At 65.2% G+C, this 337,136-nt stretch carries 307 protein-coding genes, 1 tRNA gene and 1 rRNA gene; 146 read left to right on the top strand and 163 right to left on the bottom strand.

What is annotated here, in order from left to right:
• Positions 1–87, top strand: a 5S ribosomal RNA gene (rrf, locus tag R2676_RS26245); the annotation flags it as partial.
• Between the two features lie 258 nt (positions 88–345).
• On the opposite strand, the gene R2676_RS03685 is transcribed toward rrf, so the two are convergent.
• Positions 346–1,536, bottom strand: coding sequence for a M20 aminoacylase family protein (locus R2676_RS03685; protein ID WP_206272235.1), 1,191 nt, complete (start codon positions 1,534–1,536; stop codon positions 346–348).
• Positions 1,537–1,798: 262 nt separating this feature from the next.
• Between R2676_RS03685 and argE the strand changes: the two genes are divergently transcribed.
• Positions 1,799–3,001 (top strand): acetylornithine deacetylase, encoded by a 1,203-nt coding sequence (gene argE / locus R2676_RS03680; RefSeq protein WP_206272234.1) that lies wholly within the window; start codon positions 1,799–1,801, stop codon positions 2,999–3,001.
• A 48-nt stretch (positions 3,002–3,049) separates the two neighbouring features.
• On the opposite strand, the gene R2676_RS03675 is transcribed toward argE, so the two are convergent.
• The 4 genes from R2676_RS03675 to ptsP all read right to left on the bottom strand — a co-directional run bounded on the left by R2676_RS03675 (position 3,050) and on the right by ptsP (position 9,623).
• On the bottom strand, positions 3,050–4,207 hold the full coding sequence (locus R2676_RS03675; protein WP_206272233.1) for an ABC transporter substrate-binding protein: 1,158 nt from the start codon (positions 4,205–4,207) through the stop codon (positions 3,050–3,052).
• A 147-nt stretch (positions 4,208–4,354) separates the two neighbouring features.
• Positions 4,355–6,070, bottom strand: coding sequence for a PTS fructose transporter subunit IIC (locus R2676_RS03670; RefSeq protein ID WP_206272232.1), 1,716 nt, complete (start codon positions 6,068–6,070; stop codon positions 4,355–4,357).
• Between the two features lie 50 nt (positions 6,071–6,120).
• Positions 6,121–7,077, bottom strand: coding sequence for a 1-phosphofructokinase (gene pfkB, locus R2676_RS03665; protein ID WP_206272231.1), 957 nt, complete (start codon positions 7,075–7,077; stop codon positions 6,121–6,123).
• Positions 7,074–9,623: a phosphoenolpyruvate--protein phosphotransferase gene (ptsP, locus tag R2676_RS03660; protein WP_206272230.1), complete on the bottom strand. Its 2,550-nt coding sequence runs from the start codon at positions 9,621–9,623 to the stop codon at positions 7,074–7,076. Before ptsP ends, pfkB begins: the two co-directional genes overlap by 4 nt.
• 216 nt (positions 9,624–9,839) lie before the next feature.
• Here ptsP and R2676_RS03655 point away from each other — a divergent pair, with 216 nt between their 5' ends.
• The 4 genes from R2676_RS03655 to R2676_RS03640 all read left to right on the top strand — a co-directional run bounded on the left by R2676_RS03655 (position 9,840) and on the right by R2676_RS03640 (position 15,983).
• Entirely contained in the window at positions 9,840–10,835 is a 996-nt protein-coding gene (locus R2676_RS03655; RefSeq protein WP_206272229.1) for a LacI family DNA-binding transcriptional regulator, read from the top strand.
• Positions 10,836–10,917: 82 nt separating this feature from the next.
• The gene (locus R2676_RS03650; RefSeq protein WP_206272228.1) at positions 10,918–13,014 is read left to right on the top strand and encodes a molybdopterin-containing oxidoreductase family protein; all 2,097 of its coding nucleotides are present in this window, start codon (positions 10,918–10,920) and stop codon (positions 13,012–13,014) included.
• Positions 13,015–13,024: 10 nt separating this feature from the next.
• Positions 13,025–14,122: an aminopeptidase gene (locus tag R2676_RS03645; RefSeq protein WP_206272227.1), complete on the top strand. Its 1,098-nt coding sequence runs from the start codon at positions 13,025–13,027 to the stop codon at positions 14,120–14,122.
• Between the two features lie 151 nt (positions 14,123–14,273).
• Positions 14,274–15,983 (top strand): long-chain fatty acid--CoA ligase, encoded by a 1,710-nt coding sequence (locus tag R2676_RS03640; RefSeq protein ID WP_027680297.1) that lies wholly within the window; start codon positions 14,274–14,276, stop codon positions 15,981–15,983.
• 56 nt (positions 15,984–16,039) lie between these two features.
• Here the strand turns inward: R2676_RS03640 and trhA are convergent, their stop codons facing one another.
• Positions 16,040–16,657 carry a PAQR family membrane homeostasis protein TrhA gene (gene trhA, locus R2676_RS03635; RefSeq protein ID WP_027680298.1) on the bottom strand — a complete coding sequence of 206 codons (618 nt, stop codon included), beginning with the start codon at positions 16,655–16,657 and terminating at the stop codon, positions 16,040–16,042.
• Between the two features lie 43 nt (positions 16,658–16,700).
• Here trhA and arfB point away from each other — a divergent pair, with 43 nt between their 5' ends.
• Complete coding sequence (gene arfB, locus R2676_RS03630) at positions 16,701–17,135, top strand: alternative ribosome rescue aminoacyl-tRNA hydrolase ArfB (protein WP_206272225.1); 435 nt, start codon at positions 16,701–16,703, stop codon at positions 17,133–17,135.
• Between the two features lie 21 nt (positions 17,136–17,156).
• Here the strand turns inward: arfB and R2676_RS03625 are convergent, their stop codons facing one another.
• Together R2676_RS03625 and R2676_RS03620 are read right to left on the bottom strand one after the other, a co-directional pair.
• Complete coding sequence (locus R2676_RS03625; protein WP_206272224.1) at positions 17,157–18,473, bottom strand: MFS transporter; 1,317 nt, start codon at positions 18,471–18,473, stop codon at positions 17,157–17,159.
• Between the two features lie 188 nt (positions 18,474–18,661).
• Positions 18,662–19,840 carry a porin gene (locus tag R2676_RS03620; RefSeq protein WP_206272223.1) on the bottom strand — a complete coding sequence of 393 codons (1,179 nt, stop codon included), beginning with the start codon at positions 19,838–19,840 and terminating at the stop codon, positions 18,662–18,664.
• Between the two features lie 380 nt (positions 19,841–20,220).
• On the opposite strand from R2676_RS03620, the gene coq7 reads away from it, so the two are divergent.
• The 18 genes from coq7 (at position 20,221) to lpxC (ending at position 40,980) form a co-directional block, all read left to right on the top strand.
• Positions 20,221–20,874 carry a 2-polyprenyl-3-methyl-6-methoxy-1,4-benzoquinone monooxygenase gene (gene coq7 / locus R2676_RS03615; protein WP_027680303.1) on the top strand — a complete coding sequence of 218 codons (654 nt, stop codon included), beginning with the start codon at positions 20,221–20,223 and terminating at the stop codon, positions 20,872–20,874.
• A gap of 379 nt (positions 20,875–21,253) precedes the next feature.
• On the top strand, positions 21,254–21,682 hold the full coding sequence (gene mraZ, locus R2676_RS03610) for a division/cell wall cluster transcriptional repressor MraZ (protein WP_004633088.1): 429 nt from the start codon (positions 21,254–21,256) through the stop codon (positions 21,680–21,682).
• 9 nt (positions 21,683–21,691) lie between these two features.
• The gene (gene rsmH, locus R2676_RS03605; protein ID WP_206272222.1) at positions 21,692–22,651 is read left to right on the top strand and encodes a 16S rRNA (cytosine(1402)-N(4))-methyltransferase RsmH; all 960 of its coding nucleotides are present in this window, start codon (positions 21,692–21,694) and stop codon (positions 22,649–22,651) included.
• Between the two features lie 28 nt (positions 22,652–22,679).
• Positions 22,680–23,024: a cell division protein FtsL gene (ftsL, locus tag R2676_RS03600; protein WP_027680305.1), complete on the top strand. Its 345-nt coding sequence runs from the start codon at positions 22,680–22,682 to the stop codon at positions 23,022–23,024.
• Positions 23,021–24,808, top strand: coding sequence for a peptidoglycan D,D-transpeptidase FtsI family protein (locus R2676_RS03595; RefSeq protein ID WP_027680306.1), 1,788 nt, complete (start codon positions 23,021–23,023; stop codon positions 24,806–24,808). Before ftsL ends, R2676_RS03595 begins: the two co-directional genes overlap by 4 nt.
• Entirely contained in the window at positions 24,805–26,349 is a 1,545-nt protein-coding gene (locus R2676_RS03590) for a UDP-N-acetylmuramoyl-L-alanyl-D-glutamate--2,6-diaminopimelate ligase (protein ID WP_206272221.1), read from the top strand. Before R2676_RS03595 ends, R2676_RS03590 begins: the two co-directional genes overlap by 4 nt.
• A complete protein-coding gene (locus tag R2676_RS03585; RefSeq protein ID WP_206272220.1) occupies positions 26,346–27,782 on the top strand; it encodes a UDP-N-acetylmuramoyl-tripeptide--D-alanyl-D-alanine ligase in 1,437 nt (478 codons plus the stop codon). Before R2676_RS03590 ends, R2676_RS03585 begins: the two co-directional genes overlap by 4 nt.
• Before the next feature lie 15 nt (positions 27,783–27,797).
• Positions 27,798–28,967 carry a phospho-N-acetylmuramoyl-pentapeptide-transferase gene (gene mraY, locus R2676_RS03580; protein ID WP_009241610.1) on the top strand — a complete coding sequence of 390 codons (1,170 nt, stop codon included), beginning with the start codon at positions 27,798–27,800 and terminating at the stop codon, positions 28,965–28,967.
• A 149-nt stretch (positions 28,968–29,116) separates the two neighbouring features.
• Positions 29,117–30,616 carry a UDP-N-acetylmuramoyl-L-alanine--D-glutamate ligase gene (gene murD, locus R2676_RS03575; RefSeq protein ID WP_206272237.1) on the top strand — a complete coding sequence of 500 codons (1,500 nt, stop codon included), beginning with the start codon at positions 29,117–29,119 and terminating at the stop codon, positions 30,614–30,616.
• On the top strand, positions 30,613–31,854 hold the full coding sequence (gene ftsW, locus R2676_RS03570) for a putative lipid II flippase FtsW (RefSeq protein WP_206272219.1): 1,242 nt from the start codon (positions 30,613–30,615) through the stop codon (positions 31,852–31,854). The genes murD and ftsW overlap by 4 nt, the downstream gene beginning before the upstream one ends.
• Positions 31,851–32,951, top strand: a complete 1,101-nt coding sequence (gene murG, locus R2676_RS03565; RefSeq protein ID WP_206272218.1) for an undecaprenyldiphospho-muramoylpentapeptide beta-N-acetylglucosaminyltransferase — start codon at positions 31,851–31,853, stop codon at positions 32,949–32,951. Before ftsW ends, murG begins: the two co-directional genes overlap by 4 nt.
• A 13-nt stretch (positions 32,952–32,964) precedes the next feature.
• Positions 32,965–34,416 carry a UDP-N-acetylmuramate--L-alanine ligase gene (gene murC, locus R2676_RS03560; protein ID WP_206272217.1) on the top strand — a complete coding sequence of 484 codons (1,452 nt, stop codon included), beginning with the start codon at positions 32,965–32,967 and terminating at the stop codon, positions 34,414–34,416.
• Positions 34,413–35,408 carry a D-alanine--D-alanine ligase gene (locus tag R2676_RS03555; RefSeq protein ID WP_206272216.1) on the top strand — a complete coding sequence of 332 codons (996 nt, stop codon included), beginning with the start codon at positions 34,413–34,415 and terminating at the stop codon, positions 35,406–35,408. Before murC ends, R2676_RS03555 begins: the two co-directional genes overlap by 4 nt.
• 37 nt (positions 35,409–35,445) lie before the next feature.
• Positions 35,446–36,357, top strand: coding sequence for a cell division protein FtsQ/DivIB (locus tag R2676_RS03550; RefSeq protein WP_206272215.1), 912 nt, complete (start codon positions 35,446–35,448; stop codon positions 36,355–36,357).
• Positions 36,354–37,586, top strand: a complete 1,233-nt coding sequence (gene ftsA / locus R2676_RS03545; RefSeq protein ID WP_004633059.1) for a cell division protein FtsA — start codon at positions 36,354–36,356, stop codon at positions 37,584–37,586. The genes R2676_RS03550 and ftsA overlap by 4 nt, the downstream gene beginning before the upstream one ends.
• 140 nt (positions 37,587–37,726) lie before the next feature.
• The gene (ftsZ, locus tag R2676_RS03540; protein ID WP_012763009.1) at positions 37,727–38,926 is read left to right on the top strand and encodes a cell division protein FtsZ; all 1,200 of its coding nucleotides are present in this window, start codon (positions 37,727–37,729) and stop codon (positions 38,924–38,926) included.
• Positions 38,927–39,317: 391 nt separating this feature from the next.
• The gene (locus tag R2676_RS03535) at positions 39,318–39,818 is read left to right on the top strand and encodes a peroxiredoxin (RefSeq protein ID WP_206272214.1); all 501 of its coding nucleotides are present in this window, start codon (positions 39,318–39,320) and stop codon (positions 39,816–39,818) included.
• 244 nt (positions 39,819–40,062) lie between these two features.
• Positions 40,063–40,980 carry a UDP-3-O-acyl-N-acetylglucosamine deacetylase gene (gene lpxC, locus R2676_RS03530; protein ID WP_027680317.1) on the top strand — a complete coding sequence of 306 codons (918 nt, stop codon included), beginning with the start codon at positions 40,063–40,065 and terminating at the stop codon, positions 40,978–40,980.
• A 49-nt stretch (positions 40,981–41,029) separates the two neighbouring features.
• Here lpxC and R2676_RS03525 read toward each other — a convergent pair whose 3' ends face one another.
• A complete protein-coding gene (locus R2676_RS03525) occupies positions 41,030–41,551 on the bottom strand; it encodes a DciA family protein (protein WP_027680318.1) in 522 nt (173 codons plus the stop codon).
• Between the two features lie 69 nt (positions 41,552–41,620).
• On the opposite strand from R2676_RS03525, the gene R2676_RS03520 reads away from it, so the two are divergent.
• The 5 genes from R2676_RS03520 (at position 41,621) to R2676_RS03500 (ending at position 48,282) form a co-directional block, all read left to right on the top strand.
• Entirely contained in the window at positions 41,621–42,583 is a 963-nt protein-coding gene (locus R2676_RS03520; protein ID WP_206272213.1) for a M23 family metallopeptidase, read from the top strand.
• Between the two features lie 251 nt (positions 42,584–42,834).
• A complete protein-coding gene (secA, locus tag R2676_RS03515; RefSeq protein ID WP_206272212.1) occupies positions 42,835–45,639 on the top strand; it encodes a preprotein translocase subunit SecA in 2,805 nt (934 codons plus the stop codon).
• A 73-nt stretch (positions 45,640–45,712) separates the two neighbouring features.
• Positions 45,713–46,942, top strand: coding sequence for a bifunctional glutamate N-acetyltransferase/amino-acid acetyltransferase ArgJ (argJ, locus tag R2676_RS03510; RefSeq protein ID WP_206272211.1), 1,230 nt, complete (start codon positions 45,713–45,715; stop codon positions 46,940–46,942).
• 16 nt (positions 46,943–46,958) lie between these two features.
• Positions 46,959–47,843 (top strand): ATP-binding protein, encoded by an 885-nt coding sequence (locus R2676_RS03505; RefSeq protein WP_027680322.1) that lies wholly within the window; start codon positions 46,959–46,961, stop codon positions 47,841–47,843.
• Positions 47,833–48,282, top strand: a complete 450-nt coding sequence (locus tag R2676_RS03500; RefSeq protein ID WP_206272210.1) for an NUDIX domain-containing protein — start codon at positions 47,833–47,835, stop codon at positions 48,280–48,282. Before R2676_RS03505 ends, R2676_RS03500 begins: the two co-directional genes overlap by 11 nt.
• Here R2676_RS03500 and R2676_RS03495 read toward each other — a convergent pair.
• The 10 genes from R2676_RS03495 to ispB form a co-directional block, all read right to left on the bottom strand.
• On the bottom strand, positions 48,275–48,478 hold the full coding sequence (locus R2676_RS03495) for a DNA gyrase inhibitor YacG (RefSeq protein WP_027680324.1): 204 nt from the start codon (positions 48,476–48,478) through the stop codon (positions 48,275–48,277). The genes R2676_RS03500 and R2676_RS03495 overlap by 8 nt on opposite strands.
• 8 nt (positions 48,479–48,486) lie before the next feature.
• A complete protein-coding gene (zapD, locus tag R2676_RS03490; RefSeq protein ID WP_004633038.1) occupies positions 48,487–49,245 on the bottom strand; it encodes a cell division protein ZapD in 759 nt (252 codons plus the stop codon).
• A 155-nt stretch (positions 49,246–49,400) separates the two neighbouring features.
• Positions 49,401–51,095, bottom strand: coding sequence for a group II intron reverse transcriptase/maturase (ltrA, locus tag R2676_RS03485; RefSeq protein ID WP_316887219.1), 1,695 nt, complete (start codon positions 51,093–51,095; stop codon positions 49,401–49,403).
• 1,064 nt (positions 51,096–52,159) lie between these two features.
• The gene (gene coaE, locus R2676_RS03480) at positions 52,160–52,774 is read right to left on the bottom strand and encodes a dephospho-CoA kinase (RefSeq protein ID WP_206272236.1); all 615 of its coding nucleotides are present in this window, start codon (positions 52,772–52,774) and stop codon (positions 52,160–52,162) included.
• Positions 52,775–52,787: 13 nt separating this feature from the next.
• Entirely contained in the window at positions 52,788–53,669 is an 882-nt protein-coding gene (locus R2676_RS03475) for a prepilin peptidase (RefSeq protein WP_206272209.1), read from the bottom strand.
• Positions 53,669–54,934 (bottom strand): type II secretion system F family protein, encoded by a 1,266-nt coding sequence (locus tag R2676_RS03470; RefSeq protein WP_206272208.1) that lies wholly within the window; start codon positions 54,932–54,934, stop codon positions 53,669–53,671. The genes R2676_RS03475 and R2676_RS03470 overlap by 1 nt, the downstream gene beginning before the upstream one ends.
• A 44-nt stretch (positions 54,935–54,978) precedes the next feature.
• The gene (gene pilB / locus R2676_RS03465) at positions 54,979–56,706 is read right to left on the bottom strand and encodes a type IV-A pilus assembly ATPase PilB (protein WP_206272207.1); all 1,728 of its coding nucleotides are present in this window, start codon (positions 56,704–56,706) and stop codon (positions 54,979–54,981) included.
• 259 nt (positions 56,707–56,965) lie between these two features.
• The gene (locus R2676_RS03460) at positions 56,966–58,240 is read right to left on the bottom strand and encodes an HlyC/CorC family transporter (RefSeq protein WP_206272206.1); all 1,275 of its coding nucleotides are present in this window, start codon (positions 58,238–58,240) and stop codon (positions 56,966–56,968) included.
• Positions 58,241–58,410: 170 nt separating this feature from the next.
• Positions 58,411–58,487, bottom strand: a tRNA-Pro gene (locus tag R2676_RS03455).
• A gap of 26 nt (positions 58,488–58,513) precedes the next feature.
• Positions 58,514–59,443: an octaprenyl diphosphate synthase gene (ispB, locus tag R2676_RS03450; protein ID WP_050775659.1), complete on the bottom strand. Its 930-nt coding sequence runs from the start codon at positions 59,441–59,443 to the stop codon at positions 58,514–58,516.
• Positions 59,444–59,775: 332 nt separating this feature from the next.
• On the opposite strand from ispB, the gene rplU reads away from it, so the two are divergent.
• The 4 genes from rplU to proB all read left to right on the top strand — a co-directional run bounded on the left by rplU (position 59,776) and on the right by proB (position 62,834).
• Positions 59,776–60,087 carry a 50S ribosomal protein L21 gene (gene rplU / locus R2676_RS03445; RefSeq protein WP_004633023.1) on the top strand — a complete coding sequence of 104 codons (312 nt, stop codon included), beginning with the start codon at positions 59,776–59,778 and terminating at the stop codon, positions 60,085–60,087.
• Between the two features lie 37 nt (positions 60,088–60,124).
• Positions 60,125–60,385, top strand: coding sequence for a 50S ribosomal protein L27 (gene rpmA / locus R2676_RS03440; protein WP_009241587.1), 261 nt, complete (start codon positions 60,125–60,127; stop codon positions 60,383–60,385).
• A gap of 196 nt (positions 60,386–60,581) precedes the next feature.
• On the top strand, positions 60,582–61,676 hold the full coding sequence (obgE, locus tag R2676_RS03435) for a GTPase ObgE (RefSeq protein ID WP_027680331.1): 1,095 nt from the start codon (positions 60,582–60,584) through the stop codon (positions 61,674–61,676).
• A 33-nt stretch (positions 61,677–61,709) separates the two neighbouring features.
• A complete protein-coding gene (gene proB, locus R2676_RS03430; RefSeq protein ID WP_206272205.1) occupies positions 61,710–62,834 on the top strand; it encodes a glutamate 5-kinase in 1,125 nt (374 codons plus the stop codon).
• Positions 62,835–62,928: 94 nt separating this feature from the next.
• Here the strand turns inward: proB and R2676_RS03425 are convergent, their stop codons facing one another.
• Together R2676_RS03425 and R2676_RS03420 are read right to left on the bottom strand one after the other, a co-directional pair.
• Positions 62,929–63,561 carry a CNP1-like family protein gene (locus R2676_RS03425; protein ID WP_206272204.1) on the bottom strand — a complete coding sequence of 211 codons (633 nt, stop codon included), beginning with the start codon at positions 63,559–63,561 and terminating at the stop codon, positions 62,929–62,931.
• Between the two features lie 5 nt (positions 63,562–63,566).
• Entirely contained in the window at positions 63,567–64,274 is a 708-nt protein-coding gene (locus tag R2676_RS03420) for an RNA pyrophosphohydrolase (RefSeq protein ID WP_206272203.1), read from the bottom strand.
• Positions 64,275–64,494: 220 nt separating this feature from the next.
• On the opposite strand from R2676_RS03420, the gene R2676_RS03415 reads away from it, so the two are divergent.
• From R2676_RS03415 to R2676_RS03400, 4 genes are all read left to right on the top strand, one after another.
• Positions 64,495–66,219 carry a proline--tRNA ligase gene (locus R2676_RS03415; protein WP_206272202.1) on the top strand — a complete coding sequence of 575 codons (1,725 nt, stop codon included), beginning with the start codon at positions 64,495–64,497 and terminating at the stop codon, positions 66,217–66,219.
• 22 nt (positions 66,220–66,241) lie between these two features.
• Positions 66,242–67,003 (top strand): lytic transglycosylase domain-containing protein, encoded by a 762-nt coding sequence (locus R2676_RS03410; RefSeq protein ID WP_206272201.1) that lies wholly within the window; start codon positions 66,242–66,244, stop codon positions 67,001–67,003.
• 66 nt (positions 67,004–67,069) lie between these two features.
• Positions 67,070–67,936, top strand: coding sequence for a 2OG-Fe(II) oxygenase (locus R2676_RS03405; protein WP_102066860.1), 867 nt, complete (start codon positions 67,070–67,072; stop codon positions 67,934–67,936).
• A gap of 12 nt (positions 67,937–67,948) precedes the next feature.
• The gene (locus R2676_RS03400; RefSeq protein ID WP_012436452.1) at positions 67,949–68,542 is read left to right on the top strand and encodes a MarC family protein; all 594 of its coding nucleotides are present in this window, start codon (positions 67,949–67,951) and stop codon (positions 68,540–68,542) included.
• A 65-nt stretch (positions 68,543–68,607) separates the two neighbouring features.
• Here R2676_RS03400 and R2676_RS03395 read toward each other — a convergent pair whose 3' ends face one another.
• Together R2676_RS03395 and ffh are read right to left on the bottom strand one after the other, a co-directional pair.
• Positions 68,608–69,156, bottom strand: coding sequence for a hypoxanthine-guanine phosphoribosyltransferase (locus R2676_RS03395; RefSeq protein ID WP_012762948.1), 549 nt, complete (start codon positions 69,154–69,156; stop codon positions 68,608–68,610).
• Positions 69,157–69,224: 68 nt separating this feature from the next.
• A complete protein-coding gene (gene ffh, locus R2676_RS03390) occupies positions 69,225–70,640 on the bottom strand; it encodes a signal recognition particle protein (RefSeq protein WP_027680338.1) in 1,416 nt (471 codons plus the stop codon).
• A gap of 174 nt (positions 70,641–70,814) precedes the next feature.
• Here ffh and R2676_RS03385 point away from each other — a divergent pair, with 174 nt between their 5' ends.
• Genes R2676_RS03385 through ampD form a run of 5 tightly spaced genes read left to right on the top strand, consistent with a single transcriptional unit; the run spans position 70,815 to position 76,319 of the window.
• Entirely contained in the window at positions 70,815–71,726 is a 912-nt protein-coding gene (locus R2676_RS03385) for a cytochrome C assembly family protein (RefSeq protein ID WP_206272200.1), read from the top strand.
• 45 nt (positions 71,727–71,771) lie between these two features.
• The gene (locus tag R2676_RS03380) at positions 71,772–72,038 is read left to right on the top strand and encodes a PP0621 family protein (protein ID WP_027680340.1); all 267 of its coding nucleotides are present in this window, start codon (positions 71,772–71,774) and stop codon (positions 72,036–72,038) included.
• Positions 72,035–74,065, top strand: coding sequence for an ATP-binding protein (locus R2676_RS03375; protein ID WP_206272199.1), 2,031 nt, complete (start codon positions 72,035–72,037; stop codon positions 74,063–74,065). Before R2676_RS03380 ends, R2676_RS03375 begins: the two co-directional genes overlap by 4 nt.
• Before the next feature lie 39 nt (positions 74,066–74,104).
• Complete coding sequence (locus R2676_RS03370; protein ID WP_206272198.1) at positions 74,105–75,730, top strand: sigma-54-dependent transcriptional regulator; 1,626 nt, start codon at positions 74,105–74,107, stop codon at positions 75,728–75,730.
• Positions 75,723–76,319 carry a 1,6-anhydro-N-acetylmuramyl-L-alanine amidase AmpD gene (gene ampD, locus R2676_RS03365; protein WP_206272197.1) on the top strand — a complete coding sequence of 199 codons (597 nt, stop codon included), beginning with the start codon at positions 75,723–75,725 and terminating at the stop codon, positions 76,317–76,319. The genes R2676_RS03370 and ampD overlap by 8 nt, the downstream gene beginning before the upstream one ends.
• 566 nt (positions 76,320–76,885) lie before the next feature.
• On the opposite strand, the gene R2676_RS03360 is transcribed toward ampD, so the two are convergent.
• The 3 genes from R2676_RS03360 to R2676_RS03350 are packed head-to-tail and all read right to left on the bottom strand — an operon-like array spanning position 76,886 to position 81,343.
• Positions 76,886–79,045, bottom strand: coding sequence for a phosphocholine-specific phospholipase C (locus R2676_RS03360; protein ID WP_206272196.1), 2,160 nt, complete (start codon positions 79,043–79,045; stop codon positions 76,886–76,888).
• Between the two features lie 36 nt (positions 79,046–79,081).
• Positions 79,082–79,282 (bottom strand): hypothetical protein, encoded by a 201-nt coding sequence (locus R2676_RS03355; RefSeq protein WP_012436446.1) that lies wholly within the window; start codon positions 79,280–79,282, stop codon positions 79,082–79,084.
• 30 nt (positions 79,283–79,312) lie between these two features.
• Positions 79,313–81,343 (bottom strand): alkaline phosphatase family protein, encoded by a 2,031-nt coding sequence (locus tag R2676_RS03350; protein WP_316887217.1) that lies wholly within the window; start codon positions 81,341–81,343, stop codon positions 79,313–79,315.
• Positions 81,344–81,993: 650 nt separating this feature from the next.
• Here R2676_RS03350 and R2676_RS03345 point away from each other — a divergent pair.
• The 3 genes from R2676_RS03345 to R2676_RS03335 all read left to right on the top strand — a co-directional run bounded on the left by R2676_RS03345 (position 81,994) and on the right by R2676_RS03335 (position 87,549).
• A complete protein-coding gene (locus R2676_RS03345) occupies positions 81,994–84,978 on the top strand; it encodes a ribonucleoside-diphosphate reductase subunit alpha (protein ID WP_206272194.1) in 2,985 nt (994 codons plus the stop codon).
• 116 nt (positions 84,979–85,094) lie between these two features.
• Positions 85,095–86,303: a ribonucleotide-diphosphate reductase subunit beta gene (locus tag R2676_RS03340; RefSeq protein ID WP_102066852.1), complete on the top strand. Its 1,209-nt coding sequence runs from the start codon at positions 85,095–85,097 to the stop codon at positions 86,301–86,303.
• Between the two features lie 163 nt (positions 86,304–86,466).
• Entirely contained in the window at positions 86,467–87,549 is a 1,083-nt protein-coding gene (locus tag R2676_RS03335) for a M14 family metallopeptidase (RefSeq protein WP_206272192.1), read from the top strand.
• Here R2676_RS03335 and R2676_RS03330 read toward each other — a convergent pair.
• The 6 genes from R2676_RS03330 to R2676_RS03305 form a co-directional block, all read right to left on the bottom strand.
• Positions 87,546–88,442 (bottom strand): EamA family transporter, encoded by an 897-nt coding sequence (locus R2676_RS03330; RefSeq protein WP_206272191.1) that lies wholly within the window; start codon positions 88,440–88,442, stop codon positions 87,546–87,548. The two genes, R2676_RS03335 and R2676_RS03330, sit on opposite strands and share 4 nt — an antisense overlap.
• Before the next feature lie 108 nt (positions 88,443–88,550).
• Complete coding sequence (locus R2676_RS03325; protein WP_206272190.1) at positions 88,551–89,891, bottom strand: peroxidase; 1,341 nt, start codon at positions 89,889–89,891, stop codon at positions 88,551–88,553.
• A gap of 325 nt (positions 89,892–90,216) precedes the next feature.
• Positions 90,217–90,672: a DUF2147 domain-containing protein gene (locus R2676_RS03320; RefSeq protein ID WP_206272189.1), complete on the bottom strand. Its 456-nt coding sequence runs from the start codon at positions 90,670–90,672 to the stop codon at positions 90,217–90,219.
• Positions 90,673–90,738: 66 nt separating this feature from the next.
• The gene (locus tag R2676_RS03315) at positions 90,739–91,899 is read right to left on the bottom strand and encodes a collagen-like triple helix repeat-containing protein (RefSeq protein WP_316856591.1); all 1,161 of its coding nucleotides are present in this window, start codon (positions 91,897–91,899) and stop codon (positions 90,739–90,741) included.
• 132 nt (positions 91,900–92,031) lie between these two features.
• Positions 92,032–92,832 carry a collagen-like triple helix repeat-containing protein gene (locus R2676_RS03310; RefSeq protein WP_206274318.1) on the bottom strand — a complete coding sequence of 267 codons (801 nt, stop codon included), beginning with the start codon at positions 92,830–92,832 and terminating at the stop codon, positions 92,032–92,034.
• A gap of 493 nt (positions 92,833–93,325) precedes the next feature.
• Entirely contained in the window at positions 93,326–93,556 is a 231-nt protein-coding gene (locus R2676_RS03305) for a hypothetical protein (RefSeq protein WP_206274317.1), read from the bottom strand.
• A 1,013-nt stretch (positions 93,557–94,569) separates the two neighbouring features.
• Between R2676_RS03305 and R2676_RS03300 the strand changes: the two genes are divergently transcribed.
• Complete coding sequence (locus R2676_RS03300) at positions 94,570–95,145, top strand: histone H1-like DNA-binding protein (protein ID WP_004632965.1); 576 nt, start codon at positions 94,570–94,572, stop codon at positions 95,143–95,145.
• A gap of 250 nt (positions 95,146–95,395) precedes the next feature.
• Here R2676_RS03300 and R2676_RS03295 read toward each other — a convergent pair whose 3' ends face one another.
• From R2676_RS03295 to R2676_RS03250, 10 genes are all read right to left on the bottom strand, one after another.
• Positions 95,396–95,863: an outer membrane lipoprotein gene (locus R2676_RS03295; RefSeq protein WP_009241557.1), complete on the bottom strand. Its 468-nt coding sequence runs from the start codon at positions 95,861–95,863 to the stop codon at positions 95,396–95,398.
• A 9-nt stretch (positions 95,864–95,872) separates the two neighbouring features.
• On the bottom strand, positions 95,873–96,808 hold the full coding sequence (locus tag R2676_RS03290; RefSeq protein ID WP_147214585.1) for a carbohydrate kinase family protein: 936 nt from the start codon (positions 96,806–96,808) through the stop codon (positions 95,873–95,875).
• Between the two features lie 92 nt (positions 96,809–96,900).
• Positions 96,901–97,401, bottom strand: coding sequence for a thiol peroxidase (gene tpx, locus R2676_RS03285; protein ID WP_027680357.1), 501 nt, complete (start codon positions 97,399–97,401; stop codon positions 96,901–96,903).
• 121 nt (positions 97,402–97,522) lie between these two features.
• A complete protein-coding gene (locus tag R2676_RS03280; protein ID WP_206274316.1) occupies positions 97,523–98,965 on the bottom strand; it encodes a DUF3426 domain-containing protein in 1,443 nt (480 codons plus the stop codon).
• Between the two features lie 96 nt (positions 98,966–99,061).
• Positions 99,062–99,958: a 50S ribosomal protein L11 methyltransferase gene (prmA, locus tag R2676_RS03275; RefSeq protein ID WP_206274315.1), complete on the bottom strand. Its 897-nt coding sequence runs from the start codon at positions 99,956–99,958 to the stop codon at positions 99,062–99,064.
• A complete protein-coding gene (accC, locus tag R2676_RS03270; RefSeq protein WP_102066841.1) occupies positions 99,955–101,322 on the bottom strand; it encodes an acetyl-CoA carboxylase biotin carboxylase subunit in 1,368 nt (455 codons plus the stop codon). The genes prmA and accC overlap by 4 nt, the downstream gene beginning before the upstream one ends.
• Before the next feature lie 132 nt (positions 101,323–101,454).
• Positions 101,455–101,922: an acetyl-CoA carboxylase biotin carboxyl carrier protein gene (accB, locus tag R2676_RS03265; RefSeq protein WP_027680361.1), complete on the bottom strand. Its 468-nt coding sequence runs from the start codon at positions 101,920–101,922 to the stop codon at positions 101,455–101,457.
• Positions 101,923–102,063: 141 nt separating this feature from the next.
• Positions 102,064–102,531 carry a type II 3-dehydroquinate dehydratase gene (gene aroQ, locus R2676_RS03260; RefSeq protein WP_206274314.1) on the bottom strand — a complete coding sequence of 156 codons (468 nt, stop codon included), beginning with the start codon at positions 102,529–102,531 and terminating at the stop codon, positions 102,064–102,066.
• Between the two features lie 182 nt (positions 102,532–102,713).
• The gene (locus R2676_RS03255; protein WP_027680363.1) at positions 102,714–103,238 is read right to left on the bottom strand and encodes a TlpA family protein disulfide reductase; all 525 of its coding nucleotides are present in this window, start codon (positions 103,236–103,238) and stop codon (positions 102,714–102,716) included.
• Positions 103,239–103,303: 65 nt separating this feature from the next.
• Positions 103,304–103,978 (bottom strand): UDP-N-acetylmuramate--alanine ligase, encoded by a 675-nt coding sequence (locus tag R2676_RS03250; RefSeq protein ID WP_206274313.1) that lies wholly within the window; start codon positions 103,976–103,978, stop codon positions 103,304–103,306.
• A 78-nt stretch (positions 103,979–104,056) separates the two neighbouring features.
• Here R2676_RS03250 and mpl point away from each other — a divergent pair, with 78 nt between their 5' ends.
• The 7 genes from mpl (at position 104,057) to mtgA (ending at position 111,518) form a co-directional block, all read left to right on the top strand.
• Complete coding sequence (mpl, locus tag R2676_RS03245; RefSeq protein WP_206274312.1) at positions 104,057–105,442, top strand: UDP-N-acetylmuramate:L-alanyl-gamma-D-glutamyl-meso-diaminopimelate ligase; 1,386 nt, start codon at positions 104,057–104,059, stop codon at positions 105,440–105,442.
• Between the two features lie 6 nt (positions 105,443–105,448).
• A complete protein-coding gene (locus R2676_RS03240; protein ID WP_206274311.1) occupies positions 105,449–106,072 on the top strand; it encodes a YqiA/YcfP family alpha/beta fold hydrolase in 624 nt (207 codons plus the stop codon).
• Positions 106,069–106,647 carry a chorismate--pyruvate lyase family protein gene (locus R2676_RS03235; protein ID WP_206274310.1) on the top strand — a complete coding sequence of 193 codons (579 nt, stop codon included), beginning with the start codon at positions 106,069–106,071 and terminating at the stop codon, positions 106,645–106,647. Before R2676_RS03240 ends, R2676_RS03235 begins: the two co-directional genes overlap by 4 nt.
• 154 nt (positions 106,648–106,801) lie before the next feature.
• Positions 106,802–108,898 carry a ribonuclease catalytic domain-containing protein gene (locus R2676_RS03230; RefSeq protein ID WP_206274309.1) on the top strand — a complete coding sequence of 699 codons (2,097 nt, stop codon included), beginning with the start codon at positions 106,802–106,804 and terminating at the stop codon, positions 108,896–108,898.
• Between the two features lie 52 nt (positions 108,899–108,950).
• Positions 108,951–109,865: an energy transducer TonB family protein gene (locus tag R2676_RS03225; RefSeq protein WP_102066833.1), complete on the top strand. Its 915-nt coding sequence runs from the start codon at positions 108,951–108,953 to the stop codon at positions 109,863–109,865.
• Between the two features lie 12 nt (positions 109,866–109,877).
• Positions 109,878–110,795: a shikimate dehydrogenase gene (gene aroE / locus R2676_RS03220; protein WP_206274308.1), complete on the top strand. Its 918-nt coding sequence runs from the start codon at positions 109,878–109,880 to the stop codon at positions 110,793–110,795.
• An 18-nt stretch (positions 110,796–110,813) separates the two neighbouring features.
• On the top strand, positions 110,814–111,518 hold the full coding sequence (gene mtgA / locus R2676_RS03215) for a monofunctional biosynthetic peptidoglycan transglycosylase (protein ID WP_206274307.1): 705 nt from the start codon (positions 110,814–110,816) through the stop codon (positions 111,516–111,518).
• 12 nt (positions 111,519–111,530) lie between these two features.
• Here the strand turns inward: mtgA and corA are convergent, their stop codons facing one another.
• Positions 111,531–112,493, bottom strand: a complete 963-nt coding sequence (corA, locus tag R2676_RS03210; protein ID WP_024972131.1) for a magnesium/cobalt transporter CorA — start codon at positions 112,491–112,493, stop codon at positions 111,531–111,533.
• A 209-nt stretch (positions 112,494–112,702) separates the two neighbouring features.
• Between corA and pyrF the strand changes: the two genes are divergently transcribed.
• Together pyrF and R2676_RS03200 are read left to right on the top strand one after the other, a co-directional pair.
• Positions 112,703–113,518 carry an orotidine-5'-phosphate decarboxylase gene (gene pyrF / locus R2676_RS03205; RefSeq protein WP_206274306.1) on the top strand — a complete coding sequence of 272 codons (816 nt, stop codon included), beginning with the start codon at positions 112,703–112,705 and terminating at the stop codon, positions 113,516–113,518.
• 40 nt (positions 113,519–113,558) lie between these two features.
• The gene (locus R2676_RS03200; protein ID WP_206274305.1) at positions 113,559–113,777 is read left to right on the top strand and encodes a metal transporter; all 219 of its coding nucleotides are present in this window, start codon (positions 113,559–113,561) and stop codon (positions 113,775–113,777) included.
• Between the two features lies 1 nt (position 113,778).
• Here the strand turns inward: R2676_RS03200 and R2676_RS03195 are convergent, their stop codons facing one another.
• The 3 genes from R2676_RS03195 to thiL are packed head-to-tail and all read right to left on the bottom strand — an operon-like array spanning position 113,779 to position 115,972.
• On the bottom strand, positions 113,779–114,279 hold the full coding sequence (locus R2676_RS03195) for a CinA family protein (protein WP_027680373.1): 501 nt from the start codon (positions 114,277–114,279) through the stop codon (positions 113,779–113,781).
• Between the two features lie 32 nt (positions 114,280–114,311).
• The gene (locus tag R2676_RS03190) at positions 114,312–114,890 is read right to left on the bottom strand and encodes a phosphatidylglycerophosphatase A family protein (protein ID WP_206274304.1); all 579 of its coding nucleotides are present in this window, start codon (positions 114,888–114,890) and stop codon (positions 114,312–114,314) included.
• Positions 114,887–115,972 (bottom strand): thiamine-phosphate kinase, encoded by a 1,086-nt coding sequence (gene thiL / locus R2676_RS03185; RefSeq protein ID WP_316856596.1) that lies wholly within the window; start codon positions 115,970–115,972, stop codon positions 114,887–114,889. The genes R2676_RS03190 and thiL overlap by 4 nt, the downstream gene beginning before the upstream one ends.
• Before the next feature lie 161 nt (positions 115,973–116,133).
• On the opposite strand from thiL, the gene R2676_RS03180 reads away from it, so the two are divergent.
• From R2676_RS03180 to R2676_RS03170, 3 genes are all read left to right on the top strand, one after another.
• The gene (locus R2676_RS03180; protein ID WP_027680376.1) at positions 116,134–118,479 is read left to right on the top strand and encodes an NADP-dependent malic enzyme; all 2,346 of its coding nucleotides are present in this window, start codon (positions 116,134–116,136) and stop codon (positions 118,477–118,479) included.
• Positions 118,480–118,949: 470 nt separating this feature from the next.
• On the top strand, positions 118,950–119,381 hold the full coding sequence (locus R2676_RS03175) for a ribonuclease (protein WP_206274303.1): 432 nt from the start codon (positions 118,950–118,952) through the stop codon (positions 119,379–119,381).
• Positions 119,378–120,001 carry a barstar family protein gene (locus R2676_RS03170; protein WP_009241534.1) on the top strand — a complete coding sequence of 208 codons (624 nt, stop codon included), beginning with the start codon at positions 119,378–119,380 and terminating at the stop codon, positions 119,999–120,001. The genes R2676_RS03175 and R2676_RS03170 overlap by 4 nt, the downstream gene beginning before the upstream one ends.
• Before the next feature lie 95 nt (positions 120,002–120,096).
• On the opposite strand, the gene araH (R2676_RS03165) is transcribed toward R2676_RS03170, so the two are convergent.
• From araH (R2676_RS03165) to R2676_RS03135, 7 genes are all read right to left on the bottom strand, one after another.
• A complete protein-coding gene (gene araH / locus R2676_RS03165; RefSeq protein ID WP_206274302.1) occupies positions 120,097–121,107 on the bottom strand; it encodes an L-arabinose ABC transporter permease AraH in 1,011 nt (336 codons plus the stop codon).
• Positions 121,108–121,140: 33 nt separating this feature from the next.
• Positions 121,141–122,670, bottom strand: a complete 1,530-nt coding sequence (araG, locus tag R2676_RS03160; protein ID WP_316856597.1) for an L-arabinose ABC transporter ATP-binding protein AraG — start codon at positions 122,668–122,670, stop codon at positions 121,141–121,143.
• Between the two features lie 151 nt (positions 122,671–122,821).
• Entirely contained in the window at positions 122,822–123,826 is a 1,005-nt protein-coding gene (locus R2676_RS03155; protein ID WP_206274300.1) for an arabinose ABC transporter substrate-binding protein, read from the bottom strand.
• 53 nt (positions 123,827–123,879) lie between these two features.
• Complete coding sequence (locus R2676_RS03150; RefSeq protein ID WP_206274299.1) at positions 123,880–124,818, bottom strand: Gfo/Idh/MocA family protein; 939 nt, start codon at positions 124,816–124,818, stop codon at positions 123,880–123,882.
• Between the two features lie 2 nt (positions 124,819–124,820).
• The gene (locus R2676_RS03145) at positions 124,821–125,750 is read right to left on the bottom strand and encodes a dihydrodipicolinate synthase family protein (protein WP_206274298.1); all 930 of its coding nucleotides are present in this window, start codon (positions 125,748–125,750) and stop codon (positions 124,821–124,823) included.
• Positions 125,751–125,775: 25 nt separating this feature from the next.
• Positions 125,776–127,101 carry an MFS transporter gene (locus tag R2676_RS03140; protein ID WP_206274297.1) on the bottom strand — a complete coding sequence of 442 codons (1,326 nt, stop codon included), beginning with the start codon at positions 127,099–127,101 and terminating at the stop codon, positions 125,776–125,778.
• A 15-nt stretch (positions 127,102–127,116) separates the two neighbouring features.
• Positions 127,117–128,853 (bottom strand): IlvD/Edd family dehydratase, encoded by a 1,737-nt coding sequence (locus R2676_RS03135; RefSeq protein WP_206274331.1) that lies wholly within the window; start codon positions 128,851–128,853, stop codon positions 127,117–127,119.
• 199 nt (positions 128,854–129,052) lie between these two features.
• On the opposite strand from R2676_RS03135, the gene R2676_RS03130 reads away from it, so the two are divergent.
• Positions 129,053–129,997, top strand: coding sequence for a LysR family transcriptional regulator (locus tag R2676_RS03130; RefSeq protein ID WP_206274296.1), 945 nt, complete (start codon positions 129,053–129,055; stop codon positions 129,995–129,997).
• A gap of 56 nt (positions 129,998–130,053) precedes the next feature.
• Here the strand turns inward: R2676_RS03130 and R2676_RS03125 are convergent, their stop codons facing one another.
• The 4 genes from R2676_RS03125 to gcvA all read right to left on the bottom strand — a co-directional run bounded on the left by R2676_RS03125 (position 130,054) and on the right by gcvA (position 132,958).
• Positions 130,054–130,653 carry a YidB family protein gene (locus tag R2676_RS03125; protein ID WP_206274295.1) on the bottom strand — a complete coding sequence of 200 codons (600 nt, stop codon included), beginning with the start codon at positions 130,651–130,653 and terminating at the stop codon, positions 130,054–130,056.
• A gap of 82 nt (positions 130,654–130,735) precedes the next feature.
• The gene (locus tag R2676_RS03120) at positions 130,736–131,485 is read right to left on the bottom strand and encodes a 16S rRNA (uracil(1498)-N(3))-methyltransferase (RefSeq protein WP_206274294.1); all 750 of its coding nucleotides are present in this window, start codon (positions 131,483–131,485) and stop codon (positions 130,736–130,738) included.
• Positions 131,486–131,534: 49 nt separating this feature from the next.
• Positions 131,535–131,954: a VOC family protein gene (locus R2676_RS03115; protein WP_092972427.1), complete on the bottom strand. Its 420-nt coding sequence runs from the start codon at positions 131,952–131,954 to the stop codon at positions 131,535–131,537.
• Positions 131,955–132,031: 77 nt separating this feature from the next.
• Positions 132,032–132,958 (bottom strand): transcriptional regulator GcvA, encoded by a 927-nt coding sequence (gcvA, locus tag R2676_RS03110; protein WP_027680389.1) that lies wholly within the window; start codon positions 132,956–132,958, stop codon positions 132,032–132,034.
• A gap of 175 nt (positions 132,959–133,133) precedes the next feature.
• Here gcvA and R2676_RS03105 point away from each other — a divergent pair, with 175 nt between their 5' ends.
• From R2676_RS03105 to R2676_RS03045, 13 genes are all read left to right on the top strand, one after another.
• Complete coding sequence (locus R2676_RS03105) at positions 133,134–134,210, top strand: porin (RefSeq protein WP_206274293.1); 1,077 nt, start codon at positions 133,134–133,136, stop codon at positions 134,208–134,210.
• Positions 134,211–134,380: 170 nt separating this feature from the next.
• Entirely contained in the window at positions 134,381–135,394 is a 1,014-nt protein-coding gene (locus R2676_RS03100; protein WP_027680539.1) for a 2-dehydro-3-deoxygalactonokinase, read from the top strand.
• Between the two features lie 75 nt (positions 135,395–135,469).
• A complete protein-coding gene (locus tag R2676_RS03095) occupies positions 135,470–136,474 on the top strand; it encodes an arabinose ABC transporter substrate-binding protein (protein WP_024972145.1) in 1,005 nt (334 codons plus the stop codon).
• A 33-nt stretch (positions 136,475–136,507) separates the two neighbouring features.
• Positions 136,508–138,043 (top strand): L-arabinose ABC transporter ATP-binding protein AraG, encoded by a 1,536-nt coding sequence (gene araG / locus R2676_RS03090; protein ID WP_206274292.1) that lies wholly within the window; start codon positions 136,508–136,510, stop codon positions 138,041–138,043.
• 77 nt (positions 138,044–138,120) lie between these two features.
• Positions 138,121–139,068: an L-arabinose ABC transporter permease AraH gene (gene araH, locus R2676_RS03085; RefSeq protein ID WP_249262918.1), complete on the top strand. Its 948-nt coding sequence runs from the start codon at positions 138,121–138,123 to the stop codon at positions 139,066–139,068.
• Between the two features lie 10 nt (positions 139,069–139,078).
• A complete protein-coding gene (locus tag R2676_RS03080; RefSeq protein ID WP_316856602.1) occupies positions 139,079–139,993 on the top strand; it encodes an SMP-30/gluconolactonase/LRE family protein in 915 nt (304 codons plus the stop codon).
• Positions 139,974–140,858 (top strand): aldose 1-epimerase, encoded by an 885-nt coding sequence (locus R2676_RS03075; RefSeq protein WP_206274290.1) that lies wholly within the window; start codon positions 139,974–139,976, stop codon positions 140,856–140,858. Before R2676_RS03080 ends, R2676_RS03075 begins: the two co-directional genes overlap by 20 nt.
• Positions 140,855–141,661, top strand: coding sequence for an SDR family oxidoreductase (locus R2676_RS03070; protein ID WP_206274289.1), 807 nt, complete (start codon positions 140,855–140,857; stop codon positions 141,659–141,661). Before R2676_RS03075 ends, R2676_RS03070 begins: the two co-directional genes overlap by 4 nt.
• Complete coding sequence (locus R2676_RS03065) at positions 141,658–142,284, top strand: 2-dehydro-3-deoxy-6-phosphogalactonate aldolase (protein WP_027680545.1); 627 nt, start codon at positions 141,658–141,660, stop codon at positions 142,282–142,284. Before R2676_RS03070 ends, R2676_RS03065 begins: the two co-directional genes overlap by 4 nt.
• 20 nt (positions 142,285–142,304) lie before the next feature.
• A complete protein-coding gene (dgoD, locus tag R2676_RS03060; protein WP_206274288.1) occupies positions 142,305–143,453 on the top strand; it encodes a galactonate dehydratase in 1,149 nt (382 codons plus the stop codon).
• A gap of 115 nt (positions 143,454–143,568) precedes the next feature.
• Positions 143,569–145,584: a transketolase gene (gene tkt / locus R2676_RS03055; protein WP_206274287.1), complete on the top strand. Its 2,016-nt coding sequence runs from the start codon at positions 143,569–143,571 to the stop codon at positions 145,582–145,584.
• 85 nt (positions 145,585–145,669) lie between these two features.
• A complete protein-coding gene (gap, locus tag R2676_RS03050) occupies positions 145,670–146,668 on the top strand; it encodes a type I glyceraldehyde-3-phosphate dehydrogenase (RefSeq protein ID WP_009241512.1) in 999 nt (332 codons plus the stop codon).
• A 314-nt stretch (positions 146,669–146,982) separates the two neighbouring features.
• Entirely contained in the window at positions 146,983–148,026 is a 1,044-nt protein-coding gene (locus tag R2676_RS03045) for a LysR family transcriptional regulator (protein ID WP_024972152.1), read from the top strand.
• Between the two features lie 72 nt (positions 148,027–148,098).
• Here R2676_RS03045 and fur read toward each other — a convergent pair whose 3' ends face one another.
• Positions 148,099–148,530: a ferric iron uptake transcriptional regulator gene (fur, locus tag R2676_RS03040; RefSeq protein WP_004632868.1), complete on the bottom strand. Its 432-nt coding sequence runs from the start codon at positions 148,528–148,530 to the stop codon at positions 148,099–148,101.
• Positions 148,531–148,682: 152 nt separating this feature from the next.
• On the opposite strand from fur, the gene R2676_RS03035 reads away from it, so the two are divergent.
• The 8 genes from R2676_RS03035 (at position 148,683) to R2676_RS03000 (ending at position 158,008) form a co-directional block, all read left to right on the top strand.
• Positions 148,683–149,339: an outer membrane protein assembly factor BamE gene (locus tag R2676_RS03035; RefSeq protein ID WP_027680548.1), complete on the top strand. Its 657-nt coding sequence runs from the start codon at positions 148,683–148,685 to the stop codon at positions 149,337–149,339.
• Between the two features lie 122 nt (positions 149,340–149,461).
• Positions 149,462–150,253, top strand: a complete 792-nt coding sequence (gene dapB / locus R2676_RS03030; protein ID WP_027680549.1) for a 4-hydroxy-tetrahydrodipicolinate reductase — start codon at positions 149,462–149,464, stop codon at positions 150,251–150,253.
• A gap of 175 nt (positions 150,254–150,428) precedes the next feature.
• On the top strand, positions 150,429–153,062 hold the full coding sequence (gene leuS, locus R2676_RS03025; RefSeq protein ID WP_206274286.1) for a leucine--tRNA ligase: 2,634 nt from the start codon (positions 150,429–150,431) through the stop codon (positions 153,060–153,062).
• A 30-nt stretch (positions 153,063–153,092) separates the two neighbouring features.
• A complete protein-coding gene (locus R2676_RS03020; RefSeq protein WP_037027129.1) occupies positions 153,093–153,617 on the top strand; it encodes an LPS-assembly lipoprotein LptE in 525 nt (174 codons plus the stop codon).
• 25 nt (positions 153,618–153,642) lie between these two features.
• Entirely contained in the window at positions 153,643–154,719 is a 1,077-nt protein-coding gene (gene holA, locus R2676_RS03015) for a DNA polymerase III subunit delta (protein ID WP_009241503.1), read from the top strand.
• A 73-nt stretch (positions 154,720–154,792) separates the two neighbouring features.
• The gene (locus R2676_RS03010; RefSeq protein WP_027680552.1) at positions 154,793–156,073 is read left to right on the top strand and encodes a glutamate-5-semialdehyde dehydrogenase; all 1,281 of its coding nucleotides are present in this window, start codon (positions 154,793–154,795) and stop codon (positions 156,071–156,073) included.
• 85 nt (positions 156,074–156,158) lie between these two features.
• Positions 156,159–156,581, top strand: a complete 423-nt coding sequence (locus tag R2676_RS03005) for a CopD family protein (protein WP_027680553.1) — start codon at positions 156,159–156,161, stop codon at positions 156,579–156,581.
• 17 nt (positions 156,582–156,598) lie between these two features.
• Complete coding sequence (locus tag R2676_RS03000; RefSeq protein WP_206274285.1) at positions 156,599–158,008, top strand: THUMP domain-containing class I SAM-dependent RNA methyltransferase; 1,410 nt, start codon at positions 156,599–156,601, stop codon at positions 158,006–158,008.
• 33 nt (positions 158,009–158,041) lie between these two features.
• Here R2676_RS03000 and R2676_RS02995 read toward each other — a convergent pair whose 3' ends face one another.
• From R2676_RS02995 to R2676_RS02955, 9 genes are all read right to left on the bottom strand, one after another.
• Entirely contained in the window at positions 158,042–159,049 is a 1,008-nt protein-coding gene (locus tag R2676_RS02995) for a response regulator (protein WP_206274284.1), read from the bottom strand.
• 82 nt (positions 159,050–159,131) lie between these two features.
• Positions 159,132–160,238: a two-component system hybrid sensor histidine kinase/response regulator PhcR gene (gene phcR / locus R2676_RS02990; RefSeq protein ID WP_206274283.1), complete on the bottom strand. Its 1,107-nt coding sequence runs from the start codon at positions 160,236–160,238 to the stop codon at positions 159,132–159,134.
• 7 nt (positions 160,239–160,245) lie between these two features.
• The gene (locus tag R2676_RS02985) at positions 160,246–161,574 is read right to left on the bottom strand and encodes a sensor histidine kinase (protein ID WP_316856606.1); all 1,329 of its coding nucleotides are present in this window, start codon (positions 161,572–161,574) and stop codon (positions 160,246–160,248) included.
• A gap of 19 nt (positions 161,575–161,593) precedes the next feature.
• A complete protein-coding gene (phcB, locus tag R2676_RS02980; protein ID WP_027680558.1) occupies positions 161,594–163,006 on the bottom strand; it encodes a class I SAM-dependent methyltransferase PhcB in 1,413 nt (470 codons plus the stop codon).
• Positions 163,007–163,658: 652 nt separating this feature from the next.
• Positions 163,659–164,696, bottom strand: a complete 1,038-nt coding sequence (locus tag R2676_RS02975) for a response regulator (protein ID WP_092972452.1) — start codon at positions 164,694–164,696, stop codon at positions 163,659–163,661.
• 163 nt (positions 164,697–164,859) lie between these two features.
• The gene (locus tag R2676_RS02970; protein WP_147215962.1) at positions 164,860–166,320 is read right to left on the bottom strand and encodes an NAD(P)(+) transhydrogenase (Re/Si-specific) subunit beta; all 1,461 of its coding nucleotides are present in this window, start codon (positions 166,318–166,320) and stop codon (positions 164,860–164,862) included.
• Positions 166,317–166,646, bottom strand: coding sequence for an NAD(P) transhydrogenase subunit alpha part 2 (locus R2676_RS02965; protein WP_027680561.1), 330 nt, complete (start codon positions 166,644–166,646; stop codon positions 166,317–166,319). The genes R2676_RS02970 and R2676_RS02965 overlap by 4 nt, the downstream gene beginning before the upstream one ends.
• 68 nt (positions 166,647–166,714) lie before the next feature.
• On the bottom strand, positions 166,715–167,077 hold the full coding sequence (gene panD, locus R2676_RS02960; RefSeq protein WP_009241493.1) for an aspartate 1-decarboxylase: 363 nt from the start codon (positions 167,075–167,077) through the stop codon (positions 166,715–166,717).
• 82 nt (positions 167,078–167,159) lie between these two features.
• Entirely contained in the window at positions 167,160–168,299 is a 1,140-nt protein-coding gene (locus R2676_RS02955) for a Re/Si-specific NAD(P)(+) transhydrogenase subunit alpha (protein WP_206274281.1), read from the bottom strand.
• A 287-nt stretch (positions 168,300–168,586) separates the two neighbouring features.
• Here R2676_RS02955 and R2676_RS02950 point away from each other — a divergent pair, with 287 nt between their 5' ends.
• From R2676_RS02950 to R2676_RS02940, 3 genes are all read left to right on the top strand, one after another.
• Entirely contained in the window at positions 168,587–169,081 is a 495-nt protein-coding gene (locus R2676_RS02950; protein ID WP_206274280.1) for an NUDIX hydrolase, read from the top strand.
• Positions 169,078–170,190, top strand: coding sequence for a tRNA 2-thiouridine(34) synthase MnmA (gene mnmA / locus R2676_RS02945; protein ID WP_206274279.1), 1,113 nt, complete (start codon positions 169,078–169,080; stop codon positions 170,188–170,190). Before R2676_RS02950 ends, mnmA begins: the two co-directional genes overlap by 4 nt.
• A gap of 91 nt (positions 170,191–170,281) precedes the next feature.
• Entirely contained in the window at positions 170,282–171,880 is a 1,599-nt protein-coding gene (locus R2676_RS02940) for an FMN-binding glutamate synthase family protein (protein ID WP_206274278.1), read from the top strand.
• 20 nt (positions 171,881–171,900) lie between these two features.
• Here R2676_RS02940 and R2676_RS02935 read toward each other — a convergent pair whose 3' ends face one another.
• On the bottom strand, positions 171,901–172,509 hold the full coding sequence (locus R2676_RS02935; protein WP_206274277.1) for a glutathione S-transferase: 609 nt from the start codon (positions 172,507–172,509) through the stop codon (positions 171,901–171,903).
• 239 nt (positions 172,510–172,748) lie between these two features.
• Between R2676_RS02935 and purB the strand changes: the two genes are divergently transcribed.
• From purB to R2676_RS02915, 4 genes are all read left to right on the top strand, one after another.
• Positions 172,749–174,122: an adenylosuccinate lyase gene (gene purB / locus R2676_RS02930; RefSeq protein WP_027680567.1), complete on the top strand. Its 1,374-nt coding sequence runs from the start codon at positions 172,749–172,751 to the stop codon at positions 174,120–174,122.
• 263 nt (positions 174,123–174,385) lie between these two features.
• Complete coding sequence (locus R2676_RS02925) at positions 174,386–174,967, top strand: cytochrome b (RefSeq protein WP_206274276.1); 582 nt, start codon at positions 174,386–174,388, stop codon at positions 174,965–174,967.
• A 99-nt stretch (positions 174,968–175,066) separates the two neighbouring features.
• Positions 175,067–175,639 (top strand): YceI family protein, encoded by a 573-nt coding sequence (locus R2676_RS02920; protein WP_206274330.1) that lies wholly within the window; start codon positions 175,067–175,069, stop codon positions 175,637–175,639.
• A 63-nt stretch (positions 175,640–175,702) separates the two neighbouring features.
• Positions 175,703–176,299, top strand: coding sequence for a YceI family protein (locus R2676_RS02915; protein ID WP_206274275.1), 597 nt, complete (start codon positions 175,703–175,705; stop codon positions 176,297–176,299).
• Positions 176,300–176,398: 99 nt separating this feature from the next.
• Here the strand turns inward: R2676_RS02915 and secF are convergent, their stop codons facing one another.
• The 5 genes from secF to queA form a co-directional block, all read right to left on the bottom strand.
• Positions 176,399–177,370 carry a protein translocase subunit SecF gene (gene secF / locus R2676_RS02910; protein WP_206274274.1) on the bottom strand — a complete coding sequence of 324 codons (972 nt, stop codon included), beginning with the start codon at positions 177,368–177,370 and terminating at the stop codon, positions 176,399–176,401.
• 77 nt (positions 177,371–177,447) lie between these two features.
• On the bottom strand, positions 177,448–179,337 hold the full coding sequence (gene secD / locus R2676_RS02905; RefSeq protein ID WP_206274273.1) for a protein translocase subunit SecD: 1,890 nt from the start codon (positions 179,335–179,337) through the stop codon (positions 177,448–177,450).
• A 110-nt stretch (positions 179,338–179,447) separates the two neighbouring features.
• Complete coding sequence (yajC, locus tag R2676_RS02900; protein WP_004632835.1) at positions 179,448–179,780, bottom strand: preprotein translocase subunit YajC; 333 nt, start codon at positions 179,778–179,780, stop codon at positions 179,448–179,450.
• Between the two features lie 105 nt (positions 179,781–179,885).
• Positions 179,886–181,037 (bottom strand): tRNA guanosine(34) transglycosylase Tgt, encoded by a 1,152-nt coding sequence (gene tgt / locus R2676_RS02895; protein ID WP_206274272.1) that lies wholly within the window; start codon positions 181,035–181,037, stop codon positions 179,886–179,888.
• A 2-nt stretch (positions 181,038–181,039) separates the two neighbouring features.
• A complete protein-coding gene (gene queA / locus R2676_RS02890) occupies positions 181,040–182,101 on the bottom strand; it encodes a tRNA preQ1(34) S-adenosylmethionine ribosyltransferase-isomerase QueA (RefSeq protein WP_206274271.1) in 1,062 nt (353 codons plus the stop codon).
• 131 nt (positions 182,102–182,232) lie between these two features.
• Between queA and recG the strand changes: the two genes are divergently transcribed.
• Positions 182,233–184,380 carry an ATP-dependent DNA helicase RecG gene (gene recG, locus R2676_RS02885; RefSeq protein ID WP_206274270.1) on the top strand — a complete coding sequence of 716 codons (2,148 nt, stop codon included), beginning with the start codon at positions 182,233–182,235 and terminating at the stop codon, positions 184,378–184,380.
• Positions 184,381–184,397: 17 nt separating this feature from the next.
• Here the strand turns inward: recG and R2676_RS02880 are convergent, their stop codons facing one another.
• Both R2676_RS02880 and R2676_RS02875 read right to left on the bottom strand, forming a co-directional pair.
• On the bottom strand, positions 184,398–185,417 hold the full coding sequence (locus tag R2676_RS02880) for a diguanylate cyclase domain-containing protein (protein WP_206274269.1): 1,020 nt from the start codon (positions 185,415–185,417) through the stop codon (positions 184,398–184,400).
• Between the two features lie 191 nt (positions 185,418–185,608).
• The gene (locus R2676_RS02875) at positions 185,609–186,775 is read right to left on the bottom strand and encodes a metallophosphoesterase (protein ID WP_206274268.1); all 1,167 of its coding nucleotides are present in this window, start codon (positions 186,773–186,775) and stop codon (positions 185,609–185,611) included.
• A gap of 151 nt (positions 186,776–186,926) precedes the next feature.
• Here R2676_RS02875 and R2676_RS02870 point away from each other — a divergent pair, with 151 nt between their 5' ends.
• The 5 genes from R2676_RS02870 (at position 186,927) to ubiA (ending at position 192,342) form a co-directional block, all read left to right on the top strand.
• Positions 186,927–187,874, top strand: a complete 948-nt coding sequence (locus R2676_RS02870; protein WP_027680578.1) for a LysR substrate-binding domain-containing protein — start codon at positions 186,927–186,929, stop codon at positions 187,872–187,874.
• 315 nt (positions 187,875–188,189) lie between these two features.
• Positions 188,190–188,432 (top strand): hypothetical protein, encoded by a 243-nt coding sequence (locus R2676_RS02865; RefSeq protein WP_027680579.1) that lies wholly within the window; start codon positions 188,190–188,192, stop codon positions 188,430–188,432.
• A 173-nt stretch (positions 188,433–188,605) separates the two neighbouring features.
• Positions 188,606–189,106: a Dps family protein gene (locus R2676_RS02860; RefSeq protein WP_027680580.1), complete on the top strand. Its 501-nt coding sequence runs from the start codon at positions 188,606–188,608 to the stop codon at positions 189,104–189,106.
• Between the two features lie 127 nt (positions 189,107–189,233).
• Positions 189,234–191,399 carry a catalase/peroxidase HPI gene (gene katG, locus R2676_RS02855; protein ID WP_206274267.1) on the top strand — a complete coding sequence of 722 codons (2,166 nt, stop codon included), beginning with the start codon at positions 189,234–189,236 and terminating at the stop codon, positions 191,397–191,399.
• Positions 191,400–191,466: 67 nt separating this feature from the next.
• Positions 191,467–192,342 carry a 4-hydroxybenzoate octaprenyltransferase gene (ubiA, locus tag R2676_RS02850; RefSeq protein ID WP_206274266.1) on the top strand — a complete coding sequence of 292 codons (876 nt, stop codon included), beginning with the start codon at positions 191,467–191,469 and terminating at the stop codon, positions 192,340–192,342.
• Positions 192,343–192,409: 67 nt separating this feature from the next.
• On the opposite strand, the gene proC is transcribed toward ubiA, so the two are convergent.
• Together proC and R2676_RS02840 are read right to left on the bottom strand one after the other, a co-directional pair.
• Positions 192,410–193,234 carry a pyrroline-5-carboxylate reductase gene (gene proC / locus R2676_RS02845; RefSeq protein ID WP_206274265.1) on the bottom strand — a complete coding sequence of 275 codons (825 nt, stop codon included), beginning with the start codon at positions 193,232–193,234 and terminating at the stop codon, positions 192,410–192,412.
• Positions 193,235–193,264: 30 nt separating this feature from the next.
• Positions 193,265–193,981: a YggS family pyridoxal phosphate-dependent enzyme gene (locus R2676_RS02840; RefSeq protein ID WP_206274264.1), complete on the bottom strand. Its 717-nt coding sequence runs from the start codon at positions 193,979–193,981 to the stop codon at positions 193,265–193,267.
• Between the two features lie 122 nt (positions 193,982–194,103).
• Between R2676_RS02840 and R2676_RS02835 the strand changes: the two genes are divergently transcribed.
• From R2676_RS02835 to R2676_RS02825, 3 genes are all read left to right on the top strand, one after another.
• The gene (locus R2676_RS02835) at positions 194,104–195,147 is read left to right on the top strand and encodes a type IV pilus twitching motility protein PilT (protein ID WP_206274263.1); all 1,044 of its coding nucleotides are present in this window, start codon (positions 194,104–194,106) and stop codon (positions 195,145–195,147) included.
• Positions 195,148–195,213: 66 nt separating this feature from the next.
• Positions 195,214–196,353 (top strand): PilT/PilU family type 4a pilus ATPase, encoded by a 1,140-nt coding sequence (locus tag R2676_RS02830; RefSeq protein ID WP_206274262.1) that lies wholly within the window; start codon positions 195,214–195,216, stop codon positions 196,351–196,353.
• A 95-nt stretch (positions 196,354–196,448) separates the two neighbouring features.
• Positions 196,449–196,946: a glutathione peroxidase gene (locus R2676_RS02825; RefSeq protein WP_027680591.1), complete on the top strand. Its 498-nt coding sequence runs from the start codon at positions 196,449–196,451 to the stop codon at positions 196,944–196,946.
• Between the two features lie 24 nt (positions 196,947–196,970).
• Here R2676_RS02825 and R2676_RS02820 read toward each other — a convergent pair whose 3' ends face one another.
• From R2676_RS02820 to R2676_RS02770, 11 genes are all read right to left on the bottom strand, one after another.
• Positions 196,971–197,669 (bottom strand): helix-turn-helix transcriptional regulator, encoded by a 699-nt coding sequence (locus R2676_RS02820; protein ID WP_027680592.1) that lies wholly within the window; start codon positions 197,667–197,669, stop codon positions 196,971–196,973.
• A gap of 52 nt (positions 197,670–197,721) precedes the next feature.
• Positions 197,722–198,201 carry a cupin domain-containing protein gene (locus tag R2676_RS02815; protein ID WP_027680593.1) on the bottom strand — a complete coding sequence of 160 codons (480 nt, stop codon included), beginning with the start codon at positions 198,199–198,201 and terminating at the stop codon, positions 197,722–197,724.
• Positions 198,202–198,268: 67 nt separating this feature from the next.
• On the bottom strand, positions 198,269–198,664 hold the full coding sequence (locus R2676_RS02810) for a VOC family protein (RefSeq protein WP_027680594.1): 396 nt from the start codon (positions 198,662–198,664) through the stop codon (positions 198,269–198,271).
• A gap of 171 nt (positions 198,665–198,835) precedes the next feature.
• The gene (locus R2676_RS02805) at positions 198,836–199,567 is read right to left on the bottom strand and encodes an LrgB family protein (RefSeq protein ID WP_147214276.1); all 732 of its coding nucleotides are present in this window, start codon (positions 199,565–199,567) and stop codon (positions 198,836–198,838) included.
• On the bottom strand, positions 199,564–199,941 hold the full coding sequence (locus tag R2676_RS02800) for a CidA/LrgA family protein (RefSeq protein WP_027680596.1): 378 nt from the start codon (positions 199,939–199,941) through the stop codon (positions 199,564–199,566). Before R2676_RS02800 ends, R2676_RS02805 begins: the two co-directional genes overlap by 4 nt.
• Positions 199,942–199,994: 53 nt before the next feature.
• A complete protein-coding gene (gene glcF / locus R2676_RS02795; RefSeq protein WP_206274261.1) occupies positions 199,995–201,239 on the bottom strand; it encodes a glycolate oxidase subunit GlcF in 1,245 nt (414 codons plus the stop codon).
• Positions 201,240–201,265: 26 nt separating this feature from the next.
• A complete protein-coding gene (glcE, locus tag R2676_RS02790; RefSeq protein ID WP_206274260.1) occupies positions 201,266–202,399 on the bottom strand; it encodes a glycolate oxidase subunit GlcE in 1,134 nt (377 codons plus the stop codon).
• Between the two features lie 22 nt (positions 202,400–202,421).
• On the bottom strand, positions 202,422–203,366 hold the full coding sequence (locus R2676_RS02785) for an ion transporter (RefSeq protein ID WP_206274259.1): 945 nt from the start codon (positions 203,364–203,366) through the stop codon (positions 202,422–202,424).
• A 17-nt stretch (positions 203,367–203,383) separates the two neighbouring features.
• Positions 203,384–204,883 carry an FAD-linked oxidase C-terminal domain-containing protein gene (locus R2676_RS02780; RefSeq protein ID WP_206274258.1) on the bottom strand — a complete coding sequence of 500 codons (1,500 nt, stop codon included), beginning with the start codon at positions 204,881–204,883 and terminating at the stop codon, positions 203,384–203,386.
• Between the two features lie 498 nt (positions 204,884–205,381).
• Positions 205,382–206,272 (bottom strand): LysR substrate-binding domain-containing protein, encoded by an 891-nt coding sequence (locus R2676_RS02775; RefSeq protein WP_045787641.1) that lies wholly within the window; start codon positions 206,270–206,272, stop codon positions 205,382–205,384.
• Positions 206,272–207,690 carry an FAD-binding oxidoreductase gene (locus tag R2676_RS02770; protein WP_206274257.1) on the bottom strand — a complete coding sequence of 473 codons (1,419 nt, stop codon included), beginning with the start codon at positions 207,688–207,690 and terminating at the stop codon, positions 206,272–206,274. The genes R2676_RS02775 and R2676_RS02770 overlap by 1 nt, the downstream gene beginning before the upstream one ends.
• 121 nt (positions 207,691–207,811) lie before the next feature.
• On the opposite strand from R2676_RS02770, the gene R2676_RS02765 reads away from it, so the two are divergent.
• Complete coding sequence (locus tag R2676_RS02765) at positions 207,812–208,369, top strand: cob(I)yrinic acid a,c-diamide adenosyltransferase (RefSeq protein ID WP_062737928.1); 558 nt, start codon at positions 207,812–207,814, stop codon at positions 208,367–208,369.
• 84 nt (positions 208,370–208,453) lie between these two features.
• Here R2676_RS02765 and R2676_RS02760 read toward each other — a convergent pair whose 3' ends face one another.
• The 5 genes from R2676_RS02760 to R2676_RS02740 form a co-directional block, all read right to left on the bottom strand.
• The gene (locus R2676_RS02760) at positions 208,454–209,356 is read right to left on the bottom strand and encodes a mechanosensitive ion channel family protein (RefSeq protein WP_102066753.1); all 903 of its coding nucleotides are present in this window, start codon (positions 209,354–209,356) and stop codon (positions 208,454–208,456) included.
• Positions 209,357–209,526: 170 nt separating this feature from the next.
• Positions 209,527–210,606 carry a 3-deoxy-7-phosphoheptulonate synthase AroG gene (gene aroG, locus R2676_RS02755; RefSeq protein ID WP_004631640.1) on the bottom strand — a complete coding sequence of 360 codons (1,080 nt, stop codon included), beginning with the start codon at positions 210,604–210,606 and terminating at the stop codon, positions 209,527–209,529.
• A 391-nt stretch (positions 210,607–210,997) separates the two neighbouring features.
• Entirely contained in the window at positions 210,998–212,461 is a 1,464-nt protein-coding gene (gene tldD, locus R2676_RS02750; protein WP_024974813.1) for a metalloprotease TldD, read from the bottom strand.
• A 30-nt stretch (positions 212,462–212,491) separates the two neighbouring features.
• Positions 212,492–213,361, bottom strand: a complete 870-nt coding sequence (locus tag R2676_RS02745; protein WP_206274256.1) for a carbon-nitrogen hydrolase family protein — start codon at positions 213,359–213,361, stop codon at positions 212,492–212,494.
• A gap of 5 nt (positions 213,362–213,366) precedes the next feature.
• Positions 213,367–217,656, bottom strand: coding sequence for a YhdP family protein (locus R2676_RS02740; RefSeq protein WP_206274255.1), 4,290 nt, complete (start codon positions 217,654–217,656; stop codon positions 213,367–213,369).
• Between the two features lie 176 nt (positions 217,657–217,832).
• Between R2676_RS02740 and glnE the strand changes: the two genes are divergently transcribed.
• On the top strand, positions 217,833–220,676 hold the full coding sequence (gene glnE, locus R2676_RS02735) for a bifunctional [glutamate--ammonia ligase]-adenylyl-L-tyrosine phosphorylase/[glutamate--ammonia-ligase] adenylyltransferase (RefSeq protein WP_206274254.1): 2,844 nt from the start codon (positions 217,833–217,835) through the stop codon (positions 220,674–220,676).
• Positions 220,673–221,293, top strand: coding sequence for a rhombosortase (rrtA, locus tag R2676_RS02730; protein WP_206274253.1), 621 nt, complete (start codon positions 220,673–220,675; stop codon positions 221,291–221,293). Before glnE ends, rrtA begins: the two co-directional genes overlap by 4 nt.
• A gap of 100 nt (positions 221,294–221,393) precedes the next feature.
• Here rrtA and R2676_RS02725 read toward each other — a convergent pair whose 3' ends face one another.
• The 5 genes from R2676_RS02725 to R2676_RS02705 all read right to left on the bottom strand — a co-directional run bounded on the left by R2676_RS02725 (position 221,394) and on the right by R2676_RS02705 (position 228,900).
• Positions 221,394–223,436 (bottom strand): S8 family serine peptidase, encoded by a 2,043-nt coding sequence (locus R2676_RS02725; RefSeq protein ID WP_316856625.1) that lies wholly within the window; start codon positions 223,434–223,436, stop codon positions 221,394–221,396.
• Between the two features lie 223 nt (positions 223,437–223,659).
• The gene (mprA, locus tag R2676_RS02720) at positions 223,660–225,300 is read right to left on the bottom strand and encodes an MprA protease, GlyGly-CTERM protein-sorting domain-containing form (protein WP_206274251.1); all 1,641 of its coding nucleotides are present in this window, start codon (positions 225,298–225,300) and stop codon (positions 223,660–223,662) included.
• A gap of 259 nt (positions 225,301–225,559) precedes the next feature.
• A complete protein-coding gene (locus tag R2676_RS02715) occupies positions 225,560–226,006 on the bottom strand; it encodes a hypothetical protein (protein ID WP_206274329.1) in 447 nt (148 codons plus the stop codon).
• Between the two features lie 102 nt (positions 226,007–226,108).
• The gene (gene recN, locus R2676_RS02710) at positions 226,109–227,815 is read right to left on the bottom strand and encodes a DNA repair protein RecN (protein WP_206274250.1); all 1,707 of its coding nucleotides are present in this window, start codon (positions 227,813–227,815) and stop codon (positions 226,109–226,111) included.
• Positions 227,816–227,961: 146 nt separating this feature from the next.
• Positions 227,962–228,900, bottom strand: a complete 939-nt coding sequence (locus tag R2676_RS02705) for an NAD kinase (protein ID WP_206274249.1) — start codon at positions 228,898–228,900, stop codon at positions 227,962–227,964.
• A 111-nt stretch (positions 228,901–229,011) separates the two neighbouring features.
• Between R2676_RS02705 and hrcA the strand changes: the two genes are divergently transcribed.
• The 4 genes from hrcA (at position 229,012) to R2676_RS02685 (ending at position 232,914) form a co-directional block, all read left to right on the top strand.
• A complete protein-coding gene (gene hrcA / locus R2676_RS02700) occupies positions 229,012–230,070 on the top strand; it encodes a heat-inducible transcriptional repressor HrcA (RefSeq protein WP_027680615.1) in 1,059 nt (352 codons plus the stop codon).
• A gap of 125 nt (positions 230,071–230,195) precedes the next feature.
• Positions 230,196–231,260 carry a taurine ABC transporter substrate-binding protein gene (gene tauA, locus R2676_RS02695; protein ID WP_206274248.1) on the top strand — a complete coding sequence of 355 codons (1,065 nt, stop codon included), beginning with the start codon at positions 230,196–230,198 and terminating at the stop codon, positions 231,258–231,260.
• A complete protein-coding gene (locus R2676_RS02690; RefSeq protein WP_027680617.1) occupies positions 231,257–232,048 on the top strand; it encodes a taurine ABC transporter ATP-binding protein in 792 nt (263 codons plus the stop codon). The genes tauA and R2676_RS02690 overlap by 4 nt, the downstream gene beginning before the upstream one ends.
• A complete protein-coding gene (locus R2676_RS02685; RefSeq protein WP_206274247.1) occupies positions 232,045–232,914 on the top strand; it encodes an ABC transporter permease subunit in 870 nt (289 codons plus the stop codon). The genes R2676_RS02690 and R2676_RS02685 overlap by 4 nt, the downstream gene beginning before the upstream one ends.
• Before the next feature lie 7 nt (positions 232,915–232,921).
• Here R2676_RS02685 and hutC read toward each other — a convergent pair whose 3' ends face one another.
• Positions 232,922–233,635, bottom strand: coding sequence for a histidine utilization repressor (gene hutC / locus R2676_RS02680; protein WP_027680619.1), 714 nt, complete (start codon positions 233,633–233,635; stop codon positions 232,922–232,924).
• 154 nt (positions 233,636–233,789) lie between these two features.
• Between hutC and hutU the strand changes: the two genes are divergently transcribed.
• From hutU to R2676_RS02650, 6 genes are read left to right on the top strand one after another with little or no spacing between them, the layout of a single operon-like run.
• Positions 233,790–235,508, top strand: coding sequence for a urocanate hydratase (gene hutU, locus R2676_RS02675; protein WP_206274246.1), 1,719 nt, complete (start codon positions 233,790–233,792; stop codon positions 235,506–235,508).
• Positions 235,509–235,533: 25 nt separating this feature from the next.
• Positions 235,534–237,090 carry a histidine ammonia-lyase gene (hutH, locus tag R2676_RS02670; protein WP_206274245.1) on the top strand — a complete coding sequence of 519 codons (1,557 nt, stop codon included), beginning with the start codon at positions 235,534–235,536 and terminating at the stop codon, positions 237,088–237,090.
• Between the two features lie 2 nt (positions 237,091–237,092).
• A complete protein-coding gene (gene hutG / locus R2676_RS02665) occupies positions 237,093–238,070 on the top strand; it encodes a formimidoylglutamase (RefSeq protein ID WP_206274244.1) in 978 nt (325 codons plus the stop codon).
• Complete coding sequence (gene hutI / locus R2676_RS02660; protein ID WP_206274243.1) at positions 238,063–239,298, top strand: imidazolonepropionase; 1,236 nt, start codon at positions 238,063–238,065, stop codon at positions 239,296–239,298. The genes hutG (R2676_RS02665) and hutI overlap by 8 nt, the downstream gene beginning before the upstream one ends.
• 56 nt (positions 239,299–239,354) lie before the next feature.
• Positions 239,355–240,470, top strand: a complete 1,116-nt coding sequence (hemH, locus tag R2676_RS02655; protein ID WP_027680623.1) for a ferrochelatase — start codon at positions 239,355–239,357, stop codon at positions 240,468–240,470.
• Positions 240,467–240,865 (top strand): RNA-binding S4 domain-containing protein, encoded by a 399-nt coding sequence (locus tag R2676_RS02650; protein ID WP_027680624.1) that lies wholly within the window; start codon positions 240,467–240,469, stop codon positions 240,863–240,865. Before hemH ends, R2676_RS02650 begins: the two co-directional genes overlap by 4 nt.
• Positions 240,866–240,886: 21 nt before the next feature.
• On the opposite strand, the gene R2676_RS02645 is transcribed toward R2676_RS02650, so the two are convergent.
• Complete coding sequence (locus tag R2676_RS02645) at positions 240,887–241,084, bottom strand: hypothetical protein (protein WP_206274242.1); 198 nt, start codon at positions 241,082–241,084, stop codon at positions 240,887–240,889.
• Between the two features lie 262 nt (positions 241,085–241,346).
• On the opposite strand from R2676_RS02645, the gene grpE reads away from it, so the two are divergent.
• From grpE to rnk, 3 genes are all read left to right on the top strand, one after another.
• A complete protein-coding gene (gene grpE, locus R2676_RS02640; RefSeq protein WP_206274241.1) occupies positions 241,347–241,994 on the top strand; it encodes a nucleotide exchange factor GrpE in 648 nt (215 codons plus the stop codon).
• 13 nt (positions 241,995–242,007) lie between these two features.
• A complete protein-coding gene (locus R2676_RS02635; RefSeq protein WP_206274240.1) occupies positions 242,008–242,433 on the top strand; it encodes a thioredoxin family protein in 426 nt (141 codons plus the stop codon).
• 329 nt (positions 242,434–242,762) lie between these two features.
• The gene (gene rnk / locus R2676_RS02630; protein WP_206274239.1) at positions 242,763–243,170 is read left to right on the top strand and encodes a nucleoside diphosphate kinase regulator; all 408 of its coding nucleotides are present in this window, start codon (positions 242,763–242,765) and stop codon (positions 243,168–243,170) included.
• A gap of 12 nt (positions 243,171–243,182) precedes the next feature.
• Here rnk and R2676_RS02625 read toward each other — a convergent pair whose 3' ends face one another.
• Positions 243,183–244,478, bottom strand: coding sequence for a phospholipase A (locus tag R2676_RS02625; protein ID WP_206274238.1), 1,296 nt, complete (start codon positions 244,476–244,478; stop codon positions 243,183–243,185).
• 264 nt (positions 244,479–244,742) lie between these two features.
• On the opposite strand from R2676_RS02625, the gene dnaK reads away from it, so the two are divergent.
• From dnaK to R2676_RS02610, 3 genes are all read left to right on the top strand, one after another.
• Positions 244,743–246,695, top strand: coding sequence for a molecular chaperone DnaK (dnaK, locus tag R2676_RS02620; RefSeq protein WP_206274237.1), 1,953 nt, complete (start codon positions 244,743–244,745; stop codon positions 246,693–246,695).
• 134 nt (positions 246,696–246,829) lie between these two features.
• Positions 246,830–247,978, top strand: coding sequence for a molecular chaperone DnaJ (dnaJ, locus tag R2676_RS02615; RefSeq protein WP_009241427.1), 1,149 nt, complete (start codon positions 246,830–246,832; stop codon positions 247,976–247,978).
• Positions 247,979–248,128: 150 nt separating this feature from the next.
• Positions 248,129–250,027: a bifunctional chorismate-binding protein/class IV aminotransferase gene (locus tag R2676_RS02610; protein ID WP_206274236.1), complete on the top strand. Its 1,899-nt coding sequence runs from the start codon at positions 248,129–248,131 to the stop codon at positions 250,025–250,027.
• Here the strand turns inward: R2676_RS02610 and R2676_RS02605 are convergent.
• The 9 genes from R2676_RS02605 to R2676_RS02565 are packed head-to-tail and all read right to left on the bottom strand — an operon-like array spanning position 249,971 to position 257,580.
• Positions 249,971–250,669: an ABC transporter ATP-binding protein gene (locus tag R2676_RS02605; RefSeq protein ID WP_206274235.1), complete on the bottom strand. Its 699-nt coding sequence runs from the start codon at positions 250,667–250,669 to the stop codon at positions 249,971–249,973. The genes R2676_RS02610 and R2676_RS02605 overlap by 57 nt on opposite strands.
• Positions 250,666–251,373, bottom strand: coding sequence for an ABC transporter permease (locus tag R2676_RS02600; protein ID WP_206274234.1), 708 nt, complete (start codon positions 251,371–251,373; stop codon positions 250,666–250,668). Before R2676_RS02600 ends, R2676_RS02605 begins: the two co-directional genes overlap by 4 nt.
• Positions 251,374–251,384: 11 nt before the next feature.
• A complete protein-coding gene (gene panB, locus R2676_RS02595; protein WP_206274233.1) occupies positions 251,385–252,203 on the bottom strand; it encodes a 3-methyl-2-oxobutanoate hydroxymethyltransferase in 819 nt (272 codons plus the stop codon).
• 60 nt (positions 252,204–252,263) lie between these two features.
• The gene (locus R2676_RS02590; RefSeq protein WP_027680634.1) at positions 252,264–252,908 is read right to left on the bottom strand and encodes a deoxynucleoside kinase; all 645 of its coding nucleotides are present in this window, start codon (positions 252,906–252,908) and stop codon (positions 252,264–252,266) included.
• 29 nt (positions 252,909–252,937) lie between these two features.
• Positions 252,938–253,453 carry a 2-amino-4-hydroxy-6-hydroxymethyldihydropteridine diphosphokinase gene (gene folK / locus R2676_RS02585; protein ID WP_206274232.1) on the bottom strand — a complete coding sequence of 172 codons (516 nt, stop codon included), beginning with the start codon at positions 253,451–253,453 and terminating at the stop codon, positions 252,938–252,940.
• Positions 253,450–255,012, bottom strand: coding sequence for a polynucleotide adenylyltransferase PcnB (gene pcnB, locus R2676_RS02580; protein WP_206274231.1), 1,563 nt, complete (start codon positions 255,010–255,012; stop codon positions 253,450–253,452). Before pcnB ends, folK begins: the two co-directional genes overlap by 4 nt.
• 11 nt (positions 255,013–255,023) lie before the next feature.
• Entirely contained in the window at positions 255,024–255,698 is a 675-nt protein-coding gene (locus R2676_RS02575) for a histidinol-phosphatase (RefSeq protein ID WP_027680636.1), read from the bottom strand.
• A 51-nt stretch (positions 255,699–255,749) separates the two neighbouring features.
• Positions 255,750–256,451: a DnaA regulatory inactivator Hda gene (gene hda / locus R2676_RS02570; RefSeq protein WP_004631704.1), complete on the bottom strand. Its 702-nt coding sequence runs from the start codon at positions 256,449–256,451 to the stop codon at positions 255,750–255,752.
• A gap of 58 nt (positions 256,452–256,509) precedes the next feature.
• Complete coding sequence (locus R2676_RS02565; RefSeq protein WP_027680637.1) at positions 256,510–257,580, bottom strand: AI-2E family transporter; 1,071 nt, start codon at positions 257,578–257,580, stop codon at positions 256,510–256,512.
• Between the two features lie 163 nt (positions 257,581–257,743).
• Here R2676_RS02565 and purM point away from each other — a divergent pair, with 163 nt between their 5' ends.
• Complete coding sequence (purM, locus tag R2676_RS02560; RefSeq protein ID WP_206274230.1) at positions 257,744–258,799, top strand: phosphoribosylformylglycinamidine cyclo-ligase; 1,056 nt, start codon at positions 257,744–257,746, stop codon at positions 258,797–258,799.
• Between the two features lie 72 nt (positions 258,800–258,871).
• Here the strand turns inward: purM and R2676_RS02555 are convergent, their stop codons facing one another.
• The 9 genes from R2676_RS02555 to mutL all read right to left on the bottom strand — a co-directional run bounded on the left by R2676_RS02555 (position 258,872) and on the right by mutL (position 266,405).
• Positions 258,872–259,321, bottom strand: coding sequence for a hypothetical protein (locus R2676_RS02555; RefSeq protein ID WP_206274229.1), 450 nt, complete (start codon positions 259,319–259,321; stop codon positions 258,872–258,874).
• A gap of 38 nt (positions 259,322–259,359) precedes the next feature.
• Entirely contained in the window at positions 259,360–259,641 is a 282-nt protein-coding gene (locus tag R2676_RS02550) for an Ada metal-binding domain-containing protein (RefSeq protein ID WP_206274228.1), read from the bottom strand.
• On the bottom strand, positions 259,638–260,723 hold the full coding sequence (gene ada, locus R2676_RS02545) for a bifunctional DNA-binding transcriptional regulator/O6-methylguanine-DNA methyltransferase Ada (protein WP_206274227.1): 1,086 nt from the start codon (positions 260,721–260,723) through the stop codon (positions 259,638–259,640). The genes R2676_RS02550 and ada overlap by 4 nt, the downstream gene beginning before the upstream one ends.
• A 113-nt stretch (positions 260,724–260,836) precedes the next feature.
• Positions 260,837–261,487: a DNA-3-methyladenine glycosylase family protein gene (locus R2676_RS02540; protein WP_206274226.1), complete on the bottom strand. Its 651-nt coding sequence runs from the start codon at positions 261,485–261,487 to the stop codon at positions 260,837–260,839.
• Positions 261,488–261,502: 15 nt separating this feature from the next.
• Complete coding sequence (gene alkB, locus R2676_RS02535) at positions 261,503–262,159, bottom strand: DNA oxidative demethylase AlkB (protein ID WP_206274225.1); 657 nt, start codon at positions 262,157–262,159, stop codon at positions 261,503–261,505.
• A gap of 10 nt (positions 262,160–262,169) precedes the next feature.
• Positions 262,170–262,910 carry a 2OG-Fe(II) oxygenase gene (locus tag R2676_RS02530; protein ID WP_206274224.1) on the bottom strand — a complete coding sequence of 247 codons (741 nt, stop codon included), beginning with the start codon at positions 262,908–262,910 and terminating at the stop codon, positions 262,170–262,172.
• Between the two features lie 79 nt (positions 262,911–262,989).
• Entirely contained in the window at positions 262,990–263,517 is a 528-nt protein-coding gene (locus R2676_RS02525) for a GNAT family N-acetyltransferase (RefSeq protein ID WP_206274223.1), read from the bottom strand.
• On the bottom strand, positions 263,514–264,491 hold the full coding sequence (gene miaA / locus R2676_RS02520) for a tRNA (adenosine(37)-N6)-dimethylallyltransferase MiaA (RefSeq protein ID WP_206274222.1): 978 nt from the start codon (positions 264,489–264,491) through the stop codon (positions 263,514–263,516). Before miaA ends, R2676_RS02525 begins: the two co-directional genes overlap by 4 nt.
• Positions 264,492–264,497: 6 nt before the next feature.
• Positions 264,498–266,405, bottom strand: coding sequence for a DNA mismatch repair endonuclease MutL (mutL, locus tag R2676_RS02515; protein ID WP_206274221.1), 1,908 nt, complete (start codon positions 266,403–266,405; stop codon positions 264,498–264,500).
• A gap of 125 nt (positions 266,406–266,530) precedes the next feature.
• Here mutL and R2676_RS02510 point away from each other — a divergent pair, with 125 nt between their 5' ends.
• Positions 266,531–267,175, top strand: coding sequence for a VTT domain-containing protein (locus tag R2676_RS02510; protein WP_037027145.1), 645 nt, complete (start codon positions 266,531–266,533; stop codon positions 267,173–267,175).
• Between the two features lie 3 nt (positions 267,176–267,178).
• Here R2676_RS02510 and R2676_RS02505 read toward each other — a convergent pair whose 3' ends face one another.
• Together R2676_RS02505 and murJ are read right to left on the bottom strand one after the other, a co-directional pair.
• Entirely contained in the window at positions 267,179–268,024 is an 846-nt protein-coding gene (locus R2676_RS02505) for a SirB1 family protein (RefSeq protein ID WP_027680649.1), read from the bottom strand.
• Positions 268,024–269,577 carry a murein biosynthesis integral membrane protein MurJ gene (murJ, locus tag R2676_RS02500; protein ID WP_206274220.1) on the bottom strand — a complete coding sequence of 518 codons (1,554 nt, stop codon included), beginning with the start codon at positions 269,575–269,577 and terminating at the stop codon, positions 268,024–268,026. Before murJ ends, R2676_RS02505 begins: the two co-directional genes overlap by 1 nt.
• 315 nt (positions 269,578–269,892) lie before the next feature.
• Between murJ and rpsT the strand changes: the two genes are divergently transcribed.
• A complete protein-coding gene (gene rpsT, locus R2676_RS02495) occupies positions 269,893–270,159 on the top strand; it encodes a 30S ribosomal protein S20 (protein WP_004631753.1) in 267 nt (88 codons plus the stop codon).
• A 145-nt stretch (positions 270,160–270,304) separates the two neighbouring features.
• On the opposite strand, the gene R2676_RS02490 is transcribed toward rpsT, so the two are convergent.
• The gene (locus R2676_RS02490) at positions 270,305–270,628 is read right to left on the bottom strand and encodes a DUF3579 domain-containing protein (RefSeq protein ID WP_027680651.1); all 324 of its coding nucleotides are present in this window, start codon (positions 270,626–270,628) and stop codon (positions 270,305–270,307) included.
• Between the two features lie 365 nt (positions 270,629–270,993).
• On the opposite strand from R2676_RS02490, the gene argF reads away from it, so the two are divergent.
• Complete coding sequence (argF, locus tag R2676_RS02485) at positions 270,994–271,920, top strand: ornithine carbamoyltransferase (RefSeq protein WP_206274219.1); 927 nt, start codon at positions 270,994–270,996, stop codon at positions 271,918–271,920.
• An 86-nt stretch (positions 271,921–272,006) separates the two neighbouring features.
• Here argF and argG read toward each other — a convergent pair whose 3' ends face one another.
• The 3 genes from argG to murB all read right to left on the bottom strand — a co-directional run bounded on the left by argG (position 272,007) and on the right by murB (position 274,987).
• Complete coding sequence (gene argG, locus R2676_RS02480) at positions 272,007–273,344, bottom strand: argininosuccinate synthase (protein WP_206274218.1); 1,338 nt, start codon at positions 273,342–273,344, stop codon at positions 272,007–272,009.
• 148 nt (positions 273,345–273,492) lie between these two features.
• On the bottom strand, positions 273,493–273,810 hold the full coding sequence (gene ppnP / locus R2676_RS02475; protein WP_027680653.1) for a pyrimidine/purine nucleoside phosphorylase: 318 nt from the start codon (positions 273,808–273,810) through the stop codon (positions 273,493–273,495).
• A 148-nt stretch (positions 273,811–273,958) separates the two neighbouring features.
• On the bottom strand, positions 273,959–274,987 hold the full coding sequence (gene murB, locus R2676_RS02470; protein ID WP_206274217.1) for a UDP-N-acetylmuramate dehydrogenase: 1,029 nt from the start codon (positions 274,985–274,987) through the stop codon (positions 273,959–273,961).
• A 105-nt stretch (positions 274,988–275,092) separates the two neighbouring features.
• On the opposite strand from murB, the gene R2676_RS02465 reads away from it, so the two are divergent.
• Positions 275,093–275,578 (top strand): YajQ family cyclic di-GMP-binding protein, encoded by a 486-nt coding sequence (locus R2676_RS02465; RefSeq protein ID WP_045202696.1) that lies wholly within the window; start codon positions 275,093–275,095, stop codon positions 275,576–275,578.
• A gap of 66 nt (positions 275,579–275,644) precedes the next feature.
• On the opposite strand, the gene R2676_RS02460 is transcribed toward R2676_RS02465, so the two are convergent.
• Entirely contained in the window at positions 275,645–278,029 is a 2,385-nt protein-coding gene (locus R2676_RS02460; RefSeq protein ID WP_206274216.1) for an acylase, read from the bottom strand.
• Positions 278,030–278,285: 256 nt separating this feature from the next.
• Between R2676_RS02460 and R2676_RS02455 the strand changes: the two genes are divergently transcribed.
• The gene (locus R2676_RS02455; RefSeq protein WP_316887212.1) at positions 278,286–279,206 is read left to right on the top strand and encodes a GlxA family transcriptional regulator; all 921 of its coding nucleotides are present in this window, start codon (positions 278,286–278,288) and stop codon (positions 279,204–279,206) included.
• Here the strand turns inward: R2676_RS02455 and plsY are convergent.
• From plsY to queG, 7 genes are all read right to left on the bottom strand, one after another.
• Positions 279,203–279,826 carry a glycerol-3-phosphate 1-O-acyltransferase PlsY gene (gene plsY, locus R2676_RS02450; protein ID WP_045787584.1) on the bottom strand — a complete coding sequence of 208 codons (624 nt, stop codon included), beginning with the start codon at positions 279,824–279,826 and terminating at the stop codon, positions 279,203–279,205. The genes R2676_RS02455 and plsY overlap by 4 nt on opposite strands.
• A gap of 70 nt (positions 279,827–279,896) precedes the next feature.
• On the bottom strand, positions 279,897–280,388 hold the full coding sequence (gene ybaK, locus R2676_RS02445) for a Cys-tRNA(Pro) deacylase (RefSeq protein ID WP_206274214.1): 492 nt from the start codon (positions 280,386–280,388) through the stop codon (positions 279,897–279,899).
• 20 nt (positions 280,389–280,408) lie between these two features.
• Complete coding sequence (gene xerD / locus R2676_RS02440; protein WP_206274213.1) at positions 280,409–281,344, bottom strand: site-specific tyrosine recombinase XerD; 936 nt, start codon at positions 281,342–281,344, stop codon at positions 280,409–280,411.
• The gene (locus R2676_RS02435) at positions 281,341–281,817 is read right to left on the bottom strand and encodes a methylated-DNA--[protein]-cysteine S-methyltransferase (RefSeq protein ID WP_206274212.1); all 477 of its coding nucleotides are present in this window, start codon (positions 281,815–281,817) and stop codon (positions 281,341–281,343) included. The genes xerD and R2676_RS02435 overlap by 4 nt, the downstream gene beginning before the upstream one ends.
• A gap of 62 nt (positions 281,818–281,879) precedes the next feature.
• Entirely contained in the window at positions 281,880–282,857 is a 978-nt protein-coding gene (locus R2676_RS02430) for a tripartite tricarboxylate transporter substrate binding protein BugE (protein ID WP_206274211.1), read from the bottom strand.
• 123 nt (positions 282,858–282,980) lie between these two features.
• Positions 282,981–283,631, bottom strand: coding sequence for a chalcone isomerase family protein (locus R2676_RS02425; protein ID WP_206274210.1), 651 nt, complete (start codon positions 283,629–283,631; stop codon positions 282,981–282,983).
• Positions 283,632–283,892: 261 nt separating this feature from the next.
• Positions 283,893–285,044, bottom strand: a complete 1,152-nt coding sequence (gene queG, locus R2676_RS02420; RefSeq protein ID WP_206274209.1) for a tRNA epoxyqueuosine(34) reductase QueG — start codon at positions 285,042–285,044, stop codon at positions 283,893–283,895.
• Positions 285,045–285,060: 16 nt separating this feature from the next.
• Between queG and tsaE the strand changes: the two genes are divergently transcribed.
• The 3 genes from tsaE to R2676_RS02405 are packed head-to-tail and all read left to right on the top strand — an operon-like array spanning position 285,061 to position 287,705.
• Positions 285,061–285,639: a tRNA (adenosine(37)-N6)-threonylcarbamoyltransferase complex ATPase subunit type 1 TsaE gene (tsaE, locus tag R2676_RS02415; RefSeq protein ID WP_206274327.1), complete on the top strand. Its 579-nt coding sequence runs from the start codon at positions 285,061–285,063 to the stop codon at positions 285,637–285,639.
• Positions 285,633–287,156, top strand: a complete 1,524-nt coding sequence (locus tag R2676_RS02410) for an N-acetylmuramoyl-L-alanine amidase (protein ID WP_206274208.1) — start codon at positions 285,633–285,635, stop codon at positions 287,154–287,156. Before tsaE ends, R2676_RS02410 begins: the two co-directional genes overlap by 7 nt.
• A gap of 3 nt (positions 287,157–287,159) precedes the next feature.
• Positions 287,160–287,705 (top strand): GNAT family N-acetyltransferase, encoded by a 546-nt coding sequence (locus R2676_RS02405; protein ID WP_206274207.1) that lies wholly within the window; start codon positions 287,160–287,162, stop codon positions 287,703–287,705.
• Here R2676_RS02405 and R2676_RS02400 read toward each other — a convergent pair whose 3' ends face one another.
• A complete protein-coding gene (locus tag R2676_RS02400; protein ID WP_206274206.1) occupies positions 287,706–288,737 on the bottom strand; it encodes a bile acid:sodium symporter family protein in 1,032 nt (343 codons plus the stop codon).
• A 119-nt stretch (positions 288,738–288,856) separates the two neighbouring features.
• On the opposite strand from R2676_RS02400, the gene R2676_RS02395 reads away from it, so the two are divergent.
• Positions 288,857–289,750, top strand: a complete 894-nt coding sequence (locus R2676_RS02395) for a LysR family transcriptional regulator (RefSeq protein WP_206274205.1) — start codon at positions 288,857–288,859, stop codon at positions 289,748–289,750.
• Positions 289,751–289,764: 14 nt separating this feature from the next.
• Here R2676_RS02395 and R2676_RS02390 read toward each other — a convergent pair whose 3' ends face one another.
• The 7 genes from R2676_RS02390 to R2676_RS02360 all read right to left on the bottom strand — a co-directional run bounded on the left by R2676_RS02390 (position 289,765) and on the right by R2676_RS02360 (position 294,928).
• On the bottom strand, positions 289,765–290,523 hold the full coding sequence (locus R2676_RS02390; RefSeq protein WP_206274204.1) for a 3-hydroxyacyl-CoA dehydrogenase: 759 nt from the start codon (positions 290,521–290,523) through the stop codon (positions 289,765–289,767).
• A 157-nt stretch (positions 290,524–290,680) separates the two neighbouring features.
• On the bottom strand, positions 290,681–291,349 hold the full coding sequence (gene adk / locus R2676_RS02385; RefSeq protein ID WP_206274203.1) for an adenylate kinase: 669 nt from the start codon (positions 291,347–291,349) through the stop codon (positions 290,681–290,683).
• Between the two features lie 345 nt (positions 291,350–291,694).
• Positions 291,695–292,501 carry a 3-deoxy-manno-octulosonate cytidylyltransferase gene (gene kdsB, locus R2676_RS02380; protein WP_206274202.1) on the bottom strand — a complete coding sequence of 269 codons (807 nt, stop codon included), beginning with the start codon at positions 292,499–292,501 and terminating at the stop codon, positions 291,695–291,697.
• Positions 292,502–292,517: 16 nt separating this feature from the next.
• Positions 292,518–292,706, bottom strand: coding sequence for a Trm112 family protein (locus tag R2676_RS02375; protein ID WP_004631803.1), 189 nt, complete (start codon positions 292,704–292,706; stop codon positions 292,518–292,520).
• Positions 292,707–292,773: 67 nt separating this feature from the next.
• Complete coding sequence (gene lpxK, locus R2676_RS02370; protein ID WP_147213377.1) at positions 292,774–293,823, bottom strand: tetraacyldisaccharide 4'-kinase; 1,050 nt, start codon at positions 293,821–293,823, stop codon at positions 292,774–292,776.
• A gap of 27 nt (positions 293,824–293,850) precedes the next feature.
• The gene (locus R2676_RS02365; protein WP_004631807.1) at positions 293,851–294,279 is read right to left on the bottom strand and encodes an ExbD/TolR family protein; all 429 of its coding nucleotides are present in this window, start codon (positions 294,277–294,279) and stop codon (positions 293,851–293,853) included.
• Between the two features lie 28 nt (positions 294,280–294,307).
• Positions 294,308–294,928 carry a MotA/TolQ/ExbB proton channel family protein gene (locus tag R2676_RS02360; protein ID WP_004631809.1) on the bottom strand — a complete coding sequence of 207 codons (621 nt, stop codon included), beginning with the start codon at positions 294,926–294,928 and terminating at the stop codon, positions 294,308–294,310.
• Positions 294,929–295,998: 1,070 nt separating this feature from the next.
• Here R2676_RS02360 and xseA point away from each other — a divergent pair.
• Positions 295,999–297,408 (top strand): exodeoxyribonuclease VII large subunit, encoded by a 1,410-nt coding sequence (xseA, locus tag R2676_RS02355; RefSeq protein ID WP_206274201.1) that lies wholly within the window; start codon positions 295,999–296,001, stop codon positions 297,406–297,408.
• A gap of 147 nt (positions 297,409–297,555) precedes the next feature.
• Positions 297,556–298,134 carry a superoxide dismutase [Fe] gene (sodB, locus tag R2676_RS02350; RefSeq protein ID WP_009241368.1) on the top strand — a complete coding sequence of 193 codons (579 nt, stop codon included), beginning with the start codon at positions 297,556–297,558 and terminating at the stop codon, positions 298,132–298,134.
• Positions 298,135–298,186: 52 nt separating this feature from the next.
• Here sodB and R2676_RS02345 read toward each other — a convergent pair whose 3' ends face one another.
• From R2676_RS02345 to R2676_RS02335, 3 genes are all read right to left on the bottom strand, one after another.
• The gene (locus tag R2676_RS02345; protein ID WP_009241367.1) at positions 298,187–298,906 is read right to left on the bottom strand and encodes a site-2 protease family protein; all 720 of its coding nucleotides are present in this window, start codon (positions 298,904–298,906) and stop codon (positions 298,187–298,189) included.
• A gap of 3 nt (positions 298,907–298,909) precedes the next feature.
• A complete protein-coding gene (locus R2676_RS02340; RefSeq protein WP_206274200.1) occupies positions 298,910–299,839 on the bottom strand; it encodes a DUF2167 domain-containing protein in 930 nt (309 codons plus the stop codon).
• 145 nt (positions 299,840–299,984) lie between these two features.
• Positions 299,985–300,530, bottom strand: coding sequence for an ester cyclase (locus R2676_RS02335; protein ID WP_206274199.1), 546 nt, complete (start codon positions 300,528–300,530; stop codon positions 299,985–299,987).
• 254 nt (positions 300,531–300,784) lie between these two features.
• Between R2676_RS02335 and R2676_RS02330 the strand changes: the two genes are divergently transcribed.
• The 7 genes from R2676_RS02330 (at position 300,785) to R2676_RS02300 (ending at position 306,025) form a co-directional block, all read left to right on the top strand.
• The gene (locus tag R2676_RS02330; protein WP_206274198.1) at positions 300,785–301,306 is read left to right on the top strand and encodes a hypothetical protein; all 522 of its coding nucleotides are present in this window, start codon (positions 300,785–300,787) and stop codon (positions 301,304–301,306) included.
• Between the two features lie 109 nt (positions 301,307–301,415).
• Positions 301,416–302,186, top strand: coding sequence for an IclR family transcriptional regulator (locus R2676_RS02325; RefSeq protein WP_206274197.1), 771 nt, complete (start codon positions 301,416–301,418; stop codon positions 302,184–302,186).
• A 59-nt stretch (positions 302,187–302,245) separates the two neighbouring features.
• Positions 302,246–303,010: a glutamine ABC transporter substrate-binding protein gene (locus tag R2676_RS02320; protein WP_102066692.1), complete on the top strand. Its 765-nt coding sequence runs from the start codon at positions 302,246–302,248 to the stop codon at positions 303,008–303,010.
• Between the two features lie 18 nt (positions 303,011–303,028).
• Positions 303,029–303,697 carry an amino acid ABC transporter permease gene (locus tag R2676_RS02315; RefSeq protein ID WP_147213372.1) on the top strand — a complete coding sequence of 223 codons (669 nt, stop codon included), beginning with the start codon at positions 303,029–303,031 and terminating at the stop codon, positions 303,695–303,697.
• Complete coding sequence (locus R2676_RS02310; RefSeq protein WP_316856637.1) at positions 303,694–304,494, top strand: amino acid ABC transporter ATP-binding protein; 801 nt, start codon at positions 303,694–303,696, stop codon at positions 304,492–304,494. Before R2676_RS02315 ends, R2676_RS02310 begins: the two co-directional genes overlap by 4 nt.
• On the top strand, positions 304,491–305,450 hold the full coding sequence (gene hutG / locus R2676_RS02305; RefSeq protein WP_206274196.1) for a formimidoylglutamase: 960 nt from the start codon (positions 304,491–304,493) through the stop codon (positions 305,448–305,450). Before R2676_RS02310 ends, hutG (R2676_RS02305) begins: the two co-directional genes overlap by 4 nt.
• On the top strand, positions 305,447–306,025 hold the full coding sequence (locus R2676_RS02300) for a HutD/Ves family protein (protein WP_206274195.1): 579 nt from the start codon (positions 305,447–305,449) through the stop codon (positions 306,023–306,025). Before hutG (R2676_RS02305) ends, R2676_RS02300 begins: the two co-directional genes overlap by 4 nt.
• A gap of 98 nt (positions 306,026–306,123) precedes the next feature.
• On the opposite strand, the gene R2676_RS02295 is transcribed toward R2676_RS02300, so the two are convergent.
• Positions 306,124–306,408 (bottom strand): HU family DNA-binding protein, encoded by a 285-nt coding sequence (locus tag R2676_RS02295; RefSeq protein WP_003272088.1) that lies wholly within the window; start codon positions 306,406–306,408, stop codon positions 306,124–306,126.
• A gap of 311 nt (positions 306,409–306,719) precedes the next feature.
• Here R2676_RS02295 and R2676_RS02290 point away from each other — a divergent pair, with 311 nt between their 5' ends.
• Positions 306,720–307,472 carry an oxidoreductase gene (locus R2676_RS02290; protein WP_206274194.1) on the top strand — a complete coding sequence of 251 codons (753 nt, stop codon included), beginning with the start codon at positions 306,720–306,722 and terminating at the stop codon, positions 307,470–307,472.
• Between the two features lie 49 nt (positions 307,473–307,521).
• Here the strand turns inward: R2676_RS02290 and R2676_RS02285 are convergent, their stop codons facing one another.
• Positions 307,522–308,853: an MFS transporter gene (locus R2676_RS02285; RefSeq protein ID WP_206274193.1), complete on the bottom strand. Its 1,332-nt coding sequence runs from the start codon at positions 308,851–308,853 to the stop codon at positions 307,522–307,524.
• A 179-nt stretch (positions 308,854–309,032) separates the two neighbouring features.
• Between R2676_RS02285 and R2676_RS02280 the strand changes: the two genes are divergently transcribed.
• Positions 309,033–309,386: a hypothetical protein gene (locus R2676_RS02280; RefSeq protein ID WP_206274192.1), complete on the top strand. Its 354-nt coding sequence runs from the start codon at positions 309,033–309,035 to the stop codon at positions 309,384–309,386.
• A 153-nt stretch (positions 309,387–309,539) separates the two neighbouring features.
• Positions 309,540–310,940, top strand: coding sequence for a GntP family permease (locus tag R2676_RS02275; RefSeq protein ID WP_102066685.1), 1,401 nt, complete (start codon positions 309,540–309,542; stop codon positions 310,938–310,940).
• 66 nt (positions 310,941–311,006) lie between these two features.
• Here the strand turns inward: R2676_RS02275 and R2676_RS02270 are convergent, their stop codons facing one another.
• The 5 genes from R2676_RS02270 to R2676_RS02250 form a co-directional block, all read right to left on the bottom strand.
• A complete protein-coding gene (locus R2676_RS02270; RefSeq protein WP_206274191.1) occupies positions 311,007–311,456 on the bottom strand; it encodes a hypothetical protein in 450 nt (149 codons plus the stop codon).
• A gap of 167 nt (positions 311,457–311,623) precedes the next feature.
• Complete coding sequence (locus tag R2676_RS02265) at positions 311,624–312,391, bottom strand: sulfite exporter TauE/SafE family protein (protein ID WP_027680688.1); 768 nt, start codon at positions 312,389–312,391, stop codon at positions 311,624–311,626.
• 70 nt (positions 312,392–312,461) lie between these two features.
• Positions 312,462–314,018 (bottom strand): ABC transporter permease/substrate-binding protein, encoded by a 1,557-nt coding sequence (locus tag R2676_RS02260; RefSeq protein ID WP_206274190.1) that lies wholly within the window; start codon positions 314,016–314,018, stop codon positions 312,462–312,464.
• A complete protein-coding gene (locus tag R2676_RS02255; protein WP_206274325.1) occupies positions 314,000–315,208 on the bottom strand; it encodes an HD-GYP domain-containing protein in 1,209 nt (402 codons plus the stop codon). Before R2676_RS02255 ends, R2676_RS02260 begins: the two co-directional genes overlap by 19 nt.
• A 272-nt stretch (positions 315,209–315,480) precedes the next feature.
• The gene (locus tag R2676_RS02250) at positions 315,481–315,753 is read right to left on the bottom strand and encodes a hypothetical protein (RefSeq protein WP_065859763.1); all 273 of its coding nucleotides are present in this window, start codon (positions 315,751–315,753) and stop codon (positions 315,481–315,483) included.
• 407 nt (positions 315,754–316,160) lie between these two features.
• On the opposite strand from R2676_RS02250, the gene R2676_RS02245 reads away from it, so the two are divergent.
• Together R2676_RS02245 and tet are read left to right on the top strand one after the other, a co-directional pair.
• Positions 316,161–316,967: a hypothetical protein gene (locus R2676_RS02245; protein WP_206274189.1), complete on the top strand. Its 807-nt coding sequence runs from the start codon at positions 316,161–316,163 to the stop codon at positions 316,965–316,967.
• Between the two features lie 130 nt (positions 316,968–317,097).
• Positions 317,098–318,279, top strand: coding sequence for a Tet(A)/Tet(B)/Tet(C) family tetracycline efflux MFS transporter (gene tet, locus R2676_RS02240; RefSeq protein WP_206274188.1), 1,182 nt, complete (start codon positions 317,098–317,100; stop codon positions 318,277–318,279).
• 6 nt (positions 318,280–318,285) lie between these two features.
• On the opposite strand, the gene R2676_RS02235 is transcribed toward tet, so the two are convergent.
• Together R2676_RS02235 and R2676_RS02230 are read right to left on the bottom strand one after the other, a co-directional pair.
• Positions 318,286–319,101, bottom strand: a complete 816-nt coding sequence (locus tag R2676_RS02235) for a transporter substrate-binding domain-containing protein (RefSeq protein ID WP_206274187.1) — start codon at positions 319,099–319,101, stop codon at positions 318,286–318,288.
• Positions 319,102–319,173: 72 nt separating this feature from the next.
• Positions 319,174–320,586: a M20 family metallopeptidase gene (locus R2676_RS02230; protein ID WP_206274186.1), complete on the bottom strand. Its 1,413-nt coding sequence runs from the start codon at positions 320,584–320,586 to the stop codon at positions 319,174–319,176.
• Positions 320,587–320,817: 231 nt separating this feature from the next.
• On the opposite strand from R2676_RS02230, the gene R2676_RS02225 reads away from it, so the two are divergent.
• On the top strand, positions 320,818–321,093 hold the full coding sequence (locus R2676_RS02225) for a hypothetical protein (RefSeq protein ID WP_027680695.1): 276 nt from the start codon (positions 320,818–320,820) through the stop codon (positions 321,091–321,093).
• Positions 321,094–321,123: 30 nt separating this feature from the next.
• Here the strand turns inward: R2676_RS02225 and R2676_RS02220 are convergent, their stop codons facing one another.
• The 4 genes from R2676_RS02220 to R2676_RS02205 all read right to left on the bottom strand — a co-directional run bounded on the left by R2676_RS02220 (position 321,124) and on the right by R2676_RS02205 (position 325,960).
• Positions 321,124–322,434, bottom strand: a complete 1,311-nt coding sequence (locus R2676_RS02220) for a HipA N-terminal domain-containing protein (protein WP_206274185.1) — start codon at positions 322,432–322,434, stop codon at positions 321,124–321,126.
• Positions 322,435–322,931: 497 nt separating this feature from the next.
• Positions 322,932–323,864 carry a DMT family transporter gene (locus R2676_RS02215; RefSeq protein ID WP_206274184.1) on the bottom strand — a complete coding sequence of 311 codons (933 nt, stop codon included), beginning with the start codon at positions 323,862–323,864 and terminating at the stop codon, positions 322,932–322,934.
• 58 nt (positions 323,865–323,922) lie between these two features.
• Entirely contained in the window at positions 323,923–324,471 is a 549-nt protein-coding gene (locus R2676_RS02210; RefSeq protein WP_206274324.1) for a methylated-DNA--[protein]-cysteine S-methyltransferase, read from the bottom strand.
• Positions 324,472–324,484: 13 nt separating this feature from the next.
• Positions 324,485–325,960: a DNA-3-methyladenine glycosylase 2 family protein gene (locus tag R2676_RS02205; protein ID WP_206274183.1), complete on the bottom strand. Its 1,476-nt coding sequence runs from the start codon at positions 325,958–325,960 to the stop codon at positions 324,485–324,487.
• A 138-nt stretch (positions 325,961–326,098) separates the two neighbouring features.
• Here R2676_RS02205 and R2676_RS02200 point away from each other — a divergent pair, with 138 nt between their 5' ends.
• Positions 326,099–326,845, top strand: a complete 747-nt coding sequence (locus R2676_RS02200; protein WP_012762724.1) for an SDR family oxidoreductase — start codon at positions 326,099–326,101, stop codon at positions 326,843–326,845.
• 7 nt (positions 326,846–326,852) lie between these two features.
• Here the strand turns inward: R2676_RS02200 and ypfJ are convergent, their stop codons facing one another.
• On the bottom strand, positions 326,853–327,737 hold the full coding sequence (ypfJ, locus tag R2676_RS02195) for a KPN_02809 family neutral zinc metallopeptidase (protein ID WP_206274182.1): 885 nt from the start codon (positions 327,735–327,737) through the stop codon (positions 326,853–326,855).
• 316 nt (positions 327,738–328,053) lie between these two features.
• Here ypfJ and R2676_RS02190 point away from each other — a divergent pair, with 316 nt between their 5' ends.
• Positions 328,054–328,647: a hypothetical protein gene (locus R2676_RS02190; RefSeq protein ID WP_206274181.1), complete on the top strand. Its 594-nt coding sequence runs from the start codon at positions 328,054–328,056 to the stop codon at positions 328,645–328,647.
• Between the two features lie 16 nt (positions 328,648–328,663).
• On the opposite strand, the gene dapA is transcribed toward R2676_RS02190, so the two are convergent.
• From dapA to R2676_RS02170, 4 genes are all read right to left on the bottom strand, one after another.
• Positions 328,664–329,548 carry a 4-hydroxy-tetrahydrodipicolinate synthase gene (gene dapA, locus R2676_RS02185; RefSeq protein ID WP_206274180.1) on the bottom strand — a complete coding sequence of 295 codons (885 nt, stop codon included), beginning with the start codon at positions 329,546–329,548 and terminating at the stop codon, positions 328,664–328,666.
• An 8-nt stretch (positions 329,549–329,556) separates the two neighbouring features.
• Positions 329,557–329,904 carry a hypothetical protein gene (locus R2676_RS02180; RefSeq protein WP_206274179.1) on the bottom strand — a complete coding sequence of 116 codons (348 nt, stop codon included), beginning with the start codon at positions 329,902–329,904 and terminating at the stop codon, positions 329,557–329,559.
• Positions 329,905–330,031: 127 nt separating this feature from the next.
• A complete protein-coding gene (locus tag R2676_RS02175) occupies positions 330,032–331,348 on the bottom strand; it encodes an MFS transporter (protein WP_206274178.1) in 1,317 nt (438 codons plus the stop codon).
• A 102-nt stretch (positions 331,349–331,450) separates the two neighbouring features.
• Positions 331,451–333,079, bottom strand: a complete 1,629-nt coding sequence (locus tag R2676_RS02170) for a gamma-glutamyltransferase family protein (RefSeq protein ID WP_206274323.1) — start codon at positions 333,077–333,079, stop codon at positions 331,451–331,453.
• 124 nt (positions 333,080–333,203) lie between these two features.
• Here R2676_RS02170 and R2676_RS02165 point away from each other — a divergent pair, with 124 nt between their 5' ends.
• Together R2676_RS02165 and R2676_RS02160 are read left to right on the top strand one after the other, a co-directional pair.
• Positions 333,204–334,088: a LysR family transcriptional regulator gene (locus tag R2676_RS02165; protein ID WP_206274177.1), complete on the top strand. Its 885-nt coding sequence runs from the start codon at positions 333,204–333,206 to the stop codon at positions 334,086–334,088.
• A gap of 34 nt (positions 334,089–334,122) precedes the next feature.
• The gene (locus tag R2676_RS02160; RefSeq protein WP_206274176.1) at positions 334,123–334,533 is read left to right on the top strand and encodes a DoxX family protein; all 411 of its coding nucleotides are present in this window, start codon (positions 334,123–334,125) and stop codon (positions 334,531–334,533) included.
• A 9-nt stretch (positions 334,534–334,542) separates the two neighbouring features.
• Here R2676_RS02160 and R2676_RS02155 read toward each other — a convergent pair whose 3' ends face one another.
• Entirely contained in the window at positions 334,543–336,099 is a 1,557-nt protein-coding gene (locus R2676_RS02155; RefSeq protein WP_206274175.1) for an MFS transporter, read from the bottom strand.
• A 73-nt stretch (positions 336,100–336,172) separates the two neighbouring features.
• Here R2676_RS02155 and R2676_RS02150 point away from each other — a divergent pair, with 73 nt between their 5' ends.
• On the top strand, positions 336,173–337,081 hold the full coding sequence (locus tag R2676_RS02150) for a LysR family transcriptional regulator (protein ID WP_206274322.1): 909 nt from the start codon (positions 336,173–336,175) through the stop codon (positions 337,079–337,081).
• Positions 337,082–337,136 lie beyond the last annotated feature (55 nt).

The raw sequence follows: 337,136 nt of genomic DNA, 5'->3' as shown, positions 1-337,136 counted from the left end.
ACCCCTTCCCATCCCGAACAGGACCGTGAAACGACTCCGCGCCGATGATAGTGCGGATTCCCGTGTGAAAGTAGGTCATCGCCAGGCTCTCCATCTAAACACCCCAGCTCTACACAAGAGCTGGGGTGTTTGCCTTTGGGCGATCGAATCGCCAGCTGGGGGCGCCGAGATCCAGCTCCCTCTGGCACATCCCAGTCCGGTGAATCAGACCGGCTCATTGCGGCGACCTGGGGCGCAGTGTTGAGCCAATAACGCCAGCGGCCGCGTCATTGCGGCCCGAATGCACATCAAACAAAAAAAGCCTCCGAATGGAGGCTTTTTGCGCTTATGCGAGTAGCTGAATGACTAGCTACGTGCCAGGAATTTCTCAACAAGACGAACCCAATACGTAGCGCCCAGCGGCAGCAACTCGTCGTTGAAGTCGTAGCTGGGATTGTGCAGCATGCACGGGCCGAGCCCATGCCCTTGCTCGCGGTGGTCACCATCGCCGTTGCCGATGAAGGCGAAGCAACCAGGCTTCTCGATCAGCATGAACGAGAAATCTTCCGCGCCCATGGTCGGATCGATATTGGCATCAACGTTATCCGCGCCGACGAGTTCGCGCATGACGGCCGCGGCGAATTGCGTTTCGGTTTCCGTGTTGACTGTCGGCGGGTAGTTCCGGTGGAAGACGAAGTCGACCGTGCAATCGTATGCGGAGGCGATGCCCTTGGAGACTTCTTCCATGCGGCGCTCGATGAGGTCGAGCACTTCAGTGGAGAACGTGCGCACCGTGCCGCCGATCCAGGCTTCATTCGGGATGATGTTGGTCGCATCGCCGGCATGGAACTGCGTGACCGAAAGGACCGCCGTGTCGATTGGCCGCTTGTTGCGCGTGATGATCCCTTGCAACGCCGAGACCACCTGAGCGCCGACAAACACCGGATCGTTGCCGTTATGCGGCAGCGCGGCGTGCGCGCCCTTTCCCTTGATCGTGATGCGGAACTCGTTGCTCGACGCCATCAATGCGCCGGCACGCGTACCGAAGGCGCCGACCGGCACCCCCGGCCAGTTATGCAGGCCAAAGACGGCGTCGCACGGAAAACGATCGAACAGGCCATCCTTGATCATCTCGCGCGCGCCGCCGCCGCCTTCTTCGGCAGGCTGGAAGATGAGGTTCACGGTGCCGCTGAAATTGCGATGTTTAGCCAAGTAATGCGCCGCACCAAGCAGCATTGCAGTGTGGCCATCGTGACCGCACGCGTGCATCTTGCCGTCGTGCTTGGAGCGATGCTCGAACTGGTTAGCCTCCGCAAGCGGCAGGGCGTCCATATCGGCGCGCAGGCCGATGCTCTTGCCTTCACCGTTGCGGATGACGCCGACCAGGCCGGTCTTGCCCAGGCCCCGATGCACCTCGATGCCCCATTCGGCGAGTTTGGCAGCGACCAGATCTGAGGTGCGCTGCTCTTCGAAGCAGAGTTCGGGATGCGCGTGAATGTCGCGTCGCAGCGCCTGGATCTCGGGCTGCGCGGCTTGGATTTCTGGGATCAGCTTCATGAGGATGCTCGTGTTCTGGCTGAAAATTCGGAGTCACGTTCGATGATACGCCGAAGGGCGATTCTCGACCCGCTATCAGCCGATTGCTTGATCCGTCCATGCAGTTGCGTATGGATTGCCCGCACAACGGTTTGTGCGCCCACGCGTACAGACGAAGCGGAGCGGCCGAAACGCCTACACTGGAGGTTCGCCAATTGACCGCGCGGCCGATGTCAGCTTCCCGCCGCGGTCTGCCCGCTTTGTGAACGACTCCGAGTCCATCATGTCCGCCCACGTTATCGCTGCTGCATCGCAGCCCTCCGACGAAGTTCTGCAATTGATCCGCACGCTGGTGGCGTTCGATACCGTGAGCCGCAATTCGAACCTAGGATTGATCGAGTGGGTGCGCGATCGCCTGCGCGCGCAGGGCGCGGAATGCCGGCTGACGTATGACGCCACGGGCGGTAAGGCGAACCTGTTTGCGACGTTGTCGCCGGGCCGCAAGCCGGGGCTCGTGCTGTCGGGCCATACCGATGTGGTGCCCGTCGATGGCCAGCTGTGGGATACGAACCCGTTCGACGCGCAAATCCGCGACGGCCGCCTGTACGGGCGTGGCACGGCCGACATGAAGAGCTTCATTGCCGTGGCCCTCGCAAATGTGCCGGCGTTCATGGCGGCGGAGGGCGACGCCAGTTTTCATCTCTCGCTGTCGTATGACGAAGAGATCGGCTGCGTGGGCGTGCGCAGCCTGCTGCGTGACCTCGAGGCCAGCGGCATTCAGCCGGCCGGTTGCATCGTCGGTGAACCCACGTCGATGCGCGCCATCATTGCGCACAAGGGCAAGCGCGAATACCGATGCTGCGTGCGAGGCAAGGAAGCGCATTCCGCGTTGACGCCGCAGGGTGTGAATGCGATCGAGTTTGCTGCGCTGCTGATCCCGCATATCCGCTCGCTGGCCGCGCGTCTGGCGGCGGAAGAAGCGCGCGACGCCGCCTTTGTCGTGCCGCATACGACGCTGAATACGGGCACGATCAAAGGCGGTATTGCCACCAACGTGGTGCCCCGCGATTGCGAATTCACCTTCGATTTCCGCTATCTGCCGGGCACCGATCCGGATTGGCTTTTCGGCGAGGTGGAGCGCTATGCCCAGCAGACGCTGCTGCCGCAGATGCGCGAGATTTCCGCTGACGCTGACATCAGCTTCGCCATGAAGGCCAATACGCCCGGCTTGTCGATTGCCCCCTCGCACGAGTTGGTTGCGCTGGCACAAGCGCTGGCCGATAGCCGGGGCGCGGTCGGCAAGGTCGACTATGGGACGGAGGCGGGCCTGTTCTCGCGTGCGGGCATCCCGACGGTGGTGTGCGGCCCGGGCAATATCGAGCAGGCGCATAAGCCGAACGAGTACATCGAACTCGCGCAGATCGCGCAATGCGAGGCGTTCATGCGGCGCCTCGCCCAACGGCAGCCACAAATGCAGCCGGCCTGAACGAAAAAACCGGGCACATGGCCCGGTTTCTTTCTATGCGACGCCCGTTCAGCGGATGACCTGGCCGTTCGAGTTGATGATCGTCATCTCAACGAATTTCGAGCCGACATGGTTGGATGGCGAGAAGTTCACGTTGAAGCCCCCCACGTCGTAATTGCCCATCGACTCGAGCGCCCCGATGAACTTCTCGCGCGTCAAGTCCCGGCCGGCACGCTTGAGACCTTCGACGAAGACGCGCGCGGCGACGTAGCCTTCGATGCTTCCGTAGTCGAAATCGGTAATGCCGTCGGACTTCAGCAGCTTCTGGTAGTCGCGCACCAGCGGCGACGCACCGCTATACGGATACGGCATCACCTGCGAGATGATCACGCCGCCGCCGGCCTTGCCCAGCGTATTGGCTAGCGCCTTGGTCCCGACGAACGACACGTTGTAGAACTGGCCCGCGTACCCCTGTTCCTGAGCGCCTTTCACCAGCGCCGCCACGGTCTGGTAAGCGCTGATGACGACGATGGCATCCGGTTTCTGCGCAAGCACGGTGCCGATGGCGCCCTTCACGTCGGTGGTGTTGCGCACCACGCTCGCCTTTGCGGCCAGCGACACGCCCTGGTTGGCGGGAAGCTTCAGCGCGTGCTCCACGCCGTCAAGCCCGGCCTTGCCGTACGCGTCGTCGTTGTAGATCACGGCAATGCGCCTGAGGCCGGTCGTGCGGATCTGCTGCACGATGGCGGCGGTTTCGTCGTTGTAGCCGGCGCGCACGTGAAATACGTTGCGCGCGAACGGTTCGCGCAGAGCTGTTGCGCCCGAATACGGTGCAAAAAACGGCACGCCCGCGGGGTTGGCGATCTTCAGCGCCGCGAGGCTCGTCGGTGTGCCGACGTAGCCGAACAGCGCAAAGACTTTGGTGTCGTCGATCAGCGTCTTGGTGTTGCGGGCCGTCGCATCGGGCTCGTAGAAATCGTCGAGCACCTTCAGCTCGATCTTGCGACCGTTGACGCCGCCTGCTGCATTGACGGCGTTGAAGTAAAGCTGGGCGCCGCGGCTCATCTGCTGGCCGAGCTGTGCCGCCGGGCCGCTCATCGGCGCCGATTGGCCGACGATGATTGCGTCGTTCGTTACGCCTGTTTCGGCGTGCGCGCCGCCCGACGCCATGCCGACGATGCCCGCTGCGAACATGGCCAGCAGCGCGGTGATTCTGCGAGATTGCATTGCTCTCCCCCGAGAGTTGATTTGCCCGGCATCATAGCTAAACGGGCAGGGGAGGCAAACAGAATCGGGCGGGTTGCGTCGCTTTTGAGCCTTTTTGAGACAGAGAAGGCGCGCGATGTGCTCGCTTTCCTTCACGCGGGCGCCGTTTCAGGCGCCTTCGGCCACCCGCCGCTTCATCACCGCCAGCAGCACGGCCGTGACGACGGTGCCGGCAACCAGCGCCGCCACGTAGCCGCCCAGGTGCGTGACCGCGTTCGGGATCGGCAGCACGAACGCCCCGCCGTGCGGCACGCGCAGTTCCACCCCAAACAGCATCGACAGCGCGCCTGCGCAGGCTGAACCCGCCACGAGCGCGGGAATCACGCGGAACGGGTCGCGCGCGGCATACGGGATCGCCCCCTCGCTGATGAAGGCGAGGCCGAGCACGGCGGTGGCGCGCGCCGCCTGGCGTTCGTCTGGCGTGAACCGCGACGGGAACAGCCACGCCGCCAGCGCGATGCCCAGCGGCGGCGTCATGCCCGCGGCCATCGTGGCTGCCATGGGCGTATAGACCTGCGCGCCGATCAGCCCTGTGCTGAAGGCATACGCCGCCTTGTTGATGGGGCCGCCCATGTCGAAGGCCATCATGCCGCCCAGCAGAGCGCCCAGCGGGACCGCGTTGGCGCCCTGCATGCCGCGCAGCCAGGCGGTCAGGGACGCCAGCAGCGCGGCAACCGGCGCGCCGACCACATACAGCATCACCAGGCCCGTCAGCAGGCAGCCGAGCACGGGCAGGATCAGCACCGGTTTCAGCCCTTCCAGGTTGCGCGGCAGCTTCAGCCAACGGTTGAGCGCCTCGGTGCCATAGCCAGCGACGAACCCGGCGACGATGCCGCCAAGAAACCCGGCGCCCAGGCTCGCGGCCAGCATGCCTCCGACCATCCCCGGTGCGATGCCGGGCCGGCTGGCGATCGAATACGCGATGTATCCGGCGAGCACGGGCACCATCAACGCAAACGCGGACTTGGCACCGATCTGGAACAGCGCGCCGCCAAGCGTGTGGCTGGCCGAGGCGTCCGTCACGTAGATGCCGCCGAGGGCAAACGCCAGCGCAATCAGGATGCCCCCCGCCACCACGAACGGCAGCATGAACGACACGCCGGTCATCAGGTGCTTGTACGGGCCGGTGCGCTGCTGTTCGCCTGTGGCGGCCGCGGTGCGCGCCGACTGCATCGTGCCGGAGGCTTCCACGGCGGCCTCGTCGAAGGCGCGGCGGATCAGCGCCTGCCCGTCATGGATGGCGGCTTTGGTGCCGGCGCGGAAGACGCGCTTGCCGGCAAAGCGCGACAGGTCCACCTGCGTATCCGCGGCGATCAGCACGAGATCCGCACTCGCGATGGCATCGGCCGACAGCGTGTTCTGTGCGCCTACGGAGCCCTGCGTCTCCACGTGGATCGTGTGGCCGAGCGCGCCGGCGGCCTGCGTGAGCGCCTCGGCGGCCATGAAGGTGTGCGCGATGCCGGTCGGGCACGACGTGATGGCGACAATGCGCCGAGCTTGCACAGCCGATTCCGGCGCGGGTGAGGCGTTCTGCATCACGCGGGCCAGCACCGCCCGCGCGTCGGCCAACACCTCGTCGAGCGTGACTTCAAGCGTGCGCGGATTGGCGTGACGAGCGGCGGCATCGGGCGACAGGCCGGCCCAGACGACGGCTTCGGCGGTGGCCAGCGCCGCGGTGTCAACGACGGAGGTGATGTCCGGGCCGCGCACGTCAACGTCGAGCTTGTAACCGGATTCGCGCGCCGCGTGGCGCAGGGCCGCGCCGGCGAGCATCGCGCGGGTGGTGCGGCCGTCCGCACCGAGAATTGCCAGCAGGTTTGCCATGATCGGCTCCTTGAATGCGTTGAGCGTGTGGCGATGCGATGGTCGGGGCGTCAGGCCACGCGCTGCATCTGGACGGCGGCGGCGCGTTCGCGCACTTCGCCAGGGGCGGGGAGGTGCGGCCCCAGGCGCTGCAGCTTGCATGCGGCAAAGGCCACCGAAAGGCGCACGGTCTCTTCCATGCCGGCACCGGCATGCCAGCCGGCCAGCACGCCGGCCACCATGGCGTCACCCGCGCCGACGGTACTGGCGGCGCGCACCGGCGGCAGGCTCGCTTGCCACGTGCCGTCTGCCGTGACGAACAGCGCGCCGTCCTCGCCGAGCGACACGATGACCTGCGCCACGCCCCGCGCGTGGATGGCGCGTGCCACGTCCGCCGTTTCAGCCAACGTCGGCAGCGATGTACCCGCCCACAGTTCCAGCTCATGCCGATTGGGCTTGATGGCCGTCGGCAGCGCGTCGCGTGGTGCGGCCAGGACCTGTGCGAGCGGGGCGCCACTCGTGTCGACCAAGGTCGGTACGCCGCGGCGGTTAAGCCGTGCCAGCAATGTCACATAGGCATCCGGCGGCAAGCCTCCGGCCAGGCTGCCGCACAGCGCCGCGCCCGCAATGTCGGAGAGCCCGTCAATGCGTTCGCACAGCGCGTCGAAGTCGGCGGGCGTGGCGTCAATGCCGGGCAGATTGATGTCGGTAGTTTGCCCGTCTGCCTGGTCGCTGATCTTGATGTTGGTGCGATTGGTGCCGGGCACGCGGCAGAAGCCGTCGACCACGCCCTTGCGCGCAAACAGCGCCTCGAACAGTTCGGCATTGGCGTCGCCGAGAAGGCCCGTGGCGATCACCGGCACCTGCCAGTCGGCGAGGCAGGCTGCGACGTTGACGCCCTTGCCGCCGGCCTGCTGCGTGACGCTGCGGCCGATGTTGACGCGGCCGCGTTCGAGGCGCTCCAGCCCGACGGTCATGTCGATGGCCGGGTTGAGCGTGACGGTGACGATGCGCGACGGGCGGCTCATGCGGCCTTCTCCTCGCCACCGGCCTGCATCGGGAAGGCGATTTCCAGGGCGCGCACTTCCTGGGCGGAAGCGCAGGCCAGCGCGCGTTCTGCGAGCTGCGACAGCGCGCGGAGGTGCGCCTCGCGCAGCCGCGCCTTGACCGGCGCAATATCGCGCGGGCTCATCGACAACTCGTGCACGCCAAGCCCTGTCAGCAGCAGCGCGCCGAACGGGTCTCCGGCCAGCCCGCCGCATACGCCGACCCAGCGCCCGTGGCGCGCGGCGCCTTGCACCGTCTGCTGAATCAGACGCAGCACGCTCGGGTGCAGGCTGTCGGCCTCGGCGGCGAGATCGGGGTGCTGGCGATCGATCGCGAGCGTGTATTGCGTGAGGTCGTTGGTTCCGATGGAGAAGAAGTCGACGTGTTCCGCCAGCCGATCGGCCAGCAGTGCGGCGGCTGGCACCTCCACCATGATGCCCAGCGGCACCGTCGGCGCGTCGACTTCTGCGCGGATGCGTTCGCAGGCGGCGCGCAGGGCGGTCACCTCCTCCAACGAGGTGATCATCGGGAACATGATCGACAGCGCCGCGGTATCGCCGGTAGTGCCGGCATCGCGGGCCGCCCGATAGAGTGCGCGCAGTTGCGGCTCCATGAGGTCGGGCCGGCGCAGCAGCAGGCGCGCACCGCGCACGCCGAGGAACGGGTTCTCTTCCGTCGGCAGGTTCAGATGCGGGACCTGCTTGTCGCCGCCGATGTCCAGCGTGCGCACGATCAGAGGACGGCCGCCAAGGGCTTTGAGCATGTCGGCGTAGACCGCGTATTGCGTGTCTTCGTCGGGGGCGTGGTCGCGTTCGAGGAACAGGAATTCGGTGCGCATCAGGCCGACGCCTTCCGCACCGAGCGCGAGGGCTTCGACCGCTTGTGCCGGCAGGTTGACGTTGGCGGCGATCTCCACCGTGTGGCCGTCACGCGTGCGTGCGGGCAGGCCTCGCTCCGCCTCCTCACGCTGCGTGCGCGCGGCGTCTTCCTGCAGCCATGCGCGGGCGCTCGCGATGCTGGCGTCATCGGGATCGAGCACCAGACGGCCGCCCGTGCCGTCGATAATGGCCTGCGTGCCCGTCGCCACATCGAGCACGGCCGGACCGGCGGCCACGACGGCCGGTATGCCCAGCGTGCGCGTCAGGATGGCCGTGTGCGAGGTCGGACCGCCTTGCGCCGTGACGATGCCGATGATGCGTCGTGTGTCGAGCACCGCCGTATCCGAAGGCGACAGGTCCGCCGCCACCAGGATGCAGGGCGTGTCGGGCAATGTCTGCGCTGCACTGCGCAGCGACGGATCGATATGGCCCAGCACGCGTCGTCCTACGTCGCGCAGGTCGGCCGCGCGCGCGGCCAGCAGCGGATTACCCAGCGCGCCCAGCCGCTCGGCCAGGCGCTCGACGGCCTGATGCCAGGACCACGCCACGCCGTGGCCTTCGACCATCGCCTGGCACGTCAGCGTCATGAGATCGGTGTCGCCCAGCAGTTCGGCCTGCGCCTTGAAGATGCCCGCTTCGGCTTCGCCCAGACGGGTGGCCGTGTCACGTGCCAGGGCTTCCAGCTCGGCGCGCGTGCTGGCCAGCGCCTGGTCCAGCAGATCGCCGCCGGTGGTCAGTGCGACGGGGTGATCGGGCACGGTCGACGCGCCGTGCTGCAACACGTGGATGGGGCCGATCGCCAAACCAGGGCTCGCCGCAATGCCGCCGATCGCGGGCAACGCCGCGTCGGCTTGCCAGCCGTGCGCGGTCTGGCGGGTGCGGGCTGCCTGTGTATCGCGCGCCGCCTGGGCACGTTCCTGCGCCGTCAGGCCTCGGATGGTCTGCAGTAGCGCGTCGAGCGCGGCCCCGGCGTCGGGGCCTTCCGCAGAGAGGCTGAGTTTGGCGCCGGCCGCCAGCCCCAATTGCAGCAACGCCACGAGATTCTTTGCATCGGCGGTTTCGTCGCCATGGCGGACTTGCACCCGCGCGGCAAAGCGACGCGCGGTTTCGACCCACTGCGCGGCCGGACGGGCGTGCAGGCCGCTCGGGTATTCCAGCGTCAAGGTGCGCTGCTCGGCGAGGTCGGTGCCTGGTGTGCTGGCGGCGGGCGCGGGTGCGTCGGTGGAGAGTGCGGCAACAAGCTCTTCAGCATTCTGCGTGGTGAAGAGCTGCCGCAGGCGCGCATCGTCATTCAGCAGCCGCGTCAGCCGGCGCAGCAGCGTGATGTGCTCGTCCGACTGCGCGGCGATGGCAAATACCAAGTGCGTCGTCTGGCCCGGGTGCCACTCCAGCCCGTCAGGAAACTGCAGCACCGCAATGCCGGTCTGGCGGATCAGGTGACGGTCCTCGCCCATGCCGTGCGGAATGGCGACGCCGTGGCCGAGAAACGTGTTGGCCACCGTTTCGCGGCGCAACAGGCTGTCGATATAGGCGGGGTCGATGCAGCCGGCGTCGGCCAGCAATTGGCCGGCGGCGCGGATGGCGCTTTCCTTGTCGGTGGCGCGTTGCTGCAGACGGATGCGGTCGGCGCAGATCAGGGCGGAAGCCATGCGGCGGGGTCTCCTGCGGCTGCCGTGCTCCAAGGCCCGGCATGCGTGTCGTCGATGATCGCGAATTGAAATCGATTACAGTTGGAGTGTCAATGTGCGTCGCGACACAAAGTGACGTCTATCCCAGTATTTACGGGGTTTTCCCTAGGTGCTTCGAGCATTGGTGGTGGTGCGCTCCTTCGCTATGATGACGCTTTCTGTGGAAACGATTTCAGCATGACGGTTCGAATCAAGGACGTGGCGGCGGCAGCGGGGGTGTCGGTGGCAACCGTGTCGCGCGCGCTCGCCGGCGGCCCCGTGAGCGCGGAACTGCGCCGGCGCGTCGATGCGGCGGTGGCGGCGTCGGGGTATCGGCCGAACCTGTCGGCGCGGCGGCTGCGCTCGCAGCAGGCGCAGACCGTCGGGCTGATCGTCTCCGACATCCGCAATCCGTTCTTCACCAGCGTCAGCCGGGCCGTGGAAGACGCGGCCTACGCGGCTGGCCTGCGCGTCATCCTCTGCAATTCCGACGAAGACCCCGAGAAGGAAGCGATGTACCTGCGCCTGATGGAAGAGGAGCGCGTGACTGGCGTGATCCTTTCGCCGACGCGCGGCATTGCCGAGGCGCAGCAACCCGTGGACCTTGGCTACCCGGTCGTGCTGATCGACCGCGCCGGCCCGACATGCGGCGCCGATGCCGTCGTGCTCGACAACCAGCAGGCGGCGCAAGCGCTGGCCGAGCACCTCGCCGCGCAGGGTTACCGGCGTATCGGCGGCCTGTTCGGGCGGACGAGCAGCACAGGCGCTGAGCGTCAGGCCGGATTCGCAACGGCGCTGGCACGCCACGGCATCACCGCCGAGGCACGCTTCATCCTGCCGACGGCCGAGGCCGCGGAGGCCGAGACGCTGGTGTGGCTGTCCGGCGCCGAACGTGATCGCCCTGACGCGCTGGTCGCGAGTAACGCGCAATCGCTGCTAGGCGTGCTGCGGGCGTTGCGGCGGCTGTCGCTCGATGTGCCGCGCGACATCGCCGTGGCGGGCTTTGATAACGAGCCCTGGACCGAACTCGCCGGCCCGGGCATCACTGTGATCGAACAGCCGGTCTACGACATCGGCCGCATGGCAATGGCGATGCTGCAGGAGCGCCTCGCGCAACGCACCTTGCCGACGCGCCGCGTGCTGTTGACGGGGCGGCTCGTCACGCGCGGCTCCACGCCGCTGCGAAGCAGTTAGCAGGCGATTACAATTTCCGGATACTCGCGGCGGTGCGACAACGCCGACATGCACCCGCCGCCACCCACTCCGGAGCCCCCTGATGTCCACCCAAGTCATCCGTGCTGCCTGCCCGCACGACTGTCCCGACACCTGCGCCTTGCTCGTCACTGTCGAGGACGGCCGCGCCACCCGCGTGCAGGGCGATCCGGACCACCCGACGACGGCCGGTGTGCTGTGCACCAAGGTCAATCGGTATGCCGAGCGCACGTACCACCCAAACCGCCTGTTGACGCCGATGAAGCGTGTGGGCGCCAAGGGCGAGGGCAAGTTCGAACCGATTTCGTGGGACGAGGCCATCGACACCATCGCCACGCGCCTGGGCGACATTGCTGCGCGCAACCCGGAGGCCATCCTTCCGTACAGCTACGCCGGCACGATGGGCCTGGTGCAGGGCGAAAGCATGGCCGCGCGCTTCTTCCACAAGCTGGGCGCGTCGCTGCTGGATCGCACGATCTGCGCATCGGCCGGCGCGACGGCGCTGCGCTACACCTATGGCGCGAGCCTCGGCATGGATATCGAGCACGTGCAGGACGCCAAGCTGATCCTGATCTGGGGCGCCAATCCGATCGCGTCGAACCTGCATTTCTGGACGCGCGCGCAGGAGGCCAAACGGCGCGGCGCCACGCTCGTCGCCATCGATCCGTATCGCTCGCTGACGGCCGAGAAGTGCCATCGCCATCTGGCGGTGCGCCCCGGTACCGATGCGGCGCTGGCGCTGGCGATGATCCACGTGTTGATCCGCGATGATCTGCTCGACCACGATTACGTCGCCAATCACACGCTCGGTTTCGAGGCGCTGCGTGAGCGCGCGCAGCAATACACGCCGGAATACGCGGCGACGCTGTGTGGGGTGGACGCGGCGGATATCGAGTGGCTCGCCAAGCTGTACGGCGCGACCGTCGTGCGCGACAAGCAGCCCGCGGCCATTCGCCTGAACTACGGCATGCAGCGCGCGCATGGCGGCGGGCAGGGCGTGCGCGCAGTCGCGTGCCTGCCGTCGCTGGTGGGCGCGTGGCGCGATGCAGCGGGCGGGCTGCAGCTGTCGACGTCGGGTTTCTTCCCCATCGATAATGCGAAGCTGCAGCGTCCTGACCTGCTGCCGAGCTGGCCCGCGCTGCCGCGCACGATCAACATGAGCACCATCGGCGATGCGCTGCTGCATGCGGGCGACGCATCGTTCGGCCCCAAGGTCGAGGCGGTGGTCGTCTACAACAGCAACCCCGTGGCGGTGGCGCCGGATTCGCGCAAGGTCGCCGCCGGCTTTGCGCGCGAAGACCTCTTCACCGTGGTGCTGGAACACTTCCAGACCGACACCGCTGACTACGCTGACATCCTCCTGCCAGCCACCACGCAGCTCGAACACGTCGATGTGCACAAGGCGTACGGCCACACCTACGTGCTGGCCAACAACGCTGCCATCGCGCCCATGGGGCAGTCGCTGCCGAACACGGAAATCTTCCGCCGCATCGCCAAGCGCATGGGCTTTAACGACGCCTGCTTTGCCGACTCGGACGACGACATCGCGAGCCAGGCCGTGCGCCGTGACGACCCGGCCGCCGCGCACATCGACTGGGCCACGCTCAAGCGCGAGGGCTGGCAAAAGCTGGCGCACCCGGCCGCGCCGCTCGCACGCGGCGGCTATCGCACGCCGTCGGGCCGGTGCGAGTTCTATTCCGAGCAGATGGCCAAGGACGGGCTCGATCCGCTGCCCGGCTATGTGCCGCCGCATGAGTCGGCGATCAGCACGCCTGAGCTGGCCAAGCGTTATCCGCTATCGATGATCTCGCCGCCGGCGCGCAACTTCCTGAATTCGACCTTCGTCAACGTCGACAGCCTGCGCAACACCGAAGGCGAGCCGCATCTCGACATCCATCCCGACGATGCCAATGCGCGCGGCGTCATCGATGGCGAACTCGTTCGTATCTTCAACGATCGCGGCACCATGCAGGCGCGCGCCCGCGTGACCGACCGTGCGCGGCGCGGCGTGGTCGTCGGCCTGTCGATCTGGTGGAAGAAACTCGCACCCGACGGCACCAACGCCAACGAGCTGACCAGCCAGCGCCTGACCGACATGGGGCGCGCGCCCACCTTCTACGATTGCCTGGTCGAGGTCGCGCCGTTGGCACAGGCCGCCTGACGGAACCATCATGCGTGCCGCACGCGCGCTGTACCTTGCGCTGTCGCTTGCCGGTTCGGCGTTGCTGGCCGGCTGCGACACCGTCGGTTATTACTACCAGTCGGTCAGCGGACATCTCTCGCTGATGGCGCAGCGCGAGTCGATCGATCAGGCCATCGACAACGCGCGGCAAGCCCACAACGACAAGCTCGCCAAACGCCTGGAGGATGCGCGCAGCATCCGCATCTATGCCTCGCGTGAGCTGGGCCTGCCCGACAACGGCAGCTATCGCGTCTACGCCAATCTCAAGCGTCCGTTCGCGGTGTGGAACGTGTTTGCGGCGCCGGAGCTGTCGGTCAAGCTCAAGGAGTGGTGCTTCCTCGTCGTGGGCTGCGTGACGTATCGCGGGTACTACGACCGCAACGCCGCCATGGCCTACGCCGACACCCTGCGCGCCCAAGGCCTGGACGTGGATGTGGCCGGCATTCCTGCGTATTCCACACTGGGTTATTTCGACGACCCGCTGCTCAACACCTTCGTCGGCCTGCCGGAAGGCGAACTGGCGCGCCTGATTTTTCATGAGTTGGCGCATCAGGTCGTCTACGCCAAGGGCGATACCGCGTTCAACGAATCGTTTGCCACCGCCGTGGAAACCATCGGCGTCGAACGCTGGCTGGCGGATGCCGCCACGCCGGAAATTCGCGCGGAATACGCCACGTACGACGCCCGCCGCGTACAATTTCGCGCCCTGCTGCTGGAGTACCGCAACCGGCTTGAGACGCTGTATGCCAGCCCCGTGTCGGACGACGAGAAGCGCGCCGGAAAACGCGCCATCTTCGCGAGCCTGCAGGCCGATTACGCCAAGCTCAAAGCAAGCTGGGGCGGTTATACCGGTTACGACCGCTGGTTCGCGCAGCCGCTGTCCAACGCGCATCTGGGCGCCGTCGCGAGCTACCTGGAATGGGTGCCGGCGTTCACGGCGCTGTACCACCGTGATGGCGGCGACTGGGCGCGCTTCTATGCCGACGTCAAAGCCATGTCGCGTGAGTCCAAACCGCAGCGCGAGGCCGCCCTGCGATTGCTCGCGCCGCCCGCGATGGCGACGTCGGCGGGCATCACGCAAAAGTGATGCCAACAGCGGTTTCTGCACCAGTTTCAAGCGGGGCCGGCCGGCTGAGGGAACCGTCTAAGTTATTGTTTTGACACAGACATCCGCGTAGGATGCCGAAAAAAACGAACGACCATTCGAAAAAAATCGACAATCGCCAGGAGACACGCCCATGGATAAGCCGTGGCTGAAGCAGTATCCCGCCGGGGTGCCGGCCGAGATCGATGCGTCGCAGTATCGATCGCTGGCCCATCTGCTTGAGGATTCTTTCCAGAAGAACCGCAACCGCCGTGCATTTGAATGCATGGGCAAGGTGCTGACCTACGGCGAGCTGGATACGCTCTCGCGCCAACTGGCGGCCTGGCTGCAATCGCGCGGTCTCGCACCTGGCGCACGCGTCGCGCTGATGATGCCGAACGTGCTGCAGTACCCGGTGGCGCTGGCCGCCGTGCTGCGCGCCGGCTATGTGGTGGTCAACGTCAATCCGCTCTACACCCCACGCGAACTGGAACACCAGCTCAAGGACAGCGGCGCCGAAGCGATCATCATCCTGGAGAACTTCGCGACGACGCTGCAGCAGGTGCTGCCCAATACGCCGGTCAAGCACATCGTGGTGGCCAGCATGGGCGACATGCTCGGCGGCCTCAAGGGCATGTTGGTCAATTTCGTCGTGCGCAGCGTCAAGAAGATGGTGCCGGCGTGGGAATTGCCCAACTGCATCCGCTTCAACACCGCGCTGGAAGAGGGCGCCAAGCAGACGCTCAAGCCGACCTCCGTCGGCCCCGACGACGTGGCCTTCCTGCAATACACGGGCGGCACGACCGGCGTGTCGAAGGGTGCGACGCTGCTGCATCGGAACATCGTCGCCAACGTGCTGCAGTCGGAAGCGTGGATGAACCCCGCGCTCACCAAGCCCGGTCGCGATGGCCGCATGCTGGCCGCCGACGAAGAGATCGTCACCATCACCGCGCTGCCGCTGTATCACATCTTCGCGCTGACGGTGTGCTGCCTGCTGTCGATGCGCAAGGGCGGGCTGGCCGTGCTGATCCCGAACCCGCGTGACATCCCGGGCTTCATCAAGGTGCTCAAGCAGTACCGCTTCCACATGTTCCCGGCCGTGAACACGCTGTACAACGCGCTGCTGAACCATCCTGAATTCAAGGATGTCGACTGCTCGAACCTGCGCGTGGCCAACGGCGGCGGCATGGCGGTGCAGGAGGCGGTGGCCAAGAAGTGGCTCGAGGTGACGGGGTGCCCGATCATCGAAGGCTATGGCCTGTCGGAGACCTCGCCGTCGGCCATCTGCAACCCCACGGATACCGACAAGTTTTCGGGCACCGTGGGTTTGCCGATTCCTGGCACGGAAATCGCCATTCGCGACGACGAAGGCCGCGACTTGCCGATCGGCCAAGCGGGCGAAATCTGCATCCGCGGCCCGCAGGTCATGGCCGGTTACTGGAAGCGCCCCGACGAGACCGCCAAGGTCATGTACGCCGACGGCTTCTTCAAGACCGGCGACGTGGGCGTGATGGACGAGCGCGGCTACACCAAGATCGTCGATCGCAAGAAGGACATGATTCTGGTGTCGGGCTTCAACGTGTACCCGAACGAGATCGAAGGCGTGGTGGCGATGTGCCCGGGCGTGCTGGAAGTGGCCGCCGTGGGCGTGCCCGACGTGCATTCGGGCGAGGTGGTGAAGCTGTTCGTGGTGCGTCGCGATCCGTCACTCACGGAACAGAAGCTGCAGGAATTCTGCAAGGACCAGCTCACCGGCTACAAACGCCCGAAATTCATCGAGTTCCGCAACGAGCTGCCGAAGACCAACGTCGGCAAGATCCTGCGTCGCGAACTGCGCGACGAGGCGATGAAGAAGCGTGCCTGAGTCTGCGTAGCTGCGATAAAAAAGCCGCGAGGAATCGCGGCTTTTTTCATGGCGTGTCAGCCGACGTACAGCAGGATGCTGACAAACTGGCACGCGCTGCCGGCCAGCACGAACAGGTGCCAGATGCCGTGGAAGTGCCGCACCTTCTCGTCAAAGAGGAAGAAGCCGATGCCGGCCGTGTAAAGCGCGCCACCCGCCACCAGCCACCACAGGCCCGGCGCAGGCAGGGCGGCTGCCAGCGGCCCCATGGCAATCAGCACCAGCCAGCCCATCACCACGTAGATCAGCAGCGAGAACAAGCGCGTGCGGCGGCCGATCCAGAGTTCCTGCGCAATGCCGATGGCCGCCAGCGCCCAGTTGATGCCGAACAGCGCCCACCCCCAAGGGCCGCGCAACGTCACCAGCGCAAACGGCGTGTAGCTGCCGGCGATCAACAGATAGATGGCACAGTAGTCGAGCCGCTGGAAGATGCTTTTGGCCGGCCCGCGCAGGCTGTGATACAGCGTGGAGATGGTGTAGAGCAGGACGAGCGTCGTGCCGTAGACCACGGAGCTGACGACCTTCCACGCGTCGTGGTGCAGGGCGGACGACGTTACCAGAACGGCCATGCCCGCGGCGGCAAGGATGGCCCCGGCCAGGTGGCTGAAGCCGTTGAAACGTTCTCCCCGATACATACGCGGATCTCCAGAAAAAACGGGTTCTCCCTACAATGCCCCAATGCCCGGCACCGATCTCAAAATCACCCCCCAATTGTCTATTCCGGAGTCCGAACTGGTCGAGCGCTTTGTGCGCGCAAGCGGCGCGGGTGGGCAAAACATCAACAAGGTATCAACGGCGGTGGAGTTGCGCTTTGACATCGCGCACTCGCCGTCGTTGCCGGAGGCATTGCGGGCTCGCCTGCTGGGAAAGCGCGACCGCCGCTTGACCGACCAGGGCGTGATTGTGATTGATGCACAACGGTTTCGCACGCAGGACCGCAACCGCCAGGATGCGCGTGAACGTCTGGTCGCGTTCATCGCGACGGGGCTTTCGGTGCCGAAGTCGCGGATCGCCACCAAGCCTACGCGCGCTTCCAAGACGCGCCGTCTGGAAGGTAAGCGCGCGCGTGGCGACGTCAAGCGTGGTCGCTCGGGCCGCCACTCGTGGGATTAAGCGCGTCGCTATGCGGGGTACTTACATCAGCCGGGTATCACGCGTTTCGCGCATGCAGAGCACGCCGATCAGACTGACCACCGCAGCCGCCGACACATACATGCCGACCCAGCTCAGGCCGCCTTGTTCAGCCAGCTTCTGCGCGATGTACGGCGCAATCGACGCGCCCAGAATGCCGCCCAGGTTGTACGACACGCCGGCGCCCGTGTAGCGCACGTTGGTCGGGAACAACTCGGGCAGCAGCGCGCCCATCGGCGCGAAGGTCACGCCCATCAGGAACAGCTCGATGATGAGGAACAGCGCCACCAGCGGCGTCTGCCCACTCCCCAGCAGCGGTGCCATCGTGAAGCCCGACAAGATGGCTGCGACGATGCCGACGATCAGCACCGGCTTGCGGCCAAAGCGATCCGACGCCCACGCCGACAGCGGCGTCGCCAGTCCCATGAACACCACGGCCAGGCACAGCAGGCCCAGGAAGCTCGGGCGCGAGAAGTGCAGCGTACCCACGCCGTACGACAGCGAAAACACCGTCGAGATATAGAAGAGCGTGTAGCAGACGACCATGGCCAGCGCGCCCAGGAGCGTCGGCCACCAGTGGCGCGCCAGCAGTTCGGCGACGGGCACCTTCACGCGTTCGTGCCGATCGATGGCCGCCTGGAAGGCCGGCGTCTCGGCGATCTTCAATCGCACATACAGGCCCAGCGCCACGAGCACGGCGCTCACCAGGAAAGGCACGCGCCAGCCCCAGCTGCGGAACTGCTCGTCCGATAGCGCGATCGCCAGGCCAAAGAACAGCCCGTTCGATGCCAGGAAGCCCACCGACGGTCCCAACTGCGGAAACATGCCAAACCAGCCGCGCTTGCCCGGCGGCGCGTTCTCGGTGGCCAGCAGCGCCGCGCCGCCCCATTCACCGCCCAGGCCGATGCCCTGGCCGAAGCGCAGGATGCACAGCAGGATCGGTGCGAGCGTGCCGATGCTGTCGTAGCCCGGCACCAGCCCGATCAGCGTGGTCGAAATGCCCATCACCAGCAACGATGCCACCAGCGTCGACTTGCGCCCGATGCGATCGCCGAAGTGGCCGAACAGGAACGAGCCGATCGGCCGTGCGATGAACGCGATCCCGAACGTGATGAACGCGGATAGCGCCTGCGCCGTGGCGGACCCGTGCGGAAAAAACACGGGGCCGATCACCAGCGCCGCGGCGGTCGCATAGACATAGAAATCGTAGAACTCGATGGCCGTGCCGATGAAGCTCGCAAAGACGATGCGCGAGCGGCTGGCGTCGGTGGCTGCGTCCGAGGCGGAGGACGCCAGGGTCGGGGAAGTCGAAGAGGACATGCAGGTCTCCGGGTGAGGTTCGCGTTGTTGTCGTTATGAACTGCGCCGCGCGATGTTGTGCTGCGGGCTTGCCGTCCAGCGGCGGGCGCGATCGCAGGAGCATAGCGCGCGGCCATGCAAAAAGGCACCCGAAGGTGCCTTCCTGCGCCCGCCAAGGAGAGGGGCGGCGGGCAAAACCAAAGCGTGTGTCAGAACTTGTGGCGCAAGCCGATCGCCACACCGACCTGGTTATCCGAGTTCGGCGTGATGAAGTACGTCTGCGATGCAGCCGGCAGGTAGCCCACCGAGGTTTGCGCGCCCGTTGCCGGGTTCGTCACATAGCCGATCGAATCCCAGTTCAGCGACGCATTGCGCGCATACGCGGCGCTCAGGTATACGTCGGTGCGCTTGGAGAAGTTGTAGTCGGCGATGAACTGCCACTGCTGCGGGTTGCGCGGGTTGACCGTGGCGCCGCCGATGGTCGCTTCCTTGATGTTGTCGTAGTAGTACGCCAGCGTCAGGCCCAGGGCAGGCGTCACCTGGTAGTTCACGCCCGCCCAGTAATAGTCGTCGCGGTGCGGCAGCAGGGCCAGCGTGGCGCCAGACGAAGCCGTATCGGTCTTGCCGTAGCGATAGCCGCCCATGAGCTTGACGGGGCCCACCGTATAGCTCGCAGCAATGGCGGCGCGCTTGTCCTTGGCGTACTCGTTGCCGGGGCCGCCCAGGGCTTCGGCTGCCGTCAGCACCTTCACTTCGTCATAGGCGATACCCAGCCCGAACGGGCCAGCAAAGTAGTTTGCGCCCACGCCGTATGCCGAGTTGGCGGTCTGGCTGCCGGCGCGCTCGCCGAACGCCCAGTGGCCTTCCACGGTCAGCGGGCCGAATGCGCCCGTGTACTTGATGACGTTGTCTTCGCGGAAGTTCGGACCTAGCTGGCCGACCACCGGCTCATACTGCGTGGCGTAACCGGTCGGCGAGAAGTTCGCCATCATGTCGAAGATCGTGGTGTATTGCCGGCCCAGCGTGATCTTGCCCCAGTTGCCCTGCAAGCCGACAAACGCCTGGCGGCCGAACAGGCGCCCGCCCTGCTGCAGCGTGCCGGTGTCCATGCCGTAGCCCGACTCCAGCACGAACAGGCCCTTGAGACCGCCGCCGATGTCTTCAACGCCGCGCAAGCCCCAGCGATTGGAAGACAGCCCGCCGGCCTGCATCGCCAGGCGCGAACCGCTGCTGCCCGGGAGGACCACCCCCGCCGCCGTCACGGCTTGCGCGTGGTTGACATACTCAACGTTGGCGTCGACCACGCCATACAGCGTCACACTCGACTGAGCCTGCGCAACACCTGCAAATGTGCCCAGCACTGCCAATGCCAGCAGCGATTTCTTCATCGGTCGGTCTCCAGATCTTTATTTATTGGGTTCGGTGGCAGGCAGACCCTCCGTTTTCGTCTTCCCGCCCCATGACTTTCAAACGAAGTCGCTGACTAATGTAGCAACGGGTTGCAGGCGTCGGTCGAAATTTGCGAACGAATGTTCGTAAACGCGCGTTTGCTGTCTGATCCCGGCAACAGGCTGTTTCCGAATTCGAAATAGATCCTGGATATCCGCCGCCGATTCCTTGCGGTTTTAGATGCGATCCGCGCGCCCGCAGGGTTATCCCGTACAGTAGTGTTTGGTCCGCTGGTTTCTGACTGCGCGCAAAGTCCTTCGCCATGTCGGCCTTACAATGGCGATTGCGCCGCACGCCATTGCCGACGGCGCCTGTACTTATGCTCGACCGCTTCCTCTCCGAATTCGACCGCGCCTTGCGCGCTGTGGCGGGCGTCACCCGCGCCAGCCGACCGAACCCCGCCGATGCCGTCATCGCCTCCGCCGCCTCCGCGGATACGGCCGACGCTGCGGCCAAGCTTGCCGAGGCTGACCGCCGCCATGCCGCCGGCCTGATGCGCGTGAACCATGTCGGCGAGGTCTGCGCCCAGGCCCTGTATCAGGGGCAAGCCCTGTTTGCACGGGATCCGGCCATTCGCGCCCAGCTCGACGAAGCCGCTCGCGAAGAAGAAGACCACCTCGCTTGGTGCGCCCAGCGTTTGCAGGAGTTGAACGACCGCCCGAGCCTCCTGAACCCCCTCTGGTATGCCGGCGCCTTCGCGATCGGCGCGGTGGCCGGGCGCCTCGGCGACAAGATCAGCCTCGGTTTCGTTGCAGAGACCGAGCGCCAAGTGGAGCATCACCTTGACGGCCATCTCGACAAGTTGCCCGAGCAGGACTCCCGCTCGCGTGCCATCGTCGCCCAGATGCGCGACGATGAAATCCGCCACGGCGATAACGCGCGCCAAGCGGGCGGCATCGAGCTGCCTGCGCCCATCCGCCAAGCCATGCGCGCTGCGTCGCGCGTCATGACGGCCACCGCCTACCGCATCTGACGCGCGTCGCGGCCCACAGCCCGACGACAAACCGCACGCTCCTCCATTCGCCCGAGCGTTACCGGCAGCGATCCGCGCCCCCTGCCGAGGGTGCTGTCGTCTGCCGTTCTCTCACGTGGTTTCTACATAAACCACGCTATCTCCTTCATTTGATTGGGAAAAGTCGCGCACCCTTCTTGGGCGGGTGCGCTAAGTCATTGTTCTGATTGCAAATTTTCCGTCTCGCAGGCCTGTGCAAGCCTTGACCGCCTAAAGTCGTTCCTCTAAAGTGGGAAACAGTGTCAGAAAGTGTAGTTTTGTGGTTTAAAGAGGCCGTTTGCGGGCCAGTTGACGACAAGGTGAGTGGCGAGCAAGTCGCCGCGCGGAGAGAGAAACCAACGTGTTCCAGGGTGCGTCAGCGCTGACGCTGGATGCCAAAGGGCGGATGTCCATTCCGTCGCGGCACCGCGAAGCGCTCCAGCTGCAGGCCGAGGGCCGGGTGACTGTGACCAAGCACCCGGACGGTTGCCTCATGCTGTTTCCGCGCCCGGAGTGGGAACGCTTCCGCGAGCGCATCGCCGCCCTGCCGATGGAAGCCCACTGGTGGAAACGGATCTTCCTGGGCAGCGCCGCCGATGTCGAACTCGATACCGCCGGCCGCGTCCTCATCACCCCGGAACTGCGCGCGGCCGCCTCCCTTGAACGTGATGTGATGCTGCTCGGCATGGGCAGCCACTTCGAAGTCTGGGACGCCGCCACGTACACCGCGAAGGAGCAGGCCGCCATGGCGCAAGGCATGCCCGACGCCCTCAAGAATTTCTCCTTTTGATGACGCGCGATGACAACCCAAGCCAGTACGGGACTGCGCCATCAAACGGTGCTCTTAGACGAAGCGGTCGATGCGCTCATCTGGCGCGACGACGGCATCTATATCGATGGAACCTTCGGGAGGGGCGGGCACAGCCGGCGCATCCTGGAACGGCTGGGGCCCGGCGGCAGACTTGTCGCCTTCGACAAGGACCCGGCAGCAATCACCGAAGCGGGCACCGTAGAGGATGCCCGCTTCGCTATTGAGCATGACAGCTTCGCGCAGATGGCCCAGTGCCTTGACGCGCGCGGCGTGGACCGGGTGGCTGGCGTGCTGCTCGATCTCGGCATCAGTTCGCCGCAGATCGACGAAGGCGCACGCGGCTTCTCGTTCCGGATGGATGGCCCGCTCGACATGCGGATGGACACCACGCGCGGCATCACCGCAGCCCAATGGCTGGCCGAGGCTGATGAGCGCGACATTGCGAGGGTGATACGGGACTATGGGGAAGAACGGTTTGCTGTACAGATTGCAAAGGCGATTGTTGCTCGCCGGGGCCAATCCGGGGATCGAGGTCCTCTCGATCGCACATCCGAGCTTGCCGCGCTCGTGGCGCAAGCCGTCAAAACACGCGAGAAGGGCCAAGACCCTGCGACCCGCACCTTTCAAGCTTTACGGATTCACGTCAATCAAGAGCTTGCGGACCTCGAAACCGGTCTGAAGGCCGCCTTTGAACGCCTGGAACAGGGGGGACGTCTCGTCGTGATCAGCTTCCATTCGCTGGAAGACCGCATCGTCAAGCGCTTCATGCAGGCTCTGGCGCGCCCGGAGCAATCCGCCGCGCGGGAGCTGCGTCGGGCGCCGCTGCGTGCGCATGAGCTGCCGGCGCCGCAGTTGCGCCTGCTTGGCCGCGTGAAGCCGTCGGAGGCCGAGGTGTCGGCCAACCCGCGTGCGCGCTCGGCCATCATGCGCGTGGCCGAGCGTTGCTGACAGCTGCTGACTCGCGGAGACCCACGCCATGAACCGCCTGAACATGTTCCTGCTGACCGCGCTGGTGCTGTGTGCGCTGTCGCTGGTCAACGCACAGCATCAGGCGCGGCAACTGTTTGTCGCGCTGGATCGTGCGCAGGCGGAAGAGAAGCAACTCAACACCGACTGGTCGCGTCTGCAATATGAGCAGAGCGCGCTGGGCAAGAGCGCTCGCATTGCCGACATCGCGAGCAGGCAATTGAAGATGTCGCCCGCACAGGCGGGTCGCACGCAGTATCTGCAGGGGTTTGCCGATTTGCCGGCCGCAGGGACGTCCTCGATGGCGTCCTCGGTGGAGGGCAGCGCGCCCACGGCTTCCGGAGTCCAGCCATGAGCGGCGCACGCAAGTCCAACGGCACCACGGCGCGCGCGCGCCTGGGCCAGTTTTCCGCCAGCCCCGTGCTGGGCCTGCGCCTGCCGATGTGGCGCTCCAAGCTGGTCGTGTTCCTGATGTTCGCGGCCTTCCTGGCGTTGATCGGTCGCGCGCTGTGGATTCAGGGCCCCGGCAACCGTTTCTATGAGGCCGAGGGCAAGAAGCGCTTCCAGCGCACGCTGGAATTGCCCGCCACGCGCGGCAAGATTCTCGATCGCAATGGTCTGGTGCTGGCGACGAGCCTGCCGGTGAAGGCCATCTGGGCGGTGCCCGAAGACGTGCCCAACAACGTGCCTGGCGAGGACATGAAGAAGCTCGCCAAGCTGCTCGGCATGAACAACAAGGAGTTGTCGGGCAAGCTCGGCGAAGACAAGGGCTTCGTCTACCTCAAGCGTCAGGTGCTGCCCGAGGTGGCCGATCAGATTGCCTCGCTGAAGATCGAAGGCATCTATCAGACGCGTGAATACAAGCGCTTCTATCCGGAAGGCGAGGCGATGGCGCACATCGTCGGCTTCACCAATGTTGAGGACAAGGGCCAGGAAGGTATGGAGCTGGCACGCGAGTCCGACCTCGCGGGTGCCGCTGGCCAGCGCCAGGTGATCAAGGACCGGCTGGGCCGCGTGGTGGAAGACGTGGGCGTGCTCAAGGCCCCGCGTGACGGGCATGACCAGACGCTGTCGATCGACGCCAAGATCCAGTACCTGACCTTCAACGAACTGAAAGCCGCCATCGAGCGTACCCACGCCAAGGCCGCCAGCGCGATCGTGCTGGATGCCCAGACCGGCGAGGTGCTGGCGCTCGCCAACTACCCGACCTACAACCCGAACGACCGCAGCCGCCTGTCAGGCGAGCAGCTGCGCAACCGCGTGCTGACCGACACCTTCGAGCCGGGCTCGATGATGAAGCCGATCACCATCAGCCTGGCGCTGCAGCTCAAGCGCGTGACGCCCAACACGCTGGTGCAGACCAACGGCAAATACAGCTTTGAAGGCGCGACCATCTCCGATACCGGCAACTACGGCACGCTGACGGTCGCCCAGGTCATCCAGCACTCGAGCAACATCGGCACGACCAAGATTGCGATGACGCTCAAGCCGCAGGAAATGTGGGACATGTTCACGAGCGTCGGCCTGGGGCAGGCGCCCAAGATCGGCTTCCCGGGCGCGGTGGCGGGGCGGCTGCGGCCGGCCAACAAATGGCGCCGCATTGAGCAGGCGACGATGTCGTACGGATATGGCCTGTCGGTCTCGCTGTTCCAGATCGCTCATGCCTACACGATCTTCGCGCACGACGGCGAGCTGATCCCGATCACGATGTACCGCACCAATGGGCAGCCGCCGCAGGGCGAGCGCGTGATCTCTCCGGAAGTGGCGCGGCAGGTTCGCCAGATGCTTGAGACGGTGACGGCGCCCGGCGGCACCGCGCCCCAGGCGCAGGTGATGGGCTATCGCGTGGGCGGCAAGACCGGCACGGCGTGGAAGCACACCGGGCGCGGCTATGACCGCTCCAAGTATCGCGCCTCGTTTATTGGTCTGGCGCCGATGTCGAACCCGCGCATCATCGTCGCGGTGAGCGTGGATGAGCCCACGGTAGGTAACCGCTACGGCGGCGGTGCGGCCGGCCCCGTGTTTTCGCAGATCGTGGGCGGCACCTTGCGCGCGTTGAACGTGCCGCCGGATTCGCCGGTCCGTCAGCTCGTGATGACGCCGGACGTGCCGGAAGAGCCGGTAGGGGGGCTGCAATGACAGCCAAGCCGACCTCCGATCGTCCGACCATCGCAGCGCGCCTGGCGCCCGTGGTGGACTGGCTGCGCGTTCAAGCGCCGGCGGGTGCCAACCTCGCGAGCGACACCCGCAAGCTCAAGACCGGCGACGTGTTCGTCGCCTACGTGCTCGGCAATGTGCGCCAGCATGGCGACGGCCGTCCGCATATTCCGCAGGCTATCGAGGCCGGGGCTTCCGCCGTGCTGGCCGAAGCCCATGGCTACGCAATGCCTGCCGACGCCCCCGTGCGCATTCTGCCGGTGGACGGCCTGGCGGAACTGGCCGGGCCGCTGGCCGCGCAGTGGTACGGCGTGCCGGGCCCGGAAGCGCTGCGTGTGATCGGCGTGACCGGCACCAACGGCAAGACTTCGTGTTCGCAATGGATTGCGCAGGCGCTGACCAAACACGGCGAGCGTTGCGCAGTGGTGGGTACGCTCGGCACGGGGTTTGTCGATGCGCTGGCCGCGACCGGCTTCACCACGCCGGACGCCATCCAGCTCCAGCGCAGCCTCGCCGATCTGCACCGCGCGGGCGCCCGCGCCATCGCCATGGAAGTGTCGTCACATGGTTTGGAGCAAGGCCGCGTGGATGGCACTTGCTTCGACATCGCGGTGTTCACCAACCTGACGCAGGATCACCTCGACTACCACGGCACGATGGCCGAGTACGAACTCGCCAAGGCGCGTCTGTTCAGCTGGCCGGGCCTGCGCGCGGCGGTGATCAATCGCGACGATGCGGCCGGTGTGCGCTTGCTGCAGAACGCCCGTGCCGAAGTCGAAACCATCGAATACGGCATCGACGGCGAAGCGGCTGCGCAGCACGGCGCCAGACAATGGCTGCGCGCCAGCAACGTGCGCGCGCATCGCACCGGTACGACGTTCGACGTGGACGGCAGCTTCGGTCACGCGACCGTGCATGCCCCGACCGTCGGCCTGTTCAACGTATCGAACCTGCTGGGTGTGCTGGGCGCACTGCTGGCGGCTGGCGTGCCGTGGCAGGACGCCATTGCGCGCCTGGAAAAGCTGCAGCCGGTGAGCGGCCGGATGGAGCGTTTCGGCGGTGAAGACGGCCCCCTCGTGGTGGTCGATTACGCCCATACGCCCGACGCGCTGGAGCAAACGCTGCGCGCGCTTGCGCCGATTACCGAAGCGCGGGGCGGCAAGCTCTGGGCCGTGTTCGGCTGCGGCGGTGACCGCGACCCCGGCAAGCGTCCGCAGATGGGCGCCATCGCCGAGCGTCTGGCGCCGCACGTGGTGCTGACCTCCGACAACCCGCGCAGCGAAGATCCGCAGCACATCCTCGACGAGATCGCCGACGGCATGGACAACCCGCGCGCCGCCACCCAGATCGAAGACCGCGCGGCCGCCATCCTGCACGCCGTGCGCCACGCCGATGCGCATGACGTGATCGTCGTGGCCGGCAAGGGACATGAATCGACGCAGGAGATTGCCGGTCGCAAGCGGCCGTTCTCCGATCAGGAACATGTGCGCCTGGCGCTCGCCGCCCGCGGGGTGAATGCATGAGCGCCGCGACCGTCATGATGCACGCCACCGACGCCGCTGCCTGGATGGCCGGCGCCTATCTCGCCGGCCCCGATGCAGCGATCCTGCGCGTGACGACCGACAGCCGCGCTGTGCAGCCCGGCGACCTGTTCGTCGCGCTGATCGGCGAGCGCTTCGATGCGCACGACTTCCTGCCCGAAGTGGTGGCGCGTGGCGCTGCTGCCGTGCTGGTGTCGCGCGCACCGGCCGCCACGCTCGATGTCACCAATGTGGCCGTACTGACCGTCGCCGACACGCGCATCGGGCTCGGCCAGCTCGCCGCCGGCTGGCGCCGCCAGTTCCCGATTCCCGTCGTCGCCGTGACGGGCAGCAACGGCAAGACCACGGTCAAGGAGATGATCTCCGCGATCTTCGCGCAGGCCGTCGGTGAAGACGCCCGCCTGGCGACTGCCGGCAATTTCAACAACGACATCGGCCTGCCGCTCACGCTGTTCCGCCTGAACGCGCAACACAAGCTGGCCGTGCTCGAACTCGGCATGAACCATCCGGGCGAGACGGCCGTATTGGCCGCCATTGCGCAGCCGACCGTCGCGATGATCAACAACGCCCAGCGCGAGCACCAGGAATTCATGGTCAGCGTGGAAGCGGTGGCTGAAGAACACGCCGCTGTGCTGGCCGCGTTGCCGGCCGATGGCGTAGCGGTGTATCCGCGCGATGCGGCCAACGGGGGCGAATACGCGCCGGTGTGGCAAGCCGCGGCCGGTTCGCGCCGCGTGCTCGACTTCGGCATCGAGGCCGGGGCTGTGACGGGCACGGTGGTGGACACCGCCGCCGGGCAACGCATCGATGTGCAGGCGCCGGGCCAGCGCTTCGTCATCACCTTGCCGCTGCTCGGCTTGCACAACGCGCGCAATGCGCTGGCTGCCACGGCATGCGCGCTGGCGGCCGGTGTGGCTCCCGAGGTCATTGCACAAGCGCTCGGCAACTTCGCGCCCGTCAAGGGGCGGCTGCAGCGCAAGCAGGGCGTACACGGCGGCCTCGTCATCGACGACACGTACAACGCGAACCCCGATTCGATGCGCGCGGCGATCGACGCGCTCGTCACGCTGCCGGCGCCGCGCTGCCTGGTGCTGGGCGACATGGGCGAAGTGGGCTCGCAGGGGCCAGCATTCCACGAAGAGATCGGCGCGTATGCGCGCGCGCACGGCATCGACGCGGTGCTCGCGACCGGCGAGCTTGCGCGTCACACAGTCGATGCATTCGGCGCGGGTGCACAGCATTTTGCGTCGGCGGAAGACTTGATCGAACACGGCTTGGGCGCCATTGCGCCGGCCACGACGGTATTGGTGAAGGGCTCGCGCTTCATGCGGATGGAACGCATTGTGGAAGCGCTGGTCTTGAAAGACCCGGTAGCGGATTTGCCGACCGGTTCCAACACACAACAGCAGCATTAAGGGAAGCAAGAACCCATGTTATTGGCATTGGCGCAATGGTTGCAGAACGACTACGGCTTCCTGCGCGTCTTCAACTATCTGACGTTCCGCGCCGTGATGGCATCGCTCACGGCGCTCGTGATCGGCCTCGGGTTCGGGCCGTGGGTGATCCGTCGCCTGACGGAACTGAAAGTCGGCCAGGCCGTGCGTAGCTATGGTCCGCAGACGCACCTGGTCAAGGCCGGCACGCCCACCATGGGCGGCGTGCTGGTGCTCATCGGCATTGCCGTGTCGACGCTGCTGTGGGCGGACTGGGGCAACCGCTTCATCTGGATTGTGCTGCTCGTCACGCTGGGCTATGGCGCTGTTGGCTGGGTGGATGACTACCGCAAGGTCGTGCACCGTGATCCGAAAGGCATGTCCTCGCGTGAGAAGTTCTTCTGGCAGACCGTGATCGGTCTGTTTGCAGCGGCGTATCTGGCGTTCTCGGTGTCCGAGACGAGCAACATGCGCGTGCTCGAGCTGTTCATGGAGTGGGTGCGCAGCGGCCTGTCGCTGAACCTGCCGGCCAAGTCGCACCTGATCGTGCCGTTCTTCAAAGAGATCAGCTATCCGCTCGGCGTGTTCGGCTTCATCATCCTGACGTACCTCGTGATCGTCGGTTCCAGCAATGCGGTGAACCTGACCGACGGCCTCGATGGCCTCGTCATCATGCCCGTCGTGCTGGTGGGCAGCGCGCTGGGCGTGTTCGCCTACGTGATGGGTAGCGCGGTCTACAGCAAGTACCTGCTGTTCCCGCACATTCCGGGCGCGGGCGAGTTGTTGATCTTCTGCTCGGCGATGGCAGGTGCGGGCCTCGCCTTCCTGTGGTTCAACGCGCATCCGGCACAGGTGTTCATGGGTGACGTCGGCGCGCTGGCGCTGGGCGGGGCGCTGGGCACCATCGCCGTGATCGTGCGTCAGGAAATCGTGCTCTTCATCATGGGCGGCATCTTCGTGGCGGAGACCGTCTCGGTGATGCTGCAGGTGACGTGGTTCAAGTTCACCAAGAAGCGTTATGGCGAGGGCCGGCGCCTGTTCCGCATGGCGCCGCTGCACCATCATTTCGAGTTGTCCGGCTGGAAGGAAACGCAAGTGGTCGTGCGCTTCTGGGTCATCACCATGATGCTGGTGCTGATCGGCCTGTCGACCCTGAAGCTGCGGTGAGCACGGACATGACGGACATGACCAACGACCCCATCACGCCGGACGACGACATGGCCTCCACGCCGCCGGACGCCGCCGTGGACGCCGTTGTCGCCACGCTCGATTCGGCCGAGCCGATGCCCGCCGCTGAAACCGCACAAGCGCCGCGCATGTTCGGCGAGTTCGACGCGCCGGTGGTATTGGTGCTCGGCCTTGGCGAATCCGGCCTCGCCATGGCGCGCTGGTGCGCCCGTCATGGCGCGCGTGTGCGCGTGGCCGACACGCGCGAGGCACCGGCCAACCTGCCGGCGCTGCGCGCCCATGTGCCGGACGCCGAATTCGTGAGCGGCCCGTTTGCCGTGTCGCTGCTGGACGGTGTGACGTTGGTGGCGATCAGCCCGGGCCTGTCGCCGCTGGATGCCAACGTTGCAGCGCTGCTGAGTGCCGCCAAGGCGCAGAGCGTGCCCGTGTGGGGCGAAATCGAACTGTTTGCCCGCGCGTTGGCGGGTCTCAAGGCCGCGCAAGGCTACGCGCCGCGCGTGTTGGCCATCACCGGGACGAACGGCAAGACGACCACCACGGCGCTTACGGGCGCCCTCGTGGAGCGCGCCGGCAAGACCGTCGGCGTGGCAGGCAACATCAGCCCATCTGCACTCGACAAGCTGAGCGAATGCGTTGATGCCGACACGCTGCCCGACGTGTGGGTGCTCGAGCTTTCCAGCTTCCAGCTCGAAACCACGCACACGCTGGACGCCGACGCGGCCACCGTCCTCAACATCACGCAGGATCACCTTGACTGGCACGGCACGCTGGAGGCCTATGCCGCTGCGAAGGGCCGCATCTTCGGCGCCAACACCGTGCGCGTGCTGAATCGTCAGGACGCGGGCGTGATGGCATTCGCAAGCAAGAACGGCGGCGATATCACGTTCGGCATCGATGAGCCGGGCACGCCTGATGCGCTCGGCCTGCTGCGCGATGGCGGCATGCCGTGGATCGTCCTGGCCGAAGCCGACGAGGAAGATCTGCCCAAGCCCACGCGCCGCAAGAAGGGCGACAACGCGCCCGCCGCGCCGGTGCCGGTGCGCCTCAAGCGCCTGATGCCCGCCGACGCGTTGCGCATCCGCGGCTTGCACAACGCCACCAACGCGATGGCCGCGCTGGCGCTGTGCCGCGCGATCGGCCTACCCGTGAGCGCGCTGCTGCACGGCCTGCGCGACTACGCCGGCGAGCCGCACCGCGTCGAACTGATCGCCGCATTTGACGACATCGAATTCTTCGACGACAGCAAGGGCACCAACGTCGGCGCGACGGTGGCAGCGCTGTCGGGCTTGTCCAAGCACGTCGTGCTGATCGCGGGCGGCGATGGCAAGGGTCAGGACTTCTCGCCGCTGGCCGAGCCGGTCGCGCAGTACGCCCGGGCCGTGATCCTCATCGGCCGCGATGCACCGCTGATTCGTGAGGCGCTGGCCAACACCGGTGTCGCGCTGATCGATGCGCCGACGCTGGAAGCGGCCGTGCAGGAAGCCGCTGCGCATGCGCAGCCGGGCGACGCCGTGCTGTTGTCGCCGGCGTGCGCAAGCTTCGACATGTTCCGCAACTACGAACACCGCGCCCAGGTCTTCCACGAGGCCGTGGTCGCATTGGCGGCAGACCGAGGAGTCCTCCTATGAGCGACACCCAGATCAAGCGCAGCGGCTTCATCGGCGCGACCATCGGCAATGCGTGGGGTGGCCTGCGCGACGCCGTTTCAGGGGTCAAGCCCACGCGCTCCAAGATGATGGAGTACGACCAGCCGATGATGTGGGTGGCGATCGTGCTGCTCGGCCTCGGGCTGGTGATGGTGTATTCGGCGTCGATCGCGTTGCCGGATTCGCCCAAGTACGCCAACTACAGCAACGGGCATTTCCTGATTCGCCACATCTTCTCGCTGGTGATCGGGCTGATCGGTGCGATCGTCGCTTTCCAGATTCCGGTCAAGTTCTGGGACAAATACGCACCGAAGCTCTTCATCATTGCGCTGGTCCTGCTGGTGATCGTGCTCGTGCCGCACGTGGGCAAGGGCGTGAATGGCGCGCGCCGCTGGCTGCCGCTGGGCGTCATGAACTTCCAGCCTTCCGAGCTGATGAAGCTGGCGGTGGTGCTGTACGCCGCCAACTACACCGTGCGCAAGCAGGACTGGATGCAAAGCGTGCGCAAGGGCTTCCTGCCGATGGGCGTGGCCGTGGCGTTTGTCGGCTCGCTCCTGCTGTTGGAGCCGGACATGGGTGCGTTCCTGGTGATCGCGGCTGTGGCCATGGGCATCCTGTTCCTGGGCGGCGTGAACGGCAAGCTGTTCGGCGGCCTCGTGCTGACTGCAGTTTCCACTTTCTCGCTGCTGATCGTGGCGTCGCCCTGGCGGCGTGAGCGGATCTTCGCCTACCTGAACCCGTGGCAAGAGGAATACGCGCAGGGCAAGGCATATCAACTCACGCACTCGCTCATCGCTTTCGGCCGTGGCGAGTGGACCGGCGTTGGCCTGGGCGGCAGCATCGAAAAGCTGCACTACCTGCCTGAAGCGCATACCGACTTCATCCTCGCCGTCATTGGAGAGGAGCTGGGCTTTGTCGGCGTGCTGATCGTGATCCTGCTGTTCTACTGGATGGTGCGCCGCGCCTTCGAGATCGGCCGCACCGCGCTGCAACTCGACCGTACGTTCGCCGGCCTCGTTGCCAAGGGGCTGGGGATCTGGATCGGCTGGCAGGCCTTCATCAACATGGGTGTGAACCTGGGCCTGCTGCCGACCAAGGGCCTGACGCTGCCGCTGGTCAGCTACGGCGGCTCCGGCATCCTGATGAACTGCGTCGCGATCGCGGTGCTGCTGCGTATCGACTATGAAAACCGCGTGCTGATGCGTGGGGGCAAGGTATGACGGTGGGCAATTCGGCCGGCCTGGCGCCGCGCACGCTCCTCGTCATGGCCGGCGGTACGGGCGGCCACATCTTCCCCGCGCTGTCGGTGGCCAAGCTGTTGGCCGCGCGTGGCTGGAAGGTGGTGTGGCTCGGCAACGCGAACGGCATGGAAGGCCAACTCGTGCCAAAGCACGGCTTTCCGCTGGAGTCGGTGCAGTTCGGCGGTCTGCGCGGCAAGGGCCTCGTCACCAAGTTCCTGCTGCCGCTCAATCTGCTGCGTGCCTTCTGGCAGAGCCTCGGCGTGGTGCGCCGCGTCCGTCCGAACGTGGTGCTGGGCATGGGCGGCTATATCACCTTCCCGGGCGGCATGATGAGCGTGCTGCTTGGCCGCCCGCTGGTGCTGCACGAACAGAATTCGATTGCGGGCCTCGCCAACCGCGTGCTCGCGCGCGTGGCCGATCGTGTGCTGTGCGCGTTTCCGAATGCCCTGGCCGGTGCTGAGTGGGTCGGCAATCCGATCCGCGCCGATTTGGCCCTGCTGGCTTCGCCGCAAGCGCGCTACGCCGAGCGAACCGGCCCGCTGCGCGTGCTGGTCGTGGGCGGCAGCCTCGGCGCGGCGGCGCTCAACGACGTGGTGCCCAAGGCGCTGGCGTTGCTGCCGGCCGATACGCGTCCCATCGTCATCCATCAGGCGGGCGCCAAGCAGATCGACACGCTGCGCGCTAACTATGCTGCTGCCGGCATCGACGATGCCCACGCGCAGCCTGTGCCCTTTATCGACGACATGGCGGCTGCGTATGCGCACGCCGATCTCGTGATCTGTCGCGCGGGCGCCATGACCGTCTCAGAAGTGGCCGCGGCGGGTGTCGCGGCGTTGTTCGTGCCGTTCCCGCATGCCGTGGACGATCACCAGACCACCAATGCGCGCTTCCTCTCCGAACGCGGTGCGGCGCTGTTGGTGCCGCAGCAGGAACTGGGTCCGGCATCGCTGGCAGATACACTCGCGTCCCTGACGCGTGCGCAATTGGCCGATATGGCGGCTAAAGCACGTGAGCAGGCACGGCCCGAAGCGGCCGAGCGTGTCGCCGACGTGTGTGTAGCGGTGGCACGGGCATAGGGAACGAATCGATATGAAGCACATCGTCAAGAACATCCATTTTGTAGGTATCGGCGGCGCGGGCATGAGCGGCATCGCGGAGGTGCTGCTGAATCTGGGCTACCGCGTGACGGGCTCGGATCTGGGCAGCAGCGCGACCACGCAGCGTCTGGCAACGCTGGGCGCGACGATCATGCAGGGCCACGCGCCGGAACATGTGATCGGCGCCAATGCCGTGGTTGTCTCCACCGCTGTGCGCGGTGATAACCCGGAAGTGCTGGCCGCGCGCGCCAAGCGCATCCCCATCGTGCCGCGTGCGGTGATGCTGGCCGAGCTGATGCGCCTGAAGCAGGGCATCGCCATCGCCGGCACGCACGGCAAGACGACGACCACCAGCCTCGTCGCCTCCGTGCTGGCCGAAGGCGGGCTGGACCCGACGTTCGTCATCGGTGGCCGTCTCAACTCCGCGGGCGCCAACGCGCGCCTCGGCACGGGCGACTTCATCGTCGCCGAGGCTGACGAATCCGATGCGTCGTTCCTCAACCTGTTCCCCGTGATCGAAGTCATCACCAATATCGATGCCGATCACATGGAGACCTACGGGCACGATTTCTCGCGCTTGAAGCAGGCGTTCATCGAGTTCACGCAGCGTCTGCCGTTCTACGGCATTGCCGTGCTGTGCGTGGACGATCCGAACGTGCGCGAAATCCTGCCGTTCGTCTCCAAGCCCGTCGTGCGCTACGGTTTTGCCGAAGACGCGCAGGTGCGTGCCGTCAATGCGCGTGCCCTCGATGGCCGCATGGAATTCACCGTGATCCGCCAGCTCAACGGCCATGCCGAGCCGCCGCTGTCGATCACGCTCAACCTGCCGGGCCTGCACAACGTGCAGAACGCGCTGGCCGCCATCGCCATCGCCACCGAACTGGAAGTTCCGGACGAGGCGATCGTCAAGGCGCTGGCCGAGTTCAACGGCGTAGGCCGCCGCTTCCAGCGCTACGGCGAAGTGCCGACCGCAGACGGCAAGGGCCGCTTCACGCTCATCGACGATTACGGCCATCACCCCGTCGAGATGGCCGCCACGCTGGCCGCTGCGCGCGGTGCATTCCCTGATCGCCGCCTCGTGCTGTCGTTTCAGCCGCACCGCTTCACGCGCACGCGCGATTGCTTTGAAGATTTCATCAAGGTGCTGGGCACCGTGGATGCGTTGCTGCTGGCCGAGGTGTACGCCGCCGGCGAGCCGCCCATCGTCGCCGCCGATGGCCGCGCGCTGACGCGTGCGCTGCGCGTGGCCAACAAGATCGAGCCGGTATTCGTGGAACAGATTGAAGACATGCCGCAAGCGATTCTCGATGCAGCGCAGGACGGCGACGTGGTCATCACCATGGGCGCAGGGTCGATCGGGCAGGTGCCCGGTCAAGTGGTTGCGTTGCAGGCGCAGGCACGCAGCGCCAACGTCGTGGATCTGAACGGAGGCGCAGCAGCATGACGACCGGTCCGTTTGTTCCAAATCCGACGATCGATCCGAAGTCCCTCGGCAAGGTCGGCGTGCTCATGGGTGGCCGGTCCGCCGAGCGCGAAATCTCGCTGATGTCCGGCAACGGCGTGCTGGCCGCGCTGCGTGCGCGCGGCGTCGATGCGCATCCGTTCGATCCGGGCCTGCAGGCCGTGGCTGATCTCGCCAAGCAAGGGTTCGACCGCGTGGTGATCTCGCTGCACGGCCGCTTTGGCGAAGACGGCACGATCCAGGGCCTGCTCGAGCAATTCGGTATTCCCTACACGGGCAGCGGCGTACTCGCGTCTGCGCTGGCGATGGACAAGGAAGCCACCAAGCGCCAATGGCAGACGCACGGCCTGCCCACGCCCGATTTCGTGATGTTGCACGCCGGCGCCGACTGGCAGGCCGTGGCCGACCGCCTGGGCCTGCCGCTGATCGTCAAGCCTGCGCGCGAAGGTTCGTCGATCGGTCTGACCAAGGTCACGAGCGTCGCCGAGCTGCCCACCGCCTACGAAAAGGCCGCACGCCTGGACCGCGATGTGATGGCCGAGCAGTTCATCGAAGGCGACGAGCTGACCTGCCCGATCATCGGCGAAGGCGAAAGCGCAACCGCGCTGCCGCTCATCCGCATCGTCGCGCCGCAGGCCAACTACGACTACCAGAACAAGTACTTCACCGACGACACGCGCTACGAATGCCCGGCACCGATTCCCGCCGATGTGGCCGCACGCGTGCAGGCGCTGGTGGTGCAGGCATATCGCGGGCTGGGCTGCCGTGGCTGGGGCCGCGCCGACATCATGCTGCGCAAGTCCGACAACGCGCCGTTCCTGCTGGAGATGAACACGTCGCCGGGCATGACCGGCCATTCGCTGGTGCCGATGGGCGCGCGCGCCGCCGGCATCAGTTATGAAGATTTCGTGCTGCAACTGGCGGCCAGTGCATCGCTGGAGCTGCACGCGAGCACCGACTGGAAACCCGAATAATCGACGCAACGTCAGCGAAACCGGACAACACAACGTTATGTGGCACAACACCCGTCTCCTCAACGCCGTCGCGAGTGCGCTGTATGCGCTGCTCGCGCTTGGCGCGTTGGGCGTTGGGGCGGTTTGGCTGATGCAGCGACCGATGTTTCAGCTGCAGCAGGTGCGCGTGATGCCGATGGCCGGCAGCGAGTTGCGCCACGTGAATGTGCCGAGTCTGCGCGCCAATGCGTTGCCCAAGCTGCGTGGCAATTTCTTCTCCCTGAATCTGGACGATGCGCGTGCCGCGTTCGAATCGGTGCCGTGGGTGCGGCGTGCAAGCGTGCGCCGCGTGTGGCCGAACGGGCTGCTGGTGGAAGTGCAGGAACACGAGGCGCTCGGCACCTGGGGCGGCAATGAGTCCGGCAAGCTGGTCAACACGTATGGCGAAGTGTTCGTCGCCAACCTGGCCGAAGCCGAGGACGACACGGACCTAGTGGCACTGGCCGGCCCCGAAGGTACCGAACAGGACGTGGTCGACAAGCTGGAAACCATGACCGAGTGGTTCAAGCCGATGAACGTCGAGCCGCTGAGCGTCACGCTGACCGACCGCTACGCATGGCGCGCGCGGTTGTCCAACGGCACGGTCATCGAGCTGGGCCGCGAACTGAATGACGATGACCGCGCCGCGCTGGCCGCGCGTGCCCGCCGCTTTGTGCGCGCGTGGCCCGACGTGACCAAGCGCTGGGGCGGTCAGATTGAATACGCCGATCTGCGGTATCCCAACGGATTCGCAGTTCGTGCGGCGGGTGTGCGCTTCCTGACCGATGCGCAGGCTGCGGTGCTGGCCAAGGGGGGCAAGCTGCCCGGCACCGCGAATGGCACCAGCGGTGCTGCAAAGCCGAAAGCCACGCTGGGGGGTAAGCCGGCGGCCAACAACAAAGCAACGCGAAGCACAGAGAAAACGCGATGAGCAAGGAATACAAGGATCTTCTGGTCGGGCTGGATATCGGCACCTCCAAGGTGGTGGCGGTGGTGGCCGAGCTGCGTCCTGACGGCGCCTACGAGGTCATCGGCATGGGCCAGACCGAATCGAAGGGGCTCAAGAAGGGCGTGGTCGTCAACATCGAGGCGACCGTCCAGTCGATCCAGAAGGCGCTCGAAGAAGCGGAGCTGATGGCCGACTGCAAGATCGGCGAGGTCTTCACGGGCATCGCCGGCAGCCATATCCGCAGCTTCAACTCGAGCGGCATGGTGGCGATCAAGGACAAGGAAGTCACCTCCACCGATGTGGCCCGCGTGATCGAGACCGCCAAGGCCGTCAACATCCCGACCGACCAGCAGATCCTGCACATCCTCACGCAGGAATTCATCATCGACGGCCAGGAAGACGTGCGTGAGCCGATCGGCATGAGCGGCATCCGGCTCGAGGTGAAGGTGCACATCGTGACCGGCGCGGTGAGCGCGGCACAGAACATCGTGAAGTGCGTGCGCCGTTGCGGGCTAGAAGTGCACGACCTGATTCTGCAGCCGCTCGCCTCGAGCCTGGCGGTCCTGACCGAAGACGAAAAGGAACTCGGCGTCGTGCTGGTCGACATCGGCAGCGGCACGACCGACATCGCGATCTTCAGCGAAGGCGCGATCCGCCACACGGCCGTGATCCCCATCGCCGGCGACCAGATCACCAACGACATCGCCATGGCCCTGCGCACGCCAACGCCGGACGCCGAGGACATCAAGATCCAGTACGGCATCGCCAAGCAGGTATTGGCCGATCCGGACGAGATGATCGATGTGCCGGGCGTCGGCGACCGCGGCCCGCGCACGTTGAGCCGCCAGGCGCTGGCTGCCGTGATCGAGCCGCGCGTGGAAGAGCTGTTCTCGCTCGTGCATCAGGTGGTGCGCGAATCCGGTTACGAGGAACTGCTCTCCAGCGGCGTGGTCCTGACTGGCGGTACGGCAATGATGCCCGGCATGGTCGAGCTGGGCGAAGACATGTTCTTGAAGCCGGTGCGCGTGGGCGTGCCGGAGTACCGCGGCAATCTGCACGAGGTGGTGAAGAGCCCGCGCTACGCGACGGTGATGGGCCTGTTGCAGGAAGGTCGCGTGCAGCGTGTGCGCGGGCGCAAGGTCGTGGTGCAGTCCGGTTCGGCCAAGCAGATCTGGACGCGTATGAAGGAATGGTTCATCGGCAACTTCTGAGCACGTCAGTGCCGGCTGTTGGCGATGTGCTCCCTGGGGGGAGCAAGTTGAGTTTCTTGTTTTGATGTTTTTTGTTCAGGAACCAGGAGTTGCGGCGGGGAGGCTGCATCGTCTGGGACTGATCACTTCTGGAGGCAATGATGGACTTCGACATGATTGAAACGGAAATGCAGGACGGCACCATCATCAAGGTGGTCGGCGTCGGCGGCGCGGGCGGGAATGCCGTGCAGCACATGATCAACCGCGGCGTGCAAGGCGTGGAATTCATCTGCATGAATACCGATGCGCAGGCGCTCAAGCGCTCGACCGCATCGCGCGTGCTGCAGCTCGGCAGCACCGGCCTGGGCGCTGGGGCCAAGCCGGAAGTGGGCAAGCACTGCGCAGAGGAAGCCCGTGAGCAGATCGCCGACGCACTGCGCGGCGCGCACATGGTCTTCATCACCGCCGGCATGGGCGGCGGCACGGGCACGGGCGCAGCGCCGGTGGTCGCACAGGTCGCCAAGGAAATGGGCATCCTGACCGTGGGCGTGGTCTCCAAGCCGTTCGACTTCGAAGGCGCACGCCGCTCGAAGGTCGGCGAGCATGGCGCGAACGACCTCGAAGGCAACGTCGATTCGCTGATCGTCGTGCTCAACGAAAAGCTCTTCGAAGTCATGGGCGACGACGCCGAGATGGACAAGTGCTTCCAGTGCGCCGACGACGTGCTGCACAACGCGGTTGCCGGCATTGCGGAAATCATCAACGTCGACGGTCTGGTGAACGTCGACTTTGAAGACGTGAAGACCGTGATGGGCGAACAGGGCAAGGCGATGATGGGCACGGCCACCGTGTCCGGCGTCGACCGTGCGCGTCTGGCGGCGGAGCAAGCCGTTGCGAGCCCGCTGCTGGAAGGCGTGGACCTGTCGGGCGCGCGTGGCGTGCTGGTCAACATCACGGCCAGCCGTTCGCTCAAGCTGTCCGAGACCAAGGAAGTGATGAACACCATCCGCAGCTATGCCGCGGAAGATGCCACCGTCATCTTCGGTACGGTCTACGATGACGCCATGGGCGACGCACTGCGCGTGACCGTGGTTGCCACGGGCCTGGGCCGCGCTGCTCGCAACAAGCAACAACAGCCGCAGACGATGACGCTGCTGAAGACCGGCACCGACAACCAGCCGGTGGCGTTCGGCGGTGGCGCGGGTCACTCGGTGGCAGCTGCACCGGACTACAGCAACTTCGACACCCCGGCCGTGTGGCGCAGCTCGCGCGAGTCGGCATCGGCTCACGTGGCCGCACTGCAAGAGAAGGGCGTCGACACGTACGACATTCCGGCATTCCTGCGCAAGCAGGCGGACTGATCGGGCCCGCATTGGTTCGATAGCGCTCGCGCACGTCCGACTGCCTGCGGCTCCGCACGCCGCGTGCGATTCACGGCTCCCCTCCCGTGAGCGCCGTTGCGTGATGGCCGGCCGCTCGTCAGTCGACAGCGCTCGACGAACCGGACACAGTCGTTGCCGCCGGGCAGGTTGGCCTCTGGCCGCCTCCCCGGAAGGGTTCACCCCGCCCGGCGGGTGTGTCCGTTCGTTGTGCCGCGCGCGCTGCGCTCTGAGCCAAGCGGCCTGATGATGTTGTCTCCCAAGACCGCCCGCGTGATTCGTTCACGCGGGCGGTCTCGTTTTACGAACCGGCTGCGCGGTCGCTCGGCAGGTTCTATGATCGCGATATCCACGCAACCGCTTCCTGACGATCATGATCCAGCCTGGTCAACCGCTTCCCGACGCGACGCTCTACGAGTTCTTTGAAGTGGAAAAGGACGGCTGCGCGCTCGGCCCCAACGCTTTCTCCGTGCGGCATCTGGCCGACGGCAAGACGATCGTCATCTTCGGGCTGCCCGGTGCGTTCACGCCAACGTGCTCCGCGCGGCATGTGCCGGGCTACCTCGCCAACTTCGACGCACTGCGCGCCAAGGGCGTCGACGAGATCTGGTGTGTGTCCGTCAACGACGCCTTCGTGATGGGCGCCTGGGCTCGCACGCAGGGCACCGACGACAAGATCCGCATGCTCGGCGACGGCAGTGCAGAGTTCACCAGCAAACTCGGACTCGACCAGGATCTGTCGAAGCGAGGCATGGGCGTACGTTCGCAGCGCTATGCGATGGTCGTGAAGGACGGTGTGGTAACAGCGCTACAGATTGAGGCGCCCGGGCAGTTCGCCGTCAGCAGTGCCGAATCGATCCTCGCGATACTCTGACGCCACGTCGTGCCCTCCCCTGAATGGCGGAGTAGCGCCGTCATCCCGCCCGGCTTCAAGGCTGAGGCGACGGTGGCGCCGAATCTGCGTGCATGAATGTTGAGTCGATTCTGTGCACCCCTAACATCCCGATACAAAAGTCGTTTTGAAGGCAGGGATGTGAAAATGGTATGCTTAGGGTTATCACCTATGCAGACCGCATAGATAAAAACAATCGTACAAATTTCGTGAGTTGAGGGCGGCCATGTTGAAACAACGCACCATCAAGTCCCTCGTCAAGACTGTCGGCATCGGGTTGCACTCGGGCCGCAAGGTGACATTGACGTTGCGTCCGGCAGCCGCAGGCACCGGCATCGTGTTCACGCGCGTTGACCTCGACCCGGCCGTTGAGATTCCCGCCACCGCTAGCGCCATCGGCGATACCCGCTTGGCGTCCGTGCTGCAAAAGGACGGTGCCCGCGTGTCCACCGTCGAACATTTGATGTCCGCTTGCGCCGGCCTTGGCATCGACAATCTGTATGTCGACGTCGACGCCGAAGAAATTCCCATCATGGACGGCAGCGCGGCCTCGTTCGTGTTTCTGCTGCAGTCGGCGGGTATCGAAGAGCAGGGCGCGGCCAAGCGGTTCATCCGCGTGACGAAGCCGGTGGAAATCCGCGAGGGCGACAAGCTTGCCCGTCTCGACCCTTACTTCGGCTTCAAGCTGTCGTTCACGATCGAATTCCGCCACCCGGCCGTCGACAAGACCGGCCAGACGTTCGAGATCGACTTTGCCGACACGAGCTACACGCGCGAAATCGCCCGCGCCCGTACGTTCGGTTTCGCACACGAAGTCGAGATGCTGCGCGAGGTCGGCCTGGCGCGCGGCGGCAGCCTCGACAACGCCATCGTGCTCGATGAGCACCGCATGCTGAACAACGACGAACTGCGCTACGGCGATGAGTTCGTACGCCACAAGATCCTCGACGCGATTGGCGACCTGTATGTGGTGGGCCATCCGCTGATCGCTGCATACACCGCGCACAAGTCCGGTCATGGCCTGAACAACGCGCTGCTGCGCGCGTTGCTGGCCGACGAAACGGCTTACGAGATCGTGACGTTCGACAAGGTGGAAGAAGCGCCGCGCGCGTTCCTGCCGCAGTTGCAACCGGCATTCTCGTGATCGGCTGAGCGGTTCGTTGGTATGGAAAAAGCGCCCTCCGGGGCGCTTTTTATTTGGGCTTGGCGGCCGGTGCAACGTGCCGCGCAATCATTTCGGCCAACGCCTGCCGAAGCGGCGAATCGGGCAGTTCATTGGCCAGGGCCGCCAGGCTGTTAACTCCAACTGCGGTCATCTTGGCGCGTTTAGGCGGCTTTTCGGTCTCTTGTGGCCATAAACTGTCGTTGCCGCCCTGCGGTTGTACCCGTACACGAATTGCGGTAATCTGCGATCCCCGGCGCTGCAGACGCTCCAGCAAGGTGGGTACCACCTGCCGTAAGCGCGCCGCAGCCGCACTATGTGCGGCGAGCAACACCAGAGTCGCTTCGCGGCTGTCGCGCGCATCGTTCTTGATGCCACCGACCGCCACCCCGCCGCCCAAACCGGGCGGCAGCAGCGACAACACCTCCGCTTCCAACGTCGCCAATTGCCTGGCCGCCTGCATCAGCGGGCCGACCGAACCGGCACCCGAGAGCCAGTCCTGGACGGGTTTAGCCACAGGCGTCTTGAGAGCGGGATGAACAAAGATTCGCATGCCGGCATTGTAGGGCGCTTCATCGCGCTTTCGTGCTGGTGGGCAGCTTTTTTGTCCGGAAAACGAGCGATGCAGATCATCCTGATTCACCCGCGCAAAGCCGGCGCGACGCATCTGTCGCGACGCGGCGTCTTCGTGACGATCGGCGCGGCGCTGCTGGCCGTGGCGGCGTTGTCCGTCGGCGGTACGTGGCTGGCGGCCAAGCAGGGCCTGCTGCCGGGAGCAGCCGCGCCCGAAGTTGCCGGCGCGGACCCGCGTGTCACCCGCGAAAACCTCAACCTGATGGCCGCGCGCATCGGCGAAATGCAGGCGCAGATCGCGCGCCTGGACGCGTTGGGCGCCCGGGTGTCGGGTTTGGCCGGTGTGCCGCCGCGCGAGTTCGATTTCAAGTCGCAGCCGAGCCGGGGCGGGCCTGCGGGCGCGTTCTCGCGGCCGATGTCGATGCCGGAAATCCAATCCGAGCTGAGTCGCCTGACGCGCTCGGCTGATCAGCGCAACGATTACCTCAGCGTGCTCGAGAGCACCCTGATGGACCGCCAGATCCACGCGAAGATGATGCCGACCGTGCGCCCGGTGGCGACGGGTTACGACTCCTCCGGTTTTGGCACGCGGATCGATCCGTTCACGGGCCGCCGCACGCAGCATGACGGCGTCGACTTTGTGGGCCCGGTTGGCACGCCGATCGTAGCGGCTGCCGGCGGCGTGGTCGTCGCCAGCGAGTTTCACCACGAATACGGCAACATGATCGACATCGATCACGGCAATGGCCTGAAGACGCGCTATGCCCACGCGTCCAAGGTTTTCGTGAAGGTCGGTGACATCGTCAAGGCGGGCGAGCGCATCGCGCTGATCGGCCGGACGGGCCGCGCCACCGGCCCGCACCTGCACTTCGAGGTGCACGTCAACGACGTCCCGCAGAATCCTGTGGCCTTCCTGGAGAACGCCGGCCAGCCCAAGATGGCTGCCAACAAGGCGCCGGCGAAGGTCGCGGCGGCCGATATCGGCAAGAGCATGGCTGCTGCGGGCCATTGAACCCGCCCGGGTTGCAATCAGGGGCGCCCGTCCCCAATTCAGCGTGAGTGTGCGCCTGCGCGGACGACGTTCCGCGCGGCCCAGAAGTGCGGCGTTCCTGCCACATCCGGCGGGCCTGCTGCCATCAAGCGGGTGTTTTGCACATGCTAAACTCCCGCCTTTGCGCCAACCCTTTACGGGCCGTTGTGCTGCCTGTGTTTCGCGGTCTCTCTCGACGCGCTCTCCGGGTGGCTCGCCGGCCCTAGCCATCGATGATCACGGGCCTTCTCAAGAAGATTTTCGGCAGCCGTAATGAACGGCTGATCAAACAGTACCGCCGCAAGGTGGCGCAGATCAATGCGCTCGAGCCCAAGTTCGAAGCGCTCTCCGATGCCGAGCTGCAGGCCAAGACCGAAGAATTCCGCCAACGCTTTGCCAAGGGCGAGACGCTCGACGCGCTGCTGCCCGAAGCGTTCGCCGTGTGCCGCGAGGCCAGCAAGCGTGTGATGAAGATGCGGCACTTCGACGTGCAGCTGATCGGCGGCATGGTGCTGCACGACGGCAAGATCGCCGAAATGCGCACGGGTGAAGGCAAGACGCTGACTGCGACGCTCGCTGTGTACCTGAACGCCATCTCTGGCCAGGGCGTGCACGTCGTGACGGTCAACGATTACCTGGCGCAGCGCGACGCCGAGTGGATGGGTCGACTCTACAACTGGCTGGGCCTGTCGGTGGGGGTCAACCTGACCACCATGGATCACGACCAGAAGCAGGCCGCCTACGCGTCGGACATCACCTACGGCACCAACAATGAGTTCGGCTTCGATTACCTGCGCGACAACATGGTGTACGACGCCGGCCAGCGCGTGCAACGTCCGCTGAACTACGCGATTGTCGATGAGGTGGACTCGATCCTGATCGACGAGGCGCGTACTCCGCTGATCATCTCCGGCCAGGCCGAAGACCACACCGACCTGTACCGCCGCATGAACGGCATCCCGGCGCAGCTCACGCGCCAGATCGGCGAAGAGAAGTCGGATGGCACGGGCGTCGAGAAGCCCGGCGACTACTACGTCGACGAAAAATCGCATCAGGTCTACCTGACCGAAGCCGGTCACGAGAAGGCCGAGCAGATCCTGCTGCAAGCCGGTTTGATCGGCGAGGGCGAGTCGCTCTACGCGCCGCAGAACATCACGCTGATGCATCACCTGTACGCCGCCCTGCGCGCGCACAGCCTGTTCTTCCGCGATCAGCATTACGTGGTGCAGAACGGTGAAGTGGTGATCGTCGATGAGTTCACGGGCCGCCTGATGTCGGGCCGCCGTTGGTCCGACGGTCTGCACCAGGCCGTGGAAGCCAAGGAAGGCGTGCAGATCCAGCAGGAAAACCAGACGCTGGCGACCATCACGTTCCAGAACTACTTCCGCATGTACAACAAGCTGTCGGGCATGACCGGTACGGCGGACACGGAAGCGTATGAATTCCAGGAGATCTACGGCCTGGAAACCGTGGTGATCCCGACGAACCGCACGCCGCAGCGCAAGGACTTGCAGGATCAGATCTACAAGACCTCGAAGGAACGCTACGACGCCGTCATTCGCGACATTCGCGATTGCTACGAGCGTGGCCAGCCGGTGCTGGTGGGCACGACGTCCATCGAAAATTCCGAGCTGCTGTCGAACCTGCTGAACCAGGTCAAGTTGCCGCACCAAGTGCTCAACGCGAAGCAGCACGAGCGCGAAGCCGCCATCATCGCGGAAGCGGGCCGCCCCAAGGCGATCACCATTGCGACGAACATGGCCGGCCGCGGTACCGACATCGTGCTGGGCGGCAACGTGGAGAAGCAAGCGGGCTTCGTGATGGCCGACGCGTCGCTCTCCGACGAAGAAAAGGCCGCGCGCGTGAAGCAGTTGCAGGACGAATGGCAATCGCTGCACGAGCAGGTGAAGGCGGCGGGCGGTCTGCACATCATCGGCACCGAGCGCCACGAGTCGCGCCGCATCGACAACCAGCTTCGTGGCCGTGCAGGCCGTCAGGGCGACCCGGGTTCGTCGCGCTTCTATCTGTCGCTGGACGATCAACTGCTGCGCATTTTCGCGGGCGATCGCGTGCGCGCGATCATGGATCGCCTGAAGATGCCCGAAGGCGAGCCGATCGAAGCCGGCATCGTCACGCGCTCGATCGAGTCGGCGCAGCGCAAGGTCGAAGGCCGCAACTTCGACATCCGCAAGCAGCTGCTGCAATACGACGACGTCTCCAACGACCAGCGCAAGGAACTCTACAAGCTGCGTAACGAGATTCTCGAAGCGCAGGATGTGGGCGACTTGGTCAAGAACCTGCGTGAATCCGTGTTCACGGAGCTGTTCCGCACGTACGTGCCGGCCGAGACGATGGAAGAGCAGTGGGATGTCGCCGGGCTGGAGAAGACGCTGCGCGAGGACTGGGGCGTCGATCAGCCGCTGGTGAAGACGCTGGAAGCTGCGCAGTCGATCGAAGACGAAGAGCTGCTGAAGATGGTGCTGGATGCCGCCGAAGCGGTGTACGAAGGCAAGGTGGCGCAGGTTGGCCGTGAGTCCTTCGCCGGCTTCGAGCGTTCGGTGATGCTGCAAAGCCTCGACACGCACTGGCGCGAGCACCTTGCTGCGCTCGATATGCTGCGCCAGGGCATCCACCTGCGCGGCTATGCGCAGAAGGATCCGAAGCAGGAATACAAGCGCGAGTCGTTCGAGCTGTTCGGCCGCCTGCTCGACACCATCCGCAACGAAGTCACGCGTATTGTCTTCACGGTGCGCATCCAGTCGCAGGAAGAGCTGGAGCAGGCTTCCGAGCAGATCGAAGAAGATCTTTCCGCGCTGAGCAACGTGCAGTACAAGCACGACGAGTTCAGTGAACTGGCCGAAGTGGCTGCAGGCGATGCTGAAATTCACGGCGCGACGCCGGCCATGGCCGCACCGCGTTCGGCGGCATCGGCCGCTGCTGCCGCGCTGGCCGGCGAAGTGCCGAAGGTTGGCCGCAACGACCCCTGCCCATGCGGTTCGGGCAAGAAGTACAAGCAGTGCCACGGCAAACTCGTCTGACGCTGCTTCGCTCCGTTTTCTGTTGATTCACGATGCCCGCACTGCGGGCATCCTCATTTGAAAGGTGTGCTCCATGGCTGTGAATCTCGTCGCGCCCGCCGCTGACTCCCTGTTGCCGATCGACGGCGTGGACCTCGGCTGGGCCGAGGCCGGTGTGCGCAAGGCCAATCGCAAGGACGTACTGCTGGTTCGTATCGCCGAGGGCTCGACGGTGGCCGGTGTGTTCACGCAGAACCGTTTCTGCGCGGCGCCCGTGCAGGTGTGCCGCGAGCATCTGGCGAGCGGGAAGGGCGCGCGCGCGATCGTCGTCAACACGGGCAATGCGAACGCCGGCACCGGCGCGCCTGGCCTTGCGCATGCGCGCCAGACCTGTGATGCCGTTGCCAAGCTGCTGGGCGTGTCGCCGGAGCAGGTGCTGCCGTTCTCCACGGGCGTGATCCTGGAGCCGCTGCCGGTCGACCGCATCATTGCCGGACTGCCTGCTGCTGAGGCGAGCGCCAAGCCGGACAACTGGCTGGCCGCCGCCGAGGCCATCATGACCACCGACACCGTACCCAAGGCAGCGTCGGCCACCTGCACGCTGTCGGGCAAGACGGTGCGCATGTCGGGCATCAGCAAGGGCGCAGGCATGATCCGTCCGAACATGGCGACGATGCTCGGCTTCATCGCCACCGATGCCAATGTGGATGAAGCTGTGCTTCAGGGGCTGGTCCGCCACGCGGCCGATCATTCGTTCAACAGCGTGACGGTGGATGGCGATACCTCCACCAACGACTCGTTCGTCGTCATCGCGACGGGCCGGGCCGGTACGCCGCGCATCGATTCCGAATCGCACCCCGACTACGCTGCGCTGCGCGATGCGCTGACGGGCCTCGCACAAGAGCTGGCGCAGAAGATCGTGCGCGACGGCGAGGGCGCGACCAAGTTCATTGCCATCCAGGTCGAGGGCGGCCGCAACGTTGAGGAGTGCCGCCTGATCGCTTATGCGGTCGCGCACTCGCCGTTGGTCAAGACCGCGTTCTACGCATCGGATCCCAACCTGGGGCGCATCCTGGCGGCCGTCGGCTACGCCGGCGTGACGGATCTCGATGTGAGCGGCGTCAACCTGTGGCTTGACGACGTCTGGGTCGCGCGTGACGGTGGCCGCAACCCCGAATACCGCGAAGAAGACGGCCAGCGCGTGATGAAGCAGGCGGAGATCACCGTGCGCATCGCGCTCGGCCGCGGCAATGCCACCGCCACCGTGTGGACGTGCGATTTCTCGCACGACTACGTGTCGATCAACGCGGATTACCGTTCGTAATCCGGAGTCCACCGCTATGTCGTCCGACCTTTCCGCACGGCTCGACCGCTTTCTCGGGCGGCTCGAGCAATGGCTGCCGCCCGAACTGACCGAAGCTGACTGGAACGAGGCCGTTGCCTTCCGCTGGCGCAAGCGCCAGAGCCTGTTCGGCAACATCGGTTATCTCGCACCGATCCGGCAGCTGCCGCCGATCCACCTGAGCGATTTGCACAACATCGAGCGCCAGAAAGACGCCATCGTCGCCAACACGCGCCAGTTCGTGCGCAAGTTGCCGGCCAACAACGTGCTGCTGACGGGCGCGCGGGGCACCGGCAAGTCGTCGCTCATCAAGGCGTGCCTGAACGAGTTCGTGAAGGAAGGCCTGCGTCTGGTCGAAGTCGACAAGGACGATCTGGCCGACCTGGGTGATATCGTCGAGCAGCTCTCGACCCGCCCGGAGCGCTTCGCGATCTTCTGTGATGACCTGTCGTTCGAAGAAGGTGAATCGGGTTACAAGGCGCTGAAGTCTGCGCTGGACGGCTCGGTCGCCGCGCAATCAGACAACGTGCTGATCTACGCAACGTCCAACCGGCGCCATCTGCTGCCGGAATACATGAAGGACAACGAGACCTATCAGCACACCTCGGACGGCGAAATCCATCCGGGCGAAGTGGTGGAAGAGAAGATCTCGCTGTCGGAGCGCTTCGGGCTGTGGTTGTCGTTCTACCCGCCCAAGCAGGACGAATACCTGACCATCGTCGGCCACTGGCTCAAGCATTTCGGTTGCAGCGACGAGGATATCGCCGCTGCACGTGGCGACGCGCTGGTTTGGGCGCTGGAACGCGGTTCGCGTTCGGGGCGCGTGGCATGGCAATTCGCCCGCGACTGGGGCGGCAAGCATGGGCGCCAGCATGTCGACTGACAACCTGACGCAAGTGCCCCCGACGCACACGCCGGACGGCCGCAAGATCACCGAAGTGGCCGTTGGCGTGCTCGTGCAGCCTGACGGCCGGTTCTTGCTGGCCCAGCGTCCGGAAGGCAAGCCTTATGCGGGCTACTGGGAATTTCCCGGTGGCAAGCTGGAAGCCGGTGAATCCGTGGAAGCCGCGCTGACGCGTGAGCTGAAGGAAGAGCTGGACGTTACGCTGCGCACCTGCGTGCCCTGGCGCACCATCGAGCACGACTACCCGCACGCCTACGTGCGCCTGCATTTTTGCAAGGTGACGGCATGGGATGGGACATTGCGCGCGCTGGAAGGCCAGGATTTCGCCTGGCAGACACTGCCGATCAGCGTCGATCCGGTGCTGCCGGCAACGTTGCCCGTCTTCGAATGGATGCGCGAGGAAGCGGCGGCTAGTTGAGCCTGCCGCTTGTATCGTTGCCGGGAGCTTCGGGCAGGTCGTCTTCTTCGACGACGGGGATGGTGTACTGCTCGGCCGCCCAGGCGCCCAGGTCAATCTGCTTGCAGCGCTCGGAGCAGAACGGGCGGTAGCGGCTCTCAGGCACCCAAGGCACGGGCTTGCCGCAGCTGGGGCATTTGACGGTCTTCACATTCATGGCGCGGCTCAGAAATTACAGAGCTTCAGCTGGAACGGGATATCCGCGTCGACCGGCTTGGGTCGCAGGTCGCCATCCTGCTGGGTAAAGCGCACCCAGAGCATGTATTTGTTGGCGCTGATCTCGGGAATGAACCCCAGCGCCGACTCATCCAGGCGCACCTGCATCAGCTGGTACACGCGGCCCGACAGCATCTGCTGATAGCTCCCAGCGTTAGCAATCACCTTGCCACTCTGACCCGATTCGCGCAGCAGCCGCAGCACGATCATCGTGGCGTCGCGCAGCGGCACCAGCGGTTGGGCCCACTTGATGATGTCGGCGCGGCGGCGCTCGGCCGGATGATGCTGCCATGCAAAATACGCCGGCAGATCGAATTCACACGTACCACCGGGGATGATGGCGCGGCTGCGGATGCTCGTCAGCCACTCGTTGTCGGCGATGAGCTGGCCGGCCTTGCCATGTGTGGCAGTGAGATTGCCCGAGGCGGTTTCCAGTTCGCTGATGACGGCGTCGAGCGCGTCCTGGTCGATCTGCGGATTGGCGCGCAGCGCGGTGAGCGTCTGGCGCTGGCGATCGAGTTCTTTCAGCAGATCGGATTTGAGATCTGCACGCCCGGCCACGTCCACCACTTCGAACAGCGTGGTCAGGGCCACGTGGTGTTGCAGCGGGTGCTCCTGCACGAGAAAGAAATCCAGCCGCTCGAACAGGTCTTCGAGGCGCAGCAGCGTCCGAATGCGTTCGTTGAAGGGATATTCGTACAGGATCAAAACTTGGTGCCCGGTTTGCTGGCCTGCTGGCGTATGAGGCCCGAAGCCCATTTGGCTTCGGGAGGGTAGGGACAGGTCATCACTGACCCATCCCCCCCTAAGAACCGTACGTGCGAGTTTCCCCGCATACGGCTCAAGCCGTTACAAAGCCCCGATTATAGGGCCGGTTTCACAACATTGATACCGCTGGCATGCACTTGGGCATGGCAGTTCGGGTGCAACAGCACGCGATTTCCTAGGACGTCTGAGCCACCGTGTACACGGTACTCGATATGGTGGTCGTGCCACCCCGTTTCCTTGGTCATCTTGCACCGACACAACGCACACAAGCCCCGCTGGTCGACGTAGAGCCTGACCCACTGCTTCCGGTGTGACATGCTTTGCAGCAGTCGCTCCTGACGCAAGGTCTCGCCATACATCTCCTGCGCTGGGTCGAAGGGGTTGTAATCTCCCTTGATCTTCTTGTGGCGTTCAATGGGTGTCCTCGCGAGCGAGTACAACTCCATCCACCGCTTGCTGTCGCTGTTCGCGACCATGGTTCCGAATACCCAACCTCGTCCGACCGTCGGGGGGAAGTACTTTTTCCGTACCCATTCTGCGGATTTGTTTGGGTGGCGGCGCTTGGCCCACTGCCACAGAGCCCAGAAAATATCGTGCTCCAGGCGGTTGAACGTCGCCTTGGCTACCACGGGGCTGTGATACCGCGCCCAGCCTCGTAGTATCGGGTTCAACAGTCGGATCAGGTCCTCCTGCCTTACCTGCTTATGGGCACTGATTTCTTCCTTCACCTTGCGGTAGAACGTTCGCACGTTCTTTTTGCTTGGTTTGATAAGCAGTTTTCCCGAGTACTTCCGGAAATTCCACCCGAGGAAGTCGAAGCCTTCCGCAATGTTGACGATCCGCGTTTTCTCCGTGGATAGGGACAACCCTCGTACAGCAAGGAATTGTTCCACCCACGGTTTGATCTCGTTTTCCAATAGCTCCGGCGTACTGCCGGTGATCACGAAATCGTCCGCGTACCGCACGACATTCACTTTCAGCTTCTTGGTTCGCACCACCCCCAGCGTCGCCTTTAGATGCGCAAGCAGTTGGTTTTCCAAACCGTTCAATGCCACGTTCGCCAATGTCGGGGAAATGATGCCCCCTTGCGGCGTTCCAGCCTCGGTCGCCTGAAACTGGCCTTGAAATACCACGCCAGCTTTCAGCCACTTCCGCAAGATTGCTTTGTCCATAGGGACATTGCGCTCCAGCCAGTCATGGCTGATATGGTCAAAACAGCCTTTGATATCCGCCTCCAGCACCCATTGGGACGAAGCCTTTTTGGACAAGGAGACGAACAGCTGTGACATGGCATCCGCTGTGGAGCGATTGATCCGGAACCCATATGAGTTCGGATCGCTCGTCCCTTCGGACACCGGTTCCAGCGCCAGCAGGTATAGGGCCTGCATGGCTCGGTCCAACATGGTCGGAATGCCTAGTGGGCGTTCCTTCCCGTTGGCCTTAGGGATATAGACCCGCCGCAACGGCAGGGGCCGATACCCTCGGCGTTTCAACCGCCCGATGGCTTTCCACCGGACTTCAGGCGAGTCCCACAGTTCGCGATCGACGCCTGCCGTTCGCTTGCCTTGGTTCTCTGTCACTCGTCGTACTGCCAGCGCTTTCGCGCTAAACGAGCGGGTCAAGGACCGTTGCAGGGCTTTCACCCGGCGCCAATCCTCTTCCTGTGTTGCCTTCGCAATTCGTATCTGCATTGCCCGGACGTTTCGCTCGACTCGACGCCATTGAATGGTCGTCCAGCTTTGCGGTGCGCCGGAAAGCGCAGATTGATCTTCGCAGATCCATTCTTCCATGCTGCTCTCCTATGTTGAGGACCTTCCCCGACAGCAAGAGACAACATGCCCCCTGAGGGACGAGTTGCCCCTCAAGGGAAGAGATTTCAATTCACGAGTTTCTGTCAGCCGTCTTGCGACGAAAGACCAGTTGGAAGTCTGCCCGCTTTCGCGTGGGGTGATGTTCCAACCCCTATCCGGACCATTACAGCCCGGCATTCGCTTTCTCCAACCTCCCATACCCGCACAGCCAACAGCGTTCCTTGCGGTTCGCCTGCCCGAGCCAACAGCGCTCGGGCAGCCATACGGGCTTACCACGTTCCCTGCGCGTTACACGACTGGGTTAGAGCCTACCTCTTCACCGGCGGTTCGTTGACGACGTACCCCGAGCAGATACCGGGATAGCCAACCGCACACCATTTTGGTTAATGCCTAACAGCAGCTTTGGCACCTTAATGCTGACGGCGTTTATCAGTAGTTCACATACGTTGCTCATGCCAGCCAGCCTAGCTCCTCGACCCCGTTGCTGCTCGGGATCTCTGCCATCCCGCCTCACGGCGCGATGACACCCTTGCGGGGGCTACATTGTCAGGAGAGCTTCATACCCCACCGTTACCAGTGACGCATGTCTCCCTAGGCTACTGTCAGTCGTATGACAGGTTCGCTGTGGGCGCACGCCCGGGAGGGCGCGGCCGATTGAACAATAACGCGCAGAGCTTTGAGCTCCGGGTTTTGCTCAGTTGCAATGCGTTTCGGCGCCGGGAGGCGCTGAAACTTGCAAACATTCCTCTCCGCAGTCAGCGGAGGTGAAGCCGCTGACTGGGCGGGACCTGATGGTAACCAGGCCATTGCAGTGCGATGGCGAGTGGGAGTACCCCACCAACCGTCGCTTCATTACATGTCTTATTGCCTCGCTGCCGTCCAACATCCAGAACTGAGGCATCATCCTGGACCGGCGAACAGGTTGTTTTAAGAGGGCCTGTCCCTCTTCACGGAGCGCGCCGTGTCGCACATCTGCCCGCATTCTATGCGAGACCCTCGCTCATCACAATGCAAAGGGATGTGACCGCAACTTTCAGTGCGTTTCAGTTCGACCGGTAGGCTGGGTCCAGACGGTCGATCTGCGGCAGCAAGTCCGCCAGCGTGCCGCTGTTGTCGATCACGTCGTCGGCAGCGGCGAGGCGCGCTTCGCGTGAAGCCTGACGGGCGATGATGGCTTCCACTTGGGCGCGCGGCAGGCCGCTCCGAGCCATCACCCGGGCAATCTGTGTCTCGACGGGGCAGTCGACCACCAGAATGCGATCGACCAGCGAGCGCCAGCTGTGATGCCCGGCCAAGGATTCCACCAACAGGGGGACGACGTAGACGAGGTACGGATGCGCGCCCGATGCCTGCGCGGCGGCTCCGCGCGACAGCGCAATCTCGCGGATGAGCGGATGCGTGATCTGCTCCAGCCGCGATTTGGCCGTGGCGTCCGAGAAGGCGAGGGCGCGCATGGCATCGCGGTCCATGGCGCCGTCTGCGCGCAGGATGCCGGCGCCGAATGTTTCGACCAGCTTCGGGATGGCGGCGCCGCCCGGCGCGGTGATTTCATGGGCGATGGCGTCGGTGTCCACAATGGCAGCACCGCGCTCCGCAAGGCGATCCGCCACGTAGCTCTTGCCGCTGCCGATGCCGCCGGTCAGGCCGATCACGCGCATGCTGATCGTGCCCTTATGGCGCAAGCAGGGGGCCGAGGCCTGCCAGCATGAGCAACTGCGGGCCGGCCAGCAGTGCGATCACGCCGGCCCCGGCAATGAACGGTCCGAACGAGAATGGCGATTCGCTCGTCGCGCCGCGCGCAATGCGCACCAGCCCAAACACCAGTCCGACGACCGACGACAGCAGCACCAGCAGCGGCAGCGCTTGCCAACCGAACCACGCGCCCAGTGCGGCCATCAGCTTGAAGTCGCCGTAGCCCATGCCTTCACGGCCGCGCAGCAGCTTGTAGGCCCAGTAGATCGACCACAGGAACAGGTAGCCGGCCATCGCGCCAATCACCGCGTCCTGCAGATGCGCGAACATGCCGAACAGATTCACGCCCAGGCCGAGCCAGAGCAGCGGCTGGGTGATGGCGTCGGGCAACAGCTGTGTGTCTGCGTCGATCATCGTGCCCGCGATCAGGAACCACAGCAGCACCGCCGACGCCACCGCCACCCACGTCGGGCCGAAGTGCCACAGGCAGGCCGCGGTCAGCAGGCCGGTGACCAGCTCCACTGCGGGATAGCGCCACGAGATGGGTGTCTTGCAGGCACTGCAGCGGCCGCGCAGCGCCAGCCAGCTCAATACGGGAATATTCTCGAACGCCTTGATCTGATGACCGCACGACGGGCACGCCGACCGCGGCACGACCAGGTTGTATGCGTCGGGGTGAGGCAGCGGCTCTTCGCGCAACTCGGCGATGTAGTTGGCTTCTTCCCGCTCGATCATGCGCGGCAGGCGGTGAATCACCACGTTGAGAAAACTGCCGACCAGCAAGCCGACGAGCGCGCCGGTCGCAATCACAAACCACGCCGGCAATTGCGCCAGCGTGGGGATGACAAACAGCTCCGGCATCAGACCACCTGACCCAGCTTAAAGATCGGCAGGTACATTGCCACCACCATGCCGCCGATCAGCACGCCCAGAATCACGATGATGATTGGCTCGATCAGCGCCGAGATGTTGGCCACCGCATCGTCCACCTCGCGCTCGTAGAACTCCGCAACCTTGAGCAACATGCTGTCGAGCGCACCGGATTCCTCACCGATCTGCGTCATCTGCAGGACCATGTTGTCGAACACGTGCGTGGCCTGCATGGCGTTGGTCAGGCTCGTACCAATGCGCACGGCCTGTTGAATTTCGATCGTTGCGTCGTGATAGACCCAGTTGCCGGCTGCGCCTGCCACCGACTCCATCGACTCGACGAGCGGCGTACCGGCGGCGAACATGGTGGCCAGGGTACGTGTCCAGCGCGCGATGGTGGCTTTGCGGATGATGCTGCCGAAGATCGGCATGCGCAGAATCCAGCGGTGCGTGGAGCGTTGCACGTTTTCCGAGCGCTTGAACGCCCGCGTGAACAACACGATGCCGATGATGGGGACAAAAACGATGAAGTACCACCATTGGACGAAGAAGTCGGAGATGCTCATCACCACCAGCGTCGGGGCCGGCAGCGTGGCTCCGAAGCTCGAAAACACGCCCTTGAACGCCGGCACCACGAAAATCATCAGCACCACCGTCACCAGGAAGGCTACCGTCAGCACCGAGATCGGGTAGATCATCGCCGACTTGATCTGCGCCTTCAGCGCGATCGACTTTTCCATGTACAGCGAAAGCCGCTCGAGCAGGGCATCCAGAATACCGCCCTGTTCACCGGCGTCGATCAGGTTGCAGTACAGCGTGTCGAAGTACTTGGGATGACGGCGGAAGGCTTGCGCCATGCTGCTGCCCGACTCGATATCGACACGGATTTCCGTCAGCAGTTGCGTGAAGTTCGGGTTGGCATGGCCCTTCGCGATGATGTCGACCGACTGCAGCAGTGGCACGCCGGCCTTCAGCATGGTCGAGAGCTGGCGCGTGAAGTACGCCACGTCCTTCGGCGTGATCTTCTTGCCGCGGGCCGCCCGGCGGCGCTTGGATTTGGTGATTGACAGGCCTTGCTTGCGGAGGATGGCATTCACCTCGGTGATGCTCTCGGCGCGCATCTCGCCCTTGAAGATCTTGCCCTTCCGATCTTTGCCTTCCCACTCGAAGATGTATTGCGTGGGCGCCTTGGTCTTGGCGGTCTTTCGTGCCGGCGCGGCGGCCGCGCGGTTTGCGGCAGGTGCTCGTGTGGCCATGGTTGGTTCCTACCCCCCGGTATGGGAACGATTGATCGAGAAGGTTATTGGTTCGTGGTGGCCAGCACTTCCTCTAGGGAAGTCAGCCCCTGCTTCACTTTTCGCAAGCCCGATTCGCGCAGCGACAGCACCCCTTCCTTGCGCGCCTGCTCGGCGATCTGCAGCGCCGTGCCGTGCGTGAGAATGATTTCCTGGATCGCCTCGGTAATCGGCATGACCTGGTAGATGCCGACCCGGCCCTTGTAACCGCTGCCGTTGCAGACCTCGCAACCGACCGGGTGATACGGCTGCCACGAGCCGTCGAGGTCGGCTTCGGTGAAACCTGCGTCGAGCAGCGTTTCCTTGGGCAGCGGACCGGGCTTCTTGCATTCCCTGCACAGCCGTCGCGCCAAGCGCTGCGCCGTGATCAGCAGCACCGACGACGCGATGTTGAACGGCGCCACGCCCATGTTCATCAGGCGGGTCAAGGTGGTCGGCGCGTCGTTCGTGTGCAGCGTCGAAAACACCAAGTGACCGGTCTGCGCAGCCTTGATCGAGATATCGGCCGTTTCCAGATCCCGGATTTCGCCCACCATGATGATGTCCGGATCCTGCCGCAGGAACGACTTCAGCGCCGCTGCAAAGGTCAGCCCCGCCTTGTCGTTCACGTTGACCTGGTTGATGCCCGGCAACTGGATTTCCGCCGGGTCTTCGGCTGTGGAGATATTGATGTCGCCCTGGTTCAGCCGGTTCAGGAACGTGTACAGCGACACCGTTTTGCCTGAGCCCGTCGGGCCGGTCACCAGCACCATCCCGTACGGACGCTTGATCACGTCCAGCAGCAGCTGCTTTTGCTCGGGCTCGTAGCCGAGCTGGTCGATATCGAGCCGCTCGGTGGACGACTCCAGAATCCGGATCACGATCTTCTCGCCGAACAGCGTCGGCAGCGTCGACACCCGGAAGTCGATGGCGCGTTCGATCGTCTCTTTGTTGTCCTTGTCCTTGCGGTCTTTCGGGACAGTGATGAGCAGCTTCATGCGGCCGTCTTGCGGCACGCGCTTTTCCGAGATGTCCAGGCGCGAAAGCACCTTGATGCGGGTGGCGATCTTGTCGCGGATATCCAGCGGCGGCTGCGCGACCTGCGCGAGGATGCCGTCGATGCGGAAACGCACGCGGTAAAACGTTTCAAACGGCTCGAAATGCAAGTCCGACGCGCCGCGCAGCAGGGCTTCGGTAAAGAGCTTCTGCAGGAACCGCACCACGGGCGCATCGTCGATGCCGTCGGGCGTGGTGCGACGCGTGGCGGCTGCGGCGCCCGGGTCGTACTCGATCTGCGTGGCTTCCTGCTTGGGGAAGAGCGACTTGATCTCGGCCGGTGCCTCGTTGGCGAGGCTCAGCTGGCGCACGAGCTTGTCATGCTCGACGACGACCGTTTCGATGGCCACGTTCATCTTCTGACGCAGCTCTTCGATCGGCTTCGGGTCGCTCGGGTCCGACGTGGCGAGGATGAGGCGGTTTTCGCGCCGGCCCAGCGGCAACAGGCGCAGCTGGGCGAAGTGCTTGTTGGCAGACAGCACGGCCGGCACGGTGTCGAGCTTGTATTGCGCAAGGTCGAGCAGCGGCATCTGGTACTTGCCGGCCACGAACACGGCGAGGTCGTGCGCACTCATGATCCCGCTGCCCACCAGTTCGTCGATCAACTGCGTGCGTTTTTCACGCGCGCTCTGTTCGAGCTGAGTGAGTAACGTCGGCGCGATCCGCCGGCTCTGCGCTAGAGCGAGTCCGAGTGTCATGAGTCCAGTCCGTCAGGCTGAAGCTGACCATTTCAGCGCGCGCCGGGCCCCACTGCCTCCAACGCTCGCTCGCCCCCCAAGGCGATTGTTCTATGTTCTGCAGCCGGTACCCCACCCATTCGTGGGGGGTGGTGCCCGGAACCGGGGCAGTTTGCCGACCGCCCCTGCATTTGTAAAGCGCACATCAAAGCGCAGCTTGCATTTGTGCCACATCGGCAGAAAAGCGCTCCAACTGAAGCGTCCCGACCTGAGTGTGGCGTCAACTACGCTTGGGTTGCGGCGGCTGATGCAGCCGTACCGTGCGGATCGACTGGCTGTCCATCTGGACGATATCCATCACGCAGTTCGCAATCTTCACGCTGACCGTCGCCTCCGGAATCTCTTCCAGCACTTCCAGCAGCAACCCGTTGAGCGTCTTCGGACCGTCCGTCGGCAAACTCAGCCCCAGTCGGCGGTTCAGGTCTCGCAACGACATTCCCGCATCCGCAAGATAGGTGCCTTCCTTGTCCCAGGCCAGCTTGCCGGCGTTGGGCAGCGTGGTGGTGAACTCGCCGATCATCTCTTCAATGATGTCTTCGAGCGTGACCAGCCCCAGCATGTCGCCGTACTCGTTGACGATCAGGGCGATGCGGCGGCGGTTCTCCTGAAAATACTGTAGTTGGCGGAAAACGGGCGTGCCGCTCGGGACGAAGTACGGCTCGGCCAGCAGGTGGCGGAAATCGTCGTGCGTAAGTTCGGTGTGCCCCAGCAGCGACAGCGCCTTGCGCACGTGCAGGATGCCGATCACCTGATCGCTGTCCTGCTCAAACACGGGCAGCTTGTTGTGATAGCAGGTTTCGAGCTGCTGGATGACCTCTTCAATCGGGCGCGACAGGTCGAGCGACTCCACCCGCGCGCGCGGCGTCATCACGTCGTCCACGGTGATGGCGTCCAGATCGAACAGGTTGAGCAGGATGCTGCGGTGCTTGTGCGGGATGAAGTTGCCCGATTCCAAGACCAGCGTGCGCAGTTCCTCGGTCGACATGCGTTGTTCCGGCGCCTTGCGCGTATTGATGCGCACCAGCCGCAGCACCCCCATGGCAAACGCGTTGACCACCGCGACCAGCGGCGTCGAAACCTGCATCAGCGGCTTGATGATGAAACTGGCGGGAAACGCAACGCGTTCGGGGTAGGTCGCGCCCACGATCTTCGGGGCGATCTCGGCGAACACGATGATCAGAAACGCGACGATGGCCGTGGCAATCGACAGCGTCGTTCCGTTGTTGCCGAAGTAGTGGATTGCCAAGGTGGTGATCAGCACCGGCACGGCGGTGTTGATCAGGTTGTTGCCGATCAGGATGAGCGAGAGCAGCTTGTCAGTCTGACCGAGCAACTGCTGCGTATTGCGCGCGCCCGATACGTTGGACTTGGCAAGATGCCGCAGGCGATGGCGATTGAGGGCCATCATCGCGGTTTCGGAAATCGAGAAGAAGGCGGAGCAGCACAACAGCAGCACGACGGCGCCGATTTGTGCCCAGAGCGGCCAAGAGTCCAAGGCAGGAGAAGAGAGGCGGCGAAGTGCCCACTATAACAGAGGGGTTTGACGCGCCGATGCGGGCAGCCGTTGCGCATGCCGCTAACGCAGGCTCCCTCAGATGGTCGTTCAGAAACAAAAAAGCCCAGCAATTTGCTGGGCTTGATGTCCTTGATCGACAAGGGAATTTCTGGTCGGGGTGAGAGGATTCGAACCTCCGGCCTCTACGTCCCGAACGTAGCGCTCTACCAGGCTAAGCTACACCCCGATGCTTCTTCGCAGATCTCGTGCGTGTCAGGACTGACGTTGCAGCGAGAAAGCACACAAGTCTATCAGCGTCTGACGGAAAAGGGAAGGGGGTAATGCGTTTGCTGCTGCTTCGGCGGCAGCGGCTTCGCGCTCGGCGGCCTGGCGCGTGTACTCCAGCGCGCCGGAAGCCTGGATGGCCGCGAAGATGGCGTCGAAATGTTCCGTGCCGCCTTGCTCGATGGCCTGGCGCACCAGCGCGCGCTGTTCTTCCGTGCCATTCGATAGCAGATGGATGAGCGGCAGCGTCGGCTTACCTTCGCGCAGGTCGTCGCCAGCGTTCTTGCCCATCTGGTCGGCGGTGGACGTGTAGTCGAGCAGGTCGTCGACAATCTGGAACGCGGTGCCGATGCGGCGGCCGTATTCAGCCGCGGCTTCTTCGGTCGCGGCGTCGGCGCCCGAGAGCACTGCGCCGATCTGGGCGGCGGCTTCGAACAGCTTGGCGGTCTTGTAGCGGATGACCTGCAGGTAGCGCTCTTCCGTCACGTCCGGATCGTGCATGTTCAGCAACTGCAGAACTTCGCCCTCGGAGATGATGTTGGTCGCGTCGGCCAGGATCTGCATGATGCGCATGCTGTTGGCCTGCACCATCATCTGGAAGGCGCGCGAATACAGGAAGTCGCCCACCAGCACGCTCGCTGCGTTGCCAAATACCGCGTTGGCGGTCTTGCGGCCGCGGCGCAGGTCGGATTCGTCGACCACGTCGTCGTGCAGGAGCGTGGCGGTGTGGATGAACTCGACCACGGCAGCCAGTTCGTGCTGATGCTCGCCCTTGTAACCGAGCGCATTCGCCACCAGCAACAGAATCACAGGGCGCAGTCGCTTGCCGCCGGCGCTGATGATGTACTCGCCGATCTGGTTGATCAGCACCACCTCCGAGCCCAGGCGGCGGCGGATCACGGCATCGACGGCGCGCATGTCTTCAGCGACAGGGGCGAGCAGGACGGAGGCGGAGGTTTGGGTCAAGGCGAATTCCGGCAGAAACGTGTGGCTGATAGTCGACTTGCGCGCAATCGTTGCTGCGCAAAAACCGCGAGATTATAGAGCAAGCAGGGGGTTTGCCCGGGGCGCGGCGCCCCACGCTTGCTGTGGCGGCCCGTTGCGCGGGCGCCGCACCCCATCAGGCGATTAGTCTTTGATTTGCTTGGGTTTTTCTTGTATAATTGCGAGTTCTCTGTGCCCGTTGTCCGCGCAAGTGGGCTGCGAGTGGCACAAGAGTCACGTTTTAGTTCTTTTATCGAGGTCCGACAATGTACGCGGTCGTAAAAACCGGCGGTAAGCAATACAAGGTTGCTGCTGGCGAAAAACTGAAAGTAGAACAGATACCGGCGGACGTTGGCGCAGAAATCACGCTTGACCAGGTGCTCGCAGTGGGCGCCGGCGACCAACTCAAGGTTGGTGCGCCGCTGGTGAGCGGGGCTGCCGTCAAAGCCACCGTCATCTCCCACGGTCGTCACGACAAAGTGCACATCTTCAAGATGCGCCGTCGTAAGCACTATCAAAAGCGCCAAGGGCATCGTCAAAATTACACCGAGTTGCGTATCGACTCGATCGTGGCCTAAGGCTGCGTCGTCTACGTAACCGGATAGGAGTTCAGTCATGGCACAGAAAAAAGGCGGCGGTTCCACACGGAACGGCCGCGATTCCGAGTCGAAGCGCCTGGGCGTGAAGGTGTACGGCGGCCAAGCCATCAACGCTGGCGGCATCATCGTTCGCCAACGCGGCACCCGCACGCACGCTGGTGTGAACGTGGGCATGGGCAAGGACCACACCCTCTTCGCGCTGGTCGATGGCCACGTGAAGTTCGCCACCCGCGGCGAAGGCAAGAAGCAGTTCGTCGACGTTGTTCCGGCGGCCTGATTCAGCCTTGTAGTAGAAAGGCCCCGCACCCGTGCGGGGCTTTTTCGTTTCTGGCTGCTAACAAAACGCGACCCTGATCCTGGGCGGTACGCTGCGTCTTGGCGCGTGTTTCCAGGCGCGTTTTGTTAGCAATGGCGCGAGTGGCGCCGATTTCTTTTTTACCTGCCGTGCGCACGCCGCACGGGCGGAGACCTCCATGAAGTTCATCGACGAAGCCCGGATTGAAGTGATCGCTGGTGACGGCGGCAACGGCAGCGCCTCGATGCGCCGCGAGAAATTCGTCCCGTTCGGCGGGCCGGACGGCGGCGACGGTGGGCGGGGCGGCAGCGTCTGGGCCGTGGCTGACCGCAACATCAACACCCTGATTGACTACCGCTTTGCCAAGAAGCATCTCGCGCGCAACGGCGAAAACGGCCGTGGTGCCGACTGCTACGGCGCTGCAGGCGACGACATCACGCTGCGCATGCCTGTGGGCACGGCCATTTACGATGCCGACACGGAAGAGTTGATCGCCGATCTGACCGTCGACGGCCAGCGCCTGTGCCTGGCGCAGGGCGGCGAAGGCGGCTGGGGCAACATCCATTTCAAGTCGAGCACCAACCGTGCGCCGCGCCAGAAGACCGACGGCAAGGCCGGTGAGCGCCGCAACCTGCGCCTGGAGTTGAAGGTGCTGGCCGACGTGGGTCTGCTCGGCATGCCGAATGCCGGCAAGTCGACGCTGATCACCGCCATTTCCAACGCACGCCCGAAGATTGCGGACTACCCGTTCACGACGCTGCACCCGAATCTGGGTGTGGTCCGTACAGGCCCGTCGAAGTCGTTCGTGGTGGCCGACATTCCTGGCCTGATCGAGGGCGCAGCGGAAGGCGCCGGTCTGGGGCATCAGTTCTTGCGGCACCTGCAACGCACGCGCGTGCTGCTGCATGTGGTCGATCTTGCCCCGTTCGACGAGAGCGTCGACCCGGTGGCCGAAGCCAAGGCGATTGTCGGCGAGCTGAAGAAATACGACGCTGAACTCTTCGACAAGCCGCGCTGGCTCGTGCTCAACAAGCTCGACATGGTGCCCGAGGACGAACGCGAAGCGCGCGTAAAGGACTTCGTGAAGCGCTTCAAGTGGAAGGGCCCGGTGCACCGCATTTCTGCGTTGACGCACGATGGCACGCAAGCGCTTGTCCACGCGATCCAGGAATACCTCGACGAGCTGCGCGCCGAAGAAGATGCCGCGGCCGCCGCGCCCGACCAGCGTCTGGACCCGAGCCTGCACAACGTCGACCACGACGATCAAGCGTAAACACAACAAACATCCTTCGGAGACACGCCCACCATGGCCCTGCATTCGCTGATTGCCGATGCGCGCCGCCTTGTCGTCAAGGTCGGTTCCAGCCTGGTTACCAACGACGGCCGTGGCCTCGACCAGGCTGCCATTGCCCGCTGGGCTGCGCAGATCGCGGCGTTACGGGCGGCAGGCAAGGAAGTCGTGTTGGTCAGCTCCGGTGCCATCGCCGAGGGCATGCAGCGCTTGGGCTGGGCCAAGCGCCCGAAGGAAATCCACGAGCTGCAAGCCGCCGCCGCTGTCGGGCAGATGGGGCTCGCGCAGGTGTACGAATCCGAGTTCGCGCGGCACAGCATTCGCACGGCGCAGGTGCTGCTCACGCATGGTGACCTGGCCGATCGCGAGCGCTATCTCAATGCACGTTCCACGCTGCTCACGCTGCTGAGCCTCGGTGTCGTGCCGATCATCAACGAGAACGACACGGTCGTCACCGATGAAATCAAGTTCGGCGACAACGACACGCTGGGCGCGCTCGTCACCAACCTGATCGAAGGGGATGCGCTCATCATCCTGACAGACCAGCGCGGCTTGTATACGGCCGACCCGCGCAAGGAGCCTGGCGCCCGGTTTGTCGACGAAGCGCAAGCCGGCACGCCCGACCTTGAACAGATGGCCGGCGGGGCCGGTTCGAGCATCGGCAAGGGCGGCATGCTGACGAAGATTCTTGCGGCCAAGCGTGCGGCCAAGTCGGGCGCGCACACTATCATCGCGTCCGGTCGCGAGCCTGATGTGCTTGCACGGCTGGCGAGCGGCGAGGCCATTGGCACGCAACTCCGCGCCCCGACGGGGCGGATGGCGGCGCGCAAGCAGTGGATGATCGACCACCTGCAGCTGCGCGGTCGCGTGGTGCTGGATGCCGGTGCGGTGGAGAAGCTCACGGCCGGCGGCAAGTCGTTGCTGCCGATCGGCGTGACGGAAGTGCAGGGCGAATTCGCGCGCGGCGAGGTGATTTCTTGCGTGGACGCGGCGGGCCGTGAAGTGGCGCGCGGGCTGACGAACTATTCGTCGGCCGAGGCGCGGCTGATCGCGCGCAAGGCATCGTCTGAGATCGAGGCGGTGCTGGGCTACGTCAGCGCTGCGGAGTTGGTGCACCGGGATAACCTGGTGCTCCTCTGATCCCGCCGTTCAGCGAGCATGCAAAACAAAAGGCCAACCTCGCGAGGTTGGCCTTTGTGCTTGGGGGCGCATAGCGCACGCCGGTGCGTACCGCTCAGGGCCCGTAATATCTCGCCCCCTGGCCGCCGAGACGGCGCACCAGCGTCGACGCTTTCCCGTCGCCGGCAACGGACCGCACGTCGCAGAAGTACGAGCGCATCAGCGCCGACGCATAGTCCGTCGGCCCGCCATTGCCAACGCGCTGCCAATCCGTCGCGGGCTTGTAGGCGTTCATGCTTGCCGATTCGGCATTCGCCGTTTCGTTCATGTCGACCGCGCGGTTGCCGACCCACTGGTTGGAGTCGTTGCGCAATGTCGCGTAGATGCGTCGTTCCGCCGTGTCGCAGCGCAGGCCTTCGTAGTTCACGTTGCGCGCGCCGGTCTTGCTGGTGATCAGCACGGTGTAGCGCACCACGTTGTCCTTGCCGATCGACACCGATTTCGGATCGATCGCAAAGCGCAGTGGCGAGTCATCGCGGCCGCCCACATCGAACGGCACGGCATCACGGTCGACCGGCGGCGCCGGGAACGTGACAGCGTCTTCCTTGAAGGGCTTGTCGTTGAACGGGTCCATCAACAGCCGGTCTTCGAGGTCGCCGGTGCGGTTATGGCCACATGCCGTCAGCGCCAGCGCAGCCGCCAGCGCGAGCGGCACGAGAGCGCGGTGCGCTCCACGTGTCGTCGTCATCAGATTCACGAATTGTCCTTGGAAGCCGTGTCGTCAGGGTTGGGAGAGGAGTGGGCCGGCGCGGATACGCTCACCGTCTCGACGATGACCGTCGTGGTGGTGGTGACGGTCAGGGCCGGCTGGGCGTGCTGCTCGTTCCGGCCACCATGGCCGGAACGCTCACGGCTATCGCGCCCATCACGTCCGTCGCGCTCGCGGTGCTGGCCGCCGCGCCCATAGGGCGAGAGCGGCGCGCGGGTCTGACGCTGCACGAAGCGCGAAAGCTCCGACAGCGCCAGCTGATACACCTCGCGCTTGAACTCAATGACGGCCTCGAGCGGCACCCAGTATTGGCTCCACCGCCACGCATCGAACTCCGGATGCTCGGTGGCGCGCAGCTGGATGTCGCAGTCGCGACCGACCATGCGCAGCAGGAACCAGATCTGTTTCTGGCCCCGATAGTGGCCGCGTATTTCGCGGCGGATGAACTTGTCCGGCACCTCATACCGCAGCCAGTCGCGCGTGCGACCGACGATCCGGACGTGTTCTGGCAACAGGCCGACTTCTTCGTGCAGTTCGCGGAACATCGCTTGTTCGGGCGTTTCGCCGTACTTGATGCCGCCTTGTGGAAACTGCCAGGAGTGCTCGCCAATGCGCTTGCCCCAGAACACCTCGTTTCTTGCGTTGATGAGGATGATGCCGACGTTCGGGCGGAAGCCTTCACGATCGAGCATGACTGCACCTCGAATACTTTAGAATTACGCCGATTATAGAGCGGCCCGTCGCTCGGCTGTCACAGAAGCCGAAATGTTGCCGCTCACTCGCGCCTCCTGGGGGAGGGGTGCTCATTGCGCGAATGTGCGCCTGGCGCCTCGTCTCATCTCCTGATTCCGGTGGCTTTTGCCCTTGTTTTCGCGGCTTTGGTTGGCCGCGTCATCCCTTATTGTCAGTCGCATGAAAGCGTCCCAATTCTTCATTTCCACGCTCAAGGAAGCGCCCGCTGACGCGGAGATCGTCTCGCACAAATTGATGATGCGTGCCGGCATGATCAAGAAGCTCGGCGCGGGCCTCTATACGTATATGCCCGTGGGTCTGCGCGTGATCCGCAAGGTCGAGCAGATCGTGCGCGAGGAAATGAACGCCGCCGGCGCCGTGGAAGTGCTGATGCCGGTCGTGCAGCCGGGCGAGCTGTGGCAGGAGACCGGCCGCTGGGACAAGATGGGCGACGAACTGCTGCGCTTCAAGGACCGCCACGAGCGCGACTTCGTCATGCAGCCGACGTCGGAGGAGGTGGTGACCGACATCGCCCGCACCGAAATCCGCTCGTACAAGCAGCTGCCGGTCAATTTCTACCAGATCCAAACAAAGTTCCGTGACGAGCGCCGTCCGCGTTTCGGCATCATGCGCGGCCGCGAATTCACGATGAAGGATGCGTACTCCTTCGACCGCGACGCCGAAGGCTTGAAGGTGTCGTATCAAAAGATGTACGACGCCTACACGCGCATCTTCCAGCGCTTCGGCCTGGAATTCCGTGCCGTGGCGGCCGATAACGGCGCCATCGGCGGGTCGGGCTCGCACGAATTCCACGTGATTGCCGACACGGGCGAAGACGCCATCATCTATTGCCCGGATTCGGACTACGCCGCCAACATCGAGGCCGCGGAAGCCGTCGCTCCGGCCGCACCGCGTGGTGCCGCCGCCGAGGCGCTCACCAAGACGCATACGCCTGGTCGCTCCAAGTGCGAGGCGGTTGCCGAGCAACTGGGGATTCCGCTGCAGCGCACGATCAAGTCCATCGTGCTGGCCACCGAAGTCGAGGGCGGCGAGCCCCAGATCTGGCTGCTGCTGCTGCGCGGTGACCATGAACTCAACGAGGTCAAGGCATCGAAGGTGCCCGGCCTGGCCGACTTCCGCTTTGCCACCGAAGGCGAAATCCTGCGCGCATTCGGCACGCGCCCTGGCTATCTCGGCCCGATCGGCACCAAGGTGCCCGTGAAGGTGGTGGCCGATCGCACGGCGGCTGCCATGAGCGATTTCGTGGTCGGCGCCAACGAAGAGGATTACCACTTCACGGGCGTGAACTGGGGCCGTGACCTGCCCGAGCCCGAAGTCTACGACCTGCGCAACGTGGTGGCCGGCGACCCCTCGCCGGACGGCAAGGGCACGCTGGCGATCTGCCGCGGCATCGAAGTCGGTCACGTCTTCATGCTGGGCACGCGCTACTCCGAGGCGATGAACGCGACGTTCCTCGATGAAAACGGCAAGACGCAGCCGATGGTGATGGGCTGCTACGGCATCGGCATCACACGCATCCTGGGTGCGGCCATCGAGCAGAACTACGATGCGCGCGGGATCATCTGGCCGGCGTCGATCGCGCCGTTCCAGGTGGTGATCTGCCCCGTGGGCTACGACCGCTCCGACGCCGTGCGAGAAGAAGCCGACCGCCTGCACGCCGAACTCGTTGCCGCCGGCATCGACGTGATGCTGGACGACCGCGGCGAGCGCCCCGGCGCGATGTTTGCCGACTGGGAACTGATCGGCGTGCCGTTCCGGGTGGTGGTGGGTGACCGCGGCCTGAAGGAAGGCAAGCTGGAATTCCAGGGCCGCCGCGACGAAGCCGCGACCGCCGTGGCACCGGCCGACGTGCTGGCCACGCTGAAGGCGCGTCTCGCGCAATAACGCAACAACAGGACCGACCTGCATGCGCCGCTTGTTCTCTGCCCGCCGGATCGCCACTGCGCTGTGCGCGTGGACGTTGCTCGCAGGCACGCAGGCGGCGTGGGCAGGCGCCCAGAAAGAGGAATATCTGGCGGACTCCGTGCGCAGCGCATTGTCTGCTGCGGTGGCCGATAGCCGCCCGCTGCGTCCGGTATTCGCCAATAACGACGAGCAACTCGGCTACCTGCGCTGGCTGGCCGAGATGTCGGTGCGCATGTCGGGCAAGATTCCGCAGGCGTCGGTACGCGTCGAACTGATCGAGACGGCGTATTACGAGGCCAAGCGCGCTGGCCTGGACCCGGCGCTGGTGCTCGGGCTTATCCAGGTGGAAAGCGGCTTTCGCAAATACGCCATCAGCAGCGCCGGTGCGATGGGCCTGATGCAGGTCATGCCGTTCTGGACGCGCAGCATCGGCGACAACGACTCCCGCAAGCTCTTCCATCTGCAGAGCAACCTGCGCTACGGCTGCACGATCCTGCGTCATTACCTCGACATGGAAGGCGGCAATCTTTATCTGGCGCTGGGCCGCTACAACGGTAGCCGTGGCCAGCCGCAGTATCCGAATGCCGTGCTTGCTGCGTGGAAGCGCTGGCAATATCAGGAGTCGAGTGCGATGACGGTGTCGGCGCCGGTGCCTGCCGAGCCTTCCGAGCCCGCACCGCGTGCCAAAGCGTTGCCGGAAGTGCCGGCGCGCAATCCGTTCTCGCCGCTGCGTATTGCTGGCGGTCCGGCGGGCGGTTCGTGATCTTCAGTCGGCGGGCGGTCGGCCTACAATAGGGCCATCTCTCGCTCGCCTGCATCTCCATCCCGCATGTCCACCACCCAACCGTACGCGACCATGTCTGACGCGCTGCGCGACTGGCTGCAGCGTCACGTGACCGAAGGTTTCGAGGCCGAATCCCTGGTGGCTTCGATGGTGCAATCCGGCTATGACCGCGCCTTCGCGCGCCGTGTCGTCGATGAGGCGCTGACTGCTCGCGCACCCGCCCCCGTGGTGGCGCCCGCGCCGACGCCGGCTGCCGATCAGGCGGTCGAAAACAGCAATGCCGTGCATACCGCCGATGGCGACATTCCGATCCTGTTCGCAATCGAGACGCCGCGCATCGTGCTGTTCCAGCACTTTCTGTCGGACCAGGAGTGTGACGAGCTGATCGCGATCGGGCGCAATCGCCTCAAGCGTTCACCCGTCGTGAACCCGGATACGGGCGAGGAAAACCTGATCTCGGCCCGGACAAGCCAGGGCGGGATGTTCCAGGTCGGCGAGCATCCGCTGATCGCCAAGATCGAAGCGCGCATCGCGCAGGCCGTGGGCGTGCCAGTTGAGCACGGCGAGGGCTTCCAGGTGCTGAACTACCAGCCCGGTGGCGAATATCAGCCGCACTTCGATTTCTTCAACCCGGGGCGCAGCGGCGAGGCGCGCCAGCTTGAAGTCGGCGGTCAGCGCGTGGCGACCATGGTCATCTACCTCAACAGCGTGCAGGCGGGCGGCGCGACGGGCTTTCCGAAGCTCGGGCTGGAGGTGGCGCCGGTCAAGGGCAACGCCGTCTTCTTCGTCTACAAGCGGCCCGACGGCACGCTGGATGAAGACACGCTGCACGCCGGCCTGCCGGTCGAGCGCGGCGAGAAGTGGATCGCCACCAAATGGCTGCGTGAACGTCCCTATCGTCGCGGCGCCTGATCGACGTCGGCGATGGAATACACGTTTCTCTCGGCGACCGTCCTGCTGGTGCTGATCACCGATCCGCTCGGCAACATTCCGATCTTCATCTCGGCGCTGCGGCCGGTCGCCCCCGAGCGCCGCAACCGCGTCGTGCTGCGCGAGGTCGGCATTGCGTTCGTGCTGCTGCTCGTCTTCATGTTCTTCGGCGAGAGCTTTCTGCGCATGATGAGCCTGACCGACATGTCGCTGCAGATTGCAGGCGGCATCGTGCTCTTCCTAATCGCGCTGCGGATGATCTTTCCGCGTGAAGGCGCTGCCGAGTCGCAGCCCACGGGCGAGCCCTTCATCGTGCCGCTGGCGATTCCGGCCATCGCGGGGCCGTCGGCGATGGCCACGGTGATGCTGCTGGTGTCGCAGGCGCCCGGGCGCATGTGGACCTGGGTCGGCTCGCTATGCGCGACGATGGCCGTGTGCGCGGTGGTGTTGCTGAGCGCCACGCATATCCAGCGCCTCGTGGGGGAGCGCACGGTGATGGCGTTCGAGCGGCTGATGGGGCTGATCCTGGTGGCGATCTCGGTGGAGATGCTCCTGAAGGGCATCCGTACCTTCGCGCATCAACTCTGAACCATGCGCGGGCAACAAAAAAGGGCGACTGAGGTGTCGCCCTTTTTGCTTGCTGCGGTGCTGCGTCAGGTGTTCTTGAGCGCGCGGATGGTCGGCAGGTTGCGCCAGTAGCCCTTGGCGTCCATGCCGCAGCCGAACACGTAGCGGTCAGGCACGTTGAAGCCGCAGAAGTCGGGGTACAGCGGCTTGGACTTGCTGAGCGTCTTCTCGCACAGCACGGCGGAGTAGAACTCGGCGGCGCCCATGTCGATGATGCGCGAGCGGATGGCGGCCATCGTCTCGCCTTCGTCGAGGATGTCGTCGAGCACCAGCACCGTGCGGCCCTTGACCGACTCGCGCGGCGCCACGCGCCATTGCATCTCGCCGCCCACCGTCGTGTTGTTGTAGCGCGAGAGGTGGATGTAGTCGAACTCCAGCGGGAAGGCCAGCTTGGGCAGCAGCATGCCGGTAAAGACGGCCGCGCCGCCCATGACGGACAGCACCATCGGGAACGTGTCGCCGATCTTCTCGGTGATCTCTTCGGCCATGCGGTCCAGCGAGCCGCGCACGGCGTCTTCGCTGACGATTTCTTCGGAGTTGGCCCAGAGTTCGCGGGCCTGTTCTGCGCTCAGCATCGTGTCAGTTCGGTGAAACGGTTCGGTGTGTCGATCAAAAGTGCGATTCAGGAAGGAGGGTAGCCCGCTCAGCGGCCGCCGAACAGCCCCTTCATGCCGCCTTTCATGCCGCCCATGGCGCGCATCATCTTCATCATGCCGCCGCCTTTGAGCTTTTTCATCATGCCTTGCATCTGCTCGAATTGGTTGAGCAGACGGTTGACTTCCTGCACCTGGACGCCCGCGCCCGCAGCAATGCGGCGCTTGCGGCTCGCCTTGATGAGTTCAGGCTTGGCGCGCTCGGCAGCCGTCATGCTGTTGATGATGCCTTCCATGCGGCGGACCTGCTTTTCGGCCTGGTCCATGTTGGCACCTTGCGCCTGCTGCGCGAGCTGAGCCGGCAGCTTGTCCATCAGGCTGCCCAGACCGCCCATCTTTTTCATCTGGCCGATCTGCGCCTTGAAATCTTCGAGGTCAAAGCCGCCGGTCTTCTTGATCTTGGCGGCAAGCTTCTGCGCCTCTTCCATGTCGACACCGCGCTGGGCTTCTTCCACCAGCGCAAGGATGTCGCCCATGCCCAGAATCCGCTGGGCCATGCGGTCGGGGTAGAACGGCTCCAGCCCGTCCAGCTTTTCGGCCACACCGACGAACTTGATCGGCTTGCCCGTGATGTGACGCACCGACAGCGCCGCGCCACCGCGCGCATCGCCGTCGAGCTTGGTCAGCACCACGCCGGTCAGCGGCAGGGTGTCGTTGAACGCCTTGGCGGTGTTGACGGCATCCTGGCCGAGCATCGCGTCGACCACGAACAGCGTTTCGGCCGGCTTCAGCCGGGCGTGCAGCGCGGCGATCTCCTGCATCATCGCCTCGTCGATACCGAGGCGACCCGCCGTATCGACGATCAGCACGTCGTGATAATGCTTCTTGGCCCAGTCCAGCGCTGCGGCGGCAATGTCCACCGGCTTCTGGTCGGGCTGCGAGGGGAAGAAGTCTGCGCCGACCTGCTCGGAAACGGTCTTCAGCTGCGCGATGGCGGCGGGGCGATACACGTCGCACGACACCGTCAGCACTTTCTTCTTCTTGTTCTCTTTGAGCCACTTGGCGAGCTTGCCCACCGTGGTGGTCTTGCCGGCGCCCTGCAGGCCGGCCATCAGGATGATCGCTGGCGGCGTGACGTTGAGGTTCAGCTCGGCCGCGCGGCCGCCCATGATGTTGCTGCCGACGCCTTCCAGCGCTTCCTGGCCGCCGATAATGGCCGTCAGCTCGCGCTGCACGATGCCGACCAGCGCCTGGCCTGGCGAAAGGCTGGTGATGACGTCTTCGCCGAGCGCCTTTTCCTTGACGCGGGCAATGAACTCGCGCACGACCGGCAGCGCCACGTCGGCTTCGAGCAGCGCCATGCGAACTTCGCGCAGCATCTCGGCGGTGTTGGCTTCGGTCAGGCGCGCTTCGCCGCGCATGGTCTTGACCACGCGCGCGAGCCGTTGGGTCAGGTTATCCAGCATGACAGTGACAGGAATCCGGAATTGGGGACGGGATGAAGAGACGGCCGGCGCGCGTTTGGCTCGCACTGGCTGGGAATGTGCTTAATGCGCGCATGTTGCGTTGCCGCCCGACGAGGCTTTCGGCGGGGGGCGGGCCCCAGCCAAAACCGGGGTGCGCTGCGGTAAACTGTGCAAATGGCAATTGTACTGTATGCGCTGACGGCGCTTCTCTACGGCATCCTCGCTTCGGTAGCGTGGGCGCGACGCGGTGGGTTGGGTACCCAGGCCGCAGCGGGAGCCATGGCGGCGGGTGGTCGGTTGCCGGGCTCGACGGTGCTCGTGCCGCCGCCGCCGGGCGCCGCCGATACCGTCCCGAGCTGGTGGCGTTGGGGCTTGCTGGCCGCCTTGGTCGCGCACGGGCTGTTGCTGCACGAGACGATTTTCCCGGCCAGCGCCATGGTGTTCGGCTTTGCCTATGCGCTGTCGGCCATGCTCTGGCTTGGTGTCGGCATTTTCTGGATCGAAAGCCTGTTCTTTTCGCTGGCGGGCCTCGGGCTGCTGGTGATGCCCGTGGCGCTGGTCGGCAGCCTGTTGCCCTTGGCCTTTCCGGGCACGCAGATTCTCGGCTATGCGGCCAGTGCGCTGTTCAAGCTGCACTTCGCCATAGCCAACGTCGCCTACGGCCTCTTCACGCTGGCGGCATTCCACGCCATCCTCATGCTGGCCGCCGAGCGCCGCCTGCACACCATCAACCGCCCCGCCCAGGCAAGCTGGTTCAGCCGCTGGTTGGATCTGCTGCCACCGCTGCTGACGCTCGAAAAACTCCTGTTCCGCCTGATCGGCGCGGGGTTTGTGCTGTTGACGCTGACGATCGCGTCGGGCGTTCTGTTCTCCGAACAGCTGTTCCACAGCGCCTTCCATTTCGATCACAAGAACATCTTCGCCGTGCTGTCATGGGCCATGTTCGGCGGCATCCTTGTCGGTCGGCGTTTCCGCGGCTGGCGTGGCCGCGTGGCGCTGCGCTGGGTGATGGCCGCCTTTGCGGTTCTGCTGCTGGCGTACGTCGGCAGCCGGTTCGTGCTCGAAGTCATCCTGCATCGCGCCTAGCGCAATCCTGGCGCCTGCGCCGTTACTTGTTCCTGCCTGTTCTCCATGTCCCGTCCTGTCCTGCTGATCCTGATGCTGCTCGCCGGCTGGTGGTGGCTGAGCCGCCTGGGGACGCGTTCGTCCCGCGCTTCGGGGCAGGAGCAGGGCGCCCCGCGTGAACAGCGCACGGCCAAGCGCACGCCTGAGCCTCAGGCCTCCCAACCCATCGAGCAATGCGCCGTATGCGGCGTGCACGCGCCGCGCACCGGCATGATCGCGCTGGCGGGCGGCCGCTATCGCTGCCCCGAGCATGCTGACCGGGGCAACGCATGACGCCCGAAGCGTCGGGTGCCGCGCGGGCAACGCCGTCCGGCGCGCGCAGCCTGCTCTCGCGCCTGAACGCCTGGCGTGCCTTGCGATCGGTCTGGCTGGAGCCCGATCCGCCTGAATTCCAGTGGCGCCTGCTGCGCTATTTCGCCTTCAGCCGCGCCGCCGTGGCCCTGGTGCTGTTGCTGTTCGTGATGGTGCCGCGCGAGCACAACGAGGCAGCTGGCCTGCCCAATGGCGACACGCTGCTCAGCCTGACGCTGCCCTATCTGGCGATGGCCTTGCTGATCCTGGCCGCGGCCGGCTGGTGGCGCACGCGCTTCCAATTCCGGGTGCGGCTGGATGTCGTGCTCGATCTGCTGTTCCTCGGGCTGGCGTATGCCACGCTCTCGCGCCTGTCGGCCAGCGTGGCGATGGTGCTGTTGATGCCGGTGCTGGCTGCCGGCGCGCTCACCAGCCTGCTGTTTGCGCTGTTCACGGCGGCCGTGGCGTCCATCGTCGTGCTGGCCGAACCGTTCCTGCAGATGCTGAACGACGGCGTGATTGCGCCGGGCCTGGCATCCGCCGGGCTGTACGGCCTGGTCTACATGATGGCCGCTTCGATGATGTACGGCCTGTCGCATCGCCAGATCGCGCAGGAACGATTGACGATGGCCCGCGAGCGCGAGCTGCGCCTGCAACAGCTCGTCAACCGCCTGATGGTCTACGACATGCAGGACGGCGTGATGCTGGTGCGTGCCGATGGCCGCGTCGTTGCCGCCAACCCGGCCGCAGCCATGTTGCTGGGCGTGCCGCAGAGCGCCTTTGTCGGCAGTGGCGCGATGTTGTTCGACCTGAAGGACGTGCCGCACCTGCGCCCGTTGCTCGAAACGCTGCGCCAGTGGCTTCGCCGCAAGAGCCGTCCCGCCGACGGCACCGGCGACGACGATGCCCCGCGCATCCTGGACCTGCTGCCCATCGCTGCGGGCGGCCGCGCCATGTTGAGCGCCCGCCTGCGCCTGCGCTTCATCCTGCCGAGCCTGGCCAACTTGCGCAGCGTCTACATGGACAGCCTCGTCAGCTCGATCGGCCTGGGCCTGCCGGGCGAGGGTGGCGAGATGCGTGCGCGCATTCCATCGGCCGACGCGATCACGCAGGGCTGGTCGGCGGATGACGAAGCGTTCTTGCGCCACGAGTTGCACGACACCGTGCTGGTCCACGTGGAAAGCTGGGAGCGTGTGGCGGAGCAGGCGCAGCAGGAAAAGCTGGCGTCGATGGGGCGGCTGGTGGCGAGCGTCGCGCATCAGATCCGCAATCCGCTGGCGGCGATCAGCCAGGCCGCCGAACTGTTGGACGATCCGGGCGACGGCCAGGAAGGCGGCGCACACATGCGGCCGGAAAGCGGCGGCGTGGAGACACGCCTGCTGCGCATCATCCGCGACAACGTGCGGCGGCTCGACCAGGTGGTTGCCGACGTGCTGATGCTCTCGCGCCGCCCGCGCGGCGAACGCGTGCGCGTGCAACTGGCGCAGGTGCTGCCGGAGGTCGTTGACCGCTGGCGTGCCGAGGCCCTGCGCCGCGCCGGCGAAGCCACCGAGATCAACCCGAACCTCGTGCGCGTGGCGGTCGACCTGGACAAGCCCGTGCTGTTCGATCCGGCGCAGCTGCAGCAGGTGGTGGGCAACATGCTCGACAACGCGCTGCGTTATTGCCGCCGCGTTCCCGGCTCGATCCAACTCGCGGCCTACGCGCTGGACGACACCCACGCTGAACTCGTGATCTGGAACGACGGGCCCGAAGTGCCCACCGAACAGCAACGCAGCCTGTTCGAGCCGTTCTTCACGAATGACGCACAAGGCACTGGCCTGGGCCTCTACATGGCGCGCGAGTTGTGTAGCGCCAACGATGCGCAGATCCGCTACGGTGCCATCGCGCTGGAGTCCTTGCTCGATCGCACCGGAGCGTTGACCATGGAGGCGCGCGACACGTTGCCGCGCCGCGCCTTCGTCATCACCCTGATGTTTGACCAACCTGCCGGGCCGATCGCGGAATGATCCGCCGGCCGCGCATTTCCGCCGATCTTCTGCTGATCCATGCCCAAAGCCGCCATCGTTCGCGAACCCATTCTCGTCGTCGATGACGAAGCCGACCTGCGCGAGCTGCTGGAAATTTCCCTGCGCCGCATGGGGCACGACGTCGTGCTCGCCAGCGGGCTGGCCGAGGCGCGCGAGGCGCTTTCCCGCCAGCGCTTTGCGCTGGTGCTGACCGACATGCGCCTGGGCGATGGCCTGGGCATTGAACTCGTGCGCCAGCTTTCTGCCACGGCCGACCGCACGCCGGTGGCCGTCATCACCGCCTATGGCAGCGCCGAAAACGCGGTGGAAGCGCTCAAGGCCGGCGCATTCGACTACATCGCCAAGCCGCTTTCGCTCGACCAGTTGCGCAGCCTCGTGCTGAATGCGCTGGGCCGTCAGCAGCGCGACCCCGATCCGGGCAACGCCGATCTGGCCGAGCGCACCAACGATCTGCTGCCGGGCCATTCCGCCGCGATGCAGGAAGTGCGCCGCTCGCTGATGCGCCTGGCGCGCAGCATGGCGCCGGTGGTGATCAGCGGCGAATCCGGCAGCGGCAAGGAGCGTGCGGCGCGCGCCATCCATGCGTTGTCGTCGCGTGCATCGCGGCCGTTCGTGGCGGTCAACTGCGGCGCGATTCCCGAGAACCTGATGGAAGCCGAGTTTTTCGGCTACGTGAAGGGCGCCTTTACCGGCGCCGACAGCGATCGCCAAGGCTTCTTCCAGGCCGCCAACGGCGGCACGCTCATGCTCGATGAAGTGGCCGACCTGCCGCTCACGATGCAGGTGAAACTGTTGCGCGCGTTGCAGGAGCGCCGCGTGCGCAAGATCGGCGAAAGCCGCGAAGATCCCGTCGACGTGCGCGTCGTGTGCGCGAGCCACCAGAACCTGGCGCGGCTCGTGGCTGCCGGCCGTTTCCGCGAAGACTTGTTCTACCGCCTGAACGTGCTGGAACTGCGCATGCCCACGCTGCGCGAGCGCGCCGAAGACGTGCCCGTGCTGGCCGGCGTGCTGCTCGAGCAGCTCGCGAGCCGCTACGGCGATCCGCGCCCCAAGCGCCTGACGCGACCGGCATTGCAGCAACTGTGCGCGTATCCGTTCCCGGGCAACGTGCGCGAACTGGAGAACCTGCTGGAGCGTGCGTACGCATTTGCCGAAGGCGAGTCGATCGACGTGGATGACCTTGGCGCTCTCGGCGCCGAGATCGAGCGCTCGCCGCTGTTCCACCGCACGCGCGAGGCGCAGGCTGCCGCGGCAGGCAATCACCCGCTGGCCCCGTCGCCGATGGCCGGCTGGCCTGATGCCGTCTATATGCCCGCGCCCGTGCCAAGCCCGATGGGGATGCCGCAACCGCTGGCACCGCCCGAGCCGGCACCGGTTGCGCGGCCGGCCGAGCCCGCCCTGCCGAGCGTTGCGCTGCCGATCGATCTGCCGGCTTACCTGGAGTCGGTCGAGCGCAACGTGATCCTTGCCGCGCTGGACCAGACCGGCTTCAACCGCACGGCCGCCGCCAAGCTGCTTGGGCTGTCATTCCGCCAGTTGCGCTATCGCATGCAGCAGCTTGGCATTCGCGATCCGCGTGACGTTGAAGCGTCGCCGGGCAGCGTCGGCGAACCGGCCGGAAATGGGCTGAACGGCGATGCCTGACCGGTTGCACATCGGCGCGGACGGATGGGTGGATGGCGCGCGCCGCCATCCCTCGCCGAATATCGACGCACGACCCGACGGCATGCCGATCGACCTGATCGTGCTGCACAACATCAGCCTGCCGCCTGCGCAATCCGCGGCGGACTTCGGCACCGACCACGTGCTCGACTTCTTCACCAACACGCTCGACTGCGACGCGCATCCGTACTTCGATCAGCTGCGCGGCGTGCGCGTGTCGGCGCATTTCTTCATCCGTCGCACGGGCGAATGCGTGCAATTTGCATCCTGCGACGCGCGCGCCTGGCATGCCGGTGCGTCGGACTTTTTCGGGCGCACGCGCTGCAACGATTTCTCGGTCGGCATCGAAATCGAGGGCACCGACGATCTGCCCTTCACGCCCGAGCAGTACGCCACCACGGCGTCGCTTGTGCGGGCGATCTGCGCGGCGTATCCGATTGCGGCGATCGCCGGTCATTCGGACATTGCACCGGGCCGCAAGACGGACCCAGGACCGCATTTCGACTGGGCGCACCTGCGCGCGCTCGGTGGATTCAATGCGGCGTTGTTCCCCTATCAGCACGCGCTCTGACGCGACAACCCTCTGACGCTTCACCGTCTGTGGCTCACGTGCGACGGTAAAACCGTGGCGTGTCACTCTCCAGGACTCGGGCGCGAGGGTGAAACGGTGGAACGTCAATGTCCAGGCATCGCACGCGAGCCTAAAACCGTGGAGCGCCACAGTCCGAGGGCCGCGCACGAGGGTAAAACTGTCGATGTCTCGACTGTTTGAGGCTCACGCACGACGGTAAAACCGTGGAGCGTCACGGTCCGAGGCTCACGCGCGAGTGTGAAACCGTCGAGCGCGACCGTCCGAGGGTCATTTCGTCGATCCATCCGTGAACGATTCCAGGGTCGGAGGCTCGCGCACGGCAGTTGAACCACCGAACACGGCGGTCTGAGCCCCACGCATGCGGGTAAAAGCCTCGAACGTCAGGATGTGAGGCTCAAGCGTCGGGGTGAAACCGTGGCGTTCGCCCCTTCGACGCCGGCACGCCGTAAGTCACTCCCTGCAGGCGCCGAAACGGAAGCGGGCAGCCCGCTTTCGAAGGCTGCCCGCATCTTTCCCTGCTGATCTTTCTACTTCAGAGCCCTACCTCACGTGCCCATCGCCGGGTCGGACACGCCGTTCTTGCCCGTTTCCATGCGGCCGGCAAAGCGCCGCGTGAAGCCGCCTTGCGGCACCGTCACCGTGAAGTCGTACCAGTTGCCCTGGCGCGCGATCGGCCAATGTTGGTCGAGCTGCTTGCCGGCCGGGATGTCGAACGTCCACGGGCCGTCGTTGCGGTACGCGTTCGGCTTGACGGTGAAAGTGCAGCCGGCGGTGCCGGTGTTCATCATCGTCACGTAGACCTCGGCGTTGGCCAGGTCGTAGCACACGCGGATTTCCGGCGCGCTCGAACCCGCTGCCGACACGGCGCTCACATCGCCCGAGAACGCGCGGTGGAAGCCGTTCGGGCCGAGCACCCACAGGTCGTATTTGCCCTTGTCGGCGGTGAACACGTCCCACGTGTCGTCGAGCATCTTGCCGGGCTCGACCGCATAGCGGCGCGGCACGCGGTCCAGATGCAGGCGGTCGTACACGTGGAAGACGGCGGCCGCCGTGCCGGTGTTGCTGAAGATCAGGCGCAGCGCGCGGTTGGTGGCGTCTTCGCGCGCGCTGACGTGCAGCTCGTACGGCAAGGCGCGCGAGGGGCGGGTGCCGGTGGCCTGCGTCGGCATCTGCTGCGCCGTGACGGAGGGCAGCGGCACCTGCGGCTTCAGCCCTTGCGCGGTGCGGATCGAGTCGGCGGTTGCCTTGTCGCGGCTGGGCAGCGTCGGCAGCGTTTCGGTGTTCGGGTTGACGAAGTTGAAGGCGCTGGTTAGGTCGCCCAGCACCGCGCGGCGGTACGCGCTGATGTTCGGCTCCTTGACGTTGAAGCGCAGTTCCAGGAAGCGCAGCACCGAGGTGTGATCGAACGCCTGCGAGTTCACCCAGCCGCCGCGGCTCCACGGCGAAACGATGTACATCGGCACGCGCGGGCCGGGGCCGTAGGGGTGTTGGTCCGTGTGGTATTCGCCGGCCGTGCTCACCGTCGATTTGCCGGCCAGCACGCCGTTGTCATAGGCCGGGGCTGCGGGCGGCGGCACGTGGTCGAAGAAGCCGTCGTTCTCATCGAAGTTGATGAACAGCACGGTCTTGCTCCACACGGCCGGGTTGGCGGTCAGCGCGTTGAGCACTTCCTGCGTGTACCACGCGCCCTGCACGGGGCTCGACGGGCCGGGGTGTTCGGAATACGTAGCCGGCGCGACGATCCACGACACCTGCGGCAGCTGGCCGGCGGCAATGTCGTCCTTCAAGGCCTGCAGGAAGCCGCCGTCGGGCATGGTGTTGCCGACACCCTTGATGAGCGGGCTGACGGTTTCGTCGGCCGGCGTGTACGGCGGGAACGGGCTGCCGTCGGCCAGGTTGCCGCGCGCGGCGTTGGCATCGCGGTAGGCCTTGAAGCCGGCGAGCGGATTGTCGGTGAAGTTGTCCGGCATGTTCTGGTAGACCTTCCACGACACGCCGGCCGCCTGCAGCCGCTCGGGGTAGGTCGTCCAGTTGTAGGTGACGCTGGCGTCGAGGTGATCGCCGCTGTTGTCGATGACGGGGCCGCCCGCCGCGCCGGTCGGATCGTTCGTGCCCGTCCAGTGAAACAGCCGATTGGTGTTGGTGCCGCCGTGGAACGAGCAGTGGTACGCATCGCACAGCGTGAAGGCGTTGGCCAGCGCGAACTGGAAGTCCAGCTCGGCCTGCTTGTAATAGCCCATCGACTGCGTCTGCTTGTACGTCGGCCACTTGCTCATGCGGCCCAGGTCCCACGCGTTCTGCGCATCGGGGTAGCTGTGCGGCGTGCCGGACACGCGCTGCGCGTTGCCGGCGCTGCTGTCGAGGTAATACGGCAGCACCGTGCGGCTCGGCCCGCTGCTTGGCACGTAGGTCTGCTGCCAGACGTTCAGGCCGCCCGCCAGCGGGATGGGGAAGCGGTCGCCAAAGCCGCGCACACCTTGCAGCGTGCCGAAGTAGTTGTCGAACGAGCGGTTCTCCTGCATCAGGATCACCACGTGTTCAACGTCGCGCATCGTGCCGGTGGCGTTGTTGGCGGGAATCGCCAGCGCGCGGCGGATCGATGGCGGGAAGGCGGCGAGCGCAGCGGCGGAAATCGCCCCCGTGCTGGCCATCTTGAGGAAGTTGCGGCGGCTGCCGTTGTTGGCGTGGTTCGTGTCGGAAGTCATGTCGGTCTCAAACGCAAGTCGATGGGAAGCCGCGCGTTACGGAGCGCAGTGCAGGGTCGGCTTGTTGGCCGGTGGCTGGCCGGGTTGATCGGGCTGGGCGGTGCCGGGGCCGGTACCGGTGCCGGGCGTGCCGTCGTTCGAATCGCCGCCGCAGGCCGACAGCGACAGGGTGGCGGCGCACAGCAGCACGGCGGCCAGCCGGTGCGGCCGCGCGAGAGGGTGGATGAAGGGCTTCATGAGCGGTCTCGTTCGGGTTGGGGGAGGGGATCAGGGGTTCAGCGACGACAGCGGCTGGTGCGAACCGTTGATCGTCTTGAGTTCGTCCAGCGTCAGCCGGCGCGTCCACATGGCGAGGTCGTCGTAGGCCATCACGCCCTTGAGCGAGCCCGGGTTGTTGGGCACGTAGTTGTGCGTGGCGTCGTCGTTCAGGCCCCAGACCTTGGTGGCCAGACCGTTGAGCTTCGTGACGTCGGTATTGGCGATGGCCTTGTCTTCCACCTTCTGCACGCCGAGCACCGGATCGAGGATGTAGGCGCTGAAGCGCTTGGCCTGCGTGTCCACCGACAGGGCGAGATACGCCCACTGGTTGGCGCTGAACTTCATGCCCTGGATGTCGTCGCGCTTGCCGCCGCTGCCCAGGTTGAAGCGCACCTCGCAGCCGCCGAACAGGCCGAACGCGATGCCCGCATTCGCGCCGGACGTGTAGTTCTTGTTGGAGAGGATCGGCTCGCCGGTGCCGTTGCCCTGCGTGCAATCCGACTTGAACCAGAAGCCGATGGTGAATTGCGGGCTCTGTGCGATGTCGGGGCCGTTCTGCGTGAGCTTGTAGGCGTCGATGCGCGAATCGACCGACAGGGCCGTGCCGCCAAACGGGTCGGTCGCAGCTGCGCCGCCGTCGGTGCCTGCCACCCACGGGCCGATCGTCGAACTGGCTTTGCGGTCGGTGGGCGGCAGCGGGTCGAAGCTGTAATACGCCGCCAGGCCGTTGGTGAGCGAGGTGGCCAGCGGCGTTGGCGCAACGTAGGCGATCTGCGCGAGCATCGACACCGGCACGTTGTTGCGCACCAGCGTGTAGTTGATGCGGTAAATGCCGCTGGCGGCAGCGATGTTGCTGTCGGTGTACTGCGTGGCCGTGGTGGGCAGCGTGGCGACCGGCTTGCCGTCGCGCAGCACGGTGATCGGGCCGCTGGCCGGGGTCGGGTTCTGCCAGTTCAGCACCAGCGAGGCGTTGTACGCGCCGACCGTGCTCTGGACGTTGCGCACGCCGACGGCACTGGCCGTGAGCGCTGCACCGTCGAGCTGATGCGCCGTAGGCGGCACGGCGGCGTTCAGTTGCGCCAGGACGGTCGGCACGATGTCGGCCTCGCTCGGCAGCGCGGCCAGCGTGGCTTCCGACGTGGGCGCCGCCATGCCGGTCTTGCCGAGCACGGCGTTGACCGGTTTGTTCAGGGCGATGAAGGCGGTGCGGTTTTCCAGCGTCGGCGCCGACGTGGTGGCACCCGTGGCGTCCAGGCCGTGGCTGGTGGTGACGACAACGAGCCAGTCTTCGTTCGGGTTGGCGGTGCGGCGCTGGGCGATGGCGGCCTGCAGCGTGCCGAGCGCCTGGTCGACGTTGGCCAGCGCAGCGGTGTACGCATCGCTCTGCAGGCCCGAGGCCAGCGCGGCGGCGGCCGGCGCGGTGTATTGCGCGAAGACGACGTCGTAGCCGGACTGCACGAGCTTCACGCTGTTCTGCGTCACGCAGGTGTCCACCTGGGCACAGTCGACCAGCGTGTCGAGATTGCCGGCTTGCTGATCCGCCTTGAGCAGGGCCGGCAGCGCGGCCGAGCTGACGGCGGCGCCCAGACGTTGCGTGGTGCCGGCTGCCTTGGCGGCGCTGCGCGCGTAGCTGAACACGCTTGGGGCAGCCAGGGTGGTGACCGTGTCGTCGGTCACACCATGGCGGTTTTGCCAGGCGCCGGTCAGCACGGTGGCCCAGCTGGGTGTGTCCAGCTGCGGCTGGGCGGTGGTGGTGCCGAGCGTGCCGCCGGTCGATGCCGGCATCACCGCCAGCGCGCCCAGGTTCGGCAGGCTGCGCTGCAAGAGCGCGCTCTGTACCTGCGCATAGGTGGCGCCGTCCACGCCGACCATCAGCACCTTCTTGCTGGCGCTGGCGGAGGGCGCGTCCGTGCTGCCCTGGTTGGCGATGGGGCTGCTGTCGCCCCCGCCGCATGCGGTCAATGTGGTCGCCAGCGTCGCTGCCACGGTCGTGCTCAGCGCAGCCGTCAGCAGGCGCCGGGCGGGGTGATTCCAAGCCATGTCGATTTCCTCGGTCGTTGTGCGCGGCGCTCGGTGTCTCGCCGCTGTGATTGCGCTCCCTGCAATGCGACCGAAGCGTAGGGTGGGGGCCTGTCGCTCAAGTGACAGCCGCGGCAAGAATGCTGATGCGGCTATTCGGATTTCTTGAGCGAGGGAATGTCGGGGGATGCCCCGGGGCGCGGCACGCGTGCACCGGTGCAGTGCGCCGCACACATACCCCTACCGTAGATGAGGTGACGTCTATTGAACTTGCGACGTCGATAGAAAGAATTATTCTGAAGAGACGGCCATTGCGACGCCGCACGCCAGTCCCGCCGACCCTTTGTGCAGACTGGCGTCGCGGGTTTGCGGCACTGCATTGGCGGGTGAAAAATAGCCCTCCGCCCCCACCTGTCAAGTCTAGGCAAATTCGATTGGGCCACTATACTTAGCGTCAATCCCGGAGTTGAACACTAGATGTAGTGGTCGCTTTCCGGGATTCTTATTTCAGCGCCACGCGGGGGCGGGCGTACGGCAGGTCGAGCCGGCGCTTGGGGGCTGAGGAAAGGCAGGGGTCTTTTCCGTCTCATTTCTCCGCGTAGCGCAAGGATTCGCCCAGGGTGTTTCACCATCGGCGAGCCAATAAAACGAACGGTTCAACAGGAGTCCACATGCAGACGGCCCAATCCGAAATCCACTCCGGCACCGCCAATCCTTCGCAATTTGCGCAAAGCGCTGGCGGCACGGCCGTGGCCCCCGGCACCGCTTCCGGCGTCAATCTTGCCGACTACAAGATCATTCGCCGCAACGGCGCCGTGGTGAGCTTCGAGCCTTCGAAGATCGCCGTGGCCATGACCAAGGCTTTCCTCGCCGTGAATGGTGGGCAGGGTGCTGCTTCCGCGCGTGTGCGCGAGCTGGTCGACCAACAAACGCAGAACGTCGTGCGCGCACTGCTGCGCAGCCGCCCGAACGGCGGCACGTTCCATATCGAAGACGTGCAGGACCAGGTCGAACTGGCCCTGATGCGTTCGGGCGAGCACGACGTGGCCCGCGCCTACGTGCTGTACCGCGAGCGCCGCGCCCAGGAGCGCGCACAAGCCGGCGAAACCCAGCAGCAACCGGCCTTCATCGGCCTGAACGTGACCGACGGCGGCATCACCCGCCCGCTGGACATGGCGGCACTGCGCAACGTGATCGTCTCGGCCTGCGAAGGTCTGGGCGAAGCGGTGGACTCGGAGCCGATCCTCAAGGAAACGGTCAAGAACCTGTATGAAGGCGTGCCGATGACGCAGGTGTACGACTCGGCCATCCTGGCCTCCCGTACCCTGATCGAAAAGGACCCGGCGTACAGCCAGGTCACGGCGCGCATCCTGCTGCACACGATCCGTCGCGAAATCCTCGGCGAAGAAGTCACGCAAGCGGAAATGAGCACGCGCTACGTCGACTACTTCCCGCAGTTCATCAAGCGCGGCATCAACGCCGAGCTGCTCGACGACAAGCTGGCCCAGTTCGACCTGGCCCGCCTGGGCGCGGCGCTGGATGCCTCGCGCGACTTCCAGTTCAACTACCTCGGCCTGCAGACGCTGTACGACCGCTACTTCCTGCACATCAACGAAACCCGCATCGAGATGCCGCAGGCGTTCTTCATGCGTGTGGCGATGGGCCTGGCGCTGAACGAAATCGACCGCGAAGCCCGCGCCATCGAGTTCTACCAGCTGCTGTCGTCGTTCGACTTCATGTCGAGCACGCCGACGCTGTTCAACTCGGGCACGCGTCGCTCGCAGCTGTCGTCGTGCTACCTGACCACCGTGTCGGATGACCTGGACGGCATTTACGAAGCGCTGAAGGAAAACGCGCTGCTCTCCAAGTTTGCCGGCGGCCTGGGCAACGACTGGACCAACGTGCGCGCACTCGGCTCGCACATCAAGGGTACGAACGGCAAGTCGCAAGGCGTGGTGCCGTTCCTGAAGGTGGTCAACGACACGGCCGTGGCCGTGAACCAGGGCGGCAAGCGCAAGGGCGCCGTCTGCGCGTACCTGGAAACGTGGCACCTGGACATCGAAGAATTCCTGGAGCTGCGCAAGAACACCGGCGACGACCGCCGCCGCACGCACGACATGAACACGGCCAACTGGATTCCGGACCTGTTCATGAAGCGCGTGATGGAAGGTGGCGAGTGGACGCTGTTCTCGCCGTCCACCTGCCCGGACCTGCACGACAAGGTCGGCAAGGCGTTCGAGCAGGCCTACCTGGCCTACGAAGACAAGGTCGCGCGCGGCGAGATCAAGCTCTTCAAGAAGATGCCGGCGCTGCAACTCTGGCGCAAGATGCTGGGCATGCTGTTCGAAACCGGCCACCCGTGGATCACGTTCAAGGATCCGTGCAACATCCGCAGCCCGCAGCAGCACGTGGGCGTGGTGCACAGCTCCAACCTGTGCACGGAAATCACGCTGAACACCAACGACAGCGAAATCGCCGTGTGCAACCTGGGTTCGGTCAACCTGGTCGCTCACCTGGTCAAGCAGGCCGACGGCAGCGTGGTGCTCGATCACGAGAAGCTGAAGAAGACCGTGCGCACCGCCATGCGCATGCTCGACAACGTGATCGACATCAACTACTACGCGGTCAAGAAGGCACGGGACTCGAACCTGCGCCACCGTCCGGTCGGTATGGGCATCATGGGCTTCCAGGACGCGCTGCACGTGCTGCGCGTGCCGTATGCCAGCGAGGCAGCGGTGCAGTTTGCCGACACGTCGATGGAAGCCGTGTGCTACTACGCCTACTGGGCGTCGACCGAGCTGGCAGAAGAGCGTGGCCGCTACAGCAGCTACAAGGGCTCGCTGTGGGATCGCGGCATCCTGCCGCAAGACTCGCTCAAGCTGCTGGCCGAAGAGCGCGGCGGCTACCTCGAAGCCGACATGTCGTCGACGATGGACTGGGACAGCCTGCGCGGCCGCATCAAGCAGTACGGCATGCGCAACTCGAACTGCGTGGCGATCGCCCCGACGGCGACGATCTCCAACATCATCGGCGTGTCTGCTTGCATCGAGCCGACGTACCAGAACCTGTACGTCAAGTCGAACCTGTCGGGCGAGTTCACGGTGGTCAACGACTACCTGGTGCGCGACCTGAAGGCACGCGGCCTGTGGGACGAAGTGATGGTCGCCGACCTGAAGTACTTCGACGGCTCGCTGGCCCGCATCGACCGCATCCCGCAAGACCTGCGCGACCTGTACGCAACGGCCTTCGAAGTGGAACCGCAATGGCTGGTGGAAGCTGCATCGCGCCGCCAGAAGTGGATCGACCAGGCGCAATCGCTGAACATCTACATGGCCGGCGCGTCGGGCAAGAAGCTGGACGACACGTACAAGCTGGCGTGGCTGCGTGGCCTGAAGACCACGTATTACCTGCGCACGATCGGCGCCACGCACGTCGAGAAGTCGACCGTGTCGCGCGGCACGCTCAATGCGGTGTCGTCGGGTAGCGATGTAGGCGGTGTATCGGCTGCGGGTGCGTCCGGCGTGACATCGGCCGCGCCGACGAGCGCGCTAGATGCCGCTGCCGCCACCGCCCAGGCGATGCCGGAAGCCGAAGGCGCCGTGTGCACGATGCGTCCGGGCGACCCCGGTTTCGAGGAATGCGAAGCCTGCCAATAAGTCAAAACAGTGTCTGAGGTTGCTCCCGCGCAAGCGGGGGCGCCGGGATCTGCACGACACTGGACTCGCGCTCCGAAAGAGCGGGAGCGACGCGCAAAGAATTAGGAGAAACACATATGCTGAGCTGGGACGACGACGTCAAACCTGCCGCACAACCCTCGGCTGCGCCGCAGCCGGTGTACCAACCGCAGCCGCAGCTGCAAACGGCCACCGCCGATCAGGGCGGCGTGCTGCCCCCGTCGGCCACGCAGGCCGCCGGCACGGGCATCCTCGGCAACAATCCGAACGCCGCTGCCGCACAGAGCAACCGCCGTGTGAACGCTGCCGACAAGCGCGTCATCAATGGCGCGACCGACGTCAACCAGTTGGTGCCGTTCAAGTACAAGTGGGCCTGGGAAAAGTACCTGGCCGGCTGCGCGAACCACTGGATGCCGCAGGAAATCAACATGTCCCGCGACATCGCCCTGTGGAAAGACCCGAACGGTCTGACCGAAGACGAGCGCCGCATCATCAAGCGCAACCTGGGCTTTTTCGTGACGGCCGACTCGCTGGCCGCCAACAACATCGTGCTGGGAACGTACCGCCAGATCACCGCGCCGGAATGCCGCCAGTACCTGCTGCGCCAGGCGTTTGAAGAGGCGATCCACACGCACGCGTACCAGTACATCGTTGAATCGCTGGGCCTGAACGAGGCCGAGATCTTCAACGCGTACCACGAGGTGCAGTCGATCCGCGACAAGGACGAGTTCCTGATCCCGTTCATCGACACGCTGACCGATCCGTCGTTCAAGACCGGCACGCCCGAGAACGACCAGAAGCTGCTGAAGTCGCTCATCGTCTTCGCCTGCATCATGGAAGGCCTGTTCTTCTACGTCGGCTTCACGCAGATCCTGGCGATGGGCCGTCAGAACAAGATGACCGGCGCTGCCGAGCAGTACCAGTACATCCTGCGCGACGAGTCGCTGCACTGCAATTTCGGTATCGACCTCATCAACCAGATCAAGCTGGAGAACCCGCACCTCTGGACGGCCGAGTTCAAGGCCGAGATCACGGAGCTGTTCAAGAAGGCCGTCGACCTGGAATACCGCTACGCAGAAGACACCATGCCGCGCGGTGTGCTGGGCCTGAACGCACCGATGTTCAAGGGCTACCTGCGCTTCATCTGCAACCGCCGCTGCCAGCAGATCGGCCTGGACGCGCTGTTCCCGAACGAAGAAAACCCGTTCCCGTGGATGAGCGAAATGATCGACCTGAAGAAGGAGCGCAACTTCTTCGAGACGCGCGTGATCGAGTACCAGACCGGCGGCGCGCTGTCCTGGGAGTGATCTGAGCTAGCCGCTCGACACTCGTTCGACCCGGCATCAACGTAGACAGGCGACGCACCACGCGTCGCCTGTTTGCATTTGGGGCGATCGATTCACGTGCGTGCGATTGCGCCGCGCCTGTCAGACATGGCAGGCTGCGGCAATCACTGCACCGGATCCCGCCATGACGGTCGAAGCCTTCTTCTCGCAGACCTACGATGAAGCTCGCGGCAAGTTCCTCGCTGCTGCGCAGGCCCGGGGGCTCCGCATCGAGCGCCATCTGCATCCGGATGCGGTCGGGCCATCCGGCGAGCAGCTTTCCATCGACACTGCGCTGCTTGCGCCCGCGCAGGCTGAAGCGCTGCTGATCGTCACATCCGGCGTCCATGGCGTGGAGGGGTTCTGTGGCTCCGGTTGCCAGACCGGCTTGCTGCAAGACGATGAACTCTTCGCGCGGCTGGCATCTGCCAAGGTCGCGCTGCTGCTGGTGCACGCGGTCAATCCGTATGGGTTTGCGCACTTGCGGCGCGTGAATGAAGACAACGTTGATCTGAACCGCAACAGCGTCGACTTTGCGGAGGCCGCTTCCGCCAATCCGGCCTACCTGGAAGTCGATCCGCTCCTGCTGCCGCACACATGGCCGCCCAGCCAGGCCGACCAGGCAGCGTTGCAGCACTACATGGTCACCCGCGGCGAGAAAGCCCTGCAAGACGCCGCAACGAGCGGCCAATACCGCGTGCCGGACGGCATGTTCTACGGCGGCCGCGCGCCGTGCTGGAGCACGCTGCAGATGCGCGGGATCGTGTCGCGGCATGCGGCAGCCATGTCGCAGCTGGTGTGGATCGATCTGCATACCGGGCTCGGCCACTACGGCCACGGCGAGAAGATCTTCAACAGCCCTGATCCCGCCGAACTTGAACGCGCCATGCGCACGTGGGGCGCCGATGTCCGGCCGATTGCCGCCGCCGGTTCGGTCTCTTCGGTGGTCAAGGGCGATCTCGTGGGCATCGCCTACGAACTGCTGCCCGGCATCGAAAAGACCTGCGTCACGCTGGAGTTCGGCACGCTCGCGCCGCTGGCAGTGCTGCAGGCGCTGCGGGCGGACCACTGGCTGCATCGCCATCCGGAGCAGGGCGCCGCGCAGCGGGCCGGCATCCGCCAAGCGCTACGTGATGCCTTCTATTGCGACGTGCCGGAATGGAAGGGGATGGTCTACGCGCAGACGCGCATGGCTGTATTGCAAGCCGTGGCGCGGTGTTCCGGCTAGCCTTGGACGGGCTTGGGAGCCCGCACCGTCAGCGCGCATCCGGCCGACGCAGCGATGATGGCCAGGATCGCCACCCACTGGCGCCCGGTGAGTTGCTCCTGCAGCACGATCGCCCCTGCCAGGGCGCCGATGGCGGGCTCCAGGCTCAGCAGCACGGAAAACGTCTTGCCCGGCAGATGCTTGAGCGCCACCATCTCGAGCGAATACGGAATCGCGCTTGAGAGCAGCCCGATCCCGAGTCCCGCCAGAATGAGCGAGGGTGCGAGCAACGCCGACCCCGCCTGCGCCACGCCAAACGGAATCGCAAACAGCGCACCGACCACCATGCCGATCGACGTCGCCTGGCCCGCATGCAGGCCACCGAGGTTCTTGCCCGTCAGGATGTAGAGCGCCCAGCACACGCCGGCGGCCAGCGCATAAATAGCGCCCAGGTGGTCGACCTGTCCGACCGACTTGTCGGCCACCGTCAGCATCAGCAGGCCAGCCACCGCTAGCCCGATCCACACGAAATCCAGCGCCCGGCGCGACAGCAGCACGGCCAGCACCAGCGGCCCCGTGAACTCGATGGCGATTGCAATGCCGATCGGCAGCCGCTGCAGCGACAGGTAGAACAGCAGGTTCATGCTCGCCAGCGTGACGCCGTACAGCGCGATGCTGCCCGCATCTGCGCGGCTCAGGTGCAGGCGCCATGGCCGCCAGAACGCCAGCAGGATCACCGCGCCGATCGTCACCCGATACGTGACCGTGCCCGCGGCGCCCAGCACCGGAAACAGCGTCTTGGCAAACGAGTTGCCGAGGCACACGGAGGCCATCGAGCCCATCAGCGCGAGGATGGGCATCCAGGGGGAGGTCGTCGTCGTGGAAGTGGCGGAGGCGGAAGCAGCGGAAGACATGAGCGACAGCGGAGGCGCAGCAGAGAACGCCACAGCATAGCCGCGCACCGCCGAGAAATCGTTGCGTTCTCGGCGGCGTGGGCGTCGCTTTTTATCGAATTGGCAGGCTTACAGGGCGGCTGCGCTGGGGCGGATCACGTCGATCAGCAGCACGCGCTGGCCTTCGCGTTCGCCATCGGGGCGCGGGGTCACGCCACGCTGCGGGCGCGGTGCAGCGAGCGGTGCCGGATCTTCGGCGCTCATGCCGAAGACGGCCAGCTTGGACGCCGCAATACGCTGCAGCGTGCCGCGCACGCCGGGCACGTCGAGGTCTTCGGGGTCGAAGCCGGTGGTGGCCGTCCAGTCGTCGCGGGCGATGTCCTGCAGGCCGTTGGCCATCTCGAACTGCAACGACGCGCCAAAGCCTTTCTGCAGCGAGTGCGAGCCGAGCAGGTATTCCGCCGTCAGGAAGCCGCGCAGCCGCGTCCAGAACGCCAGCGAACTGATGTTGCCGCTCTTGAGCGCGTGGCTCGGGGCGACTTCCCAGCTGTGGTCGAGCAGCTTGTTGATGAGGCGGCCCCACGTCGGGACGTCGGTGCCGGCGGAACAGTCTTCGCCGGGGCCTTCCGGCCGTGCGAGCTGACGCAGCAGGCCGGTGAACGAACCAGAGGTGGGAGCGCCAGCCGCTTGCGGGCCGGAAGGCCAGCGCCATTGCAGCGGCGAAGCCGGGCGTGCGCCCGGCCATTGCGCATGCTGTTGCAGGCCCGTGCAGGGCGTCAGGTAGCGCCATTGGCGCTGGTCGCGGCCGACGCGGCGCAGCGGGTCCAACTCGGCCGACAAATCGAACTTGCCCAGGAAGGTGGCGTTGCGCGACTTGATCGGCGAGCGCGCATAGACGTTGAAATCGGGCCAGCCTTCGTACAGGTTGATCTGCGGCAGGGCGTGGTGTTTGTCGAGCGCATCGTCGGGCTGGTCGATGCGGCGGCTGGTGAGAAACAGCGCGCGGCAATCGAGCGTCGGCACCGCGCCGCGCACGCGCATCAGGACGAGCAGATCGCCGAATTCCGCTGGGCGCGATTCTGCGCGCGCGGGATACGCATGCGGTTGCTCTTCAGGCCAGAAAGTGGTGAGGCGCAGGGCCGATCCCGGGAACGCACCGCGCAGTCCTTGCCGGAGCAAGCGTAGGCCGTCGGGGTGGCGCAGGATGCGCAGGACGGACAGGTCGTCGCGCAACGTGGCGTCGGGGTGGGGCGCGCGGCCGCCGTGCTCTGCGGCCAGCGCAAAACGCCACAGCGCGGTATCGCTGGCCAGATCGTGTGCAGCGACATCGCGCACCGCAGTGGAGCGGCCGCCGGACATCGGCTCATGGGCGCCGCCGGCGGGGTCTCCTGCTCCGGCATAGACGCTGGTGGTCGACCCGGCAATCGCGCCAAAAAGGCCCCTCAATGGCGGCCGGTTGCGCTCGGGCATGGCTATTCCAACTTGGTTTTATCGGTTCTCTGGCGCGCAGCATAGCACCATGCGACACGTCAGAGAACGGCACGGCGCCCCTCCCCTCGTTGGGGAATCAGGCGTGCAATCTCGGCGGTCAGGGCCGCGCGGGTTCGCGACGCCACACCGGTGTAACGGCGATGGAGAGGGCTTCTTTAATGGCGATGCCGTGCGCGCGCTGTGCAGATTTCCGTAAAAAAGAAGGCGCCGGCTTGCACCGGCGCCTGAAGAGACGGCGCCCGCCCAGAGGGAGGGCACCGCCGCGCGTTGGGATGTCTTGCTAGCTTTCGCTATCGGCGGGCGATCACTGCTCGCGAATCCAGGTCTGCGTACGGCCCAGCAGGCTGATGCCCAGGAAGCCGCGCACGTTCAGTTTCTGACCGTCTTCCGACAGCGACATCTTCGCGCTGTAGACCTTGCCGTTTTCCGGATCCAGGATCTGACCGCCATCCCAGTTGTTGTTGCCGTTCGCCTTCAGGCCCGTCAGGATCGTCAGGCCTTTGATCGGCTGGTCCTTGCGGTCGTCCGTGCACTTGGTGCAGGTCTTGTTCTCGTCGCCAGGCACCAGGATCTTGGTGACCTTGCCCGTGAACGTGCCGCCGTTGTCGACGATCGTCACTTCGCCTTTTTGTTTGCCCGTGTTGTCGTCGATGGTCTTCCAGGTACCGGCGGGGGTGGCTTGCGCGAAGGTGCTGCCAGCTGCCAGTGCGAGGGCCAGTGCGCCAGCCAGGCGCGCGAGAGTGTGGGGGGTATGTTGCATCGTGGAGTCTCCTTGTTGTCAGGCAAAAAAATTGGTGAGGGCTGATCGGTGATGCCAGCGCAGGGATCAATGCGCGCTCAACGCACCGGTCAGGGGTGACAGCGGATTGCTGCCGGAGCCGCCGGCGGCGTTCGTGACGCCACCCAGCGCATTAGTGATCGGGGCGAGCGGGTTGCCGCTGCCGGCGGCGCCGGTCAGTGCGCTCGTGACCGGCGCCAGCGGATTGCTGCCGCCACCCGACAGCGCACCCGTCACCGGGGCGAGCGGATTGCTGCCACCGCCGAGGCCGCCGCCCAGCGCGCCGGTGATCGGCGCCAGCGGATTCGTCGAGCCGCCGCCGCTGCCGCCGTTGACCAGGCCGCCGGCACTCGCCACCGTGCCGCCAACAGCGCCGACCACACCGCCCACGTCACGCGTGAGCGGGTTGCCGCCGGCTGCGCCGACTTGCGCGCCGGCACTCTGCAGGCCGCCGCCCACTGTATTCAGCGCACCGGCCAGCGGGCCGCCGAGCATCGTCGCGCTGCCGACCGTCTGCGTGCCGTTCACGAGCTGCGACGACAGCGGCACGATCGCGTTGCTGGTCTGCTGCGTGATCTGCTGCACCGGGCCGCTCGACGTGCCAATCGTGACGAGCCCGCCAGCACCCTGCATCACCTGGCCCAGCGCGGACACACCGCTGCCCACCGGCGACGTCACCGGATTCAGCGGCGCCAGCGGGCTGCCGGCGGCACCCAGATCCGAGACGGTCTGCCCCGCGTTGCCGACCGTCACCCCGGCGGAGCGGATCACGTCACCCGAGCTTTGCACCGTGGTGCCGACCGGGTCCGGTGTCGAGCCGATCTTGCCGAGCCCATTGCTGATGCCGCCGCCCAATGTCTGCACCGTGTTGCCGGCCGAGGTGACGGTCGCACCCAGATCCTTCTGCGCCGCCGTGCCGCCGATGACGGGCACCGACGCCGTGCCGATGGTCGTGCCGAGATCGCTGACCGTCTTGCCGGTCTGCGTGACGACGTTGCCACCGCCGCCGGCGACGTTGCCGACCGGTACCGCGCCGGGATCGTTGTTGGCGGACGACGACGGTGTCGTATCGCCGTTCGGGTTGCCTCCCGAAGCGCAACCGGCCAGCGTCAGCACGGCCACTGCAGCTGCCGCCAGCAGCGTGCGCGATGCTGAAACCATCGACAGCGAATCGGAGGAAGAAGCGTGGAGCGGGTTCTGAATCTTCATGGTGAGTCTCCTTGTAAGCGCGGCCCGTACCGCGTGTCACCGCCGGGTCAGAAGAACGCGCATCTGGCGTCCAGCGGGTTGCATCCGCCTGCGTTTGCCGTCGAATGCAAAGAAAGTTCTACCGAGCGGTGGCTAGTGATGCGCGCCGGATGTCACACCCGACAGCACACCGCCAACCAAACCGCCCACCGTTGTACTGACGCCGCTCAATCCGCCCAGCGGACCTGCCGCGGCGCCGCCGCTGCCGACTGCGCCAACCGAGCCGAGCGCGCCAGCACCAGGCAACCCCGCCGTCAACGAACTGACGGCCGTCGTGACCGGCGCCAGCGCACCACCGAGCGCACCGTTCAACGCACCTGCCGGAGCACTGCCCGTTGCCGATGGCGTCGCCGGTGCGACCACCGTCGATAGCCCACTGGTGAGCGATCCGAGCGCGCCCACCGTGTTGCCCAGCGTCGACACCAGCGCATCGCCCTTGCCGGCCGTCGTGATCGTGCGTCCCTCGCTGCCGAGCGCACCACCCAGCGTCGCCAGCACGTTGCTCACCGGAGCGCCCAATCCTGTTGCGGCCCCCACGGCTTGCGTGGTGGAAGTCAACGCGCTGGTGAGCGGCACGATGGCGGTGATGGTGGTGGTCGTCAGTTGTTCGACAGGGCCGGTCAGCGTCGCGATGGGCGTGTTGCCGGTCGAGCCGGTGCCACCCGTTGCATTGCTGCCGTTGCTGCTGCCGTTCGACCACGTGGGCGAACTCGATGCCGCGATCGCCGGCTTGGATTGCGAATCGCTGCCGCCGCCAAGCGAGGCGCCCATGTCGCCGCTGCCCGAATTCGCGCAACCGGCCAACATGGCGAGCGATGCCGTCGCCAGCATGCACTGCATGAACAGTCCGCACTTCGGCGGATTCGATTTCGACAAGAACGCTCGATCGCGCATCTTGTGCCTCCACTACTCAGAACAGAACGCTTGTTGGCCCCCTTCTGTCTTGCGCTCTTTGCTCGTCGGGTTTGTCGTCGTCAGCCATGTGGGGTTGGCGACGACCTCCCTGTCTTGTCACGGGCCACGCGCAGGCCCGTGCCACACCGCGCGATCGATGCCGTGCTGATGTGGTGAGCGGATCGTGAAGTGAAACCGAATGGCATGACAATCAGCGCCAACCTGACACCCGGATTTGCGGTCGCAGCAATTTGGGAGATCGATCCCGAATAAAACGTCGCTGCAAGCCATTCTTCGGACGGCAGGGGCGCAGCAAAAATGGCCCGTGGATTGCCGTAGAACAATCCTTCTATCGTCGTAAAACAGCGTCGTTTCAAACGCGATTGCGTGAAGTTTTCAGCGGTTGCTGAGCAGGGTTTTCCCGCGATCGACGCTCGGATGAGCACGTGCGGGTCGCGCTATCGACGTCGTGCGCGCATGCAGTTCGGCATCGTCACGATCCGATGTCAGCGTCGCATGCATCGGCATCCATCCCGCGTGCGCGGATCGATGTCGCGCTCATGCACGCGTCGATGCTTCGGCCCATCGCGGCGACCTCGCGCATCGGATGCGCGGCACGCGATTTGCGGGTGCTGCACGCATGCAGTCGGTCTTCGCAATCGCATCGACATCGCGCGGTGGCGATCGAAGGTGAGCGCGATGTGTCAGCAGCGTCGATCGACATCCTTCGCACGTCGATATGCACGCGTCGATCGCACTGATCGCCCGCGTATCGACGTGTTCAGTGCGAAAAATTCGCGCGCGTTGTCGCATCTACGCATCGTTTTTTTCGACGCGCATCGCGCAGCTCGCGCGTCGTCGCGCACGACGATGCCGAATACGCACGAGCCGCGCGCACGAGTTCGTGATGCACACGCGCACAACGTCGCGTGTTGCTGTAAACCGGCATGAACACTGGGTTTGCGGGACGCGTGTGTCAACACGGAGCAACGTCGCAACGTGATGTCACGACGCAAGAAAATGCGCATTCGCGACAGCGATCTGCGCGCATGCGCGATGCGAATCGCAGCGACGCACAGACGCAGCGCAATCCTTCACCAAAACTCGCCGCGCTTTTTGCATAAATCTCTTAACATCACCGCGCAAACGAATTATGATTCGCCTTGACAAGACGTTGACTTCGATGCAAGGGACCTTCGCGCGATCAACGACGATGAAGTTCCAAGCGGCAAGTGAAAGGTAGTCGAGGAGCGTAACCACTTTGATGCACGCCACGCCGACAGGGCTGTTTGAACTCGGTGCCGTCTCTGCGATCCCCCCGTCGGGATGGGCGTACTACCCCCAAAAGAAAACGCGCGCTCTCCAGTTTTTCGCTGTCCGCAAAGTCACGCTGCAAGCGGCTTTGCGGTCTACGCAGCGATTCGCGCAAGATCAGATTTCGACCGGTGTGGCCACGATGCCCCGGTCCTCTCAATTGATGAAGACTCGCCGGATGCATTCTGTCCGGCCGACTGCGGCTGCGCTCGTGCGCGCAACCGGGGCGTGCAACTTGCTGCGTGTGTGCACCGCGCAAGTCGCAGATCTTCCTACCGAATTCATTAGCGTGCGACTGCCGTTTGGTGGCGCGCCGATGAATCGCTCGCTCGGTTGGTCTGGCGGTGCCAATGCATCGTGGGATCGGGCCGGTCGGGTTGCTCAATCTCGATAGTTCGATACCCAATCTTGAAGGAGTTTCCCATGGCAACTGCTGCTAAGAAGAAACCGGCCGCCAAGGCCCCGGCCAAGAAGGCCGCTGCAAAGAAGGCTCCGGCCGCCAAGAAGGCTGCTGCAAAGAAGGCTGCTCCGGCCGCTAAGAAGGCCCCGGCCAAGAAGGTTGCAGCTAAGAAGGTCGCTGCCAAGAAGGCTCCGGCCAAGAAAGCTGCAGTGAAGAAGGTTGCAGCCAAGAAGGCTCCGGCCAAGAAAGCTGCAGTGAAGAAGGTTGCAGCGAAGAAGGCCCCGGCCAAGAAAGCTGCAGTGAAGAAGGTTGCAGCCAAGAAGGCTCCGGCCAAGAAAGCCGCAGTGAAGAAGGTTGCGGCCAAGAAGGCCCCGGCTGCCAAGAAGGCTGCTGCCAAGCCTGCTGCGAAGAAGGCTGCTGCGAAGAAGGCCCCGGCTGCCAAGAAGGCTGCCGCCAAGCCTGCTGCGAAGAAGGCTCCGGCCAAGAAGGCCGTCGCCAAGCCCGCTGCTGCTCCGGCCGCTGCACCTGCTGCACCCGCTGCCAAGACCGCGCTGAACCCGGCTGCGGCATGGCCGTTCCCGACCGGCAACCGTCCGTAAGTCATTCTGACGACGGTGATCCTCCGGGACCACAGCGGCGCGCAAGTCGCGCCCACCTGATCGGATACTGCGTATCCGGTCCGCAAGGCCTTGGTGTCTTGCACCGCCCGCCGATCGGCTCACGCCCCGGCGGGCTTTTTCTTGCTCGCGCGTGCGCATACGTTTCTCGCGAGCATAAAAAAACCGCACCGGCGCGATGCCTATGCGGTATTTCCGATGAACCCTCGGCCTATCAGCCGAGTGCGCTCGATCAGTGCGTGACGCGCGTCACGCCGCCCGATGACAGCAGGCGCACGCGCTCGCCAGGGCGGAACGCCTCGTCCGCGTCTTGCGTGATGGCGCGGTACTCGCCGTTGTCGAGCTTGACGGTGATTTCGAGGCCAGGCCGCTTGTTCATCTGACCTTCGAGCGCGCTGCCTGCAACGCCGCCGAGAATCGCACCGAGCACACCCGCCGCCACCGAGCCGTTGCCGCGCCCGATGGCTGCAGCCGAACCGATGCCGCCGATCGCGCCGCCGGCAATGGTGCCAACGCCGGTCTGCTCACGATCGATCACGACATTGCGCACGGAATCTACCGTACCGAAGCGCACGGTCTGCTCGCGCTGCGCCTGCCCCGAGGTGTAGGCGCTGTTGGAGTTGGTGCCCATGGCGCAGCCTTGCAGGCCAAGGGCGGCGACCAGCAGAGTCGCGGCGCCGATGCGATAGATGGGTTTCATGTTCGTTCCTTATTGATACCGATACCCGAAAGCGGATTCAAAGCGTCGCGCAATCTCGTCGACGGGCAGGCCGTGATTCTGCGGGCCTTGGCAAGCGATCTTGAGTGAGCCCATCAGGCTGGCGAGGCGGCCGGTGGTATCCCAGTCCAGGCCATTCTCGATGCCGTAGAGCAGGCCGCCGCGGAAGGCGTCGCCGCATCCGGTCGGGTCGACCACACGTTCGGCCGGCACGACCGGAATAGTGTACTGCTTGCCGCCGGCGTAAATCTCCGCCCCTTCTTCCCCGCGCGTGACGATGTAAGCTTCGACGCGCTGCGCAAGTTCTGCCGCACTGTAGCCCGTGCGTGACAGCATGACCTGCGCTTCGTAGTCATTGACCACCACGTAGCTGGCGAGTTCAACGAAGTGGCGCAGGTCGGCGCCGTCAAACAGCGGCATTGCCTGGCCCAAATCGAAGATGAAAGGCACGCCCGATTCGGCAAATTGGGTGGCGTGGTGGAGCATGCCTTCGCGGCTGTCGGGGCCCACCAGGCCGAGCCTTGCCGGCAGTGCATTCTTGACCGAATTGATGCTCGAATGGCTCATCGCGCCTGGGTGGAAGGCGGTGATCTGGTTGTTGTCGCGGTCGGTCGTGATCATCGCCTGCGCGGTGAACGTGTCCGGAACCTCCGTGATATGCGCCGTCGAGATGCCGAGCTTTTTCAGGTAGTCCAGATACGGGCCCGCATCCTGGCCGACCGTGCCCATGATGATGGGCTCGCCGCCGAGCATCTTCAGCGTGTAGGCGATGTTGCCTGCGCAGCCACCGAACTCGCGGCGCATGGTCGGCACCAGAAACGAGACGTTCAGGATGTGGATTTTGTCGGGCAGGATGTGTTCGCGGAAGTGTCCGTCGAACGTCATGATGGTGTCGTAGGCAACCGAGCCGCAGATCACGCTGGCCATATTCAAGCACTCCAGATATGACGCGGCCGCCCAGTGGACGGCCGTGTGATGAACGAGAGACCGAAAGCCGGTCTCGATGCAGTCAGTTCAGCTTACTTCAGCGCAGCCAGGGCGGCGTCGTAGTTCGGCTCGTCCTTGATCTCGGGCACGAGTTGCGAGTACAGGACGGTGTCGTTGGCGTCGAGCACGACCACGGCGCGGGCGGTCACGCCAGCCAGCGGGCCCGACGTGATGTCGACGCCGTAGGCTTGCTTGAAACCCTTGTCGCGGAAGGTCGACAGCGGCTTCACGTTTGCGATGCCTTCGGTGGTGCAGAAGCGGCCGGCTGCGAACGGCAGGTCGGCGGAGATGGACAGCACGACCGTGTTATCCAGCTTGGCGGCGGCTTCGTTGAACTTGCGCGTGGAGGTGGCGCACACCGGGGTGTCCAGGCTCGGCACGATGTTCAGAACCTTGCGCTTGCCGGCAAAGTCAGCGAGCGAGACGTCCTTCAGGTCTGCGCCGACCAGCGTGAATGCCGGAGCCTTCGAGCCTGCGGTCGGGAATTGGCCGCCGACTTCGATCGGGTTGCCGCCAAGGGTCACGTTTGCCATGGTGTTACTCCTTCCTTTGATGCGTGTTGGGGAAAAGCCGCTAACAAGATCCTCGTGGGCATCTGCGTCGGCATGCCGGGCCGGCAGAATCTTGTTAGCGGCTCTAAGCCAGGATGAAAACTCAGGGGTAAAAAATCAGGACCCGGTAGTTGGCCGTCGGGCGCTGGGACTGGAATCGTACCCGAATCGGTAGTTCAGCGCGGGCGGGCAGCCCTGACTTGCTGTATGCACTGTCGCTCGGGTTGAGGTAGTCGCTGGGCAGCAGGGCGCGGCGCGAGAGCAGCTGGTCCTGCAGATCGGTCGTGACCAGTTCGATGGCCGGCAGGGCGATGGGGCCGCCGGCGCGGTTGCGCAGCGTCGCCGTCAGCACGTACTGGTCGGCCGCGTCGCCTTCCTGCCGCTGCAGTTGCGACGATTCGATCTGCAGCGCATCGAGGTCACGCGGTGGCGCAATCGTGCAATGCAACGGCTGGCACAGGGCTTCCAACATCGGGCGTGTGGACGGCGCCCGTCGGGCGATCTCGGCCCGTGCCAGGAAGAGCAGTTGCAGCACGGCCGCCACCGCCAGCAGGCCGATCGCAACGCGCGCCAGTGCGCGGCGTCCCGTCGTTTTGCGTGTTTGCTCGCGGGCTTGCGCGGCGCGCAAGAAGTCCAGCGTCGCGGCAGAGACACCGTGGTTCGGCCCCCGCACCTTGCGCGGACGCGGCGCGCCGGTCAGCGTGCGCTGCGGCGTCGGGCCCGCCGGCTCGGCTTGCGTGCGGCGTGCGAGGCCATGACGGCGCGGCACCGGCGCAAAAAGCGTATGCGGATCGGTTTCGTGACGCATCCAGACCGAATCGTGCTTCTCCGCCTCAAGCTTTGCAGGGGCCGAGACCGCTGCAGCCGCGACCGTCGCCACTGCCGGAGCCGGCGCGGGCGTGATGGCCGGTTCCACCGGCAAGTCAGCTGACGGCTGCTTGGGTACGGCTGCCGCGAACGCGTCTTCCTCGTCGTCGAGGTCGCGAATGGGCGGCAGGCCGTGGAATGGATCGGCGGGCGGCGCTGGCGGTTCCGGCGGTCGTGTTTCCTGCGTCGGTTCAGCGGCTGGCTCTAACTCGGGCTCGATGGGTACTTCGTCGGGGAGTGGACGCGTGTCGGGTGCGGTGGATGGCACGTCAGGCACCGGTGTTGCGCCTTCAACTTCCCCCAGATGGACTTCCGCGACGCCTTCTTCAGGAACGTCTTCTTCCCAGATCAGCGTCATGCCGAAGCCGTGATCGTCCTCTGCGGCAGATGGCACTGCGGGCGCTTCGGGTTCAGGAGCGGCTGACGGGGCGAGTGGCGCAACGCGGGCGGCGGGTTCCGGCGATTGCGGAGGCTGCGGTGCCTCGGCCGCCGGCGCCGCAGGCGTGGCTACGGCGCCCAGTTCGATCAGATGATCGCGGCCATCGAAGACGTGATTGCAGCGCCCGCAACGGACGAGCCCGCCGCGCAGCCGCAGTTGATCGGCGACAACGCGGAATGCGGTTTGACAGTTGGGACAGCGGGCGGCCAAACGTGGCGCAGCTTGTGGCGCAGTTGCCATGCGGGACGAGAAGAAAAAAGCCGACCGCGCGAGTATTGCAGACAGCGGCGCCAGCGTCGACCTTTGCAGGTGGCGCTGGCGCGCAATACCGTGGAATTACGCGGGCTTCACACCATGCAGGCAGACCCAGCCGTCACGTGCGCGCCACACCTTGAGCGGAATGGCGGAGGCATACGCGGCCGCCACTTCTTCGGCTTGGCGCTCGAGCACGCCAGACAGGATCAACCGGCCGCCCGGGCGCACGCGTGCACATAGCATGGCTGACATCAGCTTGAGCGGGTTCGACAGGATGTTGGCGACGACCAGATCGAACGTGCCTTCCGGTGCGTCGTCGGGCAGGGCAAACGTGGCTTCGACGTGGTTGCGCTCGGCGTTGTAGCGCGAGGCTTCGACGGCGTTCGGATCGATGTCGACACCGACGGTTTCTCCGGCGCCGAGCTTCTTGGCGACGATGGCCAGAATGCCGGAGCCGCAACCGTAGTCGAGCGTGCGTTCGCCGGGTTGCACGTGCTGTTCCAGCCATTCCATGCACAGGCGCGTGGTCGGGTGGCTGCCGGTGCCGAACGCGAGGCCGGGGTCCAGTTCCAGCACCACGGCGTCGGGTTCCGGCGCGTCGTGCCAGGACGGCACGACCCAGATGTGCTCACCAATATGGATCGGCTCGAACTGCGATTGCGTCACGCGCACCCAGTCCTGCTCTTCGACTTCGCGCACGGTGTACGCAGGCAGCGGCGAGAGGTTGATCTCGTTGGCTGCGGCTGCCACCAGCAACGCCGGATCGGCATCGTCGGCGAGCAGCGCAACCACGCGCGAGCGGTTCCACGCCAGGCGTGTCGGTTCGTGGCCGGGCTCGCCAAAGAGCGGTTGCTCTTCAGGCGTGTCGGCATCGGCGTCTTCCACCGAGACCGACAGCGCGCCGAGATCAAACAGGGCTTCGGACAACGCTTCAGCGTCGTCACGCGCCACTTCGAGCACGCATTCGCGGTACGTCACTTGCCGCCACCCTTGGCCACTTCCTGTTGCGCCAGACGGTGCTCCAGGTAGTGGATGTCGGTGCCGCCCTCAACGAAGTTGGCGTCGAGCATCAGGTCGCGGTGCAGCGGCACGTTGGTCTGGATGCCTTCCACCACCATTTCCGACAGGGCGATGCGCATGCGGGCGATGGCCTGCTCGCGCGTGGCGCCGTACGTGATGACCTTGCCGATCATCGAGTCGTAATTGGGCGGCACGAAGTAGCCGTTGTAGGCGTGCGAATCCACGCGGACGCCCGGGCCACCCGGCACGTGCCACGACGTGATGCGGCCCGGCGACGGCGTGAACTTGAACGGATCTTCCGCGTTGATGCGGCACTCGATGGCGTGGCCCTTGAGCGTGATGTCCTTCTGGCGGAAGCGCAGCTTTTCGCCGGCCGCCACGCGAATCTGCTCCTGCACGATGTCGACGCCCGTGATCATTTCCGTGACCGGGTGTTCGACCTGCACGCGCGTGTTCATTTCGATGAAGTAGAACTCGCCGTTCTCATACAGGAACTCGAACGTGCCGGCGCCGCGGTAGCCGATCTTCTTGCAGGCCTCGGCGCAGCGGTCGCCAATGCGTTCGATCAGGCGGCGCGGAATGTGCGGTGCCGGCGCTTCCTCGATCACCTTCTGGTGGCGGCGCTGCATGGAGCAATCGCGCTCGCCCAGCCAGATGGCGTTGCGGTGCTGGTCGGCCAGAACCTGGATTTCCACGTGGCGCGGATGCTCCAGGAACTTCTCCATATAGACTTCCGGATTGCCGAAGGCGCGGCCGGCTTCTTCGCGGGTCATGTTGACGGCGTTGATCAGCGCGGCCTCGGTGTGCACCACGCGCATGCCACGGCCACCGCCGCCGCCAGCTGCCTTGATGATCACCGGATAGCCGACTTTCTTGGCCGTTGCCAGGATTTCCTTCGGATCTTCCGAGAGAGCGCCTTCCGAGCCCGGCACGCACGGCACGCCGGACTTGATCATCGCCTGCTTGGCCGAGACCTTGTCGCCCATCAGGCGGATCGATTCGGGCGTCGGGCCGATGAAGGTGAAGCCGGATTGCTCCACACGCTCGGCAAAGTCGGCGTTTTCCGAAAGGAAGCCGTAGCCGGGGTGGATGGCCTGTGCGTCGGTCACCTCGGCGGCCGAGATGATGGCCGGCATGTTGAGGTACGACAGCGGCGACGGTGCCGGGCCGATACAAACGGCTTCGTCGGCCAGCTTGACGTATTTGGCTTCCTTGTCCGCCTCGGAATAGACCACCACGGTCTTGATGCCGAGTTCGCGGCAGGCGCGCTGGATGCGAAGAGCGATCTCGCCGCGATTCGCGATCAGGATCTTGTCGAACATCGTGTTCTCGCTACAAAAAGGAGAGGCGAGGGCGCTGTGGCCGGGCTGCGCTCAGTGGCAGCCCTTGTGCGCCGGCTCGCGCTCGGATGCGGCACGCTGCGCGCCGCACGATGAGGGTCGGATGCCGGGAGATCAGCCGATCACGAACAGCGGTTGGCCGTATTCCACAGCCTGGCCGTTTTCGATCAGGATTTCCTTGATGACGCCGGCCTTGTCCGCTTCGATCTCGTTGAGCAGCTTCATCGCTTCGATGATGCAGATCGTCTGGCCTTCCTTGACGGTGTCGCCCACCTTGACGAACTCTGCTGCGCCCGGCGACGGGGAGCGGTAGAACGTACCGACCATCGGCGACGTCACGATGTGGCCAGCCGGCAGGGCAGGCGAGGCTGCCTCGGCGCCGACGGCGGCGGGCGCTGCTGCTGCGGGCGCGCTGACAGCCGGTGCGGCCTGCATCTGCATCGGCGCATATTGCATCGGGGCCACCACTTGCGGTGCCGACTTGACGATGCGGACCTTGCCTTCGCCCTCGGTCACTTCGAGTTCCGAAATGCCCGATTCGGCCACCAGGTCGATCAGCGTTTTCAGCTTGCGCAAATCCATGAGCGTTCTCCTGCAGCGTCGGCGGTCTGGGCGGTCGATGCGCGCGAATGGCTCTTCAGCCGCGCATCGGTCAAAGGCGCTCCAGGCGCTGGCGTCGTTGCGTTGGTTAAGTGGTTGAAATAAAAGGAAGAAGACGGCTGATCAGCCGCCGTGTTGATCGATTGCGAAGTCCAGCGCGGCCAGATAGCCGCGCCAGCCCAGCCCGCAAATCACGCCCACGGCCTGGTCCGCCAAGTACGAATGGTGGCGGAACGGCTCGCGGCGATGCACGTTGGACAGATGGACTTCGATATACGGGATCACCACGCCGGCCAGCGCATCGCGCAGCGCCACACTCGTGTGGGTATAGGCGGCCGGATTGATGATGATGAATTCAACGCCTTCGCTCTTGGCGGCATGGATGCGATCCACCAGCGCCCCTTCGTGGTTCGACTGGAAGTGCGCCAGCGTCACGCCGCGCGCTGCGGCGCGCTCGACCAAGGCTGCATTGATGTCGGCGAGGGTCGTTGCACCATAGACTTCCGGCTCGCGCGTCCCCAGCAAATTGAGGTTCGGGCCGTGCAGCACGAGCACGTTGCGAAGCGCTTTGGCGATGGGTTTATCAGCCACGGTTTGACCGGTTGAGCGAAGTTGGGCGCAATTTACAGCAACTTAGAATGCTTTGTCTAGTTTTTGCTGAAAAACTCTCAACAAATCGGTGTTTTCACCGATCTTGGGCGTCCAGTCTGTGCTTTTGCCGAAGAAGAAGGGGAGTTGCGTGCACATGAACGTCATATGACGTTTTTCCATATTCACGTGCGCTGCAGGGCTGCTCGCAGTTCATCTGCGTGCACCCGGCCCATCTTCCGGAAAGTGATTTCGCCTTGTGAGTTAAGAATCACAGTAAACGGCAGGCCGCCGACGTCGTTGCCGAACTGCCGGCCCAGTTCCGTCCCGCCAAAGCCTGCCACGGCGACCGGGTATGTGACGTGGACCTTGCCCAGAAACGTCTGGATATTGGCGGCCGAGTCAATGCCGATGCCGACGAACTTTGCCTTGGACTTCTGTTCCTGCGCCAGCGCAGACAGTTCAGGCATCTCCTCCACGCAAGGACCGCACCACGGCGCCCAGAAATTGATCACCACCGGCTGGCCGCGAAACGCTGCCAGATCCAACGGCGCCCCATTGGCGTCGGGCAGCTTGCTGTCGTAAAACGCAGCCACGGCGCTGCTTGCGGGGGTTTTTGGCTCGGTGGCGCGATGTCCGAAATAGACGCCCGCCGCCGCGGCAATCAGGCCGGCGATCAACAGGGCAATCAAAGTGGTGCGGCGCGACATGGTTGGCGAGGGTCTCTATATATAGACAGAGGCGAAGCGTGGCGGATTGTACTCCTGTCGGCCGATCATCCCTGCGACAGGAGGGCACGCACGGCGGCGGCGTCGCCCCGCTGCGTCTTGCCGGTGGCGTCGGCGCGCCGCGCACCGCGCACATCGTTCATGTCATACAGGGCGATATGGACGCCGACCGGCGTGCCGGTTTCAGCGCGCAGTTCGCGCGCAAGTTCGCGGGATTCGGGCCCGGCGGGCCATTGGCCCCGCCACAGGAAGCTGAGCGTCTCCACCTCGTCGCGGCCGGCGAAGTGGGCGCTTTCCGTGGTGTCGAACTCCACGCCGGCGTTGAGCAGGAAGATCGCCACATCCTTGGGGCTGTCGCAGAAGACCTGCAGGTGGATGTCGGAGTGCTCGCTCGCGGTGCCATTGAAGACGGCGCCCGCCAGATATGGATTGTGGACGGCCAGCCCTTCCATCAACAGCAGCGCAATGCGGCGCAGCAACGCCAGCACGCGCGGCTGGGATTCGGCCTGGAACAGCGCCTGATATTCGCGGACTTCCGTTTCGACCTGTTCGTTGTCCGGCAGCCATTCCCCCGGCGCGCGGGATTCCGTGCCAAGCACCTGGCGCGCGGCCTTGCGTTTGGCGGTGGCGTAATCGGCACCGTCTTCCGCGATCATGCGGGCGGCGGTGACGGCAATTTCTTCCCGCACGCGGGCGGGATCGAGGGTGGGGCGTTTTGACATGGCTCTATTTTACTGAAGCGCGCGGGCCGGCCTGAAGCCGCAGGTACAATGCGGCGCTACGAAGTTGAGACGGCACCCATGCATATCCACATCCTTGGAATCTGCGGCACCTTCATGGGCGGTATTGCCCTGATCGCACGCCAGGCGGGTCACCGCGTCACCGGTTGCGACGCCAACGTCTACCCGCCGATGAGCACCCAGCTCGAAGCGCAGGGCATCGAACTGATTGAAGGCTTCGACCCGGAACAACTCTCCATCGGCGCCGATCTCTACGTGATCGGCAACGTGATCTCCCGTGGCAATCCGCTGATGGAAGCGATCCTGGATCGCAATCTGCCCTACATTTCCGGCCCCCAATGGCTGGGCGACAACGTATTGCGCCAGAAATGGGTGCTTGCCGTCGCCGGCACGCACGGCAAGACGACAACCACGTCGATGCTCGCCTGGATTCTGGAGGACGCCGGCTACAACCCGGGCTTCCTGGTGGGTGGCGTGCCGCGCAATTTCGGGCTGTCGGCGCGGCTGACCGAATCCGACTTCTTCGTCATCGAGGCCGACGAGTACGACACCGCCTTCTTCGACAAGCGCAGCAAGTTCGTCCATTACCGTCCCCGCACGGCTATATTGAACAACCTGGAATTCGATCACGCCGACATCTTCCCAGATCTCGCTGCGATCGAAACCCAATTTCACCATTTGGTGCGTACCGTCCCCGGCCAAGGGCGGTTGCTCGTCAATGGTCGCGAAGACAGCCTCACCCGCGTACTTGAGCGCGGATGCTGGTCGGAGGTCGAGCGATTCGGCGCAGAAGACGGCGAGGGCTGGAAAATAGCCCATCTTGGCGAGGACGACAGCTTCGACGTTGTTTTCAACGGGCAAGCGCAGGGTCGCGTCCGCTGGGCGCTGCAGGGCGACCACAACCGTATGAACGCCGTCGCCGCCATTGCCGCTGCACGCCACGTTGGTGTGCCACCCGCCCAAGCCATTGAAAGCCTGGCCCGTTTCGAAAATGTGAAACGCCGGATGGAAGTGCGCGGCACGGTCAACGGCGTCACCGTCTACGACGATTTTGCGCACCACCCCACGGCCATTCGGACCACGATCAAGGGGCTGCGCCGCCGCGTCGGTCAAGGCCGCATTCTGGCTGTGCTGGAGCCGCGTTCCAACACCATGAAGCTCGGTGTGATGAAGCAAGCGCTTCCCGAGAGTCTGTCCGGCGCGGACCAAGTCTTCGCTTACGGCGCCGCCAATGGCCGCGATGCCATCGGCTGGGACTTGGCGGGCGCGTTGGCGCCTTTGGGCGCGCGTGCGAACACGTTCTCTGACTTGGCCGCTTTGGTCGGCGCTGTCACCGCTATGGCTCGGCCCGGCGACCATGTGCTTGTCATGAGCAACGGCGGCTTCGGGGGCGTTCACCAGAAGCTGCTCGACGCGTTGGCAGAGCAGGTCAACGCGGCAAACTGATCCGATATGTCGGCATCCATCGTTTATCTGCACGGATTCCGTTCGTCGCCGCGCTCGTTCAAAGCCCAGTTGCTGGGCAAGCGGATGGCGTCCGTGGGGCTGGCGGATCAGTACGTGTGCCCGGCATTGCCCGTCTCGCCGCGCGAGGCAATGGCCGAAACCGAGGCGCTGATTGCCGGGTTGAGCGAGCGCAACGGCACGCGACCGGTGCTCATTGGCTCCTCGTTGGGCGGTTTTTATGCGACCTGGCTGGCAGAGCGCCACGGGCTCCGCGCGGCCATGCTCAATCCAGCCACCCGTCCGGAGCGGGATCTCGCCAAGTATGTCGGGGAGCAGCCGCTGTGGCATGGCGGCGGCACGATCCGCGTCGAGCCGCACCATCTGGACGAGCTGCGCTCGCTCGCCGTGCCCGCTATCACGCAACCCGAGCGTTATTACCTGCTCGCGGCGACGGGTGACGACGTGTTGGACTACCGCGAAATGCTCGCTCATTTCCCGGGAGCCGCCACACGCGTCATCGACGGCAGTGACCACGGCATCAGCGATTTTGCGCAGTACATGGACGAAGTGCTCGTCTTTTGCGGTATTCCCGCGGATTTGCTCGCCGCACATCCGTTCGACGCCGCATGACCGATTCGCCGTCGTATCCGCGCAGCCTGTGGCGCAGCGCGCTGCCCCCGGCTGTCGTTTATGACCGGCATTGGGCGCGTTGGGCGCTCGGCCCAGATTCGCTGACGGCACGTCTTCGTGCGGCATCGTCGCGCTTTCGCGTCCAATTGCTCGGCCAGCAGCGCGCGATACCGTTGCGCGACGAGTGGCGTTGCCTCGGCATGTCGCGGGCCGCCGAGACGCTCGTCCGCGAAGTTTTGCTGATTTGCGACGAGATTCCGGTGGTGTATGCCCACACCATCGTCCACCCGCGCAGCGTGGCGCTCGACTGGCCGTTCCTCAAAGCGCTGGGGACGCAGCCGCTGGGGCATTCTTTGTTTGCCGATCCGCGTGTGCAGCGCGGGGACTTCGAATTCGCCTTGCTGGACGCGCGCCACCCGCTGGTGCGCCGCGCGCACGACGCGCTGGGCGATGCGCCTGTCTCCGGCACGTCACGGCTGCCGGCCCGCCGGTCGGTGTTCCGGCGCGGTGCAAGCGCGATGCTGGTGACGGAGGTTTTCCTGCCCGCGCTGGCGGGTTTCCATCCGCCGCGCTAAGCGTATTTTCGCGGGCCGGGCGGCGGGCCAGTGCGGTATCATCGCCCCCAACTTTTGATCGCCGCGCGTGACGTTGTAACGTCGGGCGGCGCGGCCATTCCACCTCATTCAAAGTGACACTCGCTCGTGCGAGTGCCGCAATCCATACAAATCCATGCAGTTGCTGTTTGAAGAAGGCGGCGAGATCCGCGCGGGCACCGTCTTGTCCCAACAGGGCGAGGCCTATCAGGTCGAGTTGCCGAGCGCCAAGCGCACCAAGGTCAAGTCGCGCGATGTGTTGCTGCAATTCGCGCGGCCGTCCGCCGGCGAGTTGTCGCAGGCCGCCCAGGCGCTGTCGGCAGAGATCGACCTGGACTTCCTCTGGGAATGCGCTTCGGCCGAAGAATTCGGCTTTACCGATCTGGCCGGTGAATATTTTGGCGCCGGCGCCAATGCCACGCAGCAGGCCGCGCTGGCCATCGCGCTGCATGGCTCGCCGATCTACTTCCGCCGCAAGGGCCGCGGCCGCTATCAGCGCGCGCCCGAAGACCAGCTGAAGGCCGCGCTTGCAGGTTTGGAGCGCAAGAAGCAGCAAGCCGCCCTGCAGGCCGAATACGAAGCCGAGCTGAAGGCGATGCGCCTGCCCGAGGCCTTCCGCGGCAAGACGCTGCAGCTGCTGTTCAAGCCGGACAAGAACAGCCTCGAATACAAGGCGCTCGATGCGGCTTGCACCGCGCTGGGCCTGTCGCCGATGCGCCTGATGGTGGCGGTCGGCGGCATCGCCAACGCCCGCGCGCTGCACGAGGCCCGCTTCCTCTCGGAATGTTTCCCGAAGGGCACCGGCTTCCCGGACGTGACCGTGCCGGAACCGGCGATGGAGCTGCCGGCCGCCGACGTGCGCGCTTTCTCGATCGACGACGTGACCACCACGGAAATCGACGACGCCATCTCGGTCACACCCATTGATGACGCCACCGTGCGCATCGGCATCCATATTGCCGCGCCGGGCTTCGGCATCCAGCGCGGCGAACCGCTGGACGTGATTGCGCGTCAGCGTTTGTCCACCGTGTATTTCCCCGGCGACAAGATCACGATGCTGCCGGAGTCGGTAGTGGATCGTTACACGCTGCAGGAAGGGCGCGCATGCCCGGCGCTGTCGCTGTATGTGACGGTCGACCGCGCCACGTGGGCGGTCACCGCCAGCGAAACGCGCTGCGAATCCGTGACCGTGGCGGCCAACCTGCGCCACAACCTGCTCGACGATGTGATCACCGCCGACGCGCTCGCCGATGGCTCGGGCGACTATCCGTTCAAGGCCGAGTTGGCGGTGCTGTGGCCCTTTGTGTGCGCGTTGTATGACGGCCGCCAGCAGGCCCGCATCGCCAGCGGCCTGAAGCCGGAGGGCGCGCAGAAGGGCGATTACTCGTTCTACATCGACCCGATTCCCGAGGCGGAAGGCGGTGGTGAGCGCGTGCGGATCGAACAGCGCAAGCGCGGCTCGCCGCTGGACAAGATCGTGGCCGAGCTGATGATCCTGGCCAACAGCACGTGGGGCCGCATGCTGGCCGACGCCGGTGTGCCGGGCATCTACCGCACGCAGAAGGCGTGGGGCATGCATCGCACGCGCATGCAGACGTATCCGGCGCCGCATGAGGGTCTGGGGGTGGCGCAGTACGCGTGGAGCACCTCGCCGCTGCGCCGCTATGTCGATCTGGTCAATCAATGGCAGATCGCAGCGGTGGCACAGCACGGCGTGACGGCCAAGCTGATCGCACCGTTCAAGCCAAAAGATGCCGACCTGCTGGCCGCCGTGGCCGACTTCGAAGCCACTTACGCCGCCTACGCCGACCACCAGTCGACCATGGAGCGCTACTGGTGCCTGCGCTGGCTCAAGCAGGAAAACCGCACGCGCATGCAGGCCGTGGTGCTCAAGGAAGGCGCCGTGCGCTTCGCCGACATTCCGCTGGTGACGAAGGTGCCCGAGCTGGCGCAAACGGCGCGCGGCACGCATGTCGTGCTCGATATCCTAGAGACCGACGAGATCAGCCTGGAAGTGTCGTGCCGCGTGGTCGAGATCCTCGCTCCGGCTGCGGACGCGCAAGCTGAAGCGGAGGCCATCGAAGAAGAACTGGCCGAGGCAGAGACCGAAGCCGATGTGCCCGCTGAACCACAACCGGCCGCGGATGGGGAAGAGGCGCGCGCCGAAGCCGACGCTGCTGTGGCGCCGCCGCCGCAGGACGGCGGGACCGGTGGAACGCCTACCGCTGCCTAACTACAATCGCAGTCTGACCTTCACTCTTCGCGCATCGACCAGGAATCGCCCCATGGCCGCCCTCGCAAACCGTCCGGACTGGTCCGGCAGCAGCACGCTTACCAAGGCTCTGGTGGTGTCGTTGGCCGTGCATGTCTTGCTGCTGTTCGTGCGCGTGGTGGCCCCCGAGGCCTTCGATATCAAGCGCGAAGATCCGGGCCTCGATGTGGTGCTCGTCAATGCCAAGTCGTCGACGGCGCCATCGAAGGCGACGGCCGTGGCGCAGGTCAACCTGAACGGCGGCGGCGAATACGACCAGCAGCGCGCCACCACGCCGCTGCCCGCCGACACCAATGAGCAGACCGGCGACGCCATCAAGCTCACGCAGCGCCGCGTCGAATATCTCGAGCAGGAGCAGCGCCGCCTGCTCACGCAATCCACCGAGCGTGCGCCGCTGGTCAACGATCGTCAGGTCAAGCCGGGCGAGCGCCCGCAGCCGTCGCCCACCAACGGCACCGACGACCGCACCACGCAAGACGAAATCGCCCGCCTGCAAGCCGAGATCGACCGCAACCTCGAGAACTACGCCAAGCGCCCGCGCCGCAATGTGCTGACGGCCGCCAGCGCGCGTCAGGTCGATTACGCCCGCTACTACGATGCCGTGCGCCGCAAGATCGAAGCCCGCGGCACCGCAAACTTCCCCAGCCAGAACGGCCGCCCGCTGTATGGCGAGTTGATCGTCGTGATCAGCATCAACCGCGATGGCCAGCTCGGCTACAACCAGGACGGCTACAAGATCGAAGGCATCGAGATCGCCAAAAGCTCGGGCAATCCCGCGCTGGATCGCCAGGCCGTGGCCATCGTGCGTTCGTCTTCACCGTTTGGCGGCTTCCCGGCCGAGATGCGCAAGCGCGTCGACATCCAGGATGTGGTCGCCACGTTCAAGTTCACCCGCGCAGGTCTGGAAACCCACCTGCAGACCCGCTGATTTCGTCGCCCCATGCCGTCGTCGTTTCAAGAGGCCATCCTCGCAGCTGCGAGCGCGCCGCCCACAGATCGCTATGGCGTGATCGGCAACCCGATCGCGCACAGCAAGTCGCCCACCATTCATGCCGCGTTTGCGCAGCAGACAGGGCAGCTTATCCGCTACGACCGCATCTACGCCGAGCTGATCGCGTTTGACGAAACCGTGATGACGTTCGTGCGCGAAGGCGGACGCGGGCTCAACGTGACCGTGCCGTTCAAGCTCGATGCGTATGCCATGTCGACGTCGTTGTCGTTGCGGGCGGAATCGGCCGGTGCGGTCAACACGCTCAAGTTCGACGGCGAAGAGATCTTCGGCGACAACACCGACGGCGTTGGCCTGATGCGCGACATCACCCACAACATCGGCAACGCGCTCGCAGGCGAACGCGTGCTGCTGCTGGGCGCCGGCGGTGCTGCGCGCGGCGTGCTGCTGCCGTTGCTGGAGCACAAGCCGGCGCGCGTGTTCCTCGCCAACCGCACGGCGGATCGCGCCAACAAGCTCGTCGATCGCTTCGAGGTCTCGGCCAAACTGCACGAGGTCGAACTCGTGGGCGGCGGCTATGAAGAGCTTGCCGCGGACGATGTTTTCGACGTCATCATCAACGCCACGGCGAGCAGCCTGCAGGCCGAAGTGCCGCCAATCCCGACCACCGTGTTCGGCCCCAACGCGCTGGCCTACGACATGATGTACGGCCAGCGGCCGACGGTATTCATGGAGTTTGCCCGGCGCAACGGCGCCCGCGCGTGGGACGGCCTGGGCATGCTGGTGGAGCAGGCGGCGGAATCGTTCTTCGTCTGGCGCGACGTGCGCCCGGACACCGCTCCGGTGCTGCTGGCCATGCGCGAGGCGCTGCAGGGCGAAGCCGCAGTCGCGGCACGCGCAGCCCGCTGAACCGGAGCGCGCCCCGCGATGATGCGTTGGTTCGGCTACGTGATCGGCTGCTTCGTTGCGGGCGTGGTCGCGCTCAACCTGTACTTCTTCGCTGCCATCGCCAGCTGGCAAGTGTTCGATCCGTCGTCTACGAGTTTCATGCGCGCCGAGCGCATGCGCCTGTGCGGCGCCAATGTCTTCACCTGCAAGATCGACCGCCGCTGGGTCAATTACGACCAGATCTCGCGCAACCTCAAACGCGCGGTCATCGCCAGCGAAGACGCCGACTTCGTCTCGCACAGCGGCTGGGAAGTCGACGCTATGCTCGACGCGTGGGAGAAGAACAAGCGGCGCGGCCACGTGGTCGCGGGCGGTTCGACCATCACGCAGCAATTGGCCAAGAACCTGTTCCTCTCGGGCGAACGCCACTACCTGCGCAAGGGCGAAGAACTGGTCATCACTTGGATGCTCGAGTTCTGGCTCGACAAGGAGCGCATTCTCGAGATCTATCTGAACTCGGTGGAGTGGGGCGAGGGCGTGTTCGGCGCGGAAGCGGCGGCGCAGCATTACTTCAAACGCCCGGCCTCGCAACTCACGGTCGGTCAGGCAGCGCGACTGGCGGCGGCGCTACCCGCACCGAAGTGCTTCGACAAGAAGAGCTATTGCGCCAACGTGCACGTCAACTTCACGCGCAAGGCCACCGTGATTGCCAACCGCATGGGCTCGGCCACGCTGCCGGATTGACCTCGCGCAGGGCTACTTCAGCCAGCCCTTGCGGCGGAAGTACACCAGCGGAATCGCCGCCGACACGACCATCATCACGATCGCGTACGGGTAGCCCTCGGCCCAGTCCAGCTCCGGCATCACCTTGAAGTTCATGCCGTAGATCGAGGCGATCAGCGTGGGCGGCATCAGCGCCACCGACACCACCGAGAACAGCTTGATGATCTTGTTCTGGTTGATGTTGATGAAACCGACGGTGGCATCCATCAGGAAGTTGACCTTGTCCGACAGAAACGCCGTGTGGTTCTCGATGGAGTCGATGTCGCGCAGCACCTGGCGCGCTTCGTCCTGCTGATCGGCCGAGAGCAACTGGCTGCGCAGCAGGAACGACACGGCGCGGCGCGTATCCATCACGTTGCGGCGGATCCGGCCGTTCAAGTCTTCCACGCGCGCGATGATCTCCAGCACGTCTGCGGCGGCGGCATCGGTCACCTCGTCGGCCAGCACGCGCTTGCTGGCATCTTCGAGGCGTTCGTAGACTTCTTCGATGGAGTCCGCCGAGTATTCCGCGTCGGTGGCGTACAGATCCATCAGCACATCCTTGGCGTTGCGCACCGAGCCCGGGCGCAGCCGCGCACGCATGCGCACCAGCCGGAACGCGGGGAGGTCTTCGTCGTGGATGGAGAAAAGCACATCCTTGGTCAGCACGAAGGCCACGCGTACGTTGCGCGAGGTGGTTTCTTCGTCGAGCAGGAAATCGGTGCGGATGTGGATGTGGCCGTCTTCGCCTTCGAAGTAGCGGGCGGAGGCTTCCAGATCCCCCAATTGCTCGAGTTCGGGAAGGACCACGCCGTAGGCTTCCTTGATCCACGCCAGTTCTTCGTCGTCGGGGTCGATCACGTCGATCCAGATCGGCTTGTGCTGCAGCAGTTCGCTGCGTTCTTCGACCTGTTCCTGCGCGAGACGACCTTTTTGCACGACGAACAGGTTGATCATTGGTGTTTCCTTGAAGCAGGCGTTGAACGGGCGGCGAAAAATCGCGCCGAGTGTAGCCTAAAGAGGCGGCGGGTTCAGCCACAAGCGATGGCTTGGTGCGCACGCGTGGGGTCGGCGCCACGTCCGGAAGATGCCGCAACCGGGCCGCCCGACGGGTAAAATGCAGACAAGTCATGCGGCCATCCGGTCGCCCTCACATTCCCGACACCATGCGATTTACCGAACAACTCGCTGCCGCCTGGCAACGCAACAATTCCCTGCTGTGCGTTGGCCTCGATCCTGACCCGGCACGCCTGCCGGCATCGCTGACCGGCACGGGCGGAGCAATCTTCTCGTTCTGCCGCGCCATTGTGGACGCCACCGCCGATCTGGTCTGCGCCTTCAAGCCGCAGATCGCCTACTTCGCCTCGCAGCGCGCCGAAGACCAGCTCGAGCAGCTCATCAGCTACATCCACGAAGCCTATCCGGGCATCCCCGTCATTCTCGATGCCAAGCGCGGCGACATCGGCTCGACCGCCGAGCACTACGCCAAGGAAGCTTTCGAGCGCTACCAGGCCGATGGCATCACCGTCAGCCCGTACATGGGTTTCGACTCGATGCAGCCGTATCTGGCGCATGCCGACAAGGGCGTGATTGTGCTGTGCCGCACCTCCAACGCCGGCGGCAGCGATGTGCAGTTTCTGGAAACCGACGGCCGGCCGGTCTACCAAGTCGTGGCAGAACGTGCGCGCGACGTGTGGAACACGAGCGGCCAGATGGGCCTGGTGGTGGGCGCGACGTTCCCGGAAGAGATTGCCAAGGTGCGCGAGATTGTCGGCGACATGCCGCTGCTGATTCCGGGCGTTGGCGCCCAGGGTGGCGACGTTGAAGCCACGGTCCGCGCAGGCCGAACGGCCGACGGCACGGGCATGATGATCAACTCGTCGCGGGCCATTCTCTACGCCAGCACCGACAGCGATTTCGCCGATGCGGCCCGCCGCGTGGCCGAGGCCACACGCAACCAGATCAACCAGTTCCGCAACTGATCGGCTCGGTCGGTCCGGTTGCGGCGAGAGCGAGGACGCCATGACCACGCATCCGCACCGCCCCGTCGCCAGCACGCATCGGGAAGAGACCGGCAAGGATCCGGACCGCAAGCTCGAGAAAGAGCGCGACGACACCCACCAGCACGAGACGACGCGCCGCGATCATGACCGCGACCGTCGCCACGAGCACGACCACGAGCACCAGCCGGAACACGATCACGGAGATCGTCGCCGGCCGGATCATCCCAGCGAAATCTAAGTCAAGACTCTGCTGAGTCGAGGAAGTCGAGCAGGCCGCGCAGTGCGTGCTCGGCAGCCTGCAGGCGGACCTGTTTGCGGTCGCCTTTGAAGTGGCGCGTTTCCACGCGGGTTTGCAGGCGGTTGCTCCACCCAAAGCAGACCATGCCGACGGGCTTGTCGGGCGTGCCGCCGGTCGGGCCCGCCACGCCGGTAATCGCCACCGCCACCTGCGCGCGGCTGTTGAGCACCGCGCCCTCGGCCATGGCGTGCGCCACCGGTTCGCTGACGGCGCCATGTTCGCGGATCAGCGCTGCCGGCACGCCCAACATCTGCGATTTGGCTTCGTTGGAATAGACGACGAAGCCGCGTTCAAACCAGGCGGACGACCCCGATACATCGGTGATGGCGGCGGACACCAGCCCGCCTGTGCACGATTCAGCGGACGCCATCATCAGGCTGCGCTTGTGCAGCGTGTCAGCGACGAGTTCGGCCAGTTGGGCCAGGGCGCGGGATTCAGCCATTGCGATACCTTTGAAGCTTCGGTCGTCAAACGTCAAAACGAGCGCCACAGCGCGAACACCAGCAGCGTGTAGAACGCCGCCAGAATGTCATCGACCATCACGCCGTAGCCGCCGCGCACGCCAAAGCCCTTGAGCGTGCGGTCGTAATAGCGGATGGGTGCCGGCTTGACCATGTCGAAGAAGCGGAACCACAGGAAGGCGGCGAACTGCCCGCCCAACGTGGTGGGCGTGACAAACGCCAGCACGATCCAGAACGCCACCATTTCGTCCCACACCATGGCGCCGTGGTCTGCCACGCCCAAGTCGCGCGCGGTGCGGGCGCATGCCCAGATACCGATCACGAAACCAACCGCCGCGATCAGCAACCAAATCGGCCCTGAAATCCAGGGAGCCAGCACCACATAGATCAGCCACGCGTAGAGCGTGCCGACCGTGCCCGGCAGGATAGGCGACAGGCCCGAGCCGAAGCCCAACGCGAGGATGCGTGCCGGATGCGCGAACATGAACCGCGCGGTCGGGCGCCGCACCTGCGCGGTCTGGCCCGCCTCGAGGACGACGGTTTCAGCTTGGCCCGGCGGGTTGGAAGGCGGGAAGGGAGTGGAAGACATCATGAGGCGGAAGAGAAATGATCGAAGCTGCCATGCGTGAAGGTGACCGGCGCGCCGTGTGCGTCGACGAGCCGCAAGCCGGTTTCGGCGTCGATGCGGCCAACACGCGTCACAGCAACCCCGGCGCGCTGCCCTGCGGCGATAACGGCGTCGCGGGCGTCGGCAGGTGCGGTGAAGCAAAGTTCGTAGTCGTCGCCGCCGGCCAGCGTGCATTGCAGCTGGAGCGCCGGCGACTGTGCGGCCAGCGTCGCCGAGCGCGGGACATCGTCCACCACGATCGTCGCTCCAACGCGGGATTGCGCGAGGATGTGGCCAAGATCGCCCAATAAGCCGTCGGATACATCAAGTGCTGCGCGGGCGATGCCGCGCAATGCTAGGCCGAGCGCGACGCGCGGCGAGGGCATGTCCATGCGCGGCTGCACCTGAGCGAGCGCCTGGGGCGTCAGCGGCCACTCGCCGCGCAAGGCGCCCAGCGCGAGTCGTGCGTCGCCCACGGAGCCCGAGAGCCAGATGTCATCTCGCGGGCGGGCCGCGTCGCGGCGTAGTGCCGCAGTGGCGGGGACGTCCCCGAAGACGGTCAGGCTGAGTGTGAGCGGCCCCCGTGTGGTGTCGCCGCCGATCAGTTCGCAGTGAAATGCATCGGCCAAGGCGAGCAAGCCCTCGGAAAACGGTTTGAGCCACGCCGCATCGGCCTGGGGCAGCGCCACGGCGAGCGTAAAGGCGCGGGGCTCGGCGCCCATCGCCGCCAGGTCAGAGAGGTTGACAGCGAGCGCCTTGTGTCCAAGTGCACGCGGCTCCGCATGTGGAAAGAAGTGACGGCCGGCGACCAGCATGTCGGTGGAGATAGCCAATTCGTGCCCCGGGCGCGGTGAAAGCAGGGCGCAGTCGTCGCCCACGCCCAACGTCGCTTTCGGGGTCGGTCGCGTGAAATAGCGGCGGATCAGCCCAAATTCGGACAGATTTTCCGCCGGATCGGGGGAGTTTGAGGGGTGGGCGGGCTTGGACACGGCAGCGGCGATGGAAGAATATGGGGCAAGCCCGATGGTGCCGTGACAGGACGGTGGAATATTGTAGCGAATGCGCATAGCACTCCCACCCAAAATCCCGTTGTGAGATCGCTTTTCACTATATAAAATGACGGGCCCAAGGAGGCGGACCGTATTCCCGTGGCGCTCGTGAGGGTATCCCGGTGGCCCGCTAGATGCGACGGCCGGCGCGCGCGCTGGCCACCCGATACGAGAGACCCATGACCACGGTGGATACCCAGCCTCAGCAGCCCGCCCGCACGGATGAAGAACTCAAGGCGCAGCAGCGCGCCGCCTTGCGCAAGGCCGCGCTGGAGTACCACGAGTTTCCCACCCCGGGCAAAATTTCGGTCACGCCGACCAAGCCGCTGTCGAACCAGCGCGACTTGGCCCTGGCGTATTCGCCCGGCGTTGCCGCCGCCTGCGAAGAGATCGTCGAAGACGTCGCCAACTCGTTCCGCTACACCGCCCGCGGCAACCTCGTCGGCGTGGTGACCAATGGCACGGCCGTGCTCGGCCTGGGCGATATCGGCCCGGAAGCCTCGAAGCCGGTCATGGAAGGCAAGGCAGGGCTCTTCAAGAAATTTGCCGGTATCGATGTGTTTGACATCGAGATCAACGAAAAAGACCCCCAGAAGCTGGTCGATATCATCGCCTCGCTGGAGCCGACCTTCGGCGGCATCAACCTGGAAGACATCAAGGCGCCGGAATGCTTCTTCGTCGAGCGGGAACTGCGCAAGCGCATGAAGATCCCCGTCTTCCACGATGACCAGCACGGTACCGCCATCGTCGTGGGCGCAGGCATCACGAACGCACTGAAGGTCGTCGGCAAGGACATCAAGAAGGTCAAGCTGGTGGCTTCGGGCGCGGGCGCTGCGGCGCTGGCCTGCCTCGACCTGCTGGTCGATCTGGGCCTGCCGCGCGAAAACATCTGGGTGACGGACCTGGCGGGCGTTGTCTACGAAGGCCGTACCGAACTGATGGATCCGGACAAGGCGCACTTCGCACAGAAAACCGATCTGCGTACGCTGGCTGAAGTCATCGACGGCGCCGACATTTTCCTCGGCCTGTCCGCTGCTGGCGTGCTCAAGCAGGACATGGTCAAGCGCATGGCCGACAAGCCGATCATCTTCGCGCTGGCCAACCCGAACCCGGAAATCCTGCCGGAGCTGGCCAAGGAAGTGCGCCCCGACGTCATCATGGGCACCGGCCGTACGGATTACCCGAACCAGGTCAACAACGTCCTGTGCTTCCCGTTCATCTTCCGCGGCGCGCTGGACGTGGGCGCGACCACCATCACGCGTGAGATGGAAGTTGCCGCCGTGCACGCCGTGGCTGAACTGGCGCGCCAGGAGCAAAGCGACATCGTGGCTTCCGCCTACGGCATTCAAGACCTGTCGTTCGGCCCGGAATACCTGATCCCGAAGCCCTTCGACCCGCGCCTGATCGTCAAGATCGCGCCGGCCGTGGCGCAAGCGGCCATGCTCTCGGGCGTGGCGCAGCGTCCGATCGAAGACATGGACGCCTACCGCCAGCATCTGCAGCAGTTCGTCTACCACTCCGGCACGCTGATGAAGCCGATCTTCTCGGCCGCCCGCAAGGTGCCGATGGAGAACAAGCGCATCGTTTTTGCCGAGGGCGAAGAAGAGCGCGTCCTGCGTGCCGTGCAGATTGTCGTGGACGAAAAGCTCGCCAGCCCGATCCTGATCGGCCGCCCGAGCGTGATCGCCCACCGCATCGAGCGTTTCGGCCTGCGCCTGCGTGAAGGCGTGGACTTCACGGTGGTCAACCCCGAGCACGACGAGCGCTTCCGCGATTACTGGGAGACGTATTACAAGCTGATGGCGCGCAAGGGCGTGACGCCGCAGTACGCCAAGCTGGAAATGCGTCGCCGCAACACGCTGATCGGCGCGCTCATGATCCACAAGGGCGAAGCGGACGGCATGATCTGCGGCACCATCAGCAATACGGCTGCGCATCTGCGCTACATCGACCAGATCCTGGGCGGCACGAACTGTGTGTACGCGGCCATGAACGGTCTGGTTCTGCCGGGTCGCCAAGTCTTCCTCACGGATACGCACGTCAACGTCGACCCGACCGCCGAGCAGTTGGCCGAGATCACCATCATGGCCGCCGAGGAGCTGTGCCGCTTCGGCATCAAGCCGAAGGTTGCGCTGATGTCGCATTCGAACTTCGGCTCTTCGGAGGCGCCTTCGGCCGTCAAGATGCGCGAAACGCTGGCCATCCTGCGCGAACGTGCGCCGAATCTGGAGGTTGACGGTGAAATGCACGGCGACGCGGCGCTCGACGAGAAGCTGCGCGCATCGCTGGTGCCGGACTCGACCCTGAAGGGCGAGGCGAACCTGTTGGTCATGCCCAACATCGACGCCGCGAACATCGCTTACAACCTCCTGAAAGCGGCTGCCGGCAACAACATCGCCATCGGCCCGATCCTGCTGGGCGCCAAGAAGCCGGTGCACATCCTGACGCCATCGGCCACGGTGCGACGCATCCTCAACATGACGGCGCTGACCGTTGTGGATGCCGCCGCACAAGCGCAACGCTGATCGCCACTGCACCACGAAAGGGAGCGCACGATGCTGCGCTCCCTTTTTTTGTTCACTAAGTTTGCGTGCGCTTACATTTAAGCAAACTTAATGGCTGCATGGAAAAACCCTTCAGACTTTTACCGTCGGTTGATTGTTGTCATCGATGAGCGTACCCTTACGGGCTGAAGGGGTGCTTCTGAGCACATGAGGTCTGGACCGGGCCGACGGCGTCGAAAAATGCGGTTTTCCGTGACGCGTCTGACGGGTTCGCCTGATTCAGTGCGCGCAATGGGTTGGTTTTTGCAGGCGGAAGGATTCCCCAAGTCTTCGGCAGTCGCCCGACTTGTCATTCCCTGCCAAGCCTCTCAGGCATTGAGCCGCTTCGCTTTCAGCTGCAAACGGCTGTCCGGATCGTTATTGGACGGCCACCTGCGCTTGTGACCTGCGCCGGGCTCCGGTCGGCGCGATTCTCCCGTTAGGGCCTGCTGATGACAAAGCGACTTGGAGCGTGGATCGGCCGCTCCGTATCTCAGGCGATGGCACGTGGCGCGCTGGCGGCGACGCTTGTGGTGTCAGTGGCTGGCTTGCCGGCGAATGCGGTCGCCCGGGACACCTCCGGCATGAATGCCGCGGTGGGAACCATTCGCGCGGCAGACTTGCCCAACGAGGCGCAGCGCACGCTGGCACTGATCGAGCAGGGCGGCCCGTTCCCCTATGCAAAAGATGGCACCACGTTCGGCAACTATGAACGACGTTTGCCTGCGCAGCGGCGTGGCTATTACCACGAGTACACCGTGAAGACGCGGGGCGCTCGTAACCGCGGTGCCCGGCGCATCATTTGCGGCGGCGATCAGCAAGCAGCCAACGACTGCTACTACACGGAAGATCACTACAACAGTTTTCAACGGATACAGCGATGACGACCAACATGTTTGGGCTGGACGACTCGCTCACCGCACGCGATGAGCGCGTGGCCCGCGAGGCGTGGCACAAGGCGCAAAATCTGTACGACGGTGTGGTCGGGATGCAAGCCCTGGGCGCACGCGTCGGGGGGGCGGCCAAGTTGCCTCAAAGCGCACCGCAGAACATCATGACGCAGGACAACACCCAGACGGACGACGACGGAGGCCGCGAAGACGCCATGAACCTCTTCAAGACGGTGCGTCCGAATATCGTGCAGTCGATCCGCGCGTTTCGCGTGGCGGATCTGGCCGAATCGGCGGCCAGCCTCGGCCAGCATTTCCTGTACGCCAACTGCGCGGCCGCGACCACCAAGAGCGAAGTGCTCGACGTGATTGCGCGTGAGTTCCTGTTCCCGAAGCATTTCGGCAAGAACTTCGATGCCCTGGCCGACTGCCTGACCGACATGATCTACAAGGCCGGCCCGCAACCCGGTTTTGTCATCGTGCTGGAGGGCCTGCCGTGCCAGCCGAAGTTCGACAAGGAAGCGCGTGAAGTGCTGCTGGACGTGTTCCGCGACGCGGCCGAATTCTGGGCCGAGCGCAAAGTTCAGTTCCGCGTGTTCTATTCGTTCGCTTGAAGGTGCTCCGGCGCCGATCATCGATCTTCGGCATTGAAATGGAAAAGCCCGCACATGCGGGCTTTTTTGTTGCCGTGTGAAAGGCGGCTGGCGTGTCAGCTTGCCCGCTTGTTGCGGCGAATCCGGTCAAACCACACCGCCAGCAGAAGAATGCCGCCGCGGATCAGGTACTGATAGAACGTCGGCACGTTCATCAGGCTCATTGCGTTCTGCACCGAGCCCATGATGAGAACGCCGACCAGCACACCGGACACGGTCGCCACCCCGCCCGTGAGCGACACCCCGCCCAGCACGCAGGCCGAGATCACGCCCAGCTCAAGCCCGACCGACGTTTTGGGATCGCCCAGGCTCATGCGCGAGGCCAGCATCACGCCGGCAAAGCCCGTCACCAGGCCCTGCAGGACGAACACGGCGATCTTGATGCGCGTGACGGGCAGGCCGGCAAGCAGTGCGGCTTCTTCGTTGCCGCCGACGGCGAGCACGTTCTTGCCGAACACCGTCTTCTTGAGCAGGAAGCCGAACAGGGCGAAACCAACGATGTTGCTCCAGATCGGGTAGGAAATGCCGAGGAAGGATCCGCCGCCCAGGTCGAAGAAGCTCTCTTCGGAAATCATCACCGCGTCGCCGTTGGAGGTGATGAAGGCGAGGCCGCGCACGACTTCCATCATGGCCAGCGTGACGATCAGCGAGTTGATCTGGTAGCGCGCCACCAGCACGCCGTTGACGAGCCCGACCAGGCCGCCCGCCAGCACGCCGGCTCCGACGCCAAGCACCACGCTATGGGTTGCGGTGATGAGCGTCGATGCCACCACGCCCGCGAACGCGACGATGGAGGCGACGGACAAGTCCACTTCGCCGAGTGCGAGGACGAACATCATCGTGACCGAGATGGAGCCGATCAAGGTGACGGAGAGCAGCAGGCCCTGGATGTTGCGGCTGCTGACGAAGCCCGGCACTGCGAAGGCCAGCGCGGTGAACAGCAGGAGGAACACCACGACGATGCCGGAACGGTTGACCAGTTCCCACGTGAGCGCGGCGCGGCTCGGTATGCCCGGGGCAGCCAACGGCGCGCCGCCCGGCACGGATTCGGTGGATGGCGTTTGCATAGGGTCGGTTTCCATGAAGGCGTGAAGCGCGCGCTAGCGCGGCAGCGCAAGTTTGATGAGGGTGTCGGGCGAGGCGTGTTCTCTGGGCAGATCGCCGACGATGCGGCCTTGCTTCATCACGAGCACGCGGTCGGCCACGCCGATGACTTCGGCCAGGTCGCTCGACACGACGATGACGGTGCGGCCCGCCTCGGCCAGGCCGTAGAGCAGGCTGTAGATTTCGCTGCGGGCACCGACGTCGATGCCGCGCGTGGGCTCGTCCATCAGGAAGACGTCGATGTCTTCGGCCAGCCAGCGCGAGAGAATCACCTTCTGCTGATTGCCGCCCGACAGCTTGCCGATGGGTGTTTCACCGTTGCGCGTCTTGATGGCGAGCTTGTCGATGAACGACTGGGTGGTCCGCGCTTCCTGCCGGTTGTTCAGCACGCTGAAGCGGCTGAAGTGGCGCCGGCAACTGATGTTCAGGTTGTCCGAGACCGAAGCGATGGCGACGATGCCTTCCTGCTTGCGGTCTTCCGGGCAGAGCGCGACACCCGCGCGGACCGCATCGCGTGGCGTGTTGAACTGGACGCGCTTGCCGTTCAGGCGAATCTCGCCTGCTGTGCGTTTGACCGCGCCATAGAGCAGCTTCATCAGCTCCGAGCGCCCTGCGCCCACCAGCCCGAAGAAGCCGACGATTTCGCCTGCATGCGCCCGGAACGATGCGGGTTCGCTCAAGCCGGGCCCCATCAGGCCGCGCACGTCGACCTTCACGCCGCCGAGCCGGCGCGGCTTGTAGCCGTACACGTCCTGGATCGAGCGGCCGACCATGCAGCGGATGAGCCGTTCGCGATCGAGGTTCGCGCCGGCGTTGAACGTGTCGATGTGCCGGCCGTCGCGGAACACGGTCACGCGATCGCACAGTTCGTACACCTCTTCCATGCGGTGCGTGACGTAGATGACCGCGCGGCCCTCGGCCTTGAGCGCGCGAATGATGCGGAACAACTGCGTCGTCTCGCGCGAGGAGAGCGAACTCGTGGGTTCATCGAAGGCGATCACGCGCGCGTCGCGCATCAGCGCCTTGCCGATTTCGATCATCTGGCGCTGGCCGATCGACAGATGCTTGACGGCCTGGGCCGGATCGAGCTTTTCGCCCAGCCGTTCAAGCTCGCGCAGCGCGCGGGCGATCAGCGTCTTCTCGTCGAGCACGCCAAAGCGGTTGGGCAGCGCGCCGAGCATCAGGTTTTCTGCCACCGTCAGTTCAGGCACCAGGTGCAGTTCCTGATAGATGATCGCAATGCCCGCCGCAATGGCCGCGCGCGTGTTCGTGAAATGCTGCGGCACGCCGTCGAGCGACAGCGTGCCGTCCTCCGGTTGGTTGACGCCCGACAGCACCTTGAGCAGCGTCGACTTGCCCGCGCCGTTCTCGCCCATCAGGCCGTGCACCTCGCCGCGGCGGATGTCGAGCGAGACGTGGTCGAGCGCCAGCACGCCAGGAAAGCGCACGGTGATGCCGTCGAGCTTCAGATAGGCGCCAGCGGAAGCGTCGGGCGGGCCGCTCGCATCAAGTGATTGGACTGTCATCGATTGCCTTTTTTCCCTGGCCTTGGCGTTGAAGCGGTTCACGATCCGTAGCGAGCGGCCCGAGGTTGGCCTGAGAAGCGCAGTCGTACATGGGTACGGCGAGCATCGCAAGGTCAAGTTCGGGCCGCGCAGTAGGATCGTGAGCCGGTTCTCAAATGCCCAGTTCCTTGCGCACTTCCTGCCAATTGCTGCGCACCATCAGCTTGCCGGTGGTCTGCGTATCGGCCGGGGGCTGCTTGCCGGTCTTGATCCAATTGACGAGGTTTGCAGCACTCTCCTTGCCGTGGCTGGTGGAGCTGACGGCAATCGTGCCGAAGAAGCCCGTCTGCTCCTTCTTCTGGAATTCGGCGAACGCCTCGCCGGCACCGTTGATGCCGACGCCGATCACGTCGGCTGCCGGAATGTGCAGTTGCTCGGTGGCGCGCACGCCGCCCAGCACGCTCTCTTCATTGAGCGCAAAGATGACCCACTTCTTGATGTTGGCATGCTGCGCCAGCACCGGCGATGCCGCATTGAAGCCGCCTGCGTCGTCGGTCGTCTTTTGCGGCGCGTCGAAGATGTTCTCCTTCTTGAAGCCGCCGCCCAGCAGCGTCTGCGTGGCGCCGTCGGTGCGCAGCTTGGCAGTCGGCAACTCGTAGTTGGTGATGCGCAGCGCGCCCACTTCCTCGGGCTTCCAGCCGCGGCGCTTCATCTCGTCGGAGATGGCCTGGCCGACCTGGTTGCCGATCTTGAAGGCCGACATGCCGAGGTGCGGCACGTTGGCCAGCGGCTTGCCGGACGAGTCGACGAGCTGATCGTCGACCGTGACGAACTTCATGTTGTAGTGCTTGGCGCGTGCCGAGATGGCCGGGCCCAGGCGCACGTCGGGTGCGCAGATGACAAAGCCCTTGGCACCTTGCGCGCCCAGGTTGTCGATGGCGGATAGCACTTTTTCGCCATCGGGCGTGCCGATGTTCACCACCGAAAAGCCGTTCTTCTGACCAAGTTCGGTGGCGGCTTTCTGCTCGTTGATGAACCACGCCTGCTCCGGCATCTTGACCAGGAAGCCGATCTTGAGCGGCTCGTCGGCGTGGGCGGGCAGGCTGGCGGCCAGCGGCGCCAGGCACAGGGTGGCTGCCAGGGCGGACAGGGTCAGCCGGCGAAGTTTGCGTTGCATGGTTGTCTCCTCGTTGGAATGGCTCTGATGGCACTACGTAAGTCGGGCGCGTTTCATGGCACGAACGGTTCAATCAGATGGCGCCGGCCGAGCAGCATGGCGTCGGCGACGTGCTGCAGCGGGCGGACATCCACATCGCTTTCACCACGGGCGATCAGCTCGAGAAAGCGCGCGTAGAGACTCGGGTATTCGCGTTCGGGGCCGACGTCGATTTCTGCGCCGTCGATGGTCAACTGCTTGCCGCCCTGGGCGAGCCGCAGGGTGCCGTCGCGCGTGGTCACGTCGATCTGCCAGAGTTCGCCCGCGTCATGGCGCCAGTCGAATTCCGCCGCGATGGCCGTGCCGCGTTCATCGGTGAAGGCGAGGTGGGCGGCAATCGGCGTCTGCTGATTGGCGGGCACCCACAGGTCGGCGGACGTCAGAAAGAACGCATGCGGCAGCACGCGGGTCAGGATCGACAGCGCGTTGATGCCCGGGTCGAATACGCCCAGGCCGCCGGGTTCCCAGATCCATGCCTGGTTCGGGTGCCAGCGGCGCACGTCTTCTTTCCATTGCACGTTGACGGAGACAATCGCCCGGCTTGCAAGCCACTCCCGAGCGGCCTCGACACCGGGCGCGTGGCGCGAGTGCCAGGAGGCAAACAACGTGCAGCGGTTTTGCCGCGCCAGATCAGCGAGGAGCGTCACTTCCGACACGCTTGCGCCGGGAGGCTTCTCCAGCATGACGTGCTTGCCTGCGGCGAGCGCCGCACGGGCCTGGGCAAACCGCACCTGCGGCGGCGTGCACAGCGACACTGCCTGCAGTGGGCGTTCGTCTGCCAGCATGGCCTCGAGCGTCGTGTAATGCGGCAGGCCCTCAACGCGCGAATGCGGGCTCGCGCAGGCCGCAAGCGTAAAGCCCGGCTGCGCAGCAAGCGCAGGCAGATGCTGGTCACGCGCGATCTTGCCAACGCCGACGATCCCGATCGAAACCGGATGGAGTTCACCGTGCATGGCTATCGCCCCCACCGCAAGACGAGCGGGTCAAGCCGCCGGGCAATGTCGATCAGGCCCCGGCGCGTATCGGGATGCATGGCCGGCAACGGATGCCGCGATGCCTCGCAGGCAATCACGCCGCCTTCCTTCATCAACGCCTTGGCGGCCAGGATGCCGGCCTGCCGATTCTCGTGATTGATGAGCGGCAGCCAGCGTTGATACAAATCGAACGCCAGATCGTGCTGCCCTTGGGCGTGCGCCTCGATGATCGGCCGGATGCCGTCGGGATACGCGCCGCCAGTCATGCTGCCCGTGGCGCCGGCATCGAGATCGGCCAGCAGCGTGATGGCTTCTTCGCCGTCCCAGGGGCCTTCGATGGCGTCGCCGCCGAGGCGGATCAGTTCGCGCAGCTTGGCCGCCGCCCCGGGCGTTTCGATCTTGAAGTAGGCCACTTGCTCGATCTCGCGGGCCATGCGCGCGAGGAACGCCGCGGACAGCACCGTGCCGCTGGCCGGCGCATCCTGAATCATGATCGGAATACCCACCGCATCGGACACGCGCGCAAAGAATTCGTAGATCTGCGTTTCGGGCACGCGGAAGGTGGCGCCGTGGTAGGGCGGCATCACCATCAGCATGGCGGCGCCCATGTCCTGCGCGCGGCGGCTGCGTTGTGCGCAGACGTGTGTGCTGTAGTGCGACGTGGTGACGATCACCGGTACGCGGCCTGCCACGTGTTCCAGCGCGGTGCGGGTGAGCACTTCGCGTTCGTCGTCCGACAGCGAGAACTGCTCGGAGAAATTCGCCAGGATGCACAGGCCATCGGAGCCGGCGTCGATCATGAAATCGATGGCCCGCTTCTGGCTGGCCAGGTCGAGTTCGCCAGTTTCCGTGAACGTGGTGGGCACCACCGGAAAGATGCCTCGGTAGCGCGGCTTGCTGTTGCGGGTCATGAAGTCGTGACGTCGGGAACGGGTGTCAGGAGAGGTGCTGGCGTGCGCCCAGCACGGCGCGAACGATGAACGTCATCACCACGGCAAATGCCAGCGCGGCGGCAAGGAAGTACAGGCCGGCAGACAGGCTGCCAGTGGCGTTCTTGATGATGCCCATGCCATAGGGACCGAGGTAACCGCCCAGGTTGGACAGCGAGTTGATGGTGGCGATGCCAACGGCGGCGCTCGTGCCGGTCAGGAAGTGTCCCGGCAGCGTCCACAGCACGGCCTGGATTGCATAGGCGCAAAACGCGAACACGCAGAGGCAGGCCAGTTGCAGCGCGGGCGCTTGAACCCACGCGCTGGCCGCCATGCCGAGCGCGGCCAGCGCCGACAGAATGGCGATGTGCCAGTAGCGCTCGCCCGTGCGATCCGAATGACGCGGCACCAGGTACAAGCCCAGCACGGCAAACAGATAGGGCACCGCCGACAGCAGACCGGTGGCGACATCGCTCACGCCGAACTGCTTGATGATCGTCGGCAGCCACAGCGAGAGGCCGTAGATGCTCAGCGGAAACGGCAGAAACAGCAGCGCCAGCATCAGCACGCGCACATCCTTGAGCGCGTTGAGCGGGCTGCCGTGCGACTTCAGCGCATAGGCGGCCTGATCTGCGGCCAGTTCACGTTCGATCCACGCGCGGTCTGCAGCGGGCAGCCAGCGCGCATGCGCGGGGGATTCCGGCAGGATACGCAGCGTCGGCAAGCACAACAGCGTGGCCGGCAGGCCGCTGACCACGAACAGCGTTTGCCAGCTCGACATGCCAAAGAGCCCCGGCACCGACAGCAGCCACCCCGCCATCGGCCCGGTGATGATGAGCGCGATGGGCTGGGCCAGCACCAGCAAGCCGACGATGCGCGCACGATGGCGCATCGGAAACCACTTGGTCAGGAAATACAGAATGCCGGGGTACAGGCCCGCCTCGGCCGCACCGAGCAGGAAGCGCAGCACATAGAAACTGACCGGGCCGCTGACCAGCGCCATGGCCATGGTGATGACGCCCCACGTGAACAGAATGCGCGCGAACCAGCGGCGTGCGCCAAAGCGTTCGAGTGCCAGGTTGCTCGGCACCTCGCATAGGAAATAGCCGATGAAGAACAGGCCCGCCCCAAGCCCGTAGGCAGCATCGCCGATGCCCACTGCCGCGTTCATGTGCAGCTTGGCGAAGCCGACTACGGAGCGATCGATATACGCCACCACGTAGATCAGCGCCAGAAACGGCATCAGCTTGCGCGCGAGCAGGCGGATGATGCGCTGCTCCTCCGATGCATCGGCCGAAGCCGGAACGGCGCCTGCGGTTTGAGAGATGTCCATCGGTCTTTCCCCCGCTCAGTGCGAGTGGCGCGGCACGGCGGCGCCACGGCAGCCGACCAGGAAATCGAGGTCGCAGCCCTCGTCGGCCTGGAGCACGTGATTGACGTACAGGCGCTGGTAGCCGCCGCCTTCACCATGGGAGCGCGGCGCCTGATAAGCCGCCATGCGGCGTGCAAGTTCGGCGTCGTCGATGTCCAGGTGCAGCGTGCCGGCCTCGCAGTCGAGTTCGATCCAGTCGCCGTCCTGCACCGCGGCCAGCGGCCCGCCAGCGGCAGCTTCGGGCGCCACGTGCAGCACGACGGTTCCGTAGGCGGTGCCGCTCATGCGCGCGTCGGAAATGCGGACCATGTCCTTCACACCCTGGCGCAGCAGCTTGGGCGGCAGGCCCATGTTGCCGACCTCGGCCATGCCCGGATAGCCCTTCGGCCCGCAGTTCTTCATCACCAGCACGGAGCTGGCGTCCACCTCCAAGGTCTCGTCGACGATGCGTTCCTTGTAGTGTTCAAGGTTCTCGAACACGACCGCGCGGCCGCGATGCCTTAGCAATTCCGGACTGGCCGCCGACGGCTTAAGCACCGCACCGCGCGGCGCGAGATTGCCGCGCAGCACGCGAATGCCGCCATCGTCGATCAGCGGATTCGTGAGCGGCCGGATGACTTCGTCGTCGGTGATGGGCGCGTTTTTGACGTTCTCCCACAGCGTCTTGCCGTTGACCGTCAACGCATCGGGGTGCGGCAGAAGCTTGGCCTCGCCAAGGCGGCGCAGCACGGCGGGCAGGCCGCCGGCGTAATAGAACTCCTCCATCAGGAAGCGCCCCGAGGGCATCAGGTCGACGATGGTCGGGGTGTCCCGGCCGATGCGCGACCAGTCTTCCAGCTCAAGCGGCACGCCGATGCGCCCCGCAATCGCCTTGAGGTGGATCACCGCGTTGGTCGAGCCGCCAATGGCCGCGTTGACGCGGATGGCGTTCTCGAATGCAGCGCGCGTGAGGATCTTGGACAGCGTCAGCCCTTGCAGCGCCATCTCGACGATGCGGATGCCTGACATGTGCGCAAGCACGTAGCGCCGCGCATCCACCGCGGGAATGGCTGCGTTGTGCGGCAGCGATGTGCCGAGCGCTTCGGCCATGCACGCCATGGTGGACGCCGTGCCCATCGTGTTGCACGTGCCGGCCGAGCGCGACATCCCCGCCTCGGCGGACAGGAAGTGATGCAGGTCGATCTCGCCGGCCTTGAGCGATTCGTGCAGCTGCCACACCGCCGTGCCCGAGCCGATGTTCTTGCCGTCGAGCTTGCCGTTGAGCATCGGCCCGCCCGTCACGACGATGGCCGGCACGTCGCAGCTTGCCGCGCCCATCAGCAGGGCGGGTGTGGTCTTGTCGCAGCCGGTGAGCAGCACCACCGCGTCGATCGGGTTGCCGCGAATCGCCTCTTCCACATCCATGGCTGCGAGGTTGCGCGTGAGCATGGCGGTGGGGCGCAGGTTCGATTCGCCGTTGGAGAACACCGGAAACTCCACCGGAAAGCCGCCCGCCTCGTAAATGCCGCGCTTGACGTGTTCGGCCAGCTTGCGGAAATGCGCGTTGCACGGCGTCAGTTCCGACCAGGTATTGCAGATGCCGATGATCGGGCGGCCGTCGAATTCGTGGTCGGGGATGCCCTGGTTCTTCATCCAGCTTCGATACATGAAGCCGTTCTTATCGGCAGTGCCGAACCATTGGGCCGAGCGCAACTTGGGTTTCGATTCCGACATGGGTGCGTGTGTCACGGACGGCTTGTCGAGGCGCGCGCGTCGACCGGCAGCGCGGCACTTGCGGGGCGCGCGGCACGTCCGTTGTCTCCGGTGTGGTTGTGGTTTTTTGATCGGACCGAGTGTACGGAGCGCCCTGATATCCTTCCAATGAAATATTGGCCGTGACCGATATCCGATTTGATATCTCGAGGAAGACCCGATGTCGAACAGCCCCTGGTATGTCCGTGCGCGCCTGAAGACGCGACAACTGCTGCTGCTGATCGCCCTGGCCGAGGAGGGCAACATCCACCGCGCGGCCGCTGCGCTCAACATGACGCAGCCCGCCGCCTCCAAGCTGCTGCGCGAACTGGAGGCCATGCTGGATGTGCAGCTGTTCGAACGCATGCCGCGCGGCATGCGGCCCACGCGCTATGGCGATGCGCTGATCCGGCACGCGCGCGCCGTCGTCGGCAGCCTGGACCAGGCGCAGGAGGAGGTGCTCGGCCTCAAGGCCGGCCACCTGGGGCACGTGGCGGTGGGCACCATCACCTCGCCGGGCGTGCGGCTGTTGCCGCCGGTGGTGGCGCAGATCACGCGCGAGCATCCGGGGCTGCGGGTGTCGCTTGAAATCGAAAGCAGCAACGTGCTGCTCGAACGCCTTGCGCAGGACAAGCTCGACCTGGTGGTCGGCAGGCTGTTTGCCGAGCATGACAAACTGCACCTGCGCTACGAGCCGCTGGCCGACGAACCGGTGGTTGCGGTGGCGCGGCCGGGGCATCCGCTGCTGGCAGAACCGTCGCTGACCTTGGCCGATGTGCAGCCCGCCACCTGGGTGGTGCCGCCCATCGGCAGCGTGCTGCGTCACCGGTTCGATCTGATGTTCCAGCGGGAGAGCCTGACAGCGCCGTCCAGCGTAGTCGAAACCTCTGCGCTGCTTTTCCTGACGCGCATCCTGGAGCAGAGCGACATGCTGGCCGTGATCGGCACCGATGTCGCGCAGTACTACGCGTCGTACCGCATGCTGGCGATTCTTCCGCTGGCCATGCCGTGCCAGATGGACGATTTCGGCATCATCACGCGCACGGACCGTTTGTTGTCGCCGGCGGCGCTGCATGTGGTGCAGGCGCTGCGCGACGCGGGTCGAACAGCCTACGGCGCGGCTTGATGGCCCTCGAAAAAAAAGCCCGCAATTGCGGGCTTTTCTCTGTGCAGCGATGGCGTTCAGGCTGCCGGTACAACGCCCTGCGGCGTGAGGTGATTGACCGCTTCGGGCAGGCCTTCGGCAAGCTGGTTGGCGAGATCGCCTTCGTTGATGCCGAAGTTGGCCGCCAGTTTCGACACCTCCTCCAGCGCGCCCGTGCCGCTCAGTGCCTGCGTGATCTGCTCGCCCGACACCGGCAGGTTCTGACCATTGCCGATCCACGATTTGACCTGTTCGCCCAGACCGGCTTGTTCCAGGATTTGCTGCAGCGGCCCAAGGCCACTGACCGCCGCCTGATCCGCATTGCCGCTGCCGCCGCCCAGCAAACCGCCGAGCAGACCGCCAAGACCGCCGGCTCCGCCTGCACCGCCGAGCAGGCTGCCCAGCGCGCCTGCACCGCCTGCCGCACCAAGCAAGCCACCCAGCGAGCCGAACAGGCCGCCGCCCTGATCTTCCTGCCCCTGCGGCGCGGCTGCATCGCCCGCGCCCTGCGACTTGTGCTTCATTGCCAGGTAGGCCAGCACGCCCACGGCCAGCAGCACCTTCTTGTTGCCCAGCAAGGACGATTGCGCGCCACTGGCGTCATTGCCGCCGCCGAGAATCGAATCGAGTAGACCCATGATGAAGCTCCTTTGGTCAATGGCGGGCACGGGGGATGAGGCCCGCCGGGGGATCAAACGGTCAGTGTTTCGTCGTCAGAACTTAGAACTCGCCGAGCACGGCGTGCAGCGCGGAGACGGCAACAAGCGCCGCCGATTCCGTTCTCAGAATACGTCGCCCAAGTGTCAGTGGTAAGAAACCGGCAGCCTCGGCAAGCGCTTCTTCGTCGGGGGAGAGGCCACCCTCGGGGCCGATCAGCAGGACGATGCCGTTGCCTTCGATGTGCGTGCGCGACTGCACCGCCCACTGCGTGAGCGACTGCGTGCCGCGCGGTGACAGCAACACGCGCGGCGCGTCGGTCGACTTGGCGGTGGCAAGCCATTCGCGCAGCGGGGCGACCGGCGCCACCACCGGCACGCGGGCGCGGCCGCATTGCTCGCAGGCGGCCTGCACCAGTGCTTGCCAGTGCTGCACGCGCTTGGCGGCACGCTCGCCGGAGAGTCGCACCACGCCGCGTTCGGTCTGCAGCGGCGCGACGGCATTGACGCCCAGTTCGACGGCCTTCTCGATCAGCCAATCCATCTTGTCGCCACCGGCAATGCCTTGCGCGAGCGTGATGGCGTAGCGCGCTTCGGTGTCGGGCTGCGTGGCGTCTGCAAGGCTGGCAGTGGCATCGCGCTTGTTGATGGCGTCGAGCCGCGCACGGAATTCGTGGCCGGAGCCATCGAACAGGCAGACGTCATCGCCGGCGGCCAGGCGCAGCACGTGGATGTGGCGCGTAACGGCCTCGGGCAGCGTGACGGTAGTGTTGGGGGCGAGCGGCGTGTCGACGAAAAAACGGGGAAGCCCCATTACAGCAATCCTTGTGGTGAATCGGTCAGGCGAGCAGACGATGGCGCGATCAGGCCGCGGCGGGCCGGCAGGCGAGGCCCCAGCGGTAGCCATCGGGGTCGCGCACGGCGGCGTAGCGTTCGCCCCAGAAAGCATCGTGCGGCGCCATGATGGACGCGGCGCCCTGGTCGAGCGCGTGCTGGTACACGGTGTCGACGTCGTCGCAATACAGATGGAAACTCTGCGGGCATTCAAAGCCGGCGCCCGCGGGGGCTTTGGCGGTGGAGCCGAAGGCGCCTTCGGGCGCAAACATCAGCATGAGCTGGCCCTGGTACGTCATCTCGACGTGGATCGGGCGGCCATGGTCGTGCACCTCATCCTGCACACCGAAACCGAACGCGTTGCGATAGAAGGCGATGGCGGCCGAGGCGTCGCGCACGGTCAGGTACGGGACGAGCCACGGCGTGTTGGCGGGGCGGGGGAAGCTCATGGCGGGCTCCTTCTTCGGCGCGATGCAACCAGGGACGAGTAGTGTAGAGCGCCGGCCGCACCACAATCAAAAAGAAATCAAAACACCTCGCCTGCCGCCGACTGGTTGCGCGGTCGCCCGCCGCTGCGCGCCACTTCATCGACGAGCCATTGGCGGAACAGTGCAAAGCCCGCGTGCTCGGCCGCCTGGTGCGGGTGGATCAGGTAGTACGACAGGCGCAGCGAGGCCTCAGTCGCCAGCGGCCGCATCAGGCGCCCGGCGGCGATGTCGTATTCGACGAGGATGCCCTGGCCGAGCGCCACGCCTTGGCCGTCAATGGCGGCCTGCAGGGCCATCAGCGCCTCGGAAAACGCGGGCCCGCGCGTGGCGTCGATGTGCGCGACGCCGACTTCGTCGAGCCATTGCCGCCACGTCGGATGGTGCGCGAGATGGCGTCCGCCGCGCTCGTGCAGCAGCGTTTGTGTGGCCAGGTCCTGCGGCATCCGGATCGCGGCCTGCAGCGTGGCGTTGCATACCGGAAAGAAGTCGGTGGAGGTGAACCACTCGACGCGCAGGTTGGGTGCGTTGACTTGCCGGTCGTCGATGCACAGATCGAACTGGCCGTGGTCCTGCACGTCAGCGGTCGACACCTCGACGCGCACGTGCGGGTGCTGGTTGAAGAAGCGGTACAGCCGCGGCACCAGCCACTTGGCGCCGAAGGTTGGCGGCACGGCCACGCGCAGGGGCGCATCGGCGGTGTCCATCAACAGGTCGGTGGCTTGTTCGAGCGCACGCAGCGCGTCGCGCACGCGGGGCAGGTAGTTCTCGCCGGCGTCTGTGAGCGTGAGCTGGTTGTTGCGGCGCGCGAAGAGCTTTTTCCCCAGATGATCTTCGAGCTGCTTGATCTGGTGGCTGACGGCGGCATTGGTGACGCAAAGCTCGTCTGCGGCCCGGCTGAAACTCAGGTGGCGGCCCGCGACTTCAAAGACGCGCAATGCATTAAGGGGAGGGAGGCGCCGTGGCATGCGTTCTCGTTAAGAAAAATTTAACGTCTCGCGAAGAATTTGTAGTTTGCCACGTTAAGGCGGCCCCGACTACAAATGCGCCTGGGGACGGTGACGATGCCTGGTGTGTGCCTCCAGCGATCTCAAACCACGCGACGCACCGGACCCCGCCTACAAAAACATTTCAGGAGACGTCATGAATCGAACCACCGCTGTTCGCGGGATGTCGGCGTGCGCGCTTGGGCTCACCTTCGCGCTCGCCGGCTGGACCGCTCCCGCCCTCGCACAAACCAACGTCACGCTGTACGGCCGCGTTGCCAGCGGCATCGACTACCAGAACAACGTCGCCCCCACCGCGACCTCGCCGGGCGGCAGCCTCTGGCGCGCCGCGGACAACCAGTGGGGGACCAGCATGTTCGGGTTCATGGGCAAGGAGGATCTCGGCGGTGGCCTGCAGGCAGTGTTCCGGCTTGAATCCGGCTTCGGTGCAGCCCAGGGCAAAACCAATGGCGATGCGCTCTTCAACCGCCGTTCGTACGTCGGCCTGTCCAGCCCGACCTGGGGCACGTTGACGGCCGGCAAGAACCTCTTCATCAGCAACGACGTCTGGTTCCTCGACCCGACCGGACAGCAGTTCATCGGCTCGGCCACGCTCGTGCGCGGGCGCAACTGGCCGGGCGCGAACAACATCGTCGAATATCAAAGCCCGACCTGGGGCGGCTTCCAGATCGGCTTGCAGACGGGCCTGGGCGAACAACCGGGTTCGTTCACGAACAGCCGCCGCGATGGCGTGTCCGCCGTCTACACGGCCGGCCCGCTGGAAGTGCGCGCGATCTACGACGTGATCCGCGACGGCAACGGCAAGTTCAGCGACATCTTCAACTTCTCGAAGGAAGCGACGATCGGCGGCACGTACACCATCGGCAAGGCGAAGCTGTTTGCGGCGTATGAAAACCTGTCGGCGCCGGATGCCGCAGCGGGCGCGCCGACCAAGGCGAACCACTACTGGCTGGGCATCAACTACGAAGTCACGCCGGCGCTGACGCTGATCGGCGCGGCCTACCGCGTCAATGTGAACCACGGCGGCGGCAACGCCAACCTGTTCATGGCCGGCGCGAACTACAACCTGTCCAAGCGCACGATGCTGTACGCGAGCGTGGGCACGGTGCAGAACAGCTCCACCGCCAACTTCTCGGTGGAAGCGACCAACAACAACCCGGCCCCGGGCAAGAACCAGCTGGGTGCCTATACGGGTATCGTTCACTCGTTCTAAAAACCGCTCATGATCGTGGTGCGCACCCCCAAGATTGACCCCGCGATGCTGCCGTTTCCGGACGACGTCCTCATGAGCGGCGGCAGCTCTCAAGTCAACCTGGGGCCGCCCGCGGCGCATGGATGGTTTAACCCGGGCCGTGTCCCAAGTCACACCAAGCAATGCCACGCATGAACATCCTCACCATCGATACCGGTACCACCAACACACGCGTTACGGTCTGGCGCGACGACGTTGCGCTTTGCCAGGCTGCGCGCCAGGTTGGCGTGCGCGACACCGCCATCACCGGCAACCGGACGACGCTGCAGCGCGGCGTGCAAGACACGATTGAAGCTGCGCTGCAGAAGGCCGGGTTCGGCATGAGCCAGGTCGACTTGGTGCTGGCGTCCGGCATGATCACCTCCAACGTCGGCCTGCACGAAGTCCCGCACCTGATGGCGCCGGCCGGCCTGCGCGACCTGGCGGCCGGGATGGTGCAGGCGAGCATCCCCGAGGTGTGCGCCCAGCCGATCTGGTTTGTGCCGGGCGTGCGCAATCCGGTGGACAACCTCGGCCTGCACAACATCGAGTCGATGGACATGATGCGCGGCGAAGAGGTCGAGACCATGGGTTTGGTTTCGCGTCTGGGCATCACGGAGCCGGCGGTGATCGTGCTGCCCGGGTCGCACTCGAAGTTTGTGCACCTGGACGCCGACCAGCGCATCACCGGCTGTGTGACGACGCTGGCCGGCGAGCTGCTCCACGTGATCACGCACAACACCATCCTGGCCGACGCGCTCGACTCCGACTTTGCCACCGAGGTCGATCCGGAAATGTTGCTCTCCGGCGCGCGCAGCGCCAGCAGCATCGGGCTGGGGCGTGCCTGCTTCATGGTGCGCACGCTGGGCCAGTTCACGATCTACGAGCGCAATGCGCGGGCCAACTTCCTGCTGGGCGCGGTGTTGGGCGCGGATCTGCTCACGCTCAAGAACAGCAGCGCGATCCGCATGAATCCGGGCACGCAGTTCGTCATCACGGGCAAGCCGCTGCTGCGCGAAGCGCTGGCCGTGCTGGTATCGGACGACGATTTCTTCTCGGGCAAGGTCACCGTCACCAGCAGTGAACAGCAGGAACACCTGGCCGGCAGCGGCGCGATCGCCATCGCACGCGAGCGCGGCCTGGTCAAAACCTTGAAGGTGGCGTAAGGCCGGCGCGTACGCCATCCCTCTTTCATCCAACGCAGAACAGATGCCGCAATGACGGCATCGCAAGGAGACAACATGCAACAACAACGACGCGGGACATTCAAGGCCATTGCGGCCGCCACGCTGTTCGCCATGGCCGGCGGCCTCTCGGTGTTTGCCCATGCAGCCGATGACGTGAAGATCGGCTTCCTGGTCAAGCAGCCCGAAGAGCCGTGGTTCCAGGACGAATGGAAGTTCGCAGACCAGGCGGCCAAGGAGAAAGGCTTCAAGCTGGTGAAGATCGGCGTGCCCAGCGGCGGCGAAGTGCTGACCGCCATCGACAACCTGGGCGCGCAGCACGCGCAGGGTTTCGTGATCTGCGTGCCCGACGTGAAGCTCGGACCGGCGGTCGTCGCCAAGGCCAAGCAGAACAACCTCAAGCTGATGACGGTGGATGACCGGTTGGTCGACGGCGCAGGCAAGCCGATCGAAGCCGTGCCGCACATGGGCATCTCGGCCACGAAGATCGGCGAACAGGTGGGCGATGCCATCGCGCAGGAGATGAAGAAGCGCGGCTGGAACCTGTCGGAAGTCGGTGCTATCCGCATCGCCTATGACCAGCTGCCGACCGCCAAGGAACGCACCGACGGCGCCGTCGCCGCGCTCACCAAGGCGGGCTTCCCGGCCGCCAACGTACTGACCAGCCCGCAGGCCAAGACGGATACCGAAGCTGCGTTCAACGCCGCCAACATCACCCTGACCAAGAACCCCAAGTTCAAGCACTGGATTGCCTTCGGCTTGAATGACGAAGCCGTGCTGGGCGCCGTGCGTGCGGCGGAAGGCCACGGCGTGAAGCCGGCCGACATCATCGGGGTGGGCATCGGCGGCAGCCAGTCGGCGCTCAACGAGTTCGCCAAGCCCGAGAAGACCGGCTTCTTCGGCACCGTGCTGATCAGCCCGAAGCGTCACGGCTACGAGACCTCGGTGAACATGTACGAGTGGATCAAGAACAACAAGGCGCCGGACCCGCTCATCCTGACCAGCGGCCGCCTGATGACGCGCGACAACGAAAAGGCCGTCCGCCAAGAGATGGGTCTGTGATCTTGCGGATGACGTTGTTGAAGGAGACTTGCCATGTCGGCGTTTCTTGAGTTTCGTGGCATCAGCAAGGTGTTTCCGGGTGTGCGGGCGCTGTCCGATGTGTCGTTCGGCATCGAATGCGGTCGCGTGCACGGCTTGCTGGGCGAGAACGGCGCGGGCAAGTCGACGCTGCTGAAGATCCTGGGCGGCGACTATCAGCCCGATGGCGGGCAGATCGTCGTCGAGGGAACGCCGACCGCGTTCCCGACCACGCGCGCGGCGCTGGATGCCGGCATTGCGGTCATCCATCAGGAGCTGCAGACGGTGCCCGAGCTGACGGTGATGGACAACCTGCTGCTCGGCCACCTGCCGGCCAGCGGCGGGTTTATCCGTCAGCGCGAGGCGATGGCGTGGACGCGCGAGCAGCTCGGCCGCATCGGCGTCGACCTGGACCCGCGCGCCAAGCTGAAGCACCTGTCGATCGGCCAGCGCCAGATGGTCGAGATCTGCAAGGCGATCCTGCGCGATGCGCGCGTGATTGCGCTGGACGAGCCGACGAGTTCGCTGTCGATCCGCGAGACCGACATCCTGTTCCGCCTCGTGAAAGACCTGCGCGCGCAGGGCCGCGCGCTGATCTACATCTCGCACCGGCTCGATGAGATTTTCGAACTGTGCGATGGCTGCACGATCTTCCGCGACGGCCGCAAGGTGGCGGATTTCCCGTCGATGGCCAACGTCACGCGCGACGAGCTGGTGGCGCAGATGGTCGGCCGCCAGATCGACGACATCTTCGATTACCGCGCGCGGCCGCTGGGCGAGGTGCGCTTGCAGGTGGATGGCCTGATGGGCCCGAAGCTGGCTGAGCCGGCAAGCCTGTCCGTACGCCGCGGCGAGATTGTCGGCCTCTTCGGGCTGGTGGGCGCAGGGCGCTCGGAACTGGCGCGATTGATCTACGGGGCCGATCGCAAGACGGCGGGCAGCATCACGCTCGATGGCGCGCCGATCCGCATCCGGGATGTGGCCGATGCCATTCGCCAAGGCATCGTGCTGTGCCCGGAAGACCGCAAGGAAGAGGGCATCATCGGCTGCCGCTCGGTGTCGGAGAACATCAACATCAGCTGCCGGCGCAACCAGCGCCGCTTCGGCCTGTTCGTCAACGACCGGCAGGAAGCGAAGACGGCCGATCACTACATCAACCGGCTGCGCATCAAGACGCCTAACCGCGAGCAGCCGATCCGCCTGCTGTCGGGCGGCAATCAGCAGAAGGCGATTCTGGCGCGCTGGCTGGCCGAAGACGACATGCGCGTGCTGATCATCGACGAGCCCACGCGCGGTATCGACGTTGGTGCCAAGAACGAGATCTACCAGGTGCTGTACGAGCTGGCCGAACGCGGCGTGGCCGTGCTGATGATTTCCAGCGAGCTGCCGGAAATCCTCGGTGTGGCCGACCGCGTGCTCGTGATGAGCGAAGGCCGCATCGCCGGCGAATTGCCGCGCGAACAGGCCAACGAGCAAGCCGTGCTCAAGCTCGCGCTGCGGCCAGAGTCCGCGCCGTTGCCGTCCGCACCTTTGCCGCCGCTGGCGGCATGAGAACCCCGGAGTCCAAGATGTCCCAGTCTCAACCCCTGCAACATTCCGATGCGCTCGCCGCATCGGCACGCTCTGCCATGAACAAGACGCGCCTGCTTCGCCTGCTGGACGATTTCAGCCTGCCGCTGATCTTCGCCATTCTGTTTGCCGCGCTGTCGTTCTCCGTCGAGTATTTCTTCTCGTGGCAGAACATGGTCGGCCTTGCGTTGTCCGTCTCGCAGATCGGCATGGTCGCCTGCACGATGATGTTCTGTCTGGCATCGCGTGATTTCGATCTGTCGATCGGCTCCACGGTGGCGTTTGCCGGCGTGCTGTGCGCCATGATCATCAACGCCACCGGCAGCATTGCACTCGGCATTGGCGCGAGCCTGGTGGCGGGGGCGATCATCGGCGGCATCAATGGTTTCGTGATCGCCAAGCTGAAGATCAATGCGCTGATCACAACGCTGGCCACGATGGAAATCGTGCGCGGCCTCGCTTTCATCGCCTCGCATGGGCAGGCGGTGGGCGTGTCCGACATGGATTTCTTCGACCTCGGAAACACGATCTTTTTTGGTGTGCCGACGCCGGTGTGGGTCGCGGCGCTGTGCTTTGTCGTGTTTGGCGTGCTGCTCAACAAGACGATCTACGGCCGCAATACGCTGGCGATTGGCGGCAACCCGGAAGCCGCGCGGCTGGCCGGCGTGAACGTCAACATGACGCGCATCGTGATCTTCCTGATCCAGGGCGTGATTGCCGCGCTGGCGGGCGTGATCCTGGCCGCGCGCATCACCAGCGGCCAGCCGAATGCGGCGCAAGGCTTTGAGCTGAACGTGATTTCGGCTTGCGTGCTGGGCGGCGTGTCGCTGCTCGGCGGTCGCGCGACCATCAGCGGGGTGCTGGTCGGCGTGCTGATCATGGGCACCGTGCAGAACGCGATGAACCTGCTGAACATCGACGCGTTTTACCAGTACCTCGTGCGCGGCGCGATTCTGCTGGCGGCGGTGCTGGTCGACCAGTTGAAGAACCGCGGCGGCCGTGAGTGAGGCCGTGCAGATGACATCCGCAACCACGCTGTCCGATCTGCGCTGCACGCTGGGCGAAGGCATCGTTTGGGACGACGCCCTGCGCGTGCTCTGGTGGACCGACATCCAGGAATCGCTGCTGTGGCAGCACGATCCGGCGACGGGGCAGGAGCGCCAATGGCCGCTGCCGCAACGCGTCGGCTCTTTCGTGCTGACGGACGAGCCAAGCGTGCTGATCCTCGGCCTCGCCAAGAACATTGCCCGCTTCGACACGCGCACCGGCTCGCTCACGCTGCTGGCTGACGTCGAATCCGACAACCCGACCACGCGCGTCAATGACGGTCGCGCAGACCGCTCCGGCAACTACGTCTTCGGCACGCTGCACGAGGGCGGCCCCGAAGCCACCGGCAGCTTCTATCGCTTCACGCCGATGGGCACGTTGCAACGCCTGGCGCTGCCGCACATTGCCATCGCCAACAGCATCGCCTTCAGCCCCGACGGCGAGACCAGGTATTGGTGCGATACCAACAGCCGGCGCATCCACGCGTGCGACTACGACGGGCAGACCGGCGCAGTCGCCAATATTCGCGCCTTCGCCGATCTGCGTGACCGGGATGCCGATGGCGCCCACAAGGGCTCGCCGGATGGCTCCACCGTCGACGCAGACGGCTGCCTGTGGAATGCCGAGTGGGGCGGCAACCGACTGACGCGCTACGCACCGGACGGCCGCGTGCTGGCGCGCGTGTCCGTGCCGGCATCGCAGCCCACCTGCCCGGCATTTGGCGGCGAGGCGCTCGACACGCTGTATCTGACGACGGCGCGCGACGGCTTGTCGGCGCGCCGCCTGGCAGAAGACGTGCATGCCGGCGCGACGTTGCAGCTTGCCGTGCCGGACGTACGCGGATTGCCGGAGGGCCGGTTCGGCCATGCCTACGTTGCAGCTTGAAAACGGCACGCTACGCGCCGAGGTATTGCCCGAAGCCGGTGGCGGCTTGCTGCGTTTCGATCTGCTGCGTGACGGCGATGTCGCGCCGATCTTCCGGCCGGGGACAGCAGAAGCCGCGCTGCACGATCCGAGAGCGCTCGCCTGTTTTCCGCTCGTGCCGTGGTCCAACCGCATCGGCGGTGGGCGCTTCCAGTTCGAGGGGCGGACCATCGACGTGCCGGGCACGCGTGACGACGAAGCGTATCCGCTGCACGGCCACGGCTGGCTGATGCCGTGGGAGGTGGTCTCACAAACGGACACGTCAGTCGAACTCGCCGCAACGGTCGACCACGGCCGCCCCTTTTGCTACCTGACGACGCAGCGCTACACGCTCGCGGGCAACACGCTGGAAATCTCGCTGACGGTACGCAACGAAGGCGCGCCGCTGCCGTTCGGGCTGGGCGTGCATCCGTTCTTTCCGCGCACGCCCGATGTTCGGTTGCTCGCCAGCGCAACGGCCATGTGGCAATCCGCATCGGACCATCTGCCGACGGTTCTGCAGGCGCCACATGCAGATGCAGACTTTCGCAAGCTCCGGAAGCTCGAAGCCAACGCCGCCATCAATCACAGCTTTGAAGGCTGGGATGGCCACGCCGAGATCGTCTGGCCCAGCCGCCGCCTGTCCGTGCAGATCACGGCCGACACGGCGCGCTATGTGCTGTACACCCCAGCCGGGTACGACTTCTTCTGCTTCGAGCCGGTCGACCACGCCATCAACGCGCACAACTTACCTGGCCTGCCGCAAGACCACGGGCTGACGGTTCTCGGCACGGGTCAGAGCCTGCAGCGCAGCTATCAATTCACCGTGAACCGAACTGACGCATGACTGTTTCTCCGATGTCTTTTCCGCCGCGTCTTGCCGGCAAGGTCGCCTTGGTGACAGGCGCCACGCAAGGCATTGGCGGCGCGATTGCCAAGCTGTTCGCGCAGCACGGCGCGCGCGTGATCGTCAACGCGCTGGTGCGTGACGCGCGCGCCGAAGCCTTTGCCGCCGAAATTGGCAACAGCGTTGGCAACGACAACATCCTCCTCGTGCAAGCCGACGTGCGCGAGCGCGCCCAGATCGACGCAATGGTCGCTGCCGGCGTCGAGCGCTTTGGCGGCATCGATGTGCTGGTCAACAACGCCGGCATCAACGTGTTTTCCGATCCGCTCGCGTTGAGCGAGGACGACTGGGCGCGCTGCCTTTCCGTCGATCTGGAAGGCGCGTGGCATTGCGCGCGTGCCGTGCTGCCGCACATGCTGGCGCGCGGGGCAGGCAGCATCGTCAACATCGCGTCGGTGCACGGGCACAAGATCATTCCCGGCGCGTTTCCGTATCCGGTGGCCAAGCACGGGCTGATCGGGCTCACGCGTGCGCTGGGTATCGAATATGCAGCGCGCGGTATCCGCGTCAATTCGATTTCGCCGGGACTGATCCTCACGCCGATTGCCGAGGCCGGCTTTACCGCGGCTCCCGATCCGGAAGCCGAACGCCGCCGCCAGGCCGAACTGCTGCCGTGCAAGCGCATCGGCGAGCCCGAAGAAGTGGCCTACACCGCGCTGTTCCTCGCCTCCGACGAGGCGCGCTTCATCAACGCGACCGACATCCTCATCGATGGCGGCCGCTCGCAGCTCTATCACGAATGACCTGGACAACCCACCTTCCGCTGATCGCCATCCTGCGCGGCATCCGGCCTGACGAGGTGCTTGCGCACACGCAGGCGCTGGTCGATGCCGGTTTCGACGCCATCGAAATTCCGCTGAACTCGCCCGACTGGGCGCAGAGCGTGCAACTCGCCGCGCGTGCCTTTGGCGACCGCGCGCTGATCGGCGCGGGCACCGTGCTGCGCCCCGAAGACGTTGACCTGATGGTCGCGGCCGGCGGCAAACTCGTCGTGACGCCCAATACGAATGCAGACGTGATCCGCGCCGCCGCTGCACGCAAGCTCGTCACCTGCATCGGCTGCATGACCGCCACCGAAGCTTTTGCCGCGCTCGACGCAGGCGCGCAGGCGCTGAAGATCTTCCCGGCCGGCAATCTCGGGACCGGTTATGTCCGGGCGCTCAAGGCCGTGCTGCCCGCTGACGTGCCGGTATTTGCCGTCGGCGGCATCACGCCGGAGAACCTTGCCGATTACCTTGCCGCCGGCTGCATCGGCGCCGGGCTCGGCAGCGACCTGTATCGCCCGGGCCAGCCCGTGGAGCGCACCGCCGAACGCGCGCGCGCCTTTGTCGCGGCCTACCGCGCCGTCCAATCTGTCCGCACCTGAACGCACCTTCGATTCGATCCATGAAAATCACCCGCCTGACCACCTACCGCCTGCCTCCGCGCTGGATGTTCCTGAAAGTCGAGACCGACGAGGGCGTCACCGGCTGGGGCGAACCCGTCATCGAAGGCCGTGCGCGGACGGTGGAGGCGGCGGTGCACGAGCTGTCCGACTACCTCGTCGGCCAGGACCCGAGCCGCATCAACGACCTGTGGCAGACCATGTACCGCGCCGGCTTCTATCGCGGCGGGCCGATCCTGATGAGCGCCATCGCCGGCATCGACCAGGCGCTGTGGGACATCAAGGGCAAGGTGCTGGGCGTGCCGGTGTACGAACTGCTCGGCGGCCTCGTGCGCGACAAGATGCGCACCTACAGCTGGGTCGGCGGCGACCGCCCGGCCGACGTGATTGCCGGCATGAAGGCGCTGCAGGCCGGCGGCTTCGATCACTTCAAACTCAACGGCTGCGAAGAGATGGGCATCATCGACACGTCCCGCGCGGTGGACGCGGCGGTCGCCAAGGTTGCCGAGATTCGCTCGGCGTTTGGCAACACCGTCGAATTCGGGCTGGATTTTCACGGTCGCGTGTCTGCGCCGATGGCCAAGGTGCTGATCAAGGAGCTGGAGCCGTATCGCCCGCTCTTTATCGAAGAGCCCGTGCTGGCCGAGCAGGCCGAAACCTATGCCCGCCTGGCCGCCCACACCCATCTGCCCATCGCTGCCGGCGAGCGCATGTTCTCGCGCTTCGACTTCAAGCGGGTGCTGGAGGCAGGCGGGGTGTCGATCCTGCAGCCGGACCTGTCTCACGCGGGCGGCATTACCGAATGCGTGAAGATCGCCGCCATGGCCGAGGCTTACGATGTGGCGTTGGCGCCGCATTGCCCACTTGGCCCCATCGCGCTGGCGGCCTGCCTGCACGTGGATTTCGTCAGTTGGAACGCCACGTTGCAGGAACAGAGCATGGGCATCCATTACAACCAGGGCGCCGAACTGCTCGATTACGTGCGAAACAAGGCCGATTTTGCGCTGGAGGGCGGCTATATCCGCCCGCCGCGCCTGCCCGGTCTGGGCGTGGACATCGACGAGGCGCTGGTCATCGAACGGAGCAAGGAGGCACCCGACTGGCGCAACCCGGTGTGGCGCCACGCCGACGGTTCCGTCGCCGAGTGGTAAGCCGGGCGGGGGAGGGGACGTCGTAGCACGTTTTACTGACCGCGATCACCCCAGCCGGGTCATTCCCGTCTGGTAAAATCGCGGTTTTCCCGCCTATCTCCTGCCGCAGGTTCGCATGACCGCCCCCGCCCTCCACTCGAATACCACCCAGCCTACCCAGTTGATGGCCAGCGCCATTCGCGTGCTTGCCATGGACGCCGTCCAGCAAGCCAACTCCGGCCACCCCGGCGCGCCGATGGGCATGGCGGATATCGCCGTGGCACTGTGGAGCCGCCACCTGCGTCACAACCCGCTCAACCCGCGCTGGCCCGACCGCGACCGCTTCGTGCTGTCCAACGGGCACGGCTCGATGCTGATCTACGCGCTGCTGCACCTGACCGGCTATGACCTGCCGATGTCGGAACTGAAGAACTTCCGCCAGCTGCACAGCAAGACCGCCGGCCACCCGGAATACGGCATCACCCCGGGCGTGGAAACCACCACCGGCCCGCTGGGCCAGGGCATCACCAACGCCGTCGGCATGGCCCTTGCTGAGCGTCTGCTGGGCCAGGAATTCAATCGCCCGGGCTTTGACATCGTCAATCATCACACCTACGTCTTCCTGGGCGACGGCTGCCTGATGGAAGGCATCAGCCACGAAGCGTGCTCGCTGGCCGGCACGCTGGGCCTGAACAAGCTGATCGCGCTGTGGGACGACAACGGTATCTCGATCGACGGCGACGTCGTTCACTGGTTCAACGACGACACCCCGAAGCGCTTCGAAGCCTACGGCTGGAACGTGATCCGCGCCGTCGACGGCCATAACGTTGCCGCCGTGGAAGCTGCGATTGCCGAAGCCAAGAAGTCGGACAAGCCGACGCTGATCTGCTGCCGCACGCTCATCGGCAAGGGTGCGCCCAACAAGGAAGGCGGTCACGACGTGCACGGCGCCCCGCTGGGCGGCGTGGAAATCGCTGCCGCGCGCGAAGCGCTGGCGTGGCCGCACGCACCGTTTGAAATTCCGCAAGCCGTGTACGACGCTTGGGATGCCAAGGGTCAGGGCCAGGCGCTGGAAGAGGCCTGGAACGCGCTGTTCGACGCGTATTCCGAGCGTTACCCGGCCGAGGCCGCGCAGTTCGAGCGCCGCATGCGCGGCGAACTGCCGGAAGCCTTCGACAAGGCCGTCGCCGAGTTCATCGAGAAGTGCGAGCAAAAGGCTGAGACCATTGCCACGCGCAAGGCCAGCCAGAACACGCTCGAAGCCTACGGTCCGGTGCTGGGCGAGCTGCTGGGCGGCTCGGCCGACCTGACCGGCTCGAACCTGACCAACTGGAGCGGCAGCAAGGCCGTGCGTGTGGATGCCTGGGGCAATCACATCAACTACGGCGTGCGCGAGTTCGGCATGAGCGCCATCATGAACGGCATCGCGCTGCACGGCGGCTACATTCCGTACGGCGGCACGTTCCTGACGTTCTCCGACTACAGCCGCAACGCGCTGCGCATGGCCGCGCTGATGAAGATCCGCTCGATCTTCGTCTTCACGCACGATTCCATCGGCCTGGGCGAAGACGGCCCGACGCACCAGTCGATCGAGCACGTTGCCAGCCTGCGCCTGATTCCGAACATGGATGTCTGGCGCACCGCCGACACCACCGAAACCGCCGTCGCCTGGGCCGCCGCCATCGAGCGCCAGAACGGCCCGAGCTGCCTGATCTTCAGCCGCCAGAACCTGCCGTTCCAGGCGCGCAATCCGGACACGCGCGAAGCCATTGCGCGCGGCGGCTATGTGCTCCGCGATGCCGCCAACGGCAAGCCGGACGTGGTCATCATCGCCACCGGCTCGGAAGTTGGCCTGGCGGTCGGTGCAGCAGACCAGCTCGCCGCCGAGGGCATCCACGCGCGCGTGGTTTCGGTGCCCGCCACGACCGTGTTCGACAAGCAGGACTCGGCCTACAAGGCGAGCGTGCTGCCGGCCGGCGTGCCGCGCATCGCCGTGGAAGCGGGCGTGACCGATTTCTGGTGGAAGTACCAGGTGCAAGCCGTGGTCGGTATCGACACCTTCGGTGAATCCGCCCCGGCGGGCGTGCTGTTCAAGCACTTCGGCTTCACCGTCGAGAACGTGGTGAACACCGCCAAGAGCGTCATTGCTTAACTGAATTTGCGTACGCGGCACCCACGAGGTGCCGCGCTGGTTTTAACGCATCGTCGATTTCTTTTCTGCTATCAGGAGACTGACCATGACCATCAAGATCGGCATCAACGGCTTCGGCCGCATCGGACGCATGGTGTTCCGCGCCGCCGCCGCCAACTTCAAGGACATCGAAGTTGTTGCCATCAACGACCTGCTCGAGCCCGACTACCTGGCGTACATGCTGAAGTACGACTCGGTGCACGGCCGCTTCGACGGTGAAGTGTCGGTCGACGGCAACACGCTCGTCGTCAACGGCAAGAAGATCCGCCTGACCGCCGTGAAGGACCCGTCCGAACTGAAGTGGGGCGAAGTCGGCGCCGACGTGGTGATCGAATCGACCGGCATCTTCCTGACCAAGGAAGGCGCGCAAAAGCACATCGACGCGGGCGCCAAGAAGGTCATCATGTCGGCTCCGTCGAAGGACGACACCCCGATGTTCGTGTACGGCGTGAACCACGAAACGTACAAGGGCGAGGCGATCATCTCCAACGCTTCGTGCACGACCAACTGCCTGGCACCGGTTGCCAAGGTGCTGAACGACAAGTGGGGCATCAAGCGCGGCCTGATGACGACCGTGCACGCTGCCACCGCCACGCAGAAGACCGTTGACGGCCCGTCCAACAAGGACTGGCGCGGCGGCCGCGGCATCCTGGAAAACATCATCCCGTCGTCGACCGGCGCCGCCAAGGCCGTGGGCGTGGTGATTCCGCAGCTGAACAAGAAGCTGACCGGCATGTCGTTCCGCGTGCCGACCTCGGATGTGTCGGTCGTCGACCTGACCGTCGAGCTGGAAAGCGCCGCCACGTACGCTGAAATCTGCGCCGAAATGAAGGCACAGAGCGAAGGCGCGCTGAAGGGCGTGCTCGGCTACACCGAAGACAAGGTCGTCGCTACGGATTTCCGCGGCGATGCGCGCACCTCGATCTTCGACGCCGAAGCCGGCATCGCACTGGATGGCACCTTCATCAAGGTCGTGAGCTGGTACGACAACGAGTGGGGCTACTCGAACAAGTGCCTGGAAATGGCACGTGTGGTGGGCAAGTAATCCACCTTGCTGCAAAGAGAACGCGCCTTCGGGCGCGTTTTTTCATGGGCACGCCGGTCTAAGGCGAGCCCACCTCACTGAAACGCTGCCGGTTGGGCGCAGATCGGCGTTTGTTATGGACTGAAACGAAAACGTTTGCGGATTAGCAAATTTCGAATTCGGGCTACAGGAATTCGCTTTGAAAATTGGGTTGCAGTCCGTACACTGAACAAATACTACATTGTGATGTGGCGGGCTTTTACGTCGCATCCGGCCCATTGCCTCGGCAATGGTTGCCTTTCCAGTTTTCCAACGTGTTCGAGCCAAGGCGTCCCATGGTCAACGTCGATACCAAGCTGCTGGTGATTTTTGTTGAGCTGCTCAGCAAGCGCAACGCCACCTACGTGGCCGAAAAGATGCACATGACCGCACCGGCTGTCTCGCATTCGCTGGGCCGTCTGCGTGAGATCTTTGACGATCCCCTCTTCATTCGCGTGCCGCACGGCTTGACGCCTACGCCCAAGGCGCTTGAGCTGGGCCCGAAGGTGCGCGAGATGCTCGACCTGTGGGCGGCCATCAACGAGGGCGACATCGCCACGTTCGACCCGGCCGAAGCCACCGGCACGTTCAACGTCAGCTTTGCCGGCACGCTGGGCGATGCGCTGTTCGATCGCTTCCTGCTGCGCATCAAGCGCCTGGCGCCGGCATTGCAGGTGCGCCTGACTGAGTCGTCTTCGTGGGAAGCCGACGTGGCCGCCATGCGCGCGAACGAGCTGGATCTGGCGTTCTCGCCGTTCCCCACGCGCCACCCCGAGATCATGGAAGAGGTCGTGACCTCCTTCAACATGTGGGTCTGCGCGCGCAAGGACCACCCGATCCTCGGCGATCGCTGCACGCTCGAGCAATACCTCGACTGCGAGCACATCTTCATCGCGCAGGGCAGCCCCGGCAGCCGTGTCGCGCCGTCGCTCATTCCGCTGGACTACGCCTTGCAGCAGCGCGGCCTGAAACGCAATTCGACCATGACGGTGCATAGCTGGCGCACCCAGGGAGAAGTCGCCGCCCAGACCGACATGATCTTCACGGTCAATTCGCTGATGAAGGATATGGTCTGCAAGATGTACGACCTCAACGCGTTCCCGCTGCCGACCGAGCTGGAAACCGTGCTGGGCCTGAACATGCTCTGGCACCGCAGCCGCAATACGCACCCGATGCTGGTGTGGGCGCGTCAGCTCTTCAAGCAGGTCGTGGCTGAGTACACGGGGCAGGCGTCGGGCGCACCGGCGCATTCGCCCGTGCAGGCCAATGAACATGGCAAGGCCGAGAAGGGCGGCCAGGGCGACGCAGAAAAGGAGGACGAGACGCGGCTGTCCGCCTGACATCCGCCCTCTCGCCGCTCCAATGAAAAACGGCCGCAGACGATGCGGCCGTTTCCTTTTGGCGACGACGCTTCAGCGCTTTGGCCGATGTGGGCAGGCTTCCTTCGTGCAATTGCCATAGAGCGACAGCGCGTGCTCCTGCAGCGCAAAGCCGCGCGCACGTGCAATGCTTTGCTGGCGCTGTTCGATCTCGGCATCGAAAAATTCTTCCACGCGGCCGCAATCGAGGCACACCAGGTGATCGTGGTGCTTGCCCTCGTTGAGTTCGTAGATGGCCTTGCCGGATTCGAAGTTGTTGCGTGACAGCAGTCCCGCCTGTTCGAACTGCGTCAGCACGCGATAGACGGTGGCCAGGCCAATGTCCATGTGCTCGGCGAGCAGGATGCGGTACACGTCTTCGGCGCTCATGTGGCGCTCTTCGCTGGTCTGAAAGATCTCGAGGATCTTCAACCGCGGCACCGTGGCTTTCAGACCGATGTTCTTGAGGTCTGCAGGACTCGGCATGCGCCAGGCTCCCTAGAGTACAATGTTCGGATATTCCAATCATAAGGGTTTTGGCGGCAAAAGTCCTATTGACGGGCCTGCACGATGTGCCTGGGCCGTCGCCGATTCCTCCCGTACCGGTATGTCCGGAACCGTTTGAAGGCCGATCGCTCATGACCTTTTCTTTTGCGCGCAGTCCTGTCCGTTTTGCCCACGTCGCCCGTCGCGGCGGCCTGTTGGTGGGTGCCATGCTCGCCGCGTCGGCGTTGCTGGCCGGATGCGGCACCTATGACAGCACCACGCGCAAGATCGCCAATGCCATCACGCCGTATCGCATCGATATCGTGCAGGGCAACTTCGTGTCGCGCGAACAGGCGGCGCAGCTCAAGGAAGGCATGACGCGCGACCAGGTCCGCTTCGTACTCGGCACGCCGCTGCTGACGGACATGTTCCACGCCAACCGCTGGGACTACATCTTCTCGTTCAAGCGTGGCAACACGTCGGTTGTGCAGGAGCGCAGGCTGACGGTGTGGTTTGATGGCGACCGCCTTGCCAAGTGGGTCGGCGCCGATGAGCTGCCGTCCGAGTCGGAACTGATCTCCGAGATCGACGGCATCAAGCGTCCGAAAAAGGATGCCGCGCAGGCCGCCGCCGCTGCGGGCGCCGCGCCGGCAGCGCGTGCACCGTCGATTCCGTCGGCTGAGGTAACGGACCGCGTGCAGTCGACCGCAGGCTCCAAAAACAACGTTGACGTGACGCTGCCGGAGCGCCGCACTGGCGGCGGTGGTACTGACACCAGCGTTCCGCCGCCGGCCACCCAATCGCAGTGAACCCCGTGAAGCGCGCATAGCCAGCGCGCCGGCATCACGACTTCGAGCGAGCGGCGGACGGGTTCCGCCGCTTGTGCGTTTTACAGACCGTTTTTCTTTTGCAGCTTTTCGCTTCCACCGACATGAAAATCGCGATTGCAGGCGCCTCGGGCCGCATGGGCCAGATGCTGATCGACACCGTACTGCGCACGCCGGGCGTGACGCTGGGCGCTGCGCTGGACCGCCCAGGCAGCGATGCCGTGGGCCAGGACGCCGGCATCAAGCTGGGCAAGACGACCGGCGTGATTGTGACCGACGACGTGCGCGCGGGTCTCTCGCAAGCCGACGTGCTCATCGACTTCACGCGCCCTGACGCAACGCTGAATCACCTGAACGTCGCCCGTGAGCTGGGCACTGCGGTGGTCATCGGTACGACCGGTTTCACGGCTGAGCAGAAAGCCAGCTTCAAGACCTACGGCGAGTCGATCGGCGTGGTCTGGGCGCCCAACATGAGCGTAGGCGTCAACGCGACCTTCAAGCTGATCGAAGTCGCCGCCAAGATCCTGGCGCAGGGTTACGACGTCGAGATCATCGAGGCGCATCACAAGCACAAGATCGACGCCCCGTCGGGCACCGCGCTCAAGATGGGCGAGATCGTGGCCGAGGCGCAGGGCACCAAGCTGGCCGATCGTGCGGTCTATGCGCGCGAAGGCGAGACCGGCCCGCGCGAGCTTGGCACCATCGGCTTTGCCACCGTGCGCGGGGGCGACATTGTCGGCGACCACACCGTGCTGTTTGCTGGCGACGGCGAGCGCATCGAAATCACGCATCGCTCCAACACCCGCCAGTCGTATGCCGAAGGCGCCGTGCGCGCTGCGGTCTACGTGGCCGGCAAGAAGGGTTTGTACGACATGAACGACGTGCTCGGCCTGTAATCAGGCTGGCGGCAGAAGGCGCTGGCAGGCCTGTCCGGCGCCTTTTTCCACTGCTCGCGATCGCCCGGATGGGGCGGGTGGCGACGGTATAATCGGGCCTTTTCCGTTATTCAATCCGGCTGCGCGCGTTGGCTGCGCGGCTGCAATCGCCGGGGCATCCGGGCGACCCATCACCATGCAAGACAAATACTCCCCGTCCGACGTCGAACAGCAAGCGCAGCAACACTGGCAGGCCCTGGATGCCTACCGCGTGACCGAACACGCGCGCGCTGCTGACGGCTCGGACAAGCCCAAGTTCTACGCGTGCTCGATGCTGCCGTATCCGTCGGGCAAGCTGCACATGGGCCACGTGCGCAACTACACGATCAACGACGTGATGACGCGTCAGCTGCGCATGAAGGGATACAACGTGCTGATGCCGATGGGCTGGGACGCCTTCGGCATGCCGGCGGAAAACGCGGCGCTCAACAACGGCGTGGCACCCGCTGCATGGACCTACGACAACATCGCTTACATGAAGAAGCAGATGCAGTCGATGGGCCTGGCGATCGACTGGTCGCGCGAAGTGGCGACCTGCAGCCCCGATTACTACCGCTGGAACCAGTGGCTGTTCCTGAAGATGCTCGAAAAGGGCATCGCCTACCGCAAGACCGGTACCGTGAACTGGGACCCGGTCGACCAGACCGTGCTCGCCAACGAGCAGGTGATCGACGGGCGCGGCTGGCGTTCGGGCGCGGTGGTGGAAAAGCGCGAGATCCCGATGTACTACCTGGGCATCACCAAGTATGCGCAGGAGCTGCTCTCCGACCTTGACTCGCTGGGCTGGCCCGAGCGCGTCAAGCTGATGCAGCAGAACTGGATCGGCAAGAGCGAGGGTGTGCGCTTTGCATTCCCGCACAACATTGCCGGTGACGACGGCAAGCTGATCAACGACGGCAAGCTGTACGTCTTCACCACGCGTGCCGACACGATCATGGGCGTGACGTTCTGCGCCGTGGCCGCCGAGCATCCCATCGCCGCGCATGCCGCGCAGAGCAACCCGGCGCTCGCCGCGTTCATCGAAGAGTGCAAGCACGGCAGCGTCATGGAAGCCGACATGGCCACCATGGAAAAGAAGGGCATGCCGACCGGCCTGACCGTCACGCATCCGCTCACGGGCGAATCCGTGCCGGTGTGGGTCGGCAACTACGTGCTGATGACCTACGGCGACGGCGCCGTGATGGGCGTGCCCGCGCACGACGAGCGCGACTTTGCCTTTGCCAACAAGTACCACCTGCCCATCAAGCAGGTGATCGACGTGAAGGGCCAGCCGTACGACACGACCACCTGGGCCGACTGGTACGGCGACAAGGAACACGGCGTGCTGTTCCACAGCGGCAAGTACGATGGCCTGAACTATCAACAGGCCGTCGACGCCGTGGCTGCCGATCTGGCCGCACAAGGCCTGGGCGAGAAAAAGACCACCTGGCGCCTGCGCGACTGGGGCATTTCGCGCCAGCGCTACTGGGGCACGCCGATCCCGCTGATCCATTGCGAGAGCTGTGGCGTCGTGCCCGTGCCCGAGCAGGACCTGCCGGTGCGCCTGCCCGAAGACCTCGTTCCGGACGGCACGGGCAACCCGCTCGCCAAGGATCCGCGCTTCCTGAATTGCACGTGCCCGTCGTGCGGCAAGCCCGCGCGCCGCGAGACCGACACGATGGATACCTTCATCGATTCGTGCTGGTACTACATGCGCTATACGTGCCCGGACGGCGAGACCATGGTCGATGCCCGCAACGATTACTGGATGCCGATGGACCAGTACATCGGCGGCATCGAGCACGCGATCCTGCACCTGCTGTACGCACGCTTCTGGACCAAGGTCATGCGTGACCTGGGCCTCGTCAAATTCGATGAGCCGTTCACCAACCTGCTCACGCAGGGCATGGTGCTCAACGAGACGTACTACCGGGAAGATGCCGCAGGCAAGAAGCAGTGGATCAACCCGGCCGAGGTCGACGTGCAGACCGACGAACGCGGCCGCCCGGTGGGTGCTACGCTCAAGGCCGACGGCCAGCCGGTGGTGATCGGCGGCGTGGAAAAGATGTCGAAGTCGAAGAACAACGGCATCGACCCGCAAGCGCTGATCGACCAGTACGGTGCCGACACGGCGCGCCTATTCACGATGTTCGCCGCGCCGCCCGAGCAACAGCTCGAGTGGAACGACGCCGGTGTGGAGGGCGCGTCGCGTTTCCTGCGCCGTCTGTGGAACTTTGGCGTGGCGCACGCCGACGCCATTCGCGGCGGTCACGGCAATGGCGTTGTGGCGGGTGCAACGGATGCTGATCGCGCGCTGCGCCGCGAGCTGTACACCGTGCTCAAGCAAGCGAACTACGACTACGAGCGCCTGCAGTACAACACCGTCGTCTCGGCGACGATGAAGATGCTCAACGCGCTGGAAGGCGCCAAGGACGCCGGTGCCGATGCGCGCCGCGAAGGCTTGGGGTTGCTGCTGCGCGTGCTGTACCCGGTCGTGCCGCACATCACGCACGTACTCTGGACGGAGCTTGGCTACGCCGGTGCATATGGCGACCTGCTCGACGCCCCGTGGCCGCAGGTCGACGAAGGCGCGCTGGTGCAGAGCGAGATCGAACTCGTGCTGCAGGTCAACGGTAAGGTGCGCGGCAGCATCGTCGTGCCGGCCGACGCCGATCGCGCCGCCATCGAAGCGATTGCCGCCAAGGATGAAGCGGTCCAGAAATTTGCTGAAGGCAAGCCGCCCAAGAAGATCATCGTGGTGCCGGGCCGTCTGGTGAACGTGGTGGCCTGATCGGCCATCCCACTCAAGGAACGCATGGTTATGTCGTTGTCCCGAGGTTTGTCCCGCCGTCGCTTTGGCCGCTCTGTCCTTGCGCTTGCGATTGCGCTGCCGGCGCTGTCCGCTTGCGGTTTCCACATGCGGGGCAATACCGACTTCGCGTTCAAGCGGCTGTACATCAACTTGCCGCAGAACTCGCAAATGCGCGCGCAGTTGCGCCGGCTGATCGACAACGGCTCCGACACCGTCATCGTGTCGGATAAGAAGGACGCCGATGCGCTGCTCGACGTGCTGGCTGAAGACCGCGTGAAAACCATCTCGTCGCTCACGCCGCAGGGTGTGGTGCGCGAGTACCGCATCACGTATCGCTTCCGCTTCCAGCTGCGCGATGCGCACGACAACCTGCTGATCCCGCCGTCGGAAATCACGCAGTTCCGCGATCTCTCGTACAACGAGACGCAGGTGCTCGCCAAGGACTACGAAGAAGCGGCGCTCTACCGAGACATGCAGGGCGATACGATCAATCAGCTCGTGCGGCGCCTGGGTGCCGTGAAGCTGCCGTCGTAAGCGGCGGATCAGGGCAAGGTTTGCCATGCAATTGCGGCTCGATGCGCTCGAAGGTCATCTGAAGCAGGCCACTGCCAAGGGGCTCGCGCCGCTGTACGTGGTGCATGGCGACGAGCACCTGCTCGCACTTGAGGCGGTCGATGCGCTGCGGCAGGCCGCGCGCGCGCAGGGCTTTACCGAGCGCGAGGTGATGAGCGTCGAGCGGGGTTTCTCGTGGTCGCGCGTGACCGAGGCGCAGCAGTCGATGTCGCTGTTTGGAGATCGCAAGATCGTCGAGCTGCGCATTCCGTCGGGCAAGCCCGGCAAGGATGGTGGCGAAGCACTGCGCGCATTGGCTGCGGGCACGCCGTCCGGGCCGGCCACCGATACCGTCACGCTGATCACGCTGCCGCGTCTGGATTTTGCGACGGCCAAGTCGGCGTGGTTTGCGGCGCTGGAAGGGGCGGGCGTGTCGATCAAGGTCGATTCGGTGGACCGCACCAAGCTGCCCGGCTGGATTGGTGAGCGTCTCGCGCGCCAGCAGCAACGTGTGGAGCCCGGTGAGCCTGGCCGCCGCGCCCTGCAGTTCATTGCCGACCGTGTGGAGGGCAATCTGCTGGCCGCGCATCAGGAAATCCAGAAACTCGGCTTGCTGCATCCGCCCGGTGTGCTGACGTTCGACGATGTGCACGATGCGGTGCTCAACGTGGCGCGCTACGACGTGTTCAAGCTGTCCGAAGCCATGTTGGCCGGCGATGTGCCGCGTCTGGTGCGCATGCTCGAAGGCCTGCGCGGCGAGGGCGAGGCCACGGTCCTGGTGCTCTGGACGTTGACCGAAGAAATTCGCGTATTATCAAAAATCGCCTCGGGCGCGGCCCAAGGCAAGCCGGTGGCGTCCATGCTGCGAGAACTGCGGGTGTGGGGCCCACGCGAGCGGCTGGTGCCGCAGGCAGCGCAGCGGCTGTCACAGCGCGAGCTGGAGGGTGCGCTCTCCATGGCCGCCAAGCTGGATCGGCAGGTCAAGGGCTTGCGCGAGCCGTCGCTGCCCGCCGAGCCATGGGATGGCCTGCTGCAACTGGCGATGCGCATTGCGCGGCCGGGCAGTCTTCCGGTGCCGGCCTGATCCACACCATCGGCCGCAAGCCTCCGAATGTCCTCACACTGAATTTGCCGGCAGCCCGCCGGTCGCGATCATCATGAAGCAGCTCGACGTGAACGAATACATGGCCCTGGTCGGCCGTCAGGCGCGCACCGCCTCGCGTGGCATGGCCCGGGCCGGCACCGCGCAGAAGAACCGCGCGTTGTTGCACATTGCCGCCGCCGTCCGTCGCGATGCCGCCAAGCTCAAAGAGGTCAATGCCCGCGACGTCGAACGCGCTCGCGCCAACGGCCAGGACGCCGCCTTCATCGACCGCCTCACGCTGACCGATCGTGCCATCGAGACCATGGCCGCTGGCCTGGAGCAGATCGCCGCGCTGCCCGACCCGATCGGCGAGATCAGCAACATGAAGTTCCGTCCCACCGGCATCCAGGTCGGCCAGATGCGCGTGCCGCTTGGCGTGATCGGCATCATCTATGAGTCGCGGCCGAACGTGACGGTGGATGCCGCGGCGCTGTGCATCAAGTCGGGTAACGCGACCATTCTGCGCGGCGGCTCCGAAGCGATCGAATCGAACGGCGCGCTGGCGGCGCTCATCGAGGAAGGGCTGGCCGATGCTGGCCTGCCCGCCAACGCCGTGCAGGTGGTGGCCACCACGGATCGCGCGGCGGTCGGCAAGCTCATCACCATGACGGAGTACGTCGATGTGATCGTGCCTCGCGGCGGCAAGAGCCTGATCGCGCGACTGATCGAAGAAGCGCGGGTGCCGATGATCAAGCACCTGGACGGCATCTGCCACGTCTACATCGACGTCGATGCCGACATCGAGAAGGCCGTGCGCGTGTGCGACAACGCCAAGACGCAGCGCTACGCACCGTGCAACACGATGGAAACGCTGCTCGTGTCGCGCGATGTGGCTGCGCGCGCGCTGCCGCCGCTGGCAAAGATCTACCAGGACAAGGGCGTGGAACTGCGCGTGTGCCCGGCCACGCGCGCCACGCTGGAAGCGGCTGGCTTCGGCAATCTGAAAGACGCCGTCGAGGCCGACTGGCACACCGAATATCTCGCCCCGATCCTGTCGATCCGCACCGTCGACGGCCTAGACGACGCCATCGAGCACATCAACACCTACGGCTCGGCGCACACCGATTCGATCATCACCGAGAACTACTCGACCGGCATGCGCTTCCTGCGCGAGGTCGATTCGGCCAGCGTGATGATCAACGCGTCTACGCGCTTTGCCGATGGTTTCGAGTACGGCCTGGGCGCCGAAATTGGCATCTCCAACGACAAGCTGCATGCGCGTGGCCCGGTCGGGCTGGAGGGCCTGACCTCGCTGAAATACGTCGTGTTCGGGCACGGCGAGATCCGCACCTGATATCGCTTGCTGCACATTGAGCGCCGCCATGAGCGGCGCGCTGTTTTTACCGATCGCGCTTCACACCATTCACGGGACGCTTCGCATGCTCTGGGTCAAAGCCTTTCACATCGTCTTCATTGCGTCGTGGTTTGCGGGGCTGTTCTATCTGCCGCGCATCTTCGTCAACCTGGCAATGGAAACCGAGCGCGCGGCCATCACGCGCCTGCTGATCATGGCCCGCAAGCTGTTCCGCTTCACGACGATGCTGGCGATTGTCGCGATCCTGCTGGGGCTGTGGCTGTTCCTGGGATATCGCATCGGGCTGTATCCGCCCAATGGCTGGATGCATGCGAAGCTCGCGCTGGTGCTTGTGACGATCGGTTATCACCATGGCTGCGGCGTGCTGCTGCGCAAGTTCGAGGCGGGCGCCAACAAGCGCTCGCACAAGTTCTACCGTTGGTTCAATGAACTGCCGGTGCTGTTGTTGCTGGCGATCACGATCCTGGTGGTCGTCAAGCCATTCTGATTTTTTCTGGTTTTCCGATGGCAACTGCTTACTTCGCGCCATGCCCCCGAGGGCTGGAACAGGCGCTGGCCGATGAACTGGCCGAAATCGCCATTCGCCCCGAGGTCGATGAGCTGGCGGCGTTCGAGGTGGGCCGCACCGTGCCGGGCGGCGTGCATTTCTTCGGCACGCAGGGTGCGGCGTATGCGGTCAACCTGCACAGCCGCATTGCCAGCCGGGTGCTGATGCGCCTGGCTTCGCGCGGGTATCGCTCGGAAGACGACATCTACGCGCTGGCCGCTGCGCAGCGCTGGGAAGACTATTTCACGCCCGACGAGATGATCCGCGTGGACGTGACTGCGCACAAATCGCCGTTGCAGAGCCTGAAGTTTGTCGGCCTGCGCGTGAAGGACGGGGTGTGTGACCGCTTCCGCCAGCGCATGGGCGCGCGGCCCAGCGTCGATACGGTCTCGCCGGACGTGCGCATCTACGCATACCTGACCGAGACCGACTGCACGATCTATCTCGACACCACCGGCGAGCCGCTCTTCAAGCGCGGCTGGCGGCAGGAAAAGGGCGAGGCGCCGCTGAAGGAGAACCTCGCCGCCGGCATCTTGCGCCTGACGGGCTGGACGGGCGCACACGGCATGCCGTTCTACGATCCGATGTGCGGCAGCGGCACGTTCCTTGTTGAAGCCGCGCAACGTGCGCTGGGTATTGCGCCGGGCGGACAGCGCGCCTTCGCTTGCGAGTGGTTGCAGGACCACGATGCCAAGTGCTTCAAGCGCCTGCGCGAAGCCGCTGCCGATGCGGCGGCCGCATCCATGCGCCGGGCGCCGCCGCTGGTGGCCGGCTCCGACATTTCCACCGACATGCTGGCCTATGCCGCCGCCAACTGGCAGCGTGCCGGTCTGCCGGGCGAGCCCGTGCTCAAGCAGGTCGATGCGCGCTTCGGCAAGCCGCCATTCGAGGCCGCCGGCGTGTTGTTGATGAACCCGCCGTACGGCGAGCGTATCGCCGTGCGCGGTGCACATGGTTCGCGCCGCCGCCGGCCGGAAGGCGAGGGCGACGAGGATGGCACCGTGTTCGAGCGCGCCAGCCGCGCCATGGGTGCCCCGCGCGACGATGGCCGCCGTCCGATGCGCGAACTGCGTCAGCCGGAGCCGCCGCTCCCGATCGACCCCGAGGAAGAGGCCGCCGCCAACGAATTTGCACAGGCCTTTGCGGGCACGCTCAAGCGTGAATTCGCTGGCTGGAAGGCGTTCGTTTTCACGGGCGATCTCTCGATGCCGCGTCGGATGCGGCTGAAGGAATCGCAGCGCACACCGCTCTACAACGGCAACATCGAATGCCGTCTGTTCCGCTTCGACATGGTGAAGGGCGGCATGCGCGATCGGCCCGAGCGACCCGCGAAGGGCGATGCCTCAAACGACAACGCCGACGCGTAAGCATCGGCGTTGTGTGCCAACGGCGGGCTCCGTTCAGGCGGCCTGCTGACCTTGGAAATGCTCCATCCACGCCGCGAGTTGATCCGGCGTGAGCTGCGTCTGGTTGTCGACAAGGCGCAGCTTGATGGTTGCGCCATCGCGCTCGGCCGTGAGCGACCAGCCCTTTCCGTCGAGCCACAGCAGGAACGCCAGCCACTTGGCATGCGCGTCCGACACCTTGTGCGTGGACGCGGCTTCCAGGAATTCCGTCAGGGTCGTGAGATCCACCACCGCGGCAGCATCGCTGCCCGACGGCGAGACCTTGCCGTGCAGCACCTCGGCGAGCACCTCCAACGCCTGGGCTGCCGGCTTGCTGTCAAAGCGCGACGACAAGTCGAGATAGGCCTGCCGCACTGCGTGGCTGAACTCGCCGGTGCGCAGGCTTTCTTCGCCGACCAGCTCGGTGTAGTCCTTCATCGCCCAGTCCGGCTGCGCCAGCGATTGCAGCCCGACGGCGGCGGCCGCACGGAGGTAATCGTTGACGGCGCTGAACGACGACAGCCCGGATACCGACAGGTACAGCGTCTGCAGCGCCCCGATGCGGTGGGTGAGCGTCTGGCTCTGGCGCACGGTCATCTTCTCGCGCAGCAGCGCGTCGCGCTCGCGGCGCAGGTCCGAGAACTCCAGCGCCTGCTTCAGCTCCACCCGCAGCGCCGTGATGTCCCACGGCTTCTTGATGTAGCGGTGAATCTGGCCCTGGTTGACGGCCTCCACCGTGTCTTCGATTTCGGAATAGGCGGTCGTCAGGATGCGCACGAGGTGCGGATAGCGCTCGCGCGCATAGCGCAGCAGCTCGTTGCCGAGTTCGCCGGGCATGCGCTGGTCCGACACGAGCACGCCCAGTGTGGCGGCGTGCTGGTCGAGCATGCGCTTGCCTTCTTCGACCGAAGTGGCGGTGACGACCGGCGCCAGTGACCCGATGGCACGGCCGAAGTAAGTCAGCGCCAATGTCTCATCGTCCACGTACAGGATCTTGGGCTCATTGCCCCCGGGATTGGTCATCCGTCACTCCTCATAGCAAATGCAGCCGATACGGCAAACGCGCGGAACACGTGCGGCTTGGTTCGTAAGTCTTGTGGTCTTGTCATGGGAACGTCAGAGTCACGCGCGTGCCTGCGCTGGGTGCAGAATCAATCGCAATCGCTCCCCCGAACGATTGCATGATCCGCGTACAAAAAATCATGCCCATGCCGCTGCCGCCTTCTTCGGCGCGCGTCGTCACGGGGTCGATGGTCAGCCGCGCGAGAACGTCCGGCGCGATGCCGGGGCCGTTGTCTTCGATGCGGATCATGTGTTGTGCGCCGTCGGCATCCGGCGCACGGCCGGCGACAATTTCGAGCTTTGGAGCCTGTGTTTGCCGCAGCGCCTGCAGGGCGTTGCTCGTCAGCGACGAGAGCACGAGCATCACGCAGTTGGGCAGCGTCAGGATCGGGAAATCCTCTTCCACGCGGTACGACACCCATTCGCGCTGCGCGTTCGTGAACGGATACGTGTCAAACAACGAGCGGATGAGCCCGCCCGCGCTGTTGGGCGTGACGGCCGTGGCAGGCTTGCCGTAGGTGTTGCGCACGGAGTTCAGGAACGTGGCGATCACCGAGAGGCAGTAGCGCGCGTTGTCCTGCACGCGATCGGCAGCGCGGCCGATCTCGGGCAGCGCGCCGGGCGTGGGCTCGGTCTGGTCCACGCGCATGCGGATGCCGCGCGCAAAGTTGGAGATGGCAGCCAGCGGCGTGTTCAGCTCATGCGCAAGAAAGGCCAGCGTTTCGTCGATTGCCATGAGGCGCTGGGTACGCAAGAGGCGATCCTGGCGCAGGGCCAGCGCCTCCTGCAGCGAGCGCCGAACGTCTTCGGGCTGATAGGGCTTCTCGAGGATCTTGAACACGCGCCCGGTGTTGACGGCCTGGATCAGCAGGTCCTTGTCGGCATACGCGGTAACGAGGATGGTGGCAATGTCGCCGTATTCCGCATCGATGAAGCGCAGCAGTTCGGTGCCGTCGCCGCCCGGCATGCGGAAGTCGGTCAACACCACGCTGATGCGCTCGTGCGAATCGCGCAGCACGGCCTTGGCCTCTTCGACGCTGTTGGCCGTGAGCACCTCGTAGCCGACGCCGATCGTGCGTGCAAACCACTTGCAGGCCTGCACTTCGTCGTCGACGTAGAGGATGGTGACCGTGTCCGGCGTGGTGTCCATGATGCGTCTACTCCGAGCGCGGCAGATCGAACGTGAAGCGCGCCCATTCGCCTTCCTTGCTCGTCACCGCCAGGGTGCCGCCGTGGCGCTGGATCACGCTGTAGCTGATCGACAGGCCGAGTCCCAGGCCCTTGCCGACGTCGCGCGTGGTGAAGAACGGCTCGAACACGCGTGTCAGGTTCTTCTCGGAGATGCCGGGGCCGTTGTCGGTCACCACCACATGCAGGCGGTTGTCGATCCACTCGCCGGCAATTTCGATGCGCGGGTTCTCGCGCTGCACCTTTTGCATGGCAAGCGCAGCGTTCGACAGCAGGTTGATCAGTACGCCAATGATGGCCGCCTCGTCACCGCGCACGAGCGTGTCGGCCGGCAGCTTGCGTTCGAGCGCCACGCCGCGCAACTCGTGGCTGGTCAGGCGGATGGCCGAGTCGATGGCCTTCTCGGCCAGGAACGGCGCATCGGCTTCACCTTTCTCGGGGCTGCGGTAGGCGAAGGTCTTCAGGTCCGACACGATGTGCTGCACGCGCTGCATGCCTTCCTTGGCATCGGTCAGGCATTCGAGCAGCATCGGGCTGCTCTTGGCGGTCGGGTCTTCCTGCGCCACGGCAATCGCCATCAGGCAAAAGTTAACCGGGTTGTTGATCTCATGGAGCAGGCCGGCCGACAGCGTGCCGATGGCCGCCATCTTTTCCTGCTGCAGAAGCTGGCCCTTGATGTCGGTGAGGTTCTGATTGGTCTGCGCCAACTGCTCGTTCTTCTGCGCCACTTCTTCTTTGAGCCGGAAGAGTTGGAAGCGCCCGCGCTCATTGAAGTACGTGTACAGCGTGCTCGTCGCAATCGAGAACAGGATGAACAGCGAATGCACGATGAAGATCTCGCGCGACTGGATGCCGCCCGGGTGCAGCGTGCAGGCGATCACCCAGAAGATGTACGTGCAGGTGCCGAACAGCACGGCCTGCAGAAAGCCGATCGGCATGACCATGCCCACCGCATAGATCGCCAGGTTCAGCCCCGAGTAATACGGTGAACTGGCGCCCTCGGTGTCGTAGATCATCCACGAGATCATGATCTGCGGGCAGATCAGCCAGAAGAACGTCAGGCTTTGGACGTGGTCTTCGCCCCAGCGGGTGTACAGCACAAGCAGCGCGCCCAGCATGATGAGCGACGTGATGACCCGCAGCGAAGCGAACAGCCAGAGCCTGTCCACGTACATGCCGTAGTCCAGCCCGACGCCCGCCAGCACCAGCACGATGCCGGTAATGGCGGCCATGCGGCTGAAGACGAGCCGGAACTGCTTCAGCTCGGCTTGGTATCCGCGATGTGTAATGGGCTCCATGGTGTTCCTGGGCAGCGGATTAGGCGGCGGATGCGGCGGGCCCGGCCACGCTGGCCTGGGCGAATACGTTGACGCCGGTCACGTCGGTATAGACACGCACGTCGTGCGAGCCTTCGGGCAGCAGTTCGGCCATCAGCGGTTCATCGCGATAGACGAGATACCACTCCAGCACGTGCTCCATCACAAAGCGCATCGGGTTGTTGCCGTGCACGTTGGTCGCAAGAATGGCGCCGCCCCGGCGCGTGCGCGCAGCAAAGTAGGAGAGCAGGCGCTGGCAGACCTTGTTGGACAGATAGTCGAACAGGCCGGCGCAATACACCGCATCGCAATCGCCGGCTTGCGGGCTGTCCGCCGTGATGCGGCGCTTGAGCAGCTGGTGCACCGATTCGTGCACGAAATCGACGGTGACGGTCTTGCGCGCGCGGTCCATCGCACGGCGCATCTGCTCACGGGTGTAGTCGAGCGTCTCCTCGCTGAAGTCCACCAGCTCGAACGACAGCAGCGACGGCTCTGGATGCTGCTGAATGAAGCGCTGGATTTCCACTGCCGGCCCGCACCCCACGTTCAGCACCTTGAACGTTCGGCCTGCCGCCTTCGCCTGTGCAGCCAGGTCGCTCAGATACTGCACAAGAATGTCGATGCGGTTGCGGTGCGCCTCGGCCACGTCGGTGCGAAGGAAAGCGGCGTTGACGATCTGGAAATAGGTGTTCGGGCCCTCGCGCGGGTCGGAGAGGATCTGGTTGACCATTTCATAATCGCCTGCATAGCCGAGCGGCTTGGTGTACGTGCGATAGATGAACGGCGCGCGCAGCAGCAGCGGATGCAGCGCCGCCTGCGCGAACGTGCGGTGCGCGGGTGCAAGCTCCGCCTCGACCTTGCCGGCTTCCGATTCCAGCCCGTCCATGTAGCCCTTGAGCTTGAGCATGATCGGCTCGGCCAGCTCCTGGAAGACATCCATGCGCAGCTTGTTGTCCTCGCGCGGCAATGTCTTCGACAGATCCACCTGTTCCACCCAGCGCGACACTTCGGCCAGGAACGCGCGCATCTCGTTGACGACGATCTGATAGTCACGATGGATGCGGAAACGCTCCTGCCATTCCTGCACGAACGTTCGCGCTTCTTCGCCCACCGAGGCAGGCGTGTCGGCCACTTCCGACAGCTCGCGCCATTCGTCGATCAGCGTCAGTGAGACAACGGCGGTCAGGCCCGTGTTCACCAGGCTGATCACCACCGCCTTGCCGAGATAGGCCTGCCGCGTCCCCATCTTGATCGCGAGTTCGGACAGCACCTCGCTCACCTGCACGATCGAGTAGGGGTTGTAGATCTCCATCACCAGGGCACGCCGCTGCAGCGTGATGATGGTGCCGCGGACCTGCTGACCCTGTGAGTTGCGGAAGCTGACCGCGGGATCGATTTGGTTGGGTGAGTACACGGTGCGAATTTGCCGGAGACTTCAGGGAAAACGTCTGCCAAGCGGGACGCTCACTCCAACAACCGCGCACCCGGGGTCGCACCGCGAATCCGGGCACCGCGAACACGGCGCGCCCCGCCGACACTGCCGGGCATGCCGCCGCATCAGTCGTGAAAGCGTGCTTGAAGCCGTCCGCTGGCCATGCGCAATACGCGCCAGCCCGGGCGTCTCTCGCCCAAACCCGCTTCGAGAAGATCGGGGAAGACGATCGACTGCAGCCGGTGCCTTCAGTACAACAACAGCACCTTTACTGCCTGCCGATCAACAGCGTGGCAACGGGAATCGTGCAACCGTGAACCATGACCAGACTGGAACGATGCACTCCCCTGACATCCGCAACGCGCGCTGCTTGAACGCGCGGCCCGCTGCTGCATCCCAAATCGTCTCTCAAGGAGAATCCCGCACAGTAATGAACTCGGGGCGCCGTATCGAATGTTGCGTGCCGGCGCCCGTGTTCGCCATGATGCCGCAGCTATGCCACGCATGCATCAGGGCGATTCAACCGGGCCATGCTCTGACGTCATGGCTGCCGAATGACCAATCGATTGTACTTGCCGAATGTGACCCACACAATGCGGAAACCCGCAGTGCAGAGCAAAGCCGAATCACCATCTCAGCGTGATTTGCGGCCGGTGAGCGCGTCCGGATCCTGCTTGTAGTTGGTGAGGAACTGGGTGTAGCTGTAGACCTGTGCCGGCAGCAGGTGGCTGGGCATGTCGAACAGTGCGTAGTAGTACGGCTCGCGCCCCTGACACACCTCTGCGGGCAGGCAATATTGTTCCCACTCCACACAGGCCGGGGTGTACATGCCGTCGCCGGGCCAGAAGAACGGGACGATCTGCTTGTCGTGCAGCCCCTTGAGCAGCGCGTCGGGCGCGTTGTAGGCCTCGGCGTTTTCCAGGTGCGTCAGCATGCTTGCGTTGGTCTCGATGACCATGAGGGTCGCCCGACCATCAGCCGTGAGCAGCAGCACGCCGGCGGGGTGCGGATACAGGTAGTACTCGATGAAGCGGTACCGCGTGGACAGCTCGCGCACGAGCCGTGTGATCGCCGGGTCTGAGAGAAAGCTGAACGAGTGGCGCGACAGCAGATCGCGCAGTGTGCTCGACAGGTTGCTGAAGTAGCGCACCTGCAGCGCTTCGATCTCCGCGCTGAGCCGCTCGGCCATCGCCGGATTGTCTTTCTTGATGTAACGGTCGATCAGGCCGTCGTTGAAACCCTGCACGGCGATGTTCTCGTCGGCCATGCCGGTGAGCAGGATCGTCATGCACGGCAAATCTTTGAGCTTGGCGCAGAATTCCAGCCCGTTCATGCGCGGCATGGAGTAATCCACCACGATGACGGACGGCTGCAGGAAGCGGTTGACCTCGTGGATCTGGCGGTAGACGCGGTCGACGTCGAGCTGGATCGTGCGGCGTTCGGTCGAGAACGTCAGATCGTCGTGGGTGACGCGCACCGGCAGAAAGCCCGGCATGCGCAGCGAATGCCACTGGCGCAGCCACGCCAGCGCCTCTTCCGGGTCATTGAAGGCCAACAGCGCACGCGATGGGTCCATCTGGAACCCGAGGCTTTCCACAAACGATTGGCTGTCGTCGACCACCACCGTCAGGGTCGGGTGGAAATAGACCGGCAGGGCGCTGTCCTGTTGCATACGTCGGGAAGAGTCGGAAGAGGGCTGGGTGCAGCGCACGGCCGGTGTGGCCGGCGCTGCCCGTTTCCACTACGTTACTGTCTGCCGCCGCCGGGAGCAAGCGGAACCCGTCTGACCCTGACGGACCGTTGACGGCCGTCAGTGGGGCTGTCAGTGCGCCGCTTTACTCGACGGATTTCACCATGTCCTCGACGACCTTCTTGGCGTCGCCAAACACCATCATCGTCTTGTCCATGTAGAACAGCTCGTTGTCGAGCCCGGCATAGCCGGCGTTCATCGAGCGCTTGTTCACAATGATCGTCTTGGCCTTGTAGGCCTCCAGGATCGGCATGCCGGCAATGGGCGACTTCGGATCGTTCTTGGCGGCCGGGTTGACCACGTCGTTGGCGCCCAGCACCAGCACCACGTCGGCCTGGCCGAACTCGCCGTTGATGTCTTCCATCTCGAAGACCTGGTCGTAAGGCACTTCGGCTTCGGCCAGCAGCACGTTCATGTGGCCCGGCATGCGGCCTGCGACCGGGTGGATCGCGTATTTGACCGTCACGCCCTTGTCCGACAGCTTTTCGGTCAGCTCCTTCAGGGCGTGCTGCGCGCGCGCCACTGCCAGACCGTAGCCCGGGACGATGATGACGGTTTCGGCGTTGCCCATGAGGAAGGCCGCATCATCGGGCGAACCCGATTTGACCGGGCGCTGCTGCCCGCCGCCACCCGCTGCCGCTCCGGCGGACGCTTCGGAACCAAAGCCGCCCAGGATCACGTTGAAGAACGACCGGTTCATCGCCTTGCACATGATGTAAGACAGAATTGCACCGGATGAACCGACCAGCGAACCGGCGATGATCAGCATCGGGTTGTTGAGCGAAAAGCCGATGCCGGCCGCCGCCCAACCCGAGTACGAGTTCAGCATCGACACCACCACAGGCATGTCTGCGCCGCCGATCGGGATGATGATCAGCACGCCCAGCACAAAGGCGATGGCCGTCATGATGATGAACGGCAGCCAGCTCTGGCTCAGGAAGAACAGGATGCCGAAGCCGAGCATGGCCACCGCCAGCAGCAGGTTCAGCATGTGTTGACCGGCAAACTGCACCGGCGCGCCCTGGAACAGGCGGAACTTGTATTTGCCCGACAGCTTGCCGAAGGCGATCACCGAGCCCGAGAACGTGATGGCGCCGACGAAGGTGCCGATGAACAGCTCCACCCGGTTGCCCAGCGGCAGCACGTTGTCGCCCGCCACGGTGATGCCGAAGGCCGACGGTTCTGCCACCGCAGCAACGGCAATACACACTGCAGCCAGACCGATCAGCGAGTGCATGGCAGCCACCAGCTCCGGCATCTTGGTCATCTCGACCGTGCGCGCCACGTAGGCGCCGATGCCGCCGCCGACCACCAGGCCCGCGAAGATCAGGATGAAACCCGTGGAGGCGCCGCTCTCGGTGCCCGCAAACATCTCGGCCTTGAGCTTGTAGATGAGCGCGACGGTCGTGACGGCGGCGATCGCCATGCCCGTCATGCCGAACGCGTTGCCGCGCCGCGCCGTGGTCGGGTGCGAAAGCCCCTTGAGCGCCTGGATGAAGCAGACCGAAGCCAGCAGATACAGCAGGGTGACGAGGTTCATGCTCATTGCTTGGCTCCCTCGCTCTGACCGCCCTTGGCCTTCGGCTCTTTCTTCTTGAACATCTCGAGCATGCGCTGGGTGACCAGGAAGCCGCCAAACACATTCACCGCCGCCAGTGCCACCGCCACCACGCCCATCGTGCGGCCCAGGCCCGTTTCCGTGAGGCCCGCCGCCAGCATGGCGCCGACGATGATGATGGCCGAGATGGCATTCGTCACGGCCATCAGCGGCGTATGCAGCGCCGGCGTGACCGTCCAGACCACGTGGTAGCCGACGTAGATCGCCAGCACGAAGATGATCAGATTGATCACCGTGTGATTGACCAGCTCCATTTGCTCCTCCTCGCTTCTTGGTCGATGTGCGGAGCGGCCAGACCGTTCAGGCCCGGCCGCCCGGCGCGTCAGGTTTCCTTGATGGCCTTGATCTTGTTGCCCTCGCCCAGCAGCACGACCTTGGGCTTGTAGCTGGCGACTTCTTCTTCGTTCATCGGTGCGTAGGTGCAGATGATCAGCAGATCACCCACGTGCGCCCGGCGCGCTGCGGCACCGTTGAGCGAGATTTCGCCCGAGCCGCGCTTGCCCTTGATGATGTAGGTGGAGAAACGCTCGCCGTTGTTGACGTTGTACAGCTCGATCTTTTCGTATTCGCGCATGTCGGCGGCGTCGAGGAGGTCCTCGTCGATGCCGCACGAACCTTCGTAGTCCAGATCGGCCTGGGTGACCGTCGCGCGGTGCAGCTTGGCGCGAAGCATGTTGCGTTGCATGAAGCTTTCCTTGAAACAGAAATGAAATCGCCACTGGCGACCGCGCCGGGTTGTGACGCCCGGCAGGCCGCCGTCTCCGTTCTTATTTGGCGGCGCTCGTGGCTGCGGGAGCGCGCACCACCTGGCCGGCCTGACTGAGCAGGCAGGCGGCCACGATGTCGTCTTCGCGGTTGATGTTCAGGCTGCCATCCTTGTCGATGATCAGCTTGAGGAAATCGAGCACGTTACGGGCGTAGAGGGCAGAGGCGTCGGCCGCCACCATCGACGCGAGGTTGGTGTAGCCCACCAGCGTGACGCCGTGTTTGACGACCACGCGGTCGGCTTCGGTCAGTGGGCAGTTGCCGCCTTGCGCTGCCGCCAGATCGACGACAACCGAGCCGGGCTTCATGGCCTGCACGGTGGCTTCCGACAACAGCGTCGGCGCGCGGCGGCCGGGGATCAGCGCCGTCGTGATGACGATGTCGGCCTGGGTTGCGCGCGTGTGCACCAGTTCCGCTTGGCGGCGCATCCAGTCGGGCGGCATCGGGCGGGCATAGCCGCCGACGCCCTGGGCGATTTCGCGCTCTTCGTCGGTCAGGAACGGCACGTCCAGGAACTTGGCGCCCAGCGATTCGATTTGCTCTTTCACCGCAGGCCGCACATCGGATGCCTCAATGACGGCACCCAGACGCTTGGCCGTGGCGATGGCCTGCAGGCCGGCCACACCAGCGCCGAGGATGAGCACGCGCGCGGCTTTCACGGTGCCGGCCGCGGTCATCAGCATCGGCATGAAACGCTGGTAATGGTTGGCAGCGACCATCACCGCCTTATAGCCGGCGATGTTGGCCTGGGAGGACAGCACGTCCATGCTTTGCGCGCGCGTGGTGCGCGGCGCGGCTTCCAGCGCAAACGCGGTGACGTTGGCGGCGGCGAGGCGGGCCGTGTTCTCGTCATCGAACGGGTTGAGCATGCCGACCAGCACGGCGCCCGGCTGCATCTGCGCCAGTTCGGACGCTTCCGGCGAGCGCACCTTGAGCACGATCTGCGCGCCCAGCGCCTCGGCGGCGGTGCCGATCTTGGCGCCGGCCGCCACGTAGGCGTCGTCGGGCTGGGCAGCGGCGACACCGGCACCCGATTGCACCGTCACCTGATGGCCAAGCGCCACGTACTTTTTCACCGTTTCCGGGGTCGCGGCAACGCGCGTCTCGTCCGCCCGCGTCTCCTGCGGGATGCCGATGTGCATCGTGTTCTCTCCTCGCTGATTATGGTTAGGATGCGCGCGAAGTGAACGAAGGCGCGCTGGATCAGGATCGACGTGCAGCTTACCCGAACTTTTTGGCGCACGGACGCCCGTCGAGTGCCATGTCGAATATCCGAACCGACATGGAATGCGGGCCGATTCTGCGCAAACGTGTGCTCAATTGCTCACACCTCTGCGCCGGCGCGGCATGCTCCTGTTCCGGTGTCCCATGCAAGCGGGGAGGGCAGCCTCCAGCTACAATAACGCCTTGTTTTTGTTGCCTTTTTGCCATGAACCAAGCTGTCCGCTGGAAACCCAGCGTTACCGTTGCCGCCGTCATTGAACAGGACGGGCGCTTTCTGCTGGTCGAGGAGCACACCGATGTCGGCTTGCGCCTGAACCAGCCCGCCGGCCATCTCGACCCGGACGAAAGCCTGGTCGACGCGGTCGCGCGCGAGGCACTGGAAGAAACCGCGCACAGCTTTGTGCCGACCGCGTTTCTGGGCTGCTACATGGCACAGTTCCAGCCGCCGCAAGGGGATCCGGTCACCTACGTGCGGATGGCCTTTACTGGCGAGTTGGGCCCCCAAGACCCGCGCCGCACGCTGGACGACGGCATCGTTCGCACCGTGTGGATGACGGCGGATGAAATCCGCGCCAGCCGCGAGCGCCATCGCAGCCCGCTGCTGCTCGCCTGCGTGGAGGACTACCTGGCCGGCAAGCGCTATCCGCTTGACGTTATCCACACACACGCGAGCGTGTACGGCCTGGGAGCGCAGTCATGAGCAAGAAGCGGATCGTCGTCGGGATGTCCGGCGGCGTGGACTCGTCCGTCACTGCGTGGCTGCTCAAACAGCAAGGCTATGACGTCGTCGGCCTGTTCATGAAGAACTGGGAAGACGATGACGACAGCGAATACTGCTCGACCCGGCAGGACTGGATCGACGTGGTCTCGGTGGCAGACCTCATCGGCGTCGACGTGGAAGCTGTCAACTTTGCCGCCGAGTACAAAGACCGCGTGTTTGCAGACTTCCTGCGCGAATACTCCGCCGGCCGCACGCCCAATCCTGACGTGCTCTGCAACGCCGAGATCAAGTTCAAGGCCTTCCTCGACCACGCGATGGCGCTTGGCGCCGACACGATTGCGACCGGGCACTACGCCCGCGTGCGCGAGGTCGACGGCCGCTTCGAACTGCTCAAGGCGTTCGATCACACGAAGGATCAGAGCTACTTCCTGCACCGCCTGAATCAGGCGCAGCTCTCGCGCACGCTCTTCCCGCTGGGCGAGATCCCGAAGACGAAGGTGCGGGAAATCGCCGCCGAGATCGGTCTGCCCAACGCCAAGAAGAAGGACTCCACCGGCATCTGCTTTATCGGCGAGCGGCCGTTTCGCGATTTCCTGAATCGCTACCTGCCGACCAAGCCCGGCCCGATCAAGACGCCGGACGGCAAGACCATCGGCGAGCACATCGGCCTGGCGTTCTACACGCTGGGGCAGCGCAAGGGCATCGGCATCGGCGGCAGCCGCGATGGCAACGGCGATGCCTGGTACGTGGCCCGCAAGGACATGGCGGCCAACACGTTGTACGTGGTGCAGGGTCACGACCACCCGTGGCTGCTGGCGCATACCGTGCACGCCGACGATCTGAGCTGGGTTGCCGGCCACGCGCCCACCGAAGGCACGCACCTTGGTGCCAAGACGCGTTACCGCCAGGCGGATGCGCCTTGCACGGTCGCACGCGGGGCCGAGGGCGCACTGACGTTGGCCTTTCCAGAGGCGCAGTGGGCCGTCACGCCGGGCCAATCTGCCGTGCTGTACGACGGTGAAATCTGCCTGGGCGGCGGCATTATTTCGGCAGCCGAGCCTGCAGTCGTTGAAAAGGCAGTCGCTTAAGCGGTTTCTGCAACACTACGTTGTGACGGCTGCGGCTGTTGCGGCACTCGTTTAAGCTTGCGCCCTGATTTGTCTTCACACAGGGTTGGTCATGCTGCCACGTCGTTACTGGGCCTTTGCGGGCGTTGTGCTGTTGTTTGCCGTCACCGCCGGGTTTGCGGTAGCGGGGCGCCTGCATTGGGTGTGCGCGGTCATTCCGGGCATGTTCGTCATCCTGGGCGTGCACGACATCACGCAGACGCGCCACTCGGTGCTGCGCAACTACCCGCTCTGGGGCCATTTCCGCTTCCTGTTCGAGTTCATTCGTCCGGAAATCCGCCAGTATTTCGTTGAAGACGACACCGACGAAAAGCCGTTCTCGCGCGCCCAGCGCAGCATCGTTTATCAGCGTGCCAAAGGTGAGGTCGATAGCCGTCCGTTCGGCACGGAAGTCGACGTGAAGGTGGCCGGTCACGAATGGATCGGCCATTCGCTGGCGCCAACGCGCATTGCCTCGTCGGACTTCCGCGTGATGGTCGGCGAGGGCCGCGCCAAGCCGTATTCGATGTCGGTGTTCAACATCTCGGCGATGAGCTTCGGGGCGCTGTCGGGCAATGCCATTCGCGCGCTCAACCGCGGTGCCAAACTCGGCAACTTCATCCACGACACCGGCGAGGGTTCGATCTCGCCTTACCACCGCGAAGAGGGCGGCGACCTGATCTGGGAAGTCGCCTCCGGCTACTTCGGCTGCCGCGATGCCAACGGCCGCTTTGATCCGGACCGCTTTGCCGAACAGGCGCGCAGCCCGCAGGTGAAGATGATCGAGGTGAAGCTGTCGCAGGGTGCCAAGCCGGGTCACGGTGGCGTCTTGCCTGCGGCCAAGGTGACACCCGAGATTGCCGCCACGCGCGGCATCCAGATCGGCAAGGATTGCATCTCGCCGGCCGCGCATTCGGAGTTCAACTCGCCGCTGGGTTTGCTGCAGTTTGTGGATCGCCTGCGTACGCTGTCGGGCGGCAAGCCGACCGGCTTCAAGCTGTGCATCGGGCATCCGTGGGAGTTCTTCGGCATCGTCAAGGCGATGCTGGAGTCCGGCATCCTCCCGGACTTCATCGTCGTTGACGGCGCGGAAGGCGGCACGGGCGCGGCGCCGCTGGAATTTACCGACCACGTTGGCACGCCGCTGCAGGAAGGGCTGCTGCTGGTGCACAACACGCTGGTCGGGACCAACCTGCGCGACAAGATCAAGATTGGCGCGTCGGGCAAGATCGTCACGGCGTTCGATGTGGCTCGCACGCTGGCAATGGGTGCCGACTGGTGCAACGCTGCGCGTGGCTTCATGTTCGCGCTGGGCTGCATCCAGGCGCAGAAGTGCCACACCGACCGCTGCCCGACCGGCGTGGCAACCCAGGACCCGTCTCGTCAGAAGGCGCTGGTGGTGCCGGACAAGGCCGAGCGCGTGCATCAATATCACGCGCATACCCTGCATGCGCTGCTGGAGCTGACGCAGGCGGCCGGCCTGCAGCATCCGGCGGATTTTCGTGCGCACCACATCGTGCGACGCGTGTCGGGCAACGAGGTGCAGTTGCTCTCGACGCTGCTAAAGTACCTGGAACCCGGCGATCTGCTGGCCGGGCGGTACCGTTATCAACTGTATGAGCGCTACTGGCCGATGGCCCAGGCCGAACGGTTTGATCCGGTGGCCGTGTAACGCTCGGCAGTTGCCCTGGATTACTGCGGCTGGGTTTCCATGAAACTCGGCCGCTTTTCAATGCGCGCGTAGAACGTGGCGAGGTTCGCGTGACGCTCGCGCCAGTCGATCTGCGGCTGGCGGAAATCCAGGTAGGCAAGTGCGCAGCCGACGGCGATGTCGGCCAGCGTCAGGTGGTTGCCGTTGCACCAGGTCTTGTCGGCCAGGCCTTGCGACATGGCTTGCAGGGCCTGATCGATCTTGTGGCTCTGGCGCGCGAGCCACGTTTCGCTGCGCTGCTCCGGTGTGCGCTGCGTATGTTCGATGCGCAGCATGAGTGCTGCGTCGAGCAGGCCGTCTGCCAGCGCTTCCCAGCAGCGCACTTCCACGCGTTCCCGGCTTGATGGCGGAATGAGGCGCGCCACCGGCGACAGCGTGTCGGCGTATTCCGCAATGACGCGCGAGTCGAACAGGGCGCCGCCGTCGTCCATTACCAGGCAGGGCACCTTGCCCAGCGGGTTGAACTGGTGGATCTGCGTACCTGCGCTCCACACGTCTTCCAGCACGAACTGGTAGTCGATTTTCTTTTCAGCCAGGACCACGCGCACCTTGCGGGTGTACGGGCTGGCGTGCGATCCGATCAGTTTCATAGGCATGTCATGTTGGAGGCGGAAGTATAGCCGCGCACTTTCCCGAGTGCGCTGGGCGGCGCCTGAACCCAACTCAACCAAACGGAGGCTTGCTTTAGGCCGGATTGGCCGTGAAAGGCAGGTGCCGGATGGTAAAATCGCGGGCTCGCTGGGGTGCGCGTATGCACCTTGGTTCAACGCGCAACGCCGCGTCCGGGTTGTCCGGATTGAGATTCCCTTCACATTTTTCCCCGCCTGCCATGTCGTCGCTTTCTGCCCTGACCGCTCTGTCTCCCATCGATGGCCGCTACGCTGCCAAGGCCGATCCGCTGCGCGAGTGGCTGTCGGAAGCCGCTTTCATGCGCAACCGCGTGAAGGTGGAGGTGCATTGGCTGATCGCCCTGTCGCAGGCCGGGCTGGCCGAGATCCCGCGTTTCTCGGCCGCCGCCGAGGGCGCACTGCTGGCGCTGGTCGAGAACTTTGCCGAGGCAGACGCCGCCCGCATCAAAGAGATCGAAGCCGTCACCAACCATGACGTGAAGGCCGTCGAATACTGGATGAAGGAGCGCGTGAAGGGTAACGCCGAGCTGGAAGCCGCCAGCGAATTCATTCACTTCGCCTGCACGTCGGAAGACATCAACAACACCTCGCACGGGATGATGCTCAAGGGCGCGCGCGACACGGTCATCGTGCCGACGCTGCGCCGCGTTCAGGCTCGCCTGGTGGAGCTGGCTCATGCCAACGCCGACGTGCCGATGCTCTCGCGCACGCACGGCCAGCCGGCCAGCCCGACCACGCTGGGCAAGGAAATGGCCAACGTGGCCGCCCGCCTGGACCGTGCCATCCGCCGCATCGAAGCGGTTGAACTGCTGGGCAAGATGAACGGCGCGGTGGGTAACTACAACGCGCACCTGTCGGCGTATCCGTCGCTGGACTGGGAGGCCTTCTCGAAGAACGTGATCGAGACGCGCCTGGGCCTGACGTTCAACCCGTACACCATCCAGATCGAGCCGCACGACTACATGGCGGAGCTGTTCGACGCCGTGGCGCGCGCCAACACGATCATCCTGGATCTGGACCGCGACGTCTGGGGCTACATCTCGCAGGGCTACTTCAAGCAGAAGACCAAGGCTGGCGAAATCGGCTCGTCGACCATGCCGCACAAGGTCAACCCGATCGACTTTGAAAATTCTGAAGGCAACGTCGGCCTGGCCAACGCGGTGCTGCGCCATCTGTCGGAAAAGCTCCCGGTCTCGCGCTGGCAGCGTGACCTGACCGATTCGACCGTGCTGCGCAATATCGGCGTGGCGTTCGGCTACAGCCTGCTGGCGTACGACGCCTGCCTGCGCGGCTTGGGCAAGCTGGAAACCAACCCCGCCCGCCTGGCCGAAGACCTGGACAACTGCTGGGAAGTGCTGGCCGAGCCGGTGCAGACCGTGATGCGCCGCTATGGCATCGCCAACCCGTACGAGCAGTTGAAGGAACTGACGCGCGGCAAGGGCATTTCGCGCGAGGCGCTGCGTGAATTCATCGCCACGCTGGCCATTCCCGAAGACGCCCGCAAGCTGCTGCTGGACATGACGCCCGGCAGCTACATCGGCAAGGCGGAAGAACTGGCGCGCCGTATCGCCTGATTGTTGCAAAAATTTGGTGGTACCGTCTTGAAGAACGGCCCGCTCTCGAATTCGAGGCGGGCCGTTTTGTTTGGTGCGCTCCGTAGAACGGGCTCTCGCGCCACGTCTATAAAACTGCCTGGTCAATCAAAAAATTTGAATCGCTTCGTGAACTTCGCGCCGACTTGACGGGTCGGATCGCGCAAATAATGCACAATCGTTTGGCGCCGTGGTCTGACCCACAGGCGCCGCCAACTGAGCGCTTCAAAATACCGAGGGAACCGATGTCTCAAGCTGCCCACTCGAATCCGGCCATGCGCGGCGCCGCTGACCACGGCGTCTATACCAAGCCGGCGATCGCGATGCACTGGATCATCGCGCTGCTGATCTTCGCGGCCTTCGGGCTGGGTCTGTACATGACCGATATCCCGGGCTTTACGCCCACCAAGCTGAAGCTGTTCTCGTATCACAAATGGATCGGCATCACGGTGCTGATCTTTGCGGTGCTGCGCGTGCTGTGGCGCCTGACGCATCCGGCGCCGGCGCCCGTGCCCGGTATGCCGAAGTGGCAACACGCCGCCGCCGAAGCCGCGCACGTCGGCTTGTATCTGTTGATCTTGGCGGTGCCGCTGACCGGCTATCTGCTCAGCGTCGCGGCCGGCGTCAAGGTTGTCTACCTTGGCCTGTGGGAACTGCCGATGCCGTTCGACAAGAGCGACGCGCTGAAAGACATCTTCGGCATGGCGCACGAATGGCTGAACTGGACCATGGCGGCCATCGTCGTGGTGCACATCCTGGCTGCGCTCAAGCACCACGTTGTCGATCGTGACGGCACGCTGCGCCGCATGATGCCTTTCCTCCGCTGATTTCCAAATGCGCCGGCGCACGGTGTGTGCCGGTGCTTCTGCCTTTCCATCCTGACCAAGACTGCCGGCATGATCCGGCCTGACTGAAGGAGTCTGATGATGAAACGTGTTGTGCGCCCCCGCGCCATCGCCCTGGTTGCCGTCGGCGCGCTGTCGATCGCTGCCGTATCGGTATCGGCCATCGCCCAGGTGGATGCCGCCAAGAGCAGCGTCACCGCCACCGGCAAGCAGCTCGGCGTGCCGATGGACATCAAGTTCGGCAAGTTCGATGCCGCCGTCAACTACAACCCGGCCAACGTGGCCGCCTCGACGGCGAAGGTCGACATCGATGTCACCAGCGTCGACGTTGGCAGCAAGGAATACAACGACGAACTGAAGAAGAAGGACTGGTTCGACACCGCCAAGTACCCGAAGGCAACGTTCGTCTCGTCGGCGTTCAAGCCGGGCGCGGGCGGCAAGGTGGACGTGGTCGGCAAGCTGACCATCAAGGGCATCACGCAGGATGTGACTGCACCCGTCACGTTCAAGCAGGAAGGCGCCAATCAGGTCTTTGAAGGCGCATTCCCGGTCAAGCGCAACGCATTCAAGGTGGGTGACGGTGAGTGGAAGGATACTTCGGTCGTCTCGGATGACGTGACGATCAAGTTCCGCGTCGTCATTGCCAAGAAGTAATCGGAAGTCTCACCCCATCGTTTTTCCGGCCCTCGTGTGCCGCTTTTATCCGCAGGAGTTCTCATGAAATTGCGTACCCTCGTTGCCGCACTGTCGGCCGTTGCTGCCACCGCCGCATTTGCCGCCCCCGCTACGTACCAGCTCGACCCGAGCCATACGTACCCGAGCTTTGAAGCCGACCACATGGGCGGTCTGTCGAAGTGGCGCGGCAAGTTCGAAAAGTCCAGCGGCACCGTGACGCTCGATCGCGCCGCCAAGACCGGCAGCATCGACGTGACCGTGCAGACCGACAGCATCGACTTCGGTCACGCCAAGATGAACGAGCACGCCAGGAGCGCCGAGATTTTCGACGTGGCCAAGTACCCGACCGCCACGTTCAAGGGCAACTTCACGAAGTTCAAGGGCGACGTGCCGACCGAAGCCGAAGGCCAACTGACGCTGCACGGCGTCACCAAGCCGGCCAAGCTCGAAATCGACGCGTTCAAGTGCATGCAGCACCCGATGCTCAAGCGTGAAGTCTGCGGCGCTGATGCCGAGATGAAGTTCAAGCGCGACGACTTCGGTGTCGACTACGGCAAGGCCTACGGTTTCAACATGGAAACCAAGCTGAAGATTCAGGTGGAAGGCATCAAGCAAGACGCCAACGTTGCACAGCAGTAAGCCTGGCAACACGCCTCAGCCAAAGAAAAAGCCCCGCAATCGCGGGGCTTTTTTGTTGCCCGAGGAATGCGTCCTCTGGGCATTGGAACGACCGAGCCTTCAGACTTGCGCGCCGAAGTTCGGATCGTCTTCCTTCGGGCCACCGGCCTTTTTGTCGGCCTTGACCAGATCTTCGCGCTTGACGCCCAGCCACATGCACAGCGCAGCGGCCACGAACACCGACGAGTAGATGCCGAACAGAATACCGATCGTCAGGGCCAGGGCAAAGTAGTGCAGCGTCGGGCCGCCGAACACCAGCATCGACACCACCATCATTTCGGTCGAGCCGTGGGTGATGATCGTGCGCGAGATGGTGCTGGTAATCGCGTGGTCGATCACCTCGTGCGTGTTCATCTTGCGGTACTTGCGGAACGCTTCGCGGATCCGGTCGAAAATCACCACGGATTCGTTGACCGAATACCCCAGCACGGCCAGTACCCCCGCCAGCACCGACAGCGAGAACTCCCACTGGAAGAAGGCGAAGAAGCCCAGGATGATCACGACGTCGTGCAGGTTGGCGATCACGCCCGCCACGGCAAACTTCCATTCGAAGCGGATCGACAGGTAGATCACGATGCCGACCACCACGAACAGCAGCGCCAGCAGGCCGTCGGTGGCCAGTTCCTTGCCAACCTGCGGCCCGACGAATTCGACGCGCTGCAGCTTGGCGTCGGGGTTGGCGGCGTTCAGGGCTGTCATCACCTGCTCGCTTTGCACCGCCGAGGCGATGGGCTTGCCGTCCGGGCCGGTCTTGAGCGGCAGGCGGATCATCACGTCGCGCGAGGTGCCGAAATTCTGCACCTGGGCGTCGGCGTAGCCGAGCTTCTCAACGTCGCCGCGGATCTTCGGCAGATCGGCGGCCTGGGTATAAGCGACTTCCATCACCGTACCGCCGGTGAACTCCACCGACAGGTGCAGCCCCTTGTGGAACAGGAAGAAGACGGCGGCGATAAACGTCAGGAACGACAGCGCGTTGAGGATCAACGCGTGCTTCATGAACGGAATGTCGCGGCGGATGCGGAAAAACTCCATGGTCTGCCCTTTGTGGCGACCGCCCCTTCATATCGGGGGCGGTGCCGGTTATGCGAGATTCGTGGTGGGTGGCGTGATTACTTGGCGGGCGATTCCGTGTTCGTATTGCCCGGCTTCCACACCTGCCCGATGGCGACGCTCTGCAGCTTCTTCTTGCGGCCGTACCAGAGGTTCACGAGACCGCGGTTGAAGAACACCGCCGAGAACATGGACGTGCCGATCCCCAGGCAGTGCACGATCGCGAAGCCGCGTACCGGGCCCGAACCGAAGGCGATCAGCGCCAGGCCGGCGATGAGCGTCGTCACGTTCGAATCGAGGATGGTCGCCCAGGCGCGGTCAAAGCCGGCGGCGATGGCCATCTGTGCCGATGCGCCGTTGCGCAGCTCTTCACGCACGCGCTCGTTGATCAGCACGTTCGCGTCAATGGCCATACCGAGCGCCAGTGCGATAGCTGCAATACCCGGCAGCGTGAGCGTGGCTTGCAGCATGGAGAGCAGCGCGATCAGCAGGAACACGTTGACGCCGAGGGCCGCCACCGAGAATGCGCCGAACAGCATGTAGTACAGCACCATGAACACCGAGATGGCGAGGAAGCCGTACAGCGCAGAATCGAAGCCCTTCTTGATGTTGTCGGCACCCAGCGACGGGCCGATGGTGCGTTCTTCGATGATCTCCATCGGCGCGGCCAGCGAGCCTGCACGCAGCAACAGCGCCAGGTCGGAAGCCGCCTCGGTCGAGCCCATGCCGGTGATCTGGAAGCGCGAGCCCAGTTCGGACTGGATGGTCGCCACCGTCAGCACTTCGCCCTTGCCCTTTTCAAAGAGCACGATGCCCATGCGCTTGCCGATGTTGTCACGCGAGACATCGCGCAGCATGCGGCCACCCTGGCCGTCGAGCGTGATGTCGACCGACGAATTGTGGTTTTGGTCGAAACCCGCAGAGGCGCTCGTGATGCGGTCGCCCGTGAAGATCACCTGCTTCTGCAGCAGGACGGGAGCGCTGCGTCCTTGCGTGAACAGCTCGTCGCCCAGCGGTACCGGATCGCCGGCACGCGGCACGAGCGGCGCGTTCGGATCGGCCAGGCGCGCTTCCAGCGTGGCCGTGCGGCCGATGATGTCCTTGGCCTTGGCGGTGTCCTGCACACCGGGCAGTTGCACGACGATGCGGTCCGGGCCCTGTTGCTGGATCACCGGCTCAGCCACGCCGAGTTCGTTCACGCGGTTGTGCAGCGTAACGATGTTCTGCTTCACCGCGTTGTCCTGCACTTCCTTCATCGCGGCAGCGGTGAAGGTGCCGGTGAGCGTGGCGCCGTCGGCGCTCTTGTCCACGGTGTAGGCCAGTTCGCGGGTCGAGTCGGCCAGCAGTCCGCGGGCGCGGTCGGCCTCGTCCGGGTTGCTGAACTTGATCGTGATCGTGTTGTTGTTGCGGTCGATGCCGCTGTGGCGGATGCCCTTGTCACGCAGCTGCGTGCGGATGTCACCAGCCAGCGAGTCGAGCTTCTTCGTCACAGCGCCGTTCATGTCGACCTGCAGCAGGAAGTGCACGCCACCGCGCAAGTCCAGGCCGAGGAACATCGGCTTGGCGAAGAACGGTGCGCCGCTGAGCCACTGCGGGGAGCCCGGCAGCAGGTTCAACGCCACGATGTAGGTCGGGTCGGCTTGATCGGTGTTCAGGCCGCGGGCCAGGACGTCCTTGGCCTTGAGCTGCGTGTCGGTGTCGGCAAAGCGCACGCGCACGCTGGCGGAGGTGCCGTTGTTGTCGAAGAACACGCCGTCGGGCCGAATGCTGGCTGCAGCCAGCAGGCTCTCGACCTGCTTTTGCACGTTCAGATCGACCTTGACGGTGGCCTTGCCAGAAGACACCTGCACGGCAGGCGCTTCACCGAAGAAGTTCGGCAGCGTATAGAGGAACCCAATGGCAAGCGCCACCAGGATCACAATGTATTTCCAGAGCGGATAGCGATTCATCTTGGAATGCAGAGAGGCGACGCCGAGGGGCGCGGGCGCGGATTCTTAGAATAGGCGCTGCCTGGGGTTCCGGCGCCGGCGCAATCGTGCGCGGCGCCTGGATGGGGCGATTACAGCGCCTTGAGCGTGCCCTTGGGGAGCACGGTCGTCACGGCGCTCTTCTGGACAGTGATTTCGGTGTTGGCAGCGATTTCCACGGTGACGTACTGCTCGGCCACCTTGCTGACCTTACCGAGGATGCCGCCGGCGGTGACCACTTCGTCGCCCTTGGCCAGGGCTTCGAGCATCGCCTTGGTTTCCTTCTGGCGCTTCATTTGCGGGCGGATCATGATGAACCACAGCACCACGAACATCAGGATGATGGGCAGGAAGCTCATCAGGCCACCCGCGGCACCACCGGCTGCCGGTGCGGTTTGCGCGTAAGCGTCGGAAATCAGGAACACGTCAGAACTCCGTAATGGTTCGTCAATCGGTCAAAAATCGGACCGGACATTCTACCATTGCGATGCTGCGGCAAATGGGCGCGCCCGGCGCCCTGCGGAGGCGGCTTACAGGGCCCCGCGCGCGCGGTCTGCGGCAAAGCGCGCCTGGAAGGCGGCAAAGCCGTGGGATTCAATGGCGGCGCGCATTTCGGCCATCAATTCCAGGTAGTAATAGAGATTGTGGATGGTGTTCAGGCGGGCGCCCAGGATTTCGCCGACGCGCTGCAGGTGGTGCAGGTAGGCGCGCGAGAAATTGCTGCAGGTGTAGCAGCCGCAGGTTTCGTCCAGCGGGCGCGGATCGTTGCGGTGTACCGCGTTCTTGATCTTGATGTCGCCAAAGCGGGTGAAGAGCCAGCCGTTGCGCGCGTTGCGGGTCGGCATCACGCAGTCAAACATGTCGACGCCGCTGGCGACGCCCGCCAACAGGTCTTCTGGCGTACCGACGCCCATCAGGTAATGCGGCTTGTCGGCCGGCAGACGCGGCGCCACGTGCTGCAGCACGCGCATCATGTCTTCCTTGGGCTCGCCGACCGACAGGCCGCCGATGGCATAGCCGCCGAAACCTTCGCCGCCCGCGTCGGCGTCAATGGCCTGCAAACCGGCCAGCGACTCATCGCGCAGGTGCTCGAACATGCCGCCCTGGACGATGCCGAACAGCGCGTTCGGGTTGTTCTCGCGCGCGAATTCGTTGCGGGAGCGCTGTGCCCAGCGCAGGCTCATGCGCATGGAGGCCGCGGCTTCGGCCTCGGTGGCCGGGCGATCGCCGATCTTGTACGGCGTGCATTCGTCGAACTGCATGACGATGTCGGAATTCAGCCGGCGCTGGATCTGCATCGAGATCTCGGGCGAGAGGAACAGCTTGTCGCCATTGATGGGCGATGCAAAGGTCACGCCTTCTTCGGTGATCTTGCGCAGATCGCCCAAGGAAAAGACCTGAAAACCGCCGGAATCGGTCAGGATGGGCTTATCCCAGCCATTGAAACCGTGCAGGCCTTTGTGCGCGTCCATCACTTCCAGACCCGGGCGCAGCCACAGGTGGAACGTGTTACCAAGGATGATCTGTGCGCCGATGTCCTTCAACTCCGCCGGCGACATCGCCTTGACCGCGCCATAGGTGCCCACCGGCATGAAGATGGGCGTTTCGACCACGCCGTGGTTCAGGGTCATGCGGCCGCGTCGGGCGAGGCCATCGGTGGTGAGCAGTTCGTACTTGAGCATGGTCAGAGCGATTGGGTTTCGCTGGGTTCGGCGGGAGCGCGCGTGAGCAGCATGGCGTCGCCGTAACTGAAGAAGCGGTAGCGCTGGGCGATGGCGTGCTGATACGCCTCACGGATGGCGCTCATGCCGGCAAACGCCGATACCAGCATCAGCAAGGTCGACTTGGGCAGGTGGAAGTTCGTCACCAGCAGGTCGACGGCGCGGAAACGGTAGCCGGGGGTGATGAAGATGTCGGTCTCGCCGCTGCAGGCGTTGAGCGTGCCGTCCGGCTGCGCGGCCGACTCCAGCGCCCGCATCGACGTGGTGCCGACCGCGATGATGCGACCGCCGGCAGCTCGCGTGGCGCGGATGGCTTCAGCGAGTTCAGCCGTAATTTCGTACCACTCGCTGTGCATGCGGTGTTCGGCGATGTTTTCCACACGCACCGGCTGGAACGTGCCCGCACCGACGTGCAGCGTGAGAAAACCGCGCCGGATGCCCATGGCGTCCAGCTTGGCGAACAGCGCATCGTCGAAATGCAGGCCCGCCGTGGGTGCCGCCACGGCGCCCGGGTTGCGCGCATAGACGGTCTGGTAGCGCGTTTCGTCAAAGCTGTCCGGGTCGTGCTCGATGTAGGGCGGCAGCGGCAGGCGGCCGTATTGCTCGATCAAGTCCAGCGCCGGCTGCGGGAAACGCAGCGTGAAGAACGGCTCGGCGCGCGGTCCGACCGTCACGTCAAAGGCGTCGGCCAGGCGCAGCGTGGTGCCCTCGACGGGCGACTTGCTGGAGCGGATCTGCGCCAGCACCGTGTGCTCGTCCAGCAGGCGCTCGACGAGCACTTCCACCTTGCCGCCGCTGGCTTTGTGGCCAAAAAAGCGTGCCTTGATGACGCGCGTGTCGTTAAAGATCAGCAGGTCGCCGGGGCGCAGGTAGTCGACCAGATCGGCAAACTGGCGGTCTTCAAAGTGCACGGCGTCATCCGCGGGGCGTACGGCCAGCAGGCGGCTCGCGGTGCGGTCGGGCAGGGCGGTTTGCGCGATCAGCTCGGGCGGCAGATCGAAATCGAAATCGGACAGCGTCAGCATGAAAAGTGGCGCAGACGTGGATTGCGCCAAGTGATGGTGGCGGGCGCCGGTACAATCGGGCGACTCGCAAAGTTCGCCATTGTAAACGCCCTGTGCCGTCTCGCGCCCGTTCCGCCACTGATGCTGCTCCTATGCCCGACGCTGATACTGCGCCGGCGCCGAAGCCAAAACGCGCGGCCACGGCGGATAAGGCGGCCAAGGCAACGGCCAAAACCGCCCGCCCGGCAGACAAGCTCGCCAAGCTCGGCCTGCACCGCGACGTCGATCTCGTCCTGCATCTGCCGATGCGCTACGAGGATGAAACCACGCTGCTGACCATTGCCGAGGCCACGGCCCGCGCCAACACCGGCTGGGCTGCGCAGGTCGAAGGCACGGTCACGCGCAACGAAGTGGCGTTCTGGCCGCGCCGGCAGCTGGTCGTGCATATCGCCGATGACTCGGGCGAACTGGTCCTGCGTTTTCTCAATTTCTACGGCAGCCAAGTCAAGCAGATGGCCGAAGGCGTGCGCCTGCGCGTGCGCGGCGAAGTGCGCGGCGGCTTCTTCGGCGCTGAGATGGTGCACCCGACCGTGCGCGCGGTGGCGGACGATGAACCGCTGCCCGATCGCCTGACGCCGGTGTATCCGAGCACGGCTGGCGTGGCGCAGGCCTATCTGCGCAAGGCGATCCTGAACGCGCTTACGCGCACGCCGCTGCCGGAAACGCTGCCGAACAGCCTCATCACCGGCCCACTCGCGCCGCTCAAGCTGATGACGCCGGCCGATGCCGTGCGCCTGCTGCATCAACCGACGCCCGATGTCGATGAGCACAGCCTCGTCGAGCGCACGCACCCGGCGTGGCTTCGCATCAAGTTTGATGAACTGCTCTCCCAGCAGCTCTCGCTCAAGCGTGCGCAGGCCGCGCGCCGTATGCGCAACGCGCCCGTCCTGCGCGACAGCGGCAAGGAGGGGCTGCTCGCCCGCTTCATGAACGCGCTGCCGTTCAAGCTGACCGGCGCGCAGGCCCGCGTGTGGGAAGAGATCCGCGCCGACCTCGCGCACCCGTACCCGATGCAGCGGTTGCTGCAGGGCGATGTGGGCAGCGGCAAGACCGTCATTGCTGCGCTGGCCGCCTGCCAGGCCATCGATGCGGGGTGGCAGGCTGCGCTGATGGCGCCGACCGAATTGCTGGCCGAGCAGCACTACCGGAAGCTTTCCGCCTGGCTGGAGCCGCTGGGCGTGGACATCGTCTGGCTGGCCGGCAGCCTCAAGCGCAAGCAGAAAGACGAGGCGGCCGCGCGCGTGTCCGCTGGCACGGCGCAACTCGTGATCGGTACGCACGCGCTGATCCAGGACGCGGTCACGTTCGCGCGGCTCGGCCTGGCGGTGGTGGACGAGCAGCATCGCTTTGGCGTGGCGCAGCGGCTGGCCCTGCGCGGCAAGGCAAGCAACGGCGATGCACCTGCCGCCAACGCCCAGGTGCCGCACCAGCTGATGATGTCCGCCACGCCGATCCCGCGCACGCTCGCGATGACGTACTACGCCGACCTCGACGTTTCCGCCATCGACGAGTTGCCGCCCGGCCGCACCCCAATCGTGACGCGCCTGGTCAACGATGCGCGGCGCGACGAAGTGATTGAACGCATCTACGCCGCCGCACGCGAAGGGCGACAGGTCTACTGGGTGTGCCCGCTGATCGAGGAAAGCGAAGCGCTGCAATTGCAGACCGCCGTTGAAACCTTCGAGACGCTTTCGCAAAGTCTGGAGGGCCTGAAAGTGGGCCTTGTGCACGGACGCCTGCCATCCGCCGAGAAGGCCGCCGTGATGAGCGCCTTCGCCGGCGGCGAGCTGCACGTGCTGGTCGCCACGACGGTCATCGAAGTGGGTGTCGATGTGCCCAATGCCTCGTTGATGGTGATTGAGCACGCCGAGCGCTTTGGCCTTGCGCAGTTGCATCAGTTGCGTGGGCGAGTGGGGCGCGGCACGGCGGAATCGGTGTGCGTGCTGCTGTATCAGGCGCCGCTGTCGCCGACGGCCAAGCAGCGCCTGCAGACCATGCGCGAGACCACCGATGGTTTCGAAATCGCCCGGCGCGATCTGGAGATCCGCGGGCCTGGTGAATTTCTCGGCGCGCGGCAATCAGGCGAAGCGATGCTGCGTTTTGCCGATCTGAACCACGATGCGTGGCTCGTTGAGTTCGCGCAGGGCGCGGCGGACGCGATGCTCGCGCGCTTTCCTGAAGCGGTGGACACGCACCTCAAGCGCTGGCTGGGCGAGCGCGAGCACTACCTGCGGGTTTAAAGGCCACAGCGCAAGCTTCAGTGCGCCGGCTGTACCTGCTTGCGCAAGCGCTTGACGGTGTACATCTCGCGATCGGCCTGATCGAGCAGGGCGGTGATCTCCGTGCCGTCTTCGGGCATGACTGCCATGCCGATGCTGACGCGAAGGTCCAGCGGCTGTCCTTCGAACACGTACGGCTGCTGCACTTCTTCCATCAACCGCTCGCTTTGCGCCTGCGCATCGGCCCGCGCGCCGATGCCGGGCAGGATGACAGCAAACTCATCGCCGCCCACGCGCGCGACCGTGTCGGAGCGCCGCGCCGTGCGGCCCATGCGCTGGGCGGTCTCGCGAATGGCTGCATCGCCGGCGCGGTGGCCATGCCGATCATTGATCAGCTTGAGGTTGTCCATGTCGACGTTGAGCACACCCAGACCGCCACGCGCACGTTGTGCCAGATGGATCGACTGGCGCAGGCGGTCATAGAACAGCGCGCGGTTAGGCAAGTCGGTTAATGCGTCGTGCGTGGCGCGCAGGTACAGCTGATCGCGCTCGGCGTTGGCGGCGTGGAACATGGCCGCGGCAATCAGCTCAGACATCAACGCCAACACGCCGATGTCGCTTTCGCCGAAGGCGTCGACTTCCGGCGCCACCAGCTTGAGCACGCCGACCGTGGTGTCGAGATGACGCAGCGGCGTGACCACCATCGAGCGCAAACCCACGCGGCGGCAGGCTTCGCGGTCGACGCGTGCGTCGGTTTCGGAATCCGTGCACTGCAGGATCTCGCCGGTCTGCACACACAGGCCTGACAGGCTGCCCTTGCGCGCAAGGCGCAGGCCCAGCAGCGTTTCGGTGAGGCCCGAGGTGGCGCGGTAGACCATCTCATCGCCTTCGGCCAATTCGATCACGGCGCCCGTCGCGCATGTCAGATGCTGTGCCCGTTCGGTGACCAGCGCCATGATCGCGCCGAGATCCGTGCCCAGCTTGGCGATCTCCGACTGCGCTCGCACGATTTCGAGCAGCGTGGCGGGGTTTTGCAGAGGTGGGTGAGCGAACGACATGGGGGCGCGGTGCGGGTGTGGCTGTGGTTTCGGGCGATTCTAGCCCGTCAACCGAATGACATAGATCGAAATGTCGCCGGTGTGAGGCGGCGTTACAACTTTCGTATGCACCACAGCGGTGCCGGAGGCGTTCGCAGCGCGCTCGACGTCGAAGCGGTAAGGCTTTCCGGCCGATGCGTCCCTTTGGCGGTTCAGTTCCCCGCTGGCTCCAGGCGCAGTAGCGTGATCTCCGATGGCGCACCGAATCGCTTGGGCGGACCCCAATATCCGGTGCCGCGGCTGGTGTAGATCCACAGGCGTCCCAGCCTGTGCAATCCCGCCGTAAAAGGCTGCTGCAGCGGGACAAAGAGGCTCCACGGCCAGAACTGGCCGCCATGCGTGTGCCCAGAAAGCTGCAGGTCGAAGCCGGCCTCGGCAGCGGCGGGAGCGGTGCGGGGTTGGTGCGCGAGCAGGACGGTCGGCGTCACCCCGGGCGGCGACCCGGCGAGCGCCCGGGCCGGATCGCTGGTGTGCGCCGCGTCGAATTTGCCCGCACTGAAATCAGTCACGCCCGCAATCACCAGCGGCGCGCCGTCGTGTTCGAGCACCGCATGCTCGTTCATCAAGACCCGCATGCCAAGCCGCTCGAACTCCGAGACCCAGGGGCCAACGCCCGAGTAGTACTCGTGATTGCCCGTCACCGCAAAAACGCCGTGTCTTGCCGACATGCCGGCCAGCGGCGCGATGTGTGGACGCAGCACCTCCACCTCGCCGTCCACCAGATCGCCCGTCACGGCAATCACATCGGGTCGCAGTGCATTGAGCCGTTCGACCACGCCGGCCACATAGGCGCGCTTGATGGTGGGGCCGACATGCAGATCGGTGATCTGCGCGATGGTGAAACCGTGCAGCGCCGCCGGCAGGCCCGCAATGGGTACCGTCACCCGCGCCACGCGCGGAATGCGACGCGCATTGATGTAGCCGATCAACGTGACCAGCACGGCGAGGGCGACGACAAGCAGCGCCGAATCATGGCGGTAGGCGTCTGGAAGCACGATCAGCGCGATGTCGCGCAGCACCGTCAGCACCAGCAGCGACGAGAACAGGCCCATCAGCAACGCGCCAAACCACGTCACGCGATCCGCCAGCGAGATGGGCCGGATCACAAAGCGCGCCGCCATCCCCGTGGGGATCATCACCGTCGATACGAGCAGGAAGACGATGCCCGCGGCCCAGCCGGCGCCATTCCAGCCCAGGTCGGGCAGCAGCCGCCATCCGATATAGAGATGCAGCGCCGCGATGAGCGCCACGGCCGTCGTCAGAAAGCGGCGCCTGCCGCGGGGCAGGGATCGGCTGCCGTTAGGTTCGTCATCACGCATGCTGGGGCGGCTCCTTTGGGTCTCGGTGGGCGTGTCCACGGAAGATGGGGCGATTGGCAGCGTTGTCAATGCCGGGCACCCGTTCGAACGGCAAGCAACATCGCACGTCCCTTGGTAAAATCTATCGATATCCTCAAGCCGATTGATCGTCATGACGCTCACCGAACTCAAATACATCGTCGCCGTCGCGCGGGAACGCCACTTTGGGCGTGCTGCCGAGGCCTGCTTCGTCTCGCAACCGACGCTGTCGGTCGCCATCAAGAAGCTGGAAGACGAACTGGCCGTGCAGATCTTCGAGCGCGGTGCGTCGGAAGTGAGCGTCACGCCCGTCGGCGAGCAGATCGTCACCCAGGCGCAGCGCGTGCTCGAGCAGACGATGGCGATCCGCGAGATCGCCAAGCAGGGGATGGACCCGCTGGCCGGGCCGCTGCGGCTCGGCGTGATTTATACGATCGGCCCGTACCTGCTACCTGCGCTGGTCAAGCAGATGATCGACACCGTCCCGCAGATGCCGCTGATGCTGCAGGAAAACTTCACCGTGCGGCTGGTGGAGCTGCTCAAGCAGGGCGAGATCGACTGCGCCATCATGGCCGAGCCGTTTCCCGAAGCCGGCCTGATGACGGTGCCGCTGTATGACGAGCCCTTTGTGGTGGCGGTGCCGCGCGGCCACGAACTGGCGAAGGCGTCGTCGGTGGACCCGGAGGCGCTCAAGCAGCAGACCATGCTGCTGCTCGGCAACGGCCATTGCTTCCGCGACCATGTGCTGGGCGTGTGCCCGGAGCTGTCGCGCTTCTCGCAGAACGCAGACGGCATCCAGAAGACTTTCGAAGGTTCGTCGCTCGAAACGATCCGACATATGGTGGCCAGCGGCGTGGGCATTACCGTGCTGCCGCGTACGTCGGTGCCGAACATGCAGCCCGCCGCCAATGATCTGCTGACCTACGTGCCATTCCAGGAGCCCGTGCCCGACCGCCGCGTTGTGCTGGCCTGGCGCAAGAGCTTCACCCGCATCGCCGCAATCGAGGCGGTGGCCAAGGCGGTCGCGCAATGCGATCTGCCTGGCATCAAGCTGCTGCCGCCCACGCCGCTGATTCATTGATTCACTGATCCGCTGAGTTGTCAGTTGGCCGTCACTGCATGACGGCCATAGCGCACGCCTAATTGATAGATAAAAACAATCAAATATACGCATCAATAGCGTAAAGATAGACTTCGTTCCATGGTGAGTGCATCGCTCACCGCCCGATCCCCGTGGAGCCCGTCATGTCCTTGCCGCTTGCCTCGAACACCGTTGCGACCGTGCTGGAATGGCTTGCTGCCTATGGTGAATCGCACTGACCTGACGGATGCACGAAGTTGCTCGCGCGAGTGGTGCGGGCATCAGGAAGGCGCAGGGTCGCAAGGAGAAGAAAACATGGCAATGGTGCGGATGTTCGTTTCGGAGTGGCAGGGGTTTGCGGGCACAGTGCGCGCCTCGCACGCAGAGGTACCGACGTTGTCCGGCATGCCGGGCAGTGCAGCCGGTGGCCGCGGCCCACGCGCGGCTGAATCCGCCCGCCTGCAACGCAAGTGGGTGCGCAAGCAGATCGGTCTATCCATCGTGGCTGCCGGCGCTATGATCGTGCTCCTGCACGGTATGGTGCAGCTCACGGTCTGATGACCGGCCGATGCTCGGTTGCCAGCCGCTCTGCGTTTCGTCATAGGACGATGCGACGATCGGAACTTGCTGCGCGAGCGGCAACCGAAAGAAGGCTCCAAGCACGCGTGGCCCGACGCTGAATCCAGCGGACGGCATCGCGTTTTTGCACACCACTTCATAGGGGAATCCAGATGGCAAAGAAGAACAGCGGCGCGCCTGCCGCAGCCCAGATCAACATCGGCATTGCTGACAAGGATCGCAAGAAGATCGCAGAAGGCCTGTCGCGCCTGCTGGCCGATACCTACTCGCTCTATCTGAAGACGCATTACTTCCACTGGAACGTCACCGGGCCGATGTTCAACACGCTGCATCTGATGTTCGAGACGCAGTACAACGAACTGTGGAATGCCGTCGACCCGGTGGCTGAGCGCATCCGCGCCCTGGGCTATCCGGCGCCGGGTTCGTATTCGGAGTTCGCCAAGCTGTCGTCGATTCCGGAATCGAAGGGCATTCCCGAGGCGATGGACATGGTGCGTGAACTGGTGGCCGGCCACGAAGCCGTGACGCGCACCGCCCGCAGCCTGTTCCCCGACGTCGACAAGGCCGCCGACGAACCGACCGCCGACCTGCTGACACAACGCATGGACATTCACGAAAAGACCGCGTGGATGCTGCGTTCGCTCCTGGCTTAAGGCTGACCGGACGGCCGTTCGCCACGTTTGCGACAGGCGTTTCGACAGCAGCGAATTGCGCCCCACCCGCGAGCCCGTTGTGTTGCGGGTGGGGCGGCATCAACCCCATGACCTAGACGAGAGAATCATGACGACTGAAGCCAAATGCCCGTTTTCCGGCCATGCTCCCGCTGCTTCGCACACCTTCGGTGGCGGTACGGCCAACAAGGATTGGTGGCCCAATCAGCTGCGTGTTGACCTGCTGAACCAGCATTCCGAGAAGTCCGATCCGCTCGGGTCGAGCTTCAACTACCGCAAGTCGTTCAATGCGATCGACTACGACGCGCTCAAGGCCGATCTGCGCCGCCTGATGACGGACTCGCAAGACTGGTGGCCGGCAGACTTCGGGCACTATGGCCCCCAGTTCATCCGCATGGCGTGGCACGCCGCCGGCACATACCGCACCGGCGATGGCCGTGGTGGCGCAGGGCGCGGCCAGCAACGTTTTGCACCGCTGAACTCCTGGCCGGACAACGTCAACATCGACAAGTCGCGCCGCCTGCTGTGGCCGATCAAGCAGAAATACGGCCAGGCCATCTCGTGGGCCGACCTGCTGATCCTGACCGGCAACGTTGCGCTTGAAACCATGGGCTTCCGCACGTTCGGCTTTGCCGCCGGCCGTGAAGACACGTGGGAACCGGACAACGACGTCTACTGGGGCAACGAGACCAAGTGGCTGGAAGCCACGCGCTATTCGGGCGAACGCAACCTCGCGAACCCGCTCGCCGCCGTACAGATGGGCTTGATCTACGTGAACCCGGAAGGCCCGGAACACGCCCATGGCGATCCGCTGGCCGCTGCCAAGGACATCCGCGAGACCTTCGCCCGCATGGCGATGGACGACGAAGAAACCGTCGCGCTGATCGCCGGTGGTCACACCTTCGGCAAGACTCACGGCGCGGGCCCGGCGAGCCACGTTGGCGCCGATGTCGAAGCCGCGCCGCTGGAAGCGCAAGGCCTGGGCTGGGCCAGCACCTTTGGCACAGGCAAGGGCGCGGATGCGATCACCAGCGGGCTTGAAGTCACCTGGACGCAGACGCCCGCGCAATGGAGCAACTACTTCTTCGAGAACCTGTTCAAGTACGAATGGGTACAGGAAAAGAGCCCCGCCGGCGCCCTGCAATGGGTGGCCAAAGACGCCGAGGCGATCATTCCAGGCCCGACGCCCGACTCGCCCAAGCGCAAGCCCACGATGCTGACGACCGACCTGTCGCTGCGTTTCGATCCGGCATACGAAAAGATTTCGCGCCGCTTCCTGGACAACCCGCAGGCGTTTGCCGAGGCCTTTGCGCGCGCCTGGTTCAAGCTCACGCACCGTGACCTCGGCCCGAAGTCGCGTTACCTCGGCCCCGAAGTGCCGCGTGAAGACCTGATCTGGCAAGACCCGCTGCCGGCCGCTACACACAAGCCGACCGAGGCCGATATCGCCGACCTCAAGGCGAAGATTGCCGCTTCCGGCCTGTCGGCATCCGAACTGGTTGCCGTGGCGTGGGCGTCTGCCTCGACCTTCCGCGGGTCCGACAAGCGCGGCGGTGCCAACGGCGCGCGCATTCGCCTGGCGCCGCAGAACGATTGGGCGGTCAACCAGCCGGTGGCCGGCACGCTGGCCAAGCTGGAGGAAATTCAACGCGCCTCGGGCAAGGCTTCGCTGGCGGATGTGATTGTGCTGGCAGGCAGCGTTGGTATCGAGCTGGCCGCCAAGGCAGCCGGCACGACGATCACCGTGCCGTTCACGCCGGGCCGCGTCGATGCGACGGCCGAGCAGACCGATGCCGCGTCCTTCTCGGTGCTCGAGCCCGTGGCGGACGGTTTCCGGAATTACCAGAAGACGCAGTTTGCGGTGCCGGCCGAAGTGCTGCTCCTGGACAAGGCTCAACTGCTGACGCTGACAGCGCCGGAGCTGACCGTGCTGATCGGTGGCCTGCGCGCCATCAACATCAACGCGGATGGCAGCCAGCACGGCGTCTTTACCAGCACGCCGGGCGCGCTGACGAACGACTTCTTCGTCAACCTGCTCGACATGAACACCGAGTGGAAGCCTGCCGGCGACATCTACGAGGGCTATGACCGCAAGACGGGCGAGCGCAAGTGGACGGGCACGCGCGTCGATCTGGTGTTCGGTTCGAACTCGATCCTGCGTGCGCTGGCCGAGGTGTTCGGCAGCGCCGACGGTAAGGAGCGCTTCATCAGCGAGTTCGTGGCCGCATGGGTCAAGGTGATGAATCTCGACCGCTTCGATCTGGCCGCCGCCTAAGCTGCTTTCGGCGGGACTAAAATGGCGCCTTGCCTCGTGCAGGCGCCATTTTTTTTTGGTGATTTCCATGCAATCGTCCGCTGCCCAACCCAGCCGCCTCGTGCTCTATGCGCGCCTGATGCGGATGGACAAACCGATCGGCACGCTGCTGCTGCTGTGGCCGACGCTGTGGGCGCTATGGATGGCGGCTGATGGTCATCCGCCGCTCTCGCTGGTGGTGATTTTTACCGTCGGCACGTTCCTGATGCGCTCGGCCGGCTGCGCGGTCAACGACTGGGCCGATCGCGACTTTGACAAGCACGTCAAACGCACCAAGGAGCGGCCGATCACCGCGGGACTGATCGCCCCGTGGGAAGCGCTGGCGGTCGCGGCGGTGCTCTCGCTCATCGCCTTCGCGCTGATCCTGCCGCTCAATGCGCTGACGAAGTGGATGTCGGTTGCCGCCATCGTGATTGCCGGCACATATCCGTTCTTCAAGCGGTTCTTCGCGATTCCGCAGGCGTACCTCGGTATTGCGTTCGGGTTTGGGATTCCGATGGCGTACGCGGCGGTGCAGGATCAAGTGCCGATGCTGGCGTGGCTGATGCTCGCCGGCAATGTGTTCTGGGCCGTCGCCTACGACACCGCGTATGCGATGGTGGACCGCGATGACGATTTGCTCATCGGCATCAAAACGTCGGCCATTACGTTCGGACGCTACGACGTGGCGGCGATCATGCTGTGCTACGTCGGCTTCTTCGGGATCATGGCCTGGGCTGGCCATGTGATGGCGCTAGGCGTGGCGTACTGGATTGGATCTGCCGCCGCCGTGGCGTTGTCGCTTTGGTATTACCCGATGCTGCAGACGCGGGATCGGATGAAGTGTTTTTTTGTTTTTCGGCATAACAATTGGCTGGGGGCTTGTTTGTTTGCTGGGGTGGTGGGGGGGTATTTGCTGCGCTAAGGGCTTGGTGGTGCATCCCTTGTTTCGCCCCCGGCAGGGTACGAAACAGGGATGGACCACCAAGGCTTCAATCCCTCCCAAACTCCTCCCCCATCTCCTTCCCCCGAGCCGCCGCAGCATGCATCGCCCGCACAAAAGCAGCCTTGATATCAGCCCCTTCCATTGAAGTCAGCGCTGCATAGGTCGTCCCCCCCTTGGACGTCACACGCTCGCGCAGCACCTCAACCGGCTCGGTCGATTGGCCCGCCAGCGTGGCCGCGCCAATAAACGTCTCGACCGCCAGCGTGCGCCCATCCTCCGCCGACAGCCCCAGCTCCTGCGCCGCCTGCTGCATCGCTTCGATGAAATAGAACACGTACGCGGGGCCGCTGCCCGAGATGGCGGTCACTGCATCAATCTGCGCTTCGGCGGGCACCCAAACGCTCTTGCCGACGGCATTGGCGATGGCGCTGGCGGTCGCGCGGTCGGCGTCGGACAAGCCAGCGTTGGCGGCCAGGCCGGTCATACCCAGACCGGAGAGCGCAGGCGTATTCGGCATCGCCCGCACCACACGTGCATGGCCATTCAGCCAGCGCGACAGATCCTGGATCCGGATGCCCGCCGCCACCGACAGCACCAGGCTGTCGCACAGATGCGGTGCCAGTTGCGCACAGACCTCGCGCATCTGCTGCGGCTTGACTGCCAGCACGATCACGTCGCGGTCGGCCAGGTCGGCGCCCGGAGCGGCGGCTGTGCGGGCGCCCCAGGTCTGCTCAGCGCGGCTGCGGGCGGGTTCAGTCGGGTCTACCACCACGATGTTGCCGCCGTGCGCGCCCTTGGCGATCAGGCCGCCGATGAGGGCCGCCGCCATGTTGCCGCCGCCGATGAAGCCGAGTTTCAGAGTGTCGAGCATGAGAGTGGTGGTGTGAGAGGAAACAGGAATTCAGGCGTTGGCGTAATGCCGCGCGCCGAAGATGGCGCTGCCGACGCGCACGATCGTGGCGCCTTCGGCAATCGCGTCTTCCAGGTCGGCGGACATGCCCATCGAGAGGGTATCGAGCGGGATGCCGGCCTCGCGCAGCCGGCCTGCCAAGGCACGCAGATCAGCAAACGGCTTGCGCTGCGCCACGGGGTCATCGCTGGGCTCGGGCACGGCCATCAGGCCGCGCAACTGCAAGCGGGGCAGGGACGAGACGGCCCGTGCCACGGCAAGCACCTCGTCGAAATCGGGCAGCAGGCCATACTTGCTGGCCTGCCGGCTGATGTTGATCTCGAGACAGACTTGCAGCGGCGGCAGGGTGTCCGGGCGCTGGGCCGACAGGCGCTCGGCGATCTTCAGGCGATCGACGCTGTGCACCCAGTCGAATTGTTCGGCCACGGCGCGCGTCTTGTTGCTCTGCAGGGGGCCGATGAAGTGCCACCGGATCGGGTCGGGGCCCGTGCGCAGGTCGGCTAGCGCGTCGATCTTGGCGATGCCTTCCTGCACGTAGTTTTCGCCGAAGAGGCGTTGCCCGGCGGCATGCGCGGTGCGTACGGCATCGGCGTCGAACGTCTTGGAAACCGCCAGCAATGTGACACCCGCAGCATCGCGCGAAGCCAGTGTGCAGGCCGTTGTGATCCGTTGACGCACGGCTTGCAAGTTGGCGGCGATTACAGACATAATCCGGCGACGTTTGTTACAAATAAACAAGGTTCCGGCACGTCAAAACAACGGCTCGGAGCGCGTCTGGAGGCGCCATTGCGACGCCCGGGCGACATAAAAAAGTCGGGGGTCATTATAAGATGGACATCGCGCAGCTTCTGGCGTTTTCCGCCAAGAACAAGGCGTCGGACTTGCACCTGTCGGCCGGACTGCCGCCGATGATCCGGATCCACGGCGACATGCGCCGGATCAACGTGCCCCCGCTCACGCACCAGGATGTGCACTCGATGGTGTACGACATCATGAGCGACGGCCAGCGCAAGGTCTACGAAGAAAACCTGGAAGTCGACTTCTCGTTTGAGATCCCCGGCCTCTCGCGTTTCCGGGTCAACGCGTTCAACCAGAACCGCGGCGCTTCGGCGGTGTTCCGGACGATTCCGTCGAAGGTGCTTTCCCTGGATGACCTGAAGGCGCCGGCCGTGTTTGCCGATCTGGCGATGAAGCCGCGCGGCCTGGTGCTCGTCACGGGCCCGACCGGCTCGGGCAAGTCGACCACGCTTGCCGCGATGGTCAACCACCGCAACGAAAACGACATGGGCCACATCCTCACGGTGGAGGACCCGATCGAATTCGTGCACGAATCGAAGAAGAGCCTGATCAACCAGCGTGAACTCGGGCCCCATACACACTCGTTCGCCAATGCGCTGAAGTCGGCACTGCGTGAAGACCCGGACGTGGTGCTGGTCGGTGAATTGCGTGATCTTGAAACCATTCGCCTGGCGCTCACCGCAGCAGAAACCGGCCACTTGGTGTTCGGCACGCTGCACACCAGCTCGGCAGCCAAGACCATCGACCGGGTCGTCGACGTGTTTCCGTCGGACGAAAAGGAGATGGTCCGGACCATGCTTTCCGAATCGCTGGAGGCGGTGATCTCGCAGACGCTGCTCAAGACGCGCGACGGGTCGGGCCGGATTGCGGCGCACGAAATCATGATCGCCACGCCGGCCATCCGTCACTTGATCCGCGAGAACAAGATCTCGCAGATGTACTCGATGATGCAGACGAGCAGCGGCATGGGCATGCAGACGCTCGACCAGTGCCTGTCGGAGCTGATCAAGCGCTCGGCGATCAACTACGCAGACGCCCGCGCCATCGCCAAGAACCCGGACGCGTTCGTGAACTGATTCGCGAACTGATACGCTGACCGATACGTCAGCGCGCTTTCCAATTCTTTCCAGGAGGGGCACGCCATGCTGGACCGCGAAGCCGCCACCAAATACATCCACGAACTCTTGCAGTTGATGGTGAACAGCCGTGGCTCGGACTTGTTCATCACGGCAGAATTTCCGCCCGCGATCAAAGTGGACGGCAAGGTCACGCCGATCTCTCAGCAGCCGCTGAATGCCCAGCAGGCCCTCGGTCTGGTCAAGTCGATCATGAACGAGAAGCAGCTGCGCGAGTACGAAGACAGCTCGGAATGCAACTTCGCCATCTCGGCGCCGGGTGCCGGGCGTTTCCGCGTGTCGGCGTTCATGCAGCAGGGCCGCGCCGGCATGGTGCTGCGGACCATCAATACGAAGATCCCGACGCTGGGCGAGTTGGACCTGCCGCCGATCCTGAACGAGATCGTGATGAGCAAGCGCGGCCTCGTGATCGTCGTGGGCGCCACGGGCTCGGGCAAGTCGACCTCGCTGGCGGCGATGGTGGGCTATCGCAATGCGAATTCGTACGGCCACATCATCACCATTGAAGACCCGGTGGAATACGTGCACGCGCACCAGAACTGCGTGGTGACGCAGCGCGAGGTGGGCGTGGATACCGAGTCGTGGCATGTGGCGCTGAAGAACACGCTGCGCCAGGCGCCGGATGTGATTCTGATCGGCGAAATCCGGGATCGCGACACGATGGAATACGCCATCCAGTACGCGGAAACCGGCCACCTGTGCCTCGCCACGCTGCACGCCAACAGCTCGAACCAGGCGATCGACCGCATCATCAACTTTTTCCCGGAAGAGAAGCGTCAGCAGCTGCTGATCGACCTGTCGCTGAACCTTCGCGCGATGATCGCGCAGCGCCTGCTGCCGCGTCAGGGCAAGAAGGGGCGCGTACCGGCCGTCGAGATCATGCTGGCGACCCCGCTCGTGCAAGACCTCATCTTCAAGGGCGAGGTGCACGAGCTGAAGGAAGTCATGAAGAAATCCCGCGAGCAGGGAATGATCTCGTTCGACCAGGCGCTGTTCGAGCTGTACGAACAGAACAAGATCACCTACGAGGATGCGCTGCGCAATGCGGACTCGCTCAACGATCTGCGCTTGCAGATCAAGCTGCACAGCAAGCGGGGCGGCCAGACCGACCTGTCGGCCGGCACCGAGCATCTGAATGTCGTCTGATGTGGCGCAGGCGCTACATCGTTTGAGGTGAATTGCAGCCCGCAAGGCTTGCCCGGTCTCGGCGGTCACCGTTTTCAACCATCAGGAGAGCAGCCATGACTGACGTGTATGCATTCGAGGCCGATTCGCTGACCGGCCAGCGCGTGCCGCTGTCGCAGTACAAGGGCAAGGTCCTGCTGATCGTGAACACGGCCAGCAAGTGCGGATTCACGCCGCAATACGCGGGGCTGGAGGCGGTGTACAAGCGGCTGCACGACAAGGGGCTGGAAGTGCTCGGCTTTCCGTGCAACCAGTTCGGCAAGCAGGAACCGGGCGGCGAAGATGAAATCGGCGCCTTCTGCGAGAAGAACTACGGCGTCTCGTTCCCCATGTTCGGCAAGATCGACGTGAACGGGTCGAGCGCGCATCCGCTCTACAAGTGGCTGACCTCGGAAAAGCCCGGCGTGCTCGGCATCGGAGCCATCAAATGGAACTTCACCAAGTTCCTGCTGCGCCGCGACGGCACGGTCTACAAGCGCTATGCGCCGATGACCAAGCCGGAAGAGATTGCCGGCGATATCGAGCGGCTGCTGGCGGAGCCCGATCCCGCCTGACGTTGGGTTCGTCGGTTACGGTCGTTAATCCGACGAGCCTCGCACCTTGCGCATGAAGTCCGCCAGGGAGCGCTCGGCGGATTCGGCAAAGTGGCGCTCCAGAATGTCCACTTTGACGCAGCGGTCGAGGCGGAAGGTGCGGTAGTCCTGACGGTGTTCGCACCAGGCGGCCACCAGCCAGACTTGCCCCCAGAAGAACAGGCCGAGCGGCTGGATGCAGCGTTCGGTCAACTGGCCCTGCGCGTCGCGGTAGGACAGCCGCGCAACGGCGTGGCGGCCCAGCGCGGCATGCAGCGTATCGAACACCTGCTTGACCTCGCTGCCCATGCCGTAGCCCGGCGCGAAGATGCGTGTGGTCTCGGCTTCGGCGCGGCGTTCGGCGGGCAGGGCGCCCATCAGCTTTTCCAGCGCCGCTTCCACCGAGTCGGCCATGGTGCCGCCGCTCCACGCCTTGATCATCCGCGCGCCGGCCACCAGCGCTTCGACTTCGTCGGCGGTGAACATGAGCGGCGCGAGGTCGTAGCCGGCACGCATGCGGTAGCCGATGCCGGCTTCGCCTTCGATCGGCACGCCCGAGACAGACAGATCGCGGATATCCCGATACACCGTGCGCTCCGATACGCCGAGGCGGTCGGCCAGCATCGCCGCCGTGGTCAAACGGCGGCCTCGCAGGATCTGGGCAATCTGGAACAGGCGGTCGGCGCGGCGGGTCATGCGCGGCATTGTAGTGGGCTTCTTGCCGTGCGCAATCCGCATAGGACGACAGGCCCTGCCCCTACGCGCCGAAGGGCGTCAGCTCGCGCTGCGGGTGGATGTCGACGATGTCGACCTGCTCGCCACGGCGCAGCATGCGCTTGCCCAGTCGTGGGAAATCGGCAATCTCGATGTTGAGATGTTCGCCGCCGCACAGGTAGACGAGATCTTCCTTGCCGCAGTTGCGCAGGTGGTGCGCGACGCCTGTGGGGAAGGCCATGAAATCGCCGCTGCGCACGGTGAAGATGTTGTCGTCGATCTCGGCTTGCGCTTCGCCGGAAAGGATGTAGATCCATTCCTCTTCCCGCTGGTGCGAGTGATAGACGAACGACTCCTTGCCCGGCGGCACGCGCGCGAAGTTCACGCCGGTGCGCTTGAGCCCGAGCAGCCGGCCCATCATCGTGCCGTGAATTTCCGACAGGCTGTTCCAGGGGTGCGAAAACGACTGCGTGCGCGCGGTGACATCGGCGGCACGCATCAGATACGGGGATTGGCTCGGCATGGTGTTCTTCTCTGTCTCATGGTGAAGGCCGGCGCCCGCGCACCGGCCTTGGGGGGCGTTACTGCCGTTACTGCTGCAGCAGGTACGCCTGCGTCTTGGCATCCGGCTCGTGCAGGCCGACGCGGTTGCCTTCGGTGTCGACGATGTGGGCGATGCGGCCCATGTGGTCGGGCAGCGTCATGGGGCCGAACACGCATTGGCCACCGCTGCCGTTCACGCGCTCGAGCACGGCATCCAGGTTGGGCGCGTTCAGGTAGACCACGCTGCCCTTGTCGGACGGTGCAAAGCCCTCGCCCTTCACCAGCGCGCCGTGGATGGTCGTCTCACCCGCCGGAAACACGCCCATGGTCAGGTCGCCCATGTCTTCCTGCTTGAGCTGCGTGTCGAAGACGTTCTCGTAAAACTTCACCGCGCGCGGGAAATCGTTGGCGGGGATTTCAAACCAGTTGATGACGCTTGCCATGGTGTTCGCTCCGGTAGGTGGCTCAGGCGGTTCGGAGTGCCGTTGCCGGTTAAGGTGGAGCGATTCTGGCGGGGGGCTCCTGACAGCGTTCTGTCAGGAGCATTCAGGAGGATTGAGGATCGTATTGCAGGTTGCCCAGGCAGTGAATGCCGGGCGGAGGGGGAAGGCGGCTCAGTGGGGAATCCAGCCCGCCAGCAGCGGCACCAGCACCGCTGTCAGCACGCCGTTCAGGCCCATGCCCAGCGCCGAGAACGCACCGGCTTCCGGATTGACCTGAAATGCGCGCGCGGTGCCAATGCCATGCGCCGCAATGCCGGTGGCAAAGCCCCGCACGCTGTACTCACGCACGCGCAGCAGGTTCAGCAGCCGCGTCGTGGTTGTCGCGCCGACAATGCCGGTAATGAGCACCAGTACTGCCGTGATGGTCGGCGCGCCGCCGATCTTCTCCGAGATGCCCATGGCGATCGGGATCGTCACCGATTTCGGCGCCATCGAGCGCAGCGTTTCCGGCGATGCGCCCAACAGCCACGCGATGCCCACGGCAGACACCACCGCCACGACCGACCCCGCAAGCAGCCCGGCCATGAGCGGCAACGCGTGGCGGCGCAGCTTCGCCCATTGCTGAAACAGCGGCACCGCCAGCGCCACCGTGGCGGGCCCCAGCAGGAAGTGCACGAACTGCGCGCCGTCAAAGTAGGTCTTGTAAGGCGTGCCCGTGAGTGTCAGGAGCGTGCCGAGGATGACGACCGCAATCAGCAGCGGATTGACCATCGGATTGAAGCGGCTGCGCTCATGCAGACGCACGCCGATCAGGTAGGCGATGAGCGTGGCGGTCAGGCCCAGCAGCGGGCTGGCGGCCAGGTAGACCCAGAGTTGATGCAGGTTCGGAGCCATCGCGTTCATGGGGCCAGCTCCTCGTGGGCTTCGCCGTGGTCACCCATGCGGCGCATCAGCGCGCGAGTGACGAGCGCACCCGCGGCAATCGACAGCCACGTCGATACGACAGTCGCCACCACGATCGGCAGCCATTCCTGCCCAATGCGGTTCAGTTGCGTCATGACACCCACGCCGGCCGGCACGAACAGGATGGTCAGGTGCCGGAGCAGTTCACTCACGGTGCCCTGCATGACTTCGAGCACGCGGCCCTTGTCCACCAGCAGGTAGATGACCAGCAGCACCATGCCGATCACCGGGCCGGGCACCGGCAGGTGCATCGAATACGTCAACAGCTCACCCACTGACTGGAACGTCAACAGGATCGCGAAGGTTTGCAGCATGGGGCCTCCGGGCAAAACGAAGCGCCAAGTATAGAACTCGGGGTGCGATCGTTTCAGACCAGCATGCGGTCGACCAGCTCGATCCAGTGTTCGACCGGCGTGTCGGTGCCGCTTTGCAGATGCGTGACGCAGCCGATGTTCGCGGTGACGATGCGCTCGGGCTGCGTCGCTTGCAGCTTGGCGAGCTTGTCGTCGCGCAGCCGGTAGGCGAGCTCCGGTTGCAGCACCGAATACGTCCCCGCCGAGCCGCAGCACAGGTGGCTGTCGGCGCAGAGCTTGACGTCCACACCCAGCGAGCCGAGCAGTGTTTCCACCGCGCCGCGGATCTGCTGGCCATGCTGCAGCGTGCACGGCGGGTGCCACGCCACGCGCGGGCGTTGCGCTTCGGGTTTGGCCTTCTGCAGAAGCTGCTGCGAAAACGCCGGCAGCACCTCGCACAGATCGCGCGTCATGGCGGACACGCGTGCCGCGCGCTCGGCATAGGCCGGGTCGTCGCGCAGCAGGTGGCCGTATTCCTTGACCATCGCGCCGCAGCCGGAGGCCGTCATGACGATGGCCTCGGCGCCCGCCTCGATGTGCGGCCACCACGCGTCGATGTTGGCGCGCATGTTGCCGAGGCCGCCCGCATGGTCGTTCATGTGATAGCGGATCGCTCCGCAGCAGCCCGCACGGTCTGCACTGATGAGCTGCACGCCCAGCTTGTCGAAGACGCGCGCCGTGGCGGCATTGATATTGGGCGACATGGCGGGTTGTACGCAGCCTTCCAGCAGCAGCATCTTGCGTGCGTGCGCCGTGCTTGGCCGCACGCCGGCGTGGGGTTGCTTCGCCGGAACCTTGTTGCGCAGCACCGGCGGCAACATCGGCCGCACCGCCTGTCCGAGCTTGAGCGCGGAGCCGAACAGCGCCGGCCGCGTCAGGCCCTCGCGCAGCGCCCAGCGTATGGCGCGTTCGCCGAGGGGGCGTGATTCGCCTTTCGCGTCGAGCTGGTCGTCTACGATCTTGCGACCGATCTCGACCAGGCGCCCGTAGGTCACGCCGGACGGACACGTCGATTCGCAGTTGCGGCAGGTCAGGCAGCGGTCCAGGTGCAGGCGCGTCGCGGTGCCGGCGGGCTGGCCCTCCAGCACCTGCTTCATCAGGTAGATGCGCCCGCGCGGGCCGTCCAGTTCGTCGCCGAGCAGTTGGTAGGTCGGGCAGGTGGCGGTGCAGAAACCGCAGTGCACGCACTTCTGCACGATGCTTTGGGCTTCTTCGCCGTCGGGGGTGTTGCGCAGGAACGCCGCGAGCGTGATTTGCATGATGGGCTTGCGTTAGAAGTCGGCAGTCAGAACGCTGAATACAGGCGGCCCGGGTTGAAGATGCCGTGCGGATCGAAGCTGTCTTTCAGGCGCTTGTGCACGGCCATCAACGGCGCGGCGACGGGCGTGAAGATGTCGCTGGTGCGGTCGCCGTTGCGGAACAGCGTGGCGTGGCCGCCGGCCTTGCGTGCTGCATCGCGGATGACGTCCGCGGAGGTGTTGGCGGTGTCGATCCACCAGCGCTGGCCGCCGCCCCATTCGACGAGTTGCTCATCGGCCGACGCATGGCCCAGCGCCAGCGGCGGCGTGCCAGGGGGCAGGGCGATGCGCCACAGCGGGAGGCCGCCTTGCACGGCGCGCGCGAAGAACGCATGCGATTGCTCGCGCAGGTCGCGCCAGAACGCCGCCGCTTCTGCGTCGTCAACACGCTCGCCGCCAAGCTTGGCGATGGCTGCGCGCACCGCCGCATCGGCACCGCTCAGGCGCACCCACAGCGCACCGTCGATCCACGCAGACGCCGCAATCGGCAGCGGCTGGCCGCCCCAGCGGTTCAGGGTGTCGATGGCCTCGCCTTGCGCCATGGCAAAGCGCAGCGTTGCATCGCAGAACGGCATCGGCAGCACCTTGAGCGACACCTGCACGATCAGGCCCAGCGTGCCGAGCGCGCCCGCCATCAGGCGCGAGACGTCGTAGCCGGCCACGTTCTTCATGACCTGGCCCCCGAAGTTCAGCACGTCGCCGCGGCCATCCATGACGACGGCGCCGAGCACGAAGTCGCGTAATGCGCCCACCGACTGCCGGCGCGGCCCGGACAGGCCCGATGCAAACGCGCCGCCCACGGTGGCCTGTTGGCCATTCGCAGCAAAGTGCGGCGGCTCGAACGCCAGCATCTGCTTGTGCTCGGCCAGCGCAGCTTCAATCTCGACGAGCGGCGTGCCGCTGCGCGCGGTGACGACGAGTTCGGCGCAGTCGTAGTCGACGATGCCGGACCATTCGCGTGTGTCGAGCACCGTGCCGTTGGACTGCGGGGCGCGGCCGTAGAAATCTTTCGTGCCGCCGCCGCGCAAGGTCAGCGGCGTGTGGCTGTCGGCCGCGTGCGCAATGGCGTCGCGAAAACGTGCGAGCGTTGGCGAAAGGGCGGTGTCTGGCGTGCTTGGCATGGCGAACCTTCGGGTGCGCAGCTCACTGGCTGGGCGCGGTCTCGGTGGGGTGAAGCGGAAGCCTGGTGCCGCAGCGCTTGCAGAATGCGGCGTCGATGTCGTGACGGTCGAACGTGCACGCGGTGCAGGCGCGCGTCGACGGCGAGGGTGGGGTCGGGCTCGGGGTTGAGGACGAACCGTCGCGCATGGTGTTCACCAGTTCCGCGCCGATGATGCCGGTGGGGAACGCGATGATGCTGTAGCCGAGCAGGATGGTCATCGACGTGATGAACTGGCCCAGCGGAGTTTTTGGCACGAGGTCGCCGAAGCCCGTGGTGGTGAGCGTGACCACCGCCCAGTACATGCTGACCGGAATGCTGGTGAAGCCATGCTGCGGCCCCTCCACGACGTACATCACCGTGCCCAGGATGATGGTGATGATGAACACCGTGCCCAGGAACACGAAGATCTTGCGCCGGGCGTTGACCAGCGCGCGCAGCAGGATCTGGGCTTCTTCAAAGTAGATCGTGAGCTTGAGCACACGGAACACGCGCAGCAAACGCAGCAGTCGTACGTCGATCAGATATGCCATTTCAGGCGCAAAGATCGCCAGCCATGTCGGCAGGATCGAGACGAAATCGATGATGCCGTAGAAGCTCAGCACATAACGCCACGGCTTGCGTACCACCAGGATGCGCATGGCGTATTCCGCCGTGAACAGCAGCGTGGCCAGCCATTCGACAACGGTGAAGAGCGTGCCCATGCGTTCGTGCACGCTGGGCAGGCTGTCGAGCATCACCACCAGGACGCTGGCGAGAATGGCGATCAGCAGCGTGACGTCAAACTGCCGGCCTGCGCGCGTTTCGGCTTCGAAGATGATGACGTACCAACGCCCGCGCCAGCCGTCCTCTTCAGGCTTGCCGAGGTACGCCGCCAGCCGCGTGTTATGCGCATGCCATCGGCTGGTACGGGCGGGGTTCTGACTCATGACAACGTTGAGCGGCTTCAGAAGCGCGGCAGGTCGGGATGCGGCAGCAGGCCGTTGCGCACGTGCAGCTTGCCGTATTCGGCGCAGCGCGCGAGCGTGGGGATGGCCTTGTCGGGGTTCAGCAAACGCGCCGGGTCGAACGCCGCCTTCACGCGCAGGAAGGCGTCACGCTCTTCGGTCGAGAACTGCACGCACATCGAACTGAGCTTTTCCACGCCCACACCGTGTTCGCCCGTCACGGTGCCGCCCAATTCCACGCACGTCTCGAGGATGTCGGAGCCGAACAGTTCGGCGCGATGCCATTCGTCCTGGTCTTCGCCGTTGAAGAGGATGAGCGGATGCATGTTGCCGTCGCCGGCGTGGAACACGTTGATGCAGCGCAGGGCGTACTTCTGCTCCATCGCCTGGATGCGTCGCAGCAGCGTGCCGATGTGCTTGCGCGGGATGGTGCCGTCCATGCAGTAGTAGTCCGGCGAGATGCGCCCGGCTGCCGGGAAGGCGTTCTTGCGTCCGCTCCAGAACTTCAGGCGCTCGGCTTCGGTTTGCGAGACCTGGATCCGCGTAGCACCCGAGGCGCGCAGCACTTCGCTCATGCGCGCGATTTCTTCGGCCACTTCTTCGGGCGTGCCGTCGGATTCGCACAGCAGGATGGCGGCGGCGTCCAGGTCGTAGCCGGCGCAGACGAATTCCTCCACGGCGGCGGTGGCCGGCTTGTCCATCATCTCCAGCCCGGCCGGGATGATGCCCGCGGCAATCACGTCGGCCACGGCGTTGCCGCCCGATTCCACATCGTCGAAGCTCGCCATGATCACCTGCGCCAGTTGCGGCTTGGGGATCAGGCGCACGGTCACTTCGGTCACCACGGCCAGCATGCCTTCTGAGCCGATCACCGTGGCCAGCAGGTCGAGGCCGGGGGCGTCGGGCGCTTCGCTGCCGAATTCGACGACCTCGCCGTCCATCATCACGGCGCGCACGCGCAGCACGTTGTGCACGGTCAGGCCGTATTTCAGGCAGTGCACGCCGCCCGAGTTTTCATTCACGTTGCCGCCGATGGTGCAGGCGATCTGCGACGACGGATCGGGCGCGTAGTACAGCCCGTGCGGGTTGGCGGCTTCCGAGATGGCAAGGTTGCGCACGCCAGGCTGGACCACCGCCGTGCGCGTGTAGGGGTCGACTTTCAGGATGCGCTTGAACTTGGCCAGCGAGAGGACCAGCCCGCCCGGGGTGGGCATCGCGCCGCCCGACAAGCTTGTTCCTGCGCCGCGCGGCACCACGGGCACGCCCATGCGGTGGCACACGCGCAGGATTTCGACGACCTGCGCTTCGGTATCCGGCAGCACCACGGCCAGCGGCACCTGCCGGTAGGCGGCGAGGCCATCGCATTCATACGGCGTGGTGTCTTCGCGCTCCCAGAGCAGCGCGTCGTCGGACACGATCTGGGACAGCGCGGCGGTCAGCTCGGCCTGCAGGGCGGTCAGATCGCGGGCGGTGGCGGACGACGACGATGGCGCATTCATGGGGTGTCTCTCATGGTTCTGCCCGCCAGCGGTGGCCGGGGTGGGAGGCACTATAGCCCGGCCGCCGCGCCGCGCGGCGTGTTAAGGACTTTTGCGGCGATGAATTTGGCTCGCCGGGGCGGCCAATGCGGTTCATCGCGGTGCAGCAGGGTTTCGCCGCCCGTTGGTGGAGGTCCGACGTTCACGATCGAGCCTTTGACTACCAGCGGCGGGGTTCAAAACACCGACCTTCACACTAAAAGTTTCGAATCTGAGGTTCGGATACCTCACGCGTGAGGCAAATACAGTCAGCGTTGATGAAAAAAACAGCAACGATGACGTTCGGAACGTCGACTTCGAGGCTCAGAGGGTCGACCCATGACGCTTTTTGCTCCGACGTTGCTGCTTTTTTCATCAACGCTGGGGTTCCGACCGTCAAGGTCGATACTAAAAGTTTCGAATCCGGTGGTTTGAGGCCCGGCGACGCGCCTCCACTGCCCACAGCTGGCGGCCGACGGCTTACCAATCCAGCCCGAGCAACCAGTCCACAAAATGCTGCGCCTCGGGCTTCATCGGTGCCTGCTCGCGCTGCACGATGTAATAAGCATGTGGCGACGTCGATTCGATGTCCAGCAGCCGCACGATCTGCCCCGAGGCCAGCCAGTTGCGCGCCATCGCCTGCCGCACCAGCGCCACGCCCTGGTTGGAGGCGACGGCTTCGAGCATCAGCCCGATGTCGTTGAAGAGCGAACCCGTGGCAGGCTCCGGCGCATCGAGCCCCGCTGCCTCGAACCACGGGCGCCACGGCTCCAGCGGGCTGCGCAGCAGCGTGAGGTTCAGCAGTTGCGATGCCTCGGTGATGGTGCTGCCGCTGATCTGCTCGAAGTAGCCGCGCCCGCATGCGGGAAACACCGGCTCGTTGAGCAGGAGCGTGGTCTTCAGGTCGGGGTAGCGGCCGGTGCCGTAGCGGATCTCGACGTCGGTGTCTTCGGCCTTCACGTCGAGGAACGGGATGGCGAGGTGCAGCTCCACGTCGATGTGCGGATACAGCGCGTTGAACTCCGGAATGCGCGGCACCAGGTGCTGACGCCCGAACGTGGGCGGGATTGCCACACGCAGCCGCGCGCGCTGCTTGCTGAATTCCGGGCGGGCCAGCTCATGCAGGCTCTTGAGCGCGTCCTGCACGCTGCGCAGGTAGCGCGTGCCGGCGGCGGTGAGCCGCAATGCCGTGCCGGTGCGCACGAACAGGTCTTCGCCCCACAGCTCTTCGAGGTTCTTGATGCGGTGCGAGACCGCGCTGGGCGTAACGGACAGCTCCTCGGCCGCGCGCGCGAAGCTCGCATGGCGTGCGCCCGCTTCAAAGGCAATCAGCAGGTGCAGCGGAGGAACGCGCTTGAAGACGGAGGCCATTACAGGTGGAAGATCTTGCCGGGGTTGAGGATGTGCTTCGGGTCCAGCGCCTGCTTGACGCTGCGCATCAGGTCGATCGCATCGTTGCCGTGTTCGGCGATGAGGAAGTCCATCTTGTGCAGGCCCACGCCATGTTCGCCCGTGCAGGTGCCGTCCATGGCAATCGCCCGCGCGACGATGCGCTGGTTGATGCGCTCGGCTTCTTCCAGTTCTTCCGGCTTGTTCGGGTCGATCAGCAGCGCGACGTGGAAGTTGCCGTCGCCCACGTGGCCGACGATGGGGGCGGGCAGTTGCAGCGCGCTGGCGAGCAGGTCCTTTTCCGTTTCCACCACGCACTCGGCCAGGCGCGAGATCGGCACGCACACGTCGGTGGTGACGGCGCGACAGCCCGGCTTGAGTTGCAGGAACGCGAAATACGCGTTGTGTCGGGCGTTCCACAGGCGGCTGCGGTCTTCGGGGCGTGTCGCCCATTCGAAGCCCTGGCCTTGATGTTCAGCGGCGATCTGCTGGACGGTCTCGGCCTGCTCCTGCACGCCATGCTCCGAGCCGTGAAACTCGAAGAACAGCGTCGGCATCTCGGGCAGCGTCAGCTTGTCGTATTGGTTGATCGCCCGGATGGCCAGCGCATCGACAAACTCCACGCGCGCAATCTGCACGCCCATCTGGATGGTGTCGATCACGGCCGACACCGCATCGCCCATGCTCGGGAAGGCGCACACCGCCGCGGACACGGCTTCCGGCTGCGGATACAGCTTCAGCGTGATCTCGGTGATGATGCCGAGCGTCCCCTCGCTGCCGATGAAGAGCCGCGTCAGGTCATACCCCGCCGACGATTTGCGCGCCCGGTTGGCCGTCTTGATGATGCGGCCGTCTGCCGTGACGACCGTCAGGTTCAGCACGTTCTCGCGCATCGTGCCGTAGCGCACGGCGTTCGTGCCGGACGCGCGCGTCGCACACATGCCGCCGACGGACGCATCCGCGCCCGGATCGATCGGGAAGAACAAACCGGTATCGCGAATCTCGGTATTGAGCTGCTTGCGCGTGACGCCCGGTTCGACCGTCACCGTCAGGTCTTCCGGGTGCACCGACAGCACGTGGTTCATCTGCGAGAGATCGAGGCTCACGCCGCCAGCCACCGCCAGCAGATGGCCTTCGAGCGACGAGCCGGCGCCATACGGGATCAGCGGAATCTCGTGCTCGAAGCACAGCTTGGCGACGGCAGCGACTTCCTCGGTGGTCTGCGCGAAGACGACGGCGTCGGGCAGCATCGGGTCGTAGGCGGATTCATCGCGGCCGTGGTGGGCGCGCACGGCTTCGGTGGTGGAGACGCGGTCGCCGAAGCGGGCACGCAGCGCGTCGAGCATGACCGGGGGGATCGGCTTGCGCACCAATCCGGGATGGGGAATCGGGTGGTTCATGGGGGTCTCGCAAGGTTGTGCGGCTCTCGGCGGGCCAATGGACCATTCTAACGCCGGGGTTGCACGCCGCTTGCGATAATGGCGGCTTGCAACGCGCCAATACAGCAACAGGAGACGCACCTTGGGCAACCGCCTATCCAAAATCGCCACCCGCACCGGCGACGACGGCACCACCGGCCTCGGCGACGGCAGCCGCACGGCCAAGGACAGTCTGCGCATCGCCGCCATCGGCGACGTCGACGAGTTGAACTCGCACATCGGCGTGCTGCTGACGGAATCGCTGCCCGACGGCGTGCGCGCGGCGCTCACTGCCATCCAGCACGACCTGTTCGATCTGGGTGGCGAACTCTGCATTCCCGGCTACACGATGGTGACGACCGCGCACGTGCTGCGGCTCGACCAATGGCTGGCCGATTACAACGCCGATCTTCCGCGGCTGGCCGAATTCATCCTGCCCGGCGGCAGCCGCGCGGCGGCACAGGCGCATGTGTGCCGCACCGTCGCGCGCCGCGCGGAGCGCAGCATCGTCGCACTCGGCCGCGCGGAGGCCATTGGCGAGGCGCCGCGTCAATACGTCAACCGCCTGTCGGACCTGCTGTTCGTGCTGGCGCGCGTGCTGAATCGCGCAGACGGCGGCACGGACGTCCTCTGGAAGCGCGACGAGCACAAGCCGGCGTAATCGCGGTCCGCATCAAACAAAACGGCCCGGCGAGGTGACGTTGCCTCGCCGGGCCGTTTGCTTTTGCTTCTGCGGTGCGCTGAATCAGTTCACGCTTGTCGGCGTCGTCGTGCTTTGCGCCACGGCGGCCAGCCCCGCCAATTGCCCCGGCGTGGTGATGGTCAGCGCCTGCGATGGCGTCGGCGCCGGGAAGCCGGCTTCGGCCAGCGCTTCCTTGATGGTGCGGTTGGTGTCGAAATAGACCTGCCAGTAGTTGTCGTTGTGCGTGTACGGGCGCACGGCCAGCACAGGCCCGACCAGGTTGAACTCCAGGATCTCAACATCGACCGCCGGATCGGTCAGCACGTTCGGAATGGCGGCCACCTTTTCCTTGAGCAGCGCGATGGCGGCGCGGTGATCGGCGCTGCCGGCCAGTTGCGCCTTCAGCTCGACGCGGCGGAACGGGTTGGAGGTGTAGTTCTGGATCGTGTCGGCGAAGATCTTGCCGTTGCCGACAATCGTGACCACGTTGTCCGGCGTGTTGATGGTTGTGGCAAACAGGCCGATCTCCTTGATCGTGCCCGTCACGCCACCGGCCGTCACGAAGTCGCCCACCTTGAACGGCCGCAGCACGATCAGGAACGCGCCCGCCGCAAAGTTGGACAGCAGGCCCGACCACGCCATGCCGATCGCCACACCGGCTGCGGCAATCAGCGCCGCGAACGTCGTCGTCTGGATGCCGAAATAGCCGAGGATGCCGATCACCAGCAGCACATTCAGCGTGACGGTGATGATGGAGCCGACATACCGCAGCACGGTCGGATCGACCTTCTGTCGACTCAGTGACCCTTCCACCATGCGCACCGCCAGGTTGATCAGCCAGCGGCCGACCACCCAGAAGACGATGGCGGCGAGGATCTTCATGCCGACGTCGGTGGCGTACTGCGCCACGATTGCCTGGTACTTGCTTGCGGTGTTGACGGCGGTGTCCGCCAGGTTGTCTGCCATGGTTGCCTCCGCGGGATGGGCAGGTGAACCCTCCTACGATATGTCAAAGGCAACGCACTTGTGTGACTTTGATACGTTTCGCTCACATTTGTTATAGATCTGCGCGTTGATGCGCGCGCAAAGAAAAAGGACGCCTGCAGGCGTCCTTCCCACATCACGCGGATGGCGTCTCAGTTGCCGCTGCCCGGCACGAGACGGCGCTTACGCACGGCGTCGGCCAGCGTTTCCAGCACCTTCACCGAATCGTCCCAGCCGATGCAGGCGTCGGTCACGCTCTGGCCGTAGGCCAGGTCGGACACCGGCGTGCCTTGCACGTGGTCCTGGCGCCCGGCGTTGATGTGCGATTCCACCATCACCCCGACGATGCGGTTGTCACCCGCAGCCATCTGGCGCGCGATGTCTTCGCACACCGGAATCTGGTTCTCGTGCTTCTTGCTGCTGTTGGCGTGCGAGGCGTCGATCATCAGGCGCGCGGCGAGGCCCGACTTGGAGATGGCGTCGCAGGCTTCCTGCACGCTGGCGGCGTCATAGTTGGGCGCCTTGCCGCCGCGCAGGATGATGTGGCAATCCTCGTTGCCGGCCGTCGACACGATGGCCGAGTGGCCGCCCTTGGTCACCGACAGGAAGTGGTGCGGCTGCGATGCGGCCTTGATGGCGTCCACGGCGATCTTCACGTTGCCGTCGGTGCCGTTCTTGAAACCGACCGGGCACGACAGGCCGGACGCCAGCTCGCGGTGCACCTGGCTTTCGGTGGTGCGCGCGCCGATGGCGCCCCAGCTCACCAGATCGGCGATGTACTGCGGGCTGATCACGTCGAGGTATTCGGTGCCGGCGGGCAGGCCCAGCTCGTTGATGTTCATCAGCAGCTCGCGTGCGGTGCGCAGGCCGTCGTTGATCTTGAAGCTGCCGTCCATGTGCGGGTCGTTGATCAGACCCTTCCAGCCGACCGTGGTGCGCGGCTTCTCGAAGTACACGCGCATCACGATTTCCAGCTCGTTCTTGAAGCGCTCGCGCTGCTCGACCAGGCGGCGGGCGTAGTCCATCGCTGCCTTGGTGTCGTGGATGGAGCAGGGGCCGATGATGACGATCAGGCGGTCGTCCATGCCGTGCAGGATGCGGTGCATCGCGTTCCGGCTCTGGTAGATCAGGTCGGACACGGTGTCGCTGCACGGGAATTCGCGGATCAGATGCGACGGCGGCGTCAGCTCTTTCAGTTCGCGAATGCGCAAATCGTCGGTGTTCTTCGGCATGGAAAGCTCCGGGGATGTGTCTTGAGTTCTATTGGAAACGTCTACTGTGTTCGGATCATGTTTCGCGTCGGTGCCGGGGTGGGGCAGGTGACAGGGCGAAAAAAAAAACCGCCAGGGTCGCTGGCGGTTTTCGGTATCTGCTGGGTGCTTTTATTTTTGCTGCAAGCGCCCCTCTCCTTCCGCCAGCGGTGCGAGATGCCAAAAGTAAAAGTAAAAAAACTTGGCGAAGGACATGAGAGGAAAACGAGGCAATGCAGGAAAAATTGTGGCGCTCAGTTGGCTTGAACCTACTGCGCCGCACCAATCGAACCGTCTTTATAAACCCTTTTTTTGAGGGCCGCAAGCGCGGATTTTCCGGGCCTGCGGCGTCAAAACGACGGTTTCAGGGCAATCAGGCGGTGCCGCCCACGGTCATGTTCTCCATGCGCAGGGTCGGCTGACCGACACCCACCGGCACGCTCTGACCTTCCTTGCCGCACACGCCGATCCCCGAATCGAGGCGCATGTCGTTGCCGATCATGGTCACGTGCTTGAGCGATTCCGGGCCGCTGCCGACCAGTGTCGCGCCCTTGACCGGGGCGGTGATCTTGCCATCTTCGATCAGGTAGGCCTCGCTGGCCGAGAACACGAACTTGCCGTTGGTGATGTCGACCTGGCCGCCGCCAAAGTTGACCGCATACAGGCCCTTCTTGACGCTGGCGATGATTTCTTGCGGGTCTTTGTCGCCGCCCAGCATGTAGGTGTTGGTCATGCGCGGCATGGGCAGGGCGGCGTAGCTCTCGCGGCGCGCGTTGCCGGTTACGGGCATCTTCATCAGGCGCGCGTTGAGCGTGTCCTGCATGTAGCCGGTCAGGATGCCGTCTTCGATGAGCGTGTTGCACTGCGTGGGGTTGCCCTCGTCGTCGAGGTTCAGCGAGCCCCGGCGGTTGGCCAGCGTGCCGTCGTCCACCACGGTGACGCCCTTGGCCGCCACGCGCTCGCCCATGCGGCCGGAAAACGCCGACGAGCCCTTGCGGTTGAAGTCGCCCTCCAGGCCGTGACCGATGGCCTCGTGCAGCAGCACGCCAGGCCAGCCCGGGCCGAGCACCACCGTCATCGTGCCGGCCGGTGCCGGCTTGGCTTCCAGGTTGACGAGCGCGGAAGAGACCGCCTCGTCCACGTATTCGCGCAACAGTTCGTCGGTGAAGTAGCCGTAGGCATAGCGGCCGCCGCCGCCGGAGCTGCCCATTTCGCGGCGACCGTTCTGCTCGGCAATGACGGTGACGGAGATCCGCACCAGCGGGCGCACATCGGCGGCGATCACGCCGTCGCTGCGCGCAACGAGCATCACGTCGTATTCACCGGCCAGGCCGGCCATCACCTGCACCACGCGCGGGTCTTTGGCGCGGGCGAGCTTTTCGATCCGCTCGAGCAGGGCAACCTTTTCGGAGGCCGTCATCGAATCGAGCGGGTCGTTCGGTGCATACAGCGAGTGGCTGCCCGGGGTGCTGGCCAGGCTGCTGGCGACCTTCACGCGGCCGGCGCCGGCTTTGCCGATCGTGCGCGTGGCACCGGCGGCCTGCATCAGCGCGGGCAGGCTGATGTCGTCGGAATACGCGAACGCCGTGCGGTCGCCCGACACGGCACGCACGCCCACGCCCTGGTCGATGCTGAAGCTGCCGGATTTGACGATGCCTTCTTCCAGGCTCCATGCCTCGTTGCGGGTGTACTGGAAGTAGAGGTCGGCGTAGTTCACGCGGTGCGTGAAGATGTCGGCCAGCGCGCGCTGCAGGTGCGCTTCATCAAGGCCGTACGGATCGAGCAGCACGCGGCGCGCGATGGACAGATTCTGGATGGCGATGTCGCCTGCGTTCATGATCGGTTCTCGTAAAAAAATTCGATTGGCTTACATCACGCGGTGCTTGAGCGCGGGCAGGTCCCGGCGCACTTGGGCGATGCGTGCGGGGTCCATGTCGCCGATGGCGACGCCTTCGCCCTCGGGCACGGAGGCAATGATCTCGCCCCACGGATCGACCAGCATGGAATGGCCCCACGTGCGGCGGCCGTTTTCATGGCGCCCGCCCTGCGCGGCGGCGAGCACATAACACTGGTTCTCGATGGCGCGGGCGCGCAGCAGGATTTCCCAGTGGGCGGCGCCCGTCACATAAGTGAAGGCCGCCGGCATCAGAATCAAGTTCAGGTTGCCCTGTGCCGCCAACGCCCGGTACAGCTCCGGAAAGCGCAGGTCGTAGCACACCGACATGCCCACGCGGCCGCACGGCGCATCGAAGGCAACCGGCGTGGCGCCGGGTTCGATGGTGCGAGCTTCGTCGTAGCGCTCTTCACCGCGCACGAAGTTGAACAGGTGGATCTTGTCGTAGCGTGCGACCCGCAATCCGGCCGGGTTGAATGCGAGCGACGTATTGCGCACGCGCTGTTCGTCTTCGCACCACATCGGCAACGTGCCGCCGACGAGCCACAGCTTGTGGCGGCGCGCGGCATCGGCGAGAAAGCTCTGGATCGGGCCGTCTTCGTCGGCTTCGCGGATGGCGACCTTGTCGGTGTCCTTGCGGCCCATCATGCAGAAGTACTCGGGCAGCAGTGCGAGTTGCGCACCTTGGGCGGCGGCCTCGGCGAGCAGGGCGTCTGCCCGCACCAGGTTGGCGTCCACGTCGATGGCCGTCACGGTCTGGATGGCGGCGACGCGAAAAGGTGCATCGAAAGGCGCATCCATACCGGATGCGACGGGGGCCGGAGCAACGGTGGTCGAGGTCATGGCGCCTATTTTGCCGAGGTTTGCGATTGGCTGCCCGAATTACCGTTGGAGGCCACTTTTTCGATCTTCGGATCGGCCCAACTGCCGGTCACGTGGTATTGCGTGACGAAGGCCTTCGACAACTGATCGCCCAGAACCAGCTGCGCGGCCAGCGTACCCAGCCCGATGGCCGGGTTGATGAACGCCGCCGCCAGCGAGGCCGATGTGGCGTCCACCTTGGGCGTGACCTTGACGCGGAGGTCCTGCGTTTCATCGAGGATGTTGGCCGAGCCCTGCATGGCCACCTGGAACTGCGGGCCCTTTACGGCAAAATCTTCGGTGTGGGCGATGCCGCTGGCGATGGTGCCGGTGGCTGCCACGCTCTCGAACGGCGTGCCGCGCCCGGTGGCGCTGCGCAGATCGGTCGCAAAATGCAGCAGCCCCTGCAGGCTCAGCACCCCGGCCAGCTTGGCCAGGCCCGGATCGACGGGCAGGAACTGGCCGCGCTCCAGGTTCAGCGCCATGCGGCCGTTAAGCGTCGGGTAGTCGATCGACATGGGCGAGCCGCGCCAGACCACGCGGCCTTCCAGCTTGCCCTTGGCACCGTCGATCACCTTGGCGAAGCCCATCTTCTGCAGCAGGTCGCCGGTGTCGCGCAGGTCGAGGTTGAAGTCGAGCAGCGTCCGGCGCTCCGGATCATCGCCGCCGCCGCGCAGGCGTCGCGGGATGCGCCACGTGCCGTGCGCTGTGAGCGTGGCGGCCGGCTGCTCGATCTTCAGCGTTTCCAGCGTCCACACCGGCGCGCCGTCGGTGATCTGGCTGCGCGCCTTGATCTCCAGCTTGCCGAGCGCCTTGCCGCGCAGGTCGAACTTGTCGGCGACGAGGTCGAGCGACGGAATTTCCTGCGAGCTGCTGGCCAGCGATTCGGTGAGCGCCGTCTCTTCCTTGGCGTCGGGGATGCTCATGCGCGACAGCCGCATCGTCAGCTCGCCGAAGGGCACGGCGGCGCTTTCGGCGTGCCAGCGCGCGCTGCCGGCAATTTCGCGCGATTCGATGGTCGATTGCCAGTTGGCACCGTCGCGCGTGGCGTCGATGCGCACGGCGTTGAAGTCGCGGCCCAGGATGCGCAGCGTTTGTGCGCGGGCGTTCAGGCGGCTGGGCAGATATGCGCTGTGGTTGCTGGAGGCGTTGGACGCATTGGCTGCGTTGGCGGCATGTTCGGCGGCAATCTGCGTGGCGCTCTTGTCAGGGGCGGGTGCAGCAAAGGCATGGCGCCAGGCGTCGACGTCCAACTGATCGAGCGCCAGATTTGCCTGCACGCCTTCTTGCGGCTGCGGCACCGGTTGCCGTACGCCGATGCCGCCGCGCAGCACCTCGACGCCGTTGCCTGTGTTGCGTTGCTCGTAGCGCGCGCTGACGATGTTGCCGACCTGCAGAACGATTTCGTCGACAGCGTTGTTGGACGCCAGCGGCTGCATCTCGAAACGCACCGGCAGCGGCTGCCCGGCCGCCTTGTTGAGCGGTGCCGGCAGACGCACCGTCATTGGCGTCAGATCAGACTGCACCTGGATGAGCGGTCGATGCTGTTTGACGCTGATGGTCGCGCTGTACGGTGCGCTGCCCTCCAGCGAGCGGGCGACGGCGGCCACGGGGCTGTTTTCGGGCGTCGTCTCGCGCAACCCTTGCGCGGAAGCGGTGCCCGCCACCTGGATGCGGATCGTGCCGTCGGGCGCGGTGCCGCCCGTGGGACGGATTTCGCCACCGGCAAAGCGTGCGCGCAGGTTGTCGAAACCGATGCCCTTTTGCGTGAAGGTCAGCGCCCCGGTCACATCGGTGAGCGGCGGCGCCTGCGGAACCAGCGTGATGTCATTGCGCAGGAACGTGACGCTGCCCTGGGCGCGCGTCGAATGCATCTCGTGCAGCGGCAGTTCCAGCTTGAGCGCCAGCGTAGCGTTGCCCTGGGCGCGCGCGTCCTTGGTGAAGTGGCCGATCCACTGGCTGATCGGGCTGGCCTCGATGTATTGCAGGAAGTTTTGCGTAGCCCCGTCGCCGCGGCCCTCGATGGTGAGCAGCGGGCTGTGGTCGCCCATGTCGGGCAGGCTGCCGTTCACGTCCTGCAGATTCACGCCCATCACCTTCGCGCGCGCCACCTTGAACGCGAGCGATGCGCGATCGAACGTCACCGTGCCATCGATGTTGGTGAACGCCGGCCAGCCGCCGGGGTGCGTCGGCGCCTGGCCGGGCGGGATGTGCGCGGCTTCGGCCGGCGCCGATTGGTACGTCACGTCCTGGATCGGCACTTCCACGCGGAAGACGCCCTTGTGCGGCGGACGGAACGGAAAGTCGTGCAGATCGCCCGCCAACGCGAAATTCACATTGTTGGCCGTGCCGGCCTGCAGTGCCCCGCCGAGGTAGTCGCGCAGATGCTGCCCAATCGATAGCGGCAGATAGCGCGGCACACGCGGCACGTTCGCGCGCTCGAGCGTGCCCTTCAGGTCGATGGTGCCGAGGTGGCTGGTGTCTGGCGCGTGACGATAGCTGCCCGTGATGCGCGCCGAGAGATCGTCGTTGGAGAACGCAAGGTTGTCGCTCGTGACGACCAGTTCCTGCTTGCGATACGTCCAGCTGAACGTGCCTTGCAGCCGGTCCAGCGGCACGCGGGCGTCGGCAAACGTGCCGGGCAGCAGCAGCGCGGTGTCGTTGGACTCGATGCGCAGCGTCCCCTTGTCGTCGGAGAAGACGGCGTTGCCGGAGAGGTTCTCAACGCCCGGCACGGCTGGCTCGGGATGCTGGCCCGGCGCCACCGCAGGCAACGCGCCAGGGCCGAACGACACCTGGCGCATCGTGGCGCGGCCAGTGAAGTGCACGGGCGCGGGTGTATTGGGCCGCCAGCGGGAGACATCGCGCTGCCAGTTGATGTCCAGATCGTCGATGCGGCCGGACGGTTGTTTTGTGCGCAGGGGTTCCAGCACGCCGCTGGGCAGCGGCAGCGCGGTGGCGATGTTGCGCAGGTCGGCCAAATCCAGTGTCGTGGCCTTGACCTGCAGGCTGCGCAGGGCGTCGCGCGAGTCCACAGCCCACCCCACGGTGACATTGCGCAAGCCGCGCGGCGTGCCCGCCGGGTTGGCCGGCGTCTGGATGCCGGGGCCTGCCAGCGCGGGGACCGACGGCGGCTGGGCGGGCAGGTTCAACGGTTGCCAGAGCAGCGTGTCGACGCGCAAGGTGTGCTCGCCGCGCGCATTGCGCTGATGGGTCGCCAGCGCCTGGAGGCTGCGCAGCTGCAGCGGGTCAAGATCCTTGCGGACCTGCAGATCGAGCTGCTGCCCTGTCAGGCGTGCCTGACTGCGCGTGAATACGCCGTCCGCAAACTCCACCGAACCATCGGACGTGAGCGTGCCGCTTTTGGCCGCGGCCAGCACGGGCACGTAGCGCTGCACGGACGCCAATTGCAGCGTATCGACCTGCCAGGACGCCTGGCCATGCCAGTGGTGCCAGTCGCCGGGGCGGGCGAGCAGGTCGTGGCGGAAATCGGCATGCAGCTTGATGGGGCCGCTGAACAGCGTGGGCGATGTGCCGCTGGCCTCCAGCCGGTGGCGCGTCGGTCCGCTGCGCAGCTGCACGCGCACGTTGCCCAGGGCGACTTCGGGCAGTTTCTGCTGTTCGTCGAGCCAGCGGACCTCGCCTTGCTGAAAGTCGATGTTGCCCTGGGAAAGCAGCTGGTCGAGGAAATTGCTGTCGCCGCCGGCGTCGGGGTTGAGCGGCATGCCGGCGACGGAGAGCGCGCCTTGCGGGTCGCGCCGTACCAGCACGTCGGCCTGGCTGGCGTGCAGCGCGGCAAAGGTGATCTGCACGCGCAGCAGTGAGCGCCAGGACAGCCGTGCCTGCACGTCCTGTACCGCGAAGGTGCGGCGGCCTGCGGTGTCGTGGGCATCGATGCGCTGGGCGCGGAAGGCCGGGTGCCAGCCTTCCCAGTAGGTTTCGAGCGAGCCGATTTCGACTTTGGCGTGCAGTGCGCTGGACGCCTCGCGCTCCATCCACTCGCGCGCCACGCTCGCGCGCGGCCACAGAATGAAGCGCACTGCCAGCATGCCCACGACGGCCAGAATGGCCAGCGCCACCGCCGTTTTCCACAGCACGCGCCACAGCTTTCGCCAGATCGGGGCGCGGAAAAAAGCCCCGATGCCCGCGCCGATGCGGCTGACTAGCCGGACCGACCGCGCCCAGGCCGAGGGCCGGCTCACCCCGCGTGTGGATAGGGTGCTGGCGTGTCCACCATCGGACTTCGGCGATTCTGGGGGCTGGGACGGGCGGGGCATGATGCGGATTATCCGATATTCAGGAGGCGGCGCCACATTTGGAGGCCGGGCGCCGCGCTTGCTGAGCGGCAAGCACGGGCAAGCACACCCGATGCCCGCGAAGCCGGAGACCGCTAGCCGGCTTTGCCTGCATTTCAGCGAGAATGGATGCTTCCGCCAATGCCCGATGGGTTCGCATGATCGATTCCGCCTTGTCCGCCCAGCCATTTCTGAAAGCCCCGGCCCGCCGGCCTGAGACGCCTGCGCCTGCACTGCCCTTTGCGCTGGCGTATTCCCGATACCTCCAGCGCCAGGCGCAAGCGCGCCAAGGTTGGGCCGAGCGCGTGCAGGCCAGCGCCGACCGTCCGGTTGACGCGGCGTGGCTGTCGGCGCGCTTTGCCGAGTTGTTCGACACGAAGGCCGTGGAGGTCGAGGTCGCGCTCAAGCGGGCGTTGCGCCTGCTGCGCAATGAAGTGTTCGGCGTACTGGTCGAGCGCGATTTGTCCGGCGCCGCGACGCTCGATGAGGTCACGGGCACGATGACCGACTTGGCCGAGTTTGCCGTGCGCACAGCCATTTCCGTGATCGGCCAGGAGCTGAGCGCACTGCACGGCAAGCCGATCGGGCAATCCACCGGCGAGGTGCAGGAGCTGGTGGTGGTCGGCATGGGCAAGCTGGGCGGGCGCGAGTTGAACGTCTCGTCAGACATCGACCTGATCTTTCTCTACGACGACGACGGCGACACCCAGGGTGGCCCGCGCCCGCTCTCCAATCATGAATATTTCACGAAGCTTGGCCGGCGGCTGATCAACGCGCTGGCCGATGTGACGGAGGACGGCTACGTCTTCCGCGTCGACATGCGCCTGCGCCCAAACGGCGATGCGGGGCCGCTCGCCTGCAGCCTGGGCATGCTGGAGGAGTACTTCGTCGTGCAGGGCCGGGAGTGGGAGCGCTACGCCTGGATCAAGGGCCGCGTCATCACCGACCCGACCAGCCCGTATGCCGGCCGCGTGATTCAGCAGTTGGAGCGCGTGACGGGGCCGTTCGTGTTCCGGCGCTATCTCGATTACGGCGTGATCTCGGCCATTCGCGCGCTGCATGCGCAGATCCGCAGCGAAGCGGCCAAGCGCAGCAACGGTGCCAATCAGCAGCGCGACGGCGAGGGCCACCTGCAGGCGCGCTCGCCCAACATCAAGCTCGGGCGCGGCGGCATTCGCGAGATCGAATTCGTGGCGCAGGTGTTTCAGCTCATTCGCGGCGGGCAGGACTTCGGCCTGCGTGTGCGGCCCACGCTGGAAGTGCTTCGGGCGGCGTCCGAGCGCGGCCTGATCGACGCCGAAGCCGTGGCGCGCCTGACCGAGGCCTACCGCTTCCTGCGCCAGCTGGAACATCGCCTGCAGTACATCGAAGATGCGCAGACGCACAACCTGCCGGGCTCGCCCGAAGATCAGCTGGGCGTGGCGCGCATGATGGGCTTTGACGACTACGCGGCGCTCGTCACCAAGCTCGAGGCGTATCAGGACGAAGTCGCCCAGCATTTCGAGCAGACCTTCTCCGACAAGCAGGACAGCCAGCCGCCGTGCGCCGCCGTCTGGCACGCCGATCTGCTCGACGACGAGCACACGGAAACCGCGCGCGCACAACTCGCTGAACTTGGCTATGCAAATCCGGAGAGCGTGCTGGAGCGCCTGCGTGCGACGCGCAATTCGCCGCGTTACCGCGCGTTGTCCGAAGTCAGCCGCCAGCGTTTCGACTTGCTGATCAACCGCGCGCTGGACCAGGCTTCGCGGCAGACCGATGCCGATGTCACCATCGCGCGCTTTCTCGATTTCTTTGATGCGATCAGCCGGCGATCCTCGTATCTCTCGCTGCTGAGCGAATACCCGCAGGCCATGGAGCGCGTGGCCCACACGCTGCACGCATCGCGCTGGGCGGCGGACTACCTCACGCGCCATCCGCAACTGCTCGATGAGCTGCTCGACGTGGAGGCGCTGTCAGCCGAGCCCGACTGGCCGGCGTTCAGGGCACGCGTGCGGGAACGCCTGGAGGCTGCGTCCGACCATGTCGAGATGCAGATGGACATCCTGCGCCAGGAGCACCATGCGGAAACCTTCCGCGTGCTGCTGCAGGACCTGCAGGGCATGCTGAGTGTCGAGCACATCAGCGACCGGCTTTCGGACCTGGCCGACGCCATGCTGGACCTCACGCTGGAAACGGTCTGGAAGCAGGTCGCCACGCGCCACCGGGAGGTGCCGCGCTTTGCCGTGGTTGCCTACGGGCGGCTGGGCGGCAAGGAACTCGGCTATGCGTCGGACCTCGACATCATCTTCCTCTACGACGACGATGACGAGCGCGCGCCGGACGTGTACGCGTCATTCGCACGCAAGCTCATTACGTGGCTGACCAGCCATACCGCCGCCGGCACGCTGTTCGACGTTGATACGCGCTTGCGGCCGAACGGTGCGGCAGGTCTGATGGTCACGCACTTCGAGGCCTTCCGCCGCTATCAGATGCGCGAGGGCGACAACGCTGCGTGGGTGTGGGAGCACCAGGCGCTCACGCGGGCACGCTTCTGCGCGGGCGATGCGGAAATCGGCGAGCGCTTTGAGGCACTGCGTACGGCCGTGTTGCGCCAGCAGCGCGAACGCGGCCCGCTGCGCGACGAGATCGTGGCGATGCGCGAGCGCGTGGCGGAAGGCCATGCGAATCCGACTGGGCTGTTTGATCTCAAGCACGACCGCGGCGGCATGGTCGATATCGAATTCACGGTGCAATTCCTGGTGCTTTTGCATAGCGCTGCGCACGCCGAGCTGACCCGCAACAAGGGCAACATCGCACTGCTGCACATGGCCGGCGAGTTGGGCCTGATCGATGCGACGGCGGCCGCGCAAGTGGCCGATGCCTACCGTGATTTCCGCGCGCGCCAGCACAAGTTGCGGCTCGATGGGCACTCGGCCGCGCGCGTTCCGGTTGATACCTGCGCGCACGAGGCCGCCCACGTGCGTGCGCTCTGGACGCAGGTGTTCGGGCCCGAGCAATGACGGCACAGCGGCACACGTTGCACACGTGGAGCGCGTGCGTTGGTGTGGCTGCGCTGGCAGCCGCTTTCTCGTTCGTGCCGTGGCTGTACGCGGTCGGGCTGTATCAACGCGACGCTGTGCGCGCAGGGCAGTGGTGGCGCATCGTGACCGCCATGTGGGTGCATCTGGACACGTGGCATTGGTTGGCCGATGCGATGGCGGCGGCAGGGCTCATCTTGCTGCTCGCGCGCGTGGTGCGGCCGCAGGTCATTGTTGGAGCGTTGGTGGTGTGCGGGGTGCTCGTGCAGGTGGCGCTGCTCAATCAGCCGGCGGTGCAGTGGTACGGCGGGCTGTCCGGTGCGCTCCATGGCCTGGCGGCATGGGGCGGGCTGCGGCTGCTGAAGCCGTCTGTGAGCGATGCCGAGGATCGCTTCTCACGCTGGATTGGCGTGGCGCTGTGCGTGGGCGTGCTGGTGAAGGTGTGGCTGGAGCAATCGTGGCTGTCGCCCATCGCCTTTGACCCGCACTGGGGGTTTGGCGTGGTACGCATTGCGCATGCGTTTGGTGCGGTGAGCGGATTGCTGATTTGGGTGCTGTGGGAGTGGCGCGCGCAAGGGAGCAGGCAGACCCCACACTGATCGGCAGCGAAGTCACGTGCCGATGCATGAAGAAAAACGGACACGCTGGCGGGGCCAGGGTGTCCGTTTTTTGCGTTGAGACGATCGCGAGAGTGCTCGATCAGCCCTTGCGACGGCGGGAGGTCAGCACACCGCTGATGAATAGCAGGGCCGCCAGTCCCAGGGGAAGGGCGCCACCGCCACCGCTCTGGTTCAGCGGGCCGGTGCCGCTGGTGCCGCCGCTGAAGGGCAGCGTGCCCGTGCCAGGCGTGGTCGTCGGCGGCGCCGTTGCGGTGACGGAAGTCGACGCCGAAGCCGTGCCGCCCAGATTGTTCGTCACTGTCACCGTGAAGCTGTAGGTGCCGGCGGCGCTGGGCGTGAAGGTGGCGGTGTAGTTGCCGTTGCTGTCCGGTCCTGCGGTAGTGGGGTTCACACCGGGGCCGGCAGTCTGTGCCCACTGGACGCCACCGCCAGACAGCGTGTTACCAAAACCCGCGCCGATCACGGCCGTCAGCGTGACTGCGTTATTGGCTACAACCGTGCTGGCCGAACTCGACACGGTGACCGTCGGGGTGCCGACCGACAGCGCGATGGCCGCGCCGGCATCCAGCATGCCGGCTCCGCAAGCGCCCGGATTCTGCGCGCAGAACGTACCGGCCGGGAACGCGCGTGCCGATTGCGTCAGGATCGCCTTGATGTCGTCCACGCTCAGCGTTGGCTTGTGGGACAGCAACAGGGCCGCAACCCCAGCCACGTGCGGCGTCGCCATCGAGGTGCCCATCTCGGTGGTGTAGTAGCTGGTGCCCGTGTCCGGGGTGGTCAAGCTGGCGTTGGACAGCGAGACGATCTTGTCGCCGGTGCCTGTGACGACCTGACCCGAGCCGCCGCCCGGTGCGCTGATCGTCGTGCCGGTACCGACGTTGGCGTAGAACGCGTTGTCGCCGTCGATCGTGTGGGCCGTCACGGCAATCACGCCGTTGCAGTTGGCTGGTGAACCAATGAACGGTGCGCCGTCGTTGCCGGTTGCCACCACGATGGTGGCGCCTCGTTTGCGGGCGGCGGTAATGACGGCCTGTTCCGCCGAGGAGCACGCGCCCGCGCCGCCCAGGCTCATGTTGACCACCTGCGCCATCGGCGAATTCACGGTCAAGGCAGTGCCGCCGGCACCGGGGACGCCGCTGGCGCCAGTGACCCAGGCCAGAGCGTCAATGATGTCCGATGTGGTGCCGCCGCATTTGCCCAGCGCGCGAGCCATCTGGATCGTCACGTTGGGCGCAATGCCCGCGACGCCGACCGAGTTGTGCTGCGCGACGATCTGGCCCGTGACGAAGGTGCCGTGCCAACTACTGTCTCTGTGAGTCCCTGCGGTGCCGCAGTAGCTGGGGTAGTTGGTGGTGTCTTGTGCCGACACCCAGTCACCCGGATCAGACGGGTTAGTGTCGCGGCCGGCGGGTGTGTCCAGCGGGTCGTTCTCGACAAAGCCCAACGGCACCGTTTTGTTGGTGGCGGGGTCGGGTGTGCCGTGGTACGCGTCGCTGCTGATGAAGTCGTAACCCGGGCGGATATTCGCGCCCACGAAATCCTCGTGATTGGTCAGCAGGCCCGTGTCGATGACAGCCACATTGACCGAGGGCGCCCCCTTGGTGCTATCCCAAGCGGTGGTGATATTGGCGCCACCTGCAGATGGGGTCGGAGGGCCGTTTGCAACCACGGTGCTCGGCCACAGGCTCCATTGCTGAGTGAACTTCGGATCGTTGGGCACGGCAGCCGGACGCATGATGCGGTCGGGCGACACATACTCGAACTGGCCACTGGCTTCCATCCGCTGCGCAACCGTTTGGGCATCGGCCAGCGACATCCCGTTAGGCAGGGTGACCACGTGGGCACCGCCCGACATGGCGCGCTTGTACATCACCGGCAATTGCGCCGCGACCGACCAACGTTGCACCTCCGCAACGTCAGCGCGCGCAATTGGGGTTCCCGGCGCAACCGATTGCGTCTTCAGGCTGCTGTTTTTCTCTTTAACGATGAGCTGCGTCACCCACTGCAAGTGCGGTGCCGGCGTGGTGGTTTTGCCCACTGCCAGCGCCGGCATTGCGTGATACGACAACAGCCCGAGCGCCACCAGCGCGCGAGCCACACCCCCTGAGACCCCTGTCTTCATGCGAATCGCCTCGATTGTTTTTGTGAGGATTGCGAAATTTGCCGAGGCATTTTCCTAAAGGATTTCCATGTCGCGAATGTTCGTTGGGTTTAAGTAGAAACCCTAGTATCGCGAGCCTGGGCAGCTATGGCCGGGCAACCCCCACTGAAAGGCCACGCACATTGTGTTAAGCCATAAAAAAACCGCCTCGCAGGGAGGCGGTTTCGTGCACCGTATGATGGTCTCAACGCGAAAGCGGACGTCGTTTGCGGCTGGCCAGCCCCAGCGCCAACAGCAACGCAGCCCCGATCAGCGGCACGGCCCCACCACCTCCGCCACCACCACTGCTGGTAGTCCCCCCGGTTGATCCGCCCGACCCCGTGCCGCTGCCCGCGCCTGCCGGCGCCGTGTTCTGCGCATAACTGACAGCACCGGCGGCGTCCAGCAGGCCCGCGCCGCAGACGCCTGTGTTCACAGCGCAAAACGTGCCGCCCGGATGCGGTCGCGCAGTCTGCTTCAGCCCGGCGAGCACCTGCGCGTTCGACAACTGTGGCTGCACGCTCAACATCAGCGCGATGGTGCCGGCTGTTTCCGGCGTCGAAAAACTTGTCCCCGCGACCGACTTGACCGTGGGGTTGCCGACACTCTGCGTACCGTCGTTGGAGTCGGCCTGGATGACCGACGTCGTGCCCGAGCAGCCGGCGGTGGTGGCCTGCGAGTTGCCGCAGCCACCGCCAGGCGCGGACAGTGCCACCTGCGGACCCACGTTCGCGTAGCTGGCGTTCTCGCCGCTGTCGACGTGCGCGGTGACGGCGATCGCGCCCGTGCAATTGGCCGGTGCGTCAACGGTTTGCGCGGCTTCATTGCCGGCGGCGGCCACCACGATGGCGCCGCGTGCGGCCAACTGGTTCACCGCGTCCTGTTCTGCCGCAGAGCACTGCGTGGTGCTGCCCAGGCTCACGTTCACCACACGCGCCGGATTGGCGTTGGCCGACACGCCAGACACGTTGATGCCGCCTGCCCACAGCATGCCGTCCACGGTGTCCGACAGCAGCGCGCCGCACTTGCCCGACACGCGGACCGGCACGATCGGCGTGTTCCAGCCTACCCCTGCGATATAGAGCCCGTTGTTCGTCTGCGCGGCGAGCACGCTGCTGACCTCGGTGCCGTGCCAGCTGCTGTTGCCGACGTCATTGCTGGTGCAGCCCGGAATGTTCTGCCATTGCGTGCTGGTCACGCCGTCGCCAAGGTCATGCGCATCCGTTCCCCGGCCGAAGGAATTACCCGCGCGCGCCGGGTCCGAAATGAAGTTGTAGCCCGGCAGGATCTTGCTCGACAGGTCGGGGTGATCCGTGTAGCCGGTATCGACCACCGCCACCACGATGCTCGTCGAGCCCTGCGTGATGTTCCAAGCCGCAGCCGCGTTGATGCCGCCCGGCACTAGCGACGGCGCGGCCAGATTGTTTTGTGTAGCGAATAGCGGGTCGTTCGGAACGGTGTTGGGCCGCAGGATGCGATCGGGTACCACATAGGCCACGCGGGCGTCCTGCGCGATCTTGTTGACGGTCGCCTGGATGCTGGCGGCATCGGTCAGGCCGGTGTGCAGGAGCTGCGCGTTCGTCGCCAGCGTGCGCTTGACCTGCAGCGTGCTGCCCGCAGCTTGCGCCACCGACAGCAAGCGGTTGTTTGCCTCGCTGGCCGAAAGCGTCTTGCGCGTGCCGCTCGTGTCGTCGCGCCATTTGATGATCAGGTCACCGGTGTACTGCGGTTGCGGCGCGGCTGCTGCGGCCGCTGTGGCGACTTGGCCGCCCACCATCCAGGCAAGACAGGCAAGGCTGGCGCCTGCGCGGCGCCAAGACTTCAACCGGAAGAGGGAGGGGGTCATCAGCGCGGGCTCCGTGGTGTCTCGTTGTGATGAGAAACGTCGTCAGGATGTGATCGTTGACAGACCGTTACACAAAAACAAAGGTAGCACGCGACTCGTCCGCCCGGTGTGGTGACAAATGCCGATGACGTTTACGTGGCGAAAGGCCTGCCAGTGCGCCGCCATCGCAGCAGAATACGGACCCGGCTGCGACGAGGAACCGGAAATCGGGCGCCACGCGGCACCCGATGATTCACAGTGTGGAGCGGTGTTGCGGGGTTCAGCGTTGGATCTTCACGACGCGATCCGGATCGGCCGAAGCAACGCCTGGCGTGTTGCGCAACGCGGTCACCGCGCCGTCCAGCGTGGCCGATGCATCGCCCGAGGTGGCGCGCACCAACCAGAATCCACCAGACATCGGGCGTACCACCGCAAAGGCCAGTCGCGGTGTTGCGCGCGCGCCAGCAGCATCCAACAGACCCTGCACGGTGGTCGATGACGTGGTCGGCGTGTTCAGCCCGATGATGACGTCGCCCACGCTGTGTGCGGCCGACACCGAAGCCGGCGGCTGGGTGTTGGTCGATGCAGGGTCCATGGCAGGCGGCTTGCCGGGATCAATGGCCGGCACGGACTTGCATGCGGCCAGCAGGCACAACCCAAGAGCCACCGCCAGCGCAGGTTTGGCAGACGACAACAGCGATCGGGGGCGGGCGGCCGATTGGATCATGCGGGCCATGAAGTTCTCCTTGGATTCGGTAGACGACGTTTGCGTCGGGTGCGGCCGGAACCTGCGTGCCAACGACGGCAGCCATGGTTCCGGTATAGGCGATCACTGCGCCACGCGGCGGGATTTCCGCGTGGAGGTTTCCGGCGCCGATTGCGCGCGGCCGGCAGCGAGCATTTCGTCCGCATGGCGGCGCGTGGTGTCGGTCAGCGACGCGCCGCCCAGCATGCGGGCGATTTCGTCGACGCGGCCCGTGGCGTCCAGCACCACGAGGTCGGAACGCGTGCTGCCGGCCACCGTTTGCTTGGCGACCTGAATGTGGTGATTGGCCAGCGCGGCTACTTGGGGCAGGTGCGTGACGCACAGCACCTGGCGGCGCATGCCGAGTTCGCGCAGGCGTCGTCCCACGACCTCCGCCACCGCACCGCCGATGCCGGAATCCACTTCGTCGAAGATCAGCGTGGGCGTCGGGCTGGCCTCGCTGGCAATCACCGAGATGGCCAGGCTGATGCGCGCCAGCTCGCCGCCCGAGGCGACCTTCGCCAACGGCCGCGGCGAAACACCCGCATGCCCGGCCACGAGGAATTCGACCTGTTCCAGCCCCGCCGCGCCGCCTTGGTCCAGCGCGTGCAGCGCGATGTCGAAGCGCCCGCCGGCCATCGACAGGCCTTGCATGGCGCCGGTCACGGCATCGGCCAGCTCGCGTGCGGCCTTGGCGCGGTCGCGCGACAGCGATTGCGCCACCGTCATATAGGCAGCGTGGGTTTGCGCTTCCTGAGCCTGCAGTGCGTCAAGGTCGGACTCGGCTTGCAGCGCCGCCAGTTGTGCCTGGCGTTCAGCCAGTTCGGCAGGCAGCGTTTCGGGGGCGACGCGGTATTTGCGCGCCATGGTGTGCAGCGCCTGCATGCGCGCATCGACTTCGGCCAGCCGATCCGGATCCAGCTCCGCGCGGTCGGCATAGCGCGCGAGCGTGTGCACGGCTTCCTGGATCTGCACTTCGGCCGGCTCGAGCGCGGCCAGCACATCGGCAAGCGCGGGGTCGATCTCGGCCAGTTCGCGCAGCGTATGGAGCGTCGCGCCCAGTTGCGTGAGCACCGCGCCTTCGGATTCGGACAAACCGTCCAGCGCCGCGCGGGTGCCTTCGATCAGGCTGGCCGCGTGCGACAGGCGGTGATGCTCGGCCTGTATCTCTTCCCACTCGCCGGGTTGGGGGCCAAGCTTCTGCAATTCGTTGACCTGCCATTCGATGCGCTCGCGTTCGAGCTGGGCTTCGCGCGACTGCTGCTCGGCAGCTTCGCGTGCGCGCACCACGGCGTGCCACTCGCGGTAGCGCTCGCCGACCACGCGCACGGCGCCTTCCAGGCCCGCGTGGGCATCGAGCAGGCTGCGCTGCGCGTCCGTCTTGAGCAGCAATTGATGCGCGTGCTGGCCGTGGATGTCGACCAGATGCTCACCCACTTCGCGCAGTTGCGCCAGCGTGACGGCCGCCCCGTTGATGAAGGCCTTGCTGCGGCCGGCGGCATCGACCGTGCGGCGCAGCAGGATGACCCCTTCGTCGTCGTGCAGTTCATGCGCTTCGAGCCATGCGGCCACGTGCGGATGCACGTCAAACTCGGCGGTGATGTCGGCGCGCGGCGCCCCTTCGCGGACGACGGCCGCATCGGCGCGCTCGCCCAGCGTCAGGGCAAGTGCATCGATCAGGATGGATTTGCCCGCGCCGGTTTCGCCCGTGAATACGGTAAAGCCGTCGGCCAGATCGAGATCCAGCGCGTGAACGATGACGAAATCGCGGATGGTGAGGCTGCGCAGCATGGAAACGGTGAGCGAAAAGTTTTTAGAACCTGCTCATGATTCGTAGCGAGCGGCCCGAGGTTGAAGCGAGAAGCGCAGCCGTACACGCGTACGGCGGGCATTGCAGGTTCAAGATCGGGCCGCGCAGCAGGATCATGGGCAGGTTCTTAGAGCCGGTTGTCTTCGGTCGGGTACTCGTGCCAGTGCAGCTTCTTGCGCAGCGTGGCGTAGTAGTTGTAGCCGATCGGGTGCAGCAGCCGCACCGTACGCTCGGAGCGGCGGACCACGATGCGGTCGCCGGGCAGCAGGGACGTGAGCGACTGCATGTCGAAGTTGACGCTGGCATCACGCCCGCTGGTGACCTGGATGACCACCTCGGCGTCGTGCGGAATGACGATCGGCCGGTTCGACAGCGAGTGCGGCGCGATGGGCACCAGCACCAGACCCGAGAGCGCCGGATGCAGGATCGGGCCGCCCGCAGACAGCGCATACGCCGTCGAGCCGGTCGGCGTGGAAACGATCAAGCCGTCCGAACGCTGGTTGTACATGAAGAAGCCGTCGACCGATACGGCCAGTTCCACCATCCCCGAGGTGCCGGAGCGGTTGACCACCACGTCGTTGAAGGCGAGGGCGGAGAAGATGACCTCGTCGTCGCGCACGACCTGGGCTTGCAGCAGCGTGCGGGTTTCGGCCTCGTAGCGGCCCGCCAACATGTCGGGCAGCACGCTGTGCACGTCGTCGAACGGGATGTCGGTCATGAAGCCGAGCCGCCCGTGGTTGACGCCGATCACGGGGACGCTGGCGCCGGCCAGGTGGCGCCCGATGCCGAGCAGCGTGCCGTCGCCGCCGAGCACGACGGCCACATCGGCGTGGCGCGCCATCTCTTCGGGCGGAAGGGCGGGGTAGTCCTGGACGCCGATGTTGAGCGCCGTTTCGCGCTCGAACACAATGTCATGCCCGCGCCCGGCGATGCAGGATGCCAGCTCCATGAGCGGGCCGGCAATGTTGGCGGCCGAATACCGGCCGACCAGCGCAACGGTCTTGAAAGGCGAGACAGGCGAGGCGGCGGGAGCTTGCGGGGCCACGGCGGACGGGGAAGTCGACATGCGCGCATTACACCATATCGATATGACCATCGCCACGTTAGCGCGAGTTTCGTGAAGAAACGCCGACATCACCCGCAGACGGGCGCCGATTTTGCGTAAAATTGAGGAATCATGGACAAGCGCGCCACCATCCTCCTCAAGACCCTGATCGAACGGTATATCGCCGAGGGCCAGCCCGTGGGCTCACGCACCTTGTCGAAATATTCGGGGCTTGATCTGTCGCCGGCCACCATCCGAAATGTGATGTCGGACCTGGAGGAAATGGGCTTCATTGCCAGCCCGCACACCTCCGCCGGCCGCGTGCCGACGCCGCGCGGCTACCGCCTCTTTGTCGACACGATGCTGACCGCCAGCCCGCTGGACGTGCTGAGCACGCAAGACCGCATGGCCCAGCAGATGGTTGGGGCGATTGCGGAGCAGGTCCGCACGCAGCTGGCCTCGCATGGGTCGGAATCGTCGCAGCGGGTGATTGCGGCGGCCGCGCAAACCTTGTCCAACCTCTCGCAGTTTGCCGGCATCGTGATGACGCCGCGCCGCACGCATGCGTTCCGGCAGATCGAATTCCTGCGGTTGTCGGAGTCGCGCATCCTGCTGATCGTCGTCACGCCCGAAGGCGACGTGCAGAACCGCATCATCCATACCGATACGCCCTACACCCCGTCGCAGCTGGTGGAAGCGGCCAACTACATCAATGCGCATTACGGCGGCCAGACGTTCGACGCGGTGCGCGAAAGCCTGCGGGGCGAACTCTCTGCGCTGCAGGCCGACATGACGGCGTTGATGCAGGCGGCCGTGGAGGCGGGCAGCAGCGCCGTGTCGGAAGAAGAACCGGTCGTCATCTCGGGCGAGCGCAAGCTGCTGGATGTGGAAGACCTGTCTTCGTCCATGGACAAGCTGCGCCGGCTCTTTGCCGTGTTCGAGCAGAAGACCGGCCTGCTGCAACTGCTCGACGTATCGAGCCGCGCCGAGGGCGTGCAGATCTTCATCGGCGGCGAAAGCAGCCTCGTGCCACACGAAGACATGGCGGTCATCACCGCACCGTACGAGGTGGACGGCAAGATCGTCGGCACGCTCGGCGTGATCGGGCCGATGCGCATGGCATATGAGCGCGTGATCCCGATCGTGGACATCACGGCCAAGCTGCTGTCCAGCACGCTCAGCCAATATTGATCTCACGGTTGTTCTGTCTGCGAGCTGCATAAGCTCAGCCGATTTTCTTCGACGACAGCCTACGCTGCCGTCTCTCACAATCGACTCCGGCGCATGTGCGCGATTCTTTTCTGCCGGAGTCTTTCATGGCTGGTTCTTCCTTCTCCCGTTTGCTGGCTGCAGCGATGTCTGCGGCCATTTCGTTCGCCTTGTTTGGCGCCGCTCCTGCACGCGCGGCCGACCGCGAGGTTGTGATCGCTTATCAGGACATGGTGCTGCCCTGGCGCTACGCCCAGGCCACGGGCGAGGTCGAGCGTGCCACCGGCTATAAGGTGACGTACCGCCAGCTCGCCAGCGGCGCCGACGTGGTGCGTGCCATCGCGTCGGGTTCCGTGCAGATCGGCGAAGCGGGCTCCAGCCCGATTGCGGCCGGCGTGTCGCAGGGCGTGGACCTGTCGCTGTTCTGGATTCTCGACAACATCAACGATGCAGAAGCGCTGGTTGCCCGCAACGGCAGCGGCGTGTCGCGCGTGGCTGATCTGAAGGGCAAGACCTTGGGCGTGCCGTATGTCTCGACCTCGCATTTCCATGCGCTGGTGGCGCTGCAGCAAGCCGGGCTCGAGCCGCGCGACGTGAAGGTCGTCAACCTGCGGCCGCAGGAGTTGTCGGCCGCGTGGGACCGGGGCGATGTCGATGCCGCCTTCATCTGGGATCCGGTGCTCGCCAAGGTGAAGAAGAACGGCACCGTGCTGACCACCTCCGGCAAGATCGCCGCCGCCACTGGCAAGTCGACCTTTGATGGCTTCGTGGCGGACCGCAAGTTTGCGCGCGACCATGCCGAGTTCATCGCCAAGTTTGTCGAAGTGCTGGCCAAGGCCGATGCGGCCTATCGCGACAACAAGGCCGCGTGGACGGCGACCTCGCCGCAGGTGGCAGCCGTGGCCAAGACGTCGGGCGCGACGGCGGCGGATGTGCCGGCAAGTCTTGCGCTGTATGCCTTCCCGGATGCGGCGGAGCAGGCTTCCAAGCGCTGGCTGGGCGGCGGCGCGCAGTCGGGCGCGGCGCAATCGCTGCTGGCCACGGCGCAGTTTCTGAAGACGCAGGGCACGATCCAGACGGTGCTGCCGGATTACGGTGCCACCATCGACTCGCGCTTTGTCCAGCGTGCGGCCAACGCGGGCAACAAGGCCGTCGCCACCGCAGCGCGATGAGCCGCATCGATGTGCGCGGCCTGGGCGTCGACTACATCGACGCGCACGGCCGCACCACCCGCGCCCTGGCCGGTGTGGATTTGTCGATCAACGCCGGCGAGTTCGTCGTGGCCCTGGGGGCTTCCGGCTGCGGCAAGACCACGCTGCTGAACTGCCTCGCGGGTTTTGTTGCGCCCACGTCGGGGCAGATTCTCCTGGACGGCCGCGAAATCGATGGGCCGGGCGCCGACCGCGGCGTGGTGTTCCAGCGCTATGGGCTCATGCCGTGGCTGAACGTGCGCGACAACGTGGCGCTTGGTCTCAAGCTGCGCGGTGTCGACCGCAAGACGCGGCATGCGCGTGCGCTGGAGTTGCTCCGGCTGGTCGGCCTTGAAGCGCATGCCGCTTCGCCCGTCTATGCCCTGTCCGGCGGCATGCAGCAACGCGTTGGCATTGCCCGTGCGCTGGCGACGGAGCCCCGCGTGCTGTTGATGGACGAACCGATGGGCGCGCTCGACGCGTTCACGCGCGAGACCATGCAGACGCTGGTGCTCGATGTCTGGCAGCGCACCGGCACGACCGTTTTCTTCATCACGCACGACGTGGAGGAGGCGCTGTTCCTGGCGACGCGCCTGATCGTGATGTCGCCATCGCCGGGGCGCATCGTGCAGACATTCGATCTGCCGTTCTCGCGGCAGGCGCTGGCAGGCGGCGACGCCCGCGCGGTGAAATCATCGCCGGACTTCATTGCCTGGCGCGAGCGTGTACTGGCGCTGATCCACCATGCCCCCGAGGAGCTGCTCGCATGAGCGCGCTCGAAACTCCCGTGCTGCAGCGCGCCTCCGTCGATGCAGCGCCGCCTTCCAGCAGGCCGGCGCGCAGGCTGCGCGGCTATCGTCTGCCGGGTGAGGGCAGCGCATTGGGGCTCAGCGTGTTGTCGGTGACGGCGCTGCTCGTGCTTTGGTGGGCGGCGACCACCTTCCATTGGGTGCCGCCGTTGTTCCTGCCTTCACCGCAGGCCGTCGGGCGCGCATTCATCGATGCGTGGCATGGCGATATTCAAGGCGGCCAGCCGCTGGCGTCGCATCTGGGCTGGAGCGCGTTGCGCGTGTTCGGTGCGTTTGCGCTGGCTGCCGTGACGGCCATACCCATCGGCCTCGCAATGGGCGTTTCCCGCACCGCGCGCGGCTTGCTGGACCCGCCCATCGAGTTCTATCGCCCGCTGCCGCCGCTGGCATACCTGCCGCTCGTGGTCATCTGGCTGGGCATTGATGAGCGCGCGAAGATTGTCGTCATCTATCTTGCCTGCTTCGCACCGATTGCCATGGCCGCGCGTGCCGGCGTGCGCAGCGCCACGCTTGAGCAGATCAACGCCGCGTATGCGCTTGGCGCGAGCTTCACGCAGGTGGTGCGACATGTGATCCTGCCGGCGGCGCTGCCCGAGATCCTGACCGGCTTGCGCATCGCCATCGGCTTCGGCTGGACCACGCTGGTGGCGGCGGAAATGGTGGCGGCCACCGTGGGCGTGGGGCAGATGGTGCTCAATGCGTCGAGCTTTCTGCGCACCGACCTCGTGGTGATGGGCATCGTGCTGATCGGTGCGATTGCATGGGCGTTCGACTTGGCCATGCGCGCCATCGAAGCGCGCGTGGTGCCCTGGAAGGGCCGCAGCTGACCGAGACTCAGAAGCTGCCCGTGAACTGATAACGCCCGCCCGGATGCCACATGGTCGCCACCGAGGCGACCTGACCCTGCGACAACGTTTTTCGCCGCAGCATCAGGCAGGGCTCGCGCACGTCCATGTGCAGCATTTCGGCGATCTCACGGGTGGGCAGGCGCGCCTCGATGCCGTAATCCACGCCCTGCAACGGGGCGGCACGCATCAAGTAGGCGTTGGGCGTGGTCTGCGTGAAATCCTGCTCCATGTATTCCGGCGCCAACGCCGCGTTGACCCAACGGTCTTCCACCTGGATCGGCAGGTCGTTTTCAAAGTGCACGATCAGTGAATGAAAGAGCACGCGGCCGGCGGGCACGCCAAACGAAGCTGCCATCGCTTCATTGGCACGGGCGCGCTCCAGCTTGTGCAGTTCGGCGCGGTGCCGATGGCCGCGCGCAGCAATTTCCTCGGCGATATTGCGGATCGCCACCAGCGTCGCCTGGTATTTCTGCTGCGCGACGAACGTTCCCAGCCCCTGCACGCGCGTGAGGATCTGCTCGGCGGTCAACTCACGCAGCGCGCGATTGACCGTCATGCGCGACACGCCAAAGGTCTGCGCGAGCGTCGTCTCCCCCGGAATCATTTCCCCTTCCTGCCACTCCCCGCTGCGAATGCGCGTGAGGATGTCTTCCTTGATGCGCTGGAAGGCGGGCGTGCTGGCGGACGGGTCGTGTGACATGGGCGTGGCTTGCAGTGCGGTGGTGGCCGCGGATGTGATGTGCGGATGGCGGTCATCATCAGGGTTTGCTCTTAGCTTGTAAAGTTTTCTTGCCTAAGTTGTATATACAACATAAGATGCGCTCCATGACAAAGGAGTTCGCAGGAGACCTCACATGAACGCCCCGACCAACGCTGCCCACCTGACCAACGATCCGCGCTACGACGCTTCGCGTGAAATCCGCGCCCCGCGCGGCACCGAGCTGCACTGCAAGAGCTGGCTGACCGAAGCGGCTTACCGGATGCTGCAGAACAACCTCGACCCGGATGTGGCCGAGAACCCCAAGCACCTCGTCGTGTATGGCGGCATCGGCCGCGCCGCGCGCGACTGGGCCTGCTTCGACAAGATCCTGGAAACGCTGCGCGAGCTGAACGACGACGAATCGCTGCTCGTGCAATCGGGCAAGCCGGTGGGCGTGTTCAAGACCCACCCCGATGCGCCGCGTGTCTTGATCGCCAACTCCAACCTCGTGCCCAAGTGGGCGAACTGGGAACACTTCAACGAGCTGGATCGCAAGGGCCTGTTCATGTATGGCCAGATGACTGCTGGCAGCTGGATCTACATCGGCAGCCAGGGCATCGTGCAGGGCACGTACGAGACGTTTGCCGAAGCCGGCCGCCAACATTACGACGGCAAGCTGGCCGGCAAGTGGATCCTGACCGCCGGCCTGGGCGGCATGGGCGGCGCCCAGCCGCTGGCTGCCACGCTGGCAGGCGCAGTGTCGCTGAACATCGAGTGCCAGCAATCGAGCATCGATTTCCGCCTGCGTACGCGCTACCTCGACAAGCAAGCCAAGGACATCGACGACGCATTCAACCTGATTCGCCACCATTGCGAGCGCGGCGAGGCCGTGTCCATCGGCCTGCTCGGCAATGCGGCGGAAATCCTGCCGGAGCTGGTCAAGCGCGCCCGCGCCGGTGGCCTGAAGCCGGATCTGGTGACCGACCAGACCTCGGCGCATGATCTAGTCAACGGCTATCTGCCGATTGGCTGGACGGTCGAGCAATGGCGTGCTGCGCAACGTGACCCGTCGCAGCACGCCCGCCTGACCGACGAGGCCGCCAAGTCCTGCGCCGTGCACGTGCAGGCAATGCTGGATTTCCAGGCCCTGGGCATCCCGACGGTCGACTACGGCAACAACATTCGCCAGGTCGCGTTCGACCAGGGCGTGAAGAACGCCTTCGATTTCCCGGGCTTCGTGCCGGCCTACATCCGTCCGCTGTTCTGCGAGGGCAAGGGCCCGTTCCGCTGGGTGGCGCTGTCGGGCGATCCGGAAGACATCTACAAGACCGACGCCAAGATCAAGGAACTCTTCCCGCACAACACGCACGTGCATCGCTGGCTCGACATGGCGCGTGATCGCATCGCCTTCCAGGGCCTGCCCGCGCGCATCTGCTGGCTGGGCCTGGGCGAGCGTCACCTGGCCGGTCTGGCTTTCAACGAGATGGTCAAGAATGGCGAGCTGAAGGCGCCGATCGTGATCGGCCGCGACCACCTCGACACGGGTTCGGTCGCCAGCCCCAACCGCGAAACCGAAGCCATGCGAGACGGCACCGACGCCGTGTCGGACTGGCCGCTGCTCAACGCGCTGCTCAACACGGCGGGCGGCGCGACGTGGGTGTCGCTGCACCATGGCGGCGGTGTCGGCATGGGCTATTCGCAGCACTCGGGCGTGGTGATCGTCGCCGACGGCACCGACGCTGCAGCCAAGCGCCTGGGCCGTGTGCTCGTCAACGATTCTGGCTCGGGCGTCATGCGCCATGCCGATGCCGGTTACGAAACCGCCATCGCCTGCGCCAAGCGCAACGGTTTGAACCTGCCGATGATCGGCTAAGTTAAAGACATCCTCTCGCATTGCTATGAACACCATGACCACGCCCCCCATCATCACGTTGCAGCCGGGCGAAATGTCCTTCGCCGACCTGCGCCGCGTCTGGCTCGCCCCGACGCCTGTTGCGCTGTCGGGCGATTGCGCGGCCGCCATCGAAGCGTCTGCGGCCACCGTGCAGGCCATCGTTGCCAAGGGCGACCCGGCCTACGGCATCAACACCGGGTTCGGCCTGCTGGCCAAGACGCAGATCCCCACGCACGAGCTGGAGCGCCTGCAACGCAACCTCATCCTCTCGCACGCCGTCGGCACGGGTGCAGACCTGAGCGACAACGTCGCGCGGCTGGTGCTGCTGATGAAGGCCGCCAGTCTGGCGCGCGGCTATTCGGGCGTGCGCCGTGTCGTGATCGACACGCTGCTGGCACTGCTGAACGCCGGCATCGTGCCGTGCATTCCGTCCAAGGGTTCCGTTGGCGCATCGGGCGATCTGGCGCCGCTCGCGCACATGACGCTCGCCCTGCTGGGCGAGGGCGACGTGCGTGTGAACGGCGTGCGCACGCCGGCGCGTGCCGCATTGGCCGCCGCCGGCATCGAGCCGATTGCGCTGGCCGCCAAGGAAGGCCTGGCACTCATCAATGGCACGCAGGTGTCGACCGCGCTGGCGCTCAACGGTCTGTTCTTGGCCGAGCGACTGCTGCAAGCCGCTACGGTGTCGGGTGCGTTGTCGGTGGATGCTGCCAAGGGCAGCGATGCGCCGTTCGACCCGCGCGTGCACACCGTGCGTGGCCAAGGCGGCCAGATCGCGACCGCGGCCGTGTACCGCAACCTGCTGGCCGGCAGCGCCATCCGCCAATCACACCTCGTGGGCGACAAGCGCGTGCAAGACCCCTACAGCCTGCGTTGCCAGCCGCAAGTCATGGGCGCATGCTTCGACCTGATCCGCCAGGCCGGCGCCACGCTGCTCACCGAAGCCAACGCCGTCACCGACAACCCGCTGGTCTACGCCGACGCCGGTGAAGTGATCTCGGGCGGCAACTTCCACGCCGAACCGGTGGCGTTTGCTGCCGACATGCTTGCGCTGGCGATTGCCGAGATCGGTGCGCTGTCGGAGCGCCGCATCGCGCTGCTGATCGACTCCACGCTGTCGGGCCTGCCGCCGTTCCTGGTCGAGCAGCCGGGCCTGAACTCGGGCTTCATGATCGCGCACGTCACGGCCGCGGCGCTGGCCTCGGAAAACAAGACGTTCGCCCACCCGGCCAGCGTCGACAGCCTGCCGACTTCGGCCAACCAGGAAGACCACGTCAGCATGGCGACCTTCGCGGGCCGCCGTTTGCAGGACATGGCTGAGAACACCGCCACCATCGTCGGCATCGAAGCGCTGGCGGCGGCGCAGGGCATCGACTTCCACAAGCCGCTGGCGACGTCCGACACGCTGCAGAAGGCACATGGCTGCATCCGCGCGCGTGTGGCGTACTACGGTGAAGATCGCCTGTTCGCCCCCGACATCGAAGCCGCCCGCCGCCTCGTGCTCGACGGTGCCCTCGGCGATTCGTGCCGCGCGCACGTCGGCGAACTCGCACTCGTCTGACCATGCTCGCCCAAGCCGAACCGAACGTCTGGCAAGGCCGTGTCGATGCGGAGGAAGGCCCGCTGGGCTTGCGTTGGCACCAGACGGTGCGCCGCATCGATGCATCGACGCCGCTGGCCAACACCGTCGCCCTGGCGGGCTTTGCCTGCGATGCCGGTGTCGCACGCAATCACGGGCGAACCGGTGCGCAGGCGGGCCCAGCCGCCATCCGCAAGATGCTCGCGAACTTGCCCGCGCGTGCCGGCCGTGTGGTCGTCGACGCGGGCGACGTGACATGCCAGGGCGATGCGCTGGAAGACGCGCAGAGCGCATTGTCCAGTGTGCTCCACGATCTGCTCGACCGCGGTGCGTTTCCGATCGCGCTCGGCGGCGGGCATGAGATCGCGTGGGCTTCGTTCGGTGGCTTGGCGCGGCATCTGGCGGCGAAATCCGACCAGCCCCCGCGTATCGGCATTCTCAATCTGGACGCGCATTTCGATTTGCGCGCCGGCGAGCGCGGCAGCTCCGGCACGCCATTCCGCCAGATCGCCGAAGACTGCGCGCGGCGCGGATGGCCGTTCCACTATGCTTGCCTCGGCGTGAGCACTTACGCCAACACTGAAGCGCTGTTCGCGCGTGCGCGCCAGCTCGGCGTGCGCTGGATGCACGACGACGAGATGGACGTCATGCAGCTCGCGCACGTGCTGAAGGTGGTGGAGGTGTTCCTGAGCCAGGTCGACCACGTCTATCTGACGATGTGCCTGGACGTGCTGCCGGCCGCGGTGGCTCCCGGCGTGAGCGCGCCGTCCGCACGCGGCGTGGGGATGGACGTGATCGAACCCATCGTCGATCTTGTGGTCAGCTCGGGCAAGCTGCGGCTGGCGGATGTGGCGGAACTGAACCCGTCGCTCGACATCGACAACCACACGGCGCGTGTCGCCGCCCGTCTCGTGGCGCGCGTGGCAGACGGCATTGGCCTGCAGGGAGCCGCACATGACTGATCCGGCCTACCCGCACTGGGACGCGCTCTGGACCAACGTCCACCTCGCCACGCTCGCCGCCGATGCCGACGGCTACGGCGAAATCCGCGACGGGGCCATCGCCGTCAAGGATGGCCGCATTGCTTGGCTTGGCTACCGCGCCGATCTGCCTGCGAACGCCCGCGCCACACGCGAACACGATGGCGGCGGCGCGTGGCTCACGCCCGGCCTGATCGATTGCCACACACACCTCGTCTACGCCGGCAACCGCAGCAATGAATTCGAAGCGCGCCTGAACGGCGTGCCATACGAAGAGATCGCGCGCGCGGGCGGCGGCATCCTCTCGACCGTTCGCGCCACGCGGGCCGCCAGCGAAGACGCGTTGGCCGACGCCAGTCTGCCGCGCCTGAATGCCCTGCGCGCCGAAGGTGTCACCACCGTCGAAATCAAGTCCGGCTACGGCCTGAACCTGGAAACCGAGCGCCGCATGCTGCGCGTTGCACGGCGCTTCGGCCAGTCATTGCCGGTGCGCGTGCGGACAACATTCCTCGGCGCGCATGCCGTGCCGCCCGAATTCGCCGGCCGTGCGGATGACTACATCGATCATCTCTGCGCCGATGTGCTGCCCGCGCTCGCTGCGGAAGGTCTGGTCGATGCCGTTGACGCTTTCTGCGAAACCATTGGCTTTACGCCCGCACAGACGGCGCGCATGTTCGACGCGGCGCAGCGCCACGGCTTGCCGGTCAAGCTGCACGCCGAGCAGCTCTCGGATCAGGGCGGCGCGGCGCTGGTGGCTCGCTACGGCGGCCTGTCAGCGGATCACCTCGAATGCCTGACCGAGGCCGGCATCGCAGCCATGGCGCAAGCCGGCACGGTGGCCGTGCTGCTGCCCGGCGCGTTCTACTGCCTGCGCGAAACGCGCCTCCCGCCGATGGCCGCGCTGCGCGCCGCCGGTGTGCCCATGGCCGTGTCGACCGACTGCAACCCTGGTACCTCGCCGTTGTCGTCACTGCTGCTGGCGATGAACATGGCGTGCACGCTGTTCCGCCTGACGCCCCTGGAAGCGCTGACCGGCGCCACGCGTCATGCTGCCGCAGCGCTGGGCCTGTCCGGCACGTGTGGCGTGCTGGCTCCGGGCTGCGCGGCCGATTTCGCTCTGTGGCGCATCGACCGGCCCGCCGATCTGGCGTACGCGATGGGGCTGAACCCGTGTGTGGGCGTGGTCAAGGACGGCACCGTGGTGGCGTAAGGAACACGCGATGACGCGGCTCGTATAATCGGCCGGTCTATCGCGAACCCGCGCCCATGCCCTTCTTGCCCGAACCCCTGTTCCAGCACGGCCAGCCCGATCGCACGGCGATCCTGCTCGTCAACCTCGGTACGCCTGACGGCACATCGCCGCGCGAGGTCGGCCGCTACCTGCGTCAGTTCCTGTCCGACCCCCGCGTTGTGGAAATTCCGCGCGCGGTGTGGTGGTTCATCCTCAACGGACTGATCGTGCCGCTGCGTTCGCGCACGTCGGCGCACAAATACGAAAGCATCTGGCTGCGCGAGGCCAACATGACCGGCTCGCCGCTGCTCGTCTACAGCGAGCGCCAGGCGCATGCGCTGCAGCAGCTGCTGAACGCGCAGGGCCACGATGTGGTGGTCGCCTGTGCGATGCGCTATGGCAATCCGTCGATTCCGTCCGTCATGCAGGCGCTGCGCAAGCAGGGCGTCGAGCGCATCCTCGTCTTGCCGATGTACCCGCAGTATTCCGGCACCACCACCGCGACGGCCTTCGACGAGGTCTTCCGTGTGCTGGGCGAGATGCGCAATCAGCCGGAGTTGCGGCTGGTCAAACATTTCCACGATGACCCTGCTTACATCAATGCGCTGCACCAGCAGGTGGGGGCGTATTGGGCGCAGCACGGCGCCCCCGACTTCGCGCATGGCGACAAGCTGGTGCTGTCCTTCCATGGTGTGCCGCGACGGACACTGGAATTGGGCGATCCGTATCACTGCGAGTGCCTGAAGACCGGCCGCTTGCTGGGCGAAGCGCTCGGCCTGCAGCCGGGTCAGTACCTGGTCACGTTCCAGTCACGCTTTGGCCGCGCCGAATGGTTGCAGCCGTACACCGCGCCCACGCTGGAAGAGCTGGGCCGCGTCGGCACCCATCGCGTCGACGTGTTCTGCCCGGGTTTTCCGGCCGATTGCCTGGAAACGCTGGAAGAGATCGCCATGGAAGGGCAGTCGACCTTCCGTGTCGCCGGCGGCAAGGAATTCCATTACATCCCGTGCCTGAACGACAGCGAAGCGTGGATTGCCGGCATTGCCGACATCGCGCTGGCGCATCTGCAGGGCTGGCCGCTCACGCTCACGCATCCGCATGTGCTGGAGGCCAGCCGCACGCGTGCGCAGAGCAAGGGAGCCGCCGCATGAAGGTGAGTACCGACGCGGCCGATCGCGTTCGCATCGACAAATGGCTGTGGGCGGCGCGCTTCTTCAAGACGCGCTCGCAGGCGACGGATGCAGTGGAGCGCGGTCGCGTGCAGATCAACGATCAGGCGGTTCGCCCCGCCAAGGACGTCAAAATCGGCGATCACGTGCGCGTGCACGCGCATGAACAGCAATGGGAAGTGGAGGTGTTGGCGCTGGCGGAAGTGCGCGGCCCAGCCTCGATCGCGCAAACCCTCTATGCCGAGACGGACATCAGCCGCTTAAAACGCGAAGAGAGTGCGGACAAGCGCCGGCTGTATCGGGAACCGGCCACACAAATCGCCGGCCGGCCGACCAAGCGGGACCGGCGGCGTATCGACAAACTCGGCGGAGAATGACGCACTCCGCGCGAGTGTGTGCTAACTTGATACGCTCATCAAGCCGCGCGGCAGCTGCTGCATCTGTGCCGGCTTGATGATGTAGTGCTTGAAGAATGCCTTGCCGCTGCCGTACTCCGTATAACGCGGCGTGACGGCGCCCGACAGGCAGATGAACGTTGTGGCTGCGGTCAGGGTCAACAGCAGGAGCACGGTCAGAACGGGCAATTTGTTGTGCATGGTACGAACCCTCAAAGAAGCTCGCGCCCCCCAATTTTTTCTTGCATCATAGGCGGCCAATTGGGTCGTCGCAATTGCTGTGCCGTTGCAGTCTGATGAAAGTTGTAACCCCATATTTCGTGATGCACGACGCACAGTTGTCGCGCATCCGGCGCCCTTGAAAAGCGCGCCAATTGCCCCATAACGGGGACAAATCGTTTGTAAAAATCCAGCGGATCGATTCCGGGCACATACCGTGCGTCGATCCCGTTTATCCAGCGCTATGAAACACACTTCGGACACCCAATCGAACTCGGACATGTCAGCGGACAGCCAAGCCACCCAGCCGAACGCATCGGCGACGGGCCAAGCGGCCCATGCCTATTCGAGCCAAGCGCAGCGCGCAAGTGCAGACGCCCAGGCTGTTGCCGGTGACGAAGCCGCCGTGGCGGAAGCCGTGGCTGACGTGGACGTCGCTGAACTGCGCCGTCAACTCGAAGCCGCAGAAGAAAAGGCACGCCAGAACTACGAGAACTGGGCCCGCGCCACGGCCGAAGGCGAGAACATCCGCCGCCGTGGTCAGGACGACGTGGCCAAGGCCCACAAATTCGCCATCGAAGGCTTTGCGGAATATCTGCTGCCCGTCGTGGACAGCCTGCAGGCCGCCTTGGCCGACACGTCGGGCGACGTCACCAAGCTGCGTGAGGGCGTTGAACTGACGCTCAAGCAGCTGTACGCCGCATTCGAAAAGGGCCGCGTCACCGAGCTGAACCCGGTGGGGGAAAAGTTCGACCCGCATCGCCATCAAGCCATTTCGATGGTGCCGGCCGATCAAGAGGCCAACACCGTGGTCGCCGTCCTGCAGCGCGGCTACACGCTAGCCGATCGCGTGCTGCGGCCGGCCCTGGTGACGGTGGCAGCGCCCAAGTAAGCTGACGCGCCCCATGATCCAAAGCACAGTCACTTCGCACGACGCCCACGGCGCGATCCCGGTCGACAAGACCGCGTTCGCGGCGTTCGGTATGCGCGAGGTGAACACCGAGACCTTCGACGCGGCCATTGCGGCCGCGGGCGATGCGCTCGTGTGCGTGTTCTTTTGGGGCGTCGATTGCTTCAACTGCGAGATGGCCAAGAAGGCCATGCTCGCGCAGCTGGCCGCCGTGCGTGAACTGGGACTGAGCTGGCTGCATGCCGACGTCTATGCCCACCCGGAGCTGGGCCAGCGCTTTGGCCTGCACGGTATTCCGGTGTTCATGTTCTTCCATCGTGGCAAGAAGCTTGGCCGGGCGACCGGCTGGCACGGCCATGCGCAGTTTGCCGCCGCCGTTGCCAATGCGCGCAACAAGCTGGCCGGCAAGCCGCTTGTCTGAGGCAGCGACCATGATGACGTCGACGCCCATGGCTGCGGCCTTCTTTCTTGCTTCGCCTTCCCGTGCTGTGCGCCCCAAGCGCATGGCGCGCACCTCGCCGCGCGCCGCTCAGGCGATGACCGCGGCCCTTGCCGCCGCCCGGCGGTCGTTCTAGTGCCCCTGCGGCACGTTGCCGCCGGGCTCGCTCTCTTTCACCAGCAGTTTTAGTGTGTATTACCGCCGGCCGGCCTGTGTGCCCGCCGGTTTCCTTGTCGCTGCTTTGCGTTGGCCTGCGGGGCCATCGGCAGCGGCTTTGCTTCGTGTTGAACACAGACTTGTAGGAGATCGTCATGTCCAAAGCAGCCGCCATCTACTTGACCGAGCTAGACCTCACCCGCTTGGAAAACGCTGCCACACGCGCGGGCAGCAATTCGCCGCTGGCCGATCTCGTCGATGACCTGATTGCCCGCGCCAACGTGGTCCCCGGCGACAAGATTCCCGCCGATGTGGTCACCATGAACTCCGTCGTCTGCGTGGTGGACGACGCCGGCGCGGAGGAGGAGTGGACGCTCGTCTACCCCGAGGAGGCCAACGTTGCGTCGGCCAAGCTGTCGGTGCTTTCGCCGATGGGCGCGGCGCTGCTTGGCGCGCGGGCAGGCAAGTCGGTCAAATACTCCGCGCCCAATGGTGCACAGCGTTCGTTGCGCATCGATCGCGTGGCGTTCCAGCCGGAGGCCGCCGGCCAGCATACGCTGTAAGCCGGCTGCGTCCTATCGCGAGAGGCTGTAACCGACGCGCAACTGCGAGCCCAGCTTGTGGTTGTAGTCGAGCAGGCTCTCGCCGTAGCCGGTGAAATACTGGATGAACAGATAGCCGGCCGTGCCAGTGAAGATCCGGCTCATCGGATACGTCAATTGCGCGTCGACGCTGCCATAGGCCTTGCGGGTGCCCTTGCGCAGCGTGGTGGCCAATTCCCAGCCATTGGGCGCGCCGTACGACACGCGGAAATCCCCAAAGCCGCGGTAGTGCGCGATATCGGTGTTGCCCGTGCGCGTGAGGTAGGCGTAGAGCTTCGGCTCGAACTTCCAGTGGTAATCGTTCAGGTCACCAAAGTGGAACGTGGGGCGTACGAAGACGGTGTTGATGGCGCGTGAGGCATCGCCGTCGCGGCCGTTCGATTCGTGCTCGATGCCGCCCGCGAACGACAGCCGGGTGAGCGCGCCACCGTGGATGCCCGTGTCGGGGCGGTAATAGAAGAGGCTGGGCCGGTAATTCGTATCGCGGAACGGCGCCGATTCCTTGCCCAGATCCCACAGCGAGAACTGCGTGTAACCGAAATACAGGTTATCGAGCAGCGCTGCCGATGCCGGATTCTCCGGTTGAAAAATCCGGAACTTGAAGCTCAACTGGAACTTGGCGTTCAGGCCTTCGTGCGCCCCGATGGCGGCGAACATGGGTTCGTGGAACGTCAGGCGCGCGGTTTCTTCGGGCGGGCGAACGGCTTCGCCGTTGCCGGCCACGGCGATGGGAACGGCAGGCGTCGCCGTTGCATTGGCCGCGGGGGCGCTCGGGTTGGCGCCCAGCGCGCCACCGGGCTTAGTCGCTTCCGCGGCGGCGTTGCGGACGGCGCCATTGGGCGCACCTTCCGCAGCGATCTGCGGGGCGTCGGGGCCGCGCACGAGCGTGACCAGGACGGGCGCCGCATCCAGATCGGGAACATCGATCCGGACCGTACCGCGCAGCACCTCGGGCAGCGTGCCCGTATAGGCGACGGTGCGGACCTGCCCCGGGCGCAGGTGCAGGGTTTCCGCCCCGGCGTTATGTCGATTGAGAATCACTTCCACCGCGCCTTGCAGATCGGCGGTGGCCGTTGCACGCAGCCTGGCCGGCACGGCATAGCTGCGCTGGGCGGCATCCCCAGAAATGACGAGGGTCAGGGTGAAAGGCTGGTTGGCATCGATGCGGCGGGAAGGCTGGAGCAGGGCCACAGCGGCATCGGCGGAGGGCACGGCGCATGCGGCAAGGAGCGCAGCGCCAAGAATGGATCGAAGCGGATGCAAAGGCATGGGCGCAAAAGCCGGGTTGGCGTCCGGCGAGTGGCAATGCGCGCAAGGGTAACACCCAGACCTTTTGTGCCCGGTTTGCCGCGGTGGGCGTTCGAAACGGACGTTTTTGCCTGGTAGCGCACGTTTTCGGGTGCTTTCCCAAGAAAAACCGGCCAAAATGCTCAACTTTTCAAAATTCGGCCTTGAAAAGCCGGACGGCACTCCCACATCCGATCCAAGTTTGTATTCAGTGCAGTCCTGACACCAGATTCGAGGAGCAAGAACATGGGCAAAATCATCGGTATCGACCTTGGTACCACCAACAGCTGCGTCTCCATCATGGAGGGCAACACCCCCAAGGTGATCGAGAACGCCGAAGGCGCTCGCACCACCCCGTCGATCATCGCCTACATGGAAGACGGCGAGATCCTGGTCGGTGCCCCGGCCAAGCGCCAGGCGGTGACCAACCCGAAGAACACGCTGTACGCCGTCAAGCGCCTGATCGGCCGCAAGTTTGAAGAGAAGGAAGTCCAGAAGGACATCGGCCTGATGCCGTACACCATCACCAAGGCCGACAATGGCGACGCCTGGGTGGAAGTGCGCGAAAAGAAGATGGCGCCGCCGCAGATTTCGGCAGAAGTCCTGCGCAAGATGAAGAAGACCGCCGAGGACTACCTGGGCGAGGAAGTGACCGAAGCCGTGATCACGGTGCCGGCCTACTTCAACGATTCGCAGCGCCAAGCCACCAAGGATGCCGGCCGCATTGCCGGTCTGGACGTCAAGCGCATCATCAACGAGCCGACCGCGGCTGCGCTGGCATTCGGCCTGGACAAGAACGAGAAGGGCGACCGCAAGATCGCCGTGTATGACCTCGGCGGCGGTACGTTCGACATCTCGATCATCGAGATTGCCGACGTGGACGGCGAGAAGCAGTTCGAAGTGCTGTCGACCAATGGCGATACGTTCCTGGGCGGCGAAGATTTCGACCAGCGCATCATCGATTACATCATCGGCGAGTTCAAGAAGGAGCAGGGCGTCGACCTGTCGAAGGACGTCCTCGCGCTGCAACGCCTGAAGGAAGCCGCTGAAAAGGCCAAGATCGAGCTGTCGAGCACGCAGCAGACCGAAATCAACCTGCCGTACATCACGGCGGATGCCTCGGGCCCGAAGCACTTGAACCTGAAGATCACGCGCGCCAAGTTGGAAGCGCTGGTCGAAGACCTGATCGCCCGTACGATCGATCCGTGCCGCACCGCCATCAAGGATGCTGGCGTGAAGGTGTCGGACATCCACGACGTGATCTTGGTCGGCGGCATGACGCGTATGCCGAAGGTGCAGGAGAAGGTGAAGGAGTTCTTCGGCAAGGAAGCCCGCAAGGACGTGAACCCGGACGAGGCCGTTGCCGTGGGCGCTGCCATCCAGGGTCAGGTGCTGGGCGGTGACCGTACCGACGTGCTGCTGCTGGACGTGACGCCGCTGTCGCTGGGCATCGAAACGCTGGGTGGCGTGATGACCAAGATGATCGGCAAGAACACGACCATCCCGACCAAGTTCTCGCAGACGTTCTCGACCGCGGACGACAATCAGCCGGCCGTGACGATCAAGGTCTACCAGGGCGAGCGCGAGATGGCGTCCGGCAACAAGCTGCTGGGCGAATTCAACCTCGAAGGCATTCCGCCGGCACCGCGCGGCACGCCGCAGATTGAAGTGTCGTTCGACATCGACGCCAACGGCATCCTGCACGTGGGCGCCAAGGACAAGGCGACCGGCAAGGAAAACAAGATCACGATCAAGGCAAGCTCCGGCCTGTCGGAAGCCGAGATCGAGCGCATGGTGAAGGACGCCGAGGCCAACGCCGAGGAAGACAAGAAGCTGCGCGAACTGGTCGACTCCCGTAACCAGGGTGAAGCGCTGGTGCACTCGACCAAGAAGGCACTGGGCGAGTACGGCGACAAGCTGGAAGCTGGCGAGAAGGACAAGATCGAAGCCGCGATCAAGGAACTTGAAGAGACCCTGAAGGGCACCGACAAGGCCGCGATCGACGCCAAGACCGAAGCGCTGGCTACCGCCTCGCAGAAGCTGGGCGAGAAGGTCTATGCCGATATGCAGGCCAAGGGCGAGGCGGGTGGCGCTGAACACCCTGCCGGTGCCCAGGCAGGCGCGCAAGCCGGACAAGGCGCTCCGCACGACGATAACGTCGTCGACGCCGAGTTCAAGGAAGTGAACGACAAGAAGTAAGCCAGATCGTCCGCCAGGCGGACGTTACGGTACGCCGGGCAGTGGTCATCGGGTTGTGCGGGACGCACCTGATGTCACGCTCGGCTTTTTTGCTATTCGACACGCAGTAAAAACAGGCGACGACTGAAGCCACCATGGCAAAACGTGATTACTACGAAGTGCTCGGGGTGGGCAAAAACGCGAGCGACGACGAGATCAAGAAGGCGTATCGCAAGCTCGCGATGAAGTACCACCCGGACCGCAATCCGGACAGCAAGGAAGCAGAAGAGAAATTCAAGGAGGCCAAAGAGGCCTACGAGATGCTCTCCGATGCCGAAAAGAAAGCTGCCTACGACCAGTACGGCCACGCGGGCGTCGACCCGAACATGGCCGGCGGCTTTGGCGCGGGCGGTGCAGGCTTTGGCGGAGGCTTTGCCGAAGCCTTCGGCGACATCTTTGGCGATATCTTTGGCCAAGCCCAGGGCCAGGGCGGGCGCCGCGGTGGCGGCCCGCAGATGTATCGCGGCGCTGACCTGCGCTACAGCATGGAAATCACGCTGGAGCAGGCCGCGCATGGCTACGATACGCAGATCCGCGTGCCGCACTGGGACGAGTGCGACCACTGTCACGGCAAAGGCGCCGAGCCCGGCTCCAGCGTGGAGACGTGCCCGACCTGCCACGGCGCCGGTCAGGTGCGTGTGTCGCAGGGCTTCTTCACGATGCAGCAGACCTGCCCGAAGTGCCACGGCAGCGGCAAGTACATCCCCAAGCCGTGCACCAAGTGCCACGGCCAGGGCAAGCTGAAGAGCCAGAAGACGCTGGAAGTGAAGATTCCGGCCGGTATCGATGAAGGCATGCGCATCCGTTCGTCGGGTAATGGCGAGCCGGGCATCAACGGCGGGCCGCCGGGCGACCTGTATGTGGAAATCCACATCAAGCCGCACCCGGTGTTCGAGCGCGACGGCGACGACCTGCATTGCCAGATGCCGATTTCGTTTGCGACGGCAGCCATTGGCGGCGACATCGAAGTGCCGACGCTGGGCGGCCGCGCGTCGTTCACGGTGCCGGAAGGCACGCAGGCCGGCAAGACGTTCCGCCTGCGTGGCAAGGGCATCAAGGGCGTGCGTTCAGGCTATGCGGGCGATCTCTATGTGCACATCAACATCGAGACGCCGGTCAAGCTGACGGAGCACCAGAAGGAGCTGCTCAAGCAGTTCGACAAGTCCGTGCACGAAGGGGGCTCGCGGCACAGCCCGCAAGAGCAGTCGTGGATGGACAAGGTGAAGAACTTCTTCTCCTCGTAAGAAGCCGCGTAAAGCTACTGCGCGGCCAGTTCTTGGTCCTGCGATACTCGCCGTACTCATGTACGGCTGCGTTTCTCGGACCAACCTCTGGCCGCTCGCTACGCTTTTCGAGGCTTCTTAAACACCATCTTTTCAATCAAGGACATCGTCATGCAGCCGCTCCAAGCGCCAGAAGCCGGCGCGCCGTTCGCGCTGCTGGACGATGCCACCTCGGGCGGCGCGCCGTGCTCGCGCTGGTACACCGGTTATGCGGGCGAGTTCTTCCGGCCGGCGGGCATCCTGGATGGGCTGGACGATGACCTTCGCGCCGCCTGGCGCCAGGGCTTGCATGCCCTGATCGTTGCGCCGTACGAGTTCGGCGAGCCGCTGGTTGGTCTGCCGGCTTCCACTGAAATCTCTTCGTCCTTGCCCGGCCACGATGGCCGCCTGCGCGTGCTGCTGTTCCGCACGATGCAGGTGCTGTCGCCGGCGGAGGTCGATTCGCTGTTCGGAGCTTGGCCTGAAGCGGCCGGGGCGGCCGGTCTGTTCGACTGTGCTGCCAGCGTTGATCACGCCACCTATACCAACGCCATCGCGCGCATCCACGACTGGATTGCGGCGGGCGACACCTACGAAGTCAACTACACGTACCGCCTGCGCATGACGGCGTTCGGCGCGCCGGCGGCGTTGTATCGGCGCCTGCGTGCGCGCCAGCCGGTGCCGTACGGCGCCTTCATCGGGCTGCCCGAGGGCGGCGCGATTCTGTCGTGCTCGCCGGAGCTGTTCTTCTCGCATCACGCCGGCCAGCTTGTTGCGCGGCCGATGAAGGGCACCGCGCCAGCCTCCGGCGACGCTGAAGTCGACGAAACCCGCGCCATCGCATTGGCCGCAGACGAAAAGAACCGCGCCGAGAACCTGATGATCGTCGACCTGTTGCGCAACGATCTGGGCCGTCTCGCGCGCGCGGGGTCTGTGCGCGTGCCGGCGTTGTTCGACGTGACGCCGTTTGGCAGCGTGCTGCAGATGACGTCGACCGTGGAGGCCGAGATTCCGCCTGCCACTGGCCTGGCCGATTGCCTGCGTGCGCTGTTCCCGTGCGGCTCCATCACGGGCGCGCCCAAGCGGCGGACGATGGAAATCATCAAGGCGCTGGAGCCTGAGCCGCGCGGCCTCTACACCGGCGCGATCGGCTGGATCGATGCGCCTGCCGATGATCGCGCGATGGGTGACGCATGTTTCTCCGTGGCGATCCGCACGCTGGTGCTGAGTGCACCCGGCACCGATGGCCTGCGCCGCGGCGAACTCGGCATCGGCTCCGGCATCGTGCACGACAGCGTCGCCGATGAGGAATACGCGGAGTGCCAACTGAAAGCGCGCTTCGTGACGGCGCTTGACCCGGGGTTATCGCTGTTTGAGACGATGCGCGCGACGCGCGACGGCGTGGCGCTGCTGGATTGGCATCTGGCGCGGTTGGAGCGTTCAGCGGCAGCCTTTGGTTTCCCGTTCGACCGGACTGCGCTGATGCATGAGGTGGCACGTGCCTGCGCAACGCTGGACGGTGATGGCGCCTATCGCATGCGCCTATTGCTCACACCGGACGGTGGAGCCAACGTATCGGCCGTGCCGCTGTCGCCTCTGCATGCGAACTGGGATGCGCCGGTCCGTCTGCTCGTCGCACCGCAATCGCGCGAGATCACGCACAGTCTGCCGACGCACAAGACCACGTTGCGCGAAGGCTACGACGCTGCGTGGCAGGCCGCCGAGCGCGAAGGTGCGTTCGATGCCGTGTTCTTCAACGCTGATGGCACCTTGGCCGAAGGCGGGCGCAGCACGTTGCTGGTCAAGCTCGATGGTGCGTGGTGGACGCCGCCGCTGTCAGCGGGGGTCTTGCCTGGGGTGATGCGCGCCGTGCTGCTGAAAGATGCTTCGCCGTGGCTGGGTGGGCCGCTGCAAGAGCGTTTGCTCACCCGCGCCGATGTTGCCCGCGCCGAAGCCGTCGCCGTATGCAATGCCCTACGCGGCGTGGTGCCCGCGCATTTCGAGCCGGCCCTGACCGTCGACCTGCTCTAGTTTCCAGCGGGCCACGCCGGGCAGGTTGATGAGTTCGCGGTCGTGGCAGACCATCAGCAGTGTGCGGCCCTCCGCTGCCAGCTCGCCGACCAGCGCAATGACTTGCTCGCGCGCAGCGCCGTCCAGATTCGACGTCGGTTCGTCGAGCAGCAGCACATCCGTGTGCAGGGCGCGCGCCCGCGCCAAGGCAAGACGTTGCGTTTCGCCGCCGGACAGCCGTTCGGGCGGCACATCCACCACGTGCTGCAGCCCCGCCCAGCGCAGCGCATCGTCGACGCGCGCAGCCAACGCCGCATGCGCCACGCGGTGTGGGCCCGTGGTCAGCCCATAAGCGAGATTCGCGCGTACCGACGTGCGAAACAGATACGGATGCTGGTGCACGTACGTCAGCCGCGCGCGCAGCTCGGCCGGGTAGGGCGACAGCGCCTGCCGCCCCTGGCCCATGTCGACGGTCGCACCATGGGCGGGTGCGAGCCCGGCCAGCATGCGCAGCAGCGTTGTCTTGCCGACACCGTTTGCGCCGGTGATGACAATCGCGTGCCCCGCGGACAGCGCCAGGCGCGGAATCTCGAACAGAACGCGCGCGCCGTGCTGGCAGCGCAAGCCTTCAAACACCATCGTGGGCTGCGACGAGGCGCTCATGCCGGCTCCCTGCGATAGTTGCCAGCCCCTTGCAACCACGCCAGCCCAAGGTTGACGAGCAGCGCCAGCACGATCAGCACGATGCCCAGCGCGATGCCCTGTGCGAACTCGCCCTTGCTGGTTTCCAGCGCAATCGCCGTGGTCATGGTGCGTGTGACGCCTTCGATGTTGCCGCCGACCATCAGCGCCGAGCCCACTTCGGCGATGACGCGCCCGAAGCCGGCCACCACCGCCGCCATGAGGCCGAAGCGCAATTCACGAAACACCGTCAGCAGCAGCCGGACGCGCCCGGCGCCCAGCACGCGTGCGGTTTCGGCGAGACGCGGATCCGCGCGCTCCAGTGTCGTCAGCGCAAATGCGACGATCACCGGCAGGCCAAGCACCGCTTGCCCAAGGATCATCCCGCCTTGCGTGAACAGCAGCCCGAAGCCGCCCAGCGGCCCCTGGCGCGATAGCAGCAGATACAGCAACAGCCCGATCAGCACGGTCGGAAATGACAGCGACGCCTGCGCCAAGACCACGAGCGCCCGGCGCCCCGCAAACCGGTGCATGGCGATGAGATAGGCGATGAGCAGACCGGGAGGCGCCGCCAGCAGCAGCCCCGCGATCGCCACCTTCAACGACACCCAGACGATCCGCCACAACGCCGCATCGCCGCCGGCAAGCAGGGCGAAGGCGTCGACGGTGGCCGACCAGATTTCCATGCGGGGGCCGCTCAGGCGAAGGTGTGTTCCGGGCCGGGGAACGTGCCATCCTTGACGGCGGCCACATAGGCCGCGACGGCGCCGTCGATGGTGGCTTGCCCGTCCATGAAGTTGCGCACGAACCTCGGGCGATGGCCGGGGAACACGCCCAGCATGTCGTGCATGACGAGCACCTGGCCCGAGCATTCCAACCCCGCGCCGATGCCGATGGTCGGAACGGCCAGCAGACGCGTCACCTCGCCGGCCAGCGCGGCAGGAATCGCTTCCATCACGACGAGTTGCGCGCCGGCGTCCTGCACGGCCAGCGCGTCGGCTTTCAGTTGCGCAGCCGCTTCATCGCCGCGGCCCTGCACCTTGAAGCCGCCGAACGCATGCACCGATTGCGGCGTCAGGCCGATGTGCGCACACACCGGAATGCTGCGTTCAACGAGAAACTTGATCGTCGGCGCGAGCCACACGCCGCCTTCGAGCTTGACCATCTGCGCGCCGGCCTGCATCACGCGCACGGCGCTGTGGAAAGCCTGTTCGGGCGTGCCATAGGTGCCGAACGGCAGGTCGGATACGAGCAGCGCTTTCTCGATGCCGCGCGATACGCATTCGGTGTGATAGACGATGTGATCGAGCGTGACCGGCAGCGTGGTCTTCTGGCCCTGCATCACGTTGCCGAGCGAATCGCCGACGAGCAGCACGTCGGTGCCGTTGCGATCCATCAGGGCGGCGAAACTGGAGTCGTAGGCGGTCAGCATGGCGATGCGCTCGCCGGCGGCACGCATGGCCTGCAGCGAAGTCACCGTGACGGCCTTGCGGTTCGATTCCTGGAGATAGCTCATGGACTGAGACTCATTGGGGCATCGCGAGCGCCCACGCAGACCATGCGGTGCGTCGACTGACTAGCGCGTTGCCAGCTTGATGAATTCCTTGGGTCCGCGCATCGCGTCGATGCGGGCGAGCAAGGTGCGGAAATCGTCGTCGTTGCCTGCGGGGTCGAAGGCAGCGGTGTCGACGATCATCGTCGGTGCGGCATCGTAATACAGAAACAGCTCGCCGTACGCGGCGCAGATGCGTTCGAGATACTCCGCATCGATGCCTGTTTCGTAAGGAACGGCGCGACGGGTGATGCGCGGCAGCAGGTCTTCGGCGCGCGCCTGCAGACAGATGACGAGGTCGATGCGCTGTTGCGGCAGGGCCAGCGCATTGGCCATCGCGTCGTACAACGCGAGTTCATCGGCGGGCAGCGTGAGCTGGGCGAACAGCCGGTCGCGCGGCAGGAAGCTGTCGGCGACGATGCGCTCGCCGGCGAGCGTCGCCTTGTGCCACGCCTTCAGACGCTCGGCACGTTGCAGCAGGAAGCGCAGCTGCACCGGCAGCGCATAGCGCGCGGGGTCTTCGTAAAAGCGGGCGATGAAGGTGTTTTCGGCGGGCGTCTCGAATGACGTCGACGCGCGCAGATGATCGGCCAGACGCTGGGCCAGCGCGGTCTTGCCCACGCCAATGGGCCCTTCGACAACGATACGGCGCAGGTGGTCCAGGGCCATCGGCAGGTGTTTGTGCGTGGTGCGGATGATCAGGCGGCGGGCTGCTTGGCGCGCATGCACTGACACATCGTGGTCTTTTCGATGCGCTGGTCGGCCACGCCGGGCAGCAGAGCAGCCACGGCGCCAATGCCCGGAATCACGAGGTCGGGCGCCAGTTCGTGCAGGGGCAGCAGGGTGAAGGCGCGCTGGCCCACGCGGGGGTGCGGCACCGTCAGCTCGGGTGAGGTGAGGACGTGGTCCCCGTAGAGCAGCAAGTCCAGATCGAGCGTGCGCGGCGCGTTGTGGAAAGGGCGCTCGCGGCCGAACTGGTCTTCGATGTGGTGACAGATGCGGAGCAGCTGGTCGGCGGTGAAATGCGTATCGATGCGCACCACGGCGTTGATGTAATCGTCGCCGCTGGATTCAATGGGTGCGCTGCGATACAGGCTCGATTTGCCGGTGACGGTGATGCCGACCTGCTGTGCGAGGCAGACCACGGCGTCTTTCACTGCCTGGCGCGCGTCGCCCAGGTTGGCGCCGATGCCGATGTACGCCACTGTCTTCACGTTTCCTCCGAACTTCCCGGATTGACGTCACCGACTGTATCCGATTTTGCCGGACCACGTCGGCGGCGACGGCGCTTGCCCGGGCTGGCCGGACCGGCATTTGCCGAGGGGCTCGGAGCGTGCTTCGCTTGTGCCATGAGGGCTTCGCGGGCTTCGCCGTCACCGTTCTGGAAGTCGGTCCACCAGTCGGCGAGTTCCTGCGGCAATTCGCCCGAGGCGCAGCGCAGGACAAGGAAGTCATATCCGGCGCGGAAGCGCGGCGATTCCAGCAAGCGATACGGCATGCGGCCCGAGCGCTTCTCGAAGCGCGGCTGCATGCTCCAGATTTCCTTCATGTCGGAGGTGAAGCGGCGCTGGATGGCGAGCTGCTCGGTCTGGCGGTCGAGCACTTCGTCCATGGCCGTATGCAGCGCGGGGATCAGCGGCTCGCCGGCGGCGCGGCGGCGGTTCCAGTGCTCGACCACGTGATGCCACAGCAGCGAGGCAAACAGGAAGCCGGGCGAGACCGGCTTGCCGGCCTTCACGCGATCGTCGGTGTTGTCGAGCGCGAGTTGCACGAAACGCTGGCCCATCGGCTGCTCCAGCGCGACGTCCAGCAGCGGCAGCAGGCCGCGGTGCAGGCCCGCCTTGCGCAGTTCCTGCAGCGATGCCCAGGCGTGGCCCGACATCAGCAGCTTCAACATCTCGTCGAACAGGCGGGCGGCCGGCACGTTGTGGATCAGCGGGCCCAGCTCCGCGATCGGCGCGCGCGTGTCCAGGTCGATGTCGAAGCCGGTCTTGGCCGCGAAGCGCACCACGCGCAGCATGCGCACCGGGTCTTCGCGGTAGCGGGTGTGCGGATCGCCGATCATGCGCAGCGTGCGGGCGCGCATGTCTTCCATGCCGTGATGGTAGTCATGCACGGTTTCGTCGGCGGGGTTGTAGTACATCGCGTTGACGGTGAAGTCGCGGCGGGTGGCGTCTTCGGCCTGGGTGCCCCAGACGTTGTCGCGCAGCACGCGGCCGCTGGCGTCGACGGCGTGCGTGTGGTGGTCCAGCTCGGTGCGCTTCACGCGCTTGCCGGCGGGCACCTGCTCGGCGTCCACTGCGTCGACGAGCGCGCGGAAGGTCGAGACTTCGATGATTTCCTGATCGCGTCCGCCGTAGAACGTGACGTGCACGATCTGGAAGCGGCGTCCGATGATGCGCGAGCGGCGGAACAGGGCCTGGACCTGATCGGGCGTGGCGTTGGTCGCCACATCAAAGTCCTTCGGCTTGATGCCGAGCAGCAAGTCGCGCACGGCGCCGCCCACGATGAAGGCGGCATAACCGGCGTCCTGCAGCGTGGACGTGACCTTGACCGCGTTGCGCGAGAGCAGCTTCGGGTCGATACCGTGCTCGTCCACGCTCCACACGCGCGCCTGGCGCGGCACGCCACCGGCGGACTTGGTGCGCGCCTTGGCCGTTTTGGCTGCCTTGGGCGTGCGGGTTTTCCTGGCGGCGGGCGCGCCCGGTTCAGCGGGAGCGGTGGGCTCTGCGGAGGTTTTGCCCAGCAGGCGATTGATGAGTTTCTTGATCACGCCGCGCCTGCTTAGAAGAGATCCATGATGCGCCAGTTGCGCGCGGCTGCGAGGTTGCGCAGCGTGTCGTCCGGATTGGTGGCGACGGGGTCGGTCACTTCCTCCAGCAGCGGCACGTCGTTGGCCGAATCGCTGTAGAAGGTGCTGCGCTCGAAATCGCTCCAGCCGCGGCCCATGTTGGCCAGCCACTCATGCACGCGGGCGACCTTGCCTTCGCGGAAGCTCGGTGTGCCCGCCACGTCGCCCGTGAAGGCGCTGTCCGGGTTGCCGTCGGCGGTGGCGGGTTCGGTGGCGATGAGGTGGTCGATGCCGAACGCTTCGGCAATCGGGCGCGTGACGAAGCTGTTGGTGGCGGTGACCACGCAGCACAGGTCGCCGGCATCCAGGTGCTTGTAGACCAGTGCCTGCGCCTGCGGCGTGATCTTCGGACGGATCACGTCGTGCATGAACTCGGCGTGCCACTGGGCGAGCGTGTCGCGCGGGTGGGCGGCGAGCGGTGCCAAAGCAAAGCGCAGAAAGGCATGGATATCCAGCGTGCCGGCTTTGTAGTCGGCATAGAACTGATCGTTCTTGCGCTGGTATTCGGCTTCATCTACCACGCCGCGGCGGATGAGGAAGCGTCCCCACTCGTGGTCGCTGTCGGTGGGGATGAGGGTGTGATCGAGGTCGAAGAGGGCCAGATTCATGGGGCGCGATTTTACCCGAACGTTATATAACCGGCCGCGCCAGCCCTGGTTTCACTTCATCAGCGCGAGCATGTCGCGCACGAGCGGCAGGGTGACGGCGCGCTTGCGGGCGAGCGAATAGGTGTCGAGGGCGTCCAGCAAAGCCATCAGGCTCGGCATGTCGCGGTAGGAGTGCGTCACAAGCCACTGCGGCACATCGGCCGAAAGCTGCATGCCGCGTTCGCGCGCGGCCTGACGCAGCGCTTCCACCTTGTCGGCGTCGGACAGCGGGCGCAGCCAGTAGACGAGGCCCCAGCCGAGGCGGGTGCGCAGGTCTTCACGCAGCGGCATCGCCATCGGCGCGGCCGCCCCGGAGATGGCGATGGCGGCATGCGGATGCGCGCGCACTTCATTGACGAGGTTGAACACGGCGATCTGCGCCCATTCGTCCAGGCGCTCGGCGTCGTCGATGGTCCAGACGGTGATGGTCGGGTCGAATTCGAAGGCTTCGGGCGGGGCGTCGGGCTCCAGCGTGCGGACTTCGTAGCCGCCGGCTTCGGTCTGGGCGCAGATGGCCTGTAGCAGGTGGCTGCGGCCGCTGCCTTCCTCGCCCCAGAGGTAGACCAGGCGGTCGGTGGCGGTGCCGTCCACCACTTGCGGAATCAGGGCGCGCAGGCGCAGCACCGCCTCTTCGTTGCCGGTGGCGACGAAGTTGTCGAAGGTCGGGGCGGGTGTCGCACCGAGTTCGAGCGGGAGCTGTTCGGGTGTGGCCATGAAACTTGGAGTGGAGTCGCCGTACTTTTCAGTTGCCTTCAGTCGCCTTCAGTGGCTTTCAATCCTGGTAGAGCCGGCTGCCCAGGTATAGCTTCCGGATCTGCCGCAAACCGACCAGCAGCACAGCACTCATCGGTAGGGCGAGGAGGATACCGAAAAAACCGAACAATTGGCCAAAAGCCAGCAAGGCGAGGATGACCGCCAGCGGATGCAGCCCGATGCGTTCGCCTACCAGGCGGGGCGTCAGGTAGAAGCCTTCCAGGAATTGGCCGATGCCGTACACCACGGCCACCGCCAGCAGGCCGTAGAGGTTGCCGAACTGCAACAGTGCGGCCAGGATGGCCAGCGTGAGCCCCACGCCAAAGCCGATATACGGAATGAACACGGCCAGCCCCGTAAAAATGCCCACCGGCAGCGCCACGTCAAATCCCGCCAGCGCCAGCCCCGCCGAGTAATACACCGCCAGCACCAGCATCACGATGATCTGCCCGCGCAGGTATTGGGACAGCAGGCCGTCGGTTTCGGCCGCCAGTTCACGTGTCTTTGCCAGCCAGCGGCGCGGGACGGCGGTCTCGATCCGGCGCATGAGCATGTTCCAGTCCATCAGCAGGTAGAACATCACAATGGGCACGAGAAAGAAGATGCCCAGCACCTGGATGGCTGCCGAGCCTGACACGCGCAGATAAGTCAGCACCCGGGCCACCACGTCGTCCGGGCTGGCGGCAAGCTGTTCCGTGAGCAGGGCGCGCAGGCCGGGAAAATCGAAGCTGACATGCAGACCCAATTCGTCCAGCTTGGGCGACAGAAACGCATTGAGCTTGGCAAGCATCCCCGGCAATTGATCGCGGATGGCCGGAATCTCCCGCTGCAGCACTGCCAGGATCAGCAGCATCAGCGCCACGCCCACCACCGTCAGCACCAGGATCATCAGGAACACGCCCAGCACGCGCGGTACGCGATGACGCTGCAGCCATTCCACGCCCGGGTGCAGGATGTACGACAGGATGAATGCGAAGACGAAGGGCGTGAGCGTCGGCGCCAGCGCCTTGAGCAGGGCCAGGAAGACAAGCGCCACGGCGATCCAGGCGAGCGTGCGCTTGGTTTCCTGCGACAGCACGGGGGCGTTCATGGGGGCGACGGTTCCGATGGCGGGGTGGAGGAGTCGGAAAAGCGGCCATCGGGACGGCCGCATCCGGTAAAATCGCGATTTTACTGGACCGGCGGGTCCGATTTTTGTGACTTCCCGCCGCCGTCTCGCTTTCTTTCCCGGTTTTTTCAATTCAGACGACTGTATGAGCGCTTCCGAAACCCCATCCGCATCGACCGGCCTGTCTTACCGCGACGCGGGCGTCGACATCGAGGCGGGTGACGCCCTTGTCGACCGCATCAAGCCGTTTGCCAAGCGCACCATGCGCGAAGGCGTGCTGGGCGGCATCGGCGGCTTCGGCGCGCTGTTCGAGCTGTCCAAGAAGTATCAGGAACCGGTGCTGGTGTCCGGCACCGACGGCGTGGGCACCAAGCTCAAGCTGGCCTTTGCGCTGAACCGCCACGACACGGTGGGCCAGGATCTGGTCGCCATGAGCGTGAACGACATCCTGGTCCAGGGTGCCGAACCGCTGTTCTTCCTGGATTACTTCGCCTGCGGCAAGCTCGACGTCGACACCGCTGCCACCGTGGTCAAGGGCATCGCACAGGGTTGCGAGCTGGCTGGCTGTGCGCTGATCGGCGGCGAAACCGCTGAAATGCCGAGCATGTACCCGGACGGGGAATACGATCTGGCCGGCTTTGCTGTCGGCGCGGTCGAAAAGCGCAAGATCATCGACGGCACCACTATTGCCGAGGGCGATGTGGTGCTGGGCCTGGCTTCGTCGGGCGCGCATTCGAACGGCTACTCGCTGGTGCGCAAGATCATCGAGGTGTCGCGCCCGGACCTGAACGCCGACTTCCACGGCCAGCGCCTGCAGGACGCCATCATGGCGCCGACGCGCATCTACGTGAAGCCGCTGCTGGCGCTGATGGAGAAGCTGACCGTCAAGGGCATGGCGCACATCACCGGTGGCGGGTTGACCGAAAACGTGCCGCGCGTGCTGCAAGACAACCTGACCGCCGTGCTGCACAAGGACGCGTGGACGCTGCCGCCGCTGTTCCAGTGGCTGCAAAAGGCCGGCAACGTGGCCGATGACGAAATGCACCGCGTCTTCAACTGCGGCATCGGCATGGTGGTGATCGTGTCGGCAGCCGATGCACCGGCCGCCATTGCGCACCTGAAGGACGCAGGCGAGACGGTCTACCAGATCGGCGAAATCCGCGCCCGCCAGGCAGGCGAAGCGCAGACGATCGTGGTCTGACGCGAGGTTCGCCTCCACAAAAAACCGCCGATGCGTTCGGCGGTTTTTTTATGCGCGTTGTCTGGCGGGCGTTTATTTGAGCGGGACGTATTCGCCGCTGGCCGGGTCGTCCTTCTGCAGCGCGCCGGTGTTCTTGTCGATGAGCAGCGTGACGACGCGCGGTGCGGTGTTCGGATCGCCGCCGCAGGCCGGGGTGTGGTTTTCCAGCACTTCAACGCTGTTGTGCGTGTCGTCGGCGCGGTCCACCACGAACGACAGGCATTCCTGCGACAGGGTGGTCAGCTTGTATTTCTCGATGGCGGCGCGGGCCAGGTCGACGGCCTTGGCCTGTTCGGCTTCGCTGACGGCGGGGGCGCTGGCGGTCGGCGCATTGGCCGAATTGGCCGCGTTGGGCGCGCCAGGGGCGGGGGCCGCAGGTGCAGAAGCCGGAGCGGGCGCGGCAGGCTTGTGCGCGTCGTCGGAGCGGCCGCAGCCGGCGAGCGCAAGCACCGTCAGCGCGGCAAGCAGCAAAGGTTTGGTCATGATGGGCGAAGCGTGTCTGCGATGATAAGCCCACGACTTTACCCGCAACCGGCCGATCTTTTCCATGCTGCATACGCCTGTGGCATGCACACGGCGCAGGGCCGGTAGCCGGCGGCGCGCGCATCGTCTTCGTTCAGGAAAAATACGCGGTGGCGCACATAACCGCCGCGCGCGATGGCCCGGCGTGCGGCGGCGCAATCGAGGCGGCCATCGATGCGAGCACGCCGATGCCCGCCCAGCGTGCCGGGCACGGCGCTCTCATAAGGCTGGCCGCTGGCGCCGATGAGCGTCCACGTTCTCACGCGCTTTCGCGCTTTCATGCGGCGGATTGCGACTCGCGCTCCAGCAGCGCCAGCTTGCGCTCCACGCCCCAGCGATAACCGGAGGTGTTGCCGTCCCGACGGATCACGCGGTGGCACGGAATGGCCACTGCGATGTGATTGGCCGCGCAGGCCTGCGCAACGGCGCGGACGGCCTGGGGCGCGCCGATGCGCGCGGCAATCTCGGTGTAGCTGGTGGTGCTGCCGGGCGGCACTTCGCGCAGCGCCTGCCACACGCGCTCCTGAAACGCGGTGCCGCGCACGTCCAGCGGTAGGTCCAGGCCGATGGACGGCGCTTCGACAAAGCCCACCACCTTCGCCACCAGATCTTCGAAGCCCGCGTCGCCGCCGATGAGTTCGGCCTTCGGGAAGGTGTCCTGCAAATCGCGCGCGAGAGCGTCGGGGTCGTCGCCCATCAGGATCGCGCAGATGCCGCGATCGCTCTGCGCCACCAGGATCGAACCGAGCGAGCACTCGCCCACGGCAAAGCGGATCGTTGTCTGTACGCCGCCGGCGCGGTAGCGGCTGGCCGTCATGCCCAGCACGTTGTCCGACGCCTCGTAGAAGCGGCTGCTGGCGTTGAATCCGGCGTCGTAGATGGCCTCGGTGACGGAGCTGCCGCGCCCCAGTTGCGCGCGCAGCTTGCGGGCGCGATGCGCATCGGCGTAGGCCTTGGGCGTGAGGCCCGTGACGCTTTTGAACAGGCGATGAAAGTGATACGGGCTCAGGCCGGCCTCTTGCGCCAGCGCATCGAGCGTGGCCGGCGTGTCGGCTGCTTCGATGTGGCGGCACGCTTGCGCGACAAGCGCCGCTTGCTGCGCCCGGACGGTGGTCTGATCCGGGCCGGCGCGGCGGCTCGGGCGGTAACCGGCGGCTTCTGCGTCGGCGGGCGTGTCGAAGAACTCGACGTTTTCGGGGCGCGGCAGGCGCGACGGGCTGCTCGGCTGGCAATACACGCCGGTGGTCTTTACCGCATAGACAAATTGCCCGTCGGCAGAGGCATCGCGCGCCAGCACGCGAGCCCAGCGCGGGTCATGTTCGACGGAGGTGGTGTCCGGTGCGGTACGGGCGGAGGTTTGCATGGCGTCATCCAGTGGACTGCGATGACTGTACTGTAGGTGCGGCCCCCTGGCGGGACACTCCGGGTCTTGCGGTCAAATTCGAAACGCCGCAGGCGTCACCCGCCTCTGCGCGTTCAAGGGCGCGCGGCATTCGCGGGCACCCGCCATAAATACCAGGCCGCGATGGTCCGATATGGGCTCCACGCCAGACCAATGGCCTCCATCTGTTTGCGTGTGGGCGTGGCATCGAGCCGCTTCAGACGGCGGTAGCCATCGCGTACGCCGAAGTCGTCTGCGGGCAGGATGTCGGAGCGCTCCACCGTGTAGATCAGCAGCATTTCGACCGTCCACCGGCCGACCCCGCGCAGTGTCACCAGCCGCTCGATGAGCGCTTCGTCGGGCATGGCCAGCGCCTGCGCGCGCGTGGGCACGACGCCGTCCAGCGCGGCTTGGGCGATGCCGCGAATGGTCGCCAGTTTGGTCGCAGAGAAGCCGCACGCGCGCAGCGCTGCCTCGTCCGTGTCGAGCACCTGTTGCGGCGCGGGAAACGCAGCAGCCGGATAGAGCGCGAGGAAACGGCCGAGGATGGCGTCGCCGGCCTTCGCGTGCAGCTGCTGATAGGCGATGGCGCGGACCAGCGCTTCATAAGGCTCGCGCGCAGGCTTGGCGGCGTGGCCGCAGGGCCCGACGGCGGCGACATGGCGCGCCCAGTCTTCGTCCAGCGTCGCCAGAAAAATTTCGGCTTGCCGGTAGGCGCTCTCGGACAGGTCTGCGGCGATGGTCATGCGCGGGATTGCCGGTCAGCCGGCCTTGCGGAACGTGAGGTTGATGCGCTGGCTGCCCAGCGATGCGTGCGGATGGTCTTTGAGCGGTGCGACGCCGTGATAACGCAGGCGATCCGGCCCGCCCCAGACGACAACATCACCGTGAAACAGGGGAATGCGCTGCGCCTTGTCGGCACGGCGATGGCCGCCAAACAGGAAGACGGCCGGCATGCCGAGCGACACGGAGACGATCGGCGCGCTGTAATCCTGCTCGTCTTTGTCCTGATGCAGCGACATGCGCGCGCCCGGCACATAGCGGTTGATGAGGCACGCGTCCGGCGTAAAGCCGGGAAAGCCTGCTTCTGCGGCGGCGTTGCGCGCCAGCCGCACGAATGCGTCGGGCAGCGGCGGCCACGGGTTTCCCGTGAGCGGGTCGAGCGTGGCATAGCGGTAGCCGCGGCGGTCCGAGGTCCAGCCCAGCGTGCCGCTGTTGGTCAGCGCGACTGACATCTCGAAGCCGCCCGGCGTGACCATGTGCCGAAACGCGGCCTGCTGCGCGATGGCGTCCACCGCCGCGATCAGGCCCGGCGCCTCCGACAGTGCAAAGCCGCGCAAGACAAACGCCGCCTCGCCGAGCGCAATGCGCGCGTCGTCAGCGGGTGAGTGATCGGCAAACAGATCGCCGGTGGTCATGGTCAAGCCTCTACAGCGCGTCGTGGAAGATGATGCCCACAGTATGCCGCTGGCCCGAGCGCAGGCGGCTCACGCCGTGGCGCAGGTTCACGCGGTATGTGCCGCGTGTGCCTTGCACGGGGCGATGGTGTACCGCAAAGACCACCGCATCGCCTTTGCGCAACGGCACCACCTCGGGCCGTGACTGCATCCGCGGGCGCTGCTCCGTCATGACGAACTCGCCGCCGGTGAAATCGATGCCCGGTTCCGACAAGAGGATGGCGACCTGCAGCGGGAAGACGTGCTCGCCATAGAGGTCCTGATGCAGGCAGTTGTAGTCGCCGGGGCCGTATTGCAGGATCAGCGGCGTGGGGCGCAGCTGGCCGGCTTCGTGGCAGCGACGCAGGAAATCGGCGTGCTTGGCCGGATAGCGCACGTCGATATCCATGGCCTGGTTCCAGCGGTTGGCGATGGTCGCCAGCGGCGGATAAAGCGACGTGCGCAGCTGCGCGATGAGGTCCGGCAGCGGATACGCGAAATACTGGTATTCGCCGCGCCCGAAGCCATGGCGCTCCATCACCACGCGCGAGCGGTATAGGCGGTCCTGCGGGTACAGCGCGGTCAGGGCGTCACAGGCACCGTTGTCCAGCAGGCTCGGCAAGACGGCGCTGCCGACATCGTTGAGCGCGTCTTCAACGGCGTGCCAGTCGACGCCTTCAAGATCGGGACGGTGCCCCGCGCCGACATGTGCGGCGGCCGTGGAAGGCGGCATATGCGCTCCTTCGAAGATGCGATATGCCAAGCCTACGCTCACCGGCGTGCGCGTGACACTCCGGAGCTTGCGGTCAAATTCAGGCCTGTGCGGCCAGGCTGGCGGGCATGGTGGTGGCGGCAAGCTTGGTGAGTGCATCGCCGGTGGCGCGGCAGATGCGCCACTCCGGCAGCACATCGGCACCCATGGCTTCGTAGAAAGCGATGGACGGCGCATTCCAGTCCAGCACGCTCCATTCGAAGCGGCCGCAGTCCCGCTCCTGCGCCAGGCGCGCCAGGTGGATCAGAAGTGCCTTGCCGATGCCCAGGCCGCGGTATTCGGGCTCAACGAACAGGTCTTCCAGATACAGGCCCGGCTTGCACAGGAAGGTCGAGAAGTTGTGGAAGAACAGCGCAAAACCCACCGCCCGGCCGTCGACTTCCGCCAGCACCGCCTCGCAATACGGGCGCGGCCCGAACAACATCGTCGCCAGCGCTTCGGGCGTGGTCTGCACCAGGTGCGTGAGCTTTTCGTATTCGGCCAGCGCAGAGATCAGGCGAACGAGCGAGGCGCAGTCGTCCGGCGTGGCAGGGCGCAGCGTGAAGCGGGTCGCTGTGGTGGCGGTCATTGTGATTGGGATTCCAGTGAGGTTTGGACCAGGCGCGCAACCTGGTCGACGTAATCGGATGCGAGGCAGTCGACAACGTGCCGCTCGGGCGTGCTGCGCAGCCACGTGATCTGGCGCTTGCAGAGCTGGCGCGTGGCGGCGATGCCTTGTTCGCGCAGGCCGGTCATGTCGATTTCGCCGTCGAGGTAAGCCCACGCCTGGCGATAACCGACGCAGCGGATGGACGGCAGCGTGGGCGAAAGATCGCCGCGGCGGCGCAAGGCCTCCACCTCGTCGAGCAGGCCGCCGGCGAGCATTGCATCGAAGCGCTGTGCGATGCGCGCATGCAGCACGAGGCGGTCGGACGGTTCCAGCGCGATCGTCAGATACGGCGCAGCCGCATCGTGCTGCTGGAATGCATTCGCGCCAACCTCGCGTGCGAGCAGGGCGGACATCGGCTGGCCCGTCAGCCGATACAGCTCCAACGCGCGCTGGATACGCTGCGCGTCGGTCGCGTGCAGTCGCGCGGCCGTCACCGGATCGACCTGCGCCAGTTTGGCGTGCAGCGCCGGCCAGCCATCGCGGGCGGCTTCGGCATCGATCTCCGCGCGGATGGCGGGATCGGCGCCGGGCAAATCGGAGAGACCTTGCGTGAGCGCCTTGTAATACAGCATCGTGCCGCCGACGATCAGCGGCAGCCGGCCGCGTGCGCGGATGGCATCGATCAGCGCATTCGCATCGTTGGCAAACTGCGCGGCGGAATACGCATCGAGTGGATCGATGATGTCGATCAGGTGATGCGGCGCGATGGCTTGTTCTTCGGCGCTGGGCTTGGCGGTGCCGATGTCCATGCCGCGATACACCAGCGCGGAATCCATGCTGATGATCTCGACCGGCCAGCGCTCGGCCAGCTTCAATGCGGCGGCGGTCTTGCCGGACGCGGTCGGGCCGAGCAGGCAAATCGCGCGCGGGGCGCTTGCAGCGGACGCAGTCATCGGAATTTACTGGCCACGCAGGAAGAGGCGATCCAGGTCAGCCACGGTGAGCTGGATCCACGTCGGGCGACCGTGGTTGCATTGGTCGGCGCGTTCGGTGGCTTCCATCTGGCGCAGCAGCGCGTTCATCTCATCGAGATTCAACCTGCGGTTGGCACGCACGGCGGAGTGGCACGCCAGCGTGGCCAGCAGTTCGTTCTGACGTTCGGCCAGCACGCGCGAGCCGCCGTAGGCCTGCAGATCGCGCAGCACGTCGCGGGCCAACGCCTGCGCATCGGCCTTCTGCAGCAGCGTCGGCACCGATCGCACGGCCAGCGTGGTCGGCGACACGGCGGAGATGTCGAAGCCCAGCAGCGTGAGTGTGTCGCGGAATTCCTCTGCGGTGCCGATCTCCACCGGGCTTGCGGCAAACGTGACCGGAATCAGCAGCGGCTGCACTTCCACGCGCCTGGCTTCCAGCGCGGTCTTGAGCTGTTCGTAGAGGATGCGTTCGTGCGCGGCGTGCATGTCGACGAGCACCATGCCGCGCGCGTTCTGCGCCAGCACGTAGATGCCGTGCAGCTGGGCGACGGCAAAGCCGAGCGGGTGCGCATCCTCGTCATCGGCGTGCTGCACAGCGGCCGGCTCCGCAACGGCGACAGGCGCTTGCGCAGTCGCGGTGCCGCCGTCGAACAACGTCGCGGCGCTCGGCACATCGGTCATCCAGGCCGGGCGGCTTGACGGCATGGGCGCGCTATCGCCGCGCATCATCGACAGGTATTCCGCACGCGGCTGCGCAATGCCGAGCGACGTCTGCCGCGCGGCCATCTGGTTGATCCAGCGCGTGGTGTTGTCGGCGGGCGAGGGCGCCGTCGTGACGGCCGCAACTTCGGGCGCATCGGCAATGTCGGTGCGCAGGCTGTCGCCCTGTTCGCCGGCGTGGCGGGACAGGGCGCGTTGCACCGCGTGATAGACGAACTGGTGCACCGCGCGGCTGTCGCGGAAGCGCACCTCGATCTTGGACGGATGCACGTTCACGTCCACCGCTTCGGGCGGCAACTCCAGGCACAGCACGTAGGCGGGAAAGCGGTCGCCGTGGAGCACATCTTCGTAGGCGCTGCGCACGGCGTGCGTCAGCAGGCGATCGCGCACGAAGCGGCCGTTGACGTAGAAGAACTGATGATCGGCCCGGCCGCGCGACGCGGTCGGCAGGCCGGCAAAGCCGAACAGACGCAGCTCGCCGGCGGATTCTTCGAACGGCAGGCGCGCGCGGGCGAATTCGGTGCCGAGCACGGCCGCTGAGCGCGAATCCGCCTGTGTGGCGTTCCAATGTTCCAGCGGCTTGCCGTTGTGATGCACGGAGATGGCCACGTCGGGCCGCGCCAGCGCGGTGCGACGGATCACCTCCATGCAGTGACCCAGCTCGGTCTGCTCGGTCTTCAGGAATTTGCGGCGCGCCGGCGTGTTGAAGTACAGATGCTGCACATCGACGGTGGTGCCGACGCCGCCCGAGGCGGGCTGCACTCGCCCCGTTTGCGCAATGATCTGCGTGGCGTGGGCATCATTGGAGGTGCGCGACGTGAGCGTCAATTCCGCCACCGAGGCAATCGAGGCCAGCGCCTCGCCCCGGAAGCCCAGCGTCGCCACCGATTCCAGCTCTTCCAGCGAGCCGATCTTGCTCGTCGCATGCCGCATCAGCGCGACGGGCAGTTCATCGGCCGGAATGCCGCCGCCGTTGTCGGTGATGGCAATGCGCCGCACGCCGCCTTCCTCCAGCTTGATCTGCAGCTGCGTGGCACCGGCGTCCAGTGCGTTTTCCAGCAGCTCCTTGACCACGGACGCAGGCCGTTCGACCACCTCGCCGGCCGCGATCTGGCTGATCAGCTGGTCGGGAAGCGGGCGAATGGGGCGGCGGGAAGTCGGGGCGGAAGTCATCGCGGCATTATAAATGTCACGCCCTGTGCGGCGCACCGACGCAAGCCCCGCCAAGGGCTAGGGGAAATCTAAGTCACATCCGGTATCATTTCCCGCTCGTTCAGGGGGATGGTTTGGATATCGTGATGCAATTGGTCGACATCGTGCTGCATGTCGACAAGTCGTTGGGCTTGCTGATTCAGCAATACGGCGCGTGGGTCTACGTGCTGCTGTTCGCCATCGTGTTTGCCGAAACCGGCCTCGTGGTGCTGCCTTTTCTGCCGGGCGACACGCTGCTGTTCATTGCCGGCGCCATGTGCGCCACGGGCCAGATGGACGCTTGGCTGCTCATCGTGCTGCTGGTGATTGCCGCCACGACGGGCAACACCGTCAACTATTTCGTCGGCTCCTGGATCGGCCCCAAGGTATTCGACGGTCACATCCGCTTCCTCGATCACGAGGCGTTGATGAAAACGCACGGCTTCTATGAGCGTCACGGCGGCAAGACGCTGGTGATGGCGCGCTTCATCCCGGTGGTGCGCACGTTCGCGCCGTTTGTGGCGGGCGTGTCGAAGATGACGTTCGCGAAGTTCCAGCTCTTCAACATGATCGGCGCCGTGCTGTGGGTGGCGATCCTGGTGCTGTCGGGCGAGGCGTTCGGTAATGTGCCCGTGATTCGCGATCACCTGAACACGATCGTGCTGATCGGCCTCGGCGCGGCGATCGTGCCGCTGGCGCTGGGCGGACTGTGGAAGTTGCTCAAGCGCCGTCGCGGCGTGGCGCCGAAGTAGGCGTCAATTCAAGTGCTTGCTCATGGCGCGCAGCGTCGGCATGCGCTCCTTGAGCTTGGCCGTGTCGGCTGCGTCGGGCCGGGCATCGACGTAGGCTTCCAGGTCTTCCAGCGCGGGCCGGAAGCACTCCAGGTTGGCGTAGGCCAACCCCCGGTCGCGCACCTCCTCGATTGAATCGGGCAGCAAAATCACCAGCCGCTGCTGCACGGCCAGCAGGCGCTGCCAGCGCGATTCCTGCAGATAGATTGCCTTCAGGTTGCGCAGCATGCGCGCGATGATTTCGCGGTGCGTGGCCACCTGGAGGAACACCCCGAGCGGCACCGTGTTCGGGTCTTCGATGCCTTCCTTTTCCAGGTACGGGTCGAGCATGTCCTGCAACTCTTCCTTCGACAGCGTCTGCCCCGTCAGCGGATCGAGCACGACCTCGCCCGCAGGAATGCTCATGCGCACCAGGAAGTGGTTGGGGAAAGACACGCCCTTGAGCGGCAGGCCGATCTGCTGGCCGATCTCCATCAGGAGCACCGCCAGCGAGATCGGAATGCCGCGCCGGCTTTGCAGCACGGCATTCAGATAGGAGTTCTCGGGATCGTAGTAATCGTTTGCATTGGGCCCGAAGCCCAGCTCGCGATAGAAGAACTGATTGAGCAGGCGCAGGCGCTGGATGGCCGGCGTGCCGTCGGCGATGCGGTTTTTGATCCGCGCGACGAGCACGTCAATGGCGGCCAGCTCGGCCTGCAGGTCCAGATCCGGATACGCGTCCTGCGCAATCGACAGGGCGGTTTCTGTGAGAGGGATGCTGTCGTCGTCCGCGACCAGGGCCGAAAAATAATCGAGGACTTTAGTGGTCATCAGATGGCCTTTTTTCGGAACGTGGAGAACTTCAATCCGGTGAGCCACAGTGTACCGAAATAGACCACCGCGCACAGGACCAGGCTTGCCCCGAGCAGCGCGATGCGCACAAGCGGCTTGGCGCCCAGTCCCACCCAATCGAAATTGTGGGCGAGCCACAGCAGCGCCCCGGCCAGCAGCAATACCGCCGACATCACCTGCGCGATGAACAGCCCCCAGCCCGGCAGCGGATGGTAATAACCGCGCCGGCGCAGGCCGAAGAACAGCAGCGCCGCATTGATGGTCGCGCCAAAGCTGATCGACAGCGCCAGCCCCGCGTGCCCGAAGATCGGCACGAAGACATAGTTGGACAACTGCGTCGCCACCAGCACCACCAGCGCAATCTTCACCGGCGTGCGAATGTCCTGCCGCGCATAGAAGCCGGGCGCCAGGATCTTGATGACGATCAGTCCGATCAGCCCGACGCCGTACGACGTCAGCGCCTGGCGCGTCATCTCGACGTCCATGCCGGTGAATTTGCCGTAGTGGAACAGCGTGGCCGTGAGCGGTGCGCCAAACACGAACAGCCCCACCGCAGACGGCACCGCCAGCAGCACGGTCAGCCGCAGGCCCCAGTCGAGCAGCGATGAGTATTCTTCACGGTTGTTCTCGGCGCTGGCCTTCGACAGGCTGGGCAGCAGGATCGTCCCGAGCGCCACGCCCAGCAGCGCGGTCGGGAATTCCATCAGCCGGTCTGCGTAGTTCAGCCACGAGACGCTGCCCGTGGGCAGGCGCGACGCAATGTTGGTGTTGATGATCAGGCTGATCTGCGCGACGGACACCGATAGCGTTGCCGGCAACATCTGCTTGAGCACGCGTCGCACGCCCGGGTGATGCCACGCCACCCGCACGTTGAACGACACGCGCGGCAGCATCCCGATCTTGCGCAGCGACGGGATCTGAATGGCGAGCTGCAGGATGCCGCCCACCATCACCGCGTAGGCCTGAGCGTAGATCGGCGTCTCAAGGTGCGGCGCCACAAACACCGCTGCCACGATGAACGACAGGTTCAGCAGCACTGGCGTAAAAGCGGGCACCGCGAACTGCCGCCACGTATTCAGAATGCCCGACGCCAGCGCCACCAACGACACCAGCCCGATGTACGGAAACATCACGCGCGTCATGAAGATCGCCGAAATGTACGCCTGGCTCTCGTGCTCCTTGAAGCCGGTGGCGACCGCGGTGACGATCAACGGCGCGCCAATCACGCCCAACGCCGAGATGATGACCAGGAACCACGTCATCACCGTGGCCACGGAGTCGACCAGCGCACGTGTTTCGGCTTCGCCCTGGCGGTTCTTGAATTCGCCCAGGATCGGCACGAACGCTTGCGAGAACGCGCCCTCGGCGGACAGCCGACGCAGCAGGTTGGGAATGCGGAAGGCGACGTTGAAGGCGTCGGTGTAAACCGAGGCACCGAAGGCGCGGGCGATCAGCGTCTCGCGAATGAGCCCCGTGATGCGCGAGAGCATCGTCAGGCCGCTGATCGTGGCGAGGGTTTTGAGGAGATTCAAGATGAATGCGTGGTTGGGCGCCGCCTGCGAGGCAAACACGGCGATGGCGGTCTGACCGACGGCGCCATGCGGGGTTCGCGCCCGGCGTGACGAACGTGACCGGAAGGCACAATTGCGGCCGTATTATAGGGACCGGCTCGCCACGCGCCCAAAAGTGCCGCAAAAGCCGCAAACTGCCGTTATCCGGGCGATTTCACAACAGGGTTTGCGTTGAAGGCGGAAGTCTGCGTATAATTGCCGTCTTTCACCAATTTGCGCGCTTCGGCCTTCCGTGTCTCCCGGGGCGCTTGCTACCGTTTCTTCAGGGATTTTTCCATGGCAAACACCGCACAAGCACGCAAGCGCGCACGCCAAGCCGTCGTTCAAAACGCTCACAACTCGGCTCTGCGCTCGCGTCTGCGTACCGCAATCAAGGGCGTCCGCAAGGCTGTGGCTGCTGGCGACAAGACTGCCGCTGCTGCTGCATTCAAGACCGCCCAAAGCACGATCGACAGCATCGCTGACAAGAAGATCGTCCACAAGAACAAGGCTGCACGCGCCAAGTCGCGTCTGTCCGCTGCCATCAAGGCAATGGCTGCCTAAGTTCGGGTGATGCCGGCCTAGCCGGCATGGCGCGACACGCAACGTCGCGCTCCGACGATAAAAAAGCCCGTCTTCGGACGGGCTTTTTGCATTCTGTGCGCGCCAGCAATGTGCATGGCGCTGCGTGGAGCGGCGTTCTTGGGGATCAGGCTTTCGCTGCAGCGCCGCCTTCCGGCAGGATGCAGGCTTCCACGAGCTGGAGATTGTTGTCGTGCGCGAAGTTCAGCACGAAATCCAGCGCCTTGGGTTCGATGTCGCGCAGGCGCTCGTCGACGAACACGCTGCGGATGCCGCCCGACATGACGGGGCGCACATACGGGGAATAGGTGAAGCGGGGATCTCCGGAATCGCCGGCAGGGCGGAACTGCGCCATCACACCGCACAGCCGATCGGCCCAGTCGCTCGGGCGGAACGTTTTTCCGTCGCGGGTGACGCCCTGGATAAAGAATTGGCGAGGGTTGGCTGCCATGGACTGCGTGGGGCTGTGGAGATTTGCAAACGACTTCGACCGTGCGGGTGCCGCAACGTTCGAACGGGGTGCACTTGTGGTGCGGATGATGCGCCTGGTTGCCGATTCGTGAACCGGACAGACCGGTTTGTCGTACCGGTGTGCGGACGGTTGGAGCATCCGAGGCAGCCAGTATTATATCTTATATAAGACTTTCATCGGCCTTTCAGCCGGGCGTTTATGGTAGCGGGCGCGCACGGGCACGAAACTCGCCAAACCGGTGGCGATCCCGTATGATGGCCTGAATCTTCAACAGGCAAGGCGGCTAGGGCGACGTGCTACGGGATGTTCCCGGTGCGTCATCTGCAGGCCGCCTTCGTTGTTTTATGAACCCACCAAGCTCGATCAAGCACTACCTGCAGTTCAAGGACTTTTCGCTGGAAGAGTACGAATACCTGCTGGACCGTTCCGCGATCCTCAAGGCCAAGTTCAAGAACTACGAGACGTGGCACCCGCTGCACGACCGCACGCTGGCCATGATCTTCGAGAAGAATTCCACGCGTACGCGCCTGTCGTTCGAAGCCGGCATTCACCAGCTCGGCGGTCACGCGGTCTTCCTGAACACGCGCGATTCCCAACTCGGGCGCGGTGAGCCGATCGAAGACGCGGCGCAGGTCATCTCCCGCATGACCGACATCATCATGATCCGCACGTTCGGGCAGGAGATCATCGAGCGCTTTGCCGCGCATTCGCGCGTGCCGGTCATCAACGGGCTGACCAACGAATACCACCCGTGCCAGGTGCTGGCCGACATCTTCACCTTCATCGAGCACCGCGGCCCGATCCAGGGCAAGACGGTCACCTGGGTGGGCGATGCCAACAACATGGCCTACACGTGGATCCAGGCAGCTGAGATCCTTGGTTTCCGCTTCCATTTTTCTGCGCCGAAGGGCTATCAGCTGGATCCGGCCATGGTGGCCGATTCCGCTTTGCCGTTCGTGCATGTGTTCGAAAGCCCGCTCGAGGCCTGCGACGGCGCGCATCTGGTGACCACCGATGTGTGGACCAGCATGGGCTACGAAGCCGAGAACGAAGCGCGCAAGAAGGCCTTTGGCGACTGGATGGTCACCGAGGCGATGATGCAGCGCGCGCAACCCGATGCGCTGTTCATGCACTGCCTGCCCGCGCACCGCGGCGAGGAAGTCGAAGCGGCCGTCATCGACGGCAAGCAGAGCGTGGTGTGGGACGAGGCGGAAAACCGCCTGCACGTGCAGAAGGCGCTGATGGAATACCTGCTCTGCGGTCGTTATTGAGCGCGCAGCCGCCCCAATCTGCAGGCATAAAAAAGGCCGCTCCGATTGACGTCGGAGCGGCCTTTTTGCCTTGATGCGGCAGGCGGTTACTTCTTGCCGCCGTCGAGTTGGGGCAGCGCGTTGGCGGTGCCCAGCGACAGCAAGCCGGCCTTCGAATAGATGGCCAGCTTGTCGCGCGTGTCCATCAGGTCGAGGTTGCGCATCGTCAGTTGGCCGATACGGTCAGCCGGGCTGAACGGCGCGTCTTCCACCTTCTCCATCGACAGACGCTCCGGCGCGTAGGTCAGGTTGGGCGACTCGGTGTTCAGGATCGAGTAGTCGTTGCCGCGGCGCAGCTCCAGCGTGACGGTGCCGGTCACGGCGCGGGCCACCCAGCGCTGAGCGGTTTCGCGCAGCATGATCGCCTGCGGGTCGAACCAGCGGCCCTGGTACAGCAGACGGCCCAGGCGCAGGCCGTTGATGCGGTACTGCTCGATGGTGTCTTCGTTGTGGATGCCGGTCACCAGGCGCTCGTAGGCGATGTGCAGCAGCGCCATGCCCGGGGCTTCGTAGATGCCGCGGCTCTTGGCTTCGATGATGCGGTTCTCGATCTGGTCGCTCATGCCCAGGCCGTGACGGCCGCCGATGCGGTTCAGCTCCAGGAACATCTCCACCGGGTCGGCAATCTCGCGGCCGTTGACGGCGAGCGGGCGGCCTTCGTCGAACGTGACCGACACTTCTTCCGCCTTGACCTCGACTTCCGGCTTCCAGAACGCCACGCCCATGATCGGGTTGACGATGCGGATGCCGCTGTTCAGGTGCTCTAGATCCTTGGCCTCGTGCGTGGCGCCTAGCATGTTGCTGTCCGTCGAGTAGGCCTTCTCGGCGCTCATCTTGTAGCCGAAACCTTCCTTCGTCATGAAGGCCGACATTTCGGCGCGGCCGCCCAGCTCGTCGATGAAGGCCTGGTCGAGCCACGGCTTGTAGATCTTCAGCGCCGGGTTCGTCAGCAGGCCGTAGCGGTAGAAGCGCTCGATGTCGTTGCCCTTGAAGGTCGAGCCGTCGCCCCAGATGTTGACGTCGTCTTCCTTCATGGCGGCGACCAGCATGGTGCCGGTCACGGCGCGGCCCAGCGGCGTGGTGTTGAAGTACGTAATGCCGCCAGTGCTGATGTGGAACGCGCCGGATTGGATAGCGGCAATCCCTTCATTGGCCAGTTGCGGGCGGCAGTCGATCAGGCGGGCCTTCTCTGCACCGTACTCCATGGCCTTGCGCGGGATGGCATCGTAGTCTTCCTCGTCGGGCTGGCCGAGATTGGCGGTGTAGGCATAGGGCAGCGCGCCCTTGTTCTTCATCCAGCGCAGCGCAGCGCTGGTGTCGAGACCGCCCGAGAAGGCAATGCCGACCTTCTGGCCGACGGGAACGTGTTGCAGGATGGTTTCCATGGTGTGTCTCTTCAGTCTTTCAGTTCTTTGAACCTGTTCAGAATCCGTAGCGAGCGGTTCGAGGTTGGCCTGAGAAGCGCAGCCGTACACGGGTACGGCGAGCATCACAAGGTCAAGATCGAGCCGCGCAGTAGGATCCTGGGCAGGTTCAGGCGTAGTGGCAGATGTAGTGGTAGGCCTCGGTCACCCGAATGTCGAACTTCGAGTTGGCCGGAACCTGGAAGCTTTCGCCTGCGCCGGACGTCTTCCATTCATCGGTGCCGTCGAGCTTGTATTCGCACGAACCGCCCACGCATTCCATGATCTCGGCGGCGGCCGTGCCGAAGGTCAGCGTGGCCGGCAGCACCACGCCCACAGACTTCTTGGTGCCGTCGGGCAGGGTAAAGCTGTGGCTGACGCACTTTCCGTCAAAGTACACATTGGCCTTGGTGGTCAGGCGGACGCCGTCAAAGGTTTCGGTGGTCATGAAATGGAACGCGAAAAGGGAGGTCGTGGGGCGAAACCAGCCATTTTAGGCCATTGGATCGACCGCGGGTACGTCTGGCGGGGGCTGCCTGAATCCAGACGCGCTCGATGTGGCGCAAGATGCCCAGTGCGCCCATCCGGTCGCCTGTTTACACCACGACCGGCTCAGGTTCGATGCGCACGCCAAAGCGTGCATGAACCGCGTCCTGGATCTCGCGCGCCAGCGTCATCAACTGGACCGCGCTGCCGCCGCCTCGGTGCATCAGCACCAGCGCCTGTTTTTCGTATACACCCACCGGGCCGCTCTGCCGGCCCTTGAAGCCGCACTGATCGATCAACCAGCCGGCGGCGAGCTTGTACGTGCCGTCGGGCTGCACATAGCCGACCAGATTCGGGAAACGCTCGGCGAGGGCATCGCGCGTGGCGGCATCGACGATGGGGTTCTTGAAGAAGCTGCCGGCGTTGCCGATCTCGGCCGGGTCGGGCAACTTGCGGCGGCGGATGGTGACCACCGCATCGAAGATGTCCTGCGCCGTTGGGCTGGCAATGTTCTGCGCCGCCAGCTCGCGCGCGAGTTCGGCGTAATGCGTGTCGGGCTGCCACTCGACCGGCAGGGCGAAGGTGACCTCGGTGATGACGTAGCGATCGGCGCCGCTGCGCTTGAAGAGGCTGTCGCGATAGCCGAAGGCGCAATCGGTGGCGGTGAGGGTGACGAATTCGCCGGCGTGGCGGTCGTAGGCGCGCAGGGAATGGAACCGGTCCTTGATCTCGACGCCGTACGCGCCAATGTTCTGGATGGGCGCGGCGCCCACCGTGCCGGGAATCAGCGCGAGGTTTTCCAGCCCAGGCAAGCCATGCGCCACCGTGTGGGCGACCAGGCCATGCCACGATTCGCCAGCGCCTGCGGTGACGGTGTGGACTGCGCGGCCATCGACCATGCTTCGGCCGGTGGCGATGCCCGGAATCTCCATCCGCAGCACCAGGCCTTCGAAATCGCGCGTGAGCACGATATTGCTGCCACCGCCCAGCACCAGCACCGGCAAGCCCTGCACGCGCGCGTCGGCCAGCGCGGCGGGAATGTCGTCCGGCGTGCGAACGTGGGCGGCATAGCGCGCAGTGGCCTCGAAACGGAACGTGTTGTGCTGGCCTAGGGGATAATGCGTGTCGAGCAACGCCATGGCGCCAAATCTGCTGGGAAAGCCGAGATTATAGAAGCCATGGCGCACGCGGCCCCCGCACACAGGCGCCGCAGCAACCCGATTCAAGTCTGCAAGGAGAACACGATGCCGTCGTTTGACGTGGTATGCGAAGCCAACATGGTGGAAGTGAAGAACGCCGTGGAACAGGCCAACAAAGAAATTTCGACGCGATTCGACTTCAAGGGCTCCGACTCCCGCGTCGAGCACAAGGAGCAGGAACTCACGCTGTTTGCCGACGACGATTTCAAGATCGGTCAGGTCAACGACGTGCTGATGAACAAGCTTGCCAAGCGCAACGTCGACGTGCGCTTCCTGGACTACCAGGACAAGCAGAAGATCGGCGGCGACAAGATGAAGCAGGTCGTCAAGATCAAGAAGGGCGTCTCGGGCGACCTGGCCAAGAAGATCGTCAAGACGATCAAGGACAGCAAGATCAAGGTGCAGGCGAGCATCCAGGGCGACGCGGTGCGCGTGACCGGCGCCAAGCGCGATGACCTGCAAAGCGTGATTGCCATGCTGCGCAAGGAGGTGAGCGACACCCCGCTGGATTTCAACAACTTCCGCGACTGAACCCGCACGCTTCCCAGCAAAACGCCCCGCACGAGCGGGGCGTTTGCGTTTGCAGCGGCAAAAAGCTTACTGCGACAGCTTGGTCACCTTCAGTGCCGGATCGGCGGCGATGGCGGCTTCCGAGAACGGCAACCGATTCCAGCGCTTGGCCGAAAACTCGCGCATCTGGTCGAACGCATGCGGCGAAGCCGGGTCGGTCGATTCGCCGTAGGTCAGAAGCGCATCCGCCACCGGGCCTTGATCGTCGAACGTAACGGTCTGGATGTAGCTCGTGCCGAAATACACCTGCAAGCCCTTCGGCCCGATGGGCGTGCTTTGCAGCTTGTTGAGCACGCCTTCATACTCCTCGCCGCCGTGCAGCGCGATGTCGCCGCCCGGCGCATGTGCGGCCTGCACAGCGCCCAATGGCGCATCGAGCGCAAAGCCGGCCGTGCGGACAGCGCCCACGGCATCCTTCAAGGCTTTGAACACCGCCGTGCGCACGGTGGGATCGCTCATGCGCAGGCTGCGCGGCGTGTAGACGGGATCCGCCGGGTTGAAATCGACCGCGTAGACATTCGGGACGTCCTTGGCGCGCATCCAGAACTCGCGGAACACATGCGCGGCGCGCGCGTCGACGTTGTCTGTGAGGTTCCATTGCGCCAGGGCAGCGCAGCCGTCGCGCACGTCGGCGTCAAGGTTTGCCGTGGCTTTGCACGCAGCCAGCAGATCGTCGCGCACGAGGTGGCCGGCCAGGTTGGCATTGCGGAAGATCATCGACTGCAGGTTCGGCAGATTCACCTTGCTGCCCGGCAGCCCGTCGGTCCCGGCGAGGCGACGCTCGATTTCGATGATGCCGATGCGGGTGCGCAGGCGTTGCGGCACGTCGGTCGAACCCATCACCGGCGAGAAGCCCGTGAGCTTCTGCGCCGGGTTGGTCAGCCACGAGCTGTCGTTGCTGTTGGCGACGTAGTCATCGCGCTCCAGCACGGGCATGCGTGCGGGCGCCACCAGGCCCGGCACCGGCGACGCCGGATCGACCTGCCAGTTGCACGCGCTGCGTGAACCGTCGAGCAGCACGAGGCCCACGCCCTTGAAGAGCTTGTCTGCGAGCGGCGACGGCGCGCAGCGCTTGAGCGCTTCGGTCGATACGTCGGGCGTGGTCGACACATCGGCAAACAGTGCACGGCCGTTGCGGTCGGTGGCGATCGTGTTCACCCACGGGATGCCGAGGTTGCCGATGGCCTGCCGGATACCCGCCACATCCTTGGCCTGCGCGATATGCAGCCACGTATCGATGGAGCGCGTGTTGTTGCGATTGACGTCGCGCAGCGTGTAGGCCTTCTGCGAGGTCCACGGCATGCCACCGGCGGGCATCGACAGCACCGGCCCGTACACCGTGTTGTAGAAGGTGTGCGTGCGGCGCTCGATGCGACCGTCCGGCAGCTTCACGTCAAACGCCACGGTGCGCGTGGTCATCTTGTGCGGCTTGCCGTCGATCAGGTAGGTGATCGGGTCGCCTTCGGCCAGCTTCAGTTCAAACAGCGTAAAGCGGCGGCCGGTGGAAACGGTATGCGTCCACGCCACGTCTTTGTTGAAGCCGATGCTGACAACGGGGAAGGCGGCAATCGATGCGCCCATCACGTCCAGCTTGCCCGGCACGGTCAGGTGGACCTGGTAGAAGCGGTTGGTGGTCGTCCACGGGAAGTGGGGATTGCCGAGCAGCACGCCGCGGCCCGTATCCGTGGCGGTCTTGCCGAAGGCCCAGCCGTTGGAGCCGATCGGCATGTCGCGCAGCTGCAGGTCGCGGTCGAGTGCGGCGGTGTCGACGGCATGCGGTGGAATGACCGACGATGCCGGTGCGCCGCCCGGAGGTTGCGCGGCAACGATGCTTTGCAGCATGGCGCCCGCGCTCGCCTGAATGGCTTTCTCTTCGCCCATCAACATCATGTCGGCCACCGTGAGCGGGCGCACCCAATCGGCATTGCGGCAAGCGGCCGGGCGGCTGGCGGGCGGCGTGTCTTTCAGATAGCGGTTGTAGCCGACGATGTAGCCGCGCAGCAGTTCACGCGCCTCGGGCGACATCTGTGCATAGCCGGCGCGCAGGCCAGCCTCGTCGAATGCGCCCTTGAAGAAGGCGTCGGCTTGCGTGTTCGGCACGGGCTTGAACGACACCACGACCGTGCCGTCCGGCCCGAACGTCTTCGAACGTTCGCCGTTGACAGTGACGACCTGGTCGGCCAGCAGGCAGACGTTGTCCTGCGCATAGGCGTAGGCCATGCCGAAGCCGAGGCTCGCGTAATCGTTGGCGCGAACGTGCGGAATGCCAAAGCGGGTGCGGCTGATGTCAGCCGAGAGGCCGGTGTCCGAAGGCGCGGCCCAGCCGCTGCCTGTGCTTGCGCAGCCGGCCAGCGCCGCAAGCGCGGCCGTGGCAAGCGCGCCGCGCGCGAATCCCTGCATGAATCGCTGCATCGTGCGTTGTCTCCTGATGTCGATGTTGTTATGGGCGGTTGCGTCTGTGCGCAGCCACCGCGGCATCGTCAATCGGGCGGGTCTGATTCGAAAGAGGTATTCCCGCCAGAATTCGGGGCAATATCGCCACGCGTATTGCCGCCCAGACCTATACTGCGGCATGCCGAAAATCGACTTGCTGACCTTTCCTGACGCCGGTTTCTCTATGCTGGCCACGGCTTCCGACACGCTCGGCGTGGCCAATGCGCTGGCTTCCATGCAGGCCGGCAAGCGGGCCAATGCCGCCAAGGCGCCGGTGTTCGGCTGGCGGCTCATCGCGCGGGACCCGGCGCGTTGGCAGGCCGCTGCAGAAACGCTCGCTTGCCGTTGCGATGCACTGCCGCAAGACGACACGCAGCTGGGCGACGCGTTGATCGTCCCGCCGCTGCATTTCGATCACATCGGCACGCTGGAGCAGCGTCTGGCCCTGCTGGACGCGGAGCGCGCCACCATCCGGCGTTATCTGCAGGCCGGGCGGCTCGTGGCGTCGCCGTTCACGGGTGTGGCGATGCTGGCCGACGTGCTGCCGCCCGGGCAGCGCCTGACCGTCACGTGGCTCATCGCCGGGTGGGTGCAGGGCAATTTCCCCAACCTGAGGGTGGTGGCGGCACAGGCGATTGTCACCAGTGGCAACGTCATCACCGCACGGGCGATGGAGCATGGCGTGGCGCTCACGCACCGGTTGGTCGCGCGATTGGCGGATGCGCGGCTTGCACGCACGCTGGGCAATACGGCGCTCGATCACCCCGCGCGCGGCGAGGCGATCGGCATCTGGCTGCGCAGCAAACCGGCCATCCGCGACAGCGTTGTGCTGCGCGCGCGGCGCTACCTGCAGCAGCATCTGCACGAACCGTTTGATCTGGAAAAACTTGCGGCCGCGGCCTCAACCAGCGAGAGGACGCTGCTGCGGCATTTCGCGAAAACAGTGGGGATGTCGCCGCTGCAATTGCTGCACCGGTTGCGCGTGGAGCGCGCGTGTCACCTGCTCGAAGTCAGCACGCTGAGCCTGACGGCGATCGCCGAGCAGTGCGGCTATCAGGACATGTCCGCCTTCCGGCGATTGATCCGGCGGCACACGGGGCGGCCGCCGGGAGAACATCGGCGCGCGCACTCGGTGCGCGCCGAGCTGCGGAATTAGGCCGCTTTTTTCTTCTCGCCGATGCGGCTTTCCTTGCCGGCGAGCAGCTTGGCGATATTGGCGCGGTGGCGCGCGATGAGCAGTACCGCCATCAGCGCAACCGCCCCGGCAATCCAGTCGAAGCCGTTCATCAGCACGTAGAAGAACGGCGCAAACACCGCCGACACCAGCGCCGCCAACGACGAATAACGGAAGAACACGGCGATGATGAGCCACGTGGCGAGCGTGGCCAGGCCGAGCCACACGTTCAGCGCGAGCAGAATGCCTGCCGCCGTGGCCACGCCCTTGCCGCCCTCAAAGCGGTGGAACACCGGAAACAGGTGGCCCAGGAACACGGCGATCACCACCAGGGCGATGCCGGTTTCGTCCACGCCAAAGCGCGCGGCCAGCCATTGCGCCAGCCACACCGCCAGCCAGCCCTTGGCAGCATCGCCGAGCAGCGTGAGGATGGCCGCCTTCTTGTTGCCCGAGCGCAGCACGTTGGTGGCGCCGGGGTTGCCCGAGCCGTAGGTGCGCGGGTCTGCCAGACCCATCGCGCGGCTCACCACCACGGCAAACGAGATCGAGCCGATCAGGTAGGCGGCCACGGCAAAAATGACGGTTGCGACGACTGGGGACATAGGAAATCGGTGAAATCAGGCTGCGGGATTGTAGCGCGCCGCGTAGGGTGCCCCAGCCGCCGCGTTCGTTTCAATCGGGGTTTGCACAGTTGACGGGCTGCGCATTCAGCACGGTGGTCAGCACGCTGGGCGCGATGCTGACAAGAAAGCCGCGCCTGCCGCCGTTGATGTAGATGCGCTCCAGCTCCAGCACGCTCGCCTCCACATACATCGGCATCGCCTTGCGCACGCCAAACGGCGACGTGCCGCCCACCAGGTAACCGCTGTGCCGCTGTGCCACCTCGGGCTTGCAGGGCTGCACGTTCTTGCGCCCAGTCTGGCGCGCGAGGTTCTTGGTGGAGACCGAGCAATCCCCGTGCATCAGCACGATCAGCGGCTTGGCGTGCTCGTCTTCCATCACCAGCGTCTTGACGACGTGGTGTTCATCGACGCCAAGCTGGCGCGAAGACTCGGTCGTGCCGCCCTTGTCGACATAGTCGTAGGTGTGTTCGGTAAAAGCGACGCCATGTGCCTTGAGAAACTGCGTGGCGGGCGTCTCGGAAACGTGCTTGGACTTGCTCATACGGGGCAGGGGAACGATCGCTATCCGCGCGGATGGTGCTGCGCATGCAGTGTGCGCAGACGCTCGCGCGCGACGTGGGTGTAGATCTGCGTGGTCGAAATGTCTGCGTGGCCGAGCAGCATCTGCACGACGCGCAAGTCTGCGCCGTGATTGAGCAGGTGCGTGGCAAACGCGTGCCGCAATGTGTGCGGCGACAGCGGCGCGTGAATGTCGGCCAGCAGCGCATAGCGTTTGATGAGATACCAGAACGCCTGGCGCGTCATGCCTTCGCCGCGCGCGGTGACGAACAGCGCGTCAGCGGTGCGCTCGCCGAGCAGCGCCGTGCGGCCATCGCGCAGATAACGCCGCAGCCAGTCGCCCGCTTCCGCGCCGAACGGCACCAGGCGATCCTTGCCGCCCTTGCCGCCGACCACGCGGACCACGCCCTCATTCAGGCCGACTTCCACGGTTTTCAGCGCGACGATTTCCGACACGCGCAGCCCGCTCGCATACATCAGTTCGATCATCGCGCGGTCGCGCAGGCCGAGCGGCGTGTCGACATCGGGCGCGTTGATGAGCGCCTCGACTTGCGTTTCGGACAGCGTCTTCGGAAAGCGCGGCGGCTGCTTGGCGGTGGGCAGCAGGCGCGACGGATCGGTGCTCACCACATGCTCGCGCAACGCCCATTGAAAGAAACGCTTGAACACCGTACGGCGCCGGTTGGCGGACGATGCGCAGCTCTCGGCGTGGCGTGCGGCGAAGTAATCGGCCAGGTCGCCGTCTTCGGTTTCGGCGATGGATTTGCTGCGCTCGGCAAGCCACTGCGCGTAGAGGGTGAGGTCGCGCCGGTACGCGTCGAGCGTATTGCGGGCGAGGCCGTCCTCCAGCCACAGGGCGTCGCAAAAACGCTGGATCGCGTCTGCGCTTTGCGGCGGCAGGGACGGTGCTTCGGCGTCTTTCCGTGCGGCCTTTCTCATATCAGCATCACGCCTTCATGGCGCAGCAGCCAGTGCTTGATGTTCAACAGGTAGCCATCCGTGTGATGCGAAAACCCGCCGATGCCGGACGCGCTCACCACGCGGTGGCACGGGATGAGGATCGGGAACCAGTTGTCGCCGCAGGCCTGCCCCACCGCGCGTGGCACGCTGCCGATCTGTTGCGCGATGGTGCCGTAGGTGATGACGCTGCCGCATGGAATGGCGCTGATGGCCTGCCATACGCGGTGCTGGAAATCGGTGCCGGCACGCGCGAGCGGGATGTCGAATGTCGCGCGAGGGTCGCTGTAGTACGCGTCGAGCTGACGGGCCAGCCTTGCGATCAACGCGTCGGATGAATCGACGCGGGGTGTGCCTTCCGGCAGATAAACGAGTTCACGAAGCGCGCCGTCGGCCACGCGCACGCCCAGCTTGCCGAAGGGCGCTTCGAGAACGGCGTCGAAAGGGGATGGCATGACAGGGGCCGGCGCTGGAAAACAATCCTGCGAATCTAGCACAGGCCCCACGTGAGGCAGGGTTACTGATCCAGCTTGATGTTCTGCTGCTTGACCAGGGTGCGCATCTTGTCGAATTCGCGCTTGATCTCGGCCGCGTATTGCTGCGGCGTATTGCCCACAGGCTCAGCGCCGGCACCGCGGAATCGATCGACCAGGCCCGGGTCTTTCAGCGCCTTCACGGCGGCTTCGTTGAGCTTGCGGATGATGTCGTCGGACGTGCCCGCCGGTGCGACGAGGCCATACCACGCCGGGTCATTCGCATCCTTCAGGCCGACTTCGGCAAAGGTCGGCACATCGGGCAGGCTATCGACGCGTTTGTTCCACGCCACCACGATCGGCCGCAGCTTGCCGCCCTTGATGAACTGAATGGACGACGGCAGGTTGTCGACCATGATCGGCACCTGGTTGGCCAGCACGTCGTTCAGCGCAGGCCCCGCGCCGCGATACGGCACATGGACCATCTGCGTCTTGGTCAGCACCTTGAACTCTTCGCCGAGCATGTGGCCGATGCCGCAGGTGCCCGATGTCGCAAACGAATATTTGCCGGGATTGGCCGTCAGCACCGCGACGAATTCCTTGTAGTTCTTGGCCGGAAAGGTCGGGTTGACTGCGATCACGTTGGCCACCGTGGCCAGGTTGGTGATCGGCTTGAAATCCTTGAGCGGGTCGTACGAAAGCTTCGGGTTGCACGCCGGGTTGACGGCATGCGTGGAGACGGTGGCGATGCCGATCGTGTAGCCGTCCGGCGCCGCCTTGGCGATGGCATCTGCGCCGATCGAACCGCCGCCGCCGCCCTTGTTTTCCACCACCACGGCCTGGCCCAGCACCTTGGAAAGCTGGTCGGCCACGCCGCGCCCCACGATGTCTGTCGTGCCGCCGGGCGGAAACGGAATGATCAGCTTGAGCGGCTTGGCGGGGTAGTTGTCGGCCAGCGCGGGCCCGCACAACGCCATTCCTGCGGCGCCGATCAGGCTGGCGATCAGTCGTCCCTTGGTCATCGTCTCCTCCTTGTAGCTTGGTGTGCGTTCTGCGTTCTTGTGGGGAAACTGCTGAATAGCACAACGGCAAACGCCAGCCACACGGCAACCGGGGAAACCCCTGAAAAGCCAATCGTCAGCTTGTCAGCTTCCGAGCAGCCCGTTTTTCAGATCGCGATCGACCGGGCTGTTGCCGATGAAGATGCTGAGCACGGCCTGGTAGAAGTCTTCGCCGGGGATGGCTTTTGTGCGTGCCACCCCGTTGATGCTGATGGTGGTGCCGGTATCGGGGGCGTAGTCGAAGTTGATGGTGTCGCCGCGCTTGGTGGAACCGATCTGGCGCATCGCGTCTTCCAGCTGCGTGAGGCGGTCGGCCAGCTTCTGCACTTGAATTTCGGTCTGGTTGCGGTGGATGCCGTCGTTCAGCGCGTGGATGAACGTGTCGGCACCGACGTCGCGCAGCGGATGGATCTGCAGCCGCTTCGGCCCCTTCATGCCGAGGACGACTGCCGCGTTCTTGGCGCGCTCCGGCAGGTACAGGCCCGCCACATAGCCCTTGATGACGAACACCGAACGCAGGCCCGTGCCGTTGAGCAGCAGTTCGCGGCCGGCCACACGTGCGGCGTCGTCGAAGGGCACACCCTCGACGTTCACCGCTGCCCATGCCGTGCTCACACAGGCAGCGCAGAACATCGCGCCCAGGACGCCACCGCGCCACGCGCGTGCCATCCGGGATGAGCGGGCACGGATACCAGCCTGCAATGCGCGACGGAGATCAACAAGAGCGGAAAACATCGAAGTGGACGGTTTAGGATTAAGCCGCCATTTTCCCGATATTTTATTTACAAACAATTAGTGTCTGCCCTGATGCGCAAGCGTTTGCGTACTAGGCGGTATAAGGCCCTGCTGGCGTCAGCATTAAGCGGCATTCATGGGTTTGTGCTAGACGCGCATTGTTTTGTTTTTAAAACAAGCTGCAGGCTGCGTGAAAAAACAGATTAAGCGCGCGTCACAGTGTTGATGCGCTGGCGTGTTGCGCCACAGGGAGCGCTCACGTCATTGGGCGAGCGCCCATGCGACGTGTTCACGCACGAGTTCCGACGCGTCATCAGCGCGTGCACGCAGGGCGGCGGTCAGTTGCGTGCGCGTGGCATCTGGCAGCGGCGCGCGCAGCGCGTTGCCGATCGCCACGGCGATGTTGCGCAGCCAACGCTCGTGCCCGATGCGGCGGATCGGGCTGCCTTCGAGGCGCTGGTTGAACTCGTTGTCGGTCCAGTTGAACAGGCCAGCCAACGTGGCCGCGTCCAAGCCGTTGCGCACGTCGAAGTCGGGCAGGTTGGCCGGCACGGCAAATTTGTTCCATGGGCAGACCAGCTGGCAGTCGTCGCACCCGTAGACGCGGTTGCCCATCGCCGGGCGCAGTTCGACCGGGATGCTGCCCTTGTGCTCGATGGTCAGGTAAGAGATGCAGCGACGCGCGTCCACCGTGTATGGCGCGACGATGGCCTGCGTGGGGCACACGTCGATGCAGCGCGTGCAATTGCCGCAGTGGGGCTCCACGGGCGGGTCGACGGGAAAGGGCAGGTCGACGAGGATCTCTCCGAGAAAGAACATCGAGCCCGCATCGCGGTCGAGCAGCAGCGTATGTTTGCCGCGCCAGCCGAGGCCGCCGTTCGTGGCCAGCGCGACTTCGAGCACCGGCGCCGAATCGGTGAATACGCGAAAGCCGTACGGCCCGACGGCACCGGCAATCTTCTCTGCCAGCTTCTGCAGGCGCTGGCGCAGTACCTTGTGATAGTCGCGGCCGCGCGCGTAGAGCGAGATGGTGGCGTCTTCAGGGCGGCGCAGGCGGTCCCACTCGATGGTGCGCCAGTCGCTGCCGGGTGTTTGCGGATCGGCCAGATGTGGCAGATACGGCATCCGCGCGACGATCGCGCGTACCGTTCCGGCAACAAGTTCGGCGGGGCGTGCGCGGAGCATGCCATGGTTCGCCATATAATCCATGTCACCGTGAAACCCCTGCGCAAGCCATGTCTGGAGCCCTTCTTCAGCATGCGACAGGTCGACATCGGCGATGCGGACCGCATCGAAACCGAGTTCGGCACCCCAGGAGCGAATCTGCGCGACAAGCGCTTGCATGCCGGCCGCATCGGCTGGCAGGCGTGCATCGAGGTTCGTTCCGGGTGATGACGTGGGGGTGGCGGACATGCCCAAATTGTACGCAATGCCCACCGTGCTCCCTGCTGACGCGCCTTCTGGTCTGACCCCTCCGCTCGCCGAGCGCACGCTTTCGCTCACCGATGAAGCGGCCACGTCGGCCTTTGGCGCGGCACTCGCGCAGGCCGTGCTGGCATTGGGTCCGCAGCCCGTGCAGGTGCAGCTTTCCGGCGATCTGGGCGCGGGCAAGACGACGCTGTCGCGGGCCATCCTGCGCGGCCTCGGGCACACCGGGCGCGTGCGCAGCCCCACCTATACGCTGGTCGAGCCGTACGACGTGGCCGGAACCACTGGCACGCAGAAGGTCTATCACTTCGACCTGTACCGCTTTGCCGATCCCGAAGAGTGGACCGATGCCGGGTTCCGTGACTGTTTTGCCGAACCTGCGCTGTGCCTGGTCGAATGGCCCGAGAAGGCGCAGGCGCTGCTTGGTACGCCCGACCTGCACATTGCTTTATCGGTCGACGTTGTGCACGAAACCTACGATGACGGCGTTGAGCATGCACCGCGCGCAGCACGCCTGAGCGCACGCACGCAGACCGGCCTTCAACTTCTACAGTCGTTGCAACACCTGTTCCCATGCTGATCAAGCATCTGCCGACCGACCAACCGGATGATCCCAACCTGCCGAGCCAGGCCCGCCGCCAATGGCTCACGCGCATGGCGAAGGCCGGCGCAGGCACGGTCATCCTGAGCCTGGTGGGCCCGCAGATTGCACGCGGCGCCAACATCGTCGCCGTGCGCGTGTGGCCCGCCGAGGACTACACGCGCGTGACGATCGAATCCGACGTCGCGCTCAAGGCCACGCATCAGCTCATCAAGGATCCGGATCGTCTGATGGTCGACATCGACGGGCTCGACCTGAACCCAACTTTGCGCGAGTTGGTGGCCAAGATTGCGCCGAACGATCCGTACATCCGACAGGTGCGCGTGGGCCAGAACCGGCCGAGCGTCGTGCGCCTGGTGTTCGACCTGAAGGAAAGCGTCAACCCGCAGGTGTTCACGTTGCTGCCGATTGCTGGCTATCGCAACCGGCTTGTGTTCGACCTGTACCCGACCAACCCGCCCGACCCGCTGATGCAGCTGGTGCAGGCCACCGAGGGCAAGCAGGAGCGCTTTGCCGCGTCAGGCGGTACGCCGATGCCGACGGCGTCGGATGACGATGACCCGATCGCCGCGCTGGCACGCCGCGACCGGGGCGCTAGCCCCACCAAGCCAGCGATCGAAGAGCCGCAAGTTCCGGCACTTGCCAGCCGCACACCGCCTCGCAAGACGCCGCCTTCGACGTCAATGAATCCTCCGTCGACGCTCGCCAACGCGCCGAACACGCCGCCGCTGGAGATCGTTCCCGAGCAGCCTGTGCCGCGCACGCCCTCAAACGGGCCGCGCATGCGCCGCCTGCTTACCGTCGCCATCGATCCGGGCCATGGCGGAGAAGATCCAGGCGCCACGGGCGGTGCCGGCACGCACGAGAAAGACGTGGTGCTGTCGATCGCCCGCATGCTCAAGGCGAAGATCGACGCCCAGCCCAACATGCGCGCCATGATGACGCGCGATTCCGACTACTTTGTCCCGCTTGGCGTGCGCGTGCAGAAGGCACGCCGCGTGCAGGCGGACCTGTTCGTCTCCATCCATGCCGATGCGTTTCTCTCACCGGAGGCGCGCGGGGCCTCGGTGTTCGTGTTGTCCGATCGCGGCGCTTCGAGCGCGCAGGCCAAGTGGCTCGCCAACAAGGAAAACGCGGCCGACATGATCGGCGGGGCGAATCTCGGCTCGAAAGACGCGCAGGTCACGCGCGTGCTGCTGGATCTGTCGACCACCGCGCAGATCACCGACAGCATGAAGGTCGGCAAGGCGGTGCTGGACCAGATTGGCGGCATCAATCGGCTGCACAAGGGGCAGGTCGAGCAGGCGGGCTTTGCGGTGCTCAAGGCGCCGGACATTCCGTCGATCCTGGTCGAGACGGCCTTCATCTCCAACCCCGAAGAAGAAGCCAAGCTCAACGACCTCGGCCACCAGAACCAGCTTGCTGAGGCCATCCTGCGCGGCATTCGGGCGTACTTCGCCAAGAACCCGCCGCTGTCGCGCAACCCGGGCGTCTGACGCATGACGACGCTCGTATTGCGCGAAGGCGGTGCGTCCGACGCCGGCACCATCGCCGACATTCATACGCGCAGCTGGCAAAGCGCGTACCGCGGGCTGGGCGTTTTGTCCGACGCATATCTCGATGGCCGCGCAGCGATCGACATCCAGGCGAAATGGCGTGAGCGCATGGCCGCACCCGTGGCCGGACAGCAGGTGTGGTGCGCCGATCTGGACGGCCAGACCATCGGTTTTCTGTGCGCCCTGCGTGAAAACGGCACGCCCTGGGGGGCGTTCGTCGACAACCTGCATCTGCTGCCAGCCTCACGCGGCCATGGTGTCGGCAAGCGTCTGATGGGCGAAGCGGCGCGTTGGGCCGCCGCTCAGGGCATCACGCAGTTGCATCTGCTGGTGTACGAGGCGAACACCGCTGCGATCGGCTTCTACGAAGCCCTGGCCGGTGTGTCGGTCAGCCGGGACTGGCTGGAGACGGCCGATGGCGGCCACGCTTGGGTGCGCACCTACCACTGGCCGGAAGCGGAATTCGCGGGCCTGACGCGCTTGCCTTGATCAAGCCGCGCGGCTTGCCGGAGCGCCCGCGCTGGCCTCGGCGTGGGCAACGCGATCCGCATACCTGCGCGCCAGCGTCGAGCACACGATCAGCTGCAGCTGGTGATAAATCATCAGCGGCAGAACGATCAGGCCCAGCGCCGGGTTGCCGGCAAACAGGATCTTCGCCATCGGCACGCCGTTCGCCAGGCTCTTCTTCGAGCCGCAGAACACAGCGGTGATTTCGTCGGCCAGATTGAAGCCGGCGCGCCGCGACAGCCATGTCGTCGCACCGAGCACGACGAACAGCAGCGCACCGCTCATCACGGCCACGGCCACGATGGTCTCCCACGGATACCTCGACCACACACCCGCGTGCGTCGAGTCGGCAAACGAGTTGAACACGATCAGCAGGATCACCGCGCGGTCGACCTTGTTGATGATTGCCTTGTGCTTGTTGATGAACCCGCCGATGACCGGGCGCAGCAACTGCCCCAGCACGAACGGCAGCAGCAGTTGCTCGGCCACGCCCAGCAGCGCCTTGCCGACCGACAGGTCTGCGCCGGACGCCTGGATCACGAAGCTCATCAGCAGCGGCGTGGCGATCATGCCGATCAGCCCCGAGATGGTCGCGTTGAAGATGGCGGCCGGCACATTGCCCTTGGCCATGGCCGTCATCGCCACCGACGACGACACCGTGGACGGCAGCGCGCACAGATAGAACACGCCCAGCAGCAGCTTAGCCGGAATGAACGGCTTGCAGACAAGCAGAATGACCGCGCCGATCAGCGGGAACAGGATGAAGGTGCAGCTCTGCACAAACAGATGCAGACGCCAGTTGCGGGCGCCTTCGACGATCTTCTCGCGCGACAGCGCCGCGCCGTGCAGGAAGAACACCAGCGACACGCCGACGATGGTGACGATGTCGAGCCGCAACGGGCCGTCGCTCGCGCCAAGCGCCGGGAAGAAAAGGGCCAGGGCGACCATCACCAGCATGGCGCGAATGAACCCATCGATCTGGGACAACAGCGGAGATAACAGCGGGATCTTCATGTGCGTGCGCGGTCACCATTACGTAACGGCGCGGGTTGGATGGCGGGATAGCCGCTATTGCACAACATCCCTATCTAGAATACAAATGCATTGATCGAATCAATTCATACGTCGTCAGCATGAATGTGACTTTGCGCCAGTTGCGCGTCTTTCTCGCGGTGGCACGCGCGCACAGCTTCAGCCGGGCGGGCGAAACCATCGGCCTGACGCAGCCGGCCGTGAGCCGTTCGATCTCGGAGCTGGAAGGCGAACTGGGCCTGAAGTTGCTCGATCGCACCACCCGTGAAGTCGTGCTGACGGAAGTGGGACGCTCGCTGGCGACGGCGCTGGATCGCCTCGTGGCCGATCTGGACGACACGTTGCAGCAGGCGCGCCAGGTCGGCGAGCAACGGCGCGGGCGCGTGGTGGTGGCGTCCAGCCCGACCGTGTCGACACGGCTGATGCCGGTGTATGTGGCCGAGTGCGCGGTGCGCTATCCGGACATCCGCATGATCGTGCGCGACTCCGTGCAGGTCGACACGCTGCAGTTGATCCGCACGGGCGGCGCCGATTTCGGTGTGGTGGTGGAGCCGCTCGATACCGAAGGCCTATGGACGGAGCCGCTGCTGATCGATCCGTTCTGCCTGGTCTGCCGCAAGGATCACCCGTTCGCGCAGCGCAGCAGCGTGCGGTGGAAAGATCTGCATCGCACAGCGGTCGTCCTGCTCGATCACGCTTCGGGCAGTCGCCCGCTGATCGACCGCATCTTCCTGCGCCACGGCGTTCACCCTGACGTTACGCAGGAGATGGGCCACAGCAGCGCGGTCTTCGGGATGGTGGAAGCGGGCATCGGTGCGGGTGTGGTGCCGTCGCTGTCGTTGCCGCTGCCATCCTCGTCGCCATTGGTGGCGGTGCCGCTGTCGCCCAAGGAGACGCGCGCCATTGTGCTGGCGCGGCGGCATGACAGGTCGCTTTCGCCGGCGGCCGAGGCAGCGTGGCAGATGATCCGCCGGATGGCGCTGCCAGCCGCCTAACGACCTGACCGCGCTTATTTCGGCTGCATGCGGATGGCGCCATCCAGGCGGATGGTCTCGCCATTGAGCATCGGGTTCTCGACGATCGCACGCGCGAGTTGCGCATATTCCGCCGGCTTACCGAGGCGCGGCGGAAACGGCACCATCTTGCCCAGCGCGTCCTGCACTTCCGCCGGCATGCCAAGCAGCATCGGCGTCTCGAAAATGCCCGGTGCAATCGTCATCACCCGGATGCCGTCGCGCGACAGGTCACGCGCAATCGCCAGTGTCATCGCCACCACGCCGCCCTTGGACGCCGCGTAGGCCGCCTGGCCGATCTGTCCGTCAAATGCCGCCACCGATGCCGTGTTGATGATCACGCCACGCTCGCCGCCGGCATTGGGTGTGTTGCCCGCCATGGCCGTCGCTGCCAGGCGGAGCATATTGAACGTGCCGATCAGGTTGATGTTGATCACGCGTGCAAATTGGTCCAGCGGGTGCGGCCCCGTCTTGCCCACCGTGCGCGACGCCGTAGCGATACCCGCGCAGTTCACCAGCCCGCGCAACGTGCCCAGCGACGTGGCGGCGTCCACCACCGCCTGGCCGTCGGCTTCCGACGTGACGTCACAGCGCACGAAGCGGCCGCCGAGTTCCTGCGCCAGCGCGGTGCCGGCAGCCTCGTTCACGTCGGCAATCACCACCTTGCCGCCCGCTTCGGCCAGCGTCCGTGCCGTACCTGCGCCCAGTCCCGACGCGCCGCCGGTCACGATGAATACCTGATCGCGAATCTCCATGCCGTGTCTCCTTGTGTGTTGTTTGCGAGTTACTTGACGTTTACGTTCGCGTCAAGTTCAGCGTCATATGTTAGCGCGAAGCGGCCGGCGAACGAGCAAAAAAAAAGCGCCTCATGATCGAGGCGCCTTTTTTCGTGGCGGGTATTGCGGGGTGTGCTCAGTCCTGCAGCGCGCCGAATACGCGAGCCGTGATTTCATCGACGTTGCCCACGCCGCTGATCTTGCGGTACTTCGGCGGCGCAACCTTGGCGGCGCTGTTGCCGTTGGCGGCCCATTGCGAGTAGTAGTCGACCAGCGGACGCGTCTGGTTTTCATACACGTCCAGGCGCTTGCGCACGGTCTCTTCCTTGTCGTCGTCGCGCTGGATCAGCGGTTCGCCGGTTTCGTCATCCACGCCTTCGGTCTTGGGCGGGTTGTACTTGACGTGGTACGTGCGGCCCGATGCCACGTGCACGCGGCGGCCGCTCATGCGCTCGATGATGGCGTCGAACGGCACGTCGATTTCCAGCACGTAGTCGAGCGCCACAGCGGCGTCTTTCATGGCTTCCGCTTGCGGAATGGTGCGCGGGAAACCGTCGAACAGGTAGCCGTTCTTGCAATCGGGTTGTTGCAGGCGGTCTTTCACGAGGCCGATGATGATGTCATCCGACACCAGGCCGCCGGCATCCATCACCTTCTTTGCTTCGATACCCAGCGGGGTACCTGCCTTGACGGCCGCGCGCAGCATGTCGCCGGTGGAGATCTGCGGAATGCCGAACTTTTCGCAGATGAATTTGGCTTGCGTACCTTTGCCGGCGCCGGGCGCGCCCAACAGAATCAACCGCATGGTGACGAGTTCCTCAAGTTTTCGAATCCTGTCGCGCTGTCAGGCTCTGTGAAGCGCGTTGGGAATCGGTCCAAGAGGGCGGATTCCCAATACGCCTGGTGATCAAGCCATGGCGACGCAATCGACGCGAACAGGCAGCCTAGCGGGCGAAGTTGACGCCAGCCTTACCGGACTCTGGGGAATCAGGCGTCCGCCGGACGGCGGCACCCATGGCTCGATTTGTCTCCCTGTCGCCGCTGCGGCGCCTGCGTGGGCGCCGTCATACGGCTTGTCGTCCTCGCGATTATGCCATGGCGAGGACGGGGTTTTGGCAGCCCCGCACGCAAAGTTCAGAGAAATGCGGGCTCAGGGGCCATCCTGGGCAAGAAGCTCGCTCCAGGCAGCGCGCACCCGTGCGAGGTCTTCGGGGGTGTCGACACCGGCGGCGGGAGCGTCATCGGTGGTCAGCACGGCAATGCGTTCACCGTGCCACATGGCGCGCAGCTGCTCCAACTGCTCCGTCTGCTCGATGGGGGCGGCGGCCAATTGCGGGAAGCGGCGCAGGAATCCGGCGCGGTACGCGTAGATGCCGATATGGCGCAGCACGGGCATGGCCGGCAGCGGGCGCTCCACAACGGACCGGGCCATGACGGCGGGCGTCCAGGTATCGCGCGCCCAGGGCAGCGGTGCGCGCGAGAACAACAGTGCGCGTTCGGCAGCGTCGAGCACGACCTTGACGACATTCGGGTTGAACACGTCGGCAGGGTCGTGGATCGGGTGCGCAGCGGTGGCGATGGCGCAGTCGGGATGGTCGCGCAGGTGCGCGGCCACGTTGTCGATCAGCGTCGGTGCGATCAGCGGCTCGTCGCCTTGCACGTTGACGACGATGGCGTCATCGGGCAGGCCCAGCACGGTGGCCACTTCGGCCAGGCGGTCGGTGCCCGAGGCGTGATCGGCGCGCGTCAGCACGGCTTCCACGTGATGCTGCATGCAGGCATCGGCGACCGACGCTGCATCGGTGGCGACCACCACGCGCGCGGCGGAGGACTGATGCGCGCGTTCAGCCACGCGCACCACCATCGGCTTGCCGTCGATGTCGGCCAGCGGTTTGTTCGGCAGCCGCGTGGACGCCAGCCGCGCGGGAATGACAGCGATGAATGGCGCGTGCGACATGGCGGCGACCTTCGTATCAGGCCGGATCGACCGGCGTGCCTTCCACGGTCTGGCGCGCTTCGTCAGCCAGCATGACGGGGATGCCGTCGCGGATCGGGTAGGCCAGCTTGTCGACGTGGCAGATCAGTTCATTGTTGGCGCGGTCGTGTTGCAGCGTGCCCTTGCACAACGGGCAGACGAGGATTTCCAGCAGGCGATTGTCCATGTCGGTAGAGGCTCCGTGGCGGCCGCTCAAGGCGGAGGGCGGCGCGCGGTACAGCGGAAGGGTGGCGTTATTGTGCGCTTGCCTTGAGCGTTGCGCGATCGGCCAGGGCGCGCACGCGCTGGCAGACCTGTTCGACCAACGCCGCGTCGACCACCGGTGTGGTCGGCACCACCCAGATGCGCGGGTCGTCGAGATGGCCGCATTTTACGGCATCCTTTTCGGTGATCAGGATGACCTCGGCGTGGCTGTCGGTGAACGGGTTGTCAGCGAAATCGTAGTGATCGGGCAGCGGCAGCGTGCTCGGCTTGAGACCGGCGGCGCGCAGCGAGGCGAAGAAGCGCTCGGGGTTGCCGATGCCGGCCGCGGCCAGCAATTGCGCGCCTTCAATGCGGGCGAACTGGGCCAGCGGGCGGCGCAGCGCGGGGTCGGCCAGGTTGTAGGCGTCCTGCAGCTCGAGGTGCATGCCGAACACGTCAGGGCGGTCGGGTGTGGCGCGGTAGTTCGGATCGTTGATGAGCGTGGCGTCTCGGCGGCGCGTCATCGGTTCGCGCAGGGGGCCGGCGGGCAGGAGGAAGCCGTTGCCGCCCATGCGCGTGTCGAACACGATGATTTCGATATCGCGGCGCAGGCGGTAGTGCTGCAGGCCGTCGTCGCAGACGATCACGTTGCAGCCCGGGTGCGAGGCCAGCAGCGTCTGCGCGCACAGCACGCGATCGGGGAAGACCCACACCGGCAGATCGGTGGCGCGGGCGATCAGCAGCGGTTCGTCGCCGACGTCTTCCGCGCGGGAGTGTTCTCGCACAGGGCGCGGATGCTTCAGTTGTGCGCCGTAGCCGCGCGAGACGATGCCCGGGCGCAGGCCGGCTTCAGCCAGCGCCGAGGCCAGCGCGATCACGGCGGGCGTCTTGCCGGCGCCGCCCACGGTGACATTGCCGATCACCACCACCGGCATCGGCAGCCGCACCGAGCGCAGCACGCCAAGGCGGAACAGCAGCCGGCGCAGCGCGCTAATCCCACCAAACAGCCACGACAGCGGCCACATCACCCACGCAAACCAGCCGCGTTGCTGCCATTGGCGGGTGACGAAGCTGGCGAGACGGTGCTGGGCGACGGGCATGCGTGATGGTGGTTGAGAAGCGATCTCTTAACGGGCGTTGCCGGTTTGCGTGGCGAAGGTCAGGTGGGAAAGACCGGCCACTCGCGCGGCTTCCATGACATTGACCACCGCCTGGTGCGCGGCTTGCGCATCGGCGTTGACGATGACGATGGGCTCGGGGCCGCCGGCCTTGCCTGCGGCATTGCGCAGCGCATCGGCCAGGCTCGTGACATCGCGCGTGTCGAGCACCTGCTTGTCGACAGAGTAGACGCCGTTGGCGGTGACGGACACGACGATCTGGCCCGGACGCTCGGTGGCTTTCTCGGCCTCGGCGGTGGGGAGGTTGACCTTCAGTTCGGTGTAGCGGGAATACGTGGTCGTGATCATCAGGAAGATGAGGATCACGAGCAGCACGTCGATCAGCGGGATCAGGTTGATCTCCGGCTCTTCGCGGGCACGGCGCGGGCGGAAGCGCATGGCTGTTTCCAGTAAGGCGTGGCCCGGATCAGCCGCGCCGCGGCGGCAGGATCGCGTCGAGGTACGTGGTGGAGAGGTGCTCCAGCTCGACCACGTAGTTGTCCACCACGCCACGGAAGTAGCGCCAGAAGATCAGCGTCGGGATGGCCACCACGAGGCCCAGCGCCGTGTTGTACAGCGCGACCGAGATACCGTGCGCCAGCGCCTGCGGGTTCGTGCCTGCAGCGGTCTGGCTGCCGAAGATCTCGATCATGCCGACGACCGTGCCGAACAGCCCCATCAGCGGCGCCACCGAGGCAATCGTGCCGAGCGCGTTCAGATAGCGCTCCAGGCGGTGGGCAACGTTCTGGCCGGCTTCTTCCACCACTTCCTTGGCGGCATCGCGCGAGGTGTTCGGATGCAGCACCACGTGGCGCAGCGCAGCAGCCAGCAGGCGGCCCAGCGGCGAGCCCTGCTCCAGCGTGTTCACCACTTCCGGTGTGGCGCGGCGCTGATGCGCGACGGCCAGCGCCTCGTCATAGACCTTGGGCGGAATGATCTTCTTGCGTTGCAGGGCGACGAAGCGTTCGATGATGAGCGCGAGTGCGAGCACCGAGGCGATCAACAGCGGCCAGATCGGCCAGCCGGCGGCTTGAATGATGGAAAACACTGGACAACCCGTTTTGTCGTTGTGGAAGGAGTGTGATTCTGATGGTGTGCTCGTGCCGTCCGCGTCCCCGAACGCTGTCCGTTGCGGCAAAAACAGGCAGCACTCTAGCGCGTCGGACCTGCCTCGGCAACACGATGGCGCAGCATCGCGACATGCGCAGACGATGGTCAACGCGTTGTCACGAAAGAGACTGGCCGCGCAATCCACAGCCGGGCGGGACAGTCTTGTGGACGGGTTGTGGACATTGCCCGAACAAGCAAGCTAAGTGCTTGATGCGAAAGGATGTTCGTGTTCCTGCTTAAAAAACGTGCAACGGGCGTTTTTACGGTCTATCCATGAAAAAGCGCGTGCTGGCCCGGCAAAACGGCGGGTAATCCACACCGCTGCGGGACAGTCTTGTGGATGGGTTGTGGACATTGCCTCAACAAGCACGCTAAGTGCTTGATCTGAAAGGAAGTCCGACGGCCTGCTTAAAAATGAAGCAACCGAGGGTTCTGGCCTCGATCTGATGGAAAACGAGGGTGCGCCTCGAAAAACCGTGAGGAAATCCACACCGACACGGGACAGTCTTGTGGACGGGTTGTGGACATTGCCCGGACAAGCACCTTAAGTGACTGATTCAAAACGGTGTTCGGTGTTGCGCTTAAAAATTGAGCAGCGAAGTTTCCCCCGAAAAACTGTGGACACGGACCTCGGACGTGTGAGAATCGACGGCCGATTTATCCACTGCCCAGGCGTCACACCACGGTTTTCCAGCGATGCTGTGGATAACTTTGTGAACATCCTTGGGGCGCTCGCGCTAAATGCTTGACGCAGAACGAAATTACTTGCGCTGCTGAAATTTTGACATGGGCCGATTTTTCATAAGAATCAATGGGTTGCGCCAAAATGCAGAGAGCGCGTCACCTGACCTCTGTCAAGCTTGACAAGGACGTTATGCTGTGGACAGGTAGCCCACTCCGCGTGAGTTGCCTCCCCTATTCAAGGTAGATGTCGCCCCGAAGCCTCATCGTTTTGCGCTCCTCGCACCACTTATGACCCCGCCGCCGTCTTCCCGCCGACCGTTTTGGATGGATGCCTCCGCGCCTGCGGCCCCATCCGCCCCCGACACATTGGCCGCCGCTACCGCCCCGTCTGCACCGAGTCGGGGCTCGCAGGATGTGCTGACCGTCAGCGACGTCAATCGCCGCATTGCGGGGCTGCTCGAACGCAACTTTCCGCTGGGCTGGGTGCGCGGCGAGATTTCCAACTTCACGCGCGCGGCCAGCGGCCATTGGTATTTTTCGCTCAAGGATGCAGGCGCGCAGATCCGCTGCGTGATGTTCAAGGGCCGCAACCAGTACGCCGATTTCACCCCGCGCGAAGGCGAGGCCGTCGAAGTGCGGGCGCTGGTCACGCTGTACGAAGCGCGCGGCGAACTGCAATTGAGCGTCGAAGCGATTCGCCGGGCCGGCCTGGGCAATCTGTACGAGGCCTTCCTGCGGCTGAAGGCCGCGCTGGAAGCGCAAGGCCTGTTCGATGCCGACCGCAAGCGGCCGCTGCCACGGCATCCGCGCGCGATTGGCGTGGTGACGTCGCTGCAGGCGGCGGCCTTGCGCGACGTGCTGACGACGCTGCGCCGGCGTGCGCCGCATGTGCCGGTGGTGGTGTATCCCGTGCCGGTGCAGGGTGCCGGGGCGTCGGAGCGCATCGCCGCCATGCTGGAACGGGTCAATGCCCGGGCAGAGGTCGACGTGGTCATCCTGTGCCGGGGCGGCGGCAGCATTGAAGACCTCTGGGCCTTCAACGAAGAGCCGGTCGCGCGCGCGGTGGCCGCATCGGAAATTCCCATCGTGGCCGGTGTGGGGCACGAGACCGATGTGACCATCGTCGACTTTGTTGCCGACGTGCGCGCGCCCACGCCCACCGCAGCGGCCGAACTGGTCAGCCCGGACCGTGCACGCATGCTGCGCGATGTGGGGCGTGACTGGGATGCGCTGTCTGCCCAGTTCCGCCGGCAACTCGATCGCCGCGCGCAGACCGTCGATTGGCTCGCGCACCGCCTGCGCGGCCCCCAGGCCCAGATGCGCGAACGCCGCACCCAACTCGCCCATCTGGAGGGCCGTCTGCGCTTTGCCCTGACCGGCCGCGTGCAGCGCGCGGAACATCTCCAGCGTCTGCTGACGATGCGCCTGTCCGCGGCGCGCCCCGACGCCACGCGAGAGCGCACGCGCCTCCAGCAAGCCGAAGCGACGCTGGCACGTGTCATGCGAGACACGCTGTCTCGCGCCCACGAACGCCTGGCGCGTCAGCACACCGGCCTGGAACTGCTGGCGCCGCAGCGCACCCTGGAGCGCGGCTATGCGGTGCTGCTCGATGCCAAGGGCCACGCCATCCGCGATCCGAACGCATTGCATGCCCGGGCGCGCATCGAGGCGCGGCTGGCGCAAGGCACGGCCGACATCGAAATCGCCCGGGTGCAACCGAAGCTCGAACTGTGACCAGCGCATGACGTTATAGCGGCAATGATCGCGATTCCGCACGCGTTTAGCGGGTATTCCGACTATTTAGCCTGCGGTTTGCGCCGGTTTTGCAAGTCTCCTACAATCGTCGCTCCCAACCTGTACAACCCACAGAAGGCAAGAACAATGGAACACACGCTCCCCCCGCTGCCGTACGCCCAAGACGCTCTGGCGCCGCACATCTCCAAGGAAACGCTGGAGTTCCACTACGGCAAGCACCACCAGACCTACGTCACGAACCTGAACAACCTGATCAAGGGCACCGAGTTCGAGAACCTGAGCCTCGAAGACATCGTCAAGAAGTCCTCGGGCGGTGTGTTCAACAACGCCGCGCAGGTCTGGAACCACACGTTCTACTGGAACGGCCTGAAGCCGCAAGGCGGCGGCGCTCCGACCGGCGCGCTGGCTGACGCCATCAACGCCAAGTGGGGCAGCTTCGACAAGTTCAAGGAAGAGTTCACCAAGACGGCCATCGGCACGTTCGGTTCGGGCTGGGCCTGGCTGGTGAAGAAGGCCGACGGCTCGCTGGATCTGGTGTCGACCTCCAACGCCGCCACGCCGCTGACGACCGACGCCAAGCCGCTGCTGACCTGCGATGTGTGGGAACACGCTTACTACATCGACTACCGCAACGCCCGTCCGAAGTACGTCGAGGCGTTCTGGAACCTGGTCAACTGGGACTTCGTTGCCAAGAACTTCGCCTAAGGCGACTCGCTCCGGCGATTCAGAAAAAACCTCCGCACCAGCGGAGGTTTTTTTATGCCCGCACGCTGCCCAGCATGTCGTGCAGCTCGTGGCTCATCATCGCCAGAAAGACGACCAGGCCGATGTAGTAGACGGTGTAGGTCAGGCGAGATTCGTTCGAGATGCTGTAGTACGCGCGGTTTTCCGGCGCATGCGGGTCGTAGCGCCACGCCTTCATCAACTGCGGCACGGCCAGCACCGCAATCAGGATCAGGATCGGACTCGGCCGCCAGACGAACAGCGCCACCAGCACCGGCACGCCTAGAAACCAGATGCGCGGCGATAGCACCGCCGTAATCCGTCCACCGTCAAACGGTGAGAGCGGGATCAGATTGAACAGGTTGAGGAAGCAGCCGGCGTAGGCCAGCGCCAGCAGCAGCTGGCTGTCGGTGTAGCGCGCGAGCCCGTAGCAGAGCATCGCGCCGACCGTGCCGGCGACGGGGCCGGCCAGGCCGATATGGGCCTCGGTTTCCACATCCATCGGCTGCTCTTTCAGGTCGATCCACGCGCCCACGAAGGGGATGAAGGTGGGCGCTCCCACGGCAAGCCCGCGTTGGCGTGCCGCCATGAAATGGCCCATCTCGTGGATGAACAGCAGCACCACGAAACCTACCGCATAGCGCCAGCCGAACACGAAGGCATAGGCCGCCACCGACAGCAGCATCGTGCCGCCGGTGGTCAGCAGCTTGCCGAACTTCAGCCCTGAAAACAGCAGGATCAGCAGCTTAGCCACGGCTTATGCGCTCGGCTTGCGCTTGAAGAACTTGGCGATGGCCGCGCCAAAGCCTGCCACCGCCAGGATCGCCACCTTTGCGAACTTCGCCAGGAACGCGGCGATCACCGCGAACAGGCCCAGCTTTTTGGCGGCGATGCCACCGACCAGCGCGGCCAGGCCGTACTCGGCAACCTTGTCCGTCTTCGCGTTGAAATCGGTGTAGCGCTTGCCGTCTTTGAAATCGAGATCGGCGAGCAGCTTTTGCACGGCGGGTTTGTCGGCGTCGACGTGGTTGCGGCCGGTGATCAGGTTCAGGCTGATGTAGCCGTCGCGGCCCAGTGCATAGGTGTTGTAGTTGACCGCGCCGGGGTCATCAGCGGGCTGGCCCTTGGAGCGCGCAGCCATCGACCAGATCAGGCGGTGCGTGGCGGCGTCATAGTGCGGACGCTCGACCCAGCCCTGGATTTCCAGTGCGGGGATGCCGCGCTTCTCACGCTCTTCGTTGGCGGCAGCGGTGCCTTCCTTGAGCGATTTGTACAGATCGTCGACGTTCCAGTCGCGGGCGTCGTCGTCCTTGATGTAGCCCGATGCCTCGTACTTGGCGACGACCATCCATTCGTCATCTTCGCTGGTGGGCATGACGAGGCCGAGCATGTCGGGGTTGTTGCTGTTGCCCATGGCGTGCATGAGCTGCCCCGCGGCCGGCTGTGGAATGAAGACCTCGTCCTTGCCGATCTTGAGCGTGGCCTGGTCACGCAGTTCGATCGACGTGGGGCCGACCTTCGCAGCGGCCTTGGCGGCGGCCCAGGCCTGCTTCATTTCCTGTTGCGGATCGCTGGCCTGCTGTGCGTGGGCAGCCGCAGCGCCCGCCAAGCTGGTTGCGCCCAGCACCGCTACGCAGGCGAGCGCGCCCGCGCAGGCGCGCAGCGCGCCCTGAAACCCCTTTCCCATTACTTCTCCCGAAGATGTTCTTGTGTGTTGATTGGCTCGATTCTTCTGACGCTTGGGCCGCCGCATCAGCGGTTCGCAAGCTGGGCCGAAGCATAGCGGGCGCAGGGAGCAGGGCTGTTAATGGGCGTTAATGAAGCCGTGTGGATTACGGTTGAAGGCCCATCTGCCGCAGCAGCGTCTGGTTGTCTTCCAGGTGCCAGTTTTCGGCGATCTTGCCGTCGGCGATGCGGTACAGGTCGAAAGCCTGGAAGTCGATCGGCTGGTTCTGCCCGTGCGTGCGGCCGAACTCGCCGGTGAAGTGTCCGCGAAAGCGCAGGTGAACCGAGACGCGGTCGCCGGCGACGACCATGTCTTCGATCTCCACGCGCATGTCAGGCACGGCCGTGCGGAACGCCTTGGACGCATCGAGGGGGCCTTGCGTGCCCTGCACGCGCCCGGCGGGCAGTGTGCGGTCGACAAACGCAGGCGACAGCGCTTCCGTGGCATAGCGCGCATCGCCGGTATGCCAGAAGGTGGCGTAGCGGCGCGCAGCGAGCACGGCAGCCGCGGCCTGCGGCGTGTCCGCTGCGGCGACGTGGTCCGGGCGGATGAGGTCTGCATCGGACGTTGGCGCAGCTGCAGCCGGGGCGATGGCGAGCGCCATCGGCAGGGTGAGCGCGGCGGCGGCAAGCAGGGCGGGGCGGATGAACATGGTGAAACTCCGTTTGGGTGGCAATGCGCTGCACTGTAGATTTCCAATCGCAGACGATAAAGGGCTTGTGAGTCGATCTGGTTTCAATCCGGATTTGATGATCGATCGACATGCCGGTCGTCCGCGCGAACGCAATCCAGCGCACGTGATAGTCGGTATCGCGCGCCCAGCTGCGTTCAAATGGTCCGCGCCGCGCCAGGTTTTTCTAGACTGGCCTCTCATTGAACAGACCCATAAAAACAAGGGAGGGGACGGTGGATCTGAGCCATATCCTGTCGCGCACGGAGCGCGGCACGCAGGAGCTGCAAACGCGCAGCGGGCACGTCACGCATCGGCAGCGGGCGATCCTGCTGCTGGTCAATGGCGAGCGCTGCGCGGCGGACATCCTGGCGCAGTTGAGCAGCGCCGGCCCCGATATCGAAGACCGCGCCGAAGACCTCGCGCGCCTGATTGCCGACGGCCATGTCGCAAGCCGCGCGCCCATCAAGACCGCGCCCCAGCCGCCCAAGCCGGTGTCGGCTGCGCCGTTTGCGCCGCGCCACGTACGGCAGGCCTCGATTGCCGATTGGCGCCTGAGCCAGGCCGGCGCGTTCTCGGCGTTGCAGCGCTATCTCGCCGAAGGTCCGGAAGCGCCCATCGACTTTCTCAACGGCCTGGCCGCACCGCTGTACGCCGCGCTGACGACCTGCCGCAGCGAGGCATCCGCCCACGCCGTCGTCGCGTTTCTGGAAGCGCGACTGGACGAAGGCGCCGGAAATGTGACCGATGCGTCCTAGGTGTAAATACCGAATTCGCGATGGTTTCCCGTTCAATGGGAATGTAGCGTTGATGGATTGAGAAAATCGTCGCATTCTCCGTTGCAACATCACTCGACGGAGTTTCGCGATGACCGAGCCGGGCTTGGCCCCTTCGCCAGCACAATCCGCTGCCGCCACGAGCGGATCGGACCGCGTGCTGATGGTGCTCGCCACCATCGCGCGCCACGGCCGCCCGGTTGCCGCGCGCGAGCTGGTCGAACTGACCGGCCTTCCGCAGAGCACGCTGTACCGCCAGGTGGCGATGCTCAAGCGCTGGGGCTTCGTGCTGGAATCGGCCGGCACCTATGCCCCGGGGCCGATCAGCCTGCAGCTCGCACTCGGTTTCGACCACGCCTCGCATCTCGTGCAGGAAGCGCGCATCGGCATGGCCAAGCTGGTGGCGGAGTCGGGCGAATCGGTGGGGCTGGTCGTGGCCGTAAAGGACCAAGCTGTCTGCCTGGAGATGGTCGAGAGCCAGCAGTCGCTGCGCTGCTCGTTCGAGAAAGGGCGCGGCGTGCCGCTGCTGGCCGGCGCCTCCGCCAAGTCGTTGCTCGCCTTCATGCCGCCCGCTGCGGCGCGCGCCATCCTTGCCGATCTGCTGGCCGTCGATGCCGACACCCAGGCGCAACTGCAAGCTGAACTCTCCGACATTCGCGCCGCGGGCTATGCGCTGTCCGAAGGCGAGGTCGACCCCGGCGTCTGGGGCGTGAGCGTGCCGGTGTTCCGGCTGCCCGGCCACGCGCTCGGCTCCATCACGTTGATGGCGCCAGCGACGCGCGTGCGCGGCAAGGAGCAACGCCTGATCGACATGACCGTTGCCGCGGTGGCGTCCATTTCCGCACGGCTGCAGGACCTTTGAATTCTCGATTTTTTGATCTTTTTTTTTCACCCCACACGCATCACACAAGGAGACCACTCATGGGGAATCGTCGTCGTTTCATGCATTCGATGCTGGCTTGTGCCGTGGCGTTGTCCGCTGCGGCGTCTTTCGCAACCGCCGCGCACGCTGCTGGGGAGCCGCTGCGCGTCGCCACCGACGCGACATTCGCGCCGATGGAGTTTGTCGAGAACGGCAAGCGCACCGGCTTTGATGTGGACCTGATCGAAGCGCTGGCCCGCACCATGGGCCGTCCGGTCGAATGGACGGACATCGACTTCAAGGGCCTCGTGCCGGGCCTGATCTCGCGCCGCTTCGACGTGGCCATCTCGGGCATCTACATCACGGAAGAGCGCAAGAAGGTGGTTGATTTCACGGTGCCGTACTACCACGGCGGCCTGGTCGCGATGGTCAAGCAAGGCAACACGGCCATCAAGACGCCGGCGGATCTGAACGGCAAGAAGGTCAGCGTGCAGGTCGGTACCAAGTCGGTCAACTACCTGAAGGAAAACTATCCGAAGGTCGAGCGCGTGGAAGTGGAAAAGAACGAGCAGATGTTCAACCTCGTCGAAATCGGCCGCGCCGATGCCGCCGTCACGGGTCGCCCCGCCGCCGCGTATTACGTCAAGGCGCGTCCGGGCCTGCGCCTGGTTGAGCCCGCGCTGACTACCGAGGAATACGGCATCGCCGTGCGCCGCGATCAGCCGGAACTGACCAAGGCGCTGAACGCCGCGCTGGAGAAGATCAAGGCCGACGGCACGTACGACCAGATCGTCAAGAAGTGGTTTGGCGCCGCTGCCAAGTAACGACCGACGGACACGCTGATGGAACTGGATTTCTCTCCTGTCTGGGCCGGTTGGACGGACATCCTGCGCGGTGCGCTCGTCACGGTTGAGGTGACGGCCGCCGCGCTGGTGCTCGGCTGCGTGCTCGGCTTGCTGATCGGCATCGGGCGGTTGAACCCGCGCCGCCGATTCATCTACGGCATCTGCACGGTGTACGTGACGTTCATCCGTGGCACGCCGCTGCTGGTGCAACTCTTCCTGTTGTTCTTCGGGCTGCCGCAGTTCGACATCCTGCTGCCGGCGTTTGTGTGCGGCGTGCTGGGGCTGGGCGTGTATTCGGGCGCGTATGTGTCGGAAATCGTGCGCGGTGCGATCCAGTCGGTGGATCGCGGGCAGATGGAGGCGGCGCGCTCGATCGGCATGTCGTCGGCGCAGTCGATGCGCGCAATCATCCTGCCGCAGGCCGTGGTGCGGATGATTCCGCCGCTGGGCAACGAGTTCATCGCACTGATCAAGAACTCGGCGCTGGTGTCGCTGCTGACGATTCACGACCTGATGCACGAAGGGCAGAAGATCATCAGCGTGTCGTATCGCTCGCTGGAGGTGTACCTGGCGATTGCGCTGGTGTATCTGGTGCTGACGAGTGCCGCCAGCTATCTGCTGCACCGCCTTGAGCGCAACATCCGTGCGGGAGGCATGGTGCAATGAACATGACGAATGCGAACCTGCAAACGCTCAAATCGGCGCTGGATGTTCCCATGATCCAGATCCGCGGGCTCACCAAATCGTATGGCGATCACACCGTGCTCAAGGGCATCGACTTTGATGTCGACGCCTCGCAGGTGGTGGTCGTCATCGGCCCCAGCGGCTCGGGCAAGAGCACGTTCCTGCGTTGCTGCAACGGGCTCGAAACAGCCGAAGGCGGCACCATCGACATCTGCGGCAAGCGCCTGATCGACAACGGCAAGTTGCTGCCCGACGGCGAGTTGAATCAGCTGCGGCAGCAGGTCGGCATGGTGTTCCAGTCGTTCAACCTGTTCCCGCATCTTTCGGTGCTGCACAACGTCACCGTTGGCCCGCGCATGCTGAGTGGCAAGTCGAAGCACGAAGCGGAAACGGAAGCGCACGAGCTGCTGCAGAAAGTGGGCTTGGCACACAAGGCCGACGCAATGCCAGCAAGTCTGTCGGGCGGACAGAAGCAGCGCGTGGCCATTGCCCGTGCGCTGGCGATGCGGCCCAAGGTGATGCTGTTCGACGAGCCGACCTCCGCGCTTGATCCGGAACTCGTTGGCGAAGTGCTGCAAGTGATGAAGCTGCTCGCCAAGGAAGGCATGACGATGCTGGTCGTCACGCACGAGATGGGTTTCGCGCGCGAAGTGGCCGATGTGGTCGTGGTGATGGACGGCGGCGGCATCGTCGAAGCCGGGCCGCCGTCGGTCATCTTTGGCGAGCCCAAGGAAGCGCGCACGCGTTCGTTCCTGCAAGCGGTGCTGACACGCGCATGACGATGACTGAAGCTGCAACGTTCGATGCTTCCATCTGGCAGGGGCGTGACGACACCGGCGAACGCGGTGACGTGACGCGCCTGTTCCAGGTCGTGCAATCGGCTGATGCGACGACATTGTCCGGCGCGCCTGCGCTGCTGGGTTTTGCGTGCGATGCGGGTGTCGTGCGCAACCACGGCCGTGCCGGTGCGGCGCAGGGTCCGCGGGAAATTCGCCGTGCCTTAGCCAACGTGCCCGCGCATGGGCTGTCGGTGCTTGCCGACGCGGGTGATGTCACGTGTGACGATGGCGACCTGGAACGCGCGCAAGCTGCGCTTGGCAATAGCGTGTGCGCGCTGCTGGATGCCGGTGCGCGGCCGGTCGTGCTCGGCGGCGGTCACGAGGTGGCGTTCGGCACGTACCAGGGCCTGCGCCGGCATTGGCAGAAGCAAGGCTGGCGCGGGCGTCTTGCGGTCGTCAATTTCGATGCGCATTTCGACCTGCGCACGAGCCGCCCCGGCAACTCCGGCACGCCGTTCGACCAGATCGCCGAAGACTGTGCTGCGCACGGTATCGACCTGACGTATTGCTGCCTCGGTGTCAGCCGTCTGTCGAACACGCCCGCGCTGTTCGACCGCGCCGACGCACTGCACGCGCACTACGTTGAAGACACCGACGTGCAGGAGCGGCACCTCGATGCGCGCATGGCCGATCTCGATGCATGGCTGGCTGATGCCGATCACGTCTACCTGACCATCGACATGGATGTGCTGGCCGCCGCCGTGGCGCCCGGCGTGTCCGCGCCTGCAGCCTACGGCATCACGCTGCCGGTGCTCGAAGCCCTGGTGCAGCACGTCTGCGCCACCGGCAAGGTGCGCGTGGCCGACATCGCCGAGACCAACCCCGAATACGACCAGGATCGCCGCACCGTGCGTGTGGCGGCGCGTCTGGCGTATCACTTGTTGCGCCGTTCATGAAACTGATTCCTGCAGATGCAATGCGCCGCATGCCGTGGAAGAACGGCGGTGGTGTGACGACCGAAATCGCCATCGCGCCGGCTGGCGCCACGCTCGACCATTTCGACTGGCGCGTCAGCACCGCGCAGGTGGATGCGGCCGGGCCGTTCTCGCGTTTTGCCGGCATGGACCGTTCGCTGGCGGTGATTGCGGGCGGCCGGCTGACGATGCATCGCGCCGACGCCGAGGCGGTGACGCTGGCGCCCGGCGAAGCGCCCGCACGCTTTCCCGGCGAAGCCGATGTGCATGCCACGCTCGATGCGCCGCTGTCGGATTTCAACGTGATGACGCGGCGCGACGCCTGGGCGCATCACGCCGAGGCCGTCGCTCTGGCGGCCGGTGAGCGTCGTTCACTGCCGCGCTTGCATGCGGGCATGCAATGGCTGGTGTATTGCGTGCACGGCGCGTTGTCGATCGGCGCTGAGGATGTCCCGCAGGGCGCCGCGGCCTGGCTCGATGCAGAGGGCGATGCCGACACGGTTGTCGCGCGTGTCGGCTCGATCGGTTACTTGGTGGCCTTGTGGCCGGTCGGCTGATGTTGCGCCAGATCAAACGCGCCAAAAGAAAAGGGACCCCCTAGGGTCCCTTGCAAGTCTCCCGGCCAGGCACGCATGCCGGGCTCGGCAGAAGACTCTTACTTCTTCTTGTTCACGGCGTCCTTGAAGCCCTTGCCAGCAGTGAACTTCACGGTCTTGGTTGCCGGGATCTTAATGGCTTCGCCGGTGCGCGGGTTGCGGCCGGTGCGTGCTGCACGCTTGCCCGACGAGAACGAACCGAAGCCAACCAGCGTGATGGTGCCGCCCTTGGCGACGGTCTTCTTGATGTTTTCCAGCGCGGAGTTCAGCGCGCGCTCGGCGGCGGCGTTGCTCAGTTCAGCGTCTTTCGCAATGGCGGCTACGAGTTCGGATTTGGTCGTCATGTCAGTTCCCCACTTCAGGTTTGTTGGACAGCGTTGTACTGCGACCCGTTTTATATCACCGTTGCGAAGGGTTGCACATCCCCTAACTGCAAGGGTTTGCGGGCCGTTGCTTGCAGCCGACACTTGCCCCATATGGGTTTGCGGGCGGGCATCCGGGAAACACCTGATATCGACGCGGTTTGTTTGCATTTCCGCCAGCGTTCTTCACGTGACGAACGCACCGAAAGCGCGCAGGCGGCACGGCAAAGAACCGGTCCGCCGGACGCCGTACACTGTGTTCCAGCGCCTGTGCCAACTTCATGGAGAACATCATGTCGAGTGCGCAAATGCCTGTCGGACAAGGCTTCGCGGCCAGCGGCGAAGCGCCGGAGCAACCGCGCGGGCCGTCCGTTCTGGTGGCCGGCGCCAACGGACTGGTGGGCCGTGCGGTGGTGCGTCGGCTCGTCGCGCAGCCTTGGGCTGGCAGCGTGACGGCCCTTGTACGCCGGCGCGGGGCCTTGACAGCAGGGCACGCGGCGCCCGGTCGATTGCGCGAATGCGTGGTCGACTTCGACCACCTCGATGCCCCTGAAACGCAGCCTGTGTTTGCCGCCGATATCGTCATCTGCGCGCTCGGCACGACCATCCGGCAGGCGGGTTCCCAGGCGGCGTTCCGGCGCGTTGATGTCGAGTATCCGGCGGAATTGGCGCGGCGCGCGTTTGCCGCCGGCGCGCATCATTTTCTGCTGGTGAGCGCGCTGGGCGCCGATGCGCGCTCGCGCGTTTTCTACAACCGCTGCAAGGGCGAGGTGGAGGCAGAAATCCTGTCGATCGGCTTTCCGTCGGTGACGGTGGTGCGGCCTTCGCTGCTGCTCGGCACGCGCACAGAATTCCGGCCCGGTGAACGCGTTGCGCAAGGCGTGTCGCGCGCAATCGGATGGATGGTGCCCCCGACGTGGCGGCCGGTGTCGGCGGAATCGGTGGCGGCTGCGCTCGTCACCGCAGCGCGGGTGGATGCGCCCGGTGTTCGGGTGCTGGAGAACGCGGCATTGCTGGCCGCAGAAGACGAACGGCCGGTGGGGTGATCCACCGGCCGTCGTTCGAGGTTATTTCGCCTGCCTCTATTTCAGACGATTATTTTTCGATCGGCTTGCCCGTGCGGTCGTGCATCAGCGACAGCGCGAACACGCTGATGATGGCAGCGGCCATCACGTAGTACGACGGTGCGAGCTTGCTGCCGGAACTCGCAATCAACCACGTGACGATCAGCGGGGCAAAGCCACCGAAGATCGTGACCGCCAGGTTGTACGAGATCGACAGGCCGGTGGAGCGCACCGCCGTCGGAAACTGCTCGGCCAGCACGGCGGGCGCCGGGCCCGTGAACGCGGCCAGCAACACACCCAGGATCACCTGCACCTGCAGCAGCGTCTGCACCGTCGGGTGGACGTTGAGCCAGTGGAAGAGCGGATACGCTGCCGCCGCGATGATGAGCGCCACCGTGCCGAGCATGCGTTTGCGGCCGATGCGATCGGACAGCGTGCCCATGAGCGGGCACAGCACGAAGATGATCGCGCCGCACAGCGCCGTCGACTGGAACGTCGCGCCCAGCGGCAGACCCAGTTGCTGCTTCGCATACGTCGGCATGTAGAACACCAGCGTGTAGGTGCAGACTGTCCAGAGAATCGTCACGCCCAGCCCGCCGAGCACTTCGCGCGGATGATCGCGCAGCACTTGCGACAGCGGTGCCAAGCGCGATTCCTTCGCGGCCTTCGCCTTCTGCGCTTCAAAGGCGGGCGGTTCATGCAGGTGCGAGCGGATGTACATGCCGACCGGCCCGATCAGCAGACCGAACAGGAACGGAATGCGCCAGCCCCATGCATCAATCTGTTCCGGCGACAAACCGTTCGTGACGATCGCGCCCATGGCGGCACCGAGGATGAACGAGATGCCCTGGCTCGCTTGCTGCCAGCTGGCGAAATAGCCGCGCCGTTCGTCCGGTGAATACTCGATCAGGAACGCCGTGGCGCCCCCGACTTCACCGCCGGCCGAGAAGCCCTGGATGAGTCGCGCGATCACGATCAGGATGGGCGCGCCGATACCGATTTGCGCGTACGTCGGTGCAAGGCCGATGATGGCCGTGCCGATCGCCATCAGCATGATGGTGAGCGTGAGCGCCGCCTTGCGGCCGACGCGGTCGGCGTAGATGCCCAGCACGACGGCGCCAACCGGGCGCATGAAGAATCCCACGCCAAACGTGGCGACCGTCAACATGAACGAGGTGAAGTCATTGCCGGTGGGGAAGAACAGCTTGGCGATGATGACGGCGAAAAAGCTGTAGACCGTAAAGTCGAACCATTCGAGGCCGTTGCCGATCGTGGCGGCGATGATGGCCTTGCGTCGGGTGGCCGCAGAGATGGCCGGTGCCGGTGCCCGATCGCCTTGAGCAGGCGCTGCCGTGGCTTGCATGGATGTGTCCTCCAGTGTTTATGGGCATCGCCTGCCTCGATCTCTCCCCAGCGCGGGCGGCGAAGCGGTCATGGTAAGTGATCCGGCAGCGATTCGCTGCTGCGGTATGCGAAGTCCTTGGAATTGAACCGGCCAAACACTGTCGAACGCATATCCACATGCATCCAACGGAGCACATCATGGACCGCGCATCGCAACCTGGCCGCCGTGCCGCCATCCTGTCGGGCGCGCTGGCCGCGTGCGCGGTCGTCCTGCTGGGCGGCTGCGTGGTCGCGCCGTATTACGACGCCTACGGCAATCCGATCGCCCCGACAGCCGTGGCGCCTGCGCCGGTGGCGGCGTTTCCGTCCTATCCGTACGATCCTTATTACTACTACGGGCCGGCCTACTACCCAGCACCGGTTTACCCGGCGCCGGTGTTCGGCAGCGTGTGGATCGGCGGCGGGTGCTGGGGCTGCCATCGCGGATGGGGCGGCCGCGGGTGGGGCGGGCGCGGCTGGGGACATGGCGGAGGCTGGGCGCACCGTCATTGAATCGTCGCCGTCGACGTGACGAAGACGCCCATCTGGAGCCGATGAACGCCAGTTCCGCCGGCAGTTCAATACGCGTGATTGCGTAACGGAATCTGTTGCATCGCGACATACAATCCTTCGCTCTTAAAAGAAAAGCATACGAGGAGATTGTCGATGTCCGTCATCATCGTGCTGGCTGCGCTGGCATTTCTAATGTTCGCCGCGTATCGCGGCTACAGCGTCATCCTGTTTGCACCACTGGCCGCCCTCGGCGCGGTGCTGCTGACCGATCCATCGGCCGTGGCGCCGGTGTTCTCCGGCATCTTCATGGAGAAGATGGTCGGCTTCGTCAAACTGTATTTCCCCGTGTTCCTGCTGGGCGCCGTGTTCGGCAAGGTGATCGAGCTGTCGGGCTTTTCGCGCTCGATCGTCGCGTCGGTCATCCGTGTGGTGGGGGCCAAGCGGGCGATGCTTTCCATCGTGCTGGTGTGTGCGCTCCTGACGTACGGCGGTGTGTCGCTGTTCGTGGTGGTGTTTGCGGTGTACCCGTTTGCGGCGGAGATGTTCCGCCAGGGCAATATCCCCAAGCGCCTCATCCCGGGCACCATCGCGCTGGGCGCGTTTTCGTTCACGATGGATTCGCTGCCGGGCACGCCGCAGATCCAGAACATCATCCCGACCACGTTCTTCCACACCACGTCGTGGGCGGCGCCGTGGCTGGGTACCATCGGCGCGCTGTTCATCATCGTGGTGGGCATGGCGTATCTGGAATGGCGCCGCCGCGTCGCGCTGCGCAATGGCCACGGTTATGACCACGGCCTCACCAAGCTGGTGAACGAGCCCGAGACGGCCGAGACCGGCGCGCTCGCGCATCCGCTCGTGGCGCTGTCGCCGCTGGTGCTCGTGGGCGTGATGAACCTGCTGTTCACGCGCTGGATTCCGACGTGGTATGGCAAGGTCGTGACCGTTGCATTGCCGGGCCTGCCGAAGCCGCTCACCGTTGAAGCCGACAAGCTGACCGCGATCTGGGCCGTGGAGGCCGCGCTGTTGATCGGCATCATCGTGGTGCTCGTGTTTGGCTTCCGCGCTGTGAAGGACCGTTTTGCCGAAGGCAGCAAGGCTGCAGTGTCTGGCGCACTGCTGGCCGCGATGAACACCGCGTCGGAATACGGTTTCGGTGGCGTGATTGCCGCGCTGCCGGGTTTCCTGGTGCTGGCCGATGGCCTGCGCGCGATTCCGAATCCACTGGTCAATGAGGCGGTCACGGTGAGCACGCTGGCAGGCATCACCGGTTCCGCCTCGGGCGGCATGAGCATTGCACTGGCGGCAATGGCCGATCAGTTCGTGCAGGCAGCGCAGGCGACGGGCATTCCGATGGAGGTGCTGCACCGCGTAGCGGCGATGGCCTCGGGCGGCATGGACACGCTGCCGCACAATGGCGCCGTGATCACGCTGCTGGCCGTGACGGGCCTGACGCACCGCGAGGCGTATCGCGATGTGTTCTGCGTGACGATCATCAAGACGCTGGCCGTGTTCTTCGTGATCGCCGTGTTCTACGCCACCGGCATCGTCTGACGCAGGCATTGCCGCAATGAAAAAGCCGACGCGCAAACGTCGGCTTTTTTCATGGGCACGTTGCGGTTATTGGCCGCTGCCGACGGCGTCGGAGCGACGCTCGCGGCAGACGCGCTGGGCTTCACCCACCAGCGAGTCGCACTGGTTGGCGCGACGCGACCAGAATGCGCGGTCCGACGACGACTCCGCCGTCGCCGTGCCTTTCCCCTTGCCGTGGCGGTGCGTGACGTGCTTGTCGACCCACTTGTCGGTCTTCACGTGCGCGCGGTGGACTTTCTGCTTGAGCGTGCCGGGCGTGGCTTCCGGCTGCGCGCCGGTCGCGTTGTTGTGATAGCCGGGGTTGGCAGCCGCATCGGCATTGCGCTGAACCTGGGTGCGCGGGCCTTCCATCTGGCTGTCGACACCCGTCACTGCGCTGTGATCCTTCTGCTGGGCCTGCGCGGGCATCGCGCCGATCCAGGCACAGGCGGCCACGGCGATCGCTGCGGCCAGACTCGACATCTTGCGTGCTTGCATGCTCGTTCTCCTTGTTGTGAAACAGGGTCGCCTTCATGGCACGCATGCCGCGTGCCACGGGGTGCATCCCGAACGTCACAATAGGAAAGGGTCAACCCGGCAGACAGTAGGCGCAGACTGAACCGCCTGTCGGACAAACGCTGTCAAGCCGCCCTTGGATGCCGCATTCAGGCACGCATGAACAGCCAAACCGTCAGGATGATCCCGACGATGACGACGAAGCCGCGCAGCACTTTTTCCGGCAGCCGGTGCAGCAGCCATGCGCCGGCAAATCCGCCCGCGATACCGCCAATGCCCAGCGCCACCACGGCCGCCCAGTTCACCTGTGGCGAGAACGCAAACACGGCCACGGCCGATGCATTCATCGTCATGGCGAGCACGTTCTTGGTCGCGCCCGCCATGCGCACCTGCTGGCCGGCCACCGTCAGCGCGGCGAGCATCAGGAAGCCGATGCCGCCGCCGAAGTAGCCGCCGTAAATCGCAATCGCAAATTGGATGGTCGCCAGCGTGGCGGTCGACATGCCCGATGCCGCATGCAGCGGTTTGCGGCGGAAGCTGCCCCACGCAAACACGCTCGTCGCAAACAGCACGAGATACGGCACCAGCTTGGCGAAGAACGACGGCGGTGTCGCCAGCAGCAACAGCGCGCCCAGCACGCCGCCCACCAGGCTGATGACGATGAGCTGCTTGAGCGAGAGGTGATGCTCCCCGGCATCGACGCCGCCGGCCAGTTTGCGCCCGGCAATCGACGAGGTGATCTGGCTCGGGAACAGCGCGATCGTCGAGGTCATGTTGGCGCCCAGCGGGTTGAGCCCCGCCAGCAGCAAGGCCGGAAACGTGATGAACGATCCGCCGCCCGCGAGGGCATTCTGGGCGCCGGCATAAACGCCGGCCGCCGCGACGAGCAGGGCGGTGGAAAACGGGAGCGTGGTCATAGGCGAGGCGTGCTGCGCGGCTGGAATGACCGCGATGTTAATGGAACTGGAACGCCCGCGCGCGTGCTCGCTAGTGCTGTGCGTTGCTGCTGCCGTGTCGGCGCAGCCACCATTCGGCCACCTCGAACGCGGCCTGCACCAGCAGCGCCAGCACCGCCGCGGGGATGGCGCCTGCAAGCAGCGTTGCGCTGTCGTTGAGGGCGAGCCCCGTGGCGATGCGCTCGCCATAGCCGCCGGCGCCGATGAACGCGGCAATGGTCGCCGTACCGACGCTGATGACCGCAGCGGTTTTGACGCCGGCCAGGATGACCGGCAGCGCCAGCGGCAGATCGACCACGCGCGTGCGTTGCGACGGCGTGAACCCCAGCGCCAACGCCGCATCCCGCAGGCCGTCGGGCACCTGCTCCAGCCCGACGATCGTGTTGCGCACGATGGGCAGCAGCGCATAGACCGCCAGCGCAATCAGCGCCGGCACCACGCCAATCGACCCGACGATGGGGATAAGCATCGCCAGCAACGCGAGGGACGGAATCGTCTGCAACACGCCCACCACCGCAAGAATCGGCTGCTTGATCCGGCGGCGCGCGGCCATCAGGCCCAGCGGCACGCCCAGCAGCACGGCAACGCCGGTGGAGATGCCGACCAACATGAGATGCCGCTGCGTGAGCCGCCCCAGGCCGTCCGTCAGCCGGCTGAAGAACGCGCGCGCCGGGGTGGCTGCCGGCACAGCGCCATGCCCGGCCAGAAACTGCCGCGCTGCTTGCGAGAACGACTGGCCTTCGAGTTCGACCGCGGCATTCATCGCCACCATGTCGTCGCGCTGGATGCGTCCGGCGAGTGTGTTGATCGCCTGCCATTGCGCCGGATGCCGCTGCGCAACGTCGGCGCGATACAGCAGCACGGCGTCGTAGCGCGGGAAGACGTGCGCCGGGTCGTCGAGCACCCGCAGGTGTTCGCGGCGGATCTTCGCGTCGGTGGAGTAGATGTCGATCACGTCGACCTGGTTGGCGCGCAGGGCGTCGTAGGCAACGCCGTGGTCGAGGCCAGTGGGGCGCTGCGGCAGCTTGTAGCGCTGGACAATTGCCGGCCAACCATCGGCACGGCCGAGAAATTCGTGCGACAGGCCAAGCCGCAGCGTCGGATGCGTGGCAAGGTCGGCCAGCGTGCGGATGTGTTCGCGCTCGGCATCGACGTCGCGCATGGCCAGCGCGTAGGTGTCTTCAAAGCCGAGCGGCACGCCGGCCGCCAGGCCCATCGGCGCAAGGCCGCGGTTGACATCGGCCAGCAGCGCGGCTTGATTAGGGTTGGCTGCCTGCTCGGCGGGCAGGTGCAGGATCTCAGCGGCGATGGTGCCGAGGTAATCCGGGTAGACGTCGATGCTGCCGTTTTTGAGCGCGGCAAAGACGATGGCGGTGTTGCCCAGGCCCGGTACGTGTTCGGCAGGGCCGCGCGGGTTTGCGGTCTGGGTGAGGATTTCTCCCAGCACGTACGATTCGGTGAAGCGTTTGGAGCCGATCCGCAAGGGTTGTTCGGCGAAGGCCGATGCGCTGCACGCCAGCCAGCCCAGCGCAAGCCATGCCAGCAGGCGCCGCAGAAAGGGATGACGGATCAGTCGCCGTGTATCCAAAGTTCGTTGAGGTCGGTCAGGCCCCAGTCGCGGGGTTCTTCTCGCGAGACGATCTGGTCGCCGGTATGCGCCAGATCGATGAGTTCGGGCGCAATCCGTGTGCCCGACGATATCGAGAAGAATACCTTGACCGTGGGCGTGAGCAACGCGCCCGGCGCATGCTGCATGACCACCGCCAGCCGGCCCGAGCGCAACCGCACCAGCGAGCCCACCGGATAGATGCCCACGCTCTTGACGAAGGCGTTGAACACCATCGGGTCGAAATGGTTGCCACGCCATTCGACCATGCGCTGCACGGCGTAGGCGGCTTCCCACGCTTTCTTGTATGGACGGTCGGACGTGACCGCGTCGTATACGTCGCAGATGGCGCCCATGCGCGCAAACAGCGAGATGTCTTCGCCGGCGAGCTTGTGCGGATAGCCGGTGCCGTCCATGCGTTCGTGATGATGCAGGCAGACGTCGAGCGCGATGTCGCGCATGCCGCTGTCGCCGGCCAGGATGTCGTGCCCCGCCTGCGGGTGGACGATCACGTGGCGGAATTCCGCGTCGGTCAGCGCGCCGGGCTTGTTCAACACCTCGGGCGGAATCGCGATCTTGCCGATGTCGTGCAGCAGCCCGGCAAGACCGGCGTCGCGCACTTCGTCATCGGACAGCCCCAACTGACGGCCCAGCGACACCATCAGCGCGCATACCGCCACGGAATGCAGGAACGTGTAGCGGTCTTTCGCTTTCAGGCGCACCAGGCTTGTCAGCGCGCTCGGGTGGCGGTCGACGGAGCCTGAAATGGCTTCCACCAAGGGCAACGCGTCGCGCGCTTCGATCGTGCGGCCCATGCGCGCATCGGCAAACATGGCCTGCACGGCCACCTCGGCTTTGCAGATGAGGCGGGCGGCATGGCGCATTTCTTCCGCATGCGTGATGGCGCGGGGCGCAATGTTGGCGTCGGCCGAGCAGGCGGGCGGCGCCGGCATTTCCGGAGCCGGAGGTGCCGCGTTGGCGGCGGCCACGTCGGTGCCGCGCGTGGTGTCGATCCACACCTCGCGCACGCCGCTGGCACGCAGGCGCTGCAATTGGGCTGCATCTTCCACGCGAAAACGGGCCCGCCAGAACGGGTGATCCAGCCAGGAGCCGACGAATTCGTCGAGGTACATGCCCACCCGCAGGTGTTCGATAGCGATGCGCTTGCGCATGTTGAAGTTCAGAGATCGGCCGTGGCGGGGCACGTTATGGCGCAACGGGTCCAGGGAACGGCTACCCGCCAACGAATGCATTCTCTTCTATCGGACGTGTGGCCGCGGCCTTGAGGGGGAAAAGTCCGGGCTCGCCATGTGAACGCTGCGGGTGTAGACGAAAAAAAAGCGGCCACAAAGGCCGCTTCAGTAAGCCGGTACCGGCGCCAACGCGGGCTCCGGCATCGGGGAGGGAGAGTGATACAGGGTGATACGGACAGCCGATCGACGACTTATTGGCCGTCGGTGAACGGGTCAGCCTTGCCGACCAGGGCGCCATCGGTGTACGGATCGGCCTTGCGCAGGGCGCCATCCGTGTACGGGTCAGCCTTGCGCACAGCGCCGTCGGTGTAGACGTCTGCCTTGCGGGCGCCATCGGTGTACGGATCAGCCTTGGTCACGGCTTGGCCGTTGGTGTACGGGTCTTTGTTTTGCACGCCGGCAGCGAAGGCGGGAACAGCGGCAACAGCGATCAGCGAGGCGAGAATCAGGTTCTTGGTCTTCATGATGGACTCCACAACAGGGGGGTGAGCATTGCCGCAGGGCAGTTGCGCTGCGGTGCGGTAACGCGATGGCATAAGCTTAGTCGTTGCTCGGACAGTAAAAAAGCAGTTCCATTAAACTCTTTGTTCAAAAAATAAGAACAATTGTGGCCCTTCGAGCACCGCAAACTGCACATAAGTCATTGAATTGACATGGAAATGTGAGATGCGGGATAACCCTTAATGCGAAGGTCTGACGGCGCACGAGGCAAAAAATTCCTGCCTCCTCGCGTCGGGATTGTTGCGACGCATTACAGCCATGGGGATTCCCCTCCCCTTCGGGGGCCGTGTGGCGGCTAAACATTCCGCGTGGATGGTCGTTGATGCAGGTACGGGCGGCGTTTTCCGCCCCTTGCAGCAGGAAGGTCACCATGTCCATCACCACCGCTTCCATCGCCCGTTTCGAGATTGAAGGCGTCGCTTATCAGGCGAGGCTGTTTGCCATGCCGTTTCACGTGCCGGAAAACGGCCGTGTGCGCGCGCATGCGATCGGGCGTCCGGACATGCCGTTCAGCGGTGTGCACGTGCTGGCCGGGTGGCTGAAAGAGCGCGTGTTGCCCGGGGGCGTGGGCCTGGTGATGGCCGATCGCCTGTTCTCGCACGGCGCGGTGGAGCAGTGGTCGGGGGCCGACGGCGCGCGTGCAGCCAAGGTGCTGTCGCAGGTGGCACTTGGCAGCAAGAGCAGCCATCGCCTGTGGCGCAACACCGTGGCGGGTGGTTTCCGTGACGAGACCGCGTTCTTCCTCGGCGCCGCCTTTGTGCAGACCGACGCCGCCGTCGACGACATCCGCCTGCTGGGCGACCTGATTCCGGCGGCCGAATGGTCCAGCGTGGCCGATGCCGCCTCGACGATGATGGGGCTGCACCTGTATCGCCCTGACGAGCCCGAAACGCTGGTCAACTGTGCGCTGCTGGCGCCGTCCTGGACGGAAGCCGCCGTGGAGCGCGCCGACGGCTATCGGGCGCTGACGCTGCTGCATTCCTTTACCGAAGACGACGAGGTCATCCACGTCGACATCGAACTGCTGCCGCCGGGTCAGGTGGTGCTGCAGGTGGAGTCGTGCTCGACGCGTTTTTCCGCGCGCTTCGACCCGGCGCTCCTGGGCCGCGACATGACCGACGCATTGCTGCGCGACGCGCTGGCCCTGCAACACGGCGATCGGAGCAGCCTCCACTAAGCTTGCCGGCGGCTTTCGCCGGAGCGCTGCGCGACGCCACAAGCCGCTGCAAGGCGCGCACTTCCACGGCATCATCTCGTCTTTCGATTTTCGAAGCGCTGCCGCCCCGACGGGCGCGCGGCGCATTCGCATGCCTGCTTTTGCCGTCATCCTCTTTACGCTGACGCTCGATGCCATGGGCGTCGGGCTGATCCTGCCCATCCTGCCGAGCCTGCTGCGCGAGCTGGATCACACGGGCGACATCGCATTCGAATTCGGCCTGCTGATCGCGGCGTACGCGGCGATGCAGTTTGTCTTTGCGCCGATCCTGGGCGCGCTGGCGGACCGTTACGGGCGCCGGCCGGTGCTGCTGGTGTCGCTGGCGGGCGCGGCGGTCGACTACCTCGTCATGGCGCTGTCGCCGCACGCGTGGGTGCTGTACGTCGGCCGCGTGGTGGCAGGCATCACCGGTGCCAACTATGCGGTGGCGACGGCATACATCGCCGACATCACCGCGCCGGCCGATCGCGCGCGCCGTTACGGGCTGATGAACGCGTGCTTCGGCCTCGGGTTCATCGCCGGGCCGGCCTTGGGCGGGCTGCTCGGCGACTGGTGGCTGCGTGCGCCGTTCCTGCTGGCGGCGGCGCTCAATGGCGTCAATTTTTTGGTGGCCTGCTTTGCGTTGCCGGAATCGCGCCGCGCTGAACGTGCGCCGTTTGCGTGGCGTGCGCTGCTGCCGGTGCAATCGCTGCGTCGCGTGGCGCGTGTACCGACGCTGTTGCCGTTGCTGGCCGTGCTGGCCATCATCGAAATCGTCGGGCAGATTCCGCAAACGCTGTGGGTCATTCACGGCGAAGCGCACTTCGGTTGGGACACGCGCGCCGCCGGCTTGTCACTGGCGGCTTACGGGATGATGCATGCGCTCGCGCAGGCATTCCTGACCGGGCCGATTGCGCGTGCGCTGGGTGAGCGCTGCGCCGTCGTGGCGAGCGTGATGATGGATGTCGCGGGCTTTGCGGCGATGGCGTGGATCAGCGCCGGCTGGATGGTCTATCCGACCATGGTGCTGCTGTGCATGGCCGAGACCGGCATGCCGGCGCTGCAGGCGATGCTCTCGCGCCAGGTGGGCGAGCATGAGCAGGGCGAATTGCAGGGCGCGCTGGCCAGCCTCGCCAGCGTGGCCGCCATGATCGGGCCGCTGGCAGCCACAGCGTTTTATGCGCTGACGGCGCCGGTGTGGTCGGGCGCGGTCTGGCTGATGGGCGCGCTGCTGAACGGCGTATGCCTCATGTTGCTGATGGGCGGCGCGGCCAGGCGCGCCGCACGGACATAGCACCGCTTACTTGGCCGCAGCATTCCACGGATACGCCAGCCACGCATCGAAGCGCTTGGCGAACTCACCGCTCTCTGCGGTCTGCCGCAGCCACTGGTCGACGAAGTTCTTGAACACGACGTCGCGCGGCAGCAGGTAGGCCTTTTCGGAGAAATCGAACGGCGCTTCCGGATGCACGGCGCACAGTTCCGGGTGCAGCATCTGCTGCAGCTTCGTTTCCACCGCGTCGGTCATCATGAGGTCTGCGCGGCCGGCGACAATCTCGTTGAAGATTGTCACGTTGTCCGGATACACGCGAATCTGCGCCTGCTTCAGATGCTCGCGCGCGAATTTCTCGTTGGTGCCGCCCGGGTTGACCACGGCACGCACATTCGGCTGGTCGATCTGCGCCAGCGTCTGATACTTCGACTGGTTCTCGCAGCGCGTGATCGGCGTCTTGCCGTCGCGCTGATACGGGATCGAATAGAACGCCTTCTTCTGCCGCTCCAGCGTGACCGACACCCCGCTCATGGCGATGTCGTAGCGGTCGGCCGCAAAGTCCTGCATCAGCGTCGACCACGTGGTCGGCACGATTTCCAGCTTCACGCCGAGTGCCTTGGCCAGGCGTTCGCCCATCTCGACGTCCAGGCCGATGAAGCGGCCATCGGCGGGGTTCTTGTAGGTAAAGGGCTTGTAGTCGCCGGTGGTGCCGACGCGCAGCGTGCCGCGCGCGAGGATTTCGTCGAGGCGGTTGGTGGCTTGCGTCGTGGTTTGCGCCAGGGCGGGTGCCGCGGCGCAGGCGCACAGCAGCAGGGCGCTGGCGCGGATGAAACGGTTGAACATGGAATCCCCCTGAAAAATCAAAAGCGCGACCGCCCAGTCACCCGGGCCGGTCGCGCCCATCTCAACGCCGGCTTACTGGCCCGACGCCCTGTTCCATTGCAGCGCGTTGAGCACCGCCAGCGACATCGCCGTCACGCCTGTCTTGATGGACGGCTCCGGCACAGGCGCGAACAGCGGCGAATGATTGGTCGGCAGCGGCTTGGCGCCCGGCTTGAGCGAGGCGAAGAACGTCTGCGGATCGTTCACGCCGATGAAGAAGAACATCGACGGGATGCCCGCGTCAACAAACGCCGAGAAATCTTCGCTGGCCGTGATGGGTGGCACGCGCAGTACGCGGTCGTTCCCAAAGGCGGTCTTGAACATCGCCTCGGTGCGCGCGACCACGGCCGGGTCGTTGTTGACCGCCTTGCCGCCCTCGGTGATCTTGATCTCGGCGTCCGGCGCGCCCGACATTTCGGTGACGGCCTTGGCCGTGCGGCGGATACCGTCGAGCATCTTCTGGCGCACGGCCGGCTTGTACGAGCGGATCGTGCCACGCAGAAGCACGCTGTCAGGAATGATGTTTTCAGCGCTGCCGCCCTGGATGGCGCCGATGCTCACCACGCCGAATTCCTGCGGATCCTTCTCCCGGCTGATCACGCTTTGCAGGTCGACCACGAAGCGCGCCGCCATCATCACGGGGTCGATGGTCTTGTCAGGTGCGGAGCCGTGCCCGCCGCGGCCTTTGAACGTAATTTCCAACCCGTCGGAGTTGGAGGTGACCGGGCCGCTGTTGAACACGATCGAACCGTACGGCCCCGGGCCCGTGTGCAGCGCAAACGCATAGTCGGGCTTGGGGAAGCGCTTGAAGAAGCCGTCGTCGATCATGCTCTGCGCGCCCGATACGGTTTCTTCGGCAGGCTGTGCGACGAACACCAGTGTCCCGTGCCAGCGGTCCTTGAGCGACACCAGCGTCTTCGCCGTGCCCACCCACGACGCCATGTGCAGGTCGTGCCCGCAGCTATGCGCGACGCCCACGTCTTCGCCGCGCCATTTCGTGTGGACGTGGCTGGCGTAGGGCAGGCCGGTTTTCTCTTCCATCGGCAGCGCATCGAGTTCGGTACGCACGAGGATCGTCGGGCCGGCCCCGTTGCGATAGACCGCCACCACGCCGGTCTTGCCGACATGCTCCGTCACGTCAAAGCCGATCTTGCGCATCTGCTCAGCCAGCTTGGCCGCCGTGCGCGTTTCCTGAAACGCCAGTTCCGGGTGCGCGTGGATGTCTTTGTAGAGCAGGTCGAGCTGACCGTATTCCGCATTGACCGCTGCATCCACCGCCGGTTTGATCTGCGCCACGTCGATCCCGCCGGCCGTGGCGGCCGCCTGTGCGGGCGTAGAAGACGCGCCGCCCGTGCTGAACGGAATCTGTGCGAATGCCGGCAAGGCAGCACCGGCCAGCATCCAAGCGAGCGCAGTACGTTTCAAACGGATGGGTGGCGTGATCATGTTGTCTCCTGTCGTTGTGGTGGCGCCAACAAAGTCGTTGCTTCGTCAATCGAATCGATTATGCGACGTGATTCAAACCATGTGCACCCGGGGGCATCCCGAAGTCGATCTTCGTGGACCCGACACACGGAAACGCGCGCTCAGGAATAAGCGTCACGCTTGGCACTCGATAGGCGCTTTCCTAGACTGGGTCAGGTGTGCTGTTCCAGTGAATCGAACATCGAAACGCGGATGAACCCGACGACGTCCTGTCTACAGCTAGCGTTTCGCGATGCCCCGCCCGGGGAGACGGCGATTCGTGCGGCGCTGGAAGCCGCGCAGCGGGTGCTTGAGCGCAGCGGGGTGTCCCCGCGCGAGGCGTTCGCGGCCTACCAGGCTTTCGCGAGCGGGGCGGGGAGCCCCGACACGCTTGCGCTGACGTTCGCCCGGGCCGAAGCCGAGGCCATGGACACATTGGCCGCGCACGGCTACGCCCGCTACGGCTCGGTCAGCCTGGCGGCGCTCTAAGCGCCTGCGGTGGCCGCGCGCGTTTCAGTTTCAGACTTCTGCTGTCTTGCCGCCCAGCCGCCGTGCCGTCTCGGACACATGGCGATGGATGCGCGCGAGGAAATCGATCTCCGCTGCGCGCGTCGGCGAATGCCCCAGCGCCTGCGAGAGATGCGTCGCCACGAATGACGACTGCGGCGCCAGCATGCTGATCAGCCGCAGCAACTCGCGGCGCGCCTGGCTGGCGTCGTAACCGAGGTGATCGGCCAGGGCCAGCAGCGCGTCTTGGTCGATGGCGTCGTAGCGGGCGTGCGCGTCCGGCGAGAGTTCATCGGCATTCCATTCGTTGGCGTAGACCGCCGCACAGAACAGGTGATCGTGCGCGGCAAGGCGGATGCCGTCCGCACCGATGTGGAAATGCAGTGTGCCGGCCGAGGCATTGCGTCCGCCGATCAACAGGCAGAACACCATCCAGCGGAACAGCGCGGCGGTTGCAGACGCCGGATCCGCGCACAGGCGTGCGCATTCTGCGACCTGCTCGACGGTGATCGGCAGGAAGCGGTGCTTGGGCGAGAGCCCCAGCAATTGCACCGCCGAGACGACATAGCGCGCCTGCACCAGCGCAGTGTCGTCGCTCTTGCAGCGCAGCGTGCGATCAAGGCGCTGCACCACGGCGGCAGTTTCCGGAAATTGGCGCAGCCCGATGAACGGCGTGTCTAGACCGATGCTGCGGCCAAGCAGCGTGGCCCAGCAGTGATTGATGGTGGCGTAAGGAAGTTGCGCGCCCTCGCCAAGATCCAACCGGACGAAGTGGCTCGATTGCGCGGCATTGGCCGGCGCGGAAAACCGGCCCAGCCACATCGATACGGGCAAGCCATTCGAAGCCAGGAAGGGCAGGCTGATTTCTTCGGCCGCCGCGGCTGTATCGGTGCCGTAGCGTGCGCGAGGTTCGGCCACGCGCAGCGGCGTGCTGCGGGGCGGGCGCCCGACGGTTTGCTGGAACTGCAGCACGAGATCGCGTTCGGACAGCCCGTCGGCGCGGCCGCTGCACGGCTTGAGGCCGCTGGGCACCAGCGTCAGCGGGCCGTCCAGATGCGGTGCCGCTTGTGCAAGATGCTCCAGCGCCGGGGCCGCCGCCTTGGGCGTGTTGCGCGCCGCTTCCGGCAGCAGGTATTCAAAGAAGTGGCGCACCGGCTGGGCTTTTGCCGTGTCGGCGATATGGCCGGCGGTACGTGGCAGGTGCGGGCTCAGATCAAAGCCTTGCGACGAAGCCTGCCAGCGGGAATCGTATTCGAACGCCCAACCGCTGCGGCCGCACGATAGCTGACCGATCAGATGCTTATTCAGGTAGACGTCCAGCATGCGCGTATCCAACGTATTTGATGGAGCGTGCGTAGTCGGCTGTGCAGCGGAGAACCCGCCGGCAATTGGGAATTCGGCTGTTTTGCATTCAATACGCCATTCCCTTGCACGCCCCTCATCGACCGATGGCGAGCATAACAAAGAAAATCCGCTCAACAAGCCGAGATATCCGATTTCGATGATGCAATTTTCTCAAATCGGATTATCGGATCGTTAAGATCGAGTGCGCGTTGGTCGATGTTTCAGGCGTCTACTTCAGTTTTGCAGATTTTCTAAATCGTGCCGCAAAGCCAATGCCGACGCCATTGAATAAATTGCACGATGAACGCGACGGCATGGCATTCATTACAAATTCCGGATTTAACGCCGTGGCAATGTGGAGGCGGCGATGACATCGCCGCATTGCTGGAGAATTCAACCGCGGTTTTAAGCGTCGGCTTCAAGCGGATTTGCGCAAGCCACGGCGCCCCGAACCGCCGGGGCGCTCACTCGGCCATTCAGCGGCTGGAACGCAAAAGCGAATCTTTTTCGCTTGCGGCTGGGGTCGCATTTGCATCGGCTTTTTTTCCTGGCGCGAATACGCCCGTCGACAGCGACGTCCCGAGCAGGATCACGGCGCAGCCGATCACCATGTTCAGCGTCAGTTGCTCGCCCAGGAACAGGATGCCCCACAGCACCCCAAACACTGGGATCAGGAAGGTGACCGACACGGCGCGGGTCGGCCCCACATGCGCGACCAGGCGGAAGAACAGGATGTAGGCCACGCCCGTGCAGGCGATGCCCAATGCGATGACGTGCAGCCACACGCTGCCGGTGGGCGTCTGCGCGGGCCATAGCCAGTAGGCCAGCGGTGCGAGCACGATGGTGGCAGCCACTTGGCTGCCGGTCGCCACGGCCAGCGGCGGTACGCCGGTCAGGAAACGCTTGGTGTAGCTGCTCGCCACGCCGTACAGCACGGTGGCCGACAGCGCTGCGGCCACCGCTACGCCGCCTTGCTTTGCATCGATGACAGACGACCCGCCCACCAGCACGATCACGCCGATGAAGCCGATCGCCAATCCCAGCACGCGCAGCGACGACATCCGCTCGCCCAGCCATGTAAAGGCAACGATGGCCGCAAACAACGGCGCGGCCGCATTGAGCACCGAGGTAAAGCCCGCCGTGAGCGTAAGTTCGGCATAGGCGAAGAGGCAGAACGGGATGGCCGAATTCAGCACGCCCACGGCCAGCAGATGCGGCCAGTGCGTGCGCAGCGCCCCCATGCCGCCGCGCACAGCGAGCGTCGGGACGAGGAAGCACGAGGCGATGGCCACCCGCAGCGCGATCAGTGCAACCGGTCCGAAGGGCGGCGCAGCCACGCGCATGAACAGGAAGGAGCCGCCCCACAGGGCTGCGAGAGTGAGGAGTTCAAGCACATCGGAGCGGCGCATGGGGGGTCTCGTTATCGTTGTTGGATGATGTGCGCGCATTGTCCGCGCGATTTGGTTTTTATGCAGGCAGTAACGCCAGCAAGCCTTGGCGACCGTCGCCGGGCATGGGCAGGCGTTCGCCGACCTGCGCGGGGTGTCCTTCGATCCGCAGCAGCGCGGCCTTGCGTGGCAACCCGCCGGCGTAGCCCGTGAGGGCACCATCGGCGCCCACCACGCGGTGGCACGGGATGGCAATCGAGATCGGGTTGCGGCCCACGGCGGTGCCCACCGCGCGCGCATGTTCGCGCGTGAGCCCCAGGCGAGCCGTGATCTGGCCATAGGTGGTGCGACTGCCGAACGCGATGTCGCACAGCAGACGCCAGACGTCTTGCTGGAACGGTGTGCCGTCAGGCGCCATTGGCAGATCGAAGTCCTGCAACTTGCCGGCAAAGTACGCCGTGAACTGTGCCTGCGCCTCGCGGATGACTGCGACGTCCGCACCCGCCGCCATGCGCCCGGCGTTCGCGGGAATCGTCTTCTGGCCGGGAAAGAACGCGCCGGTCAGGTGGGTGTCGGTGGCGGTCAGCAGCAGATCGCCGAGGGGGCAGGCAAAGGTGTGGCGATACATGGCGGTCGAATCGTCAGTGCGACGCAGGTTGGGCGAGGGCGTCCTCGCGATGCCAGAGATGCATGGCGGCATACGCGCGCCACGGCGCCCAGGGTTCGGCACGCTCGACCATGGCGCGGCGCGTGGGCAGCGTGCCGTCGCCGTCTGCAAGGCGTTTGCGCAAGACGTAGTCGCCCAGCGGAAATGCATTCGGCCAGCCCAAGGCGCGCATGGCGACGTATTGCGCTGTCCATTCACCGATGCCGGGCAACGCCTGCAACGCGGCCAGCGTGGGGACGAGCGGCACCAGCGGTTCGAGCCGCAGGCCTCCGCTGTCGACGGCGCGGGCGAGTTCAACGACGGCGGCAGCGCGGCTCGCCTGCAGACCGGTCTGCGCCGACAGCGCCTGCGCATCGATGTTCGCCAGTGCCGCAGCGCTCGGAAATGCGGTGGACAACCCCTCGCGCGGTTGCTGCAACGGCACGCCATACACGGCAGTCATGCGCCCGAGAATGCGCCGCGCCTGCGCGAGCGAAATCACCTGCCCGGCGATGGCGCGCACCGCAATTTCGAAGCCGTCCACGGCGCCCGGCACGCGCAGGCCGGGCGTTTCGGCAGCAAGCGTGCCGAGGTGCGCATCGACCAGATCCGGCCGGCAATCGAGATCGAACAGCCGCCGCGCGCGTGCCAGCACCGGCGGCATGGCGTGCAGCAGGCTGGGCGACAGCGTCAGTGCCACCGCGTGGCGTTGCGGCACATTGCGCGCGTGCAGCCAGCCGATGTGTCGCGTGCCGCCGTAGTCGACGGTGATCGTGCGCGCGTAGCTGTCGGCGTCGACGACCTCCACGCCGTCCACGGCACGGGCGCGCAGAAACTCGAGCAATGCCTGCCACGCAAACGGCGGCCGGTAGCCGAGCATGAGCGTGGGGCCGTCTTCGGTGCGGGGCCCTGTCGTGCGCGAACGCAGGCGCGTCGGTGCAAAGCCGTAATGCTCGTTAAAGCCGCTGTTCAGCCGTCGGACGCTTCCGAAGCCGGCCGCAAAGGCGACATCGCCGACCGGCATGGCGGTGTCGGTCAACAGTTGCTTGGCGAGCAGCAGGCGCTGCGTTTGCGCGTATTCGATGGGGGAGACGTCGAACTCCGCGCGGAAGATGCGGCGCAGGTGACGGTCGGTCACGCCCACGGCCGCGGCCAGTGCAGCAAGGTCGTGCTCTTGCAGAAAGCCCTCGTCGATCATGCGGGCGGCGGCACGGGCAAGGTTGGACGACATCTCCGCCAGGCTGTGGCCCGGTGCCAGTTCCGGCCGGCAGCGCAGGCATGGCCGAAAGCCCGCGCGCTCGGCCGCGGCGGCGGTGGCGAAGAAGCGGCAGTTCTTCTCGAGCGGTGTGCGGACCGCGCAAACCGGGCGGCAATATACCCCGGTGGATGTCACACCGACGAAGAACCAGCCGTCGAAGCGGCGATCGCGCGACTGCACGGCGTGGTAGCAGGCGTTGTGGTCGAGATGCATGGTGGTGATCGGGGAAGCTGGCAGCTAGTCTAGCCCTGTCGAGTCGCAGGCGTTCGCCGGATTCGGACACATCCCTCGATGCCAAACCATCGGTATCTCGGCACAATTGCGAACACAACAACACATCGGGAGACCGGCATGTCCAAGACCATCGTCATTACCGGCGGGAGCCGGGGTATCGGTCGCGCCACGGCGGTGCTGTGTGCGCAACGCGGCTGGTCTGTCGCGCTGCAATATCGCGGCAACAGGCAGGCTGCGGAAGAGACGGTGGGCCTGATCGAGCAGGCCGGCGGCCATGCGCTGGCCGTGCAGGGCGATGTGTCGAGCGACGAAGACGTGATTGCCCTGTTCGAGGCGGCGGCCGGACGCTTTGGCGCGCTGCACGGCGTGGTCAACAACGCCGGCATCGTGGCCGAGGCGCAGGACGTGGCCGACATGACCACGCACCGGCTGCGCACGATGTTCGAGACCAATGTCCTCGGCGCCTTTCTGGTGGCGCGCGAGGCGGCGCGGCGCCTGTCAACGTCGCGCGGCGGCGTGGGCGGTTCAGTGGTGAACGTGTCGTCAGCGGCGTCGCGGCTGGGGTCGCCGCACGAATACGTCGACTACGCTGCCTCCAAGGGGGCCGTCGATACGATGACGTTGGGGTTGGCCCGTGAACTCGGGCGCGATGGCGTGCGCGTGAATGCCGTGCGCCCCGGCTTGATCGAGACCGATATCCACGCCTCGGGCGGCCAGCCCGACCGCGCTCAGCGCCTGGGCAGCGCCACGCCGATCGGCCGCCCCGGTACGCCGCAGGAAGTGGCCGAGACCATCGTCTGGCTGCTCTCCGACGCGGCGTCGTACGTGACCGGGGCGCTGCTGGACTGCGCGGGCGGGCGCTGACTGCGGATCAGGCGTCGGCCCCGGCGCGGAAGGTGTCGCACTGGCGGATATCGCCGCCGTCGAAGCCCTGGCGGAACCAGTGCATGCGTTGCTCCGACGTGCCGTGCGTGAAGGCATCGGGCGTGACGCTGCGGCCGGCGTTGCGCTGCAGGGTGTCGTCGCCGATGGCGTGTGCGGCGGTGAGCGCCTGTTCCAGGTCGCCGCGCTCCAGCAGGCCGCGTTGCTGCGCATAGTGGCCCCACACGCCGGCCAGGCAATCGGCCTGCAGCTCCAGCTTGACCGACAGCGCATTCGCCCCGGCCTGCGATTTGCCGGCCTGCGCGCGGCTGACCTTTTCCGACACGCCCAGCAGATTCTGCACATGGTGCCCGACCTCGTGCGCGACGACGTAGGCGGCGGCAAAGTCGCCGGGCGCGCCAAACTTGCGGCGCAGCTCGTCAAAGAAGCCAAGGTCGAGATAGACCTTCGTGTCAGCGGGGCAATAGAACGGGCCGACGGCCGAGGTGGCTTCGCCGCAACCTGAGCGGATGCCCTGGCGGAACAGCACCAGCTTGGGCGGCTGATACGCGCGCCCAGCTTGCTTGAACAGTTGGCTCCACGTGTCTTCGGTGTCGCCGAGCACGTGCGAAACCAACTGCTTGCTGCGGTCGTTGTCGGTTTCGCCGGTGGGCCGGGCGGGACTGTGCTGCGCGGATTGCGTCGGTGCATTCTGCGAGACCTGCATCACCATGCTGAGGATTTCCAGCGGGTTCTTGCCCATCAGCAAGCCCACCACGGCCACGATTGCGATGCCGCCGATGCCCAGCCGCATGCCGCCGCCGCCAAAGCCGCCGCCCGAGGATGCGCGCTCATCCTCCACGTTGTTGCTTTCGCGCATGTCATCCCAACGCACGATGTTCTCCTTAAGGCCGGTGAGGCGAGTAGGGCAAGGTAAGGCCGGATGTCACACCCGGTAAACTTTGCAAAGTCTACCTGCTGTGCGTACGTACGGACATGCCGCCGCGCTGCCGAATCGTCTGCGCGCAGCGCCGACGCGAGGAGTGTCAAGGGTTTGCGGGCGTTTGCGGCGCTGCACCAAAGCCGGCAAGAAACTTGCTAACCAAGGCTGCTCATCCCCCGTCCGGCTGTCACACAGATGACATGCGGCGGTTCCCGAATAACGATCGGCAGAAGATGACGCTGCCGCTCCATGATGTCGAGTTCTCACCATGCGCTTGCCCGCTTCGATCACTGCTCAACCCCCCGTTGCCACAGAGCCGTCGCATCTGGCTGCGACCCATGTTGATCCGACCGAGGTGTCGGACGTGGGGCAGACCGCAGCCGAGCGCAAGTCGTGGTGGGAGCGCGTGTCGAGTGTCGTGTTAGGCGGCGCCTTCAGCAGCGTTGCCGCCGCGCTGATTGCCGTGACGGGCGCGACTTACGTTGGGATGTACCACGCGCCGTGGGTGAAGAGTCTTGCCAGCCACACGCCGACGGCCGAGCAGGCCGGCGATGCGATGAGTGTTGCCATGGCCGCCGGCCCGGCCAACGCTGCTGCCCCGGCGTCGACCGCTGCACCTGCGCCGGCGGACGCTGCCACGCAACCCGCATCGCCCGACCGGGTTGCGGCCGCGCGCGACCGGATGGAGCAACGCGTCTATTCGCAGGTGCAGCAGCCCCGCGCCCGCACCGTGGCCGAACGCGAGACGATGCAGGACAACGACGATGCGCCGGCACCTGCCAGCCCGCGCCGCCATCATCGCGGCACGCGCTACATGCGCCATAGCGCGCCATTCAACGCAGCCTGGTACAAGGGCGCCTGAGCTGTCCTCGCAGCCTCTAGGCCAGTCGTAACGGGCGATCCGCCTCGACGTTTTCCAAGGCGTGCATTGCTGCCACCAGGCGGCGGTACAGCGATTCGGACACCGGCAGAATCGGCGCGCGCGTGTCTGCGCCAATGCGTCCCTCCGCTGACAACAACGCCTTGACTGGCGCCGGATTCGGCTCTGCAAACAGCAGCGCAGCCAACGGCGCCAACGCGCCCGCCAGGCGTCTGGCCTCGTCGATGCGGCCAGCGCGATGATGTGCGACCAGCGCCACGAACAACTCCGGCCGCAGATGCGCGCCGGCCAGGATGCCTCCCGCGCCGCCGTGTGCGAGGCAATCGAGCAATGCGCTGTCGTCGCCGCTCAGCACGTCGAGCGGCCCGCCCTGCAACGCGCCAAAATGCTCAGCCACACATTCCTTGATGGCGACGATGTTGGATTGCCCGGCCAGCGCCAACGCGGTCTGCGGGGCGATCGAGACGCCTGTGCGTTTGGGCACGTTGTAGAGCACCACCGGGCCGGCCGTGCTGGCGGCCACCTGCGCGTAATGCCAACGCAATCCTGCTTGCGACGGGCAGACGTAATACGGCGGCGGCACGAGGTAGCCCGCGCTGTTCCAGCGCTCGTAATGACGGATCTGCGCGCACACCTCGCGCGTGTCCGCCGCGCCTACGCCGATCAGAAAAGGGGTGCGGTCGCCGCAAGCGTCGGCGATGGCCTCCAGCACGGTGTAGCGCTCGATCTGAGAGAGCAGCGCGGCTTCACCGGTCGTGCCCAGCGCAACGAAGCCCGACACGCCCGCGCCCTGGTAATGGCGCACCAGCCGCCGGAGGGCAGCGGTGTCGACCTGGCCATGGTGGAACGGCGTGACCAGCGGAATCCAGATTCCCGAAAACATGGCGCGCCTCAATGCAGCAGCGCATGCGCGCGTTTGTGGGACGTGCTCAGCGGCGTGATGCGGCCCAGCGTGGCGCGGGGCAGGCCACGCAGCAGCGCGCCCACCACCGCATCGACATCCGCATGCGGCAGTTCGAGGTCGACCGTGACTGCCTTGCGGCGAGCGTCATGCCGGACGATGTACAGCCCAAGCGTGTCGCCAAGCAGCGCATGCAGCTGCCGCCGAACCGCGTGCGGGGCATCGCCGGGCACCGTCACGCGCAGGCACACATATTGGCGTGCCGGCAGCGCTACCGCGCGAGGCACAGTCGCCGGCGAGGGCGGCAGCAATTGCGGAATCAGCGAAGACAGGAGCATCGATCGCGCCATGATGAGTTGGCGACGGCCCGCGTCGCCATGTCGTTGAACATGACGACACCGTATCGATTCGCTCGTAAAAAGCGTGAAAAAGGGGCGTGACGCTGCGTAAAGAAAGCGTAAATGCTCAGGCAGCGCGCACAGCCTTGCGACGACGCAGCGCGATGATCGTCAGCGAGATGCCGCTCACCGCAGCGGCCGTCAGCACGTAGTAGCTCGGTGCCAGCGTATCGCCCGTCGTGTGGACCAGCCATGTGACGATGAACGGCGCGAACCCGCCAAACAGCGTCACGCCGAGGCTGTAGCCGAGCGACAGCCCGGTCGAGCGCACGCGCGTGGGGAAGATCTCCGACATCAGCGCCGGCATCGGGCCCGAATACGCGGCCTTGAAGATGCCCGACACAGCTTGCAGCGCCAGCAGCGCACCGATGGTCGGGTACGCGCGCAACAGCGCAAACATCGGGTAGATCAGCAGGATCATCAGCACCGACGTGCTGAGCATGATGCGGATGCGGCCAATGCGATCCGACAGCGCGCCCATCACGGGTGAGAGCAGAAACTGCAGCCCGCCATTGAGTACCACCACCGCGAACGACTGTGCCGCCGGCAGATGCAGTTGCTTGACGGCATACGTCGGCATGTAGAGCTGGAGTACGTACACCGACACGGTGGACTGCGCCACCACGCCCACCGCCAGCAGCAGGTTCGTCCACTGCGCTTTGAACGACGCTTCCGGATCGACGGTCGTCTTCTTCTGCTCGGCGACGAACTCGGGCGTTTCATCCAGATGGCGGCGGATGTAGAAACCCACCGGGCCGACCAGCAAGCCGAAGACGAACGGCAACCGCCAGCCCCAGCCTTCCAGATCGGCCGGCGTGAGCGACGCGGTGAGCAGCGCCCCGAGCCCGGCCGCCAGAATGGTGGCAATACCTTGGCTGGCGAATTGCCAGCTGGCGTAGTAGCCGCGCCCACGCGTGCTGTGCTCGACCATGAAGGCGGTCGCGCTGCCGAATTCACCGCCCACCGCAAAGCCCTGCACCAAACGTGCGAGCAGGATCGTGATGGGCGCGACGATACCGATCTGCTGATAGCTCGGCATCACGGCAATCGCCAGCGTGCCGACGATCATCAGCAGGATCGACAGCGTGAGCGCCGCCTTGCGCCCCTTTCTGTCGGCATACATGCCCAGCACGATCGCGCCGACCGGCCGCGTGATGAACGACACGCCAAAGCTGCCCACTGCAAACAGCAGCGACACCCATTCGTCATCGGCCGGAAAGAACAGCTTGCCGATGACCGACGCGAAGAAGCCGTAGACGAGAAAGTCGTACCACTCCAGCGCATTGCCGATCGACGACGAAATGACGATGCGGCGTGCGTGCGCTGCACTCGTTGTTGCGTGCCGAGCAGGTGCAGCAGTGCCTGCCGCAGAGGGGGCGGTCATGATGAGGGTTCCTTTGGTGCCGGCCGGGATCGTTTTTATGGGAACTGCAGCGCGTTGCCCGCCCGGTCCGACGGGTCAGCGCGCTGGTGCGGCGGGGCTTTCTTAGAAGCCCACCGCGTGGCCGTCGCGGCGGCTGTCGCTGGCGGCCACGTAGCCGTGGTCGGCGTCGTCCGACAGGCGCCAGATGAACTGGCCGGAGCCGAAATCCATGTACGGATCGGCCACCGATTCGAGCTTGTGGCCGCGTGCTTCCAGTGCAGCGACGGTCTTGGCGTTCATCGTGCCTTCCACGTCGAGCGTGAAATCGCGGTTGACCTTCCAGCGCGGTGCATCGCACGCGGCCTGGGGCTGCTGCTTGTAATCGAGCATGCGCACAAGCGTCTGCAGGTGGCCTTGCGGCTGCATGTCGCCGCCCATCACGCCGAAGCTCATCTGCGGCTGGCCGTCCTTGGTCAGGAACGCCGGAATGATGGTGTGGAATGGCCGCTTGCCGCCTTCCACCACGTTGGCCGAACGCGCGTCCATCGAAAAACCGAAGCCGCGGTTCTGCAGGCTGATGCCGGTGCCGGGCACCACCACGCCGGAACCGAAGCCCATGTAGTTGGACTGGATGAACGAGACCATCATGCCGCTCTCGTCGGCGGCCGTCAGGTACACCGTGCCGCCGGCGCGCGGCATGCCGAAGGTCGGCATCTGCGCGCGGCGCATGTCGATGAGCTTCGCGCGTGCATCGAGGTACGCGTCGTCGAGCATCTGCTCTGGCGTGACTTCCATCGAGCGCGGGTCGGCCACGTATTTGTAGAGATCGGCAAACGCCAGCTTCATCGCTTCAATCTGCAGATGCTGCGAATCGGCGGAGTCGACCGGCAGGGCGCCAAGATCGAAGCGATCCAGAATGCCCAGCGCGATGAGCGCGGCGATGCCCTGGCCGTTCGGCGGGATCTCGTGCAGGTCGTAGCCGCGGTAGCGCTTGGTGATCGGTTTGACCCATTCGGGACGATAGTCGCGCAGGTCTTGCGCGGTCATGCCGCCGCCGCATTCGCGCGAATAGGCGGCGATGCGTTCAGCGAGTTCACCTTCGTAGAAATCGCGGCCATTGGTCTGGCCGAGGCGGCGCAGCGTGGCGGCTGCGTCGGGCAGTTTGAATTTTTCGCCCACTTCCGGCGCGCGGCCGTGCGGCATGAAGGCCTGCGCGTAGCCGGGCTGGTTGTGCAGCTCGGGAATGGCCGCCGCCCATTTGTGCGCGACGATGGGCGCGATGGTGTGGCCGCGCTCGGCAATCTCGGCGGCGGGTTCCAGCACGTCGGCAAACGACAGCTTGCCGAAGCGCTCATGCAACGCGGCCCATGCCGAGATGGCGCCGGGCACGGTTACCGCGTCCCAGCCGCGCGTGGGGCGCTTGGGGTTGCCGTTGGCGTCTTCGCCGTATTTCTTGCGGAAGTAATCGAGGTTCCAGGCCTGCGGCGCGGTGCCGGAGGCGTTCAGGCCGTGCAGTTCCTTGCCGTCCCAGAGGATTGCGAATGCATCGCTGCCGAGGCCGCACGAGACGGGCTCGACCACGGTCAGCATGGCCGCTGCGGCGATGGCCGCATCCACGGCGCTGCCGCCCGCGAGCAGCATGCGTAGCCCAGCCTGCGCGGCCAGCGGGTGCGACGTGGACACAACGTTGCGCGCAAACAGCGGAATGCGCACGGTCGGATAGGGGTTTTGCCAGTCGAAGCGATGGGACATGGGGCTCAAGCGGTGATCAGCGGGAAGGGTTGACGAACGATTATTTGCGGTGCGCTGGATTTAATAAAGTTAAAATTCATTGGATATTGCTTAAGAAAAACTTGAGAGTCCGCTGCGCATTGCCGTGAGTACCGTCCGCTTTCTCCGCACCTTCGTCGCCGTGGCCCGTCATGGCTCGTTTGCCGCCGCTGCCGAGCGCGTGGCCCTGACGCAGGCCGCGGTGAGCCTGCAGATGCGTGCGCTCGAAGCCGAACTGCGCCGTGACCTGTTCGACCGGTCCGGCCGCACTGTCACGCTGAATGCGCACGGCCGCGCGCTGCTGCCGCAAGCCGAGCACCTGCTGGGCCTGTACGACGCCATGCGCATCGGCGATGAACCGCAGACGGAACTGTCCGGCGCGGTGGCGATCGGCGCGGTGGTGTCGGTGATGGGGTCGCTCGCGCATGCGGTGGCGGGGCTCAAGCAGGTGCACAAGGGGCTGGACGTCAAGCTCATCACCGGCAAATCGGGCGAGCTGGCGGAGCAGGTGGAGGCGGGCGAGCTGGATGGGGCGCTGGTGGTCGAGCACCTTGAGCGCCTGCCCGCCAACCTCGCGTGGCACCCGCTCTATACCGAACCGCTGGTGGTGGTGGCGGGCCGCCACACGCGCGGTCGTGCGGAAGAAGTGTTGCGCACCCATCCGTTTCTGCGCTTCGACCGCGCGGTGCGCACCGGCGCGCTCATCGACCGGGCCCTGCGCAAGACGCACATGGCGGTCAACGAGTTCATCGAAGTCAATTCAATCGAGGCGATTGTCGAGCTGGTGCGTCAGCAGGTCGGGGTCACGCTGGTGCCGCGTCTGCGCCGTGCAAGCTGGGAGAGCGATCCCGCCCTGCGCGTGCTGCCCATGCCGCCACACACGCCGGTACGCACGGTCGGCATGATCGAGCGAAAAGAGCATGTGCGGCACGGTGTGATTCAGGCGGTACTCGATGCGCTCGAAACCACACTTGGCAATTCCGGCGCTTAGACTGATGGCACCAAGGCTCGCTCTGGAGGCCACGATGGACGCATTCATTCAACGCTGGCGGGACGAATTAATCCTGCTTGCCCGGATTCTGATGATGGTGCTGTTTGTGATGTCGGGCTGGGGCAAGCTGACGGGCTTTCAGGGCACGGTCGGCTACATGGCCAGTACGGGCGCACCCCTGCCGATGGTGGCCGCGGCGGTGGCCGTTGTCATGGAGTTTGGTGTGGGCATCGCCTTGCTGATCGGCCTGTGGACGCGGCCGCTGGCGCTGCTGATGGCGCTGTTCGTGCTCGGCACGTCGTTCATCGCCCATTCCTACTGGGATATGGAAGGCGCCATGGAGGCCGCCAACAAGATCCAGTTCTACAAGAACCTGAGCATCATGGGCGGGCTGTTGCTGCTGGCGGCTGCGGGGCCGGGCAGATACGCGGTACAGAAGTCGTAACGCGCCGCTTCAGCGCAACGACCGCTGCACCAGCACCAGCACGGCAAACAGGCCGCACGCCACGGCAAACCAGCTGAAGAGTTGCGTGCCGGCCAGCAGCGTGGCTTGGCGATCGATTTCCGCGGACAGGCTCGCCAGGCGCTCCGGCGTCATCGGGTTCATGGTCTGCAGGTCAGAGGTGAACCGCGTGACATGCGCCACGATCAGCGAGCGCGATTCCGCCTGCTGCGTCTGCAGCGACACGGCGGCCAGCCCTGTGCCCACCGCCGTCGCAAACTGCCGCGCGATGTTCTTCATCTGGTAGCCGTGCGCAAAATCTTCCCGGTCCAGATCGAGGTACGTCATCATCGCCACCTGGATCATCACCGCGCCCGGCGTGATGCCTTCCAGCATCGACACGGGGAAGAACGCGTAGTCCGGCGCGCCCGGCATCAAGCTCGTTCCCAGCACCAAGGCCGCGGCTGCATACACGGCAAAGCCCATGGCGATAAAGCGGCGCTTGCGGAAGAAGAACGGCAGCCAGACCGTCATGACCACGGCCACCACGGTCGATACCGCCCCGCTGATCATCAGGAACAGCGTGGTCGTGCGGAATGTAAAACCCAGGCCGCCTTGTGACACCGCCGGAAACAGGTACGACCAGTAACCGCTCATCAGGTAATAGACGCCGTAAAAGCCGATGCCCCACAGATAGCGGCGGCCGTTCAGGCGAGAGAGATCGAGCCAAGGGTCGGGGTGCGTGCGCAGGCGGTGGATGGCCAGCAAGAGGGAAGCCGTACCGCCCAGCAGCAACAGCGGAATCGCCGGCGAGGCCGTCAGCCGGCTGTAGCGCAGCTCCGACAGGCCCACTAGGAACGACAGCGCGCCGATGGCCATGGCGCCCACGCCAATCCAATCCCATTGGCTTTGTTGCGGCGGGGCTTCATCGGGGCGGCGTGCGGCGCGTGTGCGCGGCTGATGATGCTCGGGCGGCAGGAAGAACACCGCCATCCAGGCCACGCCGGCCAGCGCCAGTTCGATCCAGAAGATCACGCGCCACTCGCTGTATTCGAGCACTTCAGCGCAGATCCACGGTGCAATCGTGGTCAGCCCGAACAGGCCGACGCTGAACATCAGCATTGGCGGAATGCGTTCGTCCGGCTCCGCCGTGAGCTGCACGAGGATGCGCGACGCCGAGAACAGCCCGCCCGCGCCCAGGCCCTGGATGGTCCGTCCGATGACGAGTTCGCCGATGTTGTTGGATTGCGCGCACACCACGCAGCCGATGGCGAACAGCACGATGCCCACCAGCGAATACATCCGGTAGCCCACGTGCGCCGCAATGCGGCCGATGGCGAGGTTGGCGACGACGGCCGCCACGGCATACGCTGTGACAGCGTACAGGTAGGCATCGGGGCTCGCATGCACACCGCCCTGGATGTGCTGGCCCGCCACGGCGAACATCTGCGACGAGACGAAATCGAGACCCGTTGAGAGCCCCATCGCCAGCCCAAAAGCATGGACGCGCGCCGAAGAAAAGTGGGGAAATGCCCGCAGCGACGCGGGTTTGAGGATTTGCAGCGACATGTGCCCGAGCATAAACTTGCCCGCCAGCCGGATAAACGGCCAACTCTAGGAACACTGTCCAGTCATGCGAACAATGGAGTGGAACGACTGGGAAACCTTCTGCCGCGTGGTGGAGGCCGGCAGCTTCACCGCCGCCGCCGAGGCGCTGGGCATCCCCAAATCGACCGCCAGTGCCGCCGTATCGCGGCTCGAAGCCGCGCTGGGCGTGCGGCTCATGACACGCACCACGCGCCAGTTGCGGTTGACCGAAGCGGGCTCGCACTTCTATGACGACATCGCGCCACTGTTCGAGCGCCTGCGCGAAGTGCACGCCGACACCACCGCCGCCAGCGAGACCGTGGCCGGTACGCTGCGCATCGCCGCGCCGTACGAAGTGGGCGCCCAGCACCTGACCGAACCGGTGTGCCGCACGCTCGAGAACTATCCGCATCTGCAAATTCAGGTGCACATCTCGTGGGAACAGCCCGACCTGCTCGCCAGCGGTTATGACATCGTCTTCGTGATGGTCGATCAGGTGCTGCCGGATTCCTCACTGGTGGCGCGCCGCGTGGTGCTGATCCCGCGCGGTTTGTATGCGTCGCCGACCTTGCTGGCGGAACGCCCGCCGCTCAAGACGCCAGCAGACCTCGCCGGCTGGCCCTGCCTTTCGGGCCCCGACGACGCGAGTTGGGCCTTCCGCCCCGTCGGCGAGCCGACCGCCGAGCCGATCGAAGTCCCGATCCAGCCGCGCCTGCAGACCCTGAACGCCGAAATGCGCGCCCGCGCCGCCGTGCGCGGCCTGGGCGTGGCACGCATGGCGCGCTCCGTGGGCGATACGGAAGTCGCGGCCGGCAGGCTCGTGCGCGTGCTGCCCGATTTCGAGCTGACCGCGCTGCGCGTCTACGCGCTGATGCCGGCTCGCAAGCTGGTGCCGCGCAAGGTGCGCGTGTTTCTGGATGCGCTGGAAGCGGAGGGCGCTTCCGCCACACCGGCACCCGCCTAGCCGAAGACCGGCGCTGGATGTCACAATCGGCGCTTCCCTATTCGGATTGTGAGGA

The sequence above is a fragment of the Ralstonia flatus genome (assembly GCF_958439105.1).
Classification (GTDB): Bacteria; Pseudomonadota; Gammaproteobacteria; order Burkholderiales; family Burkholderiaceae; genus Ralstonia; species Ralstonia flatus.
Note: the sequence above shows the minus strand (reverse complement) of the source record. Positions and strands in the feature narration are given on the sequence as shown.

What these genes read in the sequence shown, in the direction of transcription:
- rpsT (WP_004631753.1), top strand. Translation starts at nt 269,893, where the DNA reads ATGGCAAACACCGCACAAGCACGCAAGCGCGCACGCCAAGCCGTCGTT.
- R2676_RS02815 (WP_027680593.1), bottom strand. Translation starts at nt 198,201, where the DNA reads ATGCCGAGCCAATCCCCGTATCTGATGCGTGCCGCCGATGTCACCGCG.
- mnmA (WP_206274279.1), top strand. Translation starts at nt 169,078, where the DNA reads ATGAGCAAGAAGCGGATCGTCGTCGGGATGTCCGGCGGCGTGGACTCG.
- R2676_RS02205 (WP_206274183.1), bottom strand. Translation starts at nt 325,960, where the DNA reads ATGCATCTCGACCACAACGCCTGCTACCACGCCGTGCAGTCGCGCGAT.
- R2676_RS03140 (WP_206274297.1), bottom strand. Translation starts at nt 127,101, where the DNA reads ATGGACATCTCTCAAACCGCAGGCGCCGTTCCGGCTTCGGCCGATGCA.
- R2676_RS02335 (WP_206274199.1), bottom strand. Translation starts at nt 300,530, where the DNA reads ATGTTCATCCGCCCCGCCCTGCTTGCCGCCGCCGCGCTCACCCTGCCG.
- R2676_RS03310 (WP_206274318.1), bottom strand. Translation starts at nt 92,832, where the DNA reads ATGCGCGATCGAGCGTTCTTGTCGAAATCGAATCCGCCGAAGTGCGGA.
- R2676_RS02685 (WP_206274247.1), top strand. Translation starts at nt 232,045, where the DNA reads ATGAGCGCGCTCGAAACTCCCGTGCTGCAGCGCGCCTCCGTCGATGCA.
- R2676_RS02300 (WP_206274195.1), top strand. Translation starts at nt 305,447, where the DNA reads ATGAAACTGATTCCTGCAGATGCAATGCGCCGCATGCCGTGGAAGAAC.
- R2676_RS03380 (WP_027680340.1), top strand. Translation starts at nt 71,772, where the DNA reads ATGTCCCGTCCTGTCCTGCTGATCCTGATGCTGCTCGCCGGCTGGTGG.
- R2676_RS02780 (WP_206274258.1), bottom strand. Translation starts at nt 204,883, where the DNA reads ATGAATGCGCCATCGTCGTCGTCCGCCACCGCCCGCGATCTGACCGCC.
- R2676_RS02925 (WP_206274276.1), top strand. Translation starts at nt 174,386, where the DNA reads ATGTCTCAAGCTGCCCACTCGAATCCGGCCATGCGCGGCGCCGCTGAC.
- R2676_RS02405 (WP_206274207.1), top strand. Translation starts at nt 287,160, where the DNA reads ATGACGACGCTCGTATTGCGCGAAGGCGGTGCGTCCGACGCCGGCACC.
- R2676_RS03300 (WP_004632965.1), top strand. Translation starts at nt 94,570, where the DNA reads ATGGCAACTGCTGCTAAGAAGAAACCGGCCGCCAAGGCCCCGGCCAAG.
- R2676_RS03535 (WP_206272214.1), top strand. Translation starts at nt 39,318, where the DNA reads ATGATCCAGCCTGGTCAACCGCTTCCCGACGCGACGCTCTACGAGTTC.
- R2676_RS03415 (WP_206272202.1), top strand. Translation starts at nt 64,495, where the DNA reads ATGAAAGCGTCCCAATTCTTCATTTCCACGCTCAAGGAAGCGCCCGCT.
- obgE (WP_027680331.1), top strand. Translation starts at nt 60,582, where the DNA reads ATGAAGTTCATCGACGAAGCCCGGATTGAAGTGATCGCTGGTGACGGC.
- tpx (WP_027680357.1), bottom strand. Translation starts at nt 97,401, where the DNA reads ATGGCAAACGTGACCCTTGGCGGCAACCCGATCGAAGTCGGCGGCCAA.
- dapB (WP_027680549.1), top strand. Translation starts at nt 149,462, where the DNA reads ATGAAAATCGCGATTGCAGGCGCCTCGGGCCGCATGGGCCAGATGCTG.
- hutI (WP_206274243.1), top strand. Translation starts at nt 238,063, where the DNA reads ATGACTGATCCGGCCTACCCGCACTGGGACGCGCTCTGGACCAACGTC.
- R2676_RS03115 (WP_092972427.1), bottom strand. Translation starts at nt 131,954, where the DNA reads ATGAGCTTCCCCCGCCCCGCCAACACGCCGTGGCTCGTCCCGTACCTG.
- R2676_RS03305 (WP_206274317.1), bottom strand. Translation starts at nt 93,556, where the DNA reads ATGTCGATCGACGCTGCTGACACATCGCGCTCACCTTCGATCGCCACC.
- R2676_RS03180 (WP_027680376.1), top strand. Translation starts at nt 116,134, where the DNA reads ATGACCACGGTGGATACCCAGCCTCAGCAGCCCGCCCGCACGGATGAA.
- argF (WP_206274219.1), top strand. Translation starts at nt 270,994, where the DNA reads ATGAACCCACCAAGCTCGATCAAGCACTACCTGCAGTTCAAGGACTTT.
- pilB (WP_206272207.1), bottom strand. Translation starts at nt 56,706, where the DNA reads ATGACACTCGGACTCGCTCTAGCGCAGAGCCGGCGGATCGCGCCGACG.
- R2676_RS02400 (WP_206274206.1), bottom strand. Translation starts at nt 288,737, where the DNA reads ATGAAGATCCCGCTGTTATCTCCGCTGTTGTCCCAGATCGATGGGTTC.
- ptsP (WP_206272230.1), bottom strand. Translation starts at nt 9,623, where the DNA reads ATGGCTTCCGCCCTGATCTGCGCCGACCGCATCCGTCTGCAGCAACGC.
- aroE (WP_206274308.1), top strand. Translation starts at nt 109,878, where the DNA reads ATGCCGTCGTCGTTTCAAGAGGCCATCCTCGCAGCTGCGAGCGCGCCG.
- panB (WP_206274233.1), bottom strand. Translation starts at nt 252,203, where the DNA reads ATGAGCTATCTCCAGGAATCGAACCGCAAGGCCGTCACGGTGACTTCG.
- R2676_RS02785 (WP_206274259.1), bottom strand. Translation starts at nt 203,366, where the DNA reads ATGAGTCAGAACCCCGCCCGTACCAGCCGATGGCATGCGCATAACACG.
- R2676_RS02540 (WP_206274226.1), bottom strand. Translation starts at nt 261,487, where the DNA reads ATGACCATCGCCGCAGACCTGTCCGAGAGCGCCTACCGGCAAGCCGAA.
- mpl (WP_206274312.1), top strand. Translation starts at nt 104,057, where the DNA reads ATGCATATCCACATCCTTGGAATCTGCGGCACCTTCATGGGCGGTATT.
- R2676_RS02645 (WP_206274242.1), bottom strand. Translation starts at nt 241,084, where the DNA reads ATGCACAACAAATTGCCCGTTCTGACCGTGCTCCTGCTGTTGACCCTG.
- R2676_RS02375 (WP_004631803.1), bottom strand. Translation starts at nt 292,706, where the DNA reads ATGGACAATCGCCTGCTGGAAATCCTCGTCTGCCCGTTGTGCAAGGGC.
- plsY (WP_045787584.1), bottom strand. Translation starts at nt 279,826, where the DNA reads ATGTCCCCAGTCGTCGCAACCGTCATTTTTGCCGTGGCCGCCTACCTG.
- R2676_RS02940 (WP_206274278.1), top strand. Translation starts at nt 170,282, where the DNA reads ATGCTGCCACGTCGTTACTGGGCCTTTGCGGGCGTTGTGCTGTTGTTT.
- rpmA (WP_009241587.1), top strand. Translation starts at nt 60,125, where the DNA reads ATGGCACAGAAAAAAGGCGGCGGTTCCACACGGAACGGCCGCGATTCC.
- R2676_RS02775 (WP_045787641.1), bottom strand. Translation starts at nt 206,272, where the DNA reads ATGGCCTCCGTCTTCAAGCGCGTTCCTCCGCTGCACCTGCTGATTGCC.
- secD (WP_206274273.1), bottom strand. Translation starts at nt 179,337, where the DNA reads ATGAATCGCTATCCGCTCTGGAAATACATTGTGATCCTGGTGGCGCTT.
- hemH (WP_027680623.1), top strand. Translation starts at nt 239,355, where the DNA reads ATGCCCTTCTTGCCCGAACCCCTGTTCCAGCACGGCCAGCCCGATCGC.
- tldD (WP_024974813.1), bottom strand. Translation starts at nt 212,461, where the DNA reads ATGAACGCAGGCGACATCGCCATCCAGAATCTGTCCATCGCGCGCCGC.
- R2676_RS02455 (WP_316887212.1), top strand. Translation starts at nt 278,286, where the DNA reads ATGCAGGCCGGCAAGCGGGCCAATGCCGCCAAGGCGCCGGTGTTCGGC.
- ftsA (WP_004633059.1), top strand. Translation starts at nt 36,354, where the DNA reads ATGAGCAAGGAATACAAGGATCTTCTGGTCGGGCTGGATATCGGCACC.
- ybaK (WP_206274214.1), bottom strand. Translation starts at nt 280,388, where the DNA reads ATGAGCAAGTCCAAGCACGTTTCCGAGACGCCCGCCACGCAGTTTCTC.
- murD (WP_206272237.1), top strand. Translation starts at nt 29,117, where the DNA reads ATGTTCGGCGAGTTCGACGCGCCGGTGGTATTGGTGCTCGGCCTTGGC.
- R2676_RS02830 (WP_206274262.1), top strand. Translation starts at nt 195,214, where the DNA reads ATGCTGGACCGCGAAGCCGCCACCAAATACATCCACGAACTCTTGCAG.
- R2676_RS02970 (WP_147215962.1), bottom strand. Translation starts at nt 166,320, where the DNA reads ATGAGCATGAACCTCGTCACCCTGCTGTATCTGCTGGCTTCGGTCTGC.
- tauA (WP_206274248.1), top strand. Translation starts at nt 230,196, where the DNA reads ATGGCTGGTTCTTCCTTCTCCCGTTTGCTGGCTGCAGCGATGTCTGCG.
- ftsW (WP_206272219.1), top strand. Translation starts at nt 30,613, where the DNA reads ATGAGCGACACCCAGATCAAGCGCAGCGGCTTCATCGGCGCGACCATC.
- araG (WP_316856597.1), bottom strand. Translation starts at nt 122,670, where the DNA reads ATGACAGTCCAATCACTTGATGCGAGCGGCCCGCCCGACGCTTCCGCT.
- R2676_RS02605 (WP_206274235.1), bottom strand. Translation starts at nt 250,669, where the DNA reads ATGAGCGCCTCGTCGCAGCCCACGATGGTGTTTGAAGGCTTGCGCTGC.
- R2676_RS03240 (WP_206274311.1), top strand. Translation starts at nt 105,449, where the DNA reads ATGTCGGCATCCATCGTTTATCTGCACGGATTCCGTTCGTCGCCGCGC.
- ubiA (WP_206274266.1), top strand. Translation starts at nt 191,467, where the DNA reads ATGCAATCGTCCGCTGCCCAACCCAGCCGCCTCGTGCTCTATGCGCGC.
- R2676_RS02150 (WP_206274322.1), top strand. Translation starts at nt 336,173, where the DNA reads ATGGAGTGGAACGACTGGGAAACCTTCTGCCGCGTGGTGGAGGCCGGC.
- rplU (WP_004633023.1), top strand. Translation starts at nt 59,776, where the DNA reads ATGTACGCGGTCGTAAAAACCGGCGGTAAGCAATACAAGGTTGCTGCT.
- R2676_RS03345 (WP_206272194.1), top strand. Translation starts at nt 81,994, where the DNA reads ATGCAGACGGCCCAATCCGAAATCCACTCCGGCACCGCCAATCCTTCG.
- ada (WP_206274227.1), bottom strand. Translation starts at nt 260,723, where the DNA reads ATGCAAACCTCCGCCCGTACCGCACCGGACACCACCTCCGTCGAACAT.
- R2676_RS02810 (WP_027680594.1), bottom strand. Translation starts at nt 198,664, where the DNA reads ATGGCAAGCGTCATCAACTGGTTTGAAATCCCCGCCAACGATTTCCCG.
- R2676_RS02865 (WP_027680579.1), top strand. Translation starts at nt 188,190, where the DNA reads ATGGCAATGGTGCGGATGTTCGTTTCGGAGTGGCAGGGGTTTGCGGGC.
- R2676_RS02920 (WP_206274330.1), top strand. Translation starts at nt 175,067, where the DNA reads ATGAAACGTGTTGTGCGCCCCCGCGCCATCGCCCTGGTTGCCGTCGGC.
- R2676_RS02275 (WP_102066685.1), top strand. Translation starts at nt 309,540, where the DNA reads ATGTCCGTCATCATCGTGCTGGCTGCGCTGGCATTTCTAATGTTCGCC.
- R2676_RS02490 (WP_027680651.1), bottom strand. Translation starts at nt 270,628, where the DNA reads ATGGCAGCCAACCCTCGCCAATTCTTTATCCAGGGCGTCACCCGCGAC.
- R2676_RS02190 (WP_206274181.1), top strand. Translation starts at nt 328,054, where the DNA reads ATGCGCTTGCCCGCTTCGATCACTGCTCAACCCCCCGTTGCCACAGAG.
- pfkB (WP_206272231.1), bottom strand. Translation starts at nt 7,077, where the DNA reads ATGAGCCGCCCGTCGCGCATCGTCACCGTCACGCTCAACCCGGCCATC.
- R2676_RS03425 (WP_206272204.1), bottom strand. Translation starts at nt 63,561, where the DNA reads ATGACGACGACACGTGGAGCGCACCGCGCTCTCGTGCCGCTCGCGCTG.
- R2676_RS03005 (WP_027680553.1), top strand. Translation starts at nt 156,159, where the DNA reads ATGCTCTGGGTCAAAGCCTTTCACATCGTCTTCATTGCGTCGTGGTTT.
- araG (WP_206274292.1), top strand. Translation starts at nt 136,508, where the DNA reads ATGTCGGCGTTTCTTGAGTTTCGTGGCATCAGCAAGGTGTTTCCGGGT.
- R2676_RS02840 (WP_206274264.1), bottom strand. Translation starts at nt 193,981, where the DNA reads ATGTCTGTAATCGCCGCCAACTTGCAAGCCGTGCGTCAACGGATCACA.
- R2676_RS03010 (WP_027680552.1), top strand. Translation starts at nt 154,793, where the DNA reads ATGAAGCAGCTCGACGTGAACGAATACATGGCCCTGGTCGGCCGTCAG.
- trhA (WP_027680298.1), bottom strand. Translation starts at nt 16,657, where the DNA reads ATGTATCGGGGAGAACGTTTCAACGGCTTCAGCCACCTGGCCGGGGCC.
- R2676_RS02705 (WP_206274249.1), bottom strand. Translation starts at nt 228,900, where the DNA reads ATGTCGACTTCCCCGTCCGCCGTGGCCCCGCAAGCTCCCGCCGCCTCG.
- R2676_RS03335 (WP_206272192.1), top strand. Translation starts at nt 86,467, where the DNA reads ATGACGGTCGAAGCCTTCTTCTCGCAGACCTACGATGAAGCTCGCGGC.
- R2676_RS02410 (WP_206274208.1), top strand. Translation starts at nt 285,633, where the DNA reads ATGCTGATCAAGCATCTGCCGACCGACCAACCGGATGATCCCAACCTG.
- ffh (WP_027680338.1), bottom strand. Translation starts at nt 70,640, where the DNA reads ATGCTGGATAACCTGACCCAACGGCTCGCGCGCGTGGTCAAGACCATG.
- mtgA (WP_206274307.1), top strand. Translation starts at nt 110,814, where the DNA reads ATGATGCGTTGGTTCGGCTACGTGATCGGCTGCTTCGTTGCGGGCGTG.
- R2676_RS02995 (WP_206274284.1), bottom strand. Translation starts at nt 159,049, where the DNA reads ATGACCAATCCCGGGGGCAATGAGCCCAAGATCCTGTACGTGGACGAT.
- dgoD (WP_206274288.1), top strand. Translation starts at nt 142,305, where the DNA reads ATGAAAATCACCCGCCTGACCACCTACCGCCTGCCTCCGCGCTGGATG.
- R2676_RS02365 (WP_004631807.1), bottom strand. Translation starts at nt 294,279, where the DNA reads ATGCGCTTCCGCCCGCGCCGTGCCCGCGAAGAGCCGGAGATCAACCTG.
- rsmH (WP_206272222.1), top strand. Translation starts at nt 21,692, where the DNA reads ATGACAACCCAAGCCAGTACGGGACTGCGCCATCAAACGGTGCTCTTA.
- R2676_RS03355 (WP_012436446.1), bottom strand. Translation starts at nt 79,282, where the DNA reads ATGAAGCCCTTCATCCACCCTCTCGCGCGGCCGCACCGGCTGGCCGCC.
- R2676_RS03550 (WP_206272215.1), top strand. Translation starts at nt 35,446, where the DNA reads ATGTGGCACAACACCCGTCTCCTCAACGCCGTCGCGAGTGCGCTGTAT.
- R2676_RS02825 (WP_027680591.1), top strand. Translation starts at nt 196,449, where the DNA reads ATGACTGACGTGTATGCATTCGAGGCCGATTCGCTGACCGGCCAGCGC.
- R2676_RS02175 (WP_206274178.1), bottom strand. Translation starts at nt 331,348, where the DNA reads ATGACCGCCCCCTCTGCGGCAGGCACTGCTGCACCTGCTCGGCACGCA.
- hutH (WP_206274245.1), top strand. Translation starts at nt 235,534, where the DNA reads ATGAACACCATGACCACGCCCCCCATCATCACGTTGCAGCCGGGCGAA.
- R2676_RS02255 (WP_206274325.1), bottom strand. Translation starts at nt 315,208, where the DNA reads ATGCGCAAGCGCATCGCTATCGAACACCTGCGGGTGGGCATGTACCTC.
- R2676_RS03420 (WP_206272203.1), bottom strand. Translation starts at nt 64,274, where the DNA reads ATGCTCGATCGTGAAGGCTTCCGCCCGAACGTCGGCATCATCCTCATC.
- R2676_RS03325 (WP_206272190.1), bottom strand. Translation starts at nt 89,891, where the DNA reads ATGCCCGAGCGCAACCGGCCGCCATTGAGGGGCCTTTTTGGCGCGATT.
- dnaK (WP_206274237.1), top strand. Translation starts at nt 244,743, where the DNA reads ATGGGCAAAATCATCGGTATCGACCTTGGTACCACCAACAGCTGCGTC.
- R2676_RS03320 (WP_206272189.1), bottom strand. Translation starts at nt 90,672, where the DNA reads ATGCAACATACCCCCCACACTCTCGCGCGCCTGGCTGGCGCACTGGCC.
- R2676_RS03065 (WP_027680545.1), top strand. Translation starts at nt 141,658, where the DNA reads ATGACCTGGACAACCCACCTTCCGCTGATCGCCATCCTGCGCGGCATC.
- R2676_RS02160 (WP_206274176.1), top strand. Translation starts at nt 334,123, where the DNA reads ATGGACGCATTCATTCAACGCTGGCGGGACGAATTAATCCTGCTTGCC.
- R2676_RS02600 (WP_206274234.1), bottom strand. Translation starts at nt 251,373, where the DNA reads ATGGAAATCTGGTCGGCCACCGTCGACGCCTTCGCCCTGCTTGCCGGC.
- R2676_RS02170 (WP_206274323.1), bottom strand. Translation starts at nt 333,079, where the DNA reads ATGTCCCATCGCTTCGACTGGCAAAACCCCTATCCGACCGTGCGCATT.
- R2676_RS03170 (WP_009241534.1), top strand. Translation starts at nt 119,378, where the DNA reads ATGACGACCAACATGTTTGGGCTGGACGACTCGCTCACCGCACGCGAT.
- R2676_RS03175 (WP_206274303.1), top strand. Translation starts at nt 118,950, where the DNA reads ATGACAAAGCGACTTGGAGCGTGGATCGGCCGCTCCGTATCTCAGGCG.
- R2676_RS02975 (WP_092972452.1), bottom strand. Translation starts at nt 164,696, where the DNA reads ATGCAACAGGACAGCGCCCTGCCGGTCTATTTCCACCCGACCCTGACG.
- R2676_RS02565 (WP_027680637.1), bottom strand. Translation starts at nt 257,580, where the DNA reads ATGAACGCCCCCGTGCTGTCGCAGGAAACCAAGCGCACGCTCGCCTGG.
- R2676_RS02950 (WP_206274280.1), top strand. Translation starts at nt 168,587, where the DNA reads ATGAACCAAGCTGTCCGCTGGAAACCCAGCGTTACCGTTGCCGCCGTC.
- R2676_RS03590 (WP_206272221.1), top strand. Translation starts at nt 24,805, where the DNA reads ATGACAGCCAAGCCGACCTCCGATCGTCCGACCATCGCAGCGCGCCTG.
- R2676_RS02760 (WP_102066753.1), bottom strand. Translation starts at nt 209,356, where the DNA reads ATGGCAGACAACCTGGCGGACACCGCCGTCAACACCGCAAGCAAGTAC.
- R2676_RS03385 (WP_206272200.1), top strand. Translation starts at nt 70,815, where the DNA reads ATGGCAATTGTACTGTATGCGCTGACGGCGCTTCTCTACGGCATCCTC.
- R2676_RS02985 (WP_316856606.1), bottom strand. Translation starts at nt 161,574, where the DNA reads ATGGAGCCCATTACACATCGCGGATACCAAGCCGAGCTGAAGCAGTTC.
- R2676_RS03075 (WP_206274290.1), top strand. Translation starts at nt 139,974, where the DNA reads ATGCCTACGTTGCAGCTTGAAAACGGCACGCTACGCGCCGAGGTATTG.
- R2676_RS03200 (WP_206274305.1), top strand. Translation starts at nt 113,559, where the DNA reads ATGACCACGCATCCGCACCGCCCCGTCGCCAGCACGCATCGGGAAGAG.
- gap (WP_009241512.1), top strand. Translation starts at nt 145,670, where the DNA reads ATGACCATCAAGATCGGCATCAACGGCTTCGGCCGCATCGGACGCATG.
- R2676_RS02800 (WP_027680596.1), bottom strand. Translation starts at nt 199,941, where the DNA reads ATGCTGCAAACCTTCGCGATCCTGTTGACGTTCCAGTCAGTGGGTGAG.
- R2676_RS02915 (WP_206274275.1), top strand. Translation starts at nt 175,703, where the DNA reads ATGAAATTGCGTACCCTCGTTGCCGCACTGTCGGCCGTTGCTGCCACC.
- coaE (WP_206272236.1), bottom strand. Translation starts at nt 52,774, where the DNA reads ATGCGCGTGATCGGCCTGACCGGCGGCATCGGCAGCGGCAAGAGCTAC.
- R2676_RS03095 (WP_024972145.1), top strand. Translation starts at nt 135,470, where the DNA reads ATGCAACAACAACGACGCGGGACATTCAAGGCCATTGCGGCCGCCACG.
- proB (WP_206272205.1), top strand. Translation starts at nt 61,710, where the DNA reads ATGGCCCTGCATTCGCTGATTGCCGATGCGCGCCGCCTTGTCGTCAAG.
- R2676_RS03290 (WP_147214585.1), bottom strand. Translation starts at nt 96,808, where the DNA reads ATGGCCAGCGTGATCTGCGGCTCGGTTGCCTACGACACCATCATGACG.
- proC (WP_206274265.1), bottom strand. Translation starts at nt 193,234, where the DNA reads ATGCTCGACACTCTGAAACTCGGCTTCATCGGCGGCGGCAACATGGCG.
- R2676_RS03135 (WP_206274331.1), bottom strand. Translation starts at nt 128,853, where the DNA reads ATGTCGGAATCGAAACCCAAGTTGCGCTCGGCCCAATGGTTCGGCACT.
- R2676_RS02310 (WP_316856637.1), top strand. Translation starts at nt 303,694, where the DNA reads ATGAACATGACGAATGCGAACCTGCAAACGCTCAAATCGGCGCTGGAT.
- hutU (WP_206274246.1), top strand. Translation starts at nt 233,790, where the DNA reads ATGAACGCCCCGACCAACGCTGCCCACCTGACCAACGATCCGCGCTAC.
- R2676_RS02390 (WP_206274204.1), bottom strand. Translation starts at nt 290,523, where the DNA reads ATGGAGATTCGCGATCAGGTATTCATCGTGACCGGCGGCGCGTCGGGA.
- adk (WP_206274203.1), bottom strand. Translation starts at nt 291,349, where the DNA reads ATGCGGTTGATTCTGTTGGGCGCGCCCGGCGCCGGCAAAGGTACGCAA.
- hutG (WP_206274244.1), top strand. Translation starts at nt 237,093, where the DNA reads ATGCTCGCCCAAGCCGAACCGAACGTCTGGCAAGGCCGTGTCGATGCG.
- ltrA (WP_316887219.1), bottom strand. Translation starts at nt 51,095, where the DNA reads ATGGAAGAATGGATCTGCGAAGATCAATCTGCGCTTTCCGGCGCACCG.
- holA (WP_009241503.1), top strand. Translation starts at nt 153,643, where the DNA reads ATGCAATTGCGGCTCGATGCGCTCGAAGGTCATCTGAAGCAGGCCACT.
- R2676_RS02805 (WP_147214276.1), bottom strand. Translation starts at nt 199,567, where the DNA reads ATGAACGCGATGGCTCCGAACCTGCATCAACTCTGGGTCTACCTGGCC.
- arfB (WP_206272225.1), top strand. Translation starts at nt 16,701, where the DNA reads ATGCCCGGCACCGATCTCAAAATCACCCCCCAATTGTCTATTCCGGAG.
- R2676_RS02270 (WP_206274191.1), bottom strand. Translation starts at nt 311,456, where the DNA reads ATGCAAGCACGCAAGATGTCGAGTCTGGCCGCAGCGATCGCCGTGGCC.
- R2676_RS03230 (WP_206274309.1), top strand. Translation starts at nt 106,802, where the DNA reads ATGCAGTTGCTGTTTGAAGAAGGCGGCGAGATCCGCGCGGGCACCGTC.
- murC (WP_206272217.1), top strand. Translation starts at nt 32,965, where the DNA reads ATGAAGCACATCGTCAAGAACATCCATTTTGTAGGTATCGGCGGCGCG.
- R2676_RS03145 (WP_206274298.1), bottom strand. Translation starts at nt 125,750, where the DNA reads ATGACCCGCAACAGCAAGCCGCGCTACCGAGGCATCTTTCCGGTGGTG.
- R2676_RS03640 (WP_027680297.1), top strand. Translation starts at nt 14,274, where the DNA reads ATGGATAAGCCGTGGCTGAAGCAGTATCCCGCCGGGGTGCCGGCCGAG.
- R2676_RS03585 (WP_206272220.1), top strand. Translation starts at nt 26,346, where the DNA reads ATGAGCGCCGCGACCGTCATGATGCACGCCACCGACGCCGCTGCCTGG.
- R2676_RS02155 (WP_206274175.1), bottom strand. Translation starts at nt 336,099, where the DNA reads ATGTCGCTGCAAATCCTCAAACCCGCGTCGCTGCGGGCATTTCCCCAC.
- R2676_RS03315 (WP_316856591.1), bottom strand. Translation starts at nt 91,899, where the DNA reads ATGAAGATTCAGAACCCGCTCCACGCTTCTTCCTCCGATTCGCTGTCG.
- R2676_RS03670 (WP_206272232.1), bottom strand. Translation starts at nt 6,070, where the DNA reads ATGGCAAACCTGCTGGCAATTCTCGGTGCGGACGGCCGCACCACCCGC.
- R2676_RS02715 (WP_206274329.1), bottom strand. Translation starts at nt 226,006, where the DNA reads ATGATCCAATCGGCCGCCCGCCCCCGATCGCTGTTGTCGTCTGCCAAA.
- xerD (WP_206274213.1), bottom strand. Translation starts at nt 281,344, where the DNA reads ATGAGAAAGGCCGCACGGAAAGACGCCGAAGCACCGTCCCTGCCGCCG.
- fur (WP_004632868.1), bottom strand. Translation starts at nt 148,530, where the DNA reads ATGCCGAGTCCTGCAGACCTCAAGAACATCGGTCTGAAAGCCACGGTG.
- murG (WP_206272218.1), top strand. Translation starts at nt 31,851, where the DNA reads ATGACGGTGGGCAATTCGGCCGGCCTGGCGCCGCGCACGCTCCTCGTC.
- R2676_RS02955 (WP_206274281.1), bottom strand. Translation starts at nt 168,299, where the DNA reads ATGCACATCGGCATCCCGCAGGAGACGCGGGCGGACGAGACGCGCGTT.
- secA (WP_206272212.1), top strand. Translation starts at nt 42,835, where the DNA reads ATGATCACGGGCCTTCTCAAGAAGATTTTCGGCAGCCGTAATGAACGG.
- grpE (WP_206274241.1), top strand. Translation starts at nt 241,347, where the DNA reads ATGAAACACACTTCGGACACCCAATCGAACTCGGACATGTCAGCGGAC.
- R2676_RS02325 (WP_206274197.1), top strand. Translation starts at nt 301,416, where the DNA reads ATGACCGAGCCGGGCTTGGCCCCTTCGCCAGCACAATCCGCTGCCGCC.
- R2676_RS02215 (WP_206274184.1), bottom strand. Translation starts at nt 323,864, where the DNA reads ATGCGCCGCTCCGATGTGCTTGAACTCCTCACTCTCGCAGCCCTGTGG.
- mutL (WP_206274221.1), bottom strand. Translation starts at nt 266,405, where the DNA reads ATGACTTCCGCCCCGACTTCCCGCCGCCCCATTCGCCCGCTTCCCGAC.
- R2676_RS03120 (WP_206274294.1), bottom strand. Translation starts at nt 131,485, where the DNA reads ATGGGGCTTCCCCGTTTTTTCGTCGACACGCCGCTCGCCCCCAACACT.
- R2676_RS03525 (WP_027680318.1), bottom strand. Translation starts at nt 41,551, where the DNA reads ATGCGAATCTTTGTTCATCCCGCTCTCAAGACGCCTGTGGCTAAACCC.
- dapA (WP_206274180.1), bottom strand. Translation starts at nt 329,548, where the DNA reads ATGTTTTCGGGAATCTGGATTCCGCTGGTCACGCCGTTCCACCATGGC.
- R2676_RS03350 (WP_316887217.1), bottom strand. Translation starts at nt 81,343, where the DNA reads ATGGCTTGGAATCACCCCGCCCGGCGCCTGCTGACGGCTGCGCTGAGC.
- lpxC (WP_027680317.1), top strand. Translation starts at nt 40,063, where the DNA reads ATGTTGAAACAACGCACCATCAAGTCCCTCGTCAAGACTGTCGGCATC.
- R2676_RS03045 (WP_024972152.1), top strand. Translation starts at nt 146,983, where the DNA reads ATGGTCAACGTCGATACCAAGCTGCTGGTGATTTTTGTTGAGCTGCTC.
- R2676_RS02510 (WP_037027145.1), top strand. Translation starts at nt 266,531, where the DNA reads ATGCAATTGGTCGACATCGTGCTGCATGTCGACAAGTCGTTGGGCTTG.
- R2676_RS02650 (WP_027680624.1), top strand. Translation starts at nt 240,467, where the DNA reads ATGAAGGTGAGTACCGACGCGGCCGATCGCGTTCGCATCGACAAATGG.
- R2676_RS03405 (WP_102066860.1), top strand. Translation starts at nt 67,070, where the DNA reads ATGTCCACCACCCAACCGTACGCGACCATGTCTGACGCGCTGCGCGAC.
- corA (WP_024972131.1), bottom strand. Translation starts at nt 112,493, where the DNA reads ATGATCAACCTGTTCGTCGTGCAAAAAGGTCGTCTCGCGCAGGAACAG.
- R2676_RS03470 (WP_206272208.1), bottom strand. Translation starts at nt 54,934, where the DNA reads ATGGCCACACGAGCACCTGCCGCAAACCGCGCGGCCGCCGCGCCGGCA.
- R2676_RS03620 (WP_206272223.1), bottom strand. Translation starts at nt 19,840, where the DNA reads ATGAAGAAATCGCTGCTGGCATTGGCAGTGCTGGGCACATTTGCAGGT.
- R2676_RS02210 (WP_206274324.1), bottom strand. Translation starts at nt 324,471, where the DNA reads ATGTATCGCCACACCTTTGCCTGCCCCCTCGGCGATCTGCTGCTGACC.
- panD (WP_009241493.1), bottom strand. Translation starts at nt 167,077, where the DNA reads ATGCAACGCAACATGCTTCGCGCCAAGCTGCACCGCGCGACGGTCACC.
- R2676_RS02285 (WP_206274193.1), bottom strand. Translation starts at nt 308,853, where the DNA reads ATGCAAGCCACGGCAGCGCCTGCTCAAGGCGATCGGGCACCGGCACCG.
- aroG (WP_004631640.1), bottom strand. Translation starts at nt 210,606, where the DNA reads ATGCCGAAGAACACCGACGATTTGCGCATTCGCGAACTGAAAGAGCTG.
- R2676_RS03105 (WP_206274293.1), top strand. Translation starts at nt 133,134, where the DNA reads ATGAATCGAACCACCGCTGTTCGCGGGATGTCGGCGTGCGCGCTTGGG.
- R2676_RS03150 (WP_206274299.1), bottom strand. Translation starts at nt 124,818, where the DNA reads ATGCACGGTGAACTCCATCCGGTTTCGATCGGGATCGTCGGCGTTGGC.
- dnaJ (WP_009241427.1), top strand. Translation starts at nt 246,830, where the DNA reads ATGGCAAAACGTGATTACTACGAAGTGCTCGGGGTGGGCAAAAACGCG.
- R2676_RS03685 (WP_206272235.1), bottom strand. Translation starts at nt 1,536, where the DNA reads ATGAAGCTGATCCCAGAAATCCAAGCCGCGCAGCCCGAGATCCAGGCG.
- ftsZ (WP_012763009.1), top strand. Translation starts at nt 37,727, where the DNA reads ATGGACTTCGACATGATTGAAACGGAAATGCAGGACGGCACCATCATC.
- hutC (WP_027680619.1), bottom strand. Translation starts at nt 233,635, where the DNA reads ATGTCACACGACCCGTCCGCCAGCACGCCCGCCTTCCAGCGCATCAAG.
- R2676_RS03370 (WP_206272198.1), top strand. Translation starts at nt 74,105, where the DNA reads ATGCCCAAAGCCGCCATCGTTCGCGAACCCATTCTCGTCGTCGATGAC.
- R2676_RS02525 (WP_206274223.1), bottom strand. Translation starts at nt 263,517, where the DNA reads ATGACCGCCACCACAGCGACCCGCTTCACGCTGCGCCCTGCCACGCCG.
- R2676_RS02235 (WP_206274187.1), bottom strand. Translation starts at nt 319,101, where the DNA reads ATGTTCAACCGTTTCATCCGCGCCAGCGCCCTGCTGCTGTGCGCCTGC.
- R2676_RS02225 (WP_027680695.1), top strand. Translation starts at nt 320,818, where the DNA reads ATGAACCCGACGACGTCCTGTCTACAGCTAGCGTTTCGCGATGCCCCG.
- tkt (WP_206274287.1), top strand. Translation starts at nt 143,569, where the DNA reads ATGACCGCCCCCGCCCTCCACTCGAATACCACCCAGCCTACCCAGTTG.
- R2676_RS02835 (WP_206274263.1), top strand. Translation starts at nt 194,104, where the DNA reads ATGGACATCGCGCAGCTTCTGGCGTTTTCCGCCAAGAACAAGGCGTCG.
- kdsB (WP_206274202.1), bottom strand. Translation starts at nt 292,501, where the DNA reads ATGTCGCACGCGCCATTCATCGCTGTCATTCCCGCGCGGCTGGCGTCC.
- R2676_RS03035 (WP_027680548.1), top strand. Translation starts at nt 148,683, where the DNA reads ATGACCTTTTCTTTTGCGCGCAGTCCTGTCCGTTTTGCCCACGTCGCC.
- R2676_RS03675 (WP_206272233.1), bottom strand. Translation starts at nt 4,207, where the DNA reads ATGCAATCTCGCAGAATCACCGCGCTGCTGGCCATGTTCGCAGCGGGC.
- R2676_RS02880 (WP_206274269.1), bottom strand. Translation starts at nt 185,417, where the DNA reads ATGTCGTTCGCTCACCCACCTCTGCAAAACCCCGCCACGCTGCTCGAA.
- tgt (WP_206274272.1), bottom strand. Translation starts at nt 181,037, where the DNA reads ATGCTCAAGTACGAACTGCTCACCACCGATGGCCTCGCCCGACGCGGC.
- R2676_RS03595 (WP_027680306.1), top strand. Translation starts at nt 23,021, where the DNA reads ATGAGCGGCGCACGCAAGTCCAACGGCACCACGGCGCGCGCGCGCCTG.
- R2676_RS03190 (WP_206274304.1), bottom strand. Translation starts at nt 114,890, where the DNA reads ATGATGTCTTCCACTCCCTTCCCGCCTTCCAACCCGCCGGGCCAAGCT.
- R2676_RS03395 (WP_012762948.1), bottom strand. Translation starts at nt 69,156, where the DNA reads ATGCTGAGCGCAGAACAGGCCCGCGAACTCTGGGCCAACTCCGAAGAA.
- R2676_RS03520 (WP_206272213.1), top strand. Translation starts at nt 41,621, where the DNA reads ATGCAGATCATCCTGATTCACCCGCGCAAAGCCGGCGCGACGCATCTG.
- R2676_RS02465 (WP_045202696.1), top strand. Translation starts at nt 275,093, where the DNA reads ATGCCGTCGTTTGACGTGGTATGCGAAGCCAACATGGTGGAAGTGAAG.
- R2676_RS02230 (WP_206274186.1), bottom strand. Translation starts at nt 320,586, where the DNA reads ATGATCACGCCACCCATCCGTTTGAAACGTACTGCGCTCGCTTGGATG.
- R2676_RS02635 (WP_206274240.1), top strand. Translation starts at nt 242,008, where the DNA reads ATGATCCAAAGCACAGTCACTTCGCACGACGCCCACGGCGCGATCCCG.
- mprA (WP_206274251.1), bottom strand. Translation starts at nt 225,300, where the DNA reads ATGACCCCCTCCCTCTTCCGGTTGAAGTCTTGGCGCCGCGCAGGCGCC.
- glcF (WP_206274261.1), bottom strand. Translation starts at nt 201,239, where the DNA reads ATGCAAATCACGCTCGCGGCGTTCCTGCGCAACACCCCCGACGGCGAA.
- ampD (WP_206272197.1), top strand. Translation starts at nt 75,723, where the DNA reads ATGCCTGACCGGTTGCACATCGGCGCGGACGGATGGGTGGATGGCGCG.
- coq7 (WP_027680303.1), top strand. Translation starts at nt 20,221, where the DNA reads ATGCTCGACCGCTTCCTCTCCGAATTCGACCGCGCCTTGCGCGCTGTG.
- R2676_RS03375 (WP_206272199.1), top strand. Translation starts at nt 72,035, where the DNA reads ATGACGCCCGAAGCGTCGGGTGCCGCGCGGGCAACGCCGTCCGGCGCG.
- R2676_RS02340 (WP_206274200.1), bottom strand. Translation starts at nt 299,839, where the DNA reads ATGGGAAAGGGGTTTCAGGGCGCGCTGCGCGCCTGCGCGGGCGCGCTC.
- R2676_RS03650 (WP_206272228.1), top strand. Translation starts at nt 10,918, where the DNA reads ATGTCCACCCAAGTCATCCGTGCTGCCTGCCCGCACGACTGTCCCGAC.
- R2676_RS03295 (WP_009241557.1), bottom strand. Translation starts at nt 95,863, where the DNA reads ATGAAACCCATCTATCGCATCGGCGCCGCGACTCTGCTGGTCGCCGCC.
- queA (WP_206274271.1), bottom strand. Translation starts at nt 182,101, where the DNA reads ATGCTGACGCTGTCCGATTTCGATTTCGATCTGCCGCCCGAGCTGATC.
- R2676_RS02250 (WP_065859763.1), bottom strand. Translation starts at nt 315,753, where the DNA reads ATGAAGACCAAGAACCTGATTCTCGCCTCGCTGATCGCTGTTGCCGCT.
- recG (WP_206274270.1), top strand. Translation starts at nt 182,233, where the DNA reads ATGCCCGACGCTGATACTGCGCCGGCGCCGAAGCCAAAACGCGCGGCC.
- R2676_RS03645 (WP_206272227.1), top strand. Translation starts at nt 13,025, where the DNA reads ATGCGTGCCGCACGCGCGCTGTACCTTGCGCTGTCGCTTGCCGGTTCG.
- R2676_RS02935 (WP_206274277.1), bottom strand. Translation starts at nt 172,509, where the DNA reads ATGAAACTGATCGGATCGCACGCCAGCCCGTACACCCGCAAGGTGCGC.
- hutG (WP_206274196.1), top strand. Translation starts at nt 304,491, where the DNA reads ATGACGATGACTGAAGCTGCAACGTTCGATGCTTCCATCTGGCAGGGG.
- xseA (WP_206274201.1), top strand. Translation starts at nt 295,999, where the DNA reads ATGGATGCCTCCGCGCCTGCGGCCCCATCCGCCCCCGACACATTGGCC.
- recN (WP_206274250.1), bottom strand. Translation starts at nt 227,815, where the DNA reads ATGCTGCGCAGCCTCACCATCCGCGATTTCGTCATCGTTCACGCGCTG.
- gcvA (WP_027680389.1), bottom strand. Translation starts at nt 132,958, where the DNA reads ATGCCACGGCGCCTCCCTCCCCTTAATGCATTGCGCGTCTTTGAAGTC.
- leuS (WP_206274286.1), top strand. Translation starts at nt 150,429, where the DNA reads ATGCAAGACAAATACTCCCCGTCCGACGTCGAACAGCAAGCGCAGCAA.
- R2676_RS03655 (WP_206272229.1), top strand. Translation starts at nt 9,840, where the DNA reads ATGACGGTTCGAATCAAGGACGTGGCGGCGGCAGCGGGGGTGTCGGTG.
- R2676_RS02425 (WP_206274210.1), bottom strand. Translation starts at nt 283,631, where the DNA reads ATGTTTTCCGCTCTTGTTGATCTCCGTCGCGCATTGCAGGCTGGTATC.
- hda (WP_004631704.1), bottom strand. Translation starts at nt 256,451, where the DNA reads ATGGCCACACCCGAACAGCTCCCGCTCGAACTCGGTGCGACACCCGCC.
- R2676_RS03400 (WP_012436452.1), top strand. Translation starts at nt 67,949, where the DNA reads ATGGAATACACGTTTCTCTCGGCGACCGTCCTGCTGGTGCTGATCACC.
- R2676_RS02460 (WP_206274216.1), bottom strand. Translation starts at nt 278,029, where the DNA reads ATGCAGCGATTCATGCAGGGATTCGCGCGCGGCGCGCTTGCCACGGCC.
- R2676_RS02820 (WP_027680592.1), bottom strand. Translation starts at nt 197,669, where the DNA reads ATGCCGCGCATGACCCGCCGCGCCGACCGCCTGTTCCAGATTGCCCAG.
- R2676_RS03330 (WP_206272191.1), bottom strand. Translation starts at nt 88,442, where the DNA reads ATGTCTTCCGCTGCTTCCGCCTCCGCCACTTCCACGACGACGACCTCC.
- R2676_RS02505 (WP_027680649.1), bottom strand. Translation starts at nt 268,024, where the DNA reads ATGACCACTAAAGTCCTCGATTATTTTTCGGCCCTGGTCGCGGACGAC.
- R2676_RS02245 (WP_206274189.1), top strand. Translation starts at nt 316,161, where the DNA reads ATGTCCATCACCACCGCTTCCATCGCCCGTTTCGAGATTGAAGGCGTC.
- purB (WP_027680567.1), top strand. Translation starts at nt 172,749, where the DNA reads ATGTCGTCGCTTTCTGCCCTGACCGCTCTGTCTCCCATCGATGGCCGC.
- R2676_RS03555 (WP_206272216.1), top strand. Translation starts at nt 34,413, where the DNA reads ATGACGACCGGTCCGTTTGTTCCAAATCCGACGATCGATCCGAAGTCC.
- alkB (WP_206274225.1), bottom strand. Translation starts at nt 262,159, where the DNA reads ATGACCACCGGCGATCTGTTTGCCGATCACTCACCCGCTGACGACGCG.
- R2676_RS02625 (WP_206274238.1), bottom strand. Translation starts at nt 244,478, where the DNA reads ATGCCTTTGCATCCGCTTCGATCCATTCTTGGCGCTGCGCTCCTTGCC.
- R2676_RS02200 (WP_012762724.1), top strand. Translation starts at nt 326,099, where the DNA reads ATGTCCAAGACCATCGTCATTACCGGCGGGAGCCGGGGTATCGGTCGC.
- R2676_RS02745 (WP_206274256.1), bottom strand. Translation starts at nt 213,361, where the DNA reads ATGACCTCGACCACCGTTGCTCCGGCCCCCGTCGCATCCGGTATGGAT.
- R2676_RS03235 (WP_206274310.1), top strand. Translation starts at nt 106,069, where the DNA reads ATGACCGATTCGCCGTCGTATCCGCGCAGCCTGTGGCGCAGCGCGCTG.
- R2676_RS03360 (WP_206272196.1), bottom strand. Translation starts at nt 79,045, where the DNA reads ATGACTTCCGACACGAACCACGCCAACAACGGCAGCCGCCGCAACTTC.
- argJ (WP_206272211.1), top strand. Translation starts at nt 45,713, where the DNA reads ATGGCTGTGAATCTCGTCGCGCCCGCCGCTGACTCCCTGTTGCCGATC.
- mraY (WP_009241610.1), top strand. Translation starts at nt 27,798, where the DNA reads ATGTTATTGGCATTGGCGCAATGGTTGCAGAACGACTACGGCTTCCTG.
- R2676_RS02860 (WP_027680580.1), top strand. Translation starts at nt 188,606, where the DNA reads ATGGCAAAGAAGAACAGCGGCGCGCCTGCCGCAGCCCAGATCAACATC.
- R2676_RS02295 (WP_003272088.1), bottom strand. Translation starts at nt 306,408, where the DNA reads ATGACGACCAAATCCGAACTCGTAGCCGCCATTGCGAAAGACGCTGAA.
- R2676_RS02870 (WP_027680578.1), top strand. Translation starts at nt 186,927, where the DNA reads ATGACGCTCACCGAACTCAAATACATCGTCGCCGTCGCGCGGGAACGC.
- R2676_RS02435 (WP_206274212.1), bottom strand. Translation starts at nt 281,817, where the DNA reads ATGCCATCCCCTTTCGACGCCGTTCTCGAAGCGCCCTTCGGCAAGCTG.
- R2676_RS03195 (WP_027680373.1), bottom strand. Translation starts at nt 114,279, where the DNA reads ATGGCTGAATCCCGCGCCCTGGCCCAACTGGCCGAACTCGTCGCTGAC.
- sodB (WP_009241368.1), top strand. Translation starts at nt 297,556, where the DNA reads ATGGAACACACGCTCCCCCCGCTGCCGTACGCCCAAGACGCTCTGGCG.
- tsaE (WP_206274327.1), top strand. Translation starts at nt 285,061, where the DNA reads ATGCCCACCGTGCTCCCTGCTGACGCGCCTTCTGGTCTGACCCCTCCG.
- R2676_RS03410 (WP_206272201.1), top strand. Translation starts at nt 66,242, where the DNA reads ATGCGCCGCTTGTTCTCTGCCCGCCGGATCGCCACTGCGCTGTGCGCG.
- katG (WP_206274267.1), top strand. Translation starts at nt 189,234, where the DNA reads ATGACGACTGAAGCCAAATGCCCGTTTTCCGGCCATGCTCCCGCTGCT.
- R2676_RS03495 (WP_027680324.1), bottom strand. Translation starts at nt 48,478, where the DNA reads ATGAATGTGAAGACCGTCAAATGCCCCAGCTGCGGCAAGCCCGTGCCT.
- accC (WP_102066841.1), bottom strand. Translation starts at nt 101,322, where the DNA reads ATGTTCGACAAGATCCTGATCGCGAATCGCGGCGAGATCGCTCTTCGC.
- hrcA (WP_027680615.1), top strand. Translation starts at nt 229,012, where the DNA reads ATGGACAAGCGCGCCACCATCCTCCTCAAGACCCTGATCGAACGGTAT.
- R2676_RS03155 (WP_206274300.1), bottom strand. Translation starts at nt 123,826, where the DNA reads ATGCAACGCAAACTTCGCCGGCTGACCCTGTCCGCCCTGGCAGCCACC.
- glnE (WP_206274254.1), top strand. Translation starts at nt 217,833, where the DNA reads ATGATCGATTCCGCCTTGTCCGCCCAGCCATTTCTGAAAGCCCCGGCC.
- R2676_RS02320 (WP_102066692.1), top strand. Translation starts at nt 302,246, where the DNA reads ATGGGGAATCGTCGTCGTTTCATGCATTCGATGCTGGCTTGTGCCGTG.
- R2676_RS02530 (WP_206274224.1), bottom strand. Translation starts at nt 262,910, where the DNA reads ATGCCGCCTTCCACGGCCGCCGCACATGTCGGCGCGGGGCACCGTCCC.
- R2676_RS03250 (WP_206274313.1), bottom strand. Translation starts at nt 103,978, where the DNA reads ATGTCAAAACGCCCCACCCTCGATCCCGCCCGCGTGCGGGAAGAAATT.
- R2676_RS03130 (WP_206274296.1), top strand. Translation starts at nt 129,053, where the DNA reads ATGTCGAACAGCCCCTGGTATGTCCGTGCGCGCCTGAAGACGCGACAA.
- R2676_RS03280 (WP_206274316.1), bottom strand. Translation starts at nt 98,965, where the DNA reads ATGGCAACTGCGCCACAAGCTGCGCCACGTTTGGCCGCCCGCTGTCCC.
- R2676_RS03225 (WP_102066833.1), top strand. Translation starts at nt 108,951, where the DNA reads ATGGCCGCCCTCGCAAACCGTCCGGACTGGTCCGGCAGCAGCACGCTT.
- queG (WP_206274209.1), bottom strand. Translation starts at nt 285,044, where the DNA reads ATGTCCGCCACCCCCACGTCATCACCCGGAACGAACCTCGATGCACGC.
- phcR (WP_206274283.1), bottom strand. Translation starts at nt 160,238, where the DNA reads ATGGACACCACGCCGGACACGGTCACCATCCTCTACGTCGACGACGAA.
- purM (WP_206274230.1), top strand. Translation starts at nt 257,744, where the DNA reads ATGAGCGCTTCCGAAACCCCATCCGCATCGACCGGCCTGTCTTACCGC.
- tet (WP_206274188.1), top strand. Translation starts at nt 317,098, where the DNA reads ATGCCTGCTTTTGCCGTCATCCTCTTTACGCTGACGCTCGATGCCATG.
- R2676_RS03625 (WP_206272224.1), bottom strand. Translation starts at nt 18,473, where the DNA reads ATGTCCTCTTCGACTTCCCCGACCCTGGCGTCCTCCGCCTCGGACGCA.
- thiL (WP_316856596.1), bottom strand. Translation starts at nt 115,972, where the DNA reads ATGCGCATTCGCTACAATATTCCACCGTCCTGTCACGGCACCATCGGG.
- R2676_RS03475 (WP_206272209.1), bottom strand. Translation starts at nt 53,669, where the DNA reads ATGCCGGAGCTGTTTGTCATCCCCACGCTGGCGCAATTGCCGGCGTGG.
- araH (WP_206274302.1), bottom strand. Translation starts at nt 121,107, where the DNA reads ATGCAAACGCCATCCACCGAATCCGTGCCGGGCGGCGCGCCGTTGGCT.
- R2676_RS03500 (WP_206272210.1), top strand. Translation starts at nt 47,833, where the DNA reads ATGTCGACTGACAACCTGACGCAAGTGCCCCCGACGCACACGCCGGAC.
- rrtA (WP_206274253.1), top strand. Translation starts at nt 220,673, where the DNA reads ATGACGGCACAGCGGCACACGTTGCACACGTGGAGCGCGTGCGTTGGT.
- pyrF (WP_206274306.1), top strand. Translation starts at nt 112,703, where the DNA reads ATGCGATTTACCGAACAACTCGCTGCCGCCTGGCAACGCAACAATTCC.
- R2676_RS02430 (WP_206274211.1), bottom strand. Translation starts at nt 282,857, where the DNA reads ATGACCAAGGGACGACTGATCGCCAGCCTGATCGGCGCCGCAGGAATG.
- ppnP (WP_027680653.1), bottom strand. Translation starts at nt 273,810, where the DNA reads ATGACCACCGAAACCTTTGACGGCGTCCGCCTGACCACCAAGGCCAAT.
- R2676_RS02690 (WP_027680617.1), top strand. Translation starts at nt 231,257, where the DNA reads ATGAGCCGCATCGATGTGCGCGGCCTGGGCGTCGACTACATCGACGCG.
- R2676_RS03505 (WP_027680322.1), top strand. Translation starts at nt 46,959, where the DNA reads ATGTCGTCCGACCTTTCCGCACGGCTCGACCGCTTTCTCGGGCGGCTC.
- R2676_RS03125 (WP_206274295.1), bottom strand. Translation starts at nt 130,653, where the DNA reads ATGGGTCTACTCGATTCGATTCTCGGCGGCGGCAATGACGCCAGTGGC.
- araH (WP_249262918.1), top strand. Translation starts at nt 138,121, where the DNA reads ATGAACAAGACGCGCCTGCTTCGCCTGCTGGACGATTTCAGCCTGCCG.
- R2676_RS02265 (WP_027680688.1), bottom strand. Translation starts at nt 312,391, where the DNA reads ATGACCACGCTCCCGTTTTCCACCGCCCTGCTCGTCGCGGCGGCCGGC.
- R2676_RS02280 (WP_206274192.1), top strand. Translation starts at nt 309,033, where the DNA reads ATGGACCGCGCATCGCAACCTGGCCGCCGTGCCGCCATCCTGTCGGGC.
- murB (WP_206274217.1), bottom strand. Translation starts at nt 274,987, where the DNA reads ATGGCGTTGCTCGACACGCATTATCCCCTAGGCCAGCACAACACGTTC.
- ispB (WP_050775659.1), bottom strand. Translation starts at nt 59,443, where the DNA reads ATGCGCGCCGTCGATGCCGTGATCCGCCGCCGCCTGGGCTCGGAGGTG.
- argG (WP_206274218.1), bottom strand. Translation starts at nt 273,344, where the DNA reads ATGGAAACCATCCTGCAACACGTTCCCGTCGGCCAGAAGGTCGGCATT.
- R2676_RS02395 (WP_206274205.1), top strand. Translation starts at nt 288,857, where the DNA reads ATGAATGTGACTTTGCGCCAGTTGCGCGTCTTTCTCGCGGTGGCACGC.
- R2676_RS03340 (WP_102066852.1), top strand. Translation starts at nt 85,095, where the DNA reads ATGCTGAGCTGGGACGACGACGTCAAACCTGCCGCACAACCCTCGGCT.
- miaA (WP_206274222.1), bottom strand. Translation starts at nt 264,491, where the DNA reads ATGACTGCGTCCGCTGCAAGCGCCCCGCGCGCGATTTGCCTGCTCGGC.
- R2676_RS03070 (WP_206274289.1), top strand. Translation starts at nt 140,855, where the DNA reads ATGACTGTTTCTCCGATGTCTTTTCCGCCGCGTCTTGCCGGCAAGGTC.
- R2676_RS02875 (WP_206274268.1), bottom strand. Translation starts at nt 186,775, where the DNA reads ATGCGTGATGACGAACCTAACGGCAGCCGATCCCTGCCCCGCGGCAGG.
- R2676_RS02315 (WP_147213372.1), top strand. Translation starts at nt 303,029, where the DNA reads ATGGAACTGGATTTCTCTCCTGTCTGGGCCGGTTGGACGGACATCCTG.
- R2676_RS03080 (WP_316856602.1), top strand. Translation starts at nt 139,079, where the DNA reads ATGACATCCGCAACCACGCTGTCCGATCTGCGCTGCACGCTGGGCGAA.
- R2676_RS03255 (WP_027680363.1), bottom strand. Translation starts at nt 103,238, where the DNA reads ATGTCGCGCCGCACCACTTTGATTGCCCTGTTGATCGCCGGCCTGATT.
- R2676_RS02555 (WP_206274229.1), bottom strand. Translation starts at nt 259,321, where the DNA reads ATGACCAAACCTTTGCTGCTTGCCGCGCTGACGGTGCTTGCGCTCGCC.
- R2676_RS03100 (WP_027680539.1), top strand. Translation starts at nt 134,381, where the DNA reads ATGAACATCCTCACCATCGATACCGGTACCACCAACACACGCGTTACG.
- R2676_RS02590 (WP_027680634.1), bottom strand. Translation starts at nt 252,908, where the DNA reads ATGGCCCTGGACCACCTGCGCCGTATCGTTGTCGAAGGGCCCATTGGC.
- secF (WP_206274274.1), bottom strand. Translation starts at nt 177,370, where the DNA reads ATGGAGTTTTTCCGCATCCGCCGCGACATTCCGTTCATGAAGCACGCG.
- R2676_RS02220 (WP_206274185.1), bottom strand. Translation starts at nt 322,434, where the DNA reads ATGCTGGACGTCTACCTGAATAAGCATCTGATCGGTCAGCTATCGTGC.
- R2676_RS02770 (WP_206274257.1), bottom strand. Translation starts at nt 207,690, where the DNA reads ATGAACCACCCGATTCCCCATCCCGGATTGGTGCGCAAGCCGATCCCC.
- R2676_RS02725 (WP_316856625.1), bottom strand. Translation starts at nt 223,436, where the DNA reads ATGAAGACAGGGGTCTCAGGGGGTGTGGCTCGCGCGCTGGTGGCGCTC.
- glcE (WP_206274260.1), bottom strand. Translation starts at nt 202,399, where the DNA reads ATGCCAAGCACGCCAGACACCGCCCTTTCGCCAACGCTCGCACGTTTT.
- R2676_RS02575 (WP_027680636.1), bottom strand. Translation starts at nt 255,698, where the DNA reads ATGAATCTGGCCCTCTTCGACCTCGATCACACCCTCATCCCCACCGAC.
- argE (WP_206272234.1), top strand. Translation starts at nt 1,799, where the DNA reads ATGTCCGCCCACGTTATCGCTGCTGCATCGCAGCCCTCCGACGAAGTT.
- R2676_RS02550 (WP_206274228.1), bottom strand. Translation starts at nt 259,641, where the DNA reads ATGAAAGCGCGAAAGCGCGTGAGAACGTGGACGCTCATCGGCGCCAGC.
- R2676_RS02180 (WP_206274179.1), bottom strand. Translation starts at nt 329,904, where the DNA reads ATGCTCCTGTCTTCGCTGATTCCGCAATTGCTGCCGCCCTCGCCGGCG.
- R2676_RS02290 (WP_206274194.1), top strand. Translation starts at nt 306,720, where the DNA reads ATGTCGAGTGCGCAAATGCCTGTCGGACAAGGCTTCGCGGCCAGCGGC.
- ftsL (WP_027680305.1), top strand. Translation starts at nt 22,680, where the DNA reads ATGAACCGCCTGAACATGTTCCTGCTGACCGCGCTGGTGCTGTGTGCG.
- accB (WP_027680361.1), bottom strand. Translation starts at nt 101,922, where the DNA reads ATGGATTTGCGCAAGCTGAAAACGCTGATCGACCTGGTGGCCGAATCG.
- rnk (WP_206274239.1), top strand. Translation starts at nt 242,763, where the DNA reads ATGTCCAAAGCAGCCGCCATCTACTTGACCGAGCTAGACCTCACCCGC.
- R2676_RS03000 (WP_206274285.1), top strand. Translation starts at nt 156,599, where the DNA reads ATGGCAACTGCTTACTTCGCGCCATGCCCCCGAGGGCTGGAACAGGCG.
- R2676_RS02610 (WP_206274236.1), top strand. Translation starts at nt 248,129, where the DNA reads ATGCAGCCGCTCCAAGCGCCAGAAGCCGGCGCGCCGTTCGCGCTGCTG.
- R2676_RS03020 (WP_037027129.1), top strand. Translation starts at nt 153,093, where the DNA reads ATGTCGTTGTCCCGAGGTTTGTCCCGCCGTCGCTTTGGCCGCTCTGTC.
- lpxK (WP_147213377.1), bottom strand. Translation starts at nt 293,823, where the DNA reads ATGCCCGTCGCCCAGCACCGTCTCGCCAGCTTCGTCACCCGCCAATGG.
- R2676_RS02740 (WP_206274255.1), bottom strand. Translation starts at nt 217,656, where the DNA reads ATGCCCCGCCCGTCCCAGCCCCCAGAATCGCCGAAGTCCGATGGTGGA.
- R2676_RS02965 (WP_027680561.1), bottom strand. Translation starts at nt 166,646, where the DNA reads ATGGAGCTGGTCAATCACACGGTGATCAATCTGATCATCTTCGTGCTG.